Consider the following 456,014-nt stretch of genomic DNA (forward strand, 5'->3'; position numbering starts at 1 on the left):
GCTGACGCCGCGCAACGCAAAGTCACGAAACGGCGCAGACAAGGCAAACACCTTGATAAACGCGTCTTTGCCAAGCAGCAAACAGAAGGTGTCTTCGCCCGCCAAGTGCTCCGTGCGGGTTGCCCGTTCACCCAGCAGCGCCGCCAGCGGAAAGCACTCGCCGGTGGTGATCTCAAACGTGGTTTCCGTACCGCGCCGCGCCGTGTGCGGACGCTCACCGACCACCAGGCCCTGCTTGACGATATAGAAATGCTGAACCGGCCCGCCGCTGGGCTTGAGAATGCTTTCACCGGCGCCATAAAACCGCAGCTGGCAGTTCTCCAGCACATAGCCCAAGTGGGCGTTCTCCATCTGATTGAACGGCGGAAACTTCTGCAAAAACTCCATCAACCCCTGGATGTTCTGCTGCACCGCCACCTTGCCCGCCTGGGCGAATTCACTGGCCTTGCTCATAACGCTGCGTCCGGACCGTGGCCTTGAATTCATCGAAAGGCCATCGTCGGGAAAATCGGACGGGGAGGCCATGGGACATAAGTCTAGTTCGGGGGAGGAAAGGTGTGAGCGCTTGGTTTTCGGTGGGCGTCGTGGATGTTTGAGTGGGAACTGTGTGAACGTGGTTTTGCTTAATTGCTCGTGAGGTTCTATATGAAATTAAAAGAACGTCGACCTGATTCCTTATTGTTTGAATGAATGTACTTACAAAATTGCTTATTTAAACAATTGTGAGTTTTGTGCGTCGATAGATGATCAGACTTGGCTTGAAAGGCTCGAAGTACTAAGCATTGGTGGGACGATTCCGGAGTTGGTTGTCGTGGCTTGTTTAATTTGGCGGGGCGGCGGAATCTGGCTTGGAGGATCAGCACTCAGGGTTTGGGGATGAAAATTATTCGGACAATGTTGTTAATCGGTGCGCCTCTCTTGCTGGCTTCGTGCATTGAATATCACCCGATAATTCAGACGCTTTTACTAGCGAAGTCGAGGGTAGGTTGGATGGCGTTAAATCTGTTTCGAAAGCTATGGAAAAACTCGAACGGTCGGGCTTTTCCCGCCAAAGTGGATCTGTATCTAAAACCGAAGGGGAGAAATTTTTCGAGTGTGCAAAAGGGCGAAGCTCTTTATTGCTGTTCGCCTGTTCGCCTGTTCGCATAGAGTGTGGATATTTCCGGAATCTGATGAGTTGGCGTTGCAAAGGTACAAAATCTTCAAGCCGGCCTGTACAGGGTTTTAATTGTTTTTCCGGATTTATGGGGGCGTGATGATTACGAAGATTAGCGCGCAGTTGTTAAAGGAGGTGTCGGCTTGGTGCGGACGGACTGTCCGGATTTTAATAGTCGCGATGTCGTTGGTCGCATCCCCTGTTGTCGTTTCAAAAGAAGTTTATAGATTTCCTGATATCTACCTTGAAAGTGTCGATGAGAAAGACTTCAAGCCACCCATGGATGATTTTGTAATTACCGCCAAGCGAACCGGGGCAACCATTGAGTTTGAAAGCTGCCGCAGCATGTACAGAGCGAGGCAAGCGGACAATGTGCTGTATGTGGCCAGTTGCGAATTAAAGGGAGGTATTTCGCTGGTTATGGTTTGCAACGCTTCGATCACTAACGCGTTTGCGCTGGCAGTTACAAGTGCAATTTCCCCAGAAGAATCGCGTGAGTTCATGTTGGCTCATTGTTCCGGCGGATAGTGCAGCGGCGGCATAAGTAAAACACGATGAGTAACAGTTTTTGGTTTATTGGTGGCGTAGAGGTAAGCTGGTATAAGTATTAAAGAAGATTTCGCTCAATTAAATATTAAATAAAGCGGGTTTTAATAGTAGAGCGTTTTCTAAATAAGACTTCGTCCGTAAGTGGTTGGCAGATAGATTATTCAGGGGGCGGCTATGTACTTCGGAAGTGTATTTTTCTTATTCTCTATTTCGTTGTTGTTTTGTGCTAATGCTGTCGCTGTGGAAACGAAGGTTGAAAGGATGGCTCGTCTTTATGGCTTTTCGTCGTCTGAGGATATAACAGCGCCTTGCGAACTCGATAATAAACATACGATGCGAGAATATATCGATAGCTTGGTGGCAGAAAAGCTGAACGGAAATCCAGATCTGTTTGAAGATGAGACGATTATAAATCTTACCAAGATTCCTGGCGATATTATTCTGCTTGATAAGCAAGGGGTTTATGTAAACGATAGGCCGACGGGAATATATTACCTCCCTGAGATAACTGGTGATTTTGAAAACTCCTTTATGCCATGTGCGCACAGTGCTTGTCGGGGCATGATTCGTTCAATATGTTCAGTTAAAAGCCTTTCCGGCGACGAGTTTTTAGTTTATTGGGCACTGGACGGATCGCTATCCTATGTGTTGAAAAAAGATTTCGTGCTTTTAGATAAAATTTAGTAAGGGTCTCTATATGATAATCATCGAAAATAAACCCGCTTTCGATTTGAAGTCATTCGTTCGCAATGCTGTTATTAGTGGCGAGGTCGGCGCTCATGATCCGCTGAAAGTTATCAAAGCTACCGTCTCGAGCGGATATTCGTTCGGGTCTATGCAGCATGATGTTTTACATAATTCAATGGCTATGCAGGATTTCAAACGCATACTAAATGCGCATAAAAAACCGCCCCGAAGGGCGGTTTTTTTGTCGAGCGAGGCGCGAATTACAGGCCGTTTTTGGCTTTGAATTCACGACGACGACGGTGCAGAACCGGCTCGGTGTAGCCGTTCGGTTGCTTGGCGCCTTCGATCACCAGTTCCAGGGCAGCTTGGAATGCGATGTTGTTGTCGAAGTTCGGAGCAAGCGGACGGTACAGCGGGTCGTTGGCGTTCTGACGGTCAACCACCGGCGCCATGCGCTTGAGGCTGGCCACAATCTGCTCTTCGCTGGCGATGCCATGACGCAGCCAGTTAGCGAGCAATTGGCTGGAAATACGCAAGGTGGCGCGGTCTTCCATCAGGCCAACGTCGTTGATGTCCGGCACTTTCGAGCAGCCGACGCCCTGGTCGATCCAGCGCACGACGTAACCCAGAATGCCCTGCGAGTTGTTGTCCAGTTCGTTCTGGATTTCGTCTGCAGACCAGTTGGTGTTAGCCGCCAGCGGGATGGTCAGGATGTCGTCAATCGAGGCGCGTTCGCGCTTGGCCAGTTCGGCCTGACGGGCGAACACGTCAACCTTGTGGTAGTGCAGCGCGTGCAACGCAGCGGCGGTCGGCGACGGCACCCAGGCGGTGTTGGCGCCGGCCAGCGGGTGAGCGATTTTCTGCTCGAGCATGCCGGCCATCAGGTCGGGCATGGCCCACATGCCTTTACCGATCTGGGCGCGACCTTGCAGGCCGGTGGCCAGGCCGATATCGACGTTCCAGTTTTCGTAGGCGGCGATCCACTTCTCGGACTTCATGGCGGCCTTGCGAACAACCGGGCCGGCTTCCATGGAGGTGTGGATTTCGTCACCGGTGCGGTCGAGGAAGCCGGTGTTGATGAACACCACGCGCTCGCTGGCGGCTTTGATGCACGCCTTGAGGTTGACGGTGGTGCGGCGCTCTTCGTCCATGATGCCGACTTTCAGGGTGTTGCGTGGCAAGCCCAGCACGTCTTCGACGCGGCTGAAGATTTCGCTGGTGAAGGCGACTTCTTCCGGGCCGTGCATTTTCGGTTTAACGATGTACACCGAGCCGGTACGGGTGTTCTTGCGGCTGGTGTTGCCGTTGAGGTTGTGCACCGCGATCAGGCTGGTGAACAGGGCGTCCTGGATGCCTTCCGGAATTTCGTTGCCTTGGGCATCGAGAATGGCCGGGTTGGTCATCAGGTGGCCGACGTTACGCACGAACAACAGGCTGCGACCGTGCAGGGTCAGCTCGCTGCCGTCCGCTTTGGTGTAAACGCGGTCGGGGTTCATGGTGCGGGTGAAGGTGGTGCCGCCCTTGGCCACTTCTTCGGCCAGGTCGCCCTTCATCAGGCCGAGCCAGTTGCGGTAGATGACGGTTTTGTCGTCAGCATCCACGGCGGCTACAGAGTCTTCGCAGTCCATGATCGTGGTCAGCGCAGCTTCCATCAGCACGTCTTTCACGCCGGCCGCGTCGGTCTGGCCGATGGGGCTGGAGGCATCGATCTGAATTTCGAAGTGCAGGCCGTTGTGCTTGAGCAGCACGGCAACGGGCGCATTGGCCGGACCTTGGAAACCGATCAGCTGAGCATCGTCGCGCAGGCCGGTGTTGCTGCCGCCTTTGAGGCCGACCACCAGTTTGCCTTCGATGATTTTGTAGGCAGTGGAATCAACGTGCGAGCCAGCAGCCAGCGGCGCGGCGTCGTCGAGGAAGGCGCGGGCGAAGGCGATTACCTTGTCACCACGAACCTTGTTGTAACCCTTGCCTTTCTCGGCGCCGCCTTCTTCGCTGATCGCGTCGGTGCCATACAGGGCATCGTAGAGCGAACCCCAGCGGGCGTTGGAAGCGTTGAGGGCGAAACGCGCGTTCATCACCGGCACTACCAGCTGCGGGCCGGCCATGTGGGCGATTTCTTCGTCGACGTTTTGGGTAGTGGCTTGGAAATCTGCGACTTCTGGCAGCAGGTAACCAATGTCTTGCAGGAAGGCTTTGTAAGCCACGGCGTCATGCGCCTGACCAGCACGTGCCTGGTGCCAGCCGTCGATCTTGGCCTGCAAGTCATCACGTTTGGCGAGTAGTGCGTGGTTCTTCGGTGCGAGGTCATTGATGACGCTCTCTGCACCTTTCCAGAACTGCTCGGCAGAAATCCCGGTACCGGGAATAGCTTCGTTGTTTACGAAGTCGAACAGGACTTTGGCGACCTGCAGGCCACCGACTTGAACGCGCTCAGTCATTACTTGCCTCTCTGCTCAGCTCTTAGCTGTACTCAATAGCTCACTGCGGATAGCCCTGTACGGACCCGGCGTTGGCCGTCTTGTAGTCCGAGGCGCGGCATACTACATCATGATCGGGTGAAAATCAGCGGGCATGCGTCGAACTGCGACCAGCTATGGCCTCAGCAGTCACAACGGGGGCGCGGATGTTCTCAAAAAACAGCGCTTTTGTTCTACAAAAATATTCGTTTCGTACACGATTTTGTAGTGTTACTACCTTTTTCGCCTTGTTCGACAGCCTTCGTAAGGTTTTGCCTATACTCGCGCAAGCCCTTTAGGAGCGCCGTGTATGCCCGTTCATGCAGTCCAACCCCGCGACCTTGACGACCTCGCCGCGCTGTTTGCCGGTTATCTGGAGTTTTATCAAGTGCCGCGCGCCCTGGAAGAGATTCGTGGCTTTCTTGCCGCTCGTCTGCACAAGGGTGATTCCACCGTGTTACTGGCCCGTGACGAGGCGGGCGTGGCCCAGGGTTTCGTGCAGTTGTATCCGTTTCACTCCTCACTAGCGTTGGCGCCTGCGCTGCTGCTGAGCGATTTGTTCGTGAGCCCAACGGCCCGGCGCCAAGGCATCGGTGAATTGTTGATGAACGCTGCCCGCGCCCACGCCGAGGCAACCGGCGCCTGCGGCCTGCAACTGGAAACGGCAAAAACCAATCTGGCCGGCCAGGCGTTGTACGAAAGCCTGGGTTATGTGAAAGACGAGGTGTACCTGACCTACTGGCTAAGCCTGACCTGACAGCGCTTTTTGTAGGAGCCAGCTTGCTGGCGAACCCTGTAATCACCGATTTCGAATCGCGTTCGCCGCTTTGCCAGCAAGCTGGCTTCTACAGGCTGGCGGACGCCGCGTTCATCACAGCAAGGAGTTCACCGTGAAGCATTTGGTGTTGACCGTAATTGCCGAAGACCAGCCCGGCTTGGTGGAAAAGATCGCCAGCTGCATTTCAACCCACGGCGGCAATTGGCTGGAGAGCCGCATGTCGCGCATGGCCGGGCAGTTCGCCGGCATTCTGAAAGTGAGCGTTCCCGCCGAGGCGCACCACGATCTGGTCGCCGCGTTGCAGGCCTTGGATGGCCAGGGCATTCGCGTGCTGCTGGCCGAAAGCGGCCTCGACCCGGCGCACGCGTGGAAGCCGATTCTGCTCGACCTGGTGGGCAACGACCGGCCCGGCATCGTGCGCGATATCACCCGCGTGCTTAGCGAGCTTGAAGTGAACGTGGAGAGTCTGGTTACCGATGTAGTGCCGGCGCCCATGAGCAACGAGCCGCTGTTTCATGCCGAGGCGACGTTGGCGGTTCCGCTGAGTTTGTCACTCGATGTGCTGCAGGCGCGGCTGGAAACACTGGCCGATGACCTGATGGTTGAGCTGGTGTTGCGCAGCGAGGAATAACCTCGGCTGCGCGATGCGTGTCAGGCGACGGGCAGTTTGCTGCGCTGCAAACTGCGCCAGGCGTCGACGCTGTACACGGCGAGCGCCGCCCAGATAAAGGCGAAAGCGGTCAGCGTGCTTGGGCTCAAGTGCTCGCCGAATAGCAGGGTGGCTTGCAGCAATACCAGCGTCGGCGCCACGTATTGCAGGAAGCCCAGCGCCGCATAGGGCAAGTGCCGCGCCGCTGCGTTGAAGCACAGCAGCGGCACCAGCGTTACCGGGCCGGCCGCCGCCAGCCATAGCCACTGGGTACTGGCCCAGAAGTCCGGTTGCCGGCTCAGCGCGTCCGGGCTGAGCAACAGCCAGCCGATGGCGAAGGGCACCAACAACCAGGTTTCCACCACCAGCCCCGGCAGTGCGGCAACAGGCGCCTGTTTGCGGATCAGTCCGTAGAACGCGAACGACAGCGCCAGCATCAGCGAAATCCACGGCACATGGCCGGCCAGCCATAACTGCTGCGCCACACCAATACTCGCCAGCGCCACCGCCAACCATTGCAGGCGCCGTAAACGCTCGCCCAATAGCACCATGCCCAGCAGCACGTTGATCAACGGATTGATGTAGTAGCCGAGGCTGGCATCGAGCATGTGGCCGTTGTTTACGGCCCACACATAGGTCAGCCAATTGGCGGCAATCAGCGTTCCGCTGGCGACCAGTACGCCAAATCGACGCGGGTTGCTGCGCAGCTCGCTGAACCAGCCTGGGTGTTTCCACACCTGCAACAACAGCACGCCAAACAGCGCAGACCAAAGCACGCGGTGCACGATGATTTCCAGCGCAGGCACCTGCGCGATGGCTTTGAAGTAGAGCGGGAACAGGCCCCAGATGGTGTAGGCGCAAATGCCGAGTAGATACCCGCGGCGCGGGTTGGCGCTGGTCATGGAAGTCCTTGGTGAAAAAACGCAGGGGCTCATTCTAGTCAGCCCGCAGGCATCTGTCCGACCTGGCGACTGCGGCTGTGCGAAATCGCTCGATTCGGTAAAGCCGTGGCCGGGCATTGCTCCAAGACAACAACAGCGACTGGGTGATGGCCTGCAATGGCCGGCAACTTAATCGCTGATGGAGCATGCAATGAACAGCATCAAACCTTTAGTAGTGGCCGTCGCCATGAGCCTGGCAGGCACGGTAATGGCAGGCGGGGCCGACAACTTGCAACGGGTTAAGGTCGACTTGGTGGCGCCGCCGCAGATTCATACTCACCAACAGGTCGATGCCGGCGCGCCGAAAGTGGTGCAGTTCCGAATGACCATCGAAGAGAAAAAAATGGTCATCGACAACCAGGGCACCACCTTGCAGGCGATGACCTTCAACGGCTCGATGCCCGGCCCAACCATGGTGGTGCATGAGGGCGATTACGTTGAGCTGACCCTGGTGAATCCGGCCACCAACAGCTTGGCGCATAACATCGATTTTCACGCCGCCACCGGTGCCCTTGGCGGCGCCAAGCTGACCTTCGTTTCGCCAGGCCAGGAGACCGTGCTGCGCTTCAAAGCCGACCGCAGCGGCACCTTTGTTTATCACTGCGCGCCCGAGGGCATGGTGCCGTGGCACGTGGTGTCGGGCATGAGCGGCACATTGATGGTGCTTCCGCGTGAGGGGCTGAAAGATCCAGCGGGCCACGCGCTGCACTACGACCGCGCGTACACCATTGGCGAGTTCGACCTCTATATCCCGAAAGGACCGGACGGCAAGTACAAGGAATACCCCAGCGCCATTGCCAGCTACGCCGACACCCGCGCAGTCATGCGCACCCTCACGCCCAGCCACGTGGTGTTCAACGGCCGCGTCGGCGCGCTGACCGGGGAAAACGCCATGACCGCCAAGGTCGGCGAGACCGTGTTGTTTATCCATTCCCAAGCCAACCGCGACACGCGCCCGCACCTGATTGGCGGTCACGGTGATTGGGTGTGGGAAAACGGCAAGTTCGCCAATCCCCCACAGAAAGACCAAGAGACCTGGTTTATTCGCGGCGGCTCGGCCGGCGCCGCGCTCTACACCTTCAAGCAACCTGGCATCTACGCCTACGTGAACCACAACCTGATCGAAGCCATGGAGCTGGGCGCCGCGGGCCACGTGAAGGTGGAGGGCGAGTGGAATAACGATCTTATGGAACAGGTGAAGGCGCCCGGTCCGATCACCAAAGGCCAATAAGGGAGGCGCTGTGGATCATTCTGAAACCTTGGTGCTGGGCCTGCTGATGGCGCTGGGAATCGGCGGGCCGGCACCTGAGCACGAAAACACGTGGGTGCAGGTGCCGGCTGGTGTAGCGCGTTACCAACTGCCCGCCGCCTCTGCGCTGGTCACGGAGAAAGTGAAGGCGTTCAGCATCATGCGCCATCAAGTGAGCCGTGCTGAGTACGCCGCGTGTGTTCGTGCTAGACGTTGCGCGGCGCTGGATAAACCCGGCCGCAAACGCGCGGATCAGCCGGTGGTGGGTATCAGTTGGGTTGATGCCACCGCTTACGCAAGTTGGCTATCGTCCGTGACGGGCCAAACGTACCGCCTGCCGCGCTACGGCGAGTGGCTGCTGGCGGCGGGGCAGTTGTATGTCGATGCTCCGCCTATCAAAGACGATCCTCGTAACCCGGCGCGTCGCTGGCTCGACGAATACGAACGGGACGCCCAGCGCAGCGCGCCATCGTTGAAGCTACAACGTTTCATCGAGCAGCCCGAAAGCCCCAGCGGCTTGGTGAGCATTGCCACGAATGTGTGGGAGTGGACCAACACCTGTTTTTCAAATGGAGCGGGCGGCGGAGATTTTTGCGGCATTCATATCGCGGCGGGGCGCCATCCGAGTGCGCTGTCCGATTTTATTCGCGACCCGGTCAGCGGCGCCTGCTCGGTGGGCACGCCGCCGACGTACGTCGGGCTTCGGCTGGTGCGCGAGTCGCGCTAATCAGAACAGCCGCAGCGGCTCTTCCTGAAGCGCCGAGAGCTGCTCGCGCAACACCAGAATCTGCTCGCCCCAATAACGCTCGGTGCCAAACCAGGGAAAGCTCATCGGAAACGCCGGGTCGTCCCAACGCCGCGCCAGCCAGGCGCTGTAGTGCATCAGGCGCAGGGTGCGCAGGGCTTCGATCAGTGGCAGTTGCCGTGGGTTGAAGTCGTGAAATTCCTGATAGCCATCCACCAGCTCGGCCAACTGGCCGCGGCGCTCGTGGCGGTCGCCGGCCAGCATCATCCACAAATCCTGCACCGCAGGGCCCATGCGGCAGTCGTCGAGGTCGACGATATGGAACACCTCGTCGCGGCACATCATGTTGCCGGGGTGGCAATCGCCATGCATACGAATGGATGTGTAAGGCGTGGCGGCGTAGAGGTCTTCCACGCGTTTCAATGCGTCGCGGGCGACCGACTCGTAAGCCGGCAGCAAGCTCTTGGGAATAAACCCGCCGTCCAGCAAGGTGGCCAGCGATTGGTGGCCGAAGTTCTGCACGCTCAGTTCGTCACGGTGGGCAAAGGGTTTGCTGGCGCCCACGGCATGCAGGCGGCCGAGCAGTTGGCCGAGGCGATACAGCTGATCGAGATTGCCCGGCTCCGGCGCGCGGCCACCACGGCGGGGAAACAAGGTGAAGCGAAAACCCTTGTGCTCGAACAACGTTTGGCCGTTGTGCACCAGCGGCGCCACCACTGGAACCTCGCAATCAGCCAGCTCGGCAGTGAAGGCGTGTTCTTCGAGAATCGCCGCGTCCGTCCAGCGCGCCGGGCGGTAGAACTTGGCAATCAGTGGCTGGCCTTCGTCGATTCCCACCTGGTAAACGCGGTTTTCGTAACTGTTGAGCGCCATCACACGGGCATCGCTGAGAAACCCGATGCTTTCTACGGCATCCAGAACCAGGTCGGGGGTGAGGTCAGCAAACGGGTGGCTCATGGGACGTTCCTGGCGGCGTGGGGCGCCAGTGTACGCCCAGCCGCGCGCCGAGCGTTGGCCTCAGGCTGTTTCGCCGGGTTTCGGGGTGCGTGCCAGGCAGTACACATCCACACGCCGCGCCCCGGCTTTCTTCAGCAACCGAGCCAGGCTGTTGGCGGTGGCGCCGGTGGTCAGTACGTCGTCCACCAGGGCCAGGTGTTTGCCGGCAACTTGCTCGGCGTCGGCCAGCACAAAGGCGTTGCGCAGGTTGCGTTGGCGGGCGGCGGCCTCGAGCTGCTGTTGGGCCTCCGTCTCGCGTACGCGGCGGAGCAAGCGAGCGTTCACCGGCACGTTCAGGTGCGGCGCAAGCCAGTCGGCGAGCATGCCGGCCTGGTTGAAGCCGCGCTGGCGCAGACGCTGTTTGCCCAGTGGCACCGGCAGCAATAAATCCGGGCGTGGTAAGCCGACGGCGAACGCATTTTGCAGGTGGTGTGACAAAAGCTGACCCAGCAGGCGTCCCACAGGCCACTTGCCGTGGTGCTTGAACTGCGTGATGAGCGTGTCGACAGGAAAGCCGTAACGCCAGGGCGATACAACCTGATCGAAGTGCGGTGGTTTTTTCTGGCATTCGCCGCACGTCAAACCGGGGTCAGGCAAGGGCAGGGCACACCGAGTGCAGCGGCTGTCGAGCCACGGAAGCTCAGCGGCGCAGGGTTTGCACAGCGGATGCGGGTGGCCACCCGGGCCGTCGCACAAACAGCACAATTGATCACTATTTAACCAATTGTAAACCACTTTCCAGTTGGCAGGTTGACAGCGCATTTTGCTTCCTTAACTATGCCGAACATCCATACCGCGCTTGTGGGCATTGTCTGATTCACCCGCCGCGCATGACTACAAGAAGGACTGCTGATGAGCGCCACCACTTCTCCTACCCTGCGTCACGACTGGTCCCTCGCTGAGGTTAAGGCACTTTTTCAACAGCCCTTCAACGACCTCCTGTTCCAAGCCCAAACCGTTCACCGCGCGCACTTCGACGCCAACCGCGTGCAGGTCTCGACCTTGCTGTCGATCAAAACAGGCGCCTGCCCTGAAGACTGTAAGTACTGCCCGCAATCCGGCCACTACAACACCGGCCTGGATAAGCAAAAGCTGATGGAAGTTCAGAAGGTTCTGGAGGCGGCGGCAGAAGCCAAGGCCATCGGTTCGACCCGTTTCTGCATGGGCGCTGCGTGGAAACACCCGTCAGCCAAAGACATGCCCTACGTGCTGGAAATGGTCAAAGGCGTGAAAGCCTTGGGCCTGGAAACCTGCATGACCCTGGGCAAGCTCGACAAAGAGCAGACCAGCGCCTTGGCCGAAGCGGGCCTGGATTACTACAACCACAACCTCGACACCTCGCCGGAGTTCTACGGCAACATCATCACCACCCGCACCTACGGCGAACGCCTGGAAACCCTGGCCTACGTGCGTGATGCCGGCATGAAAATCTGCTCGGGCGGCATTCTTGGCATGGGCGAGTCGCTGGACGACCGCGCCGGCCTGCTGATTCAACTGGCCAACCTGCCGGAGCACCCGGAGTCGGTGCCGATCAACATGTTGGTGAAAGTGCAGGGCACACCGCTGGCCAACGCCGACGATGTCGACCCGTTCGACTTCATTCGCATGCTGGCCGTGGCGCGCATCCTGATGCCCAAATCCCACGTGCGTTTGTCCGCTGGCCGCGAGGCGATGAACGAGCAGATGCAAGCACTGGCTTTCTTCGCCGGCGCCAACTCGATTTTCTACGGTGAGAAACTGCTGACCACCGCCAACCCGCAAGCCGACAAAGACATGCTGCTGTTCAGCCGCCTGGGCATCAAACCCGAAGCGCGCGAAGAGCACGCCGACGAAGTGCATCAGGCCGCCATCGAACAGGCATTGATCGAGCAGAAGAGCAGCGAGTTGTTCTACGACGCCGCCTCGGCCTGATCATCTGAATCCCGCCGTACTCCGTAAGAGCGAGCCTGCTCGCGAAGCGTGTGATCTTGGAAAGCTTCGCGAGCACGCTCGCTCCTACAGGGTCGCGTAAGGCAAACGTCCTATGAGCTTCGACCTCTCCGCCCGCCTGGCTGCCCGCCGCGCCGACAACCTCTATCGACACCGCCCACTGCTGGAAACCCCGCAGGGGCCGGACGTGGTCGTCGACGGCAAGCGTTTGTTGGCCTTCTGCAATAACGACTATTTGGGCTTGGCCAACCACCCCGACGTGATCGCCGCCTGGAAAGCCGGCGCCGAGCGCTGGGGCGTGGGCGGCGGCGCCTCGCATCTGGTGATCGGCCACAGCACGCCGCACCACGAGCTTGAAGAGGCGCTCGCCGACCTCACTGGCCGGCCGCGTGCGCTGCTGTTTTCCACTGGCTATATGGCCAACCTCGGCGCCGTCACGGCGTTGGTCGGGCAGGGCGATACCGTGCTGGAAGACCGCCTCAACCACGCCTCCTTGCTCGACGCCGGCCTGCTCAGCGGCGCGCGCTTTTCCCGTTATTTACACAACGACGCCGACAGCCTGTGCGTGCGCATCGCCCGCTCGGACAAAAAAGAGCCTGCCGGCAATACCCTGGTGGTTACCGATGGCGTGTTCAGCATGGACGGCGACATCGCCGACCTGCCGGTCCTGGCCGCCACCTGCAAAACCGCTGGCGCCTGGCTGATGGTCGACGACGCCCACGGCTTCGGTCCGCTGGGCGCTAACGGAGGCGGCATCGTCGAGCACTACGGCTTGAGCCTGGAAGACGTGCCCGTGCTGGTCGGCACCCTGGGCAAGGCCTTCGGCACGGCGGGCGCTTTTGTCGCCGGCAGCGAAGAGCTGATCGAAACCCTGGTGCAATTCGCAAGGCCGTACATCTACACCACCAGCCAGCCGCCCGCGCTGGCCTGCGCCACCCTGCAAAGCCTGAAATTGCTGCGCAGCGAGCATTGGCGCCGGGAGCATTTGAACAGTTTGATCAGCCAATTCCGCCGTGGCGCGCAAGCGTTGGGCCTGGAGCTGATGGACAGCTTTACGCCGATTCAGCCGATCGTGATTGGCGATGCCGGACGTGCGGTGCGTCTGTCTGAGATGCTGCGTGAACGCGGTTTGATGGTCACGGCCATTCGCCCGCCGACCGTGCCCGCTGGCAGCGCGCGACTGCGGGTGACCTTGTCGGCCGCCCACAGCGAAGCGCAGGTGCAGCAATTGTTGGATGGGTTGGCGGAGTGCTGGCCATTGTTGGGGAACCCTAATGAGTAATTCATTGGTGCTGTTGCCGGGGTGGGGCTTGGGAATCGAGCCATTGGGCATCCTGCAAATCGCCCTGGAGTGCGAGGAAAATGACCTGCAGGTTCAGCTCGAACCGTTGCCGGAAATTGATTCGAGCGTGCCGGGGCACTGGCTGGACGAACTCGATGCACGGTTGCCGGACGGTTGCTGGTTGGGTGGCTGGTCACTGGGTGGCATGCTCGCCACCGAGCTGGCAGCCCGTCGCCAACATCGCTGTGCGGGACTGATTACCATGGCGAGTAACAGCCGTTTCGTCGCCAGCGAAGACTGGCCCCACGGTATGCCGCCCGCAGACTTTGCCGATTTCATGCAGCGCTGCGAGAAGAATCCTGCCGGCACGCTGCGCCGCTTTGCGCTGCTCTGCACCAAAGGCGGAGACGAAGCGGACCACTATGCGAAATTGATCGTTAGATCTATGCCTTCCCCCGCCGTTAACAGCTTGATCAACGGCTTGCACGTACTCGCGGCACTGGATATTCGCGAGGCAATGACGACGTTCAAGGGCCCGCAGTTGCACATGTTTGGCGACAGCGACGCGTTGGTGCCAGAAGCGGCCGCCAGCGCTAGTCACCCGGAGATCCGTTTCATGGGCGGCTGCCACGCGTTCCAAATGGAGCAGGCCGGTCCGGTGGCCGAGGAAATATGCCGTTTTTGGCGGCGCCATGATGGTTGATCGGTCAGCGAGCGCCTTGCCCGACAAACGCCAGGTAGCCGCCTCCTTCTCCCGCGCAGCCGCCAGTTACGACAGCGTCGCCGAGCTGCAACGCGCCGTCGGCAATCACCTGCTGGAACAATTGCCGACAACGCTGGCGCCGGCCGACTGGCTGGATATCGGCTGCGGCACCGGCTATTTCACCCGTGCACTGGGCAAGCGGTTTGGTGCCGGGGCCGGCATGGCGCTGGATATCGCCGAGGGCATGCTGCAACACGCGCGGCCACTGGGCGGCGCGCAGCTTTTTGTTGCCGGCGATGCCGAGCACTTGCCGCTGCGCGCCGCCAGCCGCGACCTGCTGTTTTCCAGTCTGGCGGTGCAATGGTGTGGCGACTTCGCGGCGGTACTCAGTGAAGCCAAACGCGTGCTGCGCCCAGGCGGTGTGCTGGCCTTCAGCAGCCTGTGCGTTGGCACGCTGCAGGAATTGCGCGACAGCTGGCAGGCGGTGGACGGTCATGTGCACGTCAACCGGTTTCGCCAGTTCAGCGACTACCAACGGTTGTGTGCCGACAGCGGCTTGCGCGTGCGCAGCCTGAATGTGCTGCCCCACGTATTGCATTACGCCGACGTGCGCAGCCTGACCCATGAACTCAAAGCCCTCGGCGCCCACAACCTCAACCCTGGCCGGCCCGGCGGGTTGACCGGGCGGGCACGAATTCTGGCGCTGATCGAAGCGTACGAGCAGTTCCGCCAGGCGAAGGGCTTGCCGGCGACTTATCAGGTTGTGTACGCCGTGTTGGAAAAGGAAGGTTGAGATGAGCGCTGCATTTTTTATCGCCGGCACCGACACCGAAGTCGGCAAAACTACGATTGCCGCCGGGCTGCTGTGCGCCGCTCGCCGCCAGGGCTTGAGCACGGCGGCGTGCAAGCCGGTGGCGTCTGGTAGCGAGAACACTGCTGACGGCGTGCGCAATAGCGATGCGCTGGCGCTGCTCGGCCAGTGCTCGTTGCCGCTTAGCTACGACGAGGTCAACCCGCTGGCCTTCGCCCCCGCGATCGCCCCGCACTTGGCGGCGCGTGAAGCGGGTGTCGAGCTGACGGCGGAAGCGTTGCTGGCGCCGGTGCGTCATGTGCTCGACCAAGGTGCGGATTTCGCCGTGGTGGAAGGCGCGGGCGGCTGGCGCGTGCCGCTGGGCGATGGCGGCTTTTTATCCGACCTACCGATAGCGCTGGGCTTACCAGTGATTCTGGTGGTGGGCGTTCGCTTGGGCTGCATCAATCACGCCGTGTTGAGCGCCGAGGCGATTGAGCGCGACGGCCTTAAATTGGCCGGCTGGGTGGCGAATATCGTCGACCCGGAAACCTCGCGGCTCGATGAAAACCTGGCCACTTTGACCGAGCTGCTGGTCGCTCCGTGCCTGGGTCGCGTGCCGCGTTTGGCTGACGCCGCCGCCGAAAGCGTGGCAGTTCATCTGCACCTGGCGCATTTGGCGCTATAAACAGCCGCGCTCCCATAGCGTTTTGGTTGTACGTTTATTAAGCGCGATCTGCTTAAATTGGCGTCAGAAATTTCTCTTTGTCGAGGTCTGCGATGGAAATCTCGGGTAGTGCTTTCAGCTCCGGGTTAAGCACCGTGCAATCTGGCCAACGCCGGATTGATCAGGCGGCGTCCGAAATCGCGAGCAATTCCGTTACGCGCAACTCCGATGCAGCCGATACGGCTGACAACTTGGTGCAACTGAGCGTCGGTAAAACCGAAGCCCAGGCCGGCGCGAAAGTGATCGAGACCAGCGACGAGGTGCTCGGCACTTTGATCGACATTCGTGCCTGATTCCACGGCCGCCTGACCCGTCGGCGGTCGCCCCTTCGCGGGCTTGTTTCATTCGGGCGCTGAGAAAAGCCCATGCAAATCGGCAGTGCTGCGCGTTATCCGCTGTTACCGCAGGCTTCGCCCACGCTGAGCCCGTCTTCGCTTGCCGATGACAAGCCGGCTCCGCTCTCCCCCGAAACAACTTCCGCCTCCTCTCCCTCCACCACGGTGACGTTGTCCGCCGACGGCAAACGCTTGGCCGCAGCAGATGAAACCGTCAGTAATGCCGAGCAAGACGGCGCGGCAACGGGTGAGGCAACAAATCCCCAACAAGCGCAGCTCGATCGCCAGAAGATTTCAGAATTGTCGAGTCGAGACACCGACGTTCGCGCCCACGAGGCCGCCCACGCGTCCGTAGGCGGCGCGTATGCTGGCTCGCCCAGTTACACCATGCAGCGCGGGCCGGACGGCAAGGCGTACGCGATTGGCGGCGAAGTGGGTATCGACGTAAGCGCGGTGGCCAACGACCCGGCCGCCACCATCAGCAAAATGGAAGTAGTGATGCGCGCCGCCCTGGCGCCGGCAGATCCTTCCGCCCAAGACCTCCGCGTAGCGGCGCAAGCCCAGGGGCTGGCCTCGGCGGCACGCGCGGAGCTGGCGCAGCAACGTCGCAATGAGAACGTGGAACGGGCTGAAGAAAAGAACGCCGAATACGACAAAGACAGTACGGCTGACGATACGGCCAAGCCGGCCGACGCGGCGGCATCGCTTCAGGTGTATCAGAGTATTGCTTCGCCCACAGAAGCCGCGCCGCAGATAGAGGCGTTTGCCTAGAAGGCTGTAGGGCGATGCTTGACAAGGTATCAGCGTAAACGTATGTTTCAAACGCCTGTTTGATTGCTGGGCTGAATCCTAGCCGCCGGGCAATCGAGAGAGATCTCGCACGAGACCGCCAAGCCGGTCACCCATCTAGGACCCATCGTAGAGGTTACCGCTATGCCTGATTACAAGGCCCCCTTGCGTGATATTCGTTTCGTACGCGACGAGTTGCTCGGCTACGAAGCGCACTATCAAAGCCTGCCGGCTTGCGCAGATGCTACCCCGGACATGGTTGATGCCATTCTCGAGGAAGGCGCCAAGTTTTGTGAGCAAGTGCTGTCGCCACTGAACCGCGTTGGCGATCTGGAAGGCTGCACCTGGAGCGAGTCCGGCGTTAAAACCCCGACTGGCTTTAAAGAAGCCTACAAACAATACGTAGAAGGCGGCTGGCCAAGCCTGTCCCACGACGTAGAGCACGGCGGCCAAGGCCTGCCAGAGTCTCTGGGTCTGGTACTGAGCGAAATGGTTGGCAGCTCGAACTGGTCGTGGGGCATGTACCCAGGCCTGTCGCACGGTGCGATGAACACCATCTCCGAGCACGGCACGCCTGAGCAGCAGCACACCTACCTGACCAAGCTGGTTTCCGGCGAGTGGACCGGCACCATGTGCCTGACCGAGCCGCACTGCGGCACCGACCTGGGCATGCTGCGTACCAAAGCTGAACCGCAAGCGGACGGCTCGTACAAAGTGTCCGGCACCAAAATCTTCATTTCCGCTGGCGAACACGACATGGCCGACAACATCGTCCATATCGTTCTGGCCCGCCTGCCCGACGCGCCGCAAGGCACCAAAGGCATTTCGCTGTTCATCGTTCCCAAGTTCAACGTGAACGAAGACGGCAGCGTCGGCACCCGTAACGCCGTTTCCTGTGGCTCGCTTGAGCACAAGATGGGCATCCACGGTAACGCCACCTGCGTGATGAACTTCGACGGCGCCACCGGTTACCTGATCGGCCCAGCGAACAAAGGCCTGAACTGCATGTTCACCTTTATGAACACCGCTCGTTTGGGTACCGCGCTGCAAGGTCTGGCCCACGCTGAAGTTGGCTTCCAGGGTGGTCTGAAATACGCCCGTGAGCGTCTGCAAATGCGCTCGCTGACTGGCCCGAAAGCGCCGGACAAAGCCGCTGACCCGATCATCGTGCACCCGGACGTTCGCCGCATGCTGCTGACCATGAAAGCGTTCGCCGAAGGCAACCGCGCAATGGTCTATTTCACGGCTCAGCAAGTGGACATCGTCAAATACAGCCAAGACGAAGAAGCCAAGAAGAAAGCCGATTCGCTGCTGGCCTTCCTGACGCCAATCGCTAAAGCCTTCATGACTGAAGTGGGTTTCGAAGCCGCTAACCACGGCGTGCAAATCTACGGCGGCCACGGCTTTATCGCTGAGTGGGGCATGGAGCAGAACGTTCGCGACAGCCGCATTTCCATGCTGTACGAAGGCACCACCGGTATCCAGGCGCTCGACCTGCTGGGCCGTAAAGTGCTGCAAACCCAAGGCGAAGCACTCAAAGGCTTCACCAAGATCGTGCACAAGTTCGTGCAGACCAACGAAGGTAACGAGGCTGTCGCCGAGTTCACCGCTCCGCTGGCCAAGCTGAACAAAGAGTGGGGCGAGCTGACCATGAAGGTCGGTATGGCCGCGATGAAAGATCGTGAAGAAGTGGGTGCTGCTTCGGTCGACTACCTGATGTACTCCGGCTATGTCTGCCTGGCGTACTTCTGGGCCGACATGGCCCGTGTAGCCGCTGAGAAGCTGGCTGCCGGTACCGCCGAAGAAGCGTTCTACAAAGCCAAGCTGCAAACCGCGCGCTTCTACTTCCAGCGCATCCTGCCGCGCACTCGCGCGCACGTTGAAGCCATGCTGTCCGGCGCCAACAACCTGATGGACATGGCCGAAGAAGACTTCGCGCTGGGCTACTAAGTCGTAGTTCGCACCATCGGTTGAAAAAACCGCTCGCCCGAAAGGGCGGGCGGTTTTTTTATGGGCGGGTTTTGGCTATAACGGTCAGCCGCGATGCATTTTCGAACAGAACAAAAACATCCCGGCTGAAGCCGCTCCTACAGACAGATGTTTCGCTCTTAATTAGAGGAAATTGCGACAGGAACCGGTGCCGAACGCGATGGAAATAGGCAAAATGCCATCGGTTCGCCGCCACTTTCTGACGGCCCGTGGAACATCGTCGTGCATCGCCTTAAAGCCGTTCGCCTTAGCCATTTCCTCCCTTCGTTGCTGCTGTTGGTAGCAGGGATGGCGGCTGCCAGTTTGCCGGTGCTGAACGAGTTCTTTACCTCGCTGTTCAACGTGTTGCCCACGCTGCTGCTGATCCTCGGCGGCGCGTTTTGCCTGATTTATTCCCGCCAGCGCGAGCTGTTTTTGTTGATAGTGGTCTACGGCGCCTACTTTCTGCTCGACACCCAAGCCGATTTTTTCCGCGCCACCGGCAAGGCGCGGCCTGAAACGGCGCTGGTGTTTCACCTGTGCAGCCTGTTGCTGCCGCTGCTCTACGGCATTTACGCGGCCTGGCTGGAACGCACCCACTTAGTCCGCGATCTGGTGGCACGTTCCGCCGTGCTGCTGGCGGTCGGCGCCGTGGTGCTCGGCCTGGCGCAGCGCTATCCGCAGGGCATGCTTGAATGGTTGGCGCAGATCCGCTGGCCGTCGCTGCACGCTGAATGGATGAGCCTGGTGCAACTGGCGTATCCGCTGTTTGTCTTGGCGTTTATCGGGCTGATCGTTCAGTACATCTATAAGCCGCGTCCGCTGCACGCCGCGCAGCTCGTTGGCCTGGTCGGCCTGTGCTGGATGCTGCCGAAAACCTTCCTGCTGCCCCACGGCCTGAACGTGATGAGCAGCGAAGTCATGCTGATTCTGGCCGTGGCGGTGGCACACGAGGCTTACCAAATGGCCTTTCGCGACGAGCTCACCGGCTTGCCGGGCCGTCGCGCGCTCAACGAACGCTTGCCGCGTTTGGGCCGCAATTACGTGATTGCCATGGCCGACGTCGATCACTTCAAGAAATTCAACGACACCCACGGCCATGATGTCGGCGACCAGGTGCTGCGTGTAGTCGCCAGCCAGCTGCGAAAAATCGGTGGCGGCGGCAAGGCGTATCGCTACGGCGGTGAGGAATTCACCTTGGTGTTTTCCGGCAAGACGCTCGACGAATGCAAACCGCATCTCGAAGAAGTGCGCCAGGCCGTTGAGCGCTATGTGATTCAGCTGCGCGACAAAGGCAGCCGTCCGCAAAACGACAGCAAAGGCAAACAACGACGCGGCGCGGCGGCGGCCACCAGTGTGTCGGTGACGGTGAGCATTGGTGTGGCGGAAAAAGAGAGCGAGCAGCGCACGCCTGAAGAAGTGATCAAAGCCGCCGACCGTGCGCTGTACGCGGCCAAGGCGGCGGGGCGCAACTGCGTGATCCAGCACGGCCAAAACCGTCGCGGCGCAGTGCGAGTGGCCACGCCGACGTCATAGGCGAGCCTGCTTATAGGCGCGCATTCAGCGCGCGCAACGTCATTGTCCCGGGCAACGGGCCGGCAGTAGCGTGTCGGTCTCGATGACGCGCTCGCGTCCCTGCCTAGGAGAACGTCCATGCCCGAATACAAGGCTCCCCTGCGCGATATGCGCTTTCTGGTCGACGAAGTGTTCGACTTCCACGCTGGCTACGCGGCCATGGGCGCCACCGACGCTTCGCCGGACATGGTCAACGCCATTCTTGAAGAAGGGGCAAAGTTCTGCGAGCAGGTGATCGCGCCGCTGAACCGCTCCGGCGATGAAGAAGAATGCACATTCGACAACGGCGTCGTAACCACGCCCACCGGCTTCAAAGAAGCCTTCCAGCAATTCGCTGAAGGCGGCTGGATGAGCCTGTCGGCCGACCCAACTTACGGCGGCCAAGGCCTGCCGCACTCGCTGGGCTTGCTGTTCAGCGAAATGATCGGCTCCAGCAACTACGCCTGGGGCATGTACCCCGGCCTGACCCAAGGCGCCATGGCGGCCATTCACGCCCACGGCACCGAAGAGCAGAAACAGACCTACCTCACGCAGATGACCGAGGCCAATTGGACCGGCACCATGTGCCTGACCGAAGCGCACTGCGGCACCGACCTGGGCCTGATCAAAACCCGCGCCGTGCCACAAGCCGACGGCAGCTACTCGCTGACCGGCAGCAAAATTTTCATCTCCTCGGGCGAGCACGACCTCAGCGAGAACATCGTGCACCTGGTGCTGGCCAAGCTGCCGGACGCACCGGCAGGCACCAAAGGCATCTCGCTGTTTATCGTGCCGAAATTTCTGCCGGCGGCTGACGGCAAAGCCGGCGAGCGCAACGCGGTTTCCTGCGGCTCTATCGAACACAAAATGGGCATCAAAGGTTCGGCCACCTGCGTTATCAACTTCGACAACGCCAAGGGCTACCTCATCGGTGAGATGAACAAGGGCCTGAACTGCATGTTCACCATGATGAACCATGCGCGTTTGGGCACCGGCATGCAGGGCCTCTGCCTGGGTGAGACCAGCTACCAGGGCGCACTGAAGTACGCCACCGAGCGTCTGCAAATGCGCTCGCTTACCGGCGCCAAGGCCCCGGAGAAATCCGCCGACCCGATCATCGTTCACCCCGACGTGCGCCGCATGTTGCTGACCATGAAGGCCTTCAACGAAGGCAACCGCGCGCTCGCTTACTTCTGCGCCCAGCTGCTTGACCAGTTGCACGCCGAGACAGAAGAACAACGTCAGCAAGCCGAAGATTTGCTGGCCTTCCTCACGCCCATCTGCAAAGCCTTCATGACCGAAACCGGTTTGGAGGTGACCAACCACGGGATGCAGGTGTTTGGCGGCCACGGCTTTATTCGCGAATGGGGCATGGAGCAGCTGGTGCGCGACTGCCGCATTGCCCTGCTGTACGAAGGCACCAACGGCATTCAGGCCCTCGACCTGCTCGGCCGTAAAGTGCTCGGCAGCCAAGGCAAGCTGCTGCGCGGCTTTACCAAGTTGGTGCACAAATTCTGCGAAGCCAATGCCAGCCATCCGCAGTTGCAAGCAGCGTTCAACCAACTGGCCACGCTGAATAAAGAGTGGGGCGAGCTGACCACTAAAGTGGGCATGGCCGCGATGAAAAACCCGGACGAAGTCGGCGCCGCCGCGACCGACTATCTGATGTATTCCGGCTACGTGGTGCTGGCCTACTTCTGGCTGCGCATGGCCGTTGTGGCGCAAGAGAAAATCGACGCCGGCAGCGGTGATGCAGAGTTCTACAAAGCCAAGCTGGCGACGGCTGACTTCTACTTCAAACGCTTGCTGCCCCGCACCCTGGTGCACCGCGCGGGCGTGGAAGCAGGCAGCGAAAGCCTGATGCAACTGAGCGCCGAGCAGTTCGCCGGCTAAGCGCCTAGGCTGGAAGGGAGCCCGCCTTATGGCGGGCTTTTTTGTGGCTGAACGCAAGCGAGCTCCCCTCGCCCGCTTGCGGGAGAGGGGCTGGGGGAGAGGGCTGGGCGAGACGAAATCTTCGATTGAAAAGCCCCTCTCCCTAACCCTCTCCCGCAAGCGGGAGAGGGGATTCAATACGTGTGTATGGCCTGATTGGGGTGTGACTTATTGGTCTCACCATGACCCTATGTGTCTGAAAAGTTGTTCGGGTAAACTCCGAGGCCTGCGTCATACCGGCCTTTAGGCCGCATCGTTGGATCGTTCGAGGATCACTACCATGGCCGACTACAAAGCTCCCCTGCGCGATATGCGTTTCGTCCTCAATGAAGTGTTTGAGGTCTCCAAACTCTGGCAACAACTGCCTGCGCTGGCGGAAGTCGTCGATGCAGGCACGGCCGAGGCGATCCTCGAAGAAGCCGGCAAAGTCACTGCAAAAACCATCGCCCCGCTCAACCGTAGCGGCGACGAAGAAGGCTGCAGCTGGAACAACACCGTGGTCACCACCCCGGCGGGTTTCCCTGAGGCCTACAAAATTTACGGCGAAGGCGGCTGGGTTGGCGTAGGCGGTGACCCGGCCTACGGCGGCATGGGCATGCCCAAGGTGCTTGGCGCACAGGTTGAGGAAATGCTTAACGCCGCCAACCTGTCGTTCGGCCTGTACCCAATGCTGACTGCCGGCGCTTGCCTGTCGATCAACGCCCACGCCAGTGCCGAGCTGAAAGAAACCTACCTGCCGAACATGTATTCCGGCGTTTGGGCCGGCTCCATGTGCCTGACCGAGCCGCATTCGGGCACCGACCTGGGCATCATCCGCACCAAGGCCGAGCCGCAGGCTGACGGTTCGTTCAAAGTCACCGGCACGAAGATTTTCATCACCGGCGGCGAGCACGACCTCACCGAAAACATCATCCACCTGGTGCTGGCAAAACTGCCGGACGCGCCAGCGGGCTCCAAAGGCATCTCGCTGTTCCTGGTGCCCAAGTTCATGGTCAATGCCGACGGCAGCCTGGGCGAGCGCAACACCCTGTCGTGCGGTTCCATCGAACACAAGATGGGCATTCAAGGTTCCGCCACCTGCGTGATGAACTTCGACGGCGCCACCGGCTACATCATCGACGGCCCGAACAAAGGCCTGGCGGCCATGTTCACCATGATGAACTACGAGCGTCTGGGCGTTGGTATTCAAGGCCTGGCAGCGGGTGAGCGTTCGTACCAGAGCGCCATCGAATACGCCCGCGACCGTCTGCAAAGCCGCGCGCCGACCGGCCCGGTTGCCAAAGACAAAGTGGCCGACCCGATCATCGTGCACCCCGACGTGCGCCGCATGCTGCTGACCATGAAGGCCAGCAACGAAGGTGGCCGCGCGTTCTCCACCTACGTGGCCATGCAGCTCGACACCGCCAAGTTCAGCGAAGACCCGACCACGCGCAAACGCGCCGAAGAGTTGGTAGCCCTGCTGACGCCAATCGCCAAAGCGTTCCTCACTGACCTCGGTTTGGAAACCACCGTGCACGGTCAGCAGATTTTCGGCGGCCACGGCTTTATTCGTGAGTGGGGCCAAGAGCAGCTGGTACGCGACGTGCGCATCACGCAAATCTACGAAGGCACCAACGGCATTCAGGCGCTCGACCTGGTGGGCCGCAAAATCGTCGGCAGCGGCGGCACGTTCTACAAGCACTTCGCCGACGAAGTGAAAGCCTTCATCGGCAGCGCCAACGGCGAGATGGCCGAGTTTGTTGAACCGCTGAAAGCGGCCATCGCCAACCTCGACGACCTCACCGCGTGGCTGCTCGACAGCGCCAAGTCGAACCCGAACGAAATCGGCGCGGCGTCGGTGGAATACCTGCACGTGTTTGGCTACACCGCTTACGCCTACATGTGGGCGTTGATGGCGCGCGCGTCGCTGGGCAAAGAAGGCCAGGATGAGTTCTACGCCAGCAAGCTGGGCACCGCACGCTTCTACTTCGCCCGTCTGCTGCCGCGTATTCACTCGCTGACAGCGTCGGTAAAAGCCGGTAGCGAATCGCTGTACCTGCTGGACGCTGCGCAGTTCTGATGGCTGTTTCGCGTTAACAAAAAGCCCCGCCGATGCGGGGCTTTTTTATCGTAGCCAAATCGCTTTTGTAGGAGAGGCTTTAGCCTCGATGGGGCTTGGCAGGTCCACAAGCATCGCGGCAGATCGAAATGCCGCCCACCTGCGCCACAGGGTTGGATTACTCCTGAGTAAGCTGCTCTGCCGCCGCCGGCGCGTCGATAAACCGGTTGCGCGTGCCTTGCAGCGCTTCAATCTGATCGTTGCGCGCTTTTTCCTCGGCGTCTGGCGGATCGAGCTGACTCCATCGCTTGTACATTTGCAGTTGCCCCACCACCGGTAGGCCGTACTCGCTGCGCATGTAAAAGATCGCCCGGGCGACGTTGCCTTTGGCCGAATCCGGCGGCTCGATCAGTTGGAAGCTGGCTTTGAGCTGGCAGCCGATATCGCTGAATTTGCTCGACACGTCATCGCCCAATTCGCCGAACTGCGCGTTGCGGCGTGCCAGTTCGACCAGGGTCAGGGCGGGGTACATGTTGTGCAGGTCGCTCAACATATAAGGGTATTGCGGGTTGGCTTCGGTGCACTGGCTGTCGGTGACGCAGCGCAACGCCGATTTTATTTGCTTGGCCGTGTAGACCAGGCTCGCGGCCACCTGCCCGCGTTCGCTCACAAACGGCTTGGCGCAATAGAGCGTGGTACCGCCTTTGGGGTAGAGCTGCTTCCAGAAGAATTGGTCGACGGCGAGCTTGGGGTCAGCCAGCTGGTTTTGTCCGCCGGCTGAGGCGCCGCCACTCATGCAAACCGATAAACCAGCCAGGGCAACTGCTACTGCGCGCATGAGACATGCACCCCAAAGTACTGCATGGACGGCGGCGTGGTTTTTAGATTTTGTAGGACAATGCGAGTCTAACAAGAGCCCGTTCGCAAAATAAAGCAGACCTAAGGCATGGTTTAAACCTTTGTAAGCCAAAGCTTACAAAGCGTGCTGCTTATCGCCGCTACCGCAGGTAATAACGCCTCGTTATTCTGTTGCACATGGACGTTGTGCACGGAAGCGCCAAGGAACCAACAGGGATACGCTGGATTTCCACCAGGATGGTGGATGACTACGGATGTCAGGACACAGTCTGCAAAGCCCCGCCTCGGCGGGGTTTTCTTTTTTCTGCGGTTGTCATTTTCGTTGCCACCTTTTCCCGCGCCCAATAAAAAGCACCGACGCGAGGTCGGTGCTTTTATAGAGCCGTTTGACGGCTACGCCATTTCCAGCCCCGCTTGCTGCTCGCGACGATTCTTGACCACGGTCGCGGTAATCACCAGCGCCAACAGAATGACCGCCAGCACCGCCGACGAGCCGATGGTGCCGAAGTCCAGCCCACCTTTTTCGTGCGGCTTGGTCAGCACGTCGCCCAACGTCGCGCCGAACGGGCGAGTCAACACAAACGCCAGCCAGAACAGCAGCACCGACGAGATGCGCGTGTAGAAGTGCGCCAACACCACCACGCCAATTGCCCCGCCGATAAGCAGCGCGCCGCCGGCAAAGCCCAGGCCCGAGTCGTCCGCCAGGAAATCGCCCAGCGCCGTACCCAGCGTGTTGGAGAACAGAATGGCGACCCAGTAGAACAGCTCACCTTTGGTGGTGTTCACACGGTCTACCGACAGCGAGCCTTCGCTCCAGCGCCAGATGGCCAAGGTCACTACCAGCAAGGTAACGAGCAGCGCCGAACCTGTGGCGTAACCGAGGCCCAGGGTGCGGTCCATAAAGTCGGACATCGTGGTGCCCGCGGTGCTGGTGGAGAGAATCACCAGCCAATAGAGCATCGGGTGATAGGTTTTGGCTTTGAGCTGACCGATGAGCGTCAGCAGAAAGGCGGTGATCAAAATCATTGAGCTGACGGCGTAACCGACATTGAGGGTCATCGAGAGCAAGTCGCCGGCGGTTTCGCCCAGCGTCGTTGCACATATTTTCATGACCCAGAAGGCCAGAGTGATCTGCGGAAGTTTATTCATCGGCGTGCATCCTGAGAGACGTTGGGAGTACGAAGTGCGCACGCCGGACGAGCCCCCGTTGGACAGTCGTTACGGCATGTTTCCAAGCGCAGGATGCAAAGGCGAGGGTGAAAAGAAGGTCAACGGCACATGAAAAATTCGTGGAAGGCGTGGCGGCCCGCTCGTTGCGAGCAGACCGTCGCGTGAACAATCAGCCTTTGCTGTGCAGCGCCACCCACTGGGCGTAGGTGTCGATGAACTTTTGCAGGAACGGTTTGATGCCATCGCTCAGCGTACCGTCTTCGCTGAAAAAACTGCCGGCGCCACCCAGATAAGCTTCTGGCTGCTGGAGCATGTGCACGTCGAGAAACACCATGGACTGGCGCAAATGATGGTTGGCGCCAAAGCCACCGACTGCACCTGGCGAGGCGCTGACCACCGCACCGGCCTTGCCGCTGAACGCGCTTTGGCCATACGGGCGCGAGCCGACGTCGATGGCGTTTTTCAGCGGCGCTGGTACCGAGCGGTTGTATTCCGGGGTGATAAACAGCAGCGCATCGGCGGCTTTTACCTGCTCACGGAAGGCGGTGTAAGCAGGCGGGGCAGGCGTGATGTCGATGTCTTCGTTGTACAACGGCAGGTCGCCAATCTCGACGATTTCAAGCTTCAACGAGGCGGGCGCCAGGTCCGCCAATGCCAAGGCCAGTTTGCGGTTGATCGAGGCTTTACGCAGGCTGCCGACCAGCACGGCGACGCGGTGAACTTTGCTCATGGTGACTCCTTGGTTGAGGCGAACGGATGAACAGCTTGCAACTATAGCCAGCCATTGCTGAAACGCTTGTGACAGAGCGTTCAGTTGACCCCGAACACGCTAAATAAGTCGGCCACAAACGCCTTCTGCGCTTCGCTAGGCTGCCGGCCGCGATGACTGCCCACATGGAACTGAACGGCAAAGCCCAGGCTTTGCGGCAGCACCGCGCGCAGCTGGCCACTCGCGACCCACGGCGCGGCGACATGAGTGGGCAGATAACCCAGGTGCGCGCCCGACAATACAAACGCCAGCGATCCTTCAACCTGCTCGCTACGCGCGCTGCTATTGGCCGACTGCCAGGGTTCGTCCAGCTGCAAAAAACGGTAGGGATGGTGCACGCCGTCCTGGTCATGCAAGTCTTCCAGCCGCAGCTTCTTGCGCTCGAACAACGGATGGCCGCGCCCGCAATACAGCGCCTGTTCTTCGCTAAATAACGGGCGATGCTCGATGGCTGGCTGCGCCCCGGAGAAATAACCGACGGCCAGATGCAACTGATCGTGCAGCAGACGACGCTCCAATTCAGCCGGCGTGGCGCTGAGCAATTCGATATGCACCGCCTGGTTACGCTGGCGAAACAAGCGAATAGCGCTGCCGAGGCGGTCGAGGGTGTTCGGGTCGAGCGCCTCGGAAATGCCGATGCGCAGCTCGCCCAATAGCTTGTCGGCCATGCCCTGCGCTTCGCCCTTGAACACCTCGATGGCCGCGAACAGCTTGCGCGCCGCCAGCACCACTTCTTCGCCCTTGGGCGTCAGGCGAAAGCCGGCTTTGCCGCGTTCGCACAAGCGAAAGCCCAGGCGCGTTTCCAGCTTGGCCATCTGCGTGCTGATGGTCGATTGGCCGATGCCCAGCTCGCCCTGCGCCGCACTAAACCCGCCGCTTTCCGCCACCGTCATAAACAGCCGCAGCAGTTGTAAATCGAGGTCACGTACCTGGCTGAGCATGAGGATTCCAAACATTTATAGAGAGCGATGTCAGCGTATATCACTTTGCATTTATTCAACGCAAAGGCCGGCGCAGTATCCACCCATCCAGAGCCTCCTGGCGCCGCTGAACGCGAGGCGCCCATACGAGAGGCGCGGTCATCCGTTATCTGCCGGAGGAGCTTGAACCATGCGAATTTCCACCTGCGCCTTAGTGCTTGCCGCCACGTTGCCGCTGCATCTGCATGCCGAAGACAAGGCGCTGAACATCTACAACTGGTCCGACTACATCGGCCCTCAAGCGCTAAAAGGCTTCCAGGCCGAGACCGGCATCCAGATCAAGTACGACGTGTTCGACAGCCCCGAAGCTCTGGACAGCAAATTGCTCACCGGCGGCAGCGGCTACGACCTTGTGTTTCCCGCCTCAAGCGGCCTGGCCCGTGCCGTGAAGGCCAAAGCCCTGCAGCCCATCGACGCCGCCAGCTTGCCGCTGTACCCGAACCTGGACGCTGAGCTACTGGCCAAACTCGCCACTTCCGATCCCGGCAATCGCTACGGCGTGCCGTTCACCTGGGGCACGGTTGGCTTGGGGCTTAATAAAGAAGCGGTGGCCAAACGGCTGGGCAGCGATGTGCCGCTCAACACCCTGGATGTGCTGTTCAAACCCGAGTACGCCAGCAAGCTCAAAGACTGCGGCATTGCCGTGCTCGACTCCCCGCAAGAAGTGATCAGCATTGCCCTCAACTACCTCGGTCACGACCCCTACAGCACCGAGCCGGCTGATTTGGAAGCGGTTCAGCAACTGCTCGCCGGGCTGCAGCCCAACGTGCGCTACGTGGCGTCCGGCCGGCAGATCGACGACCTGGCCAAAGGCGAAATTTGCATGGCCCTGAGCTACAGCGGCGATGCCGCCACCGCCGCCGCCCGGGCCGTGGAAGCCAAGCAACCCTTCGAGGTGGTGTACCGCATTCCACGCGAAGGCACGCTGGTGTGGTTCGACACCATGGCCATTCCGGTAGACGCCCCGCATCCCAAAGCAGCGCTGGCGTTTATCAACTACATGCTGCGGCCCGAAGCCATCGCCGAGGTCACCAATACCGTGTATTTCGCCAACGCCAACAGCGCGGCGACCGCCCTGGTTGACCCCGCCGTGGCGGCCGACCCCGACATTTACCCGCCTGCCGAGATTCGCGCGCGGCTGTTCAGCGAACACCTGCAACCGTTGGCCGCACAGCGTGAACGCACGCGCCTGTGGACCGCCTTTCGCACCCACTACTAAGGAGCACCGCAATGGACCAAGCCTCACGCAACGACCAAGCGCTTACCCGTGAGAGCCTTTACGGCACAGCAGCGGAATCGACTTACGGCGGCATCACCAGCTTTATGCGGCGCCGCTACAGCCGCGACCTGCGCGGTGTGGATGTTGTCGTCAGCGGCGTACCGTTCGACACCGCCACCACCAATCGCCCCGGCACGCGTTTCGGCCCGCGTGCCATTCGCGCCGCTTCCACGCAAATGGCCTGGGCCCGGCATTTCCCCTGGGAATTCGACCCGTTCGACGAGCTGGCCGTGATCGACTACGGCGATTGCGATTTCGACCATGGCCAGCCGCAGCTGACCCCGGACGCCATCGAGGCCCACGCCGACGAAATTCTTGCTGCCGGCTGCGCCATGTTGACCCTCGGTGGCGACCACTTCATCAGCTACCCACTGCTCAAAGCCCACGCCAAAAAACACGGGGCGCTGTCGCTGATCCACTTCGACGCCCACAGCGACACCTGGCCCGACGAGGAGGTGCAGCGCATCGACCACGGCACCATGTTTTTCCACGCCGCCCGCGAAGGTTTGGTCGACCCGGCGCGCTCCGTGCAGATTGGCCTGCGCACCACCAACGACGATGTGCTGGGCTTCCAGGTACTCGACGCCCCCCACTTGCATCGCCACACGCCCGAGCAGATCGCCGAACAAATTCGCGCCCGCGTCGGCGACCATCCGGTGTACCTGACCTTCGACATCGACTGCCTCGACCCGGCCTTCGCCCCAGGCACCGGCACGCCGGTCTGCGGCGGCTTGAGCAGCCACCAAGCGCTGGAAATTCTGCGCGGTTTGCGCGGCATCAACCTGGTGGGCATGGACGTCGTCGAAGTAGCGCCGCCCTACGACCACGCGGAAATAACCGCGCTGGCAGGTGCGACCATCGCCATGGAAATGCTCTGCCTGTATGGGGCGAAACATACGCACAAAGGTTGAGAAAAGACTTAGGTTGAACCAGACACGAGCGCGGCAGGTCGGTTATGGGGTACGTTTTTCCACTTTAAAAGGAACCTGAATCATGGACCTGATCCGCATCCTGATTGCCATTCTGCTGCCGCCACTGGGCGTCTTCCTGCAAGTCGGTTTTGGCGGCGCGTTCTGGCTGAACATTCTGCTGACGTTGTGCGGCTACATTCCCGGCATCGTTCACGCCGTGTACATCATCGCCAAGCGCTAAAACCGTTCCGGCACAAAAAAGCCCCGCAGCGAGCGGGGCTTTTGCGTTTCTGGATACCCTGTTAAAGCGTGGGCTGGATGTCGCCGGCATCGTCCGCCAACAGCCCCAACGAGAAACCGGAAATCGACGCAATGGTGCCGCGCCACAGCAAGCCCTCGCTCGCCGGCATTTGCCCGGAGGGCGAACTCAACTTGGCGTCTTTCAAATGCAGATACTGCACGGGCGGCGGCGTTTCGCCATCGGACTTCGGCAAACGCGACTTGCCCAATTCCGCATAGTGCGCACGCAACCGATCGGCATCGGCCGCCGGCCAGGAGCTGGAAAAGGATTCACCAAACAGCTGGAAATACTGCTCAACGCTGATCAAGATCCCGGAAATCATGCCCGCGGGCGTCGACAACGTAACGCCCACCTGCAGATCAGTCTCGTTGGTCAGCCGCACCAGATCCTGCAAAAACCAGTCAGTGGTTCGACCGTGCCAGGCCAGGTCTTTCATCACCGGATCGACCAGATCGTCGGCCACTTGCTGATGCCAGCTTGGTTTTGCATTGTCCTGAGTCATCTTCGCTCCATGCTGCCGATGAGGGCAGATCAGTCATTACGGGTGTCTTGTTATAAGCCCAGTGTAGGCAATGCCCCACGCACTAAGCCAATTCTGCCGTCAGACCATGACATCAATAGAGTTACCCAGATTCGGCGGGTTGCTCGGCAGCGCCGACAACTCAGGAATCGCCTCAATCAGCGCCATCGCGCTTTCCGACTGAATATCCAACGTCTTATTCAGAATCTTGATCGACACATCAGAAGCAGTCTTCGCCATCTGCGCACTGGAAGCGGCTGCGGCAACGCTTGAAACATCCATACAGACCTCCGGATTTTTCCATCCTACAAAGTCGACTGATCCGCGCGGCGCTTAGTTCAAATCGAGAGGCGGCGAGCGGACAGTGTTGAACAGGGGTTATCGGCAGGGGAGGAGGGGGCTGGAGGGGCCGTTGGTCGTTGGGTTGGGGGTGGTGGCCGGAAGAAGTGCATGGACTCGAGGTTCGCGCAGAGCGGTGATGAGCCGATTAGCGGGACTATTCGGCTCACTGGGTGAGCCGAATAACAGGCGATGGGGCTGGGCGGTGGATTCGCTTTGATTTCCTTGATGGTTCGGTATACGTTACATGTTCTCTAGATTGTTGCGTAAACAGAACATGGATCATTCCCTCATCGCGTTACGACTTGGCGAGCAGCTTCGACAGCGCCGCCTCAATCGTGGGCTCACCCAAGCGTCGCTGGCGTCCCTGGCCGGCATCACTCGGCAGAAGGTCATCGCCATTGAGAAGGGTGACCTCTCAGTAGGGATGATGGCCTATGCGCGAGTGCTTGCGGCCCTCGACTCCGAGCTCAATGTGGTGCCGGCAGCGATGCCTACGCTGGACGAAATCCATGGAGTATTTGACTGATGACGGCCGTGTTGCAGGTTGCAACGCCTGAGGGCGGCAGCGGGAAGATTCTTACCAGCGCCGGAGACTTTCTCTTCCGTTACCACGAAGACGCAACGCCGCCAGCGGCGATCAGTTTGCTAATGCCGGTGCGCTTGGATGAATACCGCCAGCGGGATTTGCATCCGATCTTCCAAATGAACCTGCCGGAAGGCTACGTACTGGAGCAGTTGCGCAACCGCCTGGCGAAAGTGGCGAGCGTCGATCCGATGTTGCTGCTGGCGCTGTCTGGCAGCAGTTCGCCCATCGGTCGGGTGGCGGTCAGCTCGCCGGAGGTCGACGCGCTGTTGCGCAGACAACAGTTTCCCGGAGAGAAGCTCGAAGAAATTCTCGCCTGGGATGGCGCAGAAGATATTTTTGCCGGCCTGGTGGATCGATACATTTTGCGGGCAGGAATATCCGGCGTGCAGCCAAAGGTATTGGTGCCTGAGCATCAGGACTTCGCCCAGCATCGCTTCACCTCGAAAACTTCTGACCTGATTATCAAGAGCGGTCGGGATGAGTTTCCGGGCCTGGCGATCAACGAGTTCCTTTGCATGTCCGTGGCCAAAGAGGCGGGCATTGCGGTGCCAGAGTTTTACCTGTCCGACAACGCCAAACTGTTCGTCATGCGCCGCTTCGATCGGGATCAACAGCTCAATCCCATAGGCTTCGAGGACATGGCGGCACTGATGGGGCTGGCTGCGGAGCAAAAGTACAGCAAGAGCTATTCGGCCATCGCCAAGGCCATTCGCCTGTTCTGCTCCCCCGACCACGTGCAGAGTTCACTGGCGCAGCTATTCGCCATGGTGACCCTCAGCTGCATCGTCGGAAACGGCGACGCCCATCTTAAAAACTTCGGCTTACTGTATTCCCACCCTACCCAGCGCGACGCGCGACTCGCCCCCGCCTACGACATCGTCAACACCACGGCCTACATTCCAGAGGATGTATTGGCGCTGGACCTTATCGGCAACAAGTCGCTCGTCGCATCCCGCCAAGGGCTGCTGGACTTCGCCCACGTCTGCGATGTGGCGCAGCCGGCAGAAGTGATTCGTGAGCAGTTGAGCGTTCTCGAGCGCGTGCTGGCTCGCTCAGATGGGCTGGGCGAGCAGGCACCGCATGTGGTCGCGTCAATTAGGGAATGTGCTTTGCCGTTTATGCAGACGTTTGGTTAGCGAGTATTAGGGGACAGACCCCGTTTTTTTCCACTCGCCCCAACACCTCAAAGACTCTGCATCGTTCGGCACTTTGGAAACGCAGAGCATCCCCAAAACTGTTGTCCAAATTGATGGCGGTTCGCCCGCTTTAATTGGCGCGTTAGTGTCAGGTCGCTGCGGTGATGAGATTGACCATTTGAACTGTCAGAACTGTGCTCGATGGGAGCTGGGGAAAGAGGACGGCGGCGTGATCTTCGTTGCGTCGCTTGCACGGCTGAGGGCGCTGCGAGTCACTAGAGACGCGAACCACAGAAACGCAAAAGCCGCGCATTAAGCGTGGGTTTTTATTTGGTGGGCCACACGGACTTGAGCCGCGGACAAGGATTATGAGTTGCCCAGAAACGCTGCAAGCCCAGTGAAATCGAGCGTAGCTTAACGTAGGTACAGTTAGATGAAAGTATCGTCGTAGAGCGGGTTAAGCGCAATTGAGCGAAATCTGTAAAAGCTGGGCACTGTACCGTCAGTGTACCGATCGTGTGTACCGTTGATGCCTCAAACCCATTTTCGGCATTGCGAGCCTTAGCTGCACGTTGGTAATGGTGATGCCCACCAAAATAATCGTTCGGAGCATCCCTGCCGGGGCGTTGCGGGCTCTAGGCTAACTACATCGCGATAGGGAGCGCAGGCCTGTGATGTTGCACAGGCAAAAGAGATGCCCTCTGAGCAGTCGCAAAAGTTGGAACCCACTGAGCAGGTGCCGCTTGTAGCGGCCTCGGACTTTTTAGAGGTTATCTCGGACCAGAGCAGCGGGCGTTCTTTTAGTTGGTTAACGCTTATCGGATATTACTCTGAATTTTGCGGATACAGAGTGCGCCAGGGACTCCGCTCCTAGTAATAGAGTGTGAAGTTGTCGGGCTCCGATATTAAGATTTTTCCCTGTGTTAAATTTGCTTTTTAATGCGTGCGGTTGGACTATCAATACTTGATAATCGCAGTCTTGCTTTATTGTTTTTAGCGCGGCTTCTAAGTCGGTTTTTGCAGTTGTAGGGCTTTGTAAGTTAGGGCTCCAAGGTAAGTCCCAGACTCTATCTTTCGAAGATTTTAGCGTCTTTTCTATATCATGAATTATTGACTTGGCTGAGATTCTCTTTAGATTTTTTATTGCTTGTGCTGTTACAAGCTCGTAAGCGCCTGGTGAGATTTCTCTTTTTCGAGAGGCGCTGTTCGCGCCTTTTGCATGAATAATGGCTATCGTGGGCGTTCCAGAGGTCGGTTTGTGAACATGGATGAAGTCGGCAACCTCCATAGACCTATCATCGCAGTATAGCCAGCACGTTCCAGGAGAAGGCTGCGCGAGCCCCATCTGAGATAGACCATCTTTTGCGATCCATTTAAATAGGCTTTTGTCACTGCTGTCATAAATTTTATGCAGTGGTGGAGGCGATCCGGGTGGTTTTTCCTGTGTTACATCATAGCTAAAGCCGGCAGGTGAAAAGTCTAAAAACTCCATGTCAAACTGTCTATCTACTGTTGCTGGCAGGCATAACGTCGCATAGACGATGGAATGGCCGTCATCGTAAAGAAGGCGTAACACTTCAGCATTGAGCTCTACTGCGTTGATCCACTCAGCAAAACAAGCTGCCGCTTTGTTGTTTGATACTTGAAAGAAAACTTTACGGTTTTTTATATTTGGTTTGATTGTGAATTCGTGTGTTTGCCCTGTGTTTATGCATGTGACCTCTACATTCAACTCTACAGAGTTTGGTTGTGTAGTGGATATATCCATTTGATAGGCATTGCGCAAGCTGCTAATTTTTTTAGACAGCCGTGCACCCTTTATCGTCTCTGGGTCAGTCCATTCAATTAGATATGCCTTTCCGACTTTTTTGAAGTCGGCGGCGCTAGTGGCAAGGCCGGCGTGAATTATGGTGTCATTAGGGGCTGTCGCATGTGCTGCGTTTAGTTCTGTTAACAAATGATCAGCGGCTAAGGAAAAGTCATTCCAGTTTTTTTTGGGGCCGAACCAAACTCCACTTCTTTTTAGGCTTACACCTGCAGTGCTTGAGCGGACTGCGCCAGTAATAAAAGTGTTATCCCCAAATGGATCAATCGCGTCTCCCAGGGACTCCCCGCTCAGGATTTTGCTGTTTGGCTTTACTGAGACGTTTCGATGCGTTCCGCCTAACCATAGTGTGCGGAGTTTATTTCCATGAACAAAGGCCTTGATGAGGATTGCTTCGTCAACTTGGTTAATATCCGAAAGCAAGCCCAAAGATAATGACTCATGGAGACGTGCTTTCAGGTCGCTATCGTTAACATATATGGCCACGAAGCTTCCGCTCTTAAATACGGCTATTAGGTGGTTTAATGTGTCCGCGACAGTGTTCCCGCCAGCCCAGCTAGTTAGTCTGTTTTCGATCAGATGGTATGCGCTTTCTTCCGCAGGGTGTGTGCTTTTCGGAAGGTTTTGCTGGGTCTTTCCCTGCCAACCAGAGAGTGGTTCTAACGTGTTTATAATGCTGTCTGTAATGTCGCTAAGTTTTGTCTTGGGCGAGTATATGTGTGCCACGGTAAAGCTTGCGAACGGAGATAAGCTACTTATCGAAGTGATCATTTTGCTCTCTGCTGTACGGGCATGGTTTGGTCAGAAAATTTGAATAAAAAACGGGTGTATTTAGATGCGAATATGCTCTGATTTTACGACTGTTATCTATTTCAAAAGCTCTGCATGGTTTTGCACTTGGGATACGCAGAACATCCCCAAAACTGCTGTCCCGCTTTCGGACCTGACTTGACGCTGCGGATCAGCAGTGCACTGCCGCATTTCGGACATTGCCGCTCGGCTGTCGGATCACTTCTGCGCTTAAGGTTTTGCACATGCTCGCGATGTGTGGCGAGGCTGGGGGCGCGGCGCCCGGTTATCAGGGCATGCAGCATGGCGTCGACTTCAGCCTCGCTGAATATGGGCTGCCTGAACGCCTTGATATAGCGGATGAATCCCACGCCTTGGGTTACGTTGGCCGGCATTTCTGTCTTAAAGGAGCTGCCGCCGACAAACGTAATGACCGAGTGCAGATGCTCGGAATTAACGCCAAGGGTGGCTTCCAGCGCTTTGAGGTGTTTGTAGTTTTGCCGCAGCGGGTTCTGGAATTTGAAGGTGTGCTTGTAGAGCTTTTGTGTCCACTGCGCCTGGTTCTCGCTGCCGAAGATCCAGCCGCTCATGTTCTTCGTTTCCAGGACAAAGATGCCGTAACGCGAGAGGAACACGTGGTCGATCTGCGTGGTGCCGTCGGGTGTGTTTAGCGTGGCGTTGTGCAGGCGGCGGTAGGTGCTTTTGTCCAGTTGCCAATGGGCGAATAGCCGGACCAGGAGCTCGCCGATGTAGCCTTTTGCCCAAGGCGTTTTGAGCAGGCCGATCAGCGCTATTAGCGGGAGGAACCAGGCGAGCATGCCTGAGAGCTGGGCAATGATTGGGCTGAAGTCCATGTCTAAAACCATCTCTTTCCTTGAGGGTTTTCGGATCTTACTCAAAGTGATGGCAGTTCGCCCGCTTTAATTGGCGCGTTAGTGTCAGGTCGCTACGGTGATGAGATTGGCCATTTGAACTGTCGGAACTGTGCTTGATGGAAGCCGGGGAAAGGCGACGGCGGCTTGGTTTTCGTTGCGTCGCTTGCTTGGCTGAGGGCGCTGCGAGTCACTAGAGACGCAAACCACAGAAACGCAAAAGCCGCGCATTAAGCGCGGCTTTTTATTTGGTGGGCCCACACGGACTTGAACCGTGGACCAAAGGATTATGAGTCCTCTGCTCTAACCAACTGAGCTATAGGCCCTCAGAAGTGCGGCGGATTATACCGGTGCGGTTTGCTGTGTGCCAATTGCGTGGCGCGGGCTTAGGAAAGTACTTGCGAACTTGTCAGGGGTTACCGGGCGGCTGAGGAGGAAGCCTTGGATCTGTTCGCAGCCTTCTTCGATGAGGAAGCGCTCTTGTGCGGGCGTTTCTACGCCTTCGGCTACCAGGGTGAGTTGCATGCTGCGGCCCAGGGCGATGATGGCGCGGGTGATGGCAGCGTCATGAGGGTCGTCGGGCAGGCCGCGGACGAAGGATTGGTCGATTTTCAAGGTGTCGAGCGGCAGGCGTTTCAGGTAGCTGAGGGACGAATAGCCGGTGCCGAAGTCGTCGATGGCGATCAAGACGCCTAGGCGTTTGAGGTCGTGGAGGATGGTCAGCGCCTCGTCTGTCTGGTTCATGATGAAGTTTTCGGTGATTTCCAGTTGCAGCATGTGGGGCTGCAATTGGTGTTCGGCGAGCAGGTCGGCGATGCGCTTCACGAGGCGCGGTTGGCGCAGTTGGGCGCCGGCGAGGTTGACGGACATCGGGCCGAACGGCAGGTGGTGGCGCTGCCATTCGCCCATTTGTTGGCAGGCTTGGGCCAGCACCCAGTCGCCGATGGGCAGGATCAGGCCGTTGTCTTCGGCGAGCGAGATGAAGCGTTCCGGCGACACGTTGCCGAACACTGGGCTGTGCCAGCGCAACAGCGCTTCTGCACCGACGATCTGGCGATCGGCGAGCGATTGTTTGGGTTGGTAGTGCAGGCTCAATTCGTTGCGTTCGATGGCGCGGCGCAGTTCATTTTCCAAGGCGATGCGGGCGGTGGCTTGCTGGGTCAGGTCGCTGGTGTAGAGCTCTGCGCGGTTGCGGCCTTTGGCTTTGGAGCGGTACATGGCGGCGTCGGCGTTTTTGATCAGGGTGGCGACGTCGCTGCCGTCTTGGGGAAACAGGCTCGCGCCGATGCTGGCGGTAATGAAGAATTCGTGACCGTCCGCCTGGAACGGTGCGCTCAGACACGTGAGTAATTTCGCCGCTACACGCTCGGCATCGGCCGCTTCATGCAGGCCGGGCAGCAGGATGATGAATTCGTCGCCGCCCAGGCGCGCCACGGTGTCGATGTCGCGCAGTTGGCTGCGTAGGCGTTGGGCGGTGGCTTGCAGCAGAAGGTCGCCGACGGGGTGGCCGAGGCTGTCGTTGATGTGTTTGAAGCGGTCCAGGTCGAGGAACAGCACGGCGCCCAGGCACGGTGTGGTTTGCGCATCTGCGAGCATGGCGTGCAAGCGGTTTTCGAAGAGCAGGCGGTTGGGCAGGCCGGTCAAAGAGTCGTGGTGGGCTTGGTGGTCGAGTTTGTCTTGGGCGTGTTTGAGCGAGGTGATGTCGGCGAATACGGCGACGAAGTGGGTGATCAGTCCGTCGTCGTTGCGCACCGCGCTGATGGTCAGCCATTGCGGGTACAACTCACCGTTTTTGCGCTTGTTGCAGATTTCGCCTTGCCAGTGGCCGGCCGCATCGAGCTGGTGCCACATGGCGGCATAAAAGGCGCTGTCGTGTTGACCGGAGGCGAGCAGTTGGGGCGAGCGGCCCAGCGCTTCTGCTTCGCTGTAGCCGGTGATTTCGGTGAAGGCGCGGTTCACGGCCGTGATGCGCTGCTGGGTATCGGTGATAAGTACGCCTTCAGCCGTGCTCTCAAAAACGGTGGCGGCGAGCTGGAGTTTTTCTTGGGTGCGGGTGCGTTCGGTGACGTCGCGAGCGATGGTCAGTACGCAGTGCTCGCCTTTGATTTGCATGCTCTGCATGGAAATTTCGCACAAGCGAAGCTCGTCGTTCTTGCCTCGGATAGCGGCGGTGTAGTCGCGCACGGTGCCGATATCTTTCAGCTGTTCCATCACGGTGCTGCGGTCGAGCGGGTTGTGCCATAAGCCTAGGTCGAGCGTGGACTGGTTGGTGGCGTCGCTGCTGCTGTAGCCGGTCAGGCTCGAAAAGCCTTCGTTTACCTCCAAGATCAGGCCGTCGCGCATGCGCGTGAGCAACAAACCGTCGGGTGAAGCGTGAAAGGCTTTGGCGAATTTCTCTTCGGAGGATTGCAGCTCTTCCTGGGTTTTCTTCACTTGGCTGATGTCGCGCACCACGATTACCAGCGCTGGCGTGTCGGCAAGTTGGAAATGTTGCGCGGAAATAAGCCCGGTGAAGAGTTCGCCGTTCTGTCGGCGGAATAGCATTTCCAGGTTGCGCAGGCTGTCGTGTTGCAGTCGTTGCAAAACGGCCGGACCGGCGTCCTCGATGCCCCACAGGTTGAGTTCTGTACCGTTTTTGCCGATGGCCTCGGCGGCGGGAATGCCAGTGTGCAGTTCGAAAGAAGGATTCACTTCCAGCAGGCGCCCGTCGTCGCGGCGGGCAATGATCAGCACATCTGGGCATTGTTGAAAAACGGAAGCAAATTTCTGTTCGGACAAGCGCAGGGCTTGCTCGATTTGTTTGGTTTCGGTGACTTCAATCATCACGCCACGCAGCACGGTGGCGCCTCGGTGTTCGATGAGGGTGACGATGTCGTGAATCCACACCAGGCGGCCGTCAGCGGCGTACATGCGGTAGTCGACGGTGTGGTCGCGGCCAGCGTCGGTCTCTTGGCGGCAGTAGGCGAGGGTGCGTTCGCGGTCTTGTGGATGCAGCGCGTTGGCCCAGAAGTCGGGGTTTTGCCAGTCGCTCAAGGGGTAGCCAAACAGTTTTTCGGCATGGGGCGAGACGTAGGAGTAGCTGAAGTCTTCGCGGCTGGCTTCCCATGTGACCGCCGACAGGCACTCCACCAGGCTGCGGTAGTGTTGTTCGCTGTTACGCAGCGCCAGCTCAAGTGCGCCGCGCCGGTTGATTTCACTGCTCAGGCGTCGGTTTACCGCGACGACAACAATCAGAATCAGCAGCAGCGCCAGTAGGCTTGGTACGGCAACCATCAGGGTTTTTCGCCAAACGCTGCGTTGGTCCAGCACGCCGCCAAGCCAGTGTTCCTGCATGGCTTCGACTTCGCTGCTGCTCATGTCGGCGAACAGTTTGTCGAGGATGTTCACCAAAATCGCCTGGTCTTTCGGGGCGGCCATCGACAGTTGGTAGCGGTAGGGCGTTTCGCCGGTGATGGCGATGCCTTCGAGTTTGAGCTGGCGCAAGCCCCAGACGCTGGAGGCGAGGTCGCCCACCAGCGCGTCAGCTTGGCCCGTGCCCACGGCTTGCAGCGCCGCGGCGACGTTAGCGACGGGCAGCAAGTTCAGATCCGGGTGCTGGCTTCGCAGAATTTCGTGCGGCGCGTAGTTTTCCACGACCGCGATTTTCAGGCCGTACAGGTCCTTGAGTTCGTGAGGTTGGGCACCGCCGTTGCGGGCGAGGATCACGATGGGGAAGTCGAGATAGGGGCGGGTGAAGCTCAGGTAGCTCTGGCGCTCGGGTGTGGACATGGCGCCGGGTAAGAGATTGATGGTGCCAGCCCGGGCCTGGTCGAGTACTTCGCTCCAGGTGCTGGGCTCGAACGTCTCCATTTTTACGTTTAGGCGTTTTTCAATCAGGGCAATGTAGTCTGCGGCCAGTCCCTGATATCGGCCTTGCTCGTCGCGGTATTCGAAGGGTGGCCAGGTGGCGTCGACGCCCATGCGCAAGGTTGGGTGGGCCTCAAGCCAGGCCTGCTCCTCTGAGGTCAGGGTGAATGCCTGGGCGGGGGCGCACCAATAGGCCAAACACAGCAGAAGAGTGGCAAACAGTCGCGGCATGACCCGGCCTCAAAACAGCGTGGGGATTGATGTGCCGAGTGTAGCCGTGTGGCGGGTTGCCAGCATCCAAAAAGCAAAACCCCCGGACCAGGCCGGGGATTTTGTTTGCGCTTCAGTAACGGGCTTTCGTTGGGTAACGAATTACTCGTCGAGGAAGGAGCGCAGGTGCTCGCTACGCGTTGGATGACGCAGCTTGCGCAGCGCCTTGGCTTCGATCTGCCGAATCCGCTCGCGGGTTACATCGAACTGTTTACCAACCTCTTCGAGGGTGTGGTCGGTATTCATGTCGATGCCGAAGCGCATGCGCAGTACTTTGGCTTCACGAGCAGTGAGGCCGGCCAGTACTTCGCGGGTCGCTTCTTTGAGGCTTTCTACCGTGGCGACATCGATGGGCGACTGCATAGTGGAGTCTTCGATGAAGTCACCCAGATGGGAGTCTTCATCATCGCCAATCGGTGTTTCCATGGAGATCGGCTCTTTCGCGATCTTCAATACCTTGCGGATTTTGTCCTCAGGCATTTCCATGCGCTCGCCCAGTTCTTCGGGAGTAGGCTCGCGGCCCATTTCCTGAAGCATCTGACGCGAGATGCGGTTGAGCTTGTTGATGGTCTCGATCATGTGCACCGGAATACGGATGGTGCGGGCCTGGTCGGCGATCGAGCGAGTGATCGCCTGACGGATCCACCAGGTGGCATAAGTCGAGAACTTGTAGCCGCGACGGTATTCGAACTTGTCCACCGCTTTCATCAAGCCGATGTTGCCTTCCTGGATCAAGTCGAGGAATTGCAGACCGCGGTTGGTGTACTTCTTGGCGATCGAAATCACCAAGCGCAAGTTCGCTTCAACCATCTCTTTCTTCGCGCGGCGGGCTTTCGCCTCACCGATCGACATGCGACGGTTGATGTCTTTGATTTCAGCGAGTTTCAAACCGGTTTCAGCTTCCAGGGCAACCAGTTTTTGCTGGCAACGCAGGATGTCGGCTTGCAGGCGGCCAATGGCTTCAGCGTATTTGCTTTTGCCTTTGGACAGCTGCTCAGCCCAGCTTTCGTCGATTTCGTGGCTCGGGAACTGACGCAGGAAGTCGGCACGCGGCATACGGGCATCACGCACACACAGCTGCATGATGGCGCGTTCTTGTGCACGCAGACGCTCAAGGGCGTCACGCACACGAGTAACCAGCGCATCGAATTGCTTCGGAACCAGCTTGATCGGCATGAAAAGACTGGCCAGTTCAGCGAGTTCGGCCATGCCTTGCTTGCTGTCGCGGCCGTGCTTTTTCAGCACCTTTTTAGCTTTTTCCAGTTGGTCGGCTACGGCCCCGAAGCGCACGCGTGCAACTTCTGGATCCGGGCCGCCATCACCTTCTTCTTCGTCTTCGGTGTCACCGTCGGCTTCTTCGTCTTCGGTTTCAGGCTCGGCGGCAGCTGCGCCGTCTTTGATAACCGGGACGGGCACTTCGGCCGGCGCGGCAATGCCGTCATCCGGGTCGATGTAGCCGCTGAGGACTTCGGCCAGACGGCCGCCCTCGGTTGTGACGCGGGTGTATTCGGAAAGAATGCTGTCGACAGTGCCTGGGAAATGGGCGATAGCGCCCATGACTTCACGAATGCCTTCCTCGATGCGTTTAGCGATTTCGATCTCGCCTTCGCGGGTCAGCAATTCGACCGTACCCATTTCGCGCATATACATGCGCACCGGGTCGGTGGTACGGCCAATATCGGTTTCTACCGCAGCCAAAGCAGCGGCTGCTTCTTCGGCGGCCGCTTCGTCGGTATCGGCTTCAGCCAATAGCAGAGCGTCCGCATCCGGAGCACTCTCGAATACGTTGATCCCCATGTCATTGATCATGCGGATGATGTCTTCCACCTGTTCCGGATCTGAAATATCCTCCGGCAGGTGGTCGTTGACCTCTGCGTAAGTCAGGTAACCCTGCTCACGACCACGGCTGATCAACTCTTTAAGGCGGGACTGTTGTTGCGCTTTTCCGGACATAACACCCTATCCACTGAAGGTCTTGGCGGGCAAAAAACAAGCCGAGGATTATACCAGAGCTGAGACCTCACGCGCCAGTTGAGGTCGGGGTGACGGGAGTTGCAGTGCGACTAAGGAGGCCGCGAAGTTGCTCTTTTTCCTCTGCGCTGAGCTCACTTTGACGAGCTTTGCGCAGTAAATGTTCCAGGCTGCGCTCACGTTGGCGTGCAGCCAGACTAGTTATAGTGTCGAAAAACTGTTGTTCAAGGTTGTCAGCGTCAATCAGCCATTCCTTTTCCGCCAACGCCTTCAATAAACGTCCCTGCTCAGTTCCATGCCACCGTGCAATCAGCTGCAGCGAGCGCAATTTCGGATTTTTCTGCATCGCGCCAAGCAGTGCGACGAGCAATTGCGCGTACGTGTCGTTTTCGGCGGCGAAGTGGCTGGCTTCTTCTACCTTCTCGGCCAGCTGAGGATGATGCAGTAGCGTGCGCAATGCGGTGAGCGTGGGCGACTCTACGGGCGCCGCAACGCGTGGCCCGCGGGGAAAGTCGTCGCGATCGCGATCTCCTTTTTTGCTCCAGTTTTTTTCCCATTTCTTGCCGCCTTGGCCTTTCCCTTTGAAACTCGTTTTGGGCTGCCAGGCTTGCTCGGGCTGCGGCGTGTATTGCTCCTGGCCGTAATCCGTTGGGGCATCGAAATAGGCGCTGGGGTCGTAATGCGGCGCTTCGTCCATCTCGTAATGCGGATGTGAGCTCGAAGGCGCTGGCGGCGCGCTGACCGGATTGTGCGGCGCAGGATTTAACTGCTGGATGCTCAAACCGGTAATTTCGGTCAGCCGCTGGCGCATCAAAGTTTTCAGATTGGCGCCGGGAATCTTGTCGATGAGCGGTGCGGCTAAGGTCGCCAAGTGCGCCTTGCCTTCCAGCGAGCGCGGGTCGGCTTCTTGCGTCAATTGCTGGAAAAAATAGTCGGCCAGTGGCTGCGCCTGTTGGTTGATTCGCGCGCGGAACGCGTCGGTGCCTTCGGCGCGCACCAACGTGTCGGGGTCTTCGCCTTCGGGCAGAAACAGGAAGCGCGCGCGGCGGCCGTCTTGCAGGCTGGGCAGCGTGGCTTCAAGGGCACGCCAGGCCGCGCTGCGGCCAGCTTGGTCGCCGTCGAAGCAAAACAGCACGCTGGGCACGATGCGGAACAGGCGCTTGAGGTGTTCTTCGCTGGTGGCCGTGCCAAGCGTGGCGACGGCGTTGCGCAAGCCTTGCTGGGCTAAGGCGATAACGTCCATGTAGCCCTCGACGACCATGATTTCATCCAGGTCGCGATTGCTTTTGCGCGCCTCATACAGGCCGTACAGCTCCTGGCCTTTATGAAAAACCGGGGTTTCCGGCGAGTTCAAATACTTGGGTTTGTCGTCGCCCAGTACGCGGCCACCAAATGCGATAACACGGCCACGGCTGTCGCGGATGGGAAATATCACCCGGTCTCGAAAGCGGTCGTAGCGTTTGCCGCTGTCGGCATTTTCGATCAGCAGGCCGGCTTCGATCATCGCTTTCTGTTGCAGCGTGTCGGTGGCCAAGTGCTTGAGCAAATTGTCCCAACCGGGCGGGGCGAAACCGAGGCCAAAGTCGCGGGCAATTTCGCCGGAAAGACCGCGTCCTTTCAGGTAGTCGACAGCGGCTTTGCGGGTTGGATGGCTTTTCAACGCCTGGCGGTAATACTCGGCGGCGGCTGTCAGTAGCGGGTACAGCGGCGAGTCGGTCGGCTGGCGCGGTTTATGGTTGCCACTCCGTCCGCCTTCTTCGCGAACCACTTCCATGCCGGCGCTTTTGGCCAGGTCTTCCACGGCCTGGACGAAGTCCAGATTGTCGTGGTCCATGATAAAACCAAGAGCGTTGCCGCCGGCCCCACAGCCGAAGCAGTAGTAGAACTGCTTGTCGGGGCTGACGCTGAACGAGGGCGTCTTCTCTTTGTGGAAGGGGCAGCAAGCGCTGAAATTTTTCCCGGTTTTCTTCAATTGCACGCGCGAGCTGACCACGTCGACGATGTCGGTGCGGTTGAGCAAGTCGTCAATGAAGCTTTGGGGAATCAGCCCTGCCATGGCGCTCTCGAAGTCGTCGAATCGCCGGCATTACTGTCGGGATTTCAGGTGTTCGGAAATAGATGCAAAGCGCGTCTCGGCGCACGAAGCGGCGAGGGGCTAATCATGCCAATTGTTGGCGATCGGCTCTACAGGCCTTTTAATTGCGGGGCGGGCGGAAAATGTGATCCGCCAAAACGCGAAAAAGCGAGGCTTATCGCGGCTGCCTAAACAACCTGGATAACTTCGCTAATGCGTTTGAAGCGTTTGTGCTATCGATTTTGCCGGCAGCCCGGCTTGCGGCCGGGCGTGGCAAAACAGGCGGCGTCAGTCTGCGTATTAGTACAGGCGAACGGCGCGGCGCTGTTCGCGCTGCACTTTCTTGGCGTGGCGCTTAACTGCGGCTGCAGCTTTGCGTTTGCGCTCAGAAGTTGGTTTCTCGTAGAACTCGCGGCTGCGAACTTCAGCCAGAACACCGGCTTTTTCACAGGAGCGTTTGAAGCGACGCAGAGCTACGTCGAAGGGTTCATTCTCTTTAACTTTGACGGCTGGCATCCAGAGCTACCTTCATTCATTACCGGGGTAGACGTACTCGTTGCAAACTGAGCTGGAGGACGTCGGTTTTTAAGGGTTGCGGATGTTAACGCCTCATCGCCAGGAATGCAAAGCCTCTGATCGAAAACCGCTAGGCGGCGTTAAGGGCGGCGATTATCATGCGCGCCTTCGAAATTGCCCAGTCTGAAGGGAAAACCCATGCTCGTGCTGGGACTAGAAACCTCTTGCGATGAAACCGGCGTTGCCTTGTACGACAGCGAGCGCGGCTTGCTGGGCGATGCCTTGTTCAGCCAAATCGATCTGCATAAAGCCTACGGCGGCGTGGTGCCGGAGCTTGCTTCGCGCGATCACGTCAAGCGCATGCTGCCGTTGATTCGCGAAGTGCTGGAGCAATCCGGCTGCGCCACGCACGACATCGACGCCATCGCCTACACAGCTGGCCCCGGGCTCGTCGGGGCGCTGCTGGTCGGCGCTTCCTGCGCCCAGGCGCTGGCGTTTGCCTGGGACATTCCGGCGCTGGGCGTACACCACATGGAAGGCCACCTGTTGGCACCTATGCTGGAAGAAACACCGCCGCAATTTCCATTTGTAGCCCTGCTGGTTTCCGGCGGCCATACGCAGCTGGTGCGTGTCGATGGCATCGGCCAGTACCAACTGCTCGGTGAGTCGCTGGACGACGCGGCCGGTGAAGCGTTCGACAAGACCGCCAAACTTATTGGTCTCGGCTATCCCGGTGGCCCTGAAATCGCTCGTTTGGCACTCAACGGTGTGGAAGGGCGCTTCGTGTTTCCCCGCCCGATGACTGATCGCCCTGGTCTGGATTTCAGCTTCAGCGGCCTGAAAACCTTCGCCCTGAACACGTGGCTGCAATGCCGCAATGCTGGCGACGACGGCGAGCAAACCCGTAGCGACATTGCTCTGGCCTTCCAGACCGCCGTGGTCGAGACTCTGACCATCAAGTGCAAGCGCGCCCTGAAGCAAACCGGCTTGAACCGTTTGGTGATCGCCGGCGGCGTGAGCGCCAATCAGGCCCTGCGCCGGTCGCTGGAAAAAATGCTCGGTGACCTCAAAGGCAACGTGTTTTACGCCCGCCCGGCTTTTTGCACCGACAACGGCGCGATGATCGCCTACGCCGGTTGCCAGCGGCTGATGGCCGGCCAGCACGAAGGTCCGGAAATTTCGGTGCAGGCGCGTTGGCCGATGGAACAATTGCCAGCGATTTAACGCTTAGAAATGCCGTTCGCGCCCGGCCAACAGGTCGCGTAGATTGCTGCGATGGCGCCACACGATAAGACCGGTGAGTACGCACATGGGCAGCAGCGCAGCCGGTTTTTGCCAGGCAAGTAACGGCAGAATCAGCGGTGTGGCAATCAAGGAAGCCAGCGAGCTGGTGCGGGTTAGCCAGAAGGTCAGGCCCCACCCGGCAGCGGCCAGCAAGGCGGCCGGCGGATAAAGCCCCAGGAGCATGCCGGCGGCAGTCGCCACGCCCTTGCCGCCACGGAAATTGAAGTACACCGGGTACAGATGCCCGACCACGGCGGCGAGGCCGATCCAGGCTTGTTGTTGCATCGAAAGGCCCAGCGCATAGGCGACGAGCACGGGCAGCAGGCCTTTGAGCACGTCGCCTAGCAGGGTCAGAATGGCCAGTTTTTTACCCGCCACCCGCAGCATATTGGTGGCGCCGGGGTTGCCGGAGCCGGCAGCGCGAGGGTCGGGAGCGCCGACCAGGCGGCTGAGCAGGATGGCGAAGGACAGCGAGCCGAGCAGGTAGGCGAGGATCGCCAGCAACCAGAACATGGTATCCATCCGGGGCGAGTGAGCCCCGATTCTAGCGGGGCACAGCGCCCTTGTCGTGCGGCGGAGCAGAGTGCTTGGACAGAGTGTTTATCGAAGGTCTTGAAGTCGACACCGTGATCGGTGCGTATGACTGGGAGCGCGACATTCGCCAGTGCCTGCGCCTGGACCTGAGTTTCGCCTGGGACAACCGCCCGGCCGCTGCCGGTGACGACCTCACTAAAGCGCTCGACTACGCATCGGTCTCCACGCGCATCCAATCCTTCGCCGCACAGGCGCAGTTTCAGTTGGTGGAAACCTTCGCTGAGCGCCTCGCCGAAACGCTGATGAGCGAGTTCAACATCCCCGGCTTACGTCTGAAACTCACCAAGCCGGGCGCCGTGCCGGCAGCCACTGGCGGCGTCGGCGTGGAGATTCAGCGCGGATGCCTCTAACCCCCATTTTGCTGGGCCTGGGCAGCAACGTTGAGCGCCAATCGCACCTGACGGCTGGCCTCGACGCCCTGGCTCAATTCCTTGAAAACATGCGCTGCTCGCCGGTCTTCGAAAGCCAGCCGGTGGGGATCAAGAGCGGGCCGTTTTTCAATCTTGTGGTGCTGGCCGAAACCGACCTGCCGCTACACGAGTTGGATCGCCGGCTCAAATGCATCGAGGCGGATAACGGCCGGTATGCGCCGAATCGCAAAGGCTTGCCGTTGGATATCGACGTGCTGACCTACGGCGATCTGGTGGGCAATTTCGACGGCTTGATTCTTCCCCGCGCAGAAATCCTGAAAAACGCATTTGTGCTCTGGCCGCTGGCGATGCTGGTGCCTGAGCAGGTGCATCCGGGTGTGCAGAGGTCTTACGCCGCGCTGTGGCAGGACGCTGACATCGAGCAGGTGCTGGCGCCGGTGGCGTTTGAATGGCGTGGCGAGCAGCTAACGCCGGACGCGTCTTAAATTCGCGTCACTCGGGTAGCTGAAGAGCATCGCGGCTGAACCCGCTCCTACAGGCGTTTGGTGGTTTGCGCGGCTTTGTAGGCTTGCAGCGCCTTCAAGCGCTCGCGCTTGAGCGCCTCACCCAGGTCGGCGCCTGTGTAGCCCTGCTCCACTAGCGGCTGAACCTTCACGGCGCGCGCTGCATCGGCGGCGGCGCGCAGGTAAGCGGCTTGTGGATAGTCGCGCTGCTCCAGCCCCAACCGCCCCCGGGCATCCATCTCGCACGCAGCAATAAACTCGTCGAAGCGCTGCGGGCGACGGTACACGTCGAATGTCTGCAGCAGCTCCAATAAGGTCGATGCCTTCAGCTCCAGCGCGCGATGGCCGTGGGTGTGATATTCGCCCACCAGCACGGCCAGTTCCTGACAATCGCGTGGGGCCTTGCAGCGTTCGTTCACCGCCTTGATCAGCTTCACACCGCGGTGTTCATGGGCGATATGCCGTGGCCATTCTTCTTCCGGGGTCAGCCCCTTTCCCAGGTCATGAAGCAGGCACGCCCAGCGCACGGTAAGCGGCTGCGCGTGTTCAGCGCATTGGCGCAGCACGCTCAGCACATGGGCGCCGGTGTCGATTTCCGGGTGATGCGCTTCAGGCTGCGGCACGCCAAACAATGCGTGTAATTCCGGCAGCATCGCTTGCAGCGCGCCGCAGTCGTACAGCACCTGAACAAACACATCTGGCCGTTCTTCCATCAGTGCGCGGGAAATTTCCTTCCAGCTGCGTTCAGGCGTCAGCGCAGACAATTCCCCGGACTCACTCAGGCTGCGCATCAAGGTCATGGTTTCGTCGGCGACATGAAAACCCAGCGGCGCATAGCGGGCGGCGAAGCGGGCCACACGCAGCACGCGCAGCGGGTCTTCGGCAAAGGCCGGCGACACGTGGCGCAGCACGCGGGCTTCAAGGTCTCGCTGGCCGCCATAAGGGTCGAGCACGTTGCCGGCGTCGTCTTCGGCCATGGCGTTGATGGTCAGGTCGCGGCGGGTCAGGTCGTCTTCGAGGGTGACGTCGGGGCTTGCGTAAAAGGTAAAGCCGCCATAGCCGCGCCCGCTTTTGCGCTCGGTGCGGGCGAGGGCGTATTCCTCTTGGGTGTGAGGATGAAGAAAGACCGGGAAGTCTTCGCCGACGGGGCGATAGCCCTGGGCGAGCATCTCTTCTGCGCTCGCGCCAACCACCAGCCAATCGATATCGGTGACATCGCGGCCCAGCAGGCGATCACGCACCGCGCCGCCGACCTTATAAATCTGCATGGAAAACCCTCCGTTAGCGCCACAGGATACCTGCTGCGCCGCCAATGGCCAGGCTCAGCGGCTGACGGGGATTTGTTGCATCAGGGCAACCACGGCGGCACGCAGCAGTTCCTCACGCTGCCACGAGGGGCTCAGGCTGGTGGTGATCAGACCTTGCCAGAGGGTTTTGTCGGCCCGGTCGCTAACGCGCAATCGCAGGGTGATGGATTCATCTTGAAAACGGTGCACGGCCAAATAGCTACCGAGGGCGTTCGGGGGCGGCGTATCGACGCGAAATTCCAGCGGGGCTTCATTCAGCGTCAGGGTGTAGGCGACGCGCACCTCCGCTTTCCTGGCCTCGACATAGCCACGATTTAGCAGCCCCTGGCGCAGATTCGCGCGCACCTGGGCGTAATCGCGGGTGGGCGGTAATTCGCCGTCGGGGCTGGTGCTGGGCGGCAGCATTTCAAAGGTGTGGCGCTGGCCCAAGGACGGCGTGGCGGTTTGCACTACCAGTACTTGCGGCGACGGGCTGGAGCAGCCGGCAAGCAGCAGGCTGAGGAAAAAAACGCGCAGGAAAAACGGCTTAACAGGCATAAACGGCGAGCTCCGCGAAGGATGCAATATGCTCAACGCAAGCTCGCCGTCGGTCAACCAGTCGAACGGACGGGGCTCAAATGGGCGGAATTACCAAGTCCAGTCGCGGGTATTCGCTGTTCTCTGTCTCGCCCCGTGGCGGCACGTGTTGCGTCTGCACCACTTGGTCGCCGCGCACGGTTTCCAGGTGAATGTCGAAGCCCCACAAACGGTGCAGGTGCTTGAGCACTTCTTCGGTCGATTCGCCCAGCGGTTTGCGGTCTTGCTGCTGGTGGCGCAGCGTCAGCGAGCGGTCGCCTCGGCGGTTGATGCTGTAGATCTGCACATTCGGCTCGCGGTTGCCGAGGTTGTATTGGGCCGCCAGGGTTTCACGAATGGTGCGATAGCCCGGCTCGTCGTGGATCGCTGGCACCACCAACTCGTCTTTTTGGTCGTCGTCCATGATGCTGAAGAGCTTCAGGTCGCGAATCACTTTGGGCGACAGGTACTGGAGAATAAAGCTCTCGTCTTTGAAGCTTTTCATGGCGAATTTCACCGTCGACAACCAGTCGCTTCCGGCAATTTCCGGGAACCAGCGTTTGTCTTCCTCAGTGGGTTCTTCGCACATGCGGCGGATGTCGCGGTACATCGCAAAGCCCAGCGTGTACGGATTGATGCCGCTGTAATACGGGCTATCGAACGGCGGCTGGTAGATGACGCTTGTGTGCGATTGCAGGAATTCCATCATGAAACCGTCGGTGACCAAGCCTTCGTCGTACAGATCGTTCATCAGCGTGTAGTGCCAGAACGTTGCCCAGCCTTCGTTCATGACTTGAGTTTGGCGCTGCGGGTAAAAATACTGAGCGATCTTGCGCACGATGCGCACCACTTCCCGCTGCCACGGCTCTAGCAACGGCGCGTGCTTTTCCAGGAAGTACAGGATGTTTTCCTGCGGCTCGGCGGGAAAGCGGCCGGCGTCTTTGTCGTTGCCCTTGTCGGCGCCTTTAGGAATGGTCCGCCACAGGTCGTTGATTTGCCGCTGCAGGTGTTCTTCCCGTTCTTTCTGACGCTGGCGCTCTTCCTCGGCGGAAATCGGATATGGCCGTTTGTAGCGGTCGACGCCGTAGTTCATCAGGGCGTGGCACGAGTCGAGCAGGTCCTCCACGGCGTCGATGCCGTAGCGCTCCTCGCACTGCATGATGTACTGCTTGGCGAACACCAGGTAATCGATGATCGAGCTGGCGTCGGTCCAGGTGCGGAACAGGTAGTTGCCTTTGAAAAAGCTGTTGTGGCCGTAGCAGGCGTGCGCCACGACGAGCGCCTGCATGCAGATGGTGTTTTCTTCCATCAGGTAAGCGATGCAGGGGTCGGAGTTGATCACGATCTCGTACGCGAGGCCCATCTGGCCACGGCTGTAGGATTTCTCGGTACTGAGAAAATGCTTGCCGTAGGACCAGTGGTGATAGCCCAGCGGCATGCCCACCGAGGCGTAGGCATCCATCATTTGCTCGGCGGTGATCACTTCGATCTGGTTGGGGTAAGTGTCCAGCGCATAGCCTTCGGCGATGCGCGCAATCTCTTTGTCATAGGCGCGGATCAGCTCGAAGGTCCATTCCGAACCGGTGGAAATGGGCTGGCCTCTTTTCTTCTCTCGAGCGCTCATGGCAATACCTCAGCTAACGAGTCGGCGCTGAAACAGTTCGCGGAACACCGGGTAAATGTCGCCGGCAGACACCAGTTGTTGCTGAGCAAAGGTGTCGGCAAACGCCTCGCCGACCTGCTCGTATTCAAACCACAACGCCTGGTGCTCGCGCGGGGTAATTTCCACATAGGTGAAGTACTGCACCAGCGGCATGATCTGCTTCATCAGAATGTCGCGGCAGATGGGCGAGTCGTCGTTCCAGTTGTCACCGTCCGAGGCCTGCGCGGCGTAGATATTCCACTCGCTGGTGGGGTAGCGCTCTTCCATCACTTCCTGCATCAGCTTGAGGGCGCTGGAAACGATGGTGCCGCCGGTTTCGCGGGAGTAGAAAAACTCTTCCTCGTCCACTTCGCGGGCGCTGGTGTGGTGGCGGATAAACACCACTTCGATCTTTTCGTAGTTCCGCTTGAGGAACAGGTAAAGCAGGATGAAAAAACGTTTGGCGATGTCTTTGGTCGCCTGAGTCATGGAGCCGGAAACGTCCATCAAGCAGAACATCACCGCCTTTGAGCTGGGGTTGGGTTGCTTGACCAGCAGGTTGTATTTCAGGTCGAAGGTGTCGAGAAATGGCACCTTTTTAATGCGCGCGCGCAGCAGGACGATTTCCGCTTCCTTGGCTTGAATGTCGGCGAAATTATCGGGTTCGTCGGCTTTCAGACGCTCAAGTTCGGCAATCGCTGCATGCAGTTTGGCGCGGCTGCTGCCGGATAACGCGATGCGTCGGGCATGGGCGGAACGCAACGTGCGCACGATGTTGATGCGTGACGGATTGCCTTCATTGCTGACCCCGGCGCGCACGGTTTTGAAGGTGTCGGTGCCGGTGAGCTGACGCTTCACCAGGTTCGGCAATTCCAGGTCTTCGAACATGAAGTCGAGAAATTCTTCCTGGGTAATCTGGAAGACAAACTCGTCCATGCCTTCGCCAGAATTGCTCGCCTTGCCCGCACCTTTGCCGCCTCCACCGCCTTGCGGACGGGGAATACGTTCACCGGCGGTGAACTCTTTGTTGCCGGGATGCACTTGGGTCTGTTTGCCGCCGCGACCGTGATGAAGCAGCGGTTCGTCGATGTCGCGGCCGGGAATGCTGATTTGCTCGCCGTGCTCCATATCGGTAATAGAACGGCGGCTCACTGCCTCTTCAACGGCCTTTTTGATGTGGTCGCGGTAACGCCGCAGGAAACGCTGGCGGTTTACCGTGCTTTTGTTCTTGCCGTTTAAACGGCGGTCGATCACATAGCTCATGGACGCTCCTCAGAACCCCCAGGCCTGCTGCGCTCGCCACGGCGAGCACCGTAGCGAGCAGACCCGAAGCGGCTCATATGGCCTGCTGGAACAGACCGTGCGGCGACGACGTCGGACGAAGCCGACGTAGCAGGTTACTGCGACTTACGAACCCGCAGGTACCATTCAGACAGCAGGCGTACCTGCTTGTCGGTGTAGCCGCGCTCGACCATCCGCGAGACAAAATCGTTGTGTTTCTGTTGGTCCTCCTTGCTGGCCTTGGCGTTGAAGCTGATGACCGGCAGCAGGTCTTCGGTGTTGGAAAACATTTTCTTCTCGATCACTACGCGCAGCTTCTCGTAGCTGAGCCAGGTCGGGTTTTTGCCGTTGTTGTTGGCCCGGGCACGCAGCACGAAGTTGACGATCTCGTTGCGGAAATCCTTTGGATTGCTGATGCCGGCCGGCTTCTCGATTTTTTCCAGCTCTTCGTTGAGCGCCACGCGGTTGAGGATTTCGCCAGTTTCCGGGTCGCGGTATTCCTGATCCTGAATCCAGAAATCGGCGTACAGCACGTAGCGATCGAAGATGTTTTGGCCGTACTCGCTGTAGGACTCGAGGTAGGCAGTCTGAATTTCCTTGCCGATAAACTCGATGTAACGCGGCGCCAGGTATTCCTTGATGTAGCGCAGGTAGCGTTCGCGTACCTCAGCCGGGAATTGTTCCTGCTCGATCTGCTGCTCCAACACATAGAGCAGGTGCACCGGGTTGGCGGCAATCTCGTGCGGGTCGAAGTTGAATACCTTGGACAGAATCTTGAAGGCGAAGCGAGTCGAGAGGCCGTTCATGCCTTCGTCCACGCCAGCGCTGTCGCGGTATTCCTGAATCGACTTAGCTTTGGGGTCGGTGTCCTTGAGGTTTTCGCCGTCGTACACGCGCATTTTCGAGTACACATTAGAGTTGTCCGGCTCTTTCAGGCGCGACAGCACCGAGAACTGCGCCAGCATTTTCAGCGTGTCGGGCGCGCAATGGGCTTTGGCGAGGGAGCTGTTGAACAGCAGCTTGTCGTAGATCTTGATCTCATCGCTGACGCGCAGGCAGTACGGCACCTTCACGATGTAGATCCGGTCGATGAACGCCTCGTTGTTCTTGTTGTTGCGGAAGCTGTGCCACTCCGATTCGTTGGAGTGAGCGAGCAACACGCCCATAAACGGAATGGCGCCGAGGCCTTCGGTACTGTTGTAGTTACCTTCCTGCGTGGCGGTGAGCAATGGGTGCAAGACCTTGATCGGCGCCTTGAACATTTCGACGAATTCCATCATCCCCTGGTTGGCGCGGCACAGCGCCCCGGAGTAGCTGTACGCGTCGGCGTCGTTCTGTGGGAATTCTTCTAGCTTGCGAATATCGACCTTACCGACCAGGGCGGAAATGTCCTGGTTGTTGTCGTCACCCGGCTCGGTTTTCGCCACCGCGATCTGGTTGAGGATCGACGGGTAGAGCTTCACCACGCGGAATTGGCTGATGTCGCCGCCGAATTCGGCCAGGCGCTTGGTGGCCCACGGCGACATGATGGTGCTCAGGTAGCGCCGTGGAATACCGAAGTCTTCTTCGAGAATGGTGCCGTCTTCAGCCGGGTTGAACAGCCCCAGCGGCGACTCGAACACCGGCGAGCCTTTGATGGCATAGAAGGGCACCTTCTCCATCAGCTGTTTGAGCTTTTCCGCCAGCGATGACTTACCGCCGCCAACCGGACCGAGGAGATAGAGGATTTGTTTCTTCTCTTCCAGGCCCTGAGCGGCATGGCGGAAGTAGGACACGATCTGGTCGATGCACTCTTCCATGCCGTGAAAATCTTCAAAGGCGGGATACCGACGTATCACCTTGTTGGAGAAGATTCGCGACAGCCTGGAGTTGTGCGAGGTGTCGATCAGTTCCGGCTCACCTATGGCCATCAGTAGGCGCTCGGCCGCTGTGGCGTAGGCGCTTTTGTCCTGCTTGCACAGGTCGAGGTACTCCTGAAGGGAATACTCCTCCTGGCGAGTCGCTTCGAAGCGTTGCTGGAAGTGGCTGAAAATACTCATGACGTCACCTCGCTTGATGGTCGAGCCGGGCGGGATCGGTCGAGCGGGTGCTGGCAATCTGCCGACGAGTCGGCAAATGAGATTCCCCCAGAACACCTAAAGGTCGCTGCCGATAGCCCCGGAAGCCGGTGTGCCGGCTCTCCCCTGTATGGATGGCCTGAGGTAAGGATAGTTCGTAATTGAAGAGGTCAAGGACCGACAAACAATAAGGATGTGTCGGTCTTTGTTACAGGAAGGCGAGAAGCCAGACGGGGCGCGGGCTAGACGGGTCGGAAAAAAATTATTCCGCAGGCTCGCTGGCAGTCTCGCCAGGGAAGGTGGCGCGCCACAGTTCGAAGCCGCCGTCGAGGCTGTAGACCTCGGAAAAGCCCTGGCTGACCAGGTAGGCGGCGGCACTCTGGCTGGAGTTGCCGTGGTAGCAGGAGACGATCAACGGGGCGTCGAGGTCGGCCTGCGTGATGAAGTCGTGCAGCGAGTGGTTGTCCAGATGGCGCGAGCCGCTGATGTGGCCCATGGCAAAGCTTTGCGGATCGCGAACATCCACGACCACCGCGCCGCTTTCACGCAGTGCCTGTGCCTGTTCGGGGGGGATGCGTTTGAACTCGCTCATACGGGGGTCTCCTTGCAGTCGCAGCTGTGGCGTTCGCCGCTGTCGACGTTGAGTAGGGTCATGGCATTGCCCCAGACACAGCCGGTGTCCAGCGCGGTAACGCCCGGTTCATTGCAGCGTCCTTCGAGTGCGGCCCAATGGCCGAAAATAATTTTCTGCCCGGCCGTCTTCCGTTGCTTATGGCTGAACCAGGGCTGGAAGCCCGGCGGCGCGCTGCCAACGCCCTCTTTGCTTTTCAGGTCGAGGGTGCCATCGGCTTTACAGAAACGCATGCGGGTGAAGTAGTTGGTGATTACCCGCAGGCGCGTGACGCCCTTGAGGTCGCTGTCCCAACGTGCCGGCTCATTGCCGTACATGCCGTCCAGAAAGGGCAGGAAACGCGTGTCGTCGCGCAACGCCTCTTCCACTTCAGCCGCGCAGCGCAGGGCTTTTTTGAGCGTCCACTGCGGCGGGATGCCGGCGTGCACCATGGCGATGTCACGGTCGACGTCGTAGTGCACGAGCTTTTGCTGGCGCAGCCAGTCGAGCAATTCTGCGCGGTCGGGCGCCTCGAGAATCTCGCTCAGGGTGTCGCCTTTTTTCATGCGCTCAATGTTGTTCGCCACCGCCAGCAAGTGCAGGTCGTGATTGCCCAGCACGCACACCAGCGATGCACGCATGGCGTAGAGATAACGCAAGGTTTCCAGCGATTGCGGGCCACGATTGACCAAGTCGCCCACCAGCCACAGGCGGTCGGTGGCAGCGTCGAAGGCTACCCGGTCGAGCAGGCATTTCAGCGGATCCAGGCAACCTTGCAGGTCGCCAACGGCGTACACCGCCATCAGTGCAGAGCCCCCGGCACGGCCAGGCGGAACGGCGCGATGATGGCGTCGAAGCGCTTGCCGTCTTCGGCCTGCATTTGATAGCTGCCCTGCATGTTGCCCACCCGCGTGGCCATTAACGTGCCGCTGCTGTAGGTGTGGCTGCCACCGGCCTCAATGGTCGGCTGCTGGCCGATCACGCCGGGGCCGCGCACTTCTTGCACGCGGCCGTCGCCGTCGGTGATCAGCCAGTGACGCGAAAGCAACTTGGCGGGTAGCTCGCCGTTGTTGCGGATGGTCACCGTGTACGCGAAAGCAAAACGGTTCTGGTCCGGCTGCGATTGCTCCGGGAGGTAACGGGTCACGACATTGACGTCGATCTGATAACGGGCATCGGACATACAAATGGCTCGGTTAGCGAACTGCTGAATAACGAGTTTAGTGCGCGGGCGCAGCAATTGTCTGCTCGTGCAGTTTGTCGGCCAGGCGCACGAAGGCGGCCAGGTCGAGCTGCTCGGGGCGCAGGCTGCCGTCAACCTGCGCGGCTTCGATGGCCTCGCTAGTGAGCAGGGCTTTAAGCGTATTGCGCAGGGTTTTGCGGCGCTGGTTGAACGCCTCGCGCACCACGCGCTCAAGCAAGCGGTGATCTTTGGCCGGGTGGGGCAAGGTGGCGTGGGGCACCAGCCGGACGATGGCCGAGTCCACTTTCGGCGCCGGGTTGAACGCGCCCGAACCAACGTTGAACAGGTGCTCCACGTCGCAGTGGTACTGCACCATGATCGACAGCCGGCCCCAATCGCCACCGCCCGGCGTCGCGGCCAGGCGCTCGACCACCTCCTTTTGCAGCATGAAGTGCATATCGCGAATCAGGCTGGCGTTGTCGAGCAGGTGAAAAATCAGCGGCGTGGAAATGTTGTACGGCAGGTTGCCGACCACGCGCAGGCTGTTGGGCGCCGGGTTGAGGCTGGTGAAGTCAAACTTCAACGCGTCGCCCTGGTGCAGGCTGAAGTTGGGGTTGCTCTCGAACTTGCTCTTGAGGATCGGGATCAAGTCGAGGTCCAACTCTACGACGTCCAACGTGCCGCCACTGGACAGCAGGCCTTCGGTCAGCGCGCCCTGACCCGGACCGATTTCCAGCAGGTGCTCACCGGGGCGGGCATGAATGGCGCGCAGAATGCGGTGAATAACCCCGGCATCGTGCAGAAAGTTCTGGCCGAAGCGCTTACGGGCGCGATGTTGGTAGTGCTCAGTCATAGTGGCTCTGCTGCTAGTGGGGCGGGCGACCTGTCTGCCAGTTAAGGCGCAGGACGCGGCAAAAGAAAGGCCGGCTTACCGGCTTTCGGCCATCTGATAGGCCGTTTCGAGGGCGACCTGCAGGCTGCCGGTGTCGATCTTGCCGGAGCCGGCCAGATCCAGTGCGGTGCCGTGGTCGACCGAAGTGCGGATGATTGGCAGACCAAGGGTCACGTTTACCGCAGCGCCGAAACCTTTGTACTTCAACACCGGCAGACCCTGGTCGTGGTACATCGCCAACACGGCGTCGCAGTGGTCCAGGTGCTTGGGTGTGAATAAGGTATCGGCCGGCAATGGGCCGATAAGGTTCAACCCTTCGGCACGCAAAGCGGCCAACGCCGGTTCGATAATTTCAATTTCTTCGCGCCCCAGGTGGCCGCCTTCGCCCGCGTGAGGGTTGAGGCCGCACACCAGGATACGAGGCGCCGCGATGCCGAACTTGTTCACCAGATCGGCGTGCAGAATGCGCGTCACCCGTGCCATGCGCTCAGGAGTAATGGCGGCTGCCACGTCTTTGAGCGGCAGGTGCGTGGTCACCAGCGCTACCCGCAGGCCGCGCGTGGCGAGCATCATCACCACTTGTTCGGTGTGGGTCAGGTCGGCGAGAAACTCGGTGTGGCCGGAGAAGGCGATTCCCGCTTCGTTGATCACACCCTTGTGCACCGGCGCCGTAATCATGCCGGCGAAATCGCCGTTCAGGCAGCCAGTGCCGGCGCGCGTCAGGGTTTCCAAGACGTAAGCGGCGTTGCGCGAGTCGAGCTTACCGGCCGTTACGGCGCTGCGTAGCGGCGTGTCCCACACGTACAGGGTGCCGGCAGGTGCGGGGGCGTCGGGCCAGGCGTCGGGTGTTACCGCAACCACCTGAACCGCCACGCCCAATTGCGCGGCCCGTTCAGTGAGCAGGTCGCGGCTGGCGATGGCGATCAAGGGACAAGGCTGGGCGTGCTGCGCGAGCAGCAGGCACAGGTCGGGACCTATGCCGGCCGGCTCGCCGGGAGTTAGAGCGAAGCGCGGTAGGGTCACAGTTTGACTTCTACGTATGCCTCGTCGCGAATCTGGCGCAACCAGGCTTGCAGCTCTTCGTCGTATTTACGGTTGCGCAGGGCGTTGAGGGCCTGCTGCTTGCGGAACTCGTCGCTGCTGTCGGTGGCGCGACGGCCAAGCACTTGCAGAACGTGCCAGCCGTACGGGCTTTTGAACGGTTTGGACACTTCGCCGCTGGCGGTGTTGGCCATCACGCGCTGGAACTCGGGCACCAGGGTGCTTGGATCAATCCAGTTGAGGTCGCCGCCGTTGAGTGCCGAACCCGGATCTTCAGAGAAGCTTTTCGCCAGTTCGCCGAAGTCCTCTCCCGCCATGATGCGGTCGTACAGACGCTCGACCAGGCGCTGGGTTTCAGCTTCGGTGCGAATTTCGCTCGGCTTGATCAGGATGTGGCGAACATGCACTTCGTCACGCACCTGGCTGTCGCCGCCGCGTTTTTCCAGCAGCTTGATGATGATGAAGCCGCCGGGGGTGCGCATCGGCTCCGTCACGTCGCCCACCGACAGCGCGCCCACCATGCCGTCGAACGGGGAGGGCAGCTGCGCGGCTTTACGCCAGCCCATGTCGCCGCCTTCCAGCGCCGTTTCACTACCGGAGCTGGAGATAGCCAGTTGGGCGAAGTCGGCGCCTTGCTTCAATTGCTGATAGATAGCGGTGGCTTGTTTGTCAGCGGCCTGAATGGTTTCCGGCGAGGAGCTTTCCGGCACCGGAATCAGGATGTTGGCCAGGTGGTATTCCTGCGAGAGCTGCATTTTGCCGAGGTCGGAGGCGAGGAAGTTCTGCACTTCCTGATCCGTTACCTGAATGCGTTCGGCCACACGGCGCTGGCGCACTCGGCTGATGATCATCTCGCGACGCACTTGCTCACGGGCTTCGTTGAACGACAAACCGTCCTGCGCCAGCGCCGCCTGGAATTGCTCGACACTCATGTTGTTGCGCTGAGCGATGGTGCCGATGGCCTGGTTCAGTTCTTCGTCAGTAATGCGGATGCCCGAGCGATCGCCGATCTGCAATTGCAGGTTTTCGATGATCAGACGCTCCAGCACTTGCTGACTCAGAACGTGCTCAGGCGGCAGTGCCGCGCCGCGCTTGGCGATGGTTTGTTGAACCTCGCGCAAGCGGCCGTCCAGCTGGCTTTGCATGATCACGTCGTTGTCGACGATAGCCACAACCCGGTCAATGGACTGCACTTCGGCGTGTGCCGCGGTACCCAGAAGCATGGCGCCCAGCAGCAGCGGGCGCAGACAATCAATAAGCTTGGTCTTCACGTTGACGATAACCTTGGATGCCTTGGTCGAGGAAACTCTCGACTTTATTGCCGATAACGCCGCCGAGGCCTTTCAGCACGATTTGCAGGAAGATCCCACGGTCGCCGTTGGACTCGCGTTTCAGGTCGAATTCGTCGTACTCAACCCAGTAGCGGTTGATTACACGCAGTTTCCAGCAGCAGTTGTCGTATTCGAAACCGCCAAAGGCTTCCAGCGTACGGCTCTGGTTGTAGTCGAACTGCCAGCGAGCAATGGCGCTCCACTGCGGCACGACCGGCCAGATAACCGAGAAGTCGGACTGATCGATTTTGTACTCGTCGCCGCCCACTTCGAATAACCCGGTTTGCGGGTTGAAGCGCTTGACGTCGTTACGGTAGCGGTAGCCGGCGTTAACAATTTTGCCGGGGTTCGCTTCTGGCTGGTAATGCGCCATCACGTTACCGGAACGGGTTTCGCCAGCGTCCGGATCCCAGTTCAGGTCGGAGCTGACACGCCAGTCACGGTTAATGCGGTATTGACCGGTCAATGCGTACGGCGACACCGAGGCTTCGTCCTTGCCTTCAATACCCGGCAACTGCACTTTGCGGTCTTCGAAGTAGAGGGTCTGGCCGATCGCAACGCTGGCGCGTTCGAAGCCGTTTTCCTCGATAAAGCTGCTGCTGGTGCCCAGCGACAGTTGGTTGGCATCGCCAATACGGTCGCTGCTGGAGAAGCGGTTTTCACGGAACAGCGAGGCATAGCTGAACGGCGTTTCGCTGGTGTCGAAAATCGGAATGTCCGACTGATCGCGATACGGCACGTTCAGGTAATACAGGCGCGGCTCAAGGGTCTGGCGGTAGTTATTGCCAAACAGAGTGGTGTTGCGGTCGAAGTACAGGCCGCTGTCGACGCTGTACAACGGCACGCCACGGTCCTGGCTGCTGCTGTAGTTCTGGCCGGCTACCAGCGTATCTTTACCGCGCTGATCCAGATCCAGGTCGTAGTCGGTGTACAGGTATTTCACTGTCGGCTTGACGTAGCCCCAGTTCCAGTTCAGCGGCAGGCTGGCGCCTGGCTCCAGATGGATGCGGTCGCCAGTGGCCCGTGTTAGGCCACGCAAGTAGCTGTCGGGGCTCTGTTCGGTAAGGTAGTTGTACTCGTCCAGATCACGGTCGAAGCGTACAAACTCGGTGTTGTACGTGAAGTTCACACCGCCCGGTTGGAACGGCAGAACGCCGTCAAACGTCACCTGAGGCAGACGGTCGTACGGGGTCACGTCGGTCACGGTGGCTAGCTGGTACGCGTGCATATTCAGCTTGGCATCGAAGCTGTCGCCACGGTATGTCAGAGCGCCTTGCTGGTTGACGAAGGTCTGGCTACTGACGTCCAGGTCGGTTTCCAGATCCTGAAAGTAGTACGGGTCGCTGATCTTGGTGTAATCGACCGTGCCCAGCAGACGCGAATCAAGGCCGGTCTGGTTTTTCAGGCTGTACAGATAACGTTGATCTTCGTACTTGGGCTCATCCTTGCGCTCGTCGTCGCCGTCATCCAGGTAAGCAGCGCTAACCTGGCCTTCGCTGCTTTCGGTGAGGTAACGGAACTCGCCTTCCATCATCACGCCGCGCTCGGTCATGATGCGTGGATACAAGGTGGCGTCGTAGTTAGGCGCCAAGTTGAAGTAATACGGCGTTACCAGCATCAGGCCGGTATCGCTGGACGAGCCGATGCTCGGCGGCAGGAAGCCGGACTGGCGACGGTCGTCGATCGGGAAATAGATGTACGGGGTGTAGAAGATCGGAATGTCTTTAACCCGCAGGGTCACGTTGGTCGCGGTACCGAAGCCGGTCGCCGGGTTCAAGGTGATGTTGTTGCCCTTCAGGTTCCAAGCGTTGCTGCCTGGTTCGCAGCGGGTGTACGTACCATCCTTGAGGCGGATGATCGAATCTTCCTGGCGCTTGGCATACAGCGCATTACCGCGAACGCTGGACTTGTGCAGCACGTATTCGGCGTTGTCGATTTGCGCTTCGCCGGTATCGAGTTGCAGCTGAGCGTGGTCACCGACCACCAAGGCACCGTTGTCACGCAGACGCACGTTGCCGGTCAGCTCGCCACGGTTTTCAGCTTGCAATAGGCTGGCCTCGTCAGCCTCCACCTGCATGCTGCCCTGACGCATCACCACATCACCGGCCAAGGTCGCCACTTGTTGTTCCTGCTCATAGCGCGAGGCTTTGGCAGACACATAGGTCGGCGCATCTTTCTTGGCGGTTTTGTCGTTCATGCCGGGACGTTCCGGCTCGATGTACGCACCGGAGCAGTACGGGCCGGTTTCGGCCAGTTGCTCAGCGGTGAGCTTGTCGCGCGGAACCCAGTCGAGGTGACTGTAGTCAGCACTGCGAGACTTCAACGCTTTGCCTTTGCTCTCGGTCACCAGCTGAGGCTTGGCCTCGGCTGCAACGGCTTCACCCGAGGCGACCGTGCTGGTCTTCTCGGCCGAGGTGCCGGCCAATGAGCTAACCGCGCCGGCGCTATGCACCGGGCGAGGTGGCAACACGGCAGTGTTCGATTTTGGCGAACATGCCCAACCACCCGTAGCCGACACAGCGCAGTCATACTGCTCAGCGGCGACCACGTATTGCGTGGCAACAGGTTGCAAAGCCAATAGGCTGCCGGTAACCAGCAGAGGGAATTTTTTACGAAACGCGGGGTATTTTACTGCCATCTTGTAGTCCGGGCTTCCTGCGCGCCATCGGCCCGCTAGGACCGCACGCCTCTCGATGGGCTGAAAAAGATGCTGGATAATAAAGCATGACCCGCACAACGGCTAGGGCCGTCGGAGACCCTTGTAATGCTTGATGAAGATGTACGCCTGCAACAGCTGTCCGTGTGGCTCGATGAGCAATTACCCGCCCTGTTTGCCGCGCGCGGCTGGGGCCCGGTTCCGCCTGCAACCCTTACTGCAGCTAGCAGCGACGCCAGTTTTAGGCGCTACTTTCGCTGGCAGGGCGAGGGCCGCACATTCATCGTGATGGACGCCCCGCCGCCTCAGGAAGACTGCCGGCCCTTCGTGAAAATGGCCGGTTTGCTCGCCGAAGCAAAAATAAATGTGCCGGAAATTTTGGCCCAGGACCTCGAGCGCGGCTTTTTGCTGCTGCCTGATCTTGGCCGCCACACTTATCTGGACGTCATAAACGACGACAACGCCGACGCCTTGTTCGCCGACGCGTTGAATGCACTGGTGGCCTTCCAGCAACTGCCGCAGCACACGCCGTTGCCCAGTTACGACCACGCGTTATTGCACCGCGAGCTGCAACTGTTTCCTGACTGGTACGTGCGCCACGAGCTGGGGCTGGAATTCACCGACGCGCAGCTCGCCGCCTGGCAACGCATCTGCACCGTGTTGATCGACAGCGCGTTGGCCCAGCCAAAGGTGCTGGTGCATCGCGACTACATGCCCCGCAATCTGATGCTCAGCGAGCCGAACCCCGGCGTGCTGGATTTTCAGGACGCGGTGTATGGCCCGGTCACCTACGACGTCACCAGCTTGTTCAAAGACGCCTTCCTCAGCTGGCCCGAGCCGCGCGTGCGTGTCTGGTTGCGCCAGTACTGGCAGCAGGCGCAGGCCTTGAACATTCCGGTGCAGCCCGACTTCGAAGACTTTCTACGCGCCAGCGATCTGATGGGCGTGCAGCGGCACCTCAAGGTCATCGGCATTTTCGCGCGCATCTGCCACCGCGACGGCAAGCCGAAATACCTCGGCGACGTGCCGCGGTTCTTCTCCTATATAGAAGCGGTGCTCGCGCGTCGGCCGGAACTGGCTGAACTCGGCGAGCTGTTTGCCAGCCTGCACGCATCCAAGGCGGTGCCCGCATGAAAGCCATGATTTTGGCGGCCGGCAAAGGCGAGCGCATGCGCCCGCTGACCCTGCATACGCCCAAGCCGCTGATTCCGGTCGCCGGCCAACCCCTGATCGAATACCACCTGCGCGCGCTGGCGGCGGCAGGTTTTCGCGAGGTGGTGATCAACCACGCCTGGCTCGGTCAGCAGATTGAAGACCACCTCGGCGATGGCTCGCAGTTCGGCCTGCGCATCGTCTACTCCCCCGAAGGCGAACCCTTAGAAACCGGTGGCGGCATCCATAAAGCGCTGCCCTTGCTCGGCGATGAGCCGTTCCTGGTAGTGAATGGCGACGTCTGGACCGACTACGACTTTCGCTCCGTTCCCAAGCACATCACCGGCCTGGCTCATCTGGTGATGATCGACAACCCCGCGCACCATCGCGCCGGTGATTTCACGCTGCGCGATGGCCAGCTCAGCGATGCCCAACCCGGCGCCACCACGCTCACCTACAGCGGCATCGCCGTGCTGGCGCCGGCCCTGTTTGCCGGTTGCCAAGCGGGCGCGTTCAAGCTGGCGCCGCTGCTGCGCGAGGCCATGGCCGCAGGGCGTGTGAGCGGCGAGCATTTCCAAGGGCATTGGGTAGACGTCGGCACCCACGAGCGCCTGGCCGAAGTGGAACACCTGCTTGCGGTGGCCGGCTAATGCTCTGGCCAGCGACCGTCGTGGGCGCCACCGCCGGGCTGGCGCTGGCCAGTATTCCGGGCGCTTTGCTGGGCATTTTGCTCGGCCAGGTGGTGGACCGGCGCATGGCCCTGGAAAGCTGGGACGACTTGCGTGGCCGGCTCAAAGGCGCGCGGCCGGTTGGCGTGTCGGACCAAGACCTGCTTTTCGTCCTGCTTGGTCGCCTGGCCAAGAGTGACGGCCAAGTGCTCGAAGTGCACATCCAGCAAGCGCGCGCCGAAATGCAGCGCCTGCAACTCACCGACGGCGAACAGCGCCGCGCCATCGACGCCTTCACCCGCGGCAAAAACGGCCAGGACGGTTTGCGCCTGCCGCTGCGTCGTTTGCGCAGCGAGTTGCGCGCCGCCGAAGAAGTGCTGCGCGCCTGCTGGCGCATGGCTTGGGCCGACGGCCGCGCCACCAGCACCGAGCGCGAGCTGATTGTGCTGTGGGGCAAATGGTTGGGCATAGGGCGCGACGCCGTGGCGGCCCTGGGCGCGGAATTCGAACCGCGCAAAAGCACCAACGTCACCAGCGTGGTCAGCTATGAACAAGCGCTTCGGCTATTGAACGTGGCTCATGGCAGCGATGTGCAAACCATCAAAAACGCCTACCGGCGGCTGCTCAGTCGGCATCATCCGGACAAGCTGGTGGGCGCGGGCGCGAGTCCGGCGAAGGTGCGTGAGGCGACGGAGAAGACGCGGGAACTGCACAGTGCGTATGCGGTGGTTAAGGAGCAGCGAGGGTTTCGGTGAGGGTTATTTGAAGAACGGTTTTTGGTGAGGGTTGCGATAGGTGGCGCGCCGATTTTCTGCACCCGGCGCAACATTCTGGATCCCGAATCGTCGGACCGCCGCCTTCGCGAGAATGACGGAGGTCGCTGCAAAAAACTCCGTCATCCTCGCGAACGCGGGGATCCAGAATTTCGGACCGAAGTGCGGCCTACAGATCAACAAAATCCAACCGTCGCACCAAGCCTAAAAACACAGCCCACCCCCAACAACCCTCAAATCCCCGGCGAAGCCGGCTCAACCGGCTCCGGCACCGCATCCGGTTCCGGCGCACTCGCCGGCGCAGACCGATCCGGCTGTACCGCCCCCGCCTGCACATGCTGGCTCAGCCACCCCTTCACCCGCCGATACAACTGCTCCTGCTCCGTCGCCCGATCGCCCGGCAACGCGCCCATCGCCACTTGGATATACGCCGGATGTTTCTGCCGCTTACCCGCCTGCGCTCGCAGCTTGGCGTTATCTCGGTCCAGCGCCAGGTCGCGGTAGTAAAAGTCGCCGGTGGCCAGTTTCAGCTGTGGCACCAACTCTTCTAATACCGGCGCGAAACCAACCGGTTTCTCCGCCGCGATCAGAATCAAATTGCTCACTTGTTTGGGCTTGTTATCCGCCAGATAACGCGCCGCCCAGTAGCCGCCGCTGCCGTGGCCGAGCAGCACGATGGCCTTGGCTTTTTGTTCCTGGGCAAAGGCGATGGCCGCTTCGATTCGGGCGCTCACGCGGGTGGCGTGGGTGGTGCGCTGTTCTTCGCTGATGCCACTGGGCGGCGGTGTGTTGTCGGCCGGCACGGCTGCGTTTTCTGGTGTGGTGGCCGGCGCGGGTTCGGTGGTTTCGGCGGGTTTGCTGTCGCCTTCGGCCGGTGGTGTGGCTTGCAGTGGGCGCAGCGGCGGCTCGTCGCCTTGAGGGTCGGGCAGGCTCAGGCTCAAGGTGTGCCAGCCAGCGTCCGGCAGTTTTTCCCGCAGCGGCGCCATCGCCAGGGGCCAGTCGGCCGTTTCGCCGTCGCCGGGAATTAAAATCACCACGCCGCTGGGCTCGCCCACGTTGGCCAACTTATACAACGCCAAAAACTGCTCATCGCCGGCCGTGAGCATTTGCTGCTCCTTGGCCGGCACACGTTTGGCCAGGGCGGCGGCATCGTCAACGCTGCGTTCGGCCAGCGGCGCACGTTCCACTGAGGCGGCGGGTTCGCCTTCTTTGCTGGGGGGCGGTTCATCGGCAGCGTGCACGGCGCCACACAGCAGCAGCGAGGCCAAGGCGAGAGCGGGGCGAAGCGACAGCGGCATTGGGCAAGTCCTGAGCGAGAACAATGGGTGCAGCCTAATCGGCAGTCGTGCATTTGTCAGGCGCAGGTTTAGCGGTGCGCCTGTCGGCTGGAGTAAGGTAGGCCGGCTCGTTGTTCCCTCCTGAGGTTTTCGCTGGATGCGCCGCCCGTTGCTACGTTCTGTTTTCTGCGCATTGCTCGCGCTGCTCGGCTTGTTGCCGGGCCTGGCGATGAGCGACGCACCACCCTCGCTGGCGCTGAACAGCGAACAGCAAGCGTGGCTCGAAGCGCATAAACAGCTGCGCGTCGGTGTGGTGCTGCAAGCGCCGTATGCGCAAATGGACCGCCGCCAACAGAAGTTATCCGGCGCCCATATCGACCTGCTGAACGACCTCGCTGCCGCGCTGCACGTCGACCTTATCTGGCAAACCTACCCCGACCAAACCTCCCTCGAAGCCGCCGCCCAGGCGCGCCTCTTCGACATCGCGCCCGGCCAGATGCAAACCCCGGCTGGCCTGCGCCAGTGGCTGTTCACCGACCCCTACATGCGCGTGCCACAGCTGGTGGTGGGCGCACGGGTGGGCGGCGCGGCGGTGGATTTCGAGCAATTGGGGAGCAACGACCCCGTGGCCGTGCGCATGCCAAGCGCGGTGGCCGACTACCTGCGCAGCTCCTATTCCAACCTCAACCTGCAAGGCGCCGACAACGAGCGCCAAGCCCTGCGCAATCTGTTGGCCGAGCGCGTGAAATACGTGGTTATCGACGAAGCCCAGCTCAGTCGTTTATCCGGCGAGGCCGAGTTCGCCGAGCTGGCCGTGGTCGGCGATATCGGCTTTCCGCAATTACTGCGGGTGGCCACCCGCCGCGATTGGCCGCAGCTGTCGGCCATCATCGACACAGCCCTGGCCGGGCTCTCGCCCAAACAGCTCGACCAATTGCACAACCGTTGGGTGCAAATCAAATACCCGCGCCTGAGCGAGTCGCCGGGGTTCTGGCAAAACCTCACCAGCCTGTTCGCCGTGCTGCTGGCGGGCGCCGTGGCTTGCCTGTTCTGGCTGCGTCGGCAAGTGCGCCGCCTTGAGCGTGACCTGCTCAGCGCTCGCCATGCCCTGGACCTGCGCGAAGCCGCTGAAGAAGCGTTGCGCCTGACGCAGTTTTCCATCGACCAAAGTACCGTCGGCATCCTCTGGGTTAACTGGGACAGCCACGTGCGCTACGCCAACCGCGCCGCCGAACAACTGCTCGGCTACCCGGCCGGTGGCGTGGTTGAACTGCCGTTGGCCGCCTTCGACCCGAACCTGCACATGGACCGCTGGCTGGCCCTGTGGAAGCGGGCGCGGGGCGGCGATGGCGAGCCGCTGAGCTTCGAAAGTTCGCTGCTGCGCGCCGATGGCACGACCTTGCCAGCGGATGTGTCCCTAAGCTTTTTGCGTTTTCGCCAAGCCGAATACCTGGTGGTGTACATCACCGACGTCACCGAGCGCCGCCGCGCCCTGGCGGCGTTGCAAGAAAGCCAGGCGCGCCTGCAAGGCATCGCGGCCAACGTGCCGGGCATGGTGTTTCGCCTGGAGCGCGCGCACGTTGGCGCCGAGGTGGAATTCGCCTTTATCAGCGACGGCAGCGAAGGCATGGTCGGCTACCCGGCCGCCGTGTTGCAGGCCTCCGACCGAGGCCTGCGCAGCCTGGTCTACAGCGAAGACAAAACCAGCTACCACGCCACGCAAGACCAAGCCTTCGCCCGCGACCGCGACTGGCACTGGCAAGGCCGCATCCTCACCCGCGACGGCGAGCAGCGCTGGGCCGACATCAAAGCCATTGCCCGGCGCCTGGACGACAACAGCGTGGTCTGGGACGGCATCGCCTGGGACATCACCGACAACAAACGCATTGAACTGGAGCTGGCCGGCTCGCGCGCCCAACTGCGGGAATTGTCCGCCCACCTGGAAAGCGTGCGCGAAGAAGAAAAAGCCCGCATCGCCCGCGAAGTGCACGACGAGCTGGGCCAAGTGCTTACCGTGCTGAAGCTGGAAACGTCGATGTGCGAACTGGCGTATGCCGAGCTCGATCCGGGTTTGCAGGACCGCCTCAACAGCATGAAAAAGCTGATCGCCAACCTCTTCCAGTTGGTGCGTGACGTGGCCACTGCATTGCGCCCGCCGATCCTCGACGCCGGCATCGCTTCGGCCATCGAATGGCAAGCCCAGCGCTTCGAGGCGCGCACGCAAATTCCCTGCATCGTGCAAGTGCCCGACAACCTGCCGGCCCTGGCCGACGCCAAAGCCATCGGCCTGTTTCGCATTCTTCAAGAAGCGCTGACCAACGTGATGCGCCACGCCCAGGCGCATACTGTCGAGCTGCGGCTGGAGCGCGAAGGGGACGATCTGTGTCTGACCGTCGCCGACGATGGCCTCGGCTTTGTCGCCACGCCTGGACGCAGCGCCTCGTTTGGCTTGGTCGGCATGCGCGAGCGTGTGCTGATGCTGGGCGGCACCTTGCGCCTGGACAGCCAGTTGGGCGAGGGCACCACCCTGACCGTGCGCATTCCCCTGGCCGCACGTAACGAGGAGATAGAACCGTGATTCGTGTACTGGTCGCCGAAGACCACACCATCGTGCGAGAAGGCATCAAGCAACTGATCGGCCTGGCCAAAGACCTGTGCGTCGCCGGCGAAGCGAGCAACGGCGAGCAGTTGCTGGAGACCTTGCGGCATACCGAATGCGAAGTGGTGCTGCTCGACATCTCCATGCCCGGCGTCAACGGCCTGGAAGCCATTCCACGCATCCGCGCGCTGAGCAATCCGCCAGCCATTCTGGTGCTCTCGATGCACGACGAGGCACAAATGGCCGCCCGCGCCCTGAAAGCCGGCGCCGCCGGATACGCCACCAAAGACAGCGACCCGGCGCTGCTACTCACCGCCATCCGCCGCGTGGCGGCGGGTGGGCGCTACATCGACCCGGAGCTGGCCGACCGCATGGTGTTTGAGGTCGGCCTGACCGACTCGCGGCCCTTGCACACGCGGCTATCGGAGCGGGAGTTTTCGGTGTTTGAACGGCTCGTACAGGGTGCCAACGTTAACGATATTGCGCAGCAGCTGGCGCTTAGCAACAAGACGATTAGCACGCATAAGGCGCGGCTGATGCAAAAGCTGAATGCGGCGTCGGTGGCGGATCTTGTTAAGTATGCGATGGAGCATAAGTTGGTGTGACTCCTGGTCTTCGTCTTGTGCCGAGCGCAGGCGTGAGCGATGCGGATGGTTTGAAGGCCGGACCGTAGATTTTTGTGCAGTCCAACGTCTCTGTTCGGCTAGCCATTCTGGATCCCCGCGTTCGCGAGGATGACGGATGTAATTTTGTGAATAGGCGTACGTCTGCCAGATCGCGGACGAGAACACGCGATGAGGCGGGCGCAACCGCCCCCGATCAGCGCATCTAGTATTTCTCCCCTCTAACCCCCCACAATCGCGCCCCATAACAACAAGCCGAGCGCACTCAGCATGGAAAAACTCCTAGTCGTCGAAGACGCACCAGAAATCCGCGAGATGGTTTCGCTGTATCTGGTCAACGCCGGCTATGAAGTGCTCAGCACCCCTTCGGGCCATGAATGCATGCGCCTGTTCGAGCGGCATCAGCCCGCCGCTGTCATCCTCGATATCGGCCTGCCCGATATCGACGGCCTCACCGTCGCCGCCCAGCTGCGCAGTAAGAGCCCGCAAATCGGCATCATCCTGGTCACCGTGCGTGACGACGATTTCGACCGCGTGGCCGGTCTCGAAACCGGCGCCGATTGCTACATCACCAAGCCCGTCAATCTGCGTGTGTTGCTCGCGCAAATTCGCAGTCTGTTGCGTCGCCGCCAGGGCGATAAGACGGATCAAGATGTGCTGCTCGGTACCTACAAAGTGGATTTGCTGCGCCGCCGAATCAGCGACGAGGAGGGCAGCGATGTGTCGCTGACGGCGGGCGAATTCGCCTTGCTGGTGGGGTTGATCGAGCGGCGCGGCAAGCCGGTCAATCGCAACGATTTGCTCGCCTGTTTGCGCCATGGTCTTGAGAGTGAAGACTCCGGGGATTTGCGCACCGTCGACACGCTGGTGGCCCGGCTGCGGCGCAAACTCGAGCTCAATTCCAACCGCCCGCAACTGATCCAGACCGTCTACGGCCGGGGTTACAAGCTTGCGGTGCAAGGCGAGATGTCAAACTGATGGCGCCTGGCTACTGACAGCTGTCAACGGTTGTTCACAAGCATGAACGACCACGACTAGTTCACGTTTGACCGCCCGGCCGACAATGCCTGTTGTGGAAAGTTCCCGACAGCGAGGTCGTCATGGTTAAGCGTAATTCCCCCCAGCACCCTGCAGCACAGGCTGTAGCCGCGAGTTTGGGGCCGCGCTTCCAACCCAACCGTATCACCGCCGCGCTGCTCGCCAGCCTCGGGGTAATACCGGCGTGGGCGACCGCCGCTGGCAACAACATCACCGTGCACGACGGCAACTTCGGCGCCGGCATCGGCTCGGTGTCGGGCATGACCACGGCAACGAACATCGCTAACACCAGCGCCACGGTAACGGACATCACCACCGCCACGGTGCATGGCAATACCGGTTTCAACTCCTTCGGCAACTTCGTGGTCGGCCAGGGCAACACGGTGAATTTGTACGTGCCCACGGGCGCGGCGAATCTGGTCAACCTGGTGCACAACGCCAAGGCCGAAATCAACGGCACGCTCAACGGCATCTCGGCCGGCAAGATTGGCGGCAACATCATTTTTGCTGACCCTAACGGTCTGGTCGTCGGGGCCAGTGGTGTGGTTAACGTCGGCAGTTTGGTGGTCACCACGCCGACCGCCACCGACATGCGCAACCTCGCCACCATCGCCCACGGCGGCACCACTGCCGAAGCCACGGCGGCCGTTACGGCGCTGACGACGGGCCAGTTCGATGGTGGCAGCGGCACGGTGGAAATCAAGGGCACGGTCAACACGTCCGGCTCAATCAACCTGTTCGCCGCTTCGGCGGTGGTTGCCTCCGGCGCCTCGCTGCAAGCCGGTACCTCGGCGGCCGAAACGGTGTTCGTCAACACCGTAAACCTGCAAGGCGTAAGCGTCGGCACGGGCCTGGCGCAAGCCAATGGCTCGATCAAAATCGTCGGCGAAAACGGCGTGGAGGTCAGCGGTGAGTTGGCTGCGCTGATGGCCGACAACTCGGGCGGCAACGTGCAGATCGCCAGCACGAAAAAGGTCGAGTTGAAGAACGGCGCACTGGTCAACACCAGCGGCACGGCCGGCAAAGATGCCGGTGATGTGATCGTCGAAGCGCCAAGCATTACCGTGGCCAGTGGCGCCAAAGTCAGCACCACCGCCAGTGGCGCCGGCAAGGCGGGCGACATCACCGTGCAAGCGCTGAGCGACATTAGCTGCACGTTCTGCGGTGACGACAACACCACCGCCGCGAACCTGAACTTGCTGCCGTCCACCCCGCGGGCGATCTTTGCCGGCGGCCTGGGCGTTGCCAGCGTCACCCTGGAAAGCGGCTCCACCCTCGACGCCAGCCACAGCACCGACGCCAGCAAGGCGGGCGACGTGACCGTGCAAGCGTTCGCCACCGACCAGCAGTTGGCTGGCTGGACCACCGCCACCGCGAGCGTCAACGTTGGCGGCTTGATCCGTGGCCGCGACATCGTTATCGATGCGCGCAGCAAAGCGATCATCAAACCGTTGTGGGCCAGCAGCCTGCTGAGTCTGGACAACGTGTCGGCGTTCGGCACGCTGTACGACTCGCTGAACACCTACAACCGCGACGATTTCAAGTCGATGCTGGCGGCCAACCCGGCGAACTTCAGCGAGTTGCTGGCACTGCAAGATTTCATCGGCCTGCAAATTGTCAGCTCCGACGCCACCGTCAAAGTCGCGGCCAGCGCCGATCTCAAAGCCGGCAATAACCTCAGCGTGACCGCCGAAAGCACCCGGCAGATCGACAGCAATATCAACGGCAAAGTTGAAGGCCTCAACAGCCTGATTCCGTTTGGTCTGGGTCTGACTTACGGCAGCCTGAAAGGCGAGACCTCGGTGCAAGTGGCCAGCGGCGCCAAGCTCACCGCCGGCAATGATTTACTGCTCGAAGCCACCAGCGACAACACGCTCGACCTGGACACCAAAGCGGTCAACAGCCACGACGCTGCCGGCAATGCACTGACCACCATGGGCTTTGCTTTTGGCATGGGCGTGACCGATCTGGACACCCATGTCACGGTGAACAAGGGCGCGCAAGTTGACGTCACCCGCGACATCACCGCCCGCGCCGTGGCCGAGCAAACCCTGAAAAACAACGTGTCGTTCGACGCTATCGGCCTGGGCGCCAGCGGTGGCCCGGCGTTGGCCTTGTCGATGTTCGAGAGCAGCACCCAGGCGCAGTTCAATGCCGACCTGAGCAAAGGCCGCAACCTCAACGTAAGCGCTGTCGACATCATTTACGAGCAAGCCACCAAGGCCGAAGTGAAGGTGGGCAAGGGCTCGTTCGACTTTCTGGTTTCCAAGCTGACCAACCCCTCGATCAGCTTTATCACACCGAAAATCACCAGCCTGCTGGGCATTACCCTCGACGAAGCGCAGCCCACCAATGGCAGCAAATTGCGTGTGGGTTCGGCGGTCGCGATCACCCTGGCCGAGCACAACGCGCAAGCGCTGTTGGGCGCGACGAGCAGCAACTCGCTGAGCGTGGATGTCAGCGGCGACGTCAGCGTGCAAGCGCTGCAATACCAGGCCAGCTTGCGCAACACCGCCTCCAGCGCGATCAACTCCAACGTCAAAGAAAAAGACACCGCCGCGCGTTCCATGAGCGTGGCCATGGTTTACGGCCAGTTGCAGCAAACCACCAAGGCGCTGATTGGCGACAACGTCACCGTCAAAGCCAGCCACATCGGCGTGGGCGCCAAAAACGAAGTGCCGATCAACGATAAAGCGGCCGTTTCGTTCGGTAGCCAGAACGAGTGGAGTTCGCTGAGCGATTGGTACAACGGCCTGAAAGACATGGCCAAGGCCGTGAGCAGCCCAGGCGACTTGCCGAGCCAATACGCCAACGCCACCGGCGATGCCGACAAGCTCGGCCTGGCCGGCGCCGTGTCGGTGATGAAGAACGACATCAACGCTGCCGCCTGGGTCGGCGACAACAGCAGCCTCACCACCACCGGCACCGGTGCGTGGAGCAGCGAGCTGTGGCGTGACCTCGACACCAACGGCACCCTGCTCAAACTGTGGACCCTGCAAACCGATAACTGGAGCAACACCACGCCCGCCAACGGCAGCAACAACTGGGCGGCTCCGGTCAGTCTGTTGGCCGAAAACCGCGTCGAGCGTCTGGCCGTGGCGGGCAACTTCAGCATCGCCCTGTTTGGCTCCAAGTCCGAGAAGGGCAGCGCCGTGGGTGCCGGCCTGAACATCATGCTGCACGACAGCTCGGCGGTCGCCGGCATTGGCGCCGGCACCCAAGTGACTAGCAAAAGCGTGTCGGTGGCGGCGAAGGAAAAAGACCTGCTCATCGGCATCAGTCCGTCTGCCGGCAAAGGCCCGAGCGCGGCGGGCAATGGCTCGCTGGTGCTGGCCCTGATCGACACCACGGTGAATGCCTCGATCAACAATGGCGCCACGGTCAAAGCCGATCGCGTCGACATGGATGCCAAGCACATCCTTGGCCTGTGGAGCGCGGCGGGTGCGCTGGGCTTCTCCGAAGACACCGGCGTGGGTGCCGGCATTGCGGTCAACTATGTGAAGACCGACGTGCAGGCGCTGATTGGCGACAACCGCCAATGGCGCGCCCTGAGCATCCCCGGCGTGTTGGGTGTGTCGTCGACCTGGAATGTCGATGAGCTCGACATGGAGGCCGTATCCAGCGGGCAGAGCGGTGCGTTTTCCCTGGCCGGCGCCGTGGCGCGTACAGACAAGGAAAAGCAAGACGCCGCCACCGCGAACCAAGACGCCTCGGGCGGCGCCGCCAGCAAGGCCACCTCCTTGCTCGGCGCCATCACTCAGGGCCTGGGCGATGTGCTGACCGAAGCCAAAGCCAAGTGGAACCAAGTTAAAAACATGCTCGACGACGACCCGACGCGCACCGGTGAGGTGCCGCAGTCGTCACTGGCCGTGGCCGGTTCGGTGAGCATCAATGTGTCGCGGCAAACCACCCGCGCGCGCCTCGGCGATATCGTGCTCGACCCACGCGACCCGGCCGTTAAAGGCAGCAAGGTCAACGTGCTAGCGCTGAACCAGACGCACCAGTTCGCCGGCTCAGGCGCAGGCGCCATCACCCTGGCGAAAAACGGCAACCAGTCGCAGACCAGCTCTGCATTGGCCGGCGCCATTGCCGCCAACGCCCTGGCCAACGTCACCACTGCCGAAGTGGTAAACGCCACCCTGAATAACAACGACCTGCTCAAGGTGTACGCCGCCACCGATGGCGACCTGATCGCCATGGGCCTGGGCCTGGCCGCTGCGACAGCGGGTTCGGTTTCCAACGATGCGAAAGCCATTTCCGGCTCGTACGGGCAGTTCACCAACAGCACCGTGGCGCGGGTGCAAAACAGCACTATCGCCGGCCGCGCCAGTGCGCCAAGCATTATTCAAGTGTTGGCCTACGACCGTTCCCGCTCGCTGATCGGTGGCGGTGCGTTTGCCGGTGCCAAAGGCGCTAGCGGCAGCGCCGTCGGCGCTTCGGTAACGTTGGCGTATATCGCCAACGCCATCAAAGCCGAATGGCTGGGCAGCACGGCGAGCACGTTCGCCACCCTCGACGTCGGCGCCTACAGCGCCACGCAAACTTTGCTCGCCGCGCTCGGCGTAGCTGCCACCTCGGGTGAAGCCGGCGCCGCGTCGATTTTTGCCGGCGTGCTCGACAACCAGGTCAGCGCCCGCGTCGATGGCTACACGCCAAGCGGCGGCAGTCTGAAAACCTCCAGCCTGACGGGCGGTGCGGTGAATGTGCAGGCGCGCAGCGTCTCCAGCCTCACCGACCTGGACAGCAAGTTCGACACCAATGCTGCCGGCACCCTGGCTGGCGCCGACCTTGGCTACGAAGACAGCCTGTCGAGCATCGACGTTAACGCCACCACCACCGATGGCAGCGATACCGACAACGACGGCCAGTACGACGGCACCACCCACTCGCTGTTCGACGGCAAGGTGTCGGGCGAGGCGATTCTGGGCATCGCCGGCTCCGTGGCCATTGGCAGCAAGAGCGCAGGCGGTGCCGCGTTTGGTTTGATCTACGCCGGCAGCGATTACCTGGCGAGCATGGCCAACGTCAGCACCAACCTCACGGGTGCGCTGAAAGTGGCCGCCTATAACGCCACCGAAGTGTTGGCGGCTGCGGTCGGTGTTGCCGGTTCCGGCAAAGCCGCGTCGTTGGGTTCGGGCACTGCGGTGGTCGACCGTGGCACGGTCAAAGCGCAAATTCTCGGCAGCGCCGCGCAACCGCTGAGCATTCAGGCCGGCACGCTTGATTTGTCGGCACAGAAAGCCGGCGGTTATTACTCGCTGGCCGGTGCCATTTCCTTCGGCGGCAAAGGCGCCATCGGCGGCGCTGTGGCGCTGACTGACATCGAACAAACCGTGCAGGCGCAACTCGCGTATGTCACCGCCACCCTGAGCGGCAATGCCGCCATCGTCGCCGCGCAACAAAGCCAGATCGGCAGCGTGGCCGTAGCCGGCGCAGCGGGTTCCGGCGGCACCGCGCTCACCGGTTCGGTGAGTTACAACCGCATCGCGGGCGCCACCGAGGCGCTGCTCGATCACAGCACCCTCACCGCCAAAGCGCTCAGCGTGTACGCCAGCCAGCCGGGCCTGAGTAACAGCATCTGGTCGGCGGCGGGCAATATTTCCCTGGCCGACGGCGGCGCAGCCATTGGCGCTGCGTTCGCCTACAACCAGTTGAGCGGCACCCGCAGCGCGTTGCTGAGCAACAGCACGGTCAACCTCAGCGGCGATCTCACCGTACTCAGCGGCCTGGACGGCGAAATCTACGGCATCGCCGTGGGCGGCGCCGGCGCCAGCAGCGGTGCGGTGAATATTTCGTCGGTGAACAACGTCATTCTGGGTCAGGACTATGCCGGCATCACCGGCAGCACCGTGACCCAAACCAGCGGCGCCGACCTCAGCGTCAAAGCCAGCAGCGGCAATGGCCTGACCATCGGCTCGCTGGCCGGCGCCGTGACCTATGGCGGCAACGGCTCGTTCGGCGCCGCCTCGGCGGTGAACATCATCAACGCCGACCGCACCGCCACCATCAACGGCTCCACCGTGACCGGTTTCGATGACGCCGTGGTGCGCACCGGCGCCAATCAGGAAATCAACACCATCGCCGTCACGGCGGGCGGCGGCGGCAATATCGCCGTCAACGGCGCGGTGACCACCAGCGTGCTCAAAGGCACTGAAACCGCCTCCGTTATAGGCGGCAGCCTCAGCGCCAATTCGCTGGATGTACGCGTAGAAGGCAATCGCACCATCAACGCCCTGGCCGCCACCATCACCGGCAGCGGTGGTTTGTCGGTGGGCGCGGCAGACGCCAACAGCCTGATTACCCTGACCCGCGACGCACGCATTTCCGGCAGCAGCCTGACCATCGCCGAGCAACTCGACGTGCAAGCGCGCGGCTCCATGACGGTACGTTCCGCTGCCGTGGGCGCGGGCGGTTCGAGCAATGCCGCCGTCGGCGCTTCGGTGGCCGTGAACCTGCTGCAAGGCAAAGACCTGGCGACGCTCAGCGGCGTTACCCTGACCGGCGCTGACACCGTCAACGTGCTGGTGGAAGACGGCACTGCCACCGTGAAAACCCTGGCCGGCAACGTGCAAGGCGCCGGCAACGGTGCGGGCGCTGGTGCCGTGGCGGTCACGCAGATCACCCAGGAACGCAAGGCGCTGATCGAAAACAGCAGCCTGACCCTGGACCCCAACGCCAACTTCACCAAACTCACTGTGTCGGCGTTGACCACCGCGCAAATCGACACATTGGCCCTCAGCGGCGCCGGTGCCGGCACGGGCGCGGCGGTGTTCTCCAACACCACCAACCTGATTGGCGCCGTCACCACGGCGGCCATCGACACCAGCAAAGGCAGCGCCGATAACGTTGCGATTACCGCCAAAGACGCGTCGACCATCAACTCGCTGGCCGGCGGCGCCGTCGGCGCAGGCAGCGTCGCGGTCGGCGTGGCAGCAGCGGTCAACCGCATCACCAACCAGATTGAAGCGCGCCTGTCGGGCCACAAAGACCTCAGCACCTGGACCGTCAAGCAACTGTTGGTAACGGCTGGTTCCGATGCCGCGATCAATTCGGCGTCGATCTCGGCCGGCTTCTCCGGCACCGTCGCGGTGTCGGCGGGTATCGCCACCAACCTGATTCAAACCGCCGCCAAGGCGCTGATTAACGGCGGCGCGCTGGTCAAGGCCAGCGAAGACGTGGGCGTGCTCGCCAACAACCGCGACGTGATCCGCTCCGGCGCCATGGTGGTTGCCGGCAGCGGCACCGCCGCCGTGGCCGGCCTGGTGTCGGTCAACCAACTGGAAAGCACCACCGAGGCTGGCATTGCTGGCGCGGCCACGCGGGTCGACGCCTTGGGCGGCGGCAGCAACGGCTTGTCGGTGGGTAACGGCATTCTCAGCAACGCGCCCGACGTTAACGCCTGGGCCGATGCCGAACAGTTCAACCCGGTGCTGGACCTGAAAACCGGCCTGGAAACCGTGCACGGCATCGCCGTTCGCGCCGGCTCCTTGCAGCAGCTCGGTCAGTTGAGCCTGAGCACGGCGGTGTCGCTGGTGCCGATTGCCAGCGCCGCCGTATCCGGCCTGAGCAACACCAGCCTGGTGAGCGGTAAAACCACGGCGTATATCGACGACGCCAAGATCAACCAGGACGCCGGCAACGCCAGCGCCGCCATTGCCGGACAGCAAGTCAGCGTGGCTGCTTCCAGCCACAGCTTCACCTTTGGCGGTGTGTTCAGCGGCGCGGTGTCGCTAGGTGCTGCGGCCGTTGCGGCCGCCATCGACACGGTGATCATGGACCGCGCCACCACCGCGCGCCTGAGCAACGTGACGCTCAACAGCCGGGGCCAAACCCTGGTGCGCGCCAATTCCACGCAAGCGGCGAGTGACATTGTCACCACGCTCGGCGGCGGCATTGTCGGCGTGGCTGGCAGCGGCGGTGTGCTGATTCTGAAAGGCAGCACGCAGGCGCTGGTTAACACTGGCAGCAAGCTCAACGTCGGCTCGCTGAAACTGAACGCCGCCTCGGTAAACCGCCTGGCGCCAAACGTCGCCACCTTGTCCGGTGGCGTGGTGGGCGCCGGTGCCAGCGTCGGTTACGCCAGCAACCAGAGCCTGGTTCGCGCGTGGATCGGCGAACAGGCCAGCGGCGGCGCACGCACCAGCGTGGCCAGCAGTGGTCAGGTGGATGTGGATGCAAACACCAGCACCGGCATTCTCGCCACCGCCACCAGCGCCTCCGGTGGCGCTGCGGCCATGGCCGGTTCCACTGCGGTGGTGATGTTGGAAAACACCACCGAAGCCGGTGTCGGTTACGCCGATATCGGCACCAGCTCCACCTACGCCGGTGGCCTGAGCATTACCGCCAAAGACCGTCTCGATGCCCTGTTGGTCGGCGGCTCGGCGGCGGTCGGTGGCGGCGGCTCGGCAGGCGCAGCGGCCAGCGTGTTGGTGGCCAACAGCGCCACCCGCGCGCAGCTGTTGAGCAGCACCGCGTACCTGAACAACGCGCTCAACGTGGATGCGCAACGCGAAGTCGATGCGCGCCTGACCACCGTCACCGGCAGCATCTCCGGCGGCAGCTCGCTGGGCGGCAGCATCGGCCTGTTGCTGCTCGGTTCCGGCGTGCTGACGCAGGAAGGCAGCAACCCGCTGGACGAACTCGACAACGGCGGCAACGGCACCTTGAGCCTGAGCGACAAACTCGGCTCGCACAGCAACGCCAACCTCGATTACCAGACGGTCAATCAGCCGGCCAACGGTGACCGCGCCACGCTGACCACCAGCAGCAACAGCAGCGACACCACGCGCCTGAACGGCGCCACCAGCAACGTGGCAGTGAAGTCGCGCCTGCAAAACACCAACTACAAGCAGGAAACCGTAGCCCGCGTCAGCGCCAGCACGGTCACCGCGAAAGGCGCCAGCAACGTCAACGCCAGCGACAAGCTCTACTCCAGCAACCTCGCCGGTAGCGTAGTGGTTGGCGGCACCGCCTTTGGCGCCGGCATTGCCTACACCTTGTCCAACGCCCGCGTCATCGCCGAAGTGGTTGGCGGCAATCTGAACAGCAACGGCCTGACGCTTAACGCCGTGGCGCAAAACCTCAACAGCTCACCGGCGGTCACGGTGAAAGCCATCACCGGCGCTGGCGGTCTGGGCATTGGCCTGGGCGCAGCAGTCGGCGTGGCGGTGATGAACAACCTGGTCAACGCCAACCTCAGCGGCATTGTCGCCAGCACCGGCGCGTTGACGGCCTCAGCCAGCGATAAACAAGCGCTCGACGTGCAAGCCCTCGGCGTCGCAGCCGGCGGCCTCGGTGGCGCCGGGCTGGTGCTGGGTGTGGCGGCGCATAACAGCACTGTCACCACCAACGTGGCGGCCAACGCCACCGTCAGCGGCACCGATGTATCGCTTTGGGCCACCTCGCAAGCGCCGGTCGCCCTCAAGGCGCAAGGCGCTGCCGGTGGTTTGCTGGTGGGTGTGAACGCGGCGGTGATTACCGCCAAAGACCTCAGCAGCGCCACCGTGTCGGTGGGCAACAATGCCAGCGTCACGGCCAGCAACGCGCTGACGGTGAAGGCCGAAGCCAGCCCGCAACTCAAGGCCGAAAGCCTCAGCGTGGCATTGGGCGGCCTGGTGTCCGCCGGGGCGTCGGTCATCGATGCGCTGGCCAAGGCCAGCAGCAGCGTGACCTTTGGCAGCGGCGCGCTGCTGCAAGGCAAAAGCGCGACGTTCAACAGCCTGATCACCCAGAACGGCAACAACGACACCGTTAACGTGCACGGTTTCGGTGTCAGCGGTGGCGTTGGCGTGTCGGCCAACGCCGTGGTCGCCAACGCCCACAATGAAAGCACCAGCCTGCTACAAAGCCAGAACAGCACCCGCTTCGTCGGCGTGGGCGGCGGCAACTGGACGTTCGCAGCCGGTACCGACGTGGTTCAGCGCGCCTCCACCGAAGGTTATGCCGGCGGCTTGCTGGCCGTGGGCGCCACCGTGGCGCAAGCCACCGCCGACCCCAGCACGCAAGCGCTGGTTAATGGTGTGTTCAGCGGCAGCATGGGCGCGCTCAACGTGTCGGCCAATTCCAGCGTCGATAACCTGGCCAGCTCGGTATCGGGCCAAGGCGGCCTGGTCAGCGGCGCGGCCGCCATCGCGAAAACCTGGGACAACAGCACCACCAAAGCGGCGCTTTATGCCGTGGGTGGCAGCGGCACGGCGGCGGCGTTCAGTGCGTTGAATCTGGCGTCGTATCACCTGTCGACCTTCAACAGCTTCGTCAACAGCACCAACGCCGCCTTGCTCGGCGCCAGCGGTGCGCATGCCATCAACAGCGTGAACCTGACCACCACCAGCGAATTGGTCGGCGGCTCTTACGTCACCACCAAGGCGTACGAACAAAGCGCCCGCAGCGATGTGGTGAAACCCGATAGCGCCGATTTCAACGTGGTGTCCGGCTCTGGCGGCGTGGTCGATGCGGCCGCTGCACTGAGCACCAGCGCCATCAACCTGACCACGCAAAGCAGCCTCGGCGACGGCGTGCGTCTGACCCTGGCGGGCGACTGGCGCAACCCGAATCACCTGAAAGTGCAGGCCTACAACTACGTGTATGGCCGCGACAAAGTGAAGCTCGACAGCGGCGGCGCGATCTCCATCGCCAAGGCCGATTCGACCCTTGAAGTGAAGCAGTCCAACGCCAGCGTGTCGGTGGGCAAAAACGCCGACATCTGGAGCGTTGGCGATGTGGTGTTGTCGTCCAGCGGCCTGTACGACATCGACGCCCGTGCCAACGCCAAAACCTATGGTTTGGCGGGCGCGGCGATGGGCAACAGCCTGGCCAAGGTCAGCGCCAACTACACCGTGCTGGTGGACACCAACGCCAAAATATTCAGCTACGGCGACACCAAGCTCTACAGCGGTTTCGACATCAGCGGGGCGATGAACAAAGCCACCCTGACCGCGCGCACCGACCTGTGGAACAACACCGCCTTCCCGGTGGTGAACGACCCCGACGCCGAAGCCAACTACCAGCGCAACAGCAACGTCACTGTGAACGCCGGCAGCAGCCTGCGCAGCGTGGGTGACATTTACGCCTACGCCGGCACCGGCTACGGCGTGCTGACAGGCGAGGGCATCGGCAAAGACCTGTACCGCGAAGCGGCCGCCGCGTTGATCAAAGCGCTGGGGGGCAGCGTGTCGCTGGACATCACCGGCGGCAAAACCGTGCTCAACGCCGGTCTGGCCAAAGTGACCGTCAACGGCACGATGGAAACCGGCGTGTACAGCCAGCAGATCCTGCACATTACCGGCCTCAAGTACCTCGTCGATGGCGTGGTGGTGGACCCGAAAAACGTCACCGCCAGCACCACCGGCACCCTGACCGTGCTGCCGGTGTTCAGCCAGATCAGCGACGGCATCACCTGGAACATGACCAGTGGCGATTACTCGCAACTGCTGACTGCCCGTGTGGCGCAGTTGCAATCGCAGCTCAGCAACTACGGCCTCTCGCCGTTGGAGAAAGCCGCGTTCCAGGCAGAGCTCAACCTGCTCAACCAGACCCTGCACAAGCTCTACGTGCAAATGGGCGGCACCGCAGCCGACGGCACGCTGCCAGGTCAGCTCAACGTGCTGATTCTGAACGTCGATCCGATCCTGGCGCGTCCGGGCAATATCTTCGTCAAGGGCGATCAACTGGTGGGCAGCGGCGCGCTGCATGCACCGGGCGACGCCAAGATTGAAATCATCAACGACAGCGCGGCGTTCCTCAGCCTGGCCGGCCTGGAAATTCCAAACCGTGAAGGCGGCCAACTGCTGTTCAACGACACCAAGATGCTCAACAAGGCCGGCATCACCTCGGCCAACAAAGGCAACGCGGTGGCCAACTTCAACGTCATCGAAGTGGCAGAAAACTCGGCGGCGCCGGTGATTACGGTGAAAAACACCTTCAACCCGGCTAACGGCATCGTCGACAGCTCGGGCCTGAAAATGCCGGCGCCGGATATCTACGTGCAGGGCACGATCAACAACAAACGTGGCCTGATCGATATCACCGCCAGCTACGGCAGCATCTACGCCAACGCCGACATCCGTGGCCAGAGCCTCAAGCTCACCGCCGGCCAGGATTTCGTGCTCAATAACCTCGACGCCTTCACCCACATCGGTGGCGACCCGGCGAGCAACAACGCCAACGGCGTGCTCAAAGGCCCGGCCGCGGGCAGCGGCGTGGTCGCCGGCAACAACGTGGTGATCAACGCCCTGTACCTGAACATCAACGGCCTGGTGCAGAGCGGTGTGCAGGATTGGAGCGTGACCCTCAGCGACGCCAACTTCGCCGCGCTCGACAGCTTGCGTGCAGCGTGGAAACGCGGCGGCGCGGCCATCGTGCAACTGGCCACCACGGACGCCCGCACCGGCGCCATCGGTTACAGCTACAACTTCCTCACCGACAGCATCGTGCTCGACAAAGTGGAAGTGGCGGGCGGCTACATGGAGCTCACCGGCCACATCATGAGCACCGGCAATGGCTCGCTGAAAGTGCTCGACGGTTACAGCCAGGTGAAGGTGGTGAACAACACCACGCGCCAGTTGAACATCACTGGCATCGACCTCGGCTCGGGCGTGGAAGGCACCCTGCGCATCAACGACGTGGGCCGAGTGGCGGCCAACCCGAACGACGTCTGGTCGACCATTTACACCCACGCCGGCAATGCCGTGCAGCAATACGAAGGCTGGAGCAACGCGGTCAAAGCCACCTCGCAGTACCTGGTGAAAACCACCAATGGCCGCGACACCAGCTACAACACCACCGACAACCGTTCCTACGTGTGGCTGCAAGGTCGCGACACCAGCGACACCACCACCAAGGTCGAGTACTGGGACGAGTTCTGGGGCTTCGTGCCCTCTGGCGACGGCTCCACCCTGAGCCTGAGCACAGTGAAAGGCGCGAGCACGCCGATTGAAGGCGCCGAGTACATGGGCGACGCCAGCAACGTGCCGGGCGGTCTGGCCACCGGCACGGTGAAAACCCAGGCGGACGAACGCTACGCCACCACCGGTGCCGAAGTGATCCGCAAAGACATGGGTGGCTACTGCAAGAAGCACTTCATCTGGTGCCAGGTGTATCGCACCACACGCACCACCGTGACCCAGCAGGGCTTCAAGGAAATCGACCGTTACACCGTGCGTGCCGACTCCGACATCGCCGTCAGCTTCATCGGCTACGACGCCGGCAAACTGGACGTGACCTCTTACGGCAACGTCAGCCTGCTCGGCTCGCTGTTCAACGAAAGCGGCACCACCAGCATCACCCTCAACGGCGGCAAGGCGCTGACCCAAGGCTCGAACGCGGTGCTGATTTCCGCCAAGGACCTGAACCTGTCGGCCGGTGCCCTGGGCGATGCGGCGCAAGCGCTGCGTGTGCAGGTGAGCAACAACCTGTCGGCGGTGGCCAGCAACAACATTTACCTGCAAGGCATCAAGGCCACCGGTTCGGCGGGCCTGAACCTCAGCGCCCTGCAAGCCGGGGCCAACGTCAACGTCAGCACCCAGGGCGACCTCACCGCTAACAGCGGCGTGGTGGTCAAAGGCCAGGGCATCAGCTTGCAGGCGGCCGGCAACATCGGCGGCGCCAACACCGTGCTCAACCTCGACACCGGCAGCCTCAGTGGCTCGGCGATGCTCAAGGCCGTGGCCGGTGGCGATATCTATGTAGAAGAAACCAGCGGCGATTTGTGGCTCGACCAGGTGCTGGCCGGCGGCGACATCGGCATCAAAGTGCGCAACGGCGACCTGCTCGATGGCAACACCACGGTCAGCTACGACGAGCGCAAGCTCAGCGAAATGCAGGCGCTGTGGAACAGCATGGGCCTCACCGGCACGCAGGCTGCCGACGCACTCGCCGCACAAAAAACGGCCTTGCTCGAAGCCGGCAACCAGCGTTACTCGCAGTACTGGGCCAAGCGCGGCCTGAGCCTCGACAGCAACACCGGCGTGTGGTCAGCCAACGCCTTCGACGCCAACCAGGCCTTGCTCAGCGCCACCCAGATCACCCAACTCAAGGGCCTGGGCTGGACCGATGCGCAAGTGACCAGCGAACAAGCCCGTCGCGTGGCCGATTACACCGCCATGAACGCCGAGTTCGGTGGCCAGAGCTACAACGAGAATTACCAGTACGCCCTGAGCGACGCGCAGCTGACGCAAATGAACAGCACAGCCGCCTGGACCACCGACCAGCTGCAATTCTCCATCGCCGCCAGCTTGCTTAACCGTGGCAGCAGCTCTTCGGCCACCAACGAAGCGATGAACATCTCCGGCAAAAACGTCACGCTGCAGGCCAACCGCATCGGCAAGGCGCTGGACGCCGACGTGCAGTTCGACCTCAGCAATGGCGGCGGCGCCAACCTGACCACCGCACAACGTGCGGCCCTGGCCGGCGCCGAGCAGGACGACATTTATTTCGATGACACCAACGCGCTGAAATTCAGCGTGGTGCAGCGCGACGACGTCAACGTCACGGCCACCGGCACCATCACCGCCACGGCCAATGGCGACGTCTACCTGGGCGGCCAGCAAGACTTCAACATCTACAACGTCAAAGGCCAGACCGTCCGCATCAAAACCGACGGCAACATCGAAAGCGCCAACGGCAGCAACGTGGTCGTTACCGGTCATGATGTGGTGCTGGAAGCCGGCAACGGCGCCATCGGTGGCAATGGCGGCTTGAACACGCAAATCGACGGCAACCTCACCGCCCGCGCCAACCTGATCAACCTGATCAACCACGGCGACCTGTCGGTGCAGCGCCTCACTGGCGTCGACTCGCTGACCCTGAAAGTGATCGGCAACCTGAAATCGGCCAGCCAATTGGGTGAAAACCTGTTGGGCGGCGCGGTGAACCTGAACGTCAGCGGTGACGTTGGCACGCTCGCCGACCGCATTCAGATCGGCACCGGCGGCGTTAACGACCGCATCAAACTGGACGTCGGCGGCAACGCCTACCTCGGTGGCCTGCAAGGCACCGCCAGCCAGGCCGGCGTGCTGCGCATGGGCGATGTGAACGTGGGCGGCTTGCTCGACATCGGCCAAACCCGCGACCTGCTGCAAAGCGGCGACTTCAGCCTGGGAGGCCTGTACCTGACGCTAGGCGGCCAGTGGAACATGGCCTCCGGCGCCTCGGTAAGCGCCAGCAACGGGCTGTTCGCCGATGTGACCGGCACCGCGACCCTGGGCGACCTGACCACCACCGCCAGCACCGCCGACCTGGACATCAGCGCCTACAGCTTCGCCGCCAGCGACGCCAACAGCCTGTGGAAAACCCAGAACCTGCTGCGCCTGAGCGCCTACGGCGGCAACATTGGCGCCAGCAGCCGCTACGTGACCCTGGCCGGCAAAGCGCTGGACGTCAGCGCCACCACCGGCGCGATCTACGCCAATCTGGCCTCGGGCATCAGCAGCGGCAGCCTGCTCAGCGCTGGCAGCCAATACCTCAACAGCCTCGGCGACCTGAGCCTGAACAGCGTGACCAGCAACAACGCCAGCGTGCAATTGCGCGGCACCGGCCTGGTCAACATCGGCAGCCTGAAAGCCAACAGCAACCTCGACCTGCAAGGCGCCAGCCTGACTCTGGGCAGCGCCGAGGCGACTACCGGCAATGTGCTGATGGACCTCAGCGGCGACCTGATTGCGACCACGTTGAAAACCGGCGGCGTGTGGACCCTGACCAGCGCCAACGCGGATATCGGCACGGCCACCGTTACCGGCACGTCCGAACTGACCACCGCTGGCGATCTGAAACTGAAGTCGCTGACCAGCGGCGGCGACACCCACCTGAACATGGGCACCGGCTCGGCCATCGGCGACCTGAAAATCACCGGCAACCTCGATCTGCAAACCGCAGGCCTGCTGAACCTGACCACCGCCACCACCAGCGGCTCCATGGCCCTGCGCCACACCGGTCCGGCGCTGACGCCTGCGACCAAGCTGACCTATGGCGACCTGAGCGTTGGCACCACGTTGAATGTAAAGGGCCTCGGCGACTGGAAAGGCGGCAACGCACTCGTCGGCGGCGACGCTACTTACGACGTCGGCTCGGCGGACCTCACCCGCGTGGTGAGCAACACCGGCAAGCTGTCGTTGAAGGCGGGCGGGTTGTTTGCGGCGGATGCGCTGGACAGCAAAACCCAATCCATCGACCTGCGCGCAGGCTCGGCTGACCTGGGAACCGTCAACGCCCTGACCACGCTGACCAGTTTGACCAACGGCAACCTGACCGTGCTCAAGGCTTACAGCGGCGGCGACATGAAGCTCACCACCCAGGCCGGTTCGCTGGGCACCATTCGCTTTGGCGTGCTGGCTGATCCACTCGACCCAACGGTGCTGAACGCCAGTAACTGGCACCTGAAATCGGCCGAGAACCTCTACGTTGAAACCGACGGCGATGTGTTCGGCGGCAACGCTGAAGCCAACAAGCAGGTGGTGATCAAAGGTCGCAATCTGTTCTTCGGCCGCGTTCAGAGTCTGGATGAAGATGTGTTCCTGCAAAGCACCGGCTTGCTGGCCAATGGCGACGGCGATATCACCGGCCTGAAGGTCGAGGCCAAGCGTGACGTGTCGATCATCGCCAACGGCGACCTGTCGATGCCGGAAGTGAAGTTTGGCGGCAAGTATTCGCTCAAAGCCGGCCGTGACCTGACGGTGGGCGTGGGCGGCGACTTGAGCCTGAACGGTGATGCAGAAGCGGGCCGCGACCTGAACTTCATTATCGGCGGCGCGGTGAACCTCACCAACGTGACGGCGGGTCGTGATGCCAGCATCGTTTCCGGCAAGTCGATCACCATCGGCAATCTGGTGAAAGCGGGCGGCAACATCACTCTCGAGGCGCAGAACGGCGCGATCAACGTCGGCGACATCGCTCATGGAGTGGGCGGCATTGTTTCCACCGGCCTGCCGTACAGCGGCATCAGCCAGACCGGTGACATCGTGTTGAACGCCTCGGGCGACATCAACACGCCGCTTATCACGGCTGGTAACGGCCACATCTCCGTCACTTCCGGTGGCGTGATGAAGGTTAATGACCTGGCGTCCAGCCGCTTTATCGACCTGCTCGCACGCGGGCTGATCGAAGTGAAAGGCACCAGCAGCAGCCTCGAAAACCAGACCTGGCGCTCGACTGACGACAGCATCTTCTTCGACCGCCTGGTAGCGGGCGGGCAGGTGCTGCTCGACAGCCTGACAGACACAACCGGCCGTGAACTCAGCGCTGACCAAGGCGCCCGGGTGAACGCTGGCTGGCGCAATGGCGTGGCGACAAACGCCAGCATTGTGCTGGCCAAGGCCACCGCGCCGACCTTGAGCTTGTGGTCGGGCAATTTGGTTCGCGTAGCGGATGCACGCATCGGCAACTCGGTGGCGTTGCACGGGGCCGACATTGAGCTGTACGGCCGCCACACCGGCGCCGGTCAGTTGAACCTGTGGGTGGAAGGCACAGGCGAGGCGAATGCCAAGCGCTTTATCACCGAGCTGAACGCGGCCGACATCGTCTCGCCGCGCCTGCATGCGGTGAACAGCAGCATCACCACCACCGGCCAGAAAATCGACCTGCGCGATGCCGCTGGCGTCGATTTCCTCAAGCTCTACACCGCCGCAGCCACCGTGCTGATGGACAACCTGACGCCGCTGTATCAGCCGCTGGCGGATGTGCAGTTGTATGAGCTGGATAAAGCCTTCCAGCTCAAACAGGACGCCATCACCAGCACCACCGACGCCTATGTGCTGCACCGCAAGTACACGCACCTGGTGTTGCTGACCAACTTCAGCGAAACCCACGCGGCCACGCCGTCTGAAACCGGCGTGACCACCCAGCGCACCACGGCCGCCAGCTTCAGCGAAGGGCAGATGTCGCAGGGCCTGGCAGCGCAGCGTCTGGCGTCCATTTTGAATACGTTCAAAGCGGGCAAAGCGCCGGAACAAACCTGGCAGCCGAACTGGAACCAGATGCGGATGGATTCGCGCATGAATATGAATGACAGCCAGCAACCGCAATACAGCGTCGTGCCCGGCCAGGAAACAACGGACGGAGCAACCAAGTGGGATCTGTAATCAAGCATGTGTTCAACGGTGGGTTGACGGCGTTGTTGCTGATCGGTTCGGTTCAGGCCGCCACCCTGCCGAGCGGCGTGCCCGCCGGTATTCCGGGGCAGGTTGACCCGACGCTGCAGCGTCAGCAGATTGAACGCATTCAGCAGCAACGTATCGACGAAGAACGCGCCAAACGCACGCAAGTGCCGGCGCTGCGCGGCGATATGCCGGCCGACCAGGTACTGCCGGAGCAGGGCGAGCAGTTTCAGCTCAGCGGCGTCAGCTTTAACGCGTCGGGGTTTCTACCCAAGGAAGCGCTGGAAGCCATCGCCCAGAAGTACGTCGGGCGGCCGGTCAGCTTTGCCGATTTGAATGCGCTGCTGCGTGAGGTCAACGCCTTGTACGAGGCGGGCGGCCAGCTCACGGCGCGCGCCGTCATCCCGCCGCAGAACCTGGAAAACGGCGTGCTGAAAGTGGTGCTGGTGGAGGCCAAGGTCGATGAAGTGACCTGGCAGGACCGAAAATCCGTAGACGAGGCGTTTTACCAAAATCGCCTCAACGTCAGCAGAGGCGAAACCCTGGACAGCACCGCGCTGATGACCTCGATTCAGCGCTTTAACGCCACCACGCCGGGCCCGCAGGTAAGCGCGAGTCTGGCGCCGGGGCAGACCTTCGGCACCACGCGGGTTGACATGCAGGCATTCGAGCCGGACCCGTTGCAGTGGTCGCTGTTCGTCAACAACTACGGCAACGAAAGCACCGGGCGCGAACAGTACGGCGGCACGCTGAACTGGTTTTCTCCGACTGGCGTCGCCGACGCCCTGAGCGCCGTGGCGGTGGCCACCGACGGCTCGGAATACGGCAGCCTGCGTTACAGCCGCCCGGTGAACCGCTACAACGGCGTGGTGTACGTGGAGGCGGGCGCCAACACGTTGCAGATTCAGACCGGTCCGCTGGCCGCTCTGAACATTGAAGGCGAATCGCAAACCTACGGTTTGGGCTACGACCATCCGTACTGGGTGAACGAGCATTGGCAGTGGCTCGGCGGCGTGGGCTACAACCACCAGGAATCGGAAACCACCATCGAGAGCCTGACCCTCAGCGAAACCAGTGCCGACGAAATGCTGCTCAAAGGCCAGGTGGAATACCGCGACGCGCCTTGGTATGTGCGCTACGAACAGCGTTTGCGCCAGGCCAATACCGACAACCAGACCACCGGCGAAAGCGGCAGCTACCAACTGTTAAACGGCAGCGCGTACGTAAGCCGCAATGTCGGTAAGGAGTTTCTGATAGTGGGGCGCTTCGGTTGGCAGTACGCCAGTGATACTGAGACCCTGCCGTCCACTTTGCTATACCAGTTCGGGGGTATCAGCAGCGTGCGTGGTTACGAACCGGGAGTTATCGCGTCGCCGCAAGGCATGACGCTGAATCTGGAGAGTTACTGGAACCTCAGCGAACGTTGGCAGCCTTTCGTGTTTTTTGACTACGGCCGCGCTATGGAACTGGGCACCGCCGATGTCGACCTGCAAAGCGTCGGCGCCGGGCTCAACTTCAACTGGGGCAAACATTTAAGCATCAGCCTGGTCGCAGCCAACACGCTCAAGGATGTGGTGGCGGATCAGGACAGCGGCCAGGTTCTGGCCCAGATCGTCATTCGTTAAAACAGAATTTTCAGGAGTTACTGCATGACCACCTTGTTGCTCTACAAAGACATCAAAGCCCTCAACCGCGACGAGCACAAAAGCCTCAAGCTCGCCGGCCTCAACAACAGTGAATTTGCCGCCAGCACCCACCTCGTTCCGCTGGCCGGCCTGGAGTTTTTCCAAGCCGCACGTCACTACCCCATCGTATTTATCGGTGAAGGCGAAAACGCCATGCCAATCGCCTTGCTGGGCCTCAAAGAAGGCCACAACGGCTACGTCGGCGCCGACCAGCAATGGACCGAAAACACCTATATTCCTGCCTTCGTCCGTCGCTACCCGTTCGTGCTGGCCCAAGACGGCGCTGAGAACTTCACCGTGTGCTTCGACGCGGCCTACCCAGGCTGGAACGAAGCAGAGGGCCGCGAGCTGTTCACCGCCGAAGGGCAGAACAGTGAATTCCTCGAAGAGATGATTCAGTTCCTGCAAAACTTCACCGCCGAAATGGAGCGCACCCGTCGTTTCGTCGCCAAGCTCAACGAACTGGAATTGCTGGCGCCGCGCTCGCTGAAACTGAGCCACACCAGCGGCGAGTCGTTTGTGCTGAGCGACTTCCTGGCCGTCGACGAAGAGAAATTCCTGGCCCTTGCCGACGAGCACGTGCTCGACCTGCACCGCTCGGGTTTTCTCGGTTGGATCTACGCCCACCTGACCTCGCTGGGCAACGCCAACCAACTGTTCGTGCATTACCTGGCCAAAAAAGCCGGCGAAGAAACCAAGCACTGATACGGCTTGGGATGAAAGAAAACCGGGCGTTGAGTCCGGTTTTTTTATGGGCGTTTCGCTGGTTTTCGTCGCCGATTCGCGGGCAGAACAATCCACAGGGAAAGCAGCGCTCGGAGTGATCCTGCTTATCTTCAACACCGTTGGCTTCAACCTGCTTCCTGCCCAATGGGCCGCCTGGCAGCGCCCTGCGGCACCGAGGCAAAGGACAAGTTGTTGAAGTTAATGGAGCAGAATCCGCATGAACTGTCCCCTCGAAAGCCTTCGGGCACCGTCGTTAGGTTGGTTGAACGAAGATCGCGCCAGTGGCGCTGAGCCGATGTTTACGCCGGCCGCCGCGCCAAACGCTTCGCCGCACGTTGCGCCGCAAAACGCTTATACCGCACCGGAACTGCGCGAAGCTCCATCGGAGCACCCCGTTACGTTGCACCTGGGCTTGTTCTTCGATGGCACCGGCAACAACAAGCTCAACGCCGCTACCGTGCAATGCCTGGCCAGCGACGCGAGCGTGGACCCGCAGGCTGCAAACGCCCTGCACGCGCTCGGATACAGCGACGAAGGCGCCGCGCCAGACAACAGCTATGGCAACGACCCTAGCAACATTGCGCGCCTGTATGACCTGTATCCCAATCATGCCGAGGAAGCGCTTCCGGCCGATGCTGAGACGGCGTATCTGTCGGTGTATGTCGAAGGCATCGGTACCCGCAGCGGTAAATCCGATTCCCTATTCAGCGAGTGGTCGGGACGCGGCAGAACGGGTGTTCTAACCCGCGTGGAGCAGGTTCCGGCGTTGGTGGTCGAGCAAATGCGCAGGCTGCGGGAAAAAAATCCGGGGCTGGTCATTCGCGACATTGCCATCGACCTGTTTGGCTTCAGCCGGGGAGCCGCCGCAGCCCGGCACTGCGCCAACGATTTACGCAAAGGCCCAGCGTCCGCGCTGGCCCGTTTTATACCCGCCGGATCGGCGTTATTGCCTCAGGCGTTCGACTGGCGTATCGGCCACGACCTGGCGCTGAACTTCATCGGTTTGTTCGACACGGTCGCGCACATTTTCGAACCGCTGCTAATCGCCTTCAGCGCGCCGAGTGCCGACAATGCCGGGGTCCCATTGCAGCTGCCAGTGGGCTGCGCGCGCTCCATCGTGCAGTTAGTGGCGGGCGACGAATACCGGCAGAACTTCGCGCTGACCCGCACCGACTACGACGTAGAGGTGCCCGGCAGCCATTCCGATGTGGGAGGCGGTTATCGGCCCGTCATGACGGAGAGGGTGCTGCTGAGCAAGCCGGACAGTAGCTACTGCCCCGTCACCACTGCCAACGAGCGCAGCCCGGCCTGGCAGCGAACGCAGGCGCAATTTGAGCGCACCCGGGCGCAGTGGTTGAGCTATTTCGCGCCCGAAGAGTTGAGCGTCGTCACCTGGAGCGTGCCTGAGCCTAGGCGGGAAGAAGGGGAAGTCGCGCAAAAACGGGTGTACGCCGCCTTGCTCGGTACCCGGCAGGTGCGCGGAGAGTTATCGCTTGTATACATGCGCGCGATGCGGGCAGCGGCCGAGCGCGTAGGCGTGGCATTCAAGCCCATCACCGCGCCTGGCCTCGTCCTACCCGCCGAACTGCACGGCATCGCCGAGAAGCTCGAGGCGTATGTTCTGGGCGAAGCCGGAGCGGGGCTATCCGATGCGGAGTACGCGCTACTACGGCGTCACTACATTCATCTTTCAGCGAACTGGAACGCGGCGCTCGGACGGGGTAGCAGTGATCTCGACGCGGTCTTCGTCAACCGCCCCGCCGAAGGCAATCAGCGGGTGAGCTATGGCAACGAATAACGCGCTGATGCTGGCGTCGCGTCGGCGGTCGACGCGACGCCAGCGAGCCTCGTCACTGCAAAACTACGATGCTTTCCCCGGTCATTTCTGCAGGCTTGGGCAAGCCCATCAAGGTCAACATAGTCGGCGCCACGTCTGCCAACACGCCGCCTTCACGAATCGTCAGCGCGCGTTTGCCCACGTAAATGAACGGCACCGGCTCACAGGTGTGGGCGGTGTGCGCCTGGCCGGTGCTTTCGTCTTCCATTTGCTCGACGTTGCCGTGGTCGGCAGTAATCAGCGCTTCGCCACCGACTTTATCCAGCGCGGCGACGATACGGCCCACGCATTCATCCAAGCACTCCACCGCTTTTACCGCCGCCGAGAACACGCCGGTGTGGCCGACCATGTCGCCGTTGGCGTAGTTGACCACGATGACGTCGTAGCGCTGCTGCTCGATGGCTTCAACGATGCGGTCGGTGACGATGGGCGCGTTCATTTCCGGCTGCAGGTCGTAGGTCGCGACTTTAGGCGACGGGATCAGAATGCGCTCTTCGCCTTCAAACGGTTCCTCGCGGCCGCCCGAGAAGAAGAACGTGACGTGGGCGTATTTCTCGGTTTCAGCGATGCGCAGTTGGGTTTTGCCGTTCTTCGCCAGGTATTCGCCGAGCACGTTGTCCAGGCTGCTGGCAGCGAATGCGATGGGCGCTTTAATGTTCGCAGCGTATTGCGTGAGCATCACGAAGCTCGCCAGCTTTGGTGCACGGGCGCGGGAGAAGTCAGCGAAGTCTGGCTCGACAAACGCGCGGGTCAGTTCGCGGGCGCGGTCGGCGCGGAAGTTCATAAACACCACGGCGTCGCCGTCTTCAACTTGGGCGGGCGCGCCAATGCGGGTGGCCTTTACGAACTCATCGCTCTCGCCACGGGCGTAGGCCGCTTCGAGCGCGGCTTGCGCGTTGGCCGCTTCGAACTCGGCCTTGCTGTCGACGATCAGGCTGTAAGCCTGCTCGACACGGTCCCAGCGGTTATCGCGATCCATGGCGAAGTAGCGGCCAATAATCGTAGCGGTGCGACCCTTGCCGAGCTTGGCGAAGGTTTCGTCCATCAGTTGCAACGACGGCTGGGCGCTTTTTGGCGGCGTGTCGCGGCCATCAAGGAAGGCGTGCAGGTAGATTTTTTCCGCGCCACGCTGGGCAGCCAGTTCGGCCATGGCCACCAAATGGTCCTGGTGGCTGTGAACGCCGCCGTCGGAAAGCAAGCCGAGAATATGCACCGCCTTGCCAGCACCGACGGCCGCATCAACGGCTGTAACCAGAGCTGGATTGCTGAAGAAATCGCCGTCGCGGATGGCTTTGGTCACGCGGGTGAAGTCTTGGTACACCACGCGGCCGGCGCCGAGGTTCATGTGGCCGACTTCCGAGTTGCCCATCTGGCCATCCGGCAAACCGACATCCATGCCGCTGCCGGAGATCAGCCCGTTGGGCTGGGTGGCGCGCAGATGGTCGTAGACGGGGGTGTTTGCGGCATAAATGGCGTTGGACTCGGGGCTGTCACTGTGACCGAAGCCATCGAGGATGATTAGCACGAGTGGTTTGGGCGTGGCAGTCATTATCCGGCTCGCTTTTGGCAATGGGAGATCGAGGTTTTACCTGGGGAAACACGGTGAAGGATTGTTCACCCGCGTATTAGTTTTCCGTCAGGCTAAAAAGGTTCGGCATTTTAAAGCGAAGTTAGCGGCTACGTCACCGCTGGACGGGGTTTGGCCACCCTTGGGGGCTGTGTATACTGGCCGACATTTTGCCGTTCTGGGACATATTGATGCTCGCTCACCTGATTGAATTTGCTACCAACCACTACGTGCTCAGCAGTATTTTCGCGGTGTTGCTGGCACTGCTGATTTTCACCGAATTGAGCAAAGGCGGCGCCAGCTTGAGCACGCGTGAGCTGACCGCGTTGGTCAACCGTGACGAAGGCATCGTGCTTGATGTTCGCCCGAACAAAGATTTCGCCACCGGGCATATCGTCGGCGCGGTGAATATTCCGTACGACAAAGTGGCCACTCGCGTTGCCGAACTGGAGAAGTACAAGGCGAAAACCATCATCGTGGTCGACGCCCTGGGCCAACACGCCGGCGCCGTCGCCCGCGATTTGAAAAAACTCGGTTTCAATGCGGCCAAGCTGTCTGGCGGAATCTCCAGCTGGCGCAGCGAAAACCTGCCAGTGGTGAAGTGATATGCCTGCCGTCATCGTTTATTCGAGCGCCTGGTGCCCGTACTGCATCCGCGCCAAACAGTTGCTCACCAACAAAGGTGTGGCGTTCGAGGAAATCAGCGTCGACGGCAAGCCCGATGTGCGCGCTGAAATGACCCGCAAAGCCCGCGCCACCTCCGTTCCGCAAATCTGGATCGGCACCACCCACGTCGGTGGCTGCGACGACCTCTACGCCCTGGAGCGCGCCGGCAAGCTGGACGCGCTGCTCAAGGGTTAACGTCCCGAACGAATCTGTACGCACTTAACGATAAGAAGGTTTTGCACATGACTGATCAAGTGACCAACGAAGGCGCTGCTCAAGGCGCTGAAAACCCACAATTCTCCCTGCAACGCATCTACGTGCGCGACCTGTCGTTCGAAGCACCGAAAAGCCCGGAAATCTTCCGTCAGGAATGGGCGCCAAGCGTTGCCATGGACCTCAACACCCGCCAAAAAGCCCTGGAAGGCGACTTCCACGAAGTGGTGTTGACCCTGTCGGTTACCGTTAAAACCGGCGAAGAAACCGCGTTCATTGCTGAAGTGCAGCAGGCCGGTATCTTCCTGATCAAGGGCCTGGACGCTGCGTCCATGAGCCACACCCTCGGCGCCTTCTGCCCGAACATTCTATTCCCGTACGCACGCGAAACCCTGGACAGCCTGGTGGTTCGTGGTTCGTTCCCGGCACTGATGCTGGCCCCGGTTAACTTCGACGCCCTGTACGCACAGGAACTGGCCCGTATGCAGGCCGAAGGCGCAGGTTCTGCTCAGCACTAAGCGTTGCCGATACAAAAAAGGCGCCCCGTGGGGCGCCTTTTTTGTTTGAGCAGTTCAAGACCATCAAGGCCGACCGGGCCGGCAGCTCCCACAGGAATCGAGGTTCCCTGTAGGAGCGGCTTTAGCCGCGATGCTGTTTAGATTTACTCATCACCCGCCGCGAAGTCGTAGTCCATCGACTGGCTCGGCCCCTGCAAGTAGTAACCCTGGATGTAGTTCACGCCCGCCTGCCATAAGGTGGCGAGCACGCTGGCGCTTTCCACGAACGGCACGATGGTCAGCTTGGCTTGCGCGTGCAGGCTGCTGAGCAGGGTTTTCAGCGCTTCCTGAGCGTCGGCGTTGCTCAGGTCCTGGGAGAACGAGCCGTCTACTTTGACGAAATCGACGCTCAGGTGCTTCAGCGTGTTGAACGGGTTGAGCGCACAGCCGAACTGGCTGAGGGCGACTTTGCAATGCAGTTCCGCCAAGCCCTGAGTCAGCGCCTTGGCCTGTTTCAGGTAGGTGGTGGCGTCCGGCTCGCTGAGCTGGAAGGCCAGGGCGTCGGACGGCAAACGAGCGGCTTTGAGCGCCACGCTCAGCCACGGCAACAGCGTCTGGTCTTGCACACTGGCTTGCGACAGGTGCACGAACAGGCACGTGTTGTGGCCTTTGGAGCGGTGGTCGGCGAGCAGCTTGATGGAGTTGAGGATTACCCAGCGATCAATCTTCTCGGCCAGGCCCGCGTCGCGCGCCGCTTCGAGGAATTCGCCTGGCGGCACTTCAACGCCTTGCGGGTTGAGCAGGCGCAGCAGCACTTCGTAGTGCTCATTGCTGTCGCCGCGCAGGCTGATGATCGGCTGGAACAGCAGGCGGAAGCTGTTGTTTTCCAGCGCCTGCTGAACCATGGCGACGATGTTGCCGCGATTCGCCGCAGCGGCCAATTCCTGGGCCGGGTTGTAGAGTTTGATGGCGTTGCCATCCCCCAACTCGTCGGCGCAGCGGTGGGCGCGGTCGATCACTTCCTGCGCTTTTGGCGTTTTTTCGTTGAGGCCAGCTACGCCGATAGACAGGCTGGTCTGCACCGTGCGGCCGCTGACGTCGAACATGTGCCCTTCGACTTTTTTCAGCAGGGCAGCAAGCTCGCCTTGCGCCTGTTCCGGCGTCTTGCCCGGTTGCAACACGGTAAATACGTCGTCCCCGAAACGGGCCAATTGCGAGTCATCACTGAAGTGCTCGCGCAGCAGGTTGGCCAGATCAGTAAGCAGCAGGTCGATGCCCGCCAGCCCGGTTTCCGCCAGCAGGTTGCTGTAGCGGTCGACGCGAATATAGCTGAGCGTGCCCGGTTGGCCGGCGTTTACTGCGCGCTCGGCGGCGGCGTCCATCAGCTCAATGAAATGGCTGCGGTTGAACAGGCCGGTAACCAGGTCCTGGCTGCTGATTTCACGCAGCTTTTCTTCCAGCTCGGCGTTGCCGGTTTCGGCGCGAATCACTACCTGAATGCACGGTTCGCTGTCGTAGGTGGCGGGCGAGAAACTCATGCGCGCTTGGAAGGTCTGGCCGTTGGCTTTTACGCCGCTGCAGGTCAGCTCGGCACTCCCTTCGGCGCTGTGGTAGTTCTTGAGGAAATCTTTGAAGTTGGCGTGATCGCAGCCGGAGATCAGATCGATCATCGGCATGCCTTCGAGCTCGTCGGCATCTTCGTAATCGAACAGCTTCAAATATGCGCGGTTGGCGTATATGTGCATGCCGTCGTGAACGTAGGTGATGGCGTCCACCGAGCTGTCGAGCAGCAACTGGCAGCGCTTCTCGGCTTCGCGCAGGGCAATTTCTGCGACGCGGCGGCCACGACGTTCTTCGAGGTTGGCCAGCTCACGGTTGGCGACCAAAATCAGGCGTTCGTCTTCACCTTGCGGCAAGGCGTCTTGCGCGCCGAGTGCGAGGGCTTCGGTGATGGCGTCGGGGTCGTTGTCAGCGGTGAGCTGAATCAGCGGAATATCTTTGGCCTGACGGCGAATCGCATTGATCGCTTCGCTGGGGTCGAGGTTTTCACTGCTCGGCGCGGCAATCAGCAGATCCCAGCTTTGCTGGAGTGCGGTAGCCAGGTCGTCACTGGACGTCAGACGGTGCACGCGGGTGGCGCGACCGGCATTGCGGAACAGGCTGACGAGACGCTCGGCCTCGTTCTGCGAGTCCTCGAGAATCAGCAGCCGGATGGTTTTCTTTTCGATGGCCATGGCGTGTGCTTAGACTGCGCCGAACGGGCGCGAAAAGGCGACAAAAGGGGGTGTGCGGCGCAATCTACAGTGACTTCCAAAGTGAGTCAAAGTCTTCCTCGCCGCCCGCGCTTTGGGTTTTCGGCGCTGTGACCGGCTTCCCTTGTTCGGGAGGTGCCTGCTCTACAACGCGGTATTCGAACTGGTTAAAACTGCCGGTGCTGGTTTGCTTGCGACTCAGCACCGCGCGGCGTTCTTCACCGTTCAGATTGATTTGAACCTTGTTGCCTTCCTGAAATGGCAAGCGTGCCGTAATGACGGTGGCGGGCCGCGAAATAGCGCTGATTTCCGGCAGCAGCAGCGCACGCAGGTATTGGCTGTTCTGATCCGCTTTGCGCAGCAATTGCAGGCCGCACGGCTGGGCGTGCGGCGCGATCAGTTCAATGCCCATTTGCGTGCCGCCACCGCGCACTTGGCGAATCCACCGCACCAGCGCCACGCTCCAGCTTTGTTCGGGCGAATCTTGCACGCCGAGCAGTTCGCCGGCTTGCAGCTGGCTCGGCACTTCTTTCGGCCAGCTTAGGCAATAGCCGCCGGGGCTGTGGTTGACGATGGGGAGCTCGAAGGTCGCGTAGTTGTTTTCCGCCGCGCCCGTGGTGGACTCGGCTTCACCCGCCGGCCGTTGGTACTGGATTTCTTCGTGGGGCAGGCCCCCGTTCCAATCCACGTTGGCTTGCGCGTCGAACGCATTGCGCCAGATGTCTTTGGCGTCGGCGTTGACGGCTTTGAAGCTCGCGGTTTGTCTTTCTTCCTGGCGTTTGAGCACTTCATTGAACGGCTTGCCGCCGGCCAGAAAAAAATGCAGAGCGCTCATGCCCAAGCACAGTCGCAAGCTGCCGTGGCCGGCGTTGCGTTGGAAGGTGCGTTCGGCAATGTCGCCCCAGGCCGAGCCGAGGTGTTGCAGCAGGTCGATGCTCATGCCTTCGGGCACCAGCAAGCGCGACGTTGCACGGTTCTCGGGCTCCATCATCAGGTGCTCTTTGATCGCATCCACTAAAGGCTGCGGATCAATGCCGAGCAAGCTTTGCAGTTCGTTGTCCTGGAACAGCGATTTGTAGCGCGGCGGGCCGTCCACTTGCGAGGGCACGGCGAACAGGCTGCCGGGTTCGTCCGCCGCCTGAAGGTGCACCAGCGAACTCCACGCACCAAGTACTTCGGCCAGCTTCGCAATGCCGTTCTGGCGCATCTGGTTGGTGCGCGCGCAGCCTAGCAGCAGGGCAATCAGGTAGGTCTGCTCGACGCTCAACCCTTTGGTGTGCAGCGCCATGTCGTCGCGCACGACGATGGTTTGCAGCGCACTGTTCTGGGCAATTTGGTAGAGCTTGTGCAATTCCAGCCAGAGCCCCTCGGGCACCGGGCAATACAACTGGCTCGCGCGAATCAGCGGGCCGCACAAGCAGTGGCAGGCACGTTGAATGGCGATGGTCAGCAGCTGCATCTGGTTGCGCTCGCGGCTGTTGCGCGGCGCTTCCTGGGAGACGATCAGTTTGTAGCCGGCCGCGAGGTGGTTTTCCAAGGCCTGGCAAAGGTTGGCCACTTTGCGCGGACGCTCATCCAGCACGATGGCTTGGTTGAGGAAGTGACGTTCCAAGTGTTTGCTGACGAAATAGACTTCAGCGCGCAACAGCTCAAGCAGCTGCAGGCGATTTTCAGCAGGGGTGATCAGTTGGTTGAGCTCGACCAGGCATTGATAAAGCTGGCGAGCTGTTTCGCCCAGATTGGCCTTCGGCAGGCCGGCGATCCAGCGTTTGAGATCGCGAGGGCTGGAGTCACAGAACGAAAGTTTCTGCTGGTTTGGCGTCGGTACACGTAGCAGCAGGTGGGGATTCTGTTTATCCATGTAACTCGTAATCCATCTGGCTGGACACTCCTGCGCACGGTGGCGTGGCGAGTCGATCTGAATGTCGGTTTTCCGAACTCTAGCAGCATCTTGCCATACCCGCAGCCAATCGGGGGTATGGCCAAGATGGCGTTTTGCCTTTGCCGGACGAGGTTTGTTAAGCGTGAGACCTCAAGCCTGACTCAGATGTTCAACGGCACTGCACGGGGCTCTTGCGGTTCACGGATTTCAGCGCGCGTCGGCCAGGCGTTCGCCCATGCGCGTTGCGCTGCCGGCAACCATGTGTTCGGCCCACTTAACCTGGTTCGGCCCGAACAGCACGATGGCCGTGGAGCCCAGCTTGAAGCGGCCCAGCTCGGCGCCTTTGGCCAGTTCGATGGGGCCCCGCGCAGCAGCGTCATATCGGGTGGTTTTCAGCAGGCGGGCCGGCGGCGCAACCTGACCGGCCCAAACGGTTTCGATGGCAGCGACGATCATCGCGCCCACCAGCACCACCGCCATGGGGCCGCGCTCGGTGTCGAAAATGCAGACTAAACGCTCATTGCGTGCGAACAACTCCGGCACGTTTTCCGCTGTGGTCTGGTTCACCGAGAACAGTCGCCCCGGCACGTAGACCATTTCCTTCAAGGTGCCTGCGAGCGGCATGTGCACGCGGTGGTAATCCTTGGGCGACAGGTAAATGGTGGCGAACTCGCCGCCCATAAAAGGCGCTGCACGTTCAGCGTCGCCGCCCAACAACTCCACGGCGCTGAAGCTGTGGCCTTTGGCTTGAAACAGGCGGCCGTGTTCGATCGGGCCAAGCTGGCTAACGGCGCCGTCGGCGGGGCAGAGCACGGCGCCCGGAGTTTCGTCCAATGGCCGTGCGCCGTCTTTCAACGCACGAGTGAAGAAGGCGTTGAAGTTTTCGTAGGCGGTTGGGTCTTCAACCTGCGCTTCGCTCATGTCCACTTGGTACTGTTTGACGAACCACTTAATGAGCGGATTTTTCAGCCATTCAGCGCGGCATTCGGCGATACAGCCGATGGCCCGCGACAGCAGGTGATGAGGCAGCAGGTATTGGCTGAGGATAAACAAACGATCTTTCATGGATGTTCCTAAACGTTGAATAAGTAGCCGAGGTTTACACCTCGATTGGCGTATCCGGCAGATTGCCCCACTCGCCCCATGAGCCGGCGTATGCCTTCACTCGCGGATAGCCCAGCGCCTTGGCCACCAGGTAGGTGAAGCCGGAGCGGTGATGGGTTTGGCAGTGGGTGATGATTTCTTTGTCTTTGCTCAGCCCGAGGCTTTCCAGGATGGCGGGCATGTCTTGGCGAATGCGCAGGGCGCGGGCCTGGTCCATGCCGGCGGTCCACTCAAAATTCACCGCGCCGGGAATGTGGCCGCCGCGTGCTGCCACCACTTTTTCGCCGCGGTATTCCGACGGCGCGCGGGCATCCCAAATGCCAAGGTCGGCACTGCCCAGACGGCTTAGCAGGTACTCGCGGGTGGCGGTTGGGGCGTCGCCAATCGTCACGGCGATTGGCGCTTGCGTGGTCGGCGCCGGAACCTCGGTGCTCAGCTCACGCTCTTCGGCTTGCCAGGCCAGCAGGCCGCCGTCGAGGTAGTGGTAGTGGCCATGGCCGATCACATCCAGCAGCCAGATGAAACGTCCGGCCCAGCCGCCGCCTTCATCGTCATACACCACATAAACGGCGTCGGGGTTGTGCCCCAGTTCGGCGAACAGCGCTTGCAGCTGCGCGGGTTCTGGCAGCAGGCCTGGCGCGGGTGGTTGGCCAAGTTGCGTGCGTTTGGGGTCGACGAAACGGGCGCCCGGAATGTGCCCTTGGGCGTAGCGGGCGGCGCTGGTGAGGTCGACCAGAATCAGCTCGGGAGCATTCAGGCGCGAGGCGAGTTCAGCGGGTTCGATGACCAGCGGCAAACCAGTGAAGGCAGACATGCATGGCCTCCGGGCCAAATGAATAAGGGGGCAAATTGTAGCGGAAAGGTTAGCGCCCGCGTTTGGCAAAGCTGGCCAGGGCGCGCTCGATGCATTGCGATATTTTGCCAAACGCCTGCACGCACGGTTCGCTCAGTGGCGTGCCTTGCTGGTCGACGACCAGAATCATGACCACTTTGCCGTTGTTGGCCAGCGAGCGCAGCAGGGTGTGCTCGCCGGGAAACAGGGCTTTCAAGGTGCCGGGCAACAAGGCCGAGAATTGCGCGATGTTGTCCGGGCTCAGGCGCAGTTGCCCCGGTTGTGACAGCAAGCGTTTGAGCACTTGGCTCTGCGTGGCATCGAGAGTCAGCGCTTGCGCTTCTTTGGGCAGGCCGACGATCTGTTGCGTCACCAGGTGCGTTTGCGTTTTATCAGCCAACAACACCAGCGCACGGCTCATGCCGCAAGCGTCCAGCGCGTCGCGAATGCAGGCGGTCAGTTGCAACAGGTTGGCGAAGGCGCTCGGTTCGCGCAGCAGCTCGCGGCAGTATTGTTGCCACGCGGGGGAGGTGTCCTTCGGCGGCGGCGCGGGTTCAGCTATGGCTTGCAGGTGACGGGCATTCCACGGCCAGAGCAGGGCATGAGCCGGGTGCCATAAATCGGTTCCGGGAAATTGCCGCGCACTGGTGACTGCTTGTTGGTGCGTCAGTTGCTGCAAGTCTGCCAGCGGCAGTTGCAAATAGAGCGCGGTGATGCGCTGCCAACGCAAGCTGTGCGGGCAGTCCCAGGCTTGGTGGGAACTCAGCGCCAACGCGTTGGCAAATAAAATGGTGTTGCCCGGATGCGTCAGCCAGCGCGACAGCGCCGGGTCGGCGTCGAGTAATTGTTGCTGATGCAGCGGCTCTTCATTGTTACGCGCGATGTGAAGCGCCTTGGCCAGCAAACGGCGATCGGTCGCGAGCAGGCGATACGCCTGAATGATCCAATCCGGCAAACGCCATTGCTCAGCGAGTGCCAGGCAGAGCGAAGGTAGCGTAACGCCGAACAGCTCGCGCTCGACCTTGTGGGTCGGCTCGCCCTTGCCGAGCACCCGTTGCTCCCATTTATCCACTAGCTCAGGGTGCGCCGCCGCCAGCGGCCAGAGTGGCGACAAAAACAGCAAGCTGCTCCAGTGAATTTCCTGCCACAGCCGCGCCAGGCGATTGGCAAACAACCCGCTCGCCTGTTGCGAGGCGTGCTGACTGATGAGCTGGATTTGCCGCAGCGCCTTGGGGATTTTCTCTTCGGCAATCACCGGCAACATATTCAGCAGGTCTTCGGTGCGCTTCAAACCCAGGCGCGTAATGGCGATTTCCAGACTTTCCGCGGGCTCGCTCAAGCTGCTGTTGCTGCGGTTGGCTTCGCGCAAAACCAACAGGGCGAGCGAGGGGCTCGCTTCGATCACATTGGCGACATTGCGCAACGAACTGCTGCTATTAAGCAGGGAACGCCGAACCCGTTCATGGGTCGTCGCCAGTATTGGCAGACGAACACTGTCGAGGTGCTTAAGCCAGGTTTTCAGGCTTGATGGTACGGGTGGCAAGGTCGGCATGTTGTTGTGAGCCCATTGGCTTTTAACCTTAACTGGCTATAGTCTGGCGTATAAGTTCCGATAATTAGAAGGGGTGATTTTTATGCCCTTCTCATTGGCTGCGTCTTCCTGACTTTCTAAGTAATCCTCTATGGCAAAAATCATCGGCATCATTGTTGTATTCGCTTCGGTATTGGGCGGCTACATTTTGTCCCACGGTAAAGTGGCGGCGCTTATTCAGCCTTTCGAGGTCATGATCATCGGCGGCGCAGCACTGGGTGCATTCCTCCAGGCCAACCCCGGCAGCACCTTCATGTCAGTGTTCAAAAAAGCACTGAAAATGTTCGGAAACCGCTTCACTCACGCGTTTTATCTTGAAGTGTTGAGCATGCTCTACGAGATCCTCAACAAAAGCCGCCGCGAAGGCATGATGGCCATCGAGGCCGACGTCGAAGACCCCGCCGCCAGCGCCATTTTCAGCAAATACCCAGGCCTGCTCAAAGACGCAGGCATGACCGCTTTTGTCTGCGACTACCTGCGCATCATGTCGTCCGGCAACATGGCCCCCCATGAACTTGAAGGCCTGTTCGACATGGAACTGAGCAGCCTTAAAGAAGAACTCGAACACAACTCCCACGCCGTAACCCGCATCGCCGACGGCTTGCCGGGCTTCGGGATCGTGGCAGCGGTACTCGGTATTGTGGTGACCATGGCCCTGCTGGGCCAGGTTGAGCAATCGGCCCTCGGCCAACACGTGGGCGCGGCGCTGGTGGGTACCTTCCTCGGTATTCTCGCCGCGTATGGCTTCTTCGGGCCGTTGGCCACTTGTCTTGAACACGATGCCAAGGAAGAGCTGAACGTGTACGAAGCCATCAAGGCTTCGTTGGTTGCATCGGCCTCGGGCATGCCGCCGTCGCTGGCGGTGGAGTTCGGTCGTAAAGTGTTGTTCCCGGCGCATCGACCCAGTTTCAGCGAGCTGGAACAAGCGATTCGCGGTCGCTGATAGATGGACAACAACCAACCCATCATCGTTAAGCGCGTCAAGAAATTTGCCGCCGGCCACCACGGTGGAGCCTGGAAGATTGCCTTCGCGGACTTCGCCGTCGCCATGATGGCGTTCTTCCTGGTGCTGTGGCTGATGTCCTCGGCCACGCCAGAGCAGAAGAAAGCCATCTCCGGTTATTTCCAGGACCCCGTTGGTTTCAGCGAAAGTGCCAGTCCTTACGTGATCGACCTGGGTGGCACGCCAACGCCGGCGCCAGACAAAACCCTCAATCCCGAAGTGAAAGACGCCAAGGCTGCCACCGACACCACGTCCGATAACGAAAGCGATATCGCCCCGAGCGAAACGCAAGCGGAAAACATTGCCGAGAAACTCGAAAAAGAGCGCCTGGAATTGCTGCTGCAAGAGCTGCAAAACAAGGTCAACGAGAATCCGCAACTGCAGCGCTTCAAGGATCAGATCCTGTTCGAGATTACTCAGGACGGCTTGCGCATTCAGATCATGGACGCCGCCAATCGCCCGATGTTCGATAGCGGCAGCGCCCGTTTGCAAACGTACTTCGAAGACATCCTCATCGCCATGGCGGACACCATCAAGGCGGTGCCGAACAAGATCAGCATCAGCGGTCACACCGACGCCAAGCCGTTCGTAGGCCGTGGTGATTACGGCAACTGGGAACTGTCGGCCGAGCGCGCCAACGCGGCGCGCCGCACGTTGGTGGCGGGCAGTTACCCCGAAGAGCAAATCGCCCGCGTGGTCGGTTACGCCTCTTCGGCGCTGTTTGATCGCGAAGACCCGATGAACCCGGTTAACCGTCGTATCGACATCATCGTGCTGACCAAAAAGGCGCAGCGCGCTATTGAAGGCGAGCAGGGCGGTGAAGAGGGTGAGGCGCCGCCAGTCGAAGGCGCTCCGGCCGCACCCGGCGCAGCGCCGGCGCCAGGCGCCTCTCCCGCGCCAACCGGAACCGCGCCCGGCGCGCAAACCTCGCCAGAGCAATTTCGCGAAAAGCTCAACGTGTTTGATAACGGTGCGTTGCGTGTGGATCAGGCGCGCGAAAACTGAGTGCCGAGTCCAACGAAAAAGGCCGCGTATCGACGCGGCCTTTTCATTTCAGTAATCCGACTCGGGAAGGGTCGAGATAATGTGCCGATAGCTCGCCATTCGCTGCGGCTGGATGCGCCCCTCTTCCAGCGCCTTGAGCAACGCACAGCCCGGTTCGCGGTCGTGCTTGCAGTCGCGGAAGCGGCATTGGCCCAGCAGGTCGTGAAACTCGATAAAGCCGGCTTCGACGTCATCGCGGCTGACGTGCACCAAACCAAATTCGCGAATACCCGGCGAGTCGATCAACTCGCCGCCGTTGGGGAAGTGGAACAAGCGCGCGGTGGTGGTGGTGTGCGTGCCCTTGCCAGTCAGCTCGGACAGCGGGCCGACGCGGGTGTCGACTTCCGGCAGCAAGCTGTTGACCAGCGACGACTTGCCCACACCCGACTGCCCCACAAACACGCTGACATGCCCATCCAGCTCGGCTTGCAACAGCTGCATGCCGTTGCCGTGGTGGGCCGACACTTCCAACAACGGATAGCCCAATTGCCGGTAAACACCGAGCAGCGCGTTCAGCGCCACGGCGTTTTTGTCATCGATCAGGTCGGCTTTATTAAGCAGCAGTAATGGACGGATGCCTGCGTGTTCGGCGGCCACCAGATAGCGGTCGATCAGGTTGGCGTGGGGTTCAGGCAGCGGGGCGAAGACGATGACGATCAGGTCGACGTTGGCCGCCACCGGCTTCAGTTGGCCGCGGGTATCAGGACGGCACAGCTCGGTATGACGCGGCAGTTGCGCAACGATGACGCCGATGCCTTGGTTGCCGGCGCGCCATACCACTTGGTCGCCGGTGACCAGCGTCGGCAGGTTGGCCCGTAGATGGCAGCGGAAAACCTGCCCGGCCAATTCGCCGTCACGCGCCTCGACTTCAACTTGCACACCGAAGTGCGCGATCACCAAGCCGACTTGCTCGGGGCCCAGGTCGCCGCCTTCCAGCGCTTCCAACGACTGCGACTCACGCTTGGCGGCGCGGGCAGCGCGCTCGCCTTGGATCTTCTCGATGCGCCAATTCTGACGACGGTTGAGCTGGCGTTTGGCCATGGGACTTCCGATTAAATAAGCAACAAATTGGCGAGCGCGAGCTGCGTCGCCTGCAACGATGCAGATGGCCGGCGAGTTTAGCACGCCACCCAAGTTCGCCGCCGCGCGCCATGGCTGAGCTAAACTGCGCAGCTACGCAGAGGAGCCCCACCATGCAAAACCCGCAGAATCTGATATGGATCGACCTGGAAATGACCGGTCTGGATCCCGAAACCGACGTGATCATTGAAATGGCCACCATCGTCACCGACAGCAACCTCAACGTGCTGGCCGAAGGGCCGGTGATCGCGGTGCACCAGAGTGATGAAACCTTGGCGGCCATGGATGAATGGTGCACCCGCACCCACGGCGAAAGCGGCCTGACCCAGCGCGTGCGCGACAGCAAAATCAGCGCCCAGGAAGCCGAAGCCCAGACCATTGCGTTTCTGGAACAGTGGGTACCTAAGGGCAAATCGCCGATCTGCGGCAACAGCATCGGCCAGGACCGCCGCTTCCTCTACCGCTACATGCCGAACCTGGAAGCGTATTTCCACTACCGCTACCTCGACGTGTCCACCCTGAAAGAACTGGTCGTTCGCTGGGCACCGCAGATTCGTGATGGTTTCAGCAAGAAGGGCAGCCACTTGGCGCTGGACGACATCTACGACTCAATCGCCGAGCTGAAATACTACCGCGAGCATTTTATTAAAAAGTTTTGATTGGCTCGGGCGCACAGCCGTTGGGCTTCGCCTTCGGCTCACCGCTCGCGGACCGAACCTTGCGCCGTCATTCCCGCGTAGGCGGGAATCCACAGTCGTGCAGGCATTCATCGTCCGCTCCGACATTCTGGGTACCCGCTTTCGCGAGGACGACGGGGGGGTGTTGCTCCGAGCAGGACCGGTCACCCACCGAGGTGAAGTGCTACCGGGCCCAGGCAGCTTGTAGGAGCGGCTTTAGCCGCGATGCTTTTTTGCCCTCAAGAGCATCGCGGCTAAAGCCGCTCCTACCGAAACCAAACGCGCTAGCGACCGTGCCGCGCCAACGCCCACTGCACGTGTTCGCGCACCATTTCTGACGCATCCTCCCGGCGCAGCTCCAGCGCTTCGATAACCGGAATGCTCGACGGTGCATTGCCCAGCCCCACCGCCAAGTTGCGCAGCCAGCGCTCGTAACCCGCGCGGCGCAAAGGCGAACCTTCGGTACGGCTCAAAAATTCCTCTTCACTCCAGCGAAACAGCTCGGCCAACTGCGCGTTGTCGAGGTTATGGCGCGGGGCGAAGTCGCTCTGCTCGGTCGGCTTGGCGAAACGGTTCCAGGGGCAGACGATCTGGCAGTCATCGCAGCCAAACACCCGGTTGCCGATCAGGGGCCGAAGGTCTGTAGGAATCGGACCTTTCAGCTCGATGGTCAGGTAAGAAATGCAGCGGCGGGCGTCAAGCACATACGGGCCGACAAAGGCGTTGGTCGGGCAGATATCCAGGCAGGCGGTGCAGCGACCGCAGTGTTCGCTGGCGTGAGGTGCATCGACCGGCAGCGGCACATCGACAAACAGCTCGCCCAGGAAAAAGTAGCTGCCGGCCTTGCGGTTCAGCACCAAGGTGTTCTTGCCGATCCAGCCAAGCCCGGCCTGCTCGGCGATGGCTTTTTCCAGCACCGGCGCGCTGTCGACAAATGCGCGGTAGCCGAACGGGCCGATGGCGTGTTGAATGCGTTCAGCCAGTTGCTGCAGGCGTTTGCGAATCAGCTTGTGGTAGTCGCGGCCCAGCGCGTAGCGCGACACATAGGCGGTTTCCGGCTGGCCCAGACGCTGCGCCATCAGCGTGTCGCCGGGCAGGTAGTCCATCCGCAGCGAGACCACGCGCAAGGTGCCGGGTACTAACTGTTCGGGGTGCGAGCGTTTGCTGCCATGGGCGCCCATGTAGTCCATCTCGCCGTGATAGCCCGCCGCCAACCAGCGCTCCAGGTGCGCTTCATGCTCGCCCAGGTCCAGCCCGGCGATGCCGACTTGCTGAAAGCCAAGCTCGCGCCCCCAGTCTTTGATCGACTGGGCGAGGCTGGCGACATCAAGGGCGAGGTTGGACATGGGCACAGGCAACTAAGGCAGAGGTGCGTATAATTCTGCCAGACATCCGAGCCGACTGACGCATGCCGCCTATCAACGACATCCTCCCCACCGCTTTGCACAGTGCCGCCCAGGTACGTGACCTCGACGCTCGCCTTATCGCGGCGGGCACTCCCGGCTTTGAATTGATGGAGCGCGCCGCCCATGCCGCCTGGCGCGCGTTGCGTCAGCGTTGGCCGCAGGTGAACGAAGTCACGGTAGTGGCGGGGCACGGCAACAATGCCGGCGATGCTTATCTGGTCGCGGCCCTGGCCCAGCGTGCCGGGTGGCAGGTTCATCTGTATGCCGTCGGCGATACGGCGCGACTGGCAGGCGATGCAGCCTCTGCTTACGCTGCCGCGCAGCAGGCTGGGCTGACCGCTCAACGTTGGTACGCCGATGCGCCATTGACCGGCGTGGTGGTGGACGGCTTGCTCGGCACGGGGCTTTCCGGCGAGGTGCGCGCCCCTTATTCCCAAGTGGTCGCCGCGATTAACGCCAGCGGTTTGCCGGTGCTGGCGCTGGACCTGCCGTCGGGGTTGTGCGCTGACACCGGCGTAGCGCTGGGCGCCGCCGTGCGCGCCGATTTGACCGTCACCTTTATCGCGTTGAAAGTCGGGCTGTTCACCGGAGAAGCGCCGGCTTTGGTCGGCGACTTGGTATTCGATGACTTGCGGGCCGAGCCGCGCCTGGTGGCTGAAACCGCGTACGTGGCCCAGCGGCTCACTGCTGCGAACCTCCCGCACGTGGCGCCCCGCTCGGCGACCGCCCACAAGGGGCAGTTCGGTCATGTGCTGGTGGTCGGTGGTGATCGTGGCTTTGGCGGTGCCGCCTTGCTTGCCGCCGAAAGCACCTTGCGCTGCGGCGCCGGCCTGGTTTCCTTGGCAACCCGTCCGGAGCATGTGTCGGCCGCGCTGGTGCGTCGCCCGGAAATAATGTGCGCCGGCGTCAGTTCGGCCAATCAGTTAACGGCGCTCAGTCAGCGCGCCAAGGTGTTGGTGGTGGGCCCTGGCTTGGGCCAGGAAGCCTGGGGGCGCAGTTTGTTTTCCGTCGCACGCCATGCGGAATTGCCGCAAGTGTGGGATGCCGATGCACTCAATCTGTTGGCGCAAAAGCCCACAGTGCTCGCCGCCAACAGCGTGATTACCCCGCATCCGGGTGAGGCGGCGCGCTTGCTCGGTATGTCCACGGCGCAAGTGCAGGCCGACCGGCCGGCGGCGGCACGCGCCTTGGCGAAAAGCTTTGCAACGGTCGCGGTACTCAAAGGCGCAGGCAGTTTGATCGCCGCGCCGGATGGCCGCCTGTGGGTATGCGATCACGGTCACCCGGCCATGGCCGGCTCCGGCTTAGGCGATTTGCTGGCCGGTGTGGTCGGTGCATTGCTGGCGCAAGGCTTGCCGGCATTCGAGGCGGCGTGTCTGGCGGTCTGGCTGCACGCCCGCGCGGGTGAGCAGTTGGGCGAGCAGGGCCGAGGCCTGGCCGCCAGTGATTTAATCGCGGTAATTCGTCAGCTTTTGCAGGAGCAGTCGCCATGTCTGATGTGAGTGTGGATCTCTATAAAGCAGACGAAGCGTCGATGCTGGAGCTGGGGGCGCGCATCGCTGAGGTCACCGGCGGACGCGGCATCATTTACTTGCATGGCGACTTGGGTGCAGGGAAAACCACCCTGTCGCGCGGCATTATTCGCGGGCTGGGTCATACCGGCGCAGTGAAAAGTCCGACGTTCACGCTGGTCGAGCCCTATGAGCTGGGCGACGTTCGCGCCTTTCACTTTGACCTTTACCGCCTCGTCGATCCCGAAGAGCTAGAGTTTCTGGGCATTCGCGATTACTTCGAAGGCGATGCCCTGTGCCTGATCGAATGGCCGCAGCGCGGTGTTGGCGTTTTGCCAAAGGCCGACCTGGACATTACCATTAGCCCCCACAAGAGCGGGCGCCTGCTGCGTTTTACGCCGCACAACGGATTGGGCGAGGCCTGGTGTGCCGCCTTAGCCAAATACGAAAAGCATGAATAAGAGAGTGGGGTTGGGTATGCGCATGCGCGCGCTGGTTACCGGGGTTTCTGTGCTGCTTGCCGTATTGGCTGCCGACTTAGTGGCTGCGGCCGATATCAAAAGCGTACGGCTGTGGCGCGCGCCGGATAACACCCGCCTGGTGTTCGACCTGTCGGGCCCGGTGACCCACAGCGTGTTCACCCTGACGTCACCCAACCGCATCGTGATCGATGTAAACGGCGCGACGCTGGCGACCAAGCTCGAACAGCTGTCGATTGCCAACACGCCGATCACCAGCGTGCGGTCGGCGCAGCGTTCGCCCACCGACCTGCGCATCGTCATCGACCTGTCGTCGCCGGTTACGCCCAAGAGCTTTAGCCTGGCGCCGAACCAGCAGTACGGCGATCGTCTGGTGGTCGACCTGTTCGACCAAGGCGCCGACAGCTCGCCAAGCCTGCCCTCGACCACCACCGCTGCCGCGCCCCAAGTGCCGGTAACGCCGACCCAGCCGCTGCCCAAGCTGACGCCGCCAGACCCGAGCGGCAAGCGCGACATTGTTATCGCCATCGACGCCGGCCATGGCGGCGAAGACCCCGGCGCCCTCGGCCCACGTGGCGCACGTGAGAAGGATGTGGTGCTGGGCATCGCCCGCGAGCTGCAACGCCAGATCAACGGCACCAAAGGCTACCGCGCCGAGCTGGTGCGCACCGGCGACTACTTTATTCCGCTGCGCAAACGTACCGAGATCGCCCGCAAGAAGGGCGCCGACCTGTTTGTATCGATTCACGCTGACGCCGCGCCGAGCAAGTCCGCGTTTGGTGCTTCGGTGTTCGCCCTGTCAGATCGCGGCGCCACCTCGGAAACGGCACGGTGGCTGGCCGACAGCGAAAACCGCTCCGACTTGATCGGCGGTGCCGGCAACGTCAGCCTCGACGACAAAGACCCGATGCTCGCCGGTGTGCTGCTCGACTTGTCGATGACGGCGTCGCTGTCCTCCAGCCTCAACGTCGGCCAGAAGGTGCTCACTAACCTTGGCAGCGTGACGTCGCTGCACAAGCGTCGCGTTGAACAGGCCGGGTTTATGGTGTTGAAGTCCCCGGATATTCCTTCGATTCTGGTTGAGACCGGGTTTATCTCCAATCCAAACGAGTCGGTGAAACTGGCCAGCGGCAGCCACCAGCAATCGCTGGCGCGTTCCATCTCCAGCGGCGTTCGCCAGTTCTTCCAGCAAAACCCGCCGCCGGGCACATACGTCGCCTGGCTGCGTGACTCGGGGAAAATTGCGCCAGGGCCGCGTGATCACTTGGTGGCCTCCGGCGAAAGCCTGGCGATGATTGCCCAGCGTTATCAGGTGACCCAAGCCGCCATTCGCTCGGCCAACAATTTGAAAACCGACTCCCTGAAGGTTGGCCAGCATCTGCAAATTCCACCCACTGCTCTGGCAGCCCAGCCATGACGGTCGCTGAGTTGACGCAAGCACGTATCGAACTGCTCAGCCCTCGGCTGGCGAACCAGATCGCTGCTGGCGAGGTGGTTGAACGTCCGGCCTCGGTAATCAAAGAATTGCTGGAAAACAGCCTCGACTCTGGCGCATCGCGTATTGATGTGGACGCCGAGCTGGGCGGCACCAAGCTGCTGCGCGTGCGCGACGACGGCAGCGGCATCGCAGCCGACGACTTGCCGCTCGCACTGGCGCGCCATGCGACCAGCAAGATTCGTGAGCTGGAAGACCTCGAAAGCGTCATGAGCATGGGCTTTCGCGGCGAAGCGCTGGCGTCCATTAGTTCTGTCGCGCGTCTGACCCTTACCTCGCGCACCGCGGATGCCGAGCAAGCCTGGCAGGTTGAAACCGAAGGCCGCGACATGGCGCCCCGCGTGCAGCCAGCGGCCCATCCGGTCGGCACCTCGGTGGAAGTGCGCGACCTGTTCTTCAATACGCCGGCGCGGCGCAAATTTCTCAAGGCTGAAAAAACCGAATTCGACCATCTTCAAGAGGTGGTCAAGCGCTTGGCGCTGGCGCGCTTCGACGTGGCGTTTCATCTGCGCCATAACGGCAAAAGCGTGCTCGCCTTGCACGAGGCCCATGACGAAGCCGCCCGTGCTCGCCGGGTTGCGGCGGTGTGTGGGCCTGCGTTTTTGGAGCAGGCGCTGCCCATTGAAATCGAGCGCAACGGCTTGCGGATGTGGGGTTGGGTAGGGCTGCCGACGTTCTCCCGTAGCCAGGCGGACCTGCAGTATTTCTACGTGAACGGTCGCGCGGTCCGTGACAAGCTGGTCGCCCACGCGGTGCGCCAGGCGTATCGCGACGTGTTGTTTAACGGTCGTCATCCGACGTTTGTACTGTTCCTTGAAATCGATCCATCGGTGGTCGACGTCAACGTTCACCCCACCAAACACGAAGTGCGGTTCCGTGATGGGCGCATGGTGCATGACTTTCTATATGGCACCTTGCACCGCGCGCTGGGTGAGGTTCGCCCGGAAGATCAGCTGGCCGCGCCCGCAGCCGTTGCCGGCATGCTGCGACCGACCGGGCAGGCTGCGGGGGAGTTCGGCCCGCAAAACGAGATGAGCCTGTCGGCCAATGTGTTGGAGCGTCCAGCTTCGGACAATGTCTGGCGCGCGCCGGGCAGCGGTTATCAGGGCGGCTATCAGGCGCCACGTCCGTCGCAAAGCCTTCCTGTGGCAGAAACTCAGGGTGTGTATCGCGACTATTTCGCTCCCTTGGCTGCCGGCGGCGCGCCAACGGCCTTGCCTGAAAACCAGGGCGACATCCCGCCGTTGGGCTATGCGTTGGCGCAGCTTAAAGGCGTGTACATCCTCGCCGAGAACTCCGTCGGCATGGTGCTGGTAGACATGCACGCCGCACACGAACGCATCACCTATGAGCGCCTGAAAGTCGCCATGGCCAGCGAAGGCTTGAGCGGGCAGCCGTTGCTGGTGCCTGAATCAATTGCGGTGAGCCAGCGTGAGGCTGATTGCGCGGAGGAGCATGCCGCGTGGTTTCAGCGTCTGGGTTTTGAGTTGCAGCGGCTTGGCCCGGAAACCCTGGCGATTCGCCAGATTCCAGCATTGCTGAAGCAGGCTGAGGCCAATCGACTGGTGCATGACGTGGTCGCCGACCTGATGGAGTACGGCACCAGTGACCGTATTCAGGCCCACCTCAACGAACTGCTTGGCACCATGGCCTGCCACGGCGCAGTGCGCGCCAATCGCCGTCTGACCATTCCGGAAATGAACGGTTTGCTGCGGGATATGGAAAGCACCGAGCGCAGCGGCCAATGCAACCACGGGCGGCCGACCTGGACGCAGCTGGGCATGGACGACCTCGACAAACTCTTCATGCGCGGCCGCTAAAGGACCTTCGTTATGTCCAGGCGCCTGCCTCCGGCGATTTTCCTTATGGGGCCGACTGCCGCCGGCAAGACCGACCTGGCCATTGAGCTGAGCCGTCACCTGCCCTGCGAGTTGATCAGCGTCGACTCGGCGCTGGTCTATCGCGGCATGGACATCGGCACCGCCAAGCCGTCCAAAGCGCTGCTCGCCGAGTATCCGCACCGTCTTATCGATATTCGCGACCCGGCTGAACCATACTCAGCAGCAGACTTTTGCACCGATGCGCTTGCAGCGATGGCTGAAATCACCGCGCGCGGGCGCATCCCGCTGTTGGTGGGCGGCACCATGTTGTATTACAAGGCGCTTCAAGACGGTCTGGCCGATATGCCGCCTGCCGATGCGGCCGTTCGCGCGCGGTTGGAGCAGCGCGCCGCGGCAGAGGGTTGGGATGTGCTGCATCGCGAATTGGCGGCAGTGGACCCGGCGTCGGCGGCGCGTATTCACCCCAACGATCCGCAGCGACTGTCGCGCGCCCTGGAAGTGTATTTGGTTAGCGGCCAGACCATGACGTCGCATCGAGAGCGTCAAGCCGCTCAAAACGGCGGTTCTAGCACAGCTGGGGGCTCGCAATTCCCCTATACTGTCGCCAGTTTGGCCATCGCACCGGCGGAGCGCCACGTACTGCACGCGCGGATTGCCGAAAGATTTGAGGCCATGATGGAACAGGGCTTTGTCGAAGAGGTCGAAAACCTGCGAAATAGAGGTGACCTGCACGTGGGATTGCCGTCTATACGGGCTGTGGGTTATCGACAGGTTTGGGATTACCTCGACGGCAGCCTGACGCGAGAGCAAATGGTTGAGCGTGGCATTATCGCCACCCGTCAATTAGCCAAAAGACAGTTCACCTGGTTGCGCGGATGGTCCAATCTGCACTGGCTAGACAGTCTGGCTTGCGACAATCTACCGCGCACCTTGAAATACTTGAAGTCGGTCTCCATATTGGACTGAGACCTTGCTTATAGCCGTCTATCCTTGGGGGTACTGCGGCGAAGTCCACCACTTTTCATACTATAACTATCGATCTCCAAAGGAGTGCGGCACATGTCAAAAGGGCATTCGCTACAAGACCCTTACCTCAATACCCTGCGTAAGGAACGCGTACCGGTTTCAATTTATTTGGTTAACGGCATCAAGCTGCAAGGCCAGATCGAATCCTTCGACCAGTTTGTTATTTTGCTGAAGAACACTGTCAGCCAAATGGTCTACAAGCACGCCATCTCCACCGTGGTACCGAGCCGTCCGGTTCGTCTGCCTAGCGCGACAGAAGGTGAGCAAGTCGAAGCAGAACCAGGTAACGCCTGATAGGAGTCTGCTTTGTTCTTCGAGCGTCATGAAGGTGGTGAGCGGGCCATTCTGGTTCATCTGGAAGGCCAAGACCCAGAGGCGCGCGAAGATCCGCAGGAGTTCCAAGAACTCGCCCATTCGGCGGGTGCGGACACGGTGGCGTTCATTAACGTGCCACGTCATCGGCCGACCGCAAAGTTTCTGATTGGCAGTGGCAAGGTCGAAGAGTTACGCGACCTGGTCAAGGCCGAGCAGGCCGATCTGGTTATCTTCAACCACATCCTAACCCCCAGCCAGGAACGTAACCTCGAGCGCGTGTTCGAGTGCCGCGTGCTGGATCGCACGGGGTTGATTCTGGATATCTTCGCTCAGCGTGCACGTACCCATGAGGGTAAGTTGCAGGTTGAGCTCGCTCAGCTTGATCACCTCAGTACGCGCCTGGTTCGCGGCTGGACTCACTTGGAACGGCAGAAAGGTGGTATCGGTCTGCGTGGTCCTGGTGAAACCCAGTTGGAAACGGACCGTCGCTTGCTTCGCGTACGCATCGGGCAAATCAAGCAGAAGCTTGAGCGCGTTCGCAGTCAGCGTGAGCAAGCGCGTCGCGGCCGTAAGCGCGCCGATATTCCTTCCGTTTCATTGGTGGGTTACACCAACGCCGGTAAATCGACTCTGTTCAACGCCGTCACCCAATCCGAGGTGTACGCGGCTGATCAGTTGTTTGCCACGTTGGACCCAACGCTTCGCCGTCTTGAGTTAGACGACCTGGGTCCAATCGTGCTGGCCGACACCGTGGGCTTTATTCGTCATCTGCCGCACAAGCTGGTCGAGGCCTTCCGCGCTACGCTGGAGGAGTCGAGCAATTCCGATTTGCTGCTGCACGTGATCGATGCTCATGAGCCAGACCGTACTCAGCAGATCGAGCAAGTGTTGGCGGTGCTGACGGAAATCGGTGCGGATGAGTTGCCGATACTCGAGGTCTACAACAAGCTCGACATGCTGGAAGGCGTTGAGCCGCAAATTCAACGTGACGAAGCAGGGCGCCCGCAACGCGTCTGGCTTTCTGCCCGAGACGGCCGTGGCCTGGATTTGCTCGAGCAAGCGGTTGCTGAACTGCTGGGCAATGATTTGTTTGTCGGCACCTTGTGCCTGCCGCAACGCTTGGGGCGCCTGCGCGCTCAGTTTTTTGAGTTGGGCGTTGTGCAAACCGAAGAGCATGATGAGCACGGCGCGAGCTTGCTGTCTGTGCGGGTTCCACGGGTTGAATTGAACCGCTTGATCAGCCGTGAAGGCTGGCAGCCGTCAGAGTTTTTAGAGCAACACACTTTGCAATAAAGCCTGCGACTGCGGCTTTGCTGCTGCCGGACGGCATCTGTAGCATTGGCGGGCGCGCCGTGGGCGCGTCTTTGCTTTATCAGTATGGAGAGCGCTATGGCTTGGAATGAGCCGGGTGGCAACTCGAATAATCAAGACCCTTGGGGTGGACGCAAGGGCGGCGGTGACCGCAAAGGTCCACCGGATCTCGACGAAGCCTTCCGCAAGCTGCAAGACAGTCTGAACGGACTGTTCGGCGGCAGTAAAAAACGTGACAGCGATAGCGGTTCCAGTGGCGGCGGTGGCGGTGGCTTTGGCCTTATCGCTGTGGTCGTTGCCGTGGTGGCGGCCATCTGGCTGTACAGCGCCGTCTATGTCGTCGACGAGCAGGAGCAAGCCGTCGTGCTGCGCTTCGGTAAGTACTACGAAACTGTCGGCCCAGGCCTCAACATCTATTTCCCTCCGATTGATCGCAAGTTCCAGGAGAACGTCACCCGCGAGCGTGCTTACAGCAAGCAAGGGCAGATGCTCACCGAAGACGAGAACATCATCGAGGTGCCGCTGACGGTTCAGTACAAGATCAGCAACCTGCAAGAGTTCGTGCTTAACGTTGACCAACCGGAAGTCAGCCTGCAGCAGGCCACCGACAGCTCGGTCCGCCACGTAGTGGGTTCCACCGCAATGGACCAGGTGCTGACTGAAGGCCGTGAACTGATGGCCAGCGAAGTCAAAGAGCGCCTGCAGCGTTTCATGGATACCTACAAAACCGGTATCACCGTTACGCAGGTGAACTTGCAGAGCGCTGCCGCGCCGCGTGAAGTTCAGGAAGCCTTCGACGACGTGATTCGTGCTCGTGAAGATGAGCAGCGTGAGAAGAATCTGGCTGAGTCGTATGCCAACGGCGTAGTGCCGGAAGCGCGTGGTCAGGCTCAACGCCTGATTGAAGACGCCAGCGGTTACCGCGATGAAGTAGTGTCCCGTGCTACGGGTGAGGCGGATCGTTTTACCAAGCTTGTAGCCGAGTACCGCAAGGCGCCGGAAGTAACTCGCGAGCGTCTCTATCTCGACACCATGCAAGAGCTGATGACCAACACCAGCAAAGTATTGGTCACCGGCGAGAAAGGGCAGAACAACCTCCTTTATCTGCCGCTCGACAAGATGATCGATAGCCGTGGCGCTGCACCTGCTCAGGGGGCTTCCAGCAATGCTGCCGCCGCTGATTTGGGCGCGCGCGTGAATGCTGATTTGCAACAGCGTGATCTGCGGACAAGGGAGACTCGCTGATGAGCAATAAAACACTGGCAGTCCTGATCGTCGCCATTGTCGCTGTGCTGGTCGGTTGGAACTGTTTCTACATCGTGGCGCAAACCGAGCGTGCGGTGATGCTGCAGTTCGGTCGCATCGTGCAAACCGACGTAGCGCCTGGCCTTCACGTGAAGATTCCGTACGTTAACCAGGTGCGCAAGTTCGATGCGCGTTTAATGACGCTGGATTCCTCCACTTCGCGTTTCCTGACCTTGGAAAAGAAAGCGCTGATGGTCGATGCCTATGCCAAATGGCGTGTGCTCGATGCTGAGCGTTTCTACACCGCTACGTCTGGGATCAAGCAGATTGCCGATGAGCGTTTGTCCCGTCGTCTGGAAGCCTCGCTGCGCGACCAGTTTGGCAAGCGCACGTTGCATGAGTCGGTGTCGGGTGAGCGGGATGCATTGATGGCTGACGTAACTGCAACGCTCAACAAGGCTGCGCAGAAAGAATTGGGTATCGAAGTGGTCGACGTTCGCGTCAAGGCAATCGACTTGCCCAAGGAAGTTAACCGCAGCGTGTTCGACCGTATGAGTTCGGAGCGTGAACGTGAAGCTCGCGAGCATCGCGCCAAAGGTAAAGAGTTGGCTGAAGGCATTCGTGCCGATGCTGATCGGCAGAAGCGTGTGATCCTGGCCGAGGCTTATCGTGAGGCGGAAGAAATGCGCGGTGATGGCGATGCGAAAGCGTCTTCCATTTACGCGAAAGCCTACGGCATGGACCAAGAGTTCTACGGTTTCTACCGCAGCCTTCGCGCGTACCGCGAGAGCTTTGCCGACAAGCGTGACGTATTGGTCCTCGATCCAAGCAGCGATTTCTTCCGTTATTTGGAGAAGTCGAAACCTTGATGTCAGTCGTTTCCGGCGGACGCTAGTCGTCCGTCGGGGTGACCCGTCAGGGAAACGTGTTATGATTGGTCAGCCGGGAAATTCCCGGCTTTTTTGCGTCTGTGGGAACCATGTGGCAGGAACTCGGCATCGCGTTGTGTTTAGTGCTGGTGCTGGAAGGCATCCTGCCGTTCCTATATCCACGAGGTTGGCGTGCGACATTCATGCAGCTTTTACAGCTGTCTGATCGTCACTTACGTCTAATCGGGCTTGCCAGCATGTTGCTGGGAACAGTCCTCCTTTACTGGCTTCATTAATGGCTGCCGCCCGCAACGAGGGGAATGGCGAAATGGCAACGGTAGACCGCTGGCTGCTGCCAGATGGCATCGAGGAAGTACTGCCGCCGGAAGCGGCGCGCATTGAGGCGGCCCGCCGCCAGGTACTGGATCTGTTCCAGCGCTGGGGCTATGAGTTCGTCGTCACTCCACACATTGAATACCTGGAATCTCTGCTCACCGGCGCGGGCCAGGATCTGGATCTGCGCACCTTCAAGGTAATCGATCCGCAAACGGGTCGGCAGATGGGCTTTCGCGCGGACATCACGCCGCAAGTGGCTCGCATCGATGCGCATACTTTGCGTCGCGAAGGTCCGAACCGCCTGTGCTACGCCGGCAGCGTGCTGCATGCTCAGCCTCGCGCGCTCACTACCTCGCGCAGCCCGATTCAACTGGGCGCAGAGCTGTACGGCGATGCCAGCCCGGCCAGCGACGTGGAAGTCATCAGCCTGCTGCTGGAAATGCTCGAGCTCGCCGCCGTTCCTGACGTGCATATCGACCTTGGTCATGTCGGCATCTACCGGGGTCTTGCCCGCGCGGCGGATCTCTCCGGTGAAGTCGAGCAGCAGTTGTTTGACGCGCTTCAGCGCAAGGCTGTCGATGAAGTGGCTTCGCTCACTGAGCACGTGCCCGCCGAATTGCAGAAAATGCTGCGTGCCCTTGCCGAGCTGTGCGGCGAGCGCGAAGTGCTGGACCTGGCTCAAGCCTGCCTGGTCGAGGCGCCTGAAGACGTGCATCTGGCGCTGGACGAGTTGATCGCCATTGCTGACACGCTTGAACGCCGCTACCCCGAAGTGCCGCTGTACTTTGACCTCGGCGAGTTGCGCGGTTACCACTATCACACCGGTGTAGTCTTCGCCGCGTTCGTTCCCGGTGTTGGTCAGTCCATCGCGCAAGGCGGCCGTTACGATGACATCGGCGCTGACTTTGGTCGCGCTCGTCCGGCCACCGGTTTTTCGACCGACCTTAAAACTCTGGTAACGCTAGGCTCCATGCAGCTCGACGAGCCAAAAGCCGGGGTGTGGGCGCCAGACAATCACGATTTGTATCTATGGAAGGCGGTTCGCCAGTTGCGCGGGCAAAACACGCGTGTCGTGCAGGCGCTGCCGGGGCAGGACGTTTCTGCCGCGCGCGAGGCAGGCTGCGATCGCCAGCTGGTGCTCGTCGATGGGCGCTGGCAAGTGGCGCCATTGGCTAATTAAAGATTTCCGTCGGCTGCGGCCGGCATCAAGCTTCGAAGAGGACAAGTGTTATGGGTAAGAATGTCGTCGTCCTGGGCACCCAATGGGGTGATGAGGGCAAAGGCAAGATCGTTGATCTGCTGACTGAACACGCGGCTGCGGTAGTTCGCTACCAGGGCGGTCACAACGCAGGTCATACCCTGGTGATCAACGGCGAAAAAACCGTCTTGCACCTGATCCCGTCGGGCGTGCTGCGTGACGGCGTTCAGTGCCTGATCGGCAACGGCGTGGTAGTTGCACCTGACGCCCTGATGCGCGAAATCATCAAGCTGGAAGAGAAGGGTGTGCCGGTGCGCGAGCGCCTGCGCATTAGCCCGGCTTGCCCGCTGATTCTGTCGTACCACGTGGCGCTGGATCAGGCCCGTGAGCGCGCCCGTGGCGAAGCCAAAATTGGCACCACCGGTCGCGGCATCGGCCCGGCTTACGAAGACAAAGTGGCCCGTCGTGGTCTGCGCGTAGGTGACCTGTTCCACCGCGAGCGTTTTGCAGCCAAGCTCGGCGAGTTGCTGGATTACCACAACTTCGTGCTGGTGAATTACTACAAAGAGCCGGCCATCGACTTCCAGAAAACCCTGGATGAGTGCATGGAATACGCCGAGCTACTGAAGCCGATGATGGCTGACGTGACCTCCGTGTTGCACGACCTGCGCCGCGACGGCAAAGACATCATGTTTGAAGGCGCCCAGGGTTCGTTGCTCGACATCGACCACGGCACCTACCCGTACGTGACCAGCTCCAACACCACGGCGGGCGGCATCGCTACCGGTTCGGGCTTTGGTCCGATGTACCTCGATTACATCCTTGGTATCACCAAGGCCTACACCACGCGCGTTGGCTCGGGTCCGTTCCCGACTGAGCTGTTCGACGACGTCGGTGCGTTCCTCGCCAAGCGTGGCCACGAATTCGGCGCCACCACCGGCCGTGCTCGCCGTTGCGGCTGGTTTGACGCCGTGATCCTGCGTCGCGCTATCGAAATCAACAGCATCTCGGGCCTGTGCCTGACCAAGCTGGACGTGCTTGACGGTCTGGAAACCATCCGCATCTGCGTGGGCTACAAAAACGAAAACGGCGCGGTCATCGACGCCCCAACTGACGCTGACAGCTACATCGGCCTGGAGCCGGTGTACGAAGAAGTGCCGGGCTGGAGTGAGTCGACACTGGGCGCCAAGAGCCTGGATGAGCTGCCGGCCAATGCTCGCGCCTACATCAAGCGTGTGGAAGAGTTGGTCGGCGCGCCGATCGACATCATCTCCACCGGCCCGGACCGCAACGAAACCATCGTATTGCGTCATCCGTTCGCGTAAGGGCTAGCGCCGTCGCTTACGACGGTTAACGAAAAGGGTCGCCAATTGGCGGCCCTTTTTCGTTTCTAAGCGTCTGGTCAGGTGTGGCGGCATGGCACTTGCTGTGCTCAAGTTATCCCAGCAGTTGCCGTCACATCAGGTGACGGATATTGGAGGTTTGTCGTGTCAGCCATTGTTTCTCTCTTGCGTAGCCGCTTGCTGCGCCCGGTCTTCATTGCACTCGGAATTGCACTGCTGGTGCAGGTCCTGGTGGCCGTTGCACTAACTCGGAGCACGGTTGGTGCGCTGGAGGTCGACCTGGGCGCGCGTCTGGGTTCTGACACCCAGCGGCTCGAGTCCGAATTGGAGGAGGCGGGGCGCGAACTGTCTTCGGGCCTGGGCACCTTATCGACACGCACCCGCGAGCGCCTCGCCGCCGGCCTTTCTTCGCGCTTAAAGGAAGAGCAAGCGCAGATGCGCGCCACGCTCGAACAGAACCTCAAAGATTCGGCCAACGACATGGCGCAGCTGTTGGCGGCGGTGGCGCCGCGTGCGATGTGGGATAACGACGGTCCCGCGCTTTCCGAATTTGCCCGGCGTGCGCAACGCAACCCGAACGTGCTGTTCGTGGTGTATGACGATGCGCAAGGGCAGCATCTGACCCGCTACCTAAACCGCGAAAATCCGCTGATCAAAGCGCTGATGGATAAAGGCGAAGGTGAGCGGGCATTGGACAAAGTGCTCAACGCGGCGCGTAACGATAAATCCGTTTACCTCATCGAAGCGCCCATCAGCCCTAACGGCGTGGAAATCGGCAAGGTGCTCATGGGCGTTTCCACGGCCTCGGTTGAGCAGCAGTTGGTCGCGCTCGACAAACGTTTCTCCGCGCTGATTGCCAGTGGCGATCAGTTGGTCGCCGACAGCCTGTCGGGCGCTGCTACTGAAAGTACCGCCGCTCTGACGGCGCGATTGAAAGCGGCACAAACCGAAACGGCCGGCATGGCCGACGGCGCTCGTACCTCCGTTCAGGAATCCGCTGCCACATTGAAATGGCGCATCGGTTTGGGCTTGGTGCTGGTGGGCCTTTGCGTGTTGCTGACGCTGGCGATCGTGCTGGGGCGGCGGGTGGTGAGCAAGCTGCACTTGCAGATTGCTGCGCTGAACGATTTGGCAGCGGGCGAGGGCGATTTGACCCGTCGCATCGAAGTCACCAGCCGCGACGAGATTGGCGACATGGCCATCGCTGTGAATCGCTTTGTCGAGAAATTGCAGCCCATCGTGCGTGAGGCGGGCGAGGTCGCGGTCAGCACTGGCGTCGAAATCAAAGGCCTGGCCACTCGCAGCGTTGCGGCCGAAGCGGCTGCTGAACGTCAGCGTGATGAAGTGGCGGGCAGTCTCGAGGCGTTGGCGGTGATGGCTGGCGATGCGCAGGCTGAAAGTCGCGCTATGCAGGCGGCGTTGCAGCGCGTGGTGTCGATTCGTCAGGACGCCAACGAGAACGCCGTAATCGCCACGAAAGTCGGCGCCTTGATTGAGGAGCTGGTGTCGCGCGTTGATGCCGGGTCGGCGGTGATCGAGCGACTGGCGCGTCAGAGCGAACAAATCGAAATGGTGCTGACCGTTATCCACGGCATCGCCGAGCAAACCAACCTGCTGGCGCTCAACGCGGCCATCGAGGCGGCGCGAGCGGGCGAGACCGGTCGCGGCTTCGCTGTGGTGGCGGACGAGGTGCGTGCGCTGGCCAGCAAGACGCAGCAGTCCACGGGCGATATCCAGTCGCACATCACCGCTCTTCAGCAAGGTGCACGTGAGGCGGTGTCGGTGATCGGCCGCGCCGGTCAGCAGGCTAATGAAGGCTTGGCAGCGCTGCGTGACAGCGAGCGGTTGCAGTTGTCGGTGCAGGCGGCGGTGGATGACGTTCACGCCGCAATAAAGGCGGCCACGCAGGCGGCCGCGCATCAAGCCGAAGGTGCCGATGCAGTTCGGGGTCGCGTGGAAGTTATTCACGCAGAGGCGCAGCGCGCCGCCGAAGCGGGTGCGGCGACAGCGGCGAGCGGTCGTGTGCTGGACGGGTTGGCGTCGCGGCTTAAATCCAGCTTGGGTCAGTTCCGCGTTTAACGGCGCGTTCGTTGAGGAGGCCGGGCATTCCCGGCTTCGTTAATGGCCGCCGCTGGCCAAAATCCAGACACAAAAAAACCGGCCTAAGCCGGTCTTTTTGTTGCTGAGGTTGGTAGTACCTCAGTCTAAATTGGTGCCCAGGAGAAGACTCGAACTTCCACGATGTTGCCATCGCTAGGACCTGAACCTAGTGCGTCTACCAATTCCGCCACCTGGGCGTTGAGTTCGTTGATTGCTCAAGTACTTTCAACTACAACAACGTTTGCCGTCGTTGTGGGCGCGAAATATACGGACCAGTTTGAAGGTTGTAAACCCCTGATGTGAAAAAAAACTTTATTCGTTCACGTGAGCAGACCAAGATAGCGTTTTCGCGCTTCAATAGGCGCAAGACACTTACTTCTCTATATAGATAAGGCGAACCCTCTCTAATGGCCGATTGGCAATCCCTCGATCCCGAGGCCGCCCGTGAAGCGGAAAAATACGAAAACCCTATCCCAAGTCGTGAGCTGATTCTTCAGCATCTGGCGGATCGCGGTTCGCCAGCCAACCGCGAGCAGTTGGTAGAAGAGTTCGGCCTCACCACTGAAGAACAACTCGAAGCCTTGCGCCGTCGCCTGCGGGCCATGGAGCGTGACGGCCAGTTGATCTACACCCGTCGTGGCACCTACGCGCCGGTCGATAAACTCGACCTGATCCTCGGTCGCATCAGCGGCCACCGCGATGGCTTCGGTTTCCTCATTCCGGATGACGGCAGTGATGACCTTTTCCTGAGCCCTGCTCAGATGCGTCTGGTCTTCGATGGCGACCGTGCCTTGGCGCGCGTTACCGGCCTCGACCGTCGTGGTCGCCGTGAAGGTGCGGTTGTGGAAGTGATTTCCCGTGCCCACGAAACCATCGTCGGCCGCTATTACGAAGAAAGCGGCATCGGCTTTGTCGTCGCAGACAATCCGAAAATCCAGCAGGAAGTGCTGGTCACGCCGGGTCGTAACGCGAGCGCCAAACAAGGCCAGTTCGTTGAGGTGAAAATCACCCATTGGCCAACGCCGCGCTTCCAGCCTCAGGGCGACGTGGTTGAAGTGGTCGGCAACTATATGGCGCCGGGCATGGAAATCGACGTGGCGCTGCGCAGCTACGACATTCCCCACGTATGGCCTGAAGCGGTGCTCAAAGAAGCCGCCAAGCTCAAGCCGGAAGTGGAAGAGAAAGACAAAGAAAAACGCATCGACCTGCGCCACCTTCCGTTCGTGACCATCGATGGCGAAGACGCTCGCGATTTCGACGACGCGGTGTATTGCGAGAAAAACGGCAGCAATTGGCGCCTGTTCTCCGGCGGCTGGAAGCTGTACGTCGCCATCGCCGACGTTTCTCACTACGTGAAAATCGGCTCGGCGCTGGACGACGAATCGCAAGTGCGCGGCAACTCGGTGTACTTCCCCGAGCGCGTAATCCCGATGCTGCCGGAAGAGCTGTCGAACGGCCTTTGCTCGTTGAACCCCAAGGTCGACCGCTTGGCGATGGTTTGCGAGATGAGCATCTCCAAGACCGGCAAGATGACCGACTACCAGTTCTACGAAGCGGTCATCCACTCCCACGCGCGCCTGACCTACAACAAAGTCAGCGCCATTCTCGAAACGCCGAAAAGTGCCGAAGCGAAAGCCTTGCGCACCGAGTACGCCGACGTGGTGCCGCACCTCAAACAGCTGTATTCGTTGTATCAGGTACTGTTGGCGGCCCGCCATGAGCGCGGCGCCATCGATTTCGAGACCCAGGAAACTCGCATCATTTTCGGCTCTGGCCGCAAGATCGCCGAGATCCGTCCTACGACTCGTAACGACGCTCACAAGCTGATCGAGGAATGCATGCTGGCCGCCAACGTGGCCACCGCCGAATTCCTCAAAAAGCACGAGATTCCTGCGCTCTATCGCGTGCACGATGGTCCGCCGCCGGAGCGTTTGGAGAAGCTCAAAGCATTCCTCGGTGAGTTGGGCTTGTCGCTGCAACGCGGAAAGTCCAAAGAAGGCCCGTCGCCTAAGGATTATCAGGCGTTGCTTGAAGGCATTCGGGAGCGGCCGGATTACCACCTGATTCAAACCGTCATGCTGCGCTCGCTGAGTCAGGCGGTTTACAGCGCCGATAACCAGGGCCACTTCGGCCTAAATTACGAGGCGTACACGCACTTCACTTCGCCGATTCGTCGTTACCCGGACTTGCTCACGCACCGCGCCATCCGCAGCGTCATTCGCTCGAAGATGGACACGCCGCACGTTAAGCGTGCCGGCGCGATGATGATTCCGAAAGCGCGCATTTACCCGTACGACGAACCCGCGCTCGAGCAACTGGGCGAGCAGTGCTCATTGTCCGAGCGCCGCGCCGACGAAGCCACCCGCGACGTGGTGAACTGGCTCAAGTGCGAGTTTATGAAAGACCGCGTGGGCGAAAGCTTCCCGGGCGTTATCACGGCTGTGACGGGGTTCGGCTTGTTTGTTGAGCTCAAAGACATTTATGTCGAAGGGCTGGTGCACGTCACCGCGTTGCCGGGTGACTACTACCATTTCGATCCGGTTCACCACCGTCTGGCGGGCGAGCGCACTGGCCGCAGCTTCCGTCTCGGCGACAGCATCGACGTCAAAGTCATGCGCGTTGATCTGGACGAACGCAAAATCGACTTTGAGCTGGCGCAAGCCACTATCGATGCGCCAATCGGCCGTAAGGGCCGCACCTCGGCCGCGACCAAAGGCGGTGCGCGCGAGCGTGCTGAGAAGGCGAACGCAGCACCTACTTCCGGCAGCGCTGACGTCAAGCGCAGCCGCGAAGTGAAAAGCGCGTTGCTCGCTGAAGCGAAAAGTAAAGGCAAGGCCAGCACCGCTGGCAAAAGTGCCAAGCCCAGCACGCATCGCAAAGGCCCGCCAAAGGCTGGCGCTGCAGCACCGAGCAAAAGCGGCGGCGCTCGCAAGCCAAAGGGTAAAGCATGAGTCAGTTGGAGAAAATCTACGGCGTGCACGCCGTAGAAGCCTTGCTGCGTCACCATCCCAAGCGCGTCAAACAGATCTGGCTCGCTGAAGGGCGCAATGATCCGCGCGTCCAGGTATTGCTGGAATTGGCGGCTCAATCGCGCGTAGCGGTCGGGCAAGCCGAGCGCCGCGAAATGGACGCCTGGGTTGAAGGCGTGCATCAGGGCGTGGTTGCGGAAGTGAGCCCTAGTCAGGTGTGGGGCGAGGCGATGCTCGACGAGTTGCTCGATCGCAGCGAAGGCCATCCGCTGTTGCTCGTGCTTGATGGCGTAACCGACCCGCACAACCTCGGTGCCTGCCTGCGCACCGCCGATGCTGCTGGCGCGCTGGCGGTGATCGTGCCGAAGGATAAATCCGCGACGCTGAACCCGACCGTGCGCAAAGTGGCGTGCGGCGCGGCGGAAGTCATTCCGCTGGTGGCGGTCACCAACCTGGCTCGCACGTTAGAAAAACTCCAGCAGCGCGGATTGTGGGTGGTTGGCACTGCAGGCGAGGCCGAGCAAGAGTTGTACGACCAGGACCTGACCGGACCGACCATTCTGATCATGGGCGCCGAAGGCAAAGGCATGCGTCGCTTAACCCGCGAGCACTGCGATTACCTGGTGCGTTTGCCCATGGCGGGCAGCGTTAGCAGCCTCAACGTCTCGGTGGCAACAGGCGTCTGCCTGTTCGAAGCCATGCGCCAGCGCGGCGTGAAGGCCAAGGCTGGAAATTAGTGCTGCACCGCCTGTGGGAGCGGCGTTAGCCGCGATGCTTTTGGATAAAAGGCATCGCGGCTGAAGACGCTCCCACAGGTTTCTCCGCCTTCTTGGCAACTGTTCAAATATTCACCAATTGCCTTGCGCCTCCCAGCCCCCTTCTCTACAATTGCGCCCCTTGCCGTGACGGCAGGCGCATACGTGCCCTTTTGTCTGGTGAGCTAACAGTGTCATTCACTCCTTGTCTGACCGCGCTAAGCGGCAGGCTACAACCCGTAAGGAGCATTTATGCGTCATTACGAAATCATCTTTCTGGTTCACCCGGACCAGAGCGAGCAAGTCGGCGGCATGGTTGAGCGTTACACCAAGCTGATCGAAGAAGACGGCGGCAAAATTCACCGCCTGGAAGACTGGGGCCGTCGTCAACTGGCCTATGCAATCAACAATGTTCACAAGGCTCACTACGTGATGCTGAACGTTGAATGCACCGGCAAAGCCCTGGCTGAGCTGGAAGACAACTTCCGCTACAACGATGCCGTGATCCGTAACCTTGTCATCCGTCGCGACGAAGCCGTAACTGGCCAGTCCGAGATGCTCAAGGCTGAAGAAAACCGCAGCGAGCGCCGCGAGCGTCGTGACCGTCCTGAAGCCGATTCCATCGATGGCGACAACGATGACAACGACAACAGCGACAGCGATAACGCTGACGAGTAATCCACGGATCTATTGAGGAGCCAATCTCATGGCACGTTTCTTCCGTCGTCGTAAATTCTGCCGTTTCACCGCTGAAGACGTGAAGGAGATCGATTACAAAGATCTCAACACGCTGAAAGCCTACGTTTCTGAAACCGGCAAAATCGTTCCAAGCCGTATCACCGGTACCAAGGCTCGTTATCAGCGTCAGCTGGCCACCGCTATCAAGCGCGCCCGCTTCCTGGCCCTGCTCGCCTACACCGACAGCCACGGCCGCTGAGACCGGAAGGTCGATACGTAGTAAGGGATAAATCGCATGCGCGCAGTTGCTGAGTTCATCATGCGCGGTCGCATGCAAGCCACTCTTGTGGTGGTGGGTAGTGCGGCATTGCCGCTGCTGTTCTGGTTAAGTGCTGCTGCAGGTTGCCTTGTGCTCCTGCGGCGTGGTTTGAAGGACGCTGCTGGCGTTCTGGTTTGGGCTCTGCTGCCGGCGTTGGTCTGGTGGTACTTCGGCGAACCGCGCACCTTGTTGGTGTTGCTGGGCGCTCTGGGGCTAGCGTTGGTGTTGCGCGCTGGTGGGTCATGGAACCGGGTGCTGTTGTGTAGCGTGGCTTTGGGCCTGGTGTACGGTTTGGTATTGGGTTCGCAGTACCGTGAATTTCTCGAAGCGGTAGCGGCGGAGTTGCAAAAACTCCTGCCGCAGGCCCTCGGGGAACTCCACCAGCAATTGCCGGTGGAAGAACGGGCTCGACTGGATGCCTTGCTAGTGCCGGTGCTGACTGGATTGCTGGCGTCTGTGCTGCAAATCGTCAGTCTGCTATGCCTGATTCTTGGGCGTTATTGGCAGGCTGCGTTGTACAACCCTGGTGGTTTCGGGCTCGAATTTCGGGCGTTGCGACTGCCGCCAGCGTTAGCGATGGGGCTGTTGGTGTGCATGCTGCTAGGTCCGAATATCGGACCGCAATTGGCCATGCTTACGCCGCTGTGCAGCGTACCGCTGGCGTTTGCAGGATTGGCCTTGTTGCATGGGCTGGTGTTTGTAGGGCGACTGGGCAAGTTCTGGCTAGTCGGGATGTACATAGGCCTGTTGCTCTTTATGCAGCTGATTTATCCGTTACTGGTGGCCTTGGCCATTGTCGACAGTCTGATTGATTTTCGCGGACGCCACGCACGCAACGGTGCCGGCCCCGCGAACGGTGAAGGTTAAAAGTTAAGAGGTAAGACCCAAATGGAAGTCATCCTGCTGGAAAAAATCGCCAATCTGGGCAACCTGGGCGACAAAGTGAATGTTAAGGCTGGTTACGGCCGTAACTTCCTGCTGCCGCAAGGCAAAGCAACTGCCGCTACCGCTGCGAACGTTGCTGCGTTCGAAGAGCGTCGTGCAGAGCTGGAAAAACTGGCTGCCGAGAAGAAAGCTTCGGCTGAGGCTCGTGCTGCTCAACTGGCTGAGCTGGAAGTGACCATCACTGCCACCGCTGGTGATGAAGGCAAGCTGTTCGGTTCCATCGGTACTCACGACATCGCCGACGCCCTGACCGCCTCTGGCGTGGAAGTGGCTAAATCGGAAGTGCGTCTGCCGAACGGTACCATCCGTCACGTGGGCGAATTCGACGTAGCAGTGCACCTGCACTCCGACGTTGAAGCAACTGTCCGCGTTGTCGTGGTAGCTGCTTAAGTAACGCCGATCGCCCCGCACCTCTGGTGTGAGCGGTTTACATCGGGCACGATCTGCACTCGCAGATCGTGCCCTTTGTCTTTCTGTCTTCCCTGTTTTGCATTCCTGATTCCGTGTGGCCATGAACGATATTTCCGATCCCGAACAGTTCGACCTGCAAACCGCTGCGCTAAAGGTCCCGCCCCATTCCATCGAGGCCGAACAGGCCGTGCTCGGTGGTTTGATGCTCGACAACAACGCTTGGGAGCGGGTGCTGGACCAGGTTTCGGACGGTGACTTCTATCGCCATGACCACCGCCTGATCTTCCGCGCCATCGCCAAGCTGGCCGACCAAAACTCGCCGTTCGACGTCGTTACGCTCTCCGAGCAGCTCGATAAAGAAGGCCAGACCTCGCAAACCGGTGGTCTGGCTTACCTCGGCGAGCTGGCGAAAAACACCCCGTCGGTGGCCAACATCAAGGCCTATGCGCAGATTGTTCGTGAGCGCGCCACGTTGCGCCAGTTGATCGGCATCAGCACCGAAATTGCCGACAGCGCCTTCAACCCGCAAGGCCGGCAAGCTGCCGAAATTCTCGATGAAGCGGAACGGCAGATTTTCCAGATCGCCGAGGCCCGGCCGAAAACCGGTGGCCCGGTGGGCGTGAACGCGCTGCTGACCAAAGCCATCGACCGCATCGACGAGCTGTTCAATACCGGCGAAGGCATCACTGGTCTGTCCACCGGCTTTACCGACCTCGACGACAAAACCAGCGGCCTGCAGCCCTCGGACCTGATCATCGTGGCGGGTCGTCCGTCGATGGGTAAAACCACCTTCGCCATGAACCTGGTGGAAAACGCCGTACTGCGCAGCGACAAGGTGATTCTGGTGTACTCGCTCGAGATGCCAGGCGAATCGCTGATGATGCGTATGCTGTCCTCCCTCGGCCGTATCGACCAGACTAAAGTGCGTTCCGGTCAGCTCGACGATGACGACTGGCCGCGGCTGACCTCGGCGGTCAACCTGCTCAACGACCGCAAGCTTTTCATCGACGACACCGCCGGCATCAGCCCTTCGGAAATGCGTGCGCGAACCCGTCGTCTGGTGCGTGAACACGGCGACGTCGGCCTGATCATGATCGACTACCTGCAACTCATGCAGATTCCAGGCTCCAGCGGCGACAACCGGACCAACGAGATCTCGGAAATTTCCCGTTCCTTGAAGGCCCTGGCCAAGGAATTTAACTGCCCCGTGGTCGCGCTGTCGCAGCTCAACCGCTCCCTGGAACAGCGCCCCAACAAGCGCCCAGTGAACTCCGACTTGCGTGAATCCGGCGCCATCGAGCAGGACGCCGACGTGATCATGTTCGTGTACCGGGACGAGGTCTATCACCCCGAAACCGAACACAAAGGCGTGGCCGAAATCATCATCGGCAAGCAGCGGAACGGTCCGATTGGTTTTATTCGGTTGGCGTTCTTGGGCAAATACACAAGATTCGAAAACCTGGCACCGGGTAGCTACAACTTCGACGACGACGAGTAATTCCGGCCCAGATCGGCGGGAACGACGTCTATGCTGCGTCGCGCGGTGCTCGCGTCCTCATGGGCTCCAGCCCACTCCGGGCGCTTTGCTCCGGGCTCCTTGCCAGAACGCCGCTCGCTACGGTCTCGCCAAAATCGCGTCAAAAGCAGTAGGTTGGGTTGAGCACAGCGAAGCCCAAAATTCACCGAACCCAACCCTACGCCTTGTAACGCGGCGCCATAAAATCGGCGTCCACATACGGCGCCAAGTAATCCTCAAGCCGCTGCCCGTCGCTGCATTCAAAGTGTTGGTCGGTATCGGTCAGCGTATCCAGCCGATCCACGCGGAAATTACGAAAGTCGCCGCGCAGTTCGCACCAGCTGCAGAGCGTCCAGGTCTGCCCCCAGAAGAACAGCCCCAAGGGCCAAATGCAGCGTTCGCTGCTCTGGCCTTTTTCGTCTTTGTAGCTCAGTTGCAGCTTACGTTGCTGGCGGATGGCGAGGCGCAGTTGGCCGAGCCAATGCACGGGGTACAGGTTGGTTTCGGGGGCGAACAGGTTGTGGCGATTGAGTTCGCTGCGCAGGTCGCCCGGCAGCACGCTGTGGATTTTTGCCAGTGCCGATTCCGCCGCCCGTTGCAGGGCCGGGTCGGCCCAGGCTTTGACCATTTTTGCGCCGATCATCAGCGCTTCGATCTCCTCGCGCTCGAACATCAGCGGCGGCAAATCCATGGGTTGGCGCAGCACATAGCCAACGCCCGCCTCGCCCTCCAGCGGCACGCCGGAGAGCGACAAATCTTGTATGTCGCGGTAGATGGTGCGCACCGACACCTGCAGCCGTTCGGCCAGCCACTGCGCCGTGGTCAGGCGGCGGCTGCGTAAAAACTGCACGATCTGGAAGAGGCGGTCGGCGCGTCTCATGGCTGGTCTCGGTGGTTGGCCATCGCGGCCGAAGCCGCGATGTTTTAAACGTCAGGACACGCTGTGCAGCCCAACGCTATTGCCTTCACTGTCTTTAATCAAGGCAATGAAACCGTGCGGCGCGATCTCGGTGCGGGGCTGCAGGATGACGCCGCCGGCGTTCGGAACACGGTCCAGCACGGCGTCGAGTTGGCCTTCCACATTGAGGTAAACGCGCGTGCCGCCGGTGCCCGGATGCATGCCTGCCATCGCACACACGCAGCCGCCGACGCCTCCATTTTCTTCGCCGGGGAAAATGCCCATGCGCGACATCGGCCCATCGACAATCGGCATCTCGATATCCAGCGCGCGCTGGTAGAAGGTGTGGGCACGGTCGAAGTCGCTGACGTAGAGTTCAAACCAGTTCACGGCGTTCATGGCATTCATTCCTTGGGGTATTGAGGGAGTCTGCAGCCGTCGGCGGGTTGCCGTTGCATGCTGCTGGCCGCCACTTTACGAGGGGGCTACTGACAGCATTCTGTCAGTAGCCTGCGCCGATATTTCTGCGCCGTGCTGGGCTAAACTGCCGTCCCTTTTTTCCATGCCGTCGAGCCTGCCATGCGTCCGTTAATCGCCACCGTGAACCTCGCCGCCCTGCGCCATAACTATGCCGTCGCCCATCGCTGCGCACCAGGGCGGCAGGCTTTCGCGGTGGTCAAAGCTAACGCGTACGGCCATGGCGTGCGTGAAGTGGTAGCCGCGCTAGCCAGCGCTGACGGCTTCGCCGTGTGCTGCCTGGAAGAGGCGCAAGCCGTACGCGAGGTAAATGCGCAGGCGCGCGTGTTGCTCCTTGAAGGCTGTTTCGAGCCGGCTGAATACCAGCAGGCCGCCGCGTTAAACCTGGACGTCGCCGTGCACAACGCCGCCCAGGCCGAGGCGCTGATGTCAGCAGCAATGGCACAGCCGCTGAACGTGTGGCTGAAGCTCGACAGCGGTATGCATCGCCTGGGTTTATCCGCTGCCGAGCTGCGCGAATGGCATGGCCGCCTGGCCGGAACCGGGAACGTGGCCGAACTCAATGTGCTCGGGCATTTCGCCTGCGCCGACGAGCGCGGCCATGAGCTGAATGAGCAGCAGGTCGAGCAGTTTCTAAGCCTGCTTGATCTGGATTTCGACCAGCGCTCGCTCGCCAATTCCGCCGCGCTGCTGACCATTCCCGCCGCGCATATGGACTGGCAGCGCCCCGGCATCATGCTCTACGGCGCCACGCCGTTTGCCGAGCTAAGCGCTAAGGAGTTGGGATTGCAGCCGGTGATGACGCTCACCGCACAGGTGATCGCCCTGCGAGAAGTGCCAGCCGGTGAAAGCGTGGGCTATGGCGCCAGCTGGATCGCCCAGCGGCCCTCGCTGATCGGCACCGTCAGCTGCGGCTACGCCGACGGCTACCCGCGTCACGCACCGCCCGGCACCGAAGTGGTGGTACGCGGCCAGCGCGTGCCGTTGGCGGGCAGGGTGTCGATGGACATGCTCAGCATCGACCTGACGGATGTGCCGAGTGCACAGCTGGGCGATGCGGTGGAATTGTGGGGCGCGCAATTGCCCGTGGATGAGCTGGCGCAACGCTGCGCCAGCATTGGCTACGAATTGCTAACCAAAGTGACCGGCCGCGTGCCGCGCCGCTATCACGACTAACTTAACCCTGTAGGAGCGGCTTCAGCCGCGATGCTCTTGAGCAGCAGCGCGGCTAGCAGACTGCTTACACCAACCCCGTCGGCACCTGCAGCACATCCAAAAACAGGCACTGCTCCGGCGTCAGCGAGCCATCCTTGCCGCGAATGATGCAGCCAGAACGGCCCTGGCTCTTGGCCTGATACAGCGCCTCGTCCGCCGCCTTGTATAACCCCGCGAATTGCTTGGCGTGTTGCGGAAACAGCGCGGCGCCAATACTGATGGTCACCGCCAGATTGTTCGCGCCATACAGCACCGGCTTGGCCAATTCGCTCAGTAAGCGCACGGCAATTTCCTGCGCGTGCTGCTCGGCTTCCGGGCCGCTGATGACGATGGCGAATTCGTCGCCGCCCAAACGCGCCACCATGTCATTGCTGCGCACATGCTCGCGCAGGCGCTGGCCGATGGTGCGCAGCATCAGGTCGCCGGCGTCGTGGCCGTGGCGGTCGTTGATTGGTTTGAAATGGTCGAGGTCCACCAACAGCAGCGCCACAGACTCGTGACGGCGGCTGGCATCGGCCAACGCTGTTTCCACGCGCTCAATCAAGTAGCGGCGGTTGGGCAGGTCGGTCAGCGGGTCGTGAAAGGCGGCGTGTTGCAGCGCCTGTTCCCGTTCGCGCAATTGCTGGTTGGCTTGGGCCAGTTCGGCCGTGCGCACTTCCACGGCACGCTGGAGTTCGTCGGCACTGGCTTGTATCTGCGACAGGCGCGCGGTTTTCTCGCGGTCGGCCTGTTGCAGCGCCGTGGAGCGGTCGTGCTTGAGCGTCTGGATGCGGTAGGCGAGGGCGAAGGAGAACAAAATCGACTCCGCCGCCACCGCCAACGGAAACACGTACGCATTCCAGCCAGCCGGCTGCACCACGCCCGTGGTGCGCAGCAGCAGCAAACCTGTGCTGCCCAGGATCAGGCCGTAGCCGCAGAGGTACAGCAGCGCCGGAAAGTAATGCTGCCGCCAGCGAATAAACGCCGCGCCCAAGGCCGCCGGAATGCTGGTGAACGACAGCAGGGCAATAATCCACGCCGCCGTGCCGCGCTGTCCGGCAACGTCCAGCGCAATCGCCACCACATACACCACACATGCCAGGTTCAGCAGGTGATGGGCCCAGCGCACATAGCGCTTGGTCTGCATCAGCGTTTGGGTAAAGCGCGTGGCGAAAATGCCCCACAACGAGGGCAGCACAATGCGGTCGAGCCACACCGGCACCGGCTGATTGGGCCACAGGTATTGGAAGCCGTGGCCGGTCATGCTGACGATAAACAGCAGGGCGCCGCCGGTGGCGAGCACGTACCAGAAGTAAGCCGCGTCGCGTAGGCTGAAAAAGATAAACAGGTTGTACAGCAGCAGCGCCGTGATGATGCCGTAGATGAGGCCCAGGCCGATGTTCTCGGTGGCGGCCAGTTGGCTCAGGTCATCCAATTGCCAGACCTTCAGCGGAAACGAATTGCCCGCCGGGTCGTAGCTGCGCAAATAAAAGGTCAGCGGTTCGTCGCCCAGCTCAGGTAGCTTGAACAACGTGCGGCGGTACGGGTAGTCGCGGCCTTCGGCGTAATTCACCACTTCGCCGCTCTGGCGCTGCTGCCAACTGGTGTGCGGGCCGGGCAGGTAGAACTGCATGTTCAGTTGGGTGACTGAACCGATCTCCAGCCACCACAGCGCTGGCGCTTCACTGCGCCGTTGCAGGGTGACTTTAATCCACCACGGGTTGCGGCTCTGACCGACGCTGGCTTTGCCATTGGCTGGCACGAAGCGCTGTTGAATGTCGGGCTTGGCCATGTCGGCAATATTCAGCGTGGCGCCGACATCTTCGAGCAGCTCGATGTGCCCGTTCAGCGACTGGCCGCTGCTGCTGCGGTCCAGCAGCATGGGCGCCGCAGCCGACGCGTGGGCAGCGCACACGGTCAACAAGGCATACAGGCACATCCGCACAATGTTCAGCCGCACCGCATAACTCCTTGTAGCCAAGCGCTGCGGCCGGGCGATTAAAACTGGGTCGAGTATAGCTATCAGTATCGGAAATTGATGACAGGGCTTGAGCGACTTTCTTGTCATCCATCGGCCAGTAGCTGACTGACACAGTCGGATTCTGTACATTTTTTGTGCTATATTCCGCGCCCGCGATTTTCCATGCAACTGCCATACGGTTCCCCCATGCAAGCAGCCAAGCCGCTATTCGATTATCCAAAGTATTGGGCCGAGTGTTTCGGGCCTGCACCTTTCCTGCCGATGAGCCGGGAAGAGATGGATCAGCTTGGCTGGGATTCCTGCGACATCATCATCGTCACCGGTGATGCGTATGTGGATCATCCTTCGTTTGGCATGGCGATCATCGGCCGTTTGCTCGAAGCGCAAGGCTTTCGCGTGGGCATCATTGCCCAGCCGAACTGGCAGTCCAAAGACGACTTTATGAAGCTCGGCGAGCCGAACCTGTTCTTCGGCGTCGCGGCCGGCAACATGGATTCAATGATCAACCGCTACACCGCCGACAAGAAAATTCGCTCCGACGACGCCTACACGCCTGGCGGTCTGGCTGGCAAACGCCCAGACCGCGCCAGCCTGGTGTACAGCCAGCGTTGCAAAGAAGCCTACAAAAACGTGCCCATCGTGCTTGGCGGCATCGAAGCCTCGTTGCGCCGTATCGCGCATTACGATTACTGGCAAGACCGCGTGCGCAACTCGATTCTGATCGACGCCAGCGCCGACATTCTTCTCTACGGCAACGCCGAGCGCGCCATCGTCGAAGTGGCCCAGCGCCTGTCGTATGGGCAGAAAATCGAAGACATCACCGATGTGCGCGGCACCGCGTTTATCCGCCGCGACACGCCGCAGGGCTGGTACGAAGTCGATTCCACGCGCATCGACCGTCCGGGCAAGGTCGACAAGATCATCAACCCGTACGTGAACACGCAAGACACCCAGGCCTGCGCCATCGAGCAGGAAAAAGGCCCGGTTGAAGATCCGGAAGAGGCCAAAGTCGTGCAGATTTTGGCCAGCCCGCGCATGACCCGCGACAAAACCGTGATCCGCCTGCCGTCCATGGAAAAGGTGCGCAACGACCCGGTTCTGTACGCCCACGCGAACCGCGTGCTGCACCTGGAAACCAACCCAGGCAACGCCCGCGCCCTGGTGCAGAAACATGGCGAAGTGGATGTGTGGTTCAACCCGCCACCCATTCCCATGACCACCGAAGAAATGGACTACGTGTTCGGCATGCCATACCAGCGCGTGCCGCACCCGGAATATGGCAAAGAGAAAATTCCCGCCTACGACATGATCCGTTTCTCGGTAAACATCATGCGTGGCTGCTTTGGTGGCTGCACCTTCTGCTCCATTACCGAGCACGAAGGCCGCATCATCCAGAACCGCTCGGAAGAGTCGATCATTCGCGAGATCGAAGAAATCCGCGACAAAGTGCCGGGCTTCACCGGGGTTATTTCCGACCTCGGCGGGCCAACCGCCAACATGTACCGCATCGCCTGCAAGAGCCCGGAAATTGAATCCGCGTGCCGCAAGCCATCGTGCGTGTTCCCCGGCATTTGCCCGAACCTGAACACCGACCACTCCAGCCTGATCCAGCTGTACCGCAGCGCCCGCGCGCTGCCCGGCGTGAAGAAAATTCTGATCGCCTCTGGCCTGCGTTACGACCTGGCCGTGGAATCGCCTGAATATGTGAAAGAACTGGTCACGCACCACGTGGGCGGCTACCTGAAAATTGCCCCGGAACACACCGAGGAAGGCCCGCTGAATCAGATGATGAAGCCGGGCATTGGCTCCTACGACAAGTTCAAGCGCATGTTCGAGAAGTACTCGAAAGAGGCGGGCAAAGAGCAGTACCTGATCCCGTACTTCATCGCCGCGCACCCGGGCACTACCGACGAAGACATGATGAACCTGGCCCTGTGGCTCAAAGGCAACGGCTTCCGAGCCGACCAGGTGCAAGCGTTCTACCCCTCGCCCATGGCCACCGCCACGGCGATGTACCACTCGGGCAAAAACCCGCTGCGCAAAGTCACGTACAAGAGCGACGGCGTGACCATCGTTAAAAGCGAAGACCAACGCCGCCTGCACAAAGCCTTCCTGCGCTACCACGACCCCAAAGGCTGGCCGATGTTGCGCGAAGCACTGCTGCGCATGGGCCGTGGCGACCTGATTGGGCCGGGCAAGAACCAGCTCATTCCGCTGCACCAGCCGGCTACCGACAGCTACCAGAGCGCACGTCGGAAAAACTCGACGCCGGCCGGCAGCCATAAAGTGGCCAAGGAAACCAAAATCCTCACCCAGCACACCGGCCTGCCCCCGCGCGCGAGCGACGGCGGCAATCCGTGGGATAAACGCGAGCAAGCCAAAGCGGCGGCGTTTGCCAAGAGCAAGGAAGACGCTAAAGCCCGTCACGACGCGGCCAAAGGCGGCAAGGGCAAGGGCGGCAAAGGCGGCAAGAAGCCGGCGCGGCAGCCTGTGTTTCCGCGCTGAGGCTTGTGCATGAACAAAAAACGCCAACCTTCGGGTTGGCGTTTTTGTATGTGACCGAGTCTGCCCCGGCCCTCTCCCCCAGCCCCTCTCCCGCAAGCGGGCGAGGGGGGCAGAGATGCGTGCGGATTCTGAGACGGCGTCTTGGTCGAGGCTGAGAGATCCGACTTTAATTCTCGAAACCTCCCCGATCCATTCCCCTCTCCCGCTTGCGGGAGAGGGGCTAGGGGAGAGGGGCTTTTGCCTGGATTTTGATCGTAGCGCCCGGCTTCCATGCGTTCGGTTGAACATTCTGGATCCCCGCGTTCGCGAGGATGACGGAGCGATTGACCACCGAGGCGTGATCTCGCCCACTGGAATGAAGACCTCTGCATCCCCTGCGCCCCGTTTACGTGCGATCCTCCGCCCCACGCATCGCCACTGGCGCGATTTTGGTGCCGGGGTGCAGGGACGGGTAGCGAAACCACCGGCTCCGCCCCGGCTGGCATAAGTCTTGCGCGGCTCACAGCCCGCCAAGGCTCGCAGGAGGCACGCCGTGTCGATTCATGTCGCATTGCACCACGTTACCCACTACCGCTATGACCGCGCGGTAGACCTTGGCCCGCAAATCGTGCGTTTGCGCCCGGCGGCCCATAGCCGTACGCGCGTGCTCTCGTACGCGCTGAAAGTGCTGCCCGAAAAGCACTTCATCAATTGGCAACAAGACCCCCAGGGCAATTACCTGGCGCGCCTGGTATTTCCGGAGAAGACCACCGAGCTGCGCATCGAGGTTGATCTGGTCGCCGAAATGGCGGTGTTCAACCCGTTCGATTTCTTCCTCGAGCCCTACGCCGAAAAAATCCCGTTCACCTATTCGGCCGATGAAAAGCGCGAGCTGACGCCGTACCTGGCGACCCTCGACCCCACGACAAAATTCGACGCCTACGTCGCCAGCATCGAGCGCAAGCCGCTGCCGACCATCGACTTCCTCGTCGCCCTGAACCAGCGCCTGAGCCAAGACATCAGCTACCTCATCCGCATGGAGCCGGGCGTACAAACGCCCGAGCAAACCCTAGTCAACGCCTCCGGCTCATGCCGCGATTCGGCCTGGTTGCTGGTGCAGATTCTGCGCAGCCTCGGCCTGGCGGCGCGCTTTGTTTCCGGCTACCTGATTCAACTGACCGCCGACGTCAAAGCCCTCGACGGCCCCAGCGGCACCACCGTGGACTTCACCGACCTGCATGCCTGGTGCGAGGTGTATTTGCCCGGCGCCGGTTGGGTGGGGCTCGATCCAACGTCCGGCCTGTTTGCCGGCGAAGGCCATATTCCCTTGGCGTGCAGCCCGGAGCCTTCCTCCGCGGCGCCCATCAGTGGCGTGGTGGAGCCGTGCGAGGCCGAGTTCACCCACGAGATGTCGGTGGAGCGCATCTGGGAAGCGCCGCGCGTGACCAAGCCGTACACCGAGGAGCAATGGCTGGAGATCGAGCGCCTTGGCCGGCAGATTGATCACGACCTGCTCGAAGGCGACGTGCGCCTGACCATGGGCGGCGAGCCGACCTTTGTATCCATCGACGATCCCGACGGCCCCGAGTGGAACACCGACGCCCTGGGCGACAACAAACGCAAGCTGTCCGCCGAGCTGTACCAGCGCATGCGCAAGCGCTATGCGCCTAAAGGCCTGCTGCATTTCGGCCAGGGCAAGTGGTACCCGGGCGAGCAACTGCCGCGCTGGTCGCTGAACTGTTTCTGGCGCCACGACGGTGAGCCGATCTGGCACAACCCGGCGCTGGTTGCCGATGAAACCCAGAACTACGAAGCCGATGGCGCGCTCGCCGGGCGCTTCCTCGCCAGCGTTGCCGAGCGTCTGCAACTGCCCGGCGAGTTCGTGTTTCCCGCCTATGAAGACAATTTCTATTACCTCTGGCGCGAGGGCGCGTTGCCCAAGAACGTCAGCGCTGAAGATTCGCGCCTGAGCGATGAAATGGAGCGGGCGCGGCTGCGCAAAGTCTTCGCCCAGGGCCTGGATAAAGTTGTAGGCCAAGTGCTGCCGTTGGCGCGCACCGCAGATGGCGATGCCTGGCAAAGCGGGCGCTGGTATTTGCGCGACGAACACTGCCGGCTGGTGCCGGGCGACTCGGCCATGGGTTATCGCTTGCCGCTGGCGTCGCAGCCGTGGGTAAAGGCGGCGGAGTTTCCGTTTGTGCATGTGCCCGACCCGAATCAGAGCTTCGCCGAATTGCCGTCCAGCGATGCGCTGCGCGTGCTGCCGGCCGAGCGCGGTGAAGCGCCGGCCAAGGCCGAACAGCGCGAGCCGAAAATCGACGAGTCGGCCCATTGGCTGACGCGCACCGCCTTGTGCGCCGAAGCGCGGGACGGGCGCTTGTACCTGTTTATGCCGCCGCTCGCCGCGCTTGAGGATTACCTGGCACTGGTCAACGTCATCGAGGCCTGCGCCGAGGAGTTGCATTGCCCGGTGCTGCTCGAAGGCTACGAGCCACCCAGCGATCCGCGTCTGGGCAACTTCCGCGTCACGCCCGATCCCGGTGTGATTGAAGTGAACGTGCAGCCCTCGTCGAGCTGGGAGCAGTTGGTTGAGCGCACCGAGTTCCTCTACGAAGAAGCGCGGCAAACCCGGCTGACCACCGAGAAGTTCATGATCGACGGCCGCCACACCGGCACCGGCGGCGGTAACCACTTCGTGCTCGGTGGCGCCACGCCGGCCGACTCGCCGTTTCTGCGCCGCCCCGATTTGCTGCGCAGCCTGATCAGCTATTGGCACAATCACCCGTCGTTGTCGTACCTGTTCTCCGGGCTGTTTATCGGCCCGACGTCCCAGGCGCCGCGCATCGACGAAGCCCGCAATGACTCGCTCTACGAACTGGAAATCGCCTTCTCGCAAATGCCGGCGCCGGGCGAAGAATGCCCGCCGTGGATCGTCGACCGGCTGTTGCGCAATCTGCTCATCGACGTGACCGGCAACACCCACCGCGCCGAGTTCTGCATCGACAAACTCTATTCGCCCGACAGCGCCAGCGGCCGCCTCGGTTTGCTGGAGCTGCGCGGTTTCGAAATGCCGCCCCATGCGCGCATGAGCCTGACCCAGCAGCTGTTGCTGCGAGCGCTGGTGGCGCGTTTCTGGCGCGAGCCTTACGCGCCGCCAAAACTGGCGCGCTGGGGCACGGAGCTGCACGACCGCTTCCTGCTACCGCATTTTATCCAGCAAGACTTCGCCGACGTGATCGTCGACCTGAACAACGCCGGCTATCCGCTGCGCGCTGAGTGGTTCGACGCGCATCTGGAGTTTCGCTTCCCGAAAATCGGTGATTACGCCGTGGCCGGTATCGAGCTGGAACTGCGGCAGGCGCTGGAGCCGTGGCATGTGCTGGGCGAGGAGGGCGGTGGCGGCGGCACGGTGCGTTATGTCGATTCCTCGCTGGAGCGCGTGCAGGTGAAAATCAACGGCCTGCCGCCGCAGCGCTATTTGCTCACCTGCAATGGCGTGGCGGTGCCGTTGCAACCGACCGGGCGAGTGGGCGAGTTCGTTGCCGGCGTGCGCTTTCGCGCCTGGCAGCCATACAACGCGTTGCAGCCGACCATTGGCGTGCACGCGCCGTTGGTGTTCGATTTGCTGGATACCTGGATGCAGCGCTCGCTGGGCGGTTGTCAGTATCATGTCGCCCACCCCGGCGGGCGCAATTACGAGACCCTGCCGGTGAACGCCAACGAAGCGGAAAGCCGGCGCATGGCGCGTTTTTTCCGCCTTGGGCATAACCCCGGGCAGTTGTCGGTGCCGACGTTGCAGATCAACGATGAGCTGCCGATGACCTTGGACCTGCGCCTGCATCGACGCTGACCGGTTTGCCCACGGCAAGCGCCGCCCAGAGCAGGTGGCGCGCCATGGGTGATATTGCCGGGCTGCGCTACGCTTTTGAGCGGTACTTTCTGATTTCCTGTCGTCTGCCGAGCGTTACATGCCTGACCTGCTAGACCTGTACCGGCTGACACCGGGTAGCTACCACGAGATGCTCGACAGCGAGGGCAACCTGCGCGCGCATTGGCGGCGGCTGTTCGACCAATTGCAGCGCAGCAGCGTGCTGCAACTGGCCCAGCGCCAGGCGTTGCTGACGCGACAAATTCAGGAAAACGGCGTGACCTACAACGTCTACGCCGACCCCAAAGGCGCCGACCGGCCATGGGAATTGGATCTGCTGCCCCATCTTCTCCCCGCTGATGAATGGCAGAAAATCGCCGCCGGCATCTCCCAGCGTGCCAAGCTGCTCAACAGCGTATTGGCCGATTTGTACGGCCCGCAAACTCTGATCGCCAAGGGCTTGTTGCCAGCGGAATTGATCTTCGGTCACAACAATTTTCTCTGGCCGTGCCAAGGCGTCGAACCGCCGGATGGCACGTATTTGCATGTGTACGCCGTGGACTTGGCGCGCACCCCCGATGGCCGCTGGTGGGTGACGGCGGACCGTACCCAGGCGCCGTCGGGTGCCGGTTATGCCCTGGAAAACCGGCAGATCGTTTCCCGGGCGTTTCCCGAGCTGTACCGCGATTTACAAATTCAGCACCTCAACGCCTTCTTCCGCACCTTGCAAGAAACCCTGGCCCGCCAGGCGCCCACCGACGGCGAGGTGCCGCTGGTGGTGCTGCTGACGCCGGGGCGCTTTAACGAAAGCTACTTCGAACATTTGTACCTGGCGCGCCAGCTCGGTTATCCGCTGGTAGAAGGCGGCGACCTGACCGTTCGTGACGCCACTGTGTACCTGAAAACCCTCAGCGGTTTGCGCCGCGTGCACGCCATCATGCGCCGCCTGGACGACGACTTCTGCGACCCACTGGAACTGCGCACCGACTCCGCCCTCGGCGTGCCGGGGCTGCTCGAAGCGGTGCGCCAAGGCCGCGTGCTGGTGGCGAACGCGCTGGGCAGCGGTGTGCTGGAGTCGCCGGGTTTGCTCGGCTTTTTGCCGCAGATCAATCAGCATTTGTTCGGCGAAGATTTGCTCTTGCCGTCGATTGCCACCTGGTGGTGCGGCGAAGAGCCGGTGCTGGAACAGGCGCTGGAAAAGCTGCCGGGGCTGCTGATCAAGCCCGCCTTCCCGTCGCAAAGTTTCACCCCGGTGTTTGGTCGCGACCTCAGCCAAGCGCAGCGCGAAGCCCTGGCCAAACGCATTCGTAAACGCCCCTACGCCTATGTGGCGCAGGAACTGGCGCAGCTGTCGCAGGCGCCGGTGTGGCAGCCGGAGAACGGACAGTTACAGCCGCGCGCCATTGGCATGCGCGTGTACGCCGTGGCCGATGCCGACGGTTATCGCATTCTGCCCGGCGGCCTGACGCGGGTGGCCACCGAGGCCGACGCCGACGTGGTGTCGATGCAGCGCGGCGGTGCCAGCAAAGACACCTGGGTGCTGGGCGAGCCGGCGCCTGGCGGGGAAACCAGGCCCAATCCAAAGAATCTCGGCGGCCTCGGCCTGGTGCGGCGCGACCCGTATCTGCCCTCGCGCATCGTTGAAAACCTGTTCTGGTTTGGCCGCTACTGCGAGCGCTGCGACGACAGCGCGCGGCTGCTGCGCATCATGCTGGCGCGCTATGTCGAGGGCGACGATCCGCTGGCGCTGCAAGCGGCGGTGGAGCTGGCCGAAAGCCTGAAATTGCTGCCCGAAGCCGGCGACTTGCACGACCGCTTGCTGGTCGCCTTGATGGGCCCGGACTGGCCCGCCAGCCTGCGCGCCAACCTGCTGCGCTTGCAGTGGGCGGCCTCGCAAGTGCGCGGCAAGCTTTCGCGGGAAAACTGGCAAGCGCTGGTGCAGCTGCAACACGACGCGCAGATTCTGGACAGCGAAAAACCCGACTTCGGTGAGCTGCTGGATTTCCTCAACCGCTTGGTGATGTCGCTCGCCGCGCTCTCGGGGTTTGCCCTGGACGACATGACCCGCGACGAAGGCTGGCGCTTTCTCATGGTGGGCCGGCAAATCGAGCGCCTGCAATTTCTCAGCAGCAGCCTGGCCGAGTTTCTTCATGGCGTAGCGGTGTTCGATCAGGTCGGCCTGGAATGGCTACTGGAGCTGGGCAACAGCAGCATTACGTACCGCTCGCGCTACATGGCCGTGCCGCAGCTGATTCCGGTATTGGACTTGCTGCTGCTCGACGAACAAAACCCCCACGCCGTGCTGTTCCAACTGCGCCTGGCCGTGCGCTCGCTCAGTCGCCTTAACGAAGATTTCGCCGCACCGCGCGAAGTCGGGCTGTCGCTGTTGGCCGAGCGCCTGGCGGCTTTCGACCTCGGCAGCCTGGAAAACCAGTTGTTTGGCGTGACCAGTCTGCGGGCGGTGCTGGACGGTTTGGTGGTGCTGCTCAAGCAGGTGTCGGAAGCGGCCGGCCATGCCTCGGACCGCTTGGCGTTGCGCCATTTCGCCCATGTCGATGACGTCAGCAAGCAAACGGTGTCGGTGTAATGAGCGCGCGCTATCAGATTCTTCACGACACCCATTACCGCTACGACAGCCCGGTGTCGCTGGCCCAACAACTGGCGCATTTGTGGCCGCGCCCGAGCCCCTGGCAGATTTGCGTTGAGCAAGCGCTGCACATCAATCCGGAGCCCACCAGCCGCCGCGATGAGCAGGATGTATTCGGCAACCCGGTCACCCGCCTGGCCTTCGAACGGCCCCACGACGAGCTGCAAGTGAACGCCCGCCTGGTGGTGGAACTGCGCGAACAACCGGCGCTGGATTTTCGCCAGTCGCCCGCCTGGGACCACACCCGCAGCGTGCTCACCTACAACGGCAAACCCAAGCCCGACGCGGTGCTCGACGCTTGCCGCTTCTGCTTCGAGTCGCCCTATGTGCGCTTGAAAAAAGCCTTCTCCGACTATGCCGACAGCTGCTTTCCGCCCAGCCGCCCGCTGTTGCTTGGCGTGCAGGCGCTGATGGAAAAAATCTTCCGCGAATTCACCTTTGACGCCGAAGCCACCCAGGTGGCGACGCCGCTGGTGGAAGTGCTGGAGCGGCGCCGTGGCGTGTGCCAAGACTTCGCCCACCTGATGCTGGCCTGCTTGCGCTCGCGCGGTTTGGCGGCGCGTTACGTCAGCGGCTACCTGCTCACCCAGCCACCGCCCGGCCAACCCCGCCTGATCGGCGCCGACGCCTCCCATGCGTGGGTATCGGTGTACTGCCCGGCGCTCGGCTGGGTGGACTTCGACCCCACCAACAACGTGCGCCCGGCACTGGAACACATCAGCCTCGCCCGAGGCCGCGACTTCTCCGACGTCTCACCGCTGCGTGGCGTGATTCTGGGTGGCGGGAGCCATGATCCGGATGTGCAGGTGACGGTGATTCCGCTGTAGGGCCCATCGCAGGTTTGAATGCTTTTTGTAGGAGAGGCTTTAGCCTCGATGTTTTTTGCCCCCAAGAGCATCGCGGCTAAAGCCGCTCCTACAGGTGTTCGCGTGTACTTCCCTTCACCCACCGTCATTCCCGCGCACGCGGCGGTCCGACGATTCGGAATCCAGAGTTTCGAGCCGAGCGGCATTGCTTAGACAATCACCGCGCCTGGATCCCGAGACGTCGGACCGCCGCCTGCGCGAGGATGACGGGTGTTCGGTTTTAGCCAACGAATCAAGTCAGGCTTTTCCGAATCCCACGTAACCCTTGGTTTTTATTTTATGTGGAACTATAGTGCCAACTCTGTAGGAAACAAAAACTCACAAAAAGCCTAGCGGAGCCCGCCATGCGTATCGCCACCTTGTCTGTATTAGCCGTTTCCGTGTTGCTGGCCGCGTGCGGCGAGCCGGAGAAACCGGCGGTGACTCACGTTGATTTCCAGAAAGAATTACAAGCCAAGCTGATCAAGGCCAAGGCCGGCGATGTCATCGACATTCCCGCCGGCACCTATCAGCTCGACCGCAGCCTGAGCCTCAAGGCCAGTGGCGTGACCATCAAGGGCGCGGGCATGGATAAAACCGTGCTGAGTTTCAAAGGCCAGAAAAGCGGAGCCGAAGGGCTGCTGGTGGATGCGTCCGACTTCACCATTGAAGACCTCGCGTTTGAAAACACCAAAGGCGATTCGCTGAAGGTGGTCGGCGGCAAGAACATCATTATTCGCCGCGTGCGTACCGAATGGACGGGCGGCCCGGCGACCGAGAACGGCGCCTATGGCATCTACCCAGTGCAAACCGAAAACGTGCTGGTGGACGGCGTGGTGGCCATCGGTGCATCGGATGCCGGCATTTACGTCGGCCAGTCGCGCAACGTGGTGGTGCGCAACAGCCGGGCGGAGAAGAACGTGGCCGGCATCGAAATCGAGAACACCATTGGCGCCGACGTCTACGACAACGTCGCCACCGGCAACACCGGCGGCATTCTGGTGTTCAACATGCCCAACTTGCAGCAGGCCGGGCGCGCCACCCGCGTGTACAAGAACAAGGTGCAGGGCAATAACCACGACAACTTCGGCCACAAGGGCACACCCGTTGCCAGCGTGCCGGCAGGCTCGGGCGTGGTGATCAATTCCAACGATCAGGTGGAAATTTTCGACAACGATATCGGCGAGCACAAAACCGCCAACCTGATCGTCAGTAGCTACTTCAGCACCGGCTACACCAACCTCTCCACCGCCGATGGTTTCGACCCGTACCCGGAAACTATCTACATCTACGGCAACCGCTTTGGCCCAGGAGGCGACAGCCCGGACAACCTCGAACTCAAAGCCCTGCGCATCAGCCAGTTCGGCCTCAGCGGGCGTCTGCCGGACATTCTCTGGGACGGCTACGTGAACGTCGACAAAGTCAAAAACGGCAAGCTGCCGCCTGAATTGGCGATTTGCGTGGATAACGGCGCCGCGCAGTTGCTCAACGTCGACGCCCCCAACGGCTACAAAAACATCAGCTCCGACATGAGCAGCCACACCTGCAGCCTGCCGAAACTGCCGGCCATCGAACTGGCCTCGGCCAAAGCGGGGCAGGGTGCATGAAGGCATGGCTCGTGTTGGCGGGCGCGCTGCTGTTGGCGGCGTGCTCCAAGCAGTCGGCACCGTTGTACTTGCCCGAAGGCGAGAACTACCCGCAAACACTGAGTGAGTGGGGCATGTTGAAACTCGGTGACGGGCATTTGCAGCCGGTCGCTGAGGTCACGCCGTATGACCTCAACACGCCGCTGTTCACCGACTACGCCCACAAGATGCGCACCGTGTGGATGCCCAAGGGCGAAGCGGCGGCGTATGGCGAGGAGCATTTCGACTTCCCCGTCGGCACCGTGCTGAGCAAAACCTTTTACTACCCCAAGGATGAACAAGGCCGCCTGCGCCGCAACAATCAGGACGACCGCGACCCCAGCACCGGCCTGACCCTGGCCCGCGTGCATCTGGTGGAAACGCGCATTTTGCTCAAGCAAAAAAGCGGCTGGGTGGCGCTGCCTTATGTCTGGGATGAAAAACAACAGGAGGCGCACCTGGAACTGGCCGGCGACAGCCAAAGCCTGAGCCTGCTCGACGACGCCGGGCAAACCCTTGCCGTGGACTACGAAGTGCCAGACGCCAACCAGTGCGCCGGCTGCCATGAGGAAAGCCATGGCCAGGGCATCAATCCGCTAGGCCCGAAAGCGCGTCACCTGAACAAAGACGTGGTGTACGCCGACGGCACCGCCAACCAGTTGCAGCGCTGGCAACAAAAAGGCCTGCTCAGCGGCTTGCCGGCCGAGCTGGCGGGCGTGCCGCAAAACGCGCTCTGGGGCCATCCGCGCGCGGGCGAAACCCTGGAGAAACAAGCGCGCAGCTACCTCGACGCCAACTGCGCCCACTGCCACAACCCGAAAGGGCCGGCGCGTACGTCGGGGTTGATGCTCAATTTGGCGACGGCCACGGGCATTCACAGCGGTATCTGCAAGCTGCCGGTGGCGGCGGGGAAAGGCTCGGGGAATCGGTTGGTGGATATTCATCCGGGCCAGCCGGATGAATCGGTGCTGATCTACCGCGTCGACAGCACCGACCCCAGCGTGATGATGCCGGAGCTGGGGCGGTCGGTGGTTCATCGCGAAGGGGTGGAGATGCTCACGCGCTGGATCGCCAGCCTGGACGGCGGTTGCTGAACCGCGTCTGTGGGCGTGTTACTCGCTGGGCTTGTCGTCGACGCTGTCGGCTTCTGGCTCAGTGCCTTCTTCAGGCTGCTCGGCTTGGCCGTGGGCCAATTTACGTTGACGCTTCTCTTCTTTCTTCTGTTCTTTGGCAAGGTCGCGCTGTTGCTTGGCGAAGTTGTAATTGGGTTTGGCCATAAAGTCCTCTGCTGTGTCGGTGCGCATTGCCTTGAGTAAAGCCCACGCGCTGTGATTTGCGCAGTGAGCCAGGCAGTTGGCTGAAGGTGTCAGGTGGGCGTGCGGTCTACCCATTTGGGCGCGACCGAAGGTTTCCAATCCGCCATGGCGGCAATCAGGTCGGTGGGTGACTCGTTGATTTGCAGCATCTCCCGGTGCGGCGCACGCACGAAGCGTTCGGCGACCAGGTGATCGAGGAAGTCGTTGAGCTTGGCATAGAAGCCGTTCACTTCCAGCAACCCCAAAGGCTTGCTGTGGTAACCGAGTTGGCCCCAGGTCCAGACTTCAAATAATTCTTCCAGCGTGCCCAGGCCGCCGGGCAGGGCGATAAAACCGTCGCTCAATTCGGCCATTCGCGCTTTGCGTGCGTGCATGCCGTCAACCACTTCCAGGCGCGTGAGGCCCGTGTGGCCGATCTCGGCGTCTTTCAGCGATTGCGGAATGATGCCGACCACTTCGCCGCCGGCCGCAAGTGCGGCGTCAGCGACCGTCCCCATCAAGCCGACCTTACCGCCGCCGTACACCAGGCGGATGTTTTGCTCGGCCAAGGCACGGCCCAGATTCACCGCCGCTTCGGTGTAAACCGGGTTGGCGCCAGGGCTGGCACCACAGAACACACACAGCGAACGCAACGACATAAGCCACTCCACAGACAAAAATGCGTCCACAGGGTAGCCGCTGACGGCGCGCTCACCAAGGGTTAAACGTGGCGCAGTTCATCGGCGCAGGTGCCGCTGGCGCCACAGGCGTAGGCGGCGAGCAGGCTGCGCAGCAGGTCGTTGATAGTCATGGGAAGCGCCTCGTTAAATGAGCGCTCAGGCTACGTACCGCCGAGCGTTTAGGCCGTTTAATTGTTTCGATGAGCGCCATAGCACCGTGGCCATGCGGCTTTTTGCCTCGCGTTTGCTTGAACTCGTCTGTGTTATCAACCGTCTGTTTAAACACGCACTACCTGTTCGTCACTGTTAAACCGGGCGCATTGCCCACCCTGCCAAGGAGTTCACCATGCTTCGCAAGCTCGCACTCGCTTCCGTACTTTCGCTGGCCAGCCTTCAGGCATTCGCCGCCGATTGCTCCGTCACCGTCGACTCCACTGACCAGATGAGCTACGACACCAAAGAAATCAAAATCAGCAAAAGCTGCAAAACCTTCACCGTGAACCTGACCCACAGCGGTTCGCTGCCTAAAAACGTCATGGGCCATAACCTGGTCATCGCCAAAACCGCCGACATGGCTGGCGTAACGGGCGACGGCATGGGCGCAGGCATCGACGCCAACTACCTGAAAGCCGGCGACGACCGCGTAATTGCCCACACCAAAATCATTGGTGCTGGCGAGAAAGACTCGGTGAGTTTTGATGTGAGCAAACTGAAAGCGGGCGACGATTATTCGTTCTTCTGCTCGTTCCCGGGCCACTCCAGCATGATGAAAGGCTCTGTTTCTTTGGTTGACTGAAGACGGCTTCCTGGTCGTCGGCCATACGGCGTTGAAGCCGCGTTTTGAATGCTCACGTACTCACGTACGCTGCGCTTCAAAACGCGGCTTCGCCTTGTCTGGCCTTAGCCCAGAAACCCTTGAGTGAGGGCGGATAGAGCTTTTGTAGGAGCGACCTTGGTCGCGAACCCTGCAAACGGAAAAGCTTCGCTAAAGCTAGCTCCCACAGTCCATCGCTACCGCGAATCGGTCATTTTGAAAATGCCTTGGGCGTTGCTGCTGTCGAAATGCAGGTCCAACTCGCCCGTCTCTTCGTCCACTTCCCGCTGAATGAACTCCACAAACGAACCCGGTACGGTGCGCTGCACGGTGTGGCCGTGGGCGTCGATGAAGTCGCGCTGTACTTGCACGGCTTTGTAGGCGGTTTGCATGACGCGGCGTGAGCTGGAGGTTTCGATGCTGTCTTTCATCGGCCGCTGCAAGGTGCGCTGATGGTCAACCACCGCTTGCAGGTCGCTTACGCGGTCGGTGAGGTGGTTGAAGCGGTTGCCCTCGGTGGCGATCCAGGCCATTTCCGCGCTTTCGCTGAGCAACGCCTGGTAATCACTTTCCTGAACCGTCGCGTGTTGGCAGTCGAATGCCCGGTACAGCGCGGGCAGCAGTTGCAGGGCGGCGGCCACGGTGCAGTGGCGGGTTTGGCGCAAGGTGCGCAGCGTGGCCAGGTGCTCGGCGGTCAGCGGGTCGCGGCTGGTTTCGCACACGCGGGTGACGGCCTGCTGAAAGGCTTCGCTGAAGCGACCGGGGTGCAGTTCCGAGACGAAGAATTGAGCGATGTCGGCGGGCAGGTCCATCTGCCGGTAGGCGTAGCCGGTCATTTTCAGTTTGGTCAGCGGGTAGGTGCGCACATCGGTAAAACCCAGCGGTTCCAGCAAGCGCGTGAAGGCGTGACGGCCACGGGGCAGGGCGCCGTTTTCGGGCCAGTCGACGGTGCGGATGGCGCCGTGGTCGAACACCACCTGGCGGCCATCTTGGCGCTGCTCTTCTACATACAACCGGCCGTTGGGCACCGCTTCCACCAGTTTGTGGAACAGGCTCAGGTTCAGCGCTTCCGCCAGCCACGCGCGGTGCAGCTGCTGCTCGCTGTTGGCGAAGCCGGCCAAGCCTTCGGGAATGGCGACATGGGCGAACACCCACTCGGCGGCGGCCTCGCCGATGGTGGCAGCGACAAGCTGGAACAAGTGGGCATCACGGGACATGGCGGCGGCTCTTGGGCTATTTCGTGTGGCTATCAAACCTGGCGACATGGCGAGCGACAAGCGAAAAAAACTGCCGGGTTCATTCCATAAATTCGTATTGGCGGCTTAGTCGATCTGCTCGTGAATCCAGCGCACGAAGTCGCGCACCTTTGGCACTTCGGCCGCGTGTTCAGCGTAGGCCAGGTAATAGGCGCTGTTGCTGGTCAGGCTGTGTTGCCACGGGATCACCAGCTTGCCTTCGGCCAGTTCTTCTTCCACCAGAAAGCGCGGCAGCAACGCCACGCCGCAGCCGACCTGGGCGGCGCGAATGCACATGTAAAAACTGTCGAAGCGCGGGCCGTGATAGCTGTGCTCCGTGTGTCGGTCCTGGCTTTGAAACCATTCGTGCCACGCTTCCGGGCGCGTCGCGTTTTGCAGCAAGACTAATTCGGTGAGTTGGGTGGGATCGGTGAACGGCTCAGTGGGCAGCACGCTCGGGGCGCAGACCGGCACCATCTCTTCGCCAAACAAACGCACGCATTCGGCACCCGGGCGAGCGCTCTGGCCGAAGTAGAACGCTACGTCGCTAAGGCCTTGCGCCAGTTCGTCGGGCTCCAATTCGTTGCGCACGTCCAGGTGAATATTCGGATGACGCAACCGCCAGCCTTTCAAACGCGGCACCAGCCAACGCGCGCCAAAGGTCGGCAAGGTGGCCACGCGCAGCACTTCGGTTTCGCCGCCATAGGAGCGCAGGTAGTGGGTCGACATTTCCACCTGCGTCAGAATTTTGCGCACCTCGGCCAGGTACAACGAGCCGGCTGGCGTGAGCTGCAAACTTCGGCGAACGCGGCGAAACAGCAGGTGTTGCACCACTTCTTCCAGCTGCGCCACTTGCTTGCTCACGGCGCTTTGCGTGAGCGCCAGTTCTTCCGAGGCGCGGGTAAAACTCAGGTGCCGCGCCACCGCTTCGAAGCATTGCAGGGCGGTGAGCGAAGGCATGTGGCGCTTGAGCATGGCGGTAGTCGGTCCGGCGGCGGGCGATTGAGGGTTTGGCATTACTAAACGGAATGATGTGTGGAGTAAAGGTCGTTTGTTGCGCGCAGGCGAGCCGGCTATTACTGCTGCCATCACATTTCACCCGTTGGTTAAAAGGTGCCGGACATGGTTGCTGCATTGCTGAACAAATTGGGCGTTGCCCCGTCGCGTTATCAACAGGGCGCCCACGCGGTGCATTCGCCTATCGACGGCAGCCAGATCGGCACGGTCGAGCTACAGGATGCCGCCTCCGTGCAGGCCCAGATCGGCCAGGCCGAAGCCGCCTTCCAGGCCTGGCGCCAAGTGCCGGCGCCGCGCCGTGGCGAGTTGATCCGCTTGTTCGGCGAAGCGCTGCGCGCGCACAAGGCCGAACTCGGCGAACTGGTGTCGTGGGAAGCCGGCAAAATCACCCAGGAAGGCTTGGGTGAAGTGCAGGAAATGATCGACATCTGCGACTTCGCCGTCGGCCTGTCGCGCCAGCTCTATGGCTTGACCATCGCCTCCGAGCGCCCCGGCCACCACATGCGTGAAACCTGGCACCCGCTGGGCGTGGTCGGCGTGATCAGCGCGTTCAACTTCCCGGTTGCCGTGTGGGCGTGGAACACCACGCTGGCGCTGGTGTGCGGCAACTCGGTGGTGTGGAAACCGTCGGAGAAAACCCCGCTCACCGCCCTGGCGTGCCAGGCATTGTTCGACGGTGTGGCCAAGCAATTCAGCGATGCCCCGGCCCACCTCAGCCAAGTCATCATCGGTGCCCGCGAAGCCGGCGAAGCGCTGGTGCAGGACCGTCGCGTGGCATTGGTCAGCGCCACCGGCAGCACGCGTATGGGCCGTGAAGTGGCGCCGATTGTGGCGGCGCGTTTTGCCCGTTCGATTCTGGAATTGGGCGGCAACAACGCCATGATCCTCGCGCCCAGTGCCGACCTTGATATGGCCGTGCGCGGCATTCTGTTCAGCGCCATCGGCACCGCCGGCCAGCGCTGCACCACCTTGCGCCGCCTGATCGCCCACGAGTCGGTGAAAGACGAAATTGTCGCCCGCCTGAAAACCGCTTACGCCAACGTGCGCATCGGCCATCCGCTGGAAGGCAACCTGGTCGGGCCGCTGATCGACAAGCAAAGCTTCGACGGCATGCAAGCGGCGCTGGTGCAGGCCAAACAAGAAGGCGGCACGGTGTTCGGCGGCGCTCGCCAACTCCAAGACACCTTCCCCAACGCCTATTACGTGGCCCCGGCCATTGTGGAAATGCCCGAGCAAAGCGCCGTGGTTCGCCACGAAACCTTCGCGCCGATTTTGTACGTGCTCGGTTACAGCGACTTCGCCGACGCCATCCGCCTGAACAACGACGTGCCGCAGGGCTTGTCGTCGTGCATCTTCACCACCGACGTGCGTGAGGCCGAGCAGTTTATGTCGGCCGTGGGCAGTGACTGCGGCATCGCCAACGTCAACATCGGCCCGAGCGGTGCGGAAATCGGCGGCGCGTTTGGCGGCGAAAAAGAAACCGGTGGCGGTCGCGAGTCCGGCTCGGATGCGTGGCGCGCGTATATGCGTCGGCAGACCAACACCGTCAATTATTCCCGCGAGCTGCCGCTAGCCCAGGGCATCACATTCGATTGACGAGAAAACTACTGCGCTCGGCCATGCGGCGTTAAACACAGATTCAAAAATGCTCATTGGCTACAGCCAACTCCGCTTTTTTCATCTGTGTTTGCCTTGCCTGACCTTCGCTCGCTACGTTTTCCAATGGTGTGCGGTTGGCTTTTTAGGAATCTTGCTATGCCGTTACAGCAAGCATGTTTGTGGGAACAGGTCACCACGCAGCGCCCAACAGCCGAGGCGCTGACGGGTGAGTTGAAGGTTGATGTCTGTGTGATCGGCGCCGGCTTCACCGGCTTATCCACCGCGCTGCACCTGCTTGAGCAAGGCAAACGCGTCGCCATCGTCGAGGCCCATGAAACCGGCCACGGCGGTTCGGGGCGCAATGTCGGGCTGGTAAATGCCGGCATGTGGATCGCGCCCGATGACGTCGAAGCCGGGCTCGGTCAGGCCGTCGGCAGCAAGCTGGTGGCGGAAATGGGGAACGCGCCGTCGCTGGTGTTTTCCCTGATCGATAAATACGCCATCGACTGCCAGGCCCAACGCCAGGGCACCTTACACATGGCCCACAACGCCAGCGGCACGGCCGATTTGCAAAGCCGCTGTGCGCAATGGGTGCGTCGCGGCGCGCCGGTGGAGATGATCACCGGCGCGGCCTGCCATGCGGCCACCGGCACCAAACGCATCGATGCGGCGTTGCTTGATCGCCGCGCCGGCACGGTCAATCCCATGGGCTATGTCAGTGGTTTGGCCCGAGCCGTGGTCGGGCTTGGCGGGCAGTTGTTCCATCACTCGCCCGTTACCCGGTTGGAGCGTCAGGGCGCGGATTGGTTAGTGGCAACGGCGCAAGGCTCGGTGCTGGCTGAGAAGGTGGTGTTGGCCTCAAACGCCTACACCGAGGGCGAATGGACAGAACTACGGCGTAACTTTTTCCCCGGTGGCTATTACCAAGTGGCCTCGGTGCCCCTCAGCGGTGCGGCGGCCGACAGTATTTTGCCGGGCGGCCAGGGCTCGTGGGACACCCGCCAGGTGCTCAGCAGTATTCGTCGCGACGCCGACGGCCGCCTGCTACTCGGCAGTCTCGGCAGTGCCGTGAACAAACCCATGTGGGCCGTGCGCGCCTGGGCCGACCGCATACAACAGTTCTACTTTCCGCAGCTGGGCAAAGTGGACTGGGAATGCACCTGGACCGGCACCATCGCCTTCACCCCCGACCACCTCATGCGCCTGTTCGAGCCGGCGCCGGGGCTTGTGGCTGTTACCGGTTACAACGGTCGCGGCGTTACCACGGGAACGGCGGTTGGGCGCGCCTTTGCCAACTATTTGCTCACCGGTTCCCGTGATGCGCTGCCCATGCCGTTCCAGCCCATGGACGGCATCAGCGCGCCGGGCCTGCGCAGCGGGTTGTACGAACTCGGCTTCTCGCTGTACCACGCAGGCCAGTGTTTGCGGGTGGTGATTTAGCAGGCGCCTGTAACTGTGGGAGCGGCTGGGCGGCATTCCGATTAGCCGCGATGCTTGTGATCTTTTAAGAGCATCGCGGCTAAAGCCGCTCCTACAGTCGTGAAGGCCCGTCATCGCTCCCGACCAGTACAGCTATGTGCCTTTTTCCACCCAAAACGCGACCTGCTTCCAACAATGCCGAACCGCTGCACTAGCCTGTATTGGTGCGCGTGCCCGCATTTCGCGCACCACGGGTGTGCACTTCGGTGACAAGTACAGTTACGACGAGTTGCCCTGATTGGGGTGCTTGGTTGCTCTTGTCTGATCGTTAGGTTGCTCTTAATTTTTTCGAGCGGTTGCACCTTGCGGTTTTAATGGGTTGCACCCTCCCGATGTAGGGCCTTTCGCAGCCGTTGGTAAAACCTTTCGAGTTTTTTTCACGGATTAAAAAGCGTGTGGCACGCCGCTTGCTCTTTCCTCAGCGCCATCACATAACCCCTCAGGAGCAAAACTCCATGCCTCACAAGAAAACTTTTAAGAAAGGTATTCTGGCGTTCGCGGTAGCCAGTGCTATGAGCCTGTCTTCCGTTGCTTTTGCCGATATCGTTATCGGCGTAGCCGGTCCGATGACCGGTGGTAATGCTGCATTTGGTGAGCAACTGTGGAAGGGCGCCGAGCAGGCAGCGGCCGATATCAACGCCGCAGGCGGTATCAATGGTGAGCAAATCAAACTGGTTAAAGGCGACGACGCCTGCGAGCCGAAACAGGCCGTAGCAGTTGCCAACCGTCTGGTGGACTCGGACAAAGCAGTCGCCGTCATCGGCCACTTCTGCTCCTCGTCGACCATTCCTGCTTCCGAGGTTTACGACGAAGCCGGCATCATTTCCATTACTCCAGCTTCCACCAACCCGACAGTGACCGAGCGCGGTCTGAGCGGCGAATTCCGTATTTGCGGTCGTGACGACCAGCAGGGCGTGGTGGCCGGCGACTACATCGTCGACAAACTGAAGCTGACCAAAGTCGCGATCATTCACGACAAAGACACCTACGGCCAAGGCCTGGCAGACGCCACCAAAGCTCAGCTGACCAAGCGCGGCGTGAAAGAAGTGCTGTACGAAGGCCTGACTCGTGGCGAGAAAGACTTCAACGCCCTGGTCACCAAAATCCGTTCCTCGGGCGCTGAAGTCGTGTACTTCGGTGGCCTGCACGCTGAAGCCGGTCCTCTGGTCCGTCAGCTGCGTGAACAAGGTTCGACCGCACTGTTCATCTCCGGCGACGGCATCGTCACCGACGAACTGGTTACCACCGCAGGCGGTGCGCAATACACCAAAGGCGTGCTGATGACCTTCGGCGCCGACCCGCGCAACATCGCTGACGGCAAGCCGGTTATCGAAAAATTCCGCGCCGCCGGTTACGAGCCTGAGGGTTACACCCTGTATTCCTACGCTGCCATGCAGTCCATCGCTGCCGCCTTCACTGGCATCAAAGGCACCGACGGCGCCAAGGCCAGCGCCTGGCTGAAGTCCAACCCGGTGAAAACCGTTATGGGCTCCAAAGAGTGGGATAAGAAAGGCGACCTGAAAGTCTCCGACTACGTGATGTACGAGTGGGATGACAAAGGCAAATACCACCAGCAGTAAGACCGGTGGTTTGTATGAGTAATCGGACCCTGCGGCTTCGCCTGGCGAGCCGCGACGTGCGCTTTAACCGTACAGACCACTGACTCGGCTAACCGCTCTGGTACTACAAGTACCCGGGCGGTTAGTGCTTCTGGGCACTGCTGGGTGTCTTGCAAGTGCGGCCAATTGTGGTCGCCTTGGGCAGCAGTACCCGTCTATCACTAGAGGCGGCAGGCCGAACCCCAGGCCCTGACCCCAACAGACGAGACTGCGTCAATGGACGGTATTTTCCTGCAACAACTGATCAACGGGTTAACCCTGGGGTCGGTCTACGGACTGATTGCCATTGGTTACACCATGGTTTACGGCATCATCGGCATGATCAACTTCGCCCACGGCGACGTGTACATGGTCTCTGCCTACCTCACGGCCATCGGCCTGGCGGTGCTGACCTTTTTCGGTCTCGAATCCTTTCCGTTCCTGATCCTCGGCACACTGGTGTTCACCATCGTGGTGACAGGCGTGTACGGCTGGACCATCGAGCGCATTGCCTACAAACCGCTGCGTAACTCCACGCGGCTGGCTCCGCTGATTTCCGCCATCGGCATGTCGCTGATCCTGCAGAACTACGTGCAGGTTTCCCAAGGCGCGCGTCAGCAAGGCGTTCCGACCCTGTTGGAGGGGGTTATCAAGTTTCACGTGGGCACCGGCTACGTACAGCTGACCTACACCAAATTGTTCATCATCGTCGTGTCGCTGGTGGGCATGGGCGTGCTGACTTACATCATTCAGAACACCAAGCTCGGCCGCATGTGCCGCGCCACCCAACAAGACCGCAAGATGGCCTCCATCCTCGGTATCAACACCGACCGGGTGATCTCTTACGTGTTCGTGATCGGCGCTTCGATGGCGGCCCTGGCCGGCATGTTGATCACCATGAACTACGGCACCTTCGACTTCTACGCCGGCTTCATCATCGGCATCAAAGCCTTTACTGCAGCGGTACTCGGCGGCATCGGCTCGCTGCCCGGCGCCATGCTCGGCGGCTTGATTCTCGGTGTGGCCGAAGCGCAGTTCGCGGGCTTGGTGAACTCGGACTTCAAGGACGTGTTCTCGTTTTCGCTGCTGGTTCTGATCCTGATTTTTCGACCGCAAGGGCTCATGGGTAAACCCCATGTGGCGAAGGTGTAAGCCATGTCGGCAAGCAACTCTATTGATATCAAGCGCTGCCTGATCGACACCGTTCTCGCTGGCCTTATTTCCCTGATCGTGTTCGGCCCCATCGTCGGCATCGTGCTGCAGGGCTACAGCTTCGACCTGCACCCGCAGCGTCTGGCGATTCTGGTGGGCATCGTGATGGCGGGGCGCTTCTGCCTCAGCCTGTTCCTGCAGACCGCCCAGGGTAAGAAGATTGCCCACTCCATGCAGAACCGCGACAGCGGCGTGCATGTGCTGCCGGCAGGGCATAAATCGACGCTGCGTTTTGTGATTCCGGTGCTGATTCTGCTGGCGATCTGCTTCCCTTTTTTCGCCAACAAATACCTGCTCTCGGTGGTCATCCTCGGCTTGATCTACGTGCTCTTGGGCCTTGGTCTGAACATCGTGGTCGGCCTGGCGGGCCTGCTCGATCTGGGCTTCGTTGGCTTCTACGCCATTGGCGCGTACGGCTTGGGCCTGGGCTACGAATACCTGGGGCTGGGCTTCTGGACCATGATTCCGTTGTCGATGCTGCTCGCCGCATTTGCCGGCGCGTTACTCGGCTTCCCGGTGTTACGAATGCACGGCGATTACCTCGCCATCGTGACCTTGGGGTTTGGCGAAATCATTCGTCTGGTGCTGAACAACTGGGTATCGCTCACCAATGGCCCGAACGGTATTCCGATTCCCGGCCCGACTTTGTTCGGTCTTGAATTCGGCCGCCGCGCCAAGGAAGAAGGCCATGTGCCAATCCACGAATGGCTGGGCGTGAGCTACAACCCCAACGCCGAATTGATCTTCACCTTTGTGGTGCTGTTCATCGTGGTGATGGCGGTGCTCTACGTGAAACACCGCCTGACCCACATGCCGGTCGGCCGCGCCTGGGAAGCCTTGCGCGAAGACGAAATCGCCTGCCGCGCCATGGGCCTGAACCACGTGTTGGTCAAGCTTTCGGCCTTTATGATCGGCGCCTCGATTGCCGGTTTGGCCGGGGTTTTCTTCGCCACCAAGCAAGGCTTTATCGACCCCTCGTCTTTCACCTTCTTCGAGTCGGCGCTGATCCTGGCGATCATCGTGCTCGGCGGCCTCGGCTCGACGCTGGGCGTGGTGATTGCCGCGTTTGTACTCACGGTGGCGCCTGAGCTGTTGCGCAGCTTCGCCGAGTACCGCGTGTTGATGTTCGGCATCCTCATGGTGCTGATGATGATCTGGCGTCCGCGCGGCCTGGTGCGTATCAGCCGTAACGGTTACGCGATTCGTAAAGGAGTGAAGCCGTGAGCAACGACATCATTCTCTCGGTCGAGCATCTGATGATGCAGTTCGGCGGCATCAAGGCGCTGAACGATGTGAGCTTCAACGTTCAGCGCGGCTCCATTTCTGCGCTGATCGGCCCCAACGGCGCCGGCAAAACCACGGTGTTCAACTGCCTGACCGGTTTCTACAAAGCCACCGACGGCCAGATCACCCTGGACGCTCAGGCCAAGCTCACCAGCGTGGGCAAAATCATGGGCGAACCGTTCCAGGTCACCGACTTCGTGTCGCCGCCCAAATTCGCCAGTCGCCTGTTCTACAAAATGTTCGGCGGCACCCACCTGGTCAACCGCGCCGGCCTGGCGCGCACGTTCCAGAACATTCGCCTGTTCAAGGAAATGTCCGTGGTGGAAAACCTGCTGGTGGCCCAACACATGTGGGTCAACCGCAGCATGTTGGCCGGTGTGCTCAACACGCCCGGCTACCGCCGCGCCGAAGAAAAGGCCCTGGACACCGCGTTCTACTGGCTGGAATTGGTTGACCTGGTCGACTGCGCCAACCGCCTGGCCGGTGAGCTTTCCTACGGCCAACAACGCCGTCTGGAAATCGCCCGCGCCATGTGCACGCGCCCGGAAATCGTCTGCCTCGACGAGCCGGCCGCCGGCCTCAACCCCGCCGAAACCGAAGCCCTGAGCGGCATCATTCGGCGCTTGCGCGAAGAACACCAGATCACCGTTCTGCTGATCGAACACGACATGGGCATGGTTATGAGTATTTCCGATCACATCATCGTGCTCGACCACGGCGCGCTGATCGCCGAGGGCAACCCGGAAGAAATCCGCAACAACCCGAAAGTGATTGCCGCCTACCTGGGCGCCGACGAAGAGGAAGTGGCATGAGCAAGCCGATCCTCGAATTCAAAGACGTCGACGTGTTCTACGGGCCGATTCAGGCGCTGAAGAAGGTCAATCTGCACATCAACGAAGGTGAAACGGTGAGCCTGATCGGCGCCAATGGCGCGGGTAAATCCACGCTGCTGATGTCGATCTTCGGCCAGCCGCGCGCCACCAGCGGCAGCATCGTCTATGGCGGTATCGACATCACCGACAAGTCCTCGCACTTCGTGGCGTCCAACGGCATCGCGCAATCGCCGGAAGGGCGCCGCGTGTTCCCCGACATGAGCGTGGAAGAAAACCTGCTGATGGGCACCATTCCGATTGGTGCCAAACACGCCGACGAAGACATGCAGCGCATGTTCGACCTGTTCCCGCGTTTGCTGGAGCGTCGCAACCAGCGCGCCATGACCATGTCCGGCGGCGAGCAGCAAATGCTCGCCATCGCCCGGGCACTCATGAGCCGGCCGAAATTGTTGTTGCTGGACGAGCCGAGTCTTGGCCTGGCGCCGATTGTGGTTAAACACATTTTCGCCACCCTCAAGGAGCTGGCGAAAACCGGCATGACCATCTTTCTGGTGGAACAGAACGCCAACCACGCCCTGCGCCTGTCGGATCGCGGCTACGTGATGGTCAACGGCGAAATCCGCATGACCGGCACCGGCCAGGAACTGCTGGGTAACGAAGACGTGCGCAACGCCTATTTGGGCGGGCACTGATAGCGCGCCTCTTGTGAGGCGCTTTTTAGATTTCGATACTGCCCTTTGCAGCGTCGCCTGCATCGCGGCTAAAGCCCCTCCACACAATCTGTGGGAGCGGCTTTAGCCGCGAGCTCTTAGCGTCCACACAAGGGCACCAGGAGCACGTCACATGCACACCCTCCGTTTCTTCACCAACGCCGACGTCGCTTGCGCGCTGGATTACGCCCCGCTCATCGAAGCCCTGCGCACCGGCTTGGCCGTTGCCTGCGAGGCGCCCGTGCGCGGCTGTCACGACCTGCCGCACGACGCCAGCCTGTTGCACATGCCGGTGTGGCAAAAAGGGCAGGGCATTGGCGTCAAGCTGGTCACCGTGTTTCCGCACAACAGCGCGCGCAAGCTGCCTTCCGTGGCGGCCGTATTCACGCTGTTCGACGACGAAACCGGCCTACCGCTGGCCCTGCTCGAAGCCTCGGAAATGACCGCCCGCCGCACCGCCTGCACCTCGGCCCTGGCGGCCGACTATCTGGTGCGCCAGGACGCCGAGCGGTTGCTGATTGTCGGCAGCGGCACGCTGGCCGCGCATATGGTGCGCGCCCATTGCTGCGTGCGGCCGTACCGCCACATTGAGATCTGGGGCCGCAGCCCGGAGAAGCTCGCGCCCCTGGTGGCGCAGCTGCAGAGCGAGGGCTTTCCCGTCTTTGCCAGCAGCAACCTGCAAGCCAGCGTCGAGCAGGCCGACAGCATCACCTGCATCACCACCTCGCGCGAACCGCTGGTGCTGGGCGCCTGGCTAAAACCGGGAACGCACCTGGACTTGGTCGGCGCCTTTCTGCCGAGCATGCGTGAAACCGACTCAGCCGCTGTTGGCCGCGCACGAATTGTGGTCGACACCCGTGAGGGGGCGTTAGAAGAAGCGGGCGATCTGCTATTCGCCCTGGCCGACGGTGCCATCAGCGAGCAGGCGATTGCCGTGGAGCTGCGGGATTTGCTCAATGGGCGCGGCCAGCGTCTGAACGCAGACGAAATCACCCTGTTCAAATCCGTCGGGTTTGCGCTGGAAGACCTGATTGCCGCCAAGACACTACTGGCTCAGCAGCCGGCCCTGTGAACTGTCCCCAAAAGCTGTGGGGCGTTCTGTGGATAAGGTGGGTAAAGCTGGCGAGGAGCCGCTGTTCACGGGGTCTGGCGACTCCTGCGGGTTTTTTGTACAGCGCTGCGTTTTGGACCAATTTTAACGCTAAAACAACGCCTTAGCTCGGCTGTCATGGTTTGCAGCGCCTACGTCGTCTTCGTCGCACAACTTGCCCCCAACAACTGTGGGCAGCGCTGTGGATAAGCGCGGTAGAAATCTGTACAGGCCAGTGGATACAAGGCTTACAGCGCTTTGTGCAGTTATTGATCAATCCTCCGGAAGCGCCCGTTACGGCATATCCACAGCGCTGGAGCAAGCTATTTCCAAGCTGCGCCCGCACTTTTGCACATCGTCGCGTTTTGGCTGTGGACGGACCGAAAGGCCTTGCGCTTTTGCCGCACATTCGTAGGCGCCATCGGCCACTGAGAGAACTGTCCCCAAAACCTGTGGATAATTCTGTGGGCAAAATGGGGAAAGCTCGGTTTTAGCCGGAAATCGCGTGGGCTAGCGGGAATTGTAGATTTTTTGATCGACGTAATTTTTTCTCGCGAAACAGCGATTTACCTGGCTTTCCGAGCCTTAGTGCAGTAGCTCGGTTGGTTTTTGTGCGCAGCTGTGGGTATGTACAGTGGTTTCCGCCTGCTGTGAATATCGGGCGACAATGCGGGCAAAAATCAAGGGCTTTTCGACGATCTATCCACAGCTTCGTTGGGGCACCGGCGATACTGTCCCCAAAAGCTGTGGGGCGTTCTGTGGATAAGATGGGTAAAGGTGGCAAGGAACGCCATTTCACGGGGGCTGTGGAAAATAGGCTATTTTTTGATCAGCTGCGTTTGTTTCGCAAAAACAAGTAGTTATTCACGCTTGGGCAACGCAACCCACCGTTTGCCGAGTTTCCCCCAATCTCTGTGGGTAGTGCTGTGGATAAGCATGGGAGCGTTAGCCAGCGCCTAGGAGTGGCGTGGCCTGGCGGCATTTGTACGTTTATTGAGCGGGTCGCCGAGCGCCACGTTTAGCTCAGTTATGCACAGATGCTGTCAACCGATATTCGCGTATTTTCAGGGGTTTACGAGAAATGCATGCGCGCCTGTGGAGAAGTTATCCCGTCAGGCTGTGGATTGACTTGTGGATAAGCTGGGTAAGACCCGGCTTGAACCTATCCTGGCGCGGCCTGTGCGTATCTGTACGTTTTATGCCCAACGCGTTAGCCACGGGATAGATGTGGCGCGGTTAGACGCTGCCCAGCCCTTGCCAGTGTTTCGAGCCGATAAAGATAAAGCGCAATTGCTGCGTCATCTTGGCTTGAGGCGTGAGGTGTTCCGGGAGTTCCAGCGCCAACGGGTCGATCAGTTCGGGCAGGGTGGCGAATACGGTCTTTACCACCAGGTCAGCGATCACCGCTTGGGCGGCGACATCAAGGTGGGGAAGTTTGGGCATATGGCCCAAGTCACTCACCAGGTCGGCGGTGATGCCTTCGCGCAACGCGCCGATGGCTTGGCGCACATTCTTTGAGCCACCGTACTGCTCGCGCGCCAGGAATAGGAACTGCGAGCGGTTGGCTTCAACATTGGTGAGGAAGATGCGCACCGAGGCGTCGATTACGCCGCCCATTTGCATTTCGTTGTGGCGAACCTGGCGAATGGCTTCGCGGAAGGTTTCGCCCACTTCGGTTACTAGCGCCAGGCCCAGCTCATCCATATCGCTGAAGTGCCGGTAGAAACCGGTGGGCACAATGCCCGCATGCCGGGCCACTTCACGCAGGCTCAGGCTGCCGAAGCCGCGACCGCTTTCCATCAAATACCGCGCGGCATCCAAGAGCGCTTGGCGCGTCTGCTGCTTCTGTTCGGCACGAGGTGACATGCGTGGCGCGGTTCCCTGCGGTGGTGTGCCGCGCACTCTAGCAAAAGCATTTACGTGGCGTCGAACCAGGCGGCCAGTCGTTCACTCAGTGCACGACTGTTGACTGAGATTCTCCGCTCTGGCAGTTTGGTGCACGCTTGTGCACTCAAAGCTTCTGTCTTCAGGTATGTCCATGACCCTTATCCCTTTTGTCGTCGCGCGCCGTAGCGCTCGCTTTCTGGCGCCGCTGCGTGCGTTAGTGACGCGCGGTTGGCTGCGCGAAGCCAGCGTCGATGCCGTGCTCGCCCGCTTGCACCCCGCGTGGCGGTTGAACCGCGTGTTCGCCCGCGTGCTCGACCGGCGCTGGGTGGCCGACGACATGCTGGCCCTCACCCTGCAACCCAACGGCAACTGGCGTGGCGCCGGGCCGGGCCAGCATATTCAGGTGTACCGGGAACTGGACGGCGTGCGCCTGAGCCGCAGCTATAGCCTGACGGCGGTGAACGCAGACGGCAGCCTCGAAATCGCAATCAAACGTCACCCTGGCGGGCGCCTGTCGAACCGCCTGCTGGACCACCTCGCCGTCGGCGATGCCCTGGAACTTGGTGAGCCGTTCGGCGAATTGGTGTGGCCCAATCACGCCCAGGCCGTGCTGTTGTTGGCGGCGGGCAGCGGCCTGACGCCTTTGTTGGGCTTGCTGCGCAACGCCCTGGGAAAAGGGTTTAACGCGCCGGTGGAGTTGTTTCACTACGTGCGCGACGCCGGCCAGCATGCTTTCGCCTCTGAATTGCAAGCGTTGCAGCAGCGTTACCAGAACCTGCACGTGCGACCGATGCTTACTAGCGAGACCGGGCGCTTTTCGCCGGCCCATCTCGACGCTTTCGCCGCCAGCGACGTGCTCAGCTGCGGCCCGTTCGGCTTTGTCAGCGCGGTTAATGAATGGTGGAGCAGCACAGCGCCACGTTCGCCGCTGCAAGCCGAAGCCTTCAGCCCACCCGAATTAAACACCAACGCCAGTCACCGTTCCGTGCTGATGCGCTTTGCCCGCGCGCAGCAAGAGGTAGTGGGCGACACCCGTACCTCGCTGCTGCAACAAGCCGAAGCCGCTGGTTTGCGGCCTGCCCATGGGTGCCGGCAGGGCATTTGCGCCAGCTGCACTTGTCTGCTGCTAAGCGGCACGGTGCGGGACCAGCGCAGTGGAGCGCTGCTGAGCGAGCCGGGGCAGGCGATTCGGCTGTGTGTGAGCGTGCCCATGGGCGACGTGGTTGTGGATATTTAAGGAGAGCGCCATGCGCAATGATCGCCCGTTAACCGACAGCGAGCTGTCCGCCTTCGCCGCTGAGCTCGACGACCTCGGCCGCCGCACGCGCGCCGACCTGGGCGCGGTAGATGCCCGCTACATCCGCCGCCTGCGCAGCGTTATTCGCCTGTGCACCGCCGCCGGGCGAGGCTTGTTGTTGCTTGGCTGGTTCCCGCCCACGTGGCTGCTCGGCACCCTGTTGCTGGGGCTGGGCAAAATTCTGGAAAACATGGAGCTGGGCCATAACGTGATGCACGGCCAGTACGACTGGATGAACGACCCCGAATTCAGCGGCCGCACCTACGAATGGGATATCGCCGGCCCTTCGGACTTCTGGCGCCACACCCACAACCACATCCACCACACCTACACCAACGTGCTCGGCATGGACGACGACATTGGCTACGGCGTGGTCCGCCTGTTCCCCGAACAACGCTGGAAACCGTTCTATCGCTGGCAGCCGCTGTGGGTGACGTTGCAAGCGCTGCTGTTCCAATACTCCGTGGCGGTGCAGCACCTGCGCTTGGACAAGGTTTACAAAGGCAAGATGAGCCGCGACGAATTGCGCCCTTTGCTTCGCGTATTCACCGCCAAAATCGGACGCCAATGGTTCAAGGATTACCTGTTCTTTCCCGTTTTAGCCGCGCTGATCGGCGCGAATGCCTTGGCGGTACTGGCTGGAAATGCCGTGGCCAATCTGCTGCGCAATTTATGGACGTTTCTGATTATTTTCTGCGGCCACTTCACCGAGCGCGCTGCAGTATTTCCCCGTGAAGTGGTGGAAAACGAAAGCCGCGGTCACTGGTATTTGCGCCAGCTGCAAGGCTCCAGCAACCTTAAAGGCGGCAAGCTGTTCCACATTCTCAGCGGCAACCTTAGCCACCAAATCGAGCACCATCTGTACCCCGACGTGCCGGCCCGGCGTTACGCCGCCATGGCCGTTGAAGTGCGGGAAATTGCCCGGCGTTACGGGCAAACCTACAACTGCGGCAGCCTTGGCGCGCAGTTCGCCACGGTGGTGCGGCGTATCTGGGTGTACCGCAAACCCAACCCGCCAACCTCACAGCCGGCGTAACGGCAGTTGAATCATTTCGCCATCAAACCGTCGATACCTCTATAAGACGGCCCCCCGCAGCTCGCAAAGGGCTGCGGTTTATGGAGTGGTGTGGATGACGTTGGCCCGTAAGGTTGTGCTGTGGTTTCTGGTTATTTTCCTCGCGGTGATTGCCATTGCGCTGGTGGTGATCGCCACCTTCGACTGGAACCGCGTGAAGCCGCGTATCAACGAGGCCGTCAGCGAACAGCTCGGCCGCCCGTTCGCCATCAACGGCAACCTGGCCGTGCTGTGGGCCCGCGAACAGGACGAAGGCGGATGGCGCGCCTGGCTGCCCTGGCCGCATTTTTCCGCCGAAGACATCACCCTCGGCAACACCGAGTGGGCCAAGGCGCCGCAGATGGTCAGCCTACAGCGCGTGGAGTTTCGCCTGGCACCGCTGCCGCTAATCTGGCGCACCGTGAGCATTCCGCGCATTGATCTGACCGGCCCCACGGCCAGCCTTGAGCGCCTCGCCGACGGGCGCAACAATTGGACCTTCACCTTAAAACCCAGCGACCCCAACGAGCCGCCATCGGAATCGCCGTGGGTGGTCGACATCGGCGCCATTGGCTTCGACAAGGGCCAGGTTGAGGTCAACGATCAGAGCCTGAAAACCCAGGTGCAATTGGTGATCGACCCGCTGGGCAAACCGGTGCCGTTTACTGACATCGTCAAAAAACCAGGCACCGACAAAGCGGCTCAGCCCGAGGCGACACCGCAGGACTACGCCTTTGGTTGGACGCTCAAGGGCCAGTACAAAGGCCAGCCACTCAATGGCTCCGGCAAGGTCGGCGGATTGCTGGCGTTGCAAGACAGCCGCCAGCCATTCCCGGTGCAAGCCAACGTGCAAATCGGGGCGACCAAAATCGCCTTGGCCGGCACGCTCACCGACCCGAAAAATTTCGGCGCGCTCGACCTGCGTCTGCAACTGGCCGGCACCAGCCTCGGCAACCTGTATCCGCTCACGGGCGTGACCCTGCCGGACACGCCGCCGTTCGCCACTGACGGGCACTTGCGCGCGCAGCTGCGCGATCCTGCCGGCATGCAGTTTCACTACGAACAGTTCAACGGCTCGATTGGCGACAGCGACATTCATGGCGACCTCAGCTACATCGCCGGCCAGCCACGACCCAAGCTCAGCGGCGCATTAACCTCCAACCAATTGCGGTTCGCCGACCTGGCGCCGCTGATTGGCGCGGACTCCAAATCGGAACAAAAAGCCCGAGGCGTGACCAGCAAGCAGCCCAGCGACAAAGTGCTGCCCGTGGAAGAATTCCGCACCGCGCGCTGGCGGGACATGGACGCCGACGTCAACTTCACCGGCAAGCGCATCGTCCACAGCGAGAAGCTGCCCTTCACCGACCTCAACGCGCACGTGCTGCTCAACGACGGCACCCTCAGCCTGGAACCCCTGCGCTTCGGCGTAGCGGGCGGGCAACTGAACGCCACCATTCGCCTCGACGGCAGCCAAACGCCCATGCAAGGCAAGGCGAAGCTGAGCGCGCGCAACTTCAAACTCAAAGAACTGTTCCCCACCTTCGCGCCGCTGCAAACCAGCTTCGGCGCGCTGCAAGGCGACGTGGACATCAGCGGCACCGGCAACTCCGTGGCGGCGTTGCTGGGCACGGCCAACGGCGATGTGCGCATGTTGATCAACGACGGCGCCGTCAGCCGCGAGCTGATGGAACTGGCGGGCTTGAATGTCGGCAATTACGTGGTCGGCAAACTGTTCGGCGACAAAGACGTTCGCATCAACTGCGCCGCCGCCGACACCGGGGTGAAAGATGGTCTGCTGACCACGCGCCTGGTGGTGTTCGATACCGAGAACGCGCTGATCCACGTCGACGGCACCGCCAACTTCAAAACCGAACAACTGGACTTGACCATCGACCCGCAATCCAAAGGCGTGCGCATCATCTCGCTGCGTTCGCCGTTGTACGTAAACGGCCCCTTCAAAAGCCCCAACGCCGGCGTGAAAACCGTGCCGCTGTTGGCCCGTGGTGCAGGCATGCTGGCGCTGGGTGCCATCGTGGCGCCGGTGGCAGGTTTGGTGGCGTTGGTGGTGCCGAGCAGCGGTGGCGATCAAGTGAACGAATGCGCACCGCTGCTGGAAAAGATGAAGGCCGGGAAATTGTAAGCGGTTAACGGACCGCCGCAAAAAAGCCCCTCTCCCCAACCCTCTCCCGCAGGCGGGAGAGGGGGCTGATTGAGCAAAACCGGATTATCGGGCTCCCCTCTCCCGCTCGCGGGAGAGGGGCCGGGGGATAAGGGCCGGTGGAGAGTGCCGGCCTTTAGGCATTCGCCGCCAACACCGGCAGCCTCGCCAAACGCACCGACACCGCCAATGCCCCCACCAGCAGCGCGGCGATAAACACGCCAACGCCCAACCAGCCAAAGTGATGCCAGAACACGCCCCCCACTGTGCCGGCCACGCTTGAGCCCAAGTAGTAGCAGAACAGGTACATCGACGAGGCCTGCCCCTTGGCCACAAACGCGCGCCGGCCGATCCAACTGCTCGCCACCGAGTGGGCGCCGAAGAAGCCGAAGGTGAACAGCAGCATGCCGACGACGATCACCGGCACTTGCGGCAGCAGGGTGAGTAGTAAGCCAGCGAGCATCAGTACGATGACTGCCCACAGCACTTTGCGGCGCCCGAGTTTGTCGGCCAGCGAACCGACCCACGCCGAGCTGTAGATGCCCGAGAGGTAAACCACCGAGAGCAAGCCGACCACCGCCTGGCTCATGTGGTACGGCTCGCCCAGCAGCCGGTAGCCGATGTAGTTGAACAGCGTCACGAATGCGCCCATCAACAGAAACGCTTCAAGGAACAGCCACGGCAGCCCAGCGTCGCGCAGGTGCATGGCGTAGTTGCCCAGCAGGTTTTTCAAGTTCAGCGGCGTGGCGCGAAAGTGTTTGGACTCCGGCAAGATGCGCCAGAACAGCAGGGCGCCGAGCAGCGACAGGGCGCCCAGCGAACCAATGGCGACGCGCCAGTTAACGAAGTCGACCATCACCCCTGCGATCAATCGCCCGCCCATGCCGCCAATGGCGTTGCCGCCGATGTACAAGCCCATCGACAAACCAATAAAACGCGGATGAATTTCTTCGCTCAGGTAAGTCATGCCCACCGCCGCCAGGCCACTCAGTGACAAGCCGAGCAACCCGCGCATCAGCAGCACGCCGTGCCAGGTCGGCATGCAGGCGCTGGCCAGGGTGAACAGCGCGGCCGACAGCAGGGAAATCACCATGATCTGCTTGCGGCCAAGGGCGTCGGAAATCGGCCCGGTGATGAGCAGCCCGATGGCCATCATGATGGTCGAGATCGACAGCACCAAGCTGCTCTGCGCGGCGTTAAGGTCAAACTCGGCAGACAGCACCGGCATCAACGGCTGCACGCTGTACAGCAAGGCAAAGGTGGCGAAACCGCCGGCAAACAAGGCCAGCGAGGTGCGGACAAATTGCGGGGTGCCTTTTTCGATAAAGGCTTCGGTTTGTTCAACCGTGCTCGCCACGTCGGCCGCCGCATCGCGGGCGGCATCAAGTAGGGCAGGGGAAGCGGAACGGCGCACACAGACCTCGTGAGAAAGAGCAGTGCGCACAGAATAGTAATCGCGGTTTATTATCTCCAATATATTGTTCGTGTCGTTTGATCTGTTTAGCGACTTAATCCGTCGCCGGAGACTGCCCATGGAATTGCGCCACTTACGCTACTTCGTCGCGGTTGCTGAAGAGCTGCATTTCGGCCGTGCCGCTGAGCAACTGGGCATTTCCCAGCCGCCGCTTAGCCAGCAGATTCAGGCACTAGAAGAAGAGATTGGCGCGCGGTTGTTTGAACGCACCAATCGCCGGGTTGAACTGACTGAAGCGGGCCGCCTGTTTCTCGATGAAACCCGACAGATTCTCGCCCATGTCGAGAAAGCAACGCAGATTGCCCGCCGCGCGCAGCAAGGCGAAATCGGCGAGTTGAATGTCGGCTTTACCGCCTCGGCGCCCTTCACCTCGACCATTCCGCGCAGCATCCTCGCATTCCGCCAAGCCCATCCGGACGTGCACCTGAGCCTGCGGGAAATGAGCAGCCGCGTGGTGATTGAGGCGCTGTTGGAGGAGACCGTGCAGGTCGGCGTGATTCGCCCGTTTGCGTTGCCCGATACCATCACCGCCGTCGAACTGTTTCGCGACCCGCTGGTGGCGGTGCTGCGCGCGGATCATCCGTTGGCACAGGGAAGCGAAGAAGGCATTTCCATTGCCGCGCTGGCCGATGAACCCTTTGTGTTTTTTCCCCGCAGCTACGGCACCGGCTTGTACGACCAATTGATTGGCCTGGCACGCAATGCCGGGTTCAGCCCACGCATCGCCCAGGAGGCGAGTGAAGCCATGACCATCATCGGCTTGGTGTCAGCAGGTTTGGGCGTGTCGATGTTGCCGGCATCGTTCCGGCGCACGCGGGTCGATGGCGTGGTGTATCGGACGTTGCTCGATGAGGGCGCCACGAGTGCGGTGTGGCTGGTGGTGCGCAAGGATCAGCAGGCGCCGCTGGCCTTGGCCTTTGTTGAGCAGGTGACGCGGGAGGCGGCCGCGTTGCAGGCCGAGCGACGATTTGGAGAGGTCTGACTGACGCCCAAAGACTCATCCGAAATTCTTGATCCCGAATTTCAAGCCGAGCGCGAACGCGCAAAAGCGTGTCACGGCTTTTCAGCCGTGACACGGGGGCTTACTTAACCGAAGCCAACTGCGCTTTCAGCGCAACGCCGGCCATGATGGCGCCAGCGTGGCATTCGTAGTTCTGCGGGTTTTTGTATTCAACGCCTTTGTAGTTGCTGGCGATTTCGATCACCGCATTGGCGCCGGCTGCCTTGGCGGCGTTGGCCAGTTTGATGATGGCCGATTGCATGGCCCAGGCGCAGGCTTCTTCGTCAGACTTGTTGAAAGCGTTGGTCTTCTGGTTGGTGGTGATCTGTGGGTTGATCACGTTCACTTTGCCAGCGGGCTTCTGCCCTGCCATGTAGAACTTTACCGAGCCATCCAGCTTGCCGGCAGCGGTCGCCTGAGCGATCGCGGTTTCCAGTGGCAAGTAGTGCGTGGTGTCGCGCGCCTGGCTGATGCCGGGAATAGCGGCCAGAAGCAGGGCTGCGGCGGTGAGGCTTTTCAAGTGCATAGTCGTCTCCTTGACGGCGGTGGGGTAGGTCGGTCGGTTCTGTCAGCGCCAGCGGCGGAAGATCAGCGAGGTATTGACCCCACCGAAGGCGAAATTGTTGTTCATCACGAATTCGTTGTTCATCTGCCGCGGCTCGCCGCGCAGGTAGTCGAGGTCGGCGCACTGCGGGTCGATGTTGTCCAGGTTCAGGGTGTGGATATAACGGTCGCTGTTGAGCATTTCGATGCTGAACCACGACTCCAGTGCCCCACACGCGCCCAAAGTGTGACCCAGGTAGCTTTTTTGCGAGCTGATAGCCATGCCCGAGCCGAACAGGCTGGCGGTGGCGTGGGTTTCGGCGATGTCGCCTTGTTCGGTGGCGGTGCCGTGACCGTTCACGTAGCCGATGGCGTGCGGGTCCAAACCAGCGTCTTGCAGAGCCAGTTCCATGGCGCCGCGCATGGTCACCTGTTCGGGTTTGGTCGCATGCTGGCCGTCGGCGTTGCAGCCAAAGCCAACGATCTCGGCGTAAATCGTCGCGCCACGGGCTTTGGCGTGTTCGAGTTCTTCAAGCACCAACATGCCGGCACCTTCACCGATCACCAGCCCGTCGCGGCCGCTGTCGTAGGGGCGTGGCGAGGTGTGCGGTGCATCGTTTTTCAGGCTGGTGGCGTACAGCGCGTCGAACACCATGGCTTCGGTGGGGCAGAGTTCTTCCGCGCCGCCGGCCAGCATCAACGGCAGGCGGCCGAACTTGATCGCTTCGTAGGCATAACCGATGCCCTGGCTGCCGCTGGTGCATGCGCTGGACGTGGGAATCAGACGGCCTTTGAGGCCGAAGAAAATGCTGATATTGGCCGCCGTGGTGTGCGGCATCATGCGGATGTACGAGTTGGCGTTGAGGCCGTCGGCCACCGAGTTGAGCAGCATATTGCCGAAGGCTTTGATCTCTTCGGTGCTACCGGTGGACGAGCCGCAGGCCACGCCCATACGGCCATCGCGAATGCTTTCATCACCGAGCAAACCAGCGTTGGCCAAGGCTTTTTCAGCGGCCAGCACCACCAGGCGCGACACTCGGCCCATGCTGCGCAGTTGTTTGCGGTTCCAGGTTTTCGGCACCACGAAATCGTCGATGGGCCCGGCCAGACGGGTATTCAATTCGGCGAAGCGATCCCACTCATGCATACGGCGAATGCCGCTTTTGTTGGCGCTGAAGTTGGCTTCGATGCTGGCCCAGTCACTGCCAAGGGATGTGATGCCGGCCATGCCGGTAACTACCACGCGTTTCATCAGCACAGGCCTCCATTGACCGCGAGCACTTGGCGGGTGATGTAGGCGGCTTCGTCCGACATCAGGAAATTCACCGCGCCAGCCACTTCTTCCGGGGTGCCCATGCGTTGGGCAGGAATCATCTTCATCATTTCTTCAATCGGCAGATCATCGTCGAGCATGGCCGTGTCGATCAAACCGGGGGCCACGCAGTTCACGGTGATTTTGCGTTTGCCCAGTTCAACCGCCAGCGCTTTCGCCGCGCCGATTACGCCGGCTTTCGAGGCGCTGTAGTTGACCTGGCCACGGTTGCCGATCATGCCGGACACCGAGGTGATGCAGACAATACGTCCCGGTTTGCGTCGGCGAACCATCGGCATGACCAACGGGTGCAGGATGTTGTAGAAACCGTCCAGATTGGTGCGCAGCACCACGTCCCAATCTTCTTCGCTGAGGGCCGGAAAGGCGCCGTCGCGGGTCAGGCCGGCGTTGCACACCACACCGTAATAGGCGCCGTGGGCCTCGACATCCGCTTCGAGAATTTCCCGGCAGGCGGCGCGCTCGGCCACATCGAATTGCAGAATGCGTGCCTGCTGGCCGAGGGCGACGATTTCTGCCTGCACGGCTTCAGCTTCAGCGCGGCCACTGCGGCAATGCAGCACCAAATCAAAGCCAGCGCGGGCCAGGCGCAAGGCGATGGCGCGGCCGATGCCACGGCTGGAGCCGGTGACGAGAATGGTGTCAGTCATGTGCAGGTTCTTCCAGATAGCTGGCCACGTGGGGCGGGCGGAAAACGTTGAGGCGCGCGTGGGCGTGAATGCCCGGGCCCGTCAGGTTGCATTCGAAAACGCCCATGCCGTTGTCGTCTTGCAACGAGCGCAGGGCATGAATGTGCAGCTCGGCGCCGAGGGGAAAGGCCTCGACGTTGCATTGGTAATTGCGCGTGCCGAGCAGGAAACCCAGCTCCACCGGCAGGCCGGCCTGGCGCGCCTGGCAGCCGGCAAACGCTGCCACGCTTTGCGCCATCAGCTCGATGCCGACCCACGCCGGCAGGCTGCCGTCGGCCTGACTGAACAGACCACCGGCGCGCACGACCAAGCGGGTGTGCACGTCTTCGTCGGCGAAGCTCAGCACTTCGTCCACCAGAATCATGTCGGCGGCGTGGGGCACCAGTTCGGCGATGGGCCAGACGCTCATGAGCGCACCTGAGCAGTCGGCGTGGTGCCCAGAATCAAACTGATGTTGTTGCCGCCAAAGGCGAAGGAATTGCTCATCAGGCGCTGTGGGCCGGCGCGCTCCAGGCGTGAGCTGACGTTTGTAAACGTAAGGGCGGGCAGTTGCTCATCGCGCTGGCCGTCCCAAATGTGCGGTGGCAGGCGCTTGGCGTTCAGGCTCAACCAGCAGAAGGCGGCTTCCAACGCGCCGGCCGCGCCAAGGGTATGGCCGGTCATGGGTTTGCTGGAGGAACACGGCACGCCGTTCGGGAACACCGCCGATACGGCCAGGCTTTCCATGGCGTCGTTGTGCTGCGTGGCGGTGCCGTGCAGGTTCAGGTAGGCGATGTCGTCTGCGCTCAAACCAGCGTTGGCCAGGGCTTGGCGCATCACCTGTTCGGCGCCGCGCCCTTGCGGGTCGGGGGCGGAAATATGGTGAGCGTCGCAGTTGGCGGCAGCGCCGAGCAGGGCGATGGATTCAGTGCTAACGCCGGCATCGCGGGTCATCAGAAACAACGCCGCCGCTTCGCCGATATTGATACCGGAACGGTTGCGCGAGAACGGGTTGCAGCGTTCATCCGACAGCGCTTCCAGCGAGCCGAAGCCGTTAAGCGTCAGTTGGCACAACGAGTCCACACCGCCGCACAGCACCGCGTCGCACAAGCCGCTTTGCAACAAACGACGGGCGCTGAGCAAGGCGCGGGCGCTGGAGGTGCAGGCGGTGGAAATCACGTAGGTCGGGCCGCCCAGTTCATAGTGCGCGGCCAGAAATTCTGCCGGCGCCGAGAGTTCTTGCTGACCGTAGTGGTAGTCGGCCGGGAATTCGCCTTCTTGCAGGAAGGTGCGAATGCTTTGGGTCGCTTCATCGATGCCCGAGGTGCTGGTGCCGAGCACAACGCCAATGCGGGCATGACCGTAACGGGCGATGGCCTGCTGAATGTCCACATCGATTTGTTCAGCGGCGGCCAACAGCAATTGGTTATTGCGGGTCTGGTAGACGCGATTGGCGCCCGCAATCACAGGCAGCTCGGCGTTGACCGCGCCCACGGGCAGCGGGCGCTCCGGCACCCAGCCGGCTTGCACCTGCATGCCATCGGTGTCGCCGGCGAACAGGCGCTCGCTGACGTGGTGTTTGTCATTGCCTAGGGCGCAGAGCAGGCCCAGGGCATTGAGGTAGGCGGTCATGGCAACGTCTCGACGCGGTAGCTCAGCCCCGTCTGGGTGCTGAGCTGAAAATTCAGGGGTTGCTGGTAATCCACGCGCCAGCGCGCGGCGCCCGCTTCCATCAGGCGGCGTTGCTGCGCCTGTTGCTGCCAGTGCGCCTCGGGGTAGTAGACGGACACTTGCTCGGCCGGAGTCAGGGCGAACAGCAGGGCAGCAAACAGCTCGCGCGCCTCGGGGTTGGGCGGCAGCAGGCCGTCATTCTGCCATTGCTTGCCGGTCAGCAGTTGGCGCGCCACAGGAATGCCCATGGGATCGATCAACGACCAGCGCAGCGCCGGGCCTTCCTGTTGCAGCACCAAAAACCAGTCCTGGGTTTGCCCTGCCTGTTCACGCTGCACATGCAATTGCAGCGGCAAGTCCAGACGCGGCGCGTGCGCTGGCAGCGGCGCCTGATGGGCACAGGCGCTTAGCAGCAGGGCCAGCAGCAGGGGCGCGAAGAAGCGTTTCATGCGCTGTGGCTCGCCAGTGGTTTGCGCACGGCGGCGTTCACCAGGGTTTCATTGCGCTGGCCCACGGCTTTGGGCTTCACCAGCTTCCAGCGTTCCAGCAAACCGAAGTCGGCCGAGCGGCTCCACCACAGGTAAGGGTACGAAACGTTCTGCGGTCCAAACTCGAAACCCTGGGCGCGCAGCATGGCCAGGTATTCGTCGGCGCTGCGTTGCACGTGCATGGGGTGACGGAACAACCAGCGAATCACCCAGGTGTCGATGTAGTACCGGGTCGACTCGGCAAACAGCAACCAACCGCCCGGTTTCAACACGCGCCAGAATTCGGCCAGCGCCGCTTCCTGTTCCACCAGGTGGTGAAAGGTCTGGTGGCAGAAAATCACATCGACGCTGGCGTCCGGCAGTTGAATCGACGCGCAGTCGCTGCTCAGCAATTGAACCGCCAAGCCTTCACGCTCGGCCTCGGCGCGGCTCATGGTCAGGCTGTGCGGGTCGGCGTCCAGGCCAATCAGCTGCGCCGGGGCAAACGCGTTTTGCAGCAGACGGAACGACTTGCCCTGCCCACAACCGGCGTCCAGCAACACCGCATCGCTGGGCAGCGGCTGGCCGAGCAGGCCTTTGAGGTCGTCGATCGCCACGCGCAGCACGTGGTGCTGCCAGACGTGACTCTGCAAGAACCAGAAACCGAAACGGGTTTCCTCAACGTAGTTGCGGCCCGCTGGGTTGTGCGGCGATGGCTGGATCGGTGCGTTCATCGGCTTATCGTCCTTGTTACGCGGTGGCGCACAGCTCGGCCAGCACACGCAGGCGGCGTTTGGGCTCGGCGACATAGGGGTTTTTCAGGTCCCAGGCGTAGCCGGCCAGAATCGAGCAGATCATGCCGCGAATTTCCGGGGCGGCGGCGGGGTGATAAATCACGTCCTGGAAGCTTTCGTCGTACCAGCCTTCCACATAGGCCCGGAACGCATCCACGCCACGTTTCAGCGGCGCGGCGAACTCGCTTTGCCAGTCCACCGTTTCACCGTTCAGCTGACGGTTGAGCAAGCCGGCCGCCATGCTCGCTGAACGCATGGCAATGGTGACGCCGGAGGAGAACACCGGGTCGAGAAATTCCGCCGCGTTGCCCAGCAGCGCAAAGCCTGGGCCGTGCAGAGTCTTAACGTTGGCTGAGTAGCCGCCGAGGCTGCGCACGGGGGTGTCCCACTGGGCGTTTTTAATCAGGTTGCCCAGGCTTGGGGTTTCCTCGATAAAACTGCGCAGCGCCGCTTCCATATCCTCTGGACGACCCTCATAGCGCTCGCTGGACGCCACCACGCCCATGGAGCAGCGGCCGTTGCTGAACGGGATCAGCCAGAACCACACGTCACGCATGGTGGGGTGAGTGGTGACGAGGATTTTCTCGCGGTCGAAAGTGGTGTCTTCGATGCGGTCTTCGATGTGGGTAAACAAGGCCTGGCGCACCGGGAAGGCCGACGGCGCTTCCAGGTCGAGCAAGCGCGGCAGCACGCGGCCGTAACCGCTGGCGTCGAGCACGAAGTCGGCTTGCACGCGGTATTCGCTGCCGTCCAGGCGGCGCACGGTGGCAATCGGCGTGGCGGAGAAATCGGTGGCGACGATTTCTTCTTCGTAACGGATTTCCACGCCCTGCAGCTCGGCCTGATCGGCTAGCAATTTGTCGAACGTGGCGCGCTGCACCTGGAAGGTCCAGCCCTTGCCGTCGGTGAATTTGTCGCGGAAGTCAAAATGCGTGCGGCGCTCGCCCCAGGCAAACGCGGCGCCGTTCTTGCGCTGGAAACCTGCGGCTTCAACGGCTTCGAGCATGCCGGCTTCTTCGACGAAGTCCAGGCAGTGCGCCAGCAGGCTTTCACCGATGGAGAAACGCGGAAATTGCTGACGCTCGATGATCAGCACGTCATGCCCGTTGCGTTTCAACAGGGCCGCGGCGATAGCGCCAGACGGGCCTGCGCCGATGACCAGTACGCGGCGCTGTTCCAATTCAAGCGACACCATGGGGACTCCTTGTGGCGGACTGTTGCGAAGAAAATCGGGATTTGCCCACGCCCAGCAGGGCGGGCAGCAAGGTGGAAAACAGGCTCATGAGCAGCAGGCTGAAATAGGTCAGGGCGTCGATCAATTGCAGTTGCAGCAACAGATTGAGAAACACCACTTCGGTCAGGCCGCGAATATTCAGCAGCACACTTTCCGACCATTTCAGCCGGTGGCTGGCGTCGGGCAAGGCCCAGTGCAAGCCGAGCCAGCTGCCGAGCAATTTGCTCACCACCGGCAACGCCAGCAGCGCGCCAAGGTGCAGCCAGGAATAGCTGGCGCCGATGCCGTGGAAATCTACCCGCAGCACGCCGCAGGTCAGAATCAGCGGAATGGCCAGGCCATTGAGCAGCCACTTCCACTGCGCGGTGGGCAGCGGCAGGGCGAACGGTTGTTTCAGCCAGGCCAGGCACAGCATGTAGCCGATGCCAAACACCAGCGCGTTCAGTTTGAGCTGCTGAAACACCAGCATCAGGGCGAAGAACGGCAGGCTGTAAAACAGCGCATGGCGCAGGCCCAACCCCTTGTTCAACAGCAGCGGCAGACCGGCGGCCAGCAGCGGCCACAGCAAGGTGTGCGGGTCGGCGCTGCCTTGGGCCAGGCCGAACAGACTCCAGCACATCAGGTCCATCAGAATCGCCGCGTGCAGCAGACGTTTGATGCCCTCGGGCGGGTAGCCGATGTTTTGCAAATACAGGAACAGCACCGGAATCGCGGTGATGGAAAACAGCAAGCCGATGCCCACCGCGCTCAACCAACCGCTTGTGCCCGGCAGCAGCCACAGCGCGGCGGCGATGCCGGCCAGCAGCGGCACGGCGAAACTCGGCAGGGCGATTTTCAAGCTGGCGCTGCTGACGTGAAGGTCCACCACGTCGCTCAGGATGTAACCCAGCAGCAGGGCGAAACTCAAGTTGTACAGCAGGCTCAGCCAGGTCGGTGCCAGCAGTTCGTTGGCGCTGAGTTGCCAGTGCGGTTCTACCCAGGCCAAGAGCAGCAACGGAATCGCCAGGCTGGCGACCAACAGCTGGCCCACGATGGGAATCAGCCGTTGGCGCCCCAGCAGCGCGACGCCGCCGTACAGGGCTAGGGCCAGCAGCCAGAAAAACATCACCATCACGACGCGTGCTCCGGGTCTTCGTGGCTGTGTTGCTCACCCGCCCAAGGCGAGAGCAGAAAGCTGAACGCCAGGCCGATGGTGATAGTCAGGCCGAAGTTACTCACCGCCGGCGTGCTCGACAGCGCCAACAAACCAAACGACAGCCAGGTGGTCAGCGCCGACATCAAGGTGCCCAGCAAACTGGTGGCCTCGCCGCCGACCCGCTCGCGCATGATGATGGCGTAATCCACGCCAATGGCCGTTACCAACAGCAGGCCGAACAGGCTGAACAAGGTCAGCGGCTGCCCCAGCCAGCCCAGGCTCGCCAAGCTGGCCAGTGCCGCCAGCAGCGACACCGCCAGCACTCGCGCCGCGCCGCGCGGTCCGAACGGCAGGCAGAGCAGGGCGAAGATCAGCAGGCACGAGGCTAGTTTCAGTTCCGCTGCGCTGATTTGCGTGGCGGCGAACAGACGATTGAGCTGCCCGAGGCGGTCGATCAGTTTTACCCCAGGCAAACCGTCGGCTTGGGCAACCAGCAGGTCGGCGTTGCTCAAGCCTTGCAAGCTCACCAAACCAGCCACTTCGCCTTCGCCGGTTGGCCCCAGCCACAGCGTGCGCCACGGCTCGCCGAGTGTGCCGGCCAAGGCTTGTTCAATGGTGCGGTTGGGCAGGGCTTGCAGTTGCCGTACTTCGGCTTCGACCTGTTGCGGCGTAACGCCGAGCGCCTGCAAGGCTGCGCTGTTAGTCGGCACGGCGCTGAGCGAGGCGCGCAGGCTGTTTTGCTCCGAGGCCGGCGCCACCAATTGGCTCAGTGCCAGGTAACTTTTCAATTTGCCGTCGGCAACCAGGGCGTCGAGGCGCTGGCCGAGCAGGTGCTGGCGTTGCAGCAGTTGTTCTTCGTCTTTGCCGCGTACCAGATAGAACTGGCTGGTGGGCTGAAAGCCAATGATCCTGCTGATTGCCTGCGACTGTTGCAGCAACTGCGGCGGGGTACTGGCCCATTGGCGCAGATCGTCCTTGTGCTGCAGTTGCAGCACGCCGCCGGCGCAGAACAGCACGAAGATCAGCAGCAGCCACGGCGTGCCGATACGCGACAGCAAGCGCCGACGCCAAGCCAGCAAACGGGTGGCCAGGCCATACGGTTTGGCCCATGGCACGATCGGCCCTCTGCCGAGCAAGGTCGGCAACAAGCACACCGCACACAGGTAAGAACCCAGCAGGCCGGCCGAGGAAAAAATGGCCACCTGGCTCAAGGCCGGGAATGGCGTAAACGCCAGCGCCAGGTAGCCAATCACGTTGGTGGCCAGGCCCAGGGTTAGGCCGAGGAACGTGGCGCGCAGCGCCTGCCAGCTGTTCCACGGTTGCAACGTCCAGCTTTTGGACAGCAAGTGCAGCGGGTAGTCGATGGCCACGCCAATCAGGCTGGCACCGAGCACCAGCGTCAGGACGTGAATCTGCCCGAACACCGCAACGCATGCGGTAAGACCGGCGAGCACGCCGACGGCGGCGGGCAGCAGCGCCACCAGCACGCGCAAGCGGCGGAAGGCGACCAGGATCAGCAGCAAGGCGCCAATGCTCGACACGCTGCCCATAAAGCTGATTTCGCGGGTGGCCTGACGCTGGCCGTGGGCCGAGTACAGCAGCCCGCTGGTGGCCAGCAGCTCGCCGCCTTGCGCTTGAACCTCGGCGCGGGCTCTGGCTACCAGGGTTTCTACGGCCAACGGCAGGTTGCCATCGAAGGCATCGCCACGGGTGCGCGCGCGCAGCAGCGCCCAGGTTTTGCCGTCACTTTCGGCCAGCAGTGCGCCGCTCAGGTCGACTTGCACGTTGTGGGCACGCGGCAGCTTTTTCTCGATCAGGGCGCCAAGGCCCAGCCAATCCTGCTCGGTGGCGATCAGCCCCTGGCTGCGGAACGGGTCGAATAAATCCTGCACGCGGCGTTCGACGAAGGCGCGGGGGTCTTGCTGGAGCAGTTGGCGGTCTTCATTGCTGAGCAGGGCCAGGCGGTTGTCGAGCACTTGCTGGCGCACCTGGGCGAGGTCGTAGCTGACATCCCACTGCACTTTTTCGAACAGTTTTTCCTGCTGCCATTGCTGGCCAATGGCGGCCGCCTGGCTCAGGGCTTTCTGCCGGTCGGGAAAGCTGATCAGCACCACCAACTCGCGGTTCAGCGGTTCCTGAACGATTTTTTCCGCGCGCTGTTCCAGCAGGTCCGGCGTGTCGCTGGGCACCAGTTCCAGCAGATTCGCGGAAATCGGCGCACCGCCGCGCCACTGCCAGGCGGCCACGGCCAGCAGCGCCAACAGCGCGACGGTAAAGAGCCGAGGCCCCCAGTGATCAATCCGCGAAAGCATGACGGTCCGTGTCGCTGAGTTGGCTCTCGGCGTGGCTATCGGTCAGGCGCAGCACGGTGCTGTCGCCCTGGGTTTCACGCAGTTCGATGCGCGCCACTTGCTCGCCGCCCTGAATCTGAATGGCGCTGAAAATTTGCTTGAGCATCAGGCTGCGCGGCGTCAGGTCGAGGGTCCAGGCGCCGGCTTCGCCGCTCAGTCGCAAGTCGAAGTCCTGGCGCAAGCCGCTGCTGTCGCCTTTGAGCACAGCCAGAAACAGACGGTTCTGCTGGGCGCTGGCGCTTTGCTGTGCCACGGGCTGCCAACCTTGTGGCGTGCGCTTGGCGATGCCGCTGCCGTCGATGCGGTATTCCTGTTGCAGCGGCGTTTGCAGTTGCCAGAGCAAACCGAGGTCTTTGCTCAGCACAAACTGGCCCGTGCTGGTCAGCGGCTTGGGCAACGCGCGCAGGTGTTTTTCCTGCACGAACGGGCCGCGCACCACGGCGGGCTTGGCCAGTTGCGCGGCCAGTTGGTCGAGGTCGAAGGCGTGGGCTAGCGGCGTCAGCGCCACGCTCAACAGCAGGGCAAGAAAGCGCTTCATGCGATGGCGCGCTCGACGGCCTGAACGAATACGGCAGGCGAGGCCAGCTGCATTTCCAGGCTGGCGATTTCTACCGCCACTTGCACGCTGCTGGCGCGGGTCATGCGCTCGCCGGTGGCGGCGTCGCTGATCAGGTAATTGATCTTCAGGCGGTTTTCCCACTCCACCAGATCGGCGCGCACGATCAGGCGCTGACCGAACTTGGCACCGCGCATGTAGCGCAGTTGCAGGTCGATGATGGGCCAGGCGTAACCGGCCTCGCGCATGTTCGCGTAGTTGTGGCCGATCTTGTCGAGCAGCGCGCAGCGCGCCACTTCCAGGTACTTCACGTAGTGGCCGTGCCAGACGATTTCCATCATGTCGACGTCGAAGAACGGCACCATCACTTCGATCTCGGTTTGGATCACGCCCTGGCTACGCATACAGGCTCCAATGGCGGCTGCGGATGCGCGTCAGACACAGGCGCAGTTCGCGTTCCAGGGCGCGGTCTTCGATCACCGGGGGGAAGTCTTCGCCCAGTTGCTGGTGCATGGCGGCAAGCGATGGTGGCAGCGGCCGAGCGTCTTGCTCGTGGCCTCGTAGCCACACGCCCTGGTTGGCGGCGATCAAGGTGGCGGCGGCCACTTGCTCGGTCAGCTCCAGGCTGCGCAGAGCGTCGCGTGCGGCGATGGTGCCCATGCTGACTTTGTCTTGGTTATGGCATTCGGTGGAGCGCGAGAACACGCTGGCCGGCATGCTGTTTTTCAGCGCCTCGGCGGTCCAGGCACTGGCGCCGATCTGCACGGCTTTGAAGCCGTGGTTAATCATCGCCGTGTGGGCCGGCGCGCCGGACAAGTTACTGGGCAGGCCGTGGTTGTAACGGGCGTCGACCAGCAGCGCGAGCTGGCGGTCGAGCAGGTCGGCGACGTTGGCCACCAGGTTTTTCAGACCGTCCATGGCAAAGGCGATGTGCCCGCCATAGAAGTGCCCGCCGTGCAGCACGCGCTCGGCTTCGGCGTCGATGATCGGGTTGTCGTTGGCGCTGTTCAGCTCAATTTCAATGAACTGGCGCAACCAACCCAGGCTGTCGGCCAACACGCCGAGCACATGGGGCGCGCAGCGCAGCGAGTAGCGGTCTTGCAGGCGATGCAGCGGTGCGGTTGGCGCGTCGATGGCCAGGTCTTTGCGCAGCCAGGCGGCGACTTGCGTTTGCCCCGGATGCGGCTTGGCGGCGAACAGGCGCTCGTCGAAGTGCTCCGGGTTGCCTTGCAGCGCCACCACATTGAGGGCGGTGATGCGCGTGGCCAGTTGGAGCAGATAGTCGGCGCGCGAATAGGCCAGGCAGGCGAGGCCGGTCATCACGGCGGTGCCGTTCATCAAGGCCAGGGCTTCTTTGGGGCGCAGGGTCAGCGGCTGCCAGTCGAGCTCGGCATGCACCTCTGCGGCGCTGCGCACTTCACCACGGAACAGCACGTCGCGCTCGCCGGTGAGGGTCGCGGCCACGTAGGAAAGCGGCGTCAGGTCGCCGCTGGCGCCCACCGAGCCTTCTTCCGGAATCAGCGGCAGTACGTCGTGATCGAGGAAGGCTTGCAGGCGTTCCAGCAGTTCGATGCGCACGCCGGAGACTCCCTGGCACAGCGACTGCAACCGCGCCGCCAGCACCGCGCGGGTGGCGACCGGGTCGAGCAATTTGCCCAGGCCGCAGCCGTGGAAGGTGAACAGGTGTTGCGGCAAGGCCTCAACGTGCTCCAGCGGCACCGCCACCACGCAGGAGTCGCCGTAGCCGGTGGTTACGCCGTAAATCACGCCTTCTTTGTCGAGCAACGAGTCGAGAAACTGCGCGCCTTTGGCGATGCGCTGGCGGAATTCGCCGTCGCTTTGCAGGGCGGTTGGGCTGCGTTGTTCGGCCAGGTTGACCACCTGCTCAATGCTCAGCGGTTGGGCGCCGAACACCACGGTGGAGGCGTGCGTGTTAGTCATGGGCTATCCAGAAGGGGAAGAAATTGAACCATTGCTGCGGCGCTTGCAGGCAGTAGTGCGCCAGCCGCTCGGCATACGCTTGGGCATGCCGCTCGATCACCTGCTCGCGGTCGCTGCGGCGCCATTCAATGCGCTCAGCGAAAGGCTCGAGGGTGACCTGATAACGGCCGTTGAGTTTTAGACAGAACAGCAAATTGATCGGGCATTGCAGCAAGCCCGCCAGCAGCCACGGGCCTTGCGGCAGCTCGGCCGGGTGGCCGAGAAAATTCACCCGCGCGCGGCGCCCGCCATGCAGCGGCACGCGGTCGCCGGCAATCGCCAGCCACTCGCCGCGCTCCAGGCGCTGGCTGAGTTGCAGCATGATCGCGGCGTCCAGCTCACTCACCTGAATCAGGCGCAAATGGGTGGCACCGGCCTGGTTGAGCAAGCGGTTGAATTGCTCGGCGTGCTTGGTGTGCACCAACACATTCATCTGCACTTTTTCGCCCAGTTCGGCCAGGGCGCGACAGACTTCGAGGTTGCCCAGGTGCGCGCCCACCAGCATTTGCCCGCGTTGTTCACGGTGCAGCTTGCCGCGCACATCGGTGTTGTCGATCAGGGTGACCTGCTCCAGGCCCAGGCGCCCGCTCCAGACGTCGAGCTTGTCGAGCAAGGTGTCGGCGAAGGCCATGAACTGGTTGAACACGGAGCGGCGGGTCGGCTGTAGATCCGGGCGTGCGCTCCAATCGGCCAGACGCTGCTGATACTCCTGCACGCTGTGCCGCGCGGTTCGCCCGGCCAGGTAGAAATACAGCACGATCACATGCAGCAGCGGGCTGAGCACGCGGCGCCCGAGGTTGCGCGCCAGCCAGGCAGTGAAAGCCATCAGCAGGTAGCTGCCGCGCTCGTTATGCCGTGCCCAGTGGCCGTTTTTCATCGCAACCACCGGCGAGCGAGAATGGCCGGCGAGCGCCAGAGCATGCCGAAGAACAGGATGGCGTGCATTTTCGAGATCAGCACGTTGTCGAGCAGCACGCGAAAATGCGAGAGGCCATCTTGCGGGTACTGCACCTTGACGGGCAGCCAGATCATGGCCTGGTTACGCCAGCTCAGGCGCACCAGCACTTCGGTGTCGAAGTCCATGCGCTTGCCCATCTTCACCGAGTTGATTAGCGCCAGCGTCGAGGTCAGCGGGTACACGCGAAAGCCGCACATGGAGTCGCGAATCTGCAGCGACAGGCTGTTGATCCACACCCACACGTGGGTGATGTAGCGCGCATACAACCGGCCTTTTGGAACGCTGTGATCGAACTGCGGGTAGCCGCAAATCAGATGGTCCGGCTGCGCCGCTGACTGCTGCAAAAATTGCGGCAGGTTGGTCAGGTCGTGCTGGCCATCCGCGTCCACTTGCAGGGCGTGGGTAAAGCCCAGCCGAGCGGCTTCACGCAGGCCCGCCATGACGGCGCCGCCTTTGCCCTGGTTTTCCGAGAGGCGAACAAGGTGGGTGTTTTCCTGGGTGACGAGTTGATCCATCACCGCCGCGCAGGCCGGGCTCGACGCATCGTCCACCAGCACGCACGGCAGGCCGCTGGCATGCAGCGCCTCGACCACGGCGGGCAGCGCGTGTTCGTGGTTGTACACGGGGATCACCGCGCACACGGCGTGGCTGGCGGGCGGCTTAGGCGTCGACACGGGCCGCCTCCAGCAAAATGCGCCCGGACGAGCACGGGGCTTCGCCATTGCGGTAGCTGAAATACAACTTGCCGCGCTCGGCATCGAAGCGCAGGTGCAGCTGCAAGCGGTCGCCGGGGCGCGCCAGTTGCTGGAACTTCAGCACTTCCATGCCGCAGAAACGCGGTGGCAGGCTCATTAACTGACGGGCCAGGCTTTGCGCCCAATCGACCTGCACCACGCCGGGCAGAATCGGCGTTTTCGGGAAGTGCCCGGTGAAGTGCGCGAGGTCCAGCGGCACGTCCAGCTCCAGGTGCCATTCGCCGTTTTCTTCGCGCTGGCTGACCACGTCTGGCCGCACCGTGCGCGGTGCGTGCAGTACCTGGTCGAGCAGCGCTTGCGGCAGTTTGCCCTGGGCGTTCAACGGCAGATGGCGCACCAGACGCCAGCGACGTGGCAGCGCGAGGGCGATGCAGTGCGGGCTCAGGTGCTTGCGCAGGCTGTCGGTGACGGCGCGGCGACCCTGATTACGCAACGCGTGCAAGCCGGCGTCGTTCAGCGCCACCAGCGCGCCGAGGTAGGCACGCTTGTCGTGCACCACGCCAAAGCGCGCCTCGCCTACCCACGGGTGAGTGGCCAGCGCCTGCTCGAGCATGGGCAGGGAAATACGGTTTTCTTCCAGTTTGACGATGCGGTCGAGTCGGCCCAGCAGTTCGAAACGGCCATCGCCATGCAGCGTAGCGCCGTCGGCGGTTTGCTCGGTATGACCGGGTGCGAGGTAAGGCGAGCGAATGTACAGCGCGCCGTCGTCGTTGAGGCCGACGTGCACATCGGCAAACGGTTGCCACAGCGAACCACCTTGGCGCCAGGCGATGCCGCCGGTCTCCGAGCTGCCGAATATTTCGGTGGGCATCTGGCCCAGCAGTTCGCCCAATTGCGCGCCGGTTTCTGCTGGCAGCGGGCCGCCCGAGGAAAACACCCGGCGCACGCGGCTCAGTGCCTGCCAGTCGAGGTTGTCGCCCATGCGCTTGAGCAGCGCCGGGCTGGCGATCCAGGCGAAATTTGCCTGGGGCAGGCTCAGGCGTTGCAGGTCTTCGGGGAACGGCTGGGCGCGGCGCACAAATACGCGGCCGGCACACAGCGGCCACAGCACGCGGAATAACAACCCGTAGATGTGCTGCGCGGCCACGCTGCCAACGATGACGGCGTCGCCCAGCTCGTCGCCCCACAAAGCTTGCAGGCCGGCGACTTCGTTGTGCATCTGGCGCAGGGTTTTGTCGATCAGCTTGGGCTCGCCGCTGGAGCCGGAGGTGCACAGGGTCAGGCCAATAAAATCGAGATCGAGCGTGGCGGCCGGCAGCGGCTCGGCGTGCAGCTCGGCCAGGTGCGTGTCGCCGTCCAAGTCGCTGAGCCACAGGTCTACCAATGGCGCCAGGCGTTCGCGGCTTTGCGCTTGCAGGTCGGCTGGTAGCAACACGCGCACGCCGGCACGCCAGGCGCCCAGCAGGGCGATGGCCAACTCGGCGCTGTCTTCCAGATGCACCGCCATGTTGCGCACCCCGCGGGTTTGCAGGCCGGCGGCGACGCTCAGCGCTTGCACGCACAGGTCGGCATGTTGCAACGCGGGCTCAATGGCGACCGGGCGTTGCAGCACGGGGCTGAGCAGGTCTTGCAGGGCTATCCATTTCATAGTCGGCATTTCATAGCTGGCACTTCATCCCTGGGCTCGCACACGTTGGCGCACCAGCCATTCACCGGCGAACAACAGGCCCATCAATACGTAAGAAATCACCCCGGTGTAGAGCGTCCACCAGCTCAACGGCGCCCAAAGCGTGAGGGCACTGACCAATAGCGCGTTGAACACAAAAAAAACGCACCACACTTTGGTCACCTGCCGGGTGTAGACGATGGCCACCTCGGGCAGCTCCGGCTCACGCAGCCGGGCCAGGCGTTCAACCATCGGCGGGCCGTATTTCAGGCTGAGGCCGAACAGCCCCAGGCCGAACAGGCTGATGAGCGCCGGGTACCAGCGCAGCACCTCGTGACTGTCCGCCAGGCCCAGCAATACGCAAAAGCCCAGCGCAGCGATGGCCATGCCGCGGCTGCCCGGACGTTGCCCCTGCGTCAGGAAACGCGCCAGCCACAAGCCGCCGAGCAGCAGGGCAAAGAAGCGCGGCGACAGGTGTTGCTGGCCGTAATACACCGCAAAGGGGTAGGCCAGGCCGGCCACCAGCAGCACCAGACCGATCAGGCGGTTCATGCCATGTCCACAAGCAACAGCATCAGGCGGCGGGCGCGTTGACCAGGCGGTACACCGCCTCGACCACGTCACCGACGGTTCGCACGGCCTTGAAGTCTTCGGCGGCGAGTTTCTTGCCGGTTTTGCGCTTGATGTGGTCGATCAGGTCGACGGCGTCGATGCTGTCGATTTCCAGGTCCTGGTAGAGGTTGGCTTCCAGGGTGACGCGCTCGGGCTCAAGCTCGAACAGCTCGACCAGCGACTCGCGCAGGGTGTTGAAGATTTCGTCACGGTTTTGCATGGTCGTCTCTCTTACGCGGCTTGCTGTGCAGACACGAACACAGCAAGGCTAGCCACGTTGGCGAAGTGCTTGCGGGTGTCTTTGGCGTCGGCGTCAATCTTGAAGCCGAAGCGCTTTTGGATAGCCAGGCCCAGCTCCAGGGCGTCGACCGAATCCAGGCCCAGGCCTTCGCCGAACAGCGGCATCTCGGCGTCGATATCGTCGGGGCCGATGTCTTCCAGGCCCAAGGCCTCGATGATCAGGTTTTTTATTTCAAGTTGCAGATCGCTCATCTTTGGCGAGCTCCTTAATAAAGTGTTGGTGCAGATGTTCGTTGAGTTTGCGCGAGGCGATGGGCGCCGAGCTGCGGGCGGCGAATTGCTGCGGGTCGATGTCCTCGCCCACGCGCATTTTGAAGTGGAAGCGCCGCGCCGGAATGCGGTACCAAGGCTCGGCCTTGGTCAGCGTGGTGGGCGTTACGCTGATGACCACCGGCGTGACCACCGTTGCACCGCGCAAGGCGATAGCGGCGGCGCCCCGGTGAAACTCCGGCGCCTGCCCCGGCGTGGTGCGCGTGCCTTCGGGGAATATCACCAGGGTTTGCCCTTCACGCAGCGCGCCGGAGGTTTCGTCGAGCATGTCCATGCTGCCGCTGTTGCTGATGTATTCAGCCGCGCGAATAGGCCCGCGCATGCTGGGGTTGTCCCACAGGCTTTGCTTGACCACGCAGTTGGCGTCGCGGATGAAGGCGATCAGCACCACCACGTCGATCAGCGACGGGTGATTGGCGATGACCATTTGCCCAGGACGACCGAGGCGCTCGATGCCTTGCACTTCAAACGTGAGCACGCCGGTGCGGTGCATAAATTCCACGAACGCGCGGAACGTCCAGCTCACCGTGGCACGGGCGCGGGTGCGGCGCGCTACGGCGTCGCCCGGCAGCAGCGACAGCAGCGGAAACACCACGATGCGCAGCAGTACGCCACCGACCCCGAACAGTGTGAAGCTCAGGGCGGTTGCGATCAGGCGCCACCAATAGGGCGCGCTGTAACGGCTCAGGCGCTGTTCTGTTGCCAGCTCCATTGTCGATTCCTCCAACGATGCTCCAAGGCGGTTGCGCCATTGCTCAAGGCGCGAACCAGATTAAGTGCGTGCGGCCACTCTGCGGTGGCTGTATCGGCAGGTGTTGCGTGTGCTTGCGTTTTGGTACTCAGGTGCAGGTTCCAGCGGGCGCCCGGCGTCAGTAGCAGCGCGACGGCGTAGGGAAACGGAACATCACTCACCCAGCCGGCATAGGCGGCGGGCGGCGTGTCTTCGGCAATCACCAGTAAAACGGCGGGCGCACCATCGGCCAGTAACAACTGCGCCTCGAGAACTGCATGTTCCAGGCCATCGGCTTCGCCGGCCAGCGCGGTCATTTCGCTGGTGTCGCCGCGCATGATCGACCACTGGCCGATGATGGCGTTGTGCACGGAGAGGCTGAATTGAGTGGGCGACAAGGGCGCGCCAGCACTGACATCGCTGAGCAACGCAAAGGTGCGCGGGGTTTCACCGTGGCGGGAGACGAACACCAGCGGCAGCGGCGCGCCATGGGCGTCGGCCAATGGCCAGGCGACGCTGAATGCCATGCGCGCCAGCGGGCTGAGGCGGCGGCGTTGCATGGCAGGAAGAAAGCTGACATCGGGCAACGAATCGCTGGCGGCAGGGGGCTCGGACTGTTGGCTCCATGCCAGCCAGTCAGCTTCCTGCTCCAGGCCGGGGGCCCAGGCACGCCATTGTTCGATTGAAAAATGCATCGGCAGCTTTTGCGTCCATGTAAAAAAAGGCGATCGCTCTTGGCTTGGCCAAGTCCATCCGACAGCCACAGCTGTCTTCGCCGGTGGAAAAGTCGCAACCGCGCTAGCGCCATAGCAAAGTGCCGGCATTATCCCGACGTGGCGGGGCTCAAGCAAACATTCGGCAAAGATTTGGCTGGCAAGCGTGTAGGGGATTACCTACAGGTCTGGTTGCGGGCGCTATTTTGCCCATGTTGCGGGGAAATATCCGCGCCGCTGGTCACTGTTCGCGGTAGTGCCTCGCCCTGGCGGTGCGCTTTGCATAGAATCCGGGACTATTCGAGGCTCAGGACGAGGTGGGGATATGCGACGCGTAGTGTTTAACCAGAAAGGGGGCGTGGGGAAATCCAGCATCGCCTGCAACCTGGCGGCGGTGAGTGCCCAAGAGGGCTATCGCACGTTGCTCATCGACCTGGACGCCCAGGCCAACTCCACGCAGTACCTCACCGGGCTAACCGGCGAAGACATCCCCATGGGAATCGCCGATTTCTTCAAGCAGACCTTGTCGACGGGCCCGTTCTCTAAGAAGGGTCAGGTAGACATCTACGAAACGCCGTTCGACAACTTGCACGTGGTGACCGCCACTCGCGAATTGGCCGACCTGCAACCCAAGCTCGAGGCCAAACACAAGATCAACAAGCTGCGCAAATTGCTCGACGACTTGTCCGAAGACTACGACCGAATCTACCTCGATACGCCGCCCGCCCTCAATTTCTACACCGTTTCGGCGATGATCGCGGCCGATCGTGTGTTGATTCCTTTCGACTGCGACAGTTTTTCTCGCCAAGCGCTGTACAGCCTATTGGCCGAAATTGAAGAGCTGAAGGAGGATCACAACGAGGGGCTGGAGGTTGAGGGGATTGTGGTCAACCAGTTCCAGGCCCGGGCGAGTTTGCCGCAGCAGTTGCTGGATGAATTGATTGCCGAGGGTTTGCCGGTGTTGCCGGTGTATTTGACCAGCTCAGTGAAAATGCGCGAGTCGCATCAGGCTTCGGTGCCGCTGATTTTCCTGGAGCCTAAGCATAAGTTGACGTTGCAGTTTGTGGAGTTGCATGGGTTGTTGGAGGCTGGGGGTTAATCGCCGTCCACGAAATATAAAGCCCCTCTCCCCAGCCCTCTCCCGCAGGCGGGCGAGGGGGCCAACCGAGCGCGGTTTAAGTAATACGTCACCCCTCGCCCACTTGTGGGAGAGGGGCGGGGGAGAGGGGCCGTTGATCTTGGGCTTCACCTGACCATTTTCGGCAGTTTCCGCCCCCTCAAGCCCCCCACCCGTACGCCTCACCCCCCTCAACACCCCCCGTTTTAAGTACTTGAATCCGTTGGCATGTTTTCTGCGATAGCAGCGTGTCTGCCTTTCTTCTACGGATTGCCCATGTCCACTTCCACCGCCGCCTATGCCCAAGCCCGTTGGGACGAGTTGGAGCGTCAAAGCGATCTCGACTGGGATCTGGACGCGATCACCGACCGCCGCGAGGCGGTGGCGTTTTTGCAGCGGTTTGAGAATCGGTTGTGCATCTATTCCAGCTATGTGGAGAAGCTGTACAGCAATTACAGCTTCGTAGTGCCGGAGTCGGAGGAGGGCAGCATCACGATTCTTCCGGATGAACAGGCCTGGCACGACACCTTCAACGACGTGCCGGCCGATGCGGTGGAGCCCACCGGTATTCACATTCTGCCGGGCGAAACCATGGGCTATACCGGGCTGTATTTGAAGATTCCCGGCGAGCACCGGTTGGTGGCATCGAAAGAGCTGCCATTCCAGGAAGGGCTCAAGCTGCTGATCCAGCGCTACGCGGCCAAGGGCGAGACCTTTTTGCCGGTGCTGATCAAGGGCGATCTGCGCGAATACGAGGCGCGTATGCCGTCGCTGCATTTGCATCGCATCAACCCGGACAAGCTGGGCAACAGCTCCAAACTCAGTGTCGACGCCATCAAGGGCGCCATTGCCGATCACCTGATCGCGCTGTTCCGTCAGCACTGACCGCAGTGGCGTTACGCCAGTGTGATTTCTCGTAACAGTCGCCCCGCGCGCTCCCTTATTTCACCTCTACAGACTCGACTATGGGTCGGGCGCCGGTTGCGGCCGAGGTTCTTATAGTGATGCCGTAGATTCTTGCCGCGCCCGCGCGCTGCTGAGAGTCCGAACACAATAAGAATAAGGAAATCGCCATGCGCTCGCCCCGTAGCCTTGCCGCAGGTCGTCTGTCTCCCTTCCGTTCGCTGTTTGCGCTGGCGCTGCTGGCCGTGGCCGTGCTGCCGGGTGCTGCGCAGGCCAAGCTGGAGGCGCTGGCTGACAGTGAACTGTCCAACGTGACCGGGCAGGCATTCATCAACCTGACCACCGACGCCAACGCGGGCATCAACTACACGCGGGTGAACCTGGGCGTAAACCTCGACACCCAGCTGAATATGAAGAAACTTCAGCTCGGCCAGTACAACGATTCCCTGACCCGGCCGGGCGAAGTGGCGGGTTCTTCCGACATTCTGATTAACAACTTTGCCCTCGGCACGGTGAATGCCGACGACAGCATCAATGCGTTCAAAATCGCCAATCCGTTTATCGAGCTGGCGTACGAGGGCAACAAAGTCATCGGCGTGCGCATCGGTTTTGGCGAGGCCAAGGGCACGCTTTCCGGCGACATCGCCAGCCTGACCGGCAACGTGCCGGTGCATATCAAAGGCACCGGCCAGGCGATTTATGACCAGGCCAACGTCGGCCAGAAACTAATTCTGGGCATCGGCGGCATTTACACCTCCAGCGTGTTGGAGGCGGATGCGCAGTTGGTGAACAGCAGCGGCGCATCCGACCCGATTCGTGGTACCCAGGCAGGCGTGAAAAATGGCGACGGCCTGACGTGCACCAGCGGCTGCCTGCCGATTTTGACCGATGCCGCGCTGGGCATTATTAAGTCCAACGGCTGCGCGCTGTTGGGCATCCAGACCTGCTTCAATCTCGACCAATTCAAATCGCTGCCGGTCGGCAACCTGGGCGTCGCTGATCAGGCCGGCACGGCTGCTATCGAAGGCGCGGCGAAAGGCTTTTTCATTTCGCTACAAACCAAAGATGTGGCCTGGCGCGATCTGGACAGCAACAGCTTTATGACTGCTCTCAAGGGCGCGTTCATGAACATGCCCAAGTACCGGGACGCCAACGGCAATATGGTTTCGCCGATCAACATCGACTTCAACCAGGCGTTCAACGGCATTCCGCGGCAAGACACCTGCCTCGGCAGCGCCACTGCGGGTTGCTGACATGAGCGCCCTCTGGCGGTTCGCTGGCTTGGCCTTGCTGGGCTTCAGCGCCTTGGCGCAGGCCGAGATGAAGGCCCTGGACGACCAGGAATTGTCTGGCGTGCAAGGCGCCGGCTTCGGCTTTGTGCTGGAAGACATTCTGCTCGACGCCAACAACGCGACCATCACCATCAACGACATCACCAACGGCAGCGGCCAGAACGTGCCGATTTCGGTGAAAGAGTTTTACTTGGGCGCGGCTGGCAGTAACAAAGGCGCCAATCTCAACCCCGTGACCATCGGCCGCCTCAGCTCGCCGTTCACGCTTGACCTCAACAAAGGCGAAAACCTGCGCACCCTTCGCGACGACGGCGTGTGGGTGCAAACCACGCCGAGCAATGTCGCGGTGCTGGCGCTGACCTTTCCCGAGCGGCTGACGGGCGCTGCCGGGCAAGCCTGTATTTCCGGGTACGCAGCGGCAGGCAGTAACTGTTCGAGCCGGGCCAGCGAGAAGGCAGACCTGGGCATTCGCTTTGACTTCCAGGTGGCCGCAGGCCGCACCGACATTTTGAATATCGACATCGCCGAGCTGGCCATGGACGGCTCGTACCTGCGGCTGTGGGGCGATAGCGCCCGTAGCCAACTGGTGGGTGAGATGCGCCTGAACGTGTATGCGAAAGGGCTGACCGTGATGTCGTGCGCGGCCGGCGCTACTAACTGCGCCACGGCGGCCGACCAAGAGGCGCGCACCATCACGCTGAGCAATATGTACGCGAACATCTCCCTGGGTTACGGCAAAACCCAGCCGCTGCTTTTCGACGTCAACAGCAACGGCCAGTTTGTGCTGGAGCTGCCCAACCCCACGGCGGGCGGCACCACAGCGGCGCAGCGCAACACGTTGGCGACGGACTTCTACGCCAATGCGCCGCGCACCAATATCGTCATCGACAACCTCAAAGTCGGCAGCGGCAACTACAGCACCGGCGGCTACAACTTTGGCTACAACACGCTGCAAGGCCTGAGCATCAATTACCTGAAGGTGACCAGCCATGACCTTTAAACGCATCGAGTGGTTGGTGTTGTGGCTGGCTTTGCTGGTGCCGGCGCTGGCGCGCAGCGAGTTGCAGCCCATGGCAGACGAAGCGCTCAGCGCCACCCGTGGACAAGGCGGGGTTTATTTGTCGGGTGATTTCAGCATCAACAAAAACGGTGGCGTGTTGTGGTCGACCCCAACCACGAATACCCCCAGCACCTGGACGGCCAACCAACGCAGTTGCGCCACCCTTGGCGCCAGCTCGCCGGAAGATTGCGGCATGCGCCTGGCCATTCGCGCCGAGGCGGCCGGCGGCTGGTACGTGCTGGACAATATGAAAGGCGTGTTCAGCTTTGACGGTCTGACCCTTCGCACACGGTTTATCGACGGCGGTTTCAATGGCGATGGCGCCACGTTCGCCCAGGACACGTTGGAGTTCGGCCTGCCCAACGAAGTGAAGTTTCAAGACACCCGCTTTACCTTCGCGGTGGCCAACCAGGGCGGCTGGCGCAACAAGGCCGGCACTGCCGCTAACGGCGGCGATGCGAGCTATCAGCAGACCAATATTTTCTCGGCGAAAATCGACGGCAGCATTCGTATGCAAGGCAACGTGCTGGTGTTTCCTAAAAACTGAGGGGTAAGCCGATGTGCCGTTCGTTGCTGCGTTTACCACTGTGCATCGTCTTGCTGGGCCTCAGTGCGCCGGCGCTGGCCATGCAGGCGTTGGACGATGAGGGGCTGGCCGGTGTGAACGGGCAGTCCGGCATTAGCATGGAAATCAGCGGCGGCGGTTGGTCGGCAAGCACGGTCAGCTACAGCGAAGACGGCAAAACCGTGGCGCTCAAAGATGTCAGCAATCGGCCGGCCAGTGGCGCCACGGCCACTTCCACCACCAAGGTCGATGTGGTCGGCAATCAGTTGGTGATCGAGCACAAAGCCAGTCCGCAAGTGCTGGCGGTAAACAACGTCGAGACGGCCGGCAGCAGCAACAGCTTCGGCAGTTTCCGCGCGTTTTACACCCTGGGCGCGACACTGAAGGTAAAAGGCGGCGGCAGCAGCGGCGTGAGCGGCATCGGCCTGGATGACAGCAAGCTGTCGCTGACCGACGTGACGTTTTACTACCGCGATAACGGCTACGACCTGATCGTCAACGGCATGTCGCTGAACGCCTACCTCAACGCCGCGTATGTCGACATCGTCAACGGTGGCAGCGGTAAGGAAGTGAAGCTCGACTTCGGCAGCGCACGCCTGGTGGCCAACATTGGCGGCATCAGCCTCGACCTGGCCCACGGCGACGCGGTAAACGGCGTGTTGGCAACGCCCAGCGACCCGGACACGCGCGACCCGAGCGCGAGCAAAAGCTTTGGCTCGCTCACGCTCGACCTGCGCTTGGGCGGCAGTTTGAGCATTGCCAGTGGAGGTGCCAGCGGGCAGGGCATCCGCATTCGGCCGAATATCGCGATCACCAACAGCCTGTTTCAGTATCAGGACGAAGGCGTGCTGCGGGCCGAGAATTTTGCTGGCGTGCTGAGCAGCACCAGTGGCCTGACGGTGGACTTGGCGAGCGACACGGTGGGGACATTTGCTCAGGTGAAGTTTCCTGATTTGCGTCTGAACGCGACCTTGGGTGGTCTCATTATTGGCAACGCCAGCAACCAGAAGCTCGGCAGCCTTGGGATTGATCTGAATTTCCTCGATGACGGCGCGAAGCAGAACTGGCTGAAGCTGCGGCCGGGCGGCGACGTCAATTCCGGGCTCAAGGGCGTGACCGCAGACGTGAGCTGGAACATGGTCAACAGTTCGGTATCGCTGACCGATAACGGCAACAGCATGTGGTTCAGCGGCCTGCGCACCAACGGCAGCGGCCAGGTGACGCTCGATGTGACCAAAAGCTGCGCCGCTGGGGCCAGCACCGGCTGCTACGCCGGCACCCAAAGCGACATGAGCCTGGGCAGCTATAACGGCCATTACGATGGGCTGCGCGTGGGCCTGAATAACGTGAAGGGCAGCTACAGCTTCGATGGTCTGCGAGTGGGCAGCGCCACGGCGCCGTTGCAGGGCGGCACCGAGTTGCTGGTGCTGATGGAGATTTTTCCCGCGTATGACTTCACCCTGAATGGCCAGTTGACCATTCAACCGGGCGGCAACGTGGGCAGTGGCGTGCGCTATAACGCCGACTTTTATGTGACCGAAGCGCGGGCGGCGGTTACGGTCGATGAGGCAGGGCGCGGGTTGTGGTTGTCAGGCACCAGTTACGACATGCATTTCCGTGACGGCACGCTCGATATCAGTAGCGGCGCGGCGGGGGAGAAGGGCGGCGTCGAACTGCGTAAGGGCACGTATTGGTCGAAGCTCGACGTCAGCGATGTGCGCTGGGGCGACCGCGCCACAGGCACAAGCCTTGGGCGGATCATGCTCAAGCGCTACGAGCAGGGTTCGACCCTGGCGCTGAGTTCAGGCGGCGCCGGTGCGTTGTGTGTCGGCGGCAGTGGCGGCACGGCCAGCGCTTGTGGCGCGAGCGGCGGGCGCTGGGAAGATCGCGGCAACGAAGGTGTGTCGGTGAAACTGAAAAGCGTGTTTGTACGCGATACGGCGGTGGACAGCTCGGTCAATGGCGTTGCCACTGACGAGAAGCGCAACCAGGTGCTGTGGGAAACCAACCGCACGGCGGGCAACGGCACCGGGGCGCAGCTGGTGATCGACAACTTTTCCACCTCCGACGGCGACCCGAACAATCCCAACGCCAATACCTATGGCGTGAATGCCGACCTGAACCTGGATGTTGCGCCGACCACCGTAAAAGTGAAAAGTGGGGCGAATGCGGGCACGACCGTGACGCCGGATCCGCTGGGGTTTGCGGTGAACGGGCGTATCACGTTCAAGGAAGTGAATGTGGATCGCTTGCAGAATGTGCACCCAACCGGCGGTGCGGTGACGGCCATGTATGGCATCAAGGCGCAGAACGCCGACATTCGCGCGAACCTCACGGCGACGCCGATCAACTAAGTGCGCGGCTGTTCTTGGCGAGCGATTCGCGCACTTTTTCGCGGGCAAAAAAAGACCCGGCAAGAGCCGGGTCAAAAACCGTGATTAGCCTGATGAGGAGATAATCTGAAAGGCCGACTGAAGGTCTCTCAAAATATCGACTGATCTCGCGACCAGTTGCGGTAATAATAACAATTCTCATTTCTCAGTCAACCCCTCTCTCCAAACTTTTTTCTCACCGTGCCTTAAACGCACAAAACCCGGCGCTTGGCCGGGTTTCGTGGGGGCAACGTAGGGCTTACTCGCTAGCGGGCAAACGCAGCTGGGTGACTTCTTTGTTCAGCAGGTCGATACGCCGCGCCATGCTTTCAATGAGGCTATGGGCGATACGCGGATTGCTTTGCGTGAGGCTGAGAAATTGTTCCTTCGGAATCACCATCACCGTGCACGGCTCGCTGGCCAGTACGGTTGCGCTGCGCTTCTCGCGGGTAAACACAGCCATGGCGCCGAAGATTTCGTCTTTCTGCACATCGCCGACCTTATGGCCGTCGACATACGCCTCGGCGTGGCCTTCGATAATGATGAACACGTGGTCGGCTTCGTCGCCCTGGTGAATCAACTCCTCGCCGGCAGCAAAGTGCTGGAAGCCGGTAGCGGGGCGAATTTCCGGCTGCTTCAAGCGCGCCAGCGCGTCGGACAGCAGCGCCGTATGGCCAATCAGGTACTGAACGAACAGTTCCAGGCGAACTTCGCTGGCATAGATGTGCTTGAACACTTCGCTGCGCGTGTACGGCACCAGGCTCAGGGGTTCTTCGCTGCTGTACCGGCACGTAGGAAATTCTATGCCTTGGCGCAGGCCGAATAGGTCGCCTTCCTGCAAATAGAACAACGGACGCTCATCGACCAGCGCATGCAGCAAGCCGTTTTCGATGATGAACAGCTGATTGCCCGGCACCGCTTGCGAGAGGTCGTCGGTGCGCTCCAGACGCAAAGTAGCGCCCGAAGGCGCAAGCCCTTCCAGCAGTTGCGTGGGGATGCCTTGCAGTCGGTTGATCAGCTGGTCGGCGTACGCCGGTTGCTCCCCGAGTAGGTACATACAGTAATTCCTTGAACTGGCTGGGCTTTCGAGAACGCACGAAGGTCCCTGAAACAATAGTTCGTGGCCGCCTCGGCGTAAATCATCGAGCGCAGAGGATGTGAGCTAGCTCTTATTGTGCGGGGGCATAGCGTCGAGCTGGCCATTCAACTCCGCTTTGTGGGCCGGAGGCAACTCATTCCAGTGCACATCCAGCAATGCACCTTCGATTGCATACAGTAATACCTTCGACGCCCGGAACCCGCGCGCCTGCACGGCACGGTAAGCGCCCACTGCGCCCAGGCGGCGCAGGTCGGTTGCGCTATGGATGCCGACGGCATGCAGCCATTGCGATGAGGTTTTACCCAGGTTTTTGAGGTGTTGCAGTTCGTCGTTCATCGCGCCTCCTTGGCTGCCGTGCTTAGTCCCGCGCGGTTAGCGCGATGGGGACCCTGCCAGGAAGTGTAGCGGCCAGTTCACAAAACGTGGCTGTTTGACATCTCTCCATACTTTTTCCAGTGCCGGGGCGACGTCGGCGACCGGATCGCGGCCGTTTTTGCGCTCCCACAGCTGGCAGGCTGACCACGTGCGCAAGTACCCCAACAGATGGTCGAAGCCCCACTGCGCCTGCATGGAAAAGGCCGGCACCTCTACGCGCTGCAACGGCGAATCGATGTCGCGATAACCCGCTTCGATGCTGGCGCGCCCGGCAGGCCAGTAGCCGCCCAACGTGTTCCAGTAGAAATCGTCGACCACCTCGTCAATCGCTTCATCGATGCTCATCAGTCCGTAGCACCAGGCGCAAAACAGCCCGTCCGGTTTCAGCAGCCGTTGCACTTCATTAAAAAAGGATGGGCCGGCAAACCAATGCAGCGCCTGGGCGACGATGATCAGGTCCAGGCTTTGGGTGGCCAGCGGGATGGCCGTTGCGTCAGCGGCGAACACCGAAGTCGCCTGCAGCGTTTCACTGGCAACAAGCTGTTCAACGCTGGCGTCACAGGCCAGCACTTGCCTGAACTGAGCAAGTAGCGGCTCGCTGGCCTGTCCGGAACCGCAGGCAATATCCAGCGCGCGTTCGGTGCTCGGGCTGTGCTGCGCCAGCCATTCAAACAAGGCATCCGGATAACGCGGGCGGAAGCTGGCGTATGCGGCAGCGCGGTTACCGAACAGTTGGGCAATTTCGCTCATGAAGTCGTGGACCGATAGCGCATGCGGGTGCCGTACGTAAGCGACATGACGATTTCATCCGCACTCAGTTCGTTGGGGAAGAACACCCCGGAAATCTGCGCGTGCGCGATGCTGGCGCCATCCATGCGCGTGTTGCGCAAGTCCAGGCCGCGTAAATCTGCGCCGCGAAAGTAGCCGTTGGTGAAGTTGAAACCGTTGGCGTCGAGCAGCCGGAGGTCCAGGCCGCGGAAGTCGCCGTCGGATAAATCAAAGTCGCCACCTTGGGCCTTCAAGGCGTTCACGCCTTCGATGTCTTCGTTGTGCAGCAGCACGTACAGCGGATTTTCCAATTGACGCGGCTTGCTCATGGCGGGCTTCCGATGTGGGGTTCATCGGCAGTATAGAAGCCGCGCTCAGCTCTGCCCGCTGGCTGAGCGCGGTGCCGTCGCGGCTTAAAGGCCGGGCAGGCGCTGGCGAATGCGTTCGATTAGGGAATCAAGGCTGGCGCTTTCATGGGTGTCGACGCGTTTGGTCAGCACCAGTTCTTCCGCGCTCAACGGCTCGCGGCTGTTTTGTTGGGCGCGAATGACTTCCAGGGTGGCATCCGATGGGTCTTGCGCGGCGGCCTGACGCTGCGCCAGCCAACTGGCGATAACGGTTTCTGGCGCTTGGCAATCCAGAATCACGAAGGGCGCACCGGTTTCCTGGGCGACGTCCCACGCGGCTTGGCGCTGCGTCTGTTTCAGATAAGTCGCGTCGATCACCACCGGGAAACCGGCGCGCAAAGCCGACTCGGCCAATTGGTGCAGGCGCTGATAGGTGGCCACGCTGGCGTCTTCGCTGTAAATGCCGGCAGTCAGCTGACCGTGTTCGGCTGCTTTCTGCTCGCCGAACAGGCGTTTGCGTTCTATGTCCGAGCGCAGGCGGATGGCGCCGAGGGCTTCAACCAAACGCATGGCGACGTGGCTTTTGCCAACGGCCGAAACGCCATGGGTAATCGCCAGCAGGCGCGATGGAATGGCGCTGTAGCTTTCGGCCAGGGCGGCATAGCTGCGGTACTGACGCAGAATCACGGCGCGTTGCACGGCGCTTTCTTCCTGGCCGAGGCGGAACAGGCCGACCTTGCCACGCACCATCGCCCGATAGGCTTTGTAGAAATTGAGAATTTCCAGCGCGTCGTAGTCGCCGGTTTGTTCCAGCCAGGCGCTGACGAAACGGCGCGACAACGGCTTGAGGCCACGGTCTTCCAAGTCCATTGCGAGGAAGGCGGCGTCGGCGGTGACGTCGGTCAGGCGGAACGGTTCGTTGAATTCGATGCAGTCGAACAGCACCACTTTGCCGTCCAGCAGCGTGGCGTTACCGAGGTGAATGTCGCCATGACATTCGCGAATAAACCCTTCGCTTTTACGACGCTCGAACAGCGGTTGCAGGCGCTCGAAGCTGGCTTCGGCCCAGGCTTGCAGAGCATCGAGCTGCTGCAGGTCGGCTTTGTCCGAGAGCATCGGGCGGATTTGTTCGAAGTTCTGAGTGACCGGCGCCATGATCGCGGCGGCGGTGCCCAGCGGATGGTCCTGCGGCACGCGGGGGGCGTTGAGGTGGAACTGGGCAATTTGTATGGCCAGCGCGTCGATGTGGTCGGTGGTCAGCTCGCCCCGGCTCTGCACTTCGGCGAGCAACTGGCTTTGCGGGAACTGGCGCATTTTCAGGGCGTAGTCGATCACCGGACCGCTGCCGTTAATTTCCGGCGCCTCGGCGCTGCCGGTAATCGGCAGTACTTCGAGGTACAGGCCTTCGGTCAGACGCTGGTTCAGGCGCAGCTCTTCGTTGCAGAAATGCTCGCGGTCTTTAAGTGTGGTGAAGTCGAGGAAGCCGAAGTTGACGGGCTTTTTGATTTTGTAAGCGAAGGGACCGGTCAGCACCACCCAGGAGATGTGCGTTTCAATGACCTGGAAACCTTCTACCGGATGCGGGTAAAGGGCCGGGTTCTGCAAGGCGGCAATCAGGGTTTGGCTCACGGTCTTTCCTTGAATAACGGGCTGAATTCAGGCGGCCATTATGGCGGCTGTGAGCAAGTGTGCAAACCGCTGGGAGGCGTCTGTCTGGCCCAGGCAAAGTGCGTATAATGCGCCGCCATGACACGTACCCGATCTTCTCGCCCCTCTCGTTCGCGCCCTAAATCCCGCTCTGGTGGCATGCGCCGCTGGCTGGGTTGGTTGCTCAAACTCAGCATCGTCGGCCTGGTGGTCGTGGCCGGTTTTGCCGTGTACCTCGACGCCGTGGTGCAGGAGAAATTCTCCGGCAAACGCTGGACGATTCCCGCCAAGGTGTACGCCCGGCCGTTGGAATTGTTCGTCGGCCAGAAGCTGGCCAAAGACGACTTCCTCACCGAGCTGGATGCCCTTGGCTATCGCCGCGAAACCTCGGTGACCGGCCCCGGCGCCGCCGTGGTGGCAGGCAATAACATTGATTTGAACACTCGCGGTTTCCAGTTCTACGAAGGTGCGGAGCCTGCGCAGCGCATTAGGGTCAAGTTTTCTGGCGACTACGTGGCTGGGCTTATCCAGGCCAGCGGCCAGGACTTGGCCGTTGCGCGTTTGGAGCCGTTGCTGATTGGCGGGCTTTACCCGGCCCACAACGAAGATCGGATTCTGATCAAGCTCGACCAGGTGCCCCCTTATTTGGTGGAAACCCTGGTAGCGGTCGAAGACCGGGAATTTTTCCACCATTTCGGCGTATCGCCAAAGTCCATTGCTCGCGCGTTCTGGGTGAATGCCAGTGCCGGGCAGATGCGTCAGGGCGGCAGTACGCTGACCCAGCAGCTGGTGAAAAACTTCTACCTCACCAGCGAACGCAGCCTGACGCGTAAAGCCACCGAAGCAATGATGGCGGTGCTGCTGGAGGTGCATTACAGCAAGCAGGAAATCCTTGAGGCCTACCTTAACGAGGTGTTCCTTGGCCAAGACGGCCAGCGCGCGGTGCACGGGTTTGGTCTGGCCAGTCAGTACTTTTTTAGCCAGCCATTGGCTGAGCTGAAGCTTCACCAAGTGGCGTTGTTAGTCGGCATGGTGAAGGGCCCTACCTTCTATAACCCGCGCCGTAATCCGGATCGCGCACTTGAGCGTCGTAATCTGGTGCTCGATCTGTTGGCTTCGCAAAACGTCGTCACTGTCGAACAGGCCGAAGCGGCTAAGAAAATGCCGCTGGGCGTGACCAAGCGCGGCAGCATGGCAGACAGTTCCTACCCGGCCTTCCTCGATTTGGTGAAGCGCCAGTTGCGCCAGGATTACCGCGATGAAGACTTGACGGAAGAAGGCCTGCGAATTTTCACCAGCTTCGATCCGATTCTTCAGCAGAAAGCCGAGAACGCACTGCACACCACGCTGAAGGGCTTCAAGGGCCGCAAAGGCGCCGACGAAGTGGAAGCCGCCATGGTGGTGACCAATCCGGAAAGCGGCGAAATTCAGGCCATGCTCGGCAGCCGTCAACCACGCTTCGCCGGGTTCAACCGCGCGTTGGACGCGGTGCGGCCTATTGGCTCGCTGGTTAAACCAGCGGTGTACTTGACTGCGCTGGAACGCCCGAGCCAATACACGTTGACCAGTTGGCTGGAGGACGAGCCGTTCTCGGTCAAGGGTAAAGACGGTCAGGTGTGGACGCCGCAAAACTACGATCGAAAGGCTCACGGGACGATTTATCTGTACCAAGGCCTGGCTAACTCCTACAACTTGTCGACCGCCAAGCTCGGGCTGGAGCTGGGTGTTCCGAATGTGCTGAAGACGCTCCAGCGATTGGGTGTTTCCCGTGAGTGGCCGGCATTCCCATCGATGTTGCTGGGTGCGGGCGCGCTCAGTCCCATCGAAGTCGCCGGCATGTACCAGACGCTGGCCAACGGTGGTTTCAATACGCCATTGCGCGGCATTCGGAGTGTGTTGACTGCCGAAGGGGAACCTCTCAAGCGCTATCCGTTCCAGATTCAACAGCGTTTTGATCCAGGTGCCATTTATCTGGTGCAGAACGCGATGCAACGCGTAATGCGCGAAGGCACCGGGCGCTCGGTCTATAGCCAACTGCCGTCGACGTTGAATCTGGCCGGCAAGACCGGCACCAGTAACGATTCGCGCGACAGCTGGTTTGCCGGTTTCAGTCAGGATTTGTTGGCTGTGGTGTGGATGGGCCGTGACGATAACGGCGGCACACCCTTCACCGGTGCAACGGGAGCCCTGCAGGTGTGGACCGGCTTTATGAAGCAGGCTGACCCGCTGCCGCTGAACATGCCGCTGCCCGATAACGTGGTCCAGGTGTGGGTTGACGCGAACAACGGTCAAGGCTCCGATGCCAACTGCCCGAACGCGGTACAGATGCCGTATATTCGCGGCAGCGAGCCGGCAGCCGGTGCGGCCTGCGGCGGGCAAACGCCTGCGGGGGAAGTGATGGACTGGGTGCGCGGTTGGATGAATTAAGTGATGAGGTGCTCAGTGAATAAGTGGTTGATCCCTGCATTAATAGCCACAAGCGTGCTGACCGGTTGCGCCAGTGTTCAACGTGGATCGATTCCGGTGGTCGACTCCGGCGCGCCGCTTTCGGCTGATCGCCCGCCGGTCAATGGACGCGCGACCACGGGCGGCTACGCGCAAACGCCAAGCCAGCCGCAGACTCAGGCGGTCCCGCAGGATTCCGGCGTGGTGGTGATGGTGCCGGGCCAGGGCCGCGCGCCAGCGCCCATTCAAACTTACCCGGGCGGCTCATCCGTGAGCAGTGCGCCGATGTCGTCGGGCGGCATTACGCCTGGCCCGATCACGACGGGGCCGATTACACCCGGTCCGAGCGCCAGTTACAGCGTGCCGACCCCTGTTGCGCCAAGCGGCATTCCATCATCGGGTGGCCTGGCCGCTGATGAACAGCTGGATGGGCCGGTGCTGGCCTTGCTCACGACAGCGCAACAGCAGCAGAGCAGTGGCGACCTAAACGGTGCCTCGTCCAGCCTAGAGCGCGCGCAGCGCATTGCCCCAAGTGAGCCGCAAGTGTTGTATCGACTGGCTCAGGTGCGCTTGGCTCAAGGTGATGCCGCACAAGCCGAACAAGTGGCGCAGCGCGGCCTGACGTACGCCAGTGGCCGCCCCACGCTGCAGGCCAGCCTGTGGGGGCTGATCGCCCAAGCGCGGGAAAAACAAGGCAACGCCTCGGGCGCCGCCCAGGCTCGCCAGAAGGCTCAGGTGAATCTCTGATGGATCAGCGGCTGCCCGCCCTGGCGGATCACTTGCTGCTGATTGAGCGGGAATTGCGTGCTCAAGGCTGGTGGGCGGCGACGCCTCCGCCTGCCGAGGCCTTGGCCAGCGTCGAACCGTTTTGCGTAGACAGCCTGTCGTTCGAAGAGTGGCTGCAGTGGATTTTTCTGCCGCGCATGAAGGTAATTATCGAAAGCGGGCAGCCGCTGCCGTCGGTGTCTGGCATTCGGCCGATGGCGGAAATGGTCTATAGCGCCAAGCTGGGGAAGGCGAGCGGGTTGCTCGTGTTGCTTGGCGAGTTTGATGGCTTGATCGGCGCGGCAACTTCCTAGGAAGTTGCCGGTGTGGCGGGAGGCGTCAGTCGCTGCACGTGTCGGTAATGGCTTTCATATCTTCGGCAATTTTGCTTTGCCGTTCTTCCTCAGTGAACCGGCGTGTTTCGCCATTCACTTGCACCATCAAGCGCGGATTGTTCTGAAGTTGTGACAGGTGAGTACGCACCGCCTCGCAATACTTCGCGCGTTCTTCCTCTTTTGCGGCGACTTCCTTCTTCACCTTTTCATCGATGGCCTTTTGTGCCGGATCATCGACCGTCCCGGGTGCTGGTAATTTCGGCAGCGTCGAGGGGGCAGTTGGCTTAGGTTGGGTAACTTGGGTGCTGATCGGCGTAGCGTCCTGGCCCTGCGGCGGCTGCGCGCCAAAGTGGGTGTTGCCCTGTGCATCGACCCATTTGTAAACCTGGCTGGCCGAGGCGGCAGCGCTAAGGGCCAACAGCAAGCTGCCGGTGATGATCATGCGTCGCATGCGGTGTCCTTCTGATTAGCGGCGGAACGTGCTGCTAACTATAACCAAATCCAGCCACTCGTCACCCTGCACCCGGTCACAGCTGCAATTCAAAGAAAGCACCACGGATGACTTGACTTGAGGGCGTTGAATCCGAACAATTCGACGTTCGCTGTAGTGGAGTCGGCCGCAAGCAGGCTTTAGCTCAGCAGACATGAGGCGCATACCCGTGCCGACCTGTTACACCCGCAACGCGTTACCTCGCGCTGGGTGGGAAAACCCCGAAACACTTAGGGGCGTTCCCAATACTTGCTCAAGTAGTAGCTGGCGTAGTCGGCGACCACCGTCGCTCATGCTCTGCTTGGCGGTAAACCTATTCGGACCCGTTCGTTTGTGAGCGGTTCTCTAAGCGTTTTAGAGGTGAACAACGTGGAGCTTTTATCTGGCGCTGAAATGGTCGTCCGCTTTTTGCGTGACGAAGGCGTTAAGCACATCTATGGGTACCCAGGCGGTGCCCTCCTGCATATTTACGATGCGCTGTTCAAAGAGCCGGAAGTGACTCACATCCTGGTTCGTCACGAGCAGGCCGCGACCCACATGGCTGACGGTTACGCCCGCGCCACCGGTAAAGCCGGCGTGGTGCTGGTGACGTCCGGCCCTGGTGCGACCAACGCCATTACCGGTATTGCCACCGCTTACATGGACTCCATTCCGATGGTGATCCTGTCTGGCCAGGTGCCTAGCAATATGGTCGGTACCGACGCGTTCCAGGAAACCGACATGATCGGTATCTCCCGGCCAATCGTGAAGCACAGCTTCATGATCAAGCACCCGTCGGAAATTCCGGAAGTCATGAAGAAGGCTTTCTATATCGCCCAGTCCGGCCGCCCAGGTCCGGTGGTGGTCGATATCCCCAAAGACATGACCAACCCGGCAGAAAAATTCGAATACGTTTACCCGAAGAAAGCCAAGCTGCGCTCCTACAGCCCAGCCGTTCGTGGCCACTCCGGGCAAATTCGCAAAGCTGCTGAAATGCTTCTGGCGGCCAAGCGCCCGATTCTGTATTCGGGTGGCGGCGTGATCATGGGCAATGCATCCGAGCCGCTCACCGAGCTGGCGAAAATGCTGAATCTGCCGGTGACCAATACCCTGATGGGCTTGGGCGGCTTCCCTGGTACTGACCGCCAGTTCATCGGCATGTTGGGCATGCACGGCAGCTACACCGCCAACCTGGCGATGCACCACGCTGATGTGATTCTGGCGGTTGGCGCACGCTTTGATGACCGTGTAATCAACGGCCCGTCGAAGTTCTGCCCGAACGCCAAGATCATCCACATCGACATCGACCCGGCGTCGATCTCGAAAACCATCAAGGCCGACGTGCCAATCGTAGGCCCGGTCGACAGCGTGCTGACCGAGATGGTCGCCATCCTCAAAGAAATCGGCGAAACCCCGAATAAAGAAGCGGTGGCCAGCTGGTGGAAACAGGTTGATGAGTGGCGTGGCGAAGGCGCGTTGTTTCCTTACGAGAAGGGCGACGGCAGTATCATCAAGCCGCAGACCGTGGTTGAAACCTTGTGTGATGTCACCAATGGCGACGCCTTTGTGACCTCCGACGTGGGCCAGCATCAGATGTTTGCGGCGCAGTACTACCGCTTCAACAAGCCGAACCGTTGGATCAACTCCGGTGGTCTGGGCACCATGGGCTTTGGCTTCCCGGCTGCGATGGGCGTGAAGCTCAATTTCCCGGACGCCGACGTGGCGTGCGTGACCGGCGAAGGCAGTATCCAGATGAACATCCAGGAGCTGTCGACCTGCTTGCAGTACGGCTTGCCGGTGAAGATCGTCAACCTGAACAACGGTGTGCTGGGCATGGTTCGTCAGTGGCAGGACATGACCTACAGCGGGCGCCATTCGCACTCGTACATGGAGTCGCTGCCGGACTTCGTCAAACTGGTCGAGGCTTATGGCCACGTGGGTATGAAAATCACCGATCTGAAAGACCTGAAGCCAAAAATGGCTGAGGCCTTTGCGATGAAAGATCGTCTGGTATTCCTCGATATCCAGGTGGACACCAGCGAGCACGTTTACCCGATGCAGATCAGAGATGGCTCCATGCGTGACATGTGGCTGAGCAAGACGGAGCGGACATAATCATGCGACATATCATCTCTCTGCTTCTGGAAAACGAACCGGGTGCACTGTCCCGCGTGGTCGGGCTGTTCTCTCAGCGTAACTACAACATCGAAAGCCTGACCGTGGCGCCGACCGAAGACCCGACCCTGTCGCGTCTGACGTTGACCACGGTCGGCCATGATGAGGTGATCGAGCAGATCACCAAGAACCTCAACAAGCTGATCGAAGTCGTCAAGCTGGTAAACCTGTCGGAAAGCGCTCATATCGAGCGCGAACTGATGCTGGTGAAAGTGAAAGCGACTGGCGCGCAGCGCGCTGAGATCAAGCGCACTACCGATATTTTCCGCGGCCAGATCGTGGATGTGACGAGCAGCGTCTACACCATCCAGCTCGCCGGAACCAGCGACAAGCTGGACAGCTTCATTCAGGCAGTAGGCACCAGTTCGATTCTGGAAACGGTCCGCAGTGGCGTCACCGGCATCGCCCGTGGCGACAAAGTTCTGAGCATTTAACTCATTTAGCGCGAGGCTCTGACGGGCCTCAGAAATCAGGGGAAATTCATGAAAGTTTATTACGATAAAGACTGCGACCTTTCCATTATCCAGGGTAAGAAAGTCGCCGTTATCGGTTACGGCTCGCAAGGCCACGCTCAAGCGTGCAACCTGAAAGACTCCGGTGTTGACGTGACCGTAGGCCTGCGCCCGGATTCCTCTTCCCGCGCCAAAGCTGAAGCTCATGGTTTGAAAGTAGCCGACGTGCCTGCTGCCGTTGCTGCTGCCGACCTGGTCATGATCCTGACCCCGGACGAGTTCCAGTCCCAGCTGTACAAAAACGAAATCGAGCCGAACATCAAGAAAGGCGCCACCCTGGCCTTCTCCCACGGCTTCGCGATTCACTACAACCAGGTTGTGCCGCGCAAAGACCTCGACGTGATCATGATCGCGCCGAAGGCTCCGGGTCACACCGTGCGTACCGAGTTCGTCAAAGGCGGCGGTATTCCTGACCTTATCGCTGTTTACCAGGACGCTTCGGGCAATGCCAAGAACGTTGCCCTGTCTTACGCTTCGGGCGTGGGCGGCGGCCGTACCGGCATCATCGAAACCACCTTCAAAGACGAAACCGAAACCGACCTGTTCGGCGAACAAGCCGTTCTGTGCGGCGGTACCGTTGAGCTGGTTAAAGCGGGCTTCGAAACACTGGTTGAAGCCGGCTATGCGCCAGAAATGGCTTACTTCGAGTGCTTGCACGAGCTGAAGTTGATCGTTGACCTCATGTACGAAGGCGGTATCGCCAACATGAACTACTCGATCTCCAACAACGCTGAATACGGCGAGTACGTAACCGGCCCGGAAGTCATCAACGCCGAATCTCGTCAGGCCATGCGCAACGCTCTGAAGCGCATCCAGGACGGCGAATACGCCAAGATGTTCATCAGCGAAGGCGCTACCAACTATCCTTCGATGACCGCCAAGCGTCGTAACAACGCTGCGCACGGTATCGAAATCATCGGTGAGCAGCTGCGTTCCATGATGCCGTGGATCGCTGCCAACAAGATCGTCGACAAAGCCAAAAACTAAGGCTGTTGCGATCCAGAAAAAACGCGGCTACGGCCGCGTTTTTTCGTTCTAGGCTAAGGCTCTGGTATAAAGCCTCAGTGCTGGAGCGGGGTGAACCCCGGATCAGCGTACTGGTCGAAAACTTTCCAAACCGTTGCAAGGTGTAGTTCATGAACGAACGTCCCGAGGAGCCGGCTAACGGTTCCGATGCAGAGAGCCTGCTGCCAATTGATGAGCATGTTGAAGAGGGTCATGACGCCGAAGGGCGCAAAGTCCGCCACCGCGGGGTTTACCTGCTGCCCAACCTGTTCACCACCGCCAACCTGTTTGCCGGTTTCTACTCGATCATCAATGCCATCAACGGCAACTTCTATGTAGCAGCCGCCACGGTGTTCGTGGCCATGGTGTTGGATAGTCTCGACGGTCGTGTTGCGCGTCTGACCAATACCCAAAGCGCGTTCGGCGCCGAGTACGACTCGCTGTCTGACATGGTCGCGTTCGGTGTAGCACCGGCCATTCTGGCGTTTGAATGGGCGCTGGGGAGCATGGGCAAAGTGGGCTGGATGGTTGCCTTCATCTATGTGGCCGGTGCTGCGCTGCGGTTGGCGCGCTTCAATACGCAGATTGGCACGGTCGATAAACGCTACTTCATTGGTCTGGCAAGCCCGGCAGCAGCCGGCGTAGTCGCCGGTACCGTATGGGCATTTAGCGACTTCGGCATCCAGGGTTCGAACATGTCGTTCGTGATCGCCTTGCTGGTGGCAGCCGCAGGCATGTTGATGGTGAGCAACATCAAGTACTACAGCTTCAAAGACCTCGACCTCAAAGGCCGGGTGCCTTTTGTGGCGATTCTTGCGGTGGTGTTGGTGTTCGCCGTGGTATTTAGCGACCCGCCACGTATTCTGCTGCTGATATTCCTCGCCTATGCTGCGTCCGGGCCTGTTCAATACCTGCTGCGCCTGCGCCGTCGTAAAACTGCCGAGTGATGTAATTTCCCTCCAGCTCCGCGGTCTATTGGCGCGTCAGTCACTGATAGTCGCGGAGTTTCCCATGTTGATCAAAATCCCTTCTGCTTCCGCGTCGAGTGAATCCGACGTCACGCCCGAATCGGTTTACCTCTCACGTCGTTCCTTCTTCGCTGCCGCAGGTGGCGCCGCCGCTGCGTTGGCGCTGCCGGCATACGTTCGCGCGGAAGCCTCGCGCTATGCGGATGTTGAAGATGCGCAAGCTCCAGATTGGTTTGCTGACAAGCTAAAGGCGGCTCGCTGGCAAGCCGTTACCGCCGGCAGTGAAACGATCACGCCGTTCAAAGACGCTACGCACTACAACAACTTCTATGAGTTTGGGCCTGATAAAGGCGACCCGGCACGCTACGCCGGCTCGTTTAAAGCTGAGCCCTGGACGGTGATGGTCGATGGGGAAGTTGCCAAGCCGGGTCGCTACTCGTTGGAGGATATGTTCAAGGAGCAGCAACTTGAAGAGCGGATTTACCGCCTACGCTGCGTCGAGGCTTGGTCAATGGTCATTCCCTGGATGGGGTTTTCGTTGGGCGACGTGCTGAAACGCTTCGAGCCGACGGCGAAAGCCAAATATGTTCGCTTCGAAACAGTGGTCGACCGTGAGCAAATGAAAGGACAGAGCTCCAGCTTTTCGCTGATCGACTGGCCTTATATAGAAGGGCTGCGCCTGGACGAGGCGATGCATCCGTTGGCGATTCTTGCGGTTGGCATGTATGGGCGGGTGTTGCCGGGACAGAACGGGGCGCCGTTGCGTCTGGTCGTGCCGTGGAAGTACGGCTTCAAGAGCATCAAGTCCATTGTGCGAATTACCCTGACCGAAGAGCAGCCTACTAATACGTGGCAGGCGCTGGCGGCTGACGAATATGGGTTCTATGCCAACGTAAACCCGGCTGTTGACCATCCGCGTTGGACGCAGGCGCATGAGCGGCGTTTGCCGAGTAGTCTGTTTAGTCCGAATGTGATGCCGACCCGTCTGTTCAATGGGTATGACGAGGTGGCCTCGTTGTATAGCGGTTTAGATTTGCGGACTAACTATTGATGCGATACCGGCTATGGCGTGTTGCGGTGTTTTGTCTGGCCCCCGTTCTTCCTTTGTATTGGCTGTATCAAGCCTGGGCGTTTGCGCTAGGGCCAGATCCGGGCAAGGTGCTTGTTGATCGCTTGGGGCTTGGTGCGCTGACACTGCTGCTTATTACCTTAGCGATGACACCGCTGCAGCGCTTGACCGCGTGGGGCGGCTGGATTGCGGTGCGGCGGCAGCTGGGGCTTTGGTGCTTTGCTTATGCGGTGCTGCATGTGTCGGCTTACGCCGTGTTTGTGCTTGGGCTGGATGGCGGGCAGCTGTTGATCGACTTGCGCAAGCGCCCTTACATCTTCGTTGGGGCTTTGGCGTTTATCGGCTTGCTCGCGTTGGCCATTACGTCCAACCGCTGGAGTATTAGAAAGCTGGGCCGACGCTGGAAGGTGCTGCATCGGTTGGTCTACGCCGTGTTGGCTTTGGTGCTCTTGCATATGCTTTGGGTGGTTCGGGCGGATATAGAGGAGTGGCTGATCTACGCGGTTGTTGGCGCGCTGCTCATGGTTGCCCGTATTCCGGGCGTTTTGAACCGTCGGGCAAGATTGTCACAATAATGTCTTGACGGCTTTTCCTGGCTGCTTATAATGCGCACCACTTCCGGCGCGGAAGGCGCCTAAAAGTTCTTTCTAATCAATAGGTTAGGTTAAATAAAGGGTTGCAAAGCAGAGCGATCTGCGTAGAATGCGCCGGGCTGACAGGGTTGAGGTTTTAGTCTTGTTGGTCGATCGAGTAAGTGGATCGAAAGGCGGTAGAAGAGGTGGTTGACAGCGGTTTGAAACGCTGTAGAATTCGCCTCCCGCTGACGAGAGACTGAAGTTGATCTGAAGCGCAAGCGGTTGAGTTTGAAAAGAAATTTTCGAAATCGCTTGACGGAATAAGAGGCTGCTGTAGAATGCGCGCCTCGGTTGAGACGAAAGACTTAACCAACTGTTCTTTAACAACTGAATCAAGCAATTCGTGTGGGTGCTTGTGAGGTAAGACTGATAGTCACCAGATTATCAGCATCACAAGTAACACTCGTTAATTTGAGAGTTTTTTGCGATTGCTGAGCCAAGTTTAGGGTTTTCTCAAAACCCAGATATGTTTGAACTGAAGAGTTTGATCATGGCTCAGATTGAACGCTGGCGGCAGGCCTAACACATGCAAGTCGAGCGGATGAGAGGAGCTTGCTCCTTGATTCAGCGGCGGACGGGTGAGTAATGCCTAGGAATCTGCCTATTAGTGGGGGACAACGTTTCGAAAGGAACGCTAATACCGCATACGTCCTACGGGAGAAAGCAGGGGACCTTCGGGCCTTGCGCTAATAGATGAGCCTAGGTCGGATTAGCTAGTTGGTGAGGTAATGGCTCACCAAGGCGACGATCCGTAACTGGTCTGAGAGGATGATCAGTCACACTGGAACTGAGACACGGTCCAGACTCCTACGGGAGGCAGCAGTGGGGAATATTGGACAATGGGCGAAAGCCTGATCCAGCCATGCCGCGTGTGTGAAGAAGGTCTTCGGATTGTAAAGCACTTTAAGTTGGGAGGAAGGGTTGTAGATTAATACTCTGCAATTTTGACGTTACCGACAGAATAAGCACCGGCTAACTCTGTGCCAGCAGCCGCGGTAATACAGAGGGTGCAAGCGTTAATCGGAATTACTGGGCGTAAAGCGCGCGTAGGTGGTTCGTTAAGTTGGATGTGAAATCCCCGGGCTCAACCTGGGAACTGCATTCAAAACTGTCGAGCTAGAGTATGGTAGAGGGTGGTGGAATTTCCTGTGTAGCGGTGAAATGCGTAGATATAGGAAGGAACACCAGTGGCGAAGGCGACCACCTGGACTGATACTGACACTGAGGTGCGAAAGCGTGGGGAGCAAACAGGATTAGATACCCTGGTAGTCCACGCCGTAAACGATGTCGACTAGCCGTTGGGGTCCTTGAGACTTTAGTGGCGCAGCTAACGCATTAAGTCGACCGCCTGGGGAGTACGGCCGCAAGGTTAAAACTCAAATGAATTGACGGGGGCCCGCACAAGCGGTGGAGCATGTGGTTTAATTCGAAGCAACGCGAAGAACCTTACCTGGCCTTGACATGCTGAGAACTTTCCAGAGATGGATTGGTGCCTTCGGGAACTCAGACACAGGTGCTGCATGGCTGTCGTCAGCTCGTGTCGTGAGATGTTGGGTTAAGTCCCGTAACGAGCGCAACCCTTGTCCTTAGTTACCAGCACGTTATGGTGGGCACTCTAAGGAGACTGCCGGTGACAAACCGGAGGAAGGTGGGGATGACGTCAAGTCATCATGGCCCTTACGGCCAGGGCTACACACGTGCTACAATGGTCGGTACAAAGGGTTGCCAAGCCGCGAGGTGGAGCTAATCCCATAAAACCGATCGTAGTCCGGATCGCAGTCTGCAACTCGACTGCGTGAAGTCGGAATCGCTAGTAATCGTGAATCAGAACGTCACGGTGAATACGTTCCCGGGCCTTGTACACACCGCCCGTCACACCATGGGAGTGGGTTGCACCAGAAGTAGCTAGTCTAACCTTCGGGAGGACGGTTACCACGGTGTGATTCATGACTGGGGTGAAGTCGTAACAAGGTAGCCGTAGGGGAACCTGCGGCTGGATCACCTCCTTAATCGACGACATCAGCTTCCTTATAAGCTCCCACACGAATTGCTTGATTCATTGCGAAAGACGATAGGGTCGTCCTAGAGGTTTTAGGAGGATCAGTGACGAGTTGTCAGCCTAGTAGCCCGAACAATTGGGTCTGTAGCTCAGTTGGTTAGAGCGCACCCCTGATAAGGGTGAGGTCGGCAGTTCGAATCTGCCCAGACCCACCAATTGTTGTGGAAGAAGCCTCAGTACGGGGCCATAGCTCAGCTGGGAGAGCGCCTGCCTTGCACGCAGGAGGTCAACGGTTCGATCCCGTTTGGCTCCACCACGACGACGATAGAGTTCAGAATTGAGTATTCGCCTTAGGGTTGAATATTGAATTCTGGTCTTTGACTAGAAAGTATTATCGTTCTTTAAAAATTTGGGTATGTGATAGAAAGATAGACTGGATAGCACTTTCACTGGTGTTTATTCAGGCTAAGGTAAAATTTGTGAGTTCTCTTGAGAGATCAAGAGTATTTCGAATTTTCGGCGAATGTCGTCTTCATAGTATAACCAGATTGCTTGGGGTTATATGGTCAAGTGAAGAAGCGCATACGGTGGATGCCTTGGCAGTCAGAGGCGATGAAAGACGTGGTAGCCTGCGAAAAGCTTCGGGGAGTCGGCAAACAGACTTTGATCCGGAGATGTCTGAATGGGGGAACCCACTTAACATAAGTTAAGTATCTTGCACTGAATACATAGGTGTAAGAAGCGAACCAGGGGAACTGAAACATCTAAGTACCCTGAGGAAAAGAAATCAACCGAGATTCCCTTAGTAGTGGCGAGCGAACGGGGACTAGCCCTTAAGTTGATTTGAGATTAGCGGAACGCTCTGGAAAGTGCGGCCATAGTGGGTGATAGCCCTGTACGCGAAAATCTCTTATCAATGAAATCGAGTAGGACGGAGCACGAGAAACTTTGTCTGAATATGGGGGGACCATCCTCCAAGGCTAAATACTACTGACTGACCGATAGTGAACTAGTACCGTGAGGGAAAGGCGAAAAGAACCCCGGAGAGGGGAGTGAAATAGATCCTGAAACCGTATGCGTACAAGCAGTGGGAGCCCACTTTGTTGGGTGACTGCGTACCTTTTGTATAATGGGTCAGCGACTTATATTCAGTGGCGAGCTTAACCGAATAGGGGAGGCGTAGCGAAAGCGAGTCTTAATAGGGCGTTTAGTCGCTGGGTATAGACCCGAAACCGGGCGATCTATCCATGGGCAGGTTGAAGGTTGGGTAACACTAACTGGAGGACCGAACCGACTACCGTTGAAAAGTTAGCGGATGACCTGTGGATCGGAGTGAAAGGCTAATCAAGCTCGGAGATAGCTGGTTCTCCTCGAAAGCTATTTAGGTAGCGCCTCGTGTATCACTGCTGGGGGTAGAGCACTGTTTCGGCTAGGGGGTCATCCCGACTTACCAAACCGATGCAAACTCCGAATACCAGCAAGTGCGAGCACGGGAGACACACGGCGGGTGCTAACGTCCGTCGTGAAAAGGGAAACAACCCAGACCGTCAGCTAAGGTCCCAAAGTCATGGTTAAGTGGGAAACGATGTGGGAAGGCTTAGACAGCTAGGAGGTTGGCTTAGAAGCAGCCACCCTTTAAAGAAAGCGTAATAGCTCACTAGTCGAGTCGGCCTGCGCGGAAGATGTAACGGGGCTCAAACCATGCACCGAAGCTACGGGTATCACTTAGGTGATGCGGTAGAGGAGCGTTCTGTAAGCCTGTGAAGGTGAGTTGAGAAGCTTGCTGGAGGTATCAGAAGTGCGAATGCTGACATGAGTAACGACAATGGGTGTGAAAAACACCCACGCCGAAAGACCAAGGTTTCCTGCGCAACGTTAATCGACGCAGGGTTAGTCGGTCCCTAAGGCGAGGCTGAAAAGCGTAGTCGATGGAAAACAGGTTAATATTCCTGTACTTCTAGTTATTGCGATGGGGGGACGGAGAAGGCTAGGCCAGCTTGGCGTTGGTTGTCCAAGTTTAAGGTTGTAGGCTGACTGCTTAGGTAAATCCGGGCGGTTAAGGCTGAGAACTGATGACGAGTGCTCATTAGAGCGCGAAGTGGTTGATGCCATGCTTCCAAGAAAAGCCTCTAAGCTTCAGATAACTAGGAACCGTACCCCAAACCGACACAGGTGGTTGGGTAGAGAATACCAAGGCGCTTGAGAGAACTCGGGTGAAGGAACTAGGCAAAATGGCACCGTAACTTCGGGAGAAGGTGCGCCGGTGAGGGTGAAGCATTTACTGCGTAAGCTCATGCCGGTCGAAGATACCAGGCCGCTGCGACTGTTTATTAAAAACACAGCACTCTGCAAACACGAAAGTGGACGTATAGGGTGTGACGCCTGCCCGGTGCCGGAAGGTTAATTGATGGGGTTAGCTAACGCGAAGCTCTTGATCGAAGCCCCGGTAAACGGCGGCCGTAACTATAACGGTCCTAAGGTAGCGAAATTCCTTGTCGGGTAAGTTCCGACCTGCACGAATGGCGTAACGATGGCGGCGCTGTCTCCACCCGAGACTCAGTGAAATTGAAATCGCTGTGAAGATGCAGTGTATCCGCGGCTAGACGGAAAGACCCCGTGAACCTTTACTATAGCTTTGCACTGGACTTTGAATTTGCTTGTGTAGGATAGGTGGGAGGCTTTGAAGCGTGGACGCCAGTTCGCGTGGAGCCAATCTTGAAATACCACCCTGGCAACTTTGAGGTTCTAACTCTGGTCCGTTATCCGGATCGAGGACAGTGTATGGTGGGTAGTTTGACTGGGGCGGTCTCCTCCTAAAGAGTAACGGAGGAGTACGAAGGTGCGCTCAGACCGGTCGGAAATCGGTCGTAGAGTATAAAGGCAAAAGCGCGCTTGACTGCGAGACAGACACGTCGAGCAGGTACGAAAGTAGGTCTTAGTGATCCGGTGGTTCTGTATGGAAGGGCCATCGCTCAACGGATAAAAGGTACTCCGGGGATAACAGGCTGATACCGCCCAAGAGTTCATATCGACGGCGGTGTTTGGCACCTCGATGTCGGCTCATCACATCCTGGGGCTGAAGCCGGTCCCAAGGGTATGGCTGTTCGCCATTTAAAGTGGTACGCGAGCTGGGTTTAGAACGTCGTGAGACAGTTCGGTCCCTATCTGCCGTGGACGTTTGAGATTTGAGAGGGGCTGCTCCTAGTACGAGAGGACCGGAGTGGACGAACCTCTGGTGTTCCGGTTGTCACGCCAGTGGCATCGCCGGGTAGCTATGTTCGGAATAGATAACCGCTGAAAGCATCTAAGCGGGAAACTAGCCTCAAGATGAGATCTCACTGGGATCTTGAATCCCCTAAAGGGCCGTCGAAGACTACGACGTTGATAGGTGGGGTGTGTAAGCGTTGTGAGGCGTTGAGCTAACCCATACTAATTGCCCGTGAGGCTTGACCATATAACACCCAAGCAATTTGCTTAAAAACGCAAATTGACGGTGTGAAGACGATACAAACCGAAAATTCGGCAAACACACAAATACCTGTAACACCCAATCACATACCCAATTTGGAGCTGCGCTAACGCGACGCTCCACCCGAATTGCTTGACGACCATAGAGCGTTGGAACCACCTGATCCCATCCCGAACTCAGTAGTGAAACGACGCATCGCCGATGGTAGTGTGGGGTCTCCCCATGTGAGAGTAGGTCATCGTCAAGCTTAAATTCCAAACCCCCTACTCGTGAAAACGGGTAGGGGGTTTGTTTTTGCGTCGAAGAAAAGTTAGGCGAGGGCAGAGGTTTCGATAGGCGCCTCGTTTCCAGTAAGGAAATGAGGAATAGTGCCACTTGTGCCCTCGGCCCCAACTGCGCAGAACTCAGCAGTTCTGCCACCCTGTCGGTCCAAGACACAACGCAACGGTCGCCGCGTTCACCCTATTGCGTCTACGATTGCCAGCAACCGTTCGTAATCGTTCCTATCCCATTGTTTGGCACGTTCACTAGAGCTCTTTCATGTCTGATGTTGCAGATGCTCGCGAGTTGTCCGAGATGCCATTGGAGGCGTTAATCGCCTGCCATGAATGCGATTTGCTGATGCTCAAGCCCGAGCTCCACGTCGGCGACAGCGCGCACTGTCCGCGCTGCGGCTTTGAGCTGTACATGAGCCGCCCTAAAGTGGTGAAGCGCAGCATGGCCTTGGTGATCGCAGCGTTACTGCTGTATTTCCCCGCTAACTTCCTGCCCATCATGGAACTCAGCTTGCTCGGTCAGCGCAGCGTCGACACTGTCTGGAGCGGCGTACTCGCGCTCTACAACTCCGGCATGCAAGGCATTGCCGTAGTGGTATTCCTCTGCAGCATGGCGGTGCCACTGCTCAAGCTGGTATGCCAATTTCTGGTCCTGCTCTCCATCCAGATGAAATTTGGCCGCAGCTACGGCCTGCTGCTCTACCGCATTTATCACCATATGCGCGAATGGGGCATGCTCGAGGTGTACTTGATGGGCACCCTCGTTTCCATCGTCAAACTCATCGGCCTGGCGGATGTCACGCTAGGGTTTGGCCTTGCCTGTTTCGTCGCCCTGTTGCTGATCCAAGTCTGGCTTGAAGTCACCATGACGCCCCATCAAATCTGGGAAGCGCTGTCCGGGGAGAGCGACCATGCGAGCCATTGATGCGGGCATTCTGGTATGCCACGAATGCCACCAGCTCAATAAAGAAGACCCCGACACCGACTCCCAATTCTGCACCCGCTGCGGTGCCAGCGTTCACGCGCGCAATCCCAATAGCCTGAAGCGCACCTGGGCGCTGTTGGTGACATCGGCGATCTTGTACATCCCGGCTAATCTTCTGCCCATCATGACCGTCAGCACCCTCGGCAGAGGCGAGCCCGACACCATCATGTCCGGCGTTATTTCTCTGGTGCAGTACGGCATGATTCCCATCGCCGCCGTGGTGTTTATCGCCAGTATTCTGGTGCCCACCTTCAAGCTGGTGGGCATCGGCTTGCTGCTCTACTCGGTGCAGCGCCGCCTGCCCATGTCGCCGCGCCAGCGCATCGTGATGTACCGCTTTATTGAATGGATAGGCCGATGGTCGATGCTCGATGTGTTCGTCATCGCCATTCTGGTGGCCCTGGTTAACTTCGGCAGCCTGGCCAGTATCGAGCCCGGTTACGGCGCCGCCGCTTTTGCCAGCGTGGTAATTCTGACCATGCTGGCCGCTCACACCTTCGACCCGCGCTTGCTCTGGGACAACACGGAAACGGATGACAATGACGATGAATGATCTGCCCAAAGCCAAAATCCGCCCGGCCTCCAACTGGTCTGCCATTTGGGTGCTGCCCCTGATCGCTCTGGTGATTGGCGGCTGGCTTGGGTGGCGCGCTTACGACCAGGCTGGCATCGACATTCAGATCATCTTCGCGTCCGGCGATGGCATTCAGGCCGGCAAAACCGAGGTCATCTACAAAGGCATGCCAGTCGGCAAGGTGAAGACCCTGACCTTGGACGACACCGGCGCCCGCCGTGGCGTTATTGCCACAGTCGAAATGGACAAAGACGTAGAGCCGTTTTTGCGCACTAACACGCGCTTCTGGTTGGTAAAGCCGAGCGTGAGTCTGGCCGGCGTCACCGGGCTGGAAACCTTGGTGTCAGGCAACTACATCACGGCAGCGCCAGGCGACGGCGAGCCCGAGCGCAAATTTACGGCGCTGAACGAAGTGCCGCCCATCGCCGACTCCGTGGCCGGTCTGCACCTGACCCTGAAAGCCGAGCGCCTGGGTTCGCTCAATCGCGACAGCCCGGTGTTCTACAAGCAAATTCAGGTCGGCGTGGTGAAGAGCTACAGCCTTTCCGCCGACCAGAGCACCGTCGAAGTAAAGGTGTTCATCCAGCCGCAATACGCCTCGCTTGTGCGCAAACACACGCGCTTCTGGAACGCCAGTGGCGTGACGGTGAACGCCGACCTGGGCGGCTTCAAGCTGCGCACCGAATCGTTAGCCAGCATCGTCGCCGGCGGTATCGCGTTCGCCACGCCGGAACACCGTAAAGACAGCCCGCCCACCGACCCGAGCCTTCCGTTCCGCCTGTACGAAGATTTCGACGCCGCCCAGGTCGGCATCAAGGTCAATGTGAAACTCAGCGACTTCGAAGGCCTGCAATCCGGTCGCACGCCGGTTATGTACAAAGGCATCCAAGTCGGCACGCTGAAAACCCTGAAGATAAACGACGACCTCGCCACCGCTTCAGCAGAACTTGCCCTCGACCCACGCAGCGAGGATTACCTCGTCGAAGGCACCGAATTCTGGGTGGTCAAACCGGTTATCTCGCTGGCCGGTATCACCGGCATTGAAGCCTTGGTCAAGGGCAACTACATCGCCGTGCGCCCGGGCGAAAAAGGCAACGCGCCCGCCCGTGACTTCGTCGCCCGGGCCAAAGCGCCGCCGCTCGACCTCAGCGCCCCCGGCCTGCACCTGGTGCTCTACAGCGACGTGCTCGGCTCGCTCGAAGTCGGCAGCCCGGTGCTCTACAAACAAATCAAAGTCGGCACCGTGCAAAGCTATCAACTGGCGCGCGACCGCAAGCGCGTCGCCATTGGCGTCCACATCGAACCCGAGTACGCCAATCTGGTGAACAACTCCACCCGCTTCTGGAACGCCAGCGGCATTACCCTGAGCGGTGGCCTCTCTGGCGTCACAGTAAAAAGCGAATCCCTGCAAACCCTGCTCGCCGGCGGTATCAGCTTTGAAACGCCAGACCCCAAAGCCGCGCCGACCAAACGGGTACAGCGCTTCACCCTGCACCCCGACCGCGAAAACGCGCTGCAAAAAGGCACCGTCATCAACATCCGCGTCGACTCGGGCGACGGCCTGAAACCCGGCACCCCGATTCGCTATAAAGGCATCGATCTGGGCAAAGTCGAAACCGTGGCCCTCACCGATGACCTGCAGGCAGTTCAGTTAACCGCCCGGATCACCGAAAGCGCCGACAAAATCGCTCGCGTCGGTTCGCAGTTCTGGGTCGTCAAACCCGAACTCGGCCTGATCCGCACCGCTAACCTCGACACCCTGGTCAGCGGCCAATACCTGCAAGTGCAGCCAGCCTCCAAAGCGACTGCAGCGCAGACCAACTTCGTCGCGCTGAACGAGCCGCCGGTGCTGGCGACCCAGGAAAGCGGCTTGAAACTGACCCTGAGCGCGCCGCGTCGTGGCTCGATCAAAGCCGATGTGCCCGTCACCTACCGGGAAGTTCAGGTGGGCAAAGTTACCGGCATCGAACTGGGTGCCACCGCCGACCGCGTGCTGATCCGCGTGCTGATCGAACCCCGTTATGCCGCCCTGGTTCGCGGCGGCAGCCGCTTCTGGAGTGTCAGCGGGTTCTCGGTGGATTGGGGCTTGTTCAAAGGCGCCAAGGTGCGCACCGAATCGGTCGAGTCGTTGCTGCAAGGCGGCATTGCGTTCGCGACGCCCGAAGGCGATCAGATGGGCGCGCCGGCGAAGGCGGAGCAGACGTTTGTGCTCAATGAAGAGGCGAATGACGAGTGGCTAAAATGGGCCCCCAAAATTTCTTTGGGTAAGTGAGCGATCGGCTGCGCGTCGGCATTACTGCGTTGAAAACGGTTTTTGAATGCTCATGGGCTACAGCCCACTGCGCTTCAAAAGCCGTTTTCGCCTTGTACTGCTCTAGCTCGCGCGATCTCGATTTGTGTTGGGTTTGAAATTGGAAAGGGCCGCTTAGCGGCCCTTTTTTTTGGGTCAAAAACAAACCACATCCTGTAGGAGCGGCTTTAGCCGCGATTGGCCCTCAAGCCAACCACACTTCCCACTATCAAGCCGGCTCAACCACCGGTTCTACCTTCACCACCGGCTCATGCCGGCGGATGTATTTCCAGTCCGCTTCATCAATGTAAATCCCGTTCGGCCCGCTGCCGCCTTCAAGGTCGATGGCTACGTGTGCACACACTTGCGGTTTTACGCTGGCCAGAATCGGCACGAAGCCCAGCTGAAGGCTGGTTTCGATCAGGGCTTGCTGGTTGCGTTCGTCGATGTCGGCGGCTTCGTCGAGGTAGTACGGCAGGCGCACTTTGCCGGCTTGCTCGCGGTCCATCAGGTGCAGCAGCAGGTACATGTTGGTCAGCGCTTTGATAGTCATGGTCGTGCCGTTCGAGGCGGCGCCGTCGATGTCGGTGTGCACGATCGGCTGGCCGCCGACTTTGGTGATTTCGAACGCCAGCTCGAACAGGTCTTTGAGCCCTAGCTGGTTGTGGTTAGCGGCGACCAGGCGTGCCAGGTATTCCTTGGCTTCCTCGTTGCGCACGTCCTGATCGGCCGACTGGTTGAGGTCGAACACCGACAGGGTTTCGCCTTCTTCGTATTGGCCGGCGCTGCGGATGATCTGGTCGATGTGTTTGAGCGCGTCTTTGTTTGGCGCGAGCACGATGCGGAAGCTTTCCAGGTTGGATACCTGACGGCGGTTGATTTCGCGGTTGAACAGGGCCAACTGGTGTTCGAGGTTGTCGTAGTCGCTGCGGATGTTGCGCAAGGTGCGGGCGATATCGGTGACGGCTGCACGACGGGCTTTGGCCAGGGTCAGCGCTTCATCCTGGCGGTGCGCGTAGGCGTTGATCAGCAAGTGCAGGCGCCGCTCCACGTCATCTTCGCTGTCGAACTTGGCCACGCCCTTCAGGCGAATCTGCGCATACAGCGCTTCAATCTGCCCGTCGATGCGCTGCAGGCTCTGCCACGCGTCCTGATAGTCGTTAAGCAGCGGCAGCAGGTTGTCGAGCGAGTCGTCCACCGGCTCCATAAACGGCGTGCCGAAGGGCAGGTTGGCTGGCAGCAATTGGCGACGACGCAGGGCGTCTTCCAGGGTGCGTTCTTTGGCTTCCAAGTCGGCCAACTGACGGCCGACCAATTGCAGCTTGGCCGACAGTTGCTGGACGCGTTCGGTAAACGCATCGCTGGCACGCTTGAGGTCGTCCTGCGCGGCTTCGGCCTGGGCCAGTTGTTCAAGCTTGGCGGGTTCTTCCACGGCCAGGGTCTGGCTGCGGCGGAAGTCTTCCAGCGCCTTCTGCGCGTCCAGCACCTGGTTGTACAGGGTTTCGGCCTGGGCTTTGCTGGCGGCGCGGTCGGAGGCCACGCTCTGTTGCGTCTTGAGCTGTTTCAGCTCTTTTTCCAGGCGCTCTTTCTGATCGCGTAACGCGGCGCGGTCGGCCAAGGCTTGCAGCGCAGGCGGCTCGATATGGCTGAGGTCGATACTCAAGCCGGGCACTTCAAAACGCTCGGCCTTGAAGCCGTCGAGGATCACTTCCAGCGACTTCACCCACTGGCCGTCTTCGTCCAGGCCAATGCCCTGTTCGCCCAGCGGCAGGCTGAACAGCGCACCGTTGAACAGGCGCATCAGGCGCTCGACGTCTTGTTGGCTGAATTCTTCACGTAAGCGTGCGTAGCTGTTGTTGTCGGCGTGTTCCAGTTGTTGGCGCACCGACTTCAGGCGTTTTTCCAGATCGCGCAGACGCTCGTCCAGGTCTTCGCTGGAGAACTGCCGCGACTGCGCCAGCGCACCGGCCAGTTCGTCGTGGGCGTCTTTGGCGGCGAGCAGTTGCTGCTCCAGCACCTGAGCGTTTTCTACCAGCGCGAAGCGATGTTTCAGCACGCCGAACTCGCCGAGCCAGCGCTGAATCTCGCTGATCTCACGTTCCAGACGCATCAGCTCCTGGGTGCCGCCGCGCTGTTCGTGTTGCAAGCCGTCTTGCTCGCCACGGTAATGCTCGGCTTGAATCACCAGCTCTTCGCGGCGGGCGCCGGCATAGTCTTGCCAGGTGCCGAGCAGCGAATCGAGCAACGGCGAAATGCGGTGCAGCTTTCCGCGCAGCACTTCCCGTTGCGCCACGCCGGCGCTCAGCGCTTCGACCAATGGCCCTGCCGCTACCAGCGATTGGTAATCGGCTTCCATGCGGCGCACGTCGCGGAAGGCTTCTTCGCACGCGGCAATGTAATCGACGCTACCCGAACGCAGGCTGTGTTCGAACGCATCGAGGAACAATTGCTTGAGCTTGGCCGCGGTGATTTCGCGCATGTGCAGCAGGTTGATAAACAGCGCGCGGAAGGTCTTCAAACTCTGCTCGCTGGTGGATCGCAGCGGAATCAGGGTCAGGTCCAGCGGAATCGAGGTGTGCCCGCCTACCAGCAACCGGCGAAGTTCTTCCGGCTTCAGTTCGTAGGCCTTGATGTTCTCGCGCTCCAGATTGGCAAACAGCTCGCGCTGGCGCAGGCAAGTGCCGTTCTTCTGGTAGTGCTCAAGGTGCAACTCGCCGGCATAGGCGAAGAACTGGTGGCCGAAGCCGCCACCCGGACCGCGCCCGGCGACGCCGATTACGTGCGGGCCGTGGGGCAGGGCGACTTCAACGAGGATGTAACTGGTGTCGCTGGCGAAGTAGAACTTGCGCGAGGCTTCGAGGCTGTACTTGCCGAAGCTCATGTCCGACATGCGCGCCAGAATCGGAAATTGCAGGGCGTTGATCGAGGCACTCTTGCCCAGGTTGTTGGCGCCGTACACCGACAACGGTTGTTCCAGTGGGAACAGGCCCAGGCTGTAACCGGCGGTGTTTAGCAGGGCAAAGCGGCGAATACCGTAGCGTTCCTGGCTCATGCATCGATCTCCTGATTGGCACGCTCTTCAGCCAAGGCGCGGGCCAGGGCTTGTTCTTCGCTTTCTTCTTCAACCGCTACCGGCGCGTCGACGATGGCGGGCAGCGGCGGAATGTCATCGTCCTGTTCGCCGTCGATCAGCAGAATGTCGTCGCCGCTGTCGTCGTCGACCAGGGCCGGCGTTGGCAATGGCAGCACGCTGTGCAGGCTGGCGGCCAGGTCGCGGTCTTGTTGCACCGAGAGGCACACGTCGAGGAAGCGATGCATCGGCGGCAGGAAGCGGTACACGCCGTTTTCTTCGTTGGCAAAACCCAACTGCGTCATGCGGCGCATCACCTTTTCTTCCAGCTCTTCCTGGGTGGTGACCTCGGCCTGCACAAACAGATCGCGGTATTTTTCCAGCAGCGGTGGCAGCTCATCGCGGCCCAGGCTGCCGCCGTCCAGCACGGCCAGCGGGTCACGGCCCTGGTCGGCCAGGTGCTCCACCAGAATGAAGGTGAACAGCGCCAGGCGCTGAGCGGTTTTGTTTACTTGCGCGCCCATTTGCTCGGGCACGAAATAGTAGAAACCGCGGGTGTCGCACACCAGTTCGAAACCCAGCGCGCGGAACAACGCGCGGTAGGCGTCCTGCTGGTTGGAGAGTTGGCTATACAGCTCGGCGTCGCGGTGGCTGACGTGATAACCCTTGAACAGCTCGCGGAAAATCGGCGCCAGGTGGCTGAGTTCGGACAGGTCGATATTCATGCGCAATAGTCTTCAAAAAGAGTGGCGACGGGCTCAAGCATGGGTGCTGGCCACCAACGCAAAGGAGCACAGGCTGACCTGGTGCTCGGCGGTGTAATAGTCGCGGCGCTCCAGGCGCTCACGCTGGAAACGGCCGTCGCGCGACAAGCGCGAAAACCAGTACAGCAATTCATCGGTGGCGCCCTCGGGCTCCTGCTCCAGCAGCCACACCATCAGGTCGGGCATCGGCAAGGCGCTCTGGCAGCGCTCCAGCATTTCCCGCGCGGTGCGGGGCGCTTTTGGCGCTTCGCCTTTGCGCGTACCGCTGGCCTTGGGGAACTGCGTGGGTTTGGGCTCGAAGCGGGCCAGGGCGTAAACGTAGGACTCCACCTGACTGGTGCTGCCAAGAAAGGTGCTCTGCGGCCGCGTAAACAACGGCAGCGCCGCCTGCGGCACGGCATCCAGCCCCTTACGGCGAATAGCCGACAACGCCAGCGCGGCGCCACGGGTTACGGCGTTGTGCCGGCGCGCTTCTTCGCGCAACGGCAGCAGCAATTCGCGGGCGCGGCGCAGCGTTAGCTGGGCGGTGGTTTGCATTTCCAGAATGCGCGCGTGGGTGCGCAGCAGCAGGTCGTCGTCCACCAGTTGGCCAAGGCGATGCTGTTCGCTCAGCAACCGCAACAGCACTTGCTCAACGCGGCGCACGCCTTGCTCGAACGCGCCGTCGGCGTTCACCAGTTGAATCATCGGCTCGACGTATTCGTCCCAGGTCGCCAGCACTTCGGCATAGCGCTGACGCAGCGGAATCTGCCGGTCGCTGGTCTTCGCGCGGTCGGCCACACCGACCAGCGCTTGTTCATCGTTGGCGAGCTTTTTCAACACGTCGCGTACGCGCATGTCGAGCAAGCGCAGCTGGCGGGCCAGGTCGTTGGCGTCGCGAATCTCGAAGGCGTCCTGAATGTAGCCGGCCAGGCGTTCGAGGTGGCGCAGGTACGCTTCAATTTCCAGGCACAGGCCCAGGCGGTGTTCGCGGCGCAGGTAAGCGAGGAAGTCGTGAATTTGCGCGTTGAGCTCGAAGCGGTTCGGGCTCTTGGCCACCGGCACCAGAATGTCCAGGCGGATCCAGGTGTCCAGCAGGCCGGTGATGTCGGCGGGGGTGCTTTGCACCAGTTGCACCGCCAGTTGGGCGCGCAATTCGATCAGGCTCATGGTGCCTTGGTCGAACCGTTCGCAGAGCGGCTCGAGTAACGTCCAGTGTTCAGCGAGGGCGCGCAGTACGCGCTTGGGCTCGATCATGTGGGCTCAGTCAAATCAGGTTGAGGCAGTCAGGCGCCGGGCAAAGGTCGCGATTGTACTGCATGCACAGCGGTGCGTTTCATTCTCGGCTGATCAAAGGCAGGCCACGGTTTTCGAGCGAAACCACGGCGAATCGAATGTTCGATAATCGAACGGATAGTCGATTATCGGATTGTTCCGCCACCCCTCGCGGCGTACTGTTTTCTCACCCGGCGCCTACCCCCTTTCCGAGGCGCCCCGGATAACAAGACGAGATCGAACATGGCTGAACTCCTGTCTCTACGCGAAGCGGTCGAGCGCTTTGTCCATGATGGTGACACCGTCGCCCTCGAAGGTTTTACCCACCTGATTCCGACTGCCGCGTCCCACGAATTGATTCGCCAGGGCAAGAAAGACCTGACCCTGGTGCGCATGACGCCCGACTTGGTCTACGACCTGTTGATCGGCGCCGGCTGCGCCAAGCGCCTGGTGTTCTCCTGGGGCGGCAACCCCGGCGTGGGTTCGCTGCATCGCCTGCGCGACGCCGTGGAAAAAGACTGGCCGCACGCCCTGGAAATTGAAGAACACAGCCACGCCGACCTGGCCAACTCCTACGTGGCCGGCGCGTCCGGTTTGCCGTTCGCGGTGCTGCGCGCCTACGCCGGCTCTGACCTGCCCAAGGTCAACCCGCTGATCAAGTCCGTGACCTGCCCGTTCACCGGCGAAGTGCTGGCGGCCGTGCCGTCGGTGCGTCCGGACGTAACCGTGATCCACGCGCAGAAAGCCGACCGCAAAGGCAACGTGCTGCTGTGGGGCATTCTCGGCGTGCAGAAAGAGGCGGCGCTGGCGGCCAAGCGCTGCATCGTCACCGTTGAAGAAATTGTCGACGACCTGCAAGCGCCAATGAACGCCTGCGTGCTGCCGACCTGGGCGCTGACCGCCGTGTGCCTGGTGCCGGGCGGCGCACACCCGTCGTACGCCCACGGTTACTACGAGCGCGACAACCGTTTCTACCAAGCCTGGGACCCCATCGCCCGCGACCGCGAAGCCTTCACCGCGTGGATCGACGAATACATCCGAGGCACCGAAGACTTCGCCGCGTTCCAGCAAAAGCTCGCCAGCAAGCACCACGCGGAGGCCAAATAATGAGCGACTACAGCACCAACGAAATGATGACCGTCGCCGCCGCCCGCCGCCTGAAAAACGGCTCGGTGTGTTTTGTCGGCATCGGTCTGCCCTCCAAAGCCGCCAACCTGGCGCGTCTGACTTCATCGCCCGACGTGGTTCTGATTTACGAATCCGGTCCCATCGGCGCCAAGCCCACCGTGTTGCCGTTGTCGATTGGCGACGGCGAGCTGGCCGAAACCGCTGACACCGTAGTGCCCACCGGCGAAATTTTCCGCTACTGGCTGCAAGGCGGGCGCATTGACGTCGGCTTTCTCGGCGCCGCGCAAGTGGACAAGTTCGGCAACATCAACACCACCGTCATCGGTGATTACCACAAGCCGAAAGTGCGCCTGCCCGGTGCCGGTGGCGCGCCGGAAATTGCCGGCTCGGCCAAGTCGGTGCTGATCATTCTCAAGCAATCGCACCGCACCTTTGTCGACAAACTGGCCTTCGTGACGTCCGTCGGTTTCGGCGAAGGCGGCGACCATCGCCAGCGCCTCGGCCTGCCGGGCAAAGGCCCGGTCGGCATCATCACCGACCTGTGCATCATGGAACCGGAAGCCGGCAGCAACGAATTTGTCGTCACCTCGCTGCACCCGGGCGTGACCCGCGAGCAGGTGGTCGAAGCCACCGGTTGGGCGATCCGTTTCGCCGACCAAGTGGGCGTAACGCAAGCGCCGCAAGCCCATGAGCTGGAAGCCCTGCGCGCCCTCGAAGCGCGCACCGCCGCCGCTCATGGCCAGGCTGGAGGTGAGGAATGACACGCGAGGTTTTTATTTGCGATGCCGTGCGCACACCGATTGGTCGCCTCAACGGCGGCCTGTCGCCGGTGCGTGCCGATGACTTGGCGGCGATACCGCTGAAGTCGCTGATCGAGCGTAATCCACAGGTCGACTGGAATGCTGTGGACGAAGTATTCATGGGCTGCGCCAACCAATCGGGCGAGGACAACCGCAACGTCGCGCGCATGGCCGCGTTGTTGGCGGGTCTGCCGCAAAGCGTGCCGGGCGTAACGCTTAACCGCCTCTGTGCCTCGGGCATGGAAGCGGTAGGCGCTGCGTTTCGCGCCATCGCCACGGGTGAAATGGAACTGGCCATCGCGGCCGGCGTGGAGTCGATGACCCGCGCGCCCTATGTGATGGGCAAGGCCGACGGCGCCTTTGGCCGTGGCCAGAAACTGGAAGACACCACCCTCGGCTGGCGCTTTATCAACCCGCTGATGAAAGAGCAGTACGGCGTCGACCCGATGCCGGTGACCGGCGATAACGTCGCCGAAGACTACAACGTCAGCCGCGCCGACCAGGACGCCTTCGCCCTGCGCAGCCAGCAGCGCGCCGCCGCCGCACAAGAGGCCGGCTTCTTCGCCGAGGAAATCGTGCCGGTGGTCATCAAGGGCAAAAAGGGCGACACCACGTTCAGCGTGGATGAACACCCACGTGCCGACACCTCGGCCGAAGCCCTGGCCAAACTGAAACCGGTTAACGGCGCGGATAAAACCGTGACCGCTGGCAACGCCTCGGGCCTCAACGATGGCGCGTCGGCGATGATTCTTGCCTCGGCCGACGCCGTGAAAAAATTCGGCCTTACGCCGCGCGCCAAAGTGCTGGGCATGGCCAGCGGGGGCGTGGCACCACGGGTGATGGGCATTGGTCCGGTTCCCGCCGTGCGCAAATTGCTCGAACGCCTGAACCTGTCCATCGACGCTTTTGACGTTATCGAACTCAACGAAGCGTTTGCCGCGCAAGGGCTGGCGGTGGTTCGTGAGCTGGGCCTGGCCGACGACAGCGCCAAGGTAAACCCCAACGGCGGCGCCATCGCCCTGGGTCACCCGCTGGGCATGAGCGGCAATCGCTTGGTGCTGACGGCGGTGCATCATTTGCAGAAGACCGGCGGCAAGCTGGGCCTGGCGACCATGTGTGTGGGCGTGGGGCAGGGGTTGGCGATTGCTGTTGAAGCGGTTTAGGTCTTGAGAACATCGCGGCTACGCTCCCACAGGTACTCGTAAGCTGTGGGAGCGGCCGGGCGGCGCTCCGCTTTAGCCGCGATGCCCTTCGCACCATCACCGCTGCGCTTAGGTTTGAACGGGGCGCTGTTACGTGGGTCTAGACTCACGCATACACCCAAACGAGTAACAAGATATGACCACCATGCATTACACCGGCGAAGAACGTCGCAAACGGATCTTCGCCATTGTCGGTGCCTCCTCGGGCAACCTGGTGGAATGGTTCGACTTCTACGTCTATGCCTTCTGCGCCATCTACTTTGCCCCTGCGTTTTTCCCCTCGGACGACCCCACGGTTCAACTGCTCAACACGGCTGGCGTTTTCGCGGCCGGGTTTTTGATGCGGCCCATTGGTGGCTGGCTGTTTGGCCGGGTTGCCGACAAGCACGGGCGCAAGAACTCGATGATGATTTCGGTGCTGATGATGTGCGCCGGTTCACTGGTCATCGCCTTTCTGCCGACCTACGCCAGCATCGGCGCCTGGGCGCCAGCGTTGCTTTTGATGGCGCGGCTGTTCCAGGGGTTGTCGGTGGGCGGCGAATACGGCACCACCGCCACCTACATGAGCGAAGTGGCGTTGCGCGGCCAGCGCGGCTTCTTCGCCTCGTTCCAGTACGTAACCCTGATCGGCGGGCAACTGTTGGCGGTGTCGCTGGTGGTGGTGCTTCAGCAGTTGCTCACTGAAGAAGAACTGCGTGCCTGGGGCTGGCGTATTCCGTTCGTAGTTGGTGCCGTGGCGGCGGTGATTTCCCTGCTGCTGCGCCGCAGCCTTGAGGAAACCACCACCGCCGAGCAGCGCGCCGACAAAGACGCCGGCAGCATGGCCGCGCTGTTCAAGCACCACAAAGCCGCGTTTATCACCGTGCTCGGTTACACCGCTGGCGGCTCGCTGATTTTCTATACCTTCACCACCTATATGCAGAAGTACCTGGTGAACACCGCCGGCATGCACGCGAAAACCGCGAGCTACATCATGACCGGCGCGCTGTTCCTGTACATGTGCATGCAGCCGCTGTTCGGCATGCTTTCCGACAAGATTGGCCGGCGCACTTCCATGCTCTGGTTCGGCGCGTTGGGCACGCTGTTCACCGTGCCGATTCTGCTCACGCTGAAAACCGTCAGCAGTCCGTTCCTGGCGTTTGTGCTGATCACCCTGGCCTTGGCCATCGTCAGTTTCTACACCTCGATCAGCGGCCTGGTGAAAGCCGAAATGTTCCCGCCGCAAGTGCGCGCCCTGGGCGTGGGCCTGGCCTATGCCGTGGCGAATGCCATGTTCGGCGGCTCGGCGGAATACGTGGCGCTGGGGCTGAAAAGCATCGGCATGGAAAACACTTTCTACTGGTACGTCACCGCCATGATGGCCGTGGCCTTCCTGTTCAGCCTGCGGTTGCCTAAGCAGGCGGCGTATCTGCATCACGATCACTAGGTAAGATTGGGCACTTGTTATGTAGGAGAGGCTTTAGCCTCGATGCTTTTCAATCAACAGCATCGAGGCTGAAGCCTCTGCCACAGTTAGCCTGCGCGCTTCACTTTCTTGCCCCCCGACGGTGATCTTTTAAGGACGATGTATGAGCAACAAGTTGTTCGACACCTACTTCACCCAGCCCGCCATGCGCGCGGTTTTCTCCGACGCCGGGCGGCTACAGGGCATGCTCGATTTCGAGGCGGCGCTGGCCCGCGCGCAAAGCAGCATCGGCCTGATTCCCGCAGAGGCCGTCGCGCCCATCGAAGGCGCCTGCCGCGCCGAGTTGTTCGACGTGGACAGCTTGGCTACGGCCATCGCCACCGCCGGCAATTCCGCCATTCCGCTGGTAAAGGCCCTCGGCAAACAGATCGCCAGCGTCAGCCAGGAAGCCGAGCGCTACGTTCACCTCGGCGCCACCAGCCAGGATGTAATGGACAGCGGCCTGGTGCTGCAACTGCGCAGCGCCATCGAGCTGTTGGAAGCTGACCTCGCGCACCTGGGCAACGCCCTCGCCAGCCAGGCCAGCCTGCATTGCGCCACGCCAATGGCTGGCCGCACCTGGCTGCAACATGCCACGCCCGTGACCTTGGGCATGAAAATCGCCAGCACCCTGGGCGCAATAACTCGCCATCGCCAGCGCTTGGCCGAACTGAAACCGCGCCTGTTGGTGCTGCAATTCGGCGGCGCCTCGGGCAGCCTCGCGGCGCTGGGCGATAACGCTATGCCAGCGGCCGAAGCGCTCGCCACTGAGTTGAACCTGCGCCTGCCCGAGCAGCCCTGGCACACCCAACGTGATCGCCTGGTGGAATTCGCCAGTTGGCTGGGCCTGCTCGCCGGCACCTTGGGCAAACTCGGCCGCGACCTGAGCCTGTTGATGCAAACCGAAGCCGGCGAAGTGTTCGAGCCGTCGGCGCCGGGCAAGGGCGGCTCCTCGACCATGCCGCACAAACGCAACCCGGTGAGCTGCGCCGTGCTGATCGGCGCCGCCACCCGCGCGCCGGGGCTGGTCGCGACCATGTTGTCGGCCATGCCGCAGGAACACGAACGCAGCCTCGGCCTCTGGCATGCCGAATGGGAAACCCTGCCGGAACTGTGCTGCCTGGTCTCCGGCGCGCTGCAACAAGCGCTGGTGGTGGTGCCGGGGCTGGAAGTGAACGCCGGGCGCATGCGCCAGAACCTAGACCTCACCCAAGGTCTGGTGCTGGCCGAAGCCGTGAGCATCACGTTAGCCCAGCGCATCGGTCGCGATGCGGCCCATCACCTGCTCGAACAATGCTGCCGCCTGGCCGTGGAGCAGGGCGTGCACTTGCGCCAGGTGCTTGGCGAAAACGCCGAAGTCAGTGCACGGCTCAGCAGCGACGAACTCGATCATTTGCTCGACCCCGCCCATTACCTCGGCCAGGCGCGTTTGTGGGTGCAGCGCGCCATTGCCGACCATCAAGTCCTCAGTGTTTAGGAGCGTTTCATGCCTGCCGTAACCCTCGCCGATGGCGAACTCCACTACCGCCTGGATGGCGACGCCGCGTTGCCGGTGCTGGTGCTGTCCAACTCGCTAGGCACCGACCTGCACATGTGGGACGCGCAGGTCGATGCGTTCAGCCAGCACTTTCACGTGCTGCGTTACGACACCCGTGGCCACGGCAAATCGCTGGTCACCGAAGGCATTTACAGCATCGAACAGAACGGCCGCGACGTGCTGGCCTTGCTCGATGCGCTGAGCATTGAGCAGGCGTACTTCTGCGGGCTGTCCATGGGCGGTTTGATTGGCCAGTGGCTGGCGATCAACGCCCCTGAGCGCCTCAAACGCGTGGTGCTGTGCAACACCGCCGCGAAAATTGGCGGCCTGGATGTATGGAATCCGCGCATCGAAATGGTCCTGCGCGACGGCCCGGCTGCCATGCTGGCGCTGCGCAATGCCTCCATCGCCCGCTGGTTCACGCCTGAATTCGCCAAGGCTGAAACCGCCAAGGTCGAAGCGGTGGTTGGCATGCTCGCCGCCACCTCGCCGCAAGGTTACGCGGCTAACTGCGCGGCCGTGCGCGACGCCGATTTCCGCGAGCAACTGGGCAGCATCACGCTGCCGCTGCTGATGGTCTGCGGCACCGAAGATGCCGTGACCACACCGGCCGACGGGCGCTTTATCGTCGAGCGCGTCGCTGGCGCGCAGCTGGTTGAATTCCATGCCGCGCATCTGTCCAACGTTGAAGCCGGCGATGCCTTCAGCCAGGCCGTGCTCGACTTTCTCACCCACTGATTTTGGCGACCCATCCAATGGACGAAAAACAACGCTACGACGCCGGCATGCAAGTGCGCCGCGAAGTATTGGGCGACGCACACGTCGACCGCAGCCTGAAAAACCTCACCCCGTTCAACGAAGAATTCCAGGAAATGATCACCCGCCACGCCTGGGGCGACATCTGGACCCGCCCCGGCCTGCCGCGCCACACACGCAGCCTGATCACCATCGCCATGCTCATCGGCATGAACCGCGAAGGCGAACTGAAGTTGCACCTCAAAGCCGCCAAGAACAATGGCGTGACGCGAGACGAGATCAAGGAAGTGCTGATGCAGAGCGCGATTTACTGCGGGATTCCGGCGGCGAACGCGACCTTCCATCTAGCCGAAGAAGTGTGGGATGAGATGGGGGTTGAGTCGCTGAAGTAGGCAGGGCGGTCTCCGGGTCGTCGGCCAGGCTGCGTTGCGTCCTCGCTTTAAATGCTCACGTACTTGAGTACGCTGCGCTTTAAAGCTGCGGGGCGCCTTGCCTGGCCTTAGCCCCGGAAACCTCGGGTTGTGGGAGGCCATAGAGCAAAGCCCTCTCCCCAGCCCTCTCCCGCAAGCGGGCAGAGGGGGCAGATTGGCGTTGTTTCAGAGGGGGCAGGTCGGCGTTGTTTCGGCTCACTCGGTAAGGCTCCCCTCGCCCGTTTACGGGAGAGGGGCTGGGGGAGAGGGCAGCGGTAAACGCAGCGTCCTCAATCCCAAGCCGGCGCAAACGCCGGGTTAACAATCCGCACATCCTTGGGCAACGCGGCAATCGCTGCCCGATCGTCGTCGTCCAGTCTGACCTTTAAGGCCTCCAGGTTCGCGCGCTGGTTTTCCAGGCTGTTGGACTTGGGAATCGCCGCCACGCCGTCCTGTTCCAGCAACCAGCCCAGGGCTATCTGACTCGGCAGCACGCCGTGCTTGTTAGCGATACGTTGCACCGTCTCGGTGTCGGCGCCTTGGCCGCGTGCCAGCGGCGTATAGGCGGTGAGCGCCATGCCTTGCTGGCGGGCGAAGTCGAGCAGCGGTTGCTGGTTGAGCAGCACGTGGTATTCCACCTGCACCACCGACAACGGCGCGCCCATTTCCACCACGACGCGTTTGAGCAGGGCGACGTTGAAGTTGGCCACGCCAATCTGTTTGGTCTTGCCTTCATCACGCAGCGCCACCAGCGTTTCGATGCTGCGCTCAAGGTTCCACCCGGCGTTCGTATCGCCAGGCCAATGAATCAAAAACAGGTCGAGGCAATCATCCCCGAGGGCTTTGCGGCTGGCGTCCAGGGATTGGCGCATGGCCTGTGGTTCGAGTTTGTTCCACCAGACCTTGGTGGTGACATGAAGCTGCTCGCGGGGAACTGCGGTGCGCGCCAGGGCTTTGCCAATGGCGGCTTCGTTGTCATACGCGGTGGCGGTGTCGAGGTGGCGATAGCCCAGCTCCAGCGCCTGCTCCACGGTGCGCGTGCACTCATCGCCGAGCATCCGCCAAGTACCAAGGCCGAGTTTGGGTAATTGCAGGCCGGGGCGGGTGGTGATGATTTCCATAAAGGCTCCCTTTGTGATGGTTGCCGGTTTTTGACTGCGCAGCGGGTTCGGCGTTCGTTGCCATCACCCCGTCATCCTCGCGAACGCGGGGACCCAGGCTCGTTCAGTAGACGGCGATGTCACCTGCGCCGCGTATCGGCATAAAAAAGCCCGTCACAGGGACGGGCTAACGTGTTTTCACACGAGGAGTCGAGCGTGTGTTGGGCGTGGCTTACAACAACGACAACGGGTAGCTAACGAAAATACGGTTCTCGTCAAACTCGTTGGCGTTGTAGTCGCGGCGCATGGTGGAGTTGCGCCATTTGAAGTTGAGGTTCTTGAACGTGCCGCTCTGCACGGTGTACGCCAGCTCGGATTCGCGACCCCACTCCTTGCCGTCGGTGACGGTGCCGACGTGCACGTTGTCGCCGCTGATGTAGCGGTTCATCAGGGTCAGACCCGGCACGCCAACGGCGGTGAAGTTGAAGTCATGGCGCAGCTGCCAGGATTTCTCCTTGGCGTTGTCGTAGCTCGAGTTGTAGCTGTCGTTCGCCAGGGTGCCGCCGCTGGTGCCGTTGACGCGCATCCACAAGTCATCGCCGCTGACCTTTTGCAGGCCTACGTAAAACGTGCTGCCGCCGTATTTGGCCGAGAGCAGGGCGAAGGCGGTTTTGTTGTCGAGGTCGCCGGCCAGTTGGCTGCCGTCTTCCTTGCCGATGAAGTAGCCAAGGTTGGCGCCGAGGGTCACGTCGCCTACCGGTTGGCTATGCAGCACGTTGAAATATTGCTGCTGGTAGATGTCTTCCAACTCGGCGTACCAGACGCCGACGGTGGTGCGTTTTTCGTTGAAGGAGTATTCACCGCCGGCAAAGTTGAAGCGATCGGACAGGAAGGCGCCGCGACCGTTCATGGACATGTCTTCCATGCTCGCGTCGTTACGCGGGCTGTTCTGCCGGAACTGGCCGCCGTACAACGTCAGGCCATCGAGCTCCTGCGAGGTCACCTGGCCGCCACGGAAGGTTTGCGGCAGCGAGCGACCATCGTCGGAGCGCAGAATTGGCAGCACCGGCATCCACTCACCGACCTTCAATTCGGTCTTCGACAGCTTGGCTTTTGCCGCGACGCCCAAGCGGCCGAAATCGTCGGCCGGGCGACCGTCACTGTGTACTGGCAGCAGCTGGGTATTGGCGGTGCCCCGGCCGCCATCCAGTTTCAGCGAGTACAGGCCGAGCACATCCACACCAAAGCCAACCGGGCCCGGGGTGTAGCCGGATTTCACATCGAGAATGAAGTTTTGCGTCCACTCTTCAGCCTTCGCCTGCGCGTTGTCAGGGTTGGTGAAGTTGCGGTTGAAGTAGGCGTTACGAAAATTCAGCGTGGCCTTGGTGTCGTCGATAAACCCTTCGGCCTGGCTCACTTGGGTGAACCCGGCGACGGCCAGCGCGATCAGAGCAGGAGCGTGAACAGAGCGCAGCGCGCCCTTGGACGAGATGTGCAGCATCGAAGTAGACCTTTTTTGTATTTATCGGTCATCGCAGCGCCGGTCCGCTTGGCGGGGGCGTTCAATGTGCAGGCATAGTGGAAGGAGCCTGCGGACGGTTCAATTCGCTAACGGCCATTTTGGGCGATTATCGAACGGTAATTAACCAGGTAGTACATTCGTGAGCGGCGGCTGTAACTCCTATAGTTGCAGCGGCCTGTAAGCTAATTCGACGTTTGATCGCAGCCCTTTCGGAGCCCCATGAGTTTGCCCAGCTCGCCGCTGACTACCGCGCAGCAGCCCTTTCGCGGCATCGCCCTGATCTTGTTGGCCACGTTTCTGTTTGCCAGCCACGACGCATTGTCCAAATACCTGTCCGGGTTTTACCCGGTGGTGATGGTGGTGTGGGCGCGTTATGTGGTGCACACGCTGTTGATGGCGGGCATCTTCCTGCCGCAATCGGGCCTGCGCGTGTTGCGCAGTAAGCGCCCCGGTTTGCAGATTATTCGGGCGTTGTGTTTGCTCGGCACGAGCTTGTTATTCACCACTGGCATCCGATACATCCCGCTCGCCGAAGCCACGGCGGTGAACTTTCTGGCGCCATTGCTGGTGACCGCGTTATCGGTGCCGCTGCTGGGCGAGCGGGTGACGCGTGGCCAATGGGCGGCGGTGTTGGTGGGGTTTTCCGGGGTGCTGGTGATCGTCCATCCGGGCGGCGAGCTATTTACCCCAGCGGTATTGCTGCCGTTCGGCTCGGCGCTGTGTTTTGGCGTGTACCAGATCCTCACGCGCATCCTCGCCAACTACGACAGCCCGACCACCAGCAACTTCTTCGCTGGCCTGTGCAACACCGTGCTGGTCAGCTTGCTGGTGCCGTTCTTCTGGCAAGTGCCGACCTGGGGCCACGCCCTGCTGATGATTGCCCTCGGCACCTGCGGAATGACCGCGCACCTGATGCTCACCCAAGCCTTCCGCTACGCCGCACCGGCCTTGCTGGCGCCGTTTGGCTACTGCCAGATCGTGTTTGCCGGGCTGCTGGGGTTCGTGGTGTTCAGCCATACGCCTTCGTTCAGCGCCTTGCTGGGTATCGCCATTATTTGCCTGAGCGGGCTGGCGGCGGCGTGGTTGCAGAAGCGGCGGTAGATCAAGCGCAATAAAAAAGGCCCCGTAGGGCCTTTTTTATTGCGTGCCAGTTAGGCCGGCTTCACGTCCGGCACCTTTCTCGGCGCCATGAAGTACAGCCACAGTAAAGCCAGGAAATACATGGTCGGAATCATGGTGAACAACACCGCGTAGTTGTTGTTCGTCACGGTCAGCACGTAACCCACCAGCTGCGTCATAAACATCCCGCCGACCGCCGCGCACATGCCGCCAAAGCCGAACACGGTGCTCATCATGTGCTTGGGCGTGAAGTCCATGACCAGGCTCCAGATATTGGCGGTCCAGGCCTGGTGCGCGCCAACGCCCAGGGCGATGGCCAGCACGGCGATCCACAAGCCACTGGCATGGGCCGCGAAAATCACCGCGACGATGGCGCACGCGCAGATCAGCATCGACAACAGCCGCGCCTTGATCGCGTTCATGCCACGACCAATCAGCCACGACGACAAGATGCCGCCACCAATGCTGCCGAAGTCGGCGGTCAGCCAGATGAGGATCAGCGGAATGCCCATCTGCGAGACGCTGATGCCCAGGTTGTATTGCTGATTGAGAAACGGCGGTAGCCAGTACAGGTAAAACCAGAAGACCGGCGCGGTCATCGAGAAGGCCAGGGCGAATGCCCAGGTGCCGCGCATGCGCAGAATTTCGCGCAGCGGAACGCGGGCTTGGGCCGGCTCGTCGGTGTGCTGAATGTAATCAAGCTCGCTCTGTTTCACGCTCGGATGGTCTTCCGGGTTGAAGTATTTCAGCCCCCAGAACACCAGCCAGATCGCACCCAGCGCGGCCATGCACAGGAACACCGCTTGCCAGCCCCAGGCCACCAGAATCAGCGGCAGCAGAGCCGGGGTAAGCATGGCGCCGACGTTGGTGCCGGCGTTGAAAATACCGGTAGCCACGGCGCGTTCACCGGCCGGAAACCAGATGCGTGCGGTTTTTACGCACGCCGGGTAATTCGCCGCTTCGGTGAGGCCAAGAATAAAGCGGCAGACCATAAAGCCGACCGCCGAGGTCGCCAGGCCGTGGGCACCGGTGGCCAGGCTCCAGAGCAGCACGGCAAAGAAGAACGCGCGCTTTACGCCCACGCGGTCGATAAAGCGCCCTTGCAGCAAAAAGCCGACGGCGTAACCCACTTGGAACCAGAAGTTGATGTTGGCGTAGTCCATCGCCGTCCAGCTCATTTTTTCCGCCAGCACCGGCTGCATCACACCGAGCGCGGCGCGGTCGATGTAGTTCAGCGTGGTGGCGAAAAACACCAGAGCGAGCATGCCCCAGCGGGTTTTACCCACGGCCATGGCGCCGCGAATTTTGTCGCCGATACCGGCGTGAGGGGTGGTCGGCGCGGTGGAGGTGGTCGCGGCGACGGGTGTGCTGTGTGACTGACTCATGGGGTGCCATCCGTTCAAAGACTGCGCGGGCAGTCGAGACTTCGACTCAAGGCAGGCAGCGTGCGTTGCGCACCGGCTCATCGCAAGCGCGAGGCGGTTCAAAGGCGCGGCGGTGTCTGCGGTTAAGGACGTTTGCCGGGTTAAGCCGGTCAGCCTGATAACGGTGGCGAGGTGAGGGGAGCGGTTGCGGTGAGCATGAGAAGTACCCGTTTTCTTGAAGTTGTCAGGGTTTCGCGCGCTGATTTTTCAGCGCCACGTTGCACGTAAACGGCCACCGGGAAATCTGCTTTGCAAGGCGAGGCGGCCGGTTAGGACATGCAAGGTGGGACCGATGGTGGGCCATGGGCGAAAAAGCCGTCAATTCGATAAACGGCCAACTGGTCGATAATCGAACACAAAACTAACCAGTTGGTACAAAGTCGCTTTGCGCCCGGCAGGTGATGGCGAATACTCAAAAACACCCTGATCCGTGTCGCGTGGCGGTGTTCATACGCTCGCGGCGCGCGCCAATAAAAAACAGGAGCACCTGCATGCAGCGTTCGATTGCCACCGTGTCCTTGAGCGGCACCCTGCCGGAAAAACTCGAAGCCATTGCCGCCGCCGGTTTCGACGGCGTGGAGATCTTCGAAAACGACTTGCTTTACTACGCCGGCAGCCCGCGCGAAATTCGCCAGATGTGCGCCGACCTCGGCATCGCCATCACCTTGTTCCAACCCTTCCGCGACTTCGAAGGCTGCCGCCGTGATCGGCTGGCACGTAACCTCGACCGCGCCGAACGCAAATTCGATTTGATGCAGGAACTGGGCACCGACCTGGTGCTGGTGTGCAGCAACGTGGCCGCTGACTCCCTCGGCGACACGCAAATTCTGGTCGACGACCTGCGCCTGCTCGGTGAGCGCGCCGGCGCCCGTGGCCTGCGCATTGGTTACGAAGCGTTGGCTTGGGGCCGCCATGTGAACACCTATCAACAGGTGTGGAACATCGTGCGCCAGGCCGACCACAGCGCCGTCGGCGTGCTGCTCGACAGCTTTCATACGCTGTCGCTCAAAGGCGACCCAAGCGCCATTGCCGAGATTCCTGGCGACAAGATTTTCTTCGTGCAGATGGCCGACGCGCCAATTCTGGCCATGGACGTGCTGGAGTGGAGCCGCCATTTCCGCTGCTTCCCCGGTCAGGGCGAGTTCGATTTGGCCGGCTTTCTCGCGCCGATCATCCGCAGCGGCTACACCGGCCCGTTGTCGCTGGAAATTTTCAACGACGGCTTCCGCGCCGCGCCGCCTCGCGCCAACGCCGCCGACGGCTTGCGCTCGTTGCTTTATCTGGAAGAGAAAACCCGCAATTTGCTCGAACGCCAGGCCGCCGATGGCACCGCTCCGGCCGTGCCGACCGCGAGCCTTGACCAACTGTTTTCGCCGCCGAGCGCGAGCCGCTACGACGGCGTCGAGTTTGTTGAGTTCGCCGTGGACGGTGAGCAGGGCGTGAAGCTCGGTGGCTGGCTTGAGCGTTTGGGTTTCGCCCGTGCCGGCCAGCACCGTTCCAAAGACGTCAGCCTGCTGCGCCAGGGCGATATCAATATTGTGCTCAACGCCGAACCGTACTCGTTTGCCCACAGCTTTTTCGAAGCCCACGGCCCGTCACTGTGCGCCACCGCGTTGCGGGTTAAAGACAGCCACAGCGCCTTCGAGCGCGCCCGCGAATTCAGAGGCCAGCCTTACCGCGGCTTGGTCGGCCCCAACGAGCGGGAAATCCCCTCGGTGCGCGCACCGGATGGCAGCCTGATTTACCTGATCGACGAAGCCGAAAGCGGCCAGACCATTTACGACAGCGACTTCATCCTCAACGCCAACGTCCAGCCCAGCGGCAACTTGCAGCGCATCGACCACATGGCTATGGCGCTGCCCGCCGAAAGCCTCGACAGCTGGGTGCTGTTTTACAAAGCGCTGTTCGATTTCGAGGCCGACGACGAAGTGGTGCTGCCCGACCCTTACGGTCTGGTGAAGAGCCGCGCACTGCGCAGTCGCTGCAGTTCAGTGCGCTTGCCGCTGAATATTTCCGAGAACCGCAACACCGCGATTTCCCATGCGCTGTCCAGCTACCGCGGCTCGGGCGTGCACCATATCGCCTTCGCCTGCGACGACCTGTTCGCGGAAATCAACCGCGCCAAGGATGCCGGCGTGCCATTGCTGGATATTCCGCTGAACTACTACGACGACCTCGCCGCGCGCTTTGATTTCGACGACGAGTTTCTCAGCGAGCTGGCGTATTACAACGTGCTGTACGACCGCGACGCGCAAGGCGGCGAGCTGTTCCACGTGTACACCGAACCGTTCGAGGGGCGCTTTTTCTTCGAACTGCTGCAACGCAAAAACGGCTACGTCGGTTACGGTGCGGCGAATGTGGCGGTGCGCCTGGCGGCCATGGCCAAAGTACGCAGCGGTTCGGGTCGGCAGACGCGCCTGTAACCTGGCGTCACCCTCAACAAGCCCGGCCGAAATCTTCTCGGGGCCGGGCTTTCTTCGGCCTGCGGCCAAGACCATAATCGCCGCTACCGTTGCCGACTCCCGGCTGTGAGCCTTGTATGACCACTACCCAAGAACTTCCCGAGGCGCCCGCTGAAGCGCCCCGCAAAAGTCGTAAGAACAACCCGGAAAAAACCCGCGAAAATATTTTGCAGGCCGCCATCATCGAGTTTGTGCAGCAGGGCCTTACCGGCGCGCGGGTGGACGCCATCGCCGAGCGCACGCACACCTCCAAGCGCATGATTTATTACTACTTCAACAGCAAAGAGCAGCTCTACGTTGAAGTGCTGGAGAAACTCTACGGCGACATCCGTCGCACCGAAGCGCAGCTGCATTTGGCCGAACTGGAACCGGTGGCGGCCATTCGGCGGTTGGTGGAATTCACCTTTGACCACCACGACCGTAACGTCGATTTCGTGCGCATCGTGTGCATCGAAAACATCCTCAACGGCGCCAACGTGAAACAGTCGCCGACCATTCGCTCGCTGAGCCACACCGTGCTCAATCTGCTCGACGAAACCTTGCGCCGTGGCGAAGCAGCCGGCGTGTTTCGCAGCGGCTTGCAAGCCATCGACCTGCATTTGCTGATCAGCTCGTTCTGCTTTTACCGCGTGTCCAACCGCAACACCTTTGGCGAGATCTTCCAGATCGATTTGCCGGATGAGCAGGTGAAGCAGCGGCACAAAGCGATGATTTGCGAATCGGTAATCGCCTATTTGCGGCAATAAAAAAAACGCCTCGGTAAGAGGCGTTTTTTTCACATCACGCAAACGGTTATTTACTGCCGCGCACCTTCTCCACGGCGTCATACATGGCCTTCACCAAGGCCGGATCCATGTCTTTGGAGAACTGCGCAATCACCGGTTTCACCTTCTCGCGAAAGCGCTCCATTTCAGCGGGGCTGATGGCGTTGGCTTGCATGTCTTTCGACAGTTCGGTGTACGCCTCTTTCTGAGCAGTCGCGGTGATTTCACGCTGATACACGGTCGCTTCCTTAGCTGCGTCGGTGATCACCGCTTGTTCTTCTGCGTTCAACTTGCCCCAGCTTTTCGCCCCCATCACAAACGACTGCGGGTTGTAGATGTGCTGGGTCACGCTCAGGTACTTTTGCACTTCGTTGAACTTGCTGCCCTTGATAACGGTGAAGGGGTTTTCCTGGCCGTCGACAGTCTTTTGCTCCAGGGCGGTGTACACCTCGGGGAATGGCATTGGCACCGGGTTGGCGCCGAGGGCTTTAAAGGTTTCGAGGTAGATCGGCGACTGGATCACCCGCACTTTCAGGCCAGACATGTCTTCCCATTTGGTCACCGGCGTTTTGCTGTTGGTCAGGTTGCGGAAACCCAGGTCCCAGTAACCGAGGCTACGCAAGCCTTTGCTGTCCAGTCGCTTGGCCAGTTCCTGGCCCACTTCGCCGTCGATCACCGCTTGCGCTTCCTGGGTGTTGTTGAACAGGAAGGGAAAGTCGAGCAGGGCGAACTCAGGCACTTGGGCGGCGAGGATGCCGGAGTTGAGCACGGTTAAATCGAGGGTCGAACCTTGCAGCGCCGACACGGTTTGCAGGTCGCCGCCCAGCACGCCACCGGGGAACAAACGCACGGTCATTTTGCCGCCGCTTTTCTCTTTAACCAGGTCAGCAAACTTCTGCGCGCCCTGGCCCTGCGGGTGTTCTTTTACGTTCTGAAAAGCGAACCGCAAGGTGTGTTCGCCAATTTCCGCTTGGGCCGTAAGGCCGTTGAGCAGCAGGCCTGCGGCGCAGGCGGAGGTCAGTAAAGGTTTTAGCCATTTGTTCATTTCAGTGCGCTCCGTTTTGTTGTTGTTTGCGAGACATCGGTTTACAGCAGCCGGCTAACCGGCGAAGAACTTCAGGGGTACCAGAACCAGTTGCGGGAACATCACCAACAGCGCCAACACCAGCAACTGGGCCAGCAGGAACGGCCATATGCCCCGGGTGATTTCATCGAGCCGCAACTTGGCCACGCCACACACCACGTTGAGCACCGTGCCGACTGGCGGAGTGATCAAACCGATGGAGGTGTTCACCAGAAACAGCACGCCGAAATACACCGGGTCGATGCCAGCCTGCTTCACCACCGGCATCAGCACGGGCGTGAGAATCAGGATGGACGGCGTCATGTCCATGACCATGCCGACCAGAATGATCAACACCATGATCATCAGCAGCAGCGTGGTCGGTGAGTCGAGGAACGGTTGCAGCACATCGGTGAGCTGGCCGGGCAGATCGGCGATGGTCACCAGCCACGACGACACCATGGCAGCGGCCACCAACAGCATCACTACCGAGGTGGTTTTCGCCGCCGACAGCACCACTTCATAGAGCTGGCTGAACTTCAGTTCGCGGTAGATAAACAGCGACACGAACAGGGCGTAAACCGCTGCCACCACCGCCGCTTCGGTGGGCGTGAAAATGCCGAACTTCAGACCAAAAATGATGATCAGCGGCAGGCCCAGCGCCCAGCTGCCGTCCAGCAAGGTTTTGAGAATCTCCGCACGGCTGGCCTTGGGCGGCGTGGCCACGTTTTCGCTGCGCGAGACGAACCACCACGCCACCGCCAGCGACGCGCCGAGCATGATGCCCGGCACGATGCCGGCCAGAAACAGCTTGGAAATCGACACGCCAGAGGCCACGCCAAACACGATAAAACCGATGCTTGGCGGAATGATCGGCGCCAGGATGCCACCCGAAGCGATCAGCCCCGCCGCGCGTTCGCGGTTGTGGCCAGCCTGGACCATCATCGGAATCAGCAACGCAGCCAGAGCGGCCGCATCTGCCACCGCCGAACCGGACAACGAGGCCAGCAGGCACGAGGCAATAATCGCCACGTAACCCAGGCCGCCGCGCTTGTGACCAACCATGGCCATGGCAATGTTAACGATGCGCCGCGACAAGCCGCCGGCATTCATCACCTCGCCGGCCAGCATAAAAAACGGCACGGCGAGCAACGGGAAACTGTCGGCGCCGTTGAGCAGGTTCTGGGCGATGATTTGGGCATCGAACAGGTCGAGTTGCCACATCAGCACCACGCTCACCAACAGCAGGGCAAAGGCAATCGGAATGCCCAGGGCCATGGTGCCCAGCAGGGTGCCGAGGAAGAGGATTAGCGTCATTAGCGGTTCCCCTCAGTGCTTGGCAGATGCACCGATTCGACGCCGGCTTTGCCTTGCGGCAACCGACCGCGCAGGGCCAGCACCAACTCGCCGGCAATCACCGGAATGGCAGTGAGGCCGAACAGCACGCCGATGCCATAGAACCAGGCCATCGACAGGCCCGAGGCGGGGGCGACCACATCCAGGTTGATGCGCGCCTGCTGCCAACTGCCGCTGAGCACCAGCCAGGCGATAAACAGCATCAGCAAATGGCCTACCGCCAGGCACAGATTGCGCCCGAACGGCGGCAGCTTTTTGATCAGCAAGTCGAGGCCCAGGTGGCTGCGCTCGCGCAAGGCGATCAACGAGCCGAGAAACACCATCAGCACAAACAGCCAGCGCGACAGTTCTTCCGACACGGTAATGCCCGAGTTGAAGGCATACCGCATGACCACGTTGCCGAACACCATGAGCACCATGCCCAGCATGCACAGCACGACGATCAGCTTCAGGAAGCGAAAATACAGATCGATCATTTTTGTCATTGTTGTGATCTCGTAAGCGCCAACGCTGGGCGCCGTGTTAGGGGTGTCGTTTCGTCGTAATCGTCATGCGCCCATCGCCGTGAAATGCGCCTGCATGCGCGTGGCGTCTGCCGCCGCGCCGCTGAACAATTCAAAAGCTTTTACTGCTTGGAACACTGCCATGGTGCCGCCGTCGAGCGTGCGGCAACCCAAGGCGCGGGCTTCGCGCAGCAGTTCGGTTTCCAAGGGGAAATACACAATTTCCGCCACCCACATCGGCGCACGCAGCAGGGCTTTGGGCACCGGCATGCCCGGCAGTTTGGCCATGCCCATCGGCGTGGTGTTCACCAGGCCATCGGCGCTCGCCATGGCGGCTGCCAGGTCGGTACCGGCGCTCGCGCGGTTGCCTGGGAAATGCGCGTTGAGGTTCGCCGCCAGGTCGCTGGCGCGGCCGGCGTCTACGTCGAAAATAGTTAACCGCTCAACGCCTTCAATCAACAAAGCATGGGCCACCGCTGCGCCGGCACCGCCTGCGCCCATCTGCACCACTTGCGCGCGGGCCACATCGCTCAGCCCACGGCGGAAGCCTTCGGCGAAACCGAGGCAGTCAGTGTTATGGCCGACGCGCTTGCCGTTCTCGAACACCACCGTGTTCACCGCGCCGATGCCGCGCGCTTCCGGCGACAGCTCATCAAGCAGCGGAATCACCGCCTGCTTGCAGGGGAAGGTGATGTTGAGTCCGGTAAAGCCGGTGTGTTGGGCGGCGTTGAGCAGGGTGGGCAAATCGTCGAGGCCCATCTTCAGGACGTCGATATCAATCAGGCGATACAGGTAGCGAATGCCCTGGGCGTCGCCTTCGTGCTCATGCAACGCCGGCGTGCGCGAGGCCTGAATGCCAGCGCCAATCAGGCCGGCCAGAATGCTGCGGGTGCGGGACATGGTCAGGCCTTGAGCAAGTGAGCAACGTGTTCGACGGCCATGCGATAGCCGTTGCTGCCGAACCCGGCGAGCACGGCCACGGCGATGCCGGACACGTAGGAGTGGTGACGGAATTCTTCGCGCTTGTGCACGTTGGAGAGGTGTACTTCGATCACCGGCAATTCGCTGGCCACCAGGGCGTCGCGAATGGCGACCGAGGTGTGGGTCCAGGCGCCCGGGTTAATCACGATGGCGGCGCAGCGGCCACGGCTCTGGTGAATCCAGTCGATCAACTGGCCTTCGTGATTGGTTTGTTCGAACTCGACGGTTAGGTCCAGCGCGCTGCCGGTGCGGCGGCACAGGTCGGCGATGTCAGCAAGGGTTTCGTGGCCGTAGGTGGCCGGTTCGCGGGTGCCGAGCATATTGAGATTGGGGCCGTTAAGCACCAGCACGGTACGGGGCATAAAAGCGTTCTCCATTTCTTATTGTTGTTCTGGCAGGCGAGCGGCCAAAAGCGTGTAGGAGAAAATGTACTAACCGGTTAATTCGGTCAATGGGCTGTGTGTAGGACGTTCGATAATCGACCAGTTTTGTGCAGGGCATTGCTTGGCGGTACCTGGCGTATCAGGTCGCCAAATGTTCCTTAAGGTTGTGTCGGATAAGTCGATATATTGCGCAGGAGCCAGCCGATAGAGCTGGCCTCCTCTGCCTCGTTTTTCTGGAGACTCCCATGTTTGGATGGTTGAATCAGGCGCTGAGCAATATCAGCGTCGGCGCAAAACTGGCCCTTGGTTTTGCACTGGTGCTGCTGCTGACGTTGTTGATCACGCTGGCCGGTTGGCTGGGGTTGAGTTCGGTGCTGGAGCGCGGCGACAAGCTGGCGGTCATCTCAAAACTGGGTGCGATGGCCCGTGACGTGCGCATCGCTCGTCTTAGTTACGTGCAACTCAGCGATGCCCCCCACAGCGCCGCCGTGCTGGAGAACCTCGACAAGCTCGACGCCGGAATTCAGCACAGCAATCAGATTATGAAAGCCCCGTACGACTTGGAGCTGCTCAAGAAAGTCAGTGATGCGAGCAGCCAGTACCGTCAAGCATTCAACCAAATGACCCAGGCCGTCGGCACACGCGAGGCGTTGCGCGGGCAGTTCGGTAAGTTTGCCGATGCGGCGGTAGCGGAGGTGGGCAAAGCGGCCACAGCTCTGCGTGCCGAGGCCGTGGGTGAAGAAAACGCTGAGCAGCATCAGCAAGCGCTCGACGCGCTGATTGCGCAAAACAGCTTGATTCAAACGGCTCGTTTCGAACTGCGCGGCTTTACCTACAGCGGCAGAGTCGAGCTGGAACAGCCTGCACTGGCAGCAATTGATCAGGCGCTCGGTAACCTGAAAACTCTGTCGGAAAAATTGCCCAGCGAGGCTGCCGGCTTACAAAAAGCCGCCGATGCCTTAAATGGTTACCGCGCCACCGTGAGCCAGTTCGCCGACGCGCTGGGCGCGATGGCTGCCGCCCAGACGGTGCTCGATACGCAGATCAAACAAATTTTCGATGCCTGTGCGCAGCTCACCGTGAGCCAGAACACCAAGCGCGACAACGAAGAACGCCAGGCCAAAACCATTTTGCTGGTCGCCTCCCTGGTGGCGCTGGTGCTGGGCCTGATTGCCGCACTGTTTATCACTCGCCAAATTGTCGGCCCGCTGAAAACCGTGCTGCGCCGCGTAGAGCGCATCGCTTCGGGCGACCTCAGTCACGACATCGAAACCCGTCGCGGTGACGAGCTGGGTCAGCTGCAAACCAGCATGCAGAACATGACCTTGGGTCTGCGTGAATTGATTGGCGGCATTCGCGATGGCGTTACGCAAATCGCCAGCGCGGCAGAGCAGCTATCTGCCGTGACTGAGCAAACCAGCGCCGGTGTAAACAACCAGAAAATCGAGACCGATCAGGTCGCCACCGCCATGCACGAAATGACTGCCACCGTTCAGGAAGTGGCGCGCAACGCAGAGGAGGCTTCCGAAGCGGCGAAAGCGGCGGACTTGCAAGCCCGTGACGGCGACCGGGTTGTCGGCGAAGCCGTGGCGCAGATCGAGCGCCTTGCTGTGGCCGTGGGCGACTCCACAGATGCCATGAACGAGCTCAAGCGCGAGAGCGACAAAATCGGCAGCGTGCTCGACGTGATCAAGTCGGTCGCTCAACAAACCAACCTGCTGGCGCTGAACGCCGCCATCGAAGCCGCCCGTGCCGGTGAAGCCGGCCGAGGCTTCGCCGTGGTCGCCGATGAAGTGCGCAGCCTGGCCCAACGCACGCAGCAATCTACCGAAGAAATTGAAGACCTGATCAGCGGCCTGCAAAGCGGCACACAGCAAGTGGCGAGCACTTTGGAAAGCAGCCGCGAGCTCACCGACAGCAGCGTGCAACTGACCCGCAGCGCAGGCGATGCCTTGGGCAGCATCACCCGCACGGTGTCAGCCATTCAGGCCATGAACCTGCAAATTGCCACCGCTGCCGAAGAGCAGACCGCCGTGGCCGAAGAGATCAACCGCAGCGTATTGAACGTGCGTGACGTTTCCGAACAAACCGCCGCTGCCAGCGAAGAAACGGCCGCCTCGAGTGTTGAACTGGCGCGTCTGGGTGGGCATCTGCAAAGTCTGGTTCAGCGCTTTCGGGTTTAAGGTTTTAGCTAGAAAAGCTCGCGGCTAAAGCCGCTCCTACAGGGGATTGCATTTCTCTTGTAGGAGCGGCTTTAGCCGCGATTGGCCGGGCCTGGTGGCGGCGTTGTCTGAGCTGAGATCAAAAGCTCGCGGCTAAAGCCGCTCCTACAGGTTTAGCCGCCCGCTATTTACCACCCGCCGCCACCGCCACCCCCACCGCCGCCGCCCGACGATCCGCCGCCGGAGGAACTGCTGCTGCCCGAGCTTGAGCTTGAGCCGGAGGAGGGGCTCGGCGGTGGTGTGGAGGCGCTGCTGGCGGCGGCGAGCAGGGCGCTCGTCATAGCCGCAGGCGTGGTGAAGCGGCTGCTATCGCGGTACCACGCTGGCTGATACGTCGGCTCGCTCCATTGCACGGCGCCGCTTTCTATGGCGGCGCTCAGGCGTGCGGTCCATTGTTCTTCCACGCCCAGCGCCATGGCGTAAGGCAGGTGCCGCTCGTACAAGGCGATGCTCATGGCTGGCGCATCGGCGGCACGGGCCAGGCTGTCGCTTTCGGCCAGTTGCAGGTAGTCGCGGTAGCCTTCCAGTGCATCCAGCGTCGCGCGACCTTCCACGGTTGGCGCCTCCAGCCAGCCACGGAACAGCACGATCAACGCCAGCATCGTTACCACGCTGACCGTGGCGATGGGCGAGGTGGTGTTGAACATCAGCACCAGCAGGCTCAAACCGCCAAAGGCAAATGGCAAACCGAACAGCAGCGGCACCACGCCGATGAATTGGCGCGGCGTGCCCGTCAGCATGCGCCAACCCCAAACGCTCAAGCCGACGCCGACGGAAATCAGCACGATGGGGAAAATGCTGAACAGCACCACCGGGTCGCCAAGCAGCCCCATCGCCACAAACGCCAGCAGTGCACCGAGCAAGCCGAGCCACCACGGTTTGCGGTTTTTGCTGAACAGTGTGTCGCCCCATTCGCTGAGTTTTTCGCTGTGGGCATCCAGCGCATTGCTCAAGGCTCTGACGTACTTCTCACCGACACGAATCTTCTTCGCGCCGCCGTCAAACAGCTTGTCGAACAGCGCCTGCTCGTGGGGCTGCGTCTGCGCATCCAGCTCTCCTTTGCTGACAATAAACGCTCGCCCGGTGGGTGAGTCGGCAATGCTCAGCACCTTGCGCCGCGCCAGGTCAGTCACCGTAATGGTCATGGCCTCAAGGTTGCTGAAGTCGGTGCTGAAGCCTTTGTTCCAGACGTAACCGGCAGCCGCCGGGCTGAGGCCTTTCGGCGCGTCGTAGCGGGGCACGATGATGCCTTTGGCGGGGTCGCGACCGACCTTGTTCCACCAGCGGTAGTAGTAGGTAAACAACCCCAGCGCAGCGAGCACGGCGACCAGCACGTTGAGGTTGTCCCATACCAACCTGGCCGCGCGCACCAACGCGTTGGGGCGCTTGACCAGACCCGCTTGCCAGTCCAGCGCAACGGTAAAGCCTTCTTCAGCAGCCAGCGGCTGGGTGGTCGCCAGTTTCACCACGTTGTCGCGCTGGCTCACCACTTCATAAGCACGGCCGCTGCGGTTACCGGTATAGCCGGTGTAGCCCGTCAGCTGATCGATACGCGCGCCTTCAGGCAGCTCGACCGTGGCGGTGGCCTGCATGATCGGAAACTTCCACTGGTTGCCGGTGAGGTTCCAATACAGCTCGTCTTTGTCGGCGGTGAAATGCAGCTGGCCATCCATGCGGTATTGCAGCTCGTACACGTGCTGGCCGGGCTCGACATATTCCTCCGGCGAACCCAGGTAATAACGCACGCCCCATTGCTGGCGTTCCTTTTTAAACGGCTCGCGGGTGCCGTCGCGCGTGACGCTCAGGAGGTCTACCGGCGTTTTACGCACCAGCCCGATTGGCAGGCTGTAGGTGGTGGGAATGTCGCGGTAGATGCCATGGCGAATTTCGTCGCCCGTGGCGGTCACTTGGATGCGCTCGGTGATCAGCAGGTTGCCGCTGGGCTCGACTTTGACGGTGATGTCGAAATGGTCGATGCGTTCTTTGTCGACGCGCGCGCTGCGCTCGAAAAGCGTTTCTGCCGAGACCTCTTGCGCCGCGTCGACAACAATCGTGTCGACCTCATCGTCAGCGGCGAACAACGGGCCAACGGGCAACAGGCAGCAACTCAGCGCAAGTACGCGCAACAGGCGAGCAGGCATATTCAAAACTCCATTTTTGGCGGCTGGGCCTGGCTGGCGTCGTCCAACGAAAAATACGCGGCGCCGGTAAAACCGAATACCTTGGCGATCACATTGCTGGGCACCGATTCCACCAGCACATTCAGCTCGCGCACCGCGCCGTTGTAGTAACGGCGGGCCATCTGAATATGTTCTTCCACCTCGCTGAGGCTGCGCTGCAAATCCAGAAATACGGCGTCGGCCTTGAGGTCGGGATACGCCTCGGCGCGGGCGAACACCTGCTTGAGCGTGGCAGACACCTGGCTCTCCGCCGCACCACGCTCCGGCGCGCCGGCGGCCTCAGCCCGTTGCGCCTGGCTGCGCTGCTCGGTAAGCGCCGCGAGTGTGCTGCTCTCGTAGGCCATAAAGCGTTTTACGCAGTCGACCAGCTGCGGAATCAGGCTGGAGCGGCGCTTGAGCTGCACGTCAATGTCACTCCACGCGGCGGCCACCCGCGCGCGGTTGAACACCAGGCGGTTGTAGCCGTAGATGACCCCGGCGGCCAACAGCCCCAGCGCCGCGCTTGCGGCCCACATCATCGTTCCCTGCATTGCCCCATTCCTCGTTGCGCGCTGGCGCGTATCTGGCTGGCGATCCTACTGCAAAAACGAGCGCAGTCGGTGGATTTGGGAATTGCCCTACGCCAGGGCGCTCTGCGTCGTAACGCCTCGTCACGGGCTTGTCCGTACGGTCTTGCTCCTGAAATTTCACGCCTCGAGCGGACACAGGAGAGCAACTACGATGGGCAAAGTTGAAGTGGTGTTGGTGGTGGCGGGCATGCTGCTGATGGCCTTGGCAGCAGCATTGTTGGTGGTGCATCGGCGCACGGCCGATTGTGTCGACCTGATCACTCAGCATTGCCACGACGCTGCGTTCGTTTATCAGGGCGGCGGCAAGCTGGCGCTGCTGCTGGCCTTTTCGGTGTTCCTGATCGCTGCGTTGCTGGGGCTGTTTCGTCATTCCGACCGCCACCAGCGCTAGCCGCTAACCGGACCCGGAAATGAAAAACCCCGGCGCGTGGGCCGGGGCTTAAGGGTTTCACTGCACGGTTCTTATTCGACCGCTTTAACCATATCTTCGATTACTTTCTTCGCATCGCCGAACACCATCATGGTCTTGTCCAAGTAGAACAATTCGTTGTCCAGACCGGCATAGCCGCTGGCCATCGAACGCTTGTTGACGATGATGGTTTTGGCTTTGAACGCTTCCAGAATCGGCATGCCGGCAATCGGCGAATTCGGATCGTTCTTCGCCGCCGGGTTGACCACGTCGTTGGCGCCCAATACCAGCACCACGTCGGCCTGGCCGAACTCGGAGTTGATGTCTTCCATCTCGAACACCTGGTCGTACGGCACTTCGGCCTCGGCCAGCAGTACGTTCATGTGGCCAGGCATACGACCGGCAACTGGGTGAATCGCGTACTTAACGGTCACGCCGCGGTGAGTCAGCTTCTCGGTCAGCTCTTTCAGCGCGTGCTGAGCACGAGCCACCGCCAGGCCGTAGCCGGGAACGATGATCACGGTGTCGGCGTTGGTGAGCAGGAAGGTGGCGTCATCAGCCGAACCGGATTTCACCGGACGCGCTTCTTTCGAACCGCCTGTGGCTGCCGCGTCGGTCGCCCCGCCGAAGCCGCCGCCAATCACGTTGAAGAACGAACGGTTCATCGCCTTGCACATGATGTACGAGAGGATCGCGCCGCTCGAACCCACCAGCGAACCGGCAATGATCAGCATCGAGTTATTCAGCGAGAAACCGATACCGGCCGCCGCCCAGCCCGAATAGCTGTTGAGCATCGACACCACGACCGGCATGTCGGCGCCGCCAATCGGGATGATGATCAGCACACCCAGAATGAACGCCAGCGCCAGCATCACCGCGAATGCCGTCAGGTTGCCGGTGAACATAAAGAACAGACCCAGCCCCAGCGTGCTCAGACCCAGAATCAGGTTGAGTTTGTGCTGGCCGGCGAACACCACCGGCGCGCCCTGGAACAGACGGAACTTGTATTTGCCCGAGAGCTTGCCGAAGGCGATGACGGAACCGGAGAAGGTAATCGCACCAATGGCCGCGCCGAGGAACAGCTCCAAACGGTTACCGGCCGGAATGGCGTCGCCCAGTTGCTTGACGATACCCAGCGACTGCGGCTCAACCACAGCAGCAATGGCAATGAACACCGCCGCCAGGCCGATCATGCTGTGCATGAAGGCAACCAGCTCCGGCATTTTGGTCATTTCAACGCGCTTGGCCATGATCGAACCGGCGGTGCCGCCGACCAGCAAACCGACGATGACGTAACCGATGCCTTGGGTGGCGATGTCGGCGCCCAGCTTGTAGATCAAGCCCACGGTGGTCAGTACGGCCAGGGCCATACCGAGCATGCCGAAGAAGTTACCGCGACGCGAAGTAGTCGGGTGCGACAGGCCCTTGAGCGCTTGGATGAAGCAGATCGAAGCGATCAGATACAGGGTCGTTACCAGATTCATGCTCATTACTTGTCACCCTCTGCTTTGGCCTTGGGCGCTTTTTTCTTGAACATTTCCAGCATGCGGCGGGTTACCAGAAAACCACCGAACACGTTCACGGCGGCCAGTGCCACCGCCAAGGTGCCCATGGTTTTGCCCAGCGGCGTAACGGTAAGCGCGGCGGCCAACATGGCACCGACGATCACGATGGCCGAGATGGCGTTGGTCACTGCCATCAGCGGGGTGTGCAGCGCAGGCGTCACGTTCCAGACCACGTGGTAGCCCACATAAATGGCCAGCACGAAGATGATCAGGTTGTAGATACCGGGGGAGATCAGCTCTTCCATTTTTCTAGTCCTCAGCCGTTCTTACGGACGACTTGGCCGTCGCGGCACATCAGGCACGCGGCGACGATGTCGTCTTCGAGGTTGACGTGGAACTTGCCTTCGCTGTCGATGACCAGCTTGAGGAAGTCCAGCAAGTTACGGGCGTACAGCGCCGAAGCGTCTGCCGCGACCAGGGCCGCCAGGTTGGTGTGGCCGACGATGGTCACGCCGTGCTTGACCACCACTTGATCCGCTTCAGTCAGCGGGCAGTTGCCGCCTTGGGCCGCCGCGAGGTCGATCACCACGGAACCTGGCTTCATCTGCTCAACGGTTTCGGCACTCAGCAACACCGGTGCCTTGCGGCCTGGAATCAGTGCGGTGGTGATGACGATGTCGGCCAGCTTGGCGCGCTCGTGCACGGCCACTGCCTGACGCTGCATCCACGACGCCGGCATCGGGCGGGCATAACCGCCAACGCCTTCGGCGCATTCGCGCTCTTCGTCGGTTTCGTACGGCACGTCAACGAACTTGGCGCCGAGCGACTCAATTTGCTCCTTCACCGCCGGACGCACGTCCGAGGCCTCGATCACCGCACCCAGGCGCTTGGCCGTGGCGATGGCCTGCAGCCCGGCAACGCCAGCGCCGAGAATCAGCACGCGAGCGGCCTTCACGGTACCGGCAGCGGTCATCAGCATCGGCATAAAGCGCGGGTAATGATGAGCCGCGAGCAACACAGCCTTGTAGCCGGCAATGTTGGCTTGCGAACTCAGCACATCGAGGCTTTGCGCGCGGGACGTACGCGGCGCGGCTTCGAGGGCGAAAGCGGTCACGCCGCGTTCAGCCATCTGCGCAATGTTTTCGCTGTTGAAGGGATTGAGCATGCCGACCAGCACCGCGCCGGACTTGAGCTGAGCCAGCTCGGCGGCATTGGGCGCCACGACCTTGAGCACCAGGTCGGCGCCCAGGGCTGCGGCGGCGTCGCCAATGCTGGCGCCAACGGCTTGATAGGCACTGTCGGGCACGCTGGCGCTAACGCCGGCACCGCTTTGTACAGTCACCTGATGGCCTTGGGCGATCAGCTTTTTAATGGTTTCCGGCGTCGCGGCAACCCGCGTTTCGCCAGTAAAGGTCTCGAGAGGAACACCAATGTGCACTTCAAATCTCCTGCGTGATCGTTTTTCAAAAAAACCAGAGCACTGCGGGTGGCGCACTGGGGTGGATCAGCACAATCCCTACTTGGCACCTCTTCGGGCAGCCTTGCGGTAGCGGGGCGCGGCATTTTGCAGGTGAACCGTAAGGCCATCAAGGAGTTCTGAAGGCCACCCTGGAGATAACTACAAGTCACGTCGTGACCCATCATTCTGTCTATCTCGCCGAAAGCAGCGGGTAACGCGGCTTGCAGCTTGTCGCCAGGCCGTTTGCGGCGGCATTGGCATCCCTGACGTGAATAACCGTTCATCAGGTCAAGACGGGTTAATGGCGAATCCGTTGCGTAGCTTGCTTTGTATTCCTAACTATCTGTTTATTATCGTAATTATCTGTTTTGTCGGCGGGTAAGCGACGGCAAAACTGTAGCTAGTGGGTTTGTTGACTACGGGGTCAGCAAATATTCACGGTTCCCTGCAAAAATCGCTGAAAGCCACGCGGTTATTGGTCTGCCGCCAATTTTCCACGCAACGTCGCGCATGCTTTTTATCAGGCTTATGTCGCTTTTTCGACTTTTTTTATCGCTACGTGAAGGTTGGAGGGCAAAAACGGCTCGTTTTTGGCTTTATTACCGGGTTAATTACCTGGCTGAATTGTAGGCAATAAGAGGTTTTGGTAGTGCGCTGGGCTGGCACCCACCTTTTTCCTGTAGGAGCGGCTTCAGCCGCGAGATTTTCAAATCCCTACCTGCTGCCCAACGCACGGGCATTGCCGGCTAAACGCCGGAGCTCGCCTCTCGATAGGCCTCGGCCTGCTCCAGCAGCCAATCGCGAAACGCCCGCAAAGCCGCCGTCTCGGTTTTACGTTCAGGAATCATCAGGTGATACGCCTTATCACTTACGCAGGCATGCTGCATCGCCACCACCAAGCTGCCTTCAGCCAACTCCCGCTGAATCAAAAACGGCGGAATCAGCGCGATGCCCATTTCATGCTGCGCCGCCTGCGCCAGCATCGAAAACAGTTCATAACGCGGCCCAGTCATGTCGCGTGGCACGCTCATGCCCAACGAGCCGAACCAGTGGCGCCAGGCGTAGGGCCGGGTGGTCTGTTGCAGCAGCGGCAAGGTGGCGATGCGCTCGGCGGTGAGCGTGCCGTCGCTCGGTAACAGGGCCGGGCTGCACACGGGAAGGGAGTTTTCCGGCATTAGAAAATGCGCTTCAGTGCCCGACCACACCGCGTCGCCGAAGTACACGGCCGCGTCGAATTCGGTGTCGGCAAACAGGAACGGGCGCGTGCGGTTGGTGAGATTCACGGTCACTTCCGGGTGCAAGGCCTGGAAGTGTTTTAGGCGCGGCAGCAGCCACTGCGTGCCGAAGGTCGGCACGATGGCCAGTTCCAGGCTGTTGGCGCCGTGCTGGCCCATCACCGATAACGTGTCGCGCTCCACGGCATCCAGTTGCGCGGCGACTCGGCGGCCGTAGCTGAGCCCCGCTTCGGTGAGCTGAACGCCGCGTCGGGATCGGCGGAAGAGGGCGATACCGAGGAAGTCTTCGAGGCTGGCGATCTGTCGGCAGATGGCGCTTTGCGTCAGCGAGAGTTCTTCCGCTGCTTTGGTAAAGCTCTGATGGCGAGCGGCGGCGTCGAAGGCGACGAGGGCGGCGGTGCTGGGGATTTTGCGGCGCATTGGCGGGCTCGTATGCGTTATGTGCACGATGAAACGGTTCAAAAAGCCGTTATTGCCTTTTCGGAGTGAGAAATTAGCACAGGTCTGTGCAAAAACCTCGTTTGCGCCAGGTGCGCTGGGCTGTCTAGAGTTAACTCATCGCCAGCCCCGCGCTGGACCGCACCCAACTCTTGAGGATTTCGCACATGGCTGCCAACGCTCGCTTCAACTGGGAAGACCCGCTGATGCTCGATCAGCAACTGACGGAAGAGGAGCGCATGGTGCGCGACAGCGCCCAGCAGTTCGCGCAGCAGAAGTTGGCGCCGCGCGTTGTCGAAGCGTTCCGCCACGAGCAGACCGATCCGAAAATATTCCGTGAAATGGGCGATGTGGGCCTGCTCGGCGCCACCATTCCCGAGCAGTACGGTGGCAGCGGGTTGAATTACGTGAGCTACGGGTTGATCGCCCGCGAGGTTGAGCGCGTCGACTCCGGCTACCGCTCGATGATGAGCGTGCAGTCATCCCTGGTGATGGTGCCGATCAACGAGTTCGGCAACGAAGCCACCAAGCAGAAATACCTGCCGAAGCTGGCCAGCGGCGAGTGGATCGGCTGCTTCGGTTTGACCGAGCCAGACCACGGTTCCGATCCGGGTTCGATGATTACCCGCGCGAAGAAAGTCGACGGCGGCTACCGCATCAGCGGCGCGAAAATGTGGATCACCAATAGCCCGATCGCCGACGTGTTTGTGGTGTGGGCAAAAGACGATGAGGGCGCCATTCGCGGCTTCGTGCTGGAGAAAGGCTGGCAAGGGCTGAGCACCCCGGCGATTCACGGCAAGGTCGGCCTGCGCGCCTCGATCACCGGCGAAATCGTGATGGACAACGTGTTCTGCCCCGAAGAAAACGCCTTCCCCGATGTGCGCGGTTTGAAAGGCCCATTCACCTGCCTGAACTCCGCCCGCTACGGCATCAGCTGGGGCGCGCTGGGTGCCGCTGAGTTCTGCTGGCACACCGCCCGCCAGTACACGCTGGACCGCAAACAATTCGGCCGGCCGTTGGCGGCCAATCAGCTGATTCAGAAAAAACTCGCCGACATGCAGACCGAAATCACCATGGCGCTGCAAGGCTGCCTGCGCTTGGGCCGCATGAAAGACGAAGGCACGGCGGCGGTGGAAATCACCTCGATCATGAAGCGCAACAGCTGCGGCAAGGCGCTGGATATTGCCCGCCTGGCGCGCGACATGTTGGGCGGCAACGGCATCTCCGATGAATTCGGCGTGGCGCGGCATTTGGTGAACCTGGAAGTGGTGAACACCTACGAAGGCACCCACGACGTGCACGCCCTGATCCTCGGCCGCGCGCAGACCGGCATCCAAGCTTTCTTCTGATTGCCGTAAACCTGTGGGAGCGGCTTCAGCCGCGATGTTTGTGATCTTCAAGAGCATCGCGGCTGAAGCCGCTCCTACGGTACTAAATATCCTGCTGCGAGATCCCCCATGCCCGGCGCTCTGTCTCATCTGCGTGTTCTCGATTTATCCCGCGTACTGGCTGGCCCGTGGGCCGGGCAGATTCTCGCGGACCTCGGCGCTGAGGTGATCAAGATCGAGCGCCCCGGCGTGGGCGACGACACCCGCCAATGGGGCCCGCCCTTTTTGAAAGACGCAGCGGGTGAGAACACCAGCGAGGCCGCCTATTACCTGTCGGCCAACCGCAACAAGCAGTCCGTAACGGTGGATTTCACCCAGCCCGAAGGTCAGCGCCTGGTGCGTGAGCTGGCGGTGCAGTCGGACATTCTGTTGGAGAATTTCAAGGTCGGTGGCCTGGCAGCCTATGGCCTGGACTACGCCTCGCTAAAAGCCATCAACCCGCGACTGATTTATTGCTCCATCACCGGCTTCGGGCAGAACGGTCCCTACGCCAAACGCGCCGGCTACGACTTTATGATTCAGGGCCTCGGCGGCCTGATGAGCCTGACCGGCAAGCCGGACGACGAGGCGGGCGGCGGGCCGGTGAAAGTCGGCGTGGCGCTTACGGATATCCTCACTGGCTTGTATTCCACCGTGGCAGTGCTCGCCGCGCTCGCCCACCGCGACAGCGGCGACAGAGAAAGCAGCGGCAGCGGCCTCGGCCAGCATATCGACATGGCCTTGCTCGACGTTCAGGTCGCCTGCCTGGCGAACCAGGCGATGAACTACCTCACCACTGGCACCGCGCCCAAACGTCTGGGCAATGCCCACCCCAATATCGTGCCGTATCAGGATTTCCCCACGGCCGATGGCGACTTCATTCTTACCGTCGGCAATGACGGCCAGTTCCGCAAATTCTGCGAAGTGGCCGGCCATGCCGAGTGGGCCGACGACCCGCGTTTTGCCAACAACAAACAACGCGTCGCCAACCGCGCGGTGCTGATTCCGCTGATCCGCCAGGCCACCGTTTTCAAAACCACCGCAGAATGGGTGACTGCGCTGGAGCAGGCCGGCGTGCCCTGCGGCCCGATCAACGACCTGGCTCAAGTGTTTGCCGACCCGCAGGTGCTGGCGCGCGGTTTGCGCGTGGAGGTGCCGCACAGCCTGGGCGGCACGCTGCCGCAGGTGGCCAGCCCGATTCGCCTGTCGGAAACACCCGTTGAGTACCGTCAGGCGCCGCCGTTGCTAGGCGAGCACACCGAGGCGGTGTTGCAGCGGTTGTTGGGATTGAGCAGCGCGGATATCGACACTCTGCGCAAATCTAGCGTGGTCTGAAACGCCGTTTTATTGCGGCTGAAATGCCCCCTGTTTTGTCGATTCAACATCGTTGATGTGAGATGGTGCGCGGCGTATTGTCAGGTCTTCCTCACCTGACGAGCGCTTGCGGAATGACCGATGAAAACCAACGCCCCGCCACCTCCGGCTTGCAAATCCTGCAAGCGCTGGTGGACGGCAATCTGCCCAATCCGTCCATTGGCGACACCATTCCCATGACCGCTCGCGCGGTCGAGTTCGGCAAGATCACCATCGAGGCGCGGCCTGATGACCGTCACCTCAATCCGCAGCGCATGGTGCACGGCGGTTTCGCTGCCACCTGCCTCGACGGCGCCGCCGGCATGGCGCTGTTTTCAACGCTCGACGACCGCACCGCTTATTCCACCGTCGACCTCGGCGTGAAATACCTGCGCCCGCTGAAAAGCGGCGAGCGTTATCAGGTCACCGGCTGGCTGGTGGAGCGCAGCAAGAGCCTGGCGATTTGCGATGCTCTGATTCGTGACAGCGCCGGCAAGCTCTGCGCCAAGGCCACCACCACCTTCATGATCAAGGGCTGAGCCATGCGCGAACTGCGATTGCTGGGCCCTGGTGACTTGCGCTGGGTGGACGTGCCGAGCCCAAAACTGGAAAACCCGGAAGCAGCGCTGGTGCGGCCTGTCGCGTCGGCTTCCTGCGATCTGGACCGCCGCCTCATAGCTGGCACCACGCCCTTCAAGCCGCCTTACGCCATCGGCCACGAGTGCGTCGCCGAGGTGCTGGAAGTGGGTTCGGCAGTCACCACGTTCAAGCGCGGCGATCTGGTGGCGGTGCCGTGGAAAATTTCCTGCGGAAAATGCCGCCAGTGCCTGAGCGGCATGACCATGGCGTGCAGCAGCGTGCCTCGCCACGCGGCGTTTGGTATTCCGGCCGGAGGCCATTGGGGTGGGCTGTTTTCCGAAGTGGTGCGCGTGCCCTACGCCGACGCCATGCTGCTGCCGTTGCCACAGGGTGTGGACCCGGTCGCGGCGGCCAGCGCCAGCGACAACCTCACCGACGCCTGGGTTGCCACCAGCACTCCGCTGGCCAGCCGTGACGATGCGCGTGTGCTGGTGGTTGGCGGCACGGAAAGCCTCGGCGTACTGGCCGTGCAAATGGCGCAGGCAGCGGGGGCAGGCAGCGTCGATTATCTCGACGACAACGACTATCGGCGCGGGCTCGCCGAGCGCTGCGGCGCGCAGGTAGAAGTGGGGTACGAGAGCAATCTGAATGAGCGCTACGACGTGGTGGTGTCCGCCACGCGCGACCCACGCGCCTTGCACAAAGGGCTGCTAGCCTTGGCACCGGGCGGCCACTGCTCATGCATCGGCATCATTTTCGACGACCCGGCCATTCCGCTTTTTGGCATGTACCTGCGCAACGTCACGCTATCGGTAGGGTTGTGCAACGTGCGCACGCACATCCCAAAAGTGCTCGATCTGGTGCAGCAGGGCGCGTGCGATCCGCTGCTGGTGTGCCCGGAAATAATCAGCTGTGACGAAGCGCCGATTGCGCTGATTCAACCCTTGGCCAAATGCGTGATGGTGCGCGAACGCATCACCTGAAAGCCGATCAGTTGAGGCGTTCGGCAAGCACTTGCATCACCCGGTGCCAGGCTTCCTGGCCTGCCTCGTCGGTGCTCGCTAATGCTTCACGAATGGCCTGGCGTTCATGGTCGCTGGCGCATTGCTCAACGGCTTGGCCGGTTTCGGTAAGGGCTAGGATTTTGAAGCGGTGCTGCAGCGGATCGCGGGTCTGGCTGACCAGTTCGCGCTCGAACAAATGCGTCATCGGCCGGTGCAGCGCCTGGTTGCTGACGCCCAGCGTGACGGCCAGATCGCCCACGGTAATGCGTTCGGCGCGGGCGATGATGTACAGAATGCGGTGATGCACGCGCGACAAACCGAGGGTGTGCAGATAGCGGTCGGCGTCCACCGTCAGGCCGCGAAAGCCGAAGTGCAGCAGCTCCAGCGACGTGTCCAGCGGGTCGAGCGGGTTCATGCGCACAGAGGCTGAGTTGATTTTCTTGTTGATGACCATGGGGCGCTCTCGCTAACGGTTAATCGCGGCGGTTTTTCGCTTCAATCCACTGCGCCATGTACTTGGTGCTCTTGTGCTGATGGTGGCGCAGCATCGCGCCGGTGAAGTTGCGCAACCGGTGCTCGGGCAGGGTAGCCAGACATGCCTCGATGCGCTGCATCAGCAACTCGCCAAACTGGCCACGCTCATAGCGCGCGGCAAGCAGCGCCCAGCCGTGGTCCTGCGCTTGTTGCCAGTGTGCTTCGTCGCGATACAGACGCACCGCCGCATCGGCGAAGGTGGCGGCGCTGGTGCAAATTTCGCCCGGCCATGGCCACTCGCCGTGCATGCCTTCCGCGCCAATCGGCGTGGTGACGTTTGGCGTGCCGCAGAGCATGGCGTCGGCAATCTTGCCTTTGATGCCGGCGCCGAAACGCAGTGGCGCCAGGCACACGCGCGCGGTTTCCATTACCGCCAAGGCATCCGGCGCCCAGTTCATGATGTGAAAACCCTGCGCCGGGTTGTGTAGCGCAGTGGCTTTGGGCGGTGTGTATGAGCCGTAGATCCGCAGCTGCGCCTGCGGCAATTGCTGGCGAATCAGCGGCCAGATGCTCTGTTTTAACCAGAGCACGGCGTCCCAATTCGGCGCATGGCGAAAGTTGCCGATGCTGATGAAATTCGCCCGCTCACTGAACGGCAGCACCCGGCGTGGTGTTGCATCCAGCAGCAGCGGGCAATGCACCAGCAGCGCGGCGGGCAACTGGAACTGCTCGCACAGCAGGGCGATTTCGGCGTCGGAAATCATCAGGTTGAGGTCGCAGCGATACAGCGCAGCAATCTCCCGTTGCGCGGTATCGCTGGCTGCCATGTGCCGATAAATGTCGTCGGCGTTCAGGGCGAAAAGCGCGTCGCACGCGTCACCATTGCCGGCCGCGATATGGGCTTTGAGAAGCTGCTGACGCGCATCGCGCAGTGACTGCAAATCAGCGGTTTCCAACACGCGCAGTGCCTGCGGGCATTGTTGCTCCACGCGCCAGCCGAACTGCTCTTCCATCATGAAACGGTCAAACAGCACCACCGCAGGGTTCAGCTCGCGGACGAACACATCAAAGCTTTCGTTGTTCAGCTCGATCACCTGCTCGGCGATGCCCAGCGCTTGCAGGTCGGCTTTGTGCTCGCCCTCGTTGGCCGGGCTAGCAAAGGTGATGTGCCAACCGCGCTGAACGAACAGCTCGAGCAGCTGCATCATGTGCCCGCCGGCCGCCGAGGAACGGGGTTCCGGCCAGACATAGCCGATAACCAACAAGCACTTGGGAGTAGGCGGGCGGGGCACGGCGAAATTCCTGGGCAGGCGAAAACGGCGGCCATTATGCGGCATCGCAACGGGGCGCTCTATTGGCCCTGGCGATGATATCCGACCGGCCCCACTATCGGGCTTTAATGCAAGGCATTATCATTTGCGCATTATTCTGATCGCGCGACATTCCCGCCCGCATGGCCGACCCCATTTCCCAACACGATCCGCACCCTGCTGCGCCGCTTACGGCCGAGCCGGCGCTGCGTGCGGATTTTCTGCGGGTGTTTTTGTCCGAACGCTCGCGGATGGAAGCGTTGGTCAGCCGCCGCGTCGGTTGCCGCGCTACGGCTGCCGACCTGGTGCAGGACTTGTTCTTGCGCTTCTGGCGGCGCCCCCAGGTGCAGGTGGAAGAGCTCAGCACTTACCTGCTGCGCTCGGCGCGCAACATGGCCATCGATCACCTGCGCAGCGAAACCTCGCGCACCCGCAACGAAACCGGTTTGCTGGCTGAACAACTGGCTGAACCCAGCGCGCCGGAAACGGCCCTGGACGCCAGCTACGACCTGCGCCAAGTCGACCTCGCGTTGCGTGCCTTGCCTGAACGTACGCGGCATATTTTCCTGCTCAACCGCGTGCACGGGCGCACCTACGGCGAAATCGCCAAAGCCATGCAGGTGTCCCAGAGTGCCGTGGAAAAACATATGATGCGCGCCCTCGACGCCTGCAAGGCGAGCCTGGAGTCGCCCGTTCCATGAGCCGTTCACACCCGCTGCGCGTTGTTGCCGACGACGCCCCATCGCCCGACCAAGTAGCCCTGAGCTGGCACCAGCGCCTGCTTGCGCAGCCCAGTGCAGCCGAGCGTGCGGACTTTGACCGGTGGCTTTACGCCGAGCCCGCCCACGTGCAGGCCTATGCCAATGTGCAAGCGCTATGGGCCGCCACCGAGCAGCCGGCGCAGCGCATGGCCGCCGAAGAAGCGGCGGCGCTGGCGCACTACTTGCGCGCCATGGACGCAGCGCCGCGTGCCCGGGCAAGCCGTTGGTGGCTGGGTTCGCTGGCCACCGCCGCCAGCGTGCTGCTGATGCTCGGCCTGCTGGGCTGGCAGCCGCAGCGGTGGCTGGACTCGGTGCGCGCCGACTACGTTTCGGCGCCGGGGCAATTGCGGCAAATCACCCTGGCCGACCAAACCGTTGTGCTGCTCGACGCCGACAGCGCCGTGCAAGTGCGCTTTACCGACCAACAGCGGCGTATCGAGCTGCTGCGTGGCGCGGCGTATTTCCACGTCAGCCACACCGGCCAGCCCTTCGTCGTCAGCGCGGCCGACGGTCAAGCGCAGGTGCTCGGCACGCAATTCGAAGTGCGCCTGCAAGAGAAGGGCGCGCAGGTGACGGTGCAGTCCGGCCGTGTCGGCGTTACCGCGCACCCCGGCGACACCGCGCAAGTGCTCAGCGCCAATCAACAAGTGAGCTACCAACACGGGCAGGCCGGCGCGGTGCACGGCATCGACAGCGACGCCAGCCTGGCCTGGCGCCAGGGTTGGCTGACCTTCTACAAAACCCCGCTCAGCGACGTGCTCGACGACGTGCAGCGTTACAGCCCCAACCGCATCGTGCTGCTCAACCCGGCGCTCGGGCAGCAACGCATCAGCGGCAGCTTCCCCAGTCAAGACCCGGAAAAAGTGCTCGACTCGCTCGCCAGCGTGGTCGGCTTCCAGCGTCAAACCGTGCTGGGGCTGACGCTGCTGCGGTAGGCGAGAAAAATAATTTAAGCGGACGGTGAGGTAATGCCCGTCGGCATCCGTGTAGTGCATGTAATTGCGAATTGATCGCAGCAAGCCCGGTGTCGGGTCACTTTCACGGATTAGGTGCTCATGACGTACGTAACGGTAGGCAAACACGGCCTCGGTCTTTCCCTGCTCCTGGCAGCCAGCGTGCCTGTACTGGTGCAGGCAGCCGATGCACCACCCGCCGCCACACAAGCGCGCTACAGCTTCGCCATCAGCGCACAGCCGTTGCCGCAAGCGCTGAGCGCCTTCAGCCGCGTCACCGGCTTGAGCCTGGTTTACAGCGACGACGCGCCCTACAGCCTGCAAGCGCCCGTCGTGAATGGCCAACTCAGCGCCGAGCAGGCACTGAGCCAACTGCTGCAAGGTTCCGGCTACACCTTCCGCCACAGCGATGCGCGCACCATCACCCTGCAGCGGGTGCGCAGCAGCGACGGCGCCATGAACCTAGATGCCGTCAACATCGACGCCAGCTCGCAGCAAGCAACCAGCTATCAACCGCCGCCCGCCAGCAAAATCATGCGCAGCGAAGCGCCCTTGCTGGAGATTCCGCAAGCCATCGCCGTGGTCCCGCGCCAAGTGCTGCAAGACCAGCAACCGCGCAACCTCGATGACGCACTGATCAACGTCAGTGGCATCACCCAGGCCAACACCCTCGGCAGCACCATGGACGCCGTAATGAAACGCGGCTTTGGCGACAACCGCGACGGCTCGATTCTGCGCGACGGCATGCGCACCGTGCAGGGCCGCAACTTCACCGCCAACGTCGAGCGCGTGGAAGTGCTTAAAGGCCCGGCCTCGATGCTGTACGGCATTCTCGACCCGGGCGGCGTGATCAACCTCGTCAGCAAAAAGCCGCAACTGCAGCAGTACAACGCCATCACCGCACGCAGCTCCACTTACGGCGATGGCAAAAACGGCAGCGGCGGCCAACTCGACAGCACCGGCGCCATCGGCGACACCGACCTGGCCTACCGCCTGGTCGCCGACTACGACGACGCCGACTACTGGCGCAACTTCGGCAACAGCCGCGAGAAAACCATCGCCCCCTCGCTCGCCTGGTTCGGCGACGACACCACCGTGAACCTGTCGTGGGAACACCGCGACTACGTCACCCCGTTCGACCGCGGCACCATCCTCGCCAATGGCGGCACCAAGCCGCTGGACATATCGCGCAAAACGCGCCTGGACGAGCCCTACAACAAAACCGAAGGCCGCTCCGACCTGGCCATTTTCGACGTGGAACACCGCCTCAACGACGACTGGAAAACCCACTTCGCCTACAGCTACAACCGTGACCGCTACGACGACTACCAAGCGCGGGTGACCCGCTACGTGGACGACAGATCGACGCGCCTAGTGCGTCGCCTCGACGGCACCCGCGGTGCCGTCAGCACCGAACACTTCGGCACACTCGACCTTTCCGGCGACGTGGAACTGGGCGGCCTGCGCCACGAAGTACTTACCGGCGTCGACCACGAATACCGCAAAATCTTCCGCGCCGACCTGCTGCGCCAAAACACCAGCGTGCGCTTCGACACGCAAAACCCGGTTTACGGCCAGGTGCCAGTGCCGACCACGGTAGTGGCCAGCGAAAGCGACCAGACCGACAAGGTCTACAGCCAGTCCGCGTTCCTGCAAGACTCCATACACCTCAACGACCAATGGATTCTCGTCGGCGGCGCGCGCTACCAGCTCTACGACCAACTGGCCGGCAAGGGCCGGCCGTTCATAAAAAACACCGACATCAACGGTCAGAAATGGCTGCCGCGCGTGGGCGTCGTGTACCAGTGGAACGACGAATTTTCCCTGTACGGCGGCTACAGCGAATCCTTCAAACCCAACTCCACCATCGCCACCTTGAACGGCACCGCCAGCATCAACGGCCTGGACCCTGAAGAAGGCAAAGCCTGGGAAGTGGGCGCCAAACTCGACATGCCCGGCCGCCTGACCGGCACGCTCGCCCTGTTCACCATCGACAAAGAAAACGTCATGGTCACGCAAAGCTACACAACGCCTTCTGGCGCGACCGACACCTTCGCCAGCGCCGCCGGCGCCGTGACCTCACGCGGCCTGGAACTGGACATCACCGGCCAGCTCACCGACCAACTCAGCCTGATCGGCACCTACGCCTACCTCGACGCCTGGGTCACCAAAGACCCGGCGCTGCAAGGCAACGACCTGGCCAACGTGGCCCGCCACACCGGCTCGTTATTCGCCGTCTACGACCTCGGCCAGATCCTCGGCGGCGACCGCCTGCGCCTCGGCACCGGCGCCCGCTACGTAGGCGAGCGCGCAGGTAACGCCGAAAACACCTTCACACTCCCCGACTACACCGTCGCCGACGCCTTCGCCAGCTACGACACCAAACTCGGCGGCAAAAACGTGAAGCTGCAACTCAACGTGAAGAACATGTTTGATAAGACCTACTACTCGTCGTCGACAAATGCGTTTTTGATTTCGATTGGGGATGCGCGGCAGGTTGAGGTGGCGGGGACGGTGGAGTTTTGAAGGGGGGGCGACAACGGAGAATTTGGACGGTGCGGGGTAAAGAGGCGTGCGACGCTTCTGGTTAACCGAGTAGTCCCGTGTAACTCGCGGAGCGGGTTGCTAGCGGTGCGGTCTCGAAAGGCGCAGAACCTCGGTGCTGCTCGCGAGTTCGGTGAAGTCGAACCCTGTTGCAGTCGAGAACCGCCCTCCTGCTTGAATGCATCCACGGTTAGGGTTGCGCCCAAGTGGCAGTGCCTTTCGCTAGAGAAAAAGTTGGTGCTGCCCCAATCCAACGGATTTTTGAGGGCGATGCACATGACTGAACCTGCCGTTTCGGCTGGCGCCACCCATGCACGTTTCGACGAGGTACTTGCCCTTATACAGGGCGCTCGCCAGCAGGCATTGAAAGCGGTTAACACCCAGCTTATCGAGCTGTACTGGCAAGTGGGCGCTTATATCAGTCGCAAGCAGGAGCGGGCTGAGTGGGGCGACTCTGTAGTGGCGCAACTGGCTGAGCATCTGGCGCTGACGCAGCCCACGCTGCGAGGATTTACCCGCAGTAATCTGTTTCGCATGCGCCAGTTTTATGAGGTTTATCGCGGTCAGGAGAAAGTCGCGCCACTGGCGCGACAATTGTCGTGGAGCCTTAACCAGATAATTCTCGGCCAGAGCAAACGGCCGGAAGAGCGCGAGTTCTACTTGCGTATGGCGGTGCAGGAACACTGGTCCAAACGCGAGCTGGAGCGCCAATTCAAAGCTGCCTTGTTCGAGCGCAGCGTCACCCAGCCGCCTCAGGTCTCGGCAATGTTGAGACAAAGCCAGCCCGCTGCGTTAGAGGTGTTCCGCGACGCCTATATGATCGAATTTCTAGGTCTGCCAAACGGGCATGCCGAGAGCGAGGTACACGACGGCTTGCTCGCGCGGCTAAAGGACTTCCTCAGCGAATTGGGTCGCGACTTCTGCTTTGTCGGTTCCAAATATCCCTTGCAGGTTGGCAGTCGCGATTTTGCCTTGGACCTGCTGTTCTTCCATCGCGGTTTGAATTGCTTGGTGGCAATCGAATTGAAAGTTGGCCGCTTCGAACCGGAATACCTCGGCAAGCTCGACTTCTACTTGGAGGCGCTTGATCGCGACGTACGCAAACCCCACGAAAACCCAGCCATCGGCGTGCTGCTTTGCGCGAGCAAGGACGACGAGGTGGTCGAGTACGCGCTGAACAGGTCGCTATCGCCCGCGCTAATCGCCGAGTACCAGACGCGTCTGCCGGACAAGCAATTGTTGCAGGCGAAGCTGCATGAGTTTTATGCGTTGGATGCGGGCAGGGAAGAGGAGAAGTAGAAGAGCTTGTTGGGGGGAGCCGCCAAATCCCGTCCAATAAAAAACCCGCACTAGGCGGGTTTTTTGTCGTTTCCAGTTGCTTGTTACAGCGCTTGGAAACTTGAAGATGGTGCCCAGGGACGGAATCGAACCGCCGACACGGGGATTTTCAATCCCCTGCTCTACCGACTGAGCTACCTGGGCCAACGGGGCGCTATTAGACGGATTTGAAGCACCTCTGTCAACACGCTTTTTTAAAAATATTTAATTAATCCGGGCGCTTACGATTTTTTCTCGGAATCGCTAGGCGCGACGTAGCCTTCGGCTTGGGCGTATTCCTCGCCGGAGAGGAATTTGTCCATCTCGGCTTGGAGGAATTTGCGGTCTTCGGCATTCATCATGTTCAGGCGGCGCTCGTTGATGAGCAGGGTCTGGTGTTTTTGCCATTCGTCCCAGGCTTGCTGGGAGACGTTGTTGTAGATGTCTTCGCCTTTGGCGCCGGGGTACGGCGGGCGGGGCAGACCCGGCAGGTCTTGTTTGTGTTTGCGGCAATGTACGGTGCGGGTCATGTCGGTTCTCCAGCGTTCAATTCGTCTGCGGCGCGTTTCAGCAGTTTTTTTACTGGCGCGGCAAGCCCCAGGCGGGGCGGGGTGGCGAGGTTATACCAGAGCCAGTCGGCCTCGGCCACGCCAGGTGTGGCGCTCTCAACGTGGATGAGCCACGGTTCGATGGCCAGTTGGAAGTGGCTGAAGGTGTGGGTGATGCCGGCCAGTTCGCGGCGGCTTCCGAGGGTCAGGCCGCGTTGGAGGGCGAAGGTTTCCAGGGCGGCGGGCTCGCTCAGTTCGGGCAGGCTCCAAAGCCCGCCCCACAGGCCGGTGGAGGGGCGACGGTAGAGCAGAATGTCGCCGTCGCGGTTGGCGAGTATCGGCATCACGGTGTGTTTTTGCGGCAGGGTTTTGCGCGGCTTGGCGATGGGGTAGCGAATCTCCAGGCCGAGCATGTGCGCTTGGCAGCCGCTTTGTAGCGGGCAAAGCAGGCAGCTGGGTTTGCTGCGGGTGCAGAGCGTGGCGCCCAAATCCATCATCGCTTGGGTGTAGTTGTTGACGCGCTCATGCGGGGTGAAGCGTTCGGCGACGTCCCACAGCTGTTTGGCTACTTTTGGCTCGCCGGGGTAGCCCTCTTGGGCGACGTAGCGGGCCAGTACGCGTTTGACGTTGCCGTCCAGAATCGGCGCGCGCACGCCCATGGACAGGCTGGCAATTGCGCCTGCGGTCGAGCGGCCGATGCCGGGCAGCTCGGTGAGCTGTTCGACGCTGCGGGGAAACTCACCGCCGTGTTCGGCCATGACGATTTGCGCGGTCTTTTGCAAGTTGCGGGCGCGGGTGTAGTAGCCCAGGCCGGTCCACAGGTGCAGCACTTCGTCTTCGGGGGCTTCGGCCAGGGCTTTTACGGTCGGCAGGGCGGCCATAAAGCGGTCGAAGTAGCCCAGCACGGTGCTCACCTGGGTTTGCTGCAGCATGATTTCCGACACCCACACGCGGTATGGGCTGATGTTGTGTTGCCAGGGCAGGTCTTTGCGGCCGTGGCGGTCGTACCAGTCGAGTACCGCGCTACTGAATTGCTCGGGGTTCATCGTTTGAACAGGCCCTTGAGTGCATCTTTGAGTTCCGGGCTGACTTTGTCGCCGAGCTTCTCTTCGAGTTTTTCATTGAGTTTGTCGCCGGCCAGTTTGGCGGCCACTTTGCCCATGCCGTCTTTGTCCAGGCGACAGGCTTTGGCGCCCAGTTCCAGCGGGCCACGGCAGCGCAGTGGCCACTCGACGTCGACGTAGCGTTTGTTCACTTCGCAGGCCGGGTCGGGCATGTCGCTCTTGTCGCCGTCGATGATGATGCCGACGCGGTAGTCCATGCCCAGTACGCGAAGGTCGATGTCGCCGTTGCCGTTTACGCGCAGGCCTGGAATGCGCACTTTCAGGTCGGGGTTGTTGGCCACGCCGTTGCGCACGCTGAGGGTGCCGTCCAATTGCTCGAACGGTGTGTCTTTGCTGCGTGGCTCGCTGCTCAACGACTTGCGGTTGAGGGTGGCGATGCCTTTGCACAGTTGCTGTTCGAGGTTGGCGTCGATCAGCGCACCGTCGCTAAGGGCGAAGCTGGCGTTGCCGTTGAGGCCTTCGATCCAGGTTTTTTCGCTGTTGCCGCTGGTGCTGAAGTCGGCGTTGAGGTCGAGCAGGCCGCGCACGGGCGGTTTTTCCTTTTGCGTGGCGAGGAGTTTTTCCACCGGTACGCGGGTGATGCGTTTTTGCACTTTCAAAAGCGGCACGGCAGGGCGCACGTCGAGGCTGGCGGTGGCGTTGAAGTTGCCGTTGTAGAGGTCGCCGCGCACGTTTTCCACGGTCAGCAGGCCGTCTTTGGCGTTGGCTTTGATGCTGGCGTTTTCGATTGGCAGTTTATCGACGGTGAGCAGGCCGAGGCCCACGTTCAAGTCGGCGGTCACCTTGCGCAGTTGGTCGATAGGCAGCACCGGCTCTTCGCTCCAGGCTTGCTGGCTCGGCGGGTTGGGCAGGTCGCTGTTGCCGTCGCGGCCAGCGCTGGCGAGGGTGCCGCTGACTTCGTTTTGGCGGTTGCTGCGCGGCTCGTCTTCTTTCTTTTTCGCTGGCAGGTAGTTGTCGAGGTTGAGCGTGTCGCCTTTGAGCTGAACGCTTAAGGCCTGCTTGGCGATGTCGGTGACGGCCAGGCTGCCGGTGAAGGCGCTTTCGTCGACTTTCAGTTTCAGCTCGTTGAGGGCCAGGCTGTTGGCGTTGCCTTGCAGGCGGGCGACCAGCTCGACTTTGCTCAGGGCATTGGCGTCGGCGCTGGCAGGAACCGGGTGGCCGATGCCATCGAGGAATTCACGCAGGTTGAACTGGGCGATGGACAGGCCGCCGGTGAGCTGCGGTTCTTTGTCCAGCTCGCGCACGTTCAGCTCGCCGAGGGCGCGCAGTTGGTTGGCGGAGAATTTCAGGCCGTTCCATTCGGCCACTTGCGCGCCTTGGTCGAGCAGCAATTGGCCTTGGGCGGCGAAGGTGACGGTTTTGCCGTTCAACGGCTCGCCGGATGCTTCGCCCGAAAGTTTCAGGTCTTCGAACTGATAGCGCTTGAGGGCGCGGTCGAAACGCAGTTCACCGGCCAGTTCGGTTTTGGCGCGCAGCACCGGTTGGTTGGTGCCGAGGAAGGCGGTGAGTTTCAGCGGAATGTTTGCGCCTTCGCGGATAGCGCCGGTGGTGAGTTCGATGCCTTCGGCGCTGAATTGGCGGCCGGTTTTGGCATCTTTGTAGTCGATGCGGGTGTTGGTCAGGGTCAGGCTGTCGATGTCCAGTTTCATCGGTTGCGACGGCTTGGTGTCTGGCGTGCCTTCATTGGCTGGCGGCGTTGTTTGCGGCGCTTGGCCGGCGTCGGCCGGTTTAGCTGGGCGGCCGATGTCTTGCCAGTTGCCGCGACCTTGTTCGTCGCGGGCGAGGGTAAGGTTGAGGCCGTCGACTTTGATGTCGCTCATTTGCACTTCGCGGCGCAGCAGCGGCAATACGCGCACCGACAGGCCGATCATGCGCAGGTCGGCAAACGGTTGGGTCGGCGTGGTGGCGCTGGCGAGGGTGGCGTCGTGCAGTTCCAGGCCCAGCCACGGGAACAGGCTCCAGCCGATGTCGCCGTTAAGGGTCAACTCGAGGTTGGCCTTGTCGCGGGCGATCTGGCGGATCTCGTCTTTGTAGTCGTTGGGATCGAACAGGTGGGTGAGGGCGAAGCCCAGCGCCACGAGGATCAGCAAGACTCCGAGGAAGAACAAACCCAGGATTTTGCCAAACGATTTCATGGACGATTCCTTGTTGGTGAGGGCTGAAAAGCAGCGCGAAGACGGGAAAAAACGATGCCGGAGTATAACGCCGACCAGCGGTGGCAGTGGCTGGAGGATTGGATGGGCACGCGCTGCGGTGGTTCCGCTGCTGTGCCCGGCTTACGCGCAGGGCTTACAGCGGGTGCAGAACCAGGCCGGTTTTGGCGGCCAACGCTTGGCTTTCCAAGTGACCTTGGGGGGCGGCCAGGTGCAGCGGTTTGCCCGCTGCGTCTGCCAAGCGTTGCACTTCAGCCAACAAACGCCGGGCCACTCCACGCTTGCGGGTGACGGCACGTACGCACAGGTGCGACAAGCGCCAGGCGTTTTCGCCTTTTTCCAGCAGGGCCGCGCCCAACAAACGGTCGTTGAAGCGCCCGGCGATTAGTCGCTGATGAGCGAGCGCGGTTTCGATGAGCTGCTCGCGGCTGGCGAAGGGCGCCAGCAGCCAGTCGGGCGCGTCCTGGTACACCTTGTTCAGGTCGGTTAAATCCTGACTTGAGGGTTCATTTATTTCTTCTACAAGTACCGGCATGCCTGGGCTAGAGCCTCGTGAGAAAGATTGATGTGGGTCAAATGTGCGTTGTTCAACAAATGGTACGCGCAAACCTAGTCGTCGTACGTCTGTAGGCGATATCCTCTTGCGTTCTACCGCTTCACCTATCTGCCCATACTAAAAAACATAGAGAGATCCTCGAAATGAGTGACGCCCTTGCAGTGGCCAGCGGCGCAGCGAAATCTGCGTTTCTGTCCAAGGAGCGCATCATCGCTGCTCCAGGCTTCAACCGTTGGCTAGTGCCGCCTGCGGCTCTGGCAATTCACCTGTGTATCGGCATGGCCTACGGCTTCTCCGTATTCTGGCTGCCGCTGTCCAAGGCCATCGGCATTACCGCGCCAGTGGCGTGTGGCGCCGATCTTGGCTTCTTCCAACAAGTATTCGCCAGCGATTGCGACTGGCCGATTTCGATGTTGGGTTGGCTGTACACCTTGTTCTTCGTATTCCTCGGTTGCTCGGCTGCCATTTTCGGTGGCTGGCTGGAACATGCTGGCCCGCGTAAGGCCGGTGTGGTTTCCGCCGTGTTCTGGTGCGGCGGTCTGCTGATTTCCGCATTGGGTGTGTATACCCACCAGATCTGGCTGATGTGGCTGGGCTCGGGCGTGATCGGCGGTATCGGCCTGGGCTTGGGCTATATCTCGCCGGTGTCGACGCTGGTGAAGTGGTTCCCGGACAAACGCGGTATGGCCACCGGTATGGCGATCATGGGTTTCGGTGGTGGCGCCATGGTTGGCGCGCCGCTGGCTGCACAGCTGATGGGTTTCTTCGCAGGCCCGGATGGCGTCGGCGTATGGCAAACCTTCGCTGTCATGGCTGTTATCTACTTCGTGTTCATGATGGGTGGTGCACTGGCCTACCGCGTTCCGCCAACTGGCTGGAAGCCTGAGGGCTGGACGCCGCCGGTGAAGAAAGCCAACGACGAAATGATCACCAAGGGTCACGTGCACGTCAGCAAAGCCTGGAAAACTCCGCAGTTCTGGCTGGTGTGGGCCGTGCTGTGCCTGAACGTGTCGGCGGGTATCGGCATCATCGGCATGGCGTCTCCGCTGCTGCAGGAAGTGTTTGCCGGGCGCCTGATCGGTACGCACCAGAGCTTTGGCGAACTGAGCCCTGAGCAACTGGCGCAGATCGCGATCATCGCTGCCGGCTTCACCGGTTTGCTGAGTCTGTTCAACATTGGTGGTCGTTTCTTCTGGTCGTCGTTCTCCGACTTGATCGGCCGCAAAACCACCTATTTCGTGTTCTTCGCCCTGGGCTTCATGCTCTACGCGCTGGTGCCGTGGACCGGTCACCTGGGCAGCGTGGCGTTCTTTGTGTTCAGCATCTGCCTGATTCTGTCGATGTACGGCGGCGGTTTCGCCACCGTGCCGGCTTACCTGGCGGACTTGTTCGGTACGCAAATGGTCGGCGCCATTCACGGTCGCCTGCTGACCGCCTGGGCCTTCGCCGGCATCCTCGGCCCGGTTCTGGTGAACTACATCCGCGAATACCAACTGAGCGTTGGCGTGGCCAAGGCCGATGCCTACGACATCACCTTGTACATTCTGGCGGGTCTGTTGGTGGTGGGCTTTATCTGCAACGCGCTGGTGAAACCGGTTGCGGCCAAGCACTTTATGACCGACGCCGAACTGGCGGCCGAGCGTGCCATTGGTAACGACAACGCTGTGCAGACTGCTGCCAATCTGGAGTGGACTGCTGATCCGAAGAGCAAGCCGTTGGTTATCGCGGCATGGCTTGCAGTAGGTATTCCCCTCGCCTGGGGTATTTGGGTGACATTGCTGAAGACCGTGGTCTTGTTTAGCTGACCGGCTTCCGGGTCGTCGACCAGGCGGCGTTGCGTCCTCGCTTTTAATGCTCACGTACTGGAGTACGCTGCGCTTAAAAGCTCCGGGGCGCCTTGCCTGGTCTTAGCCCCGAAACCCTCGACCGCGTGTTAACGAAGCCGACCTTGCGTCGGCTTCGTTGTTTCTATGGAGCCGATAAACACGACGCATCCTTTTGGCTTCAAGGTTCAGCGGATGTCGGCCTATAATGCGGGCCCTTTCGCATTAAGATTCGTGGAGCTGGTGATGGCCGAACGTACGGCATCCGTCGAACGCAACACTCTGGAAACCCAGATCAAGGCGTCTATCAATCTGGATGGCACCGGCAAAGCACGCTTTGCCATTGGCGTGCCTTTTCTTGAGCACATGCTCGATCAGATCGCCCGTCACGGGTTGATCGACCTGGATATCGAAGCCGAAGGCGATCTGCATATCGACGACCACCACATGGTGGAAGACGTCGGTATCACCCTCGGGCAAGCGTTTGCCAAGGCCATCGGCGACAAGAAGGGCATCGTGCGGTACGGCCATTCCTACGTGCCGTTGGACGAAGCGCTGTCGCGCGTGGTGATCGATTTCTCTGGTCGCCCCGGCCTGCAAATGCACGTGCCGTACACCCGCGCCACCGTTGGCGGCTTCGATGTCGACCTGTTCCAGGAATTCTTCCAGGGCTTCGTTAACCACGCGCTGGTCAGCCTGCACATCGACAACCTGCGCGGCCACAACACCCACCACCAGATCGAAACCGTGTTCAAGGCCTTCGGCCGCGCGCTGCGCATGGCGGTGACGCTGGATGAGCGCATGGCCGGGCAAATGCCATCGACCAAGGGCTGCCTGTAATGCAGACGGTAGCCGTCATCGATTACGGCATGGGCAACCTGCACTCGGTGGCCAAGGCGCTTGAGCACGTAGGTGCCGGCCGGGTGCAGATCACCAGCGATGCCACTGTAATTCGTGAAGCCGACCGTGTGGTGTTTCCAGGCGTTGGCGCCATTCGCGATTGCATGGCTGAAATTCGCCGCCTGGGCTTCGACAGCCTGGTGCGTGAAGTCAGCCAGGACCGCCCCTTCCTCGGCATCTGTGTCGGCATGCAAGCCTTGCTCGATCACAGCGAAGAGAACGGCGGCGTCGACTGCATCGGCCAATTCCCCGGTCAGGTGCGCTTCTTCGGCAAAGACCTGGTCGAAAACGACGAAGCGCTGAAAGTGCCGCACATGGGCTGGAACGAAGTGGCGCAAACCGTCGACCATCCGTTGTGGCACAGCATTCCTGACCTGGCGCGATTCTACTTTGTGCACAGCTTCTATATCGAAGCCGCCAACGCCCGTCAGGTGGCTGGTCGTGGTCATTACGGCGTCGACTTTGCCGCTGCGCTGGCCGATGGCTCGCGTTTCGCTGTGCAATTCCACCCGGAAAAAAGCCACACCCACGGTCTGCAACTTTTGCAGAATTTCGCCGCTTGGGATGGCCGCTGGTAATGAGCCGCGGCAAACAGAAAGCCCCCAGCCTGACTCTGGAACCGGCGCAGGAAGCTGCGGCGGTGGCCGTGCTCAAGCGCTTTCTGGAAGACCGTTTCGAGCTTGAGCTGGGCAGCTTTGAAGCCCAGGAAGTGCTCGAGGTGTTTACCCGCGAAGTGGCGCCGCTGTTTTACAACAAGGCGATTGCCGATGTGCAGGCGCACCTGGCTGACAGGTTCATGAGCATCGAAAGCGACTTGTGGGCGCTCGAAAAGAGCTGACCCGTTTCCCCGAATTCCAAGACTTAAGCAGGTTCGACTGATGCTGATTATCCCCGCTATCGATCTTAAAGACGGTGCCTGCGTGCGCTTGCGCCAGGGCCGGATGGAAGACTCCACCGTGTTCTCCGATGACCCGGTGAGCATGGCCGCCAAATGGGTGGAAGGCGGTTGCCGGCGTTTGCACCTGGTCGACCTCAACGGCGCCTTCGAAGGCCAGCCGGTGAACGGCGAAGTGGTGACTGCCATCGCCAAGCGCTACCCGAACCTCCCGATCCAGATCGGCGGCGGCATTCGCTCGCTGGAAACCATCGAGCACTACGTTAAAGCCGGCGTGAGTTACGTAATCATCGGCACTAAGGCCGTGAAGCAGCCGGAGTTCGTGGCTGAAGCGTGCAAAGCGTTTCCGGGCAAAGTGATTGTCGGTCTCGACGCCAAAGACGGCTTTGTTGCTACCGACGGTTGGGCCGAAGTGAGCACCGTGCAGGTGATTGATCTGGCCAAACGTTTCGAAGCCGACGGCGTGTCTGCCATCGTTTATACCGACATCGCCAAAGACGGCATGATGCAAGGCTGCAACGTGCCGTTCACCGCTGCGTTGGCCGCTGCCACCAAAATTCCGGTGATCGCTTCTGGCGGCATTCATAACCTGGGCGATATCAAAGCCCTGCTGGACGCCAAGGCGCCCGGCATTATCGGCGCCATCACTGGCCGTGCGATTTACGAAGGCACCCTGGATGTCGCCGAAGCCCAGGCTTACTGCGACGCCTACAACGGCTGAGGACTGAACCATGGCGCTGGCCAAACGCATCATCCCTTGCCTCGACGTCGACAACGGCCGCGTGGTCAAAGGCGTCAAATTCGAGAACATCCGTGATGCCGGCGACCCGGTGGAAATTGCCCGTCGCTACGACGAGCAGGGAGCCGATGAAATTACCTTTCTCGACATCACCGCCAGCGTCGATGGTCGCGACACCACGCTGCATACTGTCGAGCGCATGGCCAGCCAGGTGTTTATTCCACTGACCGTGGGCGGCGGCGTGCGCACGGTGCAAGACATTCGCAACCTGCTCAATGCCGGCGCCGACAAGGTGTCGATCAATACCGCCGCCGTGTTCAACCCCGAGTTCGTTGGCGAAGCTGCTTCGCGCTTTGGCGCGCAGTGCATCGTGGTCGCCATCGACGCCAAAAAGGTTTCGCTACCGGGCGAAACACCGCGCTGGGAAATCTTCACCCACGGCGGCCGCAAGCCGACAGGTTTGGACGCTGTGCAGTGGGCGAAAAAGATGGAAGACCTCGGCGCCGGCGAAATTTTGCTCACCAGCATGGACCAGGACGGCATGAAGAACGGCTTCGACCTAGGCGTTACCCGCGCCATCAGCGAAACCGTCGGCATTCCGGTGATTGCTTCGGGTGGTGTCGGTAACTTGCAGCACCTGGCAGACGGCATTATCGAAGGCAAAGCGTCGGCCGTGCTGGCGGCGAGTATTTTCCACTTTGGCGAATACACCGTGCCTGAGGCGAAGGCCTATATGGCCGCCCGGGGCATTGTGGTGCGCTAGAGCAGCTCTACGCTCAGGCTGCAGCAATTCCATCTGGCTGCTAAGTTGCATAGTGCTGCGCAAGGCCTGGCATAAAGCCACCAAGGCCGCGCGTTACGCTTCACATACCTTCAGAAGTAGAGATACCGAAATGTTCAAACGCCTGTTGCTTGCGCTGGCCAGCACCGTATTGGTGCTCGCTGGCAGTGCTCGTGCCGAAGTAGACCCGGATTACAGCATTGTGCTGCTGACCGAAAACTTCCCGCCTTACAACATGGCCATCAACGGCAAGAACTTCGCCCAGGAAGACAACATCGATGGCATCGCCGTCGACGTGGTCAAGGAGATGTTCAAGCGCGCCGGTATCAAATACAGCTTGACCCTGCGCTTCCCGTGGGACCGCATTTATAAGCTGGCGCTGGAGAAGCCTGGCTACGGCGTCTTCGTCACCGCGCGTTTGCCGGAGCGCGAAGATTCCTTCAAATGGGTCGGCCCCATCGGCCCGGACGACTGGATCATGCTGGCCAAGCCTGACAGCAAAATCACCCTCAGCAGCCTCGATGACGCCAAGCAGTACAAGGTCGGCGCTTATAAAGGTGACGCCATTGCCGAGTACCTGACCGAGCACAAACTCGACCCGATCCTGGCGCTGCGTGATCAGGAAAACGCGCAAAAGCTGCGCGATGGGCAAATCGATCTGTGGGCCACCGGCGACCCGGCCGGCCGTTATCTGGCCAAGCAAGAAGGCGTGAGCGGTTTGCAAACTGTGCTGCGCTTCAACAAAGCCCAACTCTACCTGGCGTTGAATAAAGAGACCCCCGATGAGGTGGTACAGAAGCTGCAGGGTGCATTGGACAAGATGCGCAGTGAGGGCTTCGTCGACGAAATCCTCAACAGCTATCTGTAGGGCCGAATCGGCCGCGCTACCCAGGGTGCGCGGCCAGACGTTCCCGTTGCAACATAGGCATTCCAAGAAGAAGAGCATTGCAACGCGGGCCACAAGCCTGCCGAGCACCGACCTATATTCTCGAGCCACGCCACGAAACGAACAGCGGCCTAACCTGCCGTGTGCCGGGTCCGTGCATGCACAGGTGAACGCTTAGCGATGCCGTCCGCGGTGTGATCGATGCGATCGCAGACAGGACAAAATCATGCTGAAAGTGTTCACCCGTTCGCTGTTGTTGGGCCTTGCACTGGCTGCAAGCACGCTGGCCCATGCCGAGCTGCCGTATGGCTACAAAGTGGTGTTGCTGACCGAGAACTTCCCGCCTTTCAACATGGCCATCGACGACAAGAACTTTGCCCGTGACGATGGTATCGACGGCATCAGCGCCGAGATCGTGCGCGAAATGTTCAAGCGCGCCGGCATCGAATACTCGCTGAGTTTGCGCTTCCCCTGGGACCGTCTCTACAAGCTGACCCTCGACAAACCCAACTACGGCCTGTTCTCCACCACCTACACCGAAGAGCGCAAACCGCTGTTCAAATGGGTGGGGCCGCTGGCGAAAACGGGCTGGGTCTTGTTGGCCAAACCTGGCAGCACGCTGAAGCTGAGCAACCTCAAGGACGCGAGCAAATACACCGTTGGCGCCTACAAAAACGACGCCGTGAGCCAACACTTGGAAAGCCAGGGCATGGCGCCGGTGAATGCGCTGCGCGACCAGGAAAACGTCAGCAAATTGATGGAAGGCAAAATCGACCTCTGGGCCACCACCGACCCGGTCGGCCGCTACCTGGCCAAGCAGGAAGGCGTGAGTGGTTTGTCCACCGCTCTGCGTTTCAATGACGCGCAGCTTTATCTGGCCATGAACCTCGATACGCCGGATGAGGTGATTCAGCGTTTGCAGAAAGCGCTGGATGAAATGCGCAGCGACGGCTTTGTGGAAGACGTGACCAATAACTACCTCTAGGCCCTAAAGGCATTGCGGCTAAAGCGGCGATCCGCTTGAGCCGCGATGGCTGGGAACCGTCTATCTCGCCCCTGCCACTCCCGGTCGCTATGTGCCGGGAAACGCTCGCTCCGCTCTGAGCGCTGTGTCACAAATTTCTCCAACGCTCCCTGTACGATTGCGCGCTTGCGCCGAAGCCCGGCTGCTCACAATAAAATTGTCGATAGGACATCACACCATCATGCTGAAGTTAATCTCCCGTTCGCTGTTGCTGGGCTTGGCCCTGACCGCCGCCGCTGCCCATGCTGAATTGCCGGAAGGCTATGAAGTGGTGCTGCTGACCGAGAATTTCCCGCCCTTCAACATGGCGGTCGACGACAAGAACTTCGCCCGCGACGAAGGCATCGATGGCATTAGCGCCGATCTGGTGCGCGAAATGTTCAAGCGCGCCGACATCAAATACAACCTGACCCTGCGCTTCCCCTGGGACCGGCTCTACAAGCTGACCCAAGACAACGCCAACTACGGGCTGTTCTCCACCACCCGAACCGAAGCGCGCGAAACGATGTTCAAGTGGGTGGGCCCGCTGGCCAACACTAGCGCCGTACTGATGGCCAAGCCCGGCAGCACGCTCAAGCTCAGCAGCCTCGAGCAAGCCAACGCCTACAAACTCGGCGCCTATAAAAACGCCTCGGTCAGCCAATACCTGGAAGGCAAAGGCATGACCCCGGTGAACGCGCTTCGCGACCAGGAAAACGTCAGCAAATTGATGGAAGGCAAAATTGACCTGTGGGCCACTACCGACCCGGTGGGGCGTTACATGGCCAAGCAGGAAGGCGTGAACGGCTTGGTGACCGTGTTGCGTTTCAACGACAACCAACTGTTCCTGGCAATGAACCTGAACACCCCGGACGAGGTGATTCAGCGTTTGCAGAAAGCACTGGATGCGATGCGTGCCGATGGCACCGTGGACAAGATTTCAGCTAACTATCTGTAGTTAGAAAGCATCGAGGCTGAAGCCTCTCCCACATTTGATCTTCTGATCTTCAGGATCTTTTGAGCTCTGTGGGAGCGGCTTTAGCCGCGATGCTCTTTTGCCAGAGCACTCGCGGCTAAGCAGACCATTACTCGCTACGCGTAACGTTCAACCCTTTCAATAGGCTCAACGCCTGGCTCAACTGGAAGTCCTGATCTTGCAGGTTGGCTTTGCCGCTCTGCGCTTTCAGCTCGCTGCTGGTTTTGTCTTTGCCACCGTTGCCGTTGCCCAAGTGCCCGGCAAGGTCGGCTTCTTTGTAGCTTTCGCCGTCGTCTTCGCGGGTGATTTTGGCGCGGGCCACTTCGATGTCCGGCACGATGCCTTGCGCCTGAATCGAGCGGCCATTGGGCGTGTAGTACAACGCGGTGGTGATTTTCAGCGCACGGTCGTTGCTCAGCGGCAGCACGGTTTGCACCGAGCCTTTGCCGAAGCTGTTGGTGCCCATCAGAATGCCGCGCTTCTGGTCTTGCAGGGCGCCGGCAACGATTTCCGAAGCCGATGCGCTGCCGCCGTTGATCAACACCACCAACGGCACGCCTTCGCTGGCGTCGGCCGGGTCGGCGGAGAAGCGCAGTTCGGAGTTGGCGATACGGCCTTTGGTGTAAACGATCAGGCCTTTGGTGAGGAAGTGGTCCGACACTTCAACCGCCGCCTGCAACACACCGCCCGGGTTGTTACGCAGGTCGAGCACGAGGCCACGGAGTTTTTTGCCGCCGTTGTCCTTCTTCAGCTTGGCCAGCGCCTTGCCGACTTCGTCGCCGCTGTTGACCTGGAACTGAGTGATGCGCAGGTAGCCGTAACCCGGTTCGAGGGCTTGGCTCTTCACGCTTTTGACCTTGATTACGGCGCGCGTCAGTTGCACGTCGAACGGCTCGCCACCGTCGCGCACCAGGGTCAGCTGAATTTTCTCGCCGGCTTTGCCGCGCATCTTGTCGACGGCTTCCATCATCGACAAACCCTTGGTGGGCTCGCCGTTGATTTTCACGATCAGGTCGCCGGGTTGGATGCCGGCCTTGGATGCTGGGGTGTCGTCGATGGGCGACACCACCTTGACGAAGCCGTCTTCCAGGCCCACTTCAATGCCCAAGCCGCCGAACTCGCCGCTGGTGCTTTCTTGCAGCTCCGCGAAGTCTTCCGGGCCGAGGTAGGCGGAGTGTGGGTCGAGGTTGCTGAGCATGCCTTTAATGGCGTTTTCCAGCAGGGTTTTGTCGTCGACCGGTTCCACGTAGGCGGCTTTGATGCGGTCGAGCACTTCGGCGAAGGTGCGCAGCTCGTCGAGCGGCAGCGGCGCCTTGTTCGTGGCTGGCGCGCTGGCCGCGGGCGGTGCGGTGGCGGCGTCGACGTCAGTGGCGGCGTGCAGGAGCGGGGCGCCGAGCGCCAGCGCGATAGCCAGGGCCAGGGAATTAAGGCGAGACAAATGCGGCATATCGAACGAGCTCCACTATTAAGAGGTGCGGGGCCTATCCCTGCGCCCGACACCATTGCGCAGGGTCGCTGGGGCGGCCCTGCTGACGAATCGCAAAATACAGCGCGGGGGTGTCTTGGCCGCCACTGGTGCCGACTGTCGCAATCGGCTCGCCAGCTTTGACGATGTCACCCGCGTCTTTCAATAAGCTTTGGTTGTGCCCGTACAGGCTGAGGTAACCGTTGCCGTGGTCGAGAATCACCAGCAGGCCCGAACCGCGCAACCAGTCGGCAAATACCACACGGCCGCCGTGCACGGCGCGCACCTGGCTGCCGGCGGCGGCGCCGATTAGTACGCCGTCCCATGTTGTACGAGCGTCGTCGCCGCGTTGGGTTCCATATCGCGCAACGATGCGGCCATTGACCGGCCACGGCAGCTTGCCGCGGCTGCTGGCGAACGCGCCGCCATACACGGCGCCATCGCTGGAAACCACCGGGCCACTCGGTGCGCTGACCGGCTTCTGGCCAGGGCCGACGCGGCGGTTGGCCATGGCCAGTTGCTGTTCTTCCTGGGCACGCTTGCGTGCTTCTTCCGCCGCCTTGGCTTCACGGGCTTGGCGGGCCAGGGTTTCCTCAATGGTTTTCAGCACATTGCCCAGCGCCGCTTGTTCTTGCTGGCGGGCTTTGAGCTTTTGGTCGCTGCTTTTGGAATCGCTGTTGAGCTTGGCCAAGGCTTGCTGGCGCTCTTTGCGAACCTGAGCAAGCTTGTCGCGGCGCTCGTCCAGAGAACCCTTGCGCTCAGCAAGCTGAGCTTTTTCCGCCGCGCTTTCGCGTTCGATATTGGCCAGTTGGCGCAGGGTTTCGTTGAAGGTGTTGAGCTGGTCGAGGCGGGCTTGGCTGACGTAGTCGTAATAGGTGAGGGTGCGGGCGAATTTTTCGGGGTTTTGCTGGTTGAGCAACAGCTTTAAGTATTCCTGTCGCCCGCTCTGGTAAGCCGCCCTGGCCTGGATACCGATCAGCCTTTGCTGCTCGATTCGCGCGCCCTCAAGTTTTTTTTTCTCGCCTTCGAGACGCTGAATCTCGGTCTCGTTGTTCTTGAGCTGCTGCTCAAGGGTATTGATCTGCTTCTCCAGATCACCCATTTCGGTTTCAGTGCCACGCAACTGCTTTTGAATGCCGGACTTGTCGGCTTCAATTTTCTTCAGCAGTTTTTGCAGTTCAACAACGTCGCGCTGGGCAGCGTCGAGTTGCTTTTGCGCATCCGCGCGCTCGTCGGCTACGGCCGGGCATAGCAGCAGAGCAAGAACAATGGCAGTCAGGGTGCGAAGCATGGGGCGGGCGATACCGGGATGAAGACGGCCTAGTATGCCCGCGGTGCGCAGCAAAAAAAACGTCCGTGCAGTGCGTGTGGAATAAATGTCGAGTGGGCGACGGCGTTGGGCTTCGCTTTGCTAACCGAACCCGCGGTTAACGCACGATCAGGCTCCGTTATCCGCGCGAGCGCGGCGACCCAGGCTCGTGATGCGCAGGAAGCTCGTCCGGTCACCCCAACATCGCCTTCAGTACCCCGGCGAAGTCCTGCGCACTGCTTTGCTCATCAGTGTGCCGGCCCTCGCGCACCACCCATTTGCCGCCAACCATCACATCGCGCACCTGCCGAACACCGCCGGCAAACAGCCACCGGTTAAGAATGGCGTCCTGTTCGGCGCAGGCGATGTACGGGTCGGCGCCATCCAGCACGACGAAATCTGCTCGTTTGCCGACGGCCAATTGGCCAATCGGCTGACCCAACGCTTGCGCGCCGCCGAGCAGGGCGGCGTCGTACAGCGTGCGGCCGATCATGGGCTGGTCGCTGCGGTAGAGGCGGTTGCGTTTCTGATCGCGCAGACGCTGGCCGTATTCGAGCCAGCGCAATTCTTCGGCCACGCTCACCGACACGTGGCTGTCCGAACCAATGCCGAGCCGCCCGCCTTGGGCCAGGTAATCCACCGCTGGAAAAATGCCATCGCCCAGATTGGCTTCTGTCGTCAGGCACAGGCCGGCGACAGCTTGGCTGGCCGCCATCTGCCGCACTTCTTCAGGGTTGGCGTGGGTGGCGTGCACCAGGCACCAGCGGGCGTCCACCGCGACGTGGTCGAACAGCCATTGCAACGGGCGCTGACCGCTCCAGGCCAGGCAGTCGTCCACTTCTTTTTGTTGCTCGGCGATATGAATATGCACCGGGCTGTCACTGGCGCTTGCTGCCAGCACGTGCTCGATCTGCTCAGGCGTGACGGCGCGCAGGGAGTGGAAGCACAGGCCCAGGCGCTGGTTTGGCTGATCGGCCAGGGCGGCTTGAAGGCGTTGTTGCAACGCGAGATAGCTGTCGCTGCTATGGATAAAACGCCGCTGGCCTTCGCTAGGCGGCAGACCGCCAAAGCCTGCGTGGGCATACAGCACGGGCAGCAGCGTCAGGCCGATGCCGCTGTCGCTCGCCGCCTGGCTGATGCGCAAGCCCAGCTCAGCCGGATCGCCGTAGGGCTGGCCGTTGACGTCGTGGTGCACGTAATGGAATTCGGCGACGCTGGTGTATCCGGCTTTAAGCATTTCGATATACAGCTGGCGGGCAATAATTTGAATCTGCTCGGGGCTCAGCGTGGCGACCAGGCGGTACATCAGGTCGCGCCAGGTCCAGAAGCTATCGTTGGGGTTGCCGGCCACTTCCGCCAGCCCGGCCATCAGGCGCTGAAACGCATGGGAATGCAGATTGGGCATGCCCGGCAGGAGCGGGCCGCTCAGGCGCTCGGCGCCCTCGTCGGTGGCCTCGGTTTGAATCTGTTGCAGCACGCCATCGGCGCCTACGGTCAGGCGCACATTGCGCGCCCACCCATCGGCCAGCAAGGCGCGCTCAGCGAAGAAAACAGGCATGTTCCGGGCGCTCCAGGGCGAATTCAGGTTGTATATACATATACAGAGGCAAACGTGAAACGTAAACTCTCGCCACCGTCGCGCCAGTCGCGAAGTTTTGCCGAGGAGATTGCTGTGTCCGCTCCACAGTCCGAGATGGCCACCCTGGCCGCGCAACTGGGCGACGAACCTGCGCCGTTGTACGCGCGCGTCAAGCAGATGATCAGCGCGCAGATTCACACCGGCGCCTGGCCGCCCCACCATCGCGTGCCCTCCGAGAGCGAGCTGGTGGCGCAACTCGGTTTCAGCCGCATGACCATCAACCGCGCCTTGCGTGAACTCACGGCCGACGGTCTGTTGGTGCGCATGCAAGGCGTCGGCACCTTTGTGGCCGAGCCCAAAGGCCAGTCGGCGCTGTTTGAAGTGCACAACATCGCCGATGAAATCGCCGCTCGCGGCCATCGCCACCATTGCGTGGTGGTGCGCCTGGAAGAGGAAAAAGCCGGCGCCGAGCGCGCCATGGCGCTGGACGTTCGCGAAGGCGAGCGGGTGTTTCACTCGGTGATCGTGCACTACGAAAACGACGTGCCGGTGCAGATCGAAGACCGCTACGTAAACGCCAGCGTCGCCCCGGATTACCTGACCCAGGATTTCACCGTTGCCACGCCGTACGCCTACCTGATGCAAATCGCCCCGATGAGCGAAGGCGAGCATGTTGTGGAAGCGATTCTGGCCGAGCCGAGCGAATGCAAGCTGCTGCAAATTGAACGCGGCGAGCCGTGCTTGCTGATTCGCCGCCGTACCTGGTCGGGGCGCCGCACCGTGACGGTCGCGCGCCTGCTGTACCCGGGCTCGCGCCATCGTCTGGAAGGGCGCTTCGCCTCATGACCTGGCAGGTGCTGCGTGCCGCTGATTACGTGCGCATGCCGTGGAAAAACGGCGCCGGCAGCACCTTGGAAATCGCCCGCGATGGCGACGGGCTTGAGGCATTCGCCTGGCGCCTGTCCATCGCCGACGTCACCCAGCCGGGGCCGTTCTCGGCATTCACCGGCTACCAACGCATCATCACCGTGCTGGAAGGCGACGGCATGCAGCTTGAAGTGGACGGGCAAATGAGCCGCCCGCTACAGGCGTTGGATGCGTACGCATTTTCCGGCGACAGCCAGGTGCAGTGCAGCTTGCTTGGCGGGGCGATTCGGGACTTCAACCTGATCTATTCACCGCAGCGTTGCAGCGCGCGATTGCAGTGGATGGCAGCGGGGGAGAGCAGCGTGCTGACCTCGGCGGCGACCGTGCTGGTGTTCAGTGCCGGGGATGGGTTGCGGGTAGACGTGGAAGGCGGGGAAGTGGAGCTGGGGCGCTACGACTGCTTGCAGGGCGGCGCTGGCCGGCTGCAAACGTTGCGGTTTCGGGCGGAGCATCCGTATTGCTTGATTGAGCTTCAGTCGATCAAAAATCGAGGCTAAAGCCTCTCCCACAGGGGCATATCTAATTGTGGGAGAGGCTTCAGCCTCGATGCTGTTAATACAACCGATCAAACGCCAGCCATTGCCCAAATACGCCGTTTTCCACCCATGCCCGTGCGGCGGCGATGTCGGGGGCGAAGTAGCGGTCTTCGTCATAGTGCGGCACTTCGCGGCGCACCATTTCCAGCACTTCAACCAGCAGCGGTGAGGTTTTCAGCGGCGCGTGCAGGTCTACGCCCTGAGCGGCGCCGAGCAGTTCGATGGCGACCACGGCGCTGCTGTTGCCGGCCATGTCGAGCAGACGGCGGGCGGCGAAGGTGGCCATGGACACGTGGTCTTCCTGGTTGGCTGAGGTCGGCAAGCTGTCGATGGACGCCGGATGACCGAGGGTTTTGTTCTCGGAGGCCAACGCTGCGGCGGTCACCTGGGCGATCATGAAGCCCGAGTTCAAGCCGCCTTCGCGCACCAGAAATGCCGGCAGGCCGGACAGCGCCGGGTCGACCAGTTGCGCAATGCGGCGCTCCGACAGGGCACCGATTTCGGCGATGGCCAGGGCCAACACGTCGGAGGCCATGGCCACCGGCTCGGCGTGGAAGTTGCCGCCCGACAACACGTCGCCATCGGCGCTGAATACCAGCGGGTTGTCGGAAACGGCGTTGGCCTCACGCAGGAAAATGTTCGCGGCAAAGCGCAGGTGATCCAGGCAGGCGCCCATCACTTGTGGCTGGCAGCGCAGGGAGTAGGGGTCTTGCACGCGGGTGCAGTCGGCGTGGGATTCGCGGATCTCGCTGGTGCTGCCCAACAGCTCGCGGTAGAACGCCGCCACATCAATTTGCCCGGCCTGACCGCGCACCGCTTGAATGCGTGGGTCGAACGGCACGGCTGAGCCTTTCAACGCCTCAACGCTCAAGCTGCCGGCCACCACGGCGGCGCTGAACAGTTTTTCCGTCGCGAACAAACCGCGCAACGCCAGCGCCGTGGACACCTGCGTGCCGTTGATCAACGCCAGGCCTTCCTTCGGCCCGAGCACCATGGGCGTGAGGCCGGCAATGGCCAGGCCTTCAACGGCATCCATCTCGCGGCCGTTATGGCGCACCCGGCCAATGCCGATCAGCACGGCGGACATATGCGCCAGTGGCGCCAAGTCGCCAGAAGCGCCTACGGAACCTTGCGAGGGAATGCACGGATAGACCTTGGCGTTGTAAAGCGCGGCGAGGGCTTGGATCACTTCCCAGCGAATGCCGGAAAAGCCGCGCGCCAGCGAGCCCACTTTCAGCGCCATGATCAGACCGACGCTGGCGTCATCCAACAACGGGCCGGTGCCGGTGCAGTGCGACAGCAGCAGGTTGCGCTGCAATTTGGCCAGCGATTCAGTCGGGATCGAGGTGCGCGCCAGCAGCCCAAAGCCGGTGTTGATGCCGTACACCGTGCGCTTGTTGTCGATGATTTCCAGCACCGTGCGGTTGCTGGTATCGACCACTGCTTTGGCGGCCGGATCGAGTTCGACAGGGCATTGCTGCTGATAAATCGCGCGTAGCTGTTCGAGGGAAAGTTGGCCGGGCTGAAGCAGCAGTGGATTCGACATGGAAGACGTCCTGAAAAAATGCCGGTGAAAGGGTGACGAGCACCTATATACACTTGTATATACAGGTTAGGCAAATGGCGCGTCAAAGTCTCTTGCTTAATGCTTTCCCACAGCAAACGCAGCAAGTTGCGCTTGAAATCACAGACGTTTCTTATCGCCGCGGCGCGTTCAGGCTTTGGCGCCACGCTCGCGCCCAGCGCTACGCAGCGGCTATAATCCCCGGCTTTATCAGGCGACCCTCGGTTTGCCGTCCGACTTTTTCGCGCAGGCATTGGTCCTGCGTCGTTGCAAGAGGTTTCCCGTGGCATTGACGATTCTCGGCCTTTCCGGCGCCCTCAGTCATGATCCTTCCGCTGCGCTCTATATCGACGGCAAGTTGATCGCGGCCGCCGAAGAAGAGCGCTTTGTGCGCGACAAGCACGCCAAGAACCGCATGCCCTACGAGTCGGCCAAGTTCTGCCTGGAACAGGCCGGCATCAAACCGTCGGACGTCGATGTGGTCGCCATCCCCTTCGCGCCCATCAGCATTTTCGGCAAAGCGCGCTGGCACTACGCCAAGCGCTACTGGTATGCGCCGGACCGCTCGCTCGACGCCATCCTGATGGGCAACCGTCGCTACAAGCGCTACCGCAACAAGATCGTCTGGTGCCTCGAGCAACTGGGCTTCGACCCGAAAAAAGTCAAAATCGAGCCGGTCGAGCATCACCTGGCCCACGCTTCCAGCGCCTACCACTGCTCGGGCTTCACCGAGAAAACCGCGATCATGGGCATCGACGGAAAAGGTGAGTACGCCACCACGTTCTTCGGCTACGGCGAGAACGGCAAGATCCACAAGATCAAAGAGTTCTTCGACCCGGATTCCCTCGGCGGCCTGTACGGCGCGATCACCGAGTTCCTCGGCTTTGAAATGCTCGATGGCGAGTTCAAGGTCATGGGCATGGCGCCGTATGGCGACGCCAGCAAATACGATTTCTCGCGCCTGGCCAAATTCGAAAACGGCGAGCTGATCATCAACACCGAGTACGCCAACGTCATCGGCCTGCGTCGCTATAAAGAGAACGGCAAGGGCTTCTACTTCTCGCCCAAACTGATCGAGTGGCTGGGTCCGAAACGCGAAGGCGACATCGCCGACGATCCGTACATCCATTACGCCGCCAGCATGCAAGCGCTGTTCGAAAAGCTGGCGCTGCAAATGATGGATTACTACCTGGGCGACATCCTCAAGGAAACCGGCAAAATTGCCTTCGCCGGCGGCTGCGCGCTGAACGTCAAACTCAATCAACGCATCATCGCCCGCCCGGAAGTCAAAGAGCTGTTCGTGCAGCCCGCTTCCGGTGACGCCGGCACTGCCGTTGGCGCCGCCGCGTACATCTCGCACAAGCGCGGTGTGCCAGTGGAGAAAATGGAACACGTTTATCTCGGCCCTTCGTATTCCAACGAAGACGTGATCGCCGCCTGCGCGCGCCACGTGAGCAAGCCGAAGTGGAAGCAAATCGACAACATGCCGCAGCGCATCGCTGAAATCATGGTCGCCGGCAACCCGGTGGCCTGGTTCCAGGGCCGCATGGAGTTTGGTCCGCGTGCCCTCGGCGGCCGTTCGATCATTGGTTGCCCGAGCATTGCTGGCGTGGCCAATCGCATCAACGAACAAATCAAGTTCCGCGAGCGCTGGCGCCCCTTCTGCCCGTCGATGCTCGACACCGTCGGCCCGCAGATGATCAAGGTCGACCACCCAGCACCGTTCATGACCTTCACCTTTGAAGTGGCTGAAGAGTGGAAAACCCGTGTGCCGGAAGTCGTGCACGAAGACGGCACTTCCCGTGCCCAGGTGCTCAAGCGCGACTACAACCCGCGCTACTACGACATGATGAAGGCCTTGGAAGGCCTGACCGGCAACGGCGTGTCGCTGAACACCTCGCTGAACCGTCGTGGCGAACCGATGATCTGCTCGCCCACCGACGCGCTGAACATGTTCTTCGGTTCGGACCTGCAGTACCTGATCATGGAAGACATTTTGGTGATCAAGGAAGGCGCGGACGGGTATGACACGCTCAACTGAACTGCGCGTTCTGCAGTTCTGCCATGGTTATGACGGGCCGTTTCTGGACTGCGCCCGTCAGTACGCCAGCCTGTTCGACGGCACGCCCTACAAAGTCACCACCGTTTACCTGACCGGTGAACCGAGCGCCGCTGTGGAAGCGGGCTCGGGTTCGGACGAAGTGATTTTTCTCGGCTACCACAGCGCCGAGGTGCGTGGTCTGAAGTTGGCGGCCATTCGCGACATCAAACGCATCACCCGCGAGCGCCAATTTGCCTTGTGCATCGCGCACCGTTTTAAACCGGTGTACGTCGCCTTGCTCGCTAGCAACTTACCGGTGATCGGCGTGCACCATGCGTTTGGTGACTATCGCCGGCGCTCGCGTTTTCTTTTCGCCAACTGGTTCAAACGCCGCCTGAGCTTGCTCGGGGTGTCTGACGCCGTGCGTGATGACCTGCGCGAAAGCTTGCCGGGCTGGCCGACTGAGCGCATTGAAACCCTGTACAACCGCGTCGACCTGGCGGCTATCCACGCCGAGTTGCTTACCCGCGAGCAGGCCCGTGAAGCCTTGGGCCTGGCGAGCGATGCGTGGATTGTCGGCAACGTCGGCCGTTTGCACCCGGACAAAGACCAAACCACCTTGCTGCGCGGTTTCGCCGAAGCCTTGCCCAACCTGCCAGCCAACAGCCTGTTGGTAATTATGGGCAGCGGCAAGCTCGAGGCTCCGCTCAAGGCGCTGGCGCAGCATCTGGGCGTGGCCGAGCAGGTGCGTTTTCTCGGCCAGGTGGCCCACGGTCGCCGCTATTTTCGCGCCTTCGATGTGTTCGCGTTGAGCTCCGATCACGAGCCGTTCGGCATGGTTTTGTTGGAAGCCATGGCTGCCGACGTGCCGGTTATTTGCACCGACTGCGGCGGCGGCGCGGAAGTGGTGGCCGGCGTAGGGCTGTTGTTCGCGCTGGGCGACGCTGCCGAGTTGGCGCGCCAGCTGCAACGCCAGGCGGTAGAAGCTGAGCGCCTGCCCGAATGCCGTGCGCGCATGGCCATGCGGTTGCGCGAGCGCTTCACCGATGAAGCCGTACGCGTGCGCTTTTGGGCCTTGCCGATGATGGCCGGGAAACGATGATTTCTCGCCCCGCCGACACCCTTTGGGCTGACCGCGCACGCGCGCTGGACCGTTACCGCTGGCAGTTGCTGCGCGAGCGCTACGGCGTCGTCGGCAGCGCGTTACGGTTCGCTCGCGAGGCGCTGGCCGACCTGCGCTTCGGCTGGCGTGCCAGGCGTTGTCTGGCCGCGCAACACGCCGCTGAGCCGTGTGACTTCTTGCTGTTGCAGTCGGCCCCCAAAGTGATCGCCTTTGCCCGCAAAAAAGCCTTTATCCAGGCCATGCGCGAGCGCGGTCATTCGTTGGTCGAAACGGCGTTGCAAAGCCCACGAATAATTTGCCGCGAGCGCTTGCTCAACGCGCCGCCGCAACCGCTGCCACTGCGCTATTTCGGTTACGCCGCCTACGCGCAGTGGCTGGTCGATCACCATCAGCCAGCGGTGCTGCTCAACGACCGCAACGGCAGCCTGTATTCGCCTTTCCTGCGTTTGGCCATGAATGCGCGCGGCCGGCCGTTAGTGCAGTTGGCCCATGCCTCGACGGTGGAAAGCTCACGCCGCCTGGGCATGAACGACTACGACTATTACCTGCTATTCGGCCGCAGTTCGCTGGAGGCGCTGCAGGCGCGGACGTTGCGCTTTGGCGACTCGACCGCCGTGTTGGCCGGCTCGCACATGATCGACACGGCCTACGACTTGCCATTTGCCGACCCGCAGCAAAAGCGCCTGCTGGTGCTGGGCGTTGGGCCAGATAAAGAAAAAGAGCCCGGCTATCAGCGCACGTACGCCTTGCTCCGCGATTGGGCAGCAGCGAACCCGCAGTGGCAGGTATTGATTAAGCGTCACCCGCGCAGCCAGGCCGGCTATTGGCAGCCCGTGGCCGATGAATTACCCAACGTGCACCTGCTAGCCGCCGAATGTTCATTGGCTGAGGCGCTGGGCCAGGCGTCGGTGGTGGTCAACATCATGTCCAATGCGGTGATTGAGGCTGGATTGGCCGGTCGCCCGGTGCTCTACGCCAACCTCAGCGAGGATGGCGACATTTTCGCCCAAGAGCGCTTTTTCGGATCGCGTATCGAAACGCCGGCCGCACTCCAGCAGCGGCTTGAGCAGATCGTCGGCGCGTACGACGAACAGGTGAAAGTCGCTCGCGCCTTCGCGCTGTTTCATCTGTCTCATGGCTCGCAAGGCTTGGCGCAGAACGTGCGTGTCCTTGAGTGCTTGCTGCACGACCAGCCCTTACCCGACGACATCGAGCACGCCCCTTTGAATGGCACGGATCGACCATGACTCCTTTCCTTTTCTTCTCGCTGGCCAAGCACCAGAGCATTTATTTTCAGCGCCTGCTCAACGAAACCGAGCTGGAAGGCAAGGTTGTGGTGCCAGCGCAAATGCCGTGGCCACGTCCTTGGCAATTGCCGGCCATTATTTCGCGTATCGACTGGGCGCATCTGGTGGAAGAAAAGTGCCAGGAGCGGCGGGTCAAAAATAAATACGAAGGCTCGTTGTACCGCGCCTTGCTGCGCCTGGAACTGGCCTGGATTGCCCTGCGCGCCAACGCCTTACTCAAGCGCGAAAAGCCGAAGAATCTGGTGATGTGGAACGGCTCGCACCGGTACTGCCAGTTGCTCCTGGCGTTGAAACCGGCCGAGTGCGGCACGTTCTTTTTCGAAAATGGCCTGCTGCCCGACACCACCACCCTGGATGCCAAGGGCGTGAACTTCCGCAACTCGGTGCCGCGAGATCAGGCGTTTTACCTCAACTATCCCGAGCCCGACGCGGCCGATGGTCAGGGCGACGTGGTGCTGATACCACGCAAGCCACGGGTGAGTGATCTGGTGCCGGTCGAGTTGCCGCAGCGCTATGTCTTTATCCCGTTTCAGGACGACCGCGACACGCAAGTGCGGCTGTTCTCGCCCTGGGTCGGCAACATGCGCGACCTGTTTGCCCTGGGCGAACGGCTGGCGGCGGAAACCGGCATGACGGTGGTGTTCAAGGAGCACCCGTCGAGCCGCGAGGTGTACCCCGATTTGCACCAGCGCACCCACGAGCGCTTGCTGTTTGCTAACGGCAACGCCACTCAGCAGTTGATTGAGCAGAGCCAGTTCGTGATCACGCTCAACTCGACGGTGGGGCTGGAGAGTTTGTTATTGGGCAAGCCGGTGCTAACCCTGGGTCAGGCATTTTTCAATATTCCAGGCGTGGTCATGCACGCCGACTCCGCAGATGAGCTGTTGGCGGCGGCCAGAAGCTTCCCCGATTGGCCATTGGATGAACGCGTGAAACGCAACTTCCTGCGCTACCTGGCGCACGACTATTGCATTCAGGGCAGCTGGCAAAACGCCGACGCTGCACAGTTGAAACGAGCAGCACAGCGCATGTTGAACAAGGATTGATGGATGAAAGGAAATGCCGTGGTGCGCAAAGTTTCGTTGCCGATGTGGGCATGTCTGGGGTTAACGGCGCTGCTGTGCTTCGCCTGGATTTTGCCCAGTAAGCACTATCACCAGGCGGTGATTGCGCTGTTGTGGGTGCCGGTTATTCCTGCTTTGTTTCGTGCGGATTTTCGTTCTGCATTGAAGCAACCTGAGTTGGCGCTTTTTGGCATATTTGTGGCCTGGACCTGGCTGGTGCTGGCCGTTAAAGGCAGCGATGAGCCAACGGGCGATTTGAAGGTCACGTTGTATGTGACGCTGTCGTTGTTGGGCATTGTGCTGGCCTCTCAGGCGCGCATCCGTATCGAGACCTGGCTATTGGGCGCGTCCGTATTTGGCGGCTTGCTGTCGTTGGCTTCGGTGGTTAATTTCTACTGGCTGCAGCCAGAGAAATATGAAGGCATGCGCCTGATTGCCGTGGGCGTTTGGAACACCGCGATCATGGCGGCCCACGCCGTCGGCGTACTCGCTTTGCTAGCTTTTTTCTTGCGTCCGACCCAGCGCCTGGCTCCCTGGCAATTCGCCCTGCTGGCTATCGCCGCGCCTGGGTTTTTGCTGTTTCTGGGCCTTAACCAAACACGCGGTGTATGGATCGCCTTGGTGCTGACCTTTGTGGTGATGGTGGTTGTGCTGCGCTCCAGGCGTGGCTATGCGCTTATCGCCCTAGGCGTGCTCGTTATTGCGGCAATAGCTGTGCTTTGCCCTGACGTCCTCACCCAACGTGGCGCGTCGGCTCGACCCACACTGTGGGCGGGCGGCCTGAAGTTGATGCTCGATAACTGGGCGTTGGGCTACGGTTTTAACGAGTTCGGGATTTTCGTACCCGAGCTGAATCGCACCTTTAAGCACCCGCATAACTTGTTCCTCAACATCGGCGCACGCGAAGGTGTGATTGGCCTGGTGCTATACCTGACGCTGTGGGGCAGCGTTGCCTGGCGCGCCTGGATTAACCGGGCTGAGCCGCTCGGGCAGGCGTTGCTGGCAATCTGGGTATTTTCGACGGTGTCGCTGATGACCGATGGTATTGGCCTGTGGCTCAAACCCAACGCCGATTGGTTGGTGACATGGGTGCCGATTGGGCTGAGTCTGGTGCTAGCCAGCCGAAAGTTTGGCGAGCCCAAAACAGTCTGAACCCCTGGTTGTCACGTTTATCGAAAATCATAGGGAGTGGCGTCGATTCTCGACGCCTCCATGAAAAAGAGGGACGCCTTGGATGGGCGAGTTTTACCTTTCGAATAAATCGGTGCCGTTCGAATCATTCGACGCATGTCGCAACAGCCGCTCTGGTCCGGTATTTATCGTGGCGTCCGGGCCGTCCACTAAAAATTTCCCGCTGGAGCAATACGGCCAGTTCCCGATGATGGCGTTGAACGGCTCGATCTGCCGCTTCACCTCTGTCGGCATGGCGCCGGATTACTACCTGTGCGACGACAGCAGCTTCGTTCGCAACCGTCTGCCATTGATGCTGCAAGCCGTCGAGCATGCTCGCCACCTAGTGCTTTCCCCGCGCGTGATCGAAACCTTGCTAGGCACCGTGCCGGACGCTTTAGAAGGGCGCTCGGTATTTCGCTTCGAGCGCGCAGGGCGCTGCGACGAGGCGCACCGCCACTTGAGTCCACGGCAATTCGCGCGGGCCATGCGTAAGGACGACGACATCGAGTGCAACTATTCCTGGTTCCGGCAAAAGCCCAACCGCATCGGCTTCAGTCGCAATCTACAGAAAGGCTACTTCAACGGCCGCACCGTGCCCTATGCGGGCATCCAGCTGGCCTATCACTTGGGATTTACCCAGGTGCTTTTGGTGGGCGTGGACTTGAACACCAAGGCCGGCCGCTTCTATGAGGACGGCGAAAAAGCGGTGCCCAGTCGCTTAGATGGCGACTTCGATGATTACATTCTGCCGAGCTTTCAGCTTCTGGCCGAGCGTGTGATCAAGCCGCAATTTCAGGTGTACAACCTGTCTGCGCAGAGTCGTTTACCCGACCGCCTCATTCCTAAACTGGAGCGCGATCAGCTCGACGCTCTGCTGGCCCGCGCGTAAGCCACGAGCAGTTCGTCCCACGGAAAACCATCGACCTTGCGCCGCTCTAAGTAGCCGCGCAGGTGCTCGAAGTTTCGCCGCACCAGGCGCTTGTTGAGCGGGGCACGCTTGAAGCGCATGTCAAGAAAATCAATCAGGCCAAAATCGCCATCAGGCGTGAGCAAGATGTTGCCCAGGTGCAGCGAGCGGAAGTAAATGCCGCGCTGATGCAGGCGATAGATGTATGCCGCCAACTGCGGCAGCAGCGTTAAGAAACGAGGTTTATCGTGGCGGAACAGGCTATCGAGCGGCTCGCCGGGCAACGGCTGATACAGGCAGGCGCTAACGGCTTTTTCGCGGTCGATCCACACGCTTTCATCAATGATCGGGGTGGCGATGCCAGCCTGTTGCAAGCGTTGCGCATTGCGGCTGAAACGTTGTGCCGAAGGAAGCAAGCGGGCCAGTAGCGGCGTGCGGCGGCTGCGCATGATCTTCAGCAAGCGACCGTCCGCCAAGCGCACCACCTTCGGCCCAAAACTGTCTTTTTCCAGAAGCTCGCCGTGGTCGAGCCAATCTTGCAATTCGTTCGCTGCTACAATCCGCATCTTTTCTCTCAAGCCAGTCGTATGAGGCGTGCCGAATGGCCAAAACCAGTGAGCAATCCAGTCTGAAAGTCTATTTGAGACTGCTCAAGTATGTGCTGCCGTATTGGGGTGCTTTTGCGATCAGTATTGTCGGTTTCGTGATTTTCGCGTCCAGCCAACCGTTGCTGGCCGACATGCTCAAACACTTTATCCGCGCCCTGGAAGGCACCAACGACACCAAGTTTCTCGGCGTTTCAATGGTCCTTGGCGTGCCGTTGTTGATTGTACTCATTGCCGTCTATCAGGGCATAGGCTCATTTCTGGGCAACTACTACCTGGCAAAAGTCTCCCGTGGCTTGGTCCACGACCTGCGGGTGGCGCTGTTTAACAGCCTGCTGACGCTGCCCAACCGGTACTTCGATAACCACAATTCCGGCCATCTGATTTCGCGTATTACCTACAACGTGACCATGGTCACCGGCGCCGCCACCGATGCCATCAAGGTGGTGATTCGTGAAGGCCTGACCGTGGTGTTTCTGTTCGGCTATCTGGTCTACAGCAACTGGAAACTGACCTCGGTGCTGCTGTGCATCCTGCCGGTTATTGCGGTACTGGTGACAACCGCCAGCAAGAAGTTTCGCAGCCAAAGCAAGAAAATCCAGGTGGCGATGGGCGATGTAACCCACGTGGCCTCGGAGACCATTCAGGGCTACCGCGTGGTGCGCAGTTTCGGCGGCGAAACCTACGAGAAAACCCGTTTCCGCGAAGCCAGCGAAGACAACATGAACCGCAGCCTGGGCATGACGCGCACCCAGTCGATCTACACGCCAAGCCTGCAACTGGTCATCTATATCGGCATGGCCGTGTTGATGTACCTGGTGCTGTACTTCCGTGGCGATGCTTCGCCCGCCGAACTGGTGGCCTACATCACCGCCGCCGGCCTGCTGCCCAAGCCGATCCGCCAACTGTCAGAAGTCAGCGCTACCATCCAGAAAGGTCTGGCCGGTGCGGAAAGCATCTTCGAGCAGCTCGATGAAGAGCCTGAAGTGGATACCGGCACCGTGGAGCTGGAACGCGCCACTGGGCTGCTGGAAGTGCGCAATCTGAGCTTCCAATACCCTGGCACCGAGCGCGAGGTGCTGAGCAACATTTCCTTCGTCGCCAAGCCTGGGCAGATGGTCGCCCTGGTGGGCCGCTCGGGCAGCGGCAAGTCGACGCTGGCCAATTTGATTCCGCGTTTCTATCACCACAACCAGGGCGAAATTTTGCTCGATGGTTTGGAAATCGAAACCTTCAAGCTGACCAACCTGCGCCGTCATATCGCTCTGGTCACCCAGCACGTCACCCTGTTCAACGACACCGTCACCAACAACATCGCCTATGGCGATCTGGCCGGTGCGCCGTTCGAACTGGTGCGTCAGTCCGCTGAAGACGCCTATGCCGCCGAGTTCATCGAGAAGATGCCCAAAGGCTACGACACGTTGGTCGGCGAGAACGGTGTGCTCTTGTCGGGCGGTCAACGCCAGCGTCTGGCCATTGCCCGTGCGCTGCTGAAAAACGCGCCGCTGCTGATTCTCGACGAGGCCACCTCGGCGCTGGATACTGAATCGGAACGCCATATTCAGGGCGCCCTCGACAAGGTTATGCAAGGCCGCACCACGCTGGTGATTGCCCACCGTCTGAGCACCATTGAAAAGGCCGATCTGATTCTGGTCATGGACCAGGGCGAGATCGTCGAGCGCGGCAGCCACGACGAGTTGTTGGCCCTGAACGGCTACTACTCGCGCTTGCACGCCAAGCAGTTCAAAGACGGCGACGAAGCCGAAGCCGAGCTGCTTCCGGCATGATCGGTCGCGTGTGGCGGGGCTGGCGTGAACGTGGCTGGACCCCGATCGAAGCCGACGCTTACGCCGCCGCCTGGAACCGCTTCGGCGGCAGCGTGGCCACTCATCCGCAGGTCATCGAGCGCCTCGCCGGCCTGGCGGGGCTTCCCGTGCGCTACCTCGGTTGGTTCGCCGGCGCTGAACTGGTTGCCGCCGTGCCGTGCTGGGGCCGCCACTTGGCCTTGTCCAAAGACGTGCTCAAGGCCAAGGGCAAACGCGGGCTGTTTGACCTGGGCAACGCCGAAATCATTCTGCCGGTGGCGCCCGATGTTCAGGTGCCGGTGCGTCAGCGCATGCGTTATGTCTCGGAGCTGAACAGCGGCCGGATCGACACGCTCAAGCCGCAACCTGAAGGCTTGGCGCTGGCCCGGGCGCCCGAGGATTATTCGAAAAAATTTCGTTACAACCAGCGTCGCGAACAGCGCTTGCTGGAGGAGGCGGGCGGGGTGATTCGGCCGATGCTTGATCTGACGCCGGCTGAACAGGCGAGCATCTACGCCGACCTGTTCCAGCGCCGCTGGGGCTTCGAGGCCACCGGCAAAGCGCATCTGGCCGAGGTGTTTGCCCTGCTGCGTGAATTCATGACCGGCTCGCTGATTTACCTCAACGGCCTGCCGGTAGCGATTCAAGTGCTGTATCAGGTGCAGGCGCCGAACTGGGTGAGCCTTGAGTACATCAACGGTGGCGTCGACCCGCAGAACCGCGAGTTCAGCCCCGGCAGCGTGCTCAGCTTCGTCAACACCCAAGACGCCTGGGCCGCCGCCCGCGCATTGAATAAACCGCTGCGCTATTCCTTCGGCCGCGCCGACCGCGAATACAAAGACCGCTGGTGCCATAGCGTGCCGGTGTTTCAGGTATAGAGCCCCAGGTTTTCCCCATGAGCACACGCAAGCAGCAGCTTCTTAAACAGCATCGGCGTAACAAGCGCCTGTTCCTCGCCGTCGCCCTGGTGGTGTTGGTGCTGCTGGGGCTGATTGTCGCCTGGTGGCTGGTGCCGCTGCTGCTGGTGCTGGGCTGGATAGGGCATGAGGCCTGGTTCGCCGACCATTTGTTCTACTCGCCTAAAGACGATTACCTGTACCGCTTCCCCGCCGGCACGCCGCGCTTTGCGGTAACGCTGGCCGACGGCACGGTGCACTTGCGCGATGCGGTGGTTGAAGGCGATACGCTGATTTTGTCGATGCGGGTGCGCGCTACGTTGCTTGGTAGCTTGCTGGATCCGCACGTTCTGGTGGGTGATGACCGTCAGGACTTCGAGCGCGGCGTGGCAGGGCGGCGTTATCTCAATGTGTCCGGGCAGGCCGCCGCCTTGGCGCAAGGACAACTGACCATCAAGGGCCGCTTCTGCCGCCTGGCATCGGCGGGCGAGTTGTACTGCCTCAGCAACCCGGACTACGCCGAAGAGCCGGTGATGATCCTCGCCCCCCACGCCGACGACGCCGAGCTGGCCGCCTTCGGCCTCTATAGCCGCAGCAAAAACGTCAGCATCGTGACCCTGACCCAGGGCGAAATCGAAGCCGAACGCTTTCAGCAAATGGGCTTGCTTCACGCCGAAGCCGCCTCGCTCAAAGGTCGCTTGCGCGCCTGGGACAGCCTGACCGTGCCGCTGTGGGGCGGCGTGCCCGCCAGCCATTGTCTGCAACTGGGTTATTACTGCCTGCAATTGCCGGCCATGGCCGCCGAACCGGACAAGGTGTTTGGCTCGCGCGAGTCGGGCGAAAGTGATGTACGCAGCGTGCGCCAGCACAACCCGCTGCGCTTGCCGAGTGACAGCGACGGCGCGCCCAGCTGGAGTAATCTGCTGGCCGATCTGGTGTTTGCCCTGGAGCATTTCCGCCCAAGCGTTGTGGTTACCCCGCACCCGGAATTGGACCCGCACGCCGACCATGTTGCCACCACCGAGGCGCTGCGTCAGGCCGTCGCCCGCAGCAGCTGGAAACCGCACACCCTGTTGTTCTACGCCAACCACCTGCACGACAACGACCGTTGGCCCATGGGCCCGGCGGGCAACGGCATTGCTTTGCCGCCGGCCATCGACGCGCTGCCGGCGGACCTGCTGTGGAGCCCGGTATTGAGTGCGGCCACGCAGATCGACAAAGCCATGGCGCTGGGCATGCAGCACGATTTGCAAGGCCGGCCGCCGCTGAAAAAGCGCCTGCGCCGCGTTATTCAGCAACTCCTCGCCGGGCGCCGCTGGCCGGCCACTGGTGAGGATGAGTTCTTTCGCAAAGCGGTCAGACGGCACGAGCTGTTCTGGGTCCGCCGTTTACCTGATTGAGGCGCAGCGCCCGGCCGCTTGAGGCTGGGCGCGTACCTCGCTGTGCTATATTTTTTGCCGCGTTTAAGCGTCCCCGGAGAGTCCATGAAGTTGTCCATGCCCCGTTTTGATCAGGCCTCAGTTTTAGTGGTCGGTGATGTCATGCTCGACCGCTACTGGCACGGCGGCACCTCGCGGATTTCCCCGGAAGCGCCGGTTCCCGTGGTGCGCGTTGACCAGATTGAAGACCGTCCCGGTGGCGCCGCCAACGTTGCGCTGAACATCGCCGCCCTGGGCGCGCCGGCTCGACTGGTCGGCGTGACCGGCGAAGACGAAGCCGCCGTCAGCCTTGCCGACAGCCTCAAAGCCGCCGGCGTGAGCGCCCAGTTCCAACGCATCTCCGGCCAGCCGACCATCGTCAAACTGCGGGTCATGAGCCGTCATCAGCAACTGCTGCGCATGGACTTCGAAGAACCGTTCAGAACCGACACCGTGGCGCTCACCGCCTCGGTCGAAAGCCAGCTCAACGGCATCAAAGTGCTGGTGCTGTCGGACTACGGCAAAGGCGCGCTGAAGAACCACCAGGAACTGATCCAGGCCGCCCGCGCGCGCAACATTCCGGTGCTGGCCGACCCCAAGGGTAAAGACTTCGCCATCTACCGTGGCGCCAGCCTGATCACCCCGAATCTCAGCGAATTTGAAACCATCGTCGGCCGTTGCGCCGACGAAGCCGAACTGGTCGCTAAGGGCGCCGAGCTGATGCGCGAACTGGAATTGGGCGCCTTGCTGGTGACCCGTGGCGAGCACGGCATGACCCTGCTGCGTCCTGAGCATCCGGCCCTGCATCTGCCAGCTCGCGCCCGCGAAGTGTTCGACGTGACCGGCGCCGGCGACACCGTGATTTCCACCCTGGCAGCCTCCATTGCGGCCGGTGAAGAACTGCCGCAAGCCGTGGCGTTGGCCAACCTGGCCGCTGGCATCGTAGTCGGCAAACTGGGCACCGCCGCCATCAGTGCGCCGGAACTGCGTCGCGCCGTGCAGCGTGAAGAAGGCTCCGAGCGGGGCGTGCTGACCCTGGACCAACTGCTGACCAGCATCGACGACGCTCGCGCCCATGGCGAAAAAATTGTCTTCACCAACGGCTGCTTCGACATTCTTCACGCCGGCCACGTGACCTACTTGGAACAGGCTCGCGCGCAAGGCGACCGCCTGGTGCTGGCAGTGAACGACGACGCGTCGGTTAGCCGCCTGAAAGGCCCGGGTCGCCCGATCAACTCGGTTGACCGCCGCATGGCCGTGCTCGCCGGTCTCGGCGCAGTGGATTGGGTGGTGTGCTTCAGCGAAGACACCCCGGAAAATCTGCTGCGCGCCGTGAAACCGGATGTGCTGGTGAAGGGCGGTGACTACGGCGTTGAGCAGGTTGTCGGCGCCGATATCGTCAAAGCCTACGGCGGCGAAGTGCGGGTGTTGGGGTTGGTGGAAAACAGCTCCACGACGGCCATCGTTAACAAGATTCGCGAGCGTAAGTAACCCGTTGGCCGCGGTGCGCATGGCGCACCCCTCTGAGGGGTTTCAAAACCAACACCGTCATTCCCGCGAAGGCGGCGGTCCGACGATTCGGGATGCAGGAATTTTCGCCTCACCGGAGATTCTGGATTCCCGCGTTCGCGGGAATGACGGGTGTCGTGAATGCGCAGTGCGTCCCCCCTTTGGCTAACCTGCCAATCACCCCCGGCGTAGCGGTCATAGGCGCGGCGTTTTGACGCGCGCATGCTGCGGGCATCTTCATCCTGGACGGAAAGATGCCCATGAATGCCGATGTACAAGGCCGCGCTCTGGCCCTTCTCAATCGCATGGCGCAGGCCGATTGGCCTGATCGCCTGAACCTGCGCAAACCCTTCGAAAAACTGGTTTACAGCGGCAGCCGTGCCAGCTTTCGCATGGCCGCTGACCGTATGCAAAAAGGCGGCAGCCGCACGCCGCGCAAGGTCGATCCGGACGCGCTGTTCGACTTGTCGCTCAGCGAAGAGCAGCAAATGCTCGTCGATATGCTCGCCGGGTTTGCCAGCGATGTGCTGCGCCCCGCCGCCCACGACGCCGACGCCAATGCTGCCGTCCCCGCTGAATTGCTCAATCAGGCGCAAGACCTGGGCCTGACGTTTTATGGCGTCAGCGAAGCCCATGGCGGCATGGCCGGCGAGCGCACCACGGTGAGCAATGCCTTGATCGCCGAAGCGTTGGCCAAAGGCGATATGTCCCTGGCCGCCGCGTTGCTGGTGCCGTTGTCGGCCGCCAATTGCATTCGCCGTTGGGGCTCGCCCGAGCAGCAGCAACGCTGGTTGCCGGCGTTTGTGGGCGAAGCCAGTGCGCCGGTGATGGCCATTGCCGTCAACGAGCCCGAAGCGCTGTTCGACCCGCTCAAGCTGGGCGCCAAAGCCAAGCGCAAGGGCAAGCATTACACCCTCAGCGGCGAGAAATGCCTGGTGCTGCGTGGGTTGGACGCCAGCCACTTGATCATCGCCGCGCGCGCCGAAAATGGTCCGGCGCTGTTTATCGTCGAGGCCGGCAGCAAAGGGCTGCAACGCTTCCCCGAGCCCGGCATGGGGCTCAAGGCCGGCGCCACGGCGCGGGTCAAACTTAAGGGCGTGAAAGTGCCGGCCGATCAGCGCCTGAACGCGGAGCACTTCAGCTATCAAAGCTTTCTTGACCACGCCGCGCTGGCCTGGTGTGCGCTGGCTGTGGGCACCGGCCAGGCAGCGCTGGACTACGTGACGACGTACTGCAACGAACGCATCGCCTTTGGCGAGCCGATCAGCCATCGCCAGGGCGTAGCGTTTATGGTCGCCGACATCGCCATTGAGCTGGACGCCATGCGCATGTTGGTCTGGCGCGCCTGCGCCCGCTCCGAGCAAGGGTTGGAATTTCACCGCGAGGCGTATCTGGCGCGCCTGTTGTGCGCAGAAAAAGCCATGAAAATCGGCACCGACGCCGTGCAGTTGTTGGGCGGCCATGGCTTTACCAAAGAACACCCAGCCGAGCGCTGGTACCGCGACATGCGCGCCGTGGCCGTAATGGCCGGCGGCCTGCAACTGTGAGCAGGGAGTGACGCACATGAACCTGGAAACCCCGAAAAAATTCTCTGGCCTGGTGCACCAGGCGCACCAAGTGGCGGCTAACTATTTCCGCCCCATTTCGCGTAAATACGACAAGGCCGAACACGCCTACCCGAAAGAACTCGACCTGCTCGCCGCGCTGCTGGACGGTATGAACGCCGGCTCGCCAGACGCCATTGGCGCCACCTCGGCGAGCAAACGCGGCGCGTCTAAATCGGTGGAAGAGGGCGTGAAAAACGGTGGCAACCTGTCGGCGCTGTTGGGCGTGATGGAGTTGTGCTGGGGCGACGTCGGCTTGCTGTTGGCCATGCCGCGCCAGGGCCTGGGCAACGCAGCTATCGCCGCGGTGGCAAACGACGAACAGTTGCAACGCTTCAACGGCACCTGGGCGGCGATGGCGATCACCGAGCCGAGCTGCGGCTCCGACTCCGCCGCCATCCGCACAACAGCGCGCAAAGACGGCGACCATTACGTGCTCAACGGCGAAAAAATCTACGTCACCTCCGGCGAGCGGGCTGACTCGGTGGTGGTGTGGGCCACCCTGGACAAAGCCCTGGGCCGCGCGGCGATCAAGTCATTCGTGGTCGAGCACGGCACGCCCGGCATGAGCGTGACGCGGCTGGAAAAAAAGCTCGGCATCAAAGCGTCGGACACCGCCTCTATCAGCTTCAACGACTGCCGGGTGCCGGCCGCCAACCTGCTCGGCAATCCGGAAGTGGACGTGCAGAAAGGCTTTGCCGGGGTCATGGAAACCTTCGACAACACGCGACCGCTGGTGGCTGGCATGGCTGTCGGCGTGGCGAAAGCGTCGCTGGACCGCACCCGCGAATTGCTCAAAGACACCTTTCGCTTCGACTACGCCAAGCCCTTGCTTGCCGTCAGCCATGCCGAGGCGACGCTGTACCGCCTGGAAGCCGAATGGGAAGCCGCGCGGCTGCTCACCCTGAAGGCCGCGTGGATGGCCGACAACAAGCTGCCCAACTCCAAAGAAGCGTCCATCGCCAAAGCCAAGGCCGGTCGCGTGGCGAACGAAGTGACGCTCAAGTGCGTGGAGCTGGCGGGCGCGTTGGGCTACGGCGAGGACGAGCTGCTAGAGAAATGGGCGCGGGATTCGAAGATTCTCGACATCTTCGAAGGCACCCAGCAGATACAACTGCTGATCGTGGCGCGGCGGCTGCTGGGCAAAAGCTCCAGCGAGTTGAAGTAGCAACGCGGACTGCTCTTGTAGGAGCCAGCTTGCTGGCGAACCCTGGAAACGGTGATCCATCCCGAGATCCATTCGCCAGCAAGCTGGCTCCTACCTGCGCATCCAATGAGCGGGCAATCTACCCGCCATTCGCCACTTTAATCTGGGGCTTTTTTGCGCCCAATCCTTGCTGGGCAACCCAGTCTTTCCAGCGAATGCGTTCGTCGCGCACCAGCCAGCCGTCTTGTGGGGCAAAGCTTTCGGCGAGAAAGATGCCCCGTGTACTGGCCGGCACCAGCGTGCCTTGCTTGAGGGTGAGCAGCTCCGCGCTCGGTTTGCCCTGGTTCAAGGGAATCAGATACAGGTCAGGTTTAGTACGGTCGAGGCGGGCGACGAGTTTGCCGTCTTCAAGGCGCTCGTCGACGTGAAACAGGCTGAGCAGACGCGCTTCTTTCGGCAGTTCCAGGCGCAGGTCGTAAACCAGCTGCAACGACGAAGTCGGCACGTGCACATAGGCGCGCGGGCGTTCGATCAGGGTCAGGTTGCCGCAGCGAATCGGCCGCGCCGCGCCGGACAGCGGGCTGAGGCTGAAGCTCGTCGACTCGCGGTAACGCAGGGTGCTGTGATATGGCGTGGGCAGCCAGGTATCGCCAAAGCGCCCACCCAACCAGCCTTCCGGTGTTTCCAGCAAGCACTCTTCGGCGACTTCCTGAATGGCGGTCAGCAGCGGCAGGTTGAGTTCGTGGGCCGGTACGTAGCCGGAAATGAGCTTGAGCACCACATCGCCACGATCCAAACGACGCTGGCGAACCAGCACCCAGTAATCGCGGCCTTGCCAGTTCAGCGTCAGGCGCACAGACACGCCCAGGTTGGCCAGATCGGCCTGGAACTGTTCGGTATCGGTAATGGGCAGCGGCTGGCGGCGATCCAGCATCTGCGAAAAATTCAGGGGTGGGCCAATGCCCTGGTAGCTCAGGCCCGTGGCACTGGCTTCGACATGCAGCGCCAGGGTTTTGAAATCAGTGGGGGCCTTGCGGACGAGGACCTTCGGCATATCGGCTCCTTCCTGGGGACAGCTACTGCGCATGCTCGCTGATGATTGTTACGGTCAGCGAATGGCGGTCGTTATTGTTTTAACCCCGCCCGAGAGAGTGGATAACGGACGCGGCTGTAGAGACGTTGTGTGACAGGTGCAGCGGATTGATGGTTCCGACTATCGCGCTGGCGACAGCCGGGTGCGCAAAGGCCAATTCGAAGCTGGCACGCACCGGATCGATGCCCGGTTCCAGACACACATGCCCGCTGGCCAGGGCCTTCTTCAGCAGAATGCCTTTGCCGTGTTGCCAAGCGTAGTCGAGCACCGGGCGTTCGCCCTGCTCATTGAGGTTGTAGGTGACCATGGCGCAGTCGCCGTGCTCCAGCGCCAACAAACCGCCTTCGACGGTTTTGCCGGAAAAGCCGTAAGCGCCGATTTTGCCTTCGACCTTCAGCGCCGCCAGGGTCTGGTAGACCTCGTGTTGCTGCAGCACGTTGAGATCGTTGCCGTCGGAATGCACCAGTACCAAGTCGATGCGGTCGGTTTCCAGGCGCGTGAGGCTGCGCTCGACGGAGAGCCGGGTGTGATCGGCAGAGAAGTCGTGGTGCGACAGACCATCGGTAAATTCTTCGCCGACCTTGCTGACAATCACCCACTCATCACGCTGGCCGCGCAGCAGCGGCCCTAGGCGCTCTTCACTGCGGCCATAGGCGGGCGCGGTGTCGATCAGGTTGATGCCCAGCTCGCGAGCCAGGCTCAGCAGCAGGCGCGCTTCGTGGTCGTCGGGAATCTGAAAACCATTCGGGTATTTCACCCCTTGGTCGCGGCCCAGCTTGACGGTGCCCAGCCCCAGCGGCGACACCCGCAGGCCGGTGCTGCCCAGGGGGCGATGCAAGTCGTGCAGGGTTTTCTGGCTCATGGCAGCAGCGTCTCCCAGGCCGTGGGCGCCACGGGTGGGCGTGGCAATTCGGGCAGGGCGGGGTGATTGCCCGGCTGCACGTTGTCGCGCTTCAGAGCGGCTAACACGCGATCCGCGAAATCCGGGGCCAGCGCCAGTTTGGTGGGCCAGCCAATCAGCAGGTGTTTGCTCTCGGTGAGGAAGGCGTTGTCGGGGCGAACCAGGCCGCTTTGCGCGGGCTCGGCGCGGTCGACGCGCAAGGTGGCCCAATGCGCCTGACTGAAATCGACCCACGGCAGCAGGTTGCTCAGCTCTTTCTGCGCGGCGGCGATTTGCGCCTGGCCGTCGCGAGCGACGCCGTCGGCTTCGGCGAGGTCGCCGCCCAGGTACCACAGCCATTGGCCATCAGCGGTCGGGTGGCTGGTCACGGTGACGCGGGGCTTGGGGCCGCCGCCCAGGCAGTGGGCGTACAGCGGTTTGAGTGTCGGCCCCTTGACCATCACCATGTGCAGCGGCCGGCGCTGCATCAACGGTTGGCTCTGGCCGAGCGCCGTGAGCAGCACGGCATTGCCGGCTCCAGCGCTGAGCACCACGCGTTGGGCACGTATTTCACGCCCGTCGACCGTAAGGCCCGCTAGCTCGCCGTTTTCGAGCAGCGGTTCGATGTGTTCGCCGCCGAGCAAGCTGTCGCCCGCCAGTTCCGCCAGGCGCTGGATCAGGCTAGGCACATCCAGCACCAGCTCATTGAGACGGTACACCTTGCCTTTGAATTTAGGGTCTTGCAGGGCGGGCGGCAGGTCGGCGCCTTTGACCTGATCGACCCGCGAGCGCACGGCCTTGCTGGCGAAAAAACTGGTCAGGTTGCCGGCCAGGGTGCCGGGAGACCACAGGTAGTGCGCGTTGGAAAGCACGCGCGCGCCGCGCAAGTCCAGCTCGCCGCTGCCCTCCAGCGCCTCGCGCCAGCGGCGTGGCATATCGGCGATGGCTTCGGAGGCGCCGGTTAGCGCGCCGTGTAGTGCGTATTTGGCGCCGCCATGAATGATGCCCTGCGACTTCACGCTCTGCCCGCCGCCCAGGCTGGCGCTTTCAACCAATAGGGTGGCGAAACCTTGTTGGCGCAGGCGGGCATTGAGCCACAGGCCGGCAATGCCGCCGCCAACGATGAGGATGTCAGTACTAAGGGCTTGGGACATGGGAGCCGCCTTCAGAAAAACAGGGCGGCAGTATAACGCTGGGTGTTGGAGGCGGGGACTTGCGTTGGGGCTGACCCTCTCCCCCCGCCCTCTCCCGCGAGCGGGCGAGGGGGCCAAATCGCGGGCCGCTTGTCTCCCCTCGCCCGCCTGGGGGAGAGGGGCCGGGGGAGAGGGCCAGCCGTTTACATCAATGGCCAGTCGTGCTGGAAAACAACTGAATAACCACAACCCCCGCCACAATCATTGCCATGCCGAGCATGGCCGGCAGGTCAAGCTTCTGGCTGTAAATAATGGCCGCCGCGATGCTCACCAGCACGATGCCCAACCCGGCCCACACTGCGTACGCCACGCCGACCGGAATGCTGCGCACCACCAGCGTCAGCATCCAGAAGGAAATGGCGTAGCCAACGATGACCAGCACCAATGGCAGCGGCTTGTTAAAACCGTCGATGGCTTTCATTGAGGTGGTGGCGATCACTTCCGAGGCAATGGCGATGCCGAGGTACAGGTAACCGGACATGGCGGCGCTCCTTTTATAGGTGACTGTTTCGATGGCGGGATTCTAAGCGCTGTGGCGATGGGATAAAGTCATTAGCTATCTGATTTGGAGATGGGTTGCCGCCATGCAGTGGAACTTCGAGCAGTTGCGGTTGTTTGTCAGCGTGGCCGAAAGTCAGTCGTTCTCGGCGGTTGCGCGGCGTTTGGGGCGTGCGCAGTCGGCGGTGAGCAGCGCTATTGCCCTGTTGGAGGCTGACCTGGGCATGTTGCTGTTCGACCGCAGCAGCGGCCGTCAACCGCGCCTCACCGAGGCCGGACAGGTGTTGTTGGAAGATGCGCGGGAGATTTTGCGCCAGTGCGAGCGCTTGGAAGGTCGCGCCCTAGGGTTAGTCAGAGGGGAAGAAGCGTGCCTGCGTCTGGCACAAGATGAGGCCATGCCCTACCAACCTGTGCTCGATAGTCTCGAAGCGCTGGCCCGGCAATTCCCTCGCCTGGAAGTGCAGTTATCCAGCGGCGCCCAGGGCGACGTGGCGGGCAAACTGCTGGACCGACGGGCTGACCTTGGCTTGCTGTTCCACCACGAAAACATGCCGCGCGCCTTGGAGCGTCAGCGCCTGGGCACGATCGAGATGGTCACCGTGTGCGGCGCCGGGCACGCCTTGGCCAAGGCGCACTACGTCGACCGACACGCCCTGGCGCAACACCGGCAGCTGCTCATGGCGCCGCAGGAACGGCACTACCCGGGCGGCGAGCAAATCAGCCCGGCGGTGTGGCGCACCGACAGCTTCTATTCCATGGCTGAGCTGGTGATGCGCAACTTGGGCTGGGCCTGGCTGCCGCGCCATGTCGCGCAATACCCGACCTATCTCAATCAACTGGTGGAACTGCGCAGCGACTGGACGCCGCCGCCGCTGGTGGTCGAGCTGGTCTGTCGCCGCGACGAAGCCTTGGGGCCGGCCGCCGTGTGGCTTGCCGAGTGCTTTGCCGAGCACCTGCAGGCAATCGGCTAAGCGAGGCGCTTCATCTTGATGATGAACTCAGTAAACTGCGCGGCATGAATAGAACCCTCTATACCGTGCTGTTTCACCTGGCCCTGCCGCTGATTGCGCTGCGCCTGCTTCTTCGCGCTCGCAAGGCGCCGGCCTATGGCCAACGCATCAATGAGCGCTTCGCTATCGGTTTGCCGCCGTTGCAAACCGGCGGCATCTGGGTGCATGCCGTGTCGGTGGGCGAGAGCATCGCCGCCGCGCCGATGGTGCGCGCTCTGCGCCAGCGTTATCCGCAGCTGCCGATCACCGTCACCTGCATGACGCCCACGGGCTCCGAGCGCATTCACGCGCTGTTTGCTGGCGACCCGCTGATTCAACATTGCTATCTGCCCTACGACTTGCCATGGGCGGCGGCGCGTTTTCTCGACCGCGCGCAGCCGAGGTTGGCGATCATCATGGAAACCGAGCTGTGGCCCAACCACATTCACCAGTGCGCGCGGCGGGGCATTCCGGTGGCGCTGGCCAACGGGCGCCTGTCTGAACGGTCGGCGCGCGGCTATGGGCGTTTCGCCAAGCTGACTGCGCCGATGCTGGCCGAAATGAGCTTGCTGGCCGTGCAAACCGACGCCGAAGCCGAGCGCTTTCGCAGCTTGGGCGCGCGGCCTGAATGCGTAACGGTGACCGGCTCGATCAAGTTCGACCTCAGCATTGACCCCGAACTGCTGCAACGCGCCCACGCGCAGCGCATTGAATGGCAGGCCGAAGGCCGTCCGGTGTGGATCGCCGCCAGCACCCATGCCGGCGAAGACGAAATTGTGCTGGCCGCCCACCAACGCTTGCTTGCCAGGCACCGCGATGCGCTGTTGATTCTGGTGCCGCGCCATCCTGAGCGCTTCAACAGCGTGTTCGAGTTATGTGGCAAAGCCGGTCTGAACACCGTGCGCCGCTCCACCGCCGCGCCGGTCAACGACACCACGCAAGTGCTGCTCGGCGACACCATGGGCGAGCTGCTGTTTCTCTATGCCCTGGCTGATGCCGCGTTGGTCGGCGGCAGCCTGGTCGCCAATGGCGGGCATAACCTGCTGGAACCGGCCGCGCTGGGCAAACCGGTATTGAGCGGACCGCATCTGTTCAACTTCCTCGACATCGCCGCGCAATTGCGCGATGCCCACGCCTTGCGCGAAGTGAACGACGCCGAGGCGCTGGCGGAAGCGGTCGGCGAACTGTGGCAACAACCGCAGCAGGCTGCGCAAATGGGCGCGGCGGGGCTGGCAGTGATGCAGCGCAACAAGGGCGCGCTTGAGCGGTTGCTTGTCGGCTTGGGTTCGTTGTTGAAGTAAGACGGTGGCCAGGTAATCGCATCGCGGCTAAAGCCGCTCCTACGGGCTGTGCACTCTGTGGGAGCGGCTTCAGCCGCGATGCTTTTTGACTGCTCCAGCCGCCCATAAAAAAACCGCCATCTGGGGCGGTTTTTTTTCTTCCTAGAAGCGGAACACTTCGGTCTGCTGCCTAACCGGCGCCGCCTTCGGAATTTGCGGGGGTTCCGGCGTTTTGGCCGGTGTGGGCACCGCCGCTGGCTTACGCGTTTCTTCGGCGATGGGCTGCTCCGACATCGGCTTGATGGCCGTCGCCAATTGCTCGGCCAAGCGCCGCAGCACCACGCTTTGCGCCCGCACCTGATCGGCCGAGCCGCCCAGGTGGGGTTCTTCGATATGAATCAGGCGGCTGTCACGCAGTTGGCCGCGACGGTCCAGCAAGCGCCACTGCGCGTCCAGCACCGCCGGCTGCAGCGGGCCTGAATCCATGCGGCTAATGGTTAATTCCACTTGCACGTCGGGCACAAAACCGGCACCGCCCGGCGCCATCACCAGGCGTTGGGTTTCCAGGCGCGAGGCCAGTTGGCGCAGCAATACTTGATCGATATCCGCGCCCAACGCTCCGGCCCAGCGGGCTTCAGTGGCGGGCGTCAGGCTGCCGTCTGGTTGGCGTTGCAGCAGGGTGGGTTGTTGCAGGTAGTCGGCGATGGACACCGGCCCCAGCAGCACCGCGACGCCTTTGTTGGCGACGGGCATTTTCGGGTTGCCACTGTCGAGTTGGTACAACGTCACTGGTTGCTGAGCGACGCAGCCGACCATGCTCAACAGGCTGGTCAGTAACAGCAGCGAGGAAATTCGCAACGAAATCATCTAGTTCATCCAGGCAGCGGCGCGGGGCCGCTTGCAGTCAAAACACTGGGCCAAGGCCGGCTATCATCCGACAAAGCTGCCTGTGACTCCAGCCTTGCGAAGGTTACGGCGTGCTTCGCGATGGCGATTTAGAGCGGTGCAGGGAGGCAAAACGCGCCGATCTGGTAGCGAACGGCGCGCTTCAAGCGGCAATGCGCGCCCTTCGTGTCGTTACGCCTCGACGAGCAATCCATCGACACGCTGGAAGCCACGGGGCAGTTTGTTGCCGCGGCGGCCGCGTTCGCCTTTGTAATGCTCCAGATCATCGGCTTTCAGCGACAGCGTGCGCTTGCCGGCTTGCAGCACCAGCGTGGCGCCTGCAGGCAACACGGCCAGTCCGGTGACGAACTCTTCGCGATTGGCGACGCGATCACCCGGTACGCCGATGATTTTGTTGCCCTTGCCTTTGCCCAGTTGCGGCAGGTCGGCGACTTTGAACAGCAGCAGGCGGCCTTCGGTGGTCACCGCCGCCAGCCAATCTTCCTCACGGTTCGCCACCGGCTGCGGCAGCAACACTTTAGCGCCGTTGGGCAGGCTGAGCAGGGCCTTACCGGCCTTGTTCTTGGCTTGCAGGTCCTCACCTTTCACCACGAAGCCGTAGCCGGCGTCGGAGGCGATGACGAACAGCGCGTCGTCCTCCGGCAGCAACACGCATTCGAACGTGGCGCCTGGCGGTGGCGTCAGGCGGCCGGTCAGCGGTTCGCCTTGTCCGCGTGCCGACGGCAATGAGTGCGCCGCCAGCGAGTAGCTGCGCCCCGTCGAGTCGATAAATACCGCGTACTGGTTCGAGCGCCCCGGTGCCGAGGCTTTGAATTCGTCGCCGGCTTTGTAGGAGAGCGAGGTGGCGTCGATGTCGTGACCTTTGGCACAGCGCACCCAGCCTTTTTCCGACACCACCACGGTGACCGGTTCGGTGGGCATCAGCTCGGTTTCCGACAGCGCTTTGGCTTCGGCGCGCGCCACGATGGGCGAGCGGCGGTTGTCGCCGTAGGTTTCGGCGTCGGCGATCAGCTCGGTGCGCACCAGTTTGCGCAGCTTGGTTTCGCTGCCCAGCAGGGCCTGCAGCTTGGCTTGTTCTTTGGCGAGTTCTTCCTGTTCGCCACGGATTTTCATCTCTTCCAACCGTGCCAATTGGCGCAGGCGGGTGTCGAGGATGTAATCGGCCTGGGTGTCGGTCAGCGCAAAGCGCTCCATCAGCACCGACTTGGGGTGGTCCTCGGTGCGGATGATATGAATGACTTCATCCAGGTTGAGGAAGGCGATCAGCAAGCCGTCCAACAGGTGCAGGCGGCGCTCGACTTTATCCAGACGGAATTGCAGGCGACGGCGCACGGTGCCGATGCGGAACACCAGCCATTCGCTGAGCAGGTCGCGCAGGTTTTTAACCTGCGGCTTGCCGTCCAGGCCAATGATGTTGATGTTCACCCGGTAGCTGGATTCCAGCTCGGTGGTGGCAAACAGGTGCTGCATCAGCTCGTCGGCATCGACGCGGTTGGAACGCGGAATGATGACGATGCGGCACGGGTGTTCGTGGTCCGACTCATCGCGCAGGTCAGCGACCATCGGCAGCTTTTTCGCCTGCATCTGGCCGGCGATCTGTTCCAGCACTTTGGCGCCCGACACTTGGTGCGGCAGCGCGGTAACAACGATGTCGCCATCTTCCACGCGGTACACCGCGCGCATACGCACCGAGCCTTTGCCGGTTTCGTAGATTTTCAGCAGGTCGGCGCGCGGGGTAATAACTTCGGCTTCGGTCGGGTAATCCGGGCCGAGGACGTGTTCGCAGAGCTCTTCAACCGTCGCCTTCGGCTCATCGAGCAGGCGTACGCAGGCGCTCGCTACTTCACGCAGGTTGTGCGGCGGCACGTCGGTGGCCATGCCCACGGCAATGCCGGTGGTACCGTTGAGCAGCAGGTTGGGCAGGCGTGCCGGCAATACGGCCGGTTCGTCCAGCGTGCCGTCGAAGTTAGGCACCCAGTCGGCAGTACCCTGACCCAGTTCGGTCAGCAATACTTCGGAATAGCGCGACAGGCGGGCTTCGGTATAGCGCATGGCCGCAAACGATTTCGGGTCATCCGGCGCGCCCCAGTTGCCCTGGCCGTCGACCAGCGTGTAGCGATAGCTGAACGGCTGGGCCATCAGCACCATGGCTTCGTAGCACGCGGAGTCGCCGTGGGGGTGGAACTTACCCAGCACGTCACCGACGGTACGCGCCGATTTCTTGTGCTTGGAATCGGCGTCCAGGCCCAGCTCGCTCATGGCGTAGATGATGCGCCGCTGTACCGGCTTCAGGCCGTCGCCAATGTGCGGCAGGGCGCGGTCCATGATTACGTACATGGAATAGTTGAGGTAGGCCTGCTCGGTGAAGTCGGCCAGGGAGCGCCGCTCCACGCCGTCCAGGCTCAGGTCTAGAGAGTCGCTCATGCGTGCCTCATTGTGTGGTGGTCTGGCGCAGCACCAAGGTGCCGTCGCGCTGGGTGAATTCCAGTTGTTTGAGTGCGCTCATGCCCAGCAGCACTTCGTCGCCCTGCATGCCGGGCGCCACCAGGGCGCGCACGTTGTGCAGCACGATCTCGCCCAATTGCAGGCTGTCGATTCGGGTGCGGTAACCGGTGCTCATGCCGTTGGCAGTGCTCACGGTTACCGGCGCGCCGCGTTCCAGCTTGAGACTGTCGGCCATCTCGCCGGGAATGGCCACGTCGGTGGCGCCGGTGTCGAGCATAAACAGTACGGTGTTGCCATTAATGGCGCCGGTAGAAACAAAGTGGCCTTGGCCATTTCCGGCCAGGCGCACTTCGATAAAGCCCTGGCCGTGGGACGAGCTCGGCACCTGGTTCGGGTTGTGCTTTTTCTCTTCCCACTGCCCGAAAAAGTGCGTGGCCAACGCCAGGCCGGCGCCCCAGAACAGCACCCACATCACGCGACCGGCGCGGCGGCCGACGGTTTGTTCGGTCACGGCTTGGCGCTCCAGCCATCAGCCGGCGCGGCAAACCGCCAGACGATAGGGCGGTCTTCACCGTCGCCACGGGCTTTGTTGCCGTTGTCGACGCCGATCCAGGCACCTTTTTCGTCGATGGTCAGCGCTTCAGCCATGCCCCACGGCTCGTCGTACTTGCGCGCATCGGTCAGCGCTTCGCTGGCGAACGACCAGCAGCGCTCGGCTTCGCCGGTATCCACGGCGCGGCGGCAGATGCGGTGGGTCAGGCGCTCTAAGGTGTACAGATGGTTTTTGTACAGGGCCAAGTCGCCGAAGTCTTTGGGCATGGGCTTGGTGCCCATTTGCGGCGGCGGCAACTCGTCGCCGCCCTCGCTCATCAGCACACAGCCGCCGGCACATTTCCAACTGCCTTCGGATTTGTGCAGCACCAGCAAACCCCGGCGCTCGCGCTCGGCCGCCAGCCACAGGCGCTCGGCCTTGGCGTCGATGGCCAGGCCTTCAAACAGGGCGTTGAAATGCAGCAGCATGCCGCGTGCCCGGGCCTGTCGAACCAGGCTCGGCGGCAGGTTGAGCCATTCGCCGGTGCCGGCCGGTGGCAGCATGAGCACCGCCGACGCGGCCTCACTGACCAGGTAGCGATTGCCCTTGGCGTCGCAACTGATGCCTTCGAAATCCAGCGCGCCGCCACGGGTCAGGCTGGCGAGCCAATTACGTACGCGTGTGCCCCAGGGCAGCGGGCTTTGCGGCGCGGGCGGCGCGTCGAACAGTTCCACCTCGGCCTGAAGCACGGCGCCTTTGCTGGTGAGACGGTAAACGCGATCATCGTCGCGGTCGGACACCGTCCATAACGCATCGCCGCACCAGGCCAGGCCAGATAAATTGCCGGTTGGCATGCCGTCCACCGCCTGTTCGCTGAGCAGTTTCAGCTCTTCGAAAGGCGGCGTAGGGGCCGGCGCTTGCTCGGGTTCGGCGGCATCCATGGCCACCACTGGTTGCGGCTTGGCGGCCGCAGGTGGAGGCGAGGTTTGCGCGAAAACGGGAGCAGCTATCAGCAGCAGGGCCGCGAACAGCTGGCGCATCAGGTCAGAACCTCGGCCAGGTCGCCCTTGGATTCCAGCCAGGTTTTGCGGTCGCCCGCGCGTTTTTTCGCCAACAACATGTCCATCAATTCCTGGGTCAGCTCGAAGTCTTCCAGGGTCAACTGCACCAGGCGGCGCGTATTGGGGTCCATGGTGGTTTCGCGCAGTTGCGGCGGGTTCATTTCACCCAGACCTTTAAAGCGCGTGACCTGCGGCTTGCCGCGTTTTTTCTCGGCCACCAGGCGGTCGAGAATGCCATCGCGCTCGGCTTCGTCCAGGGCGTAGTAAATTTCCTTGCCCAGGTCGATGCGGTACAGCGGCGGCATGGCCACATACACGTGGCCGGCATCGACCAGCGCGCGGAAGTGCCGCACGAACAAGGCGCAGAGCAAGGTGGCGATGTGCAGACCGTCCGAGTCGGCGTCGGCGAGGATGCAAATTTTGCCGTAGCGCAGCTGCGAAAGGTCCGCCGCGCCGGGGTCGACGCCAATGGCGACGGCAATGTTGTGCACTTCCTGGCTGGCCAGCACTTCGCCGCCGTCCACTTCCCAGGTGTTCAGAATTTTGCCGCGCAGCGGAAGAATGGCTTGGAATTCTTTGTCTCGCGCTTGCTTGGCCGAACCGCCAGCGGAATCACCTTCCACCAGAAACAGCTCGGAGCGCATCGGGTCCTGACCGGCGCAGTCAGCCAGCTTGCCAGGCAGCGCCGGGCCCTGGGTGATGCGTTTGCGTTCGACTTTCTTACCGGCTTTCAGGCGCCGGCCGGCGTTGCTGATGGCCAGTTCCGCCAATTGCAGACCGAGTTCCGGGTGCTGGTTCAGCCACAGGCTAAAGGCATCTTTGACCACGCCGGAAACAAAAGCTGAAGCCTCACGCGAGGACAAACGCTCTTTGGTCTGCCCGGAGAACTGTGGCTCCTGCATCTTCATCGACAGCACAAAAGCGATGCGCTCCCACACGTCTTCCGGCGCCAGCTTCACGCCACGCGGCAGCAGGCTGCGGAATTCGCAGAACTCGCGCATGGCATCGAGCAGGCCTTGGCGCAGGCCGTTCACATGGGTGCCGCCTTGCGCGGTAGGGATCAGGTTGACGTAGCTTTCCTGCACGCTTTCGCCGCCTTCGGGCAGCCACAGCAACGCCCAATCCACCGCTTCTTTATTACCGGCCAGGCTGCCGCAGAACGGCTCATTGGGCAGACGCTCAACCTCGGCGACCGAATCGGCCAGGTACGAGCGCAGACCGTCTTCGTAGAACCATTCAATTTTTTCGCCGCTGGCTTTGTCTTCAAAGCTCACCGACAGGCCCGGGCACAGCACGGCCTTGGCCTTGAGCACGTGCTTGAGGCGGCTGACGGAGAATTTGTGCGAGTCGAAGTATTTGCCGTCGGGCCAGAAGTGCACGCTGGTGCCGGTATTGCGCTTGCCAACAGTGCCGATCACTTCCAGATCGGTGGCTTTGAAGCCGTCGGCGAAGGTCATGCGGTATTCGTTGCCGTCGCGTTTTACCCGCACTTCTACGCTGGTGGACAAAGCGTTAACGACCGAAATACCCACACCGTGCAGACCACCGGAGAACTGGTAGTTCTTGTTCGAGAATTTGCCGCCGGCATGCAGCTTGGTCAGGATCAGCTCAACGCCCGGCACGCCTTCTTCGGGGTGGATGTCCACCGGCATGCCACGGCCGTCGTCGCACACTTCCAGCGAATTGTCTTCGTGCAGGATGACCTGCACCGATTTGGCGTGGCCGGCCAGGGCTTCGTCGACGCTGTTGTCGATGACTTCCTGAGCCAGGTGGTTGGGGCGGCTGGTGTCGGTGTACATGCCCGGGCGCTTGCGCACCGGATCGAGGCCGGAAAGGACTTCGATGGCGTCTGCGTTGTAAGAGCTGGAACCTTGCTGGGCCATGGGGTCTCGTTCGTCAGTCGTTAAATGTCGGAAAAGTCGAAATCGCGCCAGGTGCTCGAGGCAAACCCGGCAAACGCCAGCAAGGCCGGCAGGCGCTGGGCAAAACCCTGGAAGCCATGATCGCCACCTGCCTGAATGCGCAGTGCGCAGCCCCGGTAGAAGGTCTGGGCGTGCCGATAATCAAGGGTTTCGTCAGCGGTCTGCAACCACACCTGATAGCGAGCGGGGTCGGCGGGCGCCGGCACTTCCAGTTCGCTGAGGGCGGTGACGTGGTCGAGGGTCAGTTCCCAGGTTTCGCCGGTGTAGTGGTTGGTCTGGATGCCCAGATGGCCAGCGAACAGGCGGTGAGGGTTGACCGCCGGATTGATCACCAGCGCCTTCAGGCCGTGGCGCTCGGCCAAGTGGGTCGCATAGTAGCCGCCAAGGGAGCTGCCGACCAGCGTCGGTCTGCCCAGCTCCATGATCGCTTCCTCCAGCTGCGCCATGGCCTGGCGCGGGTGGTGGTGCAGCGCGGGCATGCGCACCTGATCAGCCCAGCCGAGGCGCTGCATGACGCCGCTCAGCTGGCTGGCCTTGTGCGATGCCGGGGAGCTGTTGAGGCCGTGTATATAAAGAAGGGTGGGGGTGTCGGTCAGCACGCGGGCGACTCCATAAAACCGTAGCGGCGCACTTTAGCAAAGATGGTGTGGGCGTTGGTTGGGTCGTTGTGCGTTGGGCTGTCACGCCTTGCGGCGGTCAGTAACCCTTGATGGTGTAATCGACCACGAAATGAATGCCGGTGACGCGGGAAACGCCGGTCTCCAGGCGGCCATCGTCGTGCAGGCGCAGCCAGCGGTAGCCCGGCGCTGTGTCGTCGACCTGAAACTCTTCGCTACCCGGCGCGAATTGCACGCAGGTCGACGGCGAGGCCAGCAGGCGCACGTCGTTGCGCATCTGGTCGAATTCCTGGTGGATGTGCCCCCACAGCACCGCCTTCACTTGTGGAAAACGGTCGAGCACGGCGAACAGTTCATCCGGGTTGCGCAGCCCAATGGGCTCCATCCAGCGGCAGCCGATGGACACCGGGTGATGATGGAAGCACACCAAATGATGACGGTCCGGGGCTTCGCTCAGGGCATTGACCAGCAGGTTCAGTTGCGCTTCTTCGAGGTAGCCAGGAACGGCGCCAGGAATGGAAGAATCGAGCACCGTGACTCGCCAGTTACCCACATCCAGCACCGGCGCCATCAGCTCGGTGCCCACGCAGGCTTGCTGCATGGCCGGCAATTCGTCGTGGTTGCCGGGGAACCAACGCGCGGCGCCAGGCAGCTCGGCGGTCATTTCACGGAAGCGGTTGTAGGATTCCAGCGAGCCATCTTGAGAAAGGTCGCCGGTGGCGAGCATCAAATCGATGTGCGGCTGCTCCAGCTGCACGCGTTCGATGACTTTTTCCAGGCTGTGACGGGTGTCCATGCCCAGCAGTTTGCCGTCCGCTTCTGCAAATAAATGGCTGTCGGACAGCTGCACCAGCAGCACCGAGGAATCAGCAGAGAGAATGGACGAGCTCGGCAAGGCCGTCTCCTTGAGCGGTTTGGTGAGAATTATGATTGTTTAGCACGCTACCGGTAAAGGCAGGATGTGGACATGGGTCACAGTTAAGTGGCGTGGTAGAGCGAAAAGTTCTCTTTCGAGAACGCCACTGCGTGGCGCCGCATGGGCTAAACGCAGGGACGTCTACCGCACAGGTTCCAGTTCGTGACCGCACGCCAGGCAATGACTGAGCCATTCGCCGAGGAATAGGTTCAACTGCGTTTTCTCATCCGGCTGGTGCATCGCCGCATTGGGGTACGCGTAAATGCTGCGAAAGCGCCGCGCATTCTCGGCGCTCACTACTTCCGCCATGCGCGCATCGTGGTACACGCGCACTTCCAGCCGGGGAATCGGCAACCACGGCAAGCTGTGTTCTTGCCTTACCTGCAACGTGGTGGTGTAGGGGCAGGCCTCCAACACATCCAGCGCCAGCACACCGAGCAAGCGTTCGCCCTGGCTCAACGCCACGCGCCGCGAGCCGCGCTCGTCGCGCATGGCCGGCAGCAGCCGCATCAGCCGCGCGTAGTTGGCCTCGCAGGCGGCTTGCAGTTCGATCAGGTCGACGCGGTAGCGGTCGCGCAGCAGGGTTACGCCCACATTCCCCTCACTTCAGCACGGTTAAGTGCCAGCCACTGAATGGCAATGATGCTTGCCGCGTTATAAATTCGCCCATCGCGAACCGCCGCCAGGGCGTCTTCGAAGGGCACTACGTGTACGCGAATGTCTTCGCCTTCTTCTTCCAAACCATGCACGCCGCCGGCATTGCTGCTGTCGCAGCGACCGATGTAGAGGTGCACTTTTTCATCCGAACCGCCTGGCGAAGGGAAGTACGAGGGCAGGGGCCACAAGGCACCCAACTCCAGATTGGCTTCTTCCACCGCTTCACGGCGGGCCACTTCTTCGGGCTGCTCATCTTTGTCGATCAACCCGGCCACCAGTTCCAGCAGCCACGGGTTAACGCCTTTGGTCATGGCGCCGACGCGAAATTGTTCAATCAGCACCACGTTGTCGGCCTTGGGGTCGTACGGCAACACGCAGACGGCGTCGTGGCGCACGAACAGCTCGCGGCTGATTTTTGGGCCCATCTCGCCGGAGAACTGGCGATGGCGCAGGTGCAGACGGTCGACCTTGTAGAAACCCTTGAAGCAGTTTTCCCGCTCAATGATTTGTACGTCATCCGGGCCTGGCGTGAAGGTCTTGGTCATCGGTTACCTATTCGCTACTGAAACGTCGATTGCTGTCATCCTAGCTTGCCTCGGCGAGCACCGCAGCCCCTTTCAAGAATGCCGACGGGCTGAGAGGATAGCCGCCCGCGCAAAAGCCACAAACGCCGAACTCATGTCGGCAACGGCAGTCGAAGCCCGACACTTGCTGTTTTTCACCCGCGTAAATTTGCCTCTGCCAAGGAATGCTATGTCCCTGTTGAAAGCCTGTTCACCGCTCGCTCTGGCCCTGCTGCTCGGCGGCTGCGCCAGCCTGTTTCAGCCCGGCTTGACCGACAAGCTGGACGTTAAACGCACGGCCTGGGAACACACTCAGCCGGGTTGCCAAGGCAGCGATTGCCCGTTGGTCAATATCGACACCGTGAGCTTTGCCGACGAGCCGCAACTGACCGCCTTGATCGACCAACGTCTGCGCCAGATGACCATCAACACCCCCGACGCCACCTTGCCGGCCACCCTGCAGAGCTACGAAAAAAGCTTTCTGCAATCGGCCGAACCGGGTTGGTCGAGCTACCTGCAAGCCAAAGTACGCGAGCAGCATGACGGCCTGGTGATCATCGAATTGTCGAGCTACCTGTTCACCGGCGGCGCCCACGGTATGCCGGGTCGGCAGTTGATCAACTATGACCGCAAGCTGCACAAAGTGCTGACCCTGCAAGACATTCTGATTCCGGGCCAGGAAGCGGCCTTCTGGCAGGCTGCCGAGTTGGCGCACAAGGGTTGGCTGATGGCCAACAAGCTCGATCAGGATCCGGAATTCATCAAAACCTGGCCGTTCCTGCGTACTGACAACATCGGCCTGACCTTTGGTGCCGTCAGCTTGATGTACGACGTGTACAGCATTGCGCCATACGCCTCGGGCCATCCGGAACTGAAGATTCCGTACCCGCGTTTGAATGGCATTGTTAAGCCGCAGTATTTTCCGGGTCGCGGGTAACCCGAAAAGCATCGCGGCTAATCGGAATGCCGCCCAACCGCTCCCACAGAAATCGCAAACCTGTAGGAGCGGCTTCAGCCGCGAGCTTTTTAGGCCCGCGCGGCCAGCGTTCTGGCGCTCACGCTGCCCAATCCAAACTGCAATACCCCGGCCACGATGAGCGCCGGCAGCGTCGCGCCCAGTTCTGGGTAGAAATTAGCCAGCAAATGGTAAGTCGCCACGCCACCCGCCCACGCTGCCAGCGCGGACCAGCGCAAGGCGTGCGGCATGACCGCGCTGGCGCGGCGGCGCAGGATGAAGTGGTCGACCAGCACCACGCCAAACAGCGGCGCGAATACCGAGCCGATCAGCAGCAGGAAGTTCTGGTATTGCGCCAGCGGGGCCACGCAGGCGATCACGGTGCACATCACGCCGATGGCCAGCGCCAGATGCTCCACTTTCACACGCACAAAAGTGCCGCTGGAAACGGCCGCCGAGTGAACGTCGGCGAAAGCGTTTTCCGATTCATCGAGCAGAATCAGCAGCAACGGAATACCCAGGCCTGCCCCTGCCAATGCCAGCAGCAGCGCGTTCGCTTCACCGCTCGGCGCGAACGCCAGGGTGTACGCCACGCCCAGGCCCATCAGCCACACGTTGCCAATAAAGAAGCCCACGGCGGTGCCGCCGAATACGCTGCCGGCGCGTTTGCCGAAGCGCGAGTAGTCGGCAATCAGCGGCAGCCACGACAGCGGCATGGCGATGGCGATGTCAAAACCCAGGGCAAATGGCAAGGAGCCGTCACCGCGCTGCGCCCACAACGTGGCGAGATCGGCTTTGGCGAACAGGTTCCAGGTCAGCCAAACGCAGGCGCCGAGCAACAGCCAGATGCCCCACTTGCGCAGCACTTGCCGCACGAATGTGAGCGGCCCAGTAACGGCTAGCAAGGTGACGAGCGCACCGAACAACAGGGTCCAGAGCAGCGGCTGCGTCCACAGACTCTCTTCGCCGAATGCGCGGGTGGCCAGCAGGCTGGCGGCGTCGCGCATCACGATGATTTCGAAAGAACCCCAGCCAATCAGCTGCAGCAAATTCAACAGCGCCGGCAGGCTGGCGCCCTGGTTGCCGAGGCTGAGTTTGATCGCCGCCATGGAGGCCAGGCCGGTGTCGCTGCCAATCACGCCAACGGCCGCCAGCAGCAACACGCCGACGGCGGTGCCCAGGGCGATTGCCAACAAGCCGAAGGCCAGGCCCAGGCCGGGGGCGAGGAGGGCGCCGGTTTGCAGCACCATCAGGCCGATGCCGAGGGAAAACCACAGGGAAAATAGATCACGCGCGCCGAACACGCGCTGGCTGGCCGGGACGGCGAGATCGGGGGAATAGGTGCTGGGTGTGTTCACGGCTTTTTGTTCTCGCAAGACGCGTTGGTGGTGAGTGTGGGGTTTGGCTGGCGGGCCCGTTCCCCTCACCCTAGCCCTCTCCCCGCTGGGGCGAGGGGACTGATCTTCGGGGTGTCGCCAATGTTCGCTGCAGCTTCGATCGGCCCCCTCTCCCCTCGCGGGAGAGGGTTGGGGTGAGGGGGGACGTTGCTGCTGTCTTTACACCTTCTTGTAAAGCTGACTACCTTCCTGCTTAAACCGCTCAGCCTGCTCCTGCATGCCTTGCTGCACGTCGATATCCACCGCCTCGATGCGTTGATTGGCGGCGTATTCGCGCACTTCCTGGGTGATTTTCATCGAGCAGAATTTCGGCCCGCACATGGAGCAGAAGTGCGCGACCTTGGCCGAGTCCTTGGGCAGGGTTTCGTCGTGGTAGGCGCGTGCGGTGTCGGGGTCCAGGCCCAGGTTAAATTGGTCTTCCCAGCGGAATTCGAAGCGCGCTTTGGACAGCGCGTTGTCGCGGATCTGCGCGCCCGGATGGCCCTTGGCAAGGTCGGCGGCGTGGGCGGCGATTTTGTAGGTGATGATGCCGGTCTTCACGTCATCTTTGTTCGGCAAGCCCAGGTGCTCTTTGGGCGTGACGTAGCAGAGCATGGCGCAGCCGAACCAGCCGATCATGGCGGCGCCGATGCCCGAGGTGATGTGGTCGTAGCCCGGCGCAATGTCGGTGGTCAGTGGGCCGAGGGTGTAGAACGGCGCCTCGTCGCAGCATTCCAGCTGCTTGTCCATGTTCTCTTTGATCAACTGCATCGGCACGTGGCCGGGGCCTTCGATCATGCATTGCACGTCGTGCTTCCAGGCGATTTTGGTCAGCTCGCCGAGGGTTTCCAGTTCACCGAATTGCGCAGCGTCGTTGGCGTCGGCAATCGAGCCTGGGCGCAAGCCGTCGCCGAGGGAGAACGACACGTCGTAAGCCTTCATGATTTCGCAGATGTCATCGAAGTGCGTGTACAGGAAGTTCTCTTTATGGTGCGCCAGGCACCACTTGGCCATGATCGAGCCGCCGCGCGAAACGATGCCGGTCACGCGTTTGGCGGTCAGCGGCACGTAGCGCAAGAGCACGCCAGCGTGAATGGTGAAGTAGTCCACGCCTTGTTCGGCCTGCTCGATCAGGGTGTCGCGGAACAATTCCCAGGTCAGGTCTTCGGCCGCGCCGCCCACTTTTTCCAGCGCCTGGTAGATCGGTACGGTGCCGATCGGTACCGGCGAGTTGCGGATGATCCATTCGCGGGTTTCGTGAATGTGCTTGCCGGTGGACAAGTCCATCACTGTGTCCGAACCCCAGCGAATGCCCCAGGTCAGCTTGGCCACTTCTTCTTCAATAGAAGAACCCAAGGCGCTGTTGCCGATGTTGCCGTTGATCTTCACCAGGAAGTTGCGGCCGATAATCATCGGCTCCAATTCGACGTGGTTGATGTTGGCGGGAATGATGGCGCGGCCGCGGGCGATTTCTTCGCGCACGAACTCGGCGGTGATTTCTTTGGGAATGCTGGCGCCGAAGCTATGGCCGGGGTGTTGTTGGTCGAGCAGGCCGGCGGCGCGGTGTTCCTGGAGCTTCATGTTCTCGCGAATGGCGACGAACTCCATCTCCGGGGTGATGATGCCCTGGCGTGCGTAGTGCATCTGGCTGACGTTGGCGCCCGCTTTGGCGCGGCGCGGGTTGCGCACGTGGGCAAAGCGCATGGCCGTGAGTTCAGGGTTGCTCAGGCGTTCCTGGCCAAAATGGGAGCTGAGGCCCGACAGGCGATCGGTGTCGCCACGGGCTTCGATCCACGGCGAACGGATGTCGGCCAGGCCGTTGCGCACGTCGATGTGTACGGCGGGGTCGGTGTAGGGGCCGGAGGTGTCGTACACCAGCACGGGGGCGTTAATCTCTCCACCGAAGTCCGTCGGGGTGACGTCAAGGCTGATTTCGCGCATGGGCACCAGAATGTCCGGGCGTGAGCCCTGCACGTAAATCTTCTGCGAGCGGGTGAAAGGTTGTACCGATTGCTGATCGACCTGGGCGCTTTCGCTCAAGTTTTTTAGTTGTTGTTTTGTGCTCATCAAGGCTCTCCAACGTCATCCTGAACGGGATTGTCGGAGTGGACCTGAAGGGGGCAGAGGTGCACCAGGGCTGGTGCCAGAGGACTCGCAAACGGACGGCAGGCGAGCAATCTTGTTCCCTACGCAGGCGTTAACCTGATCAGGTTCAACGGGATCCGGATTAACCGATCTCAGCCTTTCACTCAAGGCACCCCGACAAGAACTCGGCCACTCTAAACAAGGGGCGGAAGAAAACCAACCCCGAAGTCAAAAAAGTCTGACTGATACGTCGGATCGTGACGACGCCAGCGTCGCCTAAAGATGATTGTTGCGGGCAAGCAACATAGCTTGTCGCAAACTACACTCACGGCGCGTTCAGGGCGCTTGACCCCCTGCATCGCGCCCCTTAGCCTTGCCCATCACCGCCCCGCTGCCGCTGGTTCAGGGGCCACACCAATTAGGATGATTAGCATGCTGCGCAGACTTTCCCTGGCACTTGCCGTGGCTTCAGCATCAAGCGGCGCTGCCTGGGCAGCGGAAGCACCCCTGTCAGCCAAGACAGACCTGGTGAGCGTTTATCAGGAAGCGGTCAACAACAACGCCGACCTGGCCGCCGCCCGCGCCGACTATGAAGCCCGTAAAGAAGTGGTGCCCCAGGCCCGCGCCGGGCTGCTGCCGAACATCTCGGGCGGCGCCAACATGAGCAACAGCCGCACCAAGGTCGAGACTTCTGCCGGTGACCCGAGCCTGAGCCGCAGCGGCACCGTGTACCAGGCCACCCTGAGCCAACCGATTTTCCGCGCCGACCGCTGGTTCCAACTGCAAGCGGCCGAAGCCATTAACGAGCAAGCCTCGCTCGAACTGTCCGCCACCGAACAGAATCTGATTCTGCAAACCGCCGAAGCCTACTTCGCTGTGCTGCGCGCGCAAGACAACCTGGCCTCGACCAAGGCCGAAGAAGCGGCGTTCCAGCGCCAGCTCGACCAGGCGAATGAACGCTTCGATGTCGGTCTCTCGGATAAAACCGACGTGCTCGAAGCCCAGGCCAGTTTCGACACCGCCCGCGCCAACCGGATTCTGGCGCAGCGCTCGGTAGACGACTCGTTCCAATCGTTGATTACCCTGACCAACCACGACTACAACTCGGTTGAAGGCATCAAGCACACGTTGCCGGTGCTGGCCCCCGCGCCGAACGACGCCAAAGCCTGGGTCGACACCGCCGCCCAGCAGAACCTCAACCTGCAAGCCAGCAACTTCGCCGTTGATGCAGCCGAAGAAACCCTGCGTCAACGCAAAGCCGGCCACGCGCCGACCGTTGATGCCGTGGCGCAATACCAGCGCGGCGACAACGACAGCTTGGGCTACGTGAACAGCGGCACCTTTGGCGCGCCGCGTTACAACGGCGACGTTGAGCAACGCAGCATTGGCCTGCAACTGAATATCCCGATCTACAGCGGCGGCCTCACCAGTTCGCAAGCGCGTGAGGCTTACCAGCGCCTGAACCAGGCCGAGCAGCAGCGCGAAAGCCTGCGTCGCCAGGTGGTGGAAAACACCCGCAACCTGCACCGCGCGGTGAACACCGACGTGGAAACCGTGCAGGCGCGCAAGCAGTCGATCATCTCCAACCAGAGCGCGCTGGAAGCGACCGAAATCGGCTACCAAGTCGGTACGCGCAACATCGTCGACGTGCTCGACGCCCAGCGTCAGCTCTACAGTTCTGTGCGCAACTACAACAACGCGCGCTACGACTACATTCTCGACAACCTGCGCCTGAAGCAGGCCGCTGGTACGTTGAGCCCGGCGGATCTGGAAACCCTGGCGCGCTTCCTCAAGCCCGACTACAACCCGGACAAGGATTTCTTGCCGCCAGATCTGGCCAAGTCGGCTGAGCAGAATCTGCGCGCCAAACCTGACTACTGATTGATGCCCAATAAAAAGCCCCGCCAAGTGCGGGGCTTTTTTTGGCTCATCCGACCGGCTTCCGGGGCGTCGGCCATGCTGCGTTGCATCCTCGCTTTTGGTGCTCACGTACTTGAGTACGCTGCGCTCAAAAGCTCCGGGGCGCCTTGCCTGACCTTAGCCCCGAAACCCTCCACCGAGTAACGGCCGCCATTTATAAGAGCTCGGCCTGTCCGTCTCCTACCGTCTGATTGCCTTGCGGGCGACGATTCCGGTCAGGGCCACAACCGCACACGGCAACCACACCCACCGCGCCTCCGAGGCGAGTACCGCAAGCCCACGTTCGCTAAAGAAGCCGTTGATAAACGGCGACACGGCAATCGGTCGCCAGGGCGTGAAGAAGCGTTGTTCGCTCCATGGCCACAACCACGCCACGCCCAGGCCGCCGTTGGTGAAGGCATCGAGCACGCTGTGGGAGGCGGCGGCCAGCGCCAGGAACACGCCTGTTTTGATCCGGCCGCTGTTGAGCAGCGGCGCGAATATCACGCCCAGCACGCCCATCAGCGCCGCAAACAGCAGCGAATGACTCGCGCCGCGATGGCCAAAGCTGTCGGCGTAGGCGATACCGAATTTGAACGCCAGCACGTCGGCATCCGGCAGGCAGGCGGCGAGCATGCCGGCCAGCAGCAAGCGCGTGGGGATAACCCGGCTGCCCAGCGCCAGGCCAATGGCCAGAACGGGCAGCGGGTGGGTGATAAGGGTGGTCAAGGACGGGCGGGTTGTTCGTGCATGCGCGCCAGTTGGCGTTCAAGCAGCGAGGGGTACGGTTCCAGCAGGCGTTCGACGCAGCACGCGCCTTCCGGGCTGGCGATCGGACGAATGCGTACGCGTTGGCGCAACAGCACGTCGTCGCCAATGCTGCGCTCGACCAGCAGCAGGTTACGGCTGTGTTGCGACAGCGCCAGGGCATCTTGCGCGGTGTCGCTGAGCAGCAGGTCGCCCTGGCTGAGGTCGCCGAGGTCTTCGCCGGCGGTGAGGCCGAGCTGCAATTGCAGGGTGATGCCGCTGTCGGCCACTTCAATTTGCAGGGCATGGCCCAGGGCGCGCATCAGCTCGCCGCAGCAAATGGCGTGGGTGAGGTAGTCGTCGCCGCTGTCGTCGCTGTTGAACAGCATCAGACTGCTGCCGTCTTTGAGGGTGTGCAGCACGCCGTTGTACAGCGAGGCGGCCTGGTCGAGGCAGTCGCGGTAGCGTTGAAGCAAATCCATCAAGCGCGCACGTGGCAGGCGGCGCAGTTGCTCTTGGGCACCCAACTGAATGGCCAAAACAGCGCTCAATTCCGGTTGGTTTTGCTCGGGCGCGTAGTCGTCTTCTTCTACGTCGAGCACCGGTTCTTGCAGATCGGCGAACGGGTCGTCTTCGTCCAGCGGTGCCTGAATCGGTTTGACCCGCAACGGCGACTGCACGCGGCGCGGTGGCTCGCGCAGGTCGTCATCGTTGCTGTCGTAGCTGTCATCGCGCAGGTCGCGTACTTCGAATTCGAGCTCCTCGTCGGCGTCTTCGTCCAGGTAAGGATCTTCGTCGGCGGCGAAGGACTGCTCGTCGTCTTCGTAGTCGTCTTCGCTGTATTCGGGCTCGGGCGGGGCCACCGGTTTTGGTTTTTCCGGCACCAGGCGCGATTGCAGTTGGCGGGCCAGATCGCCGATTTCATCGTTGCGACCGGCAGCGGGCGCCGGATCATCCGGATCGCGCAACCACAGGCGCAGTTGCATCAGCGGCGTGGAAATATGGCGGCCCAAGCGCAGGCTGAGGCTCAAAGTCAGGGCCAGCAGAATCAGACTGAGCAAGCCCATGCTTTGCAGGCTGATGGTCATGGGCTGCTGGAATTGCTGCATGTCCAGGCTGATGCGCAGGTGGCCGGCGATCACTTCCTGAAAGGTAATGGGCGTGGAATACAGGCCTTCGGTTTCACCCAGCATGCTCTGCGTGGGCCGCGAGCCGGCTTCGGCGAGGATGCGGTTGTCGACGCTATAAATAGCGGCGTGGGCCACCAGCGGGTTTTTCACCAGGTTATTGAGCAGCACGTTGAGGCTGAGAATGTCGTTGGACACCAGCAGCTCGGTGGCCGAGGCGGCCGTTTGAATGGTCAGGCTCTGGCCCAGCGCATCGGCTTGCTGCTGCATCGCCTGCTTGAACTGCATGCCCATCACCAAGGCATAGATGACCAGCGCCGCGGCCACCAGCAACAGGCTGTGACTGGCAATGCGCAAGGCCAACGGCACGCGGCGCTGGCGCAGCGCGTGGAAGATCAGCAGGAAAAAGTTGTCGGGTTTTACAGGCGCGGGCCGGTTCACAGAGCGCGGCTCTTTTCGAAATGGAATTGGCGCGCAGTATAACGAGGGCATGGGGGAGGGCAAAGCGCTGTGCGTGCCCGTATGGCGGTGAAAGTGGTTAGAATGTGCGCCTTTTCATCACCCTCAACGCCCTGTATGCGCCCTGTGCGGGCAAGGCGTTGACGCTTCTGCCGTGCCTTGTGGAGGTCCGCCTTGCGCGAAATCGTTCTGATCAATATCACCGGCGAAGACCGCCCGGGCCTCACCGCCGCCATTACCGGCGTGCTGGCGCAGGGTGGCGTGAACATTCTCGACATCGGCCAGGCCGTTATCCACAACACCTTGTCGTTCGGCATTCTGGTGGAAATTCCGGGCACCGAGCAGGGCTCCGTGGTGCTCAAGGACGTGCTCTTCACCGCCTACAAACTTGATCAGCAAGTGCGCTTCACGCCCGTCTCCGAGGCCGACTACCAGCAATGGGTCGGCGGCCAGGGCAAGGCTCGGCACATCGTTACCCTGCTGACGCGCCGGGTGACTGCCGAGCAACTGCAGCGCGTGAGTTCCATCACCGCCAAGTACGGCTTGAACATCGACCACATCGACCGCCTTTCCGGTCGTATGCCGCTCGACACGCCCGCCGACCAGAGCAAAGGCTGCATCGAGTTTTCCGTGCGCGGCGAGCCGGCCGATCCAGGCGCGCTGCGGGCCGAGTTCCTCAGCGTCGCGCAGGAACTGAACGTCGATATCGCCTTCCAGCAAGACTCGGTATTCCGCCGCAACCGCCGCCTGGCGGTGTTCGATATGGACTCGACGCTGATTGAAGCGGAAGTGATCGACGAGCTGGCCAAAGTGGCGGGCGTGGGCGAGAAGGTCTCGGAAATCACCGAGCGCGCCATGCGTGGCGAACTCGATTTCCGCGCCAGTTTCAAAGAGCGCCTGGCCTTGCTCAAAGGTTTGCCGGAAAGCGAACTCGCCGCCATCGGTGCCTCGCTACGCCTGACCGAGGGCGCGGAAACGCTGTTCACCGAACTCAAGCGCCTGGGCTACAAAACCGCGATTCTGTCGGGCGGCTTCAGCTACTTCGCCAAACAGTTGCAGGCCAAGCTGGGCATTGATTACGTGTTTGCCAACGAGCTGCAAATTGAAGGCGGCAAGCTCACTGGCGTGGCGATCGAGCCGATTGTTGATGCCCAGCGCAAAGCCGATTTGCTGCGTCAGCTGGCCGAACAGGAAGGCGTGAGCCTTGAGCAAACCATCGCCGTGGGCGACGGCGCCAACGACTTGCCGATGCTGGCGATTGCCGGTTTGGGCGTTGCGTTCCGCGCCAAGCCGCTGGTGAAGCAATCGGCCAAACAGGCGATTTCGACGCTTGGGTTGGATGGCGTGCTGTATCTGCTGGGCTATCGGGATCGCGACGGCCAAGCGTAGGCCCTCGGTCATCTGTAGGAGCGGCTTTAGCCGCGATGCTTTTGACGCTAAGAGCATCGCGGCTAAAGCCGCTCCTACAGGGTGCCGAGGGGCATAAAAAACCGGGCACATGGCCCGGTTTTTTATGGCGCGAACCTCACGCTTTATCACGCTCTAGCAGCGGCTTGAGGAAGTGACCGGTATGCGATTGCGGCATCTCGGCCACTTCTTCCGGCGTGCCGCAGGCAATGATCTGCCCGCCGCGTGAACCGCCTTCCGGGCCCAGATCGACCAGCCAGTCTGCGGTTTTGATCACGTCCAGGTTGTGCTCGATCACCACCACGGTATTACCGTGGTCGCGCAGGCGATGCAGCACGTCGAGCAGTTGCTGAATGTCGGCAAAGTGCAGGCCGGTGGTGGGTTCGTCGAGGATGTACAGGGTTTTGCCGGTGTCGCGCTTAGACAGCTCGCGCGACAACTTCACCCGTTGCGCTTCGCCGCCCGACAGCGTGGTCGCTGATTGCCCCAGCTTGATGTACGACAGGCCCACATCCACCAAGGTTTGCAGCTTGCGCGACAGCGCCGGCACGGCATCGAAGAACGGTCGCGCTTCTTCAATGGTCATTTCCAGCACTTCGTGGATGTTCTTGCCTTTGTATTTGATTTCCAGGGTTTCGCGGTTGTAGCGCTTGCTTTTGCACACGTCGCACGGCACGTAGATGTCCGGCAGGAAGTGCATTTCCACCTTGATCAGGCCATCGCCCTGGCACGCTTCGCAGCGCCCGCCTTTGACGTTGAAGGAGAAACGCCCCGGCCCGTAGCCGCGCGAGCGCGCTTCCGGCACGCCGGCGAACAGTTCGCGAATCGGCGTGAACAAGCCGGTATAGGTCGCCGGGTTGGAACGCGGGGTGCGGCCAATCGGGCTCTGGTCGATGTCGACAACCTTATCCAGATGCTGCAAGCCGTCGATGCTGTCGTGTGGCGCTGCTTCCAGCGTGGTCGCACCGTTCAGCGCAGTGGCGCTGAGGGGGAACAGCGTGTTGTTGATCAGCGTCGATTTGCCCGACCCGGAAACCCCGGTGATGCAGGTCAGCAGACCAATCGGAATCTCCAGGTCGACGTTACGCAGGTTGTTGCCGCGTGCGCCTTTGACCTTGAGCGACAGCTTCTTGTCGCGCGGCGTGCGCTTGGCCGGGTATTGGATTTTGGTCCGCCCGGACAGGTACTTGCCGGTGAGCGAGTCCGGGTGCGCCATCACTTCTGCAGCGGTGCCTTCGGCGACGATGTTGCCGCCGTGCACGCCAGCGCCGGGGCCGATATCGACCACGTAGTCGGCCATGCGAATGGCGTCTTCGTCGTGCTCGACCACGATCACCGTGTTGCCGATGTCGCGCAGGTGCCGCAGGGTCGCCAGCAAGCGTTCGTTGTCGCGCTGGTGCAGGCCAATCGACGGCTCGTCGAGGATGTACATCACCCCCACCAGGCCCGCGCCGATCTGGCTGGCCAGGCGGATACGCTGCGCTTCACCGCCGGACAGGGTGTCGGCGCTGCGGTCGAGGGTCAGGTAGTCGAGGCCGACGTTGACCAAAAACTGCAAACGCTCGCGAATTTCCTTAAGAATTTTCTCGGCAATTTCGCCTTTGCGCCCGGTCAGGGCCAGGCTGCCAAAGTATTCCGTGGCATCGCCAATCGGCAGGCCGCTGACGGCTGGCAGGTTGCGCTCGCCGACGAACACATGCCGCGCTTCACGGCGCAGGCGCGTGCCACGGCAATCCGGGCACGGCTGCGTGCTGAGGAACTTGGCCAGTTCTTCGCGCACGGTGGTCGACTCGGTTTCCCGGTAGCGACGCTCCAGATTGGGCACGATGCCTTCGAACGGGTGGGCGCGTTTAACGATGTCGCCACGGTCGTTCAGGTAGCGGAAGTCGACGTTAGCGCTGCCGCTGCCGCTCAAGATGACTTTCTTGTGCTCGGCGCTGAGGCTGTCGAACGGCTTGTCGAGGCTGAAGCCGAAGTGTTTGGCCAGCGAGCCGAGCATCTGGAAGTAATAAACGTTGCGCCGGTCCCAGCCGCGAATGGCGCCTTCGGCCAGGGTCAGCTCGCCATTGACCAGGCGTTTGGTGTCGAAGAACTGCTTCACGCCAAGGCCGTCGCACGTCGGGCAGGCGCCGGCCGGGTTGTTGAAGGAGAACAGCTTGGGTTCCAGCTCGCTGATGGAGTGGCCGCACACTGGGCAGGCGAAGCGCGCGGAAAAGACCATTTCCTCGCCTTCTTCGTCGTCCATCGGCGCTACGAACGCCAGGCCGTCGGCCAGCTTCAGCGCGGTTTCAAACGACTCGGCCAGGCGCTGCTGCAAATCACCCCGGGCCTTGAAGCGGTCGACCACGGCGTCGATGGAGTGCTTCTTCTGTTTATCCAGCTTGGGCAGTTCGTCCAGCTCATAGAGCTTGCCGTTGACCCGCACGCGGACAAAACCCTGGGCGCGCAGCTCGTCAAAAACGGCCAGATGCTCGCCTTTGCGCTCGCGAATGATCGGCGCCAGCAGCATCAGCTTTTTGCCTTCGGGCAGGGCCAATACCTGGTCGACCATCTGGCTGACGGTTTGCGCTTCCAACGGCAGGTCGTGGTCCGGGCAGCGCGGCGTACCGACACGGGCGTAGAGCAGGCGCAGGTAATCGTAGATTTCGGTGATGGTGCCGACGGTGGAACGCGGGTTGTGCGAGGTGGACTTCTGCTCGATGGAAATCGCCGGCGACAGGCCTTCGATGGTGTCGACATCGGGCTTTTCCATCATCGACAGAAATTGCCGCGCGTACGCCGAGAGCGACTCCACGTAGCGGCGCTGGCCTTCGGCATACAGCGTGTCGAAGGCCAACGAAGACTTGCCGGAACCGGACAAGCCGGTGATGACGATCAGTTTGTCCCGTGGCAGGGTCAGGTCGATATTTTTCAGGTTGTGGGTTCGGGCCCCACGAATCAGGATCTTGTCCAATTGCAGCCTCGCTTGGCGGGCGAAAACGGATGAGTATACGGGCCTTGTCAAGCCAGCCGGAAGCGCCGGCCTGTGCGATGCCGGATACGGGCTGTTAGAATCGGCGCGCATTTTCTTGAGGTACTTCCATGCACGATCCGCACAGCGAACGCATGAGTGGCAGCGAAACCCGCGCAGCGAGTGGGTTGTCGCTGGTCTTTGCGTTCCGAATGCTTGGCATGTTCATGGTCCTGCCGGTGCTGGCCACCTATGGCATGGACCTGGCCGGCGCCACGCCGGCACTGATCGGTCTTGCCATCGGCGCCTACGGGCTGACCCAGGCCGTCTTGCAGATTCCCTTCGGCATCATCTCTGACCGCATCGGCCGCCGTCCGGTCATTTATTTTGGTCTGGTGGTTTTCGCAGCCGGCAGCGTGCTGGCCGCCAATGCCGACTCCATCTGGGGCGTGATCGCCGGTCGCGTGCTGCAAGGCGCCGGGGCGATTTCCGCTGCCGTCATGGCGCTGCTGTCCGACCTTACCCGCGAGCAACACCGCACCAAGGCGATGGCCATGATTGGCATGAGCATCGGTTTGTCGTTCGCGGTGGCGATGGTGGTAGGGCCGCTGCTCACACGCGCCTTCGGGTTGTCCGGTCTGTTTCTGGCCACCGCCGCCATGGCGTTGGTGGGCATTGTGCTGGTGGCCTGGTGGGTACCGCGCTCGGCCGGGCCGTTGCACCACCGTGAATCCGGTGTGGCGAAAGACGCCCTCGGCAAAACCCTGCGCCACCCGGACTTGTTGCGCCTGGACGTGGGCATTTTCGTTTTGCACGCGGTATTGATGGCCAGTTTCGTCGCATTACCCCTTGCCCTGGTGGAGCGCGCCGGGCTGCCGAAAGAGCAGCACTGGTGGGTGTACCTGACGGCGCTGCTGGTCGGTTTCTTCGCCATGATCCCCTTCATCATTTACGGCGAGAAAAAGCGCCAGATGAAGCGCGTCCTGCTCGGCGCCGTTGCCGTGCTGTTGGGCTGCGAAGTGTTCTTCTGGCTGACAGACGGCACGCTGCATGAACTGGTGGTCGGCACGGTAGTGTTCTTCACCGCGTTCAACCTGCTGGAGGCGTCGTTGCCGTCGCTGATCAGCAAGGTTTCGCCGGCCGGCGGCAAGGGCACGGCCATGGGCGTTTACTCCACCAGCCAGTTCCTCGGCGCGGCGTTGGGCGGCATTCTGGGCGGCTGGTTGTTCCAGCACGGCGGCCTGAATACGGTGTTTTTAGGATGTGCTGCGCTCTGTGGGATCTGGCTGATCATTGCTGTTACTATGCGCGAACCTCCGTATGTCACTAGCCTGCGCTTGCCGCTTTCGCCCGCTGCGGTGCGCGATGCTGGCTTGGTCGAGCGCCTTGTGGCAGTGACCGGAGTAACAGATGCAGTTGTGGTGGCCGACGAAGCCGCCGTCTATATCAAATTCGATTCCGAACAATTGGATCGCCCCGCGCTCGACGCCTTGCTCGACGCGCGTGCCGAATCTTAGGAGAACGTTATGGCCCGTGGGGTTAACAAAGTCATTCTGGTCGGAACCTGCGGCCAGGACCCGGAAACACGCTACATGCCCAACGGCAACGCGGTCACCAACCTGAGCCTGGCTACCAGCGAGCAGTGGACCGATAAGCAGAGCGGCCAGAAAGTCGAAAAAACCGAATGGCACCGTGTGGCCCTGTTCGGCAAGGTCGCTGAAATCGCCGGCGAATACCTGCGCAAAGGCTCGCAGGTGTACATCGAAGGCAAGCTGCAAACCCGCGAGTGGGAAAAAGACGGCGTAAAACGCTACACCACCGAAATCGTCGTCGACATCAACGGCACCCTGCAGTTGCTCGGCGGCCGTCCTGATAACGGCGGTGGCGATTCCGCGCCACGTCAACAGCGTCCGGCACCGCAGCAGCGCGAGCAGCAAGCGCCGCGTGAATCGCGCCCAGCACCGCAACCAGCGGCCCAGCCAGCGCCGAACTACGACAGCTTCGACGACGACATCCCGTTCTGATCAGGCATTTCTAACGTATGCAAATGCGCCTGATGCTTCTGGGCGGCGGCAATGCCCTTGGACAGGCGCTGATCCGCCTGGGAGCCGAAGATGACATCGGCTTCCTCGCGCCGCGCCCCCCCGAGGGCGGCTGGGATGCCACCAGCCTGACCTTGCTGCTTGATGAAACCCGTCCCGACGTGGTGGTGAACCTCGCCTACTACTACGACTGGTTCCAGGCCGAAGCGGTCAGCGCCGAGCGCTTCGCCCCGCAAGAGCGCGCTGTCGAGCGCCTCGCTGAACTCTGCCAACACCATTCCATTCGCCTAGTTCAACCCTCCAGCTACCGCGTATTCGATGGCTCGCGGGCGACTGCCTACAGCGAAAAAGAAGAGCAGGTGCCGCTTGGCCTGCGCGGGCAAGCGTTGTGGCGCATCGAGCAGAGCGTGCGGGCGGCGTGCCCACGGCATGTGCTGATTCGTTTTGGTTGGCTGCTCGACGCCAGTGTCGATGGCTTGCTGGGCCGTTTTCTGGCCCGCGCCGAGCACGAGTCGGAGCTGTTTCTGGCCGATGACCGACGCGGCAATCCCACGCCTATCGACGATGCGGCTCGCGTGCTGATTGCCGTGATCAAGCAGCTCGATTGCCAGGCGCCGCTGTGGGGCACGTACCACTACGGTGGCTACGAGGCGACCACCTCGCTGGCCCTCGGCCAGGCGGTGCTCACCGAAGCCCGTAACTTCCGCCAGCTGGCTGTGCAGGAAGTGGGCGCTCAAGCCCACGCCGCGCGCCCGGATGCGGCTGACGAACCGCAGCACGCCGTGCTGGCCTGCAAGAAAATTCTCCACACCTTTGGCATCAAACCGCGCGCCTGGCGTGCTGGCTTGCCGAGTCTTCTGGACCGTTATTACCGCCATGCCTGATCGTCCCGTTCTGATTACCGGGGGCGCCGGTTTTATCGGCTCCAACCTGGTCGATGCCCTGTTGGCCAAAGGCTATGCAGTACGCGTGCTGGACGACCTGTCGATGGGCAAGCGCAGCAATTTGCCGCTGGATAACCCACGGCTGGAATTGCGCGTTGGCAGCGTGGCCGATGCGGCGTTAGTGACACAGGCGGTGCAAGGCTGCCAGGCCGTGGTGCACTTGGCCGCAGTGGCCTCGGTGCAGGCCTCGGTAGACGATCCGGTGAGCACGCACCAGAGCAATTTTGTCGGCACCCTGAATGTGTGTGAAGCCATGCGCCAACAGGGCGTGAAGCGCGTGCTGTTTGCCTCCAGCGCGGCAGTGTATGGCAACAACGGCGAGGGCTTGGCAATTGATGAAGACACGCCAAAAGCGCCGCTCACCCCGTATGCCGTCGATAAATTGGCCAGCGAGCAGTACCTGGACTTCTATCGCCGCCAGCACGGCCTAGAGCCGGCGATCTTTCGCTTCTTCAATATCTTCGGCCCTCGGCAGGATCCTTCTTCGCCGTATTCCGGGGTCATCAGTATTTTTATTCAGCGCGCCCAGCAAGGGCTGCCGATCACCGTATTCGGGGATGGCGAGCAGACCCGCGATTTCTTTTATGTGGGTGATCTGATCGACCTGCTGGTGCAGGCACTGGAATTGCCCGGCGTGGAAGCGGGCGCGGCCAATGTGGGCCTTAATCGCGCCACCAGCCTCAACCAGTTGCTGGAGCATATTCGCGCTGTGGTTGGCAATTTGCCTGCCGTCTCATACGCGCCGGCACGTGACGGCGACATCCGTCATTCCCGCGCCAACAACGGGCGGCTGCTAAGCCGCTACCACGTCGGCGAGCCAACACCGATGGACGTCGGCCTGGCCAAGCTGCTCGGCCGCTAAGCCTGCGCGCTTAGTGCTTGCGCAGCTGGTACAGCCCCCGGCTTTGCGCCACCACCTCACCGCTGTCATCCACCAGCGCCAACTCCAAGACGTACTCGGCCTTGCCCGTTTCGGCGGCTTCGGCTTGCAGACGCTCGATGTCGGCGGCGCCCAGGCGCGCTTCCACGCGGATATCGCCGGTCGCCGGACGGCGAAAGCGCAGGTTCATTTCCTTGATGATCGGGTAGAAACGCTGGGTATCGAAGCTGGTGAGAAACAGCGCGCCGCCAGGAATTTCCGCGAGGGTGAAGAGGGCGCCGGCATACATGCTGCCGATATGGTTCTGGTTGCCGGCCAGTGGCATGCACAACCTCACAAAGCCTGGCTCCAGCACTTCGGCCTTCAACTGGCTGCGTTTGACGAACGCGATCTGCTCTTCAGTGAGCTGCCGCGCAACCTCAAGGGGAAATGGCATGGCCGGAGTCTCTTCTTATTAGGGAAGGCCCCAGCCTAGCGTGTAGCCGGCGCACCACAATGACCGCGGCGCTCGCTGCGCCTGACTAAAAGTGACGTCACACGCCCTGGGTTTTGAGCCAGCCGAGCAGTTGCGCCAGTGGCATCGCGCCACTTTGGCGGGCGACTTCTTTGCCGTTTTTGAACAGCAGCAAACTCGGAATCGAGCGAATGCCCAACTGAGCGGAGAGCTGTTGGTTGGCTTCGCTGTCGAGCTTGGCCAGGCGCGCCCGGCCGAGCAATTGCCCGGCGGCTTGCTTGAACGTCGGCGCAAACGCCTGGCACGGGCCGCACCAACTGGCCCACACGTCCACCAGCAGCGGCAGGTCGCCTTTAACCTGGCTGGCGTAGCTGGCTTGGGTGAGGTCGAACGGCGTGCTCAGCAACACCGGCTCTTTGCAGCGGCCGCAGCGCGGGCTGTCGCCGGTGCGGTCGGAAGGAATGCGATTAAGGCCGTTGCAGTGCGGGCAGGGAATGACGAGAGGGTCGGACATGTCAGGCTCCAGAGGCTATACGCGCTATCTGGAGCCGCAGGCCGGCGCTTTCAAGCGGTGAGACCGATATAGATGTTGTAGGCGCTGATCAGCGTGATCAGGCTGCCGATCATGATCAGCAAGGTTTTCGCATGCAGCTTTTTGCACAGCAACGCCGCGAACGGCGCGGCGAACAGACCGCCGAACACCAACCCGGCCACCAGCAACCAGGTGCTCGGCTGGCCGGCCAGCAAGATGAACGAGGTGGCGCTGGCGATGGTCAGGAAGAACTCGGCGAAATTCACCGAGCCGATGGTGGTGCGCGGGTCGCTGCCCGAGCCAATCAGCGTCGTGGTGACTACCGGACCCCAGCCGCCGCCACCCGCTGCATCAACGAAACCACCAAACAGCGCCAGCTTGGCGATGTGTTTGGGCTCGCGTTTTTCCACGATGTGCTTGAACGCCTTGCGCAGTATGTACAGGCCCATGATCAGCAAGTACGCAGAAATAAAGGGCTTGAGCACCTTGCCGTCGAACTGCGTGATGATCACCGCGCCCAGCACGGCGCCGATCATGCCGGGAATCAGCAAGCGCAAAAATAGCGATTTATTCACGTTCCCCAGCTTCACGTGGGAGATGCCAGACAGGCCCGTGGTGAACACTTCGGCGATGTGCACGCTGGCGCTGGCGGCCGCAGGCGAGGCGCCGGCGCTGAGCAGGAAGGTGGTCGCGGTAATGCCATAGGCCATACCCAGCGCGCCGTCGATAGCCTGGGCGAAAAACCCCACCGCCACCGCGCTCCAGAACAGCGGGCTGGTCAGCGCGCCCTCGATAATTTCCAGGCCGCTGCTCTCGTGGTTACCAAAGAACAGGCGCCACGCCAGAAAGCCCAGCAGGCTCACCAGAATGGCCACTGCCAGCCACATGGCAATGCGCAATACCGGGTGATTGGCGGGATGGGAGACGTAGTCTTCAACCGGCGGCAAGCCCATTGCCTGGTGTTCGGTATTGAGGGGGCTTGCGGAGTAATCGAGTTCGCGGATTTTCATCTACAGCAGAGCCTTAAGCGGGGCGAGCGGTTAGCCGTTCGGTGGCGCAACGATAGAGAGCTTTGCTTAGAGAGTCTAAGACTGATTGGGCAGGTTTATATGCCATCTAGGAATTTAGCGCTTACAAGCATCGCGCTGAAGACATGCCGTTGTAGGAGCGGCTTTAGCCGCGATGCGCTTGACTGTGCCGCCGCCTCCAACCGTTGCTGTATCTGTGTACGCGCCCGGGAACCCACTAGCCTTTAGGTTCACAACAAGGAGATCACCATGCACACCCTCGGCGTTCTTGGCGGCATGAGTTGGGAATCGACAGTCACGTATTACCGCCTGCTCAACGAAGGCGTACGCGACCAGCTCGGCGGGCTGCATTCGGCGCCGTTGCTGTTGCATTCGGTGGATTTCGCGCAGATCGCCGCCATGCAAAAAAGCGGCGATTGGCCGGGCGCTGGCGAAGTGTTGGCGCAGGCCGCCAAAGGCCTGCAAAGCGCTGGCGCGACCGCATTACTATTGGCGACCAACACCATGCACAAAGTGGCGCCGGCCATCGAGGCGGCGGTAGACATTCCCTTGCTGCACATCGGCGATGCAGTGGGGCAAGCGTTGCAAACGCAAGGGATCCGGAAAGCGGCGCTGCTCGGCACACGCTTCACCATGCAGGAAGCGTTTTACCGTGACCGCCTCAGCGAACGCTTCGGCATCGAGGTGCTGGTGCCTGCGCTCGAAGCGCAGGCCGAAATTGACCGAATCATTTTTCAGCAGCTCTGCCTGGGCCAGTTTGCCGAAGCGTCGCAACGCTACTACCTCGATTGCCTGGCCGAGCTGAAAGCCCGGGGCGCCGAGGCGGCGATTCTGGGCTGTACGGAAATTGGTCTGCTGCTCGAAGGCTGCGAGGCGCCGCTGCCCTTGATTGATAGCACCCATGAGCATGTGCGGATGGGGCTCGATTGGCTTCTATAAAGGCCGAGGTAGGGCCGCGCTCGGCCGCTGATCACGAAGAGCAGCTGATTTCCAAGTGCTTCCCCCATTCTGGCGGCCGCTCGGCGAAGCGCTCCATGCCTGGCTGCTCGTCAAAAGGCTTGCTCAGCACCTCATGCAGCAGCCGCACTTCGCTGTAGTCGCCGCGTTCGGCGGCTTCAATCGCTTGTTGAGCCAGGTAGTTGCGCAGGATGTATTTCGGATTGACCGCTTGCATCCGCGAGCGCCGCTCGGCGACGTCCAGATCGCCGCAGCGGGCGAGGTAGTCGGCGGCCCAGGCATCGAAGCCGGCCAGGTCGACGAAGTCTTCGCGCAAGCGTTTCAATGCATCGGCCGGCGCACTGTCGCCCAGTTCGCGGAAGAAACGGCTGTAGTCGACCGGGCTGGTTTGCATCAATTGCAGCAGCCGTTCGATCAGGCTGTTGTCGTCATCATGCGGTTGGTACAGGCCCAGGCGTTTACGCATCAGGTCGAGGTAATGCGCCTGGTACAGCGGCAGGAACAGGTTGAGCGTTTCGCGCAGCGCTTCAACGCTGATAAATGGCGTGAGCGCCTGGGCCAGTGCCGACAGGTTCCAGTGCGCGATGGGCACTTGGTTGCTGAAGGAGTAGCGGCCGCTGTCGTCGGAGTGGTTGCAGATGAAGCGCGCGTCGAAGTCGTCGAGAAAGGCGAACGGGCCGTAGTCGAAGGTGATGCCTAAGATCGACATGTTGTCGGTGTTCATCACCCCGTGGCAGAAGCCATAGGCCTGCCAGTAGGCGATCATTTCGGCGTTGCGCTCCAGCACCTCGCGGAACATCGCCAGGTATGGCTCCGGTTGCTCCAGGCACTGGGGGAAATGGCTGCGCAGCACATGCTCGCCGAGCGTCTTCAGCTGCTCTTCCTGTTTGGTGTAATAGAAGTACTCGAAGTGGCCGAAGCGCACATGGCTGGGGGCCATGCGCAGCACCATGGCTGCCGTTTCTTTTTTCTCGCGCCACACCGGCGTGCTCGAACCCACCACACACAAAGCGCGGCTGCTGGGAATGCCGAGCGCGTGCATGGCTTCGGAGGCGAGGAATTCACGAATCGAAGAGCGCAACACCGCACGGCCATCGCCCATGCGCGAGTAGGGCGTTTGCCCGGCGCCTTTGAGGTGCAAATCCCAATGTTCGCCAGCGTCGTTCACCACTTCGCCGAGCAGCAGCCCACGGCCGTCGCCCAGACGCGGGTTGTACGAGCCGAACTGATGACCGGAATACACCATGGCGCGCGGCTCGGCGCTTTCCCAAAGTGTGTGGCCGGCGAAGATTTCAGCAAATTCCGGCTTCGTGGCTTCGTTCGGGTCCAGATCCAGCAGCGCCATAGCTGCCGGGCTGGCAACTACCAAACGTGGTTCGTCGATGGGCTCGGGAAGCACTTCAGTGGAAAACGCATCGCCGAGACGGGCGAAGCGGTTATCGAAATTGAGGTCGGCGAGGGTTTTCAAAGGCGTTGTCCGAAAGAGGCTGGATCGGAAATCAGTTGGACAGCTATCGCCAGCTACGGGTCAATAAACCTGCCGAACAGCATCGCGGCTAAAGTCGCTCCTACACAGACACTGTAGGAGCGGCTTTAGCCGCGATAGGTTTAATGTCACGGCGCCGGTTTCGGCGCTTGCGCTTCCTCAGCCGCTTCCACCTGATGTTCCTTCCCCTCGGCATTGGTGAGGAAAATTTCCATCTTCGGCGTGGAGCTGGAGTTGATGTTGTTGTCGCGGAACAGCTGGTCGATACGGCGGTTCAGTTCGTCAGTGGCCAGGCCACGGTCGCCCAGTTCGCGCACATAAATTTTCAGTTCGTGGTCCAGGGTGCTAGCGCCGTAGGCGGTCAGTTGCACCGTGGGCGCAGGGTCGCGCAGTACACGGGAGTTTTCCTGGGTGGCTTGCAGCATCAGCTTGCGTACCAGCTCCAGGTCCGAGCCGCGCTGCACGTTGAAGGTCAGCACGATGCGGGTGATGGTGTCGGTCAGCGTCCAGTTGATCAGCTGGCTGGTGAGAATGGTCTGGTTCGGCACGATCACTGCTTTGCGGTCGCCGTCGGTGATGTGGGTGGCGCGGATGCGGATGCGGTTCACCGTGCCGGTCACGGTGCCGATGGTCACCAGATCGCCAATACGCACCGGGCGTTCGAACAGCAGAATGATGCCGGAAATGAAGTTGGCGAATATCGCCTGCATACCAAAACCGATACCGACCGACAGCGCCGCCACCAGCCATTGCAACTTGTCCCAACTCACACCCAGGGTCGACAACGTGCTGACGATGCCGATGCCGGCAATCGCGTAAGACAGCAGCGTGGTGGTCGCATACGCGCTGCCTTGCGCCAGTGACAGGCGCGACAGCACCAACACTTCCAGCAAACCGGGCAGGTTATTGGCCAGGGCGATGGTGACGCCGATGATCAGCAGCGCGCCGAGCACATCCAGCAGGCTGATCGGCACTTGCGTGGCAGCAGCGCCCGTGCCGGCGGCGTATTGGTAAAGGGTGACGTTGTCGAGGTAGGCGAACACGCTGATCAAGTCGGCCCAGACCAAATACAGGCAGCCGATAAAGCCGGACAGCAGCGCCAGGCGAATCAGGCGCAACGACTGTTGGTTGACCTGCTCGATGTCCAGCCGCGCGGTTTCCACCGGCACTTCTTCGCCGTCGACATTCTCCTTGGCCTGCGCCTGGCGCTTGGCCAGGGCGCGGGCATAGGCCAGACGCCTTGCAGCCACGGCCAGGCCGCGCACGAACGCGGCTTCGATAATCAGCCAGACGATCAGCAAATACAGGGTGTTGATCAGTCGGTCGGTGAGTTTCAGCGCGGTGTAGTAGTAGCCAAAGCCAACCGCGATGATCAGCGCAAACGGTAACAGGGTGAACGCCGTACCAATCACCAGGCGGAACGGTGAGGCATGTTCGCGCAGGGGCTCGGTGAGCAGCAATTTGCCCAGCAGCCAGGTCATCAGGCAGAAACAGGCAAGCACGATGATGATACCGATGACGTCTTCGGCCAGCGCAGCGGGTTGCTGCTCGGCCACACTCACCACCGCCACCAGGGCCATGACCACCAGCCCCAGTTTGCGCACCTGATTGCTGATAAACGCCACCTGCGGGCGCGGCCAGCGGAAGTGCAGCTCGGCCATGCCGCCGGGCGCCAGAATCCGGTACAGCGTGTAGAACACCAGCCAGGCCTGGGCCATTTCCAGCAGCGCGCCGCCTAGTGCGGCGTTCAGTCCACGGGCATCCACCCGCAGCGCCAGCCCGCCCAACGCCAGCAGCAGCGACACCGGCAACGCCAGCAAGATGTTCAACAGCAATGCCAGTGGCGTGTGCAGCTGGCTGTCACGTTTGTAGTGGCCGATGTCTTCGTGCAGTTCGCCGAGCTTTCGATAAATGGTGCTGCGCTGCCAGATCAGCAGGCCACTGACCAACGCCAGCGGCAGGAAGAACCACGGGCGCTCGCCGAGGGCTTCGAACAGCTGCTTGAGCCCATCGCCCCAAGGCAGGTCGGCGAGCTGGCTTTGCAGGTAGCGTGGCGCCACGCGCAGCCAGGAAAAGTCCAACGGCTTGTTGCTCGGAATCCAAAACATCTGTTCTTCAAGCGTGGCGCGCAGGGCTTTGGCCGTGGCTTGCAGCTGTTTCTGGTTGAGTTGCAGGGTGATCGATTCGTTGAGCAGCGCATTGAGTTCGCGGCTCAGACGGTCGAGCAACTCGGCGCGGGTGTTGGCCAGGTCCAGCAGCGTGCGGCGCAGTTCCGGCGTTACCTGTTCGGCCGGCTGTTTGGCCAGCAGGCTGTCGACATAAGCTTGCGGCGAGCTGTATTGGTCGCGGCTCTGGTCGAGGTTGAACTGGTACAGGCGGATGTCGGCAATCTCGTCGGCCAGGTCTTTGTTCATCGCCAGCTGCGGCAACGATTCCTTCTGCTGATAGAGAATCTTGGAGAGCAGCAGGCTGCCCTTGAGCACGTTGATTTGCTCTTCCAGCGACTGGTCGGCCTGGTTGACGCTGTCGAGCTGTTGCTTGGTCAGCAGGTTTTCTTTGGTCAGGTCGTTGAGGCGGTCGGTGGCGCGCAGCAGGTAGTCGGAGAGCTTGAGGTTCTCGGCGCTTTCCAGGGCGACCACGCTGTCGGAGCCCGCGTTTTGCGCTTCCTTAGATAACTCCACCAAGGTTTTTTCCGACTGTGCCCGGCGTTTTTCGCTGATCAGGGTTTGCAGGTCGTTGCTGCGTTGTTCGGCGCGGGCGATGCGTTCAACCAGCAGGTCGCGCTGGCCGTTGCCGAGGTCTTGCAGCAGGTTGTTGCCGGCCAGTTCGGCGCGGCGCAGGGCGATTTTTGCCACCAGAGCGGCTTGCTCGGCGTTCAGTTGGTCGCGGCGTTCAGGCGTTAGCGGCTTGTTGGCTTCTTTGCCGATTTTCAGCAGGTTGCTGATTTCCTGCATGCGCGTTTGGCCGTTGCTGATTTCTGCCTGGGCGCGTTCGGGCCGGGTTTGCGCGGTGAGAATGTCGCTGTTGGCGACCGCCAGGGCTTTCTGCCAGTCGCTGAGCTGAGTACTTAGGTCGGTCAGTTTTTGTTCAAGTTGCGGAATGCTCAGCGCGCCGTAGCGTTCACGAAAAGCGTCCGGCGGGGTGGCTTTGAGTTTGGCCAGGTCACGCTGGTTGTCAGCGGTGAGCTTTGGCGCTTCGGCGAGCTTTTGCTTGAGCTGGGTCAGGCGAACTTCGGCGTCGCCTTTTTCCGCCAGCAGCTCCAGGGTGTTTTCCAGAATCTGCTTGATGTTCGAGGCATCGGGCTCGGCCAGTTTGCGCGCGGCCAGGCCATCGAGGTTGCGCTGAACATCAGCGCTGCTCGGTGGTTCGGCGGCATGCAAAGACGGAACAACCAGCGCAAGGCCAAGCAAGCTGGCCGTAAGAAAGGTACGGAGCGAAGTAGGAAGCAGGGACATGGTCGCCAATCGTGCGGCTCGGGAAGCGAGCAGTTTAGAGGAACAGGCCGGGGCCGGGGCGGCTGCCTTCGGGGAATTTGACGCCGACCTTGCGAATCTTGTTCCCTTCCATGGCCGCTACGGTCCAGGTCAGGCCATTCCACTCCACTTGGTCGCCAATAACCGGCTCGCCGCCAATTTCGTGGGCGATAAAGCGCCCGAGCGGCATGCTGCCGTCCACCTCGCCGACTTTCAGGCCGTACAGCGCTGCAATGGCCGCCAGTTCGGCGTCGCCTTCGAGCACGAAGTCACCGAAGAAACGCAGGTCCAGGCCGCGTTTCGGCGCCTGGCTGAAGAGTTTGCCGAGGGCGGGCAGGTCGTGTTCGTGGCCGACTACGCAGAGCATGTCGCCGGCCTCAAGCGTGGTACTACCGGAGGGGTGCAGCAGCTCGGTGCCGCGAAACAAGGCGGCGATGCGCGTGCCGTCGGGCATATTCAGCTCGCGAAGGGCGGCGCCAATGCACCACTTTTCCGCGCCCAGGCGGTAAACGAACAGCTCCCACTGGCTGGTGGGATGCACTTCCAGCCCCGCGCGGGAAATGGGCGCTGGCTCCGGCGGAACCGTTACCCGCAGCCACTTCGCCACCCACGGTAAGCTGGTGCCCTGCACCACCAGCGACACCAGCACGATAAAAAACGCCAGGTTGAAGTACAGCTGCGCATGTTCCAGCCCGGCCATCAGTGGGAACACGGCGAGAATGATCGGCACCGCGCCGCGCAGGCCGACCCAGGCGATAAAGACTTTTTCGCGGTCGTGGAAGGCCTTGAACGGGAACAAGCCCACGGCCACCGACAGCGGCCGAGCGATCAGGATCATCCACAGTGCCAGGGCCAAGGCCGGCAGCGCGATGGGCAGTAAGTCGTGGGGCGTAACCAGCAAACCCAGCACCAAGAACATGCCGATCTGCGCCAGCCAGGCCAGGCCGTCGAGCATGTGCAGAATGCCGTGGCGCGAGCGAATCGCTTTGTTGCCCAGCACCAGGCCGCACAGGTACACGGCCAGAATGCCGCTGCCATGCAGGGCGTTGGTCAGGGCGAAGGTCAGCAGGCCGCCGCTGACCACCAGCAACGGGTACAAGCCGTGCGCCAAGTGAATGCGATTGACCAGCTTGAGCACCACCCAGCCACCGGCCAGGCCAACGACCGCACCGATGCCGAATTCGCGCAGCAGGTGCAGCAACAGGCCAAAGCCGAATTCATTTTCACCGCGGGCGAGCATGTCGATCAGCGTAACGGTGAGAAACACCGCCATGGGGTCGTTGCTACCGGATTCGATTTCCAGGGTAGCGTTTACCCGTTCGTTAAGGCCTTTCCCGCCGAGCAGGGAAAACACGGCAGCGGCGTCGGTGGAGCCAACAATCGCGCCCACCAACAAGCCCTGCACCAGGTTCAGGTTGAACAACCAGGCGGCGGCCATGCCGGTAAGCCCGGTGGTAATCAGCACGCCGACCGTGGCCATCGACAACGCCGGCGACAGCGCCACCCGGAAACTCGACACCCGTGTACGCAAACCGCCGTCCAGCAGAATGACCGCCAGCGCCAGGTTGCCGACCAAGTAGGAGAGGGGGTAGTTGCTGAAGCTGATGCCGCCAGGGCCGTCGACGCCGGCCATCATGCCAACCGCCAGGATAATGACCAGAATCGGGATGCCGAGACGCGACGAAAGCGAGCTCACCAAAATGCTCGCGCCTACCAGCAATGCGCCGATCAGGAACAGGCTATTGATGGCAGTGGCATCCAAAGGCGGAACTCCAGGTAAACGGGTTTAGATCGAAAATAGCTTAGAGCATGCACCAGGCATGCCAGACGATTCTAACCCGCGTTTTCCTGCGCCTGTCAAAAAAAAGCCCCGCGGTGCGGCGGGGCAATCCTTACTGACTCGGTTACGTTGCTTTTTGTAGGAGCGAGCTTGCTCGCGAAGCGGTGTCGGGCCGTTCGCCAGCAAGCTGGCTCCTACAAAATCAGAACGAGGCGTCCTTAGAACCAAGCATCCTGCATCGCCAAGCACGTATCGTCCTTGGCCTCCAGAATCGCCAGGTCATGGTGCATGCTTGGTACTTCCCAGGTCAGGAAGTAGCGCGCGGCTTGCAGTTTGCCGGTGTAGAAGTCGTGGTCCTGGGCGTTGCCTTTGGCCAGGCCTTCTTCGGCGCGAATGGCTTGTTCCAGCCAGCGCCAGCCGATAACCATGTGGCCGAACACTTTCAAGTACAGCGCCGAGTTGGCCAGGCTTTCGTTGACCTTGCCCTGCATCAGGTCGCCCAGCAGCGACAGGGTGACCGTCGACAGGCGCGACAACAGATGCTCCAGCGGCTCACGCAGGGCGTTGAGCGATGGATGCGCTTCGGCGCGCTGGCAGCAGGTTTGAATCAGCTTCACCAGTTGCTTGAGCGCCGCGCCGCCGTTCATCGAAACCTTGCGGCCCAGCAGGTCGAGGGACTGGATGCCGTAGGTGCCTTCGTGAATCGGGTTCAGGCGGTTGTCGCGGTAGTACTGCTCCACCGGGTATTCGCGGGTGTAGCCGTGGCCGCCGAGAATCTGGATCGCCAGTTCGTTGGCTTTCAGGCAGTAGTCCGATGGCCAGGATTTAACAATCGGCGTCAGCAGGTCGAGCAGTTCCAGCGCGGTTTTGCGCTCTTCTTCGGTGCTCAGGGTTTGCGTGTCGTCGAACAGGCGCGCGGCGTACAAGGCCAGGTCGAACGAGCCTTCCACGTAAGCTTTTTGGGTCAGCAACATGCGGCGCACGTCGGCGTGTTCGATGATCGCCACCTGCGCGGTGGTTGGGTCTTTGCCGTCGGGCAGGCGACCTTGTGGGCGCTGGCGGGCGTAGTCGAGCGAGTACAGATAACCGGCGTAGCCGAGCATGACCGCGCCCATGCCGACGCCGATGCGCGCCTCGTTCATCATTTGGAACATGTACGACAGACCGGCGTGCGGTTTGCCGACCAAATAGCCCACGCATTCGCCGTTATCGCCGAAGTTCAGCGCGGTGGAGGTGGTGCCACGCCAGCCCATCTTGTGGAACAGGCCAGCGAGAATCACGTCGTTGCGTTTGCCCAGCGAGCCGTCGTCGTTAACCAGGAACTTGGGCACGATAAACAGCGAAATGCCTTTTACACCGGGCGGGGCGTCGGGCAGCTTGGCCAGCACCATGTGCACGATGTTTTCCGACAGCGGATGGTCGCCACCGGAGATAAAGATTTTGTTGCCCTTGATCCGGTAGCTGCCATCGCCCGCCGGTTCAGCACGGGTGCGCAGGTCTGACAGGGAAGAGCCGGCGTGCGGCTCGGTAAGGGCCATGGTGCCGAAGAAGCGGCCGTCGATCATCGGCTGCAGGAAGCGCTGCTTTTGCTCTTCCGTGCCGAAGCTTTCGATCAGGTTGGCCGCGCCCATGGTCAGGAACGGGTACGAGGTGGTCGCCGCGTTGGCCGACTGGAAGTGGCAGAAGCAGGCTTGCGACAGCAGCGTCGGCAATTGCATGCCGCCGGCTTCGAAGTCGCGCGAGGCATTGAGAAAGCCCGCTTCGAGGAAGGCGTCGACCGCTGGTTTTACTTCCGGAATCAGCACCGCTGCGCCGTCCACGAACTGCGGCTCGTGCTCGTCGTTCTTGCGGCAGTGCGGCGCGAACAGGTTCTCGGCGATGCTGCGGGCGGTGTCGATGGCAGCATCGAAGGTTTCGCGGCTGTGCTCGGCGAAACGCTCGCGTTGGGTCAGGGCTTCGGCATCCAGCACTTCGTAGAGTTCGAAGGCCAGGTTACGGGAGCTGAGCAGAGTCTCGGACATGCGGCGTACCTGTTGTGATGGGACGATTTTATTCAACGTTGCCGGAGTCTATTGCGCGCGGCGGGCAGCGCCTAGCTTCATACAGGGGAGTGATAAAGCAGCAAAACCCAGTCGCCATGCGCACGGGGCGGGCTGGTAAACTTCGCCGCCTCAGCGCGCCCCGAGGACCTTCTCGCATGAACTACCGCCACGCCTTCCACGCCGGCAACCACGCCGATGTGCTCAAGCACCTGATCATCAGCCGCATCATTGCGCTGCTGGCGCGCAAGGAAGCACCGTTCGTGTGCCTCGACAGCCACGCCGGCCTGGGCTTGTACGACCTCAAGGGCGATGAAGCGAGCCGCACCGGTGAGTGGCTCGAAGGCATTGCCCGGCTGTGGAATGCCGACGACTTGCCGGCCAGCACCGACGATTACTTCGACGTGCTCAAGGCCATGAACCCCGACGGCGAGCTGCGCTATTACCCCGGTTCGCCCGAGCTGGCGCGCCAGCTCACCCGCGACCAGGACCGCGTACTGCTCAACGAAAAACACCCGCAAGACGGCCAGTTGCTCAAAGAAAACATGCGCGGCGACCGTCGCGTGGCTGTGCATCTGGGCGAAGGCTGGCATGTACCGCGCGCCTTGCTGCCGGTGGCCGAGAAGCGTGCGCTGCTGCTGATCGACCCACCGTTTGAGCAGAGCGACGAACTGGACCGCTGCGTCACCGCGCTGAACGAAAGCATAGGCCGCATGCGCCAGACCATCGTCGCCATCTGGTACCCCATCAAAGATGAACGCCAGCTCAAGCGTTTCTACCAAAGCCTGGGCAAATCCACCGCGCCGAAATTGCTGCGCGCCGAGCTGTTCGTGCACAGCCCGGACGACGCCACACGCCTGAGCGGCTCGGGGCTGGTGATTGCCAATGCGCCGTGGGGGTTGGAGGAGGAGCTGAAAGAACTGCTGCCGTGGCTGGCCAAGACCTTGGCGCAGAGCGAGGGGAATTGGCGGTTAGATTGGTTGATTGCGGAATAAGCGAACGCTGCGAGCGTCCGGTTGTTCGCGGGGGGATGAGAATCCGCCGTTATTTCGCCCGCTTCGGATCCACGTAGTAACTCACCTGCTGCCGCGGATTCAAATACTCGCGCGCCGCATCATCCAGCTCCGAGGCCCGCACGCTCTTGGCAATCGCCAGCTCGGGCTCCTGCTCCAGGTTGAGGATTAGCGCCTCGGTTTTCGGCACGTTCGGTTCATAGACGATCACCGTGGGTTTCAACGGCAACGTTGGGTGCATGCCGAGCACCAGGCCGAAGCGGCCGTCCTCAAGCTGCACCAGGCTGCCCGGCGGGTAAACGCCCATGCAGCGGATAAAGGCTTTCAGCGCCACCTGGTCGAAGCGTTCTTTGTATTGCTTGAACATCCGCGCCAGCGCTTCGTGGGGGCTGATGGCGTCGCGCGGGTTCTGCGGGTTGCAGAGGTTGTCGAAAAAGTTGGTGATGCTCACCACGCGGCTAAGGCGGCCAATGCCGGCTTCATGCAATTGGTTGGGGTAACCGCTGCCGTCGCAGTATTCGTGGTGCTCGGCAATGATGCGCAGCACGTCGTCGTCGAGCATCAGCTTCTGCCCACGGCGCCGGCCGAACTCGGTGTGCATCTGCAGAAACTGCAGCTCGGGGCGGTTCAGCGGTTCGGTTTTGAGCAGCACTTTGCTTGGCACGTCGATCTTGCCCATGTCGTGCAGCAGCGCGCCGAGGCCCAGGGAATGACAGGCCTCGCTGTCGTAGCCCAACTGGCGGCCGAGCATCATCGACAGCACCGTCACGTTCAGCGCATGGGAGTAGGCATCTTCAGCGGCCTTGCCGTTGATGCTGTGCAGCACCACGCCGTCCTCGGCCATCATGGTGCCAACCAATTCGCGCACCACTTCGCCGGCTTGTTTGAGCACATCTTCGGGGGCGCGGTGCAGGGTTTTGGTCAGTTCTTTGACCAGTTGGCTGGTGTGGATGAACTTGCGGTCCACCTCGGCCAGGCGCTTGCGCAGTTTGCTTAGCTTTACGGCGCGGGCCTGGGCGGCCAGCTCTTCGGCGCTGGGCGGCTGCGGCGCGGCGGGCGGCGCTTCAACGATGGGTGGCGGCAGTTCGTCCGGGTGCGGCAGCGGCTCGCAGTCGCTGCGTGCCGGGTCGTAACGCACACGCGGCAGGCCCAGCTGAAGCAGCGCGTCGAGCTGGGCCTGGTCTTTGATTTTGAAACTGCTGAAGGCGAAGTCGTGCTCCCACCAACCCAGGTCCAGTTGGACGAAGAGGCCGACGCACAGCTGTTCGGGCGCGATGTACTGTTTGCGGGAATCGGACATGCAAAGACTTAGGCTTGGGTCAATAAAGCCTAAGTCTAGCCGGCCTTTGCCGGCGAAGCAGCCTGCCTAATGGCTAACAGCCAGCTATTGCTTGTTGGCGCTCTTGCGGTTGACCTGTTCGGCAGCGTGGATGATGTCGGCACCAATCACGCTTTCGTACTGCTTCCAAACCGGCTGCATGGCCGCACGCCAGGTGCTGCGCTCTTGCTCGGTGAGGCTGATGAGGTGGGTTTTGCCCTGGCTCAACTGCTGGCGCGCGGCGACGTTCTGCTGCTCGGCGGCGTTGTTCACGGCAAAGGTCACTTCTTCGATGATGCCTTCCAGCTCAGTGCGCGTGGCATGCGGAATGGCGTACCAGAACTTGGTATTGGCCACCAACATGTAGTCGAGCACGCCGTGGTTGGTTTCGGTCATGTACGGCTGAAACGGCGCGTATTTCTGGCTGTACAGGTTCGACCAGGTGTTCTCGGTGCCTTGCACTTTGCCGTCTTGCATCGCTTGCAGTGTGGCGGCGAACGGCAGTTTTACCGGCGTGGCGCCAAGGGCGTTGAACTGGCTTTCGATCACGGGCGAGGGCTGAATGCGGAAGGCCAGGCCTTTAGCGTCGGCCGGATTGTTCAGCGCTTTGGTGGCCGACAACTGCTTCATGCCGTTGTGCCAATAAGCCAGGCCGGTGATGTTGTGTTCCTGCATGGCGCTGAGCAACTGACGGCCTTTGGCGCGTTGCTGGAAGCGGTCGACGGCAGCGAGGTCATCGAACAGGAACGGCAGGTCAAAAATCTGCAACTGCTTGTTGTACTCGCTGAACTTGGCCAGCGAGGGCGCGAGAATCTGCACCTTGTTGTCGCGCAAGGCTTGCAGCTCATCGGCGTCGCCAAACAGGCTGGAGTTGGGGTAAATCTCGACGGTGACTTTGCCGGCCAGGCGTTCTTCGGCGAGCTTTTTGAACAGCAGCGCGCCTTGGCCCTTGGGCGTGTCTTCAGCGACTACGTGGGAAAACTTGATGACGATTGGCGCGTCGTCGGCCAGCACGGCACTGGCGAAGCTCAATAACGCGGCGAAACCTACAACCAGGCGGCAGCGCCCGAGGGTTAACGTGTTCATGCGGACTCTCTCTTTTTTATAGGCGCTTGCGATGCGGCTGCGCGCGCAGCAACGGCGGAAACGGCTGGCAGAGAGTCATCCTACAAGTTGCGTATTACAGGCGCACTTAGACGTTCGCAAGGGCGTGAACCGGTCGTTGGTTGCAGCCACCAACGACCGATAGCCGGCCCGTTTTACAGCAAGCAAACCCCTGTGCCGCCCAGCCCGCAATAACCATTCGGATTCTTCGCCAGGTACTGCTGGTGATAGGCCTCAGCGTAGTAGAACGCCGGCGCTTCGATGATTTCCGTGGTGATGGCGCCAAAGCCGGCGGCTTCCAGTTGTTTCTGGAAGGCGGCCTGGGTGGTCAGTGCGGCATCGAGTTGCGCCGGGCTGGTGGCGTAAATGGCCGAGCGGTACTGGCTGCCCACATCATTGCCCTGACGCATGCCCTGGGTTGGGTTGTGTGCTTCCCAGAACACTTTCAACAGCGCCTCGTAACTGGTCACCTTCGGATCAAACACCACCAACACCACTTCGGTGTGGCCGGTCAGGCCCGAGCAGGTTTCGTCGTAAGTCGGGTTTGGCGTGTGACCACCGGCATAACCTGCCGCCGTGGAATAAACGCCCGGTTGCTGCCAGAAGCGCCGCTCGGCGCCCCAGAAACAGCCAAGGCCGAAAATTGCGGTTTCCATACCAGCAGGGAAGGGACCTTGCAGCGGGTTGCCGTTGACGAAGTGCTTCTCCGGCACGGGCATCGGGCTTTCACGGCCGGGCAGGGCTTGCTCGGCGGTTGGCAGGTCGAGCTTGTGGGCGAGAATTTGCGAACGCAGCACCATGGCAGGCTCCTGATGGGGGTTGATTGAAACGTAGCAGTTCCGCGTGGGTTTAGAGTCCGCTCGGGGCGAGACGTTACAGCCGATTCAGTTTTGCGGGCGACACGGGTAACGGCGCAGGCTGTCGAGCAGGTCGCGGCCGGGAATCGGGCGGTCGAACAAGTAACCCTGGCCGATATCGCATTTATGTCGGCGCAAGAAGCTCAGTTGAGCGGCTGTTTCGATGCCTTCGGCCACGACTTTGAGCTTGAGGTTGTGGGCCATGGCGATCACCGCAGAGGTGATTTCCATGTCGTCCTGATTTTCCGGGATGTCTTTGATAAAGCTGCGATCGATTTTGATCACGTCGATGGGGAATTTCTTCAGGTAGCTGAGCGACGAATAGCCGGTGCCGAAGTCATCCATGGCCAGGGTCAGGCCCAGGCTTTTCAAGCGATTGAGCTGCTGGCGCGTGTCGTCGGTGGCTTCCAGCAGCAGGCTTTCGGTCAGTTCCAGTTCCAACAAGTGCGGCGGCAGCAGCTCTTCCTGGAGGATGTCGGCAATCGAGCCCACCAGGTCGGGGTCGGAGAATTGCTTGGGCGACAGGTTGATCGCCACCTGAATGTCGCCCAGGCCGAGCGCGGCCAGCTGTTTGCTCATGCGGCAGGCCTGGCGCGCCACCCATTTGCCAATGGGAATAATCAGGCCGGTGTCTTCGGCCACGCTGATGAACTGGTCCGGGTTGATCATGCCTTTTTCCGGATGGTTCCAGCGCAGCAGCGCTTCCATGCCGGTGAGCTGGCCGGTGCGCAGGTCGAGCTTGGGTTGGTAGAACACCTCGAGTTCGTTCTGGGTCAGGGCGCGGCGCAGGTTGTTTTCCACGAACAGCTTGTAGTTGGCCTCGGCGTTCAGCGCTTCGGTGAACACCTGCACCTGGTGTTTGCCGTTGGCCTTGGCTTTATGCAGTGCCAGGCCCGCGTGCTTCATCAGGGTGTGGGAGTCCTGGCCATGCAGCGGCGCGCAGGCCAGGCCGACGGAACCGGTGACGCTGATTAGCTGATTGTCGACGAACAGCGGTTTATCCAGGGTTTGCAGCACTTGCCCGGCAATGCGCTGGCCTTCGGCGACGTCGCAGTTGTCCAGCAACACGGCAAATTCGTTACTTGCGAAACGCGCGAGGCTGTTGTTGGCGTTGAGGCTGTTGCGCAGGCGGCGGGCCAGGCTCATGAGCAGTTTGTCGCCGGTCTGGTGGCCGAGGCTGTCGTTGATGCGTTTGAAGTTGTCGATGTCCACCAGCAGCAAACTGGTGGGCTGCTCGCTGTTGCGCGAGAAGCGCTCTTCCATGCTGCGGATAAAGGCTGGGCGGTTGCCGAGGCGGGTGAGGTTGTCGGTGTAGGCCAGGCGCTCGATGCGCTGCTGGGCGAGTTTGCTCTGGGTGATGTCTTCGTAAATGCCGATGTAATGGGTCAGCTCGCCGGCGCCGCCGTACACCTTGGAAATCGACAGGTGCCCCCAGTAGGGTTCCAGGCTTTTGCGCCGGCTGCGGAATTCGCCGTTCCAGCTGTTTTGCTGGGCCAGGTTGGAATGGGCGTCGAACAGCAGGTCGCTGAGATTCGCCAGCGCCGGTAAGTCGGACAAGCGCCGGCCTTGCACTTCTTCCGGGCTGAACTGGGTGATGGCGGTGAAGCTCGGGTTGACGTACTCGACGATGCCTTCGCGGTCGATCAGCAAAAAGGCGCTGGCGCTTTGCTCGACGGCGCGACGGAACAGCTGCAGTTCACTGCTGGCGCTGCGTCGCTGCTGGTTGACCAGCGCATGGGCGAACTGGTCGGCGAGCTCGCCGGCAAAAGCAATTTCATCAGCCTGCCACACACGCTCGGTGCCCACGTGTTCCAGGCACAACACCGCCACCACTTCACCGGCCACGCGTACGCTGGCATCGAGCATGGCGCTGACGCCACGGGGCAGCAGGTGGGTTTCAGCCAGCTCACGGGTGCGTGGGTCGCGCATGGCGCTGTGGGCATCGATGGCGCGGCCGCTATGGAGGGCGGCGAGGTAGTGGGGGTATTTGCTGGCGTTGATTGGGGTGGGCAGTTCGTGTTGGCCGATGTCGGTGCTGTACATCGTGACCGGTTCGAGCTGTTCCTGGCGCAGGTACCAGAGGCTGGCACGGGCGACACTGAAGGTCTCGCAGGCGGCCTTGGTAATCAGCTGCGCGGCCTCGAACACCTGGTTGTCCGAGCTGTAACGGTGGCGCGCCAGGCGCACGATCATGCTCTGCTGGGCGCGGCTGCGAACCAGGTGCTGAAGGTGTTCTTCTTGGGAGCGTTGGTACAGTTCGAGGGAGGCTTGCAGGCGGTTGTTCTGGATTTGCAGTTCTGACTGCTGCGGCTGGCGGTCGGGGAACAGTGGCTCGTCGGCCGGCAATATATAGCCGCGCAACAGTTGGCGGCCGTGCTGCTTGAAGGCTTCACCCAATTCCACCAGATGCAGCATGCCGATGGGGGTGTGCAGCTTGTAGTGCACTTTGTAGTGCGGGCTGTCTTTGAGTTGCAGTTGGATGGTGTCGTGCAACTGGTAGCGTTCTTCCGGCTCCATGAGGCTGGCGTAGGGCGAACCCACCAGGCCACAAAGCTCACCGGCAGCGAGGCCTAATTGGGTCTCGCACGCGGCGTCTAAAAACAGAAGAGTCCAGCTCGCCTCATTAAGCCGCTCGAAACGCAACATGCCAAGCCGTGAAGGCACTGGCAACTGCGTCACAACCTCGACCGCCGGACGGCTGGCGGCATCGGTATGGCTTTTCATCGGGAGACTCGCTTCCAGTATGCTGAACGAGTGGCTCAGGGCCACTTCATCGGTAAGGGTGCATCATGCGAACAAGACTGACAAGGCGGCTGGGAATATTGCCTGCAATCGCTGTGGTATTGCTCGCCGCGTCTAGCGCGCAGGCGGCAGAGCCAGAGGCAGAGTTAAGTGGTGCCGAACAGGCACGCTACCTCAATGAATTAAAGAAGCTCTACCTCACCAGCGACGAGCGCCAAGCGTTGTTGGCGCAGAGCAACGAACTGCTCGATACGTATGCCGTGCGCGCAGCATTTCAGGTCGGACAGGCCGAGCGTCGCGACCAGGTGTACCAACTCAGCGTAGGTGCGCCAGGTGAACTGCTGATCCAGCAGAAAACCCGCGAAGCCGAAGGGGTAAACGTGGCCGTGCGCAATCAGCGGCTCGAGGTGTTTGGTGTCGATCCGTACATCAAATACGAGTGCCTGCCGAGCGAGCAGGTCTGCACCTTGAAAAACCCTCAGGACGGCAGCCCATGGCTAACCATTCGCCGTGACCACCAAGGCGCGGCGCAGTTGGCCAAGGCGTTGTCGTTTCTGCTGCGCAATATGCAGAAGGGCTGATCTTCACGCCTTTACACGGTCGTCCCCGCGAAGGCGGGGACCCAGAATCTTGCGTTGATACGCAATGTTTGTCCCATCCAGAATTCTGGATTCCCGCCTGCGCGGGAATGACGGTGGGCTTCATTAGGTTTCTGTCTCCGCCAAAAAACACGCAAAAAAAACCCCGCCAAACGGCGGGGCTGAGGTACGAGCGTGGCATGCCCGAAAGTGTGAAACGTTGAAGCCTTACAGCAGCATGGTGCGGATGTCGCCCAGCACGTCGCTCAGACGTTTGGTGAAGCGAGCGGCAGCCGCGCCGTTGATCACGCGGTGGTCGTAAGACAACGACAGCGGCAGCATCAGTTTCGGCTGGAACGCTTTACCGTCCCACACCGGCTGCATGGTGGCCTTGGAGACCCCGAGAATCGCCACTTCCGGCGCGTTGACGATCGGCGTGAAGCCGGTGCCGCCAATGTGGCCGAGACTGGAAATGGTGAAGCAGGCGCCTTGCATGGCGTCGGCCGAGAGCTTCTTGGTGCGCGCTTTTTCCGCCAGTTCAGCGGCTTCGGCAGCCAGTTGCAGCAAGCTCTTTTTGTCGACGTCTTTGATGACGGGCACCAGCAGGCCATCCGGTGTGTCGACGGCGAAGCCGATGTTGACGTATTTCTTGCGGATGATCGCTTTGCCAGACGGCGCCAGCGAACTGTTGAAGTCCGGCAGTTCCTTGAGCAAGTAAGCGCAAGCTTTAAGCAGCAGCGGCAGTACGGTGAGTTTGACGCCCGCTTTCTCGGCCACGGCTTTCTGCGCAATGCGGAAAGCTTCCAGCTCGGTGATGTCGGCGGAGTCGAATTGAGTCACGTGCGGCACGTTGAGCCAGCTGCGGTGCAGGTTGGTGGCGCCAACTTGCATCAGGCGCGTCATCGGCACTTCTTCAATTTCACCAAAGCGGCTGAAATCAACCTCCGGAATCGGCGGAATGCCCGCGCCACCGGTCGCGCCGGCAGCCGGTGCTTCCTTGGCCTTCTGCATCATGGCTTTGACGTAAACCTGCACGTCTTCTTTGAGCACACGACCGTGCGGACCGCTGGCGGTTACCGCGCTCAGCTCAACGCCAAATTCACGAGCCAGCTGACGTACAGCCGGGCCGGCGTGGGTTTTGGCGCCGTCTTTGGCTGGCGCTGCCGGGGCAGCCGGTGCGGCCTCGGCTTTGGCTGGTGCAGCGGCAGGAGCGGGCGCGGCTTCGGCTTTGGCGGCCGGAGCAGCGGCCGGCGCTGCTGCTGGAGCAGGCGCGGCAGCCGGTGCAGCGCCTGCCACTTTCAGCTTGAGGATCGGGTCGCCGGTACCGACTTCGTCGTCCAGCTTCACGCTCAGGCTTTCCACTACGCCGGCAGCCGGCGAGGGGATTTCCATGCTGGCTTTGTCGGATTCCAGCACCAGCAACGACTGATCGGCTTCAACCGTGTCACCGACCTTTACCAGCAGCTCGATGATTTTGGCTTTGCCCGAGGAACCGATGTCCGGAACGTTGATGTCCTGAACCGAACTGCTGGCCGCCGCTGCCGGAGCAGCAGGCGCCGGGGCAGGGTCGGCGGCTTTGGCAGGCTCGGCAGCCGGAGCGGCTTCAGCCTTAGCCGCTGGTTCGGCAGCGGCTGGCGCTGCTTCGGCGCCTTCCACTTCCAGTTCCAGCAACTCATCGCCTTCTTTCAGGCGATCGCCGAGTTTGACCTTGAGGCTTTTCACCACGCCGGCTTTGGGCGCGGGAATTTCCATGCTGGCTTTGTCCGACTCGAGGGTCAGCAGGCTTTGATCGGCTTCAATGCGATCACCTACCTTGACCATCAATTCGATGACTTCACCCTCGCCACTGCCAATGTCGGGCACGCGGATTAATTCACTCATCGTTGTGCTCCCTTAGCAGTCCAGTGGGTTGAGTTTTTCGGGGTTGATGCCGAACTTGACGATGGCCTCGGCCACCACTTTCGGTTCGATATCGCCGCGATCTGCCAGAGCTTCCAGAGCGGCCAGCACCACGAAGTGACGGTCGACTTCGAAGAAGTGACGCAGCTTCTTGCGGCTGTCGCTACGGCCGAAACCGTCGGTGCCCAACACTTTGTATTCCTTGACCGGCACCCACTGACGAATCTGCTCAGCGAACAGCTTCATGTAGTCGGTGGAGGCGATGACCGGACCCTTACGGCCGCCCAGGCATTCTTCGACGTAGGTTTTCTTCGGCTTCTGGCCAGGCTTCAGGCGGTTGCTGCGCTCAACGGCAAGGCCGTCGCGACGCAGCTCGTTGAAGCTGGTGACGCTCCAGACATCAGCGCCGATGTTGAACTCCTCGCGCAGAATTTTCGCCGCTTCACGCACTTCACGCAGGATGGTGCCCGAACCGAGCAACTGCACGTGATGCGCCGCGTCGCGCTTGTCTTCTTCAAGCAGGTACATGCCCTTGACGATGCCTTCTTCCACGCCGGCCGGAATGGCGGGCTGGGCGTAGGACTCGTTCATCACGGTGATGTAGTAGAAGACGTCCTGTTGCTCTTCGGTCATCTTCTTCATGCCGTCCTGAATGATCACCGCCAGCTCGTAGCCGTAGGTGGGGTCATAGGTGCGGCAGTTCGGAATGGTGCCGGCCAGCATGTGGCTGTGACCGTCTTCGTGCTGCAGGCCTTCACCGTTCAGGGTAGTACGGCCAGCGGTGCCGCCAATCAGGAAGCCACGGGTGCGGCTGTCGCCAGCTGCCCAGGCCAGGTCGCCAATACGCTGGAAGCCGAACATCGAGTAGAAGATGTAGAACGGCAGCATCGGCTGGTTGTGGCTGGAGTACGAAGTACCGGCGGCGATAAACGACGACATGGCGCCGGCTTCGTTGATGCCTTCCTCGAGAATCTGGCCCTTCTTGTCTTCGCGGTAGAACATCACCTGGTCTTTATCCACCGGCTCGTAGAGCTGGCCGACCGAGGAGTAGATACCGAGCTGACGGAACATGCCTTCCATACCGAAGGTACGGGCTTCGTCCGGGATGATCGGCACGATGCGCTGACCGATTTCCTTGTCTTTCACCAGCTGCGACAGGATGCGCACGAAAGCCATGGTGGTGGAGATTTCGCGGTCGCCGCTGCCGTCCAGAATGGCCTTGAGGCTTTCCAGTGGCGGGGTCGGAATGCTGAAGCTCTTGGCGCGACGCTGCGGCACAAAACCGCCCAGTGCTGAACGACGCTCGCTGAGGTAGCGGGCTTCGGCACTGCCGGGTTCCGGTTTGAAGAACGGCAGGTTTTCCAGCTCTTCGTCTTTGACCGGAATATCGAAGCGGTCGCGGAATTTCTTCAGGCTATCGACATCGACTTTCTTGGTGTTGTGCGCGGTGTTCTTGGCTTCGCCAGCACCGGTGCCGTAACCCTTGATGGTCTTGGCCAAAATGACGGTTGGCTGCTCTTTATGATTAACCGCCTGGTGGTAGGCCGCGTACACCTTGTACGGGTCGTGACCGCCACGGTTGAGCTTCCAGATTTCGTCGTCGGAAAGGTCGGCAACCATCGCCTTGAGTTCTGGCGAGTTGAAGAAGTGTTCGCGTACGAACGCGCCGTCTTTGGCTTTGTAGTTCTGGTACTCGCCGTCGATGACTTCGTCCATACGGCGTTGCAGGATGCCGTCGGTGTCTTTGGCCAGCAGTGGATCCCAGAAGCGGCCCCAGACCACTTTGTTCACGTTCCACTGGGCGCCGCGGAACACGCCTTCGAGTTCCTGAATGATCTTGCCGTTACCGCGCACTGGGCCGTCGAGGCGCTGCAGGTTGCAGTTGATGACGAAGATCAGGTTGTCGAGTTTTTCGCGGCCAGCCAGGGAAATGGCGCCGAGCGATTCCGGCTCGTCGCACTCGCCGTCGCCCATGAAACACCAGACTTTCTGCTTGCCAGCCGGAATGAAGCCACGGCTTTCCAGGTATTTCATAAAGCGTGCTTGGTAGATCGCCTGAATCGGGCCAAGGCCCATGGATACAGTCGGGAACTGCCAGAAATCGGGCATCAGCCATGGGTGCGGGTACGACGACAGGCCGTTACCGTCCACTTCCTGGCGGAAGTTGTTCATCTGGTCTTCGCTGATGCGGCCTTCCATGAAGGCGCGGGCGTAAACGCCTGGCGAGGCGTGGCCCTGGAAGTAAATAAGGTCGCCGCCGTGTTCGTCGGTCGGGGCCTGGAAGAAGTAGTTGAAGCCGATGTCGTACAGCGTGGCGCTGGAGGCGAAGCTGGAGATGTGGCCGCCCAGGTCCGAATCGCGCAGGTTGGTGCGCATCACCATCGCCAGGGCGTTCCAACGTACCAACGAGCGAATGCGGCGTTCCATGAACAGGTCGCCAGGCATGCGTGCTTCGTGGGTCACGGGGATGGTGTTGCGGTACGGCGTGGTGATGGCGTAGGGCAGTTGCGCACCGCTGCGGGTGGCCAGTTCGCCCATACGGGTCATCAGGTAATGAGCACGGTCTTCACCTTCACGGTCTAGGACGGATTCAAGCGCGTCCAGCCATTCCTGGGTTTCGACGGGATCGAGGTCTTGCATGGCTTGCTCCATGGCGGAAAGGCTTCCAGAATCGAAAACCTTGTGTTCGTTGCCGGCCTTTTGGGCGGGCACGTGAATTCTTGGATTTACCGGAGGTAGGACCGGCCGCGTGTAGTTTTACTACAAATCGACGGAGGTTTCAGCCCTTGGGACACATTCTTTAGTAGTAAAACTACATTGTGTACACATTACAACGCAAAAATCGCGACAATCCGGGGCTCTCAGCGGTTTGTATGTGATAGCAGATCAAACAGGATAGATCATGAACCTGCCGCCGCTCGTCGCCCTGCCGCCCGCCCTTATTTCTTTCGTCCAACGCGCTGACCAATCGTTCCGCACCGCCCTTGGCGAAGCAGCGGGGCAGTTCGATGCCTGGCCCGTAGAGCGCGTGGAGGCGTTCAAACGTGTGGTTGGCGCCAGCGATTTCGTCAGCGAGCAAGCCGCCCGTGATCCGCACATGCTGCTGGCCCTGGCCGAAAGCGGTGAGCTGGAGCGGCCGCTGCAACCGGGCGAGTTGCGCGCGCAAATGGCCGAGGCCGTAAATGCCTGCAGCGACGAAGCGCAATTGGGTCACGTGCTGCGCCGCCTGCGTAATCGTCAGCAAGTGCGGATCATCTGGCGCGACGTCAACCGCCTGGCCGACCTGGCGCAAACCTGTCGCGATCTCTCCGACCTGGCCGACGCCAGCATCGACCTCACCTATCAATGGTTGTACCCGCGTCACTGCGAACAATTCGGCACACCCATGGGCGGGCGCAGCGGCGAGCCGCAGCACATGGTGGTGCTGGGCATGGGCAAGTTGGGTGCGGTGGAGTTGAACCTCTCGTCCGACATCGACCTTATTTTCGCCTACCCCGAAGGCGGCGAAACCGAAGGCGTGAAGCGCTCGCTGGATAATCAGGAATTCTTTATCAAACTCGGCCAGCGGCTGATCAAAGCGCTGGATGCCATCACCGTCGATGGCTTCGTCTTCCGCGTCGACATGCGCCTGCGCCCCTACGGATCAGCCGGTTCGCTGGTGTTCAGCTTTAACGCGCTGGAGCAGTACTACCAAGACCAGGGCCGCGACTGGGAACGCTACGCCATGATCAAGGCACGCGTGGTTGGCGGCGACCAAGCCGCAGGCGCGCAGTTGCTCGACCTGCTGCGCCCCTTCGTTTACCGCCGTTACCTCGACTTTTCCGCCATCGAAGCGTTGCGCGCGATGAAGCTGTTGATTCAGCAGGAAGTGCGGCGCAAAGGCATGGCCGACAACATCAAGCTCGGCTCCGGCGGTATTCGCGAGGTTGAGTTCATCGCCCAGGCCTTCCAGCTGATCCACGGCGGCCGCGACCTCAGCCTGCAACAACGGCCGCTATTAAAGGTACTGAAGACACTGGAAGGGCAGGGCTACTTGCCACCTGCCGTGGTCGCCGAAATGCGCGACGGCTACGAATTCCTGCGTTACACCGAGCACGCCATCCAGGCCATCGCCGACCGCCAGACGCAAATGCTGCCGGACAACGACGAAGACCGGGCCCGCGTCGCCTTCATCATGGGCTTCGACACCTGGGCCGCGTTCCACGAGCGCCTGATGTATTGGCGCGAGCGCATCGCCTGGCACTTCGGGCAGGTGATTGCCGACCCGGATGAAGACGAAAACGGCGAGGCCGATCTGTGCGTGGGCAGCGAGTGGCTGCCCCTGTGGGAAGACGGGCTGGACGAGGAGAGCGCCTGCCGTCAACTGGCCGACGCCGGGTTCAGCGACGCGGCCGCCGCGCTGCACCGCCTGGCCGGCCTGCGCAACGGCAATCAGGTGCGCGCCATGCAGCGGCTGGGTCGCGAACGGTTGGACGCCTTTATTCCGCGTCTGCTGGCCCAGGCCGTTGAGCATGAAAACCCCGACCTGGTGCTGGAGCGTGTGCTGCCGCTGATTGAAGCGGTGGCGCGCCGTTCGGCCTACTTGGTGCTGCTCACCGAAAACCCCGGCGCGTTGCAGCAACTCTTGACCCTGTGCGCGGCGAGCCCGTGGATTGCCGAGCAGATCAGCCGCTTCCCGCTGCTGCTGGACGAGTTGTTGAATGAAGGCCGCCTGTTCAAGCCGCCCTTGGCGCCGGAACTGGCCGCCGAATTGCGTGAGCGCCTGACGCGCATTCCGGAAGACGATCTGGAACAGCAAATGGAAGCCCTGCGCCATTTCAAACTGGCGCACCGGCTGCGCGTGGCGGCGTCGGAAATCTCTGGGGCGCTGCCATTAATGAAGGTGAGTGATTACCTGACATGGTTGGCCGAAGCGATTCTTGAACAAGTGCTGGCACTCGCCTGGCGGCACACGGTGGCCAAGCACGGCACGCCGCAGCGCGCAGACGGTGGGTTGTGCGATCCGGATTTCATCATCGTTGGGTACGGCAAAGTCGGCGGCATCGAACTCGGCCACGGCTCGGACCTGGATCTGGTGTTTATCCACGATGGCGACCCGCAGGCGGAAACCGACGGCGCCAAGCCCATCGATGGCGCGCAGTTCTTCAACCGCTTGGGGCAACGCATCATTCACTTGCTCACCGCGCAGACCAACTCCGGCCAGTTGTATGAAGTGGACATGCGTTTGCGTCCCTCTGGCGCGGCGGGTTTGTTGGTCAGTTCGTTAGGCGCGTTCGAGCGCTATCAAGCGAACGAAGCCTGGACCTGGGAGCACCAGGCACTGGTGCGTGCGCGGGTGTTGGTTGGCAGCGAACGGGTGGGCAAAGCCTTTGAAGCGGTGCGTGCGCACGTGCTCGGCCGCAACCGCGATCTGGACAAGCTGCGCGTTGAAGTCAGCGAGATGCGCGCCAAGATGCGCGACAACCTGGGCAGCAAGCAAACCGCCGCCGGCACCGCCGCAAATGCCTTCGAAGCCGCTGCGCCGTTCGATCTCAAGCAGGATGCCGGTGGTATCGTCGATATTGAATTTATGGTGCAATACGCGGCCTTGGCTTGGTCCGGCGCGTATCCGCCGCTGTTGCAGTACACCGACAACATTCGCATTCTGGAAGGCCTTGAACGCCTGGGCTTGATGCCCGCAGCCGATGTCACGCTGCTGCAGGAAATCTACAAAGCCTACCGCTCCGCCTCGCACCGCCTGGCATTGCAAAAGCAGCCTGGCACCGTCAGCGGCGAGCAATTCCAGCATGAACGCCAGGCAGTGATGCGCGTCTGGCGCGAATTGGGGCTCAGTTGAAACGCCCCGCAGCGGCACAACCGAATCAAGCGAACCGAACCCTTATTTCTCGTATTTCAAGCAACCCTACTGAAGCAAATTTCTGAGGAGCTGAACGATGTCGATGGCCGATCGTGATGGTGTGATTTGGTATGACGGCGAGCTGGTGCAATGGCGCGACGCAACCACCCACGTGCTGACCCATACCCTGCATTACGGCATGGGTGTATTCGAAGGCGTTCGCGCTTACAACACCCCGCAGGGCACCTCGATTTTCCGCTTGCAAGCGCACACCGACCGCCTGTTCGATTCGGCTCACATCATGAATATGAAGATGCCGTACACCAAAGAGCAGATCAACGAAGCCACCCGTGCGGCCGTGCGTGAAAACAATCTGGAATCCGCTTATATCCGCCCGATGGTGTTCTACGGGTCTGAAGCCATGGGCATCCGCGCTGACACCCTGAAAGTGCACGTGATTGTCGCCGCCTGGCATTGGGGCGCGTACATGGGCGACGAAGCCCTGCAAAAAGGCATCAAGGTGCGCACCAGCTCCTTCACCCGCCACCACGTCAACATTTCTATGACCCGCGCCAAGGCCAACGGCAACTACATCAACTCGATGCTGGCCTTGCAGGAAGCGGTATCGGCCGGTGCCGACGAAGCCATGTTGCTGGACCCGGAAGGCTACGTAGCCGAAGGCTCGGGCGAGAACATCTTCCTGATCAAAGACGGCGTGCTCTACACCCCGGAAGTGACCTCGTGCTTGAACGGCATCACCCGCAGCACCGTGCTGACCCTGGCCGGCGAGCTGAATATTCCGGTGGTGGAAAAACGCATCACCCGCGACGAGGTGTACATCGCTGACGAAGCGTTCTTCACCGGCACCGCCGCTGAAGTAACGCCGATTCGCGAAGTCGACGGCCGCAGCATCGGTATCGGCAGCCGTGGTCCGGTGACCGAAAAACTACAAAAAGCCTACTTCGACCTCGTAACTGGCCAGACCAGCGCCCACGCCGAATGGCGCACCGCTGTTAAATAACGCCGCGACAACCGCTATCAAGCAGTGACAGGGAGGCTTAACCGCCTCCCTGCTCATTTGCGGAGTTTGAATGAACATATTGATCGTAGGGCCGAGCTGGGTAGGCGACATGGTGATGGCGCAAACCCTGTTCCAGTGCCTGAAGCAACGCCACCCCGACTGCCACATCGACGTGCTGGCGCCCGACTGGAGCCGCCCGATTCTTGAGCGCATGCCCGAAGTGCGCAGCGCGTTGAGCTTTCCCCTTGGCCATGGGGCGCTGGAGCTGGGCGTTCGTCGGCGCATCGGCAAGTCCCTGGCGGGCCAGTACGATCAAGCCATTGTGCTACCCAATTCGCTGAAATCGGCGCTGGTGCCGTTTTTTGCCGGCATCCCCAAACGCACCGGCTGGAAAGGCGAGTTGCGTTACGGCGTGCTTAACGATGTGCGCAAACTCGATAAAGAACGCTACCCGCTGATGATCGAGCGCTTTATGGCGCTGGCCTACGAGCGCGGCGCCGAGCTGCCCAAGCCGTACCCGCAACCGAGCCTGCGCATCGAGCCGCAAAGTCGCGACGCCGCCTTGGCCAAGTTCGGCCTGAGCCTGGACCGTCCCGTGCTGGCGCTGTGCCCGGGCGCCGAGTTTGGCGAGTCGAAAAAATGGCCGGCTGAGCACTACGCGAAAGTCGCCGAGCTGAAAATTCGTGCCGGTTGGCAGGTGTGGCTGTTCGGTTCGAAAAACGATCACGCCGTTGGCGAGGCCATCCGCGCTCGGCTGATTCCCGGCCTGCGCGAAGAAGCCCGCAACCTGGCCGGCGAAACCTCGCTGGCCGAAGCCATCGACTTGCTGTCCTGCGCCTCGGCCGTGGCCTCCAACGATTCTGGCCTGATGCACGTGGCGGCTGCGCTGAACCGTCCGCTGGTGGCCATTTACGGCTCCACCTCGCCGGGCTTTACGCCGCCGCTGGCCGATCAGGTGGAAATCGTGCGTCTGGGCATCGAATGCAGCCCATGCTTCGACCGCACCTGTCGCTTCGGCCACTACAACTGCCTGCGGGAACTGAAACCACGGCCGGTGATGGAAGCGCTGGGGCGGATTGCGCCAGACCCGGTTGAGGTCGATTGATGCGGGTTCTGCTGATTAAAACCTCGTCGCTCGGCGATGTGATTCATAGCCTGCCGGCGCTCACCGATGCGGCGCGCGCCATTCCCGGCATTCAGTTCGACTGGGTGGTGGAAGAAGGCTTCGCGGAAATTCCTGCCTGGCATCCTGCCGTGGCGCAGGTGATTCCGGTGGCGATCCGCCGCTGGCGGAAAAACCTCTGGCAAACCTTCAAGAACGGCGACTGGAAACGCTTCAAACAGCGCCTCGGCGAAACCCGTTACGACCTGGTGGTCGACGCCCAGGGCCTGCTGAAAAGCGCCTGGCTGACGCGCTACGTCAACGGCCCCATCGCCGGTTACGACCGCGACTCGGCGCGCGAGCCGATTGCCTGCCGCTTCTACGACCGCACCTACGCCGTGCCGCGTGAGCAGCATGCCTTGGAGCGCATTCGCCAGTTGTTCGCCCAGGCGCTGGACTATCCGCTGCCGGCAACCATCGGCGATTACGGTCTCGACCGCGCCTTGCTCGCCGACCCCGGCGCGCCGCCGTATCTGCTGTTTCTGCACGGCACGACGTGGGCCAGCAAGCACTGGCCGGAAGCCTATTGGCGCAGTTTGGCCGAGCAAATGAGCGAGCTGGGTTACGCCATTCGCCTGCCGTGGGGCAACGAAGCCGAGCAGCAACGCGCCGAACGAATTGCTGCGGGGTTGGAAAATGCCGTGGTACTGCCCAAATTAAACCTGGCGGGCGTGGCGAAAGTGATCGCCGGGGCGCAAGCCTGCGTGGCGGTGGATACCGGCCTCGGCCATCTGGCCGCCGCGCTGGATGTGCCGACCATTTCGCTGTATGGCCCAACCTTGCCGGGCCGCGTTGGCGCCTATGGCCGTTCGCAGATTCACCTGTGCGCCACCGGCCCGAATGCCGGCCTGGGCGACCGCGAAAAACCCTGTTTCGATGACCTGCTGCCCGAGCGTGTGGCCACCGAGTTACAAGCCCTGCTCTTGGCGCCGGAGACTGTGTAATGCAACTGGCTTTTGTGCTGTACAAATACTTCCCCTTCGGCGGCCTGCAGCGTGACTTCATGCGCATCGCCCTGGAGTGCCAGCAGCGTGGCCACAGCATCCGCGTCTACACCTTGATCTGGGAAGGCGACATTCCGCCCGGCTTCGAGGTGTTGGTGGCGCCGGTCAAAGCCTGGTTCAACCACCGTCGCAACGAAAAGCTGCTGGCCTGGGTGCAGGCCGACCTGGCCAAGCGCCCGGTCGACCGCGTGGTCGGCTTCAACAAAATGCCGGGGCTCGACGTGTACTACGCCGCCGACGGCTGCTTTGAAGACAAAGCGCAAAACCTGCGTAACGCCCTGTACCGCAAATGGGGCCGCTACAAGCACTTCTCCGACTACGAGCGCGCCGTGTTCGCCCCCAGCGCGAAAACCGATGTGCTGATGATTTCCGAAGTCCAGCAACCGCTGTTCGTCAAACACTACGGCACGCCCGCCGAGCGCTTTCACTTGCTGCCGCCGGGCATTGCTGCCGACCGCCGCGCGCCGGCCAATGCCGCCGACATTCGCGCTGAGTTCCGCCGTGAGTTCAACCTGGGCGACAACGACTTGCTGCTGGTGCAAATCGGCTCCGGCTTCAAAACCAAAGGCCTGGACCGCAGCCTGAAAGCCGTGGCCGCGTTGCCCAAAGAACTGCGCAAACGCACGCGGCTGATCGTCATCGGTCAGGACGATCCCAAGCCGTTCCTGCTGCAAGTGGCGGCGCTGGGCATTGGCGAGCAGGTGCAGATTCTCAAAGGTCGCAGCGATATTCCGCGCTTCCTGCTCGGCGCCGATCTGTTGATTCATCCGGCCTACAACGAAAACACGGGCACCGTGTTGCTTGAAGCCTTGGTGGCGGGATTGCCGGTGCTGGTTACCGATGTGTGCGGCTATGCCCACTACATCGAAGAAGCCGATTGCGGGCGCGTCATTCCCAGTCCGTTCGAACAAGAGCAACTCAACAGCACCTTGCGCGCCATGCTCGAAGACGATGCGCAACGCGCAGCCTGGGCGGCCAACGGCCTGGCCTTCGCCGACAGCGCCGACCTCTATAGCCTGCCGCAACGCGCAGCCGATGTGATTCTGGAGGCGCGCCCGTGAAGCTGATGCTGACTGAACCGTTCAAACGCCTGTGGGCCGGGCGCGACGCCTTCACCGAAGTCGAGCGCCTGGACGGCCAGGTCTACCGCGAGCTGGAAGGCCGCCGCACCCTGCGCACCGAAGTCGATGGTCGCGGCTATTTCGTGAAAATTCACCGTGGCATTGGCTGGGGCGAAATCTTCAAAAATTTGTTCACCGCCAAGCTGCCGGTGCTCGGCGCCGGGCAAGAACTGCAAGCCATCGAGCGCCTGACCGAAGCGGGCGTGCCGACCATGACCGCCGTGGCCTACGGCGAGCGCGGCGCCAACCCGGCGGCGCAGCACTCGTTTATCGTCACCGAAGAGTTGGCGCCGACCGTCAGCCTCGAAGACTTCAGCATCGACTGGATAAAGCAGCCGCCCGCGCCTCGGCTCAAGTGGGCGCTGATTGATGAAGTCGCGCGCATGACCGGCACCATGCACCGCGCCGGCGTTAACCACCGCGACTGCTACATCTGCCATTTCCTGCTGCATACCGATAAACCGGTGACTGCCGACGACTTCAGACTCTCGGTCATCGACCTTCACCGCGCCCAGAGCCGCGAGAAAATCAGCCGCCGCTGGCGCGATAAAGACCTCGCCGCCCTGTACTTCTCGGCGCTGGATATCGGCCTGACGCAACGGGACAAACTGCGTTTCCTGCGCACCTATTTCCAAGCCGCTAATGGCACCGATTCGTTGCGCCAGATCCTGCGCGAACAAGCGCCGCTGCTGAGCTGGCTGGAACGCAAAGCGGCGAAACTTTACGACCGCAAACAACGCTACGGGGACGCGCTCTGATGGCGTCGTGGCACCTGCACCCGAACTACCAGCACTTGATCGCCGACTTCGGTGGCCTCGACGAAGTGTTCGCCCTGACCGGCAAACGCATGACCCGCGATCCGATTTCCGAAGTGATCCGCGTCGAGCGCGACGGCGTCGGCTATTACGTTAAGCGCTACCGCAGCGCCGGCAAGGGCCTGCGTCCGTACCTGGCGCGCCTGCGGGTGCGCAGCGAGTGGCAAAACCTGCAACGCTTCGCCGACTGGGGCCTGCCCACCGCCGAAGTGGTGGCTCGTGGTTTCGAGCGGCGCAATGGCGCGTTTGTGCGCGGCGCCATGATCACCCGCGAACTGCCCAACACCGACGACCTTGGGCGCATGGCCAAAAAGGGTGATGCACGGCTGCAAGACCCGGCCTGGATCGACGGCATCAGCCGCCAGTTGGCCCACGGCACGCGCGTAATGCACGACCATCACTTCACCCACAACGACTTGAAATGGCGCAACCTGCTGGTCGATGACCAACGCACGCTGTTTTTTATCGACTGCCCCAACGGCGCGTTTTGGCGCGGGTTTATCCTGCGTTACCGGATCATCAAAGACCTCGCCTGCCTCGACAAAGTGGCCAAGTACAAGCTGTCGAACACCCAGCGCCTGCGCTTCTACCTGCAATACAGTGGGCACGCCCGGCTTAACCAAGCGGACAAAAAACAGATCCGCAAGATCGTGAAATTTTTTGAGGGTCGGGAATGAAGGACTTTATCGCCGCCGAAGACCGCGCGGTTCTTGCTGCCCACCAGCTCGATAACTTCGACGCGCTGTGGGCGCTGGAACTCGAAGCGGTGGACGAGCCGAACACCGAGCGGGGCGGCTACAGCTCAGTGTCGCGGCTGGTACTGGGCGATCACGCCTACTACCTCAAACGCCAGACCAACCACCTGACCCGCAGCCCGCTGCACCCCTTCGGCGAACCGACCTTTGCCCGCGAGCTGCGCAACATCGAGCGCTACCAGAAGCTCGGCATTCCAGCCCTGCACGCGGCGTTTTTCGCCCAGCGCCGGGTAGACGGCAACGAGCAAGCGATTCTGCTGACCCGAGCGCTCGATGGCTGGAATGATCTCGAATACTGGCTACGCGACTGGAACAACCACAGCGAAGCCCAGCGCATGGCCATTTTGCGCGCGTGCGGTGAACTGGCCCGCCGCCTGCATAGCGCCCATCAAATGCACGGCTGCTTTTACCCCAAGCATATTTTCCTGCGTGAATCGGCTGACGGCTTCGACGCCCAACTGATCGACCTGGAAAAAACCCGTCGCCTGGTATTCGGCAAACGCGACCGCATCAAAGACCTCGAGCCGTTGTTGCGCCGTGCCAGCAGTTGGAGTCAGGAAGAAATCTGGCACCTGCTGCTCGCCTACGTGGGCGACAAAGGCAGCGCACAAACCTGGAGCAAACGCCTCGGCGCTCGCAGCGCCCACAAGGCAGCGCGCAAATGAGCCTGAGCCAACTCAACGGCGCCGGCCGCACGCCAACGCTGCCCATCACCGTGCAGGTGGGCGGCGAACCGTTGCAATTGCACACCTTGCTGCGCGTGCTGCCGGGGCACCGTTATGTCGGCGTAGCCACCTGGCGCGGGCGCGAGGTGTTCGCCAAATTGCTGGTGGGCCCCAAGGCGGAACGGCGCTTTCATCGCGAGTCCAAAGGCGTGCATTTGCTCCTCGACCAGGGGTTGCTGACGCCTGCGCTATTGGCCGAAGGCTTTGAGCCAGGCGAGGGCGGTTGGCTGCTGTTCGACTACCTGGATAACGCACAGAGCATCGGCGATGCCTGGCGTCTGGTTGAGCACGAAGCGCCAGCCTCTGACGGCCAGCAAGCGGTGCTGGCCCAAGCGCTGGAGGCCATCGGCAAGTTGCACAGCAAAGGCCTATGGCAAGCCGACCTGCACCCCGACAACCTGCTGCAGCACAACGGCCATCTGTACCTGATCGACGGTGGCGGGGTGCAAGCGCAAGTGCCGGGCCAGCCGCTGGGCCGGGACGAAGTGCTGCGCAACCTCGGCGTGTTCTTCGCCCAGTTGCCCGGCAACCTGGAACCGTTTCTGGAAGAGCTGCTTATTCACTACCTGCTGGCCAACGGCGAGCACGCCTTGCCACTGGAAAAGCTGCTCGCCGAAATCGCCAACGTGCGTCGCTGGCGAGTGCGCGACTACCTGAAAAAAGCCGCCCGTGATTGCAGTCTGTTCAGCGCCCGCATCGGCGCGTTCGGTGCGCGGGTTGTGCGTCGCCAAGCCGAGCCGCGCTTGCAAGCCTTGCTCAGTGCACCGGATGCCGCCCTCGACAGCGGCCACCTGTATAAGACCGGCGGCGCTGCGACCGTGGCGCGGGTTGAGCTGAATGGCGAGCCGTTGGTGGTTAAACGCTACAACGTCAAAAGCTTCGCCCATTGGCTGAAGCGCTTTTGGCGCCCAAGCCGCGCGTGGCACAGCTGGCTTGAAGGCAATCGCTTGCTGGTGCTGGGCATCCCCACGCCGTTGCCGCTGGCTGTAATCGAACACCGCTGGTGCTGGTTGCGCCGCCGCGCCTATTTGGTGACCGCCTACTGCGGCGAAGAAGATTTGATCGCCCGCTTTGCCCTATACCTGAACAGCGCGCCGCCCGAGCACGAACTGGTGCAACTGGACCGCTTGTTCGCCGCGCTGATCCGCGAGCGCATCAGCCATGGCGACTTTAAAGGTCACAACCTGTTCTGGCACCAAGAACAGTGGACATTGATCGACCTCGACGCCATGCAACAACACCGCCGCCAAAGCAGCTTCGCCAGCGCCTACGCCCGCGACCGCGCGCGCTTTTTGCGCAATTGGCCGGCCGAGTCGGCCTTGTATCAGTTGCTGGATGAGCGTTTGCCGGTGCTCTAAAACAAATAGATAACTGTGGGAGCGGCTTTAGCCGCGATGCTCTTGATCTCGTCGTTTCCAGGAATCGCGGCTAAAGCCGCTCCCACAGATCACACATCTCCCGTGGGATCGGCCGGCGCTCCGGTTTAGCCGTAACGTTTGACCCTGAAAACCCAGTCACTCGAATTGGTAGGAAGCCCCCACCCCCGCATACCAACTGCGCCCCGGCGCGGCCTCGTAGTACCGGCTGTTGCCGTCTCCGACGATCACCGAGCCTACGTATTGCTTGTCGAACAGGTTATCCAGCCGCACCAGTTGGTGAACCGTCCAGGCGCCATGTTTCTGTTCGAAGCGCGCGCGCCAGTTGAACACGCTGTACGCCGGCGCGGGCTTGGCGCTGTTGCTGTCTTCGACGTAGACCTTGCTGCGGTACAGGCCCTCCACGGCGGTGCTGATGCCGTCGATGGGTTGCCAGTTGAGTTCGGCGAACAGGGTGGTGCGCGGCACGCCGGGGAGGTTGTTGCTGCTGTCCACTGTGATGGGCGTTTGGCCGTTAAACGTCTGAAAGCCGGACTCGTATTGGGCGACCAAATACGTATAGGCCAGGTTGGTCGACCACTGTTCGCTCAGTTGGCTTTCCACCCCGAGTTCGAAGCCGCGCCGCCGAGTTGGGCCGGCGTTTTTGTAGGTGGCTCGACCGAAATCGTTGCGTGCCACGACGATTTCGTCTTCGGTATCGATCTGGAAAATCGCTGCGTTGACCCGTGTGTCTTCAGCAATCCGAGCTTTCACTCCCAACTCATATTGCGTGCTGGTTGAAGCGTCGAGGTTGTAATTCACACCTGCCGAGCTTGGCGCGTAAGCCAGTTCCGCCTGGGTAGGCGTCTCGAAGCCGCGGCCGACACTGGCGTACACATTGACGTCTGGGTTAACCGCGTAACCGACGCTCAACGCTGGGTTGGCCTGCTCATATCGGCGGTTGCCGCTGTCGTCGCCGTTGCTCAGGAAGTGGTCGTCGACTTCGATCTCGACGGTGCTGTAGCGCAGGCCTCCTTGCAGGGTCCAGTCGCCGATCGTCCACGTCGCTTGGGCGTACGGGTCGAGGCTGGTGGCAGTATCGGTCTCGTCACGTTTAAGGGCGCCTTTGATGCCAAAGTTTTGGCCGACGAAGTTCTGATAGCCCTGCCGGTCATCGCGGCTAACGTCGTAATCCAGACCGAACACCACATCGACGTCGCCTACAGGCTGTAACCAGCGCAGGCTGCCACCGTAAAAGTCCCGGTCGAAATCCACAACGCCACCGCCGCCTTGGCTGCTCGTATTGGCAGGCGCGCTGTCCGGAATAGATAAATATTGAATAACACTGCGCCTGCCTGCATACGCCGTAGCCTGCAACGTCGCGTCGCCGAAGTAGCGCTCATAGTTCGCTCCAACCTGCTGATGATCGATGCTTTTGCGCGTGTTGTACGTTTCGGCCCCCGGAGCCACAGAGCGCGGGTCGGCCTTGTAGTCGGTCCACTTCTGCCCCAACGGATCCTGGGTGCCGTTCTGCTCCAGGCTGCTGAAAATCAGCGCGAGTTTGCTGTCGTCGTCCGGCTTGAGGTTCAGCTTGGCGAAGGTCTGGTCGCGGCGGGCGGCGCTGTGGTCGCGGTAGCCGTCGGTGTCCATGCGCGAAGCGTCTAAAAGAAAACCGGCCTTTTCATTCGCGCCCTCAGCGCTCAGGTGGTTTTTGTTCAGGCCGTCGCTGCCAAAAATGGTCTCGGCGCCCACGGTCGGCGGTCCTTCAGGATCACGCGAAAAGACCTGAACCACGCCCCCCGCGTTGCTGCCATACAGGGTAGAGGCCGGCCCGCGCAGCACTTCGATGCGCTCGGCGGTGTCCAGATTGAAGGTCGCCGCCTGGCCTTGGCCATCGGCCGTACTGGCCGGAATGCCGTCGGTGATCAGCTTGATGCCACGCACGCCAAACGCTGAACGCGCACCGAAACCGCGTGAGGAAATTTGCAGGTCTTGCGCGTAGTTCTGACGGTTTTGAACCACCAGCCCCGGCACGCGACTAAGCGCCTCCGAGGCGTTGATGCCCAGTTGACCATCGCTGATTTGCTGGCGATCTACGCTGTCTACCGAGAAGGGCAGGTGGAAGCTGTCGCTCGCTTGGCGAGAGCCGCTGACCACCAGCGGATCGAGCTGTACGGTTGGAACGGCTTGCTCGGCGTTGGCAGTGGCGACGGCGAACGCGGTGAGTAACAGGGTGTAAGGCGGGATTCGATTCAATGCAGTCATGGCCGGTTTTATACAGGTCAATGAAAACCGCGAACGATGCGGCATGGGCATAGTGGGCGATTATCGGCACAAAAGTCACCCCAGCGCAGCCGCTCTGGCGCCGGATGTTGCACCCTTGCTCGCCGTTTTGGCCGCCCACGTTTGGTTGCCAATCTGATTGCTAATGGCCCGGCGCGACCGGGCAAACGAACACGAGGAACAGTGCATGACAGATCCCATAACCGTTGGCGCCCGGCGCCCCGGCAAAGCCGCCCGCTGGCTGGTCATGGCCGTGGGCATCGCCATTGCCTTGGTCGGTTTGTACCTGATTGGAGGCGGCGCTTACCTGGCGGTGCTCGGCGGCAGCTGGTACTTCGGCTTGTGCGGTTTGGCGACCCTGGGCGCCGGTGTGCTGATTGCCAAGCGCAATCCGAACGGGGCCGCGTTGTTTGGCGTGATCGTACTGCTCTCGGCGATTTGGGCGGTGTGGGAAACCGGGCTGGAATTCTGGCCGCTGGTATCGCGGCTGTTTGTGTTTGCCATGATTGGGCTGGTCGTCGCGCTGCTGTATCCCACGCTGGTGCGTCTGTCGCCCGAATTGCACGACGAGCCCGGGCGCTTTTCCTATGTGTTGAGCGCTGTGCTGGCCGTCGCGATTGTCGCCACCTGCGCCTACGCCTTTGTGCCCACGCCAATGGTGGCGGCCGACAGCGATGCGCCGGTCACACCCGTGGTCAAAGGGCAGGAGCAGAAAGACTGGAAGCATTGGGGCAACACCACCCATGGCGACCGCTTCGCCGCGCTCGACCAGATCAACAAAGACAACATCAATAAGCTGCAAGTGGCCTGGACCTTCCGCACCGGTGACCTGCCTGAGAGCACCGGCTCCGGCGCTGAAGACCAGAACACGCCACTGCAAATCGGCGACACGCTTTACCACTGCACCGCCTACGGCAAGGTGTTCGCCCTGGATGTGGACAGCGGCAAAGAACGTTGGCACTTCGACCCCAAAGGCTCGGCGCCCAACTGGCAGCGCTGCCGGGGCCTGGGCTATTTCGAGGACGCGCCGAGCGAGCAGCCTGCCGCTCAAAATGCGGTAGCAAGCACGGCGCCGAGTGCGCCGGCTGCCTGCGCCAAGCGCATCTTTCTGCCGACCATTGACGCCCGCCTGATCGCCTTGAACGCCGAAACCGGCGAGCCGTGCAGCGACTTCGGCAACCAAGGCACCGTCGACCTGACCACGGATATGGGCGAGGTCAAACCGGGCTACTACCAGCAAACCTCAACCCCGTTGGTGGCCGGCAATGTGGTGGTGGTAGGCGGGCGCGTCGCCGACAACTTTTCCACTGAAGAACCGCCAGGCGTGGTGCGCGCCTTCGATGTGCACACCGGCGCATTGGTCTGGGCGTGGGACCCGGGCAACCCGCAAACCACCCAACGTCCACCTGAAGGGCAAACCTACACGCGCGGCACGCCGAACGTGTGGTCGGCCATGGCGTACGACGAAAAGCTTGGCCTCATCTACTTGCCTACCGGCAACGCCACACCGGATTTCTGGGCGGGCAGCCGCACCGAACTGGACGATAAATACAGCTCGTCGGTCGTCGCCGTCGAAGCCGCCACCGGTGCCATCCGTTGGCATTTCCAAATGACCCACCACGACCTCTGGGACTTCGACATCCCGGCCCAGCCGCTGCTTTACGATGTGCCAGACGATGCCGGCGGCACCCAGCCGGCGCTGGCGCAAATCACCAAGCAAGGCGAAATTTTCTTGCTCAACCGCGCCACCGGCGTGCCGATTGCCAAGGTCGACGAACGCCCCGTGCCGCAAGGCAACGTTCCGGGCGAGCGCTACTCACTGACGCAACCGTTCTCGGTCGACATGCCCTCGATTGGTAATCAGCAGCTGTACGAAGCCGACATGTGGGGCGCCACCGTTTTCGACCAATTGCTCTGCCGCATCCAATTCAAAAGCATGCGTCATGAAGGCGTGTATACCCCGCCCGGTCTGGATCCGGCTTTGCAATTCCCCGGCTCCCTGGGCGGCATGAACTGGGGCAGCGTGTCGGTGGACCCGAACACCCACTACATGTTCGTCAACGACATGCGCCTGGGCTTGGCCAACTACATGATCCCGCGCGACAAAATTGCCGCTGGCGCCAGCGGCATCGAAATGGGCGTAGTGCCGCAGTCCGGCACACCGTTCGGCGCGATGCGTCAGCGCTTTCTGTCAGTGGCCGGCATTCCGTGCCAGAAACCGCCGTTTGGCACCATGTCCGCCATCGACCTGAAAACCCGCAAGCTGGTCTGGCAAGTGCCCGTCGGCACTGTGCAAGACACCGGCCCGCTGGGTATCAAAATGCACCTGCCGATTCCCATCGGCATGCCGACGCTGGGCGCCTCCATGGCCACCCAATCGGGCCTGCTGTTCTTTGCCGGCACGCAAGATTTCTACCTGCGCGCCTTCGACAGCGGCAACGGCAAGGAAATCTGGAAATCCCGTCTGCCGGTCGGCAGTCAATCCGGCCCGATGACCTACGTGTCACCGAAAACCGGCAAGCAATACATCGTCATCAGCGCCGGCGGCGCCCGTCAGTCACCGGAGCGGGGGGATTACGTCATTGCGTATGCGTTGCCGGATAAGTAGCGGCTCAAACTGAGCGCTACGAGCCGATGACTCCGTAACCCCGAGCCATCAGCGCCGCCAACAGCGGAATGATCAGCAGGAGTAGCAGTTCGATGCGGATGACCATCGTCACCAGCATCGCTTGCTTGGCGCTGATGGTGGGGAGTTCGCCGGCTTTGAGGGTGTTGCGCCAGTTGAGGAACACGAAGGTCGGCACGACGGAGATCAGGCCGACCAGAATGAACAGGCCGAACTTGGCGTGGAATACGCTGTTGTTCAGGTAGTAGTCCAACCCTTTGCCGTACCACATCACGCGTGCCGCGCCGGTTGCCAGCACCAGGCCCGCGGTGGCGCCGTAGGCGATGTCGATGCGGATCAGGCTGCGGGCGCGGCTAAGGTCCAGCGGCAGTTTGAACAGCTGGTGTTCGAGGGTGAGCAGGGCGAATAGCAGGAAGATCGATAGGTAGTGCAGGTACGCGGCGATAGCGGCGGCCATGTTGAGCTCTCTCGGTCTAGGGGAGGTATTTCTCCTGTAGGAGCTAGCTTGCTAGCGAACCCTGCACACGTCATTTTCCGACGTTTTCAGCGTTCGCGAGCACGCTCGCTCCTACAAAAGCGGCGCGGTATTAGGCGTTGTTCAGTTCAGCCCTTTGCCGGCAAATTCTTCAAACTCCACACGATTACGCCCGTTGCCCTTGGCGTGGTACAGCGCTTTGTCCGCGCGTTTGAGTGCCCGTTCGGGGTTTTCCTGCGGCTCGGCCAGCGCGCAGCCGACGCTGATGGTCAGGGCCAGTTCTACGTCACCTGCTGGAATGGGGTCGCGGGCCATGGCGGTGCGGATACGCTCGCCGATCAGGCGTAACTCCTGTTCGTCGTGCACTTGCGTGAGCACCACAAATTCCTCGCCGCCGCTGCGGGTGACGACGTCTTGCGGGCGCACCGCGGCGGCAATGCGGCGGGCACTCTCCCATAGCACTTTGTCGCCAGCGTCGTGGCCATGGGCGTCGTTTACCCGCTTGAAATAATCCAAATCGCAGAACAGCAAGCCCAAGTGCATGCCGCGTTCTTCGGCGCGCGATTGTTCGCGCGGAAGAAAGTGTTCCAGACCGGCGCGGTTCCACACTTGGGTGAGCGTATCGAGCATGGTCTTGCGTTGTTCGCGGCTTAGCGCAGCGCGCAGTTGTACGGTTTGTTCGCTGACGTGGCGCAGCTTCAAATAACCTTCGGCCAACGTGGCCATGTCGCGCAGACGCTGCTTCTGTTTGCGGTTGAGGGTTTTGGGCGCCGGGTGCAGCAGGCAGAGCGTGCCGATGGCGTGGCCGTCTTGGGCAAATAGCGGTTGCCCGGCGTAGAAGCGCAGCCAAGGCGGACCGGTGACCACCGGGTTGTCGGCGAAGCGCTCGTCGGTATGGGTGTCTTCGACGATAAACACGTCATCTTGCAGAATCGCGTGGCCGCAGAACGACACGCTGCGGGGCGTTTCAGGAACCTCCAAGCCTCTGCGCGCTTTAAACCACTGACGCTCGCGGTCCACCAGGCTAATCAGCACCGTTTTCACCTCGAACATCTCACTCACGATGCGCACCAGCACGTCGAGATAAGGGTCGGCCGGGGTGTCGAGCAGCTCTTGGTTATCCAGTACTTCCTGACGAACAAGTTCGTTAACGGGATTCTTCGGTATGAGCATTCGCTGATCCTTCGGGACTTGGCGAAACGAACCACAGGTCGTGGCGGGTCAGGTGATAAGCATAGACACCCAAACACAGGCTTCGTAGTCCCATAAACGCCAGAAACGCCAACCACAGCCCATGGTTACCGAAATCCTGCAGCCACCAAGCCAGCGGCAGCGCGAGCGCCACGCTGAGCAGCATGGAATCGCGCATTTCCCGCGCCCGGGTGGCGCCGATAAAAAGGCCGTCGAGCAGGTAGCTCCACACCGCCACCAGCGGCAATACGGCGAGGTACGGCAGGTAAATGTCGGCGGTTTCGCGCACGGAGGCGATGTCGGTTTGCAGGGCGATAAACAGGTGACCGCCCACGGCAAAGCACAGCGCAAACACCAGGCTGGCAATCAGCGACCAGCCACCGGCCACCACCAAACTGCGCAGCAGGCCTTGCCGGTCCCGACTGCCGAGCGCGTGGCCGCACAGCGCTTCGACAGCGTGGGCGAAACCGTCCAGGGCGTAGGCCGTGAGCAGCAAGCCGTTAAGGAGCAGGGCATTGGCGGCGACGGTTTCGTCGCCCAGCCGCGCGCCTTGAACCGTCAGCAGGAAAAACACACCTTGCAGCGCCAACGAGCGGATGAAAATGTCGCGGTTCACCGCCAGCAGTGGCCGCCAGTTTCGCCACAACGCCATCGCCGCCCATTGGGTGCGCCCCGGATAGCGCCGCAGCGCCCCGCCGGTTAGCGCCAAGCCCAACAGCGCGCCGCCCCATTCGCTGAGCACCGCCGCCCGCGCGGCGCCGACTACGCCCCAGTCGAGCCCCAGCACGAACCACAACGACAGCACGATATTCAGCACGTTAGTGCCCAGCAGAATCGCCAACGGCGCCCGCGCGTTTTGTGTGCCAAGGAACCAGCCGATCAACGCGAAATTTGCCAGCGCAGCGGGCAGGCCCCATAGGCGCGCGTGGAAGAACGCGCGGGTTTGTTCATCCAGTTCAGCGGAAGGATTCATCAGCCCCAGCGCCATGTCCCCGAACGGCAGCGCGAGCAACCCCAGGGTCAGCGCCAGCAGCGCCGCCAACACCAGGCCTTGCACCAGCACCTGCCGCAGCGCGCCGCCATCGGCACGACCGCTGGCCTGCGCCGCAAAGCCGGTGGTGCCCATGCGCAGGAAACCGAGAATGCCGACGATCATCACGTACAACGTACTGCCCACCGCCACGGCACCGAGCTGATGCGCGTGGGGCAAGTGGCCGACCACGGTGCTGTCGACCAATGCCACCAGCGGCACGGAAATATTGGAGAGGATCATCGGGGCTGCCAGCGCCCAGACTTTCTGGTGAGTGGGGGTGTGGTTCCAGGCTTGGCGCAGCATCGGGTACTCCTGTGGAGCGGCGCAGTATAGAGGCCGGCCCGAGCGCGCCATAGGTGCTTATACGAGCGGTGAATATGGCTAAACGGTTGATGCTAGCGGCGGTGGCTGGCCTACGCTGGAGGTACGGACTTCTTTCCGGGAGGTGTAGCCATGACTATAAGAACAAGAAAATTCATGATCGCGGTTGGGCTGTTGGCGGTTTGCTTGGTGTATGGCGCGGCGGCGGTGCGGGTTGAGCTGGCGCGGCTGGGGCCGCCGGTGGCGTCGATTTCGTGTAAGCAGGATCAGTGTGTGCCGCATACGGGGTGGTTGAGTTCAATGCGGTGAGGGGGTGGCTCGAAGGCCTGGCTTAGCCTTTCGGCGAAGGTATTCTCTGCCCCGTTCGTTATCAAATCCTCCGTCATCCTCGCGAACGCGGGGATCCAGAATTTCCAGGCGGACGCAGTTGTGGAGGTATTCATTACTGCGTGCGATGAACGTTTTTGTTTCGCGCCTTAAGCGCGACTGACTTTTGGCATGCCGGATTGCCGGACCACCCAAAAGAAGCCAAAAGGTCTAGCCCCTACTTTGGCCCTCCGCTGCGCTGCGGTTTCCCTCCTTCCGTCGCCGCTCCGGGGGGCACGGCGACACGGGCCATCCTTGGCCCGACACGCCTTTCGCGGCTCCCGGCCGCTCAACCCCCTGCGCAACAACTCCACTCGGCCTGCGATGAACGGTGCGGGGTAGGTCAAGAGCGGTAGATCAAGAGCCTGATCACAAGCAAATCAAAAACATCGCGGCTAAAGCCGCTCCTACAGGGGCGAGCGTAGGGGAGTGGGGCCTTATCGCAGTTCATCGACCATGCTGGCAGTCACGCTCAGTACATCTTTGGCCAGTTGCTTTGAGCGTTTGCCGTCCCAACCCGTTGTTGGGTTCGGGGTGTCGTTGTGGTCTTTGAAGGGCATTTCGATGGTGAATGACAGGCAGTCAAATTCTTGCCCAACGGCGTTGCAGGCCAGTGCCATGTTGGCTTTGCCCGGTTCGCTGCGGGGGTAGCCGTAGCGGGTTTGGAATTCGGCGCCGTGGGCGACGAGGCGTTGGCGGAAGCGTTCTTCCAGGCCGGCGATACGCGGGGTGTAGCCGGGGTTGCCTTCGCAGGCGGCGGTGAAGACGTGGGGGATTTCTTCGTCGCCGTGGATGTCCAAGAACAAGTCCACGCCCACCGCGCGCATGTGCTGTTGCACGAAGAACACTTCCGGAGTCTGCGTTTCGTTGGCCGATTGCCAGGCGCGGTTGAGGTCTTTGCCGGCGGCGTTGGTGCGCAGGTGGCCGCGGTAGGCGCCGTCGGGGTTCATGTTGGGCACCAGGTACAAGTCGGCTTTGCTGAGCAGGGTGTTGAGTTCGGCGTCGTCGCGGTTTTTCAGGCGTTCGATCAGGCCTTCCATAAACCATTCAGCCATGTGCTCGCCGGGGTGCTGTTGGGCGATGATCCAGACTTTTCGCGGTGCGTTCGGCGTGCGGCTGATGCGCAGCAGTTGGATGTCCCGGCCTTCGATGCTTTTGCCACAGGCCACTAGCTCGGCGTCCGCTTTGACCAGTGCCTGGTCGATCAACCAGTCATGGCGCTCGCGGCTGTAGGGTTCGAAGTAGGCGAACCAGATTTGCGTCTGCTCAACCTCCAGGCCGAAGCTCAAGGTGCCGTCGACGTAGGTGCTGGGCACGCGAAACCAGGTTTTCTGGTCGTACGAGGCGGCGGCGTTGTAGCCAGGCCAGGCCCAGCTGTAGGCGGCCTCGCCGGCGTTGGTGATGCTGAAGTCGTAGCGCTGGCCGGGTGTGAGGTCTTCGGCTTTGAAGTGGAACCACTGAAAGTGGGCGCTGTTGAGGTCTTTGCGCATTTTCAGCAGCGGGTGCTGCGCGTTGCTGAGGTCGTGAACCTCGATGTTGCCGCTGTCGAAGTGGGAGCTGATTCGCATGGTGAGCCTCTACATCTGTCCGTCGCCCGCTACCGGGCGTGTATGGCGTGTAGCTTCGCAGGTGCCCGCGCGGTTGCAAACGCAGAAGGCGACACAAATGTGCAAGCCAGCAGGCTTAGCTGATCAATAGACTGATCAGCCATAACCCCAGCAGCAACCAGATGATGCCCAGCACCACCGAGCGGCGCATAAAGGCGCGCACGGCGCTATACAGAAACAGCAGGCCGATGACCAGGGCAACGATGCTCAGTAGTGAAGGTGTGATGCCCAACGCGCTGGACAGACCATGGAGAAACTGGCTGCCGGCGTTGCCGATCAGGTGCAACAGGCCGCTCAGGCCGTCGACGATAAAACGGATAACCGTGCCCAGCGCATGGCCAAGCCAATCGAAGAATCCTTCTACCTGCATGCTGTGTCCTCGGGGTGCATGAACAACGACGTTAAGCTTGGGCAAGCGCAGCGTCTGGCGGTTCCATTTGTACGGTATTGCCGTTGTAGGAGCCAGCATGCTGGCGAATCCTGGAAACGATGGACCCGGCCAGCGCGTGACAAGCCAGCTCGTTCCGCAAAGCCAAGAGCAAGCCGCAAGAGCAAGAAACACCTTAACGCGCGCGTGATGTAACCTGCCGTTGCTACGCTACCGGCCACCCAGGATGAGTAAGCCGTTTTACATGACTTCAGCCTTACAGTTAGACACCGCCGCATCGCCTGCGCAGCTGAGGATCAGCGGCGACTGGACCTTGCCCCATTACAGCCAACTGGCCCGCGACGTGGCGACCATGCGCCCTCGGCTCGAGGGTGCGACCGCCGTTCACCTGGCTGACTTGCAGGCGCTCGACACCTCCGGCGCGGCGCTGTTGGCCGACTTGCTCGGCGCAGAGCGGCTGATTGATCTGGCCGCCAGCGACGCGTCGCTGACTCCCGCGCGCCAAGCGCTGCTCAATTCCGTGGGCGCTGCGCTGCGCACGTATTGCCAGCCAGAAAAACCCAAACCCCGTGCCGGTCTGGCCGATGTGCTCGCGCATATCGGCGGCTTTGTCGCGAGTTTGTGGGAGCGCGTGGCGGCGCTGCTCGGGTTTATCGGCCTGGTGCTGGAAACCCTGCTGCGCGGGCTGTTCGCGCCGCGCCGGTGGCGGGTGACGTCGCTGGTTTCCAATATCGAGCAAACCGGTCTGGATGCGGTGCCTATTGTGGTGCTGCTGACGTTTATGGTCGGGGCGGTGGTGGCATTTCTCGGCGCCACGGTGCTGGCCAATTTCGGCGCCACTATTTATACGGTCAACCTGGTGGCCTTCGCCTTTTTGCGCGAGTTCGGCGTGTTGCTCACTGCCATTCTCATGGCCGGTCGCACGGCCAGTGCGTTTACCGCGCAAATCGGCTCGATGAAGGCCAACGAAGAGGTCGACGCCATTCGCACCCTGGGCCTCAACCCGATTGAGTTGCTGGTGCTGCCACGCGTGCTGGCGCTGCTGGTGTCGCTGCCGATTCTGACGTTTCTGGCCATGCTCTCGGGCATTCTCGGCGGCGCTGTGGTGTGCCTGTTGGTGCTGAATATTTCGCCGACCATGTACCTGACCATCCTCCAAGGCATCGAGGTGCAGCACCTGCTGGTGGGCTTGAGCAAGGCGCCGGTGTTTGCGTTTCTGATTGCCGTGATTGGTTGTCTCGAAGGCTTCAAGGTCAGCGGCAGCGCGCAGTCGGTGGGTGAGCACACGACCTCGGCGGTGGTGCAGTCGATTTTTGTGGTGATTCTGCTGGATGCGGTGGCGGCGATGTTCTTTATGGAGATGGGCTGGTGAGTGCACAAGCGAGCGCCCTGATTGAGGTTCGCGACCTCACCAACGCCTTTGGCGCGCAGGTGGTGCACGAGCACCTGGACCTGGACGTCATGCGCGGTGAAATTCTCGGCATTGTCGGCGGTTCGGGAACCGGCAAATCGGTGCTGCTGCGCTCCATCGTCGGCCTGCAACGGCCCACGGCGGGCAGCGTAAAAGTGTTTGGCGAAAACTTGCTGAGTTTGTCGCCGGAAAAACGCTCCCAGGTGGAGCGCCGCTTTGGCGTGTTGTTTCAGTCCGGCGCGCTGTTTTCATCGCTCACGGTGTTGGAAAACATTGCCCTGCCGCTGATCGAACACGCCGGCCTTAGCCGCGATGAAGCGGAAAACCTGGCCGTGGTGAAACTGGCTCTGGCCGGCTTGCCGGAAACGGCGGCCTACAAGTACCCGGATTCGCTCTCTGGCGGCATGGTTAAGCGCGCCGCCCTGGCCCGCGCCTTGGCGCTCGACCCGGAAATCGTGTTTCTCGACGAGCCCACGGCCGGCCTCGACCCGATCAGTGCGGCGGCGTTTGATCAACTGATTCTGACCCTGCGTGATGCCCTTGGCCTGACGGTGTTTCTGGTCACCCACGACCTCGACACGCTGTACACCATCTGCGATCGGGTGGCGGTGCTGTCGCAGAAACGTGTGCTGGTGGCCGGCGACCTGACCACCGTGGCGGCCACGCCAGACGCTTGGGTTCACGATTACTTTCATGGCCCCCGTGGCCGTGCCGCGCTGCAAGCTAGCGCCCGTTTAACGGAGAACAACTGATATGGAAACCCGCGCCCATCACGTGCTGATCGGCTTGTTCACGGTAATTGCCGTCGGCGCCGCGCTGCTGTTCGGCCTGTGGCTGGCCAAGTCCACGGCCGACCGCGAGTTCGCTCTGTATGACATCGTCTTTTATGAGGCCGTGAACGGTCTGTCGCCCGGCAGCACCGTGCAGTACAGCGGTATCAAAGTGGGCGAAGTGATCGCCTTGAAACTCGATCCCAAAGACCCGCGTAAAGTCCGCGCGCGCATTCGCGTTGCGGCGGATACGCCGGTCAAGCAAGACACCCACGCCAAGCTGTCGCTGGTGGGCATTACTGGGGGTTCGTTTATCCAGATGCACAGCGGCTCGCCGCAAAGCCCATTACTGGTGAGCAAGACCGGCAAGGTGCCGGTGATTGTCGCCGACCGCTCGCCGATCACGGCGCTGCTGGCCAGTGGTGAAGACCTGCTGACCAACATCAACAAGCTGGCCGCCAGCGCCAACGCATTGGTGTCGCCCGACAACGTGGCGCGGGTCAGCCGCACCCTTGATCACCTTGAGCAAGCCACTGGCGCCATTGCCGATGAGCGCGAAGACATGCGCGCCATCGTCAAACAACTGGCCGCAGCCTCGCGCCAAGCCAGCGTGACGCTGGAGCAAAGCAGCAAGGTGATGGCCACCGCCAACAACCTGCTCGATCAGCAAGGCAAGGAAGCGCTTAACAGTGCCCGCGACGCCATGGCGGCGTTGGACCGCGCCAGCCAAAGCATCGAGAACCTGCTCAACGAAAACCGCGACTCGCTGAATGCCGGCGCCCAGGGCCTGAGCGCCATTGGCCCGGCAGTGGGCGAGCTGCGCGAAACCCTCAGCAGCCTGCGCGCGATTACCCGTCGCCTGCAGGAAGACCCGGCCGGCTACCTGCTCGGCGGCGAGAAGAACAAGGAGTTCCAACCATGACCCCGCGCGCCCATCGCCCGTTAGTAATGCTCGGGCTGTTGAGCCTGTTGTCGGCGTGTTCGATTCTGCCGAAAACCGAGCCAAGCACCATTTACCAACTGCCTGCTGCGCCGGTGTCGGCTGTTAGCGCGGGCGCGCCGGTGAGTTGGTCGCTGCGCGTGGCCAAACCGCAGGCGACCATGGTGCTCGACAGCCCGCGCATCGCGGTGGTCCCGCAGGGCAGTGTGATCAGCAATTACCAGGGCGCGCGCTGGGGCGACACCGGCCCGGTGCTGCTGCGCAATCGACTGCTTGATGGCTTCCAGGCCGACGGTCGCGTTCAGCAAGTGAGCAGCGACGACGCGCAGCTCCAGGCCGATGTGGTGTTGAGCAGCGACCTGCGTGCGTTCCAGGCCGAGTATCACGACGGCCAAGTGGCGGTGGTGGTGCGCCTGGACGTGCAACTGGTGGACAGCGCCAGCCGTAAAATTCTCGCCGCACGGCGCTTCGATGTGCAGCAGCCGGCGAACAGTGCGCAAGTGGCTGACGTGGTGCGTGCCTTTGGTCAGGCCAGCAATGCCTTGAGCGCCCAATTGGTGCCCTGGACCGTGGCCCAGGGCGAGGCGAAGCGAAAACCCTGACGAGCGGTAAGCGGGAGAGCCGATTAGGAGCTAAAGCTACTAATAGCGGCGGTCGATAAGAACAAAGCGTGTAGTCATAACAATGAAATTTGCTGACCGAAAAGTCAGTCGCTTTGTATACAATCTGCCTTCGATCTCCCACCAAGCTCATACAGGTAACCGCCCATGCGCCTCTGGCAACGCAGTATTCAGTGGCAATTAATCCTCAGCATGGGCGCCGCTCTGCTGGCGAGCATTCTGATTGTTGTCGGCATTTATGCCGCCGTGGTTAACCGCCTTGCGGAGAAGGCGTTGGTCGAGCAGGCCCTGCCGGCCAGCGTGACCGCCATTGGCAATGACCTGGAACGGATTCTCACCGAACCTCTCACCGCCGCCCTGAGCATTGCTGAAAACAGCATGGTTCAAGAGTGGCTGGCCAACGGCGAAGACCCCACGCAGCAAGACGCCTTTATGCGCTACCTGCGCGGCGTGCAGCGCCAACAGAAGGCGTTGACTACTTTTATCGTGGCGGCAGACAGCGGCCATTACCTCACCGAAACCAAATTGGATCGCACCCTTACGCGTGGACCCGCCGAAAACGGCTGGTTCTACAGCTTTGTCGATGGCAGCGAGAACCGCGTGGTGCAGATCGACACCGACAAAACCACCAACCAGCCCACGCTGTTTATCAACCAACGCATCACCGCCAATGGCAAAACCCTTGGCTTGGCCGGGCTGGGCTACGGTTTGCAGGCCATGTCCGATCTGGTGCGCAACTTTCACTTTGGCAAAACCGGGCGAATCTTTCTGGTTAGCGCCGACGGCAAAGTAAAGATTCACCCACAGGCCGAATTTAACGACACCCGCCAACTCAGCGACCTGCTGGGTAGCGATGCCGCCCGAAAGTTGCTGGTCGACAGCGGCAAGGCTGTGCACTTCGAGCGCGACGGCGAGGCTTATCTGGCCGTGGCGCAGCCCCTGAAAACCCTGGGCTGGCTACTGGTCAGTGAAGTGCCCGAGGCGGAAATCTACGCCGACGCCAACCAGGCGCTGATCACCAGCAGCCTGATCGGTCTTGCGGTGGCGCTGTTCTCCTTGGGACTGGTGGTGCTGCTGGCCCGTGGGCTGGTGCGTCCGATCAAACAGGTGACCGATGCCCTGGTGGAAATCGGTGGCGGCGGCGGTGACCTCACGCGTCGCCTAAATGAAACGCGCCAGGACGAGTTGGGCGATCTGGCCCGAGGTTTCAACCGCTTTATCGCCAGCCAGCGCGACTTGATCAGCGCCGTGCTCGGCACCAGCGTCAAGCTGCGCACCGCTGTCGATCAAGTGGCCACCGTGGTGGAAAACACCGCTGGCCGCGCCGGGCAGCAGCAGGAAATGACCGACATGGTCGCCACCGCCGTGCACGAGATGGGCCTCACCGTTCAGGAGATCGCCCGCAACGCCAGCAATGCTGCCAGCACCTCGCAAAGCGCTCGCGACGAAGCCATGCAAGCGCGGCAAGTGGTGGGCGGCTCGATCAAGCAGATCGAGCAAATGTCCGATGACATCGGTGAGGCGTCCGGCGCCGTCGGCGAGTTGGCCAACGAAGTGGCGTCGATTGACCAAGTGCTGTCGGTGATTCGCGGCATTTCCGAACAAACCAACCTGCTCGCGTTGAACGCGGCGATTGAGGCCGCACGGGCCGGCGAAATGGGCCGTGGCTTTGCCGTGGTAGCCGACGAAGTGCGAACCCTGGCAAGTCGCACCCAAGCGTCGACCGGCGAGATTCAGCAAATGATTCAACGCTTGAAAACCGGGGCGCAGGCGGCGGTCAGCTCCATGCAGGCTGGCCAGGCTGCGACCGGTAATGGCGTGCAGTCGAGCCAGCGCACGGGCGAGTCGCTGGGTTCGATCACGGCGCAAATCGAGCGCATCAGCGACATGAACACCCAAGTGGCGGCCGCGACCGAGGAGCAGTCGTCGGTGACCGAGGAAATCAACCGCAACGTGCAGGGCATCGCCGACCTGGCCCACGCCACCTCGGATGAAGTGCAAGTCTGCCGCCAGGACTGCAAAACCCTGCTCGGTCTGGCTGACGACCTCGGCAAACAGATGGGCAGCTTCCGCCTGTAAATACGTCTGCCGTTGCGCCCCTCTTCCAGTGCCCGTGCGGGTGATGGAAGAGGGCGCAGGCAAACCTCTCTGGTTCATCCCCAACGCCTGCGGTAACCTGCCCGCCTGTTCTCCGGGGGTTGGTTATGCACATTCATGTTCTGGGTATTTGCGGCACTTTCATGGGCTCGCTGGCCGTTCTGGCCAAGGAGCTTGGCCACCGGGTGACCGGTTCCGACGCCAACGTGTACCCGCCCATGAGCACCCAACTTCAAGCTCAGGGCATTGAACTGATGCAGGGCTACGACCCTTCCCATCTCGACCCGGCGCCTGACTTGGTGGTGGTGGGCAACGCCCTGTCGCGCGGCAACCCGGCCGTGGAATATGTGCTGAATAAAGGCCTGCCGTATGTGTCTGGCCCGCAGTGGCTGGCCGACCATGTGCTGCAAGGCCGCTGGGTGTTGGCCGTGGCCGGCACCCACGGCAAAACCACCACCAGCAGCATGCTGGCGTGGGTGCTGGAACACGCCGGCATGAGCCCGGGCTTTTTGATTGGCGGCGTGCCGCAGAACTTCGCGGTGTCGGCACGCCTGGGCGGCACGCCGTTCTTCGTGGTCGAGGCGGACGAATACGACAGCGCGTTTTTCGACAAACGCTCCAAGTTCGTTCACTACCGTCCGCGCACCGCCATCCTCAATAACCTCGAATTTGACCACGCCGATATCTTCCCGGACCTGGCCGCCATCGAGCGCCAGTTCCACCACCTAGTGCGCACCATTCCGAGCGAAGGCCTGGTCATTTACCCGGCCGCCGAAACCGCGCTTAAACGTGTCATCGACATGGGTTGCTGGACCCCCGTACAAACCACCGGCGACGGCGCGCAGTGGCAAGCCAAGCTGCTCAGCGAAGACGGCTCGCGCTTTGAAGTGAGCTTCGAAGGCGTGGCGCAAGGCGTGGTCGATTGGCCGCTGACCGGTCAGCACAACGTCGCCAACGCCCTGGTGTGCCTGGCCGCGGCGCGTCATGTCGGCGTGGTACCGGCACAGGGCGTGGAAGCGCTGAGTGCGTTCAAGAACGTCAAGCGGCGGATGGAGAAGGTCGCTGAGGTGAACGGCGTGACCATCTACGACGACTTCGCCCACCACCCGACCGCCATTGCCACAACCTTGGATGGCCTGCGTAAACGTGTGGGTTCGGCAAAAATCATCGCCATCATCGAGCCGCGCTCCAACTCCATGAAACTCGGCGCCCACCGCGACGGCTTGCCGGACTCCGTGACCCAGGCCGATCAGGTGTACTGGTTCGCACCGCCGAATCTTGGCTGGGACCTGGCCGCCACCACCGCCAGTTGCACCGTGCCCTCACAAGTATGCGACTCGCTGGAAGCCATCATCGCCGCCGTCAAAGCCCAGGCCACGCCGGGCACACAAGTGGTAGTGATGAGCAACGGCGGTTTCGGTGGCCTGCACGGCAAACTCGCGGCGGCTTTGGAGGGCTGAGGCCATGATGAACGGACCTGAACGCGTCACCCTGGCCATGACCGGCGCCTCCGGCGCGCAATACGGACTGCGCCTGCTCGACTGCCTGGTGCAGGAGGAGCGCGAGGTGCACTTTCTGATTTCCAAAGCGGCGCAACTGGTGATGGCCACCGAAACCGACGTCAGCCTGCCGGCCAAGTCAAAAATGATGCAGGCCTTTCTCAGCGAATACACCGGCGCCGCCCCAGGGCAGATTCGCGTGTACGGCAAGGAAGACTGGATGGCGCCCGTGGCCTCGGGCTCTGGCGCACCGGGGGCGATGGTGGTGGTGCCGTGTTCGACTGGCACGTTGTCGGCAATTGCCACGGGTGCCTGCAACAACCTGATCGAACGCGCTGCCGACGTGGCGCTGAAAGAACGCCGCCAATTGATTCTGGTGCCGCGTGAGGCGCCGTTTTCCAGCATCCACCTGGAAAACATGCTCAAGCTGTCCAACATGGGCGCGGTGATTCTGCCCGCCGCACCGGGCTTCTATCACCAGCCGCAAACCATCGACGACCTGATCGACTTCGTGGTCGCGCGCATCCTCAATGTGCTCGGCATTCCCCAAGACATGCTGCCGCGCTGGGGCGAGCATCACCTGAGCAGCGATGAATAAAACCGCCCGGAGCGTGCTGCTGGTGCTGCTCGCCGCCCAGTTGTTCGGCTGCGCCACCACCCGCACCTTGAACGCCGCCAAGCCGGGTGCGCCCGTGGTGTATGCCGGCACGCGACTGGATTGGTACACCTTGAACGGCGGCTGCTGTCCGCTCGACCGCTTTGGCGCCGAAGCGCCGAAATACGCCGGGCTCGATTTACCCGCAAGCGCGTTGCTCGACACGGTGCTGCTGCCGTTGTCGCTGGCAGCGGCGTTGGGGTTCAGCCTCGGGGTGAGCGGCGGGTTGTGATGGATGCTCGCCTTGCGATTCTGGGTCCCCGCGTTCGCGAGGACGACGGGGATAATCCACAAACCTGCGTCGTCCTCGCGAACGCGGGGACCCAGGCTACCGAAGGTGGCGCCTCTGCTGAAGGAGGCCCAATCCGCTGTATGAGCGGTTGGGCGGCATTCCGACTAGCCGCGACGCTTGTTTCACAACTCAGCCACATCGGGGTTCAGTCTTGGGGGGAGCGGCGGGTTGTGATGGGTGCTCGCCTTGCGATTCTGGGTCCCCGCGTTCGCGAGGACGACGGGGATAACCCATAAACCTCCGTCGTCCTCGCGAACGCGGGGATCCAGGCTGCCGAAGGTGGCGCCTCTGCTAAAGGAGACCCCAATCCGCTGTATGAGCGGTTGGGCGGCATTCCCATTAGCCGCGACGCTTGTTTCACAACTCAGCCACATCGGGGTTCAGTCTCGGGGTGAGCGGCGGGTTGTGATGGGTGCTCGCCTTGCGACTCTGGGTCCCCGCGTTCGCGAGGACGACGGGGATAACCCATAAACCTCAGTCGTCCTCGCGAACGCGGGGACCCAGGCTGCCGAAGGTGGCGCTTCTCCTGAAGAAGACCTCAACCCACTGTATGAGCGGTTGGGTGGCATTCCGATTAGCCGCGACGCTTGCTCACAACTCAGCCACATCGGGGGTTCAGTCTCGGGTGAGCGGCGGGTTGTGATGGGTGCTTGCCTTGCGATTCTGGGCCCCGCGTTCGCGAGGACGACGGGGATAACCCATAAACCTCCGTCGTCCTCGCGAACGCGGGGACCCAGGCTGCCGAAGGTGGCGCCTCTGCTGAGGGAAGCCCCAATCCGCTTCATGAGCGGTTGGGCGGCATTCCCATTAGCCGCGATGCTTGTTTCACAACTCAGCCACATCGGGGTTCAGTCTTGGGGTGAGCGGCGGGTTGTGATGGGTGCTCGCCTTGCGACTCTGGGTCCCTGCGTTCGCGAGGACGACGGGGATAACCGATAAACCTCCGTCGTCCTCGCGAACGCGGGGACCCGGGCTATCGAAGGTGGCGCCTCAGCTGAAGGAGACCTCAATCCGCTGGAGGAGCGGTTGGGGCGGCATTCCGACTAGCCTCGATGCATTTTTCACAACTCAGCCACATCATCATCCGGCATGTCATCCGCCGCATCGGCGTTGTCGGCGTTGATGCCGGCCAGTGCTTTGATTTCATGGCTGGCTTTGCCATCGCTGATGGCCCAGGTGTCGCTGGCGACGTTGTGTTGGGCGGCGGCGATCTGCTCCAGGTTGAATTGCCATTTGCGCAGTTCGCGGCCGTCCATGCATTCGATGCGCAACGCCGGGCCGGGGTGGGCCGGGTCGCTGTGCAGTTCGAATTGCCAGGCGTACAGGCCGTTGATTTCCAGCATGTCGGCGGTTTGCAGCACGGAGAGCAAAGTGGTGGTCATGGCCAATCTCGAGCGGTAAAAAAGAGCGGCCATAGTGGCCGCTCGATGTGCGTTAAACAATGCGCGATAGGCAGCGGTCAGCGGCCCAGACGCCGCAATTCGTCCGATTCAACAATGCGCACGCCTTCACCTTCTTCCAATGCCAGGCGCCACAGCGCGCGGGCCAGGGTGCAGGCCGGAATGCCGCGGTATTTGCCTGGCACCCAGCGCATGATCGGCGCCAACAGGCGTTCGCCAAGACGTGGTTCCAGGCGGTCGCCAATTAACAGCGAGGGCCGAGCGATGGTCAGCTGCGGCCAGTTCTGCGCGATCAGGGCTTGTTCCACTTCACCCTTCACGCGGTTGTAGAACACCGACGATTTCGGGTTCGCGCCCATCGCACTGATCAGCAGGAAATGCCGGGCGCCGAGGTCGCGGGCGCGCTGGCTGACGGCCAGCACCATGTCGTAATCCACCGCGCGAAACGCTTCCTGCGAGCCGGCCTGTTTGATCGTGGTGCCCAGGCAGCAGAAGGCGATGTCTTGTTTGCCGGCGAGCATGGGCAGCAGCGTCAGCAGGTCGCCTTGGGGGTTGTCCAGGTGGGTGTGTTCGGCGAGCGCTCGACGGGTCGGGGCGAGCACGCGTTGCACCGTGGGCTCGCTGAGCAGACGGTCGAGCAAGTGTTCGCCGGTCAGGCCGGTGGCGCCGGTCAGCAGGATGTTCTGTGGGGTCAAATACATGGTTCTACTCCCTCCTGGAATCCAACAACTTCAAGTCTAGTTGCTGCCGTCGGGGTTGCCTGCTGCGCTGTTGGCCAGGGCGTGTTTGGCCTGACCAGCGCGCAACGTGCGCCATTGGCTGAGTACCCCTTTGGGCGCCCAGAGTTGCGGCTCCGACGGTTCGAACTCATCTTCCAGCTCGCGTTTGGCCACGCTGGCCTTGGCTTGCTCGAAGGCCCTTTCCAGGTCGTCGGTGCTGCTCAGTGCTTCGGCAAACAAGGCACGGCCGAAGTAGGTGAAGTCGGCCTCATCGGAGCAGCCGAATGAGGTTCTGTCACTGCGCGCGGCGGCCATTACCAGGGTTTTGTCATCCTTAATTTGCGGGATGAAGCCACCCGAATAACACGCCGAAACGACGACCACTTTGTAATGACTCTTTAATGGCACGAGCAGTTCCGCCAGTTCCTGGGCCGGCATATTCGCCAGTTGCAGACCCGGCTGCACCAGGCTGAGCTGGTGGTCGCTGGAGCCGTGACTGGTAAGGTAGATGAACACCACGTCTTCGGCCCCCGATCGTTCGGCCAGGGTTTTTACCGCGCGGCGCAGGTTTTCGCGGGTGGCCAGTGGGCGGTCGAGCATATGGTCGCGGTGATTGACCAACGTGATCTGGCCATAGGCGCCGAAGCGCTCGCGCAGCAGGTTGCTGACGTAGTCGGCCTCGCGCAGGAACACGCTTTGCTCGCCGTCGCCAGCCAGGGTCAGCGTGTACAGCTCGACGGCTGGCGTGGAGGCCGGAATGGCGGCCAAGGCCTGGTCTAGCAGCTTGCCTTGTTGCAACAGGCCGACTTCCAGCTGATCGGGCAGGGCATTGCCTTGCGCATCGCGGGCCAGCTTGCCGTTCTTCCAGGTGCCGTTCTGCACCGTGCCGTCAGCCAGGGTGAGCGTGCCGGCACCCTCGTATTTGCCACGGGCGAAAAGGCCCTGATAGCGACTGCCGTCGGCCAGGGTCAACGAGCCTTCGCCGTGGTAGCGCCAGTATTTGAACTCGCCCTCGTAACGACTGCCATCGGCACGTTGCACCTGCCCTTTGCCGGTCAGACTGCCCTGGCTGAACTGGCCGAGCCACACGTCACCGTCAGCCGTTTCATAGCGGCCTTTGCCCTGCAAATTCGAATCTTTGTAACCCCCGACATACGTGGCGCCGTCCTCGCCCTTGTACGTGCCTTCGCCAGTTAGCACGCCCTTTTTGAAGGTGCCGCTGAGCTGGTTGCCGTGTTCATCGGTGGTGGTGCCGAAGCCTTCCGGCTCGCCTTTTTTAAAGCTGCCTTCAAAGGCGCTGCCATCGGCGCGCTGTAACTTGCCGATGCCGTGGTACTGATCGTTTTTGAACTCGCCCTGGTAGCGGTCGCCACCTTTGATGGTCAGCGTGCCGACGCCGTCTTGTTTGCCTGCCTTGAAAGCGCCGGTGTAGCTGCTGCCTTCGCTGTACGTCAGCGTGCCTTGCCCGGCGAAGTCGCCATTGGCGAAACCGCCTTTGTAATGAGTGCCGTCCGAGTGGTGCAGTTCGCCTTCGCCATCCATCAGGCCGTCTTTGAACGTGCCTTCGTACCAACTGCCGTTGGGGTAATCGATCCGGCCTTTGCCTTGCAGCAAACCCTCGACGACCTCGCCGCGATAACGGCCGCCGTCGGGGAGTACGGCGTTGGGCGGGGTCAGCGGTTCGCTTTTGCCGCAGGCAGTTAGCAGCAGGGCCAGGGCGATGAGGGAGAGGTGGCGCATGGGGGAAACGTCCGTGTTGGATCGAGATTTGGGCGGAGTATGCCGCAAGTGTGCGGACGAAGAAGCATCGCGGCTAATCGGAATGCCGCCCAGCCGCTCCCACAGTTATTGCACACCCTGTGGGAGCGGCTTGAGCCGCGATGCTCTTCGACAAAAAAACAGGGCGCCGAAGCGCCCTGTTTTTCCACGCCGTCCAGAATCAGACGAAGTACAAACTCAGCGACTCAGCGATATACGCCGGCTTGGCCTGGCCTTCGATTTCCAGGGTGCACTTGGCTTTGAGCAGCCACTGGCCCGGATTTTTCTCGGTGATGTCGATCACGCTGGCCGACACACGCACGCGCGAATTCACTTTCACCGGCTGGATAAAACGCACGCTGTCCAAGCCATAGTTAACCGCCATCTTCAGACCTTCCGGCGCGAGGGCGATTTTTTCCATCAGCACCGGAATCAGCGACAGCGACAAAAAGCCGTGGGCGATGGTGCTGCCGAACGGGGTCTTGGCGGCTTTTTCCGGGTCGACGTGAATGAATTGATGGTCGCCCGTGCACTCGGCGAATTGGTTGATGCGTTCCTGGTCAATCGTCAGCCACTCGGAATGGCCAAGTTCTTTGCCGATGTAGGATTTCAGTTCAGCGACGGGTACCAATGGCATATGTCCTCCTTGAGGAGACGGGTTTTGTTTTTGTTGAAACGTCCATGCCCCGTAGATCATCACGCGAGGTGAAGGCGGTCAACCCTGCATCGCTGCGGCGAATAACAGCCCATACAGCCGGCGCGACGGGCTGGTTGGGGCGTTTTGCTTAGCGTGCTTATAATGCCCGACGCGATTTTTTTACCCCGGCGCTGCCCCCTTCGGGTCTGGATTGGAGAACTCCATGCTGTTACGTGGCCTGACTTGGTTGGTGGTTTTCCAACTGCTTGGCACGGTCTTGAACGTGCTGTTCTTGCACATGCTGCCGGGCCCGATCATTGGGCTGGTGCTGCTGCTCGGTTACCTGATCTGGCAGGGCGAGGTGGACGAGTCGATCTCGGTGGCCTCGTCGAGTTTGCTGCGTTATCTGCCCTTGTTGCTGGTGCCGGCGGCCGTGGGCGTGATGGTTTACGCCAAGGCGATTGCCGCCGACTTCTGGGCGGTGGGCGGCTCGTTGGTGTTGTCGGTGCTGCTGTCGATGCTATTCGCTGGGTGGATGATGCAAAAGCTAATCGACCGCCAGCAGCGCAAGCGAGGTGAGCGCGATGTTTGATGTTGCCGGCGCCTGGCAGGCGCTCATCCATCACCCCTTGTTTGGCGTCGGCGTGACCCTGGCCGCTTACCAATTAGCGCTGGCCGCCTACGAGAAAACCCGCTGGTTTTTCCTGCAGCCGGTGCTGGTCTCGATGCTTGCCGTAATCGCCGTGCTGGTGGCCTGTGGCCTGAGCTACGACGAGTACAAAGACAGCGCCAAAGCCCTGACAATTTTCCTCGGCCCGGCCACCGTCGCCCTGGCGGTGCCGCTGTTCCTTAACCTCAAACGGATTCGCCAACTGTTCTGGCCCACCTTGCTGACGTTGTTGATCGGCGGCGTGGTGGCTACCGGCATGGGCGTGTTGTTGGCGTGGTGGTTTGGCGCCGACCATATGATGCTGATGAGCATGGCGCCCAAATCGGTGACCTCGCCGATCGCCATGCTGGTGGCTGACCAGATTGGCGGCATTGCCGCGCTGGCGGCGGTGTTCGTTCTGATCACCGGCGTGATTGGCGCCATCCTCGGGCCTGAACTGCTGCGCCGCATGGGTGTTCGCCACCCGGCGGCGCAAGGCTTGGCCATGGGCATGACCGCCCACGCCGTCGGCACCTCGCGCGCGCTTCAAGAAGGCGAAGAGTGTGGCGCCTTCGCCGCGCTGGCCATGAGCCTGATGGGCGTTGGCACCGCCGTGGCGCTGCCGCTGGCGGTGGCGCTTTTCAGCTGATCGTCCCGGCGCAATCGTTGTCACAGCCCTACGAGTGAATCAGGAGCGAGAAAGATGGTGCCGTTGTTTCCCCTCAATGTGGTGCTGTTCCCCGGCAGCGTGCTCGACCTGCAAATTTTCGAAGCCCGTTATCTGGACATGATCAGCGCCTGCATGAAACGCAACGAAGGCTTCGGCGTGGTGTGCATTCTGGAAGGCCGCGAAGTGGGCGAGGCGGCAGACAGCTTCGCCCAGGTCGGCTGCGAAGCGGTGATTCGCGACTGGAAACAACAACCCAACGGCTTGCTCGGCATTCGCGTGGAAGGCGCCCGGCGCTTCCATGTGCAACGCTCACACGTGCAACGCGACCAACTGACCACCGCTGAAGTGACCTGGGCCGACGAGGCTGCAGACTTCCCGCTGCTACCCGAACACGCCGACCTGGCCGCGCTGCTGCAAGCGCTGGCGCAGCACCCGATGGTGTCGGAACTGGGCATGGGCAATGAGGCGACGGGGCAGCAGAACTTGGGGTATCAGCTGGCGTATCTGCTGCCGTTCGATGTCGAGCAAAAGCTGCAACTGCTGGCGATCGATGATCCGCTGGAACGGCTCGATGCCATTCAGGGGATGCTGGATGAGTTGCAGGGCGAAATGACCGCCTAGCCCAAAAGCATCGCGGCTGAAGCCGCTCCTACAGACTTGCGTTGGACTGTGGGAGCGGCTTTAGCCGCGATTTTTTCACGGCACTATCGGCGCATACCGATACTGCTCCAGTGCATGCGGCAGCGCCCAACTGGCATGGGCGGCCAGCACGGCCAGGCACGCCGGCAATACCAACCACCACACGCGCGGCGACATGGCCGGCAATGGCTGACGCCACTGCGAGCAGGTCAGGCTGACCGCGCACGCCGTGGCGGCGAGCAGCGCGCCGGCGATGATGTCGGTCGGCCAATGCACTCCCAAATACACCCGCGACAAGGCAATCGCCAGCGCCGGAATTACTGCCAGCAGTAGCCACGTCAGGCGCATTCGCACCGGCTGACCACGGCCGGCGAGCACCGCCAGCGTCAGGAAAAAAGCGAACGCCCCCGAGCTATGGCCGCTGGGCATGCTGAAACTGTGAAGCGGCTCCAGCAGAATTTCCGGGCGGGCGCGGCCAAAGAACAGTTTCAGGAAATGGTTGGCGATGGCGCAGCCCAGCATCGTGCCGGTGGCGAAGAAAAAGCTGCGGTATTGGCGCGCCACCAGCAGCATGACGCAGAGCATGATGCCGACGGTGAGCTGGGTGCGGAAGTCGCCCAGGCGCGTGATGATGGTGATGATGCTGTCCATCGCCGGTTGCCGCTGTTCTTGCACCAGCGCCATCAAGCCCTGGTCGAGCTGACCCAGGCGCGGGTAGCCGATCAGCATGGCGATCAGCAGCACAAAGCCCATGCCGGCCATCCAGGCGGTCGCGCGGTGTTGTTGGCGCAGCGCGCCTTGCAGGCTGACGCCGATGAACACTGCCAGCGCGGCCGCCACCACGGCGGCTTGTCCCCAGAAGCCCTCCGGCAACGGCAAGCGCATGGCGGCGCCAGTGGCCCAGCCGGGCATCAAATAGGCAATCGACCAGCCGGCCGCGGCAATCAGGCTGACGATGATAAAGCGCGGCAGCGGCATGTCGAGCATGCCGGCCACCATCGGCAACATCGGGCGCAGCGGACCGATATAGCGGCCAACCAACAGACTCGCGACGCCATAACGCTGGAAGTAACTTTCGGCGCTGGCCAGCCATTCGGGATGGGTGCGCAGGCCCGGCAGGTTGCGGATGTTTTGGTGAAAACGCCGGCCCAGCGCATAGGAAATGGCATCGCCCAGCAGGCCGCCCGTGTAACCCAACAGCAGCGTTTCGCCGAGGGTCAGGGCGCCGCTGCCGGCCAGCACGGCAATGGCGAACAGCAGCACCGTGCCGGGCACGATGATGCCGGCAATCGCCAGGCACTCCACGCAGGCCACGACAAAAATGGCGATGCCCAGCCATTGAGGGTTGGCGCTGAGCCAGCCGGTGAGTTGGTTGAGCCACTCCGTCATGGGGCAAGGTCCTGTTGCGAGATCATGTAGTAGAAATCCTGATTTTCCAGTTGCCCACGGCGCAGTGGGTTGCGCGTGCAGTGGCGGGCGTAAGCAGCATCGACAAAGCGGTAGAGCAAATGTTCATCGCGGCCCAGGGGAATGCCCAGGCGGGTGGTTTGAATAATCTGCTCGGGGGCGTAGCCGACATCTTCGACAAAAAACCGTTCGGGGTCGAAGCGTTTGCCATCCCAGGCCGGCACTTTAAGGCCGAGGGCGCGACACAGCAGGGTCTGACCGTTACAGAGTTTTTCCAACGAGCGCGGCTGGCCCTGGCTGTCGGGGTTGTTTTGCTGCATGCGCTCAAGGCATTCGGGGCCGCTGTGGGCATCGGTATAAGGAAACGCCGACTTGACCAGCACCGCGTTGCCCGGCCCGTGGGCGCTGAAGTTCAGCGAGTCGCCGCCGCGCGCGTAGTACATATAAATGTGTCCGCCATCGAGGAACAGTGCCCGGCGTTTTTCCGTGTAGCCCAAGGAAGAGTGGCTGCCTTTTTCGGCGAAGTAGTACGCCTCGGTTTCGATGATGCGCGCGGCGAGCCACAAGTCGCCGACGCGGTGGCGGATCACCTTGCCCAATAAGGACTGGGCCAGCAATTGGGCGTCGCGGTCGAAAAAACAGTCGGGCAGGGCGCGGCCTTCTGGCCAGTTGGGGTGTTGGGCGTTGGGCAAACTAAGGGTGGGATCACTCGGCATGGGCTGTCATCACACTGGGACAAGGCTTAGGCTCGGGCGATCATAACAATAAGAGCTTTGGCCATGCCCGACCGCAGCCGCGCCGACAGTGCCCACATCAGCCCCAGCGCCCATTACACCGGCTACGTCTGGTACCGCCACCAACTCAGTGACGCTGCTTTTGCCACGCCGTTTGGCCGCTGGGTGCACGGGTTGCTGAGCCCAATTGCCTGGGGCGCGCGGGTGGGCTTTGGGTTGGATATCGAGCACCTTTTGTTGCAGCGGCACCTTCTGCTGGACGCTCGGCTCACCGCCGCCATCGAAGAGCGGGGCGTGCGCCAGGTGGTGGAAATTGCCTGCGGGCTGTCGCCGCGCGGTCGGCGTTTTTGTCAGCGCTACCCCGAGTTGCGTTATCTGGAAGCTGATCTGCCGGGCATGGCCGTGCGTAAACGCCTGCTGCTGCACAGCGAGGGCTGGCTCAATGGCCGCCATCAGGTGCGCTCGGTGGATATTTTGGCCGAGCAAAGCCTGGAAGCCTTGTTCGCCGGGCTGGATCGGTCCGAGCCGGTGGTGGTGATCACCGAGGGACTGGTGAACTATTTTGAGCGCCCGGTGATTGAAGGGTTCTGGACGGCGCTGGCGGCGCAGTTAAAAAGTTTTCCGCACGGCATCTACCTCACCGACCTATACCCCGACCTTAAAGAACACCCGCGCTACCGCCAGCTGCGCTGGGGCGTGGGGATTATTGGGCGGCTGACGCGGGGCAATTACCCGCTGCACTACAGCAATGCCGGGGAGATTATCGAAGCGTTTGGGCGTTGCGGGTTTAGACACACCGAGGTGCTCGACCCGGCGCTGCACAGCCAAGGCTTGCCGCCGGTGACGCAGGCGACGTTGGTGCGGGTGATTGAGGCATCGGTGTGAAAATCAACGGCCCCTCTCCCCAACCCTCTCCCGCAGGCGGGCGAGGGGGCTGATCGAGTCGCTCGAAAGGAAACGTCACCCCTCGCCCGCTTGCGGGAGAGGGGCCGGGGGAGAGGGCGGCGTTACGGCGCTCTTTAGGCGCAGGCAACCGTAGGCATCGCCCCTTGCCTCACCCGTTCGGCCAGCGCCGCACTCCCTGCCGCATCGGTATGGGCAAACACCCAGGCCAATTCCGCGCTGCTGCTTCGCACGGGCAGAATCGCCATGGCGGGCATATCAACCATCTGCAGTTGCCAGCCGCGTTGCGGCATTAGGGTTGGCAAGTCGCCCTGTAAGAGCCCGCCAAAAAATCCGAGTTCGTTCACGTCGACATTCAGTTCACCTATCACCGGATGCAGCAACCGCGCGCGGTTATGCAGCGGCGGTTGGCGCGGTTCGTGACGTTTTTCCAGTTGCTGCCATTGGCTGCGCGGCAGGTGCGTGCTGCCGGGGCTGATCAAAGGCAGCGGCTCGCCGCGCAGGAACGGGTTGTACAAACTGGCGCAGGCGTTGCGTTGTTCAAATTGGGCAAGGTGGTCGGCGTTGTGAATCAGCGCGCACTGGGCCTCGGCGCAGGCGCTGGCGAATACGGTGTGTTCCCACGGCTGGGTGAAGTGGTCGTATTCGCCGGCCAATACGAGGGTCGGGCAAAGGGGATGTTGGTGGAAACCGGAAAAGGCCAGTAGGCGCTGGCTGTTTTGCCGGTAGCGCTCGATTTCAGTCGCCGACAAGCGTTGCAACTGGCGCAGCAGGGCTTTGCGAAACACCGGCGCTACGCCGGTTTCCTGGCTGCGAGTAGGGTTGAGCAGGCCAGTGACGGCGCCGTGGGCAAACTCGGCGCAGCGCCCCTCGGCCAACAGCGCCAGGCTTTCTTCCAGTAATACCCGCGCGCCTCGGCGGCCAAAGGCAGTGATGCCGGCCAGCAGCAGGCGTGCGCAGCGCTGCGGATGGCGGGCCGCAAACAGCGCCGCCAACGCCGAACCGTAGGACAAGCCGATGGGCATCAGTGGAGGCACGTTGAGTTCGTCGGCGAAGGCGGCGATCAGGTCGGCGAGCGCTTCCAGGCTCAGTTCAGGCGCCAACTGCAGATTGCCGCCCTGGCTGGGCAGGTCGAGCAGAATCACCGGGTGATCGATGAGCAGTTCGTCCACTTCGCTGGCAAACGAGCGGAAGCATTGGAACGCGCCGCCTAGCAACAGCACCGGGCTTCGTGGGTCGTCGGCGCGGGTGGAATAAGCTTGGTACTGCACGCGCCACTGCCCCAGTTGCACATACGGGCTGGGCTCTACCAACAGCGCCGGACTGTAGTCGGTGCGATAGCGCATGGCGCGTCTCCCTTCACTGTCATTGTTATGGTGCCCGTCCCTGGCGGTGGGCAATTGGCTATGACTGCACGGTAGACATCTGCGCCCCGTTTGTTTACCTAACCTTCGGGGGGAGCAACGGGCCGCTGGCGGGGCAAGTGTCACCGTCTCGCGGCAAGGCGCGCGCGCTGTGCTTGCCAGTGTTACCGGCGGCTGAGTTGTAACGCGCTGTTTACCACCCGCCAGACGCCGCTGGGCGTAGGCCCGCCGCGCCGCTATAATCAGCCGCTTTCCCGACTGCCAGACCGCCTCGACATGACTGAGTCCGTGCTCGACTACATGACCCGCCTGGGTCGCACTGCCCGTGAAGCCTCCCGTGTGGTCGCCCGCGCCAGTACCGCGCAGAAGAACCGTGCCCTGCACGCCGCCGCCGCCGCCCTGGATGCAGCCCGCGCCGAACTCACCGCCGCCAACGAGCAAGACCTCGCCAACGGCCGCGCCAACAACCTTGAACCCGCCTTGCTGGACCGCCTGGCCCTGACCCCTGCGCGCATCGACGAGATGATCGAAGGCTTGCGTCAGGTCGCCACGCTGCCAGACCCCATCGGCGAAATCCGCGACATGCGTTACCTGCCTTCCGGCATTCAGGTCGGCAAAATGCGTGTGCCGTTGGGTGTGATCGGCATCATTTATGAGTCGCGCCCAAACGTGACCATCGACGCCGCCAGCCTGTGCCTGAAGTCGGGCAACGCCACCATTTTGCGTGGCGGCTCGGAAGCGATTAATTCCAACCGCGCCATCGCCGCCTGCATTCAGCAAGGCCTGGCCGAAGCCGGTTTGCCGGCCGCTGCGGTGCAAGTGGTGGAAACCACTGACCGCGCCGCCGTTGGCGCGCTGATCACCATGCCCGAGTACGTCGATGTGATCGTGCCGCGCGGCGGCAAAAGCCTGATCGAGCGCATCAGCCGCGATGCCAAAGTGCCGGTGATCAAACACCTGGACGGCATCTGCCACGTGTTTATCGACGCGGCGGCCGATATCGACAAAGCCATCCGCATTGCCGACAACGCCAAAACCCAGCGCTACGCGCCGTGCAACACCATGGAAACCTTGCTGGTGCACGCCGCTATCGCTGAGCGCGTGTTGCCGCCGCTGGCGGCTATTTATCGCGACAAAAAAGTCGAGCTGCGCGGTTGCCCGCGCACTCGCGCGTTGCTGGGTAGCGATGTGCTGGAAGCCACCGAAGAAGATTGGCGCACCGAATACACCGCGCCGATTTTGTCGATTCGTATCGTCGACAGCCTCGACGAGGCCATCGAGCACATCAACACCTACGGCTCGCAGCACACCGATTCCATCGTTACCGAGAACTTCACCACGGGCCGGCGCTTTATCACTGAAGTGGATTCCGCCTCGGTGATGATCAACGCCTCGACGCGTTTCGCCGATGGCTTCGAATACGGCCTGGGCGCAGAAATCGGTATCAGCACCGACAAGCTGCACGCCCGTGGCCCGGTTGGTCTGGAAGGGCTGACCAGCGAGAAGTACGTGGTGTTCGGCGACGGTCACATCCGTACTTGAACACTGAACCAACAGCGGTGGGCAAACGCATTGGCGTGCTCGGCGGCACGTTCAATCCGGTGCACGTCGGCCATTTGCGCAGCGCCCTGGAAGTGGCGGAGTTCATGGGGTTGGACGAGCTGCGCTTGATTCCCAACGCGCGCCCGCCACACCGCGACGCCCCGCAAGTGTCGGCGCCGGACCGCTTGGCTATGGTCGAGCAGGCCGTTGCCGGCGTGCCGTTGCTGACGGTGGACGACCGCGAACTCAAGCGCGATCGGCCCTCTTACAGCATCGAAACGCTGGAGTCGTTGCGCGCTGAACTGGCGGTTGAGGATCAACTGTTTTTACTGCTGGGGTGGGACGCGTTTTGCGGCCTGCCGACCTGGCATCGTTGGGAAGAATTGCTGGACCACTGTCACATCCTGGTGTTGCAACGCCCGGATGCCGACAGCGAAGCGCCGCAAGCGCTGCGTGATGTTCTGGCAGCCCGCAGTGTCAGCGACCCGCTGACCATGAGCGGTCCTGGCGGCCAGATTGCTTTTATCTGGCAGACCCCGCTTGCGGTGTCTGCCACCCAGATCCGGAATCTGCTGGCCAGCGGAAAGTCGGTGCGTTTTCTGGTGCCCGACGCGGTGCTGGCCTACATCAATGCGCACGGACTGTACCGCGCGCAGAACTAGACACGAGAAACGAGTTAACTATGAGCAAGCCCGTAATGCCGAGCGAAGACCTGGTCAAATTGGCCGTCGCCGCCCTTGAAGACATCAAAGCCCAAGACATCACCACCATCGATGTTCGCGGCAAAACCAGCATCACCGATTTCATGGTGATCGCCAGCGGTACCTCCAACCGTCACGTGAAGTCCCTGGTCGACAACGTGCTGGAAAAGGTCAAGGAAAAGGGCGTTCGCCCCTTGGGCAGCGAAGGCCTGGACACCGGCGAATGGGCACTGCTCGATTTGGGCGACATCGTCGTCCACGTGATGCTGCCAACCGCGCGCCAGTTCTACGACCTGGAACGCCTGTGGCAGGGCGCTGAGCAAAGCCGTGCGCAGAACCAGAACAGCGCGGAACAGTTCAACAGCGACGGCGAGTAAGGGCACCCCTTGCGTATACGACTGATCGCTGTCGGTTCGCGCATGCCGCGCTGGGTGGAAGACGGTTGGCAGGAATATGCCAAGCGTCTGCCTGCCGAGCTGCCGCTTGAACTGGTGGAAATTCCTCTGAACACCCGTGGCAAGAATGCCGACGTGGCGCGCCTGATCCGTCAGGAAGGCGAGGCCATGCTGGCCAAGGTGCAACCGGGGGAAAAGATCGTCACGCTGGAGGTCACGGGTAAACCGTGGAGCACTGAGCAGTTGGCGGCGGAGCTGGAGCGTTGGCGCCTGGATGCGCGCACCATCAACTTGATGGTCGGCGGCCCGGAAGGCCTGGCGCCTGAAGTGCAGGCCCGCAGTGAGCAACGTTGGTCGTTGTCGCCGCTGACCTTGCCGCATCCGCTGGTGCGCATTCTGCTCGGTGAACAGATTTATCGCGCCTGGACCGTGTTGTCCGGGCACCCTTATCACAAATAAAGCCTCGTAATGCCGCAGCCGATCCGCCTCAAGGACCACGAGAAAGACGCCCGCCAAGTTCGCAATCGCGTGGTGGTGGGGGCGGTCGCCATCTGTTTGTTGATCGTGGTGCTGATTGCGCGCCTGTATTACCTGCAGGTCATTCAATACGAGTACCACTCGACCCTTTCTGAAAACAACCGCGTGCATGTGCAGCCGATTCCGCCCACCCGAGGGCTGATTTTCGACCGCAATGGCGTGGTGGTGGCCGACAACCGGCCAAGCTTCAGCCTGAGCATGACCCGCGAGCGCGCCGGCGATTGGCAGCAAGTGCTCGACGTCATCGTCGAAGTGCTTGAGCTGACCCCCGAAGACCGCACCCTGTTTGAGCGGCGTATGCGTCAGGGCCGTCGGCCATTCGAGCCGGTGCCGATTCTGTTCGAGCTGAGCGAAGAACAGATCGCCCGCATCGCCGTGAATCAATTCCGCCTGCCAGGCGTGGAAGTGGTGGCGCAGTTGGTTCGCCATTATCCGCAAGGCGAACACTTCGCTCACTCCGTGGGGTATGTGGGCCGCATCAACGAGGCCGAGCTGAAAGTGCTCGACCCGGTGAATTACAGCGGCACCCACCATATTGGCAAAACCGGTATTGAGCGCTTCTACGAGCCTCAACTGCATGGCCAGGTGGGCTACGAAGAAGTCGAAACCAACGCCCGAGGCCGGGTACTGCGCGTGCTCAAACGCACCGACCCGGTGCCCGGCGCCGATATTGTGCTGAGCATGGACATCCGCCTTCAGGAAGCCGCCGAAGCCGCGCTGGGCGGGCGCCGTGGTTCGGTGGTGGCGCTGGACCCAAACACCGGCGAAGTGCTGGCGATGGTCAGCCAGCCGAGTTTCGACCCCAACCTGTTTGTCACCGGCATCGGCTTCAAGGCTTACTCCGAGCTGCGCGACTCGCCGGACCGTCCGTTGTTCAACCGCGTGCTGCGCGGGTTGTATCCGCCCGGTTCGACCATCAAGCCCGCCGTGGCGATTGCCGGGCTGGACTCGGGCGTAGTGACGCCGAGCACCCGCGTGTACGACCCGGGCTTCTACCAATTGCCCAACTACGACCACAAATACCGCAACTGGAACCGCAGCGGCGATGGCTCGGTGGACTTGCAAGCCGCGATCATGCGGTCCAACGACACCTACTTTTACGACCTCGCGCACAAGCTCGGCATTGACCGGCTGTACACCTACATGAGCCGCTTTGGCATCGGCCAGAAGGTGTCGCTGGACATGTTCGAAGAATCGCCCGGCCTGATGCCCAGCCGCGATTGGAAACGCGGTCGCTATCGCCAAGCCTGGTTCCCGGGCGAAACGCTGATTCTCGGCATCGGCCAGGGCTACATGCAAACCACGCCGTTGCAGTTGGCGCAGGTGTCGGCGCTGGTAGCCAACCACGGCAAATGGATTCGTCCGCACCTGGCGAAAACCGTGGACGGCGTGCCGCCAGTGGACCCCAACCCCATGCCCGATATCGTGCTGCGTAACCCCGGCGACTGGGCGCAAGTGAGCGCCGGTATGCAGCAGGTGATGCACAACCCGCGCGGCACTGCGCACAAAGTGGGCGACACCTCGACCTACCGCATCGCCGGCAAGAGCGGCACCGCGCAAGTGGTGGCGATCAAGCAGGGTGAGAAATACGACCGCTCCAAGCTCGACGAACGCCACCGCGACCACGCGCTGTTCATCGCCTTCGCGCCGGCCGAATCGCCGAAAATTGCCGTGGCGGTGATGATTGAAAACGGCGAGGGCGGTTCCAGCGTGGCGGCGCCGGTGGCCAAGGCAGTGATGGACGCCTGGCTGCTGGGCGACAACGGCCAGCTGAAACCGCAATACGCACCGCCGGTTACCGCTGAGGCAACCCGTCATGAATAGCAACGCTGTGAGCCATGGTCAGCATGAGTAATAACTTCGACCGGACGATTTCCAACGAAGATGTGATGCGTCGGCGCGCCAGCCTGTTGCAGCGCCTGCACATCGACGGCCAGTTGTTTGTGCTGCTCACCGTGCTCGCGGCTGGCAGCCTGTTCGTGCTGTATTCGGCCAGCGGCAAGAACGTCGACCTGCTGTTGAAACAAGCCACCTCGTTCGGCCTGGGCGCCGTGGCCATGTGCGTGATCGCCCAGTTCGAGCCGCGTTTTCTGGCGCGCTGGGTGCCGCTTGGTTACCTGGCGGGCGTTGGCCTGTTGGTGGTGGTGGACATCATGGGTCACAACGCCATGGGCGCGACCCGCTGGATCAACATCCCCGGCATCATTCGGTTCCAGCCGGCGGAGTTTATGAAGATCCTCATGCCGGCGACCATCGCCTGGTACATGGCTCGACACAATTTGCCGCCACGGCTTAAACACATCGTTATCAGCCTCGCGTTAATCGGTATTCCGTTCGTGCTGGTGATCCGCCAACCCGACCTCGGCACCTCGCTGCTAATTCTCGCCTCGGGCGCGTTTGTACTGTTTATGGCCGGGCTGCAATGGCGCTGGATCCTAGGCGCGGTGGCGGCTGTAGTGCCGGTGGCGATCGCGATGTGGTTCTTCGTGATGCACGACTACCAGAAGCAGCGGGTGCTCACATTCCTCGATCCGGAGAGCGATCCGCTGGGCACCGGCTGGAACATTATTCAATCGAAAGCGGCCATCGGATCGGGCGGCGTTTTTGGAAAAGGCTGGTTGTTGGGCACACAATCGCACCTGGATTTTTTGCCCGAAAGCCATACGGACTTTATCATCGCGGTTTTGGGCGAAGAGTTCGGCCTGGTCGGCATCTGCTTGTTGTTGCTGGTTTACGCGCTGCTGATTGCGCGCGGTCTGGTAATTACTGTCCAAGCGCAGACGCTGTTCGGTAAGCTGCTCGCCGGCAGCCTGACGATGACCTTCTTCGTTTATGTGTTCGTCAATATCGGCATGGTCAGTGGCCTGTTGCCGGTGGTTGGGGTGCCGCTTCCTTTCATTAGCTACGGCGGAACTTCGCTGGTGACGCTGATGTCAGGGTTTGGGCTTTTAATGGCTGTCCACACGCACCGTAAGTGGATCGCTCAGGTTTGATTGGGGTGAGGGATTTAATGCTAGGTTTGCGTCGCTGGGCCACGCGCACGGCACATTTGGCCAGCCTTGCTGGTATCTGCGGTTTCGCCCAGCAGGCTGTCGCCGCTGATTACGAAGGGTCGCCGCAGGTTGCCGAATTCGTTTCCGAAATGACCCGCGACTACGGTTTTGCCGGCGAACAGCTGGTGAACCTGTTCCGTGAAGTGGAGCGCAAACAGTCGATTCTCGACGCCATTTCCCGTCCGGCCGAAAAGGTAAAAACCTGGGCCGAGTACCGTCCGATCTTCATCACCGACCGGCGCATTTCCCAGGGCGTCGAATTCTGGCGTCAGCACGAAGCAGCACTGGCCCGCGCCGAGCAGGAATACGGCGTACCGGCGCAGGTTATCGTGGCCATTATCGGCGTTGAAACATCGTACGGCGGCAACACCGGCAGCTACCGGGTCATCGACGCCTTGTCGACCCTGGGCTTCGACTACCCGCCACGCGCCGAATTCTTCCGCAAAGAACTCAAGCAGTTCCTGTTGCTGGCTCGCGAGCAGCAGGTCGATCCGCTGACCCTGAAAGGCTCCTACGCCGGCGCCATGGGCTTGCCGCAATTTATGCCGAGCAGCTTCCGTGCGTACGCCGTGGATTTTGACGGCGACGGCCACATCAATATCTGGAGCGACCCCGACGACGCCATCGGCAGCGTCGCCAGCTATTTCAAACGCCACGGCTGGGTCACCGGTGAAGCGGTGGTCAGCACCGCGCAAATCAGCGGCGAACAAGCCGAGCAAGGTTTGACCCAAGGGCTGGACCCGGTAAAAACCGTGGGCGAGCTGCGCGCCATGGGCTGGTCGAGCCACGAAGCGGTGCGCGACGATGAGCGCGTAACTGCCTTTCGTCTGGAGGGTGAAGCGGGACCGGAATATTGGTTAGGCTTACCCAATTTTTATGTCATCACTCGTTACAATCGCAGCGCGATGTACGCCATGGCGGTGCATCAGTTATCCGATTTGTTGGTTCAGGCCCGGGGCACGAAGTAAATGCAGGCAACGCCGTTCAAGCTCATCGCCTTTGGCGCACTGGCCGTAATGTTGGCCAGCTGCTCCAGCAGCCGTGCGCCGCAGCCGACCCAAACGCCCACCACCGTTTCCGGCCCTGGCGACTTCGCCCGCCCGCACCGCGACGGCGCGCCATGGTGGGACGTCGACATTTCCAAAGTGCCCGATGCCGTGCCCATGCCGCACTACGGCGCCTATAAGGCCAACCCGTACACCGTGCTCGGCAAAACCTATTACCCGATGCCCGACGGCAAGCGCTATCTGGCCACCGGCACCGCGTCTTGGTACGGCACCAAATTCCATGGCCAGGCCACCGCTAACGGCGAGAAGTACGACCTGTACGGCATGAGCGCCGCGCACAAAACCCTGCCGCTGCCCAGCTATGTACGCGTGACCAATCTGGATAACGGCAAAAGCGTGATTCTGCGGGTGAACGACCGTGGGCCGTTTTACTCCGATCGCATCATCGACTTGTCGTTTGCCGCCGCGAAAAAACTTGGTTACGCCGAGATCGGCACCGCTCGCGTGAAGGTCGAAGGTATCGACCCAGCCGAGTGGTGGGCCCAGCAGGGTCGCCCGGTGCCGATGGTGTTGGCGCAGCCGCAGATGGCGCAAGTGCAGCCAGTGAAAACCACGACCACGCAGATCATGGGCCAGCCCATCGAGCAATACACTCCGCCGCCACAGCAGCACGCCGCTGCGGTGGTGCCCGTGCAAATCGACGCAAAAAAAAACGCTTCACTCGCTCCATCTGGCCTGTATCTCCAGGTCGGAGCCTTCGCCAACCCGGACGCTGCGCAGCTCCTGAAGGACAAGCTGACGACCGTGGTGAGTGCGCCGGTGTTTATCAGCTCTATCGTGCGCAATCAGCAGACGTTGCACCGCGTGCGGATGGGCCCGGTAAACACGCAGGGTGAAGCCCAGAATATCCAGAACAGTGTGCGGTCGGCCAACCTTGGCCAGCCGACTTTAGTGAAGCCGGAATAGCGCCTCGCGCGCCGGCTTCGACCGACTTGCTCGCCAGAGCCTGTTTGCCATTAGTAACTTGAGAGACTGATGAATATCACCGCCTTTACCCGTCGTCTGAGTCTGTTCGCCCTCCTGATCACTGCCCCGGCTACCTGGGCCGCCGAAACGGCCGTTCCTGCCGCACCGGAGCTGGCCGCCAAGGCCTACGTGCTTATGGACGCCGCCAGCGGCAACGTGCTGGTGGAGAACAACGGTGACCAGCGCCTGCCGCCGGCCAGCCTGACCAAGCTGATGACCGCCTACATCGCCACCCTGGAAATTCGTCGCGGCCAGATCAGCGAAACCGACAAGGTCATGGTCAGCGAACACGCTTGGCGTACCGGCGGCTCGCGCATGTTCATCAAAGTGGGCACCGAGGTGTCGCTGGGCGACTTGCTGCACGGCATCATCATTCAGTCGGGTAACGACGCCAGCGTTGCCACCGCGGAGCACATCGCCGGCAGCGAAGACGCCTTCGCCGACATGATGAACACCACCGCCGAAAAACTCGGTATGTCCGGCAGCCACTTCATGAACGCCACCGGCCTGCCTAACCCCGAGCACTACTCCACCGCGCACGACATGGCACGTCTGGCGCGCGCGATCATCTACGAAGACCCCGCGCACTACGCCATCTACTCGCAGAAAGAGTTCTTCTGGAACAACATCAAACAGCCCAACCGCAACCTGCTGCTGTGGCGCGACAAAACCGTTGATGGCCTGAAAACCGGCCACACCGACGAAGCCGGCTACTGCCTGGTGGCCTCGGCCGTGCGCGACGGTATGCGCCTGATCGCCGTGGTATTCGGCACCAACAGCGAACAAGCCCGCGCCGCTGAAACCCAGAAGCTGCTGACCTACGGCTTCCGCTTCTTCGAAACCCAGACCTTCTATCAGAAGGGCGCGGAGCTGGCGCAAGGCACCGTATGGAAAGGCTCGAGCCGCCAGGTGAAAGCCGGTCTGGCCGAAGACCTGACCATGACCCTGCCGCGCGGTCAGCTGAAAAAGCTCGCTGCCAGCATGACCTTGAATCCTCAGTTGGTTGCCCCGATTAAGCAGGGCGACGTGATCGGTAAAGTTGAAGTGAAGCTCGAAGACAAGGTGGTGCACAGCGCCGACCTGATCGCCCTTGAACCCGTGGACGAAGGTGGCTTCTTCCGCCGCGTGTGGGATAGCATCCGCCTATTCTTCTTCGGCTTGTTCAACTGATCGCCGCGTTCACCGAATAACCGAGGCACCGGCCTTTCGCTCCATAAGAGCGGGCCGGTGTCCGCTTTTGCGGACTACACGTTCGCCGAGACCGCCCATGACCGATGCCCAGAACATCACCATCGAATTTCCCTGCGAGCGTTACCCCATCAAGGTAATCGGCGACGCGGGTGAGGGCTTCGTAGCCCTGGTAACCGAAATTCTGCAACGCCACGCCCCGGACCTGGACGTCGGCACCCTGGTGCAGCGTGACAGCCGCAACGGTAAGTACCTGACCGTGCAATACCTGATCACCGCCACCGGCATCGAACAACTGCAAGAAATCAACAGCGACCTGCGCGCCACCGGCCGCGTGCACATGGTGCTCTGATGAGCCAACGCCTGGGCTTTCGCGAGCTCGGCCAGGTTCCCTACGAACCCACCTGGCATGCCATGCAGCATTTCACCGACAGCCGCGTGGCAGACACGCCCGATGAAGTCTGGCTGCTGGAACACCCGCCCGTGTTTACCCAGGGGCAGGCTGGCAAGGCCGAACACGTGTTATTCCCCGGCGATATTCCGGTGGTGAAAGTGGACCGCGGCGGTCAGGTGACCTACCACGGCCCAGGCCAGTTAGTGGCATACCTGCTGTTGGATGTCCGCCGTTCCAGTCTCGGTGTGCGCGAGTTAGTCAGCCGCATCGAGCTGAGTTTGATCGAACTGCTGGCCAGCTACGGCGTAAAAGCCGAAGCCAAGCCCGACGCACCGGGCGTGTATGTGGACGGGGCGAAAATTGCCTCGCTGGGCCTGCGCATTCGCAACGGCCGCTCGTTTCATGGACTGGCCTTGAACGTGGACATGGACCTGCAACCGTTTCAGCGCATCAACCCCTGTGGTTATGCCGGCTTGCCCATGACCCAACTGCGTGATCTGGTGGGACCGATAGAATTTGCCGAAGTAAGTGCCCGGCTGCGCGCGCAGCTCGTCACACACCTCGACTACGCTGAACAGACGACCCTGACGGGCGGAATTGAATCGCTATGAGCACCCTCGAAGTAGCTGGCAACGAAGCAACCGGCACCGCTGTTAAAGCCCCACCGGCCAAGGTGGAAATGGGCGTGAAACTGCGCGGTGCCGAGAAGATGGCGCGTATCCCGGTGAAGATCCTGCCGACCGCGGAATTGCCGCGCAAGCCAGACTGGATTCGCGTACGCGTGCCGGTGTCGCCGGAAGTCGACCGCATCAAACAACTGCTGCGTAAACACAAACTGCACAGCGTGTGTGAAGAAGCGTCCTGCCCGAACCTGGGCGAGTGTTTCTCCGGCGGCACCGCCACGTTCATGATCATGGGCGACATTTGCACCCGTCGCTGCCCATTCTGCGACGTTGGCCATGGTCGTCCAAAACCGTTGGACGCAGACGAGCCGATGAACCTCGCGGTGGCCATCGCCGACCTTCGCTTGAAATACGTAGTGATCACCTCGGTAGATCGTGACGACCTGCGCGACGGCGGCGCCCAGCACTTCGTCGACTGTCTGCGCGAAATTCGCAAGCTGTCGCCGGGCGTGCAACTGGAAACGCTGGTGCCGGACTACCGCGGCCGCATGGACGTGGCGTTGGCCATCACCGAGCAAGAGCCGCCAGACGTGTTCAACCACAACCTGGAAACCGTACCGCGCCTGTACAAGGCCGCGCGTCCGGGCTCGGATTTCGAGTGGTCGTTGGACCTGCTGGAAAACTTCAAAAAACGCGTGCCGCACGTGCCGACCAAATCTGGCCTGATGCTCGGCTTGGGCGAGACTGACGAAGAAGTCATCGAAGTGATGAAGCGTATGCGCGAACACGACATCGACATGCTCACCCTCGGTCAGTACCTGCAACCGTCGCGCAACCACCTGCCGGTACAGCGCTTCGTGCACCCGGACATTTTTGCCTGGTTCGCTGAAGAGGGTACGAAGATGGGGTTCAAGAACGTGGCGTCCGGCCCGCTCGTGCGTTCTTCCTATCACGCTGATCAGCAAGCGCATGAGGCCAAGAAGGGCTAAGCCTTTCGGAGCAAACAAAAAGGGCGGCCCATGGGTCGCCCTTTTTATTTGCCTGAATATTCACGTTTTGTAGGAGCCAGCTTGCTGGCGAACCCTGCACACCTCGGCGTTTCCAGGGTTCGCCAGCAAGCTGGCTCCTACAAAAGAAGCGGGGCGCCGTTTATTTCTCGCGCAACCGATTTAACAAGCTGTGATCCGCATACCCATCGGCCGGCAACCCCAACTGCTGCTGGTATGCCCGAACCGCCTTACGGGTATTGGCGCCAACAATGCCGTCAGCACTGCCCGGTTCAAAGCCATGGGCGGCGAGCAGTTCTTGCAGTTCAATGCGCTCGCTGCGGCCCAGTTGCGGGTCGTCCCGTGGCCAGTCAGCGATCACGGCGGCGTTGGCGCCACGAATGCCGTCGGAGAGCAAACCTACAGCCAATGCGTAGGACGACGAGTTGTTGTACTTGAGAATGCTGCGGAAATTGCTCAGCAGCAAAAACGCCGGGCCGCGATGGCCGGCGGGCAACAGCAAGGTCGCCGACTCGCCGGCGAGCGTCGGCGCAACGGCCGAACCACTGGCTGGCATCACGCCGAGGCGCGTCCATTCAGCCACGCTTTTGCGCTGCTCGGGGTCAGCCAGGGCGTAGTCGAACCCTTGTGGCAAACGCACTTCGAAGCCCCACGGTTTGCCCAACTGCCAGCCCGACTGCTGCAAGTAATGGGCAGCGGAAGCGAGGGCATCGGCGGAGGAGTACCAAACGTCGCGGCGGCCGTCGCCGTCGAAATCCACGGCGTGCTGGTTGTAAGTGGTCGGCATGAACTGGGTCTGGCCCATCGCGCCGGCCCAGGAGCCTACGAGGCGCTCCGGCTGGATGTCGCCATGTTGAAGAATTTGCAGCGCGGCGATCAGTTGCTCGCGCCAAAACGCGGCGCGGCGCCCTTCATACGCCAGGGTGGCCAGCGAGCGGATCACGCTGTTGTTGCCGATATTGTTGCCGTACGCGCTTTCCATGCCCCAGATGGCCACCAGCGTCTCGGCTTGCACGCCGTAGCGTTGTTCGATGCGGCTCAGCGTGGCCTGTTGCTGTGCGTATTGCGCCTGGCCGTTAGCGATGCGGCGGGCCGAGACGGCGCCGTCCAGGTATTCCCAGATCGGGCGGGTGAATTCTGGCTGGCTGTTGTCGGCGGCGACCACGGCCGGGTCGAGGGTGACGTTGGCAAAGGCGCGGTCGAACAGCGCGGCGCTGATGCCGGCGCTCATTGCATCGCTGCGCAATTGGTTGCGCCATTCTTCAAAGCTTTGTTGTGGCAAGACAGGCGCGGGCGCGGTGGTTGTGCCGGCAGCGGTCGGTGCATGGGTGGCGGCGGGAATGGCAGGCGGCGTTGGCTGAGGCGCTTGTGGCGCTTCGGCGCAAGCGGTGAGCAGATTGAAATGAAAGCTCAGTGCGGCGCAGGCCAGGATGCGCGGTGACAGGTTAAACATCAGCAGGTCCCAAGACGGTAAACAGCGGCCACCTTACCACGCTGCCAGGGGCGAAGCCTTCACGCGGCGATAAAGCCGGCGAGCAAAAACCCAGTGCCCATAAAGACAGAAACCCCCCAGTTTTGCTGGGAGGCTTCGCGGCGGTAGCTGCCTTTGCCTTTCTTCGCGCGTTCCTGACGGCTGCGGAACAGAGGCTGGGCAATGATGGATTTCGCTTTATTGGGACGTTTCTTCGATGTGGCCATGACAATCCTCGGGCGGGGCGGGTGATTGAGGAGGCGTGCCCCGCGGCGCGGATCATCGGCCTGCTGGAGGCCGCTGTCCAGAGCCGTTTATCACTCCTGAGGAAGCGACAAACGTTGGCCGGCAAGCATCAGCGTCAGCCGGCTGATCTCCAACCATGGATCGCCCGGCGCCTGGCCTTTGATTTGCGCATCGACGCGCTGGGCATCTTTCAGCATCAGGTTCCAACGTGCGGCCGAGTGACGCTGGAGCGCTTTGCTGACAAGCGGACGGCGCTTGTCCCACACGGGCGGGCGAGCCTGGCTAAAGGCTTTCTCCAGCGGCACGCCTTGGCCGTATTGCTGAGCGATGGTCGCCAGCAAGCGCAACTCGCGGGCCAGCGCCCAGAGCACGACGGTGCTGTCGACGCCTTCGCCGCGCAGCCCTTCGAGCGTGCGCAAGGCATGACTGGCCTCGCCATTGAGCGCGGCGTCGATCAGGCCGAAGACGTCATAGCGGGCACTGTCGGCGACCGCAGCTTGTACGGTGCTGGCGTCGATCTGGTTACCGTCGGCGAGCAGTTTGAGCTTCTCGATTTCCTGAGCGGCAGCCAGCAGGTTGCCCTCGACGCGCGCGGCAATCATGTCCACCGCTTCTTGGCTGGCGGTCATGCCAGCCTGGCTCATGCGCTGGCGAATCCATTGCGGCAATTGGTGAACGTCCACCGGCCAAATCTGCACGAACTGCGAGTTCGGCCCATCGATAACGGCTTTCGCCCATTTGGTTTTTTGCGTGCTGCCATCAAGCTTGGGCAGGCTGATCAGCAGCAAGGTGTCTTCAGGCGGACGCGACAGGTATTCCAGCAGGGCAGCGGTGCCCTTGTCGCCCGGCTTGCCGTTGGGAATGCGCAATTCAAGCACGCGCTTCTCGGCGAACAACGACATGCTGTTGCCCGCCTGCAACAGCGTGCCCCAGTCGAAACTGGCGTCGGCATTGAACACCTGGCGCTCGCTGTAACCCTGGCTGCGCGTGGCGGCGCGAATAGCGTCGGCCGCTTCCTGGCACAGCAGCGGGTCGTCGCCACTGATGGCGTAAACCGGCGCGAGGCCGCTTTGCAGGTGTTTGGCGAGTTGCGCGGGGGCGAGCTTCATAGGCGGGGAAACATAAGAAGGGGAGGCTGGGCCGCCGCAGCGGCCCGAGCGAACTTACTGGGTCTGAATCGGCAGTTGCAGCGGCGATTGCTGCGGCTGTTCAGCCTGGGCCTTGCGCGCGGCTTCGATGGCGTCGGCTTCAGCCTGGGCTTTGGCGTCGGCGGCCTGTTGCAGTTGGTCCAGCTGTGCGGGGGTGATCAGTTGCACGCGTTGCGCCAACTGCATGACGAGCTCGTGACGCAGCTCTTCTTTAAGCTGCATGGCTTCTTGCTCGGAGCCAATCAGGTTGTTTTCGTCGTTTACGTAGGTGTTTTGCACGTCAACCGTGTTGCTCAGCAACACCGCGTTGTTGGCGCCGCGCAGTTCGTAGGCAACTTCCAGCGTGGTTTCATATTCAGCGCTACGAGCACTGCCGGTGTAGCTGACGGTGCGGTTTTTCTCGGTTTCACGGGTCAGGGCCATGGTGTACGGTGCGCCCGGATGCACATTCACGCCGCTGTTGATCAGCGTCTGGCGCAGGTCTTTGACCAACGGGCCGTAAGCGTCGCGGGCGGTGAGGTTGAGCTCGCCAAGGGCAAAGGCCATGTCGCCTGAGCCGCGCAGCTGGAAGCCACAGGCGCTGAGCAAGGTAGCCAGGCCGATTACCATCAGATTCCGTTTGATCATGTGTGTATCCCCTTAACCCTTCGGTAGCGCTGCGAATCGGCGCAGCGCTTACTTCAATTTGTGCTCGCGGCGCTTGGCAGCCGCGATGCGTCATCAGCTCGCGACGATGTTGACCAGCTTGCCTGGCACCACGATGACCTTGCGAATGGTCAGGCCATCGAGGAAGCGCAGCACGTTCTCGTTAACTCGCGCAGCAGCCTCGACTTCTTCGCGGCTGGCGGTTGCCGGCACGTCGATCTGGCCGCGCAGCTTGCCGTTCACTTGCACCACCAGTTGCAGGTTGTCCTGCACCAGCGCGCTTTCATCCAGCACCGGCCATTGAGCGTCGATCACGGCGCTTTCATGGCCCAGTTCGAGCCACAGTTCGTGGCTGATGTGCGGTGTGATCGGGGCGAGAAGCAGGGCCACGGTTTCCAGGCCTTCCTGCAATAGGGCGCGGTCGGCGTCGCTGTCTTGCGGCGCCTTTTCCAGCACGTTCATTAGCGTCATCACCTGGGCGATGGCAGTGTTGAATTTGTGGTGCTGGCCAATGTCCTGGCTGGCTTGCTTGATGGCCAGGTGAATGGCGCGGCGGATGTCTTTCTGCGCGTCGCTGAGGCTGGCTACATCGAGGCTGCCGGGTACGCCGCGCGCGACGTGGGCCTGCGCCAAACGCCAGACGCGACGCAGGAAGCGATGCGCACCTTCAACGCCGGAATCGGACCATTCCAGGCTCATGTCGGGCGGCGAGGCAAACATCATGAACAGGCGGCAGGTGTCGGCGCCGTACTGGTCAATCATCGATTGCGGGTCGACGCCGTTGTTCTTCGACTTGGCCATTTTCTCGGTGCCGCCGATTTCCACCGGCAGGCCGTCGGTTTTCAGCTTGGCGCCGATGATTTTGGCCTTGGCGTCACGCTCGATTTCCACGTCAGCCGGGTTGAACCAGGTTTTGCTGCCGTTGGCTTCGAGGCGGTAGTACGTTTCGGCGATCACCATGCCCTGGGTGAGCAGGTTTTTGAACGGCTCACTGGAGTCGACCAGGCCTTCATCGCGCATCAGCTTGTGGAAGAAGCGCGCATACAGCAGGTGCAGAATCGCGTGCTCGATGCCGCCGATGTACTGATCAACCGGCAGCCAGTGGTTAGCGGCAGCCGGGTCGACCATGCCCTTGGTGTAGTTCGGCGAGGCGTAGCGGGCGAAGTACCAAGACGACTCCACGAAGGTGTCCATGGTGTCGGTTTCGCGCTTGGCCGCGCCGCCGCATTTCGGGCAGGTGCAGGTGTAAAAGTCGGGCATGCGTGCCAGCGGGCTGCCGGCGCCGTCGGGCACCACGTCTTCTGGCAACACGACGGGAAGTTGGTCTTCCGGCACCGGCACATCACCGCAGGCGTCGCAGTGAATGATCGGGATCGGGCAGCCCCAGTAACGCTGACGGCTGATGCCCCAATCGCGCAGGCGGAATTGAGTGCGAGCCTGGCCGAGCGATTTTTTCTGCAAGGCCACTTCGATGGCATCGAACGCGCCGGCAAAATCCAGACCGTCGAACTCACCGGAATTGATTAGTTGGCCGTGCTCGCCATACGCCGCTTGCCACGGCGCCGGGGTTTCATCGCCGGCGCTGGTACGCACCACGGTTTTAACTGGCAGGTTGTACTTGTGGGCGAATTCGAAATCGCGCTCGTCGTGCGCGGGCACTGCCATAACAGCGCCGTCGCCGTAATGCATGAGCACGTAGTTGGCGACCCACACAGGCAACTTCTCGCCCGTCAGCGGGTGCTCAACGAACAGGCCTGTGGCCAGGCCTTTCTTTTCCTGGGTGGCGATGTCGGCTTCGGCGACGCCGCCGCGTTTGCATTCATCGATAAACGCTTGCAGCTCGGCAGCCTGGGCGGCCGGCAGCTTCTGCAGGGCAATGCTGGCCAGCGCGTGTTCGGCGGCAACGGCCACGTAGGTGGCGCCCATCAGCGTGTCGGCGCGGGTGGTGAACACTTTCAATGCGCCGGTCTGGCCAATCGAGGCTTGGTCGTAAGGGAAGCTGACTTCCATGCCGCGCGATTTGCCGATCCAGTTGCGCTGCATGGTTTTGACCTGTTCCGGCCAGCCATCCAGGTCGTCGAGGCTGGTCAACAGCTCTTCGGCGTACGCAGTGATTTTGAAGTAGTACATCGGGATTTCGCGCTTCTCGATCAGCGCGCCCGAACGCCAGCCACGGCCGTCGATAACCTGCTCGTTGGCCAGAACGGTCTGGTCAATCGGGTCCCAGTTCACGGTACCGTTTTTGCGGTAGATCACGCCCTTCTCGAACAGCCGGGTGAACAGCCATTGTTCCCAGCGGTAGTAGTCCGGTTTGCAGGTGGTGACTTCGCGCGTCCAGTCCACCGCCAGGCCCAGGCTTTTGAGCTGGTTCTTCATGTAGGCGATGTTTTCGTAGGTCCACTTGGCGGGCGCGACGTTGTTTTTCATCGCGGCGTTTTCCGCCGGCATACCGAAGGCGTCCCAGCCCATGGGCTGCAGCACGTTTTTGCCTTGCATGCGTTGGTAGCGAGCGATTACGTCGCCGATGGTGTAGTTGCGCACATGGCCCATGTGCAGCTTGCCGCTGGGGTAGGGGAACATCGACAGGCAATAGAAGGTGTCTTTGCCTGGTTGTTCGCTGACCACGAAGGACTTCTGCTCGTCCCAGTAGGTTTGCGCGGCGGCTTCGGTTTCACGGGGCTGATAGTGTTCGTGCATGGCTACTTTTGGCTGAAATAAGTGAGCTACAGGGCGCAGCAGCGGTGTTCGGGCGCGGCCTGTTCGAAGAACGCCGTAGCATACATGAGCCCGCTGGGGGCTGGGAAACCCTGATTACGCCTGTCGCCCGAGGCTTCGCCGTTGGTCGCAGCAGCCGGCTGGTTATGGGGGCAGCGCTAAGCTTGCTGAAAGCATCAAGAGCACGGAGCGGGCGAGGGTGAGCATGGCGCAGTTCGGGCGGGAAAACGCACAGGGCGGTCTTTACGAGCGTCTTTTGCACCGGCTTGCCATCGCCCTGGACGAAGCCGACAGCGACACCCGCCTGCGCAACCAAACCCCCGAAGAACTCGAACTACGCGGCCTTAGCCCGGCCGAGCTGGAGCTGATCCGCGCCTATCTGGATCGAGACCTGCACTGGCTGCGTGGCTGGCATGCAGCGGCCAAGGAACTGGCCCTGATCGAGCAAAGTCCCGCGCCCACCATCAAGCCGCCGCGTTCCTTGCAGAGCGCCAAAGTGGTCAAGCCCAAAGGCCTGATGAAGCGGCGCAACAAGCTGCAATGCGCCTTGTGCGGCACCCCCGCGATATGGCGTCCGGGCGAAGGCGTTCAGGCGTGTAGCGCCTGCGGCTCGCAGTTGTTCCGCGCCGCCAAACCCCGGTAGGCTTCGCGCACCCTGGGAGGTGCTCGATGATCCTGCGCTTTTTCTTCAAACAACTTCTATTGCCGCCTGGCTGCCTGTTTTTGCTGCTGTTGGCGGCCTGGTGGTTGCGTCGTCGCATGCCGCGTTTTGCGCGCTGCTGTTTTGTGCTGGGCTTTGGCGGTTTGTGGTTGAGCAGCCTGCCGATTGCTGTCGAGCACCTGGCGAAAATCGTCGAGCGCGAGCCGGCTATCGCGGTCACGCAGTGGGGCGAGCTGAGCAAGCAAGCCGACGCCATTGTGGTGCTGGGCGCCGGTCGCGAAACCGACGATCCGGCCTGGGCTGGTGATCAGGCCAGTCACCTGGCCGTGGAACGTGTGCGCTATGCCTCGCGGTTGGCCCGCGCTTCTGGGTTGCCGGTGTTGATCAGCGGCGGCGCGCCCTATGGCGAGCGCGCCAGCGAGGCGGAGCTGATGACTGAAGTGATGGTTCGCGACTTTCGCGTGCCAGTGCGCTGGCAAGAAGGTCGAAGCAATACGACATTGGAAAACGCCGACTACAGCGCGCAAATGCTGCACAAAGATGGAATTCGCCGCATCGTGCTGGTGACCCACGCCGCGCACATGTCCCGTGCGCGTTGGTGCTTCGAACGTGCGGGGTTCGAAGTGGTGGCCGCGCCAGTGGGATTTATCAGCGTGCCTAACCAGCGGCCCGTAGGCGGCTGGTTGCCCGAGAGCAAAGCCATGTGGCAGACCGGGCAGCTGTTGAACGAAGTGGCGGGGCAGATTGCCTATCCGTTGTTTTACCGGTGAGTCGCGAGGCGGGGAAAGATCAAGGGCATCGCGGCTAAAGCCGCTCCCACCCAAAGCGCATCAGCGTCCCACGCAACGACACCGTCCCGTAGGAGCGACTTCAGTCGCGATGCTCTTGATTTTGAACGCCGGCTAATGGGAAAGCCGTTCAGCCATTCCCGGTTAAACCGTTTTTGCTATCCGACTCGCCAGCAGCGCCCAGCCGAAGATCAGCAAACACACAATCACCAGCGGCCATGAGCGCCATTGCAGGTAGGGCGTGAGCTTCTGCATCGGCACCACTTCTCCGTACAGCACGCCTTGTTCGAACTGCGGAATCTGCGTGGTGATATGGCCAAACGGGTCGATCAACCCGGTCACGCCATTGTTGGTGGCGCGGATCATCCAGCGGCCCGCTTCCAGTGCGCGCATCTGCGCCATTTGCAGGTGTTGCAGGGGGCCGATGGAAGTGCCGAACCACGTGTCGTTGCTCACCGTGAGCAGCAACTGGCTCTGGGCCGACAAGGACGCGGCGAACTCCGGGTACACCACTTCGTAGCAAATGAACGGCGCGATCTTGTAGCCCTTCGCCTCCAGCAATGCCTGATTGGCGGGGCCGCGCGCGAAGTCCGACATGGGCAGATCGAAGAAAGCGATCAGGCCGCGCAGCAGATCTTGCAGCGGCACGTACTCGCCAAACGGCACCAACTTCTGTTTCAGGTAAGTGCCGCTGCCATCGCCAACAACGGTGATGCCGTTGTAGTAGCGCTTGTCGCCCTGCTCGTTGGTTTCCCGAACCGGTACGCCGGTGATCAGCGTGGCCTTACGGTCGTTGGCGAAACGCGCCATCACGCTCAGATACCCTTCGGCGAACTCTTTCAGAATCGGCACCGCTGTTTCCGGCCAGACGATCAGGTCCACCGGTTTGGCGCTGAAGGTCATGTCGCGGTACAGGGCCAGCTGTGCGTTCAGGTGCTCGGGGTTCCACTTCATTTCCTGGGCGACGTTGCCCTGGATGGCGGCGACTTTAAGCGGCGCGCCAGCCGGCTCGGTCCAGGCTTGATTCTTCAGCCCGAACGCCACCAGCCATGGCGCGACCAGCATCACCACGCCAACCGCCAAAAAGGCCTTGCGCTGACCGAGGCGCGGCAGGTTGATCAGCAGCGCGGCGGTTAAGGCCAGCACGAAGGAAATCAGCCACATGCCGCCAACGGGAGCCAAGCCACTGAGCGGGCCGTCGAGCTGGCTGTAGCCGGCGTACAGCCAGGGGAAGCCGGTCAGGAACCAACCGCGAAACGCTTCCTGCGACAGCCACAAGGCGGCGAAGGCCAGGGCGTCGGCCAATGGCGCTTCAACCCGGCGCAACCAGCGCGCCCAGATAAAGGCGGGCAGGGCGAAGAACCAGGCGATGCAGGCGCAGAAACCGACAGTGAGGAACAACGCCAAGGGCGCGGAGGCGCCGCCGTAGTCGTGAATGCTGACGTAAATCCAACTGGTGCCGGCCACGAACACGCCGAAGCCATAACACCAGCCACGGCCTAACGCCTGCCGTGGCGTGAGGTCGCGCAGGCCGAGGTAGAACAAGGCAATGGCGAGCAGGGCCAAGGGCCAGAAGTCGAAAGGGGCGAGGGCGAGGGTGGTTGAGGCGCCGGCGGCGAGTGCGATCAGGTTGCCAACCCAGCCCATCCTAGAAATCCAGTTCATTGTTTTCCTGTTCGTAGCTCGGTATGGGGGGCACAGCGTTGGGCTTCGCCTGCGGCTCAACCCAACCTGCGTCGCGCTCGTTGGGTGAGTGCGTGGATTATTTTCTAACGGTCGATTCGGGTCAGGCGCAGCAGGTGGATGCGGCGGCTGTCGGCGCTCAGTACGCGGAAACGAAAGTCGCCGATTTCGGCAATTTCGTTGCGTTTAGGCAGATGGCCGAACGCGCTCATGACCAGGCCGCCGACGGTGTGGAACTCGTCGTCGGTGAATTCGCTGTCGAACGACTCGTTGAACGCGTCGATGGGCGTCAGCGCTTTGATCAGGAAGTCGCCGCTGGGCAGCGGTTTGATGTAGCTGTCTTCTTCGACGTCGTGCTCGTCTTCGATGTCGCCAACGATCTGCTCCAGCACGTCTTCAATGGTCACCAACCCTGCCACGCCGCCGTATTCGTCGATGACGATGGCCATGTGGTTATGGTTGGCGCGGAATTCGCGCAGCAGCACGTTGAGGCGCTTGGACTCGGGCACGAAAGTGGCCGGGCGCAGCATGTCTTTGATGTTGAACGGCTGGCTTTCGTCTTGCAGCACCAGCGGCAGCAGGTCTTTGGCCAGCAGCACGCCTATCACGTCGTCCAGGCTTTCGCCGACGACGGGGTAGCGCGAGTGGGCGGATTCGATGATCGCCGGAATCAGCTCTTTGGGCGTCAGGCCCGCTTTGATGCTGACCATCTGCGAGCGCGGCACCATGATGTCGCGCACCTGCAGGTCGGCTACCTGAATGGCGCCTTCAACAATGGCCAGCGCTTCGCTGTCGAGGAGTTTGTTCTGATGGGCGTCGCGCAGCAGCTCCAGGAGCTCCTGGCGGTTTTTCGGCTCATGGGCAAAAGCCTGGGTGAGTTTGCCTAACCAGGATTTTTGCCCGTTGCTCGATCGGTCTTCGCTCATGCTGTGTACTCAGTGTTCCGTTCTGGTGCCTGTGAATCAGGCTATTCGTCGCTGGCGTATGGGTCCGGGTGACCCAATTCAGCGAGCAATTGTTGTTCCAAGGTTTCCATCTCGACGGCTTCTTCCTCGTCGATATGGTCGTAGCCTAATATATGCAAGCAGCCGTGAATCACCAGATGCGCCCAGTGCGCTTCCAGGCTTTTGCCCTGTTCGGCGGCCTCACGGTCGACCACCTGCACGCAGATCACCAGATCGCCGAGCAGGGGAATGTCGAGCAGTTCATCGGGCACGTCGGCGGGGAAAGACAGCACGTTGGTGGCGTAGTCTTTCTGCCGGTAGGTGTGGTTGAGTTCGCGCGCTTCGGCTTCGTCGACCAGGCGAATGGTCAGTTCCGAGTCGGCCGTGCGTTGGCGCAGCGCCAGTTCGCACCATTGGCGGAACTGGGCTTCGGTGGGGCTGGCGGCACTGCTGGCGTTCTGCAGATCAAGCTCAAGCATCGCCGCGGTCTGCCTCGGAGGCTGCTTTTTTGCTCTCGGCGCTTTTGCGTTCGGCGGCGGTTTCGAAGCGCTCGTACGCCTCGACAATGCGCTGCACCAGCGGGTGGCGAACCACGTCTTTGGACAGGAAGTGAGTGAAGGAGATACCAGGCACATCCTTCAATACTTCAATCACGTGGGTCAGGCCCGACTTGGTGCCGCGCGGCAGGTCGACCTGCGTGATGTCGCCGGTGATCACCGCCGTGGAGCCAAAGCCGATCCGCGTAAGGAACATTTTCATCTGCTCCAGCGTGGTGTTCTGGCTTTCGTCGAGAATGATGAAGCTGTTATTCAGCGTACGGCCGCGCATATAAGCCAGCGGCGCAACTTCGATCACCTGTTTCTCGATGAGCTTGGCCACTTGTTCGAAGCCGAGCATTTCGTACAGCGCGTCGTACAACGGGCGCAGGTACGGGTCGATTTTCTGCGACAGGTCGCCTGGCAAAAAACCCAGCTTCTCGCCCGCTTCCACCGCTGGACGCACCAGCAGAATGCGGCGGATTTGCTCACGCTCCAGCGCATCCACGGCGCACGCCACGGCCAGGTAGGTTTTACCCGTGCCGGCTGGGCCGATGCCGAAGTTGATGTCGTGGTCGAGGATCGATTTAACGTAGCGCTGCTGATTCAAGCCGCGCGGACGAATCATGCCCTTGCGGGTGCGCAGCGCCACGTTCGCTTCCACTGTGCTGCTGGCCGCCAATTGCTCAACCGCAGATTCCTGCAGGAACAGATGGACGATGTCCGGCGACAGTTGGGTGGCGTTGGTTTCGCGGTACAGGCGGCGCAACAGTTGCTCGGCGGCCTGGGTGGTTTCGGGTGGACCCACCAATTCGAATTGATTTCCGCGGTTGCGGATTTCGATAGCGAGGCGCTGTTCGATCAAGCGTAAGTGCTCGTCGAATTGCCCGCACAGATTGGCGAAGCGGCGCGCTTCAAAGGGTTCGAGGATAAAACGATGCGGTTCTATGGGTGCGTTCAAGGTCGTGTGTAGCCGCCACTCGGCAAGTAGGAAGAAACGCAGGATAACTCCGGATGCCCGAGTGGGAAAGCTCGGGCATCTGCGCCTTTAGTGGCACTCGGCCACAGCTGCCGCTTGCGCGTCGTTTTCCACGACCAGGCTGCCGCGCAAGGAGTGAGGTCTGGCCTCGTCGATCCGTACGTCGGCGAATTGCCCGATCAGGCGCGGATTATCGCAGCGGAAGTTAACGATACGGTTGTTCTCGGTGCGGCCGGTGAGCTGGCCCGGGTCGCGCTTGGAGAAGTCATTGACCAGCACGCGTTGAATGCTACCGACCATCTTGCGGCTGATCTCAAACCCTTGCTGATCGAGGCGATGCTGCAAGCGGGCCAGGCGTTCGCGGTTGGTTTCCGCCGGAATATCGTCGGGCAAATCCGCCGCTGGCGTGCCGGGGCGCGCGCTATAAACGAAGGAATAAGAGAAGTCGAAACCTACGTCGGCCACCAACTGCATGGTGTTCTCGAAGTCTTTCTCGGTTTCGCCGGGGAAGCCGACGATAAAGTCCGAGGTGATGCTGATATCCGGCACTGCCGCTTTCAGCTTGCGGATTTTCGACTTGTACTCCAGCACCGTGTGGTTGCGCTTCATCGCCGCCAGAATGCGGTCCGAGCCGGCCTGCACGGGCAGGTGCAGGTGCTTCACCAATTCCGGCACCTCGGCGTGGGCGCGGATCAGGCTGTCGGAAAACTCCAGCGGGTGCGAGGTGGTGTAGCGAATGCGGTCGATGCCATCGATGGCGGCGACCACGCGGATCAGCTCAGCCAAATCTGCGGTGCGGCCGTCGTGGGTAACGCCACGGAAACCGTTAACGTTCTGCCCCAGCAGCGTCACTTCACGCACGCCGTGCTCGGCCAGGTGAATCACCTCGGCCAGCACGTCATCGAATGGCCGGCTCACTTCTTCGCCACGGGTATAAGGCACCACGCAGAACGTGCAGTACTTGCTGCAGCCTTCCATGATCGACACGAAGGCGCTGGGCCCGTCGATGCGCGGCTCGGGCAGGCGGTCGAATTTTTCGATTTCGGGAAAGCTGACATCCACCTGCGGCAGGCGGGTGACGCGCGCGGCGTCGATCATTTCCGGCAAGCGGTGCAGCGTCTGCGGGCCGAACACCACATCCACATAGGGCGCGCGGTCGCGAATGGCCGCGCCTTCCTGACTGGCCACGCAACCGCCAACGGCGATCACCATGTCCGGCTTGGCCAGCTTCAGCTCACGCCAGCGGCCCAATTGCGAATACACCCGGTCTTGAGCGCGCTCGCGGATGGAGCAGGTATTGAGCAGGATGACATCGGCGTCTTCAGCGCGGGCGGTCACTTCCAGGGCCTGATGTTCGCCCAGCAGGTCGATCATGCGCGAGCTGTCGTACTCGTTCATCTGGCAACCGTGGGTTTCGATATACAGCTTCTTGCTCATGCGCGTTCCGGATCTCAACGAGATGGGGTGTAAAACGAACCGCGCATTATAGGGACGCCGATGGCTGCGGCCTAGCATTGCCTGACGGGAGCCTATGCTATGATCGCGCCCCCCAAAATTTCCCCCGGTTTTTCTCCCTCCCATGAGCAAGCGTGAACCTATCTATAAGGTGATCTTCCTCAACCAAGGCCAGGTGTTCGAGATGTACGCCAAGCAGATCTACCAGAGCGATCTGTGGGGCTTTCTGGAAGTGGAGGAGTTCGTTTTTGGTGAGCGTACGCAGGTGGTGGTTGATCCCAGTGAGGAGAAGCTGAAGGCGCAGTTTGAGGGGGTTGTGCGCAGTTTTGTGCCGATGCATGCGATTGTGCGGATTGATGAGGTGGAGCGCTTGGGCACGCCGAAGATCAGCGAGGCACGGCCGGGGGCGGGGAATGTGATGCCGTTTCCGATGCCTATGCCGGATAAGTGAGGGTCGCCCCTTAACTCCCCTCGCCCGGCTGGTCTCCTTAGTTGTAGGAGCCAGCTTGCTGGCGAACCCTGCAAACCTCGGCTCAACCTGCTTTTCCAGGATTCGCCAGCAAGCTGGCTCCTACGGCCACTACCCCGCTGTATCCCAAGATCAAGCTTCCAAGCCAGACCGCGATTGAGTTCCCCTCTCCCGCCCGCGGGAGAGGGGCTAGGGGAGAGGGCAAGCCCCAACGCGCTCTCCATCCTTTTGTAGGAGCCAGCTTGCTGGCGAACCCTGCAAACCCCGGCTCAACCTGCTTTTCCAGGATTCGCCAGCAAGCTGGCTCCTACGACCGCAACCGAGCCGAATTTCCTGCCAAATCAAGCGCCCAAGCCAGGCCACGATTAAATTCCCCTCGCCCGCTTGCGGGAGAGGGGCTAGGGGTGAGGGCTGGCCCCAACGCGGTCTCCGTTCGGCCACCACCCAACGCTGTATCCCCAATCCCATCCCCCAACTGTCTCTGTTCGCCCCACCGCCCTCGCTTCTACACTCCCTCTCTTGCCTGCCGCCCGCCGAGCCTTGCCATGCACTCGCGTTTCCCGCTGTTACTCATCGCCGCCTTCGCCGCGCTGTACATCATTTGGGGTTCCACATACCTGGTCATCCGCATCGGTGTAGAAACCTGGCCGCCTCTGCTAATGGCGGCGGTGCGGTTCCTGATTGCCGGCGGGTTGATGTATGGCTGGCTGCGCTGGCGCGGTACGCCGGCGCCGACGTGGCGGGAGTGGCGGGCGGCGGCGTTGGTGGGCACGTTGTTGCTGGCGTTGGGTAACGGCGGCGTCACGCTGGCGGAACATGCCGGCGTGGCGTCCGGTGTGGCGGCGCTGGCGGTGGCGACCGTGCCGTTGTTCACGCTGGTGTTCAATCGCTGGTTCGGGCACCGCAATTCAAAGCTGGAGTGGGCCGGCATCGCGCTGGGCATGACCGGCATCGCCTTGCTCAATCTCGGTTCCAACTTGCAGGCCAGCCCGGCCGGTGCGGCACTTATTCTGTTTGCGGCGGCCAGTTGGGCGTTCGGTTCGGTGTGGGGCAAAACCTTACCGTTGCCTAACGGTCCCATGGCCAGCGCGACGGAGATGCTTGGCGGCGGCGCGGTCATGTTGGTGGGCAGCCTGCTCAGCGGTGAACGCATGACGCAACTGCCCAGCGCCGCTGGCTGGGGCGCGCTGCTGTATCTGATTTTCTTCGGCTCGATTATCGCGTTCAGCTCTTACGTGTACCTGCTTAAACACGTGCGCCCGGCCGCCGCCACCAGTTATGCCTACGTCAACCCGGTGGTCGCGGTGTTGCTGGGTATCTGGTTTGCCAATGAGCAGATCGGCATTGAGGAATGGCTGGCCATGTTGGTGATCATCAGCGCCGTGGTGTTGATCGGCCTGCCGCAGTGGCGGCGCGGGCCCGCCAAGGAGTAGCGCCCGCGCCGCGGCTGACTAAGCTAGCTGAGCAAACTCAGGCAATGGAGGCAGTATGGGTGGTTGCAAGGCATGGCTGGTCGGCCTGCTGCTGGCGCTGTTCAGTGTTGAGGTGGCGGCCGCGCCGTTGCAGCTCAACAGTGATGAGCGCGCCTGGGTGCAAGCGCATCCGGTGGTGCGAGTCGGTGTGCAGCGCGGCGGCTGGGAGCCGTTCGATGTGTTGGGCGAGCAGGGTCAGCACACCGGCATTTCCGGGGACTACCTGGCGTTGCTCGGTCAGCGTCTGGGTATTCGCTTCGAAACCGTGCTGTTCAGCGATTGGAATGCCACCCTCGCGGCCCTCAGCAGCGGCCAGGTCGACATGCTGCCCTCCGTGGCGCAAACGCCGGAGCGAGAAGTGCGCATGGCCTTCACTGAGGCCTACCTGACCAGCAACAGCCTGATCTTCACTCGGCAGGAATCGTCCATTCGCAACACGCAGGACCTCGCCGGCAAGCGCGTGGCCATTGAGCGCGGTTACGTCACTGAAAGCTTGCTGCGCGCCGCCGTGCCGCTCGCGCAACTGGTCGAGGTGGGCAGCGCCGAAGAAGCGTTGCGTACCGTGTCCTCTGGCGGCGCCGATGCCTATGTCGGCAACATGATTGTTGCCAGTTACCTGATCCGCAAACTAAGCCTGGCCAACCTCGAACTGCGCGGCGAGTCAGGCCTGTTGCGCAGCGAGTTGCATTTCGCCGTGCGCCGAGATTGGCCGCAGCTGGTCAGCGTGTTGGACAAAGCTCTCGACAGCCTTGAACGCGAGGAGCACGAGCAGATTCTTGACCGCTGGCTGCCGCCGCTAACGGCGTTCAGTTGGCAGGGTTTAGTTGCCGTTGGTTGGCCTTACCTGCTCGGCGTACTGGCGGCGCTGGTGGTTGTGGTGCTGTGGAACCGCCACCTGCGCACGCAGATACACCAGCGGCAACTGGCCGAAGCCGAGGTGGTGCGCCAGCGCAGTACCTTGCTGGCGATCATCAACGCCATTCCCGATCCCATCTGGTTCAAAGACATTCAGGGTCGCTACCTGGGCATCAACCAGGCCTGCGCCGACTTGTTCGGTCAGAGCAGCGAGCAGGTGTTGGGCAAGCGCGACCATGAATTGCTCAACGTCGAATGGGCGTCCAAGCGCGAGGAGCACGACTACACCGCGCTGACCCGTGACGGCACGTATGAAAGCGAAGGCCGGGTGCGTTATCCCGATGGCCGTTGGGTGGTGTTCGACACCCTGCGCACCATTTTTCGCGACGACCGGGGTGTGCCGCTCGGGCTGGTGGGGGTGAGCCGCGACATCACCGTGCGCAAGCAAGCCGAAGCGGCCATGGCCGATGCCAAGGAGTTGGCCGAAGAAGCGGCGCGCTTGAAGTCTGACTTTCTTGCCAACATGAGCCACGAAATTCGCACGCCCATGAACGCCATCATTGGCATGGCGCACCTGGCGCAGAAAACCGAGCTGGCGCCCCGCCAGCGCAGTTACATCGACAAAATTCAGCAAGCCAGCCAGCACCTGCTGGGCGTGATCAACGACATCCTCGATTTCTCGAAAATCGAGGCCGGCAAGCTGGGCATCGAGCACATCGACTTCAACTTGCACCAGGTGTTGGAAAACGTCGCCAACCTGATCGGCGACAAAGTGGCTGCCAAGCACCTGGAGTTGGTGTTCAACCTCGACCCGAAACTGCCGCTGCAACTGGTGGGCGATCCGCTGCGCATTGGTCAGATATTGATCAATTACGCCAACAACGCGGTGAAATTCACCGAACGCGGCGAGATCGAGTTGCTGATTCGCGCCGAGCAGCAAGACGCCGAGCAAGTGCACGTGTACTTCGCGGTGCGCGACACCGGCATTGGCATCACCCACGAACAGCTCGAGCGATTGTTCGAATCGTTCCAGCAGGCCGACAGCTCCACCACGCGCAAATACGGCGGTACCGGCTTGGGCTTGGCGATTTGCAAACGGCTGGCCGAGGCCATGGGCGGGCGCGTGGGCGTGCAGAGCCAGGCTGGGCGCGGCAGTCTGTTCTGGTGCCGGTTGCCGTTGGGCATTTCCGCGCACAAGCAGCAAGTGTTGCAGGCCCAGCCCAGCTTGCGTGGGCGCCGCGTGTTGGTGGTGGACGATAACGACAGCGCCCGCCGCGTGCTGCACGACATGTTGGTGGGCATGAGTTTTCGCGTGGAAACCGCCGCGTCGGGCAGTGCCGCGCTGCGCCAAGTGCAATTGGCCGATCAGCGTCGACCCTTCGATGTGGTGCTACTCGACTGGCACATGCCCGACATGGACGGCATCGAAACCGCCCGCCAATTGCAGCAAATCGGTTTGCAGACCCAGCCGCGTCTATTAATGGTGACCGCCCACGGCCGCGAAGAGGTGCTGCAAGAGGCCCGGGACGTGGGCGTCGATGACGTGCTGCTTAAACCGCTCAACCCGTCTGTGCTGCTTGACGCGGTGGTCAGCACCCTAGCCAGTCATCATGCTTCTGGTCCGGCGGGCGTGGCGCCGTCTCCCAGCGGCGGCGCCTTGCCCAACCTGGCCGGCAAACGCGTGCTGCTGGTGGAAGACAACGAGCTGAACCGCGAAGTGGCCTGCGGCCTGCTGGAAGAGAGCGGCTTGCAAATCGAACAGGCCGAGAACGGCGCGCAGGCCGTGGAAATTTTGCTGAGCAAAGGCGAAGGCTATTTCGATGCCGTGCTGATGGACATGCAAATGCCCGTGCTCGATGGCCTCGCCGCCACGCGCCGCGTGCGCGCTGAAGCGCAATTCGCCCAGTTGCCGATCATTGCCATGACCGCCAACGCCATGCCTGCCGACCGTGAGCGCTGTTTGGAAGCGGGCATGGACGATCACCTCGGCAAACCACTGGACCCCGAGCAGCTCTGGCGCACCCTCGCGCACTGGCTGCGGGTCGCGGCGCCGGGCGCTGAACGTACGCGCCCATCAGCACCGCCAACCTGGCAACTGCCGGGCGTGGACTTGGCCAGCGGCTTGCGCCGGGTGCTGGGCAAACCGGAGCTGTACCAGCGCCTGCTGCTGAAATTTGCCAGCAGCCAAAAAGATTTCACTGCGCAGCTGCGATTGGCGTTGAACCAAGGCGAGGGGGAAGCTGCCGAACGCCTGGCCCATAGCCTCAAGGGCCTGGCCGGCAACCTCGGCGCCGTGGATTTGCAAACCCAGGCCGCCTTGCTGGAAAACGCCTTGAAAGACGCCTACGCCAGCGACGAGCTGGAGCCGTTGATCAACGACGTCAGCGACAGCCTCACCGCATTGCTCCAGGCCATCGCCGCGCAGTGGCCGGCGGCGATGGACGAGGGCGCCGTCGCGGTTGATCCCACCGTGCTGAGCGCGGTGTGCCAGGAACTTGCGGGCTTGTTCGCCCACGACGACCCGCGTGCCGGCAAGGTGTTCGAGGCCCAGGCCGGCCTGTTACGCAGCGCGTTCGATGGCGACTATCCGCCGCTTGCCGAGGCGGTTCGCTGCTACGATTTTGAACAGGCCCTGACGTTATTGCGGCAAACCGGTGAACAGCGTGGTCTGAGCCTCTGACGCTCAGCCTTGAACGACAGGAGATGGCATGGACGGAATACTCGACCGACCGGAGCAGCCGCTGGTGCTGCTGGTGGATGACACCCCGGAAAATCTGGAGCTGATGAGCGAACTGCTGTTGCCCACCTACCGCGTCAAGGTCGCCAGTTCCGGGCTCAAAGCGCTGCGCATCGCCATCAGCAGCCCGCCGCCAGACCTGATTCTGCTCGACATCATGATGCCGCTGATGGACGGCTACGAAGTGTGCAGACGCCTCAAGGCCGATCCGCAAACGCGGGATATTCCGGTCATTTTTCTCACTGCCAAAACCGAGTTGGCCGACGAGCAGCACGGCTTCAACCTGGGCGCCGTGGACTACATCACCAAACCCATTAGCCCGCCGCTGGTGCTGGCGCGCGTTAAAGCGCAACTACAGCTCAAAGCCAGCGCCGACTTTCTGCGCGACAAAAGCGAATACCTCGAACTGGAAGTGCGCCGTCGCACGCGCGATATCGAGAAGCTGCAAGACGTCACCATCGAAGCCATGGCCGGCCTGGCGCGGATGCGCGAGAACCCGGGCGGCGGGCACTTCGCCCGCATTGAACCGTACATGGTGGAACTGGCCAGCGCCTTGGCCCGCCAGCAACCGGCGCTGTCGGAGGAGTTGAGCCCGGCGCGCATTGCTCGCCTGGGCAAATCGGCCCTGCTACACGGCATTGGCCGGCTGACCTTGCCCGACCGCATCCTGCACAGCCTGGTGCCGCTGTCGCCGGCCGACGTCGAGGTGCTGCACCGCCATGCGGTGGCCGGTTACCACGCCCTGCAAGCGGCGGAAGACAAGCTCGGCAGCACCGAAACCTTTCTGAGCGACGCCAAGCACATCGTGCACAGCCAGTACGAGCACTGGGACGGCAGCGGTTATCCACAAGGCCTGCGCGGCGAACAGATTCCACTGCCAGCGCGGTTGATGGCCGTGGTCGGCCGCTACGAAGAACTCACCGCCCACCACCCGTACCGCCAAACCAGCAGCCATGCCGAAGCGGTGGAACACATCAGCGCCGCCAGCGGCACCGAATTCGACCCGATGATTGTGCTGGCCTTTCTCGGCGCTGCGGATGAGTTTTGCAGCCTGGCCCTGGGGCTGGCCGACGACACCGAAGCGATCAACACCGATTTGCAGCGGTTGGATGAATCGTTCGGCGAGACGATTGAGCTGACGCTGCCGCAAGAGCCTGCCTAAAGTCGCAGATGCTTTTGTAGGAGCCAGCTTGCTGGCGAACCCTGCAAACCTCGGCAATCGAAGTTTTCAGGGTTCGCCAGCAAGCTGGCCCCTACATATAGAGCGGGTTATCGATTAATTAGCCACGGTAAACCGCGCCCGCACATGCTTGGCGTTTTCCAGCTCGTCGATAATCGCCACCGCCAAATCTTCCACGCTGATGCCCGCCGGCTCTTCGCCGTCCATAAGCAGCTGTTCACCGCCCACGCGGTATTTATCGGTACGGATGCCCGGCTTCAGCAGCGCGGGCGGCGACAGGAAGGTCCAGGCCAGTTGCTGTTCTTCGCGCAATTGATTCAGATGCTGGCGTGCGCCCTCGGCACCATTTTTGTAGGCCGCTGGGAAGTCTGGCGTATCGATCAATTGCAGCCCCGGCGCCACATACAAACTGCCCGCACCGCCCACCACCAGCAGACGATCCACGCCGGCCTGTTTGGTCGCCGCCACGATGGCCGCGCTGCCTTTGAGGAACAGCGCCAGGATGTCGGCTTTGTCCCAACCCGGATTGAAGGCGCTCACCACAGCGTCGTGGCCTTTAAGGGCGGCGGCCAGGGCGTCGGCGTTGTAGGCGTCGGCCTTCACAGCCTTGAGCTTGGCGTGCGCAGGCAGTTTTTCCGGATGTTGAACGATGCCGCTAACGTCGTGGCCACGGTTCAGGGCTTCTTGCAAAACGGCCGCGCCAACAAAGCCGCTGGCACCGATCAAGGCGATTTTCATGGGTGTCTCCAAGTGAGTGATGAACTGGCGGCCATCATCAGCGATGGATAAACGCGGGAGAAATAGGCTAAAACGGCTTGAACAATTAAGCAGCGCTTAAGAATGGAACAGCTAAAACGCATGGCCGTGTTCGCCACGGTGGTCGACAAGGGCTCGATGGTCGCGGCGGCGGCGGAGTTGGGCATGACCTCATCCGCCGTCAGCCAGCAAATCAGCAAGCTGGAAGCGAGCACCCAGGTCAGCCTGCTGCACCGCACCACCCGCAAGCTGACCCTCACCGAGGCCGGCGCTGCGTTCTACCGCAGCTGCGCGCAAGTGCTGGCCCTGGCCCAGGAAGCCGAGCAACGTTTGCTCGAACTGCGCGATGCCCCGGTCGGCGAGTTACGCATCACCGCGCCGGTAGGCTTTGCCGGCGGACGCTTGAGCCGCGCGCTGGCGCCGTTGCTGGCGGCCCATCGGCAACTGCGCCTGAACGTGTTTTTCGATGACGAGCAGGTCGATTTGATCGAGCAGCGCATCGACATCGCGGTGCGCATCGGCCGGCTCGAGAACTCCAGCCTGGTCGCCCGCCACGTCGCCGACTGGCCCGCCGTGCTCTGCGCCGCACCGGCGTATCTGGCGCAGCACGCGGCCATCGAAACGCCGGAGCAATTGGCCGACCACGACTGGCTGAGCCTGAGCACCCAGCACCTGCCGCAGCAGCTTGTGCTGGTGAGCGGGGGCGGTGAGGAGCGGCGGCTGAAGCTGGTCAGTCGGGTGAGCTGCAACAACCTGATCGCGGCGCGCGAGTTCACCTTGGCGGGCATGGGCTTGTCGGTGCAGCCGGAACCCGAAGTGCGCGGCGAGTTGGCCAGTGGCCGCTTGCAGCGGGTGTTGCCCGCCTGGCAGCCGGCGCCCATGCCGATCTACCTGGTCACGCCCCGGCGCGATGCGCAACCGGCCAAGGTGCGCTATGCCTTGGAAGCGTTGCGACAGAATTTGCAGAAGGGATAGCCGCGCGGGGTCGGCATCGGCAACCGGCTGTGAGAGGATGGACCCCAGCCGGCGCTCGCGCCCAGGCTTGCCCTTCGACTTCTGGCACATAAGGACCCTTGATAAAAGCTGATGAAGACTCCTAAACGCATTGAACCCCTGATTGAAGATGGCTTGGTCGATGAGGTGCTGCGCCCGCTTATGAGCGGTAAGGAAGCAGCGGTGTATGTGGTGCGCTGCGGTAAAGAGTTACGTTGTGCCAAGGTCTATAAGGAAGCCAACAAACGCAGCTTCCGCCAGGCAGCCGAGTATCAGGAAGGCCGCAAGGTGCGCAACAGCCGTGACGCCCGCGCCATGGCCAAGGGCTCCAAACACGGGCGCAAGGAACAGGAAGAAAACTGGCAGAACGCCGAAGTGTCGGCACTGTTCCGTCTGGCCAGCGCCGGCGTGCGGGTACCTAAACCGTTCGACTTCCTCGACGGCGTGCTGCTGATGGAAATGATCGCCGGCGCCGACGGCGATGCCGCGCCGCGCTTGAACGACGTGGTGATGGAGCCCGACGAAGCCCGCGAATACCACGCCTTTCTGATTCGCCAGATCGTACTGATGCTGTGCGCCGGTCTGGTGCATGGCGACCTCTCGGAATTCAACGTACTGCTCGACGCCAACGGCCCGGTCATTATCGACCTGCCGCAAGCCGTCGACGCCGCCGGCAACAACCACGCCTTCAGCATGCTGGAGCGGGACGTCGGCAACATGGCCGCCTACTTCGGCCGCTACGCACCGGAGCTCAAAGAAACTCGCTACGCCAAGGAAATGTGGGCGCTGTACGAAGCCGGCACCTTGCACCCAGGCAGCGTGTTGACCGGTGAGTTTGCCGAAGAAGAAGAGAGCGCTGACGTGGGCGCCGTGATGCGTGAAATCGAGGCCGCGCGCATCGACGAGCAACGCAAGCAAGCGGCGCGTGCCGATGCCGAAGGGCCGGCCAAAAGCGACGAGCCGCCACCGCCGCCGTGGTTGCAATGATCGTCAGACGATGAAATACCCGTAGGAGCGGCTTCAGCCGCGATGCTTTTGTGCAAAGCATCGCGGCTGATCGGCATTCCGATCAGCCGCTTCCACAGGCCAGGCCACAACTGTTCGCCGCCAGCTGTATCCATACATTTCCCCGCCCACCTGCTAGCGTACGCCCCAGTTTTTCTGGAGCCTCGCCATGCCGTTACGCCACGCCTTGCTTGCCCTGTTGGTCACCCTGATTTGGGGTGTGAATTTTGTGGTGATCAAGGTCGGCCTGGAAGACTTCCCGCCGCTGTTGTTCTGCGCGCTGCGCTTCGCCCTGGCGGCGTTGCCCTTGCTGTTCCTGCGCGGGCCGATGCCGGCGCCGCTGTGGCGGATTGTGCAGATTGGCTTGCTGCTCGGCGTGTTCAAGTTCGGTGTGTTGTTTGTCGGCATGCACTTGGGTATGCCGGCCGGGCTGTCGTCGCTGGTGCTGCAAAGCCAGGTGTTTTTCACCATTCTGATCGCCGCCGTCATGCTTGGCGAACGCCCCAGCCACCGTGCCTTGGCGGGCCTGGCGTTGGCCGCCAGCGGGCTGGTGTTGATCGGCTGGCAGCGGCCGATGGGCGACAGCTTGCTGGCGTTCGCCCTGGTGGTGTTCGCGGCGTTGATGTGGGCCTGCGCCAACATCGCCACCAAGCGCTCGGGCGCCACCGACATGCTGCGCCTGATCTGCTGGATCAGCCTGATTCCCCCGCTGCCGCTGCTGGCGCTTTCCTATGTATTCGAAGGACCCGATGCAATAAGCCATGCGCTTACCCACCTGACACTGCGTGGTATCGGCGCGCTGCTGTTTATTGCCTTTCTCGCCACCACCGTGGGCTTTGCCATCTGGAGCTTTCTGCTGCGTCGTTACCCGGCCAGCGTGGTCACGCCGTTTGCCCTGGCGGTGCCGGTTTCCGGGCTGTTGGCCGGTTGGCTGCTGCTGAATGAACAGCTCAGTACGCTGAGCTGGCTGGCGTGCGCGCTGGTGTTTGTCGGTCTGGCCGTGACGGTTTTGCCCAAACGCCGGGCTTGACCGCTCGGTGTTGTCGGCCGAAGTTTTCGGTTCTGGTTTTTTAGTGCGGGGAAACAGCAATGCAGGGCAATAGCGAAGTCGTCGAATACCTCAAGGATTTGCTGCGCGGCGAGTTGTCCGCCCGCGATCAGTATTTCCTGCATTCGCGCATGTACCAGGACTGGGGCTTCAACAAGCTCTTTGATCGCATCAACCACGAAATGGAAGAAGAAACCCAGCACGCCGATGCCCTGCTGCAACGCATTCTGTTTCTGGAAAGCACCCCGGACATGACGCCCAAGCCCATGTTCCCCGGCCGCACCGTGCCCGACATGCTGCGCGCCGACCTCAAGCTGGAATATGAAGTGCGCGCCGCCCTGAGCAAAGGCGTGGCCTTGTGCGAAAGCCATAAGGACTACATCAGCCGCGACATTCTGATTCTGCAACTGCAAGACACCGAGGAAGACCACGCCTACTGGCTGGAACAGCAACTCGGCCTGATCGACCGCATTGGTCTGGAAAACTACCTGCAATCGCAGGCGTAAAACCCATCGCGGCTAAAGCCGCTCCCACAGACAGCCCTGGTTTGAAGTGCGCCCCAAAAGTTGGACACGTACTGGTTAAGCCATGACGGCCTTTGCTCTGTAAGCAACAGGGCTGAGGCCGCCTAGCTTCATCTTGATCCGATCATGGTTGTAGTAACGGATGTATTCGTCCAGCCCGGCTTGCAGCTGAGCGACGTTATCGAAACGCTCGCGGTAGAAGTACTCCGACTTAAGCGTGCCAAAAAAGCTCTCCATTGTGGCGTTGTCCAGGCAGTTGCCTTTGCGTGACATGCTTTGCTTCAGGCCTGCTTTTTCCAAGCGCTCCCGGTAGTCAGGATATTGGTAGTGCCAGCCCTGATCTGAGTGCAGCAGCGGTTTTGCCGTCTCGGGCAGACCTTCAAGCGCTTGCTCCAGCATGCGGCCTACCAAGGCGTAACGTGGTCGGGTGTCGGTTTGATAGGCAACGATTTCGCCGTTGAACAGGTCCAGCACCGGGGACAGGTAAAGCTTTTCGCCGGCCACTTTGAACTCGGTTACGTCCGTGACCCACTTCTGGTTTGGCTGGTCCGCTTCAAACTGACGGGCCAAAACATTAGGCGAAGCCTTGCCGACCAAGCCCCGATACGAGCGGTACTTTTTCGGTCGCACCGTGCATTTGAGATTTAGATCGCCCATGAGGCGCCGCACCGTTTTGCTGTTAACCATCTGGCCAGCATTACGCAGCGCAGCGGTCATTCGGCGATAGCCATAGCGCCCCATATGCTCCTCCTGAACGCTCTGGATAGAGGCTTTCAGAGGCGCGAACCGATCTCCGGTGTTCATCAGATTGAGCTGGTAGTAATACGTGCTGCGCGCCAACTGCGCGACTTCAAGCAGTTCTTCGAGCGAGAAATGATCACGCAGCTCGGTGATCAACTTCGTTTTTTCTTTGCTGCTTTCTCCTGCCTTTTCTTCTCCTCCCTGTGCTCCTTGAGCTTTTTTAGCCAGGCGTTCTCCACTTGGAGCTTGCGTAGCTTGAGCAGCAACTCAGCATGCGAAAGATCTTCATCGCTTGTGGTTTCAGGTGCAAAGGGCTTGGCGGGAGGTAGTGTCATAACGGCGGGCGGTCCTTTCCTGGCTGACTCCAGGGCTTCAAAGCCGCCACTGTAATACTGCTGCTGCCATATGCCCACTTGGGTTGAATTACCCAAATTGAAAGCCGCAGCCACGCAACGAAAAGAAAGATTTTCACGCCACATCTGCTGAAGAACAGCGAGCTTGAACTCTGCGCTATAGCTGACTGGCCGGGCCCGCAGGCTGGCATCGCCATGCAACCGGTAGGCTTCTACCCAACGCCGAAGCAGGGTGGGATCTAGCTGGAATTGCTCAGCAATAAAGCGAAAGCCTCGGCCTCGCTCAAGGAAGGCGGTGATAACAGACAGCTTGAAATGCGTTGTGTACTTGCTCATGGAAGAAGCCCCAAAGGTTGGATGGGTGTCCAACTTTTGGGGCGCACTTCAGGCGCACAACGGTGAACAACCTGTGGGAGCGGCTTCAGCCGCGATGCTTTTCAAGCACAACACCCCCGCTCCAAATCTTTCAATATCGGACAATCCGGGCGGTCGTCGCCGTGGCAGCTTTGCGCCAGCTCTTGCAGGGTGTCGCGAAGGCTGGTGAGTTCTTCGATTTTGCGATTCAACTCGTCGATATGATCCCGGGCCAGGGCTTTCACATCAGCGCTGGCGCGTTGCCGGTCTTGCCACAAGGTCAGCAGCTTGCCGACTTCTTCCAGCGAAAACCCCAGGTCGCGCGAACGCTTGATAAACGCCAGTGTGTGCAAATCTTGCGGCTGGTAATGGCGATACCCGGCTTCGCTGCGGTGCGCCGGCTGCAGCAGGCCGATGGCTTCGTAGTAGCGGATCATCTTGGCGCTCAGGCCCGAGCGTTTCGCCGCTTGGCCAATGTTCATCGGGCGGTCTCCTGTGAGTCAGTGAAATCGGGTTTCCAGCGTTTGAGCAGCAACGCATTGCTCACCACGCTGACGCTCGACAGCGCCATGGCGGCGCCGGCCAGCATCGGGTTGAGCAGGCCGAAGGCGGCCAGCGCAATGCCGACCACGTTGTAGATAAACGCCCAGAACAAATTCTGCCGAATCTTGGCATAGGTGCGCCGGCTAATATCCAGCGCGGCGGCCACCAGACGTGGATCCCCGCGCATCAGCGTAATGCCGGCCGCATGCATGGCCACATCGGTGCCGCCGCCCATGGCGATGCCCACGTCGGCAGCCGCCAGCGCCGGGGCGTCGTTGATGCCGTCGCCGACCATCGCCACCGTGGCCTGCTGTTTAAGGCCATTGATCAGCGCCGATTTTTCCCCCGGCAATACCTGCGCATGCACAGAGTCGATACCCAGCGCCGTCGCCACCGCCTGGGCGCTGCCCGCGTTGTCGCCGCTGATGAGGTGGCAGGCGATCTTCCGTTCGCGCAAGGCGGCGATGGCCGCAGCGGCGCCGGGCTTCAGGCTGTCGCCAAAGGCCAACACGCCGAGCACCTGCGGGTTCGGTTGCAGTTCCAACAGCCACGACACGGTGCGGCCTTCGGTTTCCCAGGCGCGGGCTTGGGCGTCGAACTTCTCGCCGGGCACGTGGCTTTCTTCCAGCAAGCGGCGATTGCCGAGCGCCAGTTGGCGACCCTCAACTGTGCCGGCGATACCGCGCCCGGCCAAGGCTCGGCTGGCGCTGGCGGTGGGCACTTGCAGACTGCGTTCCGTGCATGCCGCCAACACCGCATTAGCCAACGGATGCTCGCTGCCGCGTTGCAGCGCGCCGGCCAGGCTGAGCAGTTCGGTTTCCTCACCGCTGGCCTGCAGATGCACCACGCGCGGGCTGCCCGACGTGAGCGTGCCGGTTTTATCGAAGGCGACCACGCTGACCTTGTGGGCGATTTCCAGCGCGTGGGCGTCTTTGATCAAAATGCCGTACTTTGCCGCCACGCCAGTGCCGGCCATGATCGCCGTCGGCGTGGCCAAGCCAAGGGCGCAGGGGCAGGCGATGACCAGCACCGCCACCGCATTGAGAAGGGCGGTTTCCACATCGCTGCCCGCGAGCAGCCAGCCTCCCAAGGTGACAAGCGCGGCGACCAGAACGGCGGGCACAAACACCTGGCTGACGCGATCGACCAGCTGCTGGATCGGTGCCTTCTCGGCCTGCGCGTCTTCCACCAGCCGAATGATGCGCGCCAGCACCGTTTCGCCGCCCAGCGCTTGTGTGCGTATCAGCAAACGGCCTTCACCGTTGATGGCGCCGCCGGTGACGCGGTCGCCGGGTTGCTTGGCCTGCGGCAGGCTTTCGCCGGTTATCAGGGCTTCGTCGGCGTGGCTGTGGCCGTCCACCACCTCGCCATCCACGGCAAAGCGTTCGCCAGGCTTGACCACGATCAGATCGCCGACCTGCAAGGCGGTGATGGCCACCGTTTCCTCAACGCCATCGCGCAGCCGCACCGCGCTGTCCGGGCGCAACGCCTCCAGCGCGCGGATGGCGCTGGCGGTCTGGCGTTTGGCGCGGCTTTCCAGGTATTTGCCCAGCAACACCAGGCTGATGACCACTGCTGCCGCTTCGAAATACAGATGCGGCTGGGTGCCCGCAGGCGCGGCCCACCATTGATAAAGGCTGAGGCCGAAGGCCGCGCTGGTGCCGAGGGCCACGAGCAGATCCATATTGCCGGCGCCAGCGCGCACGGCCTTGAATGCCGCCACATAGAAGCGCGCACCAAAGATAAATTGCACCGGCGCGGCCAAGGCGAACTGCGCCCAGGCCGGCAGCATCCAGTGCACACCGAACCACTCCAGCAGCATCGGCGCCAGCAGCGGCACGCACAGCGCCAGGGCAATGATTACCGTCCAGCGTTCGCGTTGCAGGGCGGGGCGCGGGTCGGAGGGCGGGGCGATATCGCCGATGAGGCTGGCGCCATAGCCGGCCTGGGCGACGGCGGCAATAAGCGTCGACGGTTCAACGGCGCCGATCACCTCAACGCTCGCGCGCTCGGTGGCCAGGTTGACGCTTACGGCGCTTACGCCTGGCACTTGCGCCAGGGCGCGCTCGATGCGCCCGGCACAGCCGGCGCAGGTCATGCCAGTGAGGGTGAGGTCGATACGTTGGCTGGCTACTTGGTAGCCGGCGGCCTTTACCGCCTCAAGCAAACGCGGCAGGGCGTCAGGGCTGGCAGTGATGCGCGCGTGTTCGCTGGCCAGGTTGACGCTGGCCTGGGCTACGCCGGGCACGGCTTGCAACGCGCGCTCGACACGACCGGCGCAACCGGCGCAGGTCATGCCTTGGATGGGTAAGTCGAACGCTTGGGGGCTGGACATTGGGCGGTCTCCAGTGAGTTCGCCCATAGCATCAACCTTGACCGGAGGGGAAGGTCAAGGGGGGAAGGTCGGTCTGGCGGAGCGAGGGGCTATGAAGTGGGGTTCGGGATCGCACGCTGATCCAAAACTCTGGATCCCCGCGTGCGCGAGGATGACGGAGGTTTTGGTGACGCGCTGTGTTAGGATGGCCTGCATCTCTAACCCCCCACCGTCATCCTCGCGCACGCGGGGATCCAGAATCTCGGCGGGAACGATGCACGCCGCCACAATCCCCGCCTCGCGCATGACGGCGTTTAATCCCCGCCAACGCAGCGTTACTTATCCCGATCCACCGCAAACGCCGACCACGCCTGCCGACTAGGCATAATTTCCAAGCGGTTGATGTTGATGTGATCCGGCAAACTCGCCACGTAGTAAATTTGCTCGGCAATATCTTCAGCGCTCAGCGGCGTAGTGGTTCCGTACATGGCGTCGGACGCGGCCTGGTTGCCTTTGGTGCGCACCAGGGTGAATTCGGTTTCGGCCATGCCGGGGGCGATGTCGGTGACCCGCACGCCGGTGGCGATCAGGTCGCAGCGCAGGTTGTAGCTGAACTGTTTAACGAACGCCTTGCTCGCGCCATACACATGGCCGCCCGGGTAAGGCCACTCGCCGGCCACCGAACCGATGTTGACGATGCTCGCGCCTTTGCCGGTTTCCAGCAGCTTTGGCAACACCGCGTGGGTGACGTTGACCAGGCCGGTGATGTTGGTGTCGATCATGGTGTGCCAGTCTTCCAAGGCCACCTTTTGCGCCGGCTCCGGCGCCAGTGCCAGGCCGGCGTTGTTGATCAGGCTGCGGATGGTGCGGAAACCTTCGGGCAGGTCGTCAACCATTTTCTGCACGGCGGCGGCGTCACGTACGTCGAGCACCGCGATATGCACCGGCACTTTGGCGGCCAGTTCTTTCTGCAATTCGATCAGACGTTCTTCGCGGCGCCCGCTGAGCACCAGCGACCAGCCCGCTTCGGCAAAACGCCGCGCGGTGGCCCGACCAAAACCCGATGTTGCGCCTGTGATAAATACCACCTTGCTCATGTTTACCTCGTCTTCACGGAGACTTGATGGAGCGGTCAGTGCGACAGCTCGAGAAATTTGCGTACCCGCTCGGTGTCGGGGTTGCTGAAGAATTTTGCCGGGGCCGATTTTTCGATGATCAGGCCTTTTTCCAGAAACACCACTTGGTCCGACACGGCGCGGGCGAATTCCATTTCGTGGGTGACCACGATCATGGTGTAACCCTCGCTCGACAGGTTTTTCATCACCTGCAACACCTCGCCGACCCGCTCGGGGTCCAGGGCGGAGGTGGGCTCGTCGAACAATATTACCTCCGGGCTCATGGCCAGCGCGCGGGCGATGGCCACGCGCTGCTTTTGACCGCCTGACAGGGTAAACGGGTAGGCGTCTTTGCGCTCGCTCATGCCGACCTTTTCCAGCAACTGTTCGGCAATGGCGCGGGCTTGGTCTTTGGGCATGCCCTTCACGTAAATGGGCGCTTCCATCACGTTCTGGATCACGCTCAGGTGCGGCCACAAATTGAAGCCCTGGAACACCATGCCGGTTTTGGCGCGCAGCGTGGCCAGCTCTTTGTTGGTCATTTTGCGGCCGGCTTCTTCATTCACCCCGATGCGTTGCCCGGCGATGTGAATGCTGCCGCGATCAGGCACTTCCAGCCAGTTGATGCAGCGCAGCATGGTGGATTTGCCCGAGCCGCTGGAGCCCAGCACGCTCACCACTTCACCCTTGTTCACTTCCAGATCGATATCGCGCAACACCTCGATATCGCCAAAGCTTTTGGACATGCGCTTGATGCTGACGGCAGGGGCGTTAGACATAATCAAAACCTCGTTTGGCGCCGAAGCGACCGGCCCATTTGAGTGCCAGTTCCAGGCCGATGCTGATCAGCCAATACAGGATGATCACCAGCACAAACGCCTGGGTTGGAATGAAGTAGGTGGATTGCGCCGAGTTGGCGGCGGCCGTTAATTCCTGCACGGTGATGATGGTCAGGAACGCGGTGTCTTTGAGCGCAATGATCAGTTGGTTGCCCAGCAATGGCCGGGTCTTGATCACCAGCTGCGGCAGGATGATCCGCCAGAACAGCCAGCCCGGCGTAAAACCATGGGCCTTGGCCGCCTCCACGTAACCGGCTGGCATCACCAACCGGCTGCCACGCAGAATTTCGCCAAAATAGGCCGCGTGGTAAATCACCAGCGCGATAAACCCGGCGGTCCAGGCGTCCAGGCGCACGCCCAGTTGCGGCAAACCGTAATAGAGCAGGTAGGCCAGAATCAGAAACGGCAGGGTGCGCATCAAATTCATTAAGGCGCGAATCACCCAGGCGATACGGTCGCCTTCTTCCAGGCGATACACCGCCAGGCAGCCCAGCACAAACGCGCACAGCGTCGACAACACGAACAGCACCAGCGTGCCGATCAGGCCGTTGACGAAGGTTTCGCGCGCTTCCCACAAAATCGTCCATTCGGTCATAGCGAGCCTCCCTTACATGGCCAGTCGGTTGGCTTTCTTTTCCGCCATCGCTTGCAGCTTGAGCAGCACGCTGATGATCAGCATGTACAGCAAAGCGGCGCACAGAATGGGCGGCAGCGGTTCGTAGGTGACGGCCGAAATTCGGTTAGTCACGCGGGTGAGATCAACGATGCCGATCACCGCAATCGCCGGGCTGCCCTTGATTAGAAACGACATCTCATTGACCAGCCCGGGCAGGCTGCTGGTGATCATCTGCGGCAGCATGATGCGGCGGAAAAACACCCCGCCGGTCATGCCGCAGGCCAGTGCGGCTTCGCGCTGATCGCGGGAAAAACTCATAAACGCCGCGCGCCAGATCTCCGCATTAAAGGCGGCGGTGTTCAGCGTCATGGCGACGATGGCCGCCGTGTTGCGGTTCATATTGATGCCAAACATCGGCGCCGATAGAAACAGGAACAACACAAAGGTCACCAGCGGCGTGGCGCGGGCCAGGCTGATGTAGAGCACCAGCAACTGTTCCACAAACGGAATCTTGGCCATGCGCAACAGCGCCACGCCAAGACCCAACACAACGCCGATGGAAATGGCGATACCGCAGAGCCACAACGTGGTCCAGGCGCCTTCCAACAGCAACAACCAGGCTTGAGCGTTCATGCCTCGGCTCCTTATTTACAACGAGGGTTAATGCGAGCCAGACCGGGGTGGTTTTCAAGGCTTGGGGAAAGAGAAGCAAAGCGGGGGCCAGGTGGTGGGTGATGGCGGTGTTGTCGCTCCAGTCATACAAAAATCGCGACCCCACTCTCCGTCATTCCCGCGAAAGCGGGAATCCAGAGTCTGTCAGGAGAACGGTGCACGATGGACAATTCTGGATCCCGAATCGTCGGACCGCCGCGTTCGCGAGGATGACGGGCGTACGGGGTTTAATAGCCGCGTTCATACATCCCCGATCCCCACCAACCCACCGCCGCTCCCGCCGCCTTCGCAGGAATGACGGTGTTAGATGGGACAACGGTGTTACATCCCCGCCAACGTATGAAACTGCTCCACATTCGTAATCGGCTCTTTCGGCATATCGGGGAACGCCTCGCCAAACCACTTAGTCTGCAACGCCGCCAAACGCCCATTGCCCCGCACCTTGTCCATAAACCCAGTGAGGAATTTCAGCAGCTCCGGGCTGTTCTTCGGCATTGGCCAGGCGGCAAAGCCAGGGCCGGAAACCGGGATGCCTTTGGCGAACGTATCGCCGCGGGTTTTGATCAGGTCGTTTACCGAGATCAGGGCGTTGACGGCGTAGTCCAGGCGGCCGTTGGCGAGGTCGGCGTACACCTCTGGATAGGATTGGTATTCCACCACTTTGCCCATCTCGCAGCCTTTCTCTTTCATCATCGCCTTAAGCTCAGGCAAACGCGCCAGCAGGGCGCTGCCGGCTTGGACGCCGACGGTTTTGCCGCACAGGCTGGCGATGTCGCTGAGGCTCTTGTCGTCGGCGCGCTTGACGTAATAGTGCTGGGCGCTGGCGAACGGCGGGGTGAAGTTGAACACGCGCAGGCGCTCGTCGGTGACCAGGGCGCCAGTGAAGGCCACGTCGTATTGACCGGACGATACCGAGGCGAGCAGGCCGGTCCACGGCAGGATGTCCTGCTTCACATCGATCTTCTGTTCCTTGGCGTAAGCCACCAGGTCTTCGAGCAGCTCCTTGTGGAAACCGTCGGGCTTGCCGTCGACGATAAAGTTGAACGGCGCGTAGTCGTGTTCGGTCGCAACCGTGAGCACGCCTTTGCTTTTCACCTCGTCCAGGTCGGCGTGGGCAAACGGGGCGCTCAGCACGAGCGTGGCGAGGGTCAGCTTGCGCAACAGGCCAAGCGATTTGAGGGCCAGCGAACCGTTGTTCGTGTGCTTCATAAGTGCTGCTCCAGTTGTCTTGAAAGGTGAGCCTGGCCACTTTTAAACGGGCCTTCGGGTTGGCTGGTATTCACCATAGAGAGCGCTGGAAGCGAGGGGATAGGGGCAGTTTTGGCCATTCGACTGGCCAGTGCGCCGGGCGAAAATCGTGGCGCGCTAATTGCAAAGTTCCTCGGTCGGCAAGCGAGTGGAACGACCATGATCGATCATTTATTTCATCTGTCTTTCGACCACCAGCGGGGCCTGCAAGAGCAACTGCGCGAGTCGCTGGTGTCGACCATTCTGGGCGGCGGTTTTCCCGCCGATGAGCCATTGCCCTCGTGCCGCAAGCTGTCGCAACAGCTCTCGGTTTCACGCAACACCGTGGCGCTGGTGTACGAGAGCCTGCTCGACAACGGCTACCTGATCAGCCGTCCGCGTAGCGGCTATTACTTGCACCCCGACTACTGCGGCGCCGACTTCGACGACAGCGTGCTGCGCATGACCCCGCAGCGCCAACCCGAACACGCCGACAGTGGCGCCAACGAGCGTGCACCGAATTGGGCCACGCGTTTCAAGATGCAGCCCAGCCTGAAGCACGGCGTGCTGCGCCCCAGCAACTGGGCCGGCTTCACTTACCCGTTTATCTACGGCCAGCCGATTCGCGACCTGTTTCCCCTGGAGCGCTGGCGCGAAGTGTCACGCAACACGTTGCGCAGCGAGCGCGACCAAGGCTGGCTGCGCGACCGCTTCGACCGTGACGATGAAATGCTCATCGAACAACTGCGCACCCGCGTGCTGCCCAAACGCGGCATCTGGGCGCGCGCCGATGAAATTCTGGTCACCCTCGGCTCACAAAATGCGCTGTATTTGCTCGCCACCTTGCTGATGGGCAAAGGCGTAAAAGTGGCCGTGGAAAACCCGGGCTTTCGCGACGCCCTGAGCATCTTCGACCTGCAAGGCGCGCACGTGCAGCTGCAAGACATCGACCGCGAAGGGCTGGTGGTCGACTCGCGCCTGAACGACTGCGAATACCTGTACGTAACGCCGGGCCATCAAGTACCGACCGGCATCGCCATGAGCGCCGAGCGCCGCACCCAGTTGCTGGCGCACATTCGCGAGCACGACCAGGTGCTGATCGAAGACGACTACGACGCCGAACTGAACCTCGACAACCACCCGCAGCCGGCGCTCAAAGCCAGCGACAGCCAGGGCCGGGTGATTTACCTGAGCAGCCTGTCGAAAGCCTTTTCGCCGGGCTTGCGCATGGGCTATCTGGTGGCTGATGCCGAGTTGATTGACGAGCTTCGCGCGCTGCGTCGGCTGATGTACCGGCACCCGCCACTGAACAACCAGCGGATGCTCGCGGAGTTTCTTGCCCAAGGGCATTACGACGCGCACTTGCGCCGCTTTCGCGAAGAACATGCACGGCGCCGTGAAGCCTTGAGCGAGGCGCTGCGCGCGGAGCTGCCTAGTTGCGAACCGGTGGGCAGCCCGGGCGCCAGCGCATTCTGGCTAGCGGCGCCGGTGGGGGTGGATACGCAAAAGCTGGCGTGGGCGGCGGCGCAGCGCAGTGTGTTGATTGAGGCCGGGGCGCAGTTTTTCTTTGGCCAGCATGTGGCGGTGAATTTTATGCGGTTGGGGTTTCATGCGATTGATGCGCAGCGCATCAGGCCGGGGATTCGGGTGTTGGGGGAAGTGTTGGAGGGGATGTAAAAGTGCACGACCGCTTACTCAGAAAAACATCCGTCATTCCCGCGAAGGCGGCGGTCCGACGATTCGGAATCCAGTATTTCAAGCCGTACACGGTAGATCGGCGAAAATTTTCATTACCGTGTGTGCTGAGCGTTTTTGTTTCGCGCCTTACGCGCGAGTCACTTTTGTCATTGCGACAAAAGTAACCAAAAACGCTAGCCCCTACCTTGGGTCTACGCTGCGCTCCGACTTCTCTCCCTCCGTCGCCGTTCCGGGGGCCGGCGAGACGGGCCATCCATGGCCCGACACGCCTTTCGCGGCTCCCGGCCGCTCAACCCCCTGCACGGCGACTCCACTCGGCCTGCGATGAACGGGGCGGGGTGGATCACAAGCCAGATCAAGGGCGATAGATCACAAGCCAGATCGAAAGCGATAGATCACAGGCCAGATCAAAACCTCGTGGTTTTAGCCTCCATTCCTGGAAACGACGGTACTGAGGGAGACGAGTACTCACTGATTCAACGGGGGCGCCTGCAGCAAATACAACCCAGTGGTATTCAACGCAATGCGATACCGGCGAATCTCGCCCGGTACCAGGTCGACCAAAATGCTGGTGGCCTGGCTGATGCCCGGTGAGCAAACACCCGGCCCCAGCAGGCCAAGCCTCACGGAGATGGCGCCGGGCGGCAGGTTGAAGGCCACCGATTGGCCTTGCCACAAGCGCGCCGCCAATTGGTCTTGCAGGTACAGGCCGATGTCGCACGGGCTGCCGACTTCCAGGCGTTCGCGCGAGATGATCAGCACGCCGTAGCCGTCGGATTGTGGCGTCGGCGCATCGGCGAATTCGGCGTGCGCCAGCGTCGGAAGCAGCAGCATCGAAAGGATGAAAAAAACGCGCATGGTCAGCACTCCTGCCGGCAGGTTTTTTTAGATTAGTTGCTCAGCGGCCATTGGCGGGCGAGACCGCGAAACATGGTGTCGATCATGGGCGCCGCTTGCTCGTCGGGGCGGTACAGGTCGGGGTCGCGCAGGTAGTCGCTGAACAGACCAATCATCAGGCCGTGCAAGGTCAGCGCGGCCATGCGTGGCGTCATGGCGGGGTTGAGGTGGCCGTTTTTGGCGGCGCGCTGGAACACGGTTTCGCACACGTCGATAAATTGCCGAACAAAGGCGTTGTGCCGGTCTTCGGCTTCGCGCAGTTCGTCGGTGAATTCGCAGCGAAACAGCAGGATGGTCATGATGCGCCGCCGCTGCTCGTCGTGGGCCAGGTCGATCAGCGCGTCCACGCAGATGTCGCGCAGGCTTTGCAGCGGTTCGCGGCCGTTGTCGGCGGATAACAGTTCGGCCATTTGTTCCGGCGGCAGGCGAACCTGGTCGAGCATTTCGTGGAATAAATGGGCTTTGTTTTCAAAGTGCCAGTACACGGCGCCCCGCGTTACGTCAGCGGTTTTGGCGATTTGATCAAGGGTGGTGTGGCCCACGCCTTTTTGCAGAAACAACATCTCGGCGGCCAACAAAATGGCGCTGCGGGTTTTCTCTGCTTCTTCTTTGGTTCGGCGCATGGCGGTTGGGCTATTTCTGTCTAGGCTCTTGTTCAGTTAGAGCGGGGCGTAGGGCGTGAGTGTAATGCCTGTCAGGTTTTACAAACACACTCGTATGTATCGGCCGGCTCTGGATAGCCAACTTTCTGATGCGCCTGGTCATGGAGACCGCTATGCCGTACGCCTTGTCTTCTTTTGTTCTGATTACGCTGAGCCTGTTCAGTGCGAACAGTCTGGCCGCCGACGCGCCAGCAGCGGCCGCCCCGCCACCGCCGGAAGTGACCGTGGAAGTGGCCAAAGCCGAAACCTTTCCGCTGGTGCTGGAGTATTCCGGCCGCACCGCTGGTTATCGCGAGGTGCAGGTGCGCGCGCAGGTGAGCGGCATTTTGCAGCAACGCACCTACGACGAAGGCAGCAAGGTGAAAGCCGGTCAGGTGCTGTTTCGCATCGACCCTCGGCCATATCAGGCCGCGCTGATGCGCGCCCAAGGCGCACTGGCGCAAGCACAGGCGCGCTATCGCCAGACCGAGCGTGATCTCAAGCGCATTCGCGAGCTGCAGAAGAAGGGCTTCGCCAGCGAAAGCGAGCTGGATAACGCGGTGTCCAATTTCGAGCAGAGCAAGGCCAACGTCGAGGCCTCCAAGGCTGAGGTGGAGTCGCGGCAAATCGACCTCGACTACACCACCGTGGTCGCGCCCATTTCCGGCATCACCAGTAAACAGACGGTGTCCGAGGGCAGCTTGGTAGTGGCCTCCGACGCCAATGCCAGCCTGCTGACTCAACTCACGCAACTTGACCCGCTGTACGTCAACTTCGCCTACCCCGACACCGAGGCCGAGCGCCTGCGCGAGGGCGTACAAAGCGGCAAATTGGCGATGCCGGCCGACGGCAAATTATTCGCCCAGTTGAAGTTTGGCGATGGCAGCAGCTACCCCATCGAAGGCCGTGTCGACTTCACCGACAGCTTCGTCAGCAGCGGCACCGGCACCGTCAGTGCCCGCGCCGTGGTGCCCAACCCCGACCAGAAGTTGCTGCCCGGCCAATTTATGCGCGTGGTGATCAAGGGCCTTACGCGCCCGAATGCCGTTACGGTGCCGGAGCGTGCCTTGCTGCAAGGGCCGAAGGGCACTTTTGTGTATGTCGTCGATGACCAGGGCGTCGCCCATGCGCGCCAGGTTGCCACCGGGCCGACGTCGGAGGGCCGGTGGGTGATCGAGTCGGGCGTTGGCGTGGGCGACAAGGTGATTGTGGAAGGCATTCTCAAGGTGCGTCCCGAGTCGCCGGTCAAAGCCACTGAGGCGAAGGCTGAAGCCGAACAACCTGCGAAAAAATCATAAAGGAGCGTCGCCGTGATCTCTCGCTTCTTTATTGATCGGCCGATTTTCGCCACGGTCATTTCGGTGGTTATCGTGCTCGCCGGGCTGGCAGCCATGCGCTCGCTGCCCATTTCCCAATACCCGGAAATTCTGCCGCCGCAGGTGGCCGTCACCGCCAGTTACCCCGGCGCCAGTTCGCAGGTGATCGCCGAAACCGTGGCGGCGCCGCTGGAGCAGGAGATCAACGGCGTCGAGAACATGATTTACCAGCTCTCGAACTCTGACAGCAGCGGGGCGATGAGCCTGAACGTGTACTTCCAGGTCGGCACCGACCCGGACCAGGCGACCATCAACGTCAACAACAAGGTGCAAGCTGCGCTGGCAAAACTGCCGGAAGAAGTGCGTCGCCAAGGGGTGAAGGTGGAGAAGAAATCCTCCGACATCCTGCAAGTCATCACCCTGTATTCGCCGGACGGTTCGCGCGATCCGATCTTTATCAGCAACTACGCGCTGATCAACGTCATCGATGAACTCAAGCGCCTTAAAGGCGTGGGCGATGCCAGCCAGTTCGGTTCCAAGGATTACTCCATGCGCATCTGGCTGCGCCCGGACAAGCTGGCGCAATACAACCTCACGCCCACCGACGTGGTGAATGCCATTCAGGAGCAGAACTCGCAATTCGCCGCCGGCAGCTTCGGCAAACAGCCGCTCACTCAGGAGCAGGACTTCACCTATACGGTGACGACTCAAGGCCGTTTTGCCGACCCGAAAGAGTTCGAAAACATCATTCTGCGCACCGACGCCACCGGCGCCAGCCTGCTGCTTAAAGATGTGGCGAGAGTGGAGCTGGGCGCGCAGGATTATTCGCTGGTAACGACCCTGAACGGTCAGCAAAACGCTGCCTTCGGTATCTACCTGCAACCGGGCGCTAACGCGTTGGATACCGCCAAGCTGGTGAACCAGACCATGGAGCGCCTGGCCAAGCGCTTCCCTTCGGGCATCACCTACAAAATCCCCTACGACACCACCAAGTTCGTGACCGTTTCCATTGAAGAGGTGATTCACACTTTCTTCGAAGCGCTGGTGTTGGTGGTGCTGGTGGTGTTTATTTTCCTGCAGAACTGGCGCGCCACACTGATTCCGGTGCTGGCCATTCCGGTGTCGCTGATCGGCACGTTCGCCGGCATGTACCTGCTCGGTTTCTCGATCAACTTGCTGACCCTGTTCGGCCTGGTGCTGGCCATCGGCATCGTGGTGGACGATGCGATTGTGGTGCTGGAAAACGTCGAGCGGGTGATGCGCACCGAGAAACTGCCGCCGCGCGAGGCGGCGATCAAAGCCATGGAAGAGGTGACCGGGCCGATCATCGCCATCGTGCTGGTGCTGTGCGCGGTGTTTATTCCGGTGGGCTTTCTCGGCGGGCTGGCGGGGCAGATGTATTCGCAGTTCGCCATCACCATTGCCGTGTCGGTGGCGGTGTCCGGCCTGGTGGCGCTGACGCTGTCGCCGGCGCTGTGCGCCTTGTTACTCAAGCCCGGGCACCACGAGCCGGCGGCGCCGTTCCGCTGGTTCAACACCTTCTTTGAACGCGCCACGAATGGCTACAGCCGGGGCGTGGTGTTCTTTCTCAAGCGCTCGATAATCGGCTTGCTGCTGTTCGGCGGCATGATCGCCTTGATGGTGGTGTTGTTCGGCCGCGTGCCGGGGTCGCTGGTGCCGGATGAAGACCAGGGCTACGTCATCAACGCCTACTTCCTGCCGGCCGCCGCCTCGCTGACGCGCACCGAGAAAGTGACCGGCGAGGTGACCCAGCAACTGATGAAGCACCCGGCCGTGCAAGACGTGGTGACCTTCGCCGGTTTCGACGTGCTCACGTTCGGCACGCGCAGCAACGCCGGGGTGTCGTTCGTGCCGCTCAAAGACTGGAGCGAGCGCACCACCGAGGAGCTGGACGCGCGCAACCTGCCTGGCGCGTTCATGGGTATGGGCGCCGCGCAAAAAGACGCCATGGTCATGACCTTCAACCCGCCGCCCATCACCGGCATGAGCACCACTGGCGGCTTCGAGGCGTACATCCAGGACCGCAGTGGCGGCAGCAGTGAAAAACTGGCTGAGACTGTACATAAATTCATGGCCGAAGCCGCCAAGCGGCCCGAGCTGGCGGGCGTGAATACCACCTTCAACGCCGACGTGCCGCAGTACTACATCGACCTTGACCGCATCAAAGCGCGGGCCTTGGGCGTGGCGATCAACGATGTATTCACCGCCATGCAAACCACCTTCGGCAGCTACTACGTCAACGACTTCAACCTCTACGGCCGCACGTGGCAGGTGAGCTTGCAGGCGGAGGCGGAGTTCCGGCGCAAGCCCGAAGACCTGAGCCAGGTGTACGTGCGCTCCACCGCCACGTCCGAGCTGATTCCGCTGTCCTCATTGGTCAGCGTACGGCGCATTCTCGGGCCCGACAGTTATGCGCGGTTCAACGTGTACCCAGCCGCGAAAGTTCTCGGCGGGCCGGCGCCTGGCTACAGCTCGGGACAAGCGCTGCAAGCGATGCAGGAAGTGGCCGATGCGACGTTGGGCAGCGACTACACCATCGGCTGGATCGGCCAGGCGTATCAGGAACTGGCTTCCCAGGGTTCTGGCAGTACCGCGTTTCTATTCGGGCTGGTGATGGTGTTCCTGATTCTTGCCGCCCAATACGAACGCTGGACCTTGCCGCTGGCCGTGGTCACGGCGGTGCCGTTCGCGGTGTTCGGCGCCATTCTGGCGGTATGGCTGCGCGGCATTCAGAACGACGTGTACTTCCAGGTCGGCCTGGTGACGCTGATTGGGTTGGCGGCGAAGAACGCCATCCTTATCGTCGAATTCGCCGTACTGTGCCGCAGCCAAGGCATGAGCATTTACGACTCGGCGCTTGAGGCCGCGAAACTGCGCTTCCGGCCCATCGTCATGACCTCGCTGGCCTTTATTCTCGGCTGTGTACCGTTGGCCATCAGCACGGGGGCTGGGTCGGCGAGTCGCCACTCCATAGGCACCGGGGTGATTGGCGGCATGTTGGCGGCGACGCTGTTGGCGACGTTTATGATTCCGATGTTTTATTTGCTGGTGGAAAGTGCGTCGGCGCGAATGGGGAAAGGGAAGGGGGATAAGGGGAAAGTGGTGGAGCCTGAGGTTCCTCGGGCGAGTGATTTGCCTGCGGATCGGTGATAACTGAGCGAGCCTGGATCCCGAATCGTCGGACCGCCGCCTTCGCGAGGATGACGGAGGTGTTATCAAAGTCCACCGTCATCCTCGCGCACGCGGGGATCCAGAATCTCGCGCCGAGCAGCGATCCCTGAACAACCGTGGATCCCGAATCGTCAGACCGCCGCCTTCGCGAGGATGACGGAGGTGTTATTAAAGTCCACCGTCATCCTCGCGCACGCGGGGATCCAGAGTCTCTCGTCGAGCGGCGATTCCTGAACAACCGTGGATCCCGAATCGTCGGCCCCCCACCTTCGCGAGCATGACCAAGCTCTTATTAAAATCAACCGTCTCCCCGGCCATCGCCCAACCACCCCCTCCACCTGCGCCTCACCCCCTCCCACGGTGTACCATGCCCCGCCTCGTGTTCTCGCTGTTGCCGGACCTTTAATGAACTTACGTATCCTGCTAATCCTCGGCGCGCTCAGTGCCTTCGGCCCATTGGCCATCGATTTCTACCTGCCCAGTTTCCCCACCCTGGCTCACGCCTTCGGCACCGACGTCGAGCATATTCAGCTCACCCTGGCCGCGTATTTCAGCGGCCTGGCGATTGGTCAATTGGTATACGGGCCGCTGACCGATCGCTTCGGTCGCCGCCTGCCGCTGCTCGTCGGTGTGGTGCTGTTTACGTTGGCATCGGCCGCGTGTGCGCTGTCGTCGAGTCTGGAGTGGCTGATTGCTTCGCGGTTTGTTCAGGCCTTAGGCGGTTGCGCCGGTATGGTGATTTCCCGCGCGGTTATTCGTGATCTGTGCGACCCGCTGGCCTCGGCCAAAGCCTTCTCGCAATTGATGCTGGTAATGGGTGTGGCGCCGATCCTCGCGCCGTTCGGTGGCGGTGTGTTGCTCAATCTGTTTGGCTGGCCGTCGATTTTCTGGTGCCTCACCGGGTTCAGCGTGCTGTGCCTGCTCGGCGTGGCGCTGTGGTTGCCGGAGACCATTCCCACCGGCGTCGCGCGTCCGCCGTTGCGCGGGGCATTTCGTCAGTATTGGCGTTTGTTGGGCGACGGCCAGTTCCTCGGCCATGCGCTCACGGGCGGCGTCGCTATGGCGGGCATGTTCGCTTATATCGCCGGCTCGCCCTTTGTGTTTATCGAACTGTACGGCGTACCGCCCGAGCATTACGGCTGGCTGTTTGGCGGCAATGCGGCGGGGTTCATTCTGACGGCGCAGATCAACGCGCGTTTGTTGCGTCACCACGGCCCCGGTTATTGGCTGGTGCGGATCGTGTGGCTGTACCTGCTGTTCGCCCTGATTCTGCTGGCCGTCACCGCGTTCAAGCCGGCGCAGTTGTGGCCGCTGATGCTGCCGTTGTTCTGCTTTATCGCCAGCCTGGGTTGCATCATTCCCAACGCGTCGGCGTGCGCCATGGCCGGGCAGGGCAGTCACGCGGGCAGCGCGTCGGCGTTGCTCGGTTGCTTGCAGTTCAGCGTGGCGGCGGGTGCCGCCAGTTTGGTGGGCGTGCTGCACGACGGCACGGCAATGCCGATGGCGATGGTCATCAGCCTGTGCGGTGTGGTGGCGATGGTGCTGGCGCTGGTGACTTCACGCAGCGCCAAGAACGTGCCGTTCGGGGTGTTGTAACGGCACGTCGGGCATAAAAAAACGCGCTATCCGGCGGCGCGTTGTTCGACTTGCGGGAGTTGGTGCGGGGCCTTCAGCCGGGCTTCCAGGGTGGTGACGAACTCGCGGGCTTGCGCCTCGCTGCGGAAACTCACGGCATGTTGATCCATGCGAACTTGCCAAAGCGGGCCTTGCGGCGTGGAGAGCGTACGAACAAGAATTTTCATGCCTGCCTCCTGCGGTTGGTATGTCGAGGAAGTTGCAGTCTAGCCAGCGTTCGTGAATTTTCTTTGACGGTTTGATGTTTGGCGACACGCGGTCGTCTGGTTAAAAGCATCGCGGCTGAAGCCGCTCCCACAGTTGATAAAAAAACCTGTAGGAGCTGCAGGGCGTCACTCCGATCAGCCGCGATCGCCGTCACGGCAGTTAGAAGCTCTCAAGCACAATCTTGCCCTTGGCCTTACCGCTTTCCAGCAGCGCATGAGCGCGGCGCAGGTTGGCGGCGTTGATGCTGCCGAAGTGCTCGCCGACGGTGGTTTTCAACGTGCCGGCGTCGATCAGCTCGGCCACCTGATTCAGCAGGCGATGCTGCTCGATCATGTCGGCGGTCTCGAACATCGAGCGGGTGTACATAAACTCCCAATGCAGCGACAGGCTCTTGCGCTTGAGCTTGGTCACGTCGAGG

Annotated in this window: 372 protein-coding genes, 5 tRNA genes, 3 rRNA genes, 1 pseudogene and 1 riboswitch (2 of these 382 cut by a window edge); of the genes and pseudogenes, 208 read left to right on the top strand and 173 right to left on the bottom strand. The window is 61.4% G+C overall.

Going from position 1 to position 456,014, the window contains the following annotated elements; all coding sequences use genetic code 11:
* A protein-coding gene (locus tag ACZZ0Q_RS01000; protein WP_463540401.1) for a putative nucleotidyltransferase substrate binding domain-containing protein crosses the window boundary here: on the bottom strand, nt 1-453 show its start. It extends 1,482 nt beyond the left edge of the window; 453 of the gene's 1,935 nt are visible here — the first part of the coding sequence; its start codon is at nt 451-453; its stop codon lies beyond the left edge, outside the window.
* Between the two features lie 802 nt (nt 454-1,255).
* Between ACZZ0Q_RS01000 and ACZZ0Q_RS01005 the strand changes: the two genes are divergently transcribed.
* Together ACZZ0Q_RS01005 and ACZZ0Q_RS01010 are read left to right on the top strand one after the other, a co-directional pair.
* The gene (locus tag ACZZ0Q_RS01005; RefSeq protein ID WP_463540400.1) at nt 1,256-1,684 is read left to right on the top strand and encodes a hypothetical protein; all 429 of its coding nucleotides are present in this window, start codon (nt 1,256-1,258) and stop codon (nt 1,682-1,684) included.
* A gap of 195 nt (nt 1,685-1,879) precedes the next feature.
* On the top strand, nt 1,880-2,389 hold the full coding sequence (locus ACZZ0Q_RS01010) for a hypothetical protein (protein WP_463540399.1): 510 nt from the start codon (nt 1,880-1,882) through the stop codon (nt 2,387-2,389).
* A 263-nt stretch (nt 2,390-2,652) separates the two neighbouring features.
* On the opposite strand, the gene ACZZ0Q_RS01015 is transcribed toward ACZZ0Q_RS01010, so the two are convergent.
* Nucleotides 2,653-4,830, bottom strand: a complete 2,178-nt coding sequence (locus ACZZ0Q_RS01015; protein WP_463540398.1) for a malate synthase G — start codon at nt 4,828-4,830, stop codon at nt 2,653-2,655.
* A 328-nt stretch (nt 4,831-5,158) separates the two neighbouring features.
* Here ACZZ0Q_RS01015 and ACZZ0Q_RS01020 point away from each other — a divergent pair, with 328 nt between their 5' ends.
* A complete protein-coding gene (locus tag ACZZ0Q_RS01020; protein ID WP_463540397.1) occupies nt 5,159-5,605 on the top strand; it encodes an N-acetyltransferase family protein in 447 nt (148 codons plus the stop codon).
* A 133-nt stretch (nt 5,606-5,738) separates the two neighbouring features.
* Nucleotides 5,739-6,257, top strand: coding sequence for an ACT domain-containing protein (locus ACZZ0Q_RS01025; RefSeq protein ID WP_122492029.1), 519 nt, complete (start codon nt 5,739-5,741; stop codon nt 6,255-6,257).
* A 20-nt stretch (nt 6,258-6,277) separates the two neighbouring features.
* Here the strand turns inward: ACZZ0Q_RS01025 and rarD are convergent, their stop codons facing one another.
* Nucleotides 6,278-7,177, bottom strand: a complete 900-nt coding sequence (gene rarD / locus ACZZ0Q_RS01030) for an EamA family transporter RarD (RefSeq protein ID WP_463540396.1) — start codon at nt 7,175-7,177, stop codon at nt 6,278-6,280.
* Nucleotides 7,178-7,367: 190 nt separating this feature from the next.
* On the opposite strand from rarD, the gene nirK reads away from it, so the two are divergent.
* Nucleotides 7,368-8,447, top strand: coding sequence for a copper-containing nitrite reductase (gene nirK, locus ACZZ0Q_RS01035; protein WP_463540395.1), 1,080 nt, complete (start codon nt 7,368-7,370; stop codon nt 8,445-8,447).
* 10 nt (nt 8,448-8,457) lie between these two features.
* Nucleotides 8,458-9,192, top strand: coding sequence for an SUMF1/EgtB/PvdO family nonheme iron enzyme (locus ACZZ0Q_RS01040; protein ID WP_463540394.1), 735 nt, complete (start codon nt 8,458-8,460; stop codon nt 9,190-9,192).
* Here ACZZ0Q_RS01040 and ACZZ0Q_RS01045 read toward each other — a convergent pair whose 3' ends face one another.
* Both ACZZ0Q_RS01045 and ACZZ0Q_RS01050 read right to left on the bottom strand, forming a co-directional pair.
* Nucleotides 9,193-10,167, bottom strand: a complete 975-nt coding sequence (locus tag ACZZ0Q_RS01045; protein ID WP_463540393.1) for a serine/threonine protein kinase — start codon at nt 10,165-10,167, stop codon at nt 9,193-9,195. It abuts the gene before it with no gap.
* A 60-nt stretch (nt 10,168-10,227) separates the two neighbouring features.
* Nucleotides 10,228-10,968: a phosphoribosyltransferase family protein gene (locus ACZZ0Q_RS01050; RefSeq protein WP_463540392.1), complete on the bottom strand. Its 741-nt coding sequence runs from the start codon at nt 10,966-10,968 to the stop codon at nt 10,228-10,230.
* Between the two features lie 90 nt (nt 10,969-11,058).
* Here ACZZ0Q_RS01050 and bioB point away from each other — a divergent pair, with 90 nt between their 5' ends.
* The 11 genes from bioB (at nt 11,059) to ACZZ0Q_RS01105 (ending at nt 24,274) form a co-directional block, all read left to right on the top strand.
* Nucleotides 11,059-12,117, top strand: coding sequence for a biotin synthase BioB (gene bioB, locus ACZZ0Q_RS01055; protein WP_463540391.1), 1,059 nt, complete (start codon nt 11,059-11,061; stop codon nt 12,115-12,117).
* Nucleotides 12,118-12,229: 112 nt separating this feature from the next.
* Nucleotides 12,230-13,417: an 8-amino-7-oxononanoate synthase gene (bioF, locus tag ACZZ0Q_RS01060; protein ID WP_463560208.1), complete on the top strand. Its 1,188-nt coding sequence runs from the start codon at nt 12,230-12,232 to the stop codon at nt 13,415-13,417.
* Nucleotides 13,410-14,120 (top strand): alpha/beta fold hydrolase, encoded by a 711-nt coding sequence (locus ACZZ0Q_RS01065; RefSeq protein WP_463560210.1) that lies wholly within the window; start codon nt 13,410-13,412, stop codon nt 14,118-14,120. Before bioF ends, ACZZ0Q_RS01065 begins: the two co-directional genes overlap by 8 nt.
* Nucleotides 14,110-14,913 carry a malonyl-ACP O-methyltransferase BioC gene (gene bioC, locus ACZZ0Q_RS01070; RefSeq protein ID WP_463540388.1) on the top strand — a complete coding sequence of 268 codons (804 nt, stop codon included), beginning with the start codon at nt 14,110-14,112 and terminating at the stop codon, nt 14,911-14,913. The genes ACZZ0Q_RS01065 and bioC overlap by 11 nt, the downstream gene beginning before the upstream one ends.
* Nucleotide 14,914: 1 nt before the next feature.
* A complete protein-coding gene (gene bioD, locus ACZZ0Q_RS01075; protein ID WP_463540387.1) occupies nt 14,915-15,598 on the top strand; it encodes a dethiobiotin synthase in 684 nt (227 codons plus the stop codon).
* Between the two features lie 92 nt (nt 15,599-15,690).
* The gene (locus ACZZ0Q_RS01080) at nt 15,691-15,930 is read left to right on the top strand and encodes a hypothetical protein (protein WP_122492018.1); all 240 of its coding nucleotides are present in this window, start codon (nt 15,691-15,693) and stop codon (nt 15,928-15,930) included.
* Between the two features lie 72 nt (nt 15,931-16,002).
* The gene (locus ACZZ0Q_RS01085; RefSeq protein ID WP_463560212.1) at nt 16,003-16,743 is read left to right on the top strand and encodes a putative metalloprotease CJM1_0395 family protein; all 741 of its coding nucleotides are present in this window, start codon (nt 16,003-16,005) and stop codon (nt 16,741-16,743) included.
* A gap of 162 nt (nt 16,744-16,905) precedes the next feature.
* Nucleotides 16,906-18,711: a phenylacyl-CoA dehydrogenase gene (locus ACZZ0Q_RS01090; protein ID WP_122492016.1), complete on the top strand. Its 1,806-nt coding sequence runs from the start codon at nt 16,906-16,908 to the stop codon at nt 18,709-18,711.
* Nucleotides 18,712-18,972: 261 nt separating this feature from the next.
* Nucleotides 18,973-20,265 (top strand): GGDEF domain-containing protein, encoded by a 1,293-nt coding sequence (locus ACZZ0Q_RS01095; RefSeq protein WP_463540385.1) that lies wholly within the window; start codon nt 18,973-18,975, stop codon nt 20,263-20,265.
* Between the two features lie 117 nt (nt 20,266-20,382).
* Nucleotides 20,383-22,176, top strand: coding sequence for an acyl-CoA dehydrogenase C-terminal domain-containing protein (locus ACZZ0Q_RS01100; RefSeq protein ID WP_463540384.1), 1,794 nt, complete (start codon nt 20,383-20,385; stop codon nt 22,174-22,176).
* 319 nt (nt 22,177-22,495) lie between these two features.
* On the top strand, nt 22,496-24,274 hold the full coding sequence (locus tag ACZZ0Q_RS01105; RefSeq protein WP_463540383.1) for an acyl-CoA dehydrogenase C-terminal domain-containing protein: 1,779 nt from the start codon (nt 22,496-22,498) through the stop codon (nt 24,272-24,274).
* Nucleotides 24,275-24,431: 157 nt separating this feature from the next.
* Here the strand turns inward: ACZZ0Q_RS01105 and ACZZ0Q_RS01110 are convergent, their stop codons facing one another.
* The 4 genes from ACZZ0Q_RS01110 to ACZZ0Q_RS01125 form a co-directional block, all read right to left on the bottom strand.
* Entirely contained in the window at nt 24,432-25,091 is a 660-nt protein-coding gene (locus tag ACZZ0Q_RS01110; RefSeq protein WP_463540382.1) for an endonuclease, read from the bottom strand.
* Nucleotides 25,092-25,504: 413 nt separating this feature from the next.
* A complete protein-coding gene (locus ACZZ0Q_RS01115; protein ID WP_463540381.1) occupies nt 25,505-26,260 on the bottom strand; it encodes a COG4705 family protein in 756 nt (251 codons plus the stop codon).
* 190 nt (nt 26,261-26,450) lie between these two features.
* Nucleotides 26,451-27,011, bottom strand: coding sequence for an NADPH-dependent FMN reductase (locus ACZZ0Q_RS01120; protein WP_463540380.1), 561 nt, complete (start codon nt 27,009-27,011; stop codon nt 26,451-26,453).
* Nucleotides 27,012-27,091: 80 nt separating this feature from the next.
* The gene (locus tag ACZZ0Q_RS01125) at nt 27,092-27,991 is read right to left on the bottom strand and encodes a LysR family transcriptional regulator (protein ID WP_463540379.1); all 900 of its coding nucleotides are present in this window, start codon (nt 27,989-27,991) and stop codon (nt 27,092-27,094) included.
* A 169-nt stretch (nt 27,992-28,160) separates the two neighbouring features.
* On the opposite strand from ACZZ0Q_RS01125, the gene ACZZ0Q_RS01130 reads away from it, so the two are divergent.
* From ACZZ0Q_RS01130 to ACZZ0Q_RS01140, 3 genes are all read left to right on the top strand, one after another.
* Nucleotides 28,161-29,249, top strand: a complete 1,089-nt coding sequence (locus ACZZ0Q_RS01130; protein ID WP_463540378.1) for an extracellular solute-binding protein — start codon at nt 28,161-28,163, stop codon at nt 29,247-29,249.
* 11 nt (nt 29,250-29,260) lie between these two features.
* Nucleotides 29,261-30,220 (top strand): agmatinase, encoded by a 960-nt coding sequence (gene speB / locus ACZZ0Q_RS01135; protein WP_463540377.1) that lies wholly within the window; start codon nt 29,261-29,263, stop codon nt 30,218-30,220.
* A gap of 82 nt (nt 30,221-30,302) precedes the next feature.
* Complete coding sequence (locus ACZZ0Q_RS01140; protein ID WP_074939855.1) at nt 30,303-30,461, top strand: YqaE/Pmp3 family membrane protein; 159 nt, start codon at nt 30,303-30,305, stop codon at nt 30,459-30,461.
* Between the two features lie 61 nt (nt 30,462-30,522).
* Here the strand turns inward: ACZZ0Q_RS01140 and ACZZ0Q_RS01145 are convergent, their stop codons facing one another.
* Both ACZZ0Q_RS01145 and ACZZ0Q_RS01150 read right to left on the bottom strand, forming a co-directional pair.
* Nucleotides 30,523-31,023: a hypothetical protein gene (locus ACZZ0Q_RS01145; protein WP_463540376.1), complete on the bottom strand. Its 501-nt coding sequence runs from the start codon at nt 31,021-31,023 to the stop codon at nt 30,523-30,525.
* A 99-nt stretch (nt 31,024-31,122) separates the two neighbouring features.
* The gene (locus ACZZ0Q_RS01150) at nt 31,123-31,323 is read right to left on the bottom strand and encodes a YjfB family protein (protein WP_122492005.1); all 201 of its coding nucleotides are present in this window, start codon (nt 31,321-31,323) and stop codon (nt 31,123-31,125) included.
* A gap of 334 nt (nt 31,324-31,657) precedes the next feature.
* On the opposite strand from ACZZ0Q_RS01150, the gene ACZZ0Q_RS01155 reads away from it, so the two are divergent.
* Together ACZZ0Q_RS01155 and ACZZ0Q_RS01160 are read left to right on the top strand one after the other, a co-directional pair.
* Nucleotides 31,658-31,909, top strand: coding sequence for a helix-turn-helix transcriptional regulator (locus ACZZ0Q_RS01155; protein ID WP_463542259.1), 252 nt, complete (start codon nt 31,658-31,660; stop codon nt 31,907-31,909).
* Nucleotides 31,909-33,105, top strand: a complete 1,197-nt coding sequence (locus tag ACZZ0Q_RS01160) for a type II toxin-antitoxin system HipA family toxin (protein ID WP_463540375.1) — start codon at nt 31,909-31,911, stop codon at nt 33,103-33,105. Before ACZZ0Q_RS01155 ends, ACZZ0Q_RS01160 begins: the two co-directional genes overlap by 1 nt.
* Nucleotides 33,106-33,913: 808 nt before the next feature.
* Here the strand turns inward: ACZZ0Q_RS01160 and ACZZ0Q_RS01165 are convergent.
* The 7 genes from ACZZ0Q_RS01165 to rpsU form a co-directional block, all read right to left on the bottom strand.
* Nucleotides 33,914-35,701, bottom strand: coding sequence for a hypothetical protein (locus ACZZ0Q_RS01165; protein WP_463560213.1), 1,788 nt, complete (start codon nt 35,699-35,701; stop codon nt 33,914-33,916).
* Between the two features lie 101 nt (nt 35,702-35,802).
* Nucleotides 35,803-36,573 carry a nuclease-related domain-containing protein gene (locus ACZZ0Q_RS01170; protein WP_463542258.1) on the bottom strand — a complete coding sequence of 257 codons (771 nt, stop codon included), beginning with the start codon at nt 36,571-36,573 and terminating at the stop codon, nt 35,803-35,805.
* A 267-nt stretch (nt 36,574-36,840) separates the two neighbouring features.
* Nucleotides 36,841-36,917: transfer RNA gene (locus ACZZ0Q_RS01175), tRNA-Ile, on the bottom strand.
* Nucleotides 36,918-36,933: 16 nt separating this feature from the next.
* On the bottom strand, nt 36,934-40,668 hold the full coding sequence (locus ACZZ0Q_RS01180; RefSeq protein WP_463540372.1) for an EAL domain-containing protein: 3,735 nt from the start codon (nt 40,666-40,668) through the stop codon (nt 36,934-36,936).
* A gap of 141 nt (nt 40,669-40,809) precedes the next feature.
* Nucleotides 40,810-42,660, bottom strand: a complete 1,851-nt coding sequence (gene rpoD / locus ACZZ0Q_RS01185; protein WP_463540371.1) for an RNA polymerase sigma factor RpoD — start codon at nt 42,658-42,660, stop codon at nt 40,810-40,812.
* Nucleotides 42,661-42,727: 67 nt separating this feature from the next.
* Nucleotides 42,728-44,734: a DNA primase gene (gene dnaG / locus ACZZ0Q_RS01190; protein WP_463560215.1), complete on the bottom strand. Its 2,007-nt coding sequence runs from the start codon at nt 44,732-44,734 to the stop codon at nt 42,728-42,730.
* A gap of 318 nt (nt 44,735-45,052) precedes the next feature.
* Nucleotides 45,053-45,268, bottom strand: a complete 216-nt coding sequence (gene rpsU, locus ACZZ0Q_RS01195; RefSeq protein ID WP_002551877.1) for a 30S ribosomal protein S21 — start codon at nt 45,266-45,268, stop codon at nt 45,053-45,055.
* A 198-nt stretch (nt 45,269-45,466) separates the two neighbouring features.
* On the opposite strand from rpsU, the gene tsaD reads away from it, so the two are divergent.
* Nucleotides 45,467-46,492 carry a tRNA (adenosine(37)-N6)-threonylcarbamoyltransferase complex transferase subunit TsaD gene (tsaD, locus tag ACZZ0Q_RS01200; RefSeq protein WP_463540370.1) on the top strand — a complete coding sequence of 342 codons (1,026 nt, stop codon included), beginning with the start codon at nt 45,467-45,469 and terminating at the stop codon, nt 46,490-46,492.
* 3 nt (nt 46,493-46,495) lie between these two features.
* On the opposite strand, the gene plsY is transcribed toward tsaD, so the two are convergent.
* The gene (plsY, locus tag ACZZ0Q_RS01205) at nt 46,496-47,065 is read right to left on the bottom strand and encodes a glycerol-3-phosphate 1-O-acyltransferase PlsY (protein ID WP_463540369.1); all 570 of its coding nucleotides are present in this window, start codon (nt 47,063-47,065) and stop codon (nt 46,496-46,498) included.
* 74 nt (nt 47,066-47,139) lie between these two features.
* Here plsY and folB point away from each other — a divergent pair, with 74 nt between their 5' ends.
* Both folB and folK read left to right on the top strand, forming a co-directional pair.
* On the top strand, nt 47,140-47,496 hold the full coding sequence (gene folB / locus ACZZ0Q_RS01210) for a dihydroneopterin aldolase (RefSeq protein WP_463540368.1): 357 nt from the start codon (nt 47,140-47,142) through the stop codon (nt 47,494-47,496).
* On the top strand, nt 47,487-48,002 hold the full coding sequence (gene folK / locus ACZZ0Q_RS01215; protein WP_463540367.1) for a 2-amino-4-hydroxy-6-hydroxymethyldihydropteridine diphosphokinase: 516 nt from the start codon (nt 47,487-47,489) through the stop codon (nt 48,000-48,002). Before folB ends, folK begins: the two co-directional genes overlap by 10 nt.
* A 47-nt stretch (nt 48,003-48,049) precedes the next feature.
* On the opposite strand, the gene ACZZ0Q_RS01220 is transcribed toward folK, so the two are convergent.
* The 12 genes from ACZZ0Q_RS01220 to ACZZ0Q_RS01275 all read right to left on the bottom strand — a co-directional run bounded on the left by ACZZ0Q_RS01220 (nt 48,050) and on the right by ACZZ0Q_RS01275 (nt 62,557).
* Nucleotides 48,050-49,288, bottom strand: a complete 1,239-nt coding sequence (locus tag ACZZ0Q_RS01220) for a multifunctional CCA addition/repair protein (protein WP_463540366.1) — start codon at nt 49,286-49,288, stop codon at nt 48,050-48,052.
* A 54-nt stretch (nt 49,289-49,342) separates the two neighbouring features.
* Nucleotides 49,343-49,864 (bottom strand): DUF4136 domain-containing protein, encoded by a 522-nt coding sequence (locus tag ACZZ0Q_RS01225; RefSeq protein ID WP_463540365.1) that lies wholly within the window; start codon nt 49,862-49,864, stop codon nt 49,343-49,345.
* 76 nt (nt 49,865-49,940) lie between these two features.
* Nucleotides 49,941-51,506 (bottom strand): SpoVR family protein, encoded by a 1,566-nt coding sequence (locus tag ACZZ0Q_RS01230; RefSeq protein ID WP_463540364.1) that lies wholly within the window; start codon nt 51,504-51,506, stop codon nt 49,941-49,943.
* 9 nt (nt 51,507-51,515) lie between these two features.
* Nucleotides 51,516-52,787 carry a YeaH/YhbH family protein gene (locus tag ACZZ0Q_RS01235; protein ID WP_463540363.1) on the bottom strand — a complete coding sequence of 424 codons (1,272 nt, stop codon included), beginning with the start codon at nt 52,785-52,787 and terminating at the stop codon, nt 51,516-51,518.
* Nucleotides 52,788-52,921: 134 nt separating this feature from the next.
* Nucleotides 52,922-54,844 (bottom strand): PrkA family serine protein kinase, encoded by a 1,923-nt coding sequence (locus tag ACZZ0Q_RS01240; RefSeq protein ID WP_122451616.1) that lies wholly within the window; start codon nt 54,842-54,844, stop codon nt 52,922-52,924.
* A gap of 280 nt (nt 54,845-55,124) precedes the next feature.
* The gene (gene glpE / locus ACZZ0Q_RS01245) at nt 55,125-55,454 is read right to left on the bottom strand and encodes a thiosulfate sulfurtransferase GlpE (RefSeq protein ID WP_463384086.1); all 330 of its coding nucleotides are present in this window, start codon (nt 55,452-55,454) and stop codon (nt 55,125-55,127) included.
* Nucleotides 55,451-56,275, bottom strand: coding sequence for a symmetrical bis(5'-nucleosyl)-tetraphosphatase (locus ACZZ0Q_RS01250; protein WP_463540362.1), 825 nt, complete (start codon nt 56,273-56,275; stop codon nt 55,451-55,453). The genes glpE and ACZZ0Q_RS01250 overlap by 4 nt, the downstream gene beginning before the upstream one ends.
* The gene (gene apaG / locus ACZZ0Q_RS01255; RefSeq protein WP_463384084.1) at nt 56,275-56,655 is read right to left on the bottom strand and encodes a Co2+/Mg2+ efflux protein ApaG; all 381 of its coding nucleotides are present in this window, start codon (nt 56,653-56,655) and stop codon (nt 56,275-56,277) included. The genes ACZZ0Q_RS01250 and apaG overlap by 1 nt, the downstream gene beginning before the upstream one ends.
* A 37-nt stretch (nt 56,656-56,692) precedes the next feature.
* On the bottom strand, nt 56,693-57,508 hold the full coding sequence (rsmA, locus tag ACZZ0Q_RS01260; protein WP_463540361.1) for a 16S rRNA (adenine(1518)-N(6)/adenine(1519)-N(6))-dimethyltransferase RsmA: 816 nt from the start codon (nt 57,506-57,508) through the stop codon (nt 56,693-56,695).
* Nucleotides 57,509-57,583: 75 nt separating this feature from the next.
* Nucleotides 57,584-58,570: a 4-hydroxythreonine-4-phosphate dehydrogenase PdxA gene (gene pdxA / locus ACZZ0Q_RS01265; protein WP_463540360.1), complete on the bottom strand. Its 987-nt coding sequence runs from the start codon at nt 58,568-58,570 to the stop codon at nt 57,584-57,586.
* Nucleotides 58,567-59,859 carry a peptidylprolyl isomerase gene (locus ACZZ0Q_RS01270; protein WP_463540359.1) on the bottom strand — a complete coding sequence of 431 codons (1,293 nt, stop codon included), beginning with the start codon at nt 59,857-59,859 and terminating at the stop codon, nt 58,567-58,569. Before ACZZ0Q_RS01270 ends, pdxA begins: the two co-directional genes overlap by 4 nt.
* Nucleotides 59,840-62,557, bottom strand: coding sequence for an LPS-assembly protein LptD (locus ACZZ0Q_RS01275; RefSeq protein WP_463560217.1), 2,718 nt, complete (start codon nt 62,555-62,557; stop codon nt 59,840-59,842). Before ACZZ0Q_RS01275 ends, ACZZ0Q_RS01270 begins: the two co-directional genes overlap by 20 nt.
* Nucleotides 62,558-62,683: 126 nt before the next feature.
* On the opposite strand from ACZZ0Q_RS01275, the gene ACZZ0Q_RS01280 reads away from it, so the two are divergent.
* The 3 genes from ACZZ0Q_RS01280 to ACZZ0Q_RS01290 are packed head-to-tail and all read left to right on the top strand — an operon-like array spanning nt 62,684 to nt 65,150.
* Nucleotides 62,684-63,709 (top strand): aminoglycoside phosphotransferase family protein, encoded by a 1,026-nt coding sequence (locus tag ACZZ0Q_RS01280; RefSeq protein ID WP_463540358.1) that lies wholly within the window; start codon nt 62,684-62,686, stop codon nt 63,707-63,709.
* Nucleotides 63,706-64,377, top strand: coding sequence for an N-acetylmuramate alpha-1-phosphate uridylyltransferase MurU (gene murU / locus ACZZ0Q_RS01285; protein WP_463540357.1), 672 nt, complete (start codon nt 63,706-63,708; stop codon nt 64,375-64,377). Before ACZZ0Q_RS01280 ends, murU begins: the two co-directional genes overlap by 4 nt.
* On the top strand, nt 64,377-65,150 hold the full coding sequence (locus tag ACZZ0Q_RS01290; protein ID WP_463384079.1) for a TerB family tellurite resistance protein: 774 nt from the start codon (nt 64,377-64,379) through the stop codon (nt 65,148-65,150). The genes murU and ACZZ0Q_RS01290 overlap by 1 nt, the downstream gene beginning before the upstream one ends.
* Nucleotides 65,151-65,401: 251 nt before the next feature.
* Here the strand turns inward: ACZZ0Q_RS01290 and ACZZ0Q_RS01295 are convergent, their stop codons facing one another.
* Nucleotides 65,402-66,466, bottom strand: a complete 1,065-nt coding sequence (locus ACZZ0Q_RS01295) for an alpha/beta hydrolase family protein (protein ID WP_463560219.1) — start codon at nt 66,464-66,466, stop codon at nt 65,402-65,404.
* Between the two features lie 208 nt (nt 66,467-66,674).
* Here ACZZ0Q_RS01295 and ACZZ0Q_RS01300 point away from each other — a divergent pair, with 208 nt between their 5' ends.
* From ACZZ0Q_RS01300 to ACZZ0Q_RS01330, 7 genes are all read left to right on the top strand, one after another.
* Nucleotides 66,675-69,023 carry a PAS domain-containing sensor histidine kinase gene (locus ACZZ0Q_RS01300; RefSeq protein WP_463542257.1) on the top strand — a complete coding sequence of 783 codons (2,349 nt, stop codon included), beginning with the start codon at nt 66,675-66,677 and terminating at the stop codon, nt 69,021-69,023.
* The gene (locus ACZZ0Q_RS01305) at nt 69,020-69,649 is read left to right on the top strand and encodes a response regulator transcription factor (RefSeq protein WP_122491976.1); all 630 of its coding nucleotides are present in this window, start codon (nt 69,020-69,022) and stop codon (nt 69,647-69,649) included. Before ACZZ0Q_RS01300 ends, ACZZ0Q_RS01305 begins: the two co-directional genes overlap by 4 nt.
* Nucleotides 69,650-69,937: 288 nt before the next feature.
* Nucleotides 69,938-70,645 carry a response regulator transcription factor gene (locus ACZZ0Q_RS01310; protein WP_122491974.1) on the top strand — a complete coding sequence of 236 codons (708 nt, stop codon included), beginning with the start codon at nt 69,938-69,940 and terminating at the stop codon, nt 70,643-70,645.
* Nucleotides 70,646-70,767: 122 nt separating this feature from the next.
* On the top strand, nt 70,768-88,776 hold the full coding sequence (locus ACZZ0Q_RS01315; RefSeq protein ID WP_463560220.1) for a leukotoxin LktA family filamentous adhesin: 18,009 nt from the start codon (nt 70,768-70,770) through the stop codon (nt 88,774-88,776).
* On the top strand, nt 88,764-90,416 hold the full coding sequence (locus ACZZ0Q_RS01320) for a ShlB/FhaC/HecB family hemolysin secretion/activation protein (RefSeq protein WP_463540354.1): 1,653 nt from the start codon (nt 88,764-88,766) through the stop codon (nt 90,414-90,416). Before ACZZ0Q_RS01315 ends, ACZZ0Q_RS01320 begins: the two co-directional genes overlap by 13 nt.
* 24 nt (nt 90,417-90,440) lie before the next feature.
* Entirely contained in the window at nt 90,441-91,181 is a 741-nt protein-coding gene (locus ACZZ0Q_RS01325) for a SapC family protein (RefSeq protein ID WP_463540353.1), read from the top strand.
* Between the two features lie 238 nt (nt 91,182-91,419).
* Nucleotides 91,420-93,000 carry a DUF2235 domain-containing protein gene (locus tag ACZZ0Q_RS01330; RefSeq protein WP_463560221.1) on the top strand — a complete coding sequence of 527 codons (1,581 nt, stop codon included), beginning with the start codon at nt 91,420-91,422 and terminating at the stop codon, nt 92,998-93,000.
* Nucleotides 93,001-93,052: 52 nt separating this feature from the next.
* On the opposite strand, the gene gpmI is transcribed toward ACZZ0Q_RS01330, so the two are convergent.
* The gene (gene gpmI, locus ACZZ0Q_RS01335; protein WP_463540350.1) at nt 93,053-94,588 is read right to left on the bottom strand and encodes a 2,3-bisphosphoglycerate-independent phosphoglycerate mutase; all 1,536 of its coding nucleotides are present in this window, start codon (nt 94,586-94,588) and stop codon (nt 93,053-93,055) included.
* Nucleotides 94,589-94,797: 209 nt separating this feature from the next.
* Between gpmI and ACZZ0Q_RS01340 the strand changes: the two genes are divergently transcribed.
* From ACZZ0Q_RS01340 to secB, 3 genes are read left to right on the top strand one after another with little or no spacing between them, the layout of a single operon-like run.
* Complete coding sequence (locus ACZZ0Q_RS01340; RefSeq protein ID WP_463540349.1) at nt 94,798-95,211, top strand: rhodanese-like domain-containing protein; 414 nt, start codon at nt 94,798-94,800, stop codon at nt 95,209-95,211.
* 1 nt (nt 95,212) lies between these two features.
* A complete protein-coding gene (grxC, locus tag ACZZ0Q_RS01345) occupies nt 95,213-95,467 on the top strand; it encodes a glutaredoxin 3 (protein ID WP_122491967.1) in 255 nt (84 codons plus the stop codon).
* 47 nt (nt 95,468-95,514) lie between these two features.
* Nucleotides 95,515-96,003 (top strand): protein-export chaperone SecB, encoded by a 489-nt coding sequence (secB, locus tag ACZZ0Q_RS01350; protein WP_463540348.1) that lies wholly within the window; start codon nt 95,515-95,517, stop codon nt 96,001-96,003.
* 143 nt (nt 96,004-96,146) lie between these two features.
* On the opposite strand, the gene ACZZ0Q_RS01355 is transcribed toward secB, so the two are convergent.
* The 5 genes from ACZZ0Q_RS01355 to ACZZ0Q_RS01375 form a co-directional block, all read right to left on the bottom strand.
* On the bottom strand, nt 96,147-98,216 hold the full coding sequence (locus tag ACZZ0Q_RS01355) for an EAL domain-containing protein (RefSeq protein ID WP_463540347.1): 2,070 nt from the start codon (nt 98,214-98,216) through the stop codon (nt 96,147-96,149).
* 64 nt (nt 98,217-98,280) lie between these two features.
* Nucleotides 98,281-100,095 carry a molecular chaperone gene (locus ACZZ0Q_RS01360; protein ID WP_463560223.1) on the bottom strand — a complete coding sequence of 605 codons (1,815 nt, stop codon included), beginning with the start codon at nt 100,093-100,095 and terminating at the stop codon, nt 98,281-98,283.
* 228 nt (nt 100,096-100,323) lie between these two features.
* Nucleotides 100,324-101,181 (bottom strand): archaetidylserine decarboxylase, encoded by an 858-nt coding sequence (asd, locus tag ACZZ0Q_RS01365; RefSeq protein WP_463540346.1) that lies wholly within the window; start codon nt 101,179-101,181, stop codon nt 100,324-100,326.
* Between the two features lie 34 nt (nt 101,182-101,215).
* A complete protein-coding gene (locus ACZZ0Q_RS01370) occupies nt 101,216-102,034 on the bottom strand; it encodes a rhodanese-like domain-containing protein (RefSeq protein ID WP_463540345.1) in 819 nt (272 codons plus the stop codon).
* A gap of 49 nt (nt 102,035-102,083) precedes the next feature.
* Nucleotides 102,084-103,604 carry an HDOD domain-containing protein gene (locus ACZZ0Q_RS01375; RefSeq protein WP_463560225.1) on the bottom strand — a complete coding sequence of 507 codons (1,521 nt, stop codon included), beginning with the start codon at nt 103,602-103,604 and terminating at the stop codon, nt 102,084-102,086.
* Between the two features lie 130 nt (nt 103,605-103,734).
* On the opposite strand from ACZZ0Q_RS01375, the gene motA reads away from it, so the two are divergent.
* Together motA and motB are read left to right on the top strand one after the other, a co-directional pair.
* Entirely contained in the window at nt 103,735-104,586 is an 852-nt protein-coding gene (gene motA, locus ACZZ0Q_RS01380) for a flagellar motor stator protein MotA (RefSeq protein ID WP_463540344.1), read from the top strand.
* 3 nt (nt 104,587-104,589) lie between these two features.
* Nucleotides 104,590-105,651 carry a flagellar motor protein MotB gene (gene motB / locus ACZZ0Q_RS01385; RefSeq protein ID WP_463540343.1) on the top strand — a complete coding sequence of 354 codons (1,062 nt, stop codon included), beginning with the start codon at nt 104,590-104,592 and terminating at the stop codon, nt 105,649-105,651.
* 48 nt (nt 105,652-105,699) lie between these two features.
* Here the strand turns inward: motB and rsgA are convergent, their stop codons facing one another.
* A complete protein-coding gene (rsgA, locus tag ACZZ0Q_RS01390) occupies nt 105,700-106,731 on the bottom strand; it encodes a small ribosomal subunit biogenesis GTPase RsgA (protein ID WP_463384066.1) in 1,032 nt (343 codons plus the stop codon).
* 152 nt (nt 106,732-106,883) lie between these two features.
* On the opposite strand from rsgA, the gene orn reads away from it, so the two are divergent.
* Nucleotides 106,884-107,429 carry an oligoribonuclease gene (gene orn / locus ACZZ0Q_RS01395; protein ID WP_122451587.1) on the top strand — a complete coding sequence of 182 codons (546 nt, stop codon included), beginning with the start codon at nt 106,884-106,886 and terminating at the stop codon, nt 107,427-107,429.
* Between the two features lie 302 nt (nt 107,430-107,731).
* Here the strand turns inward: orn and queG are convergent, their stop codons facing one another.
* Complete coding sequence (queG, locus tag ACZZ0Q_RS01400) at nt 107,732-108,793, bottom strand: tRNA epoxyqueuosine(34) reductase QueG (RefSeq protein ID WP_463540342.1); 1,062 nt, start codon at nt 108,791-108,793, stop codon at nt 107,732-107,734.
* A gap of 62 nt (nt 108,794-108,855) precedes the next feature.
* On the opposite strand from queG, the gene ACZZ0Q_RS01405 reads away from it, so the two are divergent.
* From ACZZ0Q_RS01405 to ACZZ0Q_RS01465, 13 genes are all read left to right on the top strand, one after another.
* Nucleotides 108,856-110,355, top strand: coding sequence for an NAD(P)H-hydrate dehydratase (locus ACZZ0Q_RS01405; RefSeq protein WP_463540341.1), 1,500 nt, complete (start codon nt 108,856-108,858; stop codon nt 110,353-110,355).
* Complete coding sequence (gene tsaE, locus ACZZ0Q_RS01410; RefSeq protein ID WP_463540340.1) at nt 110,343-110,825, top strand: tRNA (adenosine(37)-N6)-threonylcarbamoyltransferase complex ATPase subunit type 1 TsaE; 483 nt, start codon at nt 110,343-110,345, stop codon at nt 110,823-110,825. Before ACZZ0Q_RS01405 ends, tsaE begins: the two co-directional genes overlap by 13 nt.
* Nucleotides 110,826-110,829: 4 nt before the next feature.
* Complete coding sequence (locus ACZZ0Q_RS01415; RefSeq protein WP_463560990.1) at nt 110,830-112,260, top strand: N-acetylmuramoyl-L-alanine amidase; 1,431 nt, start codon at nt 110,830-110,832, stop codon at nt 112,258-112,260.
* The gene (gene mutL / locus ACZZ0Q_RS01420) at nt 112,257-114,158 is read left to right on the top strand and encodes a DNA mismatch repair endonuclease MutL (RefSeq protein ID WP_463560226.1); all 1,902 of its coding nucleotides are present in this window, start codon (nt 112,257-112,259) and stop codon (nt 114,156-114,158) included. The genes ACZZ0Q_RS01415 and mutL overlap by 4 nt, the downstream gene beginning before the upstream one ends.
* A 12-nt stretch (nt 114,159-114,170) precedes the next feature.
* Nucleotides 114,171-115,145: a tRNA (adenosine(37)-N6)-dimethylallyltransferase MiaA gene (gene miaA / locus ACZZ0Q_RS01425; RefSeq protein WP_463540339.1), complete on the top strand. Its 975-nt coding sequence runs from the start codon at nt 114,171-114,173 to the stop codon at nt 115,143-115,145.
* A 93-nt stretch (nt 115,146-115,238) separates the two neighbouring features.
* Nucleotides 115,239-115,499 carry an RNA chaperone Hfq gene (hfq, locus tag ACZZ0Q_RS01430; protein WP_108097895.1) on the top strand — a complete coding sequence of 87 codons (261 nt, stop codon included), beginning with the start codon at nt 115,239-115,241 and terminating at the stop codon, nt 115,497-115,499.
* A gap of 12 nt (nt 115,500-115,511) precedes the next feature.
* Nucleotides 115,512-116,813: a ribosome rescue GTPase HflX gene (gene hflX, locus ACZZ0Q_RS01435; protein WP_463384058.1), complete on the top strand. Its 1,302-nt coding sequence runs from the start codon at nt 115,512-115,514 to the stop codon at nt 116,811-116,813.
* 96 nt (nt 116,814-116,909) lie between these two features.
* Entirely contained in the window at nt 116,910-118,076 is a 1,167-nt protein-coding gene (hflK, locus tag ACZZ0Q_RS01440; RefSeq protein ID WP_122491951.1) for an FtsH protease activity modulator HflK, read from the top strand.
* Entirely contained in the window at nt 118,076-118,945 is an 870-nt protein-coding gene (gene hflC, locus ACZZ0Q_RS01445) for a protease modulator HflC (protein ID WP_463540338.1), read from the top strand. The genes hflK and hflC overlap by 1 nt, the downstream gene beginning before the upstream one ends.
* A gap of 110 nt (nt 118,946-119,055) precedes the next feature.
* The gene (locus ACZZ0Q_RS01450) at nt 119,056-119,241 is read left to right on the top strand and encodes a DUF2065 domain-containing protein (protein ID WP_463542256.1); all 186 of its coding nucleotides are present in this window, start codon (nt 119,056-119,058) and stop codon (nt 119,239-119,241) included.
* A gap of 32 nt (nt 119,242-119,273) precedes the next feature.
* The gene (locus ACZZ0Q_RS01455) at nt 119,274-120,461 is read left to right on the top strand and encodes an ATP phosphoribosyltransferase regulatory subunit (RefSeq protein ID WP_463540337.1); all 1,188 of its coding nucleotides are present in this window, start codon (nt 119,274-119,276) and stop codon (nt 120,459-120,461) included.
* Nucleotides 120,462-120,511: 50 nt separating this feature from the next.
* Nucleotides 120,512-121,804, top strand: coding sequence for an adenylosuccinate synthase (locus tag ACZZ0Q_RS01460; RefSeq protein ID WP_122451577.1), 1,293 nt, complete (start codon nt 120,512-120,514; stop codon nt 121,802-121,804).
* 162 nt (nt 121,805-121,966) lie between these two features.
* Nucleotides 121,967-123,901 carry a methyl-accepting chemotaxis protein gene (locus ACZZ0Q_RS01465; RefSeq protein ID WP_463540336.1) on the top strand — a complete coding sequence of 645 codons (1,935 nt, stop codon included), beginning with the start codon at nt 121,967-121,969 and terminating at the stop codon, nt 123,899-123,901.
* 131 nt (nt 123,902-124,032) lie between these two features.
* Here ACZZ0Q_RS01465 and ACZZ0Q_RS01470 read toward each other — a convergent pair.
* A tRNA-Leu gene (locus ACZZ0Q_RS01470) sits at nt 124,033-124,119 on the bottom strand.
* 210 nt (nt 124,120-124,329) lie between these two features.
* On the opposite strand from ACZZ0Q_RS01470, the gene rnr reads away from it, so the two are divergent.
* From rnr to dnaB, 7 genes are all read left to right on the top strand, one after another.
* Nucleotides 124,330-126,873, top strand: coding sequence for a ribonuclease R (rnr, locus tag ACZZ0Q_RS01475; RefSeq protein WP_463540335.1), 2,544 nt, complete (start codon nt 124,330-124,332; stop codon nt 126,871-126,873).
* Nucleotides 126,870-127,628, top strand: a complete 759-nt coding sequence (gene rlmB, locus ACZZ0Q_RS01480; protein ID WP_463540334.1) for a 23S rRNA (guanosine(2251)-2'-O)-methyltransferase RlmB — start codon at nt 126,870-126,872, stop codon at nt 127,626-127,628. Before rnr ends, rlmB begins: the two co-directional genes overlap by 4 nt.
* Nucleotides 127,629-127,898: 270 nt before the next feature.
* A complete protein-coding gene (gene rpsF / locus ACZZ0Q_RS01485; RefSeq protein WP_122451573.1) occupies nt 127,899-128,324 on the top strand; it encodes a 30S ribosomal protein S6 in 426 nt (141 codons plus the stop codon).
* 28 nt (nt 128,325-128,352) lie between these two features.
* Nucleotides 128,353-128,583, top strand: coding sequence for a 30S ribosomal protein S18 (gene rpsR / locus ACZZ0Q_RS01490; protein ID WP_002551829.1), 231 nt, complete (start codon nt 128,353-128,355; stop codon nt 128,581-128,583).
* A 36-nt stretch (nt 128,584-128,619) separates the two neighbouring features.
* Nucleotides 128,620-129,510, top strand: a complete 891-nt coding sequence (locus tag ACZZ0Q_RS01495; RefSeq protein WP_463540333.1) for a hypothetical protein — start codon at nt 128,620-128,622, stop codon at nt 129,508-129,510.
* 21 nt (nt 129,511-129,531) lie between these two features.
* Nucleotides 129,532-129,978 carry a 50S ribosomal protein L9 gene (gene rplI / locus ACZZ0Q_RS01500; protein WP_122451571.1) on the top strand — a complete coding sequence of 149 codons (447 nt, stop codon included), beginning with the start codon at nt 129,532-129,534 and terminating at the stop codon, nt 129,976-129,978.
* Between the two features lie 121 nt (nt 129,979-130,099).
* Nucleotides 130,100-131,497, top strand: a complete 1,398-nt coding sequence (dnaB, locus tag ACZZ0Q_RS01505; protein WP_122451570.1) for a replicative DNA helicase — start codon at nt 130,100-130,102, stop codon at nt 131,495-131,497.
* A gap of 196 nt (nt 131,498-131,693) precedes the next feature.
* On the opposite strand, the gene ACZZ0Q_RS01510 is transcribed toward dnaB, so the two are convergent.
* Together ACZZ0Q_RS01510 and ACZZ0Q_RS01515 are read right to left on the bottom strand one after the other, a co-directional pair.
* Complete coding sequence (locus ACZZ0Q_RS01510) at nt 131,694-132,395, bottom strand: helix-turn-helix transcriptional regulator (RefSeq protein ID WP_122451569.1); 702 nt, start codon at nt 132,393-132,395, stop codon at nt 131,694-131,696.
* Nucleotides 132,396-132,446: 51 nt separating this feature from the next.
* Nucleotides 132,447-132,812 (bottom strand): VOC family protein, encoded by a 366-nt coding sequence (locus tag ACZZ0Q_RS01515; protein ID WP_122451568.1) that lies wholly within the window; start codon nt 132,810-132,812, stop codon nt 132,447-132,449.
* Between the two features lie 180 nt (nt 132,813-132,992).
* Here ACZZ0Q_RS01515 and alr point away from each other — a divergent pair, with 180 nt between their 5' ends.
* A complete protein-coding gene (gene alr, locus ACZZ0Q_RS01520) occupies nt 132,993-134,066 on the top strand; it encodes an alanine racemase (RefSeq protein WP_463540332.1) in 1,074 nt (357 codons plus the stop codon).
* Between the two features lie 64 nt (nt 134,067-134,130).
* Here alr and ACZZ0Q_RS01525 read toward each other — a convergent pair whose 3' ends face one another.
* Nucleotides 134,131-136,023, bottom strand: a complete 1,893-nt coding sequence (locus ACZZ0Q_RS01525) for a diguanylate cyclase domain-containing protein (protein ID WP_463542255.1) — start codon at nt 136,021-136,023, stop codon at nt 134,131-134,133.
* Between the two features lie 228 nt (nt 136,024-136,251).
* On the opposite strand from ACZZ0Q_RS01525, the gene ACZZ0Q_RS01530 reads away from it, so the two are divergent.
* From ACZZ0Q_RS01530 to ACZZ0Q_RS01555, 6 genes are all read left to right on the top strand, one after another.
* A complete protein-coding gene (locus ACZZ0Q_RS01530) occupies nt 136,252-138,570 on the top strand; it encodes a YgiQ family radical SAM protein (RefSeq protein ID WP_463542254.1) in 2,319 nt (772 codons plus the stop codon).
* A 532-nt stretch (nt 138,571-139,102) separates the two neighbouring features.
* Nucleotides 139,103-142,399 carry a transglutaminase family protein gene (locus tag ACZZ0Q_RS01535; protein ID WP_463540331.1) on the top strand — a complete coding sequence of 1,099 codons (3,297 nt, stop codon included), beginning with the start codon at nt 139,103-139,105 and terminating at the stop codon, nt 142,397-142,399.
* Nucleotides 142,400-142,517: 118 nt separating this feature from the next.
* Complete coding sequence (locus tag ACZZ0Q_RS01540) at nt 142,518-145,004, top strand: circularly permuted type 2 ATP-grasp protein (RefSeq protein ID WP_463540330.1); 2,487 nt, start codon at nt 142,518-142,520, stop codon at nt 145,002-145,004.
* The gene (locus ACZZ0Q_RS01545) at nt 145,004-145,891 is read left to right on the top strand and encodes a transglutaminase family protein (RefSeq protein ID WP_463560228.1); all 888 of its coding nucleotides are present in this window, start codon (nt 145,004-145,006) and stop codon (nt 145,889-145,891) included. Before ACZZ0Q_RS01540 ends, ACZZ0Q_RS01545 begins: the two co-directional genes overlap by 1 nt.
* A gap of 383 nt (nt 145,892-146,274) precedes the next feature.
* Nucleotides 146,275-147,516 carry a parallel beta-helix domain-containing protein gene (locus ACZZ0Q_RS01550; RefSeq protein WP_463540329.1) on the top strand — a complete coding sequence of 414 codons (1,242 nt, stop codon included), beginning with the start codon at nt 146,275-146,277 and terminating at the stop codon, nt 147,514-147,516.
* Nucleotides 147,513-148,628 carry an SO2930 family diheme c-type cytochrome gene (locus ACZZ0Q_RS01555; protein WP_463560230.1) on the top strand — a complete coding sequence of 372 codons (1,116 nt, stop codon included), beginning with the start codon at nt 147,513-147,515 and terminating at the stop codon, nt 148,626-148,628. Before ACZZ0Q_RS01550 ends, ACZZ0Q_RS01555 begins: the two co-directional genes overlap by 4 nt.
* 18 nt (nt 148,629-148,646) lie before the next feature.
* Here ACZZ0Q_RS01555 and ACZZ0Q_RS01560 read toward each other — a convergent pair whose 3' ends face one another.
* Complete coding sequence (locus ACZZ0Q_RS01560; protein ID WP_463540328.1) at nt 148,647-148,811, bottom strand: hypothetical protein; 165 nt, start codon at nt 148,809-148,811, stop codon at nt 148,647-148,649.
* An 89-nt stretch (nt 148,812-148,900) separates the two neighbouring features.
* On the bottom strand, nt 148,901-149,488 hold the full coding sequence (locus ACZZ0Q_RS01565) for a TIGR00730 family Rossman fold protein (RefSeq protein WP_122491935.1): 588 nt from the start codon (nt 149,486-149,488) through the stop codon (nt 148,901-148,903).
* A 367-nt stretch (nt 149,489-149,855) separates the two neighbouring features.
* On the opposite strand from ACZZ0Q_RS01565, the gene azu reads away from it, so the two are divergent.
* Nucleotides 149,856-150,305, top strand: coding sequence for an azurin (gene azu, locus ACZZ0Q_RS01570; RefSeq protein WP_122491933.1), 450 nt, complete (start codon nt 149,856-149,858; stop codon nt 150,303-150,305).
* A 215-nt stretch (nt 150,306-150,520) separates the two neighbouring features.
* Here azu and ACZZ0Q_RS01575 read toward each other — a convergent pair whose 3' ends face one another.
* Together ACZZ0Q_RS01575 and ACZZ0Q_RS01580 are read right to left on the bottom strand one after the other, a co-directional pair.
* Nucleotides 150,521-151,540, bottom strand: a complete 1,020-nt coding sequence (locus ACZZ0Q_RS01575; RefSeq protein WP_463540327.1) for a 2-oxoadipate dioxygenase/decarboxylase family protein — start codon at nt 151,538-151,540, stop codon at nt 150,521-150,523.
* Between the two features lie 105 nt (nt 151,541-151,645).
* Nucleotides 151,646-152,533 carry a LysR family transcriptional regulator gene (locus tag ACZZ0Q_RS01580; protein WP_463540326.1) on the bottom strand — a complete coding sequence of 296 codons (888 nt, stop codon included), beginning with the start codon at nt 152,531-152,533 and terminating at the stop codon, nt 151,646-151,648.
* 147 nt (nt 152,534-152,680) lie between these two features.
* Between ACZZ0Q_RS01580 and amaB the strand changes: the two genes are divergently transcribed.
* From amaB to lhpI, 8 genes are all read left to right on the top strand, one after another.
* Entirely contained in the window at nt 152,681-154,171 is a 1,491-nt protein-coding gene (amaB, locus tag ACZZ0Q_RS01585; protein WP_463540325.1) for an L-piperidine-6-carboxylate dehydrogenase, read from the top strand.
* 159 nt (nt 154,172-154,330) lie between these two features.
* Nucleotides 154,331-155,614, top strand: coding sequence for an L-pipecolate oxidase (gene amaA / locus ACZZ0Q_RS01590; RefSeq protein ID WP_463560232.1), 1,284 nt, complete (start codon nt 154,331-154,333; stop codon nt 155,612-155,614).
* A 494-nt stretch (nt 155,615-156,108) separates the two neighbouring features.
* Nucleotides 156,109-157,233: a branched-chain amino acid ABC transporter substrate-binding protein gene (locus ACZZ0Q_RS01595; RefSeq protein WP_463540324.1), complete on the top strand. Its 1,125-nt coding sequence runs from the start codon at nt 156,109-156,111 to the stop codon at nt 157,231-157,233.
* Nucleotides 157,234-157,488: 255 nt separating this feature from the next.
* Nucleotides 157,489-158,403: an ABC transporter permease subunit gene (locus ACZZ0Q_RS01600; protein ID WP_122451554.1), complete on the top strand. Its 915-nt coding sequence runs from the start codon at nt 157,489-157,491 to the stop codon at nt 158,401-158,403.
* Nucleotides 158,404-158,406: 3 nt separating this feature from the next.
* Nucleotides 158,407-159,687 carry a high-affinity branched-chain amino acid ABC transporter permease LivM gene (gene livM / locus ACZZ0Q_RS01605; protein WP_463384041.1) on the top strand — a complete coding sequence of 427 codons (1,281 nt, stop codon included), beginning with the start codon at nt 158,407-158,409 and terminating at the stop codon, nt 159,685-159,687.
* A 32-nt stretch (nt 159,688-159,719) separates the two neighbouring features.
* A complete protein-coding gene (locus ACZZ0Q_RS01610; RefSeq protein ID WP_463542253.1) occupies nt 159,720-160,559 on the top strand; it encodes an ATP-binding cassette domain-containing protein in 840 nt (279 codons plus the stop codon).
* Nucleotides 160,556-161,272 carry an ABC transporter ATP-binding protein gene (locus tag ACZZ0Q_RS01615; protein WP_463540323.1) on the top strand — a complete coding sequence of 239 codons (717 nt, stop codon included), beginning with the start codon at nt 160,556-160,558 and terminating at the stop codon, nt 161,270-161,272. Before ACZZ0Q_RS01610 ends, ACZZ0Q_RS01615 begins: the two co-directional genes overlap by 4 nt.
* Before the next feature lie 151 nt (nt 161,273-161,423).
* Nucleotides 161,424-162,362: a bifunctional Delta(1)-pyrroline-2-carboxylate/Delta(1)-piperideine-2-carboxylate reductase gene (gene lhpI, locus ACZZ0Q_RS01620; RefSeq protein ID WP_463540322.1), complete on the top strand. Its 939-nt coding sequence runs from the start codon at nt 161,424-161,426 to the stop codon at nt 162,360-162,362.
* 1,254 nt (nt 162,363-163,616) lie between these two features.
* Here the strand turns inward: lhpI and fabR are convergent.
* Entirely contained in the window at nt 163,617-164,246 is a 630-nt protein-coding gene (fabR, locus tag ACZZ0Q_RS01625; RefSeq protein WP_463540321.1) for an HTH-type transcriptional repressor FabR, read from the bottom strand.
* Between the two features lie 172 nt (nt 164,247-164,418).
* Between fabR and ACZZ0Q_RS01630 the strand changes: the two genes are divergently transcribed.
* The 3 genes from ACZZ0Q_RS01630 (at nt 164,419) to ACZZ0Q_RS01640 (ending at nt 168,758) form a co-directional block, all read left to right on the top strand.
* A complete protein-coding gene (locus tag ACZZ0Q_RS01630) occupies nt 164,419-165,504 on the top strand; it encodes a ferredoxin reductase (protein WP_463540320.1) in 1,086 nt (361 codons plus the stop codon).
* 10 nt (nt 165,505-165,514) lie between these two features.
* Nucleotides 165,515-166,600, top strand: coding sequence for a fatty acid desaturase family protein (locus ACZZ0Q_RS01635; RefSeq protein ID WP_463540319.1), 1,086 nt, complete (start codon nt 165,515-165,517; stop codon nt 166,598-166,600).
* Nucleotides 166,601-166,694: 94 nt separating this feature from the next.
* Nucleotides 166,695-168,758, top strand: coding sequence for an AsmA family protein (locus ACZZ0Q_RS01640; RefSeq protein WP_463540318.1), 2,064 nt, complete (start codon nt 166,695-166,697; stop codon nt 168,756-168,758).
* A 154-nt stretch (nt 168,759-168,912) separates the two neighbouring features.
* Here ACZZ0Q_RS01640 and ACZZ0Q_RS01645 read toward each other — a convergent pair whose 3' ends face one another.
* Nucleotides 168,913-170,190 (bottom strand): MFS transporter, encoded by a 1,278-nt coding sequence (locus tag ACZZ0Q_RS01645; protein WP_463540317.1) that lies wholly within the window; start codon nt 170,188-170,190, stop codon nt 168,913-168,915.
* A 118-nt stretch (nt 170,191-170,308) separates the two neighbouring features.
* On the opposite strand from ACZZ0Q_RS01645, the gene ACZZ0Q_RS01650 reads away from it, so the two are divergent.
* Nucleotides 170,309-171,232 (top strand): LysR family transcriptional regulator, encoded by a 924-nt coding sequence (locus ACZZ0Q_RS01650; protein WP_463540316.1) that lies wholly within the window; start codon nt 170,309-170,311, stop codon nt 171,230-171,232.
* Between the two features lie 100 nt (nt 171,233-171,332).
* Here ACZZ0Q_RS01650 and ACZZ0Q_RS01655 read toward each other — a convergent pair whose 3' ends face one another.
* Genes ACZZ0Q_RS01655 through ACZZ0Q_RS01755 form a run of 21 tightly spaced genes read right to left on the bottom strand, consistent with a single transcriptional unit; the run spans nt 171,333 to nt 189,905 of the window.
* On the bottom strand, nt 171,333-171,776 hold the full coding sequence (locus ACZZ0Q_RS01655; protein WP_122491913.1) for an excinuclease: 444 nt from the start codon (nt 171,774-171,776) through the stop codon (nt 171,333-171,335).
* A gap of 42 nt (nt 171,777-171,818) precedes the next feature.
* Nucleotides 171,819-173,045: a beta-ketoacyl-ACP synthase gene (locus ACZZ0Q_RS01660; RefSeq protein WP_463540315.1), complete on the bottom strand. Its 1,227-nt coding sequence runs from the start codon at nt 173,043-173,045 to the stop codon at nt 171,819-171,821.
* Complete coding sequence (gene fabG / locus ACZZ0Q_RS01665) at nt 173,045-173,773, bottom strand: 3-oxoacyl-ACP reductase FabG (protein WP_463540314.1); 729 nt, start codon at nt 173,771-173,773, stop codon at nt 173,045-173,047. Before fabG ends, ACZZ0Q_RS01660 begins: the two co-directional genes overlap by 1 nt.
* Nucleotides 173,766-174,221: a hotdog family protein gene (locus ACZZ0Q_RS01670; protein ID WP_122451536.1), complete on the bottom strand. Its 456-nt coding sequence runs from the start codon at nt 174,219-174,221 to the stop codon at nt 173,766-173,768. Before ACZZ0Q_RS01670 ends, fabG begins: the two co-directional genes overlap by 8 nt.
* On the bottom strand, nt 174,218-175,423 hold the full coding sequence (locus ACZZ0Q_RS01675; RefSeq protein WP_463540313.1) for a beta-ketoacyl-[acyl-carrier-protein] synthase family protein: 1,206 nt from the start codon (nt 175,421-175,423) through the stop codon (nt 174,218-174,220). Before ACZZ0Q_RS01675 ends, ACZZ0Q_RS01670 begins: the two co-directional genes overlap by 4 nt.
* Nucleotides 175,420-175,911: a DUF3261 domain-containing protein gene (locus ACZZ0Q_RS01680; protein WP_463540312.1), complete on the bottom strand. Its 492-nt coding sequence runs from the start codon at nt 175,909-175,911 to the stop codon at nt 175,420-175,422. The genes ACZZ0Q_RS01675 and ACZZ0Q_RS01680 overlap by 4 nt, the downstream gene beginning before the upstream one ends.
* The gene (locus ACZZ0Q_RS01685; protein ID WP_463540311.1) at nt 175,908-176,663 is read right to left on the bottom strand and encodes a class I SAM-dependent methyltransferase; all 756 of its coding nucleotides are present in this window, start codon (nt 176,661-176,663) and stop codon (nt 175,908-175,910) included. The genes ACZZ0Q_RS01680 and ACZZ0Q_RS01685 overlap by 4 nt, the downstream gene beginning before the upstream one ends.
* Nucleotides 176,664-176,679: 16 nt before the next feature.
* The gene (locus tag ACZZ0Q_RS01690; RefSeq protein ID WP_463540310.1) at nt 176,680-177,918 is read right to left on the bottom strand and encodes an NAD(P)/FAD-dependent oxidoreductase; all 1,239 of its coding nucleotides are present in this window, start codon (nt 177,916-177,918) and stop codon (nt 176,680-176,682) included.
* Nucleotides 177,905-179,068 carry a sodium:proton antiporter gene (locus ACZZ0Q_RS01695; RefSeq protein WP_463560992.1) on the bottom strand — a complete coding sequence of 388 codons (1,164 nt, stop codon included), beginning with the start codon at nt 179,066-179,068 and terminating at the stop codon, nt 177,905-177,907. Before ACZZ0Q_RS01695 ends, ACZZ0Q_RS01690 begins: the two co-directional genes overlap by 14 nt.
* Complete coding sequence (locus tag ACZZ0Q_RS01700) at nt 179,068-181,404, bottom strand: MMPL family transporter (protein WP_463540308.1); 2,337 nt, start codon at nt 181,402-181,404, stop codon at nt 179,068-179,070. The genes ACZZ0Q_RS01695 and ACZZ0Q_RS01700 overlap by 1 nt, the downstream gene beginning before the upstream one ends.
* Nucleotides 181,388-181,981 carry an outer membrane lipoprotein carrier protein LolA gene (locus ACZZ0Q_RS01705; RefSeq protein WP_463540307.1) on the bottom strand — a complete coding sequence of 198 codons (594 nt, stop codon included), beginning with the start codon at nt 181,979-181,981 and terminating at the stop codon, nt 181,388-181,390. The genes ACZZ0Q_RS01700 and ACZZ0Q_RS01705 overlap by 17 nt, the downstream gene beginning before the upstream one ends.
* The gene (locus ACZZ0Q_RS01710) at nt 181,978-182,403 is read right to left on the bottom strand and encodes an acyl-CoA thioesterase (protein ID WP_463540306.1); all 426 of its coding nucleotides are present in this window, start codon (nt 182,401-182,403) and stop codon (nt 181,978-181,980) included. The genes ACZZ0Q_RS01705 and ACZZ0Q_RS01710 overlap by 4 nt, the downstream gene beginning before the upstream one ends.
* Nucleotides 182,396-183,940, bottom strand: coding sequence for an HAL/PAL/TAL family ammonia-lyase (locus ACZZ0Q_RS01715; RefSeq protein ID WP_463560234.1), 1,545 nt, complete (start codon nt 183,938-183,940; stop codon nt 182,396-182,398). Before ACZZ0Q_RS01715 ends, ACZZ0Q_RS01710 begins: the two co-directional genes overlap by 8 nt.
* Nucleotides 183,933-184,856 (bottom strand): LpxL/LpxP family acyltransferase, encoded by a 924-nt coding sequence (locus ACZZ0Q_RS01720; protein WP_463540305.1) that lies wholly within the window; start codon nt 184,854-184,856, stop codon nt 183,933-183,935. The genes ACZZ0Q_RS01715 and ACZZ0Q_RS01720 overlap by 8 nt, the downstream gene beginning before the upstream one ends.
* Nucleotides 184,853-185,611 carry a glycosyltransferase family 2 protein gene (locus ACZZ0Q_RS01725; RefSeq protein WP_463540304.1) on the bottom strand — a complete coding sequence of 253 codons (759 nt, stop codon included), beginning with the start codon at nt 185,609-185,611 and terminating at the stop codon, nt 184,853-184,855. Before ACZZ0Q_RS01725 ends, ACZZ0Q_RS01720 begins: the two co-directional genes overlap by 4 nt.
* Nucleotides 185,598-187,280 (bottom strand): AMP-binding protein, encoded by a 1,683-nt coding sequence (locus ACZZ0Q_RS01730; protein WP_463540303.1) that lies wholly within the window; start codon nt 187,278-187,280, stop codon nt 185,598-185,600. Before ACZZ0Q_RS01730 ends, ACZZ0Q_RS01725 begins: the two co-directional genes overlap by 14 nt.
* Nucleotides 187,281-187,304: 24 nt before the next feature.
* Nucleotides 187,305-187,850, bottom strand: a complete 546-nt coding sequence (locus ACZZ0Q_RS01735; RefSeq protein ID WP_463560235.1) for a COG4648 family protein — start codon at nt 187,848-187,850, stop codon at nt 187,305-187,307.
* Between the two features lie 22 nt (nt 187,851-187,872).
* The gene (locus ACZZ0Q_RS01740) at nt 187,873-188,130 is read right to left on the bottom strand and encodes an acyl carrier protein (RefSeq protein WP_463540302.1); all 258 of its coding nucleotides are present in this window, start codon (nt 188,128-188,130) and stop codon (nt 187,873-187,875) included.
* Nucleotides 188,131-188,141: 11 nt separating this feature from the next.
* The gene (locus ACZZ0Q_RS01745) at nt 188,142-188,402 is read right to left on the bottom strand and encodes a phosphopantetheine-binding protein (protein WP_122451521.1); all 261 of its coding nucleotides are present in this window, start codon (nt 188,400-188,402) and stop codon (nt 188,142-188,144) included.
* Complete coding sequence (locus ACZZ0Q_RS01750) at nt 188,383-189,192, bottom strand: lysophospholipid acyltransferase family protein (RefSeq protein ID WP_463540301.1); 810 nt, start codon at nt 189,190-189,192, stop codon at nt 188,383-188,385. Before ACZZ0Q_RS01750 ends, ACZZ0Q_RS01745 begins: the two co-directional genes overlap by 20 nt.
* Nucleotides 189,165-189,905, bottom strand: coding sequence for a beta-ketoacyl synthase chain length factor (locus ACZZ0Q_RS01755; RefSeq protein ID WP_463540300.1), 741 nt, complete (start codon nt 189,903-189,905; stop codon nt 189,165-189,167). Before ACZZ0Q_RS01755 ends, ACZZ0Q_RS01750 begins: the two co-directional genes overlap by 28 nt.
* 343 nt (nt 189,906-190,248) lie before the next feature.
* Between ACZZ0Q_RS01755 and ACZZ0Q_RS01760 the strand changes: the two genes are divergently transcribed.
* The 6 genes from ACZZ0Q_RS01760 (at nt 190,249) to ACZZ0Q_RS01785 (ending at nt 197,214) form a co-directional block, all read left to right on the top strand.
* A complete protein-coding gene (locus tag ACZZ0Q_RS01760) occupies nt 190,249-191,022 on the top strand; it encodes a ParA family protein (protein ID WP_463540299.1) in 774 nt (257 codons plus the stop codon).
* A gap of 294 nt (nt 191,023-191,316) precedes the next feature.
* A complete protein-coding gene (locus tag ACZZ0Q_RS01765; protein WP_122491894.1) occupies nt 191,317-191,925 on the top strand; it encodes a hypothetical protein in 609 nt (202 codons plus the stop codon).
* A 188-nt stretch (nt 191,926-192,113) separates the two neighbouring features.
* On the top strand, nt 192,114-193,196 hold the full coding sequence (locus ACZZ0Q_RS01770) for a DUF6160 family protein (RefSeq protein WP_463540298.1): 1,083 nt from the start codon (nt 192,114-192,116) through the stop codon (nt 193,194-193,196).
* Between the two features lies 1 nt (nt 193,197).
* Complete coding sequence (locus tag ACZZ0Q_RS01775; RefSeq protein ID WP_463540297.1) at nt 193,198-194,235, top strand: hypothetical protein; 1,038 nt, start codon at nt 193,198-193,200, stop codon at nt 194,233-194,235.
* Complete coding sequence (locus ACZZ0Q_RS01780; RefSeq protein WP_463540296.1) at nt 194,225-194,842, top strand: hypothetical protein; 618 nt, start codon at nt 194,225-194,227, stop codon at nt 194,840-194,842. The genes ACZZ0Q_RS01775 and ACZZ0Q_RS01780 overlap by 11 nt, the downstream gene beginning before the upstream one ends.
* A gap of 11 nt (nt 194,843-194,853) precedes the next feature.
* Nucleotides 194,854-197,214, top strand: a complete 2,361-nt coding sequence (locus tag ACZZ0Q_RS01785) for a DUF6160 family protein (protein WP_463540295.1) — start codon at nt 194,854-194,856, stop codon at nt 197,212-197,214.
* Between the two features lie 277 nt (nt 197,215-197,491).
* Here ACZZ0Q_RS01785 and ACZZ0Q_RS01790 read toward each other — a convergent pair whose 3' ends face one another.
* The 5 genes from ACZZ0Q_RS01790 to ACZZ0Q_RS01810 form a co-directional block, all read right to left on the bottom strand.
* A complete protein-coding gene (locus tag ACZZ0Q_RS01790; protein ID WP_463540293.1) occupies nt 197,492-198,289 on the bottom strand; it encodes a Crp/Fnr family transcriptional regulator in 798 nt (265 codons plus the stop codon).
* 105 nt (nt 198,290-198,394) lie between these two features.
* Nucleotides 198,395-198,667: a TfoX/Sxy family protein gene (locus ACZZ0Q_RS01795; RefSeq protein ID WP_122491889.1), complete on the bottom strand. Its 273-nt coding sequence runs from the start codon at nt 198,665-198,667 to the stop codon at nt 198,395-198,397.
* Between the two features lie 36 nt (nt 198,668-198,703).
* Nucleotides 198,704-199,456 (bottom strand): class I SAM-dependent methyltransferase, encoded by a 753-nt coding sequence (locus ACZZ0Q_RS01800; protein ID WP_463540292.1) that lies wholly within the window; start codon nt 199,454-199,456, stop codon nt 198,704-198,706.
* Complete coding sequence (locus ACZZ0Q_RS01805) at nt 199,453-199,803, bottom strand: pentapeptide repeat-containing protein (protein ID WP_463540291.1); 351 nt, start codon at nt 199,801-199,803, stop codon at nt 199,453-199,455. The genes ACZZ0Q_RS01800 and ACZZ0Q_RS01805 overlap by 4 nt, the downstream gene beginning before the upstream one ends.
* Nucleotides 199,804-199,887: 84 nt before the next feature.
* A complete protein-coding gene (locus ACZZ0Q_RS01810) occupies nt 199,888-201,450 on the bottom strand; it encodes a bifunctional aminoglycoside phosphotransferase/ATP-binding protein (protein WP_463540290.1) in 1,563 nt (520 codons plus the stop codon).
* A 117-nt stretch (nt 201,451-201,567) separates the two neighbouring features.
* Between ACZZ0Q_RS01810 and mrcB the strand changes: the two genes are divergently transcribed.
* Genes mrcB through ACZZ0Q_RS01825 form a run of 3 tightly spaced genes read left to right on the top strand, consistent with a single transcriptional unit; the run spans nt 201,568 to nt 204,992 of the window.
* Complete coding sequence (gene mrcB / locus ACZZ0Q_RS01815) at nt 201,568-203,895, top strand: penicillin-binding protein 1B (RefSeq protein ID WP_463540289.1); 2,328 nt, start codon at nt 201,568-201,570, stop codon at nt 203,893-203,895.
* Nucleotides 203,896-203,910: 15 nt separating this feature from the next.
* On the top strand, nt 203,911-204,660 hold the full coding sequence (locus ACZZ0Q_RS01820) for a tetratricopeptide repeat protein (protein WP_463540288.1): 750 nt from the start codon (nt 203,911-203,913) through the stop codon (nt 204,658-204,660).
* On the top strand, nt 204,660-204,992 hold the full coding sequence (locus ACZZ0Q_RS01825; RefSeq protein ID WP_463540287.1) for a YqcC family protein: 333 nt from the start codon (nt 204,660-204,662) through the stop codon (nt 204,990-204,992). Before ACZZ0Q_RS01820 ends, ACZZ0Q_RS01825 begins: the two co-directional genes overlap by 1 nt.
* A gap of 25 nt (nt 204,993-205,017) precedes the next feature.
* On the opposite strand, the gene ACZZ0Q_RS01830 is transcribed toward ACZZ0Q_RS01825, so the two are convergent.
* Complete coding sequence (locus tag ACZZ0Q_RS01830; protein WP_463540286.1) at nt 205,018-205,464, bottom strand: DUF4124 domain-containing protein; 447 nt, start codon at nt 205,462-205,464, stop codon at nt 205,018-205,020.
* A 408-nt stretch (nt 205,465-205,872) separates the two neighbouring features.
* Here ACZZ0Q_RS01830 and ACZZ0Q_RS01835 point away from each other — a divergent pair, with 408 nt between their 5' ends.
* The 14 genes from ACZZ0Q_RS01835 to ACZZ0Q_RS01900 all read left to right on the top strand — a co-directional run bounded on the left by ACZZ0Q_RS01835 (nt 205,873) and on the right by ACZZ0Q_RS01900 (nt 221,420).
* The gene (locus ACZZ0Q_RS01835) at nt 205,873-207,597 is read left to right on the top strand and encodes an acetolactate synthase 3 large subunit (RefSeq protein ID WP_463384007.1); all 1,725 of its coding nucleotides are present in this window, start codon (nt 205,873-205,875) and stop codon (nt 207,595-207,597) included.
* 2 nt (nt 207,598-207,599) lie between these two features.
* Entirely contained in the window at nt 207,600-208,091 is a 492-nt protein-coding gene (gene ilvN, locus ACZZ0Q_RS01840) for an acetolactate synthase small subunit (RefSeq protein WP_108099957.1), read from the top strand.
* Nucleotides 208,092-208,139: 48 nt separating this feature from the next.
* Nucleotides 208,140-209,156, top strand: a complete 1,017-nt coding sequence (gene ilvC / locus ACZZ0Q_RS01845) for a ketol-acid reductoisomerase (RefSeq protein ID WP_122451504.1) — start codon at nt 208,140-208,142, stop codon at nt 209,154-209,156.
* A 149-nt stretch (nt 209,157-209,305) separates the two neighbouring features.
* The gene (gene pssA / locus ACZZ0Q_RS01850) at nt 209,306-210,121 is read left to right on the top strand and encodes a CDP-diacylglycerol--serine O-phosphatidyltransferase (protein WP_122491881.1); all 816 of its coding nucleotides are present in this window, start codon (nt 209,306-209,308) and stop codon (nt 210,119-210,121) included.
* 64 nt (nt 210,122-210,185) lie between these two features.
* Nucleotides 210,186-211,193 (top strand): protein-methionine-sulfoxide reductase catalytic subunit MsrP, encoded by a 1,008-nt coding sequence (gene msrP / locus ACZZ0Q_RS01855; RefSeq protein ID WP_463540285.1) that lies wholly within the window; start codon nt 210,186-210,188, stop codon nt 211,191-211,193.
* Nucleotides 211,193-211,786 (top strand): protein-methionine-sulfoxide reductase heme-binding subunit MsrQ, encoded by a 594-nt coding sequence (gene msrQ / locus ACZZ0Q_RS01860; RefSeq protein WP_463540284.1) that lies wholly within the window; start codon nt 211,193-211,195, stop codon nt 211,784-211,786. Before msrP ends, msrQ begins: the two co-directional genes overlap by 1 nt.
* Before the next feature lie 532 nt (nt 211,787-212,318).
* A 16S ribosomal RNA gene (locus tag ACZZ0Q_RS01865) occupies nt 212,319-213,855 on the top strand.
* A 128-nt stretch (nt 213,856-213,983) separates the two neighbouring features.
* A tRNA-Ile gene (locus ACZZ0Q_RS01870) sits at nt 213,984-214,060 on the top strand.
* Between the two features lie 25 nt (nt 214,061-214,085).
* Nucleotides 214,086-214,161, top strand: a tRNA-Ala gene (locus ACZZ0Q_RS01875).
* Nucleotides 214,162-214,409: 248 nt separating this feature from the next.
* A 23S ribosomal RNA gene (locus ACZZ0Q_RS01880) occupies nt 214,410-217,299 on the top strand.
* Between the two features lie 146 nt (nt 217,300-217,445).
* A 5S ribosomal RNA gene (gene rrf, locus ACZZ0Q_RS01885) occupies nt 217,446-217,561 on the top strand.
* The 16S, 23S and 5S rRNA genes sit together here with 2 tRNA genes alongside, the layout of an rRNA operon.
* A 293-nt stretch (nt 217,562-217,854) precedes the next feature.
* Nucleotides 217,855-218,514 carry a paraquat-inducible protein A gene (locus ACZZ0Q_RS01890; protein WP_463540283.1) on the top strand — a complete coding sequence of 220 codons (660 nt, stop codon included), beginning with the start codon at nt 217,855-217,857 and terminating at the stop codon, nt 218,512-218,514.
* The gene (locus ACZZ0Q_RS01895) at nt 218,501-219,127 is read left to right on the top strand and encodes a paraquat-inducible protein A (protein ID WP_463540282.1); all 627 of its coding nucleotides are present in this window, start codon (nt 218,501-218,503) and stop codon (nt 219,125-219,127) included. Before ACZZ0Q_RS01890 ends, ACZZ0Q_RS01895 begins: the two co-directional genes overlap by 14 nt.
* Nucleotides 219,120-221,420, top strand: a complete 2,301-nt coding sequence (locus ACZZ0Q_RS01900) for a PqiB family protein (RefSeq protein ID WP_463540281.1) — start codon at nt 219,120-219,122, stop codon at nt 221,418-221,420. The genes ACZZ0Q_RS01895 and ACZZ0Q_RS01900 overlap by 8 nt, the downstream gene beginning before the upstream one ends.
* Nucleotides 221,421-221,667: 247 nt before the next feature.
* Here the strand turns inward: ACZZ0Q_RS01900 and mksF are convergent, their stop codons facing one another.
* Genes mksF through mksB form a run of 3 tightly spaced genes read right to left on the bottom strand, consistent with a single transcriptional unit; the run spans nt 221,668 to nt 226,508 of the window.
* Nucleotides 221,668-224,490, bottom strand: coding sequence for an Mks condensin complex protein MksF (gene mksF / locus ACZZ0Q_RS01905; RefSeq protein ID WP_463540280.1), 2,823 nt, complete (start codon nt 224,488-224,490; stop codon nt 221,668-221,670).
* Nucleotides 224,487-225,233: an Mks condensin complex protein MksE gene (gene mksE / locus ACZZ0Q_RS01910; protein ID WP_463540279.1), complete on the bottom strand. Its 747-nt coding sequence runs from the start codon at nt 225,231-225,233 to the stop codon at nt 224,487-224,489. The genes mksF and mksE overlap by 4 nt, the downstream gene beginning before the upstream one ends.
* A gap of 33 nt (nt 225,234-225,266) precedes the next feature.
* Complete coding sequence (gene mksB / locus ACZZ0Q_RS01915) at nt 225,267-226,508, bottom strand: Mks condensin complex protein MksB (RefSeq protein WP_463540278.1); 1,242 nt, start codon at nt 226,506-226,508, stop codon at nt 225,267-225,269.
* Between the two features lie 261 nt (nt 226,509-226,769).
* Between mksB and ACZZ0Q_RS01920 the strand changes: the two genes are divergently transcribed.
* The 7 genes from ACZZ0Q_RS01920 (at nt 226,770) to pcaC (ending at nt 233,785) form a co-directional block, all read left to right on the top strand.
* Nucleotides 226,770-227,633, top strand: coding sequence for a CoA transferase subunit A (locus ACZZ0Q_RS01920; RefSeq protein WP_122493381.1), 864 nt, complete (start codon nt 226,770-226,772; stop codon nt 227,631-227,633).
* Nucleotides 227,633-228,415, top strand: a complete 783-nt coding sequence (locus ACZZ0Q_RS01925) for a CoA-transferase subunit beta (protein ID WP_122493380.1) — start codon at nt 227,633-227,635, stop codon at nt 228,413-228,415. Before ACZZ0Q_RS01920 ends, ACZZ0Q_RS01925 begins: the two co-directional genes overlap by 1 nt.
* Complete coding sequence (gene pcaF / locus ACZZ0Q_RS01930) at nt 228,412-229,617, top strand: 3-oxoadipyl-CoA thiolase (protein WP_463540277.1); 1,206 nt, start codon at nt 228,412-228,414, stop codon at nt 229,615-229,617. Before ACZZ0Q_RS01925 ends, pcaF begins: the two co-directional genes overlap by 4 nt.
* Nucleotides 229,618-229,792: 175 nt before the next feature.
* On the top strand, nt 229,793-231,082 hold the full coding sequence (locus ACZZ0Q_RS01935) for an MFS family transporter (protein ID WP_463540276.1): 1,290 nt from the start codon (nt 229,793-229,795) through the stop codon (nt 231,080-231,082).
* Between the two features lie 142 nt (nt 231,083-231,224).
* Nucleotides 231,225-232,577, top strand: coding sequence for a 3-carboxy-cis,cis-muconate cycloisomerase (locus tag ACZZ0Q_RS01940; protein ID WP_463540275.1), 1,353 nt, complete (start codon nt 231,225-231,227; stop codon nt 232,575-232,577).
* A gap of 9 nt (nt 232,578-232,586) precedes the next feature.
* On the top strand, nt 232,587-233,375 hold the full coding sequence (pcaD, locus tag ACZZ0Q_RS01945; protein ID WP_463540274.1) for a 3-oxoadipate enol-lactonase: 789 nt from the start codon (nt 232,587-232,589) through the stop codon (nt 233,373-233,375).
* A 17-nt stretch (nt 233,376-233,392) separates the two neighbouring features.
* Complete coding sequence (gene pcaC, locus ACZZ0Q_RS01950) at nt 233,393-233,785, top strand: 4-carboxymuconolactone decarboxylase (protein WP_122493375.1); 393 nt, start codon at nt 233,393-233,395, stop codon at nt 233,783-233,785.
* Nucleotides 233,786-234,093: 308 nt separating this feature from the next.
* Here pcaC and ACZZ0Q_RS01955 read toward each other — a convergent pair whose 3' ends face one another.
* Nucleotides 234,094-234,924 (bottom strand): aldo/keto reductase, encoded by an 831-nt coding sequence (locus ACZZ0Q_RS01955; RefSeq protein WP_463540273.1) that lies wholly within the window; start codon nt 234,922-234,924, stop codon nt 234,094-234,096.
* Nucleotides 234,925-235,135: 211 nt separating this feature from the next.
* Complete coding sequence (locus ACZZ0Q_RS01960; protein ID WP_463540272.1) at nt 235,136-236,404, bottom strand: OprD family porin; 1,269 nt, start codon at nt 236,402-236,404, stop codon at nt 235,136-235,138.
* A gap of 240 nt (nt 236,405-236,644) precedes the next feature.
* Here ACZZ0Q_RS01960 and ACZZ0Q_RS01965 point away from each other — a divergent pair, with 240 nt between their 5' ends.
* Nucleotides 236,645-237,526, top strand: coding sequence for a DMT family transporter (locus ACZZ0Q_RS01965; protein WP_122493372.1), 882 nt, complete (start codon nt 236,645-236,647; stop codon nt 237,524-237,526).
* A gap of 50 nt (nt 237,527-237,576) precedes the next feature.
* Here the strand turns inward: ACZZ0Q_RS01965 and ACZZ0Q_RS01970 are convergent, their stop codons facing one another.
* Nucleotides 237,577-238,929, bottom strand: a complete 1,353-nt coding sequence (locus ACZZ0Q_RS01970) for an MFS transporter (protein WP_463540271.1) — start codon at nt 238,927-238,929, stop codon at nt 237,577-237,579.
* Between the two features lie 530 nt (nt 238,930-239,459).
* Here ACZZ0Q_RS01970 and quiC point away from each other — a divergent pair.
* Both quiC and ACZZ0Q_RS01980 read left to right on the top strand, forming a co-directional pair.
* Nucleotides 239,460-241,391, top strand: coding sequence for a 3-dehydroshikimate dehydratase QuiC (gene quiC, locus ACZZ0Q_RS01975; protein ID WP_463540270.1), 1,932 nt, complete (start codon nt 239,460-239,462; stop codon nt 241,389-241,391).
* 116 nt (nt 241,392-241,507) lie between these two features.
* Nucleotides 241,508-242,176: a TetR/AcrR family transcriptional regulator gene (locus ACZZ0Q_RS01980; protein WP_463540269.1), complete on the top strand. Its 669-nt coding sequence runs from the start codon at nt 241,508-241,510 to the stop codon at nt 242,174-242,176.
* 46 nt (nt 242,177-242,222) lie between these two features.
* Here ACZZ0Q_RS01980 and ACZZ0Q_RS01985 read toward each other — a convergent pair whose 3' ends face one another.
* From ACZZ0Q_RS01985 to aroQ, 5 genes are all read right to left on the bottom strand, one after another.
* A complete protein-coding gene (locus tag ACZZ0Q_RS01985) occupies nt 242,223-243,239 on the bottom strand; it encodes a TRAP transporter substrate-binding protein (RefSeq protein ID WP_463540268.1) in 1,017 nt (338 codons plus the stop codon).
* 54 nt (nt 243,240-243,293) lie between these two features.
* Complete coding sequence (locus ACZZ0Q_RS01990) at nt 243,294-244,574, bottom strand: TRAP transporter large permease subunit (protein WP_463540267.1); 1,281 nt, start codon at nt 244,572-244,574, stop codon at nt 243,294-243,296.
* Nucleotides 244,574-245,098, bottom strand: a complete 525-nt coding sequence (locus tag ACZZ0Q_RS01995) for a TRAP transporter small permease (protein WP_463383987.1) — start codon at nt 245,096-245,098, stop codon at nt 244,574-244,576. The genes ACZZ0Q_RS01990 and ACZZ0Q_RS01995 overlap by 1 nt, the downstream gene beginning before the upstream one ends.
* 63 nt (nt 245,099-245,161) lie before the next feature.
* The gene (locus ACZZ0Q_RS02000; RefSeq protein WP_463540266.1) at nt 245,162-246,016 is read right to left on the bottom strand and encodes a shikimate dehydrogenase; all 855 of its coding nucleotides are present in this window, start codon (nt 246,014-246,016) and stop codon (nt 245,162-245,164) included.
* A 2-nt stretch (nt 246,017-246,018) separates the two neighbouring features.
* The gene (aroQ, locus tag ACZZ0Q_RS02005; RefSeq protein WP_463540265.1) at nt 246,019-246,459 is read right to left on the bottom strand and encodes a type II 3-dehydroquinate dehydratase; all 441 of its coding nucleotides are present in this window, start codon (nt 246,457-246,459) and stop codon (nt 246,019-246,021) included.
* A 266-nt stretch (nt 246,460-246,725) separates the two neighbouring features.
* Between aroQ and ACZZ0Q_RS02010 the strand changes: the two genes are divergently transcribed.
* Entirely contained in the window at nt 246,726-248,663 is a 1,938-nt protein-coding gene (locus ACZZ0Q_RS02010; RefSeq protein ID WP_463540264.1) for a methyl-accepting chemotaxis protein, read from the top strand.
* A gap of 167 nt (nt 248,664-248,830) precedes the next feature.
* Here ACZZ0Q_RS02010 and ACZZ0Q_RS02015 read toward each other — a convergent pair whose 3' ends face one another.
* Both ACZZ0Q_RS02015 and ACZZ0Q_RS02020 read right to left on the bottom strand, forming a co-directional pair.
* Nucleotides 248,831-250,843 carry a DUF2207 domain-containing protein gene (locus ACZZ0Q_RS02015; protein ID WP_463540263.1) on the bottom strand — a complete coding sequence of 671 codons (2,013 nt, stop codon included), beginning with the start codon at nt 250,841-250,843 and terminating at the stop codon, nt 248,831-248,833.
* 2 nt (nt 250,844-250,845) lie between these two features.
* The gene (locus tag ACZZ0Q_RS02020) at nt 250,846-251,412 is read right to left on the bottom strand and encodes a LemA family protein (protein ID WP_463540262.1); all 567 of its coding nucleotides are present in this window, start codon (nt 251,410-251,412) and stop codon (nt 250,846-250,848) included.
* 190 nt (nt 251,413-251,602) lie between these two features.
* On the opposite strand from ACZZ0Q_RS02020, the gene ACZZ0Q_RS02025 reads away from it, so the two are divergent.
* Nucleotides 251,603-251,842, top strand: a complete 240-nt coding sequence (locus tag ACZZ0Q_RS02025) for a hypothetical protein (RefSeq protein WP_463540261.1) — start codon at nt 251,603-251,605, stop codon at nt 251,840-251,842.
* A 71-nt stretch (nt 251,843-251,913) separates the two neighbouring features.
* On the opposite strand, the gene ACZZ0Q_RS02030 is transcribed toward ACZZ0Q_RS02025, so the two are convergent.
* The 4 genes from ACZZ0Q_RS02030 to ACZZ0Q_RS02045 form a co-directional block, all read right to left on the bottom strand.
* Nucleotides 251,914-253,350 carry an NAD(P)(+) transhydrogenase (Re/Si-specific) subunit beta gene (locus ACZZ0Q_RS02030; RefSeq protein ID WP_122449483.1) on the bottom strand — a complete coding sequence of 479 codons (1,437 nt, stop codon included), beginning with the start codon at nt 253,348-253,350 and terminating at the stop codon, nt 251,914-251,916.
* The gene (locus tag ACZZ0Q_RS02035) at nt 253,350-253,670 is read right to left on the bottom strand and encodes an NAD(P) transhydrogenase subunit alpha part 2 (RefSeq protein ID WP_108099125.1); all 321 of its coding nucleotides are present in this window, start codon (nt 253,668-253,670) and stop codon (nt 253,350-253,352) included. The genes ACZZ0Q_RS02030 and ACZZ0Q_RS02035 overlap by 1 nt, the downstream gene beginning before the upstream one ends.
* An 11-nt stretch (nt 253,671-253,681) precedes the next feature.
* Nucleotides 253,682-254,803 carry a Re/Si-specific NAD(P)(+) transhydrogenase subunit alpha gene (locus ACZZ0Q_RS02040; RefSeq protein WP_122493360.1) on the bottom strand — a complete coding sequence of 374 codons (1,122 nt, stop codon included), beginning with the start codon at nt 254,801-254,803 and terminating at the stop codon, nt 253,682-253,684.
* Between the two features lie 767 nt (nt 254,804-255,570).
* Complete coding sequence (locus ACZZ0Q_RS02045; protein ID WP_463540260.1) at nt 255,571-256,479, bottom strand: LysR family transcriptional regulator; 909 nt, start codon at nt 256,477-256,479, stop codon at nt 255,571-255,573.
* Between the two features lie 185 nt (nt 256,480-256,664).
* On the opposite strand from ACZZ0Q_RS02045, the gene ACZZ0Q_RS02050 reads away from it, so the two are divergent.
* The 4 genes from ACZZ0Q_RS02050 to ACZZ0Q_RS02065 all read left to right on the top strand — a co-directional run bounded on the left by ACZZ0Q_RS02050 (nt 256,665) and on the right by ACZZ0Q_RS02065 (nt 260,779).
* Complete coding sequence (locus ACZZ0Q_RS02050) at nt 256,665-257,846, top strand: acyl-CoA dehydrogenase (RefSeq protein ID WP_463540259.1); 1,182 nt, start codon at nt 256,665-256,667, stop codon at nt 257,844-257,846.
* A gap of 108 nt (nt 257,847-257,954) precedes the next feature.
* Nucleotides 257,955-259,199 carry a CaiB/BaiF CoA transferase family protein gene (locus ACZZ0Q_RS02055; protein ID WP_463540258.1) on the top strand — a complete coding sequence of 415 codons (1,245 nt, stop codon included), beginning with the start codon at nt 257,955-257,957 and terminating at the stop codon, nt 259,197-259,199.
* A 113-nt stretch (nt 259,200-259,312) separates the two neighbouring features.
* On the top strand, nt 259,313-259,756 hold the full coding sequence (locus tag ACZZ0Q_RS02060) for a PaaI family thioesterase (protein ID WP_463540257.1): 444 nt from the start codon (nt 259,313-259,315) through the stop codon (nt 259,754-259,756).
* A gap of 3 nt (nt 259,757-259,759) precedes the next feature.
* Nucleotides 259,760-260,779, top strand: a complete 1,020-nt coding sequence (locus ACZZ0Q_RS02065) for a zinc-dependent alcohol dehydrogenase (protein ID WP_463540256.1) — start codon at nt 259,760-259,762, stop codon at nt 260,777-260,779.
* Nucleotides 260,780-260,786: 7 nt separating this feature from the next.
* Here ACZZ0Q_RS02065 and ACZZ0Q_RS02070 read toward each other — a convergent pair whose 3' ends face one another.
* Both ACZZ0Q_RS02070 and ACZZ0Q_RS02075 read right to left on the bottom strand, forming a co-directional pair.
* On the bottom strand, nt 260,787-261,254 hold the full coding sequence (locus ACZZ0Q_RS02070; protein WP_463540255.1) for a MarR family winged helix-turn-helix transcriptional regulator: 468 nt from the start codon (nt 261,252-261,254) through the stop codon (nt 260,787-260,789).
* Nucleotides 261,255-261,273: 19 nt separating this feature from the next.
* Nucleotides 261,274-262,566 carry a glycosyltransferase gene (locus ACZZ0Q_RS02075; protein WP_463540254.1) on the bottom strand — a complete coding sequence of 431 codons (1,293 nt, stop codon included), beginning with the start codon at nt 262,564-262,566 and terminating at the stop codon, nt 261,274-261,276.
* Between the two features lie 161 nt (nt 262,567-262,727).
* Between ACZZ0Q_RS02075 and ACZZ0Q_RS02080 the strand changes: the two genes are divergently transcribed.
* The 4 genes from ACZZ0Q_RS02080 to ACZZ0Q_RS02095 all read left to right on the top strand — a co-directional run bounded on the left by ACZZ0Q_RS02080 (nt 262,728) and on the right by ACZZ0Q_RS02095 (nt 268,141).
* Complete coding sequence (locus ACZZ0Q_RS02080) at nt 262,728-263,285, top strand: RNA polymerase sigma factor (RefSeq protein WP_463540253.1); 558 nt, start codon at nt 262,728-262,730, stop codon at nt 263,283-263,285.
* Nucleotides 263,282-264,280 carry a FecR family protein gene (locus ACZZ0Q_RS02085; RefSeq protein ID WP_463540252.1) on the top strand — a complete coding sequence of 333 codons (999 nt, stop codon included), beginning with the start codon at nt 263,282-263,284 and terminating at the stop codon, nt 264,278-264,280. The genes ACZZ0Q_RS02080 and ACZZ0Q_RS02085 overlap by 4 nt, the downstream gene beginning before the upstream one ends.
* A gap of 120 nt (nt 264,281-264,400) precedes the next feature.
* Nucleotides 264,401-266,824 carry a TonB-dependent siderophore receptor gene (locus ACZZ0Q_RS02090; protein WP_463540251.1) on the top strand — a complete coding sequence of 808 codons (2,424 nt, stop codon included), beginning with the start codon at nt 264,401-264,403 and terminating at the stop codon, nt 266,822-266,824.
* Between the two features lie 294 nt (nt 266,825-267,118).
* Nucleotides 267,119-268,141 (top strand): PDDEXK nuclease domain-containing protein, encoded by a 1,023-nt coding sequence (locus ACZZ0Q_RS02095; protein WP_463540250.1) that lies wholly within the window; start codon nt 267,119-267,121, stop codon nt 268,139-268,141.
* Nucleotides 268,142-268,248: 107 nt separating this feature from the next.
* On the opposite strand, the gene ACZZ0Q_RS02100 is transcribed toward ACZZ0Q_RS02095, so the two are convergent.
* From ACZZ0Q_RS02100 to ACZZ0Q_RS02120, 5 genes are all read right to left on the bottom strand, one after another.
* Nucleotides 268,249-268,324 (bottom strand) — tRNA-Phe (locus tag ACZZ0Q_RS02100).
* Nucleotides 268,325-268,401: 77 nt separating this feature from the next.
* Nucleotides 268,402-268,689: an oxidative damage protection protein gene (locus ACZZ0Q_RS02105; RefSeq protein WP_108096435.1), complete on the bottom strand. Its 288-nt coding sequence runs from the start codon at nt 268,687-268,689 to the stop codon at nt 268,402-268,404.
* A complete protein-coding gene (mutY, locus tag ACZZ0Q_RS02110; RefSeq protein ID WP_463540248.1) occupies nt 268,686-269,753 on the bottom strand; it encodes an A/G-specific adenine glycosylase in 1,068 nt (355 codons plus the stop codon). Before mutY ends, ACZZ0Q_RS02105 begins: the two co-directional genes overlap by 4 nt.
* Complete coding sequence (locus ACZZ0Q_RS02115; protein WP_463540247.1) at nt 269,750-271,966, bottom strand: AsmA family protein; 2,217 nt, start codon at nt 271,964-271,966, stop codon at nt 269,750-269,752. The genes mutY and ACZZ0Q_RS02115 overlap by 4 nt, the downstream gene beginning before the upstream one ends.
* A 154-nt stretch (nt 271,967-272,120) precedes the next feature.
* A complete protein-coding gene (locus ACZZ0Q_RS02120) occupies nt 272,121-272,519 on the bottom strand; it encodes an acetyl-CoA sensor PanZ family protein (RefSeq protein WP_463560237.1) in 399 nt (132 codons plus the stop codon).
* 164 nt (nt 272,520-272,683) lie between these two features.
* Between ACZZ0Q_RS02120 and ACZZ0Q_RS02125 the strand changes: the two genes are divergently transcribed.
* From ACZZ0Q_RS02125 to ACZZ0Q_RS02165, 9 genes are all read left to right on the top strand, one after another.
* Nucleotides 272,684-274,345, top strand: a complete 1,662-nt coding sequence (locus tag ACZZ0Q_RS02125) for an OFA family MFS transporter (RefSeq protein ID WP_463540246.1) — start codon at nt 272,684-272,686, stop codon at nt 274,343-274,345.
* A 264-nt stretch (nt 274,346-274,609) separates the two neighbouring features.
* On the top strand, nt 274,610-275,203 hold the full coding sequence (gene hisB / locus ACZZ0Q_RS02130) for an imidazoleglycerol-phosphate dehydratase HisB (RefSeq protein WP_457435980.1): 594 nt from the start codon (nt 274,610-274,612) through the stop codon (nt 275,201-275,203).
* On the top strand, nt 275,203-275,841 hold the full coding sequence (gene hisH, locus ACZZ0Q_RS02135; RefSeq protein ID WP_463550699.1) for an imidazole glycerol phosphate synthase subunit HisH: 639 nt from the start codon (nt 275,203-275,205) through the stop codon (nt 275,839-275,841). Before hisB ends, hisH begins: the two co-directional genes overlap by 1 nt.
* Nucleotides 275,841-276,101: a DUF2164 domain-containing protein gene (locus ACZZ0Q_RS02140; protein WP_122449509.1), complete on the top strand. Its 261-nt coding sequence runs from the start codon at nt 275,841-275,843 to the stop codon at nt 276,099-276,101. Before hisH ends, ACZZ0Q_RS02140 begins: the two co-directional genes overlap by 1 nt.
* Nucleotides 276,102-276,141: 40 nt before the next feature.
* Complete coding sequence (gene hisA, locus ACZZ0Q_RS02145) at nt 276,142-276,879, top strand: 1-(5-phosphoribosyl)-5-[(5-phosphoribosylamino)methylideneamino]imidazole-4-carboxamide isomerase (protein WP_122493340.1); 738 nt, start codon at nt 276,142-276,144, stop codon at nt 276,877-276,879.
* A 10-nt stretch (nt 276,880-276,889) separates the two neighbouring features.
* Complete coding sequence (hisF, locus tag ACZZ0Q_RS02150) at nt 276,890-277,660, top strand: imidazole glycerol phosphate synthase subunit HisF (RefSeq protein WP_122449511.1); 771 nt, start codon at nt 276,890-276,892, stop codon at nt 277,658-277,660.
* 130 nt (nt 277,661-277,790) lie between these two features.
* Nucleotides 277,791-278,546 (top strand): substrate-binding periplasmic protein, encoded by a 756-nt coding sequence (locus ACZZ0Q_RS02155; protein WP_463540245.1) that lies wholly within the window; start codon nt 277,791-277,793, stop codon nt 278,544-278,546.
* Nucleotides 278,547-278,790: 244 nt separating this feature from the next.
* Entirely contained in the window at nt 278,791-279,549 is a 759-nt protein-coding gene (locus ACZZ0Q_RS02160) for a substrate-binding periplasmic protein (RefSeq protein ID WP_463540244.1), read from the top strand.
* A 220-nt stretch (nt 279,550-279,769) separates the two neighbouring features.
* Nucleotides 279,770-280,525, top strand: a complete 756-nt coding sequence (locus ACZZ0Q_RS02165) for a substrate-binding periplasmic protein (protein WP_122493337.1) — start codon at nt 279,770-279,772, stop codon at nt 280,523-280,525.
* Nucleotides 280,526-280,652: 127 nt separating this feature from the next.
* Here the strand turns inward: ACZZ0Q_RS02165 and ACZZ0Q_RS02170 are convergent, their stop codons facing one another.
* The 3 genes from ACZZ0Q_RS02170 to ACZZ0Q_RS02180 form a co-directional block, all read right to left on the bottom strand.
* Entirely contained in the window at nt 280,653-281,990 is a 1,338-nt protein-coding gene (locus ACZZ0Q_RS02170; protein WP_463540243.1) for a S41 family peptidase, read from the bottom strand.
* A 34-nt stretch (nt 281,991-282,024) separates the two neighbouring features.
* Nucleotides 282,025-283,299, bottom strand: a complete 1,275-nt coding sequence (locus ACZZ0Q_RS02175) for a murein hydrolase activator EnvC family protein (RefSeq protein ID WP_463560239.1) — start codon at nt 283,297-283,299, stop codon at nt 282,025-282,027.
* A 211-nt stretch (nt 283,300-283,510) separates the two neighbouring features.
* Entirely contained in the window at nt 283,511-284,875 is a 1,365-nt protein-coding gene (locus tag ACZZ0Q_RS02180) for a formimidoylglutamate deiminase (protein ID WP_463540241.1), read from the bottom strand.
* 135 nt (nt 284,876-285,010) lie between these two features.
* Between ACZZ0Q_RS02180 and hutC the strand changes: the two genes are divergently transcribed.
* On the top strand, nt 285,011-285,742 hold the full coding sequence (gene hutC, locus ACZZ0Q_RS02185) for a histidine utilization repressor (RefSeq protein ID WP_463536972.1): 732 nt from the start codon (nt 285,011-285,013) through the stop codon (nt 285,740-285,742).
* Complete coding sequence (locus tag ACZZ0Q_RS02190) at nt 285,739-286,320, top strand: HutD/Ves family protein (RefSeq protein ID WP_463540240.1); 582 nt, start codon at nt 285,739-285,741, stop codon at nt 286,318-286,320. Before hutC ends, ACZZ0Q_RS02190 begins: the two co-directional genes overlap by 4 nt.
* A 55-nt stretch (nt 286,321-286,375) precedes the next feature.
* Here the strand turns inward: ACZZ0Q_RS02190 and hutH are convergent, their stop codons facing one another.
* The gene (gene hutH, locus ACZZ0Q_RS02195) at nt 286,376-287,905 is read right to left on the bottom strand and encodes a histidine ammonia-lyase (RefSeq protein WP_463540239.1); all 1,530 of its coding nucleotides are present in this window, start codon (nt 287,903-287,905) and stop codon (nt 286,376-286,378) included.
* 301 nt (nt 287,906-288,206) lie between these two features.
* Between hutH and ACZZ0Q_RS02200 the strand changes: the two genes are divergently transcribed.
* The 6 genes from ACZZ0Q_RS02200 (at nt 288,207) to ACZZ0Q_RS02225 (ending at nt 295,520) form a co-directional block, all read left to right on the top strand.
* Nucleotides 288,207-289,964: a carbamoyltransferase family protein gene (locus tag ACZZ0Q_RS02200; protein ID WP_463540238.1), complete on the top strand. Its 1,758-nt coding sequence runs from the start codon at nt 288,207-288,209 to the stop codon at nt 289,962-289,964.
* Nucleotides 289,948-291,066: a glycosyltransferase gene (locus tag ACZZ0Q_RS02205; protein WP_463540237.1), complete on the top strand. Its 1,119-nt coding sequence runs from the start codon at nt 289,948-289,950 to the stop codon at nt 291,064-291,066. The genes ACZZ0Q_RS02200 and ACZZ0Q_RS02205 overlap by 17 nt, the downstream gene beginning before the upstream one ends.
* The gene (locus ACZZ0Q_RS02210; protein ID WP_463540236.1) at nt 291,063-292,334 is read left to right on the top strand and encodes a capsule biosynthesis protein; all 1,272 of its coding nucleotides are present in this window, start codon (nt 291,063-291,065) and stop codon (nt 292,332-292,334) included. Before ACZZ0Q_RS02205 ends, ACZZ0Q_RS02210 begins: the two co-directional genes overlap by 4 nt.
* Complete coding sequence (locus ACZZ0Q_RS02215) at nt 292,331-293,440, top strand: capsular polysaccharide export protein, LipB/KpsS family (RefSeq protein WP_463540235.1); 1,110 nt, start codon at nt 292,331-292,333, stop codon at nt 293,438-293,440. The genes ACZZ0Q_RS02210 and ACZZ0Q_RS02215 overlap by 4 nt, the downstream gene beginning before the upstream one ends.
* Before the next feature lie 3 nt (nt 293,441-293,443).
* Nucleotides 293,444-294,610: an O-antigen ligase family protein gene (locus ACZZ0Q_RS02220; RefSeq protein ID WP_463540234.1), complete on the top strand. Its 1,167-nt coding sequence runs from the start codon at nt 293,444-293,446 to the stop codon at nt 294,608-294,610.
* Between the two features lie 82 nt (nt 294,611-294,692).
* A complete protein-coding gene (locus ACZZ0Q_RS02225) occupies nt 294,693-295,520 on the top strand; it encodes a lipopolysaccharide core biosynthesis protein (RefSeq protein ID WP_463540233.1) in 828 nt (275 codons plus the stop codon).
* On the opposite strand, the gene ACZZ0Q_RS02230 is transcribed toward ACZZ0Q_RS02225, so the two are convergent.
* Nucleotides 295,490-296,104 carry a BUD32 family EKC/KEOPS complex subunit gene (locus ACZZ0Q_RS02230; protein ID WP_463540232.1) on the bottom strand — a complete coding sequence of 205 codons (615 nt, stop codon included), beginning with the start codon at nt 296,102-296,104 and terminating at the stop codon, nt 295,490-295,492. The genes ACZZ0Q_RS02225 and ACZZ0Q_RS02230 overlap by 31 nt on opposite strands.
* Before the next feature lie 35 nt (nt 296,105-296,139).
* Here ACZZ0Q_RS02230 and msbA point away from each other — a divergent pair, with 35 nt between their 5' ends.
* The 6 genes from msbA (at nt 296,140) to ACZZ0Q_RS02260 (ending at nt 304,543) form a co-directional block, all read left to right on the top strand.
* Nucleotides 296,140-297,930, top strand: coding sequence for a lipid A export permease/ATP-binding protein MsbA (gene msbA, locus ACZZ0Q_RS02235; protein ID WP_463540231.1), 1,791 nt, complete (start codon nt 296,140-296,142; stop codon nt 297,928-297,930).
* Nucleotides 297,927-298,826, top strand: a complete 900-nt coding sequence (locus tag ACZZ0Q_RS02240; RefSeq protein WP_463560241.1) for a GNAT family N-acetyltransferase — start codon at nt 297,927-297,929, stop codon at nt 298,824-298,826. The genes msbA and ACZZ0Q_RS02240 overlap by 4 nt, the downstream gene beginning before the upstream one ends.
* Nucleotides 298,827-298,843: 17 nt before the next feature.
* Entirely contained in the window at nt 298,844-300,244 is a 1,401-nt protein-coding gene (locus ACZZ0Q_RS02245; RefSeq protein WP_463540230.1) for a PIG-L deacetylase family protein, read from the top strand.
* 84 nt (nt 300,245-300,328) lie between these two features.
* Nucleotides 300,329-301,753 (top strand): bifunctional D-glycero-beta-D-manno-heptose-7-phosphate kinase/D-glycero-beta-D-manno-heptose 1-phosphate adenylyltransferase HldE, encoded by a 1,425-nt coding sequence (gene hldE, locus ACZZ0Q_RS02250; protein WP_463540229.1) that lies wholly within the window; start codon nt 300,329-300,331, stop codon nt 301,751-301,753.
* Nucleotides 301,754-302,025: 272 nt separating this feature from the next.
* Nucleotides 302,026-303,318 carry an acyl-CoA dehydrogenase family protein gene (locus ACZZ0Q_RS02255; RefSeq protein ID WP_463540228.1) on the top strand — a complete coding sequence of 431 codons (1,293 nt, stop codon included), beginning with the start codon at nt 302,026-302,028 and terminating at the stop codon, nt 303,316-303,318.
* Between the two features lie 16 nt (nt 303,319-303,334).
* Nucleotides 303,335-304,543: an acyl-CoA dehydrogenase family protein gene (locus tag ACZZ0Q_RS02260; protein ID WP_463560243.1), complete on the top strand. Its 1,209-nt coding sequence runs from the start codon at nt 303,335-303,337 to the stop codon at nt 304,541-304,543.
* Between the two features lie 118 nt (nt 304,544-304,661).
* Here the strand turns inward: ACZZ0Q_RS02260 and ACZZ0Q_RS02265 are convergent, their stop codons facing one another.
* The 4 genes from ACZZ0Q_RS02265 to ACZZ0Q_RS02280 form a co-directional block, all read right to left on the bottom strand.
* A complete protein-coding gene (locus ACZZ0Q_RS02265) occupies nt 304,662-305,576 on the bottom strand; it encodes a metal ABC transporter ATPase (protein ID WP_463560244.1) in 915 nt (304 codons plus the stop codon).
* 79 nt (nt 305,577-305,655) lie between these two features.
* Entirely contained in the window at nt 305,656-306,477 is an 822-nt protein-coding gene (locus tag ACZZ0Q_RS02270; RefSeq protein WP_463540226.1) for an aldo/keto reductase, read from the bottom strand.
* Nucleotides 306,474-307,649: an NAD(P)/FAD-dependent oxidoreductase gene (locus ACZZ0Q_RS02275; protein ID WP_463540225.1), complete on the bottom strand. Its 1,176-nt coding sequence runs from the start codon at nt 307,647-307,649 to the stop codon at nt 306,474-306,476. Before ACZZ0Q_RS02275 ends, ACZZ0Q_RS02270 begins: the two co-directional genes overlap by 4 nt.
* A gap of 187 nt (nt 307,650-307,836) precedes the next feature.
* Nucleotides 307,837-308,169, bottom strand: a complete 333-nt coding sequence (locus ACZZ0Q_RS02280; protein ID WP_463540224.1) for a DMT family transporter — start codon at nt 308,167-308,169, stop codon at nt 307,837-307,839.
* 103 nt (nt 308,170-308,272) lie between these two features.
* Between ACZZ0Q_RS02280 and ACZZ0Q_RS02285 the strand changes: the two genes are divergently transcribed.
* Together ACZZ0Q_RS02285 and waaA are read left to right on the top strand one after the other, a co-directional pair.
* The gene (locus tag ACZZ0Q_RS02285) at nt 308,273-309,157 is read left to right on the top strand and encodes a LysR family transcriptional regulator (RefSeq protein WP_463540223.1); all 885 of its coding nucleotides are present in this window, start codon (nt 308,273-308,275) and stop codon (nt 309,155-309,157) included.
* Between the two features lie 44 nt (nt 309,158-309,201).
* A complete protein-coding gene (gene waaA / locus ACZZ0Q_RS02290) occupies nt 309,202-310,476 on the top strand; it encodes a lipid IV(A) 3-deoxy-D-manno-octulosonic acid transferase (protein WP_463560246.1) in 1,275 nt (424 codons plus the stop codon).
* 141 nt (nt 310,477-310,617) lie between these two features.
* Here the strand turns inward: waaA and ACZZ0Q_RS02295 are convergent, their stop codons facing one another.
* The 9 genes from ACZZ0Q_RS02295 to ACZZ0Q_RS02335 form a co-directional block, all read right to left on the bottom strand.
* Nucleotides 310,618-311,322, bottom strand: coding sequence for a PqiC family protein (locus ACZZ0Q_RS02295; RefSeq protein ID WP_463550677.1), 705 nt, complete (start codon nt 311,320-311,322; stop codon nt 310,618-310,620).
* A gap of 210 nt (nt 311,323-311,532) precedes the next feature.
* Nucleotides 311,533-313,785: a DNA topoisomerase IV subunit A gene (parC, locus tag ACZZ0Q_RS02300; RefSeq protein ID WP_122493311.1), complete on the bottom strand. Its 2,253-nt coding sequence runs from the start codon at nt 313,783-313,785 to the stop codon at nt 311,533-311,535.
* Nucleotides 313,786-313,792: 7 nt separating this feature from the next.
* Complete coding sequence (locus ACZZ0Q_RS02305) at nt 313,793-314,278, bottom strand: TIGR02281 family clan AA aspartic protease (protein WP_206000649.1); 486 nt, start codon at nt 314,276-314,278, stop codon at nt 313,793-313,795.
* A 35-nt stretch (nt 314,279-314,313) separates the two neighbouring features.
* A complete protein-coding gene (locus ACZZ0Q_RS02310; RefSeq protein ID WP_463542252.1) occupies nt 314,314-315,279 on the bottom strand; it encodes an esterase-like activity of phytase family protein in 966 nt (321 codons plus the stop codon).
* 98 nt (nt 315,280-315,377) lie between these two features.
* A complete protein-coding gene (gene parE, locus ACZZ0Q_RS02315) occupies nt 315,378-317,282 on the bottom strand; it encodes a DNA topoisomerase IV subunit B (RefSeq protein WP_463560247.1) in 1,905 nt (634 codons plus the stop codon).
* 20 nt (nt 317,283-317,302) lie between these two features.
* On the bottom strand, nt 317,303-317,920 hold the full coding sequence (locus tag ACZZ0Q_RS02320) for a YqiA/YcfP family alpha/beta fold hydrolase (protein ID WP_463540222.1): 618 nt from the start codon (nt 317,918-317,920) through the stop codon (nt 317,303-317,305).
* Between the two features lie 97 nt (nt 317,921-318,017).
* Nucleotides 318,018-318,833 carry a 3',5'-cyclic-AMP phosphodiesterase gene (cpdA, locus tag ACZZ0Q_RS02325; protein WP_463540221.1) on the bottom strand — a complete coding sequence of 272 codons (816 nt, stop codon included), beginning with the start codon at nt 318,831-318,833 and terminating at the stop codon, nt 318,018-318,020.
* Nucleotides 318,834-318,995: 162 nt separating this feature from the next.
* The gene (locus ACZZ0Q_RS02330; RefSeq protein WP_122449547.1) at nt 318,996-319,448 is read right to left on the bottom strand and encodes a DUF1249 domain-containing protein; all 453 of its coding nucleotides are present in this window, start codon (nt 319,446-319,448) and stop codon (nt 318,996-318,998) included.
* Nucleotides 319,439-320,056 (bottom strand): NUDIX domain-containing protein, encoded by a 618-nt coding sequence (locus tag ACZZ0Q_RS02335; RefSeq protein WP_463540220.1) that lies wholly within the window; start codon nt 320,054-320,056, stop codon nt 319,439-319,441. Before ACZZ0Q_RS02335 ends, ACZZ0Q_RS02330 begins: the two co-directional genes overlap by 10 nt.
* Nucleotides 320,057-320,264: 208 nt before the next feature.
* On the opposite strand from ACZZ0Q_RS02335, the gene ACZZ0Q_RS02340 reads away from it, so the two are divergent.
* Entirely contained in the window at nt 320,265-321,011 is a 747-nt protein-coding gene (locus ACZZ0Q_RS02340; protein WP_463560249.1) for an RsiV family protein, read from the top strand.
* Nucleotides 321,012-321,100: 89 nt separating this feature from the next.
* Here the strand turns inward: ACZZ0Q_RS02340 and cytX are convergent, their stop codons facing one another.
* Nucleotides 321,101-322,387 (bottom strand): putative hydroxymethylpyrimidine transporter CytX, encoded by a 1,287-nt coding sequence (cytX, locus tag ACZZ0Q_RS02345; protein WP_463540219.1) that lies wholly within the window; start codon nt 322,385-322,387, stop codon nt 321,101-321,103.
* 198 nt (nt 322,388-322,585) lie between these two features.
* Nucleotides 322,586-324,472 (bottom strand): phosphomethylpyrimidine synthase ThiC, encoded by a 1,887-nt coding sequence (thiC, locus tag ACZZ0Q_RS02350; protein ID WP_463540218.1) that lies wholly within the window; start codon nt 324,470-324,472, stop codon nt 322,586-322,588.
* A 99-nt stretch (nt 324,473-324,571) separates the two neighbouring features.
* Nucleotides 324,572-324,677, bottom strand: a riboswitch (TPP riboswitch).
* A gap of 245 nt (nt 324,678-324,922) precedes the next feature.
* Between thiC and ACZZ0Q_RS02355 the strand changes: the two genes are divergently transcribed.
* Complete coding sequence (locus tag ACZZ0Q_RS02355; RefSeq protein ID WP_463540217.1) at nt 324,923-326,371, top strand: TolC family outer membrane protein; 1,449 nt, start codon at nt 324,923-324,925, stop codon at nt 326,369-326,371.
* 219 nt (nt 326,372-326,590) lie between these two features.
* On the opposite strand, the gene ACZZ0Q_RS02360 is transcribed toward ACZZ0Q_RS02355, so the two are convergent.
* Both ACZZ0Q_RS02360 and ACZZ0Q_RS02365 read right to left on the bottom strand, forming a co-directional pair.
* On the bottom strand, nt 326,591-327,118 hold the full coding sequence (locus ACZZ0Q_RS02360; RefSeq protein WP_463540216.1) for a metal-dependent hydrolase: 528 nt from the start codon (nt 327,116-327,118) through the stop codon (nt 326,591-326,593).
* Nucleotides 327,115-328,704: a histidine kinase gene (locus tag ACZZ0Q_RS02365; protein WP_463540215.1), complete on the bottom strand. Its 1,590-nt coding sequence runs from the start codon at nt 328,702-328,704 to the stop codon at nt 327,115-327,117. The genes ACZZ0Q_RS02360 and ACZZ0Q_RS02365 overlap by 4 nt, the downstream gene beginning before the upstream one ends.
* 192 nt (nt 328,705-328,896) lie before the next feature.
* On the opposite strand from ACZZ0Q_RS02365, the gene serB reads away from it, so the two are divergent.
* Nucleotides 328,897-330,111, top strand: coding sequence for a phosphoserine phosphatase SerB (gene serB / locus ACZZ0Q_RS02370; RefSeq protein ID WP_463540214.1), 1,215 nt, complete (start codon nt 328,897-328,899; stop codon nt 330,109-330,111).
* 136 nt (nt 330,112-330,247) lie between these two features.
* Here the strand turns inward: serB and uvrA are convergent, their stop codons facing one another.
* Entirely contained in the window at nt 330,248-333,082 is a 2,835-nt protein-coding gene (gene uvrA / locus ACZZ0Q_RS02375; protein WP_463540213.1) for an excinuclease ABC subunit UvrA, read from the bottom strand.
* A 128-nt stretch (nt 333,083-333,210) separates the two neighbouring features.
* Here uvrA and ACZZ0Q_RS02380 point away from each other — a divergent pair, with 128 nt between their 5' ends.
* Genes ACZZ0Q_RS02380 through ACZZ0Q_RS02395 form a run of 4 tightly spaced genes read left to right on the top strand, consistent with a single transcriptional unit; the run spans nt 333,211 to nt 336,927 of the window.
* Nucleotides 333,211-334,596, top strand: a complete 1,386-nt coding sequence (locus tag ACZZ0Q_RS02380) for an MFS transporter (protein ID WP_463540212.1) — start codon at nt 333,211-333,213, stop codon at nt 334,594-334,596.
* Between the two features lie 9 nt (nt 334,597-334,605).
* The gene (locus ACZZ0Q_RS02385; RefSeq protein ID WP_463540211.1) at nt 334,606-335,103 is read left to right on the top strand and encodes a single-stranded DNA-binding protein; all 498 of its coding nucleotides are present in this window, start codon (nt 334,606-334,608) and stop codon (nt 335,101-335,103) included.
* A 17-nt stretch (nt 335,104-335,120) separates the two neighbouring features.
* Nucleotides 335,121-336,005: a sugar nucleotide-binding protein gene (locus ACZZ0Q_RS02390; RefSeq protein WP_463560251.1), complete on the top strand. Its 885-nt coding sequence runs from the start codon at nt 335,121-335,123 to the stop codon at nt 336,003-336,005.
* A complete protein-coding gene (locus ACZZ0Q_RS02395) occupies nt 335,998-336,927 on the top strand; it encodes an NAD-dependent epimerase/dehydratase family protein (RefSeq protein WP_463540210.1) in 930 nt (309 codons plus the stop codon). The genes ACZZ0Q_RS02390 and ACZZ0Q_RS02395 overlap by 8 nt, the downstream gene beginning before the upstream one ends.
* A gap of 10 nt (nt 336,928-336,937) precedes the next feature.
* Here ACZZ0Q_RS02395 and ACZZ0Q_RS02400 read toward each other — a convergent pair whose 3' ends face one another.
* The 3 genes from ACZZ0Q_RS02400 to ACZZ0Q_RS02410 form a co-directional block, all read right to left on the bottom strand.
* The gene (locus ACZZ0Q_RS02400; RefSeq protein WP_463540209.1) at nt 336,938-337,381 is read right to left on the bottom strand and encodes a YiiD C-terminal domain-containing protein; all 444 of its coding nucleotides are present in this window, start codon (nt 337,379-337,381) and stop codon (nt 336,938-336,940) included.
* A 97-nt stretch (nt 337,382-337,478) separates the two neighbouring features.
* Complete coding sequence (gene trxC / locus ACZZ0Q_RS02405; protein WP_463540208.1) at nt 337,479-337,913, bottom strand: thioredoxin TrxC; 435 nt, start codon at nt 337,911-337,913, stop codon at nt 337,479-337,481.
* A gap of 50 nt (nt 337,914-337,963) precedes the next feature.
* Nucleotides 337,964-338,941, bottom strand: a complete 978-nt coding sequence (locus tag ACZZ0Q_RS02410; protein ID WP_463540207.1) for a sulfite exporter TauE/SafE family protein — start codon at nt 338,939-338,941, stop codon at nt 337,964-337,966.
* Nucleotides 338,942-339,208: 267 nt separating this feature from the next.
* Between ACZZ0Q_RS02410 and ACZZ0Q_RS02415 the strand changes: the two genes are divergently transcribed.
* Nucleotides 339,209-339,898 (top strand): aspartate/glutamate racemase family protein, encoded by a 690-nt coding sequence (locus ACZZ0Q_RS02415; protein ID WP_463560253.1) that lies wholly within the window; start codon nt 339,209-339,211, stop codon nt 339,896-339,898.
* 31 nt (nt 339,899-339,929) lie between these two features.
* On the opposite strand, the gene selO is transcribed toward ACZZ0Q_RS02415, so the two are convergent.
* The 4 genes from selO to ACZZ0Q_RS02435 form a co-directional block, all read right to left on the bottom strand.
* The gene (gene selO, locus ACZZ0Q_RS02420; protein WP_463560256.1) at nt 339,930-341,384 is read right to left on the bottom strand and encodes a protein adenylyltransferase SelO; all 1,455 of its coding nucleotides are present in this window, start codon (nt 341,382-341,384) and stop codon (nt 339,930-339,932) included.
* A 146-nt stretch (nt 341,385-341,530) separates the two neighbouring features.
* Entirely contained in the window at nt 341,531-344,857 is a 3,327-nt protein-coding gene (mscK, locus tag ACZZ0Q_RS02425; protein ID WP_463540206.1) for a mechanosensitive channel MscK, read from the bottom strand.
* Between the two features lie 34 nt (nt 344,858-344,891).
* Entirely contained in the window at nt 344,892-346,637 is a 1,746-nt protein-coding gene (locus ACZZ0Q_RS02430; protein ID WP_463540205.1) for a potassium/proton antiporter, read from the bottom strand.
* A gap of 236 nt (nt 346,638-346,873) precedes the next feature.
* Nucleotides 346,874-348,676, bottom strand: coding sequence for an acyl-CoA dehydrogenase (locus ACZZ0Q_RS02435; RefSeq protein WP_463560258.1), 1,803 nt, complete (start codon nt 348,674-348,676; stop codon nt 346,874-346,876).
* 176 nt (nt 348,677-348,852) lie between these two features.
* On the opposite strand from ACZZ0Q_RS02435, the gene ACZZ0Q_RS02440 reads away from it, so the two are divergent.
* A complete protein-coding gene (locus ACZZ0Q_RS02440) occupies nt 348,853-349,689 on the top strand; it encodes a 23S rRNA (adenine(2030)-N(6))-methyltransferase RlmJ (RefSeq protein ID WP_122493286.1) in 837 nt (278 codons plus the stop codon).
* Nucleotides 349,690-349,738: 49 nt separating this feature from the next.
* Here ACZZ0Q_RS02440 and ACZZ0Q_RS02445 read toward each other — a convergent pair whose 3' ends face one another.
* The 4 genes from ACZZ0Q_RS02445 to ACZZ0Q_RS02460 all read right to left on the bottom strand — a co-directional run bounded on the left by ACZZ0Q_RS02445 (nt 349,739) and on the right by ACZZ0Q_RS02460 (nt 355,710).
* Entirely contained in the window at nt 349,739-351,007 is a 1,269-nt protein-coding gene (locus ACZZ0Q_RS02445; RefSeq protein ID WP_463540204.1) for an HD-GYP domain-containing protein, read from the bottom strand.
* A gap of 84 nt (nt 351,008-351,091) precedes the next feature.
* The gene (locus ACZZ0Q_RS02450) at nt 351,092-352,111 is read right to left on the bottom strand and encodes a TRAP transporter substrate-binding protein (protein ID WP_463540203.1); all 1,020 of its coding nucleotides are present in this window, start codon (nt 352,109-352,111) and stop codon (nt 351,092-351,094) included.
* A gap of 173 nt (nt 352,112-352,284) precedes the next feature.
* Nucleotides 352,285-352,929 carry a peptide-methionine (S)-S-oxide reductase MsrA gene (gene msrA / locus ACZZ0Q_RS02455; protein ID WP_463540202.1) on the bottom strand — a complete coding sequence of 215 codons (645 nt, stop codon included), beginning with the start codon at nt 352,927-352,929 and terminating at the stop codon, nt 352,285-352,287.
* Nucleotides 352,930-353,013: 84 nt separating this feature from the next.
* The gene (locus ACZZ0Q_RS02460) at nt 353,014-355,710 is read right to left on the bottom strand and encodes a putative bifunctional diguanylate cyclase/phosphodiesterase (RefSeq protein WP_463540201.1); all 2,697 of its coding nucleotides are present in this window, start codon (nt 355,708-355,710) and stop codon (nt 353,014-353,016) included.
* 107 nt (nt 355,711-355,817) lie between these two features.
* On the opposite strand from ACZZ0Q_RS02460, the gene ACZZ0Q_RS02465 reads away from it, so the two are divergent.
* Nucleotides 355,818-356,309 (top strand): hypothetical protein, encoded by a 492-nt coding sequence (locus tag ACZZ0Q_RS02465; RefSeq protein ID WP_463542251.1) that lies wholly within the window; start codon nt 355,818-355,820, stop codon nt 356,307-356,309.
* Nucleotides 356,310-356,534: 225 nt separating this feature from the next.
* Here the strand turns inward: ACZZ0Q_RS02465 and aceF are convergent, their stop codons facing one another.
* Together aceF and aceE are read right to left on the bottom strand one after the other, a co-directional pair.
* Complete coding sequence (aceF, locus tag ACZZ0Q_RS02470; RefSeq protein ID WP_122493281.1) at nt 356,535-358,187, bottom strand: dihydrolipoyllysine-residue acetyltransferase; 1,653 nt, start codon at nt 358,185-358,187, stop codon at nt 356,535-356,537.
* A gap of 12 nt (nt 358,188-358,199) precedes the next feature.
* Complete coding sequence (aceE, locus tag ACZZ0Q_RS02475) at nt 358,200-360,845, bottom strand: pyruvate dehydrogenase (acetyl-transferring), homodimeric type (RefSeq protein WP_463540200.1); 2,646 nt, start codon at nt 360,843-360,845, stop codon at nt 358,200-358,202.
* 262 nt (nt 360,846-361,107) lie between these two features.
* On the opposite strand from aceE, the gene glnE reads away from it, so the two are divergent.
* The 9 genes from glnE to ACZZ0Q_RS02520 all read left to right on the top strand — a co-directional run bounded on the left by glnE (nt 361,108) and on the right by ACZZ0Q_RS02520 (nt 372,002).
* Nucleotides 361,108-364,041 carry a bifunctional [glutamate--ammonia ligase]-adenylyl-L-tyrosine phosphorylase/[glutamate--ammonia-ligase] adenylyltransferase gene (glnE, locus tag ACZZ0Q_RS02480; protein ID WP_463540199.1) on the top strand — a complete coding sequence of 978 codons (2,934 nt, stop codon included), beginning with the start codon at nt 361,108-361,110 and terminating at the stop codon, nt 364,039-364,041.
* A gap of 97 nt (nt 364,042-364,138) precedes the next feature.
* Nucleotides 364,139-365,062 carry a branched-chain amino acid transaminase gene (locus tag ACZZ0Q_RS02485; protein WP_122493279.1) on the top strand — a complete coding sequence of 308 codons (924 nt, stop codon included), beginning with the start codon at nt 364,139-364,141 and terminating at the stop codon, nt 365,060-365,062.
* A gap of 70 nt (nt 365,063-365,132) precedes the next feature.
* Nucleotides 365,133-366,167: a lipopolysaccharide heptosyltransferase II gene (gene waaF, locus ACZZ0Q_RS02490; RefSeq protein ID WP_463540198.1), complete on the top strand. Its 1,035-nt coding sequence runs from the start codon at nt 365,133-365,135 to the stop codon at nt 366,165-366,167.
* On the top strand, nt 366,167-367,168 hold the full coding sequence (waaC, locus tag ACZZ0Q_RS02495; RefSeq protein ID WP_463560260.1) for a lipopolysaccharide heptosyltransferase I: 1,002 nt from the start codon (nt 366,167-366,169) through the stop codon (nt 367,166-367,168). Before waaF ends, waaC begins: the two co-directional genes overlap by 1 nt.
* The gene (locus ACZZ0Q_RS02500) at nt 367,168-368,289 is read left to right on the top strand and encodes a glycosyltransferase family 4 protein (RefSeq protein WP_463540197.1); all 1,122 of its coding nucleotides are present in this window, start codon (nt 367,168-367,170) and stop codon (nt 368,287-368,289) included. The genes waaC and ACZZ0Q_RS02500 overlap by 1 nt, the downstream gene beginning before the upstream one ends.
* On the top strand, nt 368,286-369,107 hold the full coding sequence (gene rfaP / locus ACZZ0Q_RS02505; protein ID WP_463540196.1) for a lipopolysaccharide core heptose(I) kinase RfaP: 822 nt from the start codon (nt 368,286-368,288) through the stop codon (nt 369,105-369,107). Before ACZZ0Q_RS02500 ends, rfaP begins: the two co-directional genes overlap by 4 nt.
* Nucleotides 369,107-369,841: a lipopolysaccharide kinase InaA family protein gene (locus tag ACZZ0Q_RS02510; protein ID WP_463560262.1), complete on the top strand. Its 735-nt coding sequence runs from the start codon at nt 369,107-369,109 to the stop codon at nt 369,839-369,841. The genes rfaP and ACZZ0Q_RS02510 overlap by 1 nt, the downstream gene beginning before the upstream one ends.
* Nucleotides 369,838-370,584, top strand: a complete 747-nt coding sequence (locus ACZZ0Q_RS02515; protein ID WP_463540195.1) for a lipopolysaccharide kinase InaA family protein — start codon at nt 369,838-369,840, stop codon at nt 370,582-370,584. The genes ACZZ0Q_RS02510 and ACZZ0Q_RS02515 overlap by 4 nt, the downstream gene beginning before the upstream one ends.
* On the top strand, nt 370,581-372,002 hold the full coding sequence (locus tag ACZZ0Q_RS02520; RefSeq protein WP_463540194.1) for a lipopolysaccharide kinase InaA family protein: 1,422 nt from the start codon (nt 370,581-370,583) through the stop codon (nt 372,000-372,002). Before ACZZ0Q_RS02515 ends, ACZZ0Q_RS02520 begins: the two co-directional genes overlap by 4 nt.
* A gap of 156 nt (nt 372,003-372,158) precedes the next feature.
* On the opposite strand, the gene ACZZ0Q_RS02525 is transcribed toward ACZZ0Q_RS02520, so the two are convergent.
* Complete coding sequence (locus ACZZ0Q_RS02525) at nt 372,159-374,264, bottom strand: TonB-dependent receptor family protein (protein ID WP_463540193.1); 2,106 nt, start codon at nt 374,262-374,264, stop codon at nt 372,159-372,161.
* 265 nt (nt 374,265-374,529) lie between these two features.
* Between ACZZ0Q_RS02525 and ACZZ0Q_RS02530 the strand changes: the two genes are divergently transcribed.
* On the top strand, nt 374,530-376,890 hold the full coding sequence (locus tag ACZZ0Q_RS02530; RefSeq protein ID WP_463560994.1) for a glucose/quinate/shikimate family membrane-bound PQQ-dependent dehydrogenase: 2,361 nt from the start codon (nt 374,530-374,532) through the stop codon (nt 376,888-376,890).
* A 16-nt stretch (nt 376,891-376,906) separates the two neighbouring features.
* Here ACZZ0Q_RS02530 and ACZZ0Q_RS02535 read toward each other — a convergent pair whose 3' ends face one another.
* The 5 genes from ACZZ0Q_RS02535 to ACZZ0Q_RS02555 form a co-directional block, all read right to left on the bottom strand.
* Nucleotides 376,907-377,365 (bottom strand): DUF2214 family protein, encoded by a 459-nt coding sequence (locus ACZZ0Q_RS02535; protein WP_463540192.1) that lies wholly within the window; start codon nt 377,363-377,365, stop codon nt 376,907-376,909.
* 141 nt (nt 377,366-377,506) lie between these two features.
* Nucleotides 377,507-378,556, bottom strand: coding sequence for a sensor domain-containing diguanylate cyclase (locus tag ACZZ0Q_RS02540; RefSeq protein WP_463540191.1), 1,050 nt, complete (start codon nt 378,554-378,556; stop codon nt 377,507-377,509).
* On the bottom strand, nt 378,531-379,910 hold the full coding sequence (locus ACZZ0Q_RS02545) for an MATE family efflux transporter (protein ID WP_463540190.1): 1,380 nt from the start codon (nt 379,908-379,910) through the stop codon (nt 378,531-378,533). The genes ACZZ0Q_RS02540 and ACZZ0Q_RS02545 overlap by 26 nt, the downstream gene beginning before the upstream one ends.
* Nucleotides 379,911-380,731: 821 nt before the next feature.
* Nucleotides 380,732-381,862, bottom strand: a complete 1,131-nt coding sequence (locus ACZZ0Q_RS02550) for a M14 family metallopeptidase (RefSeq protein WP_463540189.1) — start codon at nt 381,860-381,862, stop codon at nt 380,732-380,734.
* A gap of 115 nt (nt 381,863-381,977) precedes the next feature.
* A complete protein-coding gene (locus ACZZ0Q_RS02555) occupies nt 381,978-382,271 on the bottom strand; it encodes a hypothetical protein (RefSeq protein WP_122493265.1) in 294 nt (97 codons plus the stop codon).
* A 262-nt stretch (nt 382,272-382,533) separates the two neighbouring features.
* Between ACZZ0Q_RS02555 and ACZZ0Q_RS02560 the strand changes: the two genes are divergently transcribed.
* From ACZZ0Q_RS02560 to ACZZ0Q_RS02600, 9 genes and pseudogenes are all read left to right on the top strand, one after another.
* Nucleotides 382,534-383,661 (top strand): MlaE family ABC transporter permease, encoded by a 1,128-nt coding sequence (locus ACZZ0Q_RS02560; protein WP_463540188.1) that lies wholly within the window; start codon nt 382,534-382,536, stop codon nt 383,659-383,661.
* On the top strand, nt 383,658-384,452 hold the full coding sequence (locus ACZZ0Q_RS02565; RefSeq protein ID WP_241000539.1) for an ATP-binding cassette domain-containing protein: 795 nt from the start codon (nt 383,658-383,660) through the stop codon (nt 384,450-384,452). The genes ACZZ0Q_RS02560 and ACZZ0Q_RS02565 overlap by 4 nt, the downstream gene beginning before the upstream one ends.
* 1 nt (nt 384,453) lies before the next feature.
* Complete coding sequence (locus tag ACZZ0Q_RS02570) at nt 384,454-385,392, top strand: MlaD family protein (protein WP_463540187.1); 939 nt, start codon at nt 384,454-384,456, stop codon at nt 385,390-385,392.
* Nucleotides 385,389-386,012 (top strand): ABC-type transport auxiliary lipoprotein family protein, encoded by a 624-nt coding sequence (locus tag ACZZ0Q_RS02575; RefSeq protein WP_463540186.1) that lies wholly within the window; start codon nt 385,389-385,391, stop codon nt 386,010-386,012. The genes ACZZ0Q_RS02570 and ACZZ0Q_RS02575 overlap by 4 nt, the downstream gene beginning before the upstream one ends.
* 210 nt (nt 386,013-386,222) lie before the next feature.
* A pseudogene (locus ACZZ0Q_RS02580) lies at nt 386,223-387,245 on the top strand (PDC sensor domain-containing protein); the annotation flags it as partial.
* A 135-nt stretch (nt 387,246-387,380) separates the two neighbouring features.
* Nucleotides 387,381-388,109: a methyl-accepting chemotaxis protein gene (locus tag ACZZ0Q_RS02585; RefSeq protein WP_463560996.1), complete on the top strand. Its 729-nt coding sequence runs from the start codon at nt 387,381-387,383 to the stop codon at nt 388,107-388,109.
* A gap of 125 nt (nt 388,110-388,234) precedes the next feature.
* Complete coding sequence (gene mpl, locus ACZZ0Q_RS02590) at nt 388,235-389,587, top strand: UDP-N-acetylmuramate:L-alanyl-gamma-D-glutamyl-meso-diaminopimelate ligase (RefSeq protein ID WP_463540185.1); 1,353 nt, start codon at nt 388,235-388,237, stop codon at nt 389,585-389,587.
* Nucleotides 389,588-389,594: 7 nt separating this feature from the next.
* On the top strand, nt 389,595-390,224 hold the full coding sequence (gene ubiX, locus ACZZ0Q_RS02595) for a flavin prenyltransferase UbiX (RefSeq protein ID WP_122493391.1): 630 nt from the start codon (nt 389,595-389,597) through the stop codon (nt 390,222-390,224).
* Nucleotides 390,217-390,513 carry a YceK/YidQ family lipoprotein gene (locus ACZZ0Q_RS02600; RefSeq protein ID WP_463540184.1) on the top strand — a complete coding sequence of 99 codons (297 nt, stop codon included), beginning with the start codon at nt 390,217-390,219 and terminating at the stop codon, nt 390,511-390,513. Before ubiX ends, ACZZ0Q_RS02600 begins: the two co-directional genes overlap by 8 nt.
* A 1,121-nt stretch (nt 390,514-391,634) precedes the next feature.
* On the opposite strand, the gene ACZZ0Q_RS02605 is transcribed toward ACZZ0Q_RS02600, so the two are convergent.
* The 4 genes from ACZZ0Q_RS02605 to ACZZ0Q_RS02620 form a co-directional block, all read right to left on the bottom strand.
* The gene (locus ACZZ0Q_RS02605; RefSeq protein WP_463540183.1) at nt 391,635-391,955 is read right to left on the bottom strand and encodes a DUF5629 family protein; all 321 of its coding nucleotides are present in this window, start codon (nt 391,953-391,955) and stop codon (nt 391,635-391,637) included.
* A 77-nt stretch (nt 391,956-392,032) separates the two neighbouring features.
* Entirely contained in the window at nt 392,033-392,674 is a 642-nt protein-coding gene (locus ACZZ0Q_RS02610) for an oxidoreductase (RefSeq protein ID WP_122493257.1), read from the bottom strand.
* 36 nt (nt 392,675-392,710) lie between these two features.
* Nucleotides 392,711-394,432 carry a C13 family peptidase gene (locus ACZZ0Q_RS02615; RefSeq protein ID WP_463540182.1) on the bottom strand — a complete coding sequence of 574 codons (1,722 nt, stop codon included), beginning with the start codon at nt 394,430-394,432 and terminating at the stop codon, nt 392,711-392,713.
* Between the two features lie 199 nt (nt 394,433-394,631).
* Nucleotides 394,632-395,087, bottom strand: coding sequence for a MaoC family dehydratase (locus tag ACZZ0Q_RS02620; protein WP_122450688.1), 456 nt, complete (start codon nt 395,085-395,087; stop codon nt 394,632-394,634).
* A gap of 223 nt (nt 395,088-395,310) precedes the next feature.
* On the opposite strand from ACZZ0Q_RS02620, the gene ACZZ0Q_RS02625 reads away from it, so the two are divergent.
* Genes ACZZ0Q_RS02625 through ACZZ0Q_RS02635 form a run of 3 tightly spaced genes read left to right on the top strand, consistent with a single transcriptional unit; the run spans nt 395,311 to nt 397,027 of the window.
* Nucleotides 395,311-395,679 carry a CidA/LrgA family protein gene (locus ACZZ0Q_RS02625; RefSeq protein ID WP_122493255.1) on the top strand — a complete coding sequence of 123 codons (369 nt, stop codon included), beginning with the start codon at nt 395,311-395,313 and terminating at the stop codon, nt 395,677-395,679.
* Nucleotides 395,672-396,385, top strand: a complete 714-nt coding sequence (locus ACZZ0Q_RS02630) for an LrgB family protein (protein WP_463540181.1) — start codon at nt 395,672-395,674, stop codon at nt 396,383-396,385. The genes ACZZ0Q_RS02625 and ACZZ0Q_RS02630 overlap by 8 nt, the downstream gene beginning before the upstream one ends.
* Nucleotides 396,386-396,439: 54 nt before the next feature.
* Nucleotides 396,440-397,027 carry an LON peptidase substrate-binding domain-containing protein gene (locus ACZZ0Q_RS02635; RefSeq protein WP_463540180.1) on the top strand — a complete coding sequence of 196 codons (588 nt, stop codon included), beginning with the start codon at nt 396,440-396,442 and terminating at the stop codon, nt 397,025-397,027.
* A 75-nt stretch (nt 397,028-397,102) separates the two neighbouring features.
* On the opposite strand, the gene ACZZ0Q_RS02640 is transcribed toward ACZZ0Q_RS02635, so the two are convergent.
* Together ACZZ0Q_RS02640 and ACZZ0Q_RS02645 are read right to left on the bottom strand one after the other, a co-directional pair.
* The gene (locus ACZZ0Q_RS02640) at nt 397,103-398,434 is read right to left on the bottom strand and encodes a bifunctional DedA family/phosphatase PAP2 family protein (RefSeq protein ID WP_463560263.1); all 1,332 of its coding nucleotides are present in this window, start codon (nt 398,432-398,434) and stop codon (nt 397,103-397,105) included.
* Nucleotides 398,431-399,168 (bottom strand): DNA-3-methyladenine glycosylase, encoded by a 738-nt coding sequence (locus ACZZ0Q_RS02645; protein ID WP_463540179.1) that lies wholly within the window; start codon nt 399,166-399,168, stop codon nt 398,431-398,433. Before ACZZ0Q_RS02645 ends, ACZZ0Q_RS02640 begins: the two co-directional genes overlap by 4 nt.
* Nucleotides 399,169-399,231: 63 nt before the next feature.
* On the opposite strand from ACZZ0Q_RS02645, the gene ACZZ0Q_RS02650 reads away from it, so the two are divergent.
* Nucleotides 399,232-400,071, top strand: coding sequence for a class I SAM-dependent methyltransferase (locus ACZZ0Q_RS02650; RefSeq protein ID WP_463540178.1), 840 nt, complete (start codon nt 399,232-399,234; stop codon nt 400,069-400,071).
* A 134-nt stretch (nt 400,072-400,205) separates the two neighbouring features.
* On the opposite strand, the gene ACZZ0Q_RS02655 is transcribed toward ACZZ0Q_RS02650, so the two are convergent.
* Nucleotides 400,206-401,435, bottom strand: a complete 1,230-nt coding sequence (locus ACZZ0Q_RS02655; protein ID WP_463540177.1) for an alpha/beta fold hydrolase — start codon at nt 401,433-401,435, stop codon at nt 400,206-400,208.
* A 294-nt stretch (nt 401,436-401,729) separates the two neighbouring features.
* Here ACZZ0Q_RS02655 and ACZZ0Q_RS02660 point away from each other — a divergent pair, with 294 nt between their 5' ends.
* The 12 genes from ACZZ0Q_RS02660 to lipA all read left to right on the top strand — a co-directional run bounded on the left by ACZZ0Q_RS02660 (nt 401,730) and on the right by lipA (nt 412,908).
* Nucleotides 401,730-402,995, top strand: coding sequence for a glutamate-5-semialdehyde dehydrogenase (locus ACZZ0Q_RS02660; protein ID WP_463540176.1), 1,266 nt, complete (start codon nt 401,730-401,732; stop codon nt 402,993-402,995).
* A gap of 17 nt (nt 402,996-403,012) precedes the next feature.
* Nucleotides 403,013-403,657, top strand: a complete 645-nt coding sequence (gene nadD, locus ACZZ0Q_RS02665; protein ID WP_463384760.1) for a nicotinate-nucleotide adenylyltransferase — start codon at nt 403,013-403,015, stop codon at nt 403,655-403,657.
* A 35-nt stretch (nt 403,658-403,692) separates the two neighbouring features.
* On the top strand, nt 403,693-404,073 hold the full coding sequence (rsfS, locus tag ACZZ0Q_RS02670; RefSeq protein WP_122450763.1) for a ribosome silencing factor: 381 nt from the start codon (nt 403,693-403,695) through the stop codon (nt 404,071-404,073).
* 9 nt (nt 404,074-404,082) lie between these two features.
* Complete coding sequence (gene rlmH / locus ACZZ0Q_RS02675; RefSeq protein ID WP_122493246.1) at nt 404,083-404,550, top strand: 23S rRNA (pseudouridine(1915)-N(3))-methyltransferase RlmH; 468 nt, start codon at nt 404,083-404,085, stop codon at nt 404,548-404,550.
* A 9-nt stretch (nt 404,551-404,559) separates the two neighbouring features.
* On the top strand, nt 404,560-406,452 hold the full coding sequence (gene mrdA / locus ACZZ0Q_RS02680; RefSeq protein ID WP_463540175.1) for a penicillin-binding protein 2: 1,893 nt from the start codon (nt 404,560-404,562) through the stop codon (nt 406,450-406,452).
* A 65-nt stretch (nt 406,453-406,517) separates the two neighbouring features.
* On the top strand, nt 406,518-407,621 hold the full coding sequence (gene rodA, locus ACZZ0Q_RS02685) for a rod shape-determining protein RodA (protein WP_463542249.1): 1,104 nt from the start codon (nt 406,518-406,520) through the stop codon (nt 407,619-407,621).
* 17 nt (nt 407,622-407,638) lie between these two features.
* Nucleotides 407,639-408,649, top strand: coding sequence for a lytic murein transglycosylase B (gene mltB, locus ACZZ0Q_RS02690; RefSeq protein WP_463540174.1), 1,011 nt, complete (start codon nt 407,639-407,641; stop codon nt 408,647-408,649).
* Complete coding sequence (locus ACZZ0Q_RS02695; RefSeq protein WP_463560264.1) at nt 408,650-409,654, top strand: septal ring lytic transglycosylase RlpA family protein; 1,005 nt, start codon at nt 408,650-408,652, stop codon at nt 409,652-409,654. It abuts the gene before it with no gap.
* A gap of 69 nt (nt 409,655-409,723) precedes the next feature.
* Nucleotides 409,724-410,884: a D-alanyl-D-alanine carboxypeptidase family protein gene (locus ACZZ0Q_RS02700; protein ID WP_463540173.1), complete on the top strand. Its 1,161-nt coding sequence runs from the start codon at nt 409,724-409,726 to the stop codon at nt 410,882-410,884.
* A gap of 97 nt (nt 410,885-410,981) precedes the next feature.
* Nucleotides 410,982-411,254 (top strand): DUF493 domain-containing protein, encoded by a 273-nt coding sequence (locus ACZZ0Q_RS02705; RefSeq protein ID WP_463540172.1) that lies wholly within the window; start codon nt 410,982-410,984, stop codon nt 411,252-411,254.
* Entirely contained in the window at nt 411,254-411,907 is a 654-nt protein-coding gene (gene lipB / locus ACZZ0Q_RS02710) for a lipoyl(octanoyl) transferase LipB (protein ID WP_122493239.1), read from the top strand. Before ACZZ0Q_RS02705 ends, lipB begins: the two co-directional genes overlap by 1 nt.
* A complete protein-coding gene (lipA, locus tag ACZZ0Q_RS02715; RefSeq protein WP_122493238.1) occupies nt 411,904-412,908 on the top strand; it encodes a lipoyl synthase in 1,005 nt (334 codons plus the stop codon). Before lipB ends, lipA begins: the two co-directional genes overlap by 4 nt.
* A 160-nt stretch (nt 412,909-413,068) precedes the next feature.
* On the opposite strand, the gene ACZZ0Q_RS02720 is transcribed toward lipA, so the two are convergent.
* From ACZZ0Q_RS02720 to leuS, 5 genes are all read right to left on the bottom strand, one after another.
* Entirely contained in the window at nt 413,069-414,379 is a 1,311-nt protein-coding gene (locus ACZZ0Q_RS02720; protein ID WP_463540171.1) for a lytic murein transglycosylase, read from the bottom strand.
* Between the two features lie 59 nt (nt 414,380-414,438).
* Nucleotides 414,439-414,624 carry an alternative ribosome rescue factor ArfA gene (arfA, locus tag ACZZ0Q_RS02725; protein ID WP_463540170.1) on the bottom strand — a complete coding sequence of 62 codons (186 nt, stop codon included), beginning with the start codon at nt 414,622-414,624 and terminating at the stop codon, nt 414,439-414,441.
* 90 nt (nt 414,625-414,714) lie between these two features.
* Entirely contained in the window at nt 414,715-415,752 is a 1,038-nt protein-coding gene (gene holA / locus ACZZ0Q_RS02730) for a DNA polymerase III subunit delta (RefSeq protein ID WP_463540169.1), read from the bottom strand.
* A gap of 54 nt (nt 415,753-415,806) precedes the next feature.
* Nucleotides 415,807-416,418 (bottom strand): LPS-assembly lipoprotein LptE, encoded by a 612-nt coding sequence (locus tag ACZZ0Q_RS02735; protein WP_463540168.1) that lies wholly within the window; start codon nt 416,416-416,418, stop codon nt 415,807-415,809.
* Nucleotides 416,419-416,511: 93 nt separating this feature from the next.
* The gene (gene leuS / locus ACZZ0Q_RS02740; protein WP_463540167.1) at nt 416,512-419,133 is read right to left on the bottom strand and encodes a leucine--tRNA ligase; all 2,622 of its coding nucleotides are present in this window, start codon (nt 419,131-419,133) and stop codon (nt 416,512-416,514) included.
* Between the two features lie 223 nt (nt 419,134-419,356).
* Between leuS and ACZZ0Q_RS02745 the strand changes: the two genes are divergently transcribed.
* Complete coding sequence (locus ACZZ0Q_RS02745; RefSeq protein WP_463540166.1) at nt 419,357-419,794, top strand: hypothetical protein; 438 nt, start codon at nt 419,357-419,359, stop codon at nt 419,792-419,794.
* Nucleotides 419,795-419,820: 26 nt separating this feature from the next.
* Nucleotides 419,821-420,582 (top strand): YdcF family protein, encoded by a 762-nt coding sequence (locus tag ACZZ0Q_RS02750; RefSeq protein WP_463540165.1) that lies wholly within the window; start codon nt 419,821-419,823, stop codon nt 420,580-420,582.
* Nucleotides 420,583-420,744: 162 nt separating this feature from the next.
* On the opposite strand, the gene lnt is transcribed toward ACZZ0Q_RS02750, so the two are convergent.
* From lnt to miaB, 5 genes are all read right to left on the bottom strand, one after another.
* Complete coding sequence (lnt, locus tag ACZZ0Q_RS02755) at nt 420,745-422,265, bottom strand: apolipoprotein N-acyltransferase (protein ID WP_463540164.1); 1,521 nt, start codon at nt 422,263-422,265, stop codon at nt 420,745-420,747.
* 104 nt (nt 422,266-422,369) lie between these two features.
* Entirely contained in the window at nt 422,370-423,209 is an 840-nt protein-coding gene (locus ACZZ0Q_RS02760) for an HlyC/CorC family transporter (RefSeq protein WP_122450714.1), read from the bottom strand.
* Between the two features lie 41 nt (nt 423,210-423,250).
* Entirely contained in the window at nt 423,251-423,706 is a 456-nt protein-coding gene (gene ybeY / locus ACZZ0Q_RS02765; protein WP_463542248.1) for an rRNA maturation RNase YbeY, read from the bottom strand.
* Complete coding sequence (locus ACZZ0Q_RS02770; protein ID WP_463560265.1) at nt 423,699-424,724, bottom strand: PhoH family protein; 1,026 nt, start codon at nt 424,722-424,724, stop codon at nt 423,699-423,701. Before ACZZ0Q_RS02770 ends, ybeY begins: the two co-directional genes overlap by 8 nt.
* 87 nt (nt 424,725-424,811) lie before the next feature.
* Entirely contained in the window at nt 424,812-426,179 is a 1,368-nt protein-coding gene (miaB, locus tag ACZZ0Q_RS02775) for a tRNA (N6-isopentenyl adenosine(37)-C2)-methylthiotransferase MiaB (protein ID WP_463383889.1), read from the bottom strand.
* A gap of 142 nt (nt 426,180-426,321) precedes the next feature.
* Here miaB and ACZZ0Q_RS02780 point away from each other — a divergent pair, with 142 nt between their 5' ends.
* The 4 genes from ACZZ0Q_RS02780 to ACZZ0Q_RS02795 all read left to right on the top strand — a co-directional run bounded on the left by ACZZ0Q_RS02780 (nt 426,322) and on the right by ACZZ0Q_RS02795 (nt 432,892).
* The gene (locus tag ACZZ0Q_RS02780) at nt 426,322-426,648 is read left to right on the top strand and encodes a DUF1820 family protein (RefSeq protein ID WP_122450718.1); all 327 of its coding nucleotides are present in this window, start codon (nt 426,322-426,324) and stop codon (nt 426,646-426,648) included.
* Between the two features lie 563 nt (nt 426,649-427,211).
* A complete protein-coding gene (gene yedA, locus ACZZ0Q_RS02785; RefSeq protein ID WP_463560266.1) occupies nt 427,212-428,099 on the top strand; it encodes a drug/metabolite exporter YedA in 888 nt (295 codons plus the stop codon).
* Nucleotides 428,100-428,154: 55 nt separating this feature from the next.
* Entirely contained in the window at nt 428,155-431,673 is a 3,519-nt protein-coding gene (locus tag ACZZ0Q_RS02790; protein WP_463540162.1) for a response regulator, read from the top strand.
* A gap of 28 nt (nt 431,674-431,701) precedes the next feature.
* Nucleotides 431,702-432,892, top strand: a complete 1,191-nt coding sequence (locus ACZZ0Q_RS02795; RefSeq protein ID WP_463540161.1) for a response regulator — start codon at nt 431,702-431,704, stop codon at nt 432,890-432,892.
* Between the two features lie 114 nt (nt 432,893-433,006).
* Here the strand turns inward: ACZZ0Q_RS02795 and ACZZ0Q_RS02800 are convergent, their stop codons facing one another.
* Complete coding sequence (locus ACZZ0Q_RS02800; protein WP_463540160.1) at nt 433,007-433,648, bottom strand: NAD(P)-dependent oxidoreductase; 642 nt, start codon at nt 433,646-433,648, stop codon at nt 433,007-433,009.
* Between the two features lie 102 nt (nt 433,649-433,750).
* On the opposite strand from ACZZ0Q_RS02800, the gene ACZZ0Q_RS02805 reads away from it, so the two are divergent.
* The 4 genes from ACZZ0Q_RS02805 to bfr all read left to right on the top strand — a co-directional run bounded on the left by ACZZ0Q_RS02805 (nt 433,751) and on the right by bfr (nt 437,218).
* A complete protein-coding gene (locus tag ACZZ0Q_RS02805) occupies nt 433,751-434,641 on the top strand; it encodes a LysR family transcriptional regulator (protein ID WP_463540159.1) in 891 nt (296 codons plus the stop codon).
* A 111-nt stretch (nt 434,642-434,752) separates the two neighbouring features.
* Complete coding sequence (locus ACZZ0Q_RS02810) at nt 434,753-435,646, top strand: PA4780 family RIO1-like protein kinase (protein WP_463540158.1); 894 nt, start codon at nt 434,753-434,755, stop codon at nt 435,644-435,646.
* 187 nt (nt 435,647-435,833) lie between these two features.
* Nucleotides 435,834-436,694, top strand: a complete 861-nt coding sequence (locus ACZZ0Q_RS02815) for an EamA family transporter (RefSeq protein ID WP_463540157.1) — start codon at nt 435,834-435,836, stop codon at nt 436,692-436,694.
* Between the two features lie 59 nt (nt 436,695-436,753).
* Nucleotides 436,754-437,218 carry a bacterioferritin gene (gene bfr, locus ACZZ0Q_RS02820; RefSeq protein WP_122493220.1) on the top strand — a complete coding sequence of 155 codons (465 nt, stop codon included), beginning with the start codon at nt 436,754-436,756 and terminating at the stop codon, nt 437,216-437,218.
* Between the two features lie 75 nt (nt 437,219-437,293).
* On the opposite strand, the gene ACZZ0Q_RS02825 is transcribed toward bfr, so the two are convergent.
* The 8 genes from ACZZ0Q_RS02825 to ACZZ0Q_RS02860 all read right to left on the bottom strand — a co-directional run bounded on the left by ACZZ0Q_RS02825 (nt 437,294) and on the right by ACZZ0Q_RS02860 (nt 445,992).
* A protein-coding gene (locus ACZZ0Q_RS02825; protein ID WP_463540156.1) for an IS3 family transposase occupies nt 437,294-438,666 on the bottom strand; the annotation gives its coding sequence in 2 pieces (ribosomal slippage) (nt 437,294-438,187 and nt 438,190-438,666; 1,371 coding nt in all).
* Nucleotides 438,667-438,767: 101 nt separating this feature from the next.
* Nucleotides 438,768-439,166 carry a Cu(I)-responsive transcriptional regulator gene (gene cueR / locus ACZZ0Q_RS02830; protein ID WP_122450727.1) on the bottom strand — a complete coding sequence of 133 codons (399 nt, stop codon included), beginning with the start codon at nt 439,164-439,166 and terminating at the stop codon, nt 438,768-438,770.
* Nucleotides 439,163-441,562 carry a heavy metal translocating P-type ATPase gene (locus tag ACZZ0Q_RS02835; RefSeq protein WP_463560267.1) on the bottom strand — a complete coding sequence of 800 codons (2,400 nt, stop codon included), beginning with the start codon at nt 441,560-441,562 and terminating at the stop codon, nt 439,163-439,165. The genes cueR and ACZZ0Q_RS02835 overlap by 4 nt, the downstream gene beginning before the upstream one ends.
* Before the next feature lie 314 nt (nt 441,563-441,876).
* Nucleotides 441,877-442,638, bottom strand: a complete 762-nt coding sequence (locus ACZZ0Q_RS02840; RefSeq protein ID WP_122493218.1) for an SDR family NAD(P)-dependent oxidoreductase — start codon at nt 442,636-442,638, stop codon at nt 441,877-441,879.
* 35 nt (nt 442,639-442,673) lie between these two features.
* A complete protein-coding gene (locus ACZZ0Q_RS02845) occupies nt 442,674-443,435 on the bottom strand; it encodes an amino acid ABC transporter ATP-binding protein (RefSeq protein ID WP_463540155.1) in 762 nt (253 codons plus the stop codon).
* The gene (locus tag ACZZ0Q_RS02850; protein WP_122450731.1) at nt 443,428-444,090 is read right to left on the bottom strand and encodes an amino acid ABC transporter permease; all 663 of its coding nucleotides are present in this window, start codon (nt 444,088-444,090) and stop codon (nt 443,428-443,430) included. Before ACZZ0Q_RS02850 ends, ACZZ0Q_RS02845 begins: the two co-directional genes overlap by 8 nt.
* 12 nt (nt 444,091-444,102) lie before the next feature.
* On the bottom strand, nt 444,103-444,744 hold the full coding sequence (locus tag ACZZ0Q_RS02855; RefSeq protein ID WP_122493215.1) for an amino acid ABC transporter permease: 642 nt from the start codon (nt 444,742-444,744) through the stop codon (nt 444,103-444,105).
* A gap of 360 nt (nt 444,745-445,104) precedes the next feature.
* The gene (locus tag ACZZ0Q_RS02860) at nt 445,105-445,992 is read right to left on the bottom strand and encodes a transporter substrate-binding domain-containing protein (RefSeq protein WP_463540154.1); all 888 of its coding nucleotides are present in this window, start codon (nt 445,990-445,992) and stop codon (nt 445,105-445,107) included.
* 198 nt (nt 445,993-446,190) lie between these two features.
* Between ACZZ0Q_RS02860 and pdxR the strand changes: the two genes are divergently transcribed.
* A complete protein-coding gene (gene pdxR / locus ACZZ0Q_RS02865) occupies nt 446,191-447,687 on the top strand; it encodes a MocR-like pyridoxine biosynthesis transcription factor PdxR (RefSeq protein WP_463540153.1) in 1,497 nt (498 codons plus the stop codon).
* A gap of 489 nt (nt 447,688-448,176) precedes the next feature.
* On the opposite strand, the gene ACZZ0Q_RS02870 is transcribed toward pdxR, so the two are convergent.
* Together ACZZ0Q_RS02870 and ACZZ0Q_RS02875 are read right to left on the bottom strand one after the other, a co-directional pair.
* Entirely contained in the window at nt 448,177-448,566 is a 390-nt protein-coding gene (locus ACZZ0Q_RS02870) for a hypothetical protein (protein ID WP_463560268.1), read from the bottom strand.
* A 32-nt stretch (nt 448,567-448,598) separates the two neighbouring features.
* On the bottom strand, nt 448,599-449,228 hold the full coding sequence (locus ACZZ0Q_RS02875; RefSeq protein ID WP_463540151.1) for a TetR family transcriptional regulator: 630 nt from the start codon (nt 449,226-449,228) through the stop codon (nt 448,599-448,601).
* Nucleotides 449,229-449,380: 152 nt separating this feature from the next.
* Between ACZZ0Q_RS02875 and ACZZ0Q_RS02880 the strand changes: the two genes are divergently transcribed.
* The 3 genes from ACZZ0Q_RS02880 (at nt 449,381) to ACZZ0Q_RS02890 (ending at nt 455,350) form a co-directional block, all read left to right on the top strand.
* Nucleotides 449,381-450,544, top strand: a complete 1,164-nt coding sequence (locus tag ACZZ0Q_RS02880; RefSeq protein WP_463560269.1) for an efflux RND transporter periplasmic adaptor subunit — start codon at nt 449,381-449,383, stop codon at nt 450,542-450,544.
* A 12-nt stretch (nt 450,545-450,556) separates the two neighbouring features.
* Nucleotides 450,557-453,733: an efflux RND transporter permease subunit gene (locus ACZZ0Q_RS02885; protein WP_463540149.1), complete on the top strand. Its 3,177-nt coding sequence runs from the start codon at nt 450,557-450,559 to the stop codon at nt 453,731-453,733.
* A gap of 426 nt (nt 453,734-454,159) precedes the next feature.
* The gene (locus ACZZ0Q_RS02890) at nt 454,160-455,350 is read left to right on the top strand and encodes a Bcr/CflA family multidrug efflux MFS transporter (RefSeq protein ID WP_463540148.1); all 1,191 of its coding nucleotides are present in this window, start codon (nt 454,160-454,162) and stop codon (nt 455,348-455,350) included.
* A gap of 26 nt (nt 455,351-455,376) precedes the next feature.
* On the opposite strand, the gene ACZZ0Q_RS02895 is transcribed toward ACZZ0Q_RS02890, so the two are convergent.
* Nucleotides 455,377-455,556, bottom strand: coding sequence for a hypothetical protein (locus tag ACZZ0Q_RS02895; RefSeq protein ID WP_122449729.1), 180 nt, complete (start codon nt 455,554-455,556; stop codon nt 455,377-455,379).
* Nucleotides 455,557-455,755: 199 nt separating this feature from the next.
* A protein-coding gene (locus ACZZ0Q_RS02900; RefSeq protein WP_463540147.1) for a zinc-binding alcohol dehydrogenase family protein crosses the window boundary here: on the bottom strand, nt 455,756-456,014 show its end. It continues 755 nt past the right edge of the window; only the last 259 of its 1,014 coding nucleotides appear in the window; its start codon lies off the right edge, out of view — the gene reads right to left on this strand; it ends in the stop codon at nt 455,756-455,758.

This window comes from Pseudomonas sp. AC070 (assembly GCF_979258635.1).

What these genes read in the sequence shown, in the direction of transcription:
- ACZZ0Q_RS01005 (WP_463540400.1), top strand. Translation starts at nt 1,256, where the DNA reads ATGATTACGAAGATTAGCGCGCAGTTGTTAAAGGAGGTGTCGGCTTGG.
- ACZZ0Q_RS01010 (WP_463540399.1), top strand. Translation starts at nt 1,880, where the DNA reads ATGTACTTCGGAAGTGTATTTTTCTTATTCTCTATTTCGTTGTTGTTT.
- ACZZ0Q_RS01015 (WP_463540398.1), bottom strand. Translation starts at nt 4,830, where the DNA reads ATGACTGAGCGCGTTCAAGTCGGTGGCCTGCAGGTCGCCAAAGTCCTG.
- ACZZ0Q_RS01020 (WP_463540397.1), top strand. Translation starts at nt 5,159, where the DNA reads ATGCCCGTTCATGCAGTCCAACCCCGCGACCTTGACGACCTCGCCGCG.
- rarD (WP_463540396.1), bottom strand. Translation starts at nt 7,177, where the DNA reads ATGACCAGCGCCAACCCGCGCCGCGGGTATCTACTCGGCATTTGCGCC.
- nirK (WP_463540395.1), top strand. Translation starts at nt 7,368, where the DNA reads ATGAACAGCATCAAACCTTTAGTAGTGGCCGTCGCCATGAGCCTGGCA.
- ACZZ0Q_RS01045 (WP_463540393.1), bottom strand. Translation starts at nt 10,167, where the DNA reads ATGAGCCACCCGTTTGCTGACCTCACCCCCGACCTGGTTCTGGATGCC.
- ACZZ0Q_RS01050 (WP_463540392.1), bottom strand. Translation starts at nt 10,968, where the DNA reads ATGCGCTGTCAACCTGCCAACTGGAAAGTGGTTTACAATTGGTTAAAT.
- bioB (WP_463540391.1), top strand. Translation starts at nt 11,059, where the DNA reads ATGAGCGCCACCACTTCTCCTACCCTGCGTCACGACTGGTCCCTCGCT.
- bioF (WP_463560208.1), top strand. Translation starts at nt 12,230, where the DNA reads ATGAGCTTCGACCTCTCCGCCCGCCTGGCTGCCCGCCGCGCCGACAAC.
- ACZZ0Q_RS01065 (WP_463560210.1), top strand. Translation starts at nt 13,410, where the DNA reads ATGAGTAATTCATTGGTGCTGTTGCCGGGGTGGGGCTTGGGAATCGAG.
- bioC (WP_463540388.1), top strand. Translation starts at nt 14,110, where the DNA reads ATGATGGTTGATCGGTCAGCGAGCGCCTTGCCCGACAAACGCCAGGTA.
- bioD (WP_463540387.1), top strand. Translation starts at nt 14,915, where the DNA reads ATGAGCGCTGCATTTTTTATCGCCGGCACCGACACCGAAGTCGGCAAA.
- ACZZ0Q_RS01080 (WP_122492018.1), top strand. Translation starts at nt 15,691, where the DNA reads ATGGAAATCTCGGGTAGTGCTTTCAGCTCCGGGTTAAGCACCGTGCAA.
- ACZZ0Q_RS01085 (WP_463560212.1), top strand. Translation starts at nt 16,003, where the DNA reads ATGCAAATCGGCAGTGCTGCGCGTTATCCGCTGTTACCGCAGGCTTCG.
- ACZZ0Q_RS01090 (WP_122492016.1), top strand. Translation starts at nt 16,906, where the DNA reads ATGCCTGATTACAAGGCCCCCTTGCGTGATATTCGTTTCGTACGCGAC.
- ACZZ0Q_RS01100 (WP_463540384.1), top strand. Translation starts at nt 20,383, where the DNA reads ATGCCCGAATACAAGGCTCCCCTGCGCGATATGCGCTTTCTGGTCGAC.
- ACZZ0Q_RS01105 (WP_463540383.1), top strand. Translation starts at nt 22,496, where the DNA reads ATGGCCGACTACAAAGCTCCCCTGCGCGATATGCGTTTCGTCCTCAAT.
- ACZZ0Q_RS01110 (WP_463540382.1), bottom strand. Translation starts at nt 25,091, where the DNA reads ATGCGCGCAGTAGCAGTTGCCCTGGCTGGTTTATCGGTTTGCATGAGT.
- ACZZ0Q_RS01115 (WP_463540381.1), bottom strand. Translation starts at nt 26,260, where the DNA reads ATGAATAAACTTCCGCAGATCACTCTGGCCTTCTGGGTCATGAAAATA.
- ACZZ0Q_RS01120 (WP_463540380.1), bottom strand. Translation starts at nt 27,011, where the DNA reads ATGAGCAAAGTTCACCGCGTCGCCGTGCTGGTCGGCAGCCTGCGTAAA.
- ACZZ0Q_RS01125 (WP_463540379.1), bottom strand. Translation starts at nt 27,991, where the DNA reads ATGCTCAGCCAGGTACGTGACCTCGATTTACAACTGCTGCGGCTGTTT.
- ACZZ0Q_RS01130 (WP_463540378.1), top strand. Translation starts at nt 28,161, where the DNA reads ATGCGAATTTCCACCTGCGCCTTAGTGCTTGCCGCCACGTTGCCGCTG.
- speB (WP_463540377.1), top strand. Translation starts at nt 29,261, where the DNA reads ATGGACCAAGCCTCACGCAACGACCAAGCGCTTACCCGTGAGAGCCTT.
- ACZZ0Q_RS01140 (WP_074939855.1), top strand. Translation starts at nt 30,303, where the DNA reads ATGGACCTGATCCGCATCCTGATTGCCATTCTGCTGCCGCCACTGGGC.
- ACZZ0Q_RS01145 (WP_463540376.1), bottom strand. Translation starts at nt 31,023, where the DNA reads ATGACTCAGGACAATGCAAAACCAAGCTGGCATCAGCAAGTGGCCGAC.
- ACZZ0Q_RS01150 (WP_122492005.1), bottom strand. Translation starts at nt 31,323, where the DNA reads ATGGATGTTTCAAGCGTTGCCGCAGCCGCTTCCAGTGCGCAGATGGCG.
- ACZZ0Q_RS01155 (WP_463542259.1), top strand. Translation starts at nt 31,658, where the DNA reads ATGGATCATTCCCTCATCGCGTTACGACTTGGCGAGCAGCTTCGACAG.
- ACZZ0Q_RS01160 (WP_463540375.1), top strand. Translation starts at nt 31,909, where the DNA reads ATGACGGCCGTGTTGCAGGTTGCAACGCCTGAGGGCGGCAGCGGGAAG.
- ACZZ0Q_RS01165 (WP_463560213.1), bottom strand. Translation starts at nt 35,701, where the DNA reads ATGATCACTTCGATAAGTAGCTTATCTCCGTTCGCAAGCTTTACCGTG.
- ACZZ0Q_RS01170 (WP_463542258.1), bottom strand. Translation starts at nt 36,573, where the DNA reads ATGGACTTCAGCCCAATCATTGCCCAGCTCTCAGGCATGCTCGCCTGG.
- ACZZ0Q_RS01180 (WP_463540372.1), bottom strand. Translation starts at nt 40,668, where the DNA reads ATGCCGCGACTGTTTGCCACTCTTCTGCTGTGTTTGGCCTATTGGTGC.
- rpoD (WP_463540371.1), bottom strand. Translation starts at nt 42,660, where the DNA reads ATGTCCGGAAAAGCGCAACAACAGTCCCGCCTTAAAGAGTTGATCAGC.
- dnaG (WP_463560215.1), bottom strand. Translation starts at nt 44,734, where the DNA reads ATGGCAGGGCTGATTCCCCAAAGCTTCATTGACGACTTGCTCAACCGC.
- rpsU (WP_002551877.1), bottom strand. Translation starts at nt 45,268, where the DNA reads ATGCCAGCCGTCAAAGTTAAAGAGAATGAACCCTTCGACGTAGCTCTG.
- tsaD (WP_463540370.1), top strand. Translation starts at nt 45,467, where the DNA reads ATGCTCGTGCTGGGACTAGAAACCTCTTGCGATGAAACCGGCGTTGCC.
- plsY (WP_463540369.1), bottom strand. Translation starts at nt 47,065, where the DNA reads ATGTTCTGGTTGCTGGCGATCCTCGCCTACCTGCTCGGCTCGCTGTCC.
- folK (WP_463540367.1), top strand. Translation starts at nt 47,487, where the DNA reads ATGCCTCTAACCCCCATTTTGCTGGGCCTGGGCAGCAACGTTGAGCGC.
- ACZZ0Q_RS01220 (WP_463540366.1), bottom strand. Translation starts at nt 49,288, where the DNA reads ATGCAGATTTATAAGGTCGGCGGCGCGGTGCGTGATCGCCTGCTGGGC.
- ACZZ0Q_RS01225 (WP_463540365.1), bottom strand. Translation starts at nt 49,864, where the DNA reads ATGCCTGTTAAGCCGTTTTTCCTGCGCGTTTTTTTCCTCAGCCTGCTG.
- ACZZ0Q_RS01230 (WP_463540364.1), bottom strand. Translation starts at nt 51,506, where the DNA reads ATGAGCGCTCGAGAGAAGAAAAGAGGCCAGCCCATTTCCACCGGTTCG.
- ACZZ0Q_RS01235 (WP_463540363.1), bottom strand. Translation starts at nt 52,787, where the DNA reads ATGAGCTATGTGATCGACCGCCGTTTAAACGGCAAGAACAAAAGCACG.
- ACZZ0Q_RS01240 (WP_122451616.1), bottom strand. Translation starts at nt 54,844, where the DNA reads ATGAGTATTTTCAGCCACTTCCAGCAACGCTTCGAAGCGACTCGCCAG.
- glpE (WP_463384086.1), bottom strand. Translation starts at nt 55,454, where the DNA reads ATGAGCGAGTTCAAACGCATCCCCCCCGAACAGGCACAGGCACTGCGT.
- ACZZ0Q_RS01250 (WP_463540362.1), bottom strand. Translation starts at nt 56,275, where the DNA reads ATGGCGGTGTACGCCGTTGGCGACCTGCAAGGTTGCCTGGATCCGCTG.
- apaG (WP_463384084.1), bottom strand. Translation starts at nt 56,655, where the DNA reads ATGTCCGATGCCCGTTATCAGATCGACGTCAATGTCGTGACCCGTTAC.
- rsmA (WP_463540361.1), bottom strand. Translation starts at nt 57,508, where the DNA reads ATGACTGAGCACTACCAACATCGCGCCCGTAAGCGCTTCGGCCAGAAC.
- ACZZ0Q_RS01275 (WP_463560217.1), bottom strand. Translation starts at nt 62,557, where the DNA reads ATGGCAGTAAAATACCCCGCGTTTCGTAAAAAATTCCCTCTGCTGGTT.
- ACZZ0Q_RS01280 (WP_463540358.1), top strand. Translation starts at nt 62,684, where the DNA reads ATGCTTGATGAAGATGTACGCCTGCAACAGCTGTCCGTGTGGCTCGAT.
- murU (WP_463540357.1), top strand. Translation starts at nt 63,706, where the DNA reads ATGAAAGCCATGATTTTGGCGGCCGGCAAAGGCGAGCGCATGCGCCCG.
- ACZZ0Q_RS01290 (WP_463384079.1), top strand. Translation starts at nt 64,377, where the DNA reads ATGCTCTGGCCAGCGACCGTCGTGGGCGCCACCGCCGGGCTGGCGCTG.
- ACZZ0Q_RS01295 (WP_463560219.1), bottom strand. Translation starts at nt 66,466, where the DNA reads ATGCCGCTGTCGCTTCGCCCCGCTCTCGCCTTGGCCTCGCTGCTGCTG.
- ACZZ0Q_RS01300 (WP_463542257.1), top strand. Translation starts at nt 66,675, where the DNA reads ATGAGCGACGCACCACCCTCGCTGGCGCTGAACAGCGAACAGCAAGCG.
- ACZZ0Q_RS01310 (WP_122491974.1), top strand. Translation starts at nt 69,938, where the DNA reads ATGGAAAAACTCCTAGTCGTCGAAGACGCACCAGAAATCCGCGAGATG.
- ACZZ0Q_RS01315 (WP_463560220.1), top strand. Translation starts at nt 70,768, where the DNA reads ATGGTTAAGCGTAATTCCCCCCAGCACCCTGCAGCACAGGCTGTAGCC.
- ACZZ0Q_RS01325 (WP_463540353.1), top strand. Translation starts at nt 90,441, where the DNA reads ATGACCACCTTGTTGCTCTACAAAGACATCAAAGCCCTCAACCGCGAC.
- ACZZ0Q_RS01330 (WP_463560221.1), top strand. Translation starts at nt 91,420, where the DNA reads ATGAACTGTCCCCTCGAAAGCCTTCGGGCACCGTCGTTAGGTTGGTTG.
- gpmI (WP_463540350.1), bottom strand. Translation starts at nt 94,588, where the DNA reads ATGACTGCCACGCCCAAACCACTCGTGCTAATCATCCTCGATGGCTTC.
- ACZZ0Q_RS01340 (WP_463540349.1), top strand. Translation starts at nt 94,798, where the DNA reads ATGCTCGCTCACCTGATTGAATTTGCTACCAACCACTACGTGCTCAGC.
- grxC (WP_122491967.1), top strand. Translation starts at nt 95,213, where the DNA reads ATGCCTGCCGTCATCGTTTATTCGAGCGCCTGGTGCCCGTACTGCATC.
- secB (WP_463540348.1), top strand. Translation starts at nt 95,515, where the DNA reads ATGACTGATCAAGTGACCAACGAAGGCGCTGCTCAAGGCGCTGAAAAC.
- ACZZ0Q_RS01355 (WP_463540347.1), bottom strand. Translation starts at nt 98,216, where the DNA reads ATGGCCATCGAAAAGAAAACCATCCGGCTGCTGATTCTCGAGGACTCG.
- ACZZ0Q_RS01360 (WP_463560223.1), bottom strand. Translation starts at nt 100,095, where the DNA reads ATGGATAAACAGAATCCCCACCTGCTGCTACGTGTACCGACGCCAAAC.
- asd (WP_463540346.1), bottom strand. Translation starts at nt 101,181, where the DNA reads ATGAAAGATCGTTTGTTTATCCTCAGCCAATACCTGCTGCCTCATCAC.
- ACZZ0Q_RS01370 (WP_463540345.1), bottom strand. Translation starts at nt 102,034, where the DNA reads ATGTCTGCCTTCACTGGTTTGCCGCTGGTCATCGAACCCGCTGAACTC.
- ACZZ0Q_RS01375 (WP_463560225.1), bottom strand. Translation starts at nt 103,604, where the DNA reads ATGCCGACCTTGCCACCCGTACCATCAAGCCTGAAAACCTGGCTTAAG.
- motA (WP_463540344.1), top strand. Translation starts at nt 103,735, where the DNA reads ATGGCAAAAATCATCGGCATCATTGTTGTATTCGCTTCGGTATTGGGC.
- motB (WP_463540343.1), top strand. Translation starts at nt 104,590, where the DNA reads ATGGACAACAACCAACCCATCATCGTTAAGCGCGTCAAGAAATTTGCC.
- rsgA (WP_463384066.1), bottom strand. Translation starts at nt 106,731, where the DNA reads ATGGCCAAACGCCAGCTCAACCGTCGTCAGAATTGGCGCATCGAGAAG.
- orn (WP_122451587.1), top strand. Translation starts at nt 106,884, where the DNA reads ATGCAAAACCCGCAGAATCTGATATGGATCGACCTGGAAATGACCGGT.
- queG (WP_463540342.1), bottom strand. Translation starts at nt 108,793, where the DNA reads ATGTCCAACCTCGCCCTTGATGTCGCCAGCCTCGCCCAGTCGATCAAA.
- ACZZ0Q_RS01405 (WP_463540341.1), top strand. Translation starts at nt 108,856, where the DNA reads ATGCCGCCTATCAACGACATCCTCCCCACCGCTTTGCACAGTGCCGCC.
- tsaE (WP_463540340.1), top strand. Translation starts at nt 110,343, where the DNA reads ATGTCTGATGTGAGTGTGGATCTCTATAAAGCAGACGAAGCGTCGATG.
- mutL (WP_463560226.1), top strand. Translation starts at nt 112,257, where the DNA reads ATGACGGTCGCTGAGTTGACGCAAGCACGTATCGAACTGCTCAGCCCT.
- miaA (WP_463540339.1), top strand. Translation starts at nt 114,171, where the DNA reads ATGTCCAGGCGCCTGCCTCCGGCGATTTTCCTTATGGGGCCGACTGCC.
- hfq (WP_108097895.1), top strand. Translation starts at nt 115,239, where the DNA reads ATGTCAAAAGGGCATTCGCTACAAGACCCTTACCTCAATACCCTGCGT.
- hflK (WP_122491951.1), top strand. Translation starts at nt 116,910, where the DNA reads ATGGCTTGGAATGAGCCGGGTGGCAACTCGAATAATCAAGACCCTTGG.
- hflC (WP_463540338.1), top strand. Translation starts at nt 118,076, where the DNA reads ATGAGCAATAAAACACTGGCAGTCCTGATCGTCGCCATTGTCGCTGTG.
- ACZZ0Q_RS01450 (WP_463542256.1), top strand. Translation starts at nt 119,056, where the DNA reads ATGTGGCAGGAACTCGGCATCGCGTTGTGTTTAGTGCTGGTGCTGGAA.
- ACZZ0Q_RS01455 (WP_463540337.1), top strand. Translation starts at nt 119,274, where the DNA reads ATGGCAACGGTAGACCGCTGGCTGCTGCCAGATGGCATCGAGGAAGTA.
- ACZZ0Q_RS01460 (WP_122451577.1), top strand. Translation starts at nt 120,512, where the DNA reads ATGGGTAAGAATGTCGTCGTCCTGGGCACCCAATGGGGTGATGAGGGC.
- rnr (WP_463540335.1), top strand. Translation starts at nt 124,330, where the DNA reads ATGGCCGATTGGCAATCCCTCGATCCCGAGGCCGCCCGTGAAGCGGAA.
- rlmB (WP_463540334.1), top strand. Translation starts at nt 126,870, where the DNA reads ATGAGTCAGTTGGAGAAAATCTACGGCGTGCACGCCGTAGAAGCCTTG.
- rpsF (WP_122451573.1), top strand. Translation starts at nt 127,899, where the DNA reads ATGCGTCATTACGAAATCATCTTTCTGGTTCACCCGGACCAGAGCGAG.
- rpsR (WP_002551829.1), top strand. Translation starts at nt 128,353, where the DNA reads ATGGCACGTTTCTTCCGTCGTCGTAAATTCTGCCGTTTCACCGCTGAA.
- ACZZ0Q_RS01495 (WP_463540333.1), top strand. Translation starts at nt 128,620, where the DNA reads ATGCGCGCAGTTGCTGAGTTCATCATGCGCGGTCGCATGCAAGCCACT.
- rplI (WP_122451571.1), top strand. Translation starts at nt 129,532, where the DNA reads ATGGAAGTCATCCTGCTGGAAAAAATCGCCAATCTGGGCAACCTGGGC.
- dnaB (WP_122451570.1), top strand. Translation starts at nt 130,100, where the DNA reads ATGAACGATATTTCCGATCCCGAACAGTTCGACCTGCAAACCGCTGCG.
- ACZZ0Q_RS01510 (WP_122451569.1), bottom strand. Translation starts at nt 132,395, where the DNA reads ATGAGACGCGCCGACCGCCTCTTCCAGATCGTGCAGTTTTTACGCAGC.
- ACZZ0Q_RS01515 (WP_122451568.1), bottom strand. Translation starts at nt 132,812, where the DNA reads ATGAACGCCGTGAACTGGTTTGAACTCTACGTCAGCGACTTCGACCGT.
- alr (WP_463540332.1), top strand. Translation starts at nt 132,993, where the DNA reads ATGCGTCCGTTAATCGCCACCGTGAACCTCGCCGCCCTGCGCCATAAC.
- ACZZ0Q_RS01525 (WP_463542255.1), bottom strand. Translation starts at nt 136,023, where the DNA reads ATGTGCCTGTATGCCTTGTTGACCGTGTGCGCTGCCCACGCGTCGGCT.
- ACZZ0Q_RS01530 (WP_463542254.1), top strand. Translation starts at nt 136,252, where the DNA reads ATGCAAGCAGCCAAGCCGCTATTCGATTATCCAAAGTATTGGGCCGAG.
- ACZZ0Q_RS01540 (WP_463540330.1), top strand. Translation starts at nt 142,518, where the DNA reads ATGCCTGACCTGCTAGACCTGTACCGGCTGACACCGGGTAGCTACCAC.
- ACZZ0Q_RS01545 (WP_463560228.1), top strand. Translation starts at nt 145,004, where the DNA reads ATGAGCGCGCGCTATCAGATTCTTCACGACACCCATTACCGCTACGAC.
- ACZZ0Q_RS01550 (WP_463540329.1), top strand. Translation starts at nt 146,275, where the DNA reads ATGCGTATCGCCACCTTGTCTGTATTAGCCGTTTCCGTGTTGCTGGCC.
- ACZZ0Q_RS01555 (WP_463560230.1), top strand. Translation starts at nt 147,513, where the DNA reads ATGAAGGCATGGCTCGTGTTGGCGGGCGCGCTGCTGTTGGCGGCGTGC.
- ACZZ0Q_RS01560 (WP_463540328.1), bottom strand. Translation starts at nt 148,811, where the DNA reads ATGGCCAAACCCAATTACAACTTCGCCAAGCAACAGCGCGACCTTGCC.
- ACZZ0Q_RS01565 (WP_122491935.1), bottom strand. Translation starts at nt 149,488, where the DNA reads ATGTCGTTGCGTTCGCTGTGTGTGTTCTGTGGTGCCAGCCCTGGCGCC.
- azu (WP_122491933.1), top strand. Translation starts at nt 149,856, where the DNA reads ATGCTTCGCAAGCTCGCACTCGCTTCCGTACTTTCGCTGGCCAGCCTT.
- ACZZ0Q_RS01575 (WP_463540327.1), bottom strand. Translation starts at nt 151,540, where the DNA reads ATGTCCCGTGATGCCCACTTGTTCCAGCTTGTCGCTGCCACCATCGGC.
- ACZZ0Q_RS01580 (WP_463540326.1), bottom strand. Translation starts at nt 152,533, where the DNA reads ATGCTCAAGCGCCACATGCCTTCGCTCACCGCCCTGCAATGCTTCGAA.
- amaB (WP_463540325.1), top strand. Translation starts at nt 152,681, where the DNA reads ATGGTTGCTGCATTGCTGAACAAATTGGGCGTTGCCCCGTCGCGTTAT.
- amaA (WP_463560232.1), top strand. Translation starts at nt 154,331, where the DNA reads ATGCCGTTACAGCAAGCATGTTTGTGGGAACAGGTCACCACGCAGCGC.
- ACZZ0Q_RS01595 (WP_463540324.1), top strand. Translation starts at nt 156,109, where the DNA reads ATGCCTCACAAGAAAACTTTTAAGAAAGGTATTCTGGCGTTCGCGGTA.
- ACZZ0Q_RS01600 (WP_122451554.1), top strand. Translation starts at nt 157,489, where the DNA reads ATGGACGGTATTTTCCTGCAACAACTGATCAACGGGTTAACCCTGGGG.
- livM (WP_463384041.1), top strand. Translation starts at nt 158,407, where the DNA reads ATGTCGGCAAGCAACTCTATTGATATCAAGCGCTGCCTGATCGACACC.
- ACZZ0Q_RS01610 (WP_463542253.1), top strand. Translation starts at nt 159,720, where the DNA reads ATGATGCAGTTCGGCGGCATCAAGGCGCTGAACGATGTGAGCTTCAAC.
- ACZZ0Q_RS01615 (WP_463540323.1), top strand. Translation starts at nt 160,556, where the DNA reads ATGAGCAAGCCGATCCTCGAATTCAAAGACGTCGACGTGTTCTACGGG.
- lhpI (WP_463540322.1), top strand. Translation starts at nt 161,424, where the DNA reads ATGCACACCCTCCGTTTCTTCACCAACGCCGACGTCGCTTGCGCGCTG.
- fabR (WP_463540321.1), bottom strand. Translation starts at nt 164,246, where the DNA reads ATGTCACCTCGTGCCGAACAGAAGCAGCAGACGCGCCAAGCGCTCTTG.
- ACZZ0Q_RS01630 (WP_463540320.1), top strand. Translation starts at nt 164,419, where the DNA reads ATGACCCTTATCCCTTTTGTCGTCGCGCGCCGTAGCGCTCGCTTTCTG.
- ACZZ0Q_RS01635 (WP_463540319.1), top strand. Translation starts at nt 165,515, where the DNA reads ATGCGCAATGATCGCCCGTTAACCGACAGCGAGCTGTCCGCCTTCGCC.
- ACZZ0Q_RS01640 (WP_463540318.1), top strand. Translation starts at nt 166,695, where the DNA reads ATGACGTTGGCCCGTAAGGTTGTGCTGTGGTTTCTGGTTATTTTCCTC.
- ACZZ0Q_RS01650 (WP_463540316.1), top strand. Translation starts at nt 170,309, where the DNA reads ATGGAATTGCGCCACTTACGCTACTTCGTCGCGGTTGCTGAAGAGCTG.
- ACZZ0Q_RS01655 (WP_122491913.1), bottom strand. Translation starts at nt 171,776, where the DNA reads ATGCACTTGAAAAGCCTCACCGCCGCAGCCCTGCTTCTGGCCGCTATT.
- ACZZ0Q_RS01660 (WP_463540315.1), bottom strand. Translation starts at nt 173,045, where the DNA reads ATGAAACGCGTGGTAGTTACCGGCATGGCCGGCATCACATCCCTTGGC.
- fabG (WP_463540314.1), bottom strand. Translation starts at nt 173,773, where the DNA reads ATGACTGACACCATTCTCGTCACCGGCTCCAGCCGTGGCATCGGCCGC.
- ACZZ0Q_RS01670 (WP_122451536.1), bottom strand. Translation starts at nt 174,221, where the DNA reads ATGAGCGTCTGGCCCATCGCCGAACTGGTGCCCCACGCCGCCGACATG.
- ACZZ0Q_RS01675 (WP_463540313.1), bottom strand. Translation starts at nt 175,423, where the DNA reads ATGACCGCCTACCTCAATGCCCTGGGCCTGCTCTGCGCCCTAGGCAAT.
- ACZZ0Q_RS01680 (WP_463540312.1), bottom strand. Translation starts at nt 175,911, where the DNA reads ATGAAACGCTTCTTCGCGCCCCTGCTGCTGGCCCTGCTGCTAAGCGCC.
- ACZZ0Q_RS01685 (WP_463540311.1), bottom strand. Translation starts at nt 176,663, where the DNA reads ATGAACGCACCGATCCAGCCATCGCCGCACAACCCAGCGGGCCGCAAC.
- ACZZ0Q_RS01690 (WP_463540310.1), bottom strand. Translation starts at nt 177,918, where the DNA reads ATGGTGTCGCTTGAATTGGAACAGCGCCGCGTACTGGTCATCGGCGCA.
- ACZZ0Q_RS01695 (WP_463560992.1), bottom strand. Translation starts at nt 179,068, where the DNA reads ATGGTGATGTTTTTCTGGCTGCTGGCCCTAGCCCTGTACGGCGGCGTC.
- ACZZ0Q_RS01700 (WP_463540308.1), bottom strand. Translation starts at nt 181,404, where the DNA reads ATGCTTTCGCGGATTGATCACTGGGGGCCTCGGCTCTTTACCGTCGCG.
- ACZZ0Q_RS01705 (WP_463540307.1), bottom strand. Translation starts at nt 181,981, where the DNA reads ATGAAGCGCTTTCTTGCCCTGCTGTTGAGCGTGGCGCTGACGCCGCTA.
- ACZZ0Q_RS01710 (WP_463540306.1), bottom strand. Translation starts at nt 182,403, where the DNA reads ATGCGTAGCCAGGGCGTGATCCAAACCGAGATCGAAGTGATGGTGCCG.
- ACZZ0Q_RS01715 (WP_463560234.1), bottom strand. Translation starts at nt 183,940, where the DNA reads ATGACTAACACGCACGCCTCCACCGTGGTGTTCGGCGCCCAACCGCTG.
- ACZZ0Q_RS01720 (WP_463540305.1), bottom strand. Translation starts at nt 184,856, where the DNA reads ATGAAAAACGGCCACTGGGCACGGCATAACGAGCGCGGCAGCTACCTG.
- ACZZ0Q_RS01730 (WP_463540303.1), bottom strand. Translation starts at nt 187,280, where the DNA reads ATGAAATGGATAGCCCTGCAAGACCTGCTCAGCCCCGTGCTGCAACGC.
- ACZZ0Q_RS01735 (WP_463560235.1), bottom strand. Translation starts at nt 187,850, where the DNA reads ATGAACCGCCTGATCGGTCTGGTGCTGCTGGTGGCCGGCCTGGCCTAC.
- ACZZ0Q_RS01740 (WP_463540302.1), bottom strand. Translation starts at nt 188,130, where the DNA reads ATGCAAAACCGTGACGAAATCTTCAACACCCTGCGCGAGTCGCTGGTC.
- ACZZ0Q_RS01745 (WP_122451521.1), bottom strand. Translation starts at nt 188,402, where the DNA reads ATGAGCGATCTGCAACTTGAAATAAAAAACCTGATCATCGAGGCCTTG.
- ACZZ0Q_RS01750 (WP_463540301.1), bottom strand. Translation starts at nt 189,192, where the DNA reads ATGGAGCTGGCAACAGAACAGCGCCTGAGCCGTTACAGCGCGCCCTAT.
- ACZZ0Q_RS01755 (WP_463540300.1), bottom strand. Translation starts at nt 189,905, where the DNA reads ATGCATTTTTCAATCGAACAATGGCGTGCCTGGGCCCCCGGCCTGGAG.
- ACZZ0Q_RS01760 (WP_463540299.1), top strand. Translation starts at nt 190,249, where the DNA reads ATGCGACGCGTAGTGTTTAACCAGAAAGGGGGCGTGGGGAAATCCAGC.
- ACZZ0Q_RS01765 (WP_122491894.1), top strand. Translation starts at nt 191,317, where the DNA reads ATGTCCACTTCCACCGCCGCCTATGCCCAAGCCCGTTGGGACGAGTTG.
- ACZZ0Q_RS01770 (WP_463540298.1), top strand. Translation starts at nt 192,114, where the DNA reads ATGCGCTCGCCCCGTAGCCTTGCCGCAGGTCGTCTGTCTCCCTTCCGT.
- ACZZ0Q_RS01775 (WP_463540297.1), top strand. Translation starts at nt 193,198, where the DNA reads ATGAGCGCCCTCTGGCGGTTCGCTGGCTTGGCCTTGCTGGGCTTCAGC.
- ACZZ0Q_RS01780 (WP_463540296.1), top strand. Translation starts at nt 194,225, where the DNA reads ATGACCTTTAAACGCATCGAGTGGTTGGTGTTGTGGCTGGCTTTGCTG.
- ACZZ0Q_RS01785 (WP_463540295.1), top strand. Translation starts at nt 194,854, where the DNA reads ATGTGCCGTTCGTTGCTGCGTTTACCACTGTGCATCGTCTTGCTGGGC.
- ACZZ0Q_RS01790 (WP_463540293.1), bottom strand. Translation starts at nt 198,289, where the DNA reads ATGTACCTACTCGGGGAGCAACCGGCGTACGCCGACCAGCTGATCAAC.
- ACZZ0Q_RS01795 (WP_122491889.1), bottom strand. Translation starts at nt 198,667, where the DNA reads ATGAACGACGAACTGCAACACCTCAAAAACCTGGGTAAAACCTCATCG.
- ACZZ0Q_RS01800 (WP_463540292.1), bottom strand. Translation starts at nt 199,456, where the DNA reads ATGAGCGAAATTGCCCAACTGTTCGGTAACCGCGCTGCCGCATACGCC.
- ACZZ0Q_RS01805 (WP_463540291.1), bottom strand. Translation starts at nt 199,803, where the DNA reads ATGAGCAAGCCGCGTCAATTGGAAAATCCGCTGTACGTGCTGCTGCAC.
- mrcB (WP_463540289.1), top strand. Translation starts at nt 201,568, where the DNA reads ATGACACGTACCCGATCTTCTCGCCCCTCTCGTTCGCGCCCTAAATCC.
- ACZZ0Q_RS01825 (WP_463540287.1), top strand. Translation starts at nt 204,660, where the DNA reads ATGGATCAGCGGCTGCCCGCCCTGGCGGATCACTTGCTGCTGATTGAG.
- ACZZ0Q_RS01830 (WP_463540286.1), bottom strand. Translation starts at nt 205,464, where the DNA reads ATGCGACGCATGATCATCACCGGCAGCTTGCTGTTGGCCCTTAGCGCT.
- ilvN (WP_108099957.1), top strand. Translation starts at nt 207,600, where the DNA reads ATGCGACATATCATCTCTCTGCTTCTGGAAAACGAACCGGGTGCACTG.
- ilvC (WP_122451504.1), top strand. Translation starts at nt 208,140, where the DNA reads ATGAAAGTTTATTACGATAAAGACTGCGACCTTTCCATTATCCAGGGT.
- pssA (WP_122491881.1), top strand. Translation starts at nt 209,306, where the DNA reads ATGAACGAACGTCCCGAGGAGCCGGCTAACGGTTCCGATGCAGAGAGC.
- msrP (WP_463540285.1), top strand. Translation starts at nt 210,186, where the DNA reads ATGTTGATCAAAATCCCTTCTGCTTCCGCGTCGAGTGAATCCGACGTC.
- msrQ (WP_463540284.1), top strand. Translation starts at nt 211,193, where the DNA reads ATGCGATACCGGCTATGGCGTGTTGCGGTGTTTTGTCTGGCCCCCGTT.
- ACZZ0Q_RS01890 (WP_463540283.1), top strand. Translation starts at nt 217,855, where the DNA reads ATGTCTGATGTTGCAGATGCTCGCGAGTTGTCCGAGATGCCATTGGAG.
- ACZZ0Q_RS01895 (WP_463540282.1), top strand. Translation starts at nt 218,501, where the DNA reads ATGCGAGCCATTGATGCGGGCATTCTGGTATGCCACGAATGCCACCAG.
- ACZZ0Q_RS01900 (WP_463540281.1), top strand. Translation starts at nt 219,120, where the DNA reads ATGAATGATCTGCCCAAAGCCAAAATCCGCCCGGCCTCCAACTGGTCT.
- mksF (WP_463540280.1), bottom strand. Translation starts at nt 224,490, where the DNA reads ATGAGCCAGGAACGCTACGGTATTCGCCGCTTTGCCCTGCTAAACACC.
- mksE (WP_463540279.1), bottom strand. Translation starts at nt 225,233, where the DNA reads ATGAATATCGACCTGTCCGAACTCAGCCACCTGGCGCCGATTTTCCGC.
- mksB (WP_463540278.1), bottom strand. Translation starts at nt 226,508, where the DNA reads ATGATCGAGCCCAAGCGCGTACTGCGCGCCCTCGCTGAACACTGGACG.
- ACZZ0Q_RS01920 (WP_122493381.1), top strand. Translation starts at nt 226,770, where the DNA reads ATGGCTGAACTCCTGTCTCTACGCGAAGCGGTCGAGCGCTTTGTCCAT.
- ACZZ0Q_RS01925 (WP_122493380.1), top strand. Translation starts at nt 227,633, where the DNA reads ATGAGCGACTACAGCACCAACGAAATGATGACCGTCGCCGCCGCCCGC.
- pcaF (WP_463540277.1), top strand. Translation starts at nt 228,412, where the DNA reads ATGACACGCGAGGTTTTTATTTGCGATGCCGTGCGCACACCGATTGGT.
- ACZZ0Q_RS01935 (WP_463540276.1), top strand. Translation starts at nt 229,793, where the DNA reads ATGACCACCATGCATTACACCGGCGAAGAACGTCGCAAACGGATCTTC.
- ACZZ0Q_RS01940 (WP_463540275.1), top strand. Translation starts at nt 231,225, where the DNA reads ATGAGCAACAAGTTGTTCGACACCTACTTCACCCAGCCCGCCATGCGC.
- pcaD (WP_463540274.1), top strand. Translation starts at nt 232,587, where the DNA reads ATGCCTGCCGTAACCCTCGCCGATGGCGAACTCCACTACCGCCTGGAT.
- pcaC (WP_122493375.1), top strand. Translation starts at nt 233,393, where the DNA reads ATGGACGAAAAACAACGCTACGACGCCGGCATGCAAGTGCGCCGCGAA.
- ACZZ0Q_RS01955 (WP_463540273.1), bottom strand. Translation starts at nt 234,924, where the DNA reads ATGGAAATCATCACCACCCGCCCCGGCCTGCAATTACCCAAACTCGGC.
- ACZZ0Q_RS01960 (WP_463540272.1), bottom strand. Translation starts at nt 236,404, where the DNA reads ATGCTGCACATCTCGTCCAAGGGCGCGCTGCGCTCTGTTCACGCTCCT.
- ACZZ0Q_RS01965 (WP_122493372.1), top strand. Translation starts at nt 236,645, where the DNA reads ATGAGTTTGCCCAGCTCGCCGCTGACTACCGCGCAGCAGCCCTTTCGC.
- ACZZ0Q_RS01970 (WP_463540271.1), bottom strand. Translation starts at nt 238,929, where the DNA reads ATGAGTCAGTCACACAGCACACCCGTCGCCGCGACCACCTCCACCGCG.
- quiC (WP_463540270.1), top strand. Translation starts at nt 239,460, where the DNA reads ATGCAGCGTTCGATTGCCACCGTGTCCTTGAGCGGCACCCTGCCGGAA.
- ACZZ0Q_RS01980 (WP_463540269.1), top strand. Translation starts at nt 241,508, where the DNA reads ATGACCACTACCCAAGAACTTCCCGAGGCGCCCGCTGAAGCGCCCCGC.
- ACZZ0Q_RS01985 (WP_463540268.1), bottom strand. Translation starts at nt 243,239, where the DNA reads ATGAACAAATGGCTAAAACCTTTACTGACCTCCGCCTGCGCCGCAGGC.
- ACZZ0Q_RS01990 (WP_463540267.1), bottom strand. Translation starts at nt 244,574, where the DNA reads ATGACGCTAATCCTCTTCCTCGGCACCCTGCTGGGCACCATGGCCCTG.
- ACZZ0Q_RS01995 (WP_463383987.1), bottom strand. Translation starts at nt 245,098, where the DNA reads ATGACAAAAATGATCGATCTGTATTTTCGCTTCCTGAAGCTGATCGTC.
- ACZZ0Q_RS02000 (WP_463540266.1), bottom strand. Translation starts at nt 246,016, where the DNA reads ATGTCCCGCACCCGCAGCATTCTGGCCGGCCTGATTGGCGCTGGCATT.
- aroQ (WP_463540265.1), bottom strand. Translation starts at nt 246,459, where the DNA reads ATGCCCCGTACCGTGCTGGTGCTTAACGGCCCCAATCTCAATATGCTC.
- ACZZ0Q_RS02010 (WP_463540264.1), top strand. Translation starts at nt 246,726, where the DNA reads ATGTTTGGATGGTTGAATCAGGCGCTGAGCAATATCAGCGTCGGCGCA.
- ACZZ0Q_RS02015 (WP_463540263.1), bottom strand. Translation starts at nt 250,843, where the DNA reads ATGCCTGCTCGCCTGTTGCGCGTACTTGCGCTGAGTTGCTGCCTGTTG.
- ACZZ0Q_RS02020 (WP_463540262.1), bottom strand. Translation starts at nt 251,412, where the DNA reads ATGCAGGGAACGATGATGTGGGCCGCAAGCGCGGCGCTGGGGCTGTTG.
- ACZZ0Q_RS02025 (WP_463540261.1), top strand. Translation starts at nt 251,603, where the DNA reads ATGGGCAAAGTTGAAGTGGTGTTGGTGGTGGCGGGCATGCTGCTGATG.
- ACZZ0Q_RS02030 (WP_122449483.1), bottom strand. Translation starts at nt 253,350, where the DNA reads ATGAGCATGAATCTGGTAACGACCCTGTATCTGATCGCTTCGATCTGC.
- ACZZ0Q_RS02035 (WP_108099125.1), bottom strand. Translation starts at nt 253,670, where the DNA reads ATGGAAGAGCTGATCTCCCCCGGTATCTACAACCTGATCATCTTCGTG.
- ACZZ0Q_RS02045 (WP_463540260.1), bottom strand. Translation starts at nt 256,479, where the DNA reads ATGCGCCGCAAAATCCCCAGCACCGCCGCCCTCGTCGCCTTCGACGCC.
- ACZZ0Q_RS02050 (WP_463540259.1), top strand. Translation starts at nt 256,665, where the DNA reads ATGGCTGCCAACGCTCGCTTCAACTGGGAAGACCCGCTGATGCTCGAT.
- ACZZ0Q_RS02055 (WP_463540258.1), top strand. Translation starts at nt 257,955, where the DNA reads ATGCCCGGCGCTCTGTCTCATCTGCGTGTTCTCGATTTATCCCGCGTA.
- ACZZ0Q_RS02060 (WP_463540257.1), top strand. Translation starts at nt 259,313, where the DNA reads ATGACCGATGAAAACCAACGCCCCGCCACCTCCGGCTTGCAAATCCTG.
- ACZZ0Q_RS02065 (WP_463540256.1), top strand. Translation starts at nt 259,760, where the DNA reads ATGCGCGAACTGCGATTGCTGGGCCCTGGTGACTTGCGCTGGGTGGAC.
- ACZZ0Q_RS02070 (WP_463540255.1), bottom strand. Translation starts at nt 261,254, where the DNA reads ATGGTCATCAACAAGAAAATCAACTCAGCCTCTGTGCGCATGAACCCG.
- ACZZ0Q_RS02080 (WP_463540253.1), top strand. Translation starts at nt 262,728, where the DNA reads ATGGCCGACCCCATTTCCCAACACGATCCGCACCCTGCTGCGCCGCTT.
- ACZZ0Q_RS02085 (WP_463540252.1), top strand. Translation starts at nt 263,282, where the DNA reads ATGAGCCGTTCACACCCGCTGCGCGTTGTTGCCGACGACGCCCCATCG.
- ACZZ0Q_RS02090 (WP_463540251.1), top strand. Translation starts at nt 264,401, where the DNA reads ATGACGTACGTAACGGTAGGCAAACACGGCCTCGGTCTTTCCCTGCTC.
- ACZZ0Q_RS02095 (WP_463540250.1), top strand. Translation starts at nt 267,119, where the DNA reads ATGACTGAACCTGCCGTTTCGGCTGGCGCCACCCATGCACGTTTCGAC.
- ACZZ0Q_RS02105 (WP_108096435.1), bottom strand. Translation starts at nt 268,689, where the DNA reads ATGACCCGCACCGTACATTGCCGCAAACACAAACAAGACCTGCCGGGT.
- mutY (WP_463540248.1), bottom strand. Translation starts at nt 269,753, where the DNA reads ATGAACCCCGAGCAATTCAGTAGCGCGGTACTCGACTGGTACGACCGC.
- ACZZ0Q_RS02115 (WP_463540247.1), bottom strand. Translation starts at nt 271,966, where the DNA reads ATGAAATCGTTTGGCAAAATCCTGGGTTTGTTCTTCCTCGGAGTCTTG.
- ACZZ0Q_RS02120 (WP_463560237.1), bottom strand. Translation starts at nt 272,519, where the DNA reads ATGCCGGTACTTGTAGAAGAAATAAATGAACCCTCAAGTCAGGATTTA.
- ACZZ0Q_RS02125 (WP_463540246.1), top strand. Translation starts at nt 272,684, where the DNA reads ATGAGTGACGCCCTTGCAGTGGCCAGCGGCGCAGCGAAATCTGCGTTT.
- hisB (WP_457435980.1), top strand. Translation starts at nt 274,610, where the DNA reads ATGGCCGAACGTACGGCATCCGTCGAACGCAACACTCTGGAAACCCAG.
- hisH (WP_463550699.1), top strand. Translation starts at nt 275,203, where the DNA reads ATGCAGACGGTAGCCGTCATCGATTACGGCATGGGCAACCTGCACTCG.
- ACZZ0Q_RS02140 (WP_122449509.1), top strand. Translation starts at nt 275,841, where the DNA reads ATGAGCCGCGGCAAACAGAAAGCCCCCAGCCTGACTCTGGAACCGGCG.
- hisA (WP_122493340.1), top strand. Translation starts at nt 276,142, where the DNA reads ATGCTGATTATCCCCGCTATCGATCTTAAAGACGGTGCCTGCGTGCGC.
- hisF (WP_122449511.1), top strand. Translation starts at nt 276,890, where the DNA reads ATGGCGCTGGCCAAACGCATCATCCCTTGCCTCGACGTCGACAACGGC.
- ACZZ0Q_RS02155 (WP_463540245.1), top strand. Translation starts at nt 277,791, where the DNA reads ATGTTCAAACGCCTGTTGCTTGCGCTGGCCAGCACCGTATTGGTGCTC.
- ACZZ0Q_RS02160 (WP_463540244.1), top strand. Translation starts at nt 278,791, where the DNA reads ATGCTGAAAGTGTTCACCCGTTCGCTGTTGTTGGGCCTTGCACTGGCT.
- ACZZ0Q_RS02165 (WP_122493337.1), top strand. Translation starts at nt 279,770, where the DNA reads ATGCTGAAGTTAATCTCCCGTTCGCTGTTGCTGGGCTTGGCCCTGACC.
- ACZZ0Q_RS02170 (WP_463540243.1), bottom strand. Translation starts at nt 281,990, where the DNA reads ATGCCGCATTTGTCTCGCCTTAATTCCCTGGCCCTGGCTATCGCGCTG.
- ACZZ0Q_RS02175 (WP_463560239.1), bottom strand. Translation starts at nt 283,299, where the DNA reads ATGCTTCGCACCCTGACTGCCATTGTTCTTGCTCTGCTGCTATGCCCG.
- ACZZ0Q_RS02180 (WP_463540241.1), bottom strand. Translation starts at nt 284,875, where the DNA reads ATGCCTGTTTTCTTCGCTGAGCGCGCCTTGCTGGCCGATGGGTGGGCG.
- hutC (WP_463536972.1), top strand. Translation starts at nt 285,011, where the DNA reads ATGGCCACCCTGGCCGCGCAACTGGGCGACGAACCTGCGCCGTTGTAC.
- ACZZ0Q_RS02190 (WP_463540240.1), top strand. Translation starts at nt 285,739, where the DNA reads ATGACCTGGCAGGTGCTGCGTGCCGCTGATTACGTGCGCATGCCGTGG.
- hutH (WP_463540239.1), bottom strand. Translation starts at nt 287,905, where the DNA reads ATGTCGAATCCACTGCTGCTTCAGCCCGGCCAACTTTCCCTCGAACAG.
- ACZZ0Q_RS02205 (WP_463540237.1), top strand. Translation starts at nt 289,948, where the DNA reads ATGACACGCTCAACTGAACTGCGCGTTCTGCAGTTCTGCCATGGTTAT.
- ACZZ0Q_RS02210 (WP_463540236.1), top strand. Translation starts at nt 291,063, where the DNA reads ATGATTTCTCGCCCCGCCGACACCCTTTGGGCTGACCGCGCACGCGCG.
- ACZZ0Q_RS02215 (WP_463540235.1), top strand. Translation starts at nt 292,331, where the DNA reads ATGACTCCTTTCCTTTTCTTCTCGCTGGCCAAGCACCAGAGCATTTAT.
- ACZZ0Q_RS02220 (WP_463540234.1), top strand. Translation starts at nt 293,444, where the DNA reads ATGAAAGGAAATGCCGTGGTGCGCAAAGTTTCGTTGCCGATGTGGGCA.
- ACZZ0Q_RS02225 (WP_463540233.1), top strand. Translation starts at nt 294,693, where the DNA reads ATGGGCGAGTTTTACCTTTCGAATAAATCGGTGCCGTTCGAATCATTC.
- ACZZ0Q_RS02230 (WP_463540232.1), bottom strand. Translation starts at nt 296,104, where the DNA reads ATGCGGATTGTAGCAGCGAACGAATTGCAAGATTGGCTCGACCACGGC.
- msbA (WP_463540231.1), top strand. Translation starts at nt 296,140, where the DNA reads ATGGCCAAAACCAGTGAGCAATCCAGTCTGAAAGTCTATTTGAGACTG.
- ACZZ0Q_RS02240 (WP_463560241.1), top strand. Translation starts at nt 297,927, where the DNA reads ATGATCGGTCGCGTGTGGCGGGGCTGGCGTGAACGTGGCTGGACCCCG.
- ACZZ0Q_RS02245 (WP_463540230.1), top strand. Translation starts at nt 298,844, where the DNA reads ATGAGCACACGCAAGCAGCAGCTTCTTAAACAGCATCGGCGTAACAAG.
- hldE (WP_463540229.1), top strand. Translation starts at nt 300,329, where the DNA reads ATGAAGTTGTCCATGCCCCGTTTTGATCAGGCCTCAGTTTTAGTGGTC.
- ACZZ0Q_RS02255 (WP_463540228.1), top strand. Translation starts at nt 302,026, where the DNA reads ATGCCCATGAATGCCGATGTACAAGGCCGCGCTCTGGCCCTTCTCAAT.
- ACZZ0Q_RS02260 (WP_463560243.1), top strand. Translation starts at nt 303,335, where the DNA reads ATGAACCTGGAAACCCCGAAAAAATTCTCTGGCCTGGTGCACCAGGCG.
- ACZZ0Q_RS02265 (WP_463560244.1), bottom strand. Translation starts at nt 305,576, where the DNA reads ATGCCGAAGGTCCTCGTCCGCAAGGCCCCCACTGATTTCAAAACCCTG.
- ACZZ0Q_RS02270 (WP_463540226.1), bottom strand. Translation starts at nt 306,477, where the DNA reads ATGAGCCAGAAAACCCTGCACGACTTGCATCGCCCCCTGGGCAGCACC.
- ACZZ0Q_RS02275 (WP_463540225.1), bottom strand. Translation starts at nt 307,649, where the DNA reads ATGTCCCAAGCCCTTAGTACTGACATCCTCATCGTTGGCGGCGGCATT.
- ACZZ0Q_RS02280 (WP_463540224.1), bottom strand. Translation starts at nt 308,169, where the DNA reads ATGTCCGGTTACCTGTACCTCGGCATCGCCATTGCCTCGGAAGTGATC.
- ACZZ0Q_RS02285 (WP_463540223.1), top strand. Translation starts at nt 308,273, where the DNA reads ATGCAGTGGAACTTCGAGCAGTTGCGGTTGTTTGTCAGCGTGGCCGAA.
- waaA (WP_463560246.1), top strand. Translation starts at nt 309,202, where the DNA reads ATGAATAGAACCCTCTATACCGTGCTGTTTCACCTGGCCCTGCCGCTG.
- ACZZ0Q_RS02295 (WP_463550677.1), bottom strand. Translation starts at nt 311,322, where the DNA reads ATGATTTCGTTGCGAATTTCCTCGCTGCTGTTACTGACCAGCCTGTTG.
- parC (WP_122493311.1), bottom strand. Translation starts at nt 313,785, where the DNA reads ATGAGCGACTCTCTAGACCTGAGCCTGGACGGCGTGGAGCGGCGCTCC.
- ACZZ0Q_RS02305 (WP_206000649.1), bottom strand. Translation starts at nt 314,278, where the DNA reads ATGTGGGTGCTGTTCTGGGGCGCCGGCCTGGCGTTGGCCACGCACTTT.
- ACZZ0Q_RS02310 (WP_463542252.1), bottom strand. Translation starts at nt 315,279, where the DNA reads ATGGATGCCGCCGAACCCGAGCAAGCGCCGGCCCCTACGCCGCCTTTC.
- parE (WP_463560247.1), bottom strand. Translation starts at nt 317,282, where the DNA reads ATGGCCCAGCAAGGTTCCAGCTCTTACAACGCAGACGCCATCGAAGTC.
- ACZZ0Q_RS02335 (WP_463540220.1), bottom strand. Translation starts at nt 320,056, where the DNA reads ATGACCAAGACCTTCACGCCAGGCCCGGATGACGTACAAATCATTGAG.
- ACZZ0Q_RS02340 (WP_463560249.1), top strand. Translation starts at nt 320,265, where the DNA reads ATGTCCCTGTTGAAAGCCTGTTCACCGCTCGCTCTGGCCCTGCTGCTC.
- thiC (WP_463540218.1), bottom strand. Translation starts at nt 324,472, where the DNA reads ATGAGCACAAAACAACAACTAAAAAACTTGAGCGAAAGCGCCCAGGTC.
- ACZZ0Q_RS02355 (WP_463540217.1), top strand. Translation starts at nt 324,923, where the DNA reads ATGCTGCGCAGACTTTCCCTGGCACTTGCCGTGGCTTCAGCATCAAGC.
- ACZZ0Q_RS02380 (WP_463540212.1), top strand. Translation starts at nt 333,211, where the DNA reads ATGCACGATCCGCACAGCGAACGCATGAGTGGCAGCGAAACCCGCGCA.
- ACZZ0Q_RS02385 (WP_463540211.1), top strand. Translation starts at nt 334,606, where the DNA reads ATGGCCCGTGGGGTTAACAAAGTCATTCTGGTCGGAACCTGCGGCCAG.
- ACZZ0Q_RS02390 (WP_463560251.1), top strand. Translation starts at nt 335,121, where the DNA reads ATGCAAATGCGCCTGATGCTTCTGGGCGGCGGCAATGCCCTTGGACAG.
- ACZZ0Q_RS02395 (WP_463540210.1), top strand. Translation starts at nt 335,998, where the DNA reads ATGCCTGATCGTCCCGTTCTGATTACCGGGGGCGCCGGTTTTATCGGC.
- ACZZ0Q_RS02400 (WP_463540209.1), bottom strand. Translation starts at nt 337,381, where the DNA reads ATGCCATTTCCCCTTGAGGTTGCGCGGCAGCTCACTGAAGAGCAGATC.
- trxC (WP_463540208.1), bottom strand. Translation starts at nt 337,913, where the DNA reads ATGTCCGACCCTCTCGTCATTCCCTGCCCGCACTGCAACGGCCTTAAT.
- ACZZ0Q_RS02410 (WP_463540207.1), bottom strand. Translation starts at nt 338,941, where the DNA reads ATGAAAATCCGCGAACTCGATTACTCCGCAAGCCCCCTCAATACCGAA.
- ACZZ0Q_RS02415 (WP_463560253.1), top strand. Translation starts at nt 339,209, where the DNA reads ATGCACACCCTCGGCGTTCTTGGCGGCATGAGTTGGGAATCGACAGTC.
- mscK (WP_463540206.1), bottom strand. Translation starts at nt 344,857, where the DNA reads ATGTCCCTGCTTCCTACTTCGCTCCGTACCTTTCTTACGGCCAGCTTG.
- ACZZ0Q_RS02435 (WP_463560258.1), bottom strand. Translation starts at nt 348,676, where the DNA reads ATGTCCGAGACTCTGCTCAGCTCCCGTAACCTGGCCTTCGAACTCTAC.
- ACZZ0Q_RS02440 (WP_122493286.1), top strand. Translation starts at nt 348,853, where the DNA reads ATGAACTACCGCCACGCCTTCCACGCCGGCAACCACGCCGATGTGCTC.
- ACZZ0Q_RS02445 (WP_463540204.1), bottom strand. Translation starts at nt 351,007, where the DNA reads ATGTCCGATTCCCGCAAACAGTACATCGCGCCCGAACAGCTGTGCGTC.
- ACZZ0Q_RS02450 (WP_463540203.1), bottom strand. Translation starts at nt 352,111, where the DNA reads ATGAACACGTTAACCCTCGGGCGCTGCCGCCTGGTTGTAGGTTTCGCC.
- msrA (WP_463540202.1), bottom strand. Translation starts at nt 352,929, where the DNA reads ATGGTGCTGCGTTCGCAAATTCTCGCCCACAAGCTCGACCTGCCAACC.
- ACZZ0Q_RS02460 (WP_463540201.1), bottom strand. Translation starts at nt 355,710, where the DNA reads ATGAAAAGCCATACCGATGCCGCCAGCCGTCCGGCGGTCGAGGTTGTG.
- aceF (WP_122493281.1), bottom strand. Translation starts at nt 358,187, where the DNA reads ATGAGTGAATTAATCCGCGTGCCCGACATTGGCAGTGGCGAGGGTGAA.
- aceE (WP_463540200.1), bottom strand. Translation starts at nt 360,845, where the DNA reads ATGCAAGACCTCGATCCCGTCGAAACCCAGGAATGGCTGGACGCGCTT.
- glnE (WP_463540199.1), top strand. Translation starts at nt 361,108, where the DNA reads ATGAACCTGCCGCCGCTCGTCGCCCTGCCGCCCGCCCTTATTTCTTTC.
- ACZZ0Q_RS02485 (WP_122493279.1), top strand. Translation starts at nt 364,139, where the DNA reads ATGTCGATGGCCGATCGTGATGGTGTGATTTGGTATGACGGCGAGCTG.
- waaF (WP_463540198.1), top strand. Translation starts at nt 365,133, where the DNA reads ATGAACATATTGATCGTAGGGCCGAGCTGGGTAGGCGACATGGTGATG.
- waaC (WP_463560260.1), top strand. Translation starts at nt 366,167, where the DNA reads ATGCGGGTTCTGCTGATTAAAACCTCGTCGCTCGGCGATGTGATTCAT.
- ACZZ0Q_RS02500 (WP_463540197.1), top strand. Translation starts at nt 367,168, where the DNA reads ATGCAACTGGCTTTTGTGCTGTACAAATACTTCCCCTTCGGCGGCCTG.
- ACZZ0Q_RS02510 (WP_463560262.1), top strand. Translation starts at nt 369,107, where the DNA reads ATGGCGTCGTGGCACCTGCACCCGAACTACCAGCACTTGATCGCCGAC.
- ACZZ0Q_RS02515 (WP_463540195.1), top strand. Translation starts at nt 369,838, where the DNA reads ATGAAGGACTTTATCGCCGCCGAAGACCGCGCGGTTCTTGCTGCCCAC.
- ACZZ0Q_RS02520 (WP_463540194.1), top strand. Translation starts at nt 370,581, where the DNA reads ATGAGCCTGAGCCAACTCAACGGCGCCGGCCGCACGCCAACGCTGCCC.
- ACZZ0Q_RS02525 (WP_463540193.1), bottom strand. Translation starts at nt 374,264, where the DNA reads ATGACTGCATTGAATCGAATCCCGCCTTACACCCTGTTACTCACCGCG.
- ACZZ0Q_RS02530 (WP_463560994.1), top strand. Translation starts at nt 374,530, where the DNA reads ATGGCCGTGGGCATCGCCATTGCCTTGGTCGGTTTGTACCTGATTGGA.
- ACZZ0Q_RS02535 (WP_463540192.1), bottom strand. Translation starts at nt 377,365, where the DNA reads ATGGCCGCCGCTATCGCCGCGTACCTGCACTACCTATCGATCTTCCTG.
- ACZZ0Q_RS02540 (WP_463540191.1), bottom strand. Translation starts at nt 378,556, where the DNA reads ATGCTCATACCGAAGAATCCCGTTAACGAACTTGTTCGTCAGGAAGTA.
- ACZZ0Q_RS02545 (WP_463540190.1), bottom strand. Translation starts at nt 379,910, where the DNA reads ATGCTGCGCCAAGCCTGGAACCACACCCCCACTCACCAGAAAGTCTGG.
- ACZZ0Q_RS02550 (WP_463540189.1), bottom strand. Translation starts at nt 381,862, where the DNA reads ATGCGAATCAGCTCCCACTTCGACAGCGGCAACATCGAGGTTCACGAC.
- ACZZ0Q_RS02555 (WP_122493265.1), bottom strand. Translation starts at nt 382,271, where the DNA reads ATGCAGGTAGAAGGATTCTTCGATTGGCTTGGCCATGCGCTGGGCACG.
- ACZZ0Q_RS02560 (WP_463540188.1), top strand. Translation starts at nt 382,534, where the DNA reads ATGACTTCAGCCTTACAGTTAGACACCGCCGCATCGCCTGCGCAGCTG.
- ACZZ0Q_RS02570 (WP_463540187.1), top strand. Translation starts at nt 384,454, where the DNA reads ATGGAAACCCGCGCCCATCACGTGCTGATCGGCTTGTTCACGGTAATT.
- ACZZ0Q_RS02575 (WP_463540186.1), top strand. Translation starts at nt 385,389, where the DNA reads ATGACCCCGCGCGCCCATCGCCCGTTAGTAATGCTCGGGCTGTTGAGC.
- ACZZ0Q_RS02585 (WP_463560996.1), top strand. Translation starts at nt 387,381, where the DNA reads ATGGTCGCCACCGCCGTGCACGAGATGGGCCTCACCGTTCAGGAGATC.
- mpl (WP_463540185.1), top strand. Translation starts at nt 388,235, where the DNA reads ATGCACATTCATGTTCTGGGTATTTGCGGCACTTTCATGGGCTCGCTG.
- ubiX (WP_122493391.1), top strand. Translation starts at nt 389,595, where the DNA reads ATGAACGGACCTGAACGCGTCACCCTGGCCATGACCGGCGCCTCCGGC.
- ACZZ0Q_RS02600 (WP_463540184.1), top strand. Translation starts at nt 390,217, where the DNA reads ATGAATAAAACCGCCCGGAGCGTGCTGCTGGTGCTGCTCGCCGCCCAG.
- ACZZ0Q_RS02605 (WP_463540183.1), bottom strand. Translation starts at nt 391,955, where the DNA reads ATGACCACCACTTTGCTCTCCGTGCTGCAAACCGCCGACATGCTGGAA.
- ACZZ0Q_RS02610 (WP_122493257.1), bottom strand. Translation starts at nt 392,674, where the DNA reads ATGTATTTGACCCCACAGAACATCCTGCTGACCGGCGCCACCGGCCTG.
- ACZZ0Q_RS02615 (WP_463540182.1), bottom strand. Translation starts at nt 394,432, where the DNA reads ATGCGCCACCTCTCCCTCATCGCCCTGGCCCTGCTGCTAACTGCCTGC.
- ACZZ0Q_RS02620 (WP_122450688.1), bottom strand. Translation starts at nt 395,087, where the DNA reads ATGCCATTGGTACCCGTCGCTGAACTGAAATCCTACATCGGCAAAGAA.
- ACZZ0Q_RS02625 (WP_122493255.1), top strand. Translation starts at nt 395,311, where the DNA reads ATGCTGTTACGTGGCCTGACTTGGTTGGTGGTTTTCCAACTGCTTGGC.
- ACZZ0Q_RS02630 (WP_463540181.1), top strand. Translation starts at nt 395,672, where the DNA reads ATGTTTGATGTTGCCGGCGCCTGGCAGGCGCTCATCCATCACCCCTTG.
- ACZZ0Q_RS02635 (WP_463540180.1), top strand. Translation starts at nt 396,440, where the DNA reads ATGGTGCCGTTGTTTCCCCTCAATGTGGTGCTGTTCCCCGGCAGCGTG.
- ACZZ0Q_RS02640 (WP_463560263.1), bottom strand. Translation starts at nt 398,434, where the DNA reads ATGACGGAGTGGCTCAACCAACTCACCGGCTGGCTCAGCGCCAACCCT.
- ACZZ0Q_RS02645 (WP_463540179.1), bottom strand. Translation starts at nt 399,168, where the DNA reads ATGCCGAGTGATCCCACCCTTAGTTTGCCCAACGCCCAACACCCCAAC.
- ACZZ0Q_RS02650 (WP_463540178.1), top strand. Translation starts at nt 399,232, where the DNA reads ATGCCCGACCGCAGCCGCGCCGACAGTGCCCACATCAGCCCCAGCGCC.
- ACZZ0Q_RS02655 (WP_463540177.1), bottom strand. Translation starts at nt 401,435, where the DNA reads ATGCGCTATCGCACCGACTACAGTCCGGCGCTGTTGGTAGAGCCCAGC.
- ACZZ0Q_RS02660 (WP_463540176.1), top strand. Translation starts at nt 401,730, where the DNA reads ATGACTGAGTCCGTGCTCGACTACATGACCCGCCTGGGTCGCACTGCC.
- rsfS (WP_122450763.1), top strand. Translation starts at nt 403,693, where the DNA reads ATGCCGAGCGAAGACCTGGTCAAATTGGCCGTCGCCGCCCTTGAAGAC.
- mrdA (WP_463540175.1), top strand. Translation starts at nt 404,560, where the DNA reads ATGCCGCAGCCGATCCGCCTCAAGGACCACGAGAAAGACGCCCGCCAA.
- rodA (WP_463542249.1), top strand. Translation starts at nt 406,518, where the DNA reads ATGCGTCGGCGCGCCAGCCTGTTGCAGCGCCTGCACATCGACGGCCAG.
- mltB (WP_463540174.1), top strand. Translation starts at nt 407,639, where the DNA reads ATGCTAGGTTTGCGTCGCTGGGCCACGCGCACGGCACATTTGGCCAGC.
- ACZZ0Q_RS02695 (WP_463560264.1), top strand. Translation starts at nt 408,650, where the DNA reads ATGCAGGCAACGCCGTTCAAGCTCATCGCCTTTGGCGCACTGGCCGTA.
- ACZZ0Q_RS02700 (WP_463540173.1), top strand. Translation starts at nt 409,724, where the DNA reads ATGAATATCACCGCCTTTACCCGTCGTCTGAGTCTGTTCGCCCTCCTG.
- ACZZ0Q_RS02705 (WP_463540172.1), top strand. Translation starts at nt 410,982, where the DNA reads ATGACCGATGCCCAGAACATCACCATCGAATTTCCCTGCGAGCGTTAC.
- lipB (WP_122493239.1), top strand. Translation starts at nt 411,254, where the DNA reads ATGAGCCAACGCCTGGGCTTTCGCGAGCTCGGCCAGGTTCCCTACGAA.
- lipA (WP_122493238.1), top strand. Translation starts at nt 411,904, where the DNA reads ATGAGCACCCTCGAAGTAGCTGGCAACGAAGCAACCGGCACCGCTGTT.
- ACZZ0Q_RS02720 (WP_463540171.1), bottom strand. Translation starts at nt 414,379, where the DNA reads ATGTTTAACCTGTCACCGCGCATCCTGGCCTGCGCCGCACTGAGCTTT.
- arfA (WP_463540170.1), bottom strand. Translation starts at nt 414,624, where the DNA reads ATGGCCACATCGAAGAAACGTCCCAATAAAGCGAAATCCATCATTGCC.
- holA (WP_463540169.1), bottom strand. Translation starts at nt 415,752, where the DNA reads ATGAAGCTCGCCCCCGCGCAACTCGCCAAACACCTGCAAAGCGGCCTC.
- ACZZ0Q_RS02735 (WP_463540168.1), bottom strand. Translation starts at nt 416,418, where the DNA reads ATGATCAAACGGAATCTGATGGTAATCGGCCTGGCTACCTTGCTCAGC.
- leuS (WP_463540167.1), bottom strand. Translation starts at nt 419,133, where the DNA reads ATGCACGAACACTATCAGCCCCGTGAAACCGAAGCCGCCGCGCAAACC.
- ACZZ0Q_RS02745 (WP_463540166.1), top strand. Translation starts at nt 419,357, where the DNA reads ATGGCGCAGTTCGGGCGGGAAAACGCACAGGGCGGTCTTTACGAGCGT.
- ACZZ0Q_RS02750 (WP_463540165.1), top strand. Translation starts at nt 419,821, where the DNA reads ATGATCCTGCGCTTTTTCTTCAAACAACTTCTATTGCCGCCTGGCTGC.
- lnt (WP_463540164.1), bottom strand. Translation starts at nt 422,265, where the DNA reads ATGAACTGGATTTCTAGGATGGGCTGGGTTGGCAACCTGATCGCACTC.
- ACZZ0Q_RS02760 (WP_122450714.1), bottom strand. Translation starts at nt 423,209, where the DNA reads ATGAGCGAAGACCGATCGAGCAACGGGCAAAAATCCTGGTTAGGCAAA.
- ybeY (WP_463542248.1), bottom strand. Translation starts at nt 423,706, where the DNA reads ATGCTTGAGCTTGATCTGCAGAACGCCAGCAGTGCCGCCAGCCCCACC.
- miaB (WP_463383889.1), bottom strand. Translation starts at nt 426,179, where the DNA reads ATGAGCAAGAAGCTGTATATCGAAACCCACGGTTGCCAGATGAACGAG.
- ACZZ0Q_RS02780 (WP_122450718.1), top strand. Translation starts at nt 426,322, where the DNA reads ATGAGCAAGCGTGAACCTATCTATAAGGTGATCTTCCTCAACCAAGGC.
- yedA (WP_463560266.1), top strand. Translation starts at nt 427,212, where the DNA reads ATGCACTCGCGTTTCCCGCTGTTACTCATCGCCGCCTTCGCCGCGCTG.
- ACZZ0Q_RS02790 (WP_463540162.1), top strand. Translation starts at nt 428,155, where the DNA reads ATGGGTGGTTGCAAGGCATGGCTGGTCGGCCTGCTGCTGGCGCTGTTC.
- ACZZ0Q_RS02795 (WP_463540161.1), top strand. Translation starts at nt 431,702, where the DNA reads ATGGACGGAATACTCGACCGACCGGAGCAGCCGCTGGTGCTGCTGGTG.
- ACZZ0Q_RS02800 (WP_463540160.1), bottom strand. Translation starts at nt 433,648, where the DNA reads ATGAAAATCGCCTTGATCGGTGCCAGCGGCTTTGTTGGCGCGGCCGTT.
- ACZZ0Q_RS02805 (WP_463540159.1), top strand. Translation starts at nt 433,751, where the DNA reads ATGGAACAGCTAAAACGCATGGCCGTGTTCGCCACGGTGGTCGACAAG.
- ACZZ0Q_RS02810 (WP_463540158.1), top strand. Translation starts at nt 434,753, where the DNA reads ATGAAGACTCCTAAACGCATTGAACCCCTGATTGAAGATGGCTTGGTC.
- ACZZ0Q_RS02815 (WP_463540157.1), top strand. Translation starts at nt 435,834, where the DNA reads ATGCCGTTACGCCACGCCTTGCTTGCCCTGTTGGTCACCCTGATTTGG.
- bfr (WP_122493220.1), top strand. Translation starts at nt 436,754, where the DNA reads ATGCAGGGCAATAGCGAAGTCGTCGAATACCTCAAGGATTTGCTGCGC.
- cueR (WP_122450727.1), bottom strand. Translation starts at nt 439,166, where the DNA reads ATGAACATTGGCCAAGCGGCGAAACGCTCGGGCCTGAGCGCCAAGATG.
- ACZZ0Q_RS02835 (WP_463560267.1), bottom strand. Translation starts at nt 441,562, where the DNA reads ATGTCCAGCCCCCAAGCGTTCGACTTACCCATCCAAGGCATGACCTGC.
- ACZZ0Q_RS02840 (WP_122493218.1), bottom strand. Translation starts at nt 442,638, where the DNA reads ATGAGCAAGGTGGTATTTATCACAGGCGCAACATCGGGTTTTGGTCGG.
- ACZZ0Q_RS02845 (WP_463540155.1), bottom strand. Translation starts at nt 443,435, where the DNA reads ATGTCTAACGCCCCTGCCGTCAGCATCAAGCGCATGTCCAAAAGCTTT.
- ACZZ0Q_RS02850 (WP_122450731.1), bottom strand. Translation starts at nt 444,090, where the DNA reads ATGACCGAATGGACGATTTTGTGGGAAGCGCGCGAAACCTTCGTCAAC.
- ACZZ0Q_RS02855 (WP_122493215.1), bottom strand. Translation starts at nt 444,744, where the DNA reads ATGAACGCTCAAGCCTGGTTGTTGCTGTTGGAAGGCGCCTGGACCACG.
- ACZZ0Q_RS02860 (WP_463540154.1), bottom strand. Translation starts at nt 445,992, where the DNA reads ATGAAGCACACGAACAACGGTTCGCTGGCCCTCAAATCGCTTGGCCTG.
- pdxR (WP_463540153.1), top strand. Translation starts at nt 446,191, where the DNA reads ATGATCGATCATTTATTTCATCTGTCTTTCGACCACCAGCGGGGCCTG.
- ACZZ0Q_RS02870 (WP_463560268.1), bottom strand. Translation starts at nt 448,566, where the DNA reads ATGCGCGTTTTTTTCATCCTTTCGATGCTGCTGCTTCCGACGCTGGCG.
- ACZZ0Q_RS02875 (WP_463540151.1), bottom strand. Translation starts at nt 449,228, where the DNA reads ATGCGCCGAACCAAAGAAGAAGCAGAGAAAACCCGCAGCGCCATTTTG.
- ACZZ0Q_RS02880 (WP_463560269.1), top strand. Translation starts at nt 449,381, where the DNA reads ATGCCGTACGCCTTGTCTTCTTTTGTTCTGATTACGCTGAGCCTGTTC.
- ACZZ0Q_RS02890 (WP_463540148.1), top strand. Translation starts at nt 454,160, where the DNA reads ATGAACTTACGTATCCTGCTAATCCTCGGCGCGCTCAGTGCCTTCGGC.
- ACZZ0Q_RS02895 (WP_122449729.1), bottom strand. Translation starts at nt 455,556, where the DNA reads ATGAAAATTCTTGTTCGTACGCTCTCCACGCCGCAAGGCCCGCTTTGG.